The organism is Kitasatospora sp. CMC57, from assembly GCF_045866025.2.
GTDB lineage: Bacteria > Actinomycetota > Actinomycetes > Streptomycetales > Streptomycetaceae > Kitasatospora.
Genome location: NZ_AP035881.2, coordinates 3,419,188 through 3,868,900, shown reverse-complemented (window position 1 = coordinate 3,868,900; position 449,713 = coordinate 3,419,188). Strand labels below are relative to the sequence as shown.

Genomic DNA, 449,713 nt, shown 5'->3' with positions numbered 1-449,713 from the left:
GCCGGACTCGCGTACCTGGCGGGCGATCCCGTCCAGGCCGGCGAGCGGGTCCTCAGGGGTGAGGGTGGCGCCGGGGACGTCGTTCGCGTAGGTGTGGTCGAGGGAGGTGAAGTCGACGGTGCCGTCCGGCTTGGTCCGGCCGCCCATCGTGAGGTCGCCCTGCGCGATCAGGACCAGCGAGCCGTTCAGGGCCGTGCCGTCGCGGTCGCCGACGGCCTGCACCGGCGTGGTGAACCGGTGGTCGCCCCCAAGGGTGTGCCAGGCGCCCGAGACGCTGACCAGCTTGGCCGTCGAGCCGGGGATGAAGAACTGGTCGGCGTACCGCGAGTGGACCACCCGCCCGGTGGCCTCGTCGATCTCCAGCAGGCCCCACTGGGCGTGCTGGTAGGCCGGTTTGCTCATGATCGCGGCGATCTCGGGTCCGAGTTCGTCGTACCACTCGGGTGGCGGGGCCGCCGCGCCGACCGTCATGGCCGTGGCCACCGCCGTGGTGAGGGCAGTGGCCACCGTGCGCCAACTTCGAAGGATCATGAACCCACCTGTTCCGGGGCGTGCGCCCGCTCCCTGACGGATACTCAGTGCGGGCAGACATACCGTGGAGAGGTCGGTGACCGAACGTCCCGACGAGCCGTTCACCCGCTTGCGCCGCTCGCTGCGGCCGACCGGGGGCGGGTCCGGTCAGCCGTTCAGCGCGGAGTCCGGAATCCAGGAACCGTGGATCATCGCGGGCACCCGGCGCGGCAGGTGGACGGTGGCCACCGGCGGCAGGGCGAGGTCGGAGGCGTCCAGCACCAGCAGGCGGGAGGCGTCCGCGTTCAGGTCGCTGACCACGGTGAGCAGGTAGCCCGCGTCCTCGTCGGTGGCCGCGGCGGCCGGGACGAACACCGCTTCGCTGGGCAGTTGACCCACCCCGAGCGGCCGCAGCTGCCGGGCGCCGGTCGCGCGGTCGTACTTGACCAGGGCGTGGTTGCCGATCCCCTGGTCGTCCGGGAAGGAGAGCGCGTACTGGTAGCGGTGCTCCCGGCCGAGGTACTCCTCGTTGATGGTCGGGAACTCCACCGTCAAATCGTCGGTGAACTCCTCGCGGACCGTACCGGCCGCCAGATCGACCGTCCAACGGCCGCTGCGGGAGCCTGAGTTGGGCTCGGCTCCGCGATCCGGCGCACCGACCCACCAGTTCCAGGAGCGCTGCCAGCCGGCCCGGCCCACGGACGGCCCCTCGATCACGATCCGGCCCTGCCGGTCCTCGTACGCGTTGGCGAGATGCATCGCGTAGCCCTGGCCGATCTCGAACCAACGGACCCTGGCCGCACCGCCGTTGGCGCGCGGCATAATGCCGATCCGGGACTGCTGGGCGTCGCTCCAGCCGTACGGGATGCCGGAATGCTCGCTGTGGTCGAAGGTGACCGAGCCCTCCAGGAAGACCACGTGGTGCTCGGTGATGGCGAAGTCGTGCTTCAACGCGGCGCTGGCGCCCGGGACCTCCTGGCTGTGCAGCAACTCGCCGCTCGCGGCGGCCACATGGTGGATCAGGTACGGCGGGAACGGCGAGGAGGAGAAGAAGTGCAGTTCGCCGGTGACCGGGTCCTCCTTGGGATGCGCGGTCATCGCCGAGGTGAGCTTGCCACCGAAGTCGTAGGCGCCGACCGTCTCCAGGTCGGCCGTAAGCTCGAACGGCAGGTTCGCCTCGCAGAGGGCCAGCAGACGCCCGCCGTGTTCGATCACGTGCGTCCCGGCCGTGCTGGCGGTCAGGTCCGGGCCCTGTTCGGTGAGGTACGGCGCCCCGTCCAGCGCCGGGGTGTGCACCCAACGGTTGCGGTACCACTCGGCCCGGCCGTCGCGGATCCGGATGCCGTGCACCATGCCGCTGCCCTTGAACCAGTGGGTCGGGGTGACACCGGGCTTCGGGTTGTGGCTGTTGCGGATCAGCCGGCCGGTCAACTCGGGCGGCAGGCTGCCCTCGACGGTCAGCCCGGTGGCGGAGAGCTCGTCGGCGACGGGAGTGTAGTGGCCGGTCAGGTAGGGCTTGTTCATGGTCGAATCCGCATCTCTGGTAGGTGAGTTGTTGCCTGCGGCAGTACGGTCAGCGGCCGGCTTCGGCCCGGATCTTGAGGCGCAGCAACCAGTGCTGCAGCGAGCTCTCGAGGGCTGCGCGCAGCTCGTCCGGCTGGGCCAGTACGGGCGCCCCGCTCCAGGACTCGTCGGTGCGTACGGTCACGACGCCGCCCTCCTCCCGGAAGGCCCAGGCGTGCACGCCGTCGATCCCGTGCGCGGGGCCGCCCCAGACGATCCGCCGCCCCGGGACGAGCTGGTGGACGGTCAAGTCGATGTCGAGCCCGTGGGTGAGCCAGTGGAACGTGGCTCCGGGGACGAGCGGGCCGTCCAGCTGCGCGCTCTCCACGTCCGGGTTCCAGCTGGGCCAGCCTGCGATGTCCGTGTGCAGGGCCCAGACCTCCGCGAGCGGGGCGTTGATGGTGATCGCGAGCCGGACGACGGCCGGGGCGTCGGAGTCGATGGCCTGGATCGGCTCCAGGGTGGCGGTGGGGGTCGAGTTCATGATCGGTTCTCCTGGATGGACGGGGTGAACTGCTGCGCGGTGGAGGCTGCTTGGTGTTCGCTGGACGGTCGGCGGGTCAGGAGCGGGGTCAGCGCGGCGGCGAGCACGGCGACTCCGGCGGAGGCCAGGAAGGCGGACCGGTAGCCCGCCGTGAGGGCCACGAGGTGCGGATGACCGAGGCCCGACGCCGCCGTCCGGGAGGCCGCGAGGCTGGCGAGCACGGCCAGTCCCACGGCGCCGCCGACCTGCCGGGTGGTGTTGACCAGGCCGCTGGCGAGCCCGGCGTCGGCTCCCGGCACTCGGGCGACTGCGGCTGCGGTGAGCTGGACGAAGGCGACTCCGAGAGCCAGCCCGATGACCAGGGTCGGCCCGAGCACATCGGTGGCGAAGCTGCCGGTCGCGGAGAGTCCGGACAGCCAGGCCAACCCGGCGGCCAGCAGCACCAGGGCCCCGGCGAGCGTCGGAACGGGACCGAACCGGCGGGCGAGCCGTGGGGCCAGCGACGAACCGACGATGTTGGCTGCCGCGAGCGGCAGTTGGGACAGCCCCGCCTGCAACGGGCCGTCACCGAGGACCTGCTGCTGATAGAGCGGCAGGAAGAAGAAGAGGCCGATCCAGACCGCGCCGAGCAGGCCCATGAGCAGATTTGCGGCGGCGACCGAGCCGGTGCGCAGCAGGCTCGGCGGCAGGAGCGGGGCGGGATGGCGGCGCTCCGTACGGACGAAGACTGCCAGCAGGACGGCCGTGACCGCACCGCTGGCGGCCACCCGGGGATCCGTCCATCCTGAGCGGCCGGCCAGGGTCAGTGCATTGACCAGTGCGACCAGTGCCACCGTGACCGTGACGGCGCCGACCGCATCGATCCTGCGCAGGCCGCGCCCGGCCGGTACGAAGGTGGGGACGGAGCGGACCGCCGCGACCAGCACCAGCGCGGCGCCCAGCGCACCGGCGTAGAACACCGACCGCCAGCCGAGGGCCGCTGTGAGGACTCCGCTCAGCAGCACCCCGGCAGCGCCACCGGCCCCGGAGACCGCGCCCCACACCCCGAGCGCCTTTCCGCGCCCCGGCCCCGGCGGGAACACCTGCATGACCAGCGAGAGCGCGGCCGGTGCGATGGCCGCCGCACCGACGCCCTGGACGGTACGGGCCGCGATCAACTGCCCCGGGCCGCCGGCTGACGCAGCGGCCAGCGAGGCGGCGGCGAAGAGGGCCAGCCCCGCGAGCAGTACCGGGCGCCGTCCCCGTAGGTCGGCGATCCGGCCGCCGAGCAGCAACAGGGCGCCGAAGGCCAGGCCGTACGCGTTGATCACCCAGGTCATGGCGCCGTCCGAGAGGCCGACGCCGTCGCGGATCGCCGGGAGGGCGACGTTGACGATGGAGGTGCTGAGCACGACGACGAACTGTGCGGCGGCCAGGACGGCGAGGATCGGCGTGGATCGGGGCTCGGGCACGGCAACTCCAGGTGTGGTCACTCACTCACTCGGTGGACGCGAAGGCTGCGCGCTCGCTCGGGCAAGTAGAGAGTGTGGTTGATTACTCACCCTGAGGCCCGGAAAAGCCGCACCCTCGGCGGCTTCTAGAAGTGCCTGATGCCGGCCTTGAGCGTGCGGGCCCACGGGGCGTCCAGCGCATCGGCGTCCATCGACACCAGCAGGTGGCACAGCATGCCGACCGCGAAGAACTCCTGCACCTGCCGGTCGTCGCCGCCCGAGGCCCCCCGGACGTACTCCACCAGCCGGGCGTACCCGGCGCGGACCGCTTCGCGGATGGCCGGCTCGGAGAGGGCGGCCGCCTGGGCGTGCATCTGGACAAGCATCAGGTCGTTGTCGCTGATCAGCCGGGCGTACGCCTCCCCCATCGCGGAGAGCACCACCTCGGGCGAAGCACTTTCGGCGTTGGCCGCACCGACCTCGAGGCTCCCCCGGACCCGGACGAAGCAGTGCTCGACGACGGCGACGAACAGGTCCTCCTTGTTGGGGAACAGCCGGTAGACGTACGCCTGCGAGATCCCGGCCGCCTTGGCCACCTCCATCGTGGTGGTGCCGAAGTACCCCCGGACGGCGAAGGCGCCGATCGCGGTGCGGAGCACCGTCTCGCGGCGCTCCTCGGCGGTGGACAGTTGACGTCGTTGCGTTGGCATGTGAGTACTCAACCACTCACACTTGGGTCAAGTCAACACCTGCCGCGAGTCACCTGCGGCTCAGCGGTTCCGCAGGGCGTCCTGGTCGGCGACGTACTTGAGTATCAGCCGCGCGAGCTCCAGCTGCTCCTCCGCCGACCAGTCGGCGGTCAGCGCCTCGACGGCGGCACGCTGGTGGCGGCGGAAGCGGGCCATCAACTCCCGTCCACCAGAGCTGAGATGAAGGACCGTCCGGCGGCCGTCCTGCCGGGAGGCGGCGCGGATCAGGTAGCCGGCCGAGATGCAGTCGGACATCATCCGGCCGGCCACCGACGGGTACACCCTCAGATGGGCGGCCACCGCGCCGACGGTGACCTCGCGACCCTCGTCCTGCTCGGCCTCCAGCAGGATGTTCAGCACCAGCGTGCGGCTGAGGTCCTTCTGGGAGATCGGGTTCTCCACCTCCAGCAGCGAGGAGCGCCGGAGCTTGCCGAACGCCGGGCCCACCGCGTTGAGCAGCTCCTCGGCGGCTCTCGGGTCGCGCTTCGTCATGCCGGCCACCGCATCCGGGTGCCACCTCGAAGGTCCGGTAGCGGGCCACCGAGAACGCCACGCCTTCACCCTCGGGATCTCCGCCGAGGAGTACCGCACCGCCGTCACCACCCTGGAGCGGATGACCCGTTAGCCGAGCTGAGCCAGCTTCACGTCAAATCCTTGCTCTGGCAAGGATGCTGATGTTGAGTCAGATCATGATTGTCGAATACGTCCGGTACCGGATCGCCGAACCCCAGCGCGCCGACTTCGAGCAGGCGTACCTCCGAGCCGCCGGCCCGCTCGGCGCGGCCGAGCAGTGTGTCGATTACGAGCTCGCTCGCTGTACCGAGGACCCGGCCGCGTACGTCCTGCGGATCCGCTGGACCTCCGCCGAGGACCACCTCGGCGGCTTCCGCAAGGGCGAGCATTTCGCCGCCTTCTTCGCCGAGATCAAGCCGTACGTCGAGTCGATCGAGGAGCTGCGTCACTACGAGGTGACCGCCGTCGAGGGGAAGGGCGGATCGACACCGACGCTGTACGAGTGGGCCGGTGGGGCCGCCGCCTTCGACCGGCTGTTCACCCGCTTCTACGAGCGGGTGGCCGAGGACGAGGTCCTCGCCCCGGTGTTCGCCGGGATGGACCCGCACCACGCCCAGCACGTCGCGGCCTGGCTCGGCGAGGTCTTCGGCGGACCGGCCCGCTACAGCACCGAGCTGGGCGGCCACCGGCACATGGCCTCCCGCCACCTCGGCCGGGGCGTCACCGAGCAGCAGCGCAGCCGCTGGGTCGCCCTGCTGCTGGACACCGCCGACCAGGTCGGGCTGCCGGCCGATCCGGAGTTCCGGGGCGTGCTGGCGTACTACCTGGAGTGGGGCACCCGGATGGCGCTGATCTACTCGGGCCCCAACCCGCCGCCGCTGCCCGAGACCCCGATGCCGCGCTGGGACTGGGGCATCACCCCGCCGTACCGGGGCTGACCGGTCCCGCGCGCCTGGGCAGCCCCGCCCGGCGGCCGACCGGGGCGGCTCAGGCGCGCCGCGCCCACTCCTTGCGGAGCAGCCCGAACAGCAGCCGGTCGTACCGCTCTCCGGCCACCAGTACGGCGTCCCGGCGGCGGCCCTCCTCCTGGAACCCGAGCCGGGTGAAGGCCCGGACCGCGCGCTCGTTGCCGCTCCAGGTGTCCAGCTCCAGGCGGTGCAGCCCGTACGCGCCGAACAGATGGTCGACCACCAGGGCCAGCGCCTCGGAGCCGTGGCCCCGGCCCCAGTACTCCCGCTCGCCGACGGTCACGCCCAGGGTGGCGGATCCGCCGCACGGGTCCAGGTCGCGGTAATCGGCCATGCCGATCACCCGACCGTCCGTCAGGTCCTCGACGGTGAACACCGCCGACTCGCGCGGTGACAGTCGCAGCATGGTGTCGAAGCCGAGTCCGACCGCCTGCGCCGTGACCGGCCCGAAGCACGGGTCCCCGGCGGCGGCCAGCCGGACCACCTCGGGGTCGTTGCGCCAGCGGACGTGGTACTCCGCGTCCTCGGCGCGCAGCGCCCGCAGCCTCACCAGCTTGCCTTCGAACATGCTCACTCCCCGGTGTACGGCTGACGGCGCCTCAACAGCCCTGACGGTACCGGTCGGTGCCACTCCTGCAGCCTGCCGCGTCGGGCCGGGCAGGTGGCTGCTGCGTGGAAATCGGTTCGCTGTCGCCGCAGGAGCAGGAGAGACTTCGGCGTCGACGTCGACCAGCCGCTCATCGTCTTAATGTGTTGAAGGATTCCGGATGACCACGCCTGCCCCGCCCGAGCACCCCCAGTCCGCCGAAAGCCCGCAGTCCACCGTGGACCCGGCCGGCACCGACCCGTGGGCCGCCCCGAACCCGGACGAGGCTCCGGTACAGGACCGGGCCGCCGTGACGGCGGGCGCGGGCCCGGGCGGGCCGTACTGGCAGCCGTACCCCGCACCGGTGCAGGGACCCCGCAACGGTCTGGGCATCGCCGCGATGGTGCTCGGGATCATCGGCGCGCTCTTCGGTCTGACCCTCATCCTGTTCTGGATGTCCTGGCTGCCGTCCCTGCTCGCGGTGATCTTCGGTGGCATCGGGCTCAGCAACGTACGCAAGGGCCGGGCGACCAACCGGGCGATGGCACTCGCGGGTGTGCTCCTGGGCGTGGCCGGTCTACTGGTCTCGACCGGCACCGGGGTGTTCGTCGCGGTCCGGGTGCACCAGGCCAACGAGGACCAGCGGGCGTACGAGAACGCCGCGCGCGTTCGCGCCGAAGCCGCGAACGCGCAGGCGGCGAAGGAGCGGCAGGAGTTCGAGGCCGCGCAGGCGAAGGAGCGGGAGCGGCTCGAGGCCGAGCAGGCGAAGAAGGCGGCGGACGAGAAGGCGCGGCACCTGTCGTTCGGCGAGTCCTACACGTACGAGGACGGGCTCAAGGTCACGATGGCCAAGCCGGAGCCGTACGTCCCGAGCGGCTACGTGGGGGACATACCCACGAACTCCAAGATCATCGAGGTGCGGATCACCGCCGTCAACACCGGATCCGAGGAGCTCTCGCTCTACGGATCGGGATCGCCGTTCGTCAAGAACACCAAGGGCGGTCTCATGTTCCAGGTGATCGACGGGAGCCGACGGATGCAGTTCCTCGCCAACTCCGTCGCGCCGGGCCAGGATTCCACCAGCCGGTCCGCGTACGCCCTTCCCAACGGCGGGGCCGACCCCTTCTACGTCGAGTTCCACTACGGCGGCGGGCTGAACCGCAAGACCGTCACCTGGTCCGGCTCGGCCGGCTGACCTGACGAGGACGGGCTCCCCGCTCAGGACGCCGCGACCGCCAGCGCCAGCACGGCCACCGAGACCAGCAGCAGCACCGCAGCCGGAGGCGTGCCCTTGAGGTCCGCCTTGCGCAGGTGCGCGCCGACTGCCCCGGCGAAGTACAGGACCAGGCCGACGGCGGCCGCCACGGCGAGCGCCCTGGCCCAGATGCCGGCCAGCAGGCCGAGGGCGCCGGCCGCCTCGCAGGCGGCGAGCGGCGGGAGCCAGGTGAGCGGCACCGCGATCTCGGTGAAGCTCGCCACCACCTTCTCGTCGCGCTTCACCTTGGCCGAGGCCGAAGCCAGCAGGACCAGGGAGAACAGGACTGCGGTGACGACGTAGGCGACGAACACGACGGGCCTCCGGGTGCGGTGGGCGGGCGAGTACCGCGGAGGCTATCAGATAGTTGATTACATTCAACCGTTGATGGAGTGCGACAATCTGCCCGCCGGTAGGGTTGACGACGTGATGGAGGAGCTTCCCGTACTGACCCTGGCCTTCCAAGGCCACTCCGTCGGCGTGCGGGTCAGGAAGGCCATGGCGGAGCACGGGCTGAAGCCCGGGCACGGGCATGTGCTGATGGTGCTTCAGGACGAGGGCGCGGTCGGCCAGCACTTCCTGACCGAGACCCTCGGCGTCGACAAGAGCGTGATCGTCGCCCTGCTCAACGACCTCGAACGCGACGGCCTCGCCGAACGCCGCCGCGACCCGGCCGACCGCCGCCGCCACATCGTCGAGATCTCCCCCCGTGGCACCACCCTGGTCACCGAACTCCACCGCACCGTCGAAGCCGTCCAGGCCGACCTCTTCCGCGACCTCACCCCGGCCGAGATCGCCACCCTCAAGTCCGTACTCGCCCGCCTGCGCACCACCCCGGACGACGGCACCAGCTGCGACGGCCAGGACTGACGGGCGGTCACCCCCGCGCGGCCCGATCGGCCTGCCCGGCCCGCTCGGCGATCAGGGCGGCGTCGACGTCCAGGTCAGGGAGACCCAGGCCGTCGAAGGCGCTCAGCTCGTGCTCGTACTTGGCGATCAACCCCGGCCCGAGCGGCAGTCGGGTGGCGGGCAGGGCGGCCACCCAGGGGTGGGCGAGGTACAGCACCCGGTTCGACTCGGCGACGGCGGTCACCCGCTCGCGCCACGGCGCCATCGGGTCCACCGATCGGGGCATCCCCAGGAAGAGCGGATCTTCCTGCGCCGCGGCCTGGAGGTGCTGCCGGAAGGCTTCCGGGACCAGCACGCAGCCGGCGTGATGCTGGCCTTCGTGGGTAGCGACCTCGCCACCGAGTACGCCCGCCTCCGCACCGAGGGCGAGCCATCACCATGGAGCTGCGCGAGGAACCGTGGGGCGAGCGCCTCCCGGTCACTCCCAATGTTTCGCGAAGCGTCTCGTCGAAGTCGTACCCGACCTTCCCCGGCGGAGAGTTCCCTTGGTGCGGCGGCTCAACAGCTCCCCGTGGCGTGGGAGGCGGCTCTGACGGTCCGTCGTGCCTAGGCTGGGCGCAGCGGACGGCACGAGGGAGCGTTCATGGTCACCGAAATCCACCTGGCACAGCAGGACGCGGCGGACGAACTGCTCGCGCGCAGCCCGTTGGCGGCGCTGATCGGCATGCTGCTGGATCAGCAGATCCCGATGGAGTGGGCGTTCACCGGGCCCCGGACGATTCTGGACCGGATCGGTGGGGACGATCTCGATGCGCATCGGATCGCCTCGTACGACCCCGAGGAGTTCGCCTCGTTGGTGTCGGAGAAGCCGGCCGTGCACCGGTATCCGGGGTCGATGGCGAAGCGGGTGCAGCAGTTGTGCCAGTTCCTGGTGGCGGAGTACGGCGGCGACGCGGCGGGGGTCTGGGCGGGGGTGGCGACGGGGGCGGAGCTGTTGAAGCGGCTGGAGGCGCTGCCGGGGTTCGGGAAGCAGAAGTCGCAGATCTTCCTGGCGCTGCTGGGCAAGCAGTACGGGGTGCGGCCGAAGGGCTGGCGGGAGGCTGCGGGGGCGTATGGGGAGGAGGGGAGCTTCCGGTCGGTGGCGGACATCACCGGGCCCGACTCGCTGGTGAAGGTTCGGGCGCACAAGCAGGAGATGAAGCAGGCGGCCAAGGCCGAGAAGGCCGCCAAGCTCAAGTGAGCCGCTCGTACGGGTAGTGGTCGCGGATGTGCTGGTGGAAGTAGCGGCCCAGGCTCGGCGCGGCGAGCAGTGAGTGGTGGATCTCCGGCGGAACGCCGCGGTAGCGGTAGACCGAGCCGCGGTGGAACTCCAGCTCCAGCGTCGTGCCCTGATGGCCGACGGAGCGTAGGCAGCGGGATTCGACCTGTTGACGGTTCATGGCGTCTCCGTACCTTCATGGTACGTGCGGAATACTGACGATATGTCACCGATTTCCGACCCAGGCCGCCGTCTGCTCGCCGATCTGCTCCTCGTGGGCCGGCCCTACCCGCTGGTGCTCGGCGGGGACTGTGCCGCTCTGGCGCACGGCCTGCTGGAGCGCCCGGTGCGCACCGTGGAGCTGGCCACCGAGAGCCCGGAGCCGCTGGCCGAGCTGACCGGGGTGGTGGCCGAGGGGCTGGCGCGGCGGGGCTGGTCGGTGCAGGTGCTGGTGGGTGATCCGCTGGTGTCGGCGCTGGCGGCGACCGAGCCGGGGACGGGCGAGGAGTACGGGGTGGAGCTCCGGAAGGAGACCTTCTGGCAGCGGCCGGTGCAGGGCCCGGACGGTCCCGTACTGGCCCTGGAGGACCTGGTCGGGACGGAGGTCCGGGCGCTCGCGGACCAGGGCCTGCCCCGGAACCTGGTGGATCTGCACGCCGTCTCGGACCGCTGGTCCTACCCGGAGCTGGAGACCCTCGGTCGGCACCACGCAGGCCCGGACGGTCTCGACCTGACCGAGCTCCAGGCCAGGCTGAGCGGCGCGGACTGGATCGACGACGGGGGCTTCACCGCGCTGGGCCTGCCCGCCGAGCGGGTGCCCGCCCTGCGCGGCTGGGCCCAGGGCTGGGTCGACGACCTCGCCGAGCGGCTGATGGAGGCGACGGAGCCGACCGATCCCGAGGACCGGCCGGCTCCGGAGGCGGCGGAGGACTACTTGTAGAACGGCGCGTCGTCGGGCCCGACGTACTCGGGCCGGTACCAGCGGGCCGGGCGGAGCGAGTCGCGAATCTCGTCGGCCACCCCGAGCACCGAGGCGAACAGCGCCATCCGGGTCGGGATGCCCGCGTCGGTCTGCCGGAAGATGGCCAGCCGGGGGTCGCGGTTGAGGTCGGGGCTGAGGTCGTTGGAGCCGGGGCGGCCGTCGCGGGGCAGCGGGTGCATGATCACCGCGTCACCCCGGAACACCCGGTCGGCCAGCGCCGCGTCCACCCGGAAGTCGTCGCTGTAGGGCAGCGGCCGGTCCTTGAAGCGCTCGGTCTGCAGGCGGGTGGTGTAGACGACGTCGGCGTCCTTGAGACCCACGCTCGGCCGGTCGCTCTCCTCCACCCGGTGACCCCGCTCGGCGGCCAGTTCCAGCAGGTGGGCGGGCATGTTCAGCTCGTCCGGGGCGACGCAGACGATGGTCAGGTTCTCGTACCGGGAGAGCAGCTTGACCAGCGAGTGCACGGTACGGCCGTGCCGCAGGTCGCCGACCAGGGCGATCCGGCTGCCGTCCAGGGTCTTGCCGAGGCGGTTGAACTCCCGGTGGATGGCGAACATGTCGAGCAGCGCCTGGGTCGGGTGCTCGCCCGCGCCGTTGCCCGCGTTGACCACCGGGACGTTGGTGGCGGCGGCGAACTCGTGGATCGAGCTGACCTCGGGGTGCCGCATCACCACCAGGTCGCAGTAGCCGCTGACCACCCGGCTGGTGTCGGCCAGCGTCTCGCCCTTGGCGATCGAGGTGACCTCCATCCCGGTGGTGGAGGTCACCCCGCCGCCGAGGCGCAGGAAGGCGGTCTCGCAGCTCAGCCTGGTCCTGGTGCTCGCCTCGAAGAACAGGCTGGCCATGACGGCCCCTTCGAGCACCCGGGTGACCTGCCGGCCCCGGGCCACCGGTACCAGCAGGTCGGCCAGTTCGAAGAGCCGCTCCAACTCGTCGCGGTCGAAGAGGTCGCTGGAGAGAATGTGCTTCCCGGTCAGTGACATGGCGGCTCGGTTCTCCCTGTGGCTGCGCGGTGGATGCCGCCAGTTTACTGGCCCGGCGATACCCGCCCGGCCTCGCCCACCCGCCCCTGCGACCCCGGCGGACCGGCTGCCACCAGGGCTTTCGTCCCCGTACGGAGGGTCCGGACGGCGCCCGGAGGATCGTCCCGGATCCATCAGGTCCGCCGCCGGACGGCCGGTCAGGGCCGGGCGTACTCCGCCGTGAGCAGCGCCCGGCCGAGGGTGTGGAAGGTGAGGTTGAACCCGACCACGGCGGCCGGGGTGTCCGGGCCCAGCTCCAGCACCGGGACGTCCAGGGCGTGCACCGCGAAGACGTACCGGTGGGCGGGCCCGGGCGGCGGGGCGGCACCGTCGTAGCGGTGGCCGGAGGAGTCGTTGCGGACGTGGAAGGCCGCGCCGGGCAGGCTCGCGTCGGAACCGCCCGCGCCGCGCGGCAGTTCGGTGGTGTCGGCGGGGAGGTTGACCGCCAGCCAGTGCCACCAGCCGCTGGCGGTGGGCGCGTCGGGGTCAAAGCAGGTCACCGCGAAGCCCCGGGTACCGGCCGGGAAGCCGGACCAGGAGAGCTGCGGGGACTCGTTCCCACCCGCGTGGACGAAGGTGTCCGGCAGCGTGTCGCCGTCCGTCAGGTCGGCACTGGTGAGCTCGAACGACGGTACGGGCGGCAGGAATTCGTACGGCAGCGGCGGGCGCTGGCTCATCGCGGGGCATCCTCACTCGTGGTGGACGGGCGTCTCCCGCAGTCTAGGAGGGGCCCGTAGAGTCGGGGTCATGGCAGCCGACAACACGCCCAGCACCTTGCCCGACCCGGCCCGGATGGTGGCCGACGCCCGGCGTGCCTTCTTCGTGATGTTCGGCGTGCTCTGCCTGATCTGGGCCGTGCAGCTGGCCAACTGGCTGAGCGACTACCGGCTCACCGTCGAGGGCGGCATCCTGGCCCGCCGCCCCGACCAGCTCGCCGACCTGCTGACGGCACCGCTCCTGCACGTCAACTGGCAGCACCTGGAGGGAAATTCGGGCCCGCTGTTCGTGTTCGGCTTCCTGGCGGCGTACCGGGGCGTCAAGCGCTTCCTCGGGCTGACCGCGCTGCTGGTGCTGACCAGCGGGGCGGCGGTCTGGCTGTTCTCGGACGACCGGTCGGTGACGGTCGGAGCGAGCGGCGTGATCTACGGGTACTTCGGCTACGTGGTGCTGCGCGGCCTGATCGACCGGAACCTGATCGACAGCCTGATCGGCGTCGTGATGGGCGCGTCCTTCGCGTACATCCTCACCACGGCGGTCCCCGGGACACCGGGCGTGAGCTGGCAGGGCCACCTCGGCGGCCTGGTCGGCGGCCTGGCGGGAGCCTGGATCTTCCGTGCCCGGAAGGGCGCCGCAGCGGCCCCCGTACCGGCGCCGGCCGAGGTCCCGCAGAGCGAGCGGGCACAGCTGCTCAAGGAGCTGGACGACCTCGGCCTGTGAAGCGCGCGCAGGTGTAGACCAATACGGGCATCCCGGGCTAGCGTGGGCTCCCTCGCACCGCGCGCCCGCGCACCACCTGCCCGCGCGCCTGCCCGCGCACCACCTGCTCCGGAGCCGCCCCGTGGAGTCGTCCGTCCTCGCCTTCGCCACCGACCTGCTCGACGAGGGCGCCGACACCTTCTTCGGCAACCTGACCGACCGGGCCGGCGTCGGCGGCGTGACCCTCGCCTCCGTCTACCACGAGGCGCGCGACGTCTTCCCGCACAACCCCCGCCGGGTGATCCGCTACCTGGAGCCCGGCGCCGCCTACTTCCGCCCCGACCCCGCCCGCTGGGCCGGGCGGCGGCTCACCCCGCTGCCGTCCACCGCGATCGGCGACCGCGACCCGTTCGCGGAGGCGGCCGAGGAGGCGCAGCGGCGCGGGCTGAAGCTGCACGCCTGGACGGTCTTCTGCCACAACGACCGGCTCGGCTTCCGGCACCCGGACGTGGCCCCCGAGAACGCCTTCGGCGACCGCCACCTGACCGAGCTCTGCCCGGCCAACCCCGAGGTCCGCGACTACGCCACCACCCTGGTCGGCGAGTTCTCCCGGTACGGGGTGGATGCCGTCCGGGCCGAGTCGCTGCACTTCCACGGCCTGCGGCACGGCTACCACCACGAGCGCTACTTCGAAGAGCTCGGACCGGTCGCCGAGGCCCTGCTCGGCCTCTGCTTCTGCCCCCACTGCCTGGCCAACGCGGGCCCCGACGCCGAGCGCGTCCGCACCACGGTCCGGAACGAGCTGCGCGCCCGGCTGGCCGACGAGCACCGCGCCGCCGAGCCGCTCCCCCTCGACGAACTGGCCGACGGCGCGGTGGCCGCCTACATCGACGCCTCCGCCCGCTCCGTCACCTCGCTGGCCGCCGAGGTGGCCGAGGCCGCGACCGCCGGCGGCATGCGGCTTACCTTCATGGACGGCGGCGGCCCCGGCACCGGCTGGCTCTCCGGCATCGACCTGCCCGCCCTTACCAAGGCCGCCCACCAGATCGAGACCCTCGGCTACGCCACCACCCCGGAGGCCGTCCGGGAGAAGGTCGCCGCCTTCGCGCTGCACGGCGTACGCCCCGAGCAGATGGCGGTCATCCTGCGCCCCATGGCCTCCGACTGCGACAGTCCGGAGAACCTCGCCGCCAAGATCGCCGTCCTCCGCGACCTGGGCGTCCCCGAGGTCGAGTTCTACAACTACGGCCTGATGCGCCTCTCCTCCCTGGACCGCATCGGCCACGCCCTCCGCTGAGGCGCGTGACCGCCGCGCGGACGGTCACGCCAGACGCCCCCCGGGGCGGTCACCTCCGCCGCCTCGATGTCCCGAACAGGCTCCGGGAGATCTCCCGCCCCAGTTGGGTCCCCGCCGACCGGGCGAACGACTTCAACACCGGGTTGCCGAGCAACGACCCGAGCAGCCCTCCGCTCTCCTCCGCAGGCACCGGCTTCGGCGCGGGCGCGGGCTCCGGCGCCGGCGCGGGCTCTGCGGTCGTGGGCGCCGGCCGGGCGCTCAGCTTCTCGTACGCGGACTCCCGGTCCACCGCGTCGCGGTAGCGCGCCGTCAGCGGGGAGGCGTCCACCGCCGCCCGCAACACCCCCTCCTCCACCGGCCCCATCAGCGACTGCGGCGCCCGCAGCCTGGTCGCCGCCACCGGCGTCGGCGCGCCCTTCTCCGACAGCACCGTCACCACCGCCTCGCCCGTCCCCAGCTGGGTGAGCACCTCGGTCAGGTCGTACGTGGACCTCGGGAAGGTGGAGACGGTCGCCTTCAGCGCCTTGGCGTCGTCCGGGGTGAAGGCCCGCAGCGCGTGCTGGACCCGGTTGCCGAGCTGCGCCAGCACGTCCGCCGGGACGTCCTTCGGGGTCTGGGTGACGAAGAAGATCCCGACCGCCTTGCTGCGGATCAGCCGGACGGTCTGGGTGATCGCCTCCAGGAAGCCTTTGGAGGCGCCCTTGAAGAGCAGGTGCGCCTCGTCGAAGAAGAACACCAGCTTCGGCCGGTCCAGGTCCCCCACCTCGGGCAGCTCCTGGTAGAGGTCGGCCAGCAGCCACATCAGGAAGGTCGAGAACAGCCGCGGCCGGTCCTGCACCGCGGGCAGCTCCAGCACCGAGACCACCCCACGCCCGTCCGGCGCGGTCCGCAGCAGCTCGGCCGTGTCGAACTCCGGCTCGCCGAAGAACGCCCCGGCCCCCTCGTTCTCCAGCACCGTCAGCGAACGCAGGATCACCCCGGCGGTCGCCGCCGACAGCCCGCCGATGCCCTTGAGCTGCTCCTTGCCCTCCGGGGAGGTGAGGAAGGAGATCACCGCCGAGAGGTCCTTGAGGTCGTACAGCTCCAGGCCGTTCCGGTCGGCGAAGTGGAAAATCAGGCCGAGCGAGGCCTCCTGGGTCTCGTTCAGCTCCAGCACCTTGGCGAGCAGCAGCGGGCCGAAGCTGGTCACGGTGGCCCGCAGCGGGATGCCGTTGCCGAGCCCGCCGAGGGCGTAGAACTCGGTCGGGAAGCCCTGCCCCCGCCACTCCTGCCCGACCTCGGCGGCCCGGGCCGTCACCCGGTCGTTGGCCGCGCCCGGGGCGGAGATGCCGGAGACGTCGCCCTTGATGTCGGCCAGGAAGACCGGCACGCCCTGGGCGGAGAGCTGTTCCGCCATCAGCTGCAGGGTCTTGGTCTTCCCGGTGCCGGTCGCGCCGGCCACCAGCCCGTGCCGGTTGAGCACGCCGAGCGGGATCCGGACCTGCGCTCCGGGGTACGCGGCGCCGTCCAGCAGCACCGCGCCGAGTTCCAGCGCGGGTCCGGTGAAGGCGTACCCGGCCGCGATGTCCCGGACGGCGGGGGGCAATTCCTGGGTGGTCATCTGGGCGGACTCCCGCTCGGTTCGGAGGCATCGTCAGAAACTCGCCCCTCACAAATAGGGACACTTCCTATGTAATCCCTATGAATCTCCGAACGCAGGCCGGGCCGTGCTTGCTGTGCCCCGGGGCGGCGTGACGGTAGGCTTTCCGTGTGATCTTCAAGCGCATCGGCAACGGACGGCCGTACCCGGATCACGGCCGGACCAGCACCCGCCAGTGGGCGGACGTAGCGCCACGCCCGGTGCGGCTGGACCAGCTGGTGACCACCAAGGGGCAGTTGGACCTCGAAACCCTGTTGGCCGAGGACTCCACCTTCTACGGGGACCTCTTCGCCCACGTGGTGAAGTGGCACGGCGACCTGTACCTGGAGGACGGCCTGCACCGCGCGGTGCGTGCCGCGCTCCAGCAGCGCCAGGTGCTGCACGCCCGGGTGCTGGAGATGGACTACCCACCGGTCTCCGAGCCGACCCCCTGACCCGCCGTCAGTCCTGACCTGCCGTCACCCGTCCGCGCAACCGTTCGGGGGCCGGTACATCCTTTCGAGTGCCCCCGTACTCCAGATGATGATCATTTAGTACCTTCACACCCGGAGTGGCACTAATCTGCTGAGTACGGCCGAAAAGTATCCGGCGCTCCGCCCTCCCGGCCGCACCCGTCACCGAGCCTTGCCCTGGCACGAGGGGGAGACCGACCCGTGAGCATGTTGACTCCCCAGGGACTGAAGGGGAAGCAGTACCGGATCACCGGTAACTCCTACCCCCGCCTTGGACGCCCGCCCCGCAGGAGCCGTAAGGTCCTCGCCCTGATCGGCTCGCTGCTCGCCCTCGCCCTGATCGGCCTCGGCGGAGTGCAGCTGGTGGACATCTTCTCCGGCAAGAACCGGAGCGGCTCCGCCCAGGCCTGCGCCTCGCAGAGCGCGGCCTCCGGTAAACCGCTGGCCGCGCCGGACGCCGCACCCGGTGTGCCGTCCGCGCCACCCAGCAGCACCGCCGTACCGCAGCCGGCCGCCGTCACGGTGAACATCTACAACGCCACGGCCAAGGCCGGCCTGGCCGCGCGGACCGCCGAGGAGTTCAAGAAACGCGGCTTCACCATCGGCAAGGTCGGCAACGCGCCGGCCACCGTCGAGAAGCTGCCGACCACCACCATCCAGGTGATCAGCGGCCCGGCCGGGCTCGGCGGCGCCACCCTGCTCGCCTCCGAGGTCACCGGCGCCACCAAGTCGGCCGACACCCGGGTCGACCCCTCGGTGGACGTCGTCGTCGGCGACGCCTTCACGGGGCTGCTCGACCCGGAACAGGCCGCCGCAGCGCTGGCCGTCGCCACCAAGCCGTCGCCGACGGCCTCGCCGGTGCCCGGCAGCTGCTGATCCGGCCCTGCGTTCCGCGTGCGGTCCCGCCGTACGACGAAGGGCCCCACCTCGGAGGTGGGGCCCTTCGTCGTGGATCCGTCCGCTCAGCCGGCCGTGCCGTACAGGCGGTCGCCCGCGTCACCGAGGCCCGGCACGATGTAGCCGTTCTCGTTCAGCCGCTCGTCCACGGCGGCGGTGACCACGGTGACCGGCAGCCCGTCGAGCTCGCGCTCCATCACCGCGACGCCCTCCGGCGCGGCCAGCAGCACCACGGCGGTGACGTCGGTGGCGCCGCGCTCGATCAGCATCCGGATCGCCGCGACCAGCGTGCCGCCGGTCGCCAGCATCGGGTCCAGCACGTACACCTGACGGCCGGAGAGGTCGTCCGGCATCCGAGTGGCGTAGGTGGACGCCTCCAGGGTCTCCTCGTTCCGCACCATGCCCAGGAAGCCGACCTCGGCGGTCGGCAGTAGCCGGGTCATGCCGTCCAGCATGCCGAGCCCGGCGCGCAGGATCGGGACCACCAGCGGACGCGGGTAGCTCAGCCGGGTGCCCGTGGTGACCGCGACCGGGGTGGTGATCTCCACCTGCTCGGTCCGGACGTCCCGGGTGGCCTCGTACGCGAGGAGGGTGACCAGCTCGTCGGTCAGCCGCCGGAAGGTCGGCGAGTCGGTGCGCTCGTCGCGCAGGGTGGAGAGCTTGTGGGCCACCAGCGGGTGGTCGACGACATGGAGACGCATGCTCCGACCATAACGGGCGACGAGACACATGTACGACCTCCCGGGGCCCGCGTCCCCCACTGCGGCGGGAGCGGGCAATCCCGATACCTCCGCATCCCCTGTGGTATTTACCGGACAGTTCTGGGAAAGTCGGACGGTATGAAGAGCACCCCGCACGCCGGGCCCGGCTCGACAGAGCAGCCCCAGGCCCCACCCGAGACCGAAGCGGAGCGCCGCCGACGGCGCGCCCGCTTCCTCCGCGAGCTGGCCGAGGCCAGGGAGTTGCGGGCCAGGGTGCAGCCCCGGCGCACCAAGGAGCGCCGGATGCGCGAGGCGCTCCGGATGCGAACCTTCCGAATCTGACGGCGCGTCGGCCCTCCCGCACGGTCTTCCGACACGACCTGCGAAGACGCGCTGCCGAACACTCCCCGCAGGGCCCGGCTTTCTGTCACGATGCCGGAGGGACGGTCCGAACAGCGGGCCGCCTCTGGCGCGGGGGCGGCCAGGCCGCGTTCGCCCGAGATCGCCTACAGCCGAGACCAATCTTGGGAGAGTCCCTGGTGGCGTACTTCGCTGCAGTGCTTGCTCGCACCGACGGCGCGTGGGATGTGAGCGAGACAGAGCTGGACAACGTCGAGACCATTGCCGACCTGGCCGACCTGGCCCGGGCGGCGGCCCAGGACGACGAGAGCGTCCTGGTCTTCATCGAGCAGGAGGACGCCTGGTTCGCCGTCCTCCGGGTGGACGGCGAGGACGATCCGCGGATCTTCGTCTCCGACGGAGCCGCGGCCGCGCGCAGCTCCTACGGTTCGATCCTCACCGACGAACTGATCGACCGGGTCGGCGACGCCGACTTCGACGACCTCGACAGCCTGGTCACCGTCCTCGACGAGGACGAGGACGGGGACGCCGCTACCGAGGACGACGAGGACGAGACGGCCGGAGCCACCGGTCCAGGCGGCGTCCCGGTCGGGCCGCTCGGCGATCCGGAGCTGCTGATCGAGTTCGGCCTGCCCGCCGAGGGGCTGCTCGACCTCAGCGGCGAAGGCGCGATGCCCGGCGACGCGCTCTCCGAGATCGCCGACGCGATCGGCTGCGGCGAGGTGTTGGAGGCGGTGCGGTAGCCGCTGAGCCGGTGCCCGACACTGGTTGCATGCAGATCGCTCCCCTCCCGGCCCCCGTACGCCCCGACCCGGTGCGTGACCGCTGGACGGATGCGATGCGCCTCGCCATCGACGAGGCCGCACTCGCCACCGCCACCGGTGACGTCCCGGTCGGGGCGCTCGTCCTCGGCCCCGACGGGACGGTCATCGGCCGCGGCCACAACGAGCGCGAGGCCGTCGGCGACCCCACCGCCCACGCCGAGGTGGTCGCCATCCGCCAGGCCGCCACCGCCCTCGGCGAGTGGCGCCTGTCCGGCTGCACCCTGGTCGTCACCCTCGAACCCTGCACCATGTGCGCGGGCGCCATCGTGCTCGCCCGGCTCGACCGGGTCGTCTACGGCGCCTACGACGACAAGGCCGGCGCGGCGGGATCCCTGCTCGACGTCCTCCGCGACCCCCGCCTCAACCACCGCCCCGAGGTCATCCACGGCGTCCTCGCCACCCCCTGCGCCGACCAGCTCCGCACCTTCTTCGACTCCCACCGCTGAACTGATTTCGTCCCCACCCACCCCGTCCGGTACAGTCTCGTCTCGGTAGCGTGTCCGAGCGGCCAAAGGAGCACGCCTCGAAAGCGTGTGTGGGGGCAACTTCACCGTGGGTTCGAATCCCACCGCTACCGCTCTGAGCGCGAAGGGCCCTCGCTGGGGACAGCGGGGGCCCTTCGTCGTACCGAAAGGACCCCCGAGGAGGCGCGTCGACCGCGCGGGCTACCCTCCAACGTGAAGATAATGCGATCGCTGTCGCGGCGGGAGCCTCGGAGAGGACGCCGTACCGGCTCAGCGCAGGTAGCCGGCAGCCGGTTCGGATGGCTGGACGCACTGCGCGGAATCGCCGCGCTCGCCGTGGCGGCCCACCATTTCGACCTCCTCTACCTCGTCCCGAACGGGGGTGAGATATGGCTGCACTTCGACCTTGGCCTGTACGGGGTCATGACCTTCTTCATCGTCAGCGGATACATCATCCCGGCCTCCCTCGAACGCCGAGGTGACGTCAGGGGTTTCTGGATCGGGCGCATCTTCCGGATCTATCCGGCGCTCGTCCTGACCCTCGTGGCGGCCGACCTGATCCTGCCTCAGGCGTACGCGGTGGTCACGATGCACGGCTTCCACCACGACAAGCTCTGGTTGGCCACCAACGGGCTGATGCTCCAGGACATGTTGGGCGTGGTCAACGGACTCGGCGTGATGTGGACGCTCACGTACGAGATGCTGTTCTACTTCTTCGTCAGCGGTCTGTACGTCGTCGGTTGGCACCGGCGCAGCGTCCCGATCGCGGTGGGGACAGCCGCGGTCGCGCTCGTGCTGGGGACGACGATCGCGACCGACACGCTGAACACCAGCCTGGACGCCATCGTCAACCTCGCGATCGCCGCTGTCGTGATCGTGGTGATGGGTGTTGCCTGCATGCTCAGCGGCAATGCGACGATGGCCCGCACCGGTGGACTGCTGCTGGCCGGGTTCGGTCTGGTCCTGGTGATCAACAACAGCCGGGCGCCCGCGTACGAGACCTGGATGATCTTCGCGACCATGTTCGCCGGCACCGTGGTGTACCGGGCGCAGCACGGGCAGATCGAGAAGACGCAGGCCTGGATGACCGTCGGCTTCGTCGTGCTGGCCGGCGCCCTGGTGGGTCCGATGTACAACGTGGGCCCCTGGGCGGGAGCCACCTGGACCTCCACCTGGATGGCCTGGACCAACTCCTACCTGGCCGCCTGGGCCTCGTTCGGCCTGTTCATGCTGCTCCGCAACCGCCGCTTCCCGCGCCTGCTGGTCTGGTTGGGTGCGGTCAGCTTCTCCGTCTACCTGCTCCACACGCCCGTGAAGCACTTCCTGGTGTGGAAACTCGGGATCGCCAACTACATCACGAAGCTGACCGCGATGCCGCCGCTGGAACGCACGGCATGGTGTCTCGGCTATCTGGCGGTGCTGCTCGTCGTCTGTGGGGTCGTCCACCGCCTGGTGGAACTGCCGTTCCAGAATCTGGGCCGCAAACTGAGCACGGCACTGAACCGCAGGTGGCCGCAGCAGCAGCTCCACGCACCCGGTCCGGTCGTGCCTCCGGCCCGCGAGCCGGAACCCGAACTGGTGGCGTCGAGTGGCGGCCCGGTCGAGAGCGGGGAGCGGGTCGGCCAGGGCTCGCTCTAGAAACTGTCGAACGGGTGGGCCGCGACGGGGCGCCACCGGTACGCAGCCGACGGAGGGGCAGCCGTCCCGGGGGACGGACGGCTGCCCCGGCGGAGTCCCACAACCGGGGTCGTTTCGGGGGGAGGTCACGACGCCCGGTCCCACAGCGGGGAGCTCCGGATCTGTGTACCAGGGGTCCTGCCGGGGCCCTCGGTACGGGTTCCATCCTGATGGACGGGGTGCGGGTGGGCATCCCGAGAAGGACCTGTTCTGCGGGGACCTTCGTCCTGAGGAGTGAACGCGGGCCTCACCTGATGGGCCGTCCGGTGGATAAGCTGCGGGGCAGGTGGTGCGGCGATCGGGAGGCGGGCGGTTCGGGTGGCACAGGCGAAGAGGATCGGCATGTGGATGCTGCTGATCTTCGTGATCTACACGGTCATCAATTCCCCGACCAGGGCTGCCGAGTTGGTCCAGTCCGGGTTCGTCGGGATCTCGGACGCGGCCAAGGCGGTCGGGACCTTCATGACCGGGCTGGTGAGTTGACCGGGGCCGTCCCCGGCTACGGTGGGCGGGTTCGAGCAGTACTCCCTCACTCCCCACTAGGAGCGGCAGCGTGATCCGGCACCTGGCCCTGTTCAGGCTCAACGACGGCGTGACGAAGGACGACCCACGGGCGCTCGCGGGCGCCAAGGCGTTCGAGGAGCTCGGCGGTCTGATCCCCGAACTGCGCGAGTGGGACTGCGGCTGGAACACCACCGAGCGGGACATCGCGTACGACTACGCGATCAACAGCAAGGTGGAGGACCGCGAGGCGCTGGCCGCCTACATCGGCCACCCGGCCCATCAGGCTGCCGCCGGACAGTGGCGTGAGTTCGCCACCTGGGTGATCGCCGACATCGAGGTCTGACCGACCGAGTTGAACGGTCGTACCCGTAGCACCGTTGGGCCCCCCGGCACGCACGACGCCGGGGGGCCCTTCCGCGCCCCGCGCGCTCCCGACGCGCCCCCAACACGCCATAACGCCGGTACTTGCCCGCGATGTGCGCGACTTGTGATGCTATGACCGGTTTTGCCGGAACCTGGCGAGGTGATGAGCGAGCGCGGACCACAGTCGGTGGATCTGATTCGCAGGGACTTGGGAGGGGTGACGTGTCCGTGCAGACACAGGGCAGCAGCGCGCCGAAGACCGGCGAGGAGGCCGCACCGGAGGAGCCCGCAGAGGCTCAGCAGGTGGATCCACTGGTGGAGTCGAGGGAGCGAGCGCCCGGCACCCGGAGCTCGGTGGACGTACGGACCCTGACCAGGGTGCTGTTCGAGCGGCTCGCCGAGCTGCCGCCGGGTGCGCCGGAGCGCGAGCGGGTACGGGCGGCGCTGATCGAGGCGAACATCCCGCTGGTGCGCTACGCCGCGACCCGGTTCCGCAGCCGGAACGAGCCGATGGAGGACGTCGTCCAGGTCGGCACGATCGGCCTGATCAACGCGATCGACCGGTTCGACCCGACCCGGGGCGTGCAGTTCCCGACCTACGCGCTGCCGACCATCCTCGGCGAGATCAAGCGGTACTTCCGCGACAACGTCCGCACCATGCACGTACCGCGCCGGCTCCAGGAGCTCTGGGTCCAGGTCAGCGGCGCCATGGAGGAGCTGACGATCACTCACGGCCGCTCTCCCAAGGTGCCGGAGATCGCGGCCAACCTGCGCATCCCGGAGGAGGACGTCCGGGCCTGCCTGGCGGCCGGCCGGGCGTACAACGCGGCCTCGCTGGAGGCCGCCCAGGAGCACGAGGGCGGCCTCGCCCTGCTGGACCGGCTCGGCTACGAGGACTCGGCGCTCGCCGACGTGGAGCACCGGGACATGGTCAGGCACCTGCTGGTGCAACTGCCCGAGCGGGAGCGGCGGATCATCATGCTGCGCTTCTTCGCGAACCTGACACAGTCCCAGATCAGCACCGAGCTGGGCATGTCGCAGATGCACGTGTCGCGGCTACTCTCCAGGATCCTGACCAGACTGCGGACCGGGAACCACTGGGAGGAGTAGGGTCCTCGCTGCGTGTTACCGCCGAGTGACATCTTGCGACGTTCGGGTTTGCCGGGGCGCGTGGTCCGGTATTGAGCTGGAGGGGTCGTTCGGCTCCGGGAACTGCCACTGGGTGATGCCCGTTGGACAGTCAGTCACGAGGGGGTGGGGAGCATGTCCGGAGAGCTGGGCAGTGCGGAGGGCCACGGTATGACGGCGGCTCTCGTGTCGGTGGCTGGACAGGTGGTCGGCGAGCTGACCGAGCAGGTGGCCGAGCCCGGGGCAGGGGCACAGCTGACGGGCCGTATCCCGGCGCAGCAGACGGCCTCGCCCTTCGTCACGGTGGACCGCACGCTGGACACCAGGACGCTGTCACGTTCGCTGTTCCAGCGGCTGGCCGTGCTGGAGCCGGGCAGCGTCGAGCACACGTACGTCCGCGACACCCTGATCGAGCTCAACCTGCCGCTGGTCCGGTACGCCTCCGCCCGCTTCCGCAGCCGGAACGAGCCGATGGAGGACATCGTCCAGGTCGGCACGATCGGCCTGATCAAGGCGATCGACCGGTTCGACCCGGAGCGCGGGGTGGAGTTCCCGACCTTCGCCATGCCCACCGTGGTCGGCGAGATCAAGCGCTTCTTCCGTGACACCAGCTGGTCGGTCCGGGTGCCCCGGCGGTTGCAGGAGCTGCGGCTGTCGCTGACCAAGGCCGGCGACGAGCTGTCCCAGAAGCTCGACCGCTCCCCCACCGTCGCCGAGCTGGCCGTCTTCCTCGGCGTCAGCGAGGAGGACGTGGTGGAGGGCCTCGCGGTCGGCAACGCGTACACCGCCAGCTCGCTGGACTCGACGCCCGGCGAGGAGGACGGCGACGGCCCGCTGGCCGAGCGGCTGGGCTACGAGGACCTGGCGCTGGAGGGCGTCGAGTACCGCGAGTCGCTGAAGCCGCTGCTGGCCAAGCTGCCGCCGCGCGAGCGGCGGATCATCATGCTCCGCTTCTTCGGGAATCTGACGCAGTCCCAGATCGGCGAGGAGATCGGCATCTCGCAGATGCACGTCTCCCGGCTGCTGACCAAGACGCTGACCCAGCTGCGGGCCGGGCTGATCAGCGAGTAGCCGATCGGTGAGTGGCTGACCGGCGAGTAGCTGATCGGCGACTCACCGACCGGCGGTCCTCACGCCAACAGGTTGGCGCGCAGGCCCGCCAGCACGGCGTCGTCCAGGCCGAGACCGGCCCGCCAGAAGTGTTCGAAGGAGGTCCAGCCGGTCGCGACCTCCTCGAAGGCCGCCTCCAGGTACGCCCGCTCGGCCCGGAAGACCGGCAGCAGCAGGGTCGGGTCCTTCATCAGGCCCCGGGTGCCGAAGCTCTCCACGATGTGCCCGATCAGCGCCGCCGAGCGGGTGTTGGTGAGCAGGTAGTCCTCGAACACGGTGTCCCGGTCGACGCCGAGCGCGGTCAGCGTGAGCGCGGCCACCCAGCCCGTCCGGTCCTTGCCCGCCGTGCAGTGGAACAGCACGGGCGGACCGTCCGGCGCGGCCAGCATGCGCACTACGGTGGCGAACCGCTCGCGGGCCACCCGGTCGGTGACGAACCAGCGGTAGAGGCCGGTCATCATCCCGGCTGCCTTGCCGTCGCCGAGCAGCGCGAACTGCTTGTCCGCGTCCCGGTCGGCCAGCCCGTCGCGCAGCGCGACGTAGATGTCGAAGTCGGCGGCGAACACCGGCAGGTGGTGCAGGATCGGACCGTCCGTACCGACCGGCTCGACGGTGACCGGCTCGGTGGACCGGGCGAGCTCGACCAGGTCGGCCGTGGGAAGGCCGGGTATCAGGTCGGGACCCGCCTCCTGGACCTCGACCGTGCTGCGCAGGTCGACCACCCGGCGGACGCCGGACGCGACCAGCAGCGCGCCGTCCTCGGCGGTGAGCCGGTTCAGCGCGTCGGCCCGCAGCGCGACACCGTGGCGCACCACCGCGCCGTCCGCGGTCCGGTAGCCGCCGAGGTCGCGGGCGTTCGCCGCACCCGACAGCCCGAGGCTGCGGGCGATCTCGGTGGACTGCTGGGTCACGGGGGCCTCCGGGGCACTGGAACAGGGATCGCTCGGGCCCGGCCAGTCTAGGTTCTGTCCGGTCGGGCCCGACGCGTCCGTACGCGGTGCCGGGCAGCCGGCCGCGCCCCGACCGGAATCGCCGGACGGGCCTCAGCCGGATGCCCCGGAAGTGGTTACTTGACGGCCAGCCAGATCACGGCGCCGAGCACCAGCAGGGCGACCACCGCGATGCCGACGTACAGGCCGGTGCGGTTGCTGCTGCCGGTGGCGGTGCCGTAGGTGGTGACCGAGCCGGGCGCCTGGGCGGCCGGGGTCTCTTCGACGAACGCCCGGAACATCTGGGTGTTGCCGGCGGGGTCGTAGTCGTTGTCAGCCATGGGCAGGACTCTAGCCAACCCACCTGGCCGGGGAACACCCCGGACCCCTCGGAGGAGTGATCGGCCACCGGCCTGCGACGGGCCTGCAACGGGCGTGCGACGGCCACGTGAAGAGCCGCCGGAGACGGAATGGCCGTCCGGGCGATCCGGTTGACTCCGGGCATGACCGACAACCTCAGTGACGCTCCCCCGAAGGTGACCCTCGGCGGTTCGGACCTCGCCGTGTCCACCCTCTCGCTCGGTGGCAACGTGTTCGGCTGGACCGCCGACCGGGCGGAGTCGTTCGCCGTACTGGACGCGTACGCGGCCGGCGGCGGCAACTTCGTCGACACCGCCGACGTCTACTCGGCCTGGGTGCCGGGGAACACCGGCGGCGAGTCCGAGACCATCATCGGCGACTGGCTGCGCAGCCGGGCCAACCGCACCGAGATCGTGGTGGCCACCAAGGTCGGTGCCCACCCGCAGGCCGGCGGGCTGTCCGCCGCGAACATCAAGTCCGCCGCCGAGGAGTCGCTGCGCCGGCTCGGGGTCGACCACATCGACCTGCTCTACACCCACCGGGACGACACCGGGACGCCGGTCGAGGAGTTCGTCCCCGCCCTGGACGAGTTGGTCCAGGAGGGCAAGGTCCGGGCGGTGGCTGCGTCGAACATCAGCGCGGAGCGGCTCACCGAGGCGCTGGAGTTCTCGGCCAAGGAGGGGCTGGCGGCGTACGTCGCGGTGCAGCCGCACTACAACCTGGTCTCCCGGGGGACGTACGAGGGCCCGCTCGCGGACGTGGTCGCGGCGTACGGGCTGTCCGCCGTGCCGTACTACGCGCTGGCCTCCGGCTTCCTGACCGGCAAGTACCGGCCGGGCGGCGCGGCCGTGGACAGCGCGCGGGCGCTCGGCGCGGCGCGCTACCTGGAGGACCCGCGCGGGCCGAAGGTGCTGGACGCCCTCGACCAGGTCGCCGCCGCGCACGGCGTGCCGCAGGCCACCGTCGCACTGGCCTGGCTGGCCGCGCAGCCGACCGTCGCCGCGCCGATCGCGAGCGCGCGGACGGTGGAGCAGCTGCCGCCCCTGCTGGCGGCGTCCCGGCTGCGGCTGCGGCCGGCGGAGCTGGCACTGCTGGACGCCGCCTCGGCCTGACGAGGGGCCGCTGACGGCGTGTCTGCTGACGGTGCGTCGGGCCGAGGGCGCATCGGAGCAAGGAGCCCGCGCGAGCTGCCGGGTGGGCGGCTCGCGCGGGCTCGCGCGCGGGGCTACGGCCGCGGGGCTTACGGGCGGCCGAAGTGGGTGGGGTAGTAGCCCCTGCTCAGGGTCGCGACGCGGATCGGGCTGCCCGGACGGGGGGCTTCCAGGTACCGGTTGTCGCCGAGGTAGAGGGCGACGTGGTGGATGCCGGAGGGCCGGTCGTTGCTGGACCAGAAGATCAGGTCGCCCCGGCGGAGCCGGCCCGGCTCGATGTGGGTGACGGCCGCGTACTGGTCGTCCGCCACCCGGGGCAGCTCGATCCCGGCCCTGCGGTACGCCTGCTGCACCAGACCGGAGCAGTCGAAGCCGGACGGGCCGTTGCCGCCCCAGAGGTACGGCTTGCCGAGCTGGGCCGAGGCGAAGGCGATCACCGATTCGACGCCACCGTCGGCGGGTGTGGCGGGAGGCGTGGCGGGGGTGCCGGAGGACTGCCCGGTGCGAGCCCGGTAGACCGCCAGGTGGCTGGTGTAGCGCCACTCACCGCCGCTGTTCTTGAACCAGTACCGGGAGCCGTCCCACCCCGGTCCGGCGGGCGCCGGCATGGCGTTCGCGGCGGTCGCCCCGAAGCCGAGTCCGACCGCTCCCGCGCCGGCCAGCACCGTGGTGGTGACGCAGCCGGCCCGGACCGCGCGGTGCAGGCGGCCCCGGTCGGCGACCCGGTGTCCGCCGGCCCGCCCGGCCGTGGGCGGCCGGCGGGCGACGGCCCGGCAGTGGGCGCAGGTGCAGGGTGCGGCGGTCGGGGAGATGTCGGAGAAGCCGATCAGGTCGGGGTCGGTGGCTATCCTCACGCGGGCCTTCCTTCCTTCCGGCCGGCCCGGACGGCCGGCGGGGGCACCGAGGCGGCCACCCCGGCGGGGGCGACGAACGCGACCAGCAGCTGTTCCATCAGCGCGCTGCGGGCGGCCTCGTCCAACTCGTGGGTGGTGGCCCGCTCCAGGCGGCGGACTGCGAGGGCGGCGGCCTCGACCGCGTCGTCCACCAGGACGGTCCGCAGGCTCGCGTCCAGTTCGGCGACCCGGCGGCGGCGCATGCTCTCGGCCACCTCGGGCGCGTAGTCGAGGGCGAGCGGCTGCACCGAGTAGACCTCGATCCCGGCCGGAGCCGCCTCGGCGGCCAGTGCCCTGGTCAGCTCGTCGGCGAACCACTGGCCGTCCCGAAGGGCCGGGCCGGGCGCGGAGTTGCTGTCGCAGGGCAGGGCGCTGGCGGTCCGGGTGAGCACGGCGTGCACCTGCTCGCGCAGGTAGTCCTCGTGCCCGGCGATGGCGAGCGTGGCCCTGGCCGTGTCCTTGACCCGCCAGACGATCAGCAGGCGGACCACGATCGGGGTGCCGGTACGGTCGGCGACCTGCACCGGCTCGCTGCGCCAGTGCCGCAGCCGGATGTCCACCCGACGACGGCGCAGCAGCGGGTTGACCCAGAGCAGGCCGGTCCGGCGTACGGTCCCCCGGTAGCGGCCCCAACGGGTCAGCACGCGGGTCTCGCCGCCGGCGTTGACCAGCAGTCCGGCCAGCGTCGCCAGGAACACCAGCCCGGCCGCCGAGGCGGCGGCGACCGAGGGGGCGGTGATCTCGGTCCCGCTGCTGCGGAGGTCGGGCAGCGCGTCCAACTGCGGGATCACCCCGGTCCTGACGAGCGGCAGGGCCACCCCGGCCAGCGCGGTCAGCAGGACCAGCAGCGCGAGCCAGCCCGGCAGCGAACGGGCCTGGTGCTCGCGGAGGGTGGGGTCGATCCGGGGCGGACGGCGGCTCGCCCGGGACTGGCTGCTCGACGCGCCGCCCGGCGGCTCGGTGGCCGGGCCCCCGTCGGCGTCGAGCTCGTCGTGGACGGGCACCGGCCTGGCCTTGATCAACGGCTTGGCGACCGCGTCGGCGACCGCCCTGCTCAGCTGGGTGGCGCCGCCGCGCTGAGGCGGTCCGGGGGGCGCGGCGGGCCAGGAGTCGGGTCTCGACGAAGCTTCACGGGTGACGTCCATGCACGGTTCCTCGGGGGTTCGGTGTGTCGCGCAACGGGCGGCCCGGACCTGACGGGCGGTGCCAGATTCAGGCTAGGTTGATAAGTCATCAAATGCGACATTTCGTATATTCGCGGTGTGTCGTGGCATGTCGAGCCGTATCTGACGGCGCGTCGGCCGACGCGCCGTCAGATCCGCTGCTCAGCGGCGGCGGCGCCGGCCACCCGGACCGCGGCCGAACACCCGACGGGTCAGCAGCCCGACGGCCGCCAGCATCAGCAGCACGCCGCAGGCCGCAGTACGCCACATCTCGGACGCCGGACGCTCGGCGCCCACCGGCGGCGCGGCGAGGTTGCGCGCCTCGGGGGCCATCGGATCGGCCGACGACTCGGAGGCGGACGGGGTGCCCGGGCGGGACGGCTTGGGCGCGACGGGCGCGGCGGCCTTCGTGGCGGCCTTCGTGGCTGCGGGGGTGCCGCTGACGGGCGGCGACGGTACGGCGCTGGTGGCGGGGGTGCCGCTGACGGGCGGCGACGGTACGGCGCTGGTGGCGGGCGTGGCGCTGGCGGGCGGCGACGGCGTGACGCTCGTGGCAGGCGTGGCGCCGACGGCCACTGAAGGTGCGGCGCTCGTCGCTGGCGTGGCGGGGGCCACCGCCGCCACGGACGGCAACGGGGACGGGGACACCACGACGGGCGGCGACGCCGACGGCGGTACGGCGGGCAGCTCGACCGGCACCGGCGGCACCAGGATCGGCAGGATCACCGCCACCTCCTCCGGCGTCAACACCGGCTCGACGGAAGGCGGTTGGACACCACCCACCGACACCGACGGGGAAGGAATCACCGAGGCCGAAGGCGACGGGAGGGTGACCCCGGGCGAGGGCAGCACCGGCGACGGCGGCAGCGAAGGTACGACCGATGGCACCGCAGGAGCGGAGGCCGCGACCGACGCCGAGGCCGAGGGCGAAGGAGAGGCCGAGGGCGAGGGAGAAGGCGAGGCGGACGGTGAAGGCACCGCCACCGGCCGCGCCGTGACCGTGACCGCGTCCGCCGAAGTGGCGTTGCCGGCCCGGTCGGTGGCGGTGACCACGAGCGTCTGCTCACCCGCCGTCAGGTCCCGGGCGGGGGTACAGCTCCAGGCCCCGTCCACGTCGGTGACGGCGGTGCACAGGACCACCCGCTCGCCGGCCGTGGCGCCCCGGGTGGTGACGGTGACGGTGGCGCCGGGCTCGGCCCGGCCGGTCAGGCGGGGGCGGGCGGAGGTGAGTTCGGTCCCCCCGGCGGGCGAACCGAGCACCGGCCGGGGCGGGGCGACGGTGTCGACGGTGAGCGGCACCGGCTTCCCCGCCGTCCGGTTGCCCGCGCCGTCGGTGGCCGTGGCGGTCAGCTGGTGCTTGCCGTCGGCGAGGTTCTCCACCGGCAGGCAGGACCAACTGCGGTCGGCCGCAACGGCGGTGCTGCACAGCTCACCGGCGATCCGTCCGGCGCCGGGCGCGTTGGCGGCGTCCACCACCGAGACGGTGCTGCCGGGATCGCCGGTGCCGGTGAGCAGCAGGCCCGGGTCGTTGGTGTACTCGGGCAGGGTGAGGACCGGTGCGGCCGGCGGGTCGGTCTTGACGGTGATCCGGATCTCCTCGCCGCGCAGCACCACGCCACCCTTGGTGGTCTCCACCGGGGTGAGGGTGTGGCTGCCGGACGGGAGCGCCGAGTCGGGCCGACAGCTCCACCGGCCGTCCTTGCCGACAGTGCCCCGGCAGAGCGTGGCGTCACCGGCCATGATCGCGACGGTGGCGCCCTGCACCCCGCCCTCGCCCCGGATCTCCGGACGGGCGTCGGCCACCACGGCGCCGGTGACCGGCCCGGTGATCTCCGGGTGGGCGGCGCCGACGGTGAGCTTGATCCGCTGGTCGGTCACCTCTCCGGAGTCGGCGAAGCCGCCGGGGGTGACGAGCTGGGCGGAGTTGCGGGCGATCCGCAGGCGGGCCCAGGTCTCCCCGGCGGCGGCGTTACCGGGGACGGTCCACTCCAGCTGGGCGCTCTTCGCGCCGACCACCACCTCGCTCTGCACCCGTTCGGTGGCGTCGAACTTCCCGTTGTGGTCGAAGTCGATCCAGCCGACCAGGGTGGCCGGGCCGGGGCCGGGGCTGACGGGCACGGTGACGTCGTAGTAGCGCCCGATGGCGGCCTCGGCGGGGAACTGGACGGTCGGGTCGGCACCCTGGTACTCGCCGCGGCCCGGCTGGAGTTCGGGCGGGGCCGGGTTGGCCCAGAGGCTGCGGCGGCTCGCGCCACCGTCCAGTTCGACCAGCGGCTGGTCCCGCTCGCGCAGTTCGACCGGCTCCTGCGGGACCGAGCCACCCGGCGGCACCAGCCGGCGCGCGGAGGCGGCGGCGACGGTCGGGCGCGCCCCGGCCGTACCGGTGGCGGTCCGCCCGAGGAAGACGTCGGAGACCAGGTGCGAGGCGTTGCCGTACCCCTGCGGGGCGGTGCCGACGCCTTCGTCGAGCGTCACGGTGTACGCCTGCGCCAGTGGTTCGGGGGCGGTGGTCGAGCCGTCCCTGGCGGTGCTGCGCTGTTCGACCCGGAAGGTCACCGTGCTGACGGTGCCGGAGAGTTCGAGCGTGCCGCTGCCGGGGGTGGTGCCGTCGGTGGTGCCCTCGCCGGTCGGGGTGAGGGCGTTGTCACCGACCGTCCAGCCGGACCAGTCGGTCCGGGCGACCAGGCTGGGCGCGCTCGGGGAGCCGCCGGTGACGGTCAGCCGGCTGGCGGTGCCGGTGGTGCCGCCCTTGCCGGTGGCCAGCGAGGCCAGGCCGCTGAGGTGCAGCCGAGGGTTGCGGACCGCCCGGCCGAAGGAGAGCTGGAGGGTGCCGAGGGTGCGCCAGGAACCGTCGGCCAGCGGGCGTTCGACGCCGAGCTCGAACCGGGTGGCGGGGTCGCCGCCGCGCAACCCGTCCGAGTAACCGGGGCCCCCGGCGGCGAGCTTTCCGGGCGCTGTCCTGACGGCGATTCCGGGGAGGGGGGCGAAGTCGAACTGGATGCCGAGGCCGGAGGGCAGCACGGCCCGGCGGTCGGCCGTCCAGGATTCCGGGGTCTGCTGCGCTTCGGCGGCCGGGCCGAGCAGGGTCGAGTTCCAGCCGATCAGGAGCCCGGCGGCCGTGATCGCGGCCGTCCTCCGGGTGATCCCGTTCCGTCTCGGCGCTCTCGTTGCCCACCGGCCCGAGCTGGTGGCTGACGACTCGGCGGCATGGGAGGACTGTCGGCTCATCCGGCTCTCCTTCGGTGTCGGCCGCCAACCGGCGCGGCAGGCATAAGTTCTGACAAAACGGAATCACGATCTGGAGTCCGTCCTACCGTGACACCGCGACGAACGCCCCAGTGCTACCCGATTGGCGGTCACTCGTCCGCAGCCTAGGAAGCTGACGGCCTATCCGTTTTCAGCCACTCGGGGTTGGTGGCCAACCGGCCGTTACTGTCCGGGCCTGACCGTTCGCCGCTGCTACCTGTTCGGATATGTCGCAGTCGGCACGGACCCCGGAAACGGCGAAGGCCCCGGGGGTTAACCCGGGGCCTTCGATCTGTGCGCTCAGCAGGATTCGAACCTGCAACCTCTTGATCCGTAGTCAAGTGCTCTATCCGTTGAGCTATGAGCGCTCGGGCGGACCGACGAGCGGGCCGCAGAGCGGTGGTGCGTGGTGCGCTCAGCAGGATTCGAACCTGCAACCTCTTGATCCGTAGTCAAGTGCTCTATCCGTTGAGCTATGAGCGCTCGCCCCGTGCGGCCTGGGCCTTGCGGGGCGGTGCGGGGACAACATTACATGACCCTCGACCTGGGGCGAAATCGATTGCCCGGGGCTACGACAGGAGCCCCGCCGGTCTCTGACCGGCGGGGCTCCAGTGGCGGAGGCTGAGGGATTTGAACCCTCGATGGGCTTGAAGGCCCAAACCGCATTAGCAGTGCGGCGCCATAGACCGGACTAGGCGAAGCCTCCTCCACGACGGACCGCACCGACCAGCGGTGCACTCCGTGCGACTGAGATGATGCCACAGCCCGGGGGCCCGACACCAACCACCGACAACGTTACCGGCCGGGTCGTCCACGGCGCAAAGAAGAATGAGATACTCCAGTCTCCCGAGGAGAGCGCGAGCCGCCGGTCGCACGCCGTGACGCAAGCCGTGAGGAGACCTGTCGACGTGAGCAGCAGGCCGATCCGAGGCGCTGCTCGCCTCGCCGCCATACTCGATGCCCTGCCCGACGCCCTGTTGCTGGTGAACAGCAACGGAACAGTCGTGGACGCGAACACCGCCGCCGTCCAGGCGCTGCAGACCCCCGGCACCTCGCTGGTCGGGATGGGCGTGCTGGACCTGCTGCCCGAGTTCGACCCGAGCCGGATCCCCGGCTCGATGCGCCCCGCGCCGCGTGAGGCCGAGGGGCTGGACCGCCCGGTCCGGATGACCGCCCGGCGCACGGACGGGTCGACCTTCCCGGTCGAGGTCTCCGGCAACGACTTCACGGACGACGGCGAGGAGCGCGGTGGCTCCGGCTACACCTCGCTCTACCCCCAGGACGGCGGCGGCTCCGTCGGTGAGCTGCTGCTCCTGCTGGTCCGCGACCTGAGCAGCAGGCTCGGCGTCGAGGCCGAGCTGCGCAGGCAGCACAAGCAGACCGAGATGATCCTGCGGGCCGCCGCCGAAGGCGTGCTCGGGGTGGACCTCGAAGGGCGCGTGGTGCTGGTCAACCCGGCCGCCGCGCACATCCTCGACTACCGGGCCAGCGAGTTGGGTGGCCGCGAGCTGCACCCGCTGATCCAGCACTCGCAGGCGGACGGCAGCCCGCTGGCCCTGGAGGGCTCGGCGCTGCTGGACACCCTGACCTCCGGGCGCAAGCACCGGGTCAGGGGCGCGGTGCTCTGGCGCAAGGACGGCAAGCCGGTGACGGTCGACCTGACCACCGCCCCGGTCCGGGACGGCGACCAACTGGTCGGCGCGGTGATGACGTTCACCGACCGGACCGGCGAGCTGGCGCTGGTCGCGCGGAACGAGCACCTGACGGCCGTTCTGGAGAGCGAGCTGGGCGGCGCGCTGGAAGCGCTGCACCGGCGGATCGACGCGCTGGCCGCCGACCCGGCCGGGCAGCTCTGGCCGGAGGCCAACTGGACCCTGCGGCGGCTGGCCGACGAGTGCCGTCGGTTCGGCACCCTGATCGACGGGGTGCTCACCCACCAGCGCTTCGAGAGCGCGGCCGAGGCCGGCCAGGAGGACCTGGACCGCCGCGTGGTCGGTCTGGACAAGGTGGTGCAGCGCGCCGTCGAGCAGGCGGGCGAACTGGTCGGCACCGGCCGGGTCAGGTACTCCGTGCACGCCGCAGGCGTCGAGGTGGTCGCCGACCGGGAGCGGCTCGCCCGGGCCCTGGCCCACCTGGTCGCGGACGTCAGCGGTGTGGCGCTCTCACTGGAGGCGGCCGACCCGGACGGCGCGGTCGAGGCGCCGATGGTGGTGCTGGCCGCCGCCCAGCGCGGCGAGGTCGCCCGGATCGAGGTCCGCGGACCCTCCCACACGGTCAACCCGGTCCACCTGCCGATCGCCCGCGCCACGGTCGAGCGGCACGGCGGGGTGCTCCAGCGGCACGAGCTGCCGTCCCGGGCCGGGACGACGTACGTGGTGGAACTGCCGCTCGACCCGGCCGCGGTGGCCAAGGCCGGAGCGACGGGGCAGCACCACGTGCCCAAGGAGACCGACACCGCGATGCTGCCGGACCTGCCCGAGGTCCCCCCGGCGGACGCCAAGGAGCCGGAGCAGAAGCCGGCCGCACCCGTGACCGAGGCCGCGGCGGACGGCGCCGCCGAGCGGCGGCGGCCCGAACCGACGGAGCGTCAGGCCGAACCCACCCGGGGCCCGATCGCACTCGGCACCGGACCGGAGACCACGCCGACGCCGACGGCCGCCGAACCGGCCGCGGCCGAGGAGGAGCCCGGACGCGGCGGACGCCGCCGCCGGGGGCAGCCGGAGTCGCTGTCGATCCCCGGGGTGCCCGACCCCGGTACGCCGGTCTACCCCGGCCTCGAACTCGCGCTGCCCGAAGCACCGCCCGCGCCCGCCGACCCGCCGGCCGTCCAGCCGACCGGGCGCCGACGTCGGCTGGCGCTGCCCGCCCAGCCCGAGGCCGCCCCCGCGCCCGAGCCGCGCAGGGCGCTCGAACTGCCCTCCGGGGAGAGCCGGCCGGAGCCGGCGGTCCAGCCCGCTGCCGAGCCGGCCGCGCCCGAGCAGCCGCGCCCCGTCGGCAGCGGGCTCGGTGAGCTGGCCCCGCCGCGTCCGTCCGGTGGCTTCGCCGGGGCCTTCCCGAACGCCTTCCCGCAGCAGGCCGGGCCGGCCGAGCGCCACGCCCTGCCCGCCCTGGCAGGACCGCCTGCGGAGCCGGTCCAGGAGCAGCCCGTCGAGCCGCGCACACCCCCTCGGCCGACCTCCGAACTCCCCATGACTGGTACGGAGTTGGCACCGACCGGCAGCGACGACCCGCCCACCATGGTGGTGCCTGCCGTCGACGGCGGCCCGCGTCGGCTGCTGGTCTGGCCCGAGCCTGACCCGTCCACCAAGCAGGCCCTCCAGGACCGCGGCTACCGGCCGGTGATCGTCCGCTCCCGCGAGGAGGTGGACGCCCAGGTGTCCGCCTACCCCGCCGCGCTCTTCGTGGACCCGCTGACCGGACCGATCACCCGCACCGCGCTGCAGTCGCTGCGCACCGCAGCGCTCAACAGCCGGGTGCCCGTCCTGGTCACCGCCGGCCTCGGGCAGGCCACCAGGGACGCCGCGTACGGGGCCGATCCCGCCATGCTGCTGCGGGCGTTGGCGCCCAAGGACAGCGAGAACCACGCCTCCCGGGTGCTGCTGGTCGAGTCCGACCCGGACATCGCGGCCGCGATGATCGCCAGCCTGGAGCGGCGCGGCATGCACGTCGAGCACGCCACCGACGAGAACGACGCGGTCTCCCGGGCCAGCAGCGTGCAGCCGAACCTGGTGGTCATGGACCTGCTGCAGATCCGGCGCCGCCGGGTCGGCCTGCTCGACTGGCTGCGCGCCAACGACCGCCTGCACCGCACCCCGCTGGTCGTCTACACCTCGGTCGACCTCGACCCGCAGGAGCTGCCCCGGCTGCGGACCGGCGAGACCGTGCTCTTCCTCGCCGAACGCTCCACCTCCGAGGACGTCCAGTCCCGCATCGTCGACCTCCTCGGCCGGATCGGCAGCCTGGCAGAGGTGAGTGGCGCCCGCAGCTGAGGCGCACGCCTCGGAAGGCTCGGGGCTCCGGTGATCTGCGGAGCCCCGAGCCTCCGGTGCTAGCTCTTGTCGAGGAGCGTCACGTCCAGGGTGTCGGCCGCGTACTGCGCCCGGATCACCTTCTTGTCGAACTTGCCGACCGAGGTCTTCGGGACGGAGTCGATGATCGACCAGCGCTCGGGCAGCTGCCAGGAGGGGACCCGCTCGGCGAGGAAGGCACGGAGGTCGGAGAGGCCGACGGTGGCACCGGGCCGCAGGACCACGGTGGCCAGCGGCCGCTCGCCCCAGCGGTCGTCCGGCACCGCCACCACCGCGGCCTCGGCCACCTCGGGGTGCGCCATCAGCTGGTTCTCCAGCTCGACCGAGGAGATCCACTCGCCGCCGGACTTGATCACGTCCTTGGCCCGGTCGGTCAGGGTGAGGTAGCCGTCGGGGGTGATGGTGCCCACGTCACCGGTGCGCAGCCAGCCGTCCGGGCTGAACTTGTCCTCCGGCCGCTCGGGCTCGTTGCCCGCACCGGCGAAGTAGGCGCCGGCGATCCACGGACCGCGTACCTCCAACTCGCCTGCCGCGAAGCCGTCGTGCGGCATCCGCTCACCGCCGGGCCCGACCAGCCGGGCCTCCACGGAGGCGGGGAAGAGGCCCTGGCTGACCCGGTAGGGCCACTCCTGTTCGGGCGTCAGACCGGCCGGGGGCTGGGCGAAGGTGCCGAGCGGGGAGGTCTCGGTCATGCCCCAGGCGTGCACCACCCGGATGCCGTGCCGCTCCTCGAAGCCGCGCATCAGGGCGGGCGGGCAGGCCGACCCGCCGATCACCACCATCCGGAGCGAGGAGGTGTCGTAGGAGCCGGCGTCCAACTCGTCCAGCAGGCCGTTCCAGATGGTCGGTACGGCGGCGCCGACCGTCGGCTTCACCCGGTCGATCATCTCGGCCAGCGGCCTGGGCTGGAGGAAACGGTCCGGCATCAGCAGCGCGGCGCCGGACATGAAGGCGGCGTACGGCACGCCCCAGGCGTTCACGTGGAACATCGGCACCACCGGGAGCGCGATGTCACGGGCCGTCAGGGCGAAGCTGTCGGCGGCGTTGACCTGCATGCAGTGCAGGTAGAGCGAGCGGTGGCTGTAAGCGACGCCCTTGGGGTCGCCGGTGGTGCCCGAGGTGTAGCAGAGCACGGCGGCCCGGCGCTCGTCGATCTCGGTCAGCCAGGGGTAGTCGGTGGGCCGGTCCGCGATCAGTGCCTCGTAGTCGTGCACCCGTCCGGTGAAGCCGTCCAGCAGCGAACGGTCGCCGGGACCGTTCACCACGATGTGCCTGAGCGTCGGGTTGAGCTGCGGCAGCACCGCGGCGAGCAGCGGCAGCACGCTGCCGTCGACCAGGATCACGTGGTCGGCGGCGTGGTTGATGATGAAGGCCAGCTGGTGCCCGGGCAGCCGCAGGTTGAGGGTGTGCAGCACCGCGCCCATGGACGGCACGGCGAGGTACGCCTCCAGGTGCTCGGCGTTGTTCCACATCAGGGTCGCCGCAGTGCTGCCCTCCGTCACCCCGAGCTCGTCCCGCAGTGCGTGCGCCAGCTGTCCGGCTCGCGCGCCGACCTCGGCGTACGTGCGGACCACCGGACCGGTGCCGTCCCAGGTGGTGACGGTGGAGCTGCCGTGCAGGGTCGAGCCATGCGTCAGAATCCTGGCGACGGTGAGCGGTACGTCCTGCATCGTGCTGAACACGCGGGTCCTCCTTGACCGGGCGGCAGGGCAGCGCGCCCCTACTACTGGCGAGTAGTGAGGATGCTGCTGGGCCCCGATTCTGTCGTCAAGGCGCCGGGCTGTCAGCGGCGAAAGTCACCACGGCGCGGGCCCGTGGCTCAGCTCGCGACCGGTCCGTCCACCTGGTTGCGGTCGATGCCGAGGGTGGCGCCGCCCCAGGTCTCCTGGACGTTGCCCTGGTACTGGTGGATGCGCTGGTGGTTCGCCCACTGGCCGGGGTCGAGGCTGCCCGCTCCCGTGGTGTCCGCCCGGCCGTCCCAGCGGGCGTACCAGACCGCGTCGGGCAGCGGGGCGCTGCCCGCGCGGGCGGCGGCGGCCAGGTCGGAGATGCCGGAGTCCGCGCTGGAGTAGAAGCCCGAGCGGAAGCCCTCGAGGTGCAGCTGCTGGGTCCAGCCGACGGTGAAGTCCACCACGCTCTGGGCGCAGGTCTGGTCGCCGCGCGGGTAGGACTCGATGTCCAGATAGACCGGGCTGCCCGGGCCGAGCCCCAGCGAGCGCAGCGCGGCGGCGGCCTCGGCCGCCTCGGCCTGGCCCTGCTGCACGGCGGTGGCCGGGTCGATTCGGTTCGGCTTGTTGCGGAGTGTGCTGCACGGGGCCTGGCGGCCGACATGCGTGGGCATCAGCTGCCAGCCCATCGCCACCACCTGCCGGACCCAGTCGGCGGTCAGCCGGGGCTGGGAGCAGCCGCGCTGGCTGCCGCTGACGTAGAGGCCGACCGCGCCGTACGGGGAACTCTGCTTCCAGGCCGTCATGGTCTCCAGCGGCGGGGCGGTGCAGGCGTCGAAGCCGGAGCCGGTGAACAGGCGCCGGGCCGTCTGCGGCCTGGGTGCCGGCCGGTCGGCGAGCACGGTGGCCCGCAGGACCACCGGGGCGGGAGCAGCGGCCTGCGCCGACGCGGCCCGGCCGGGTGCGGCCACCGCTCCCCGCTCGGCCGCCGATGCGGTGCTGCCGTCGGGCAGGCCGTCCGTGGCGAGCAGCAGAACGAGGGAGGCCGCGGTGAGGGCCGCGGGCCCGAGGTAGCGGATCACCTCTCGATACTGACTGATCGTCAGACGAATGCGGGGAACCGTCGGCCCGCGTGTCCGACCCTGACCTGGGGACCCCGGCCTGAGGACTCGGCCCGTCCGGACCTGCTCGCCGAGGTGGCCCGTCCGGACGCGCCCGTGGGCGGTGCCGTAGAACGGCACCGCCCACGGGGGTGTACTCGCTGTACCGGGAGACGAGTGACCCTCTCCACCCCGGACGGCTCGGTCGGTCGTGCGGCCGGGTGCTCAGCTCACCCGGGGACCGCTCAGTGGAAGACCGGCGCGAAGACGAAGTTGAAGTCCCGGTTGCCCTGGTCGCTGAAGACGAAGCCGGCGTTGTCCTTGACCTGGAAGTTGTTGTTCTGGTTCGACGCGCCGGAGCCGGTGGCCACCTGCTGGGTCTGGTTGTAGTTGCCGCTGACGGTGCCGAAGATGTTCCCGCTCCCGACGTTGGACACCACGCTGCTGTTGGAACCGTCTCCCGCCAGGGCTCCGTTGTCGGCCGAGGCGGCGTCGGCGCCCACGAGCAGCAGGGCGGCTGCGAGCGGGGCGGCGGCCAGCAGGCCGATCAGTCGGGTGGTGCGAGTGCGAGCCATGTACGTGCCTCCAGATAAGTGCTGCGGTACTTCCGGTACTGCGCTTGGTACTCGGTACTTCTCCTGGTGCTTGCAGGAGTTCGCGGCCAGACGAACCACTGCGGGGCTGCGACGCCGAGCAACAGGTTTCCGCAACAAATCGACAAAGCGCCAGCATCGGGCGGCCTTTTCGCCCGTTAGCGTGACGTGACCCGCGATCCGTGTAGTCCGGGAATAGCCCCGTTCGTGGGCAGACGCACCGGCGCCCAGCTGGGATGACACCGAAAGGCAGTAGCGCTCGGGGGTCATCGGCCCGGCGCGCGGGCAGATTTGTCGACCTGCCTCGCGCCACCCCGGCGCACTTACCTCTCGCACACGCCCCCAGGCGCACCATCCGGCCATTCCGGCCGGAGTGTTCGGCCATGGACTGAATGAATATGACAGTGATTTGAATGACAGCAATTCTGTCATTCCGAAAATAGCGGGCCGGACCCCAGGGGGCGTGGGGTCCAACCCGCTGGTTCAGTGGGCGACGAGCGCCTGACGGCCGATCAGCGGCGCCTCGGTGACCCTGCCCTCGCCGACCCGGGCGCCGTGCAGCCACTCGACCTTCCGGTGGAGCTCCTCCGGGGAGAGCGCGGCCAGCATCGCGTTGCGCGCCGTCGCCCGTTCTCCGCCGGGGTGGTAGAGCCGGCTGCCCAGCTCCCGGGCGAGCAGCTGGGTGGCGGCGGTGCGGCCGCGCCGTTCGGCGGCGAACTTCTCGAAGCGCTGCTCGAACTCCTCGGCCTCGGTGCCGATCAGCCCGCCGAGCACCACCGCGTCCTCCAGCGCCTGGCAGGCGCCCTGGGCCGCGTACTGCAGCATCGGGTGCGCGGCGTCGCCGACCAGCACCACCCTGCCGTCGGTCCACCGCTCCACCGGATCGCGGTCGCAGAGCACCCAGGAGCGCCACTCCTCGCCCAGCTCCAGCAGCCGGCGCGGCGTCTCGCCGAGCTCGGGGAAGGCGTCCAGCACGGCGTGCCGACCGGTCGGCACCGCGGTCACCGCCCGCCGGGCGCCGTCGTCCCGGGTGGCCGCCAGGTTGAGGTACTCGCCGCCGCCGATCGGGTAGTGCACGAAGTGCCACTTCGGGCCCGCCCACAGCGTGACCGTGTTCGAGCGCAGCTCGGCCGGCACCTTCGCCATCGGGATGACGGAACGGTAGATGGTGTGGCCCGAGACCAGCGGGGCGCCGTCGCCGACCAGCTGCCCCCGGACGGCGGAGTTGATGCCGTCGGCCCCGATCAACGCGTCGCCGCGCACCCGTCCGCCGTCGGCCAACGCGGCGATGACGCCGTCCCCGGTCCGCCGGTAGCCCCGCACCGCCGCGCCGGTACGGAGTTCGATGCCGGGCGCCAGCCGGGCCGCCGCCAGCAGCGGGGCGTACACGTCGATCCGGTGCACCACCGCGTACGGGTTGCCGAACCGCTCCCGGTACGCGCCGGTCAGCGGCATCCGCGCCACCGGCTCGCCGGTGGTGCCGTCCATGAAGCGCAGTCCGTCGATGTACACGGCGCGAGCGCGCACCTCGGCGCCGATCCCGAGGTGGTCGAGGGCGTGGAAGGCGTTCGGGCCGAGCTGGATGCCGGCGCCGAGCTCGGTGAAGGTGTCCCGGCTCTCCAGCACCACCACCCGGTGGCCCTGCCTGGCGACGGCGAGTGCGGTCGCCAGGCCGCCGATGCCGCCACCGGCCATCAGGATCTTCGCCATCGAAGCTCTCCTGCCTCTCGTCGGGTCTGCGCAATGCGAGCAATCGAGCTGGGCGATTCGGTTGAGCGATCGAGCTGAGCAGGCGGCGGTGCGCCCGCGGTGTGCGTCAGGCCGCGGTACCGAACTCGGCCAGCCGGGTCAGCACCCGCTCCAGCAGCTCCACCCTGGCCCGGCGCAGGCCCGCGAGGGCGTCGCACTCGGCGGCGGCCAGCAGCTTCGGCAGGTCGACGCCGAACCGGTCCAGGTAGCCGAGCACCTGCTCGGCGTCCGCGTAGCCGCCGGAGAAGCGGTCCGCCGAGGCGGGCCTGCCGTGGTCGGCGAGGGCCGTCAGGGTCTGCTCGGAGAGCAGAGTGACCGAGTTCGGTGCCACCAGCTCCTCGGCGTACCTGGTGTCCCGGTACCGACGGTCCATCACCTCGGTGACGTCCCAGAGCAGTCGCTGCGGCCTGGCGCCGAGGGCGGCCAGCCCACTCCAGCGGGTCGAGCCGAGCGCGCGCTCGTACCGCCGGTAGACCAGCCGGGCCAGCGCCATCCCGCCCTGGCCCCGGAACGCCCGGGCCTCCGGCGTGCCGATCAGATCCAGCTCGCGGTCCAGCACGGTGTCCAGCAGGCCGACCGGCAGCCCGGCCACCGAGTTGATCCGGGAGACGTCCACGCCGTTCGCGACGGCCAGTTCGAGACCGGCCAGGAAGGCTTCGAGTACCTGGCGGTAGCGCTCCTCGGTGAGCACCAGCGAGACGTGCACGCCGATGCCCTCACCCAGGCAGCGGGTGATCGCGGGCAGCGCCTCGGGCGTGGCCGGGATCTCCATCAGCAGGTTCGGCCGGTCCACCGCCAGGTGCAGCGACCGGGCCTCGGCCAGCGTGAGGCAGGTGCCCTCGACGAACGAGGGGTCGATCCGGGCCGAGACCAGCCCGTCCAGGCCGGCCGTCCGCAGGTACACCGGCTCCAGCGCCTCGCAGGCCCAGCGCAGGTCACTGACCGTCAGCTCACGCAGCGCCACCGCGGCGGAGGCACCGTCGGCGGCCAGCTCGGCCAGCTGTTCGCGGTACGCGTCACCATCACCGAGCGCACCCGTGGCGCCGACCACGCACCGCTCGCGCACCAGGCGGGTCAGGCCGCCGTCCGCCAGCCGGTCGCGACCGAGGCCGTCCAGCCACAGGGAGACGCCGTCCCCGGAGAGTTCGCGCAGGATCCCGACCATCAGGCGGTGGCCCCGCCGTCCAGCACCAGGTCGTGGCCGACCACGAAGCGGGCCTCCTGGCTTGCCAGCCAGAGCACCGTGTCGGCGATCTCCTCGGTCCTGGCGACCCGGCCGACCGGCACCCCGGCCCTGACCCGCTCGGCGCGCTGCTGCTCGCTCTCGTCGGAGCGGCGCTCCTGGTCGGTGTCGACCGTGCCGGGGCTGATCGCGTTGATCCGGATGCCGTCCTTGATGTACTCCCGGGCGGCGGTGCGGGTCAGGGTGGAGAGCGCGGCCTTGGAGGCGGCGAAGGCGCCGAAGCCGGGCACCCGGCCGTGGATGCTGATGTTGGCCGCGGTGTTGATGATGACGCCGCCGCCGTTCGCCTTCATGTGCGCTATCTCGTGCTTCATCAGCAGCCAGGCACCGGTCAGGTTGGTGGCCAGGATGTCGCCCCAGACCGCCTCGCAGACCTCGGCCAGCGGGCTGGCCTGCCCCATCACCCCGGCGTTGTTGAAGGCGACGTGCAGACCGCCGTGCCGCTCGACCGTGGAGCGCACCAGTTTGATGACGTCCATGCCGTGCGTGACGTCGGCCCGGGCGCAGTCGGCGGTGCCGCCCTCCTTCTCGATCAGCGCCACGGTCTCCCGCAGCTCGTGCGGCTCCCGGCCGGCCACCATGACGGTGGCACCCTCCCGGGCGAAGGCCAGCGCGGTGGCCCGGCCGATGCCGGAGCCGCCGCCGGTCACCAGGGCGACCTTGCCGTCGAATCGTGCGGTCATCACGTTCCTCCTGCGGAATGGGCGGGCCCGCCGGAGAACAGGATTCTCCGCTTTCGCCAGGCAATTGCCACCGGAAAACTCGGGGCGTCGAGCTCTTCGTACTCCGGAGTAGCACCGAAATTCACCGGTCCAGAGAATTCTGAATGAACCGGGCAGTGGCGGCAACAGTCGTTCGACTACTTCGTCAGCTGCCGTCACGCGGAACGGCGCAGGGGATTCCGGATTGCTTTCCGGAATCCCCTGCGCCGTTCTGCGTGACGGAGCGTCAGGCCGCTGCGGCCAGGCCGACCTTGAGCGCCGTGGCGATCTGCACCGCACGCCGGGTCTGGTACGCGATCGCCTCGAGGTTCTCGTCGTTCGGCGCGCCCACCAGGTTGTTGGAGACGTGGCTGGTGCCGTACGGGTTGCCGTTGCTCGGCGCGAACTGGATCCCGTCCGAGTAGCCGGGGGCCACGATGATGGCGCCCCAGTGGTAGAAGGTGTTGTTCAGCGCGAGCAGGGTGCTCTCCTGGCCACCGTGCAGGGTGGAGGTGGAGGTGAACGAGGAGACCACCTTGTTCACCAGCTTGCCCTGGAACCACAGGCCACCGGTGGTGTCGATGAACTGCTTGAGCTGCGCGGCCGGCAGGCCGAAGCGGGTCGGGGTGCCGAACAGGATGACGTCGGCCCACTCCAGGTCGTCGAGGGAGACCTCGGCGACGTGCTTGGTGGCCTCGACGTGGTCGGCCCACTCCTGCTTGCCGGCGACGACGTCCGCGGGGGCCAGCTCGGCGACCTTGCGCAGCCGGACCTCGGCGCCCGCCTTCTCGGCGGCCACCGCGGCCTCCTCCGCCAGCTTGTGCACGTGGCCGGTGGACGAGTAGTAGATGATGGCGACGTTGGTCACGGTCGCTGCTCCCCTTCGGAATTCGTCAGATCCGGGATCCCTGCGGTCACCCCGTCCCCTCGACTCTCCCCCAGTCACCGAAGCGACGGCAATCGTGGTTCGTGGACTACATCACCTTTGCACCGTCAACGAATTGACCATGGGCCCGAGCGCCGGTTCGGGCACCCCGCAGCGTGCGCGAAGCGGCCGAATTCTGCTGACCACCGGCGCGGATCATCCGGCCCGGAACCGGCGGTTGTGACGGAGTGGACCGACGACTCCGTCAGGTCGTCCGCGAACGTGACTCTGTGTCAACCGCGCCGACCGCTCCGGGTACCCAGTACCTATCGTGGGGGGGCAACGGGGACGGCAATCGGAACTCGATGGTCCGGGCAGGCGTTCCCCTGGCGGAAGGAGCACGACCGATGCGCACCGAACAGCCACCCGTGCTGGAGAAGAGCGTGCCGCCTCGCCAGGCGGTCCGTCGCGCGGCGGTACTCGGCCACCAGGTCGGCCAGTCGCTCACCCCGGTCATGCACCGCGCGGCGCTCGCCGCGATGGGGCTGGACTGGGGCTACCAGAGCATCGAGTGCGACGAGACCGGGCTGCCCGGGGTACTCGCCGAGCCGGCCGCGGGCCTGGCCGGGCTCTCCCTGGGCATGCCGTTGAAGCGCGCGGTGCTGCCGCTGGTGGACGAGGTCAGCGACCTCGCCCTGGACGTCGGCGGCGCGAACACCGTGATCTACCGGCGCGGCCGCAGCTACGGCGACAACACCGAGGTGTACGGGATGCTCACCGCGCTGCAGGAGGCCGGGGTCGGCTCACCCGGCTCGGCGGTGGTACTCGGCGGCGGCTCGACCGCCTGCTCGGCACTGGCCGCCCTGCGGGAACTCGGCGTGCTGGAGCCCACCGTGGTGGTCCGCGAACCCAGCCGCGCGGCCGAGGCCACGGCGGCGGCCGGTCGGCTCGGGATGGCGGTGGACGTGCACACCTTCGGCGAGCTGGACAGCCTGCTGCCCGGCACCGGGCTGGTGGTCTCCACCCTGCCGGCCGGGGCCGCCGACACCTTCGCCGCAGCCGTGATGCACTCCAGGGCGGCGGTCTTCGACGTGGTCGGTTCGGCCTGGCCGACCCGGCTGGTGAAGGCGGCCGGGTTCGTGGGTGTCACAGTGATCGACGGGCTCTCCTTCATGGCCCACCAGGCCGCCAGACAGCTGGAGTTGATGACCGGGCAGAGTGACATCCCGGTCCAGGTGATGCGTCGCGCCGCCCAGGCCGAGCTGGTCCGCCGCGCGGACTGACGGCGGCAGCCGGACCACACCGGCCGCCACCCCGCGTACCTGCCCCACCCGGTCACCATCAGGCCGAGAGCTCCTGGGACTTGTCGAAGCCCTGCCGACGCGCGGTGGAGAGCACCGAGATCGCGTGCGCCACCGAGCAGAGCGTGGCGTGCCGGTGCCAGCCGGCGTAGGAGCGGCCCTCGAAGTCCCGCATCCCGACCCGCCCGCTGACCTCGGCGAAGTCCTTGGCCACCCGCCGGGTGAGCCGGCCCAGCCGGAGCAGCGCCACCGGCGGTACGTCCACCAGGTTGGACAGCCAGAGCTCGGCGGGCTTGCCCTTCGCACCCGACCAGCCGCCGACCAGTGCCAGCGCCCGCTCAGGCGGGGCGACCGTACCGGGGCGCCGGACCGTCGGCATGGTCACCCTGGTCCCGCTCACGAGTATCGACCTGGTGATCGAGTACTCCGGGTCCACCCAGCCGACCGGGCGGGAGAAGCGTTTCGCCCACTCGATCAACTGCTGGGCCTGGAAAACCCGTTCACCCCGGCCCGGCAGGCTGCCGTCGAAGCCGACCAGCCTGGTCGAGCCGCTCACCCGCATCACGAACGGAACCCCCCGGCGGCAGAACTCCTCGACCAGGACGGTCGCGTCGAGCTCGCGTGCGTCCAGCACAGCGGGTCGGCGGCGCAGCTCCCAGTCCGGCCCGGCCAGTTCGATCACGCTGTTGACGGCGCACAACTCCGGTGTGGTGGCCGAGACTTCGTCCGGGATCTTGGCACGCTTGCGGCGCTCCTCGTTGGCCAGCCAGTCCGCCGGGAGCACCAGTCCCCAGTTCACCGGCGCGCTCATGTCCTCGCTCGCGAGCCAGACGCCGTACGCCTGCTGGCTGTTGACCACTCGGCCGAGCTCGGTCCGGAAGGACTCCTCGACGCCGACCGAGTGCTCACCCGCCTTCGGGATGGCCATCGAGTTGAGGACCCAGGCCTGCGGCAGCAGGACGCGGTCCAGGTGCTTGGCCAGCGCCTGCCGGACCGGTCCCCAGCGCCAGGAGGAGTCGCTGATGAAGTGGTGCAGGCTCTGCTCGGCGGCGCCGTACCCGGCCACCGCCGCCAGGGCCCGCATCGACTTGCGGCCCTGCACCGAGAGCAGTCCGGAGATGTACCACTCGCCTCGGGCGCGCTGGTCACGGCGCTTCAGCGAGGCCAGCATCCGGCGGGAGAACTCCGTGACGAAGTCGTCCGCCACGTCTCCCCAGATGTGCTCAGGAACGTTCTTGTCACTTAGACCTTCCACAGCCCCCGTCCCCTCTTCTGCGGTCGCGAACCTGGCGGGCTCGGTGCGCCGGTCGGCGACGATGAGCCAGTTGCTAGGTACTGGTGATGGATACGGTACAGAACCGACTGGTTGGTTTCATCTACTTCGTCATCTTGGCACCATGCGAGCTCAACCGCAACGTTCTGGCGGCCCTGACCTGATGCAGCATACTAGATACCGCACAGTTGGTTTGTTACGATGCGGATGCAAGCACTTGAAAGAGTCGACCCGGACCGCAGCTACAACGGTCCGTGGCCGACCTACTCCCGGAGGGAGACCAGATGCCCCGTCAGGAACGGGCGCAGCGCACCCGCCAACTGCTCATCGAGGCCGCCTCGGCCTCCTTCGACCAGGCGGGCTTCGCCATGACGGGGTTGAACGACGTCATCAGGCCCACCGGCATCTCCAAAGGCGCGCTGTACTTCCACTTCGGCTCCAAGGAACAGCTGGCCGAGGCCGTGATGGCCGAGTCCAGGGCCGGACTCCGCGAGGCGATCCGCTCCGCCCGGCACTCCAGCGACTGCCCCCTGCAGTACCTGATCGACCTGAGCCACGGGCTGGCCAGGAGGCTCGCCGAGGACGTGGTCTTCCGGGCCGGACTCCGACTCACCGACGACGGGGCGCTCGGCGAGGAGCTGCGGCCCAACCCGCACCCCCGCTGGGCCCTGATGATCGGCCGGCTGCTGGACCGGGCCGCCGCCCGCCAGGGCCTGCGGCCCGAGGTGGGTACGGACGAGTCCGCCGCCCTACTGGCAGCCGTCGGCGCCGGGGTGGAGTCGCTCGCCCGGCGTGATCCCGACTGGCTCAGCCCCCGGATGATCTCGCTGCTCTGGCAGGCCGTGCTGCCAGCCCTGATCACCCCCGAGGGGCTGGCCAGGCTGCGCACCACCCCGATCGAGCACGAGCGGGCCGCCGTGCCCGCGCCGGGCCGGGCGCACCCGACGGACGAGCTGCCGGCCGCCCGACGGGGCCCGACGGTGGGCGTCCGAGGTGCGGCGGCCGCCGCCGACACGCCGATCGGCCGGCCTCGGATCGAGGCCGGCCGGTCCGGCACGCCGGTTCAGCCGGTGGCCGCCGCCGACCCGGCGGGCACAACCTCCCGGTACCAGGGGACGTGACCGGGGAACCGGGCCGCCAGGCCCGGGCCCGGGTCGCACCCGGTACGCCGCCAGAGCCGGCTGCTCTCGTACCGGTGCTCGACCGTCAGCAGTGACAGCCGTCGCCCCCAGGAGCCGGGCCCGGCGCCCTCCAGCAGCCGCCGGGCCTCCTCCACCGAGACATCACCCTCCGGCAGCGGGCGGCCCAGGGCTTCGCACACCAGGCTCACCCATTCCCGCATGACGACGGGCTCCGGGTGGCTCGCGTGGTAGATCCGTCCTCCCGGCTCGGGCCCCCAGGGCTGCCGCGCCAGTGCCGCGATCGGCCGGGCCAGGTCCTCCACCGCGATCGCCGACATCCGGGCCCGCCCGCCGTCGATCCAGTGCGGCAGCCGGTCCAGCAGGTCCACCAGCGCGGGGACGACCCAGGTGTCGCCTGTCCCGTAGACCAGGTGCGGCCTGATCACCACACCTCCCGCCGCGAGCACCGCCCGTTCGGCTGCCAGCCTGGTCCTGCTGGTCTCCGATCCGGGCACGAGATCGGCCTGGTACTCCGTCAGGTTGCGGTGCACACCGTCCCGGTAGACCGCCGTGGTGCTGAGGTAGATGACTCGCCGGACCCCGGCCCTGGCGGCTTCGGCGAGCAGTGCCTCGGTGCCGAGTTCGTTCACCCGGCGCAGGGAATCGGGGTCACCCCCGATCTGTGAAGCGAGGTGAACAACCGTGTCGACATCTTCACAGGCGCCGTACAGGGAGGCGGCGTCGGCGAGATTCGCGTGGAACGGTTGCACGGCGCCCGATTCGACATACGGGAGCGACCGACGATTGGTGAGCACTTTGACCGGCGCGTCCGGTGTGGCTGCGGCCGCGATCAGGCCGAGCACCCGGCTTCCGATGAATCCGGTGCCGCCGGTCAGCAGCACACCTCTGTGGTGTTCCACAGTCAGCCGACTTTCTGAACCGAGAGGAATTCCATGCGCGACTCCTCCCGGACGATCTGCCGGGTCATCAACTGTCCGGTGGCAACGGAGACTCCGTCCTGTTCGACGGAGATCCGGATGCTCAGTTCACCGTTCGGACCGATGGGTCCGGGAAATGCCCGGACGAATACCGGCAGATGCAGTTCCGCGTAGCGGATGAAATTGGTCTCCATCTCGAACGGGGCCACCGCGGTCACTCCGGCGACGCTGTTCGCTGCCTGCCGCATCGCCTCGACGATCACCATTCCGGGCACGTGGTCGACCGGGTGGTCGAACAGCACCGGGTGCCGGCGGTCGGCCTGCAGCCGCCAGGTGTACCACTCGCCGGTCGGCACCAGCACCGAGTTGGCCTTGTCGTCCTGGTACTCGCCCTGCGGCGGCACCATGTCGGGCAGCCGCAGGGCCAACTGCGGTGCGCGGAGCCGGGCGTAGGTGTCGGGGGCCATGCAGTCCATCCGCAGGGTGCCGGTGCCGAGCCGGGTGGCACCACGGTGGATCACCGTCTCGTACTGCATTCCCGCCAGGATTCCCCGGCGGAACCTGAGGTCCTGGCAGCTCGCACTGATCGTCAGGTTGGCCGGGGTCTGGCCGACCACCATCGCGGTCGGCTCGGCCTGGTACGAGAGGCTCCAGAGCAGGAACGGGTAGTCCGTCGGAACTCCGTACCCGGCGTGGGAGATCAGCATCGCGGACTGCCTGATCGTCTCGGCCAGGAGCAGTGGGTCATAGCAGCCTGCGATGGGCCGGTAGAAGCTGTGTGTCCGCGGCCACTGGGCACCCAGAAGGAACCGGTCGGCGCCGGTCTGGCGCCATCCGGTGAGCATGACCTCGGATATCGAGGCCCTGTGCACCAAACGTCGCGGCACGGTCTGCTCGTGGAGCTCCGGATCTGTTTGGTCCGTGCCCACCGACTGCGGCGAGCATGCAATTTCCGACAGCACTGACCCCATTGCAATCTCCCCCAGGAATGGGTAATTGAGTCCGTCACCCAATGGCAGACGGACCCCTGACGGCGATCGGATGCTGTCCGAACCGCCAGGTAACCTCGGTGCGTGAGAACGTCGCGGATCCTACGGAGAGTACGAGGCCCGACAGGGCCTGCTCCGTAGTCATTCATCGTGCACGCTGCCGCGCCAGGATAGGCTTTGACAGCAGACGTCGACCGACCCAGTCGTAGGTTCAGACGCGGTCGGTCGGCAGTGGCCCTGAAACGGTCCACCCGAGCAAGTCGCATGCGAAGCACATGGTTCGACCAGACAAGTAGTCCCGCCCTCCTCGGCCACTCACCGCACCAAGCCCTGGTGCGGCGTCGCTCCAGGCAACGATAGAGTACCATCCGGTCGGTTTGTAGTGTGAGGGTGCGCACGAGAAAACAGGAGAACGATGGCTCAGCAGGCACGTGCAGTGCACACCCGGCAGCAGATCCTGAACGCTGCCGCTCAGGTTTTCGCCAAGCGCGGGTACGCGGCGGCCACGATGGCCGAGATCCTGACCGTCGCGGGTCTCACCAAGGGCGCGGTGTACTTCCACTTCGCCTCCAAGGAGGAGTTGGCGCTCGCGGTCACCGAAGCGCAGTCGCCCTGGTTGGAGGAGCTCGACCTCGGGGGCCCCAGCTTCCAGAGCGTGATCGACCTGACCGTCGCCTACGCGCGCGCGTTGCAGAACGACCCGATCATCCGCGCCACCGTACGCCTGGTCATCGAACACGGCGCTTTCGACAAGCCGCAGATCGAGGCATGGGAGGTGAACATCAACCTCGTCCGGGACCTGCTGCTCGCCGCGCAGGACGACCTGCTGCCCAGCGTGGACATCAACGCGGCCGCACCGACCATCACTTCGTCGTTCACCGGCATCCAGCTCACCTCCCAGGTGATGAGCGGCCGGGCCGACCTGCTGGAGCGGGTCGCCGACTGGTGGTCGATGCTCGTCCCTGGACTGGTGAAGCCGGAAGTGATCCCCGGGCTCGAGTACGGCGGCTCGGCCAAGACCACCGCCCACCTGACGCCCGAGCGGATCGCCCGGGCCTCGGTGCGTCGCCGCGCCTGACGGGGCGGCGCCGGGTGCTGCTTCAAGCGGTGGGCCGCGCGGGCCGGGTGAGCCGGCTCGGCGGTGGACCGCGAGGGCTGCTTCAGCGGCGGGCCCGGTGGCCGGTCCCGGCCAGTTCGGGGAGTCGGGCGCCCTCCCGGTCGGCCAGCAGACCGAGCAGTATCCCGGTGATGACCCGCAGCCCGTCCCGGCTGAGCACCGACTCCGGGTGGAACTGCATCGAGCGGAAGCCCGGACCGCGCAGCGCGTGGATCTCTCCGGTTGCCGGGTCGCGGCTCACCTCGACGGTGCCGACCGGGAGTTCGACCAGATCGTGGTCCGACCGCCCGGCGAAGGTGTTGTAGAAGCCGACCCGCTCGGCCCGGCCGAACAGGTCGATCGTCCGGGCCACGCCCTGGTTCGGCCGGTCCCGGCGGACCAGTTCGAAGCCGAGCACCGTACTGAGCACCTGATGGCTCAGGCAGACCGAGAGGAACGGGCGTCCGGAGGCCAGGAGTTGGCGGGTCGCCCGCCGCAGCGCGGCGATCTTGGGATCGACCGAGTCCCGCGGGTCGCCCGGGCCGGGGCCCAGCACCACCAGGTCGTACCCGTCGAAGGAGTGCTCCCGGTCGAACCGCCGTACCGTGACGGCGAGTCCGAGCGCCCGCAGCTGGTGGTCCCACATCGCGGTGAAGGTGTCCTCGGCGTCCAGCACCAGGACCCGACGGCCGATCAACTCGGGTACCGGGCGGCGGCGCTGTCCGGATTCGGCCAGCCAGAAGGGCGCGAGTCCGACGTTCCGCTGCGCCAAGGCGTCCAGTACGGCGGGGTGTTCGGCGAACTCGGGAGGCGCGGTGTCCTGCTTCGGGGACGATCGCCTGGCGCCCAGCGCGGCCAGCAGACCGGCCACCTTGGCCGATGTCTCGGCCACCTCGGCCTCCGGTCTGGAGTCCCGGACCAGGGTGGCACCCACCCCGATGGTCAACCGGCCGGTCGCGGAGATGTCGGCGGTCCGGATCAGGATCGAGGAGTCCATGGTGCGTCCTCCCTCGGCGTCCCGGCCGATCAGCGCGACCACCCCGCTGTAGTAGCCGCGGCCCTGCGGCTCGTACCGGCTGATCACCTTGGCCGCGCTCTCCAGCGGACTGCCGGTGACGGTCGGCGCGAACAGCGTCTCCCGCAGGATCTCGCGCGGGTCGCGTGAGGTCTCGCCCGCGACGAAGTACTGCGTGTGCGCGAGCCTGGCCATCTCCAGCAGGTGCGGTCCGGTCACCCGGCCGCCGGCCCCGGTGATCCGGGCCAGCATCTTGAGTTCCTCGTCCACCACCATGTAGAGCTCGTCGGCCTCCTTGGCATCGGCCAGGAAGGAGAGCACCCCGGTCAGCGTGGGGCCGGACTCGGGGTAGCGGTAGGTGCCGCTGATCGGGTTCATCACCGCGACACCGCCGGAGAGGCTGAGGTGCCGCTCGGGGGTGGCGCCGACGAAGGTTCGCAGACCGGTGCGGATGACGAAGGTCCAGTACGCGCCGCGCTCCCGCTCCAGCAGCCGGCGGAAGAAAGTCAGCGCGGCAGCGGGTGTGTAGTCGGAGATGTCCGCCACGAAGGCGCGGCGGATCACGAAGTTGGCACCCTCACCGTTCCCGATCTCGTTGGCCAGGATGCGGCGCACCACGTCGGCGTACGCCGGGTCGTCGATGTCGTACCGTCCGTCGACCAACTCGATGTCCAGCTCCGGCAGTTGTCCGATCAGCTCGGCCAGCGGCACCGAGTCCTGCTCGCGGACGCCCAGCGCGAGCAGCGGCATCCCGTCGTCGACGGCCGCGAAGCCGCGCTCGGCGATCTGCCGGTACGGGACCACCGCGAGCACCTCGTGCTCCTCCCGTCCGGTCGCCGCCCGGTCGGCCGTCAGCGGGAGGTCGGCCAGTGCGGCCAGCTCGGTCACCGTACCGCCGAGCACGTCCACCCGGTCCGGCGAGCCGGTCACCGGACGGTACAGCAGCGCGAACTCCGGCTGCCGTCCGGACAGGATCCGGCTCAGCAACGCCTCACCCACCGGACGCTCCGTCATCTACTTCTCCTCCTGGTCGAGTTGCCACTTACTCAGTCGAGATCGGCGAGCACGGCCTTGGTGGTGACCGCCATCCCGCACCGCTCGGCCACGTACGTCAGCGCCAGCCGGTGGTACTCCAGGGTGAAGTCGGCGACCGCGTCACCGACCAGGAACGGCTGGACGTCGTGGGTGTAGGCGTCGAGCGCGGTGGCCATCACTCCGACGTGCGCGTACACCCCGCAGACGATCAGCTGGTCCCGGCCCTGCTCGCACATGGACTCCAGCAGCGCGGTCCGGTGGAAGGCGCTGTAGCGCCACTTGGTCAGCACCAGATCGCCCTCGGTCGGCCGGATCGGGTCGACCACCTGGCGGTCCTCGGGCGAAGGGGTCATCCCCGGACCCCAGAAGTCGGCCAGAAGGCCGCGCTGTTCGGGTGTCATACCGCCCGGCTGTGCGGTGTAGACGACCGGGACCGCAAGCTCGGCGGCGCGCTGCCGGAGCAGCGTCACGTTGGCGACCAGCTCGGTGACCGGGGACTCGTCGGCCGGGAAGGGCTGGAGGAAGTAGCGCTGCATGTCGTGGATCAGCAGCACGGCCCGTTCGGGATCGACCGTCCAGCGGGCGGTGTTCTCGGGAAGATCGCCCTGTTGGGGCATCGGGTAGGGGCTGATGGTGGGGATGGCCATGCCTGGATTCCTCTCAAGTCGATTGGAAGTGAGCACGGTTGGCGGGAAGGCTCGGTTGGCAGCGGGGACGACGGGCTGGTGGGGCAGCCCGTCGCCGGGTTCAGTGCCCGAGGGCCGCGCCGCCGTCCACGGTGAGATCGTGCATGGTGATGTGGGCGGCCTGGTCCGAGAGCAGGAACAGCACGGCGTCCGCGATGTGCGAGGGCTGGGCGATCCGGCCGAGCGGGATGCCGACCCGGTAGGCCGAGGCCACTCCGTCGATGGACGCCTGCGCGGCGCTCTCGTCCTCCCAGAGGGCGGACAGCATCGGGGTGTCGGTCGAGCCCGGCGCCACCACGTTGCAGCGGATGCCGAATTTCGAGACCTCCAGGCCGAGGCACTTGGTGAACATGGTGGCCGCCGCCTTGGAGGCCGCGTATGCCGACATGTCGACCCGGGCGGTGCCCGCCGCGTTGGACGCCACCGTGACGATCGCGCCGCGCCGGCCGCCGGCCACCATCCGGTTGACCACCGCCCGGGAGATGAAGAAGACGCCGGTGGTGTTCACCGCGAAGGTGGCGGACCAGTCCTGGTCGGTCAGGTCCTTCGCCGCCCCGAGCCGGAGCACGCCGGCACCGTTGACCAGGTAGTCGATACCGCCGAGCTGCTGCTCGACCGCCTCCACCACGGCCTCGACCTCCGAGCTGTCCGTCACGTCGGCCGGGAACGCCTCCGCCCGGCCGCCCGCGTTGCGCAGTTCCTTGGCCAGCTCCTCCAAGCGGTCACCGTCACGGTCGACCAGGGCCACCGTGACGCCACGATCGGAGAGCGCGCGCACCACGGCCCCGCCGATACCGCCGGCCGCCCCGGTGACCAGCGCGACCCTGTTTTCCATTCCATGGACACTCATAGCGACCCCAAAGACCGAGGATGATCGACCGCTACCGGCCGGTGACTGACTGATCCGAGGGGCCGTTCAGCCCCGCCACGCAGCCGCGACCTCAAGGGCCTGGTCCGGGTTCAACCGGGGGTCGCAGAAGCTGGTGTACTTGTCGCCGATGTGCGCCAACTGCCCTTCGTCCGAGGCGCATTCGGTGACGTGGTCCGGGGTGGCCTCCAGGTGCAGACCACCGGGCACCGCGCCGACGCTCAGCAGCGCGAGCTGGAACCGGCGGACCTCCTGCACCACCGTCTCGACCAGCCGGGTCTTCAGACCGCCCGGCCCGTTCACGGTGTTGCCGTGCATCGGGTCGGTCAGCCAGACCACCGGGTGACCGGCGGCCTTGACCGCCGCCGCCAGCGCGGGCAGCCGGTCGGCGACCACGTCGACACCCATCCGGGCGATCAGGGTGAGACGGCCCGGCTCGCGGTTCGGGTCGAGCTTCGCGCAGAGCGTCAGCAGGTCCCCGACGCTCATGTCCGGACCGACCTTGCAGGCCACCGGGTTGGCCACCGTGGCGAGCAGCGCCACGTGGGCGCCGTCCACCTGGCGGGTCCGGTCGCCGATCCAGGGCAGGTGGGTGGAGGCCAGGTAGACCCGGCCCTGGTCGGTGCGGCGCAGCAGCGGCACCTCGTAGTCGAGCAGCAGTGCCTCGTGGCTGGTCCACACCGGGGCTCCGACCGGCGGCCGGCCGGCGGTCGACCGGGCCCGCAGGGCGGCGAACGCGGTCGCGGCCGCGTCGTAGCCGCTCAACAGTCGGTTCGGGTCCGGGCGGCGCAGCACCGGGTCGGGCTCCGGACTGTTCACCATGTGCCCCCGGTAGACCGGGAGTTCGAGCCCTTCGATGGTCTCGGTCGGGCGGGAGCGCGGCTTGCCGAACTGCCCGGCCATCCGGCCGATCCGGATCACCGGGCGCAGGGTGTTCATCGAGACCACCCCGGCCAGCGCGTCCAACAGGCCGACCTTGCGGGCCACATAGCCCGGCTCACACTCGGCCGGGTCCTCGGCGCAGTCCCCGGCCTGGACCACCTGCAGCCGGCCGGCGGCCACCTCCGCGAGCAGGCACCTCAGCTCGATGAGCTCCGCGAAGCGGACCAGCCCCGGCCGGTCGGCCAGCTCACCGGCCACCCGGGCGAGCAGCCCGGGATCGGGCCAGGACGGCTGCTGCTGGGCCGGGAGCGATTTCCAGTAGTCGAGTTCGCTCTCCGACAACGGCGGACCGGTCTCGGCCGATCGCGCCGCGATGACGTCGCTACTCACTCAGAACCTCCGTGGTCGTTAATTCCTCAGCTGCCCGGAACGTGCGGCTGCGAATACCGCCGCTGAAGTTCTGGTCCGGCGCGGAGGGCAACCTTTCATGAGTCTGGGCAGGGCAAACAACGAGGTCAACGGCGTGTCGGGAACTCCGTCAGGTGCCGGACACTGTGTCATTGGATACCATCCGGTTTGGTTGTTTCCAGAATGACCGCGCTCTGCCGAGAAATTGCCCGTCGCGCTGATTCCGACATGGTTCCGGGCATTTCTCGTCAGGTTGCCGAATGGGCCGACACGAGATTCCGTCACCCATTCCGGGACATGGCGAAGCGCCGCCCGGACCTGCCGGACGGCGCTGGTGGAAACGGCGCTGGTGGAACCGGGGGGCCGCCGGTCAGGCGGCCCGCTCGCGGGCTTTGGCCAGACTGCGGCGGGCCTGGGCGGCGACCCGCTCGGGCGTGAAGCCGAGCTGTTCGAACAGCGTCCGGTACGGCGCGGACAGGCCCGACCGGTCCAGGCCGACCGCCACCCCGGCCTCGTCGGCCAGCGCGTGCCAGCCGAGCGAGGAGCCCGCCCCGACCGAGACGCGGGCCCCGACTCCCCTCGGCAGCACGGCATCCCGGTAGTCGGCCGGCTGGCTCTCGAACCTCTCGGCGCAGGGCATCGCCACCACCCGGGTGGCGATCGCGTCGGCCTCCAGGATCTCCCGGGCCCGCAGCGCCACCGGCCCCTCGCCCCCGGTCGCCACCAGAATCACCTCCGGCACCCCGCCGACCGCCTCGGCCAGCACGTACCCGCCCCGGCTCTCTCCCCGAGTCTCCATCACGTGGGCGGTCCTCTCCGGGCGACAGCAACGGCGTACCAACCGACTCTCCGCGCGCGTCCCCTGACGGTCCATCAACTCCGCCCGACTCCGTCAGCTCTCGCCGGGAAACGCCGACGGCCCCCGGCCAGCGGTGCTGGTCGGGGGCCGTGCTCCGGCGGAGAGTGTGGGATTTGAACCCACGGTGAGGGGTTACCTCACGACAGTTTTCAAGAACATCGCGGATACCGCAGCTGCCCTGCGAAGTCATCTCTCCGATGGATGGATGTTCCACGCATGTTCCACGGGGCGCCCCTGAAGTCGTTTGACCTTGGGCCTGGCTCCCTATAACCGCCTCGGATGCCGAGCCGGGTCAACTACTCCTTCAAGACCGCATGGAGGGCAGCTAGCACGGCTGCTCCTGCCGCCACTCCGGCACCGACTTCGGGGCGGAGGATCGACAAAACGGTGAAGCAACCGGCGATCATCACGATCATGATCAGCCGAGGGCGCGATCCCATCGCAGTCGGCGGCTGGCTTTTAGCTGGCCCTTGGGACGCCCGGCGACGTACAGTCATGTCTGAGCTTTCTGTTTGCTGGTAGGCACGGAAAGACAAAGCGGCTCCCCGTTGCAGCGGGGAGCCGTTCGCCGTTGCAGCGACGAACGGTGCTCTCTGAACCATGTTCCTCAGACCACCGTCGTTCAGTGTCAAGGTAGCCTTGACACGTGGCAAACGGATGGCGCTGGCTCTCGATCACTCGCTCCTTCTGGCCCCGCTCCTGGCCCCGCTCCCGCGATCGCGGCATTCACGGTGCTCGGGTCGGGATCTTGGCAGCCATGGACGATGTCGAAGCTGTCCTAGGCAATGTCGACGATGGCAAGGACACGGCACTCACGGAGGCGATCCGCGCCGCCGTGCTCGTTCAGCACGCCCTCAACGATGAGTTGCAGCTCCTAGTAGCCGAGGCGCGCGACGCTGGGATGTCTTGGGCATCCATCGCCCGACCCCTGGGGTGCTCACGCCAATCAGCTCACCAACGCTTCGGTGCCGGGCTTAGCCCCGGCCTTCAGGCCCACCTCGATTCGCAGCTGGACCTGGCCATTAGTGACTGTCATTCGTACTTCCTCAAGTACGGCGACCATGAGGAGTTCGAGCAGGCACTCCAGTTCCTCGAGCAGCAGGAAGAACTGGACAAGAAACGCTCTTCTGCACCCGGGGTTGGGGCTTGAAGCGTGATCACATTGCTAGCCCGCTGCCCCTCCCCAAGAGTGGCGCCCTACCGGTGATCTTCGGCTAGCCGCCCTCCAGACGGCTGGCCAACTCAGAGCAGACCGTCCGCGATGGTCTGCATCGAGTCCACGACAAGCACCGCACCGGCCTCGGCCAACCGAGCGTCCTTGCCCGGCTTGTTGGCGTAGCCGATGGTGGAGATCCCTGCGGCGAATCCGGCCTCCACATCCCTGGTCGCGTCGCCGATGAAGATGCACTCTCCCGGCTTGCTGTCGCGTGCGTCCATCGCGTCAAGCAGCAGTCGCGGGCTCGGCTTCATGGACGCCGGATCGCCGACGACCCGCCCAAAGACGCCCACGACATACCGGTCGAGCTCCCGCTCAACGAGGTACGCCAGGATCGCCGCCCCAGCGTTGTTGCTAACCACGGACACGGACCGGCCCGACCGGGCGCAAGCGCGCAGGAGCGATTCACCACCCTCGTTCGGCCGGCCAACTCGGACCGCGTCCGTCTCCAGCCCAGTGAGAGCTTGGTCCGTCACTTCTGCCAGATCCGGGCGGGCGTCCGCGACCAGCCGAAGCAGGGCAAGCGGATCGGTCTCGGTCTCCCCACCAGGTGGGACCTGCTCACCCTTGGCGAGCAGACCCCCGCGAAGACGCTCGGCAACGTCCGGTGCGGGCAGGCCGGCGAACACGGAACACAGTGGGCCGTCGAAGTCGAGCAGCACGTGTCGTACAGGCCGGAGCAGATCCGCGATCGACGGGGCCGCCCCCATCACGACTCCCTCTCGTACGCGATGGTGGACCACACGCTCTCGAACCACATCTGCGCCTGCTGAACGTACTGCGATCCGAGCGACGCATCGTCCGGACCAGCGGCATGGTGGAACAGGGTCGTGTCCTTGCCCGTGACGTCGTAGAAGGTGTGGTCACTCCCGTCGATGGCCACCGTCCGTTCCCGGAGCGGGTAGAACCCGAAGAACGCCTCGGTGCGGTTCAGGATGTAGAGCTTGAACAGGCTGGACGCCCGGTGCACCTTGACCTGCACGGTGGCGGACTGGATCAGGCCCAACTCAGCGAGCATCTCGACTGAATGCGCAATGCCGCCTGCGCTGGTGAGCGCGATGTTTCGCGCGCGATCCCGCAGCGCCACTTCGTCCTTGAGGCCGTCCACCAGCACCGGCACCGCCATCGGCTCCGTCGTGTCCGGCAGCAGTAGCCGCACGGTGATGGACTCGGGGGCCAGCCGCCCGGAGCGTACCTTGTCGAGCGGTTCCTGCATGGCGCTGTGCAGCGTCTCACTGGAGAAGCCCGCAAAGTCGAGCGTCACCTGTTGCTGCTCGAAGGCCGCTTCCAGGTGCGGCCGGAGACCGACCGGACGCGACGTGCGCTCCCGGATGAAGCTGCCGCTTCCCTGCCGGGTCACGATCAGCCCTTCGCTTCGGAGGATCTCCAACGCTCGGTCGACCGTCCCTCGCGCCACGCCGAAGTGCTTGGCGAGCTGCGGGCCCGACGCCAGTTTGTCGCCCGGCTCAAAGCCCGGCTTCTTGGTGAGGATCGAGGCTCGCAGAGAGCTGCTGACCTGCTGATACGGCGGGCGGGAGTCATCCGGGTCAAGGCTCATGGACCCATGTTAGAGCAGGTGCTCAACATGAGCGAGAAACCCATCCCTCTTGACCTGCTTAAGCAGGTTGCCTATGTTGAGCACATCGCACCGAGCGAGACAGGGGCGAGACAGAGGGGGCCTTCTTTGGCCTGCTCTGAACTGCACAAACGCACAACCAGGAACCCCGGACAGAGGGGGTTGAGGTACCCGGCACCTTGTCAGCCGGAGGGCAGCGACCGAGAGGTCCGCGTCTGCCTAGAACGGGGGCTCGCTCCCGCAAAGACGCACTGTACGAGCACTTTTGGTCCCCGATCCGCCCCCTGCGGGTGCGGGTCGGGCCCATGACTGCTCGTCACCAACGAGTGGTTGGGCCCAGAGAGTACGAGACCGCCGCGCCTTCCTTGGCCGGTAGCGCGGCGGTCTCTAGGGCCCCCTCCCATCTAGGAAGAGGTAGACCCATGAGGTCGATTGTTGCAGGCCAGACGGCTTTCGGTACCGAGGAGTTCGCGGAGCTGGCGCTCGGTGTGGACGCCGAACTGTTCAGCGGTGTTCCGGGTGAGTCCGCTGAGGAGCGGGTGGTTCGGCTGGACGTGGCGTTCGCCGTGCTGGAGGACTTGCGCCGGGAGGACTTCGAGCTGGCCGCCTACGCGGAGCGGCTGATGAGGTCGGCGCCGGTTCCGCTGCAGCGGCCGGCCAAGCCGCTGTCCGTGCTGTCCGTCGCTGTCGCGGCCTGAGCGGGGGTGTCCGGTGAGGAATCGTCGGATGGACCTGCTGGCGTGGCTGGCGATGGGTGCGGCGGTGACGGTCTCCGCGCACGGTGAGTGGGCGTTGGCGGTCGAGTCGGGGTTTCACCCGCTCGTCGGGGCCGGCCTGCCGCTCGCACTCGACACCTACGCCCTCCGGGCGCTCCGGGCTGGGCGCGAGGTGTTCCCGCCGGTACTCGGGATGATCGCCACCAACGCCGCCGCGCACCTGCTGTCGGCCGGGGTGATCCACCCGGACTGGCGGCTGATCGTCGCGGTGTCAGCCATCGCGCCGCTCGTGCTGTGGCGAGTACACGTACTCCACACCGCCGAAGCCGCCGCCGAGTGGGCGCCGGAGCCGGAGTTGCCGCCCCTGTGGGCCGACCCCGTACCCGCCGTACCCGAGGTGAGCGAGCGGGAAGCGGCAGCCGTACCCGCCGTACCCGAGGTGTACCCGGAGCCCGTACCCGCCCCGGCCGAACCGCTGCCGGCGGTAGCCAGTGAAGCGGTTCGGGAACTGGCGTTCAGCCCGCTGCCGCCCTGGCCCGTACCCGCCCAGCAGGTATCGCCTACCCGCCCGCAGGCGGTGGACGAGTACGTACCCGAGCAGGACGAGTACACCGGATACACCACCCCTGACCAGGACGAACAGACCGGCGGGGCGGATGAGCTCACGCCGGTAGCGGCCGCGCGGTTCGCCGAGGTACTCGCCTCGGGCGGTCTGCCGTCGGTGCGTACCCTGCGCACCGAGTACGGCATCGGCCAGCCCCGCGCCCAGCGGGTACGCGACGCCCTCCGGCACCTCTCCGCACCCGGGCAGGTGGCCGCATGAGCCGCCCAAAGTTCTTCGACCCGGACGGCCACAGGTACGGGGGTATCCCCACGTACCCGTGGCGTCAGGCCCCGGAGGGATACCTGACCCGCCGCCAGCTCCGCGCCCGGGGGCTGCGGCCGAACGGGCAGGACGTGGCCGCCCAGATCCTCTGGCGCTCCCGCTTCGGTGGAACCGCCCTGGCCTGTCTCTACCGGCCCGAACTCGCAGCCCCAGTCCGGGAGATGACCCCCCGACGCCGGGCGGCGCTGGACGCCGCGAACCGAGCCCGCCGCATGTGCCCCGACTGCGGACGCGACGCCGGATACGTCCTGCCCCGCCACCTGGGCACCTGCATCCCCTGCGCCGACGGCATCCCGCACGCCGCCTAACCCGCGCAACTCTCCCCAACTTTCCTGCACAGCAGCCAACTTGGAGACATTCATGTCCCACGTTCGTGCCGCGCGGTTCGCCGCCGTCTACGCCCTGCTCCGTGCGTCCGCCGACCTGGCGGACCACTGGGTGCAGACCGACCACCAGGCCAGCAACAAGGGCCAGCACGACCACAACGGGCAGTCCAGCGCGGCCGGCCGCCGCGCCTGCGCCGCCCACGTCGCCACCTACACCGCCACCCAGACCGCAGCCCTGCTGCTCGGCTCCCGCGTGCTCGGTGTCCGCCTGCGGCCCGGCCCGGTCGCCGTGGCGCTGGCTCTGTCGGCCGTCACGCACTACGCCGCCGACCGGCGTGAGCCGCTCCGCCGGTTGGCCGAGGCCACCGGTTCCGGCCCGTTCTACCGCCTCACCGACTTCGGGATGAACGGCGCCTACGCCCTTGACCAGGCGTTCCACCACGCCGTCGAGACCGCCGCCGCCCTCATCGCTTCCGCCTGACGATCTCGAAGGAGGACCCGTCATGGGTTCGCGTATCCGCAAGTCCCGCATACCGCGCCAGCGTGGCCGCCGCTCGCCGGCCGCGCACGTGATCGACCTCGGCCGGGGCACTCAGCCCCTGGTCGTCGTCATGTCCCACCGCCGCCCGCTGGCGGGGGAGTTGGCGCTCGCCACGGCCGGCGCGCTGTGGCGTGGCCGCACCGACTGGGCCCCGACCTGGGCCGGAGCTGCCCTGTTCACCGCTACCGGGGTGCTGTCGGTGGCCGCTCCGGCCGCCGGTCTCGCGTTCGCCGTCCCGGCCCTGCTGGTCCCGGCCGGGTGGGCGGTCGTGCGGCGGTGGCACCCGCGCTCGGCCGTCCGCCGCCGGGCCCGGTCCCTGACCCGCCACGTCCTGGCCAGCTCGGCTGCCCTGGCGTGGACGGCCGCCGCTGTCCTGGTCGGTCCGGCGAACTGGCCGCTGGCCGGTCTGCTGCTGGCGGGCACTACCGCTGGCCAGGCCGCGTGGTGGCACCACCGCCGCAGCCACGCCATCACCCCGCTCCCCCCGGTGGCCGCCCCGGCCAGCGACTCCGTCCAGTCCTGAACTCGCAGAAGGAGAAGCAGACATGAGCACTCCTCCCAACTACGGGCAGTACGGCCCCGCCGGCCAGCAGCAGGACTGGCAGCCGCCCCAGGGCGGTGCCCGCCAGCAGACCCGCGCCCCGCGCGGCGGCAACGAGCGCTCCACCCAGTTTCACTTCCACGTCGGCGGACCCAACGCCGCCGGCCCCGGTGCGGGGATGGGTGGTGGTGCAGCGGGCGGGTTCGGCGCCCCGCGCGGTGGCGCCCAGGGTGGCGTCGGTGGGGGTCAGGGTGCGGCCGGCGGCCGGACCCACTCCCCGCTCGGTGACCCGGAGTTCTTCACCAACGCGGACGTGCGGGCGTTCTGCGAGAAGGGCCGCGCGGCGTTCCTGCAGCTCTCGTTCGAGCTGGCGATGGCCGCCGAGGTGCTGCAAGCGGTGTTGAAGGAGGTCCCCGACCCGGAGGGCCGCCCGTTCTCCGCGCAGTCCCGTGCCCGGCGGGTGGCCAAGCACCTGAAGAAGGCCGCCGACGACGCGAAGGACGCCGCCGCCAACGCCGCCCGGACCTACGCCGCGTTCCAGAAGGAGTTCGACCCGCAGATCTCCCGCGTCGCCCGGCCCCGCCAGCAGCGCCGCGCCTTCGACTTCGGCGGCTGACCCGCCACCACCGGGCCGGGGCGGAACCCACCGCCCCGGCACCAACTCTCCTTCGCCATAACTGAATCGGGAGGAAGATCCCATGTCCGGCACTGCCTCGGCCCAGCCCATGCAGCTCGACCCCAACTCCCACTCCGGCGGGGTGGGTGACTACCTGCTCCACCGCGCCAAGCCCTACCTGCCGCCGTGGCTGCTGGCGGGCGGTGTCGGCGTCCTGTCCCTGCCCGCCCACCTGATGTGGTCCGGGTCCGCCGCCGCGTCGGCCGCCCTCACCCTGGCCTCGGCCGGGCTGACGGCCGCCACGTGGTGGGCGGGCAAGCCCACCACCCAGCAGCGCCGCCTGCACTCGGCCATCACGGTCGCCGCCGGCACCGCGTGGTTCACGGCGGCGGCGCTGGCCGGGCCGACCGCCGGGCCGCTGCCGAGCCTGTACCTGATCGGGGCCCCGGCGCTGGCCGCCACCTGGAACATCCGCCAGCTCATGCGGGTCAACCCCGAGGCGGCGGCCGGGACTTCCGCCGACAAGGGCCTGCTGGAGAAGGTCGGTCTGGCCAAGACCCTGGTCACCTCGGCGAAGGTCGCGCCGAACAAGGCCACGTTCGAGCTGCAGCTCCCACCCGGGGAGCTGACCGCCGACGACGTGTCCAAGGCCCTGCCCGGCCTGGCCTCGGCGTTCCGGGTGTCGAAGAACGCGGTGCGGATGACCACCGACCCCGAAGACGCGTCCCGCGCCACCGTCACCGTGGTGCCCGCCGATCTGCTCAAGAACACGGTGCCGTTCCCCGGCCCGTCCTACCCGGGCGGGTCGATCGCCGACCCGGTTCACCTGGGGATCTACGAGGACGGGGAGCCGCTGGTGATGTGGTTCCCCGGCGACCCCCGGGCCAGCCGCAACGCCATGCACCTCCTGGTCATGGGGATGACCGGCTCGGGGAAGTCCGAGGGCGGCATCACCGCCCTGGCCGAGGTCATCACCCGCCGCGACGTGATCGTCTGGGCGTCCGACCCGGCCAAGGCCGAACAGACCCTCGGCCCGCTCCTGCCCGCGCTGGACTGGGCAGCGCTGGACATGAAGTCCACGAAGGCGATGATCGCGGCCATCAAGGCGGCCATCCCCGCCCGCACGTCCTGGCTGGCGAAGTACGGCTACAAGCAGTGGGAACCCGCCTGCGCCGAGGTCCAGGCCGACGGCTCCCCGGGCATGCCGTATCTGATCGGGTGGTTCGAGGAGGCCGCGAAGACGATCCGCGAGACGGACGACGACGTGTTCACCGCGATCGGCCAGGAGGCCCGCTCCGCCGGCATCTCCCTGGTCGTCTCCCTCCAGCGCGCCTCCGGCTCCCAGGTTTCCACCGACACCCGCGCCTCCCTGGGCTCCTCGTGGGTGTTCGGGGTCCGGGACGACCGGGACGCCGGATTCGCTCTCCCCGATGAGGCGCTGGACGCGGGCGCGGCGCCGCACGTGTGGAAGGACAAGAAGCCCGGCTACTCCTACCTGGTCGCCAACGGCGTCCCGGAGACGTTCTGGGCCAGCCCCGCCCGCTCCTACCTCACCCCCGCCGAGTACCTCACCTGGGTCACCGTCACGTTCGCCGGCACCCGGTCGGCGTGTGACCCGGTCACCGAGCAAGCCGCGTTGAAGGCGGCCGGGCCCGCGTACACCAAGCGCACCCGCTACCCCCTGCCGCAGCAGCCCGCACCCACCCACCCCGAGCAGTTCGAGGAGGAGGTGTTCCCGCTGTACTCCACCGACGACGAGGGGGACGAAACGGACACCTGGGAGGGTGAGACGGACGACCCGGACGGCTGGATCGACCCCGAGGCCGAACTCCCCGAGGTCACCACCGTCATCCAGCTCGCCGCCCCCGACAACCCGCCCCGGACCAAGGTCACCAAGGCGCACGCGCAGCAGATCATGGCCGAGCTGCTGGAGCAGTTCGAGGCCGAGGGCCGCACCGTCGTCGCGCCGGCCGACTTCATGGAGCACTGCGACCGGTTCAACCGCTCCCGCGCCTGGGTCTCCGCCGAGGTCGCCGCCATGGTCGTTGCCGGCCGTCTCCGGGAGACCGGCGAGACCGGCTGCTACGAGATCGTCCCGCCCGACTACCGGGCCGCCTGACGCATCTGACGCATCTGACGCGTCAGACGCTCCTGACGCCGAGCGGCCCATTTCCCCAGGTAACGCGCACCCGCGAGGGGCGTCAGACGCGTCTGACGCCCCTCCTGACGCTGCCATCTGACGCACCTGACACCCACCCCATCCTCCGGAAGGACCCGCCCACCGTGGCCGTCACCATCTCCGCCATCGCCCTGTTCGGCCTCATCACGATCATCCTCATCCGCACCCAACGCCTCACCACCCTGATCGCTCTGCCGGTGTTCCTCTTCGGCTTCACCGCCGCCTCCACCGGACTCGCCGGACCCGTCAACGACGCCATGAACGCCATCGCCCAGATGGTCACCAACCTCACCTGACCCCCCGCACCGCCGAACCGAGGAGAGCACCGTGGACCACAACCAGCCCTACGCCAGCCCCGTCGTCCCGGTGCACTTCACCCCGGACGGCCACCCCTACTACGCCGCGCCGCCCGCCGCCGCACCGCTCGCCGTCTACCAGCCGGGCCCGGTCGGACAGTTCGCCCCGGCCTACCCGCCCCAGGTGCTCCACACGGCCGTTCACCACCCCGTCCCGTACACCGCCGGAGCGGGCCGCGACCCGTGGCCCGCCCGACTGCTCTGCGGCGGGATCGGCATCGGGGCGGCCGGCGTCGGCACCGCCTTCCTGCTCCAAGCCATCGCCGCCGCCACCACCGGACTCGGCCTCATCACCGCCGCACTCGCCCTCGGCTGGCTCATCAAGAACCAGGGCGGCGGCGGCAGTTCGGCCCGGGGCGCGGTGAATGTCCACGTCACCACGCACAACCGCAACCGCTGACCACCCGCCCCCGCAACAGGGAGACGCCGTGACCACCAGCACCACCAGCACCCGACCCCTTCGCCTCCTGGACGCGTTCTGCTGCGCGGGCGGGGCCGGGACTGGCTACGCCAGGGCCGGGTTCGACGTGACCGGCATCGACATCAACCCGCAGCCCAACTACCCCCGCACGGACCGGATGCGATTCGTGAAGGGTGACGCGGTCGAGTACATCCGGGCCCACGGGGCGGAGTTCGACCTGATCCACGCGTCCCCGCCGTGCCAGTTCGACTGCACCCTGACCGCCGGCACCAACCAGCACCGCCGCCACCTGCACGCGGACCTGCTGGACGACACCCGGGCCGCGCTCGAATCGACGGGTCGCCCGTACGTGATCGAGCAGCCCCCGGGCCGGGCGACCAAGCGCATGCGCGCCGACCTGGTGCTCTGCGGGGAGATGTTCGGGCTCCGGGTGATCCGGCACCGCCTGTTCGAGCTGGACGGCTTGACCGCTCCGGCGCCCGAGCACGTGCCGCACCGGGGCCTGACCATCGGCTACCGCCACGGCACCTACGTCAGCCCCGAGCAAGGCCGGTACTTCCAGGTCTACGGCGCGGGCGGCGGCAAAGGCACCGTTCGGCAGTGGCAGGACGCCATGGGCATCCACTGGACCACCGACCGCCGGGAACTCGCCGAGGCCATCCCGCCCGCCTACACCGAACTGATCGGCCGCCAGGCCCTGGCCCAGCTCCAGCCCGCCCCGACGCTCGCGGCCTGACCGGCCGTGGGCCGCCTGCTCGACTGGCGCGACGGCGCCCACTTCGACAGCACCCGCAACCTGCCCTGCCGCTGGTGCGGCCGGAGAACCCCGCTCCGTGATGACGACCGGCGCCCCTCCCACAAGGTCTGCGCCGAGACGAACACCGCCACAACTCCACAGGGAGCAGCCCGTGTTGAACGCCCTGCTCAGCCGCTTTCGGCTGACGCTCAGCACCGACCAGGAACCCGGCCGCCTCGGCCTGTACCGCACGCCCAACCCGAACTGCTGGGACTGTGACGGCCAGCTCGGCTGGTACGACGGCAACAACGACACGGAAGAGGGCTGGTGGGAGCCCTGCCCCTGCATCCTGACCGCCCCGCTGGCCAGCGTCCCGTGGCCCGGCCGCAGTCGCACCGGCTACAGCGAGGAGCCCCCGTGGTGACCGGCGGACCGGTGCCGCTGGTCGCGCTGGCCCTCGACCTCGCCCGCACCGGGCTGCCGGTGATGCCGGTCCGCGAGGGTAAGGGGCCGGTCGGCAACTGCCGCACCTGTCATGGCAACGCGTGCGGTGGCCGGCCGAACATGCTGATCCCCGGTCCCTGCCGCTGCCCGCGTCCCTGCCATGCCTGGGCCGCCGCCACCACCAACCCGCGCGTCCTGACCAGCCCGGCGTGGGCCAGGGCGTGGCGGGACGCGGTGGCGGTGGCCTACCACCCGGGCGGCGCCGGGGTGACCGTCCTCGACCTCGACACGGCCGAAGCCGTCACCTGGGCCCATGCCACCCTGCCGGCCACGGTCACCGTGGCCAGTACCCGGGGTGAGCACTGGATCTACCGGGGCACGATGCGCTCCTCCAACGCCGTCCGGGACGGCGTGGACATCAAGTCCCTGATGCAGTACGCCCGTTGGCTCGGCCACGGGACCGGCACTTTGGCGGACCTGCCTGATGCCGTCCGCGCGCTGGCGGACAGGGAAGACACCAACCCCGCCCCCGATCGGGCGGGGGTGGTGTCTTTCACCCCCGGCGGTGGGTGGTCCCGTACGGCCGGCCCCGGATGCCGCCACACCGAGCGGTTCATCCGCACCGGCCTCGACCAGGGCCTGGCCCGCATCCGCTCCCATCGCGAGCACGGCGCCGGCACCGCCGCCCACAGTGCCGCCCGGTTCCTCGCCGCCCAGCACCGCACCTGCCCCGGCCCCTGCCACCTCGACGCCGCAGCAGCCGAACTGGTCGCCGCCGCCGAATCCGTCGGCGTCCCGCACGCCTACGCGCTCCGGTCCGTCACCCGGGGCCTGAACACCCCGTAGGCCGTCCCTGAGCCCGCAGAAAGGACCCTTGAATGTCTGGACCCGCCGCCATTTCTGACGGCCCGTACGAGAACGTCACCAGCCTGTTCGGCGAAGGCTGGGAGCACCTGGAAGCCCCGCCCGCCGAGGCGGACGTGTGGGACAGCCCGATCCCGCTCGGCCAGGCCCGAGCGCTGCCGCCGTTCCCCGTGGACGCCCTCCCCACCTGGATGGCGGAGATGGTCGCGGCCGTGGCGGAGGAGACGCAGACCCCCGCCGATCTGGGTGGTTCGGTCGGGCTGTCGGTGCTGTCCACAGCCTGTGGAGGGCGCGCCGTCGTCGCGGTGCGGGGCCGGTGGCGTGAGCCGGTGAACCTCTACACCGTCACCGCCCTGCCCCCGGGCAACCGCAAGTCTGCCGTGTTCGCCGAGCTGACCCGCCCGCTGCTGGCGGTGGAGAAGGTCCTGATCGAGCAGAGCGGCGCGGTGCGGGCCGAGGCGGAGACCACCGCCAAACTCGCCCGCTCCGCCGCCGAGAAGGCCGCAGCCAGGGCCGCGAACGCGGAGCCCGAGCAGCGCGAGCAGCTCACCCGGGAGGCGATCGAGCTGGCCGAGGCGGCCGAGGAGACCGCTGTTCCGGCCCGGCCGCAGCTTGTCGCCGACGACATCACGCCGGAGAACCTGGCGACGATGCTGGACGAGCAGGGCGGCCGGGCGGCCGTCCTGTCCGCCGAGGGCGGGATCTTCGACATCATCGCCGGCCGCTACTCCGGCACCCCCAACCTGGAGGTGTTCCTCAAGGGCCACGCCGGCGACATGCTCCGGGTGAACCGGCAGGGCCGGGACGCGCAGTTCCTCGAAGCCCCCGCCGTCACCATGGGCATCGCCATCCAGCCCAGCGTGTTCCGGGACATCGCCAAGGCCAAGGGCTTCGAGGGGCGCGGCCTGCTCGCCCGCTTCCTCTACTCCATGCCCCGGTCCCTGGTGGGCTTCCGCAACCTCACCCCCGAGCTCATCCCGGAGCAGGTCGCCGAGACCTACACCAAGACCCTCGGCACGCTCACCCTGGCGATGTCCGGGTGGACGGACCCCGCCGTACTGACCCTCACACCCGAGGCGGACGCCGTGCTGCTCGCCCACCAGCAGGCCACCGAGAGCCGGATGCGCCCCGGGGCGGCCCTGGCGCACATCGACACCTGGGCCAGCAAGCTGGACGGTGCTATCGCCCGCATCGCCGGTCTGCTGCACCTGGCCACCCACCCCGCCGACGGCTGGACGCTGCCGATCGCCGCCGACCTGATGACCGCCGCGTGCCGGATCGGCGATTACTACACCGCCCACGCCCTCGTGGTGTTCGACGCCATGGGCAACGACCCCGCACTGGGCAAGGCCCGGATCGTCATGGCCCACCTGGAGACCGTCGGCGCCACCGTCATCAGCAAGCGGGAGCTGTTCCGGGGTCTGCCCCGGGGTGAGTTCCGGGCCGTCGCCGACCTCGACCCCGTCCTGGCGCTGTTGGAGGAGCACGGCTGGATCCGGCAGGAAGCGCCCCCGGTCCGCACCGGCAAGGGCGGCCGGCCACCGTCCCCGCGCTTCCAGACCCACCCCACCCTCGCCCAGACCCCGCGACAGAACCTCCAGAACTGACACAACCCCCGCCCACCCGGTCTGACCAGCGCAAACGCGAAACCGCATCGCGTGACAGAACCGGTCGGAAACTCTGACACAACCTCCCGCCGCCCAAAGCGGCACCACCACCCGGGAGTTCTGTCGCAGTTTCCGACCGGTTCTGTCACAGCCCACCCCAACCACAAACCCCCAGCTCACAGCCCCTCCCGAGGGGTTCTGTCAGTTCTGGAGGTTCTGTCACGCCCTGAACGGCCCCACGCACTCCCTGAACGGAGACCAAGCCCATGCCCAAGCGTGAACTGCTCAAGCTCTCCGCCGTCCTGGAAGAGATCAACATGAGCCGCGCCGCCTTCTATCGGATGCGCGCCCGAGGCCAGGGGCCGCGCCTGATCAAGCTCCCCAACGCACAGATCCGCGTGGACCGCGCTGACCTCGACAGCTGGCTGACCGCCTGCCAGATCGCTGCCTGACAACCGACCACCGCCAGGGGCCCGGTAATCGCCGGGCCCCTCATCCGTACGGAGCTGAATTGCTGACCTTCGAGGTACACATCTATGCCATCCGTGATCTCAAGCGCGGACGTAAGCCGCACCAACTCCGTTGGCGCGTAGGCCAGAACCCGCACTCCCGGACGTTCGCCACGAAGACCCTGGCGGACGGCCGGCGGGCCCAGTTGATGACCGCAATCCAGAAGGGCGAGCAGTTCGACACGGACAGCGGTCTGCCGGTGTCCGAACTCAGGAAGCGCGACCAGGTCACGTGGTTCGAGCACGCGAAGGAGTACGCGGAGAAGAAGTGGGCCAGGGCATCCGCCAAAAGCCGATCCGCACGTGCGGATGCCCTGGCCACCATCACTCCCGCGCTGGTCACCGACCGCCGGGGCGCGCCTGATCACCGCGTTCTCCGTCAGGCCCTGTCGTGCTGGGCGTTCAACTTCTCGCCGCAGCAGCCGGAGCCGCCCGCAGAGGTCACCGCCGCGCTGGCATGGCTGGCCAGGAAGTCCATCGGGATCGGGGAGTTGGAGGATTCCGAGAGGGTGCGCACCGCCCTTGAAGCGCTGTCCCGTCTCCTGAACGGCAAGGTCGCGGCGGACAACACGATCACCCGCAAGCGGATGGTGTTCAACAACGCACTGCGGTACGCCGTTGAGCGCCGCAGACTGCCGGCCAACCCGCTCCAGTTCGTGGACTGGGAAGCGCCGGAGACCGACGATGAGATCGACTGGCGATGGGTGCCAGGGCCGGAGCAGGGCCACGCGCTGATCGAGGCCGCTGGCACCGTCTCGCCGCGCGGAAGCCACCTGCGGGCCTTCTACGGCTGCATGCTCTACGCAGCCACCCGGCCGGCCGAGGCGATGGACATTCGGCTTACGGACTGCACCTTGCCGGAGACCGGGTGGGGGCGCATCGTGCTGGCAGGCAGCTCCCCACGGGTCGGCTCACGGTGGACGGATGACGGCCAGTCACACGAGGAGCGCGGCCTCAAGCGCCGGGCCCGCAGCGCCACGCGCGACGTGCCCATTCCTCCGGTCCACGTGCAGCTCCTGCGCGAGCACATCGAGCGGTTCGGCGTCGCGTCCGACGGGCGGCTGTTCCGGGCGACGGAGGGCGGGCGTCTGCTCACGAAGGAGTACGCCGCGCTCTGGAAGGACGCCCGGACGGCGGTTCTCACGCCGGAGCAGGTGGAGACGCCGCTCGCGGACGTGCCGTACGAGCTGCGGCACACGGCCGTGTCCGGCTGGCTGGTGGCCGGCGTCGACCCCGTGGAGGTGGCACGGCGCGCCGGGCACAGCGTGGCGGTGCTGTACCGCTTCTACGCCAAGATCCTGAACAACCGTCAGGACCACTCCAACGCCCTGATCGAGCGCTTCCTGAACGGTCAGGACATGCAGGAGTAGGCCGTCAGCACGCCGGTACGGCGTTCCACAGATGTTCCACACGGGCTGGACCCGCGCGGGATATCGGCGGCGCGGGGTGAGACAACATGCGAAAGGGCGGGTATCGGCTGCTCGCCGATACCCGCCCTGAGCTGGGGATACCCCCACCAGCGGAGAGTGTGGGATTTGAACCCACGGTGACGGGTTACGCCACGACAGTTTTCAAGACTGGTCCCTTAGGCCGCTCGGGCAACTCTCCAGGCGGAGGTCAGCCTAACGGGTCCGGTGGGGTTCCGCGCACATCCTTTAGTTGTCGCCCTTGCGTTCGCCGAGGGTGACGGTGGTCTTGGCGGCCTTGCCGTCGCGGGTGTACTCGACCTCGACCTTGTCGCCGGGCTTGTACGTCCAGATCTCGCTGACCAGGGTCGGGCCGCTGTCGATGACGTGGCCGCCCAGCTTGGTGATCACGTCACCGGCCTTGAGACCGGCCTGGTCGGCCGGGCCGCCCGCGGTGACGGCCGGGGTGTCGCCGACGGCGGAGCCGCGGATCTGCGCGCCGTCGCCCTTGTAGTCGTCGTTGCGGAGCACCCCGAGGATCGCGTAGACCGGCGTGCCGGTCTTGATCAGGTCGCCCGCGACCCGCTGGGCCTGGTTGATCGGGATCGCGAAGCCCAGGCCGATCGAACCGGCCCGGCCGGAGCCGCCGCTGTTGGACTGGATCGCCGAGTTGATGCCGATCACGGCACCCGCGGCGTCCAGCAGCGGACCGCCGGAGTTGCCGGGGTTGATGGACGCGTCGGTCTGCAGGGCGTTCATGTACGAGGACTGGGCGCCGTTCTCGTCGCCGGAGGCCACCGGGCGGTCCTTGGCGCTGATGATGCCGGTGGTGACCGTGCCCTCCAGGCCGTACGGGGCGCCGATCGCGATGGTGGCGTCGCCGACCGCGACCTTGTCGGAGTCCCCGAGCGGGAGCGGGACGAGCTTGTCCTTGGGCGGGTTGTCGAGCTTGATCACGGCCACGTCGTAGCCCTGCGCCCGGCCGACCACGGAGGCCGGGTAGGACGAACCGTCGGAGAACTTGACGGTCAGCTTGCCGCCACTGGCCGCCGGGGCGACCACGTGGTTGTTGGTGAGAATGTGGCCCTCGGTGTCGAAGACGAACCCGGTGCCGGTGCCGGACTCCTGCGAACCCTGCGCCTTGATGGTGACCACGCTGGGCAGCGCCTTGCTGGCGATCCCCGCGACCGACTCGGGCGAGCGGTTGACCGCCTGCCTGTTCTCGCTGGCCTGGACGGTGGTGCTGGTGCCGCGGCCCGAGGAGGAGCTCGTCCCGCCGTCCCGGTCGGTCACCGAGACGCCGATCGCGCCACCGGCCAGACCGGCCACCAGGGCGACGGCGGCGACCAGCGCCACCAGCCCGCCGCGCTTGCGGCCGGGACCCGGGGCCGCGCCGGGGTGACCCGGGCCCCCCGGACCGTCGGTGCCGCCGGGCGGGGTGGCCCAGCTGCCCAGCGGCGTACCCGCGCCGAAGGGGTGGTGCGGCGGCTCGGCGGCGGACGGCGCGGGCTGGCTGCCGTGCACCGGCGGCAGCTCGGCGGTGTGCGGGGCGGCCTGGTCACCGTGCAGCGGCGGCAGCTCGGCGGCCGGAGCCGCGTACGGGTTGCCGGCCGGGGCGGGCGGGGCGGGCGGCGGCGCGTCCAGGTAGCTGGGGGTGGCCGGGGCGGGAGCGGGCGGCAGCACCGGCGGCGGCGCGTCGAGGTAGGACGGCGTGGCCGGCGGCGTCACCTTGCCGAACGACAGCGTCGGCTCGGCGACCGGCGGGACGGGCGGGGTGGCCGGGGTGGCCGGAGCAGCGGGGACATCGGCCGACACGGTGTCAGCCGGACCCACCCCCTGGCCTGCGGAGGTGCGCTCCTCCTCCGGCTGGTTGGTGCCACCTTGGTGCTCGGTGCTCACGGACGACCTCCATAGCTGACAGGACCTTGGCCCACAGTTTCCCGTATGCATGATTCGGTTGTCGTATAGGGCCCGGTGAAGAACTCTTAAGAATCTTTACCCGTTCCCGACACGGCCCCCGCTCGTGCCGCCGACGTCCGCCGATCGTCCCGCGATCCGGACGGTCACCCACTCGCCTTGGTGTTCGGCGGCCCGGCCGTTACCCTGGCGCTCCAAACTGACACGCGGGAGCTTGGACCGTCCAGGCTGAGAGTGCGCGGAACGACCGTACGCCATGCGGATGCTGGCCGACGGCGAGGGAGCGCAGACCGCTCGAACCTGTCCGGGTAATGCCGGCGTAGGGAGCTTCGGCCATGACGGCTGTTTCGCCTGCCCCTGTCCAGGAACCGACCGCGCGCGCCGAGGCGCCGCTCGTCCTGGACACCGCACCTCCTCGCACCCTCGACTTCCGGGCGCTCTTCTCGCTCTGGGCCAACCTCGGGGTCAGCCTGATCGGCTTCACCAGCGCGGCCACCGTGATCGGTGCCAAGGGCTCCGAGCTCTCGCTGGCCGCCGCGATCACCGCCACCGTCGTCGGTACCGTGATCGGCACCGCGATGCTCGGCGTGGCCGCGCTGATCGGCGCCCGGACCGGCGCGCCCGCGATGACCGTGCTGCGCGGCCTCTTCGGCACCAAGCTGTCGTACATCCCTTCGGTGCTGAACATCGCCCAGTGCATCGGCTGGGGCGTGTACGAGCTGCTGGTGATCGCCATGGGCGCCCAGGAGGTGACCGGCTCGCAGGGCTGGCACTGGCTGTTCGTGCTGCTGGCCGGTGTGCTGACCACGGTGCTGACCATCTGGCCGCTCGGTTCGATCGCGGTGCTCCGCAAGTACGTGACGATCGCCGTCGGTGTCGCGATGGTCTACTTCACCGTCCAGCTGGTCCGGCAGGGCGTGCCGAACCCGGGCGCGGGCAACTGGACCGGCTTCCTCTCCGCGACCGACGCGATCATCGCGATCTCGATCTCCTTCGTCCCGCTGGCCGCCGACTACACCCGGCACGCCCGGACGGCCGGTTCGGCGTTCTGGGCCACCTTCTCCGGCTACACGCTGGCCCAGGTCTGGTGCTACCTGCTGGGCGTGGTGGCGCTGCTGCAGTCGGACGGCGACGCGACCCGGATCTTCTCCTCCTTCACCGGGGTGGCCGCGGGCTGGGCCTTCCTGCTGGTGCTGGTGATCCGGGAGACCGACCAGTCCTTCGCCAACGTGTACTCCACCGCGATGTCGGTGCAGAACCTGCTGCCGAAGGTCGACCGCCGTCTGCTGACCGGCGGGATCGGCGCGCTGGTGACCGTACTGGCCCTGCTCATCGACCAGTTCACCGACTCGTACTACGCCTTCCTGGGCCTGATCGGCTCGGTCTTCGTGCCGATGTTCGCGGTGCTGGCGGCCGACTACTTCCTCGGCTCGGGCCGCCGGGGCTGGAACCTGAACGAGGACGCCCCGGCCCGCTGGCTGATGCTGCTGCCCTGGGCGCTCGGTTTCGCGACCTACCAGTTCATCGCCCCGACCGCGATCGACCACTGGAGCGGGTTCTGGCTGGACCTCCAGTCCAGGGTCGGGTTCGTGGCGCAGCCCTGGACCTCCGCCTCGCTGCTCAGCTTCCTGGTCGCGGCGCTGGCCACGCTGGCGGTGCAGCGCCGGAAGTAGGGCGCACCGGCCGCCGTCCCGGAACTTCACCCGGAGTTTCCCGTGGCGGCGGCCACCGGCCGTCCGGTGCCTCGTAGGGTTGCCGGTGTGGACACCCGGAACCAGCCGTTGACCAGCCAGGACGCCCCGGAGCGCGGGGCCGTCAAGGTGATCGCGCACCGCGGCTCCTCGGCCGCCCGCGCCGAACACACCCTGGCGGCGTACGCGCTCGCCGTGGCGGAGGGCGCCGACGGCCTGGAGGCCGACGTCCGGCTGACCGCCGACGGGCAGCTGGTCTGCGTGCACGACCGGACGGTCCGTCGGACCTCGGACGGCCGGGGGGCGGTCTCAGCCCTGACCCTGGCTCAGCTGAACGAGTTCGACTTCGGCTCCTGGAAGGACCCGGAGGCGCCCGAACCCAGCCCGGTGCTGACGCTGGCCCAGCTGCTCGAACTGGTCGCGGACGCCGGGCGGCGGGTGGAGCTGGCGATCGAGACCAAGCACCCGACCCGGTACGCGGGGCGCACCGAGGCCGAGCTGCTCCGACTGCTCTCGCGGTACGGACTGCTTCCGGACAGTCCGGAGGGGTCCGCGGTGCGCGTGATGAGCTTCTCGGAGCTCTCGCTGCACCGGATCCGCCGTGCCGCGCCGACCGTCCCGACGGTCTACCTGTTCGACCGCAGGCTGCCGCTGTTCGGCCGGACCAGGGCGCTGCCCGGCGGCGCCAGGATCGTCGGACCCGGCATTGACCTGGTCCGGACCAACCCCGGGCTGGTGCGAGCGCTCCGGCGGGCCGGGCACCCCGTGCACGTCTGGACCGTGGACGAGGCCGCCGATGTCGAACTCTGCCTGGAACTCGGCGTGGAGGCGATTATCACCAATCGGCCGCGCGCCGTGCTGGCACAACTCGGCCGATAAACGCCCCGCGTGCGGGCGTGAACTGGTGCGAACTCCGGCGCGAAGTACCGTGAGTGGCCAATTCCAGCCGTTCGGACAACGGTCCGTGAGCAGGTAATCACCATTTGCGTACCGTGAGTTGCGCTGCGCGTTAGTGTCACGCCGCGATCGCCCGGCGCCCGTTTCCGACCCATTCCCAAGGGGCATCCATCCCTCGGCGAATGCAGAAGGAGGTCCGGGGGTGGCGTTGATGATGGCACACGAGGTGCCGACTTCATCGACCATGGCGGTGCCGCACGGGCCCGTCGGGGTCGGAGCGGCACGACGCCGACTGCGCCGCGATCTGGGTGCCCAGGAGGTCGCCGAGGCGGTGATCGACGACGCGGTCCTGATCCTGTCCGAGCTGCTCAGCAACTCCTGCCGGTACGCCCGCCCGTTGGGCAGGCTGGCCGACCTGAAGGACGACGCACCGGCGCCGGTGCCGGCCCCCGTGCTGGTCGGCGTACGGTCCGACGAGGACGGCGAACCGGGCGGGGTGGCAGTGCGCTGGGAGTTGTCCCGGCACGGGCAGCTGACCCTGGAGGTGACCGACGGCGGCGCGATGACCAGGCCGGTGCCGGCCCGGCCCTCGGTCAGCTCGCGCGGCGGCCGGGGTCTGACCATCGTCAGCCGGCTGGCGGACGACTGGGGGGTCAGGGACGCACCCGGGCAGGTGACGGTCTGGGCCGAGCTCCCGCTGCGGCCCGAACACGGCGTCCGGAGCGCCTGACGGCCGCCCCTCCTGACGTCCGGACGACACCCGGAAGAGGGTCGGCCGGCCGGACCGGAGCGGTCCGCGGCGAAAGCTCAGTAGGCTTCCCGGGCAAGCACGTCGCCGTACCGGGAGAGCCGCACCATGGCCAAGAAGGCCGCGAAGAAGTCGCCGCAGAACCGTCCGTCCACCGCCGTGACCTCGGGCGAGATCCCCGTGGTCGGGGCCCGCGAGGACTGCCCGTGCGGTTCCGGCCGCCGGTACAAGGCGTGTCACGGGCGCGAGGCCGCGCACGCGGTCCAGGAGCTGGTCCACCGCCCGTTCGAGGGCCTGCCCGGCGAGGCCGACTGGGTCGCGCTGCGCGAGCTGGTCCCCGCCGCCACCGTCCCGCTCACCCTGGCCGGGGGTGTCGCCGAGGGCGCCACCGGGCCCGTCCCCTCGGTGACCCTGGCCACCGTGCTGCCGCTGGCCTGGCCCGCGCTGCGCCGCCCGGACGGCTCGATCCTGCTCGGCCTGCAGACCCAGTCCGCCTCCGGCGACCTGAGCCGTGACCTGGCGGACGCCCTGGAACTGGCCCTGACCACCGAGCCCGGCAGCCCCGTGCCCGCCCGCCGGACCGTCCCCGGCGGCCGCCGCCTGCAGGAACTGCTGGACCTGGAGACCGAGTTCGTCCCGGCCGTGCACAGCGGGTTCGAGTTCTGGCTGGAGGACGCGGAGACCGCCACCGGCGACGTGGCCGCCTCGCTGGAGCGGGCCAACGCCTCCGCCATCCCGACCGAGAAGCTCAGCAGCGTGCCGTCCTCGTACTGGTGCGCCGCGCCGGACAAGAACCACCTGCGCTGGGTCATGACCGTGCCGGAGGAGCAACTCCTGGACGCGCTGGCCAAGCTGACCGCCGCCGAGCAGTCCTCGCTCGGCGCGGACACCCGCCTGGTCGGCTCCTTCCGCGCGCACGGCCTGACCGTGCCGGTCTGGGACCTGCCGCAGAGCATGACCGCCGCCGACTGCGAGGCGCCCGCCGCCGAGTTCGCCGAGCGGCTGGCCGCCACACTGAAGGACGAGACCCCGCTCACCGCCGACGAGCGCCGGGCCCGGGCCCACCTGGTGAGCCGTCAGGTGACGCTCAACTGAGAATCGTTGCCCGGCCGTTCGCCCGGAAAGTGACTCGCGTCACATTTTCGGGCCGTAGGGAAAACGGCCAGGTGACACAGTGTGCGGACAAATTGGCGCGCACGCGGATCTTTGTTACCATTTAAACAGTCCGGTCGCTGGTGCATCCCCCGTCGCCAGCGGCCGGATCTTCCTTTTCCGGTACCGGAATTGAGCGCCGCCGGGATTCAGCCCGCCAGCCTGCTCCCGCCCGTCGCAGCCGTACTCGCCGCGATCAGCGCACCCAGCAGCCCGCCCACCTCGGGCAGCCACGGCCGCCCGCCGACCGGGGGCCTCACCCAGCGCACCCCGCCCTCCGCCGTGCGGCTGGGCGGCAACAGCAGGTAGCCGTCAGGACCGTGATAGCGCATCACCCCCGGCACCCACGGCTGTTCGGCCAGCAGCTCCCCCAACTCGTCCAGCGTGTACGGCGCCACCAGCAGCACGTAGCGGTCCTGGGCCAGCAGCACCGGGCCGACCGGCACGTCCAGCAGCTCGAAGTACTCCAGGGCCCTCGCGCCCGCCTCGGCCGGCAGGCTCACCGCGCTGACCGTACGGCCCGTGGCCACCAGCACCGACGCGTCCGGCGCTCGCTCTGCCCACCACCAGGCCACCATCCGGGCGTCGGTGGTGGCGGCCGGCAGCGGCGGCTCGTCCGGATGGGCGCCGGGCGCCGGGCAGTCCGGGTCCCCGCAGGAGCAGGGCCCGAGCACGCCGGGCACCGCGTACGCGCCCGGCAGCACCGGCCAGCCGTACCCGGCGGCGGTCCCGGCGGCCGTCAGCAGCGCCGCCCTGACCCGGCGCCGGCTGCCGGGCCAGCGCAGCCCGAGCGACCGGGGGGAGGGGCTGTTCCTCCGGGGTGCCTTGCTCCGGTTCAGACGGGGACGCGTCCATGGCATCTGCGCTCGTTCCTTTCCGCGACCGTGGGGCTCGGGCAGTCGGACCGTCGGCCGCGGCAGCGCCCTGGGTGCGTGGGCGGCACCGGTGTGCGGACGGTTCGGCGGGAGTGACCGGAACGACAGGAGGGCCGGGGGCCTGAGGCGGACGGCCCCCGGAACGAGAATCCCGCATGCGACCGGATGGACGCCTGTCGGAGGCGATTGGTTCCACCGTACGGGTGAGTGAATCCCGGCCCGGCCGGAGGGCGGCGTCCCGAACCATACGATCCGGGCGGCGGCCTGACGGATCGTCGGGTCCACGGCACACCGCCCGATCGGCGGACCGGCCCCACCACCTGGCCGACCGACCTCGTCCTGATTCTGGACATGCCCCGATCGGCCTGTGTACAAGTGGTGGATTAATGCCGAGTAGTGACTAAGGAATCGTTTTTGGGCGGTCCTGGTGGTTCTGCGTGACACATACCACTGTGTGGGGAGTTGGGACATGACCGACGCCAAGCCTCTGACGGCGACCGCCACCGTGCTGCCGGACCTCGGGTTCCTGGCCGTCAGCGAGACGGCCGGCCTCCAGGACCGGCTGGCCGGGCAGCTGTCCGACCTCACCGTCCTGCAGGAGCACACCGAACTGCTCGTCCAGGCCCGTGGTCTGCCCGAGACCCTGGCGGCCGTGCTGGCCTCCGGCGCGGCGCTGCTCGGTGCCCGCCGGGGGCTGATCACCACCACCGCCCGGGGCGCCGGCCGCCCGGTCGGTCTCAACCTGGACCGGTCCGAGCTCGGGGCACTGGAGACCGTCCCGGCCGAGCACGGTCCGTTCTCGGGGCTGCTCAGCCACCCCGCCGAGCCCGGCCCGCTGCTGATCACCGACCTGGCCACCGACCCGGCCGCCGGGCCGAGGTTCCGCGAGGTGGCCGAGCAGCTCGGCCTGGGTGCCTGCTACGCCGTACCGCTCGGCACCGACCGGGACGGGCCGCTCGGCGCCGCCGTCTGGTTCTACGACGAGCCCGCCGAGCCCGACCCGGGCCGTCGGCTGCTGGTGCACAGGTACTGCGAGTTCGCCGCCCCGCTGCTGGCCAAGCAGCTCGTCTCGGACCGGGCCGAACAGCAGGCCGAGGCGCTCCGCCGGGGCCTGCTGCCCGACCGGCTGCCGGTCTCCCCCGGCCTGCGGCTGGCCGCCCGCTGCGTCCCGGCCGCACTGGAGCGCTCGGCCGGCAGCGACTGGTACGACGCGATCGCGCTGCCCGACGGCACCTTCGGGCTGACTGTCGGCAGCGTCTCCGGCGACGGTCCGGGGGCAGGCCCGTCCTCCGCCCCCGGCGCGGCCGCCGCGATGGGCAGGGTGCGGGCCGCGCTGCGGGCGTACGCGGTGCTGGAGGGCGAGGACCCGGTCTCGGTGCTCGGCGACCTGGAGCTGCTGCTCAAGACCACCGAACCGAACCGCTCGGCCACCGCGCTCTACGCCTGGGTGCAGCCCGAGGAGCGCCGGATCACGCTGGCCGGCGCCGGGCACTGCCCGCCGATCCTGGTCACCCGGTACGGCGCCAATTTCGTCGAGACCTCGCTCTCCGCCCCGCTCGGCATGCTCAGCTGCTGGGAGGCACCGGGCGTGGAGCTCGACGCCGAGGCCGGCGACCTGCTGGTGCTCTACACCGAGGGCCTGGCCCGCCGCTGCGGCCCCACCCTGCACGCCGGGCAGAACACCCTGCGCCGGGCCGCCGCGGACGCCCCGCGCGAGCTCAGGCAGGACCCGGACCGGCTGCTCGGCCACCTGCTCGCCGCCGCCCCGGCCACCGCCGACGGCTCGGACGACCTGGTGCTGCTGGCGGCCCGGTTCGACTGAGTGCGCCCGAGCCGCTCGGGGCCGATCAACCGTTCGGGCGGAGGTCCGTACCATGGGTGCCACGGCCGCCCACGCGCGTCGCGATCCGATGCGTCCGGGGCGGTACCACTCGCAAGGAGGCGACGTACGTGACCGAGGACCGCAGCCCGGCGGCAGCCGAGAACCCCGAAGGCACCGCAGCCGGTGACCAGGCCGATGAGCAGCCCGTCAAGGGCCGCAAGAACGGCCTGTACGGAGAGGTCTCCGACGAGCTGGCCACCTCGATGAAGTCCGGCTGGGCCGACACCGAGCTGCGCGGACTGGCGCCGGTCGACCAGGCCCCGTACGCGGCCGAGCGGCGGGCCAGGCTCTCCGCCGCCTTCCCCGGCGAGCGCCTGGTGATCCCGGCGGGCAACCTGCGCACCCGGGCCAATGACACCGAGTACTCCTTCCGCGCCGCCAGCGAGTACGTCCACCTGACCGGTGACCAGACCGAGGACGCCGTACTGGTGGCCGAGCCGGTCGACGGCGGGCACGAGTTCAGCCTCTACCTGCTGCCGCGGTCCAACCGCGAGAACGGCGAGTTCTGGCTTGACGGCAACGGCGAGCTCTGGGTCGGCCGCCGGCACAGCCTGACCGAGGCCGAGCAGCTGCTCGGCCTCCCCTGCCGGGACGTCCGCAAGGCCGCCGACGAGCTGCGGGACGCGCCCGCCGCCCCGACCCGGATCGTGCGCAAGTACGACGCCGGCCTGGAGGCCGCGCTGGCCGAGGTGCTGGACGAGGAGAAGGACGAGGAGCTCAAGACCTTCCTCAGCGGCCTGCGCCTGGTCAAGGACGACTGGGAGATCACCCAACTGCGCGCGGCCTGCGACGCCACCGTCAACGGATTCACCGACGTGGTACGGGAGTTGGGCCAGGCCGTGGCCACCTCCGAGCGCTGGATCGAGGGCACCTTCTGGCGCCGCGCCCGGGTCGAGGGCAACGACATCGGCTACGGCTCGATCTGCGCCGCCGGCCCGCACGCCACCACCCTGCACTGGGTCCGCAACGACGGCGACGTCCGCCCGGGCGAGCTGCTGCTGCTGGACGCGGGCGTCGAGACGCACACCCTCTACACCGCCGACGTCACCCGCACCCTGCCGATCAACGGCCGCTTCAACGCGCTCCAGCGCAAGATCTACGAAGCCGTCTACGACGCCCAGGAGGCGGGCATCTCCGCCGTGAAGCCGGGCGGCAGGTTCCGCGACTTCCACGACGCCTCGCAGCGCGTGCTGGCCGAGCGCCTGCTCGCCTGGGGCCTGCTCGACGCCTCGGTCCACGACGTCGAGAAGGTGCTCGAACTCGGCCTGCAGCGCCGCTGGACCCTGCACGGCACCGGCCACATGCTCGGCCTCGACGTGCACGACTGTGCGCAGGCCCGCCGCGAGGACTACGTCGACGCGCTGCTGGAGCCCGGCATGTGCCTCACCGTCGAGCCCGGCCTGTACTTCCAGCAGGACGACCTCACCGTCCCCGAGGAGTACCGCGGCATCGGCGTCCGGATCGAGGACGACATCCTCGTCACCGCCGACGGCAACGAGAACCTCTCGGCCGCCCTCCCCCGCCAGGCCGACGAGGTCGAGGCCTGGATGGCCCGCCTGACCGGCTGACGAACCGGCAGCGCCGAAGGGCCGGGTCCCCGCTCTTGCGTTCTAGCTTCGGGCCCGGCCCTTCGGCGTCACTTCGTTCAGGTCGGGGCCTCTTCAGAGCAGGCCGAGGTCGGCCGGGGTGGCGCTCCTCGGGACGGACTGCGGGATCGCCGTCACGGGCGAGGTGGCGGCGCGAGTGGTCATGTCCGGTATCCGGTCGATCGGTTGTGCTCGCCGGTTGACGGCTCCGTCCTGTGATCCGGGCAGCGGCCGCCGGGAGTGGCGTCCACGGCTACACTCGCCAAGATCCCGCCGGTCCGTCCAGGAGCACCCGATGGCCGCCAAGCCGCCCGCCCAACCCGTCGCCGTGAGCATCGGGCCCCGCCCCGAGCCGGTGCACACCATCGCGGTGTACGCCTTCGACGGCATGGCGCCGTTCGAACTCGGTGTGGTGGTCGAGATGTTCGCGCTGGCCAGGCCCGAGCTGACCGGTCTGCTGGCCGCCCCGTGGTACGGCCTGAAGGTCTGCGCCGACCGGCCGGGCACCCCGCTGAACGCGGTCGGCGGCTTCTCGATCACCGCCCACCACGGCCTGGACGAACTGGCCGCGGCCGACACCGTGATCGTGGTCGCCGTCCCGAACACCTTCGGCGGCGAGGTCTCCCCCGACCTGGTCGCCGCGCTGCGGACCGCGCACGAGCGCGGCGCCCGGATCGTCTCCATCTGCTCCGGCGCGTTCGCCCTCGCCGCCGCCGGTCTGCTGGACGGCAAGGAGGCCACCACCCACTGGCGGTACGCCGAACTGCTCCAGCAGCGCTACCCGTTGGTCAAGGTCAACCCTGACGTGCTGTACGTCGACCAGGGCTCGGTGCTGACCAGCGCGGGCAGCGCGGCGGGCATCGACCTCTGCCTGCACCTGGTCCGCAGCGACCACGGCGCCAGGGTCGCCAACACGGTGGCCCGCCGCTTCGTCGTCCCGCCGCACCGGGCGGGCGGCCAGGCCCAGTTCATCGAGGCCGCCGTCCGCCCGGTCGAGGAGGGGAACGACGGCATCGGCCGCTCCATGCAGTGGGCGCTGGACCACCTGTCCGCACCGCTCACCCTCACCCAACTCGCCGCCGCGGCCCGGATGTCCGACCGCTCGTACCTGCGGCACTTCACCACCCGCACCGGCACCAGCCCGATGCGCTGGGTGATCACCCAGCGCATCGCCGCCAGCCTCCCGCTGCTGGAGTCCCCCGACGGCACCGTGGAGGAGATCGCGGCGGCGGTCGGCTTCGAGTCGGCCGCCACCTTCCGGCACCACTTCGGGCGCACCATGCGGACCTCCCCGACGGCGTACCGCCGGGCCTTCGGACGCGGGGTGGCCTGATCAACCGGCCTGGTGCGCCTCCGCGTTCGCCACGATGGCGTTGCGCAGCCACTGCGCCAGGCCCGGCGCGACCCGCTCGTACGTGGCGGTGAACCGCTCGTCGGCGAGGTACATGTCGCCCAGGCAGCGGTGCATCTCGTACCCGCAGTCGTAGTAGTTGTCGGTGATCTGCCGCCGGTGCTCCTCCGCCAGTGCCATGCCCTCGGCGCTCGCCGGGGCGACACCGGCGGCCAGGGCGGCGGCGCAGCGGGCGTTCAGGGCGTCGCCCTCGGCCTTGATCCGCTCCCAGTCGGACTTGCTGTAGCGGGCGGTCCTGCGACTGGACTGCTGCCAGGCGTCGGAGCCGCCGTACCGCTGCTCGGCCTCGGTCTCCCAGCGCTCCTGGTAGTCCGCACCGAAGACCTCGAACTTCTCTTCCGGGGTCAGCTGAATGCCCATCCTGCTCGCCTCCATGGCGTGTTCGACCGCCGCGGCCAGTTCCCGAAGACGGTCGATCCGCGCGTGCAGCAGGTCGCGCTGCCTGCGCAGGTGCTCGGTCGGGCTGACCGTGCCGTCGTCCAGGATGGCCGCGATCTCCTCGAGGGAGAAGCCGAGTTCGCGGTAGAACAGGATCTGCTGCAGCCGGTCCAGGTCGGTGTCCCGGTAGCGGCGGTAGCCCGCCGGGGTCCGGCCGCCGGGTGACAGCAGTCCGATCTCGTCGTAGTGGTGCAGGGTCCGTACCGTCACCTTGGCGATCGCGGCGACCTGACCCACCGAGAGGTCCTTGCTCATCGGGTTGCTCCCTCCTTGCTGACCCGACTCTGCCGCCTCACGTCGCGTGAGGGTCAAGCCCGCGCCGGGCGCACGCCGTACGAGTCTCCGAGCGGGAGGCCCGGCAGCGGCCCGACCTTGGGTGTACCGGCCAATTGTCCGGCCCCGGGAGCGCTGGCGACGATGGCGGCATGATGACCCCCTCCCTGCCCCGGCGGCTGGCCGCCGAGGCCGTCGGCACCGCCCTGCTGACCGCCGTGCTGATCGGCTCCGGCATCCGGTCCGCCGCGCTGAGCCCGGACGGCGGGATGCGGTTCCTGGCCAACGTGCTCGCCTCGGTGCTGGCACTGGCGGTGCTGATCGCGCTGCTCGCGCCGGTCTCCGGTGCGCACCTCAACCCGCTGGTCTCGGCCGCCGCCTGGTGGACGGAGCGTCGCGGCGGCGCCGGGCTGACGCTGCGTGAGCTGGGCGGTTACGTCACCGCCCAGCTGCTCGGCGCGGTGGCCGGGGCTGCGCTGGCCAACACCATGTTCGAGCGGCCGGTCCTCGAACTCTCCGGCCGGCAACGCTCGGCAGGGCATCTCTGGCTGGCCGAGGCGGTGGCCACCGGGGTGCTGGTCCTGCTGGTGTTCGGCCTGCTCAGGGCCGGTCACGGCGGCTGGGCGCCGGTCGCCGTGGCCGGCTGGATCGGCGCCGCCTGCTGGGGTACCTCCTCCGGCAGCTTCGCCAACCCGGCGCTCACCGTCGGCCGCGCCCTGAGCGACAGCTACACCGGCATCGCCCCGGGCTCGGTACCGGCCTTCGTGCTGGCCCAGTGCGTCGGTGCGGCGGCCGGACTGGCGCTGCTGGCCGGGCTGTTCGGCCGGAGCCGCGACCGCGACCGCGTCCCGGGCGACGCCCGGGAGTTGCTGGTGGCCGGCGCGCCGGACCGGTGAAGAAGGTCTCCGCCTCGGTCAGTGCCGGCCCGTCCCGGTGCACGTCCCCGGGGCGGGTGCCGTTGCCGAGCAGCACACCGCCTCAGCCCATGCCCGGGTAGTCGCCCGTGAGCCGGAGCGTACCGATCAGCGGGTGACGCCCCGTACCGACGGACCGGTCAGTCGGCCACCGCACCGACCGCGGTCACCTTCTGGATCCGGATCCGGACCAGCAGCTCGCCGGGCACCCCGTTGCGGGCGCCGTACTCCTCGGCCCGGTCCTCACCCATGTAGCGGGCCGCGATCCGGCCCGCCCAGTGCCGCACCTCGGCCAGGTCCTCGCTGAGCGTGGCCTTGCCCCGGACCAGCACGAAGTCGAACGGCGGCCGGTCGTCGTCCACGCAGAGCATCGCCCGGCCGTCCCGGGCCAGGTTGCGACCCTTGACCGTGTCGGCGCCGGTGTTGAGCACCAGATCGTCTCCGTCCAGCAGGAACCAGACCGGGGCCACGTGCGGGCTGCCGTCGGCCCGGGTGGTGGCGAGCTTGCCGGTGCGGGTCCCGGCCGACAGGAAGGCGCGCCACTGGGGTTCGGTCATCTGAGGCATGCCCCCATCGTGGCCGACGCCGGCCGGACGCCCGGGGCACGGCGCGCCGGGTCAGCCGATCGGTTGATGCAGCGGACGGCGGGCCGGGCGAGGATGGGTACGAAACGGACAGCGGACCCGGAGCCAGGAGGAGCGGCCGTGTCGGGCAGCAGCACGAGGGACCCGGGCACCGGCCGTCTCACCGTGGTGATGTACGCCGCGTTCCTGCTGCTGCTCGGCGCCTCACTGCTGCGGTACCTGCTGCGGCACGGCGAGAGCGACCGGGCGGGCTGGGTGATCGGACTGAGCCTGGCGCTGGCGCTGGCCCAACTACCCGAACTGCCCTGGCCGCGCGGCGGCTCCTGGTCCCGGCTGCGCGGCGGCTCGCGCCCGGTGGAGGTGGTCCGGCTGGCGGTGGTGGCCGCGCTCTGGGCGGTGCTGGTGCTGCTGGCGCCGAGCTTCGCCTGGTGCGCGGTGCCGCTGATCTACACCGCACTGCGCACCCTGCCGGCCCGGGCCGCGATCCCGCTGGTGGCCGGCCTGACCGCGCTGGTGGTGTACTCCGAGGAGAAGCTCACCGGCCTCGACCCGGTCGGGCTGATCGCCCCGCCCGCCGTGGCCGGACTCGCCACCGTGGTCTTCCTGCAGATGCAACGACAGGCCGAACGGCAGCGCGCCCTGATCGAGGACCTGGTCTCCACCCGGAGCGAACTGGCCGCCACCGAACGGCGCGAAGGCACCCTGGCGGAGCGTCAGCGGCTCGCCATCGAGATCCACGACACGCTGGCCCAGGGCCTCTCCAGTCAGCAGATGCTGCTCCAGGCGGCCGACCGCACCTGGGACGGCGACCCCGCCACCGCCAGGTCCCACGTGCACACCGCGGCCGCGATCGCCGCCCGCAACCTGGCCGAGGCCCGCCGCTTCGTCCGCGACCTCGCCCCGGCCGACCTGGCGGACGGGGCCGGGCTCGACCAGGCCCTCCGTACTCTGGCCGGACGGGAGACCGCCGAGAGCGGACTGACCGTCCGGTGCCATCTGGACGGCACCCCGGTGCCGCTGCCGGACGCCGTCCAGAGCGCGCTGCTGCGGATCGCCCAGGGCGCCCTGGCCAACGTCCGCGAGCACGCGGACGCCAGGACCGCCGCGCTCACCCTGTCCTACCTGGGTGACCAGGTGGTGCTGGACATCGGCGACGACGGACGGGGGTTCGGCAGCCTCGACGGCTCCGAGGGCCGGGGCCACGGGCTGCCCGCGATGCGGGCCAGGGTCCGGCAGTTGGGCGGCACGCTGACCGTCGAATCCACCCCCGGCGAGGGCACCGTGGTCACCGCCGCCATTCCGCTGGAGGCAGTGTGACCGCCCCGACCCCCGTCCGCCTGCTGGTCTGTGACGACCACGCCGTGGTCCGGGCCGGACTGCTGGCACTGCTCGGCAGCGCCGACGACATCGAGGTGGTCGGCGCCGCCGGCAGCGGCGAGGAGGCGGTCGCGCTGGCCGCCAAACTGCGGCCGCAGGTGGTCCTGATGGACCTCCAACTCGGCGACGGCATCGACGGCGTGGAGGCCACCCGCCGGATCGCAGGACGGCCCGGCGCACCGTACGTGCTGGTGCTCACCACCTACGACACCGACGCCGACATCAACCGGGCGATCGCCGCCGGTGCGACCGGCTACCTGCTCAAGGCCGAACGCCCGGAGGAGCTGTTCACCGCCATCCACGCGGCCGCCGAGGGCCGCACCACCCTCTCCCCACCGGTCGCCTCCCGGGTGATGGCCCAACTCCGCACCCCGGCGCCCCAACTCACCGACCGCGAACAGGAGATCCTCGCCCAGCTGGCCCAGGGGCTCGGCAACCGCGAGATCGCCCGGGCCCTCTTCATCAGCGAGGCCACCGTGAAGACCCACCTCGGCCGGATCTACGACAAGCTCGGCGTGGACACCCGCTCGGGCGCGGTCGCCGCCGCCAAGGAACGCCGCCTGCTGCGCTGAACCGGGCCGCCACCGCGGCTGTTCCGTTGCCCCACAGTTCAGGCCCCACAGTTCAGGCCCCGCTGTTCGGCCGCCCGGCCGAGCCGCAGTGCCTCCTCGCAGAGTGCGGGCCGCATCCAGTTCCTACCTCCACGTCGATCGTGGCGGGGCGTTCTCGACCGGACCACCGAAGAAGACTTGGATTGCGTATTTGTGCTCGCCAACGCTATAAATCAAGCACATTCGAGCATGAGGAGCTGCCGCGTGCCCAGTCGGACGATCCTGACCGTCACCCTCAACCTGGCCCTGGACGTCACCTACCACCTGGAGGAGATGCGGCGGTTCGGCAGCAACCGGGTCCGCGAAGTCAGCGCCCAGGCGGGCGGCAAGGGCGTGAACGTCGCCCGCACGCTGGCCGCCCTCGGGCACGACACTCTGGTCACCGGTCTGGTGGGCGGTACGACCGGCCAGGCCGTGACCGCCGAACTGGCCACCGCCGGACTGCCCGCCCGGCTGGTCACCGTGACCGGCGAGACCCGTCGCACGGTGGCCGTGGTGGAGCAGCGGGCCGGCGACGCCACCAGCTACCTCGAACCCGGCCCCACCGTCACCCCGACCGAGTGGCAGGCGTTCCTGGCCCACTACCGGTCACTGCTGCGTGGGACCGGCGTGGTGGTGCTCTCCGGCAGCCTCCCCGCCGGACTGCCGCCGGACGCCTACCGCACCCTCGGCGAACTGGCCCGCGCCCGGCAGATCCCGGTCCTGCTCGACGCCGAGGGCCCCGCCCTGCTGCACGGCCTGGCCGCCGGCCCCGCCCTGGTCAAGCCCAACCAGCACGAACTCGCGGCCGCCACCGGCACCGGGGATCCACTCGAAGGCGCCCACCGGCTGCGCACCCTCGGCGCCCTGGCCGTCGCCGCCTCCCTCGGTCCCGACGGCCTGATCTCCTGCACCCCCGAAGGCACTTGGCACGCCACCCCACCCGACCGGGTCCCCGGCAACCCCACCGGCGCCGGGGACGCGGCGGTCGCCGCCCTCGCCGTCGGCCTGCTCCACGACACCCCCTGGCCGGACCGGCTGCGCCAGGCCGTCGCCCTCTCCGCCGCCACCGTCCTCGAACCCCAGGCGGGCCGCTTCGACGCCGAGGCGTACGACCGCCTGGCCGACCTGGTCCAGATCTCGCGCCTTTCGTGAGGCCGTCCGCTCTCGGCAGCTCCGGTTCCGCCGCCGCGCCTGGGCTACGCCGCGAGCACACCCTCTCTCTCCAGCGCCCTGCGCAGGGCCCGCACGGCGTAGAAGGCGCGGCTCTTCACGGTGCCGGGCGGGACGCCGAGGTGCTCGGCCGCCTGGGCCACGCTGCACTCCAGGTAGTACATGAGATGGATGACGGCTCGCTGCTGCTCGTTCAGTTCCCGCAGGGCCTTCAGCACCGCATGGGTGGTGATCGTGGATTCCGTGCTGTCCCAGGACGTGTCCAGGTCCTCGACCGCCATGAGTTCCAGCGGCCGGTTCCGCCGGGCCCGGTGGTGGTCGATGACCAGGTTCCTCGTCACGGTGTACAGCCACGGCCGGAGGTGGTCGCCGCGGGTGTCCAGGAAGCGGCCGTGCTTCCAGGCGCGGGCCGCGGTCTCCTGGAGGATGTCCTCCGCCTTGTGCCAGTCGCCGTCGAGCAGCCGGGCGGCGTACCGGACGAGCAGCGGCCCGTACCGGTCGTAGACGTCTCGGACGAAGGCATCGCCGTCGGCGTCCGGTACGGCGTGCCGGGTGTGCGCCCGAGGCGGAGCGAGGGTGGTGGTGGCCGCTTCGATGGTCCCGATCATGGGTGGTGCCCGCCTGTTCAAGTGTTCCGTGGCCTGCTCTCCCGCCTGCGCGGTGGAGTGGCTCAACACTCGTGGGGGACCCTTGGCCGAACCTTGTCGTCTTCTTGTCGTGCGTCGGTGCGGGCCGGGGCGCCGTCGGCACGACGCGGGGTGAACCGCCGCCCTGTTCCGGACGTTCACAGCACAGGGACAGACCTTCGGAGGGCTAGTGCGCAGGACCACCACTGCGCGGAACGGGTAGGCGATGGCTTCCGGCAGCCCGCTCCGGGACGGTCGGCGTGGGGTCCGCATTCATGTCCAGGGCGGTGAGCCGGTCGCGGACCTGCTGGGCGCTGTGCCGCATGGCTCGCTCGTCGGCGTTCGCGAGGGCCGTGACCCAGTCTGCCCGTGCGCCCTCCCGGTCGCCCTGGGCCAGCCGGGTGTCCCCGAGTCGCATCAGTGTGCCGATGGCGTTCCGGTGGTCGCCCAGTTCCTCGAACGCCCGCGTCGCCCGCTGGTAGGTGGCCACCGACTCCTCGTAGCGGCCGAGCGCGCGGAGGGTGTGGCCCACGATGTCCCACCCCTGGGCGAGCTGCCACGGCGCGTCCAGGCGCTGGAACAGGGCGATGCCCTCCTCGCTGTACTGAAGGCTCTTCTCCAGCTGCCCCAGGTTCGCCTGGAACCAGGCCAGTTCGAGGAGGCACTCGGCCAGCCACAACTCCTCACCGGTCTCCCGGGACAGCTCCAGGCCCCGCTCGGAGAACGTCACGGCCTGCTGGATCCGGCCGGAGAGGAACAGCGCGCACGCCATGACGTAGTGGGCCCGCGCCTGTTCGCCGGTCGCACCGAGCTGCTCGAAGATCGTGGTGGCGCGTCGCAGGTGCTGCACGGCCTCTTCCTCGTGGCCGAGATAGCCGTGGATGCTGCCGAGGTGGCGCAGGCAACGGCCCTCTTCGAGCCGGTTGCCCTGGCGCCGGGCCACGTCGAGGGCGGGTGTCAGCGCGGTGATGGCTTCGGGCCAGAACTCCTGCCGCTGGAGGTGTTCCTTGAGCGACCAGGCCAGCCCGGTGGTGTGGTGGTCGAGCTCCTGGCTCACGGCGGCGTGGAGCAGGCCGGTCAGTACCCGGTGCTCGGCGGTGAACCACCGGGTCGCGTGCTTGGCGCCGGTGAACCTCTCCAGGGTGACGCCCGGGCGGGGCGCGCCGAGGTCGAGTTCGGCCGTCGTGTCCTGTTTGAGGAGTTGGTTGGCCTCGTAGGCGGTGAACATGTAGTGGTCCAGGACCCGCAGGGTGGCGAGGTGGCGTTCCTGGGCGGGGTCGTGGATCTGGGTGAGTTCGCCGGCGTAACTGCGGAGAAGGTCGTGCAGGCCGTAGCGGCCGGACAGTGGCTGTTCCACGAGGCAGGCGCCGGTCAGGGCGGCGAGTGCGCGGCGGGTCTGGGCCAGGGGGAGGCCGACGAGGCCGGCGGCGGCGGGGGCCGTGATGTGGGGGCCGGGGTGCAGGGCCAGCAAGCGGAAGAGCATGGCCGCGTGCTCGTCCAGGGACCGGTAGGACCAGGAGAAGACGGCGCGCACGTCGGTGCTGCTGTCGAAGCCGGCGAACGCGTCGAGGTCGCCGTGGCTCTGCTGCAGGTCGTCGACGATGGCCTGCAGGGGGAAGGACGGGTCGAGTTCGGCGCGGGCGGCGACCACGGCCATGGCCAGCGGGAGCCGTCCGCACAGGCGGATGATCTCGGCCGTGGCGGTGGGCTCGGCGGCCAGCCTCTCGCTACCCAGACGCCGTTCGAGGGCTTGGTGGGCCTCGGTCGGTGAGGGCAGCGAAAGCGTGAGGGGTTTGGCGCCGTCGCCGGCGATCAGGCCGGGGAGCTGGCTCCGGCTCGTGATCAGGGTGAGGCAGCCCGCTCCCGCCGGGAGCAGGGGGCGTACCTGCTGCTCGTCCCGGGCGTTGTCCAGGACCAGGAGGATCCGCCGGTCGGCGAGGAGGCTGCGGAAGAGCGTGCTGCGGGCCGGGGTGTCCTCCGGGATGCGCTGCGCGGGAACGCCGAGGGCGGTGAGGAAGCCGTGCAGAGCGGTGCCGGGGTCCACGGCGGGTGCGTGGGGATGGAATCCGCACAGGTTGACGAAGAGCTGTCCGTCGGGGAAGGACGAGGCGATGCGGTGCGCGTGGTGGACGGCGAAGGTGGTCTTGCCGACACCGGGGGTACCGCTGATGACGACGACGGAGGCAGTCGTCGGTCCGGGCCGGTCCGGTGCGCCGCTCACGGCCGACAGCCATGCGCCCTCGGCGGCCCGTCCCGCGAACACCGGGAGGCTGCCGGGCAGTTGAGCCGGTCGCACCAGGGGTGGCGGTGTGGCCTCCTCCTCGGTCGGGGTCGACCCGACCGGCTCGGTGCCCGTGTCGGGGATGGAGGCCGCCCCGGCTCCGTTCGGCGCAGCACCGGCCGGGTGAAGGGGCGGCAGGTCGTGCTGGAGGATGCCCTGGTGCAGGGCGCGCAGCGGCGGCCCGGGTTCGAGGCCGAGCTCCTCGGCGAGGAGTCGGCGCAGTTCGGCGTAGCGCTGGAGCGCTTCGGGGTGCCGGCCGGCGAGGTACAGCGCACGCAGCAACAGGGCCCAACCGGTTTCCCGCAGCGGATGCGTCGTGGTCAACTCCTGTGCCGCGTCCAGGGCTTCGGCGATCCGCCCTTGCATCAGCAGCGCGCTGGTGCGGATCTCGCGTGCGGTCTGCCGCAGTTCTTCCAGGCGCGCTGTCTCATGGGTGGCGAACAGGTGGTGCGCCGCGTCGGCGAACGCGGTGCCGCGCCACAACTCCAGCGCCTGGCCGGCCTGTTCGACAACGCGTTCGGGCCTGCCCTGGTCCATGAGCAGCCGCGCCTGGGCGAGGGACCGCTCGAAACGTACGGTGTCACGGCTCTCGGGTGGCACCCGCAGGGCGTAGCCCAATGGCTCGGTGACCAGCAGTTCGAAGGCGCCGTCCCGACGCAGGTGCTGAGGTTCCAGGACCGCGCGCAGCTTGCTGACGTGGGCGTGCAGGGAGTTGAGCGCTCCGCCCGGGGTCCGTCCGGGCTGCTCCGGCCACAGTTCCTCGCACAGCGTCTGGGGCGCGACCGCCCGGCCGCCGGCGAGCAGCAGGCGGATCAGCAGCAGCCGCTGCCTGCGCCGGCCCGGATCGAGTTCCGCGCCCGCTCTCCGCACCACCAGCGGACCCAGCAGCCCGAAGTCGAGGCCCTGCCCCACAGCTGTCATCGCATCCACCCGGAATCCCGCTCGACGGCGCCACCATCGGGGGCACACCCATGACCATGGCCTGCGGACATGTGCGCGACCGCTCCCGCAGTGACGGAGACCGGGCGCCGGCCCATCGGGACATCCGCGCGACCTTCGTCGCGGTGAGGTGTCCGCCGAGATGGGGGCGGCCGGTGCGGCTGACCGGAGCGGCGAGGACGCCGTCGTCCGCTACCCGCATACCGGTCTGGACATTATCAGGAGCCCTTCGGCGCGATGACCTCGCAGGCGGCGCCGGGTGGCTCCACGCCCGGTGCCGGGCCGTAGGGGCCGCTCACCGTCGCCACCCGACCGGGGTGAACCGTCGTGCCGTCCCTGCCGTGGTGTGACCGAACGGTCGTCGTCACGAGTGGGGAAAAAGTCATGGTCACCGTCGAAGGAACGAGCACCGCCCGGTTCGAACCGGTACGAGCGGCGCTGGCAGCGCACCTGGAGTCCGGCGAGGAGCTGGGGGCGTCGATCGCCGTCGACGTCGACGGCGTCATGGAGGTCGACCTGTGGGGTGGGCACACCGACGCGGCGCGGACCGTTCCGTGGCGGCAGGACACACTGGTCAACCTGTGGTCGACCAGCAAGACCCTCAGCAGTCTGGCGGCCCTCGTCCTCGTCGACCGGGGCGCACTCGACCTGCACCGGCCGGTCGCCCACTACTGGCCCGAATTCGCCGCCCGGGGCAAGCAGGACATCGAGGTGCGGCACGTCCTGGCCCACACCTCGGGACTCTCGGGCTGGCAGCAGCCCTTCACCGTGGACGACCTGTACGACTGGCAGACCGCGAGCGCCCGGCTGGCCGCGCAGGCGCCATGGTGGGAGCCGGGCAGCGCCTCGGGCTACCACGTGCAGACGCAGGGGCAGCTGGTAGGAGAGCTCGTCCGGCGGGTCAGCGGCCGGACCCTGACCGAGTTCGTCGCCACCGAGATCGCCGAGCCGTCAGGAGCCGACGTCCAGATCGGTGCGCGGCAGGCCGACTGGCCGCGCATCGCCGAACTGGTGGCCCCGTCGCAGCTCTCCGGGATACCCGTCGGGCTGGACCCCGAGGGGATCTTCCTCAAGACGCTGCTCGGCAGCCCCGCCCGGGACGAGCACGTCGACACCCCGCAGTGGCGCCGCGCCGAACTCGGAGCGGTCAACGGACACGGCACCGCGCGGGGCATGGCCCGGGCCCTCTCCGTGATCTCGCGACGCGGCCAGGGGGTGGACGGCCGCCGGCTGCTCTCCCCGGACACCGTGGACAAGGTCTTCGACGTGCAGTCCGACGGAGTCGACCTCTTCCTGGGTGTCCCCGTGCGCTGGGGCGTCGGCTTCGCGCTCGCCGACGCGCGGACGATGCCGCACCTGCCCGCCGGGAGGGCCTGCTTCTGGGTTGGCCGGGGCGGATCGATCGTCGTGATGGACCTCGACCGGCGCGTCACGTTCTCGTACACGATGAACCGGCTGGGCGACGGTCTTCTCGGCTCGGAGCGCACCCACGACTACCTGAGGAAGGTCTACGAGGTGCTGGACTCCACGGCCTGAGCGCGGACCGGTGCCGCCCGTGCGAAGCCCGAACGAACAGCACCGTTCTCGGGGTGAACCGAGCCGGTCCCGCCGTCGTGGAACAGGACGCAGGACACGCCACCCCGGCGGCCGGGGTCGGTGGTGCTCCAGGCCCGGGTGAGCCGTAGCCGGACAGCCGCTGCGGCGCGTCACCCACACACCCACTCAGTTGTCGACAGAGCGACTCGGTGCTCCGTCTCCCGAACGCACCACCCCGTTTCGCCGGCCCGGTCAGGGCCGACGGCCAAGAAAAAAGGACACTCACGCATGCGCACCACCCTTTTCAGCCGCCGATCCGCCCTGCTCGGTGTCACCGCGGCCGTCGGGCTGTCCGTGGCCGCCGTCACCCTGCCCGGTGCGGCCGGTGCGGCGCCGCTCCGCCCGGAACGGCCGACGATCGTGCTGGAGCACGGGGCGTTCGCCGACGCCGCGAGCTGGGACGGTGTCGTCACGCGGCTGCAGCGTGCGGGCTACCCCGTGGTCTCCGCCGCCAACCCGCTGCGTGGTCCGGCGACCGATGCCGCCTACCTGCGCAGCGTCCTCGACCACATCAACGGGCCCGTGGTCCTGGCCGGTCACTCGTACGGCGGAACCGTCATCAGCCAGGCCGCCGCGGGCCTGGAGGGCAAGGTGAAGGCGCTGGTCTACATCGCCGCGTTCCTGCCCGACACCGGCGAGAGCTCGCTCGGGCTGACGAACAAGTTCCCCGGCAGCACCCTCGGCCAGGCGATCGAGTCCGTCAACTACACGCTGCCCGACGGCAGTCAGGGCGCGGACGTGTACATCAAGGCGGACAAGTTCCGCGGCCAGTTCGCCGCGGACGTGCCGGCGGACAAGGCCAGGCTCATGGCAGCAGGACAGCGTCCGATCGCCGCCGCCGCGCTGGAGGAGAAGTCGACGAAGGCCGCCTGGAAGACCATCCCCTCCTGGTCCCTGGTGACCACCGAGGACCTCAACATCCCGGTGGCCGCCCAGCGTTACATGTCGGCCCGGGCCGGGGCGCAGACCACGGTCATCGACGCGTCGCACGCCGTGTCGGTGTCCCATCCCGACGCCGTCTCCCGCATCGTGGAGCGCGCGGCCCGCGCGGTCAGCTGAGCCACCGGGCCACCCATCACGGCCTCGGAGAACTCCGGAGCCCCAGCCGGGCCCTTCACCACCCACCGCATGTCTCATGAAAGGCAGTAACACCATGGCGTTCATCACCGTCGGCCAGGAGAACTCGACCGACATCGAGCTGTACTACGAGGACCACGGCACCGGGCAGCCGGTCGTACTGATCCACGGCTACCCGCTCGACGGCCACTCCTGGGAAAAGCAGTCCGCCGCTCTCCTGTCGGCCGGCTACCGCGTGATCACGTACGACCGGCGCGGTTTCGGCCGCTCCAGCCAGCCCACCATCGGCTACGACTACGACACCTTCGCCGCCGACCTGAACACGGTCCTGGAGACCCTCGACCTCAACGACGTCGTCCTGGTCGGCTTCTCCATGGGCACCGGCGAGGTCGGCCGCTACCTGGGCACCTACGGATCCGCCCGGATCGCCAAGGCCGCCTTCCTCGCCTCCCTCGAGCCCTTCCTCCTCCAGACCGACGACAACCCCGGCGGCGTCGACGGCGCCGTCTTCAAGAACATCGAAGCGGCCGTCACCGCCGATCGCTACGCCTACTTCACCGCGTTCTACGAGAACTTCTACAACCTCGACGAGAACCTCGGCACCCGCATCAGCGAGGAAGCCGTCCGCAACAGCTGGAACGTCGCCGCGGGAGCCTCCGCGTACGCCTCCCTGGCCTGCGTGGCGACCTGGTCGACCGACTTCCGGGCCGACGTGGCCAAGATCGACGTCCCGGCGCTGATCCTGCACGGCACCGCCGATCGCATCCTGCCCATCGAGTCCACCGGCGCCCTGTTCCACCAGGCACTGCCGGGGGCCGACTACGTCGTCATCGACGGCGCGCCCCACGGGCTGCTGTGGACCCACGCCCAGGAAGTCACCGAGGCGCTCCTGGCCTTCGTGGCCAAGTGACCGACGCCCGCGGGTCTTCCCACGGGGAGCGGATTGCGCAGGGAAGGCGAGGCTGAAACCACTCGTCCGTGCGCAGGCCGCTCGCCGGCAGGACGGCGAACCGTGCACCCCGCCGCCGCACCCACGGCGGCGGGGTGCCCCGTAGGACCGTCCACGTTCGTGCAGGTCAAGCGTGATCGCACCGCCCCCGCGCTGTCCCCGAACAGCTCCAACAGGCGTCCCGGACACTCCGTGGCGCCTTCCCGCCGTCCGGTCGACGCCCACGCTCACTGTCCGGTGGGCAGCCATCCGCGCGGCACGGCCCGTACGCCGTACTCGAAGCAGCTGCGGGCCCCCAGGCGTTCCATCAGGTCCGTGACCTGGCGGCGCGCGGTCCTCGGTGACACCGCGAGCCGCTTGGCGATCGCCTCGCGGTGCGTCCCTGCGCGAGGAGTCGAATGACCGTCGTCTCCTGAGCGCTGAGCCCGGCGGTGTTGTTCGTGGCGGTCTCGCCGAGCGGTTGGGCGGTGACCCACACGTTCTCAAGAGAGCGCAGAGTGCGGTCAGTGTTCCCTGTCCGGTGAGGACGACGGCGGCGGCAGCGGAGTCGTCGCTGCTGACGGGGACGAGTGCGGCGTCGCGATCAAGAGCGACGGCCACTGGAGCATCAACAACGGGAACGGCTTCTACGGCGGAGTGCAGTTCCCGCTGCAGACCTGGAACGCCTACGGCGGTCAGCGGTAAGCCAGTTAACCGCCGGACCCTGATCCGCGAGCACTGCCGAATGCCTCCTGGAGGGCGGGTGGCAGCTGAGGAACGGCGAGGCCCGCCAAGGCCAAGGGCCCGGGATGGCAGTGGCCGGTCTGACGCCGCGTGAGGGTGAGCAGGGAGACAACGTCGAAAGAGCCAGGTCAGTGGGTCTCTGACCTGGCTCTCGATGATGTGGGCCGCCAGGGGCTCGAACCCTGAACCTACGGATTAAAAGTCCGCAGCTCTGCCAATTGAGCTAGCGGCCCATCAGCCCGCGCCCCGTCACACCTGGGCGCTACCACCGTGATCCTACCCGGTGCCCCCTGCTGTCGGGCCACCAGATTGCCGTGCGCGCCGCGCCGCCGTCAGGCGCTGGTGGCGAGGTGCGCGGCCCGGACCCGGCGGAGCCAGGCTTCGGCTGGCGCCTCGTCCGGCGTAGCGGGCAGCACGCCGGGCCGACCGAAGCGGTGTTCCGCGTCGGCGAGCAGTCCGACCGCGAGGTCCGGGTGGTCGGCGATGCGTTCGCCGAGGGCTCGGACCTCGCCGGGATCAGCGAGCCGGATCTCCAGGTGGCCGGTCTCGTGCAGGGCGACGCCCTGCCGGACCAGGCGGACCAGGTGACGCGCGTGCTTGGCGGCCCGGGCGCGGGTGAGCGGGTCGGTGGTGTCCCGGGTGGTGAGCTTCCTGAACTGCTGGGTGGCGTAACCGAGATAGGAGTTCCTGACCGCGCGCTCGCTGAGGAAGCTGGTGCGGATGGCGATCAGCTCCTCACCGAGTGGCGTCCGTACTTCGTACAACTCCATCGGCAGCCAGACCAGTTCGGATGCGGTCGGGTTGCCGCCGAGGGCGAGACGGCACCACTTGGCCGCCTCGTGCAGGGTGCGGTCGGGCGAGGTGGTGACGTGCGACTCGGACGGCCGGTGCAAGCCGTGGAACTCCTCGGTGGGTGCCGCGAACAGGCCGAGCCGGTCGAGGTCGGAGCCCGCGTGCGCGAGCCCGTACGCGGTGGAGCCGACGATGCCGGAGAGCAGGACGTGCACGGTGTTCGCCTCCTCGGCGAGCTGCTGGTGGTCACCGCAGTCTCCGGCTCAACCGGCCGGAAGTCGAACACATTTTCCGGACGGCGGACCACCGCACCCCGACCCGCCGGACGGCGCTGCGCCTGCCCGGGGCCGGGCCCGCCGATACTGGCCCCATGGCGAACAGCGGGATCCCGACGGCGAAGCTCCGTGCCTGGTGGGCGCACCAACAGTGGTTGGACGGCGGCCACCGGAGCTCCTCGCCCGCCGAGGTGCTGGCGGCCACCGGCTGGGCCCGTTCGGTCGGCGGTGCGGCCCCGTACCTGGGCCTGTTCGCCCGGGCCGGACTCGACCGGGCAGCGGTCGATGCGGCGGTGGCCGCGCTGAAGGTGCACGAGCTGCCGTCCGCCCGGGGCTGCACGTACGTGCTCCCGGCAGCCGACTTCGCGCTCGGCCTGGCGGCCGGGGCCGGTACGCCCGAGAGTGACGTGGCGATGGCCGCGAAGCACCTCGGCGTGAGCCGGGACGAGATCGAGAAACTCTGCCTCGCCATCTCCCAAGTCCTCTCCGAGGCCAACCCGTTGGAGCCACCGGCGATCCGCGCGGCCGTCGGTGACGCGATCCGCGGGCTCGGCGAACAGGGACGCAGGCGCGGCCGGACCACCACCCTGCCGATCGCCCTCGGCCTGCTGCAGTCCCGGGGGCTGATCCGCCGGGTCCCCGTCAACGGCCGTCTGGACCAGCAGCGTTACGGCTACGTCAGCTGGGACCAGCCGGTCCACGGCTCGGCCACCGAGCTCGCCGAACGGTACTTCTCCTGGGCCGCCCCCGCCTCGATCAAGCACTTCCGCTGGTTCACCGGCTTCACCGCCGCCACCGCGAAGGCCGCCACCACCCCGCTCGACCTGGTCGAAGTGCCCGGCACCGACCTGCTGCTCCCGGCCGAACTCCAGGCGGAGTTCGATGAGTTCAACACCCCCACCACCCCGTCGTACGCGCTGGTCGCCGGGATCGACGGCCTGCACCTGCTGCACCGCGACCTGTCCCGCCTGCTCGACCCGGCCGACGCCGAGCGCCCCTCCCCTTCGGCCAAGGGCGGACGCAGCTTCGGCAGTGAGACCGACCCGCAGAGCCACCTGGTGGTCGACCGGGGCCGGATCGTCGGGATCTGGGAGTACGACACCGAGGAGGGCGAGATCGTCCACCAGCTCTTCGTACCGCCCGACGACGCCCTGCGCGAGACGGTGGCCCGGACCGAGACCTTCGTCCGGGACCAGCTCGGCGATGCCCGTGGCTTCAGCCTCGACTCACCGGTGAGCCGCGCCCCGAAGATCGCCGCCATCCGGGCCGCCTCGGCCTGACCCCGGCAGGCCCGCCGCCACCACCGCCGTCCGGGCCGAGCTCCCCGGTCCCAGGGGCAGCACCCAACCGTCCGCTCCGGCCCATCGGTTACGGTCGCCCCATGAGTGATGAAGTGATCCTGGTCACCGGAGGCGGCCGCGGCATCGGCGCCGCCACCGCCCTGCTCGCCGCCGAACGCGGCTACCGGGTGTGCGTCAACTACCGCACCGACGAGGCCGCGGCGGCCGGAGTGGTGGAGCGGATCGAGGCGGCGGGCGGCACCGCCCTCGCGGTCCGGGCCGACGTGAGCCGCAGCGCGGAGGTCGAGCGCCTGTTCCGCACCGTGGACGAGGAGTTCGGCCCGCTCACCGCCCTGGTCAACAACGCCGGGACGCTGGAGAAGCAGGGCCGCTTGGACGAGCTGGACGAGGACCGGCTGGCCCGGATCTGGGCCGCCAACATCACCGGCCCGTTCCTCTGCGCCGGCGCCGCCGTCCGCCGGATGTCCACCAGGTACGGCGGCCGGGGCGGGGCGATCGTCAACGTCTCCTCCGCCGCCTCGCGGCTCGGCTCGCCCAACGAGTACGTCGACTACGCCGCGTCCAAGGGCGCGTTGGACAGCATGACCACCGGCCTGGCCCTGGAGGTCGCCGCCGAGGGCATCCGGGTCAACGCCGTCCGGCCCGGCCTGATCCACACCGACATCCACGCGCTCGGCGGCGAACCCGCCCGGGTGGACCGGGTCGGACCGCTGCTCCCGATGGGCCGGGGTGGCCGCCCGGAGGAAGTCGCCGAGGGCATCCTCTACCTGCTTTCCCCCGGCGCCTCGTACGTGACCGGCGCCTTCCTGGACCTGGCCGGCGGCCGCTGACCAACTGCTCGCCCGGATGCCGGAATTCGACCTTCCCCCCGCGCCGCGCACGCTACCGTGACGGCCATGACGACCGACCGTGAGTTCGATGCCACGTCCACCCTCCTCGCCGTGCCCGACGTGCAGAACTTCCGCGACGCGGGGGTGGGCGGTCTCCGGACCGGCCTGCTGTACCGCTCCGGCTCGCTCAGCCGGCTGACCCCGGACGGCGCCCAGCGCCTCAAGGACCTCGGCCTTCGGACCGTCGTCGACCTGCGCACCGCCGCCGAGATCGCCGTATGGCCCGACGAACGCCACGGCCTCACCTACCGGCTTCACCACCTCCCGCTGGTCCCCGACAACGACGGCTCCAAGCCGACCTGGCCCGCCACCCAGGCGGAGGCCTACCCGTTCATGGCCGAGGTCGGCGGCCCCGCCCTGGCCGGCACCATCCGTCGCCTGGCCGAGCCGGACGCCTTCCCCGCCGTGATCCACTGCGCCGTCGGCAAGGACCGCACCGGCCTCACCATCGCGGTCATCCAGTCCCTGGCCGGCCTCTCCGAGGCCGAGATCATGACCGACTACCTGCGCTCCAACCGCCACCTCGGCCTCGACCAGGGCCCCCTGCCCTACACCGACGAGCACGGCCGCCCACAGTTCGCCCACCCGGTCCACCGCGACAACCTCGGCGCGGCCCTGGCCCGCATCCACGACCTGCACGGCTCCATCCCCGCGTACCTCCATGCCCACGGCGTCACCGCCACCGAGATCGCCACCGTCGGGGACGCCCTGCGCCCCTGATATGACCATCTGTTGGTCAGGCGCCCAAGCGGACCTCGGAGACGGACCGTTGCCAGAGGCCCTGTTAGCTTCCCCGGCGCTGACCATGGATCGCATAGTCTTGGCTGCAGATGACCGAGGGCAAGGAGCGAACACCCAATGGCCAGGCTTCGGTTGCAACACCTCGGCGATATCTGCGCCAACGACAGCTGCCCCTCCCCCGGGCGGATCCTCTGTGGTCCCGAGGATGACCACGAGATCCAAGCTGTCTTGCGGGAACTCGCCGGAACACCCTTGGCCTCAGGTTTTACCGAGGCTATCCGGTCATCCATTGACTACGTGCTGGATGGTGCCAGGACTGGCCGCTTCGACCTGCAGTCACCCAAGGTGCACCCCGGTGAGCGAGCCTCAGTCGGAGCCAAGCTGGAGTACGAGGCTCAACGCGTCTTTGGCTGGAAGAAGGCCAAGCCGCTGGATATCCGGATCGCGGGTGTCCCTCTTGACCTCAAGGCCACTATCGGATCCAACTGGGCCATCCCTGGTGAAGCCCACTGCCAGCTGTGCATTTGCACCCAGATCGGGTTGCGGAAGAACCAGCACCGCAGTTGGCTCGTCCGGACCCACAGCTCGTGGCTGTACCGGGGGAAGGGCAACAAGGACGGCAAGCGCGGCTTGGCCGTCCATGCGCGGGATCACTGGAGTGTCCCGCTCTACGACTGGACCACCCTGCCGGTAAATCCACTGTCCCTCCTTACCGTGGGACAGGCGGATGAAGTACTTGCTGAACGCCCTGGCCAGCAAGTCCGGTTGCTGGCGCTCTTCGGCTATCTCCCAAAAACGATCATCCCGCGCAGTGTCATCCAGACGGTGTGCGCTGGAAAGGACGACCCAATACGCCGGGTCCGGAACATCCGGGAGAGAGCTAAGGAGCAGGGACTGCTACTACTGTGCGGCAAGTGGCTGGACCAACGCACTACGGCTGCGCGGTACGGATTCGCACTTGGCCCCGGAGACTGGGTTGCGATCCCGTTCACCGACCTGAGGGCAGTCCCCAAGATCCAGCATGACCAGAGCTGGCCGCCTGAAGGAGCACTGACGCTGTGGGGGGACGCCAATGCCAAGCAGTGACTGGGTACCGCCTGAAGGCTCCTGGGCTTCGTCAGCAGCCAACCGGAACAACATGCAGGCCATCCGCAGCCGCGACACCAAACCAGAGCAGGCACTGCGTTCGCTGCTTCACTCCGCCGGTCTGCGATACCGGGTCTGCACGCCACCCTTGCCAGGACTGCGCCGAACAGCCGACGTTGTCTTCCGCCCAACGAAGGTCGCCGTCTTCGTGGACGGCTGTTACTGGCATGGCTGCCCAGAGCACTACGTCCCGCCGAAGACTAACCCTGGCTACTGGTCAGAGAAGGTCGCTCGAAACGTCGCCCGCGATCGCGACACCGACGCCCGGCTGAAGGCAGCTGGCTGGATGGTGCTGCGGTTCTGGGAGCATGAGTCACCCGACAGCTGTGCACTCGTTGTCAGAAACGCGGTCGCTGGCCGCCGCCAGAGCCTCCTGAGTGGGAAGCAGGCTAAGAGTCAGCAGTGAGCCATCGTCGGAGTCCGCGTCGGGGTCAGGCAGTAGCTCGCCTGTGCGGCGGAGTGCCTCAACGATGCTCTCACCGACGGCCTTCGCAACAGGCGGCGGGAAGGCGTTGCCCACCTGGCGGTAGCGGGCGGTCTTACCCCCGTAGAACTCCCAGTCCTCTGGGAAGCCCTGGATGATCGCGGCTTGGCCGACCGTGAGCTTAGGTCCGATGTTGTTCTTGGAGTAGAGATCCCGTGCAACATCGGCCTCGTGCTCATCGTTGGCGACTCCGAGGCCGTCGACACCAAGAGCCTTCCAGGCAGCCTTGGCCCGACTGGGGCCCAGGTCAGCACCGCCGTGCTTCTTGGAACCGCCGACCAGAGTGGGAGCGATCCCCCTCCCGGCTGCCTCGCGCCAGCGCTGGTAGGACGCCTCGTCGTCTCCGAACCGGCGGCGCATGCTCTTGTCCAACGCCTTGGCGACGGTGACTCGGTTGGCAGCCGGCTTGGGCCAGTCGAACCCTCGGTAGTAGTCCTTACGGATCGCCACGAGGATCGCTCGAGGGCGAAGCTGGGGCACTCCGAAGTCGCCAGCTTCCAGGATCTCCCACCCACAGATCACATACCCAGCGTCACGCAGTCGCTGCTTGATCTGCTCCCGGTAACCACGGAACTTGTGCTCGGGCTGCAGCAGACCACGCACGTTCTCGATCATCACGGCCTTCGGGCGCATCTCCTCGACCAGGTCGAGCATCTTGGGGAAGAGATCACGCTCGTCGTCCTGTCCTAGCTGCTTGCCCGCGATCGAGAAGGGCGGGCAAGGCACCCCTCCGGCCAGCAGGTCCAGCTCGCCACTTTCAAGATCAGGAAGCTCTGTGACGGCTTTGAACTCCTTGACGTCCATGTGCAGGACCTTGCAGTTCTTCTTCTCCCAGCCCCATCCCCGGCGCCCCCGCACGTTCAGCCGCAGCGTCTCCACCGCGTGCTGATCGATCTCGACTAGAGCCAGGTGCCGGAACCCGGCAGCATGGAGCCCGACTGCCTGTCCGCCAGCGCCAGCGCAGATCTCGATCGAGGTCAGCGGCTGCTTGTCGCTGAGGACCATCGGACTTCCTCCAGGAGTTTCATACACAGAAGGTCCAAGTGTCGCAGAAGGCGAAAGGACCCTCACGCAGCACCACACACCCCGCAGATTCGGAGACGGGAGCCGCAGTCTGCCAGGCAAGGCTGACATCAGCCAGGAGCCTCCCCGCTCAGCGTCGCAGCAGGTCGTAGAGATCCCGCTTCAGTTGCTCCCGCAGCTCGGCCGGCAGCTGCCTGTACATGCCCCAGACCCGCTCGGTCGGGGTTTGCTCCCGGGCATCGTGCATCATCCAGGCAAGCAGGTTCTTACGGTCCTTGCCCGGCAGTTGCTCGATCCGGTCCCATACTTGCTCACGGTCCATCTGGACACCGGTCAGGTGCCGCACCGTCTCGTTACACCGAGCGCACTCCGTCAGCAGATCCTCGGGACCTGCCGCACCACCGGACCGGTGCGGTCGGACATGGCCCAATGTGAGCCGAGCGTGCGAGCCAGGCTCATCGGGGTACTCCTCCGCAGCTGCCACTCCGCAGCGCCGACACATGTGCCCGTCCCGCTCGTACACCTGCCGCCTGGTCCTGGCACTGATCTGCCGAAGACCTGCGGCCCGGTGCTCCTTCTCCCAGACCGGGCGTCCGATCCGTTCGAGGAAGAGCTCATCGGGCCTGAGGCTGGGCTTGTCACGGTAGTTCCGGATCTCCCAGCCCGCTGGTCTCAGATCTCGCATCCGCCGGTCAACCTGCTCGGTGCCGGAGACAGCCGCGCGGACCTGCTGCTTGGTGAACGTCCCGCCGACGCCAACCTCGTCCCTGAGCCAGAGCGCGACGCGAATCCGCGCGCCGAGGCTTTCGTCCCGCCAGTCGAGGCCGTCAAGATCCCGCTCCAATGGAACTCCCAACTCGCGCATATATAGGAACCCTTCACTCGCCGGAGTGAGGTTTGCAGCTTGCCGCACGGCATTGCGGCAAGTACCGGCAAGCTGTCTGGAGCGGCCGCACAGAGCGTGCCGCGCCATCCAGAAGCCCACCGGGAGCAGCCGTGCCAAGCACGATCAGCCGTTTTCGTCCGCCTCCGACGCAATCCAGCATTCCCCACCCTGCCCTGTCATGCATCGAGATCTGTGCTGGCGCTGGCGGCCAATCGCTTGGGTTGGAGCGGGCCGGCTTCAGTCACGACGTCCTGGTGGAGATCGATGCGGATGCCTGCGCAACCCTTCGCGCAAACCGGCCCAACTGGACTGTCCTCCAGGCTGACTTGCGCACAGTGAACGCCGACGACATCTCCGGGATGTCGTCGACGGTCGGGCTCCTAGCTGGCGGCGTCCCCTGTCCGCCCTTCTCCCTGGCCGGCCGACAGCTCGGCGCAGCCGATGACCGGGACCTCTTCCCAGAGGTGCTCCGCCTCATGGCGCAGATCCGTCCACGGGTCCTGCTGATCGAGAACGTCAAGGGCCTACTACAGGCCAGGTTTGACGCCTACCGAACGGAGATCATTTCTGAACTCAGCGTTCTCGGCTACATGGCAGAGTGGCGGCTACTTCGCGCCTGTGACTTCGGGGTGCCGCAGCTCCGCCCACGGGCCGTCCTCATCGCCATGCCAGCCCCGCTGTTTGCTGCCTTCTCCTGGCCCACGGCCCAGACATCGGACGAAGCCTTCGCGACCGTCGGCCAGGTGCTCTACGAATCCATGGCCTCAGGCGGCTGGGAGCTGGCCGAGTCCTGGGCTGCCGGAGCTAACCAGATCGCCCCAACGCTCTGTGGTGGCTCCCGTAGGCACGGCGGCCCCGACCTCGGGCCGTCACGTGCCCGTCAGGCCTGGGCGCGCCTTGGGGTGCAGGGCTCCAGCATCGCGAACTCGCCACCTGGGCCGGGCGACCAGCTACCTGTGAGGCTCACGGTCGATCAGATGGCACTGCTACAGGGCTTCCCGGCAGCATGGCGGATCACCGGTACCAAGACGGCGCGGTACCGCCAGGTCGGCAATGCCTTCCCGCCACCAGTCGCCGCTGCCCTCGGCCGCAGCATCGCAGCCGTTCTTATCGCCGAAGACAGTGCAGCCAGCCGCCCTCTGCCGATTAGCCGTCAGAGGAGCAGCCAGCCCTCCCTACTGCACGGCGCTCCGGTCTAGATGGCCCAGGAGTGCGCGAATGTCAGCCATATCCATCCCCGCCGCTACCGACGGCTCCTCCTGAAGGTCCGCCAGCTGCTGGACGGCAGGGTCGTCCAAGATCCGGCCCATGAAGTCCAGCTTCTGCTCCAATCTGGCAGCAACGATCTCGTCTACCGTCCCTTCGGCCGCCAGCACCGTCACCCGGGTTTCGGTACCGGGGGCGAGGCCTAGCCGGTGAATGCGGTCAAGGCTCTGCAGAAAACGCCCTGCCTGGAAGTCCCGGTCGATGTACACCGCGTCATGGCAGACCTGGTGCAGGCTGATGCCCTCGCCGAGCGTGGCCGGGTTAGACAGCAGAACCATGCAGTCGGAGTCCTCACGGAAACGACGGATCTGCTCCCCACGGTCAAGAGTCCCGCCATGCACCACGGCGGGCCGAAACTCCGCAAACATCGACTCCAGTGTGGTCAGGCTCCGCACAAAGCTCGCCCATACCAGCGTCTTGCGGCCGACCGCAGCATTGGCGGCGACGATCCGCAGCGCTTCCGCGTACTTGGGAGACAGCTCATAGCTCGGCAGGTCACGCATTAGATCGTAGAGAGAATCGCCCTCCGGCACCTCAAGCGGTGGCACCTGGTAGGCCAACGGCTCGTATCGGCTGCTGCCCTGAGCAAGGAGCGCTGGGCTGGTGGCCGCCATCAACAGTCTGAGAACAGCTCTGCCAAGCACGTCGAAGGCTGCCCGCGACGCCTCGGCCCGCACCGAGCAACGACCAACCAGCGCGTCGTACACCTCACGGTGCAGCGGTGGCATCTTGACGTAGCGAATCTTCGGCACAGTCGGCGGCAGCCCGAGCTCATGCTTGGTGGTCCGGGTGTAGAGCGGTCGGAGGACACTACTGGCATAGCTGAGGTCGCCACCGCCCACCGCTTCGGTGACCACTCGCTTGCCTTGTCCGGGCCAGACAAACGAGAGCAGATTCTCCAGATCCCGGGCTCCGTTGGGAGCGGGTGTGCCGGTGAGGATGAGCCTCCGTCGGCTCAACGGGCCAAGCGTCATGCAGGCCGCACCGTACGTACCGTTCAACCCAAGCTTCATTCGGTGCGCTTCGTCCAGGATGAGCATGGATGGAGCCGCCTTCAACCAGGCGGCTAGCCCAGCCATAGACCGGCCAAGTCGTTCGTAGTTCACGATCAAGACCTCGGCACCAGGGTCGGCAACCCCGGCCATCACAACAGTGCGGAGCGGTGTATGGAAGCACTCCGAGCTCTCGAACTCCCAGGACTCATAAGCCGACTTGGGACTCACCACCAGCACTCTGCGAATTTCACCCTTCGCCCGCAGTGCGGCAAAGACCGCGAGCGCGACGCGGGTCTTCCCCGCCCCCGGCACGCTGAAGTTGGCGCCATGCCTGAGGGAGAGCAGCCTGGCGATATCGCGTAGCTGGAAGCTCGTCAGATCTCCGCGCCAATCTGCGTCGAGCATCTGCCGCACATCAGCAGCCAGAGCCTCGGTCTCGCCTGTCTCCGCTCCCGCCAGATGGCGCCCGACTGCCTCGCTATCGTCGAGGACACTGCTCGCCAGCTCAGCGAGAGCGTCCTCCCACTCCACCTCATGATTGACCGGCCATGCTCCCAAGTGCTCCAGGGAGCTGAAGAAGCCGTCGAGCGGAATCTCAGCGGACTGCGGGCCCCGGGTGCTGCCTCCGTCGAAGCGGACTACCAGGCGTGCAAGCTCCTCCTCTAGACCCGGGACTACACGCAGCACCGCATTGGTCCGGGTGACGTCCAGACCGATCCACAGAGAAGGTTCACTCAGGGCTTCCACTCAGCTCTCCCCACGGACAACGTCGAGTAGCCAAGCGACACCATCCCCCGGCTCGGCAACATTGCGGGCGGCTTCCTTCGCGAGCTTGCCAAGAGTATGACGTAGCTTCACAACTGCTTCGTCGAAGGCTTCTTCGTCTAGACTGCGGGACCCTCTTGCCAGCACAAGGTCGGTGATGCACTGCTCAATATCCTGAGCGGCATCCATCAGACGGTCCGGTGCAGCCTGCTTCCGCTTTCGGATACGAGCATCCTTACCCGCCGGCTCCAGGGCATCCTCCATGGCATCCCCTGCGGCCTTGAGCAGGCGGGCAGCCTCCGCAACCTGCGCGGCCGGCACCTTCTCGCCTGCGGATTCCACCGCCTTCGCCTTAAGGATTGAGTCCGTGAAAGCCCTCGCACTCAGCACCTTGGGCGCAGAGCCTCGGACCGAACGGTTCAGGCCGGGAATTGCGACAACGGTCGGCGCAGACTGAGCTGCCTTCAGTTCGGCGGGGAGACGATGTTCCAGATAACGGGACTGGAAGTCCTCTTCAATCAGTCGGACATCAGTTTTGGAAAAGCCCAGCATGATGGCCGCCATCCGCGATTCTCTAATCACTTCGGCACTGTCTCGGCTAGTAGCCGCCTCTTTGAAGTACCTGCGGTGCATCTCCCTAAGCTTTTCCTGGTCCGCCTCGAAATCGACCAGCCGGAGCTCGGCATCTGCCGATGAGCTGCGAGAGATCATCTCTCTGATGCACCCGAGGATCCATTGACCCTGCTCGCAGACCGCCGCTGTGGTTCGGAACTCCTTGGCGATTCTCACCAGCGGCACACCCAGAGCCACCTGCTCTTCAATTGCAAGCAGCTTGTTGATGTACGAATAATCACGCCGGTGGTCCTCGCGCAGCTGGAGGGAGAGTTCCACCGAGCTGACGTCGGCCCAGGTGCAGGATTCTGGAAGAACTCCCACCCTGATGGTCTGCTCGCCGAGCTTCAGCATCGCCGCCCGACGAGTGTTCCCGTTCACCAGTACGCCGTCGCGAGTAATCAGCCCGGGGTCGTTTTGACCGAAATCCCGGATGCTCTCCATGAGCGGCACAAAGGCCGGATCGTCCTCAGCCGGATTAGATGGCTTGGCCCGCAGCAGAAAGTCCAGATAGTCTTGACTCTCCGCACTCCACGGATCTTCGTCAAGCTTCCGGTTACGAGCCGGGTCATGACTGCGTTGAGCGCGAATCCGGTGAGTTGCAGGATTGTAGTAGATATCTCTCACCGGCATGTGAATGACCTGGACGGTCAGCGGCTGCTGGTGCCACTCAATTGTCAGCGATTCCCTTACACCAGCGGCCGAATCAGCCTCTTTGAGCCGCTGCTGCACCAGATCCTGATTCTGCGATGCCCGTGGGGGCCTGCCGAAATCCTTACTCATCTGCTTCTCCTCCGCCTGCTCTCCCGGCCAACACGCGGTCGGCCATCCCTTAGTCGGTTGACTGCGCTACGAGGGCCGCCGGGAGCTGGTCTGCGGCGTGACGTGGCGCGGCCGGCCAGGGCTACTCGGTTGCACGATCCAAGGCGGCACGGAACCTGAGCCGGGACTCCTCAGGCAGGGTGCGGTACTGCGCCCACAACAGTTCCACCGCCCCGAAGTCCCGCTGGTCCGCCGCCACCCAGGAGGCCAGTATCTTCTTCTCCATCACGCCGAGACGGCTGAGGGAAGCCAGTGTCTTGCCACCGTCGACCTCAAGGTCACGACCACCGACCCGGCAGCGCTTGCACTCGGTGACCAACTCGATCGCCGTTCCACCGCCAGGCTGCGCCACCGTCCGGCGAGCGATGTCCAGTTGAGCCTTTTCGTACGAGTCCGGGTATTCCTCGCCCGGAGTGATCCCGCAGCAACGACACAGGTTGCCGTCCCGTGAGATGACCTCGCGCCGGCGATTGGCTGAGATGGCCGGAGCCGACTTGACCCGGGCCATTCCCGGCTCCCAGACGGCGGCACCCCGCGTCACAAAGCGCTGCTCGTGGCTGTCGAGGCGGGCGTCCTCACGGTTGGTGTCTAGCCGCCAGCCGTGGTCGCGCAGATCCCGCATGCGCCGGTCGATCTGCGACGTCCCCGGGAAGGCATCCCGCAGGTCCGCCTTTGTGAAGACGTTGCCCTCGCCAACCACGCTGACCAGCCAGAGAGCAGCACGCTTCATCGTTCCCAGCTTGGCGTCCTCCCAGGACGGCAGCTCCATCACTTCACCTTCCGCAGCAGCATGAGAGGTCCACACGGGCTGCAACGCATCAGCTGCGGATCCGGCCGACGCAGGCGACGACCCATGTGGACAGGTGCCATCTCAATCGTTCAGGGACCGCCATGTCCAGCAAATCTGCGCACTGCTAGCACGTCGCGGACGAGCCGCGAACATAGCGCGAACACATCGCTACCGACCCAAATGGCCAGTCCCCTCACTGCTGTCGGCCCCCTAGTGCAGACTGAGTTGGGGCGAATTCATGCCAATGCCTGACGGGGGAGCGTGGAGTGGCAGCACAGGCAGCATCAGGTCCGGAGCAGCAGACGGGTGCGCCTACCGAAGCGCGCGATCGATTTGCCCGCCTGTTTGACGACCTGTGTGGCTCCGTTGATGTCAGCGCTGCACAAATCTGCCGCGAGATCCCGATCAGCAGCGCCACTCTCAGCGGTCACCGCCATGGCAGCCGGATCCCCTCTGCGGGGCTTGTGGCATCTATCCACAGCCGGGTCTCACACCATGCCGCCCTCAGTGGCCTTCAAGTTCCGGTCACGCTCAAAGACTTGCAGCTCAGACGTGCACAGGCCGTGGTGGAACAGAAGGCTGCTGGTCGTTCCACCAGAGCCGACAGGGCGGCTGCGAAGAAGGCGCGCGCCGTCATGGCAGCAAGCACCCAGGCTGTGAACTCAAAGCCGGCCGCTGACCAACAGTTGCCGCAGACGGATGTGGTGTACCCCGGCGACTGTGAGCCCCCGCGAAGTGTGTTGCCGGTCCCTCTGCCAGAGGTGGACCGGCAACATCGCTCCGGAGACCACACCGCCTGGATCGGGCTCGAGGAAGTAACCCAGCGACTGCTGAACGGCCAGGACCGTGACGCACATCTCCTCTTGTTCGAGGCCGGCACAACTCTGCCGCCTGGCAGCGTTGTTGACGTGATCTCGGATGTCCGGGGCGCGGGATTCGCGGCAGCTGCAGACGCAGTGCTGCACAGCGCGGGCCAGCGGGAGCCGCACGACACCCTTCGCATCGTCAAATTGCTCAATGCAGCCGGGCGCTATGACGACGCGAACCTCCTGCTGGACGCTTCGACTGGAAACTGAGCCCACTCGCTCGGCGATCCGCCGTGAGACGTGTGGTGCCGCCACTCACACGAGTGACGCAGGCACGAACCAGCCGAAGCATGCGCTACATTCCGTGACACATGATCAGCCCATAGTTGACCCCGGCGGCGCTCCAACGCCCCGGGGTCCGGCACCAGGAGAAGCACCTCCCCATGCACATTCATCGTAACGCGCACCGACGCTCGTTCACCGTCGTGTCGAACAGCGCCCTCCAGGACCGCACCCTCAGCTTCAACGCCCGAGGGCTCCTCGCCCACCTCCTCTCCCGCCGCGACGGAGACACCGTCAACTGCCGGACGCTGGCAGCCGACGGACCCACCGGGCGCGATGCGATCAAGTCCGGACTCCGCGAACTGGCGGCGCGCGGCTACTACCGCGTCACCAGAGTGCAAGACCCGGGGACCGGCCGAGTGCGCTCCACCTCCCACGTGTACGAGACCCCGTACGTGCCCGAGGCCCCGGAACCCGACACCCCGGAACCCGAGGTCCGAGAAGCCGTGTTCCCGACCACCGAGAAGCCGGTTCCCGGGAACACGGGAATCACCCGTACCGGGGAAAGCACTTCGGAAGAAGTACCAACCACCCTTCCGGGCGGCGCCTCCGAGCCCGAGCAGCGGCCGGAGCCGCGGAAGCCCTCGCCGGCCACACCAGAAGCGCTTGCCGCCCTGCACCTCATCGCCACCGCCGACCCCCGGCTCACCCTCGGTTCCCGCGACCGGGCCGCACTCGCACCCCTGGTCGAGGACTGGCTGGCCCGAGGCGCCACCGAGGCCCAGCTGATCGCCGCCGCCACCCAGGGGCTACCCGCAGCCGTACGGAACCCGGCGGCTCTGCTCACGTACCGTCTCCAGGACAAGCTGCCACCCCTCCCCCAGCAACTCCCACCCCGCGCTGTCCCTTTGGCTCAGCATCCAGAGTGCACCGACTGCGACCGGCCGCTCGCGGGCGCACACGCACCGGCCGACGGCCTCTGCGGTCAATGCCGCCACGAACAGAAGCAGTCCCACCTACTCGCCGACCACCGGGCCTTGTGCCCGGCCTGAACACCGCAGTGGCGGGCCGTGCTCGCCCGTGCTCCAGCCCGGTGGGACCTGCCGCACCCGCGCGTCAGTTTCGTTGGAACGTATGGACAACCGAGCCGAGCAGTACACGTCTTCGCGGTGACCTGGCTGGTGGCGCCCGCCTCACTGGTGGCAACCCGACGGTAGGTCAGCCGCCGAAGCGGGCCTCGAAGGCCGCCCGGTTCGCCGAGACCGGCGTGCGGTCCCAGACCGCGAACACCACCCGGTCGAAGCTCGCGCCGTACGAGGCCAGCGCCACCGCGAAGGCCGCGGCCACCTCGGCCGGATCGTTGCGGAACACCCCGCAGCCCCAGGCCCCGAGCACCAACTCCCGCACCCCGTGCGCCGCCGCGACCCCGAGCACCCGCCCCGCCCGCTCCGCCAACACCGCCCGCACATCCACCGGCCGGCTCTCCGAGCGGAGCGCCAGCTGCCCCGCGTTGGGCGCGGGTGAGGTCAGGAACGAGACGGTGTACGGCTCCGCGAGCAGCTCCCGCCGGTCGTCCCGGATCACCGGCACCGCCGGGGACCAGATCACCCGGTGGCTGTAGTGGAGGTCGCCGGAGGCCCGGTGCGCCTCGTAGTAGTCGGGCGCGGCCAGCAGGCAGTGGTAGAGCAGGGCGCTACGGCAGAGATCCTCCTCCTGCGCCTTCGCCCCGCGCAGATAGCCACCGCCCGGGTTGCGGGCCGAGGCGAAGTTGAGTACCGCTACGTGCGAGCCGCCCTCCTCGGTCAGCCGCCGGGCGGCCTGCATGCTGCCCTCCGCCGTCACCTCCGGCACCCCGTCGAACGGCCCCGCAGCGCCCGGCGCCGTCGGCCAACCTGACGGCCCGTACGACACCGTTCCAACCCGGGCGGCAGCCAGCAGGCCACCCACCTCGACCTCGACCCCGCCGGCCCGGTAACTCCCCCGCGCGGCGATCTCCTCGTTCACGGTGGCCACTTCGTGCAGTCTGCTGCTCATGGCGAGGACGCTAGCGACCCCCCGCGCCCCGGGCACGCCAATAAACCGAACGGGCCCGCCCCACCGAAGTGGAGCGGGCCCGAATCAGGAGCTAGTGAGCGTCAGTTCTTCCAGCGCGGCTTGTTGCGGTCGCCGCCGTTGAAGCTGCCGCCACGCGAGTCGCGGTCGCCACCGAAGGAACGGCCGCCACGGTCATCGCGGTTGAAACCGCCACCGGTGCCACCGGACTGCGGACGGCCGCCGGAGCGGTGGTCGTCACGGCGGGCGAACGGACGGCTGCCGCCACCACGGTTGTCGCGGTCACCGAAGGACGGACGGTCACCGAAGGAACGCGCCGGACGGTCGCCACCGAAGGAGCCACCGGAACGGTCGTCGCGGTTGAAGCCGCCGGTACGCGGGGCACGGTCGTCGCGGTTGAAGCCGCCGGTACGCGGCGCGCGGTCGTCGCGGTTGAAACCACCGGAACGCGGCGCGCGGTCATCGCGGTTGAAGCCACCCGAACGGCCACCACGGTCATCGCGGTTGAAGCCACCCGAACGGTCGTCGCGGTTGAAGCCACCGGTACGCGGCGCGCGGTCATCGCGGTTGAAACCACCGGAACGCGGCGCGCGGTCATCGCGGTTGAAGCCACCCGAACGGCCACCACGGTCATCGCGGTTGAAGCCACCCGAACGGTCGTCGCGGTTGAAGCCGCCGGTACGCGGGGCACGGTCGTCACGGTTGAAACCACCGGAACGCGGCGCGCGGTCATCGCGGTTGAAACCACCCGAACGGCCACCACGGTCATCGCGGTCACGGTCCCGGTTGAAACCGCCACGCTGCTCGCGGTCACCGTACGACGGGCGCTCGTTGCGCGCCTCGCGGTAGGCGGGGGTGCGCTCGGTCTCGACGGCGGCCGGCGCGGCCACGGTCTCGACGGTCTCCGACGCCTCGCCGTCCGCAGCGGCCGAAGCGGCGGCGGTCTCGATAACCGGCTCGTCCTCGATGCCCAGCTCGGCCCGCTCGCGAGCGGCCCGGGCGGCCAGGCGGTCGGCCTCCTCGCGCAGCTCGTTGGCGCGACGCTGCGCGCGCTCCAGCTGGCGCGCCATGTCGGCGACCTCACGCTCGGCGGCACCGGCGATCCCGGCGGCCGACTCGGCCTGCACCTCGATCAGCGAGCGGGCGCCGGTGATCCGGGCCACCTCGGGGTCGAAGGCGTGGTCGAGGATGTGACGCGAGGCGTCCACGCCCGCGTCCTCCATCAGGCGGAAGACGCCGCGGCGCTGGTGCGGCAGCACCAGGGTGACGACGGCACCGGAGCGGCCCGCGCGAGCGGTCCGGCCGGAGCGGTGCAGGTAGTCCTTGTGGTCACCGGCCGGGTCGACGTTCAGCACCAGGTCGATGTCGTCCACGTGGATGCCACGAGCGGCGACGTCGGTGGCGACGACCACGTTGAGGTAGCCGTCCTTGAAGTCGCCGAGCACCCGGGTACGGGCGCCCTGGGTCATCCCGCCGTGCAGCGCGTCGGCCTTCACGCCGGCCTCGATCAGCTGCTCGGCCACCCGGTCGGCACCCATCTGGGTACGGACGAAGATGATCGTGCGGCCCTTACGGGCGGCGATCGCGTTGGTGATCGGGGCCTTGTCCTTGGGCTTCACCACGAGGATGTGGTGGCTCATGGTGGTGACCGCACCCTGGGCCGCGTCGACCTCGTGGGTGACCGGGTTCTTCAGGTAGCGCTTGACCAGGCTGTCGATCTCGTTCTCGAGGGTGGCCGAGAACAGCAGGCTCTGGCCGCCGCTCGGGACCTTGTCGAGAATCTCGGTGACCTCGGGCAGGAAGCCCATGTCGGCCATCTGGTCGGCCTCGTCCAGGACGGTGACCATGACCTCGTCGAGCTTGGCGGTGTTGCGGTTGATCAGGTCACGCAGGCGGCCGGGGGTGGCGACCAGGACGTCGACACCGCGCTCCAGCGCGTAGATCTGGTTGGACATCGAGGTGCCACCGCAGACGACCTTGAGCTTGAGGCCGAGCACCGAGCCGAACGGCTCCAGCGCGTCGGCGACCTGCATGGCCAGCTCGCGGGTCGGGACCAGGATCAGGCCGCGCGGGTGCTTGGGCTTGGTGCGGCCCTCGGCGCCGGCGATCCGGGTCAGCATCGGGAGGCCGAAGCTCAGGGTCTTGCCGGAGCCCGTACGGCCACGGCCGAGGACGTCCTTGCCGGCCAGCGCGTCCGGGATGGTCGCGGCCTGGATCGGGAACGGCGTGGTGACGCCGCGCTTGTTCAGGGCCCGCACCACGTCGTCGTGCAGACCGAGGTCGCCGAAGGTGACGGTGGGCTCAGCGGCCTCTTCGGTGTCCTCGACCAGCTCGGCCGAGTCGTCGAGGAGGGAGTCGTCGAGGATCTCGACCTCGGGGGTCTCGACCAGGGTGTCGAGGGTGTCCGAACCGTTCGCGGGCATGGCGAAGCGGTCGTTGTCAACGAGGGACATGCAAAACCTTCCGGAAGTGGCACGCGCCAAAGTCCGGGGTTCTGTTTACAAACCGCCTCTATGCGGTCAGCCACCGAATCGCCGGAACGCGCCAAGGGCGCCAGGGGGATTTCAGGGCGCCAATCAAATGAATCAAAGTAACGATCTACCACCATACGGCAGCCTCTGGATCTAAGGCAAACCTGCTGGTCAGACCGTCGTTACCCGGCGGAACTGGGGCTCGGCGCCGCAGATCCGGGGTCAGTACCCGAGGGTACCGGAGAGCTCGGGGAAGGCGGGGTCGGGGCCGGGCTCGACGCCTCGCTGGGCGAGGGCTGCGGGTGGCCGCTAGGCCCGGGCTCCGTACCGCCGGAACCCGAATGGGGCCCGCTGGCCGAACCGCTGGGGGCGCTGGTCGGAGGCCCGCTCCGGCCCGGCTGGGCGGGTGCCCCGGCCGACGGGGTCATCCCCGGTGCGACCGCGCCCGGTGTGGGATCGGTCACCCCGGCGCCCGCCGACGGGCTCACGCCCCCCACGTGCTCAATCCGCTGCCCGCTGCTGCCCCGCCCTGGCACGTGCGCCCCGCTGCCGCTCCCGATTTTGCCCGGTGAGCCGCTCCGCCCGGCCGGGGGATTGCTCGGCAGGGTGTCCGCGGACCCGCCGCCGACCGACATGCAGCCGGTCAGCCCGGCTCCCGCCAGGGCCAGCACCAGCACCCCCGCCACCCGCTGCCCGCCCCGCCGCCCCGTCCGCATCCGTACCGCCGCCACCTGGGCACCTCCCCTGCTCACCAGCCGCGCCCGGCCGCCTGTGGTGACCAACGCGACACCGGCCCGCCAGGACACGGCCCCGCACTCGCGAGCCGCAACCGCGAGCCGGGAGCCGCAACCGGACTGACGTCCGGTCAGAACACCCCCGCCAGCCCGACTCCCGCCCAGGCCGCGCCGAGCCCGGCCACCAGCGTGCCCAGCAGATAGCCCGCCGCCCGCCCCCGCAGACCGCCCTCGGCCAGCCGCAGCAGGTCGTACGAGAAGGTCGAGTACGTGGTCAGGGCCCCGCACAGGCCGGTGCCGAGCAGCAGCTGTCCGCGCACCGAGCAGACCCCGGCCACCACGCCGAGCAGCAGCGACCCGGACACGTTGACCGCCAAGGTGCCCCAGGGGAACCCGGCGCCGTACCTGGCCCGCAGCGCCAGGTCCGTCAGGTACCGCAGCGGAGCCCCGACCGCAGCGCCGACTGCCACCAGCAGCCAGTTCACCGGCGCACCGCCAGCCACCGGGTGACCGCGCTCCCGGCCCAGACCGCCGCGAGCGCGCTGACCAGCGTCCCGCCGAGGTACGCCACCCCCCGGACCGGCTCACCGCCCGCCACCAGCCGGTGCACGTCGACGGCGTACGTCGAGAAGGTGGTGAACCCGCCCAGCACCCCCGTCCCGAGGAACGGCCGGACCAGCCGATGGGGCGTCAGCACCTCGGTGACCAACACCATCAGCACCCCCATGGCCGCACAGCCGGTCACGTTCACCAGCAGCGTGCCCCACGGGATGGCCAGCGGCCCCGTCGGCCGGAGCAGCCCGACCCCGTAGCGCGCGCAGGCGCCCACCACCCCACCCAGGGCGACCGCCGCCAGCACCGGCCCCTCGCCCCGCAGATTCACCCGATCGATCAGCACCGGTCCAGTGAATCACCGGTATTCGGGGCGCCGATCATCTGGCACGGCGTCACCCCGCGCCGGACAATGAGTCGGTGAACATGACACGGGACGAGTTCGAAACGCTGGTCTCCGATGCCCTGGACCAGATCCCGCCGCAGCTGGCGGCCATGATGGACAACGTCGCCATCTTCGTGGAGGACGAGCCGGACCCTGCCACCCCCGACCTGCTCGGTCTGTACGAGGGCACGCCGCTGACCGAGCGCGGCGAGTGGTACGCCGGCGTGCTGCCCGACCGGATCATCATCTACATGGGCCCGACCATCCGCTTCTGCGAGACCCAGGACGAGATGGTCGCGGAGGTCCGGACCACGGTGATCCACGAGGTGGCCCACCACTTCGGCTTCGACGACCACGAGCTGCACGAACTCGGCTGGTCCTGAGCCGGCCCCGGATCCGGGCGGCCGAAACCGTTTTGGCGTTCCCGCCCGGCATCCCATATGCTTCTCACGTCCCCGACCGCTGGAAGTCAGCCGGGCGGGCCGCAAGCCCTCATCGTCTAGTGGCCCAGGACGTCGCCCTTTCAAGGCGGTAGCACGGGTTCGAATCCCGTTGGGGGCACGGCAGTACAGTAGTGAAGTCGGCGTCGAAAGACTCCGAGGCGGATGCGCTCCGCACGAGGTCCTGTGGAGCAGTTGGTTAGCTCGCCACCCTGTCAAGGTGGAGGTCGCGGGTTCAAGTCCCGTCAGGATCGCTCGTCTCGCAAGAGGCGGTGCAGTACGGCCAGGTAGCTCAGTTGGTACGAGCGTCCGCCTGAAAAGCGGAAGGTCGCCGGTTCGACCCCGGCCCTGGCCACTTGCTGAAAATCCCCTGGTGAGGTCACTCACCAGGGGATTTTCCGTTCCCCGGCCCCGGCTTCATCGGCACGGTCAGAAGAACAAGGACCGGAAAACAGCGCGGCCCCCGAGTGAAGCACTCGGGGGCCGCGACATGCTGCCCCCGGCCGCCGGAGCGGCCGTACGGGCATAGGTCCTACTTAGAGCGGGCGAATGTTCTCCGCCTGCGGGCCCTTCTGGCCCTGGGTGACGTCGAACTCGACCTTCTGGCCCTCGAGCAGCTCACGGAAGCCGTTGGCGTTGATGTTCGAGTAGTGGGCGAACACGTCAGGACCGCCACCCTCCTGCTCGATGAAGCCGAAGCCCTTTTCCGAGTTGAACCACTTCACGGTGCCATTAGCCATTTAAAACTCCTTCAGGGGACTGTCCAAAGCTCACATTTCGCAAGCTTCGCGTCGCCGTGATGGACCCGCCCGGAGTAAAGAGCCGGGAAACAGAAAACGCGCCTGCGGTAGTAACCAGCAGGCGCACACAAGTTCATGGGAACCACAACTGCAACTACCACGACTGTAGCAGGGTTCGCGCCAGTGCGGGGGGATCCGACACGCCGAGCCTGCCGGGGCCGCCCCGGGTCACCGGCGCCCGGCCTGCTGCGGCACGGGGAAGTCCATGATCCAGAAAATCCGAAAATCCGTTACCCGGCGGCAGGTCCCTCCACCCGGATTTGGGCGCATACTGGCAAGGATGACGAATTCAGCGCCACGGCGCCATCTCCCCACCAGCCCCTTCCGCCCCGCGCCCGCGCCGCAGATCAAGCGGTTCGCGGTCGGCGATCGGGTCTCTCACGACGAGTACGGCCTGGGCAGGGCCATCGCCGTCGAGGGCGAGCTCGCGGTGCTCGTCGACTTCGGCTCCCGGCAGGTGCGCATCACGGCACCGTTCGCCAAGCTCTTCCTGCTCTGACTCCGGTCCCCGACGTCGGTGGGGTCACCGCCTCCGGGCGGTGACCCCACCGACGGCTCAGAGATCCTTGCGGCGGTAGAAGCCGTACTGGTTGTCCATCGTGGCCACCCGGGAGACCGTCCCGGCCTGGCTGGCGTTCTCGATGGCGATGTACTTGGTGTGCTCCGCGTTGGCCCATCCGCCGAACAGGATGGTGTGCCCGCTGTTGATCAGGGCGTCGCCCGGCTGGAGCTCGCTCTTGCTGATCTTCTCCGAGACGCTCGGGCTCATCAGCCCGCCGGTGTTCAGGCCGCCCACGGAGTTCGGCGGGATGCCCCAGGCTGCCGTGACGAAGCCCGAGCAGTCCACCCGGTAGCCGGCCGTGATCGCGCCCTGGCTGTAGCCGAGCTTCATGTCGACCCGCTTCATCGCGCGCTCGAGGATGTCCTTGCGCTCCTCCGGCAGCCCGTCCAGCTTCGGCCGGACCAGCGCGCCCTTGCCCTGGCCGTTCCTGGGGTGGGGGCGCCTGCTGGTGGGATCGCCCGCGTTCCAGTCCTCCCAGCTGTCGCCGTTGATGTACTTCACGCCGCGGTCGTTCGTGCTGTGGTCGCCGTACTTGCTGTGGTCGCCACCACCGCCACCACCGCCTCCACCACCGCCGTCACCGCCGCCGCCCGGGTGCTTGGTGTGGCCGCCGCCCCCGCCGCCGCCCCCACCCCCGGGCTTGTCCTTGCTGTTGATCCGGGTGGAGCCGCCGTCATCCTTCGGGCGGGACTTCTCCTTCTCCTTCATGTCCTCCTGGATCTTGCGATCGGCCTCGGTGTACTCCTTGATCACCGACTTGATCTTCGCGCTGTCCTCGGAGATCGCCTGGGCCAGCTTCGCCTTGGTCTCCATCAGGTGCCGGGCCCTGGACTCCACGTCCTTGGCGTCCCGGAGCACGTCGAAGGCGACCCCGAAGCCGACGATGCCGGCCAGCGGGCTGGCGGCCAGGTCGACCGCGACCGCCTTCGCCAGCGTCTCCTGGATCTTGCCGAGCCTCTTCTGCATCTCGGCCATCCGCTGACTGGCCTGCTGCCAGTCCTGCTGGATCCTGCCGAGTTCCTGCAGCTCGACGCCGAACTGTTCACCGGCCATGGTTCCCCGTTCCCCCTTGTGCTCGTGATGATCTTCCGCCGGGAAGGATCAGAAGCTGGCCAGGCGTTCGACCGCCTTGCTCAGCCCCTCCAGTTCGTCCGCGACCCCGGCCATCTCCCGGACCCGGCCCTGCGCGTGGCTGGTGAACGCGTCGGCGGCGGGGCCGTGCCAGGTGAGCTTGCCGAGCGCGGAGTTGACGTCCGTGCTGAGCTTGTCGAACTCCTTGCCGAGCTCGGCGAGCTCCTTGGCGATCTGGCGGATCTCGTCCTCGCCGCCGCCGAACATCTCACCAAGGGCCCAGCGGGCGATCTCGGCGGGTGCCATGACGATGTCCTTGACCACCCTGGCACCTGCTCCGACCAGGTCCTTGGCGTCGTCCCACGCTTCGCTGATGAAGTTCAAAGTGGCTCCCCCGGAACCTCGTACCTGCAAGATGACAATCCGTCAAAAGGCTATCCGAACACCGAAGGTCCGGGGAGGCCGCCCGCTGGTCGGACTCCGCCCGACGTACGGCACGCGCTTCCGAGGCGGGCCTCCCCGCCGCCGGTCCGGTCCTCGCACGTCCGGTCCCCCGGCCGCCGGCGTGCAGCCTACGGCGGGGTCCGTCGGGCGGTCTGTGACACTGGGGGTGCTCGAAAACCGAGGTGCGCGCGCCCGCCCCTCCTTGCGAACCTAGAGGGATGTCCGCAGTGAGTTCTCCCCAAGCCCAGCCCACCGTGGTACCCACCGTCGGGGAGCTGGCCGCTCGGCTGCCCGAGCTGACACTGCGTGACCAGCAGCGGATCGGCCGTCGGCTGGACGGGGCGCGCCGGGTCCGCCAGCCGGAGGCCCGCGACAAGATCGCGGCCGAGCTGGCGGTGGAGATCGACCGCGCCGAGCTCCGGGTCGAACAGCGCCGGAACGCGGTGCCGGAGATCACGTACCCGGCCGAGCTGCCGGTCAGCCAGAAGAAGGACGACATCCTGGCGGCGATCCGGGACCACCAGGTGGTGATCGTCGCGGGTGAGACCGGCTCCGGCAAGACCACCCAGATCCCGAAGATCTGTCTGGAGCTGGGCCGGGGCGTGAAGGGTCTGATCGCCCACACCCAGCCGCGCCGGATCGCGGCCCGTACGGTGGCAGAGCGGGTGGCCGAGGAGCTGCGCACGCCGCTCGGCGAGGCGGTCGGCTGGAAGGTCCGGTTCACCGACCAGGTCGGCCCGGACACCCTGGTGAAGCTGATGACGGACGGCATCCTGCTGGCCGAGATCCAGACCGACCGGGAGCTCCGCCAGTACGACACCCTGATCATCGACGAGGCGCACGAGCGTAGCCTCAACATCGACTTCATCCTGGGCTACGTCAAGCAGCTGCTGCCGCGCCGGCCGGACCTCAAGGTCATCATCACCTCGGCGACCATCGACCCGGAGCGGTTCGCCAACCACTTCGGTGACGCACCGATCATCGAGGTCTCGGGACGCACCTATCCGGTCGAGGTTCGCTACCGCCCGATCCTGGAGGAGGGCGAGGACGACTCCGACCTGGACCGCGACCGAGACCAGGTGCAGGCGATCTGCGAGGCGGCCCAGGAGCTCCAGGCCGAGGGGCCGGGCGACATCCTGGTCTTCCTCTCCGGCGAGCGGGAGATCCGCGACACCGCGGACGCGCTCAACAAGCTCAACCTGAAGTTCACCGAGGTGCTGCCGCTGTACGCCCGGCTCTCCTCGGCCGAGCAGCACCGGGTCTTCCAGCGCTCCAACAGCCGGCGGATCGTGCTGGCCACCAACGTGGCCGAGACCTCGCTGACCGTCCCCGGCATCAAGTACGTGATCGACCCGGGCACCGCCAGGATCTCCCGCTACAGCCACCGCACCAAGGTGCAGCGGCTGCCGATCGAGGCGGTCAGCCAGGCCAGCGCCAACCAGCGCAAGGGCCGCTGCGGCCGGACGTCCGACGGCATCTGCATCCGGCTGTACTCGGAGGAGGACTTCCTCTCCCGCCCCGAGTTCACCGACGCGGAGATCCTGCGCACCAACCTCGCCTCGGTGATCCTCCAGATGACCGCGGCCGGGCTCGGCGACATCGCCGCCTTCCCGTTCCTCGACCCGCCGGACTCGCGGAACATCAAGGACGGCGTCAACCTGCTGCACGAGCTGGGTGCACTCGATCCGGCCGAGAAGGACCACCGCAAGCGGCTCACCCCGCTCGGCCGCAAGCTGGCCCAGCTCCCGGTCGACCCCCGGATGGCCCGGATGGTGATCGAGGCCGACCGGCTCGGCGTGGTCAGGGACGTGATGGTGATCGCCGCCGCGCTCTCCATCCAGGACCCGCGCGAGCGCCCGGCCGAGAAGCGCCAGGCGGCCGACGAACGGCACCGCAGGTTCAACTCGGAGACCTCCGACTTCCTGGCTTTCCTGGCGATGTGGCGGTACGTCAAGGAGCAGCAGCGGGAGCTCTCCTCCTCGGCCTTCCGCCGGATGTGCAAGACCGAGTTCCTGAACTACCTGCGGATACGGGAGTGGCAGGACATCTACACCCAGCTGCGCACCGTCGCGAAGCAGTTGGGCGTCACGATCGAGGAGCCGCACGAGGACGCCGAGCCGGACGCCGACCGGATCCACCAGGCGCTGCTGGCCGGTCTGCTCTCCCACCTCGGCCTGTTCGACGTGGAGAAGCGCGAGTACGCCGGTGCCCGGGGCGCGCGGTTCGCGATCTTCCCCGGCTCGGGGCTGTTCAAGAAGCCGCCGCGCTGGGTGATGTCGGCCGAGCTGGTGGAGACCTCCCGGCTGTGGGCCCGGATCAACGCCAAGATCGAGCCCGAGTGGGTCGAGCCGCTGGCCGGTCACCTGATCAAGAAGAGCTACAGCGAGCCGCACTGGGAGAAGAAGGCCGGCGCGGTGCTGGCGTACGAGAAGGTCACCCTGTACGGGATGCCGATCGTCGCCCAGCGGAAGATCAACTACGGGAAGATCGACCAGGAGCTCTGCCGCGAGCTGTTCATCCGCAACGCGCTGGTCGAGGGCGACTGGGAGACCCACCACCGCTTCTGGGGCGAGAACCGCCAACTCCTCAGCGAGGTGGCGGAGTTGGAGAACCGGGCCCGCCGCCGGGACATCCTGGTGGACGACCAGACCCTGTTCGACTTCTACGACGCCCGGCTGCCCGAGGACATCGTCTCCACCCGGCACTTCGACGCCTGGTGGAAGAAGGCACGGCACGACCAGCCGGACCTGCTGAACTTCGAGAAGTCGATGCTGATCAACGACTCGGCGGACGGCGTCACCGAGGCGGACTACCCGGACTACTGGCAGCAGGGGAAGCTTCGTTTCAAGCTGACCTACCAGTTCGAGCCCGGCAGCGACGCGGACGGCGTCACCGTGCACATCCCGCTCCCGGTCCTCAACCAGGTCACCGCCGAGGGCTTCGACTGGCAGATTCCCGGCCTGCGGACGGAGCTGGTGACCGCGTACATCCGGGCCCTGCCCAAGGCGATCCGGCGCAACTTCGTGCCCGCCCCGGACTTCGCCGCTGCCGCACTGCGGCAGGTGAAGGACCGTCAGGAGCCCCTGCTGCCCACGCTGGAACACATCCTCAAGCGGATGTCGGCGATCACCATCCCGCCGGAGGCCTGGGACGACGAGCGCGTCCCCGACCACCTGCGGATCACCTTCCGGGTGGTGGACGGCAAGAAGAAGCTGGCGGAGTCCAAGGACCTGGAGGAGCTGCGGCTGCGGCTCAAGCCGAAGCTCAAGGAGACCCTCTCCTCGGCCGCCTCCGGCCAGGGCATCGAGCGGACCGGCCTGACCGCCTGGCCGGCCGACCTGCCGGTGCTCCAGCGCACCTTTGAGCAGCGCTCGCGCGGCCACTCGCTGCGGGCCTACCCGGCCCTGGTGGACGAGGGCGACTCGGTCGCGATCCGGCTCTTCGACACCCCGGAGGCCCAGCAGCAGGAGATGTGGGCGGGCACCCGGCGGCTGCTGATGCTGAGCATCAACTCCCCCGCCAAGTCCATCCAGCAGCGGCTCGGCAACCAGGCCAAGCTGGCACTGTCGTACAGCCCGCACGGGTCCATCCCCGCGCTGTTCGAGGACATCGTGGCGGCCGCCACCGACCGGCTGATGGCGCTGCACGGCGGGCCGGCCTGGGACGAGCCGTCCTTCACCAAGCTGTACGACAAGGTGCGGGCCGACCTGTACGAGCTGTCCGCCGACACCACGCTGCGGACGGCCACCGCGCTGATCGCCTTCCACAAGGCGTCGAACCGGCTGAAGGGGGTCTCCAGCCCGGTGCTGCTGACCGCCGTCAACGACGTCCGACTGCACCTGGCCTCGCTGGTGCACCCCGGTTTCGTCGCCTCCACCGGCTGGCAGCGGCTGCCGGACCTCAAGCGCTATCTGCTCGCGGTCGACCGGCGGCTCGAAGCGCTGCCCAACCACCCGCAGCGCGACCTGCTGCACCTGCGGAAGGTCCAGCAGGTGCAGGACGCCTACGGCGAGCTGCTGGCCAAGGTCCCGGCCGGCCGGGAGCCGTCGGCCGAGGTCAGGGCGGTCCGCTGGATGATCGAGGAGCTCCGGGTGAGCTTCTTCGCCCAGGGCCTCGGCACCCCGACGCCCATCTCGGAGAAGCGCATCCTCAAGGCGATGGAGGCGGCCGCGGCCGGGCTGTAGGCCCGGTTCGACCTGGGGGGCCGGAATGCAGTACGATCTGTCTTGTTCGCGAGCGAGAAGCAGACGAACGAGGCAGATCGCAGTAACACTCTGGTCCTGTGGAGCAGTTGGTTAGCTCGCCACCCTGTCAAGGTGGAGGTCGCGGGTTCAAGTCCCGTCAGGATCGCAGTTCGCAAGAGGCCCGGAGCCATCAGGCTCCGGGCCTCTTCGTGTTGCCGCTGACCGGACGTCAGCTCCTAGGCCACCCAGGTCTAGACCTCAAGATAACGTCGCTGTGATGGTCGTCACTTATCTTTTCTTGAGACCGGACACTGCGGGCTCCCATCCAGGGGCGGCTGATTTAATATGTAAAATTGCACATGTATTTTCCGCCTTTTCCCCCACCTCACACCAGCCCCAATAGGAACAGGGGATTCCGGGCAGCCGAAAGGGGCCGCATCCCGGACCCGGCGGAGTCAGGGATGCGGCCCCTTGCAGTGAGCTGCGAAAAGGCCCGGAGGGGCCTTCTCAGGCTTCGGTGCGCTGGGCCGGAATACCGGCCAGCAGTGCGCGCACCTCCGCCTCGCGGTACCGGCGGTGACCGCCGAGAGTGCGGATCGACGTGAGCTTGCCCGCCTTGGCCCAGCGGGTGACCGTCTTGGGGTCAACGCGGAACATGGTGGCGACCTCTGCCGGCGTCAGCAGGGGCTCGGCGTCAGGGGTACGAGCGGTCATGAGCGGCCTCCTCGGGAGAACCGAACCAGGGCGGTTCTATCCTTCAAATTCTGCACCTTGGCCCGCGATGCCCGAAATGGCATAGACGGGCCGAGTCGGTAATAGGACGAACGGCTTGTCCTGGTGTCTACAACTACACCATTCGTCCAGCGCCATCGGCCAAACCGCCAAAATTGACCCTGAGGGGTTCAAGAGCGACGGATGGCCATGGACCGTCCCATAGCGGACAGTCACCTACCGGTGACAAGCGGTTATGAGAGGACCAGACCCTTCGTTTCCCCGCAAAACAGGCACTACTCCCAGATCCTCCCAGAAGTGGACACATCTGAGTGAACTTGGGCTGGTTGTCCCATTTTTACACATAGGCGTAAGTAAGCGTCAACGGTGAGTAGTGTCACGTTCGAGGGGTATTGACCCGAACCGGGACCTTCGTCCCGGACCTCGGAACCAAAGGTCCCAACCATCATCGCCCGCCGCACCGACACTCGGCGCGGCCAGGACTGACGCCGCGTCAGCGCCCGCCGGGCGTCAGCTCGCGTAGCGGAGCGCGTGCACCCGCCGCCAGCGCTCGGTCACCGTCTCGTACATCCGCGCCGCCTCCCGACCGTCGCCGGCCCGCAGGGCCGCCACCCCCGCCTCGATCTCGCCCACCGAATCCTCCTCCGCGAGACCGGCGCCCAGCAGGTGCACCAGCCCGCCGTAGTCCAGCTCCACCAGCGAGCGCGGGTGGAACTCCTCCAGCCACCGCCCCAGCTCCTCCACCCCACTGGCCAGCGCCCCGCTCGGCACCCGCTCGCGCAGCGCCCGGTACCCGCGCGCCACCCGCCGCCTGGCCTGGGCCATCGGCGTCAGGTAGAACAGCGCGGCGGGCCGGTCCGGCTGGCCGGCCGGCAGGAAGCAGCGGTCCTCGGTGCCGAACGGCAGGAACCAGCGCACCGGCACCTGCCACCGGTTGGTCAGGATCCACGGCCGATCGTCCGGATGGGCCGCCCGCCAGCGCTCCCGGTCGGCCTGCGCCGCCGCCCGGACCACCGGCGGCAGCACGGTGTCCAGCAGCGCCGCCGGCAGCGTCCCGGCCAGCTCCTCCATCGCCTGCCAGCTGCGCAACCGGGTCGCCCACGGGCAGACGTACGTCACGTCGTCCAGCACCCGGACGAAGGCCCGCTCGCTCTCCCGCTCGGGCAGCGCCTTGGGCGTCAGGGCCAGCAGCTCGGCCAGCGCGCCCCGCTGCTCGGCCAGCACCGCCGGGGCCACCGCCTGGGCCGCCTCCACCGCGTCCGGGCCGTACCGGGTCGCGTACGCCTGCCAGCGGGCCCGTTCGGGGCCCGGATAGGCGGCCAGCGGCTCGTACACCCGCAGATGGGCCGCGTAGGGCGGGAACACCGAAGTGCGCACAGCGGTCACCCCGGAATCGTCGCACGGGCGGGGTGACCGGTGCCCAGGACCGGGCTGAATCGTTGTGCCAAGGGGCAGATCGGGCCACGGCCCCCGGACTAGGCTTTCTCCCAGGCGCCCACACCACAGCAGTGGGCCACAGATACTGGAGTCACCACAGTGACCGACGTACAGACCCTGACCGCTTCGCACCCCGCACCCGGCGTGCTGAGCAGGATCTTCCGTACCGAGCAGGACGGCGCGCCGAACGACGGCCACGAGCAGGTCGTGCTCTGCCACGACCGTGCCTCCGGCCTCAAGGCGATCATCGCCATCCACTCCACCGCGCTCGGTCCCGCCCTCGGCGGCACCCGGTTCTTCCCGTACGCCTCCGAGGAGGCGGCGCTGGAGGACGCGCTCAACCTGTCGCGCGGGATGAGCTACAAGAACGCGCTCGCCGGGCTCGACCTCGGCGGTGGCAAGGCCGTCATCATCGGCGACCCGGCCCCGACCTCTGAGGGTGGGGCGAAGAACGAGGCGATGCTGCGCGCCTACGGCCGCTTCGTGCAATCGCTGCGCGGCCGCTACGTCACGGCGTGCGACGTCGGCACCTACGTGCAGGACATGGATGTGGTGGCCCGGGAGTGCGACTACGTGACCGGCCGGTCGCCCGAGCAGGGCGGCGCCGGCGACTCCTCGGTGCTCACCGCCTACGGCGTGTTCCAGGGCATGCGCGCCTCCGCCCAGGCCAGCTGGGGCCAGCCCACCCTGCGTGGCCGCCGGGTCGGCATCGCGGGCGTCGGCAAGGTCGGCCACTACCTGGTCGGCCACCTGGTCGCGGACGGCGCCACCGTGGTGATCACGGACGTCTCCGAGGCCGCCGTGAATCGCGTCCGGGCCGCCTACCCGGACGTCGAGGTGGTCGCGGACACCGCCGCGCTGCTGCAGGCCCGGCTGGACGTCTACGCCCCCTGTGCGCTCGGCGGCGCGCTGGACGACCACACGGTCGGCGCGCTCGGCGCGGCCGGCACCGCGGTGGTCTGCGGCGCGGCCAACAACCAGCTGGCCCACCCGGGCGTGGAGAAGGACCTGGCGGGCCGCGGCATCCTCTACGCGCCCGACTACCTGGTGAACTCCGGCGGCGTGATCCAGGTGGCCGACGAGTTCGAGTCACAGCACAAGGGCGGCTACAACTTCGACCGGGCCAAGAACAAGGCCACGAAGATCTTCGACACCACCCTGGAGATCTTCACCCGGGCCGCCGCCGACGGCGTGCCCCCGGCCGTGGCCGCCGACCGGCTGGCCGAGAAGCGGATGCGGGAGATCAGCGCGCTCCGCTCGGTGCTGCTGCCCGGCGCCCGGCAGGCCTGACCCACCGGTGCGGGGGAGGGCCACCTCCCCCGCATCACGATGTGGAACCGGATTCTCGATCGGTAGCCCGAACGGGCGTCGTCGGACCCCCGGTCGGGGGATAATCGGTCCCGGAACTACCGGCCTGGGCAGGCTCTGATCGGCCTGCGGAAGCCCGAAAATCCCCTCGTGACCTGGAAGGACCTGGTTTCGGGGGGTGGCAGTGCGCGCCACGTCACACCGGCGACGTACCGTTCGGCGGCGGAAACAGGTACCGTTAATGCTCCAAGGGACGGTTCTCCCACTTCGGGCAGACCGCTCCTGATCATGAACACGTGTCAGACTCGGGGCCGTGAGCCCCATCGTTGAGGGGGTCGACCCATGGGGCGCGGCCGGGCCAAGGCCAAGCAGACGAAGGTCGCCCGCGAGCTGAAGTACAACGGCGGCGGCTTTGACGCCAACCGTCTGTCCAGCGAGCTGGGTGTATCGCCCTCCACCGCTTCGATCAAGCCAGAACCGATCGAAGAAGAGGAAGACGATCCCTACGCGGCGTATGCGGACCTCTACGCCGACGAGGATGACGACGCGGAGGCGGACGCCGGCAGTAGCCAGTCCCGCCGCCGTGCGTAAGGGTTGATGGGCGGCTCAGCCGCGCGAGCCTGACCTGACCGGCTCGGTACCCCAGGGTGCCGAGCCGGTCTTCGGCGTTCCCCGGGGCGCGCCCGGGTGTGGAAACGCCTGAGGGCCCCCGGAGGGGCCCTCAGGACGGTCGGCTCAGCTGAGCTGGAAGCCGTCGTACGCGTTGTAGAGCGTGGCCGCGTCACCGTGCTCGTCGGTGCGGTCCACGATGTCGCCCAGCAGCCAGGCCTCCACGTCGCGGTCCTCGAGGATCGCGAGCACCGTGTCGACGGACTCCGGCGGGACCACGGCGACCATGCCGACGCCCATGTTCAGGGTCTTCTCGATCTCCAGGGCGGCCATGTTGCCGACCTTGGCCACGGTCTGGAAGACCGGCAGCGGGGACCAGGTGCCGCGGTCCAGCCGGGCGTGCAGGCCGGCCGGGATGACCCGGGCCAGGTTGGCCGCCAGGCCGCCACCGGTGACGTGCGAGAAGGCGTGGACCTCGGTGGCCCGGGTGAGCGCCAGGCAGTCCAGCGAGTAGATCCGGGTCGGCTCGAGCAGCTCCTCGCCGAGGGTCCGGCCGAACTCCTCGACCTTGCGGTCCAGCTTCCAGCCCGCCTCGTTCAGCAGCACGTGCCGGACCAGCGAGTAGCCGTTCGAGTGCAGACCCGAGGCGGCCATCGCGATCACCACGTCACCTGCCCTGACCCGCTCGGCACCGAGCAGCGCGTCCGCCTCGACCACACCGGTGCCCGCGCCCGCGACGTCGTACTCGTCCGGGCCCAGCAGACCCGGGTGCTCGGCGGTCTCGCCCCCGACCAGCGCGCAGCCGGCCAGGACGCAGCCCTCGGCGATGCCCTTGACGATCGCCGCGACCCGCTCGGGGACGACCTTGCCGACGCAGATGTAGTCGGTCATGAAGAGCGGCTCGGCGCCGCACACGACCAGGTCGTCGACGACCATGCCGACCAGGTCGTGGCCGATCGTGTCGTGCTTGTCCATCGCCTGCGCGATGGCGACCTTCGTCCCGACCCCGTCGGTGGCGGAGGCCAGCAGCGGGCGCTCGTAGCGCTTGAAGGCCGAGGCGTCGAACAGCCCGGCGAAACCACCGAGTCCGCCGACCACCTCGGGGCGGTCGGCCTTCTTCACCCACTGCTTCATGAGCTCGACGGCGCGGTCGCCCGCCTCGATGTCGACACCTGCGGCGGCATAGGTGGCGCCGCTGCTCTGGTTGCTGGTCACTGCTGACGGCCCTCTCGGGTCGGGGGTTGGTGAACCGGGGTCTGCTGACCCCTTACGGGCGGCGCAGCGCGTCGGCCGCGCCGTGGCCGCCGAGCAGGGACTGGACACCGTCCAGGTCCGAGCCGGTCGGCTTGGTGCGCACCGCGGGCTGCTGCTTGCCACCGGCGATCTCGGCCTCGAGCAGCAGCTTGCCGAGGAGTGCCGGATCCGGCAGCTCCATCGGGTAGACGCCGTCGAAGCAGGCCCGGCAGAGGTTGTCCTTGGGCTGCGTGGTGGCCTCGATCATGCCTTCGAGCGAGATGTACGCGAGCGAGTCCGCGCCCAGCGTGCGGCCGATCTCCTCGACCGTCATGCCGTTGGCGATCAGCTCCGCACGGGTGGCGAAGTCGATGCCGAAGAAGCACGGCCACTTGACCGGCGGCGAGGAGATCCGGATGTGCACCTCGGCGGCGCCCGCCTCGCGGAGCATCCGGACCAGCGCGCGCTGGGTGTTGCCGCGGACGATCGAGTCGTCCACCACCACCAGGCGCTTGCCCTGGATGACCTCGCGCAGCGGGTTCAGCTTGAGCCGGATGCCGAGCTGACGGATCGTCTGGCTGGGCTGGATGAAGGTGCGGCCCACGTAGGCGTTCTTCACCAGGCCGGAGCCGTACGGGATTCCGCTGGCCTCGGCGTAACCGATCGCGGCGGGGGTGCCGGACTCCGGGGTCGCTATCACCAGGTCGGCCTCGACCGGGGCCTCCTTGGCCAGCCGGCGGCCCATCTCCACCCGGGAGAGGTGCACGTTGCGGCCGGCGATGGAGGTGTCGGGGCGGGCCAGGTAGACGTACTCGAAGACGCAGCCCTTGGGCTTGGCCTCGGCGAACCGCGAGGTGCGCATGCCGTTCTCGTCGATGGCGATCAGCTCGCCGGGCTCGACCTCGCGGATGAAGGAGGCGCCGCAGATGTCGAGGGCGGCGGTCTCGGAGGCCACCACCCAGCCGCGCTCCAGGCGGCCGAGCACCAGCGGGCGGATGCCCTGCGGGTCACGGGCCGCGTAGAGGGTGTGCTCGTCCATGAAGACCAGCGAGAACGCGCCCTTGACCTCGGGCAGGATCAGCTTGGCGGTCTCCTCGATGGAGAGCTCGGGGTGGCCCGCGAGCAGCGCCGTCACCAGGTCGGTGTCGTTGGTCGCGGCGGAGCGGCCGGAGCGCGAGACGTGCTCCTCGCCCGGCAGCGCGGCCACCATGGCGGCGAGCTCGGCGGTGTTGACCAGGTTTCCGTTGTGGCCGAGGGCCAGCGAACCGTGAACGGTCGCCCGGAAGGTCGGCTGGGCGTTCTCCCAGACCGAGGACCCGGTGGTCGAGTAGCGGGCATGTCCGACGGCGATATGACCGTGCAGCGAACCCAGGGATGCCTCGTCGAAGACCTGGGAGACGAGTCCCATGTCCTTGAAGACGAGAATCTGGGCTCCGTTGCTGACTGCGATGCCCGCGGATTCCTGTCCGCGGTGCTGCAGGGCATAGAGGCCGAAGTACGTGAGCTTTGCGACCTCCTCGCCGGGAGCCCAGACACCGAAGACGCCGCAAGCGTCCTGGGGGCCTTTCTCACCGGGAAGAAGATCGTGGTTGAGTCGTCCGTCTCCACGTGGCACGTCTTCGAGTCTAGGGCAGTTCCGTACGCCTTCCCGAACAGGAGCTCCGCCGGGAATTGGCCGATCCGACAGCGACGCGCGTAGACGAAACCCCTTACCCCGCCGGTGCTTTTCCGGGCAACATCCGTTGAATGCGCGTCGGGCCTTGTCGCAGCCGGAGCAGGGGCCGTTCCGGGAGCTGACGGCCCGTCGGATCGGGCCGCCGGACGTGACCCTGCTCACGCCCCGCTCAGACGACCGGCAGCAGCAGCTGCCAGACCCCCGGGCGGAGGGTCCAGACCCTGGCCCGGACCGGGCCGACCCGGCAGCCGTCCGCCTGGTAGCCGAAGCCGCGGCCGGTGACCGCCAGCCGGGTGGCCCGGACCGTGCGCGGGCCGCGGGCCAGCTGGAGCAGCAGCTCCATCTCGCCGGAACCGGCCGAGAGGGCGGCCTGCAGCCGGTGCACCGGCTCGTCCAGGTCGACCAGCAGCCTGCCGTCCGCCTCGACCCGGAGCCTGGGCTCGTCGGAACCGAGTACGGTCCCCTGCTCGGCCGCAGCCAGTTTCGCCCATAGCGAACGCAGTCCGGCCGGGCGGCCCGCGGCGTGGGCGTGGATGCTGACCCCGCCGAACACCACCCCGCCGCCGTCGTCCACCAGCAGGTCGAGCTTGCGGGCGGCGCCGTGCAGGACGGCCCTGGCGGCCGCCACCGGCTGGCCGGGCACACCCAGCGAGCGAGCGGTCGCCACCGCGCCCGGCCGGCCGACCGGGACCAGGCCGACCGGGTCGCCGCCCAGCTCACGCTGCCGGTGCAGCGCCTGGAGCACCCGTTGCAGCGCCAGATCGGAACCGATCACCACCGGTCGGCGGCGGCCCCGATGGGCCAGCACCCGGTCGAGTTCGGACGGACTCTCCGGCAGCGCGACCTTCACGTCCGCACCCCCACAGAGCACGTCCCGGGCGATCCGGACCGACTCGCCGTCGGCCTGCCGGGCCGCCGGGTCGAGCAGGACCAGCAGCTGACCAGGGGTGTCCGGATCGACGGCGCGGTCTTCGGGCGTGGACAGCGACGACACGACCGGTCCTTCCTCAGGTAATCTCTCGGTGCAAGAGCCCCTTGCGCTATTGCGCCAGGGGCTTCGTCTATCTCGGGGCAGACTGCGGCCTACGCAGGATGCCCCAACCGGAAGGGGTGTACGCCTGTGCCGGCACTCGTGCTCGTTGGTGCCCAGTGGGGAGACGAGGGCAAGGGGAAGGCGACGGACCTCCTCGGCGGCTCCGTCGACTACGTCGTTCGCTACCAGGGCGGCAACAACGCCGGTCACACGGTGGTCATCGGCGATCAGAAGTACGCCCTGCACCTGCTGCCTTCCGGCATTCTCAGCCCGAACGTGACGCCGGTGATCGGCAACGGCGTCGTGATCGACCCGGGCGTGCTGCTCTCCGAGCTGAGCGGCCTGAACGATCGCGGCATCGACACCTCGAAGCTGCTGATCTCGGGCAACGCCCACCTCATCACGCCGTACCACCGCACCCTGGACAAGGTCACCGAGCGCTTCCTCGGCAAGCGCCGGATCGGCACCACCGGACGCGGCATCGGCCCGACCTACGCGGACAAGATCAACCGCGTCGGCATCCGGGTCCAGGACCTGTTCGACGAGTCGATCCTGGTGCAGAAGGTCGAAGCGGCCCTGCACGACAAGAACCAGCTGCTGGTCAAGCTCTACAACCGCCGCGCCATTCCGGCCGACCTGGTGGTCCAGGAGTACCTCGGCTACGCCGAGAAGATCCGCCCCTTCCTGGCCGACACCACGCTCGTCCTGGACGAGGCGCTGAAGGCCAACAAGGTCGTCCTGCTGGAGGGCGGCCAGGGCACCCTGCTGGACGTCGACCACGGCACGTACCCCTTCGTCACCTCGTCGAACCCGACCGCCGGCGGTGCCTGCACCGGCGCCGGCATCGGCCCGACGAAGATCGACCGGGTCATCGGCATCCTGAAGGCGTACACCACCCGCGTCGGCTCGGGCCCGTTCCCGACCGAGCTGCTGGACGCCGACGGCGAGGCGCTGCGGCGGATCGGCGGCGAGCGCGGTGTCACCACCGGGCGGGACCGTCGCTGCGGCTGGTTCGACGCGGTGATCGCGCGGTACGCGACCCGGGTCAACGGCCTGACCGACTTCTTCCTCACCAAGCTGGACGTGCTGACCGGCTGGGAGGAGATCCCGGTCTGCGTGGCGTACGAGATCGACGGCAAGCGGGTCGAGGAGCTCCCGTACAACCAGTCGGACTTCCACCACGCCAAGCCGATCTACGAGAACCTCCCCGGCTGGACCGAGGACATCTCGAAGGCGCAGACCTTCGCCGACCTGCCGAAGAACGCGCAGGCCTACGTGAAGGCGCTGGAGGAGATGTCCGGCGCGCCGATCTCGGCGATCGGCGTCGGCCCCGGCCGGACCGAGACGATCCAGATCAACTCGTTCATCTGATCGGGTAGTAGAGCCCGAAGGGCCCCGCGCGGATCGCGCGGGGCCCTTCGTCGTCCCCGTCTCCGACAGATTGAACTAGTACAGATATGTCTTGCAGCTAGTTCAATGGCGGGATAGCGTGCCGATATGACCGCGAAGCTGCCTTCCCCCGTCGCCCTGACCGGCCGTCACGTCCGGCTGGAGCCGCTCTCCCCCGACCACGCGCCCGACCTCTTCGACGCCGCGGGCGGTGACGAGGAGGTGTTCCGCTGGGTCCCGGGAGCCGTCCCCACCACTCCGGCGGAGATGACCGCCAACCTGACCGACCGGATCGACGACCCGAGCTGCCACCCCTTCGCGGTGATCCGGCTGAGCACCGGCAGGGCGGTCGGCGTCACCTGCTACTTCGACGCGAGCGCCCGCGACGAGAGCCTGGAGATCGGCGGCACCTGGTACGGCCGCGAGTCCTGGCGGACCGAGGTCAACACCGAGTCCAAACTGCTGCTGCTCACCCACGCGTTCGAGGACCTCGGCATGGGCCGGGTCTGCTGGAAGACCGACCACCTCAACGAGCGCTCGCAGAACGCGATCAAGCGCCTCGGCGCGCAGTACGAGGGCACCTTCCGCCGCGCCCGCCAGCGCCGGGACGGCAGCTGGCGGGACAGCGTCTACTTCTCGATGCTCGCCGACGAGTGGCCCGCCGCGAAGGACCGCCTGACCACCCGTCTGGCAGCGGGCTGACCATCCCTCCCGGGCGGCTACTCCATACCGGCGAGCACCAGTGGCAGGCGGCTGGCGCCGGCCGGGGTGATGCGGACCGGGACACCCCAGTCCTGCTGGTGGACATGGCAGGCGGGGTACTCGATCTCGGGGTCGTCGTCGCAGGAGGCGGCCATGGCCGAGACGTGCAGGACGCCCTCGGTGAGCTGGTCGGAGAGGACCAGCTCACGGGTGAGGTCGGAGTCGGCGCCCGCCCCGGAGAGCAGCAGCTCGGGCGGGGTGGAGCTGACCAGCAGGCGGGTGGACGGGCCGTAGCGCTCGTCCAGCTTCTGGCCGCTGGGGGCCTGGAAGACCACGTCGAGGCGGAGTGTGCCCGGTGCCACCTCGGTCGCGGCCCGCTGGGTCCGGTGCGCGACCGCGTCCACCCGGACCGCCTCTTCGGGGAGCCGGAGCCTGGTCAGCCGGTGCCGGGCCGACTCGACCACCACGATGTCCTCGCCGACCAGCACCGCGCCGGACGGCTCCCGCAGGTCGGTGGCCAGGGTGCTGACCTGACCCGTCGCCGGGTCGAAGCGGCGCAGCGCGTGGTTGTAGGTGTCGGCGATCGCCACCGAGCCGTCGGGCAGCACGGTCACCCCCAGCGGGTGCTGGAGGAGCGCTTGGTCGGCCGCGCCGTCCCGGTGGCCGAAGTCGAACAGGCCGGTGCCGACCGCTGTGTGCACGTCCTTGGTTTCACGTGAAACCCAGCGCACCGCGGAGGTCTCCGAGTCCGCCACCCAGAGCTTCTCGCCGTCCGCCGAGACCGCGAGCCCGGACGGCTGGGCGAACCACGCCTCCGCCACCGGGCCGTCGACCAGACCCTCGTTGGTGGTCCCGGCCACCACCGCGACCGTCTCCGTCGCCGGGTCGTACGCCCAGAGCTGGTGCACCCCGGCCATCGCGATCCAGACCCGGCCGTCGAAGAACGCCACGTCCCACGGCGAGGACAGGTCCACTCCGGTCGCGGGCCCCTCGGTCGGGGAGCTCTGCCACCACTGCTTCCCGGTGCCGGCCAGCGTCGTGACCGAACCGTCCGAGAGCCGGACCGCCCGCAGCGCGTGGTTCACCGTGTCGGCCACCACCACGTCGTAGCCCAGCCCCTCGGGGGCCAGCGCGAGACCCTGCGGCTCGCTGAACCGGGGCGCCGTACCGTCCACGAACCCGCGCTCGCCGTCGCCGATCCGCCGCACCACCGTCTCGCCGTCCTCGGCCAGCTCCACCAGCGAGTGGTGCCCCGAGTCCGCCACCAGGTAGTGCCCGTCCGGCAGCCGGACCGCCTTTCCCGGGAACTTCAAATCCCCCGCCACCGGCTCCGGCGCCACGTACGGCCCGTCGCCGCGCCGCAGCGTCCCCTTGGCCGTGTGCTCCGCCTCCAGCTCCTCGACCAGCTTGGCGATCGCGTGCGCATGCCCCTCACCGGCATGCTGGGCGACCACGTACCCCTCGGGATCGATCACCACCAGCGTCGGCCAGGCCCGCACCGCGTACTGCTTCCAGGTCACCAACTCCGGGTCGTCCAGGACCGGGTGGTGCACCTCGTACCGGGCCACCGCGTCCACCACGGCCTGGTGGTCGGCCTCGTGCACGAACTTGGGCGAGTGGACGCCGACGATCACCACGGTGTCGCGGTGCTTCTCCTCCAGCTCCCGGAGCTCGTCCAGGACGTGGAGGCAGTTGATGCAGCAGAAGGTCCAGAAGTCTAGTACCAAAATGCGACCTCGGAGGTCGGCGAGGGTCAGATCTTTGCCACCGGTGTTGAGCCAGCCACCGGCGCCGACCAGTTCAGGGGCGCGTACGCGTGCACGAGAAGCCATGCCCCAATCAAACCCGACCGTGGGTGTCCGCATTCCGGGGGTGTCTGGCAGCCCGGCCGTTCCGTGGAGGACACACGGCGACCGGGCCGTCTGAGATCAGCCTCGGATGGGCACCGGGTTGTCCGGGTTGTCCAGCCATGGCACGGTGCCGTCCGGCCCGGCCGTGAGGCCGAACCGGGTCAGCGCGGGCCTGTCCTGGTCGTGCCACCAGTTGAGCGCCCGCTCTACGGCCTGCCAGAGCCTCCGGGGGCCTGCCTGGTACACGGTGATTTCGGGCTGGTCCTTACGCCACACCACGGCCGCCCATGACCGGTCGGACAGGCTGTAGAACCACGCCACGGTGGTGTCCTCGTCCTGGTGGTGGACCAGGTGCGTCACGTCCGGTACGGCCAGCCCGGCAACGAACCGTTGGACTGCCCAGCGCCCGCCGAGATCGTCCGCCGTGAGCGTCGTCCGATACTTCGTATCGGCGTTGCCGGGGAACTCCGGCACGTAGGCAGCGTGCTCGGGGAAGGCGAGGCGCTGGTTCCGCGACTTCATGAACTCCACCATCTCGGTGAAGTGGCCGGACGCCGTGTCGTCGGGGCCGACATGGAGCTTCACCACGGCGTCCAGCGGGCTGAAATCGGTTCCCCACGGGGCCAGGATGACGCCGCCGGTCTGAGACTGCCTGATCCACGCCTGGGGGATCTTGCGGACCCCGTACGTCGCGATGATCCGGTCGTACGGGCCGCCCTTGGGCCAGCCGAGCTGGCCGTCACCGGTGACCAGCTCGGGTGCGAGTCCAGCGCGCGTCATGTTCTCGGCGGCCATGGCTGAGACGTTCTGGTCGTACTCGATGCTGACGACCTGCCGTGAGCCGAGGCGGTGAGCGAGCAGCGCTGCGTTCCACCCGAACCCGGTGCCCGCGTCGAGCACCCGCATGCCCGGTTTCACGTCCAGGTCACGCAGCATCGACATGACGACGCTCGGCATGCTGAGACTGCTGGTCGGCACAGTGCCCGGATCGGGCCCGTCGTGCTCGCCGTCGTCGAATTGCGTGACCAACGGGACGTTGGCCTCTGTGGCGGTCTGCCAGGCGGCCGGGTCGGTGTCCCGGTCCACCAGCACGCTGCGGCCGGTGGCCATGTCGTGCGACCAGACGCGCGGGGGCGTGAACAGCGAGCGGGGCACGGCGTTGAACGTGCCGGCCCAGTCCGGGGACATGTGGCCGGTGGAGAGCAGGAACCGCCCCAGCTCGGAGCCGGGGCGGTCCGTACCCTCCTGGCGGAGGGCGTCAGTCACTTCCGGTGGCCCCCGTCTCCAGGCGGCGAACTACCGTCGGGGGACGGCGGCGGCGGGGGCGGCGGGGGCTGGATCGGGGCCGGGTCGCCCCCGTGCCCGCCATCGGCGTTGAGCATGAGAGTTACCTTCCTGCATCGGCGGAGCCGGCGGCCGAGTGATCGCCGGGTCGTGCGGCCCGCCCCTCACGGGGACGGGGGTCTGTGACGGCCCAGGAGGGCCGGTTCTGCGCCCACCAGGGCGCCGGGGCCGGTAGGCCGTCGCGCGCACGCCGCTGGCCCGCCCAGAGGCCTCCGAGGCCGAAGACGGGAACGGCGTACGGGTCAGGCATTGCTGCCGCGGGTGATCGGCCTTATGCGCCGGGCCTGCTGGTCGAGCTTTCGGCGGAGCTTCATTCGCCTGGCAAGATGCCTGCGATAGGGGCTGAACATCGTTACCGGCCATGCAAATTGGATGTAGGCGCCCCACATCCACGCAATCGAGTGACGGGGCTCCGTCGCCAGTGCACGAAGGACACGTCCCAGGGCGACGAGACGTGGGGTGCTCACCGCTCGGTCAGCTCCGGAGCGCAGCGTGGAGTACTCGGCCGCATGACGGCGATCAGCTCCGGGCCGGTCGGCAAGGCTTCAATCTCGCTCGGATAGGTCTCCCACTCCTGCCCGCCGCCTCTGGGGCGAAGGTAGACCATGCCGCCTTGGACGCCCATGTAAGTGCCTTCCGCGCCCTTGTGGGCACGGTCCCTGACGATTTCACCGATCTTGGGCTTGTAGATCGTCCGGGTTGCGTTGCGCGGTGCCACTGCCCCCGCTCCTCTCCGCCGACTTGCCACCAAGATCTGGCAGTTACCCGGGACGGTGGAACCTCGCGCAAGGGACACTTCCGAACGTCCCTCGTGGGGTAGAACGTCCCTGACAAAGGTCCGTGATGTGTGGGGAGACAAACGGGATGCCGAACGAGAGACTGAAAGACGTTATGACGTCGGGAGGTTGGACGTGCTCAGCCCTGGCTGAGAAAGCCGGCGTGGACACCAAGTCGGTTGAACGATGGGCCAACCAGAACCGCACGCCCCGGTTAGGCACAGCCCGATTGGCTGCCGAAGCCCTCGGAGAAGACATGTTCGCACTGTGGCCTAGCCTGCGGCAGCCGCGCGCCGCACGCGCGATAAGCCCCGAGCTGGTCGCCCTGTACGAGCAGCGAGCCGACCTTCCCGTCTCCGTCTTCGTGGACTTGCTTGGAAAGGCCACCGAGCGGATTGACGTGTTGGTCTACGCGGCCGTGTTCCTGCACGAGGCGTATCCCCGGCTGAATGAACTCCTTCGCGAGCGCGCCGCCGAGGGGTGCGCGGTCCGGATCGCCCTCGGCGACGCCGCCAGTGAGAACGTCAAGCAGCGAGGGGAGGAGGAGCGGTTCGGGCACGGCATCGAGTCCCGGTGCAGGCTCGCCCTCCTGCACTACCGTCCGCTGCTCGGCGCACCAGGCATCGAGATCCGAACCCACGGGACCACGCTCTACAACAGCCTCTACCGGGCCGATGACCAGTTGCTGGTGAACGCGCACGTCTGGGGAGTCAACGCTTTCGGAGCTCCCGTCTGGCACCTGCGGAGGACCGGCGCAGGGACGCTGTTCGACACCTATGCTGCGAGCTTCGATGCAGTGTGGAACACCGCCCTACCGGTGGAGGAGAGCTGATCACGTGGCACGCACCGAGTTCTACGACGACCCCAACGCGCCCAAGCCGAACCGGCTGGTGGTGGCAGCGTCCGCAGTGGTGACCGATGACCACGGGCGCATCCTGCTGCAACGACGTACCGACAACGGTCTGTATGCGCTGCCGGGCGGCACGATGGATCTTGGTGAGTCGCTCCCAGAAACGGCCGTACGGGAGGTGCGTGAGGAGACCGGCCTTGATGTGGAGATCACGGGACTCGTCGGCACCTACACCGATCCTCGGCACGTGATCGCTTACTCGGACGGCGAGGTACGGCAACAGTTCAACGTCTGCTTCACCGCGCGCATCACCGGCGGAGAACTCCGGATCTCCAACGAGTCGACCGATCTGCAGTTCGTGGCCCCGAGCGACATCGGAGAACTGCCCATGCATCACACGCAGCAACTGCGGCTCCGGCACTTCCTTGAACACCGGGCGACTCCGTACCTGGGGTAGGGCACAGACGACAAAGGGCCCCACCCCGGCCACCATAAAGGGCGGACAGGGTGGGGCCGTTGTGGTGCTTGGGAGGATCAGTCCCAGATGTCGGAGTCATCCTCGGATTCGGGCGGGGCGATAGCGACTCGTGCGCTGGGCGATAGCCCCAACTCTCTGATGTAACGGGAGAGCTGTGACCGGTACTGAGTGGCAATAGTGGCAGCGCCATTTTTCACGATGCCGCGCTCTGCGGTGACCATGAGCCCACGTTCGGACAGGTCCCGCTCGGCCTGGTCGATCCTGGCAACGCAGACGCACAGGTCCTTGACGGTCGTATGGTCGACTTCGCCGAGCCCTGCGGCAACTTCGAGGATGGGAACGATGCGCCGCCACTCCGCGGACGCGACTTTCCTGCACCGGATGTTCGCCTCCTGCGTCTGGGCGGTTGGCGAGTCTTTGAAAACGTCTCGCCAATCAGGTTCTGCGAGGATGGCGCGCGGGACTATCACACCCTCTTTCATTTCGGACTTGGACGGGTTTCCCTCTCGGGCCCGCGCTACTGCCGGCTTAGGTCGGTATCGGTCAGCCATAGTCTCCTTTCGTTTGGTGGTGGGCGCGCCGGACTGCCAAAAATGGCCTCAGCTCCGGCGAGAGTCTTTTCGCTCCCTGCCGCGCCTTATGGCACCGGGAGGGAGTCACCCCCCTGGGGTGTCACCACTGGTCAGGGCCTCGGACAGGCTTTACGCGCTCACTCGCCCAACCTCCGGGCTGATGAACGGCGGTCTCACGGCTGTGACACTGCGTACACAGCGGACGAAGACGCGACCACGCGTCCGGATCGGTGACACCTCGGGCGACCAACGACCGACGCGACTCCGGGAAGTGGTCGGCGGTGGTCGCCTGCCTCGCGCACAGCACGCACCACGGATGGGCGTAGAGGTAAGCCCGACGGATGCGAGGCCAGCGAGGGCCGTACGCGCTTCCGCCCGGTGTGCCTCGCTGTGCGTCCGCCTCGGCCTGGTGCTTGGGGCAGCGGCCACCACGGGCGGTCAGCTCGGGGCACCCGGGGACTGAGCACGGAGGACGGGGCTTACGGGGCACGGGGCACCTCGAAGTTTGAGGGGTGCAGCTAGGGATGATCAGGCGCATACTGGATGCCCCCGCCTCAAGCTCGCCCGGGATCTAGCAATGGTTGACACGGAACCAATCAAGATTTCGCCAAATATCATGCTTGCTGTTGCCGGTGGCGCGCTATTGGCGGCAGCCCTCGCAGGATTCTTTCTTTCTTTGAACAGCGTAGTTATAGGTGTCCTTCTGCCTCTCGGTGTGTTTCTATTACTGGCATCCGCATTCGCGCCTCGACTAGAGGGCGAGCAGCGGTTGCCGGGGGGCGGAAGCCTTAACCTATGTTCCGTGGCGAAGCCGATAGAGAATGCAGAGCGGCAGATCACGGCGGGCGACGTCGTAGAAATAGAGGAGCTGGCGGAATGAGTGACCCGAAGATCATGTTCACAAAAACCGCCGCGGGGAAAATTAAAAAGCTGTCGAAGTCGAAGAGGAAGTCCGTGGTGGAACTCCTCGCCAAGGAACTTTCGAACCTCGGGTCGGGCAGTGCAATCGTCGGCGAGCGCGCCGTTTCCGGGACAAATTACGTAGTCCTCGATATTGGCGATGACATCGCCCTAGTTCGCCCCATGGACCCTGCGGAGCGAACAAAGTTTGACGTTAGGTCGGCGTCCGGGGGGTATTTCGTAGCGGACATGCTGCCAGCCAAGAAACTTGTTTACTAAAGTGATGCAGTCCCAAATCCGAAGTCTTGGCGCGTTTTGCCCTGGTGGCAGGTGCTGCACAGCGGCCACACGTTGCTGTCCGTGTCCTCGCCGCCGAGGGCGAGCGGGGTCCGGCGATCCACGTCGACCAGCTCGGCGGGGAAGCCTCGCCGCACAGTCCACATACCGCGGAGCCGTCCCAGTCGACCTACTACGTCGTGAAGTAGCAGAATGCGCAGATCCCTCGGAGATGGGCGGGTGCGTCAGGGTGCTTGACCCCGTCCGCAACCAATTGCTCCCGGGTGCGCGGGAAGTGCCTTACTAGTTCGGTCCGCTCCTCTCCGCATGCCTGGCACAGAGGGTGGCTGACGAGGAACGCTCGGCGTATCGCAGCCCATCCGGGCCCGCCACCCACAACGTGAGCGGCGGGCGGGATGGTCGGCTGTGCGCCAGTCCAGCGGCTCATGCTGGAGAGGCCGGAGGGATGACCGGCGGGTTGATCGGTTCGCCGTCCGGGCGCCGGGGTGTCACGTCCACCGCTAGCAGCCGGCCGGGGTCGCAGGGGTCGCGCATCGGCTGGACACCACGCGGCATCGGCGCTCCGCCGTTGAGCACGGGCAGGCCAGTTGGGGCGTCTGACCACACGGGCCGCCCCTGCGCGTCTCGGGGGAAGTGCGGATAGGTCCCGTCCGGGCCGGGGTCGAGTGCGTCAACGGCCAAGTCAGTCTGTCGCCTCGATGTAGGCGTTCCGCTTGGCTTCCAGTTCCTCACCGTAGGTCGCACCGATGGCTTCGGCGGCGTCGTCCACAGCGCTGGTGATGTCCTCGATGATGCGCAGGGCGTACCAGCGCTGTTCGGGGACAGTCCGCGCCTCGCCGAGGTGGGCCTGTGCGTTCTGCGCGGCCGTCAGGATCTTCTCGCGCTTGTACCGCTCGGCACGGTGCGCCACGTACACCCGGAACCACGGCTCGGCAGACAGAAGCTCGATGAACTCGGCGTGCAGTTCGTTGCCTCGGTCGGACCTCTCGGCGGCCTGCGCCGTCCACGTGTTGAGGAACGCGCGATCGTACTCGGCGGCCCGCGCGGCACGGCGGGCCTGCTCAGCCTCCTCGGCGGCCACCAGGGCGGCCTCGGCGTCCGCCATCGGACCCGCGAGGCGGTCGGCCTGGGCGCGCAGCTTGGCGAGCTTGTCAGCGGCTCGGGAAACGTCGTTGCTCATGGTCAGACCTCACGATCGGTAGGGGTGGAAACGTTGCGGCCGAGCTGCACGGCGGCAGCCTTCGCGGCCTCGTAGTGGCCGAGCGACAGGTGAGCGACGGCGCCCATCTGGTCGTACTGCTCGGGGCGCTCGCGCTTCATCTCGGCAAGCCGCTCCATGGCGGCGCTGTACTGGAAAGCGTCTGCGCGAAGACGGAACCGCTTCGTCTCGCGGTCCTCGTTCGAGTAGTTGAAACTGCTGCGGGTGATCACGATGTTCCTCCGGTTGGCCGCCTCGGCGGCATGAAAAAGCCCCTGCCCGGAACCGGGAGGGGTCGGCTTATGGCGACTGCTCTCGCTACGCAGCGTCAGCCTTGCGGGCCCAGTACGCGGCCTGCTGGCACACCGTGCCGCAGTAGAGCCGGGGACGACCCGTGGCGCGCTGCATGACCGTGTTGGTGCAGCCCTTGCGCTGGCACGGGCCCGCCTCCGTGATGGGCTCCAGCAGTCGCGCGGCCTCAGCGGTCAGCCGGTGCGCTTCGCCGGCTGCCGTGCCCTCTCCGGACAGGGCCCCCAGTGTTGCCGCCTCAGCGCTGCGGATCAGCTCCAGCGCGCGGGCGTGGTCGGTGTTCATCTCGAAGCCTCCGTGGCTGTCGGTGTTTCGGTGGAACGTTCAGTCCCTCGTAGGTGGAGGGCGAGGGTTTCCCGCGTGGAGCGGAACGACTCCCCGTTCACCCTGTAGTGGACGGGGCGGGATTCCTTGGGCCCGAAGATGGAAGAGGGGGACGAATTCCCTCCCCGGACTTGTAGGGACGGACGATTTCCCCTCCTACCGTTGTGGAGAGCGGGCAGATGGCCCGCATATCGGGGCATTCAGGCAATCTCGGACATGTGATCTGCGTCTCACTCTGCGGCGTGACGATTGCCGTGTCCTGCCCCTCAGTTGTTAGGGAGAGCAAGCCTTGCCTCCACGCGCACCCACCACGGCGGCTGCGCCCGTGAGCGTCTCGACTAGCGCTGGTGACGGGGTGACGTTCAGCAGGGTGATTCTGGTTTCTCTTCTGTGCGCGGGATCTAAGAGAAACCAGAACTGGCCCTCCGAACGTCACCACGTCACCCCGGCGGTCCACCGCGCTGCCCCGGCGCGGTGAGGTGACGTAGTGACGGTTGAGAGCCTGATTTCAGTTCTCTCTAGACATGTCAGAGAGAACCAGAATCAGCCCCGGAACCGTCACCTCGTCACCCGGGTCCGCCGCCGATCGGAACGCTGGCGAACGCCCGTCTTCCTCCAGGTGCGACAGAGCCCCGGCGGGCAAACGTGCCTCGGCCGGGGCTGAAGGTGTCGTTGTGGGCCAGCTACGGGTTCTCACACATCATGGTCGGCCCATTCAATGACGCACCGCTCGTTGCCGGCGAAGCGCTTGCCGCGCTCACCCCGGCTGACGATCACACGGTCTATGGCCAGCCGTAGCCGGTCGCGCTGCCCTGTTACGTTGTCCCCCTCCCACGCCGCCCGCAGGATCTCACCATCCAGCAAGGGAGAGATATCGACGGCGGGGGTCGGCATGGCTGCCAGGTTGGCACGCAGGCCGTCGATTCGGGTGCGCAGGCGCCCAGCCAGCCGGTTGTACCGCTCGATCGCGTCGGCCCCAGAGAATTCGCCGCGAACGTAGCGAGCGTCTTCCAGGTCCGCCAGGCGTGCACTCTCCTCGCTGATCTCCGCCTCTATCGCATCCCGCTTGGCGAACACTTCCGGGTCCTTTCGCTGAACCCACCGCTCCGCAATGGCGAACAGCAGTGGGTCTCCCGGTTCGAGTGCTGGGAGGCGGCTCAGGAAGGCATCGGTCACATGCGTGTTGAGGCTCTCCACTCGTGCGGTGACACCCGAACAGCCGCGCCCCATGCGCTTGTTCGCGCAGACGTAGGAGGTTCCAGACTGGCTCATCGGTGACTCGCACAGAGCACAGCGGGCAAGACCGGTGAGAAGGGCTGTGCCCTGCTTGTGGCCGTGACGCTTGCCCGCATGCGGGAACGTGCGGGACTCCAGTTGCCGGATGATCAGCTCGCGCTCGCCGGGGGTGATGATGCTCTCGCCGATGCTGACCGTGTCCAGCGTCTCGGGGTCGCGGTACGGCACAACCCTGCTGCCGTACTTGCGCGTTCCGTCTGCCGCCTCGGTGTACTCAGTCTGAGGCATCAAGCCGGCGAAGGCCGGGGCACGGAGCAACTGCATGACGCTGGAAGAGCTCCACTTGCCGCCACGCGGGGACTCGATCTCGTGCTCGTTCAGGAAGCGGGCGATGTGTACCAGAGCCTTGCCGCTCAGCGCCTCGTCCGCGATCAGTCGGGCGTAGACGGCGGTCTCCTCGTCGTGCACCAACTTCTTGCTCTCCGGGTCCACGGAGAGCCCGTACGGCGGCTGCCCGCCGATCCACTGGCCCTTCTGGCGGAGGTACCGCTTTGCGCTGCTCACGCGGGTGCCGATGTTGCGTGATTCCGCGCGTGCAAGCTCGGCGAGAAGGGCGATCGTGACCCGGGCGCTGTCGTTGGCCGTGTCGAGACCGTCCATCACGGAGACGAGACGGCCGCCGACGCGCCCGATGGCGTCCAGTGCCGAGCCGACTTCGCCAATTCCCTTACGAGAGAGGCGATCCAGCTTCCAGACGAGCAGGACGCCGACCACGCCGGACGTGACAGCGGTGAGCGCGGCATCGAAGCCCTTGCGGCTCACTTCCTTGTACCCGCTGCGTCCCCGATCGATGTGGACCTTGCGGACGGTCAGCCCGTTGCGCTCGGCCCAAGCGCGGCAGTCGGCCTCTTGGCGGTCGATGGCGGTCTTGCCGTCCCGGTCTAGCGAGAGGCGAAGGTACAGGTCACAGATCGTGTGGTGATGCACGGGATCATTCTCCCCTGGAGTGCCTTCAATGGTTCAGGACATCCAGAAGTCGAGGACCAGGATCTTGCCCCGGAAGTCGGTCAGCGACAGATCCTTGCCGCCGGTGTTCAGCCAGCCGCCCTTCCCCACCAGTTCGGGGGCGCGGACACGTGCACGAGTAGCCATGCTCCCATCCAACCGCATGAACCTCCGGCAGTATTTCTCGCAGGGGAATCCGACACGACGTCAGGCGGTGCGGGATGAAGTACGTGGTCAGGGAGCGGCTGTTCTCGATCGGGGACGACTACTGGATCGAGGGTGAGGGTGGGGAGAAGGCGTTCCTGGTGGACGGGAAGGTGCTGCGGCTGCGGGACACCTTCGAGTTGAAGGATCCGCAGGGGCGGGTGGTGGCGGTGATCAAGGAGAAGGCGCTGACCGTCCGGGACGCCATGAAGATCGAGAACGGCGACGGGGACATGGTGGCCACCGTGCGGAAGAAGCTGTTCACGCCGTTCCGGGACAAGTTCCACGTGGAGCTGGCCGACGGGGGTGAGCTGGGGATCCACGGGGACCTGATCGGCAAGGAGTACCGGATCGAGGCGGACGGGGAGGCCGTCGCGGAGATCTCCCGGAAGTGGCTCCGGTTCCGGGACACCTACGGGGTGGAGGTGGCCGACGGGGCGGACGCCGGGCTGCTGCTCGCCGTGGCGGTGTGCGTCGACCACCTGGTGGAGGAGGACTGACTCAGCGGGGCGAGGTCATGGCGGGCGATGCTCCCGGAGAGGTCCGGAAACCGGTCCGATGGGATATCTTTTGGCCGGTCCCGGGCCGGGACACCGACTCGTTCCTCCCAGGGGGCTCACCGTGCACGACATCGTCAACGGGCTTGGCGTGGCTGCCGCATTCGGCGCGGTCGGGGTGGTCCTGCTGCTGCTCGGTGTCGGCCTGGTCGACGCGCTGACGCCTGGGAAGCTCGGCCACCAGATCTGGGTGGAGCGCAACCGGAACGCGGCCGTGGTGCTCAGCTCCGCGCTGATCGGGATCGGCGGGATCGTCTTCACCGCGATCATGTCCACCTACGACGACTTCGGTAAGGGCCTGATCGCGACGGCCACCTTCGGACTGCTCGGTCTGGTCCTGATGGCGGTGGCCTTCTGGCTGCTGGACGTCGTCACCCCGGGCAAGCTCGGCGCCGTCCTGGTCGACCCCGAGCCGCACCCGGCGGTCTGGGTCACCGCCAGCTGCAACGTCGCGGTGGCCGCGATCATCGCCGCCTCGATCGTCTGAGGCAGGTCGGCCCCCACCTACTTCGGCATCAGCTGACCGAACGTCACGGAGAGGGCGCCCACCGAGTGGTGGGCGCCCTCTCCGTCGTACGGTCAGCCCTCGAGGAACGCCTTGAGCGCCGCCGCCAGCAGATACGGGTCGTTCGCACCGCACAGCTCGCGCGCCGAGTGCATGGAGAGCGCCGCAATGCCGCAGTCGACCGTGGTGATGCCGAGCCGGGCGGCGGTGATCGGGCCGATCGTGGTGCCGCAGGGCATCGAGTTGTTGGAGACGAAGGTCTGCCACGGCACGCCGGCCTTCTCGCAGGCGGCGGCGAACACCGCCCGGCCGACCGCGTCGGTGGCGTAGCGGTTGTTGACGTTGACCTTGAGGATCGGGCCGCCGTTCGGCATCGGGTGGTGGCCGGGCTCGTGCCGCTCGCTGTAGTTCGGGTGGACCGCATGGCCCATGTCGGAGGAGAGGCAGATCGTCCCCGCCAGCGCGCGGGCGCGGTCCTCGGGGGTGCCACCCCGGGCGTAGACGCTGCGGTCCAGCACGTTGCCGAGCAGCGGGCCCTGGGCGCCGGTGTCGGACTCGCTGCCGGTCTCCTCGTGGTCGAACGCGGCCAGCACCGGGATGTACGGCAGCGCGCCGCCCGCCACGGCGGCCAGCGCGGCGGTGCCGGCGTGGACCGAGAGCAGGTTGTCCAGCCGGGGGGCGGCCAGCAGCTCGCGGTCGCGGCCCAGGTAGGACGGAGGCTGGACGTCGTGCGTCATCAAGTCCCAGCCGACCACGGCGTCGGCCGGCACCCCGGCCCGCTCGGCCACGTACTCGACCAGGGAGCCCTCGTTGACCGTGCCGATCCCCCAGATCGGCGTCAGATGACGCTGCTTGTCGAGCTTGAGGCCCTCGTTCACCTGGCGGTCCAGGTGGATCGCCAGCTGCGGCACCCGCAGCAGCGGCTCGTCGATCTGAACCAGCGTCACCGTGCCGTCGCGCAGCGCCAGTCGGCCGGAGAGGCCCAGGTCGCGGTCCAGCCAGGTGTTCAGCGGGACGCCGCCGTAGACCTCGACCGCGATCTGCCGCCAGCCCGCCGAGCCGGTGTCAGGGACCGGCTTGACCCGCAGGTTCGGCGAGTCGGTGTGCGTGCCGACCACCCGGAACGGGGTCTCGGGACCGGCCCCCTCAGGGACGTACCAGGCGATCAGCGCGCCGCCGCGGATGACGTACCGGCCGCCGGCGGCCGCGTCCCAGGCCTCGGTCTCGGCGACGCGACGGAAGCCGACCTTCTCCAGCCGCTCCGCGGCACTGGCCACCGCGTGGAACGGCGACGGCGAGGTGCCGAGGAAGGCGATCAGGTCGTCGGTGTGCGTTCGGTCGAAGGAGGCCGGGCGGACGGCGGTCGACATGCTGCTCCTGAGTTGAGGGAGGGCGGAAGCCGGATGGGGGACCGGTCTTCGACCCCGAGCATATGCCCGTACACGGACATGACGCTGTGAACTCAGCAACGGTGACACAACGGTGAAGCGCGGGTGCCTCGGCCGCCCGTCGCATCGGCCATCCGGGCTGCCGACGGCGAGCCCCGGGCGGCCCGCAGCCTCCCCGGGCGGCCCCGGCGGCAAGATAGGGCCGACGCGGTGTTCCTGGAGGTCGAGAACAGCTACCCGGAGCAGTGGGCTGGAGACATCGGATGGGGCGGTTGTTTCGGCATGGGAAGTTCGCGCAGGGCGGTCCGGCACCGGACCCCGGTCCCGGTCCGGTGACCCGGTCCACCGGCGGCCGGCGGCAGCGCGCGCTGGTCGCGGTGGCCACCGGAGCGGCCGTGGTCTCGCTGGGCGGCATGGCCGCCGCCACCCTGGTCACCTCCCCCGCCGAGCGCGCTGCGCGGACCGCCCCGCCGCCCCGGAGCCTGCTGACGGCCCCGGTGGTCAGCCGGGTGCTCAACCCGGCGGTGATCGCGCGGGCGGCCGTCCACCCGCTGACCCGGTACGACGTGGTCCCCGTCCCGGCCTCCGCGGAGGTCACCCAGCTCTTCCTGTCCGGGCTGTACGTGAAGACGGGCGATCCGGTCGGCAACGGGCAGCTGCTGGCCGAGGTCTCCGGGCAGCCGCTGTACGTGCTCAAGGGACCGGTGCCGGCCTACCGGGACCTCAAGCCGGGGTGCACCGGCCCGGACGTGGCCGAACTCCAGGACGCCCTGGCGGAGTTGGGATACCAGGCCGGATCGGACCAGAAGGGCTTCTTCGGACCGGGCACCGGACAGGCGGTGACCGCCTTCTACCAGGGCATCGGCCAGCCGGTACCGCTCACCGGCGCGGCCACCCAGCAGGCGGTGGACGCGGCCCAGCGGGCCGTGGACGCCGCCCAGCTGACCGTGGACACCCTGGCCGCGCAGCGCCAGAGCGACCGGTCCACCCCCGGCATTGATCAACAACTTGCTTCGGCCAGAAGGCAGTTGTCTACCGAGCGGGCCGCCCTGACCAAGGCCGTCGCGGCGAACGGGCCGATGGTCCCGGCAGCGCACGTGGTCTTCCTGCCGACCCTGCCGGCCTCGGTGACCGCGGTCGCCAGCTCGGTGGGCATGCCGGTGGCGGGCCCGCTGCTCTCCCTCACCAGCGGGGGCCTGGCCGTCACCGGGCAGCTTACTCCCGCGCAGGCAGCGGTAGTTGAGCCCGGCATGGCGGTGGAGATCATGTCCGAGGAGACCGGTGCCCGGCTCACCGGCACCGTGGCCGAGCTCGGCCCCCCGACCACCACCCCGCCCGCCGGGCGGGTGGTCACCCTCGGCGGGGCGGCCGCACCGGCCGCGAGCGGGGCGGCCGCTCCCCCGGTGCCCAACGCCGACGCCCCCCGGTACGTACCGGTCACCGTCACCCCGTCCGCCGACCCGCCCGGCGCGCTGAGCGGCAGCAACGTCCGGATCACCATCCTCAAGTACGGCTTCAGCCGGCCCGTCCCCGCCGTCCCGGTGGCCGCGATCTCCACCGATGCCGCCGGGCGGACCACGGTCACCACGGTGAACGCCGACGGCGACCGGCGCACCGTGGTGGTGACCACCGGCGTGACGGCGGACGGCATGGTCGCCGTGACCCCGGTCGACGAGGACGGCCTGCGGGTGGGCGACCAGGTGGTGGTCGGAAGGTGAGCACCGACGCCCGGACCCCCGTCATCCGGCTCACCGGCGTGAGCCGGAGCTTCGGTGGTGAGCCGCCCGTCACCGCCCTGCACCCCACCGACCTGAGCGTCCGTCAAGGCGAGTACCTGTCCGTCAGCGGCCCGTCCGGCTCCGGCAAGTCCGTCCTGCTGCACCTGCTCGGTCTGCTCGACGCCCCGAGCGGGGGCCGGTACGAGCTGGACGGCATCGATACCGGCCCGCTGACCGACCGGGACCGGTCGACGCTGCGCGGGCGGCGGATCGGGTTCGTCTTCCAGTCCTTCCACCTGTTGCCGCACCGCACCGCCGAGGAGAACGTCGCGCTCGCGCAGGTCTACCGGCAGGTGCCCCGGCCCCGGCGGGCCGAGGCAGCCCGGGAGGCACTGCGGCTGGTCGGCCTGGCCCACCGACTGGACGCCCTGCCGACCACGCTCTCCGGCGGCGAGCGGCAGCGGGTGGCGATCGCCCGGGCGCTGGTCAACCGGCCGGGCCTGCTGCTCTGCGACGAACCGACCGGCAACCTCGGATCCGACGACTCCGAGGCGGTGCTCGACCGGTTGGACGAGTTGCACGCGCAGGGCCGCACGCTGGTGGTGATCTCCCACGACCCGGCCGTCGCGGCCCGGGCCGGGCGTCGGGTGACGATCCGGGACGGCGTGCTGTCCGAACCGACGGAGGTGGCCCGCTGATGGCCCACGACACCCTGCCGGAGCCGGGTACGCGGCTCGGCGCTCGGGACCTGTGCGAGGAGGCGGTCGCCGGGATCCTCCAGCGGCCGGGCCGTTCGGCGCTCACCGTGCTGGGCACGGTGCTCGGCATCGGCGGCTTCGTCGCGGTCCTCGGGCTGACCGCGACCGCCGCCGGCCGGATCGGCGAACAGCTCGACCTGACCAGGGCCACCACCGTGACCGTCGCCGACCGCGCCGGGACCGACCAGGGCCGACCGGGGGCCGACCCACCGACGAGCTTCCCTGCGGACGCCGACGAGCGGCTGCGCCGGATCGACGGGGTCGAGGCGGCCGGGGTCTGGTGGCCTGTACCGGGAAACCCGGTGCTCTCCGACCGGCCCACCGGCGGGGAGCACCCGGCCACGACCGTCCTCGCCGCCACCCCCGGCGCGGTCGCGGCGATGGCACCGACCCTGCGGGCGGGCGTGACCATGGACGCCTTCGCCCAGCGCACCGGGCAGCGGGTGGTGCTGCTCGGTCAGGCCGCGGCCGAACAGCTCGGGGTGAGCCGGCTGGACGCCCAGCCCGCCGTCTACCTCGACGGACTGCCGTACACCGTGATCGGGATCTACTCGGACGTCCGGCGGCAGCCCGCCACGCCGCCGGGCGCGATCGTCCCGGCCCGTACGGCGCTGGAGCAGTTCGGCCCTCCCGGCGGCGGGGCCGACCGCCGTGCGCAGGGGCTGATCGCCACCCGGGCCGGCGCGGCCTCGGTGGTCGCCGAGCAGGCCGCCGTCGCGCTCCGGCCGGACTCCCCGGACTCGTTCACCGTCACCCCGCCGGCGGACCCGCACGGGCTGCAGGACGGGGTGGGCTCCGACCTGACCCGGCTCTTCCTGGCGCTGGCCACGGTCTGCCTGCTGGTCGGCGCGGCCGGCATCGCCAACGCCACCCTGGTGGCCGTCCTGGAACGGACCGAGGAGATCGGCCTGCGCCGTGCCCTGGGCGCCAGGACCCGGCACATCGCGGCCCAGTTCCTCACCGAGTCGACCGTGCTCGGCACCCTCGGCGGCCTGGTCGGCACCGGCCTGGGCGTACTGGCCGTCCTCGCGGTGGCCGCCGCCCACGACTGGACGGCGGTGATGCACCCCGCCGCCACCCTGGCCGCCCCGCTGATCGGCAGCGTGACCGGACTGCTCGCCGGCCTCTACCCGTCGCTGCGAGCGGCCCGCACCGACCCCCTGACCGCACTGCGGGGCGGCTGACGGACACACCGCGGGGCCCGGTCCTGGTGGACCGGGCCCCGCGGTGCTGAGGGTGTGTCAGGCGGTATTCGGGCGGCTTCCGAGGCTTAGAAAGCCTCCTCCGCGAGCTCCATGATCTCGTTGTCGACGCCCTCGGCGATCAGCCGCTGGGGGGTGACGGTCGGGAGCACGTTGCGGGCGAAGAAGCGGGCCGCGGCGACCTTGCCCTGGTAGAACGGGACGTCCTTCTCGGTGGCGCCCGCCTCCAGCTTGGCCAGCGCGACGGCGGCCTGACGGAGCAGCAGCCAGCCGACCACGACGTCGCCGGAGACCATCAGCAGGCGGGTGGTGTTGAGGCCCACCTTGTACATGTTCTTGACGTCCTGCTCGACCGAGGACAGGTCGGCCAGCAGCTTGCCGACGATCGCCTCCAGGTCACCGGCCGCCTTGCCGAGCAGCTCGCGCTCGGTGGCCAGGGCGTCGCCGCCCTCACCGGTGGCGAGGAACTTCTTGATCTGCTCGGAGACCACGGTGAGCGCCTGGCCACCGTCCTTGACGATCTTCCGGAAGAAGAAGTCCAGGCCCTGGATGGCGGTGGTGCCCTCGTACAGGGTGTCGATCTTGGCGTCCCGGATGTACTGCTCGACCGGGTACTCCTGGAGGAAGCCGGAGCCACCGAAGGTCTGCAGGGACTGGGCGAGCTGCTCGTAGGACTTCTCCGAGCCGTAGCCCTTGACGATCGGCAGCAGCAGGTCGTTCAGGCGCTCGGCGGCGTCGTCGTGCTCACCGCGCAGGCGGGCGGCCACCAGGTCGTCCTGGACCGAGGCGGTGTAGAGCACCAGGGCGCGCATGCCCTCGGCGTACGCCTTCTGGGTCATCAGCGAACGGCGGACGTCCGGGTGGTTGGTGATGGTGACGCGCGGGGCGGCCTTGTCCATGAAGTTGGAGATGTCGGCGCCCTGCACGCGCTCCTTGGCGTACTCCAGCGCGTTCAGGTAACCGGTGGAGAGGGTGGCGATGGCCTTCGTGCCGACCATCATCCGGGCGAACTCGATGATCTTGAACATCTGGCGGATGCCGTCGACGCTCTCGCCGACCAGCCAGCCCTTGGCCGGGTGCTTCGCGCCGAAGGTCATCTCACAGGTGTTGGACGCCTTGAGGCCCATCTTGTGCTCGACGTTGGTCGCGTAGACACCGTTGCGCTCGCCGAGCTCGCCGGTCTCCCAGTCGAAGTCGAACTTCGGCACGATGTACAGGCCCAGGCCCTTGGTGCCCGGCTTGCCGCCCTCGGGGCGGGCCAGCACCAGGTGGATGATGTTCTCGGACATGTCGTGCTCGCCCGAGGTGATGAAGCGCTTCACACCCTCGATGTGCCAGGAGCCGTCCTCCTGCTTGATCGCCTTGGTGCGGCCGGCGCCGACGTCCGAACCGGCGTCCGGCTCGGTCAGCACCATGGTGGCGCCCCACTGGCGGTCGACCATGTGCTGGGCGACCTTCTGCTGCTCCTCGGTGCCCTCGTCGTAGACGACGCCGGCGAACGCCGGACCGGAGGAGTACATCCAGATCGCCGGGTTGGAGCCGAGGATCTGCTCCGCGTAGGCCCAGATCAGCGAGGACGGGGTGACCTGGCCGCCGATCGCCTCCGGGATGCCCAGGCGCCACCACTCGGCGTCCATGTAGGTCTGGTAGCTCTTCTTGAAGGTCGCCGGGATCGGAGCCGTGTTGGTCTCCGGGTCGAAGACCGGCGGGTTGCGGTCGGCGTCGACGAAGGACGCGGCGAGGTCGTTCTCGGCGAGACGCGCGATCTCACCGAGGATGTTCTTCGCGGTCTCGACGTCCATGTCGGCGAACGGACCGGTGCCGTACACCTGGTCACGGCCGAACACCTCAAAGAGGTTGAACTCCACGTCACGCAGGTTGGACTTGTAGTGACCCATGACCGTTTCTCCGGTTCGTCGCTTCCGGGGTCCGCCGCCTTCGAGCGCCCCACTTACCCACCAGTAGGCACCATGATGCTACCCGTAAGTAACTTGTTCAAGCCCCTGGACGCGACGGGACTATGAACACGGTCACGTCCACCGATAGCCTTGCCCTGTGTACGGCTACGAGCAGACCGGGTATCAGGGCGACCCCTACCAGCAGCAGGCGCAGCAGCAGCACGCGCAGCAGCAGGGGATGAACGGCATGCCGGGCCCCGGCCAGTACGGCGAGCAGCCACCGCAGGCCGCCCCCCAGCAGTCTCTCTACCCCGAACCCTCTCCGCCATCCCTCGCGGACGCCGTCCGCGCCTTCACCACGGGCTCGATGCCGGTCGAGGACTTCCAGGCGATCTTCATCACCTCCAAGGTGCACTGCCCGCGCGGCGACCGCCCCGGCTTCCTCGCCCTGCACAACACCCCGACCCCGGTGATCCCGATGTTCAGCTCGCTCAAGGAGCTGCGCCGCTACGCGGGCAAGGACTCCAAGCACTTCAGCGTCACCGGCGCCGAGGTCCTCGACCTGCTCCCGACCGGGTACGGCTTCGCACTGGACATGGAGGGCGAGCACCGGATGGTGTTCGACGCCAAGGCCGTGGAGCAGATGGTCGACTTCACGATGCGCCGGATGTACGGCTGAGACGCGCGGTTCACCCCAGCGGCCGTGGTGGCACCATATGGTTCAACTTTCAACTTGCTTCTAGTTGATGATTGAACTACTCTTCTGGGCATAGGCCACAGACCCCTGAAGGAGGCCGACATGCCCGCCGTGACCGTCGAGAACCCGTTGACCCTTCCGCGCGTCGCCACCCCCGACCCCGCGACCAACGTGTCGCGGCCGGTCCTGACGGTGGTCACCGCCCCCGAGGGCTTCGAGGGCGAGGGTTTTCCGGTCCGCCGGGCCTTCGCGAAGATCAACACCAAGTACCTCGACCCGTTCATCATGATGGACCAGATGGGCGAGGTGGACTACGCCGCGGGCGAGCCGAAGGGCACGCCCTGGCACCCGCACCGCGGCTTCGAGACGGTGACCTACCTGATCGAGGGCGAGTTCATCCACAAGGACTCGCACGGCGGCGGCGGCCACATCGGCGGCGGCGACACCCAGTGGATGACGGCCGGCTCCGGCATCCTGCACATCGAGACGCCGCCCGAGTCGCTGGTCATGACGGGTGGCCTGTTCCACGGCATCCAGCTCTGGGTCAATCTCCCGGCCGCCGACAAGATGACGCAGCCCCGGTACCAGGACATCCACGGCGGCCACGTCAAGCTGCTGACCTCGCCCGACGGCGGCTCGATCCTCCGGCTGATCGCCGGTGAGCTGGACGGCAACGAGGGCCCGGGTGTCACCCACACGCCGATCACCCTGCTGCACGCCACCGTGACGCCGGGCGCCGAGATCACCATCCCCTGGCGCAAGGACTTCAACGCGCTGGCGTACGTGCTCAACGGTGACGGCACCGTCGGTGCGGAGCGCCGGCCGTTCCGGAGCGGGCAGGCGGCGGTCTTCGGCGAGGGCGACACCCTCACCATCTCGGCCGACGCCAAGCAGGACTCCCGGCACCCCAACCTGGACGTGATCATCCTGGGCGGGCAGCCGATCCGTGAGCCGGTGGCGCACTACGGGCCGTTCGTGATGAACAGCCACCGGGAGCTGGAGCAGGCCATGCGGGACTTCCAGTCCGGCGCCTTCGGCCACCCGACCGACTGACGCACGCAGGACGGCCGGGGCGCGGGCGACCTCCGACGACGGCGTCGCCCGCGCTGCAGATCAGATCCGCGCGTACAGGGCCGACGCGTCGTCGTGGGTCTTGCCGCGCGGCCAGCGTTCGCAGTGGGCGTCGGTGCGTTCGGTGGAGCGGACCTGGGCGATGAGTTCGGCGGGGCCTCGTTCGGCCAGCAGGTGGAGGGCGTCCGACCAGCTGCCGAGGCAGAAGCGTTCGGTGTAGCGGGCGGCCCCGTCGCTGAGGGCGGCCACCGCGTGCAGTGCGGCGAGCCGGACGAAGCCGGTCTCGGCGTGGGCGGCGGCCCGGGGCGAGGCGGCGGCGATCCACGGCCCGTGGCCGGAGTTGCGGGCAGCCCTGACCGCCAGGGCGTACCGCATGTGCAGGTCGCGGCGTTCGGCGGAGCCGGGGACGGTGGACCAGATCTGACGGCGGAGCAGCTCGCCGGCCGGGAAGCGCTGGTTGTCGCCGACCACCCGGGGCGGCCCATCCTTGAGCTGGAGCACGAGCAGCGAGTCGCCGAGCACCAGGTACTCCAGCGAGCTGCCGTGCAGCCGGGCGGCGACCACCATCGCGGCCGGGGTGTTGGGGTGGGACAGGTCGCAGCGGCCGCCGTGCAGGGCGGCGGTCTCGACGATGGCGTCGGCCAGGCACTCGGCGATCGAACGGTCGGGCCGGTCGGTGAGCCGGGCGAGCAGGTGCACGCCGAGCCGCCGGACGTACCAGGGGGTGCCGTGCCGGCAGCCGGATTCCAGGCCGTCCGGCGCACTCGAACCGTCCAGCAGCACCAGGGCCTCCGGCGAGGTCGCGGCGAAGTCCTCGCTCGGCCGCCCCGGTCCCTGCGCTTCACCCGCCAGCTCCACCTGCATCCCGTCAGTGTGGCGGCGGAGCGGACGGGCGGACAGGGTTCGGACGATGATCGCTCGGTGGGACGAGGGAAGTGGCAGGCGGCCGAATCTGGACATACCGTCAGATTTGTCTGCTCACCCCTCTCCTCGGGAGTCCGCTGTGATGGTGCTGGAGTTCTTCGTCTTGGTGATCGCAGCCATCGGCTTCCCGACCGCCCTGCTGCTGTTCCTGATCGGCGGGCCGCACTTCCCGGACGAGCACCACGGGGGGTGAAATGGTGGGAGCGAGCCCTCCCGGCATGACATGGTGAGGCTGGCAACACTGGTCTTCTGGAGGTCAACCCATGAGCAGCGGCACACCTGAATCCGCCGAACCGCAGAGCACGGAGCAGACTCCCGCCGCGCCCGACGACGTGAAGGCGAAGTTCCTGGCCGCCCTGGAGCGCAAGCAGGGTGTCCGGACGGACGGCGCCGGCGGTGGCCCGGGCAGCGAGTCCAAGGTCCACGGCACGCACGCGGCCGCAGGCGGCAAGCGCAACTTCCGCCGGAAGAGTGGCGGCTGACAGCCCCGGCCCACCGGGCGGCTCCCCTCACGGGGGGCCGCCCGTCGTCATTCGGCGCCGAGGAAGCCGAGCACGTTGTCCACGACGGCGGGCTCACCGAGGATCCGCCGGTGGCCGAGACCCCGGGTGGTGAGCAGCTGGAGCTGCTCCCCGTACGCGTCGCGGAGGCGGTGGGACTGGCTGAGCGGTGCGGTCGGGTCATCCTCGTCGTGCACCGCGAGGATCGGCAGGGTCAGGTCCGCGGGCCGGTAGGCGGCGTCCAGGGTGCCGAGCCCCTGTCCGGCGGGCAGCAGGCGGGCGATCCGGCGCTCCAGCTCGCGCCCGGCCCACCTGCCGAGGCCCAGCTGACGGCAGAACTCCATGGGCAGGAAGGCGAATTCACTCACTCCGGCGATCGCCACCAGTCGCCCGGCCTTCACCCCGTCGCGTAGCGCCGCGAAGGTGCAGGTCACCCCGAAGGAGTGGGCCACGATCGCCTCGAAGGGGCCGTACCGGTCGTGCAGTTGGCCGATCAGGTCGCGGACGTCGAGCAGCGTGGTGGCCCGACCGCCGGAGCCCCCGTGGCCGGGCGCGTCGAACGAGACCGGCGTCAGGCCGAGGGCCCGCAGGCCGGGTATCAGCGGGGCGAAGCGGGACGCTCTGGACTGCCAGCCGTGCACCAGCAGCACCGGACGTGCTCCGTCGCCCCAGCGGTAGGCGGTCACCGCCTTGCCACCGACAGTGAGCCGCTCGGTGACCGCGAGGTCGTGCAGCTCCCGTTCGGCCGATCTGACCCGGCTGCGCCGCAGCGGGCGGCAGAACACCTCGAAGGCGGCCCGGCCCGCCAGACGGGGCGAGACCGTGGCGGCGGCGTTCAGGGCGGTGCGGAGCAGGGCGGCGGACAGATCCATGGACACTCCCCCGGGAGGGCTGCGGCGCGCAGCCGGTTGAGATCGGGATATTAGCACGACCGTTCGTGCAGTTTCCCGGCTGACGCAGGCCGGGACTACCGTGGCCCGGTTGACCCTCGACCTGGTCGAGCCCCCAGAGTCCTCGGCGTGGAGAACGTGATGCGCAGCATCGGAGAGATGGCCCGGCACAGCGGCCTCAGCGTGAGCGCGCTGCGGTTCTACGACGGCGCGGGTGTGTTCGGCCCGGCCTGGGTTGACCCGCAGAGCGGCTACCGCTGGTACGCCGAGGAGCAGGTCGGGGACGCCCGGCTGATCGCCCGGCTGCGCCGGGTCGGCATGCCGTTGCCGGACATCTCCCGAGTGTTGTCGGCCGGCCCCGCCGCAGCCCGGCAGACCCTGGAGGCACACCTGCGCCGTCTGGAGGACGGCCTGGCCGACGCGCGACGCGAACTCTCCACGGTCCGCGCACTGATCGACCAGAGGGAGAACCCGATGAACCAGACTCGACTGACCACCCCCGCACACGAGTTGGCCGCTGCCCTGGACGCCGTCCGGTTCGCCGCGGGCAGCAACCCCGAGCAACCCGCCCTCTGCGGCGTCCTGCTGGAACTCGCGGCGGACGGCCTGCGCCTGGTCGCCACCGACCGCTACCGGATGGCCGTCTCGCTCGTGCCGGTGGCCGCCCTGGACGGTCCGCCGGTCAGTGCGATCGCCGGGACGGCCTTCGTGGACGAGGTCCGGACCCTGCTGGAGGGTGCTGACAATGCCCAACTGGTGTTCGAAGGAGATCAGTTGACCGTGGCCGTGTCGGGTGCGGGCCACCCCGAGCGGGTCGTCACCGGCCGGCGGGTCGACCAGGACTACCCCGACTACCGCCCGATGCTGCGGCTGGAGCCGACCCGTCGAGTGGCGGTCGACGCCGCCGAACTGCGGGCCGAGCTGTCGACCGGGGCGACCCGGCGCCTGACCCGGAGTCAGGACGGCGTGCAGCAGCAGGTCTCGGTCCTCACCGTCGGCGCCGACGGCACGCTGGGGGTCGCGGGCGCGGAGGCGGTCGCGGGCGGCAACGGGCACGATGGGGGGCTCAGGATCGGCGTGAACCGGGAGTTCCTGATGGAGGCGATCACCGCAGGGCGCCGCGACCAGCTGACGCTCGAACTCGGCGGCCCGGTGGCGCCGTTGGCGATCCGCTACCCGGACCGGGAGGGGACGTTCTCGCTGCTGATGCCGACCGTACTGAGCTGAGCCCTCAGGCGCTGACGGAGTCGATGGCGTGGGCGATCGCGGTGGCGGCGCGGCCGTAGCGGGTGGGGTCGTCCAGCAGCAGGGCGTGCGCGTTGGACGTCTCCATCAGCCCGACCAGGACGAAGGCCAGCTGCTCCGGGTCCACGTCCGCCGCCAGCTCGCCCTTGGCCCGGGCGATCCGGATCAGGTCTACCAGCAGGCCCTCCCAGTCCCGGGCGGCGACGGCCAGCGCATCCCGGATCGGCCCGGGCCGGGTGTTGAACTCGACCGAAACCGACTGGAAGAAGCAGCCCCCGGGGAAGACCTTGGCCTGGATGTACGCGATCCAGCTCTCGCAGAGCAGCCGGAGCCGGGGCAGCCCGGGAGCGGCCTGCTCGGCGGGGACGATCACCGCGTCGTAGAAGATCCGGCGGGCGGCGCGGACGGTCGCCAGCTGCAGCTCCTCCTTCGAGCCGAAGGCGGCGAACACCCCGCTCTTGCTCAGCCCGAGGTCGGTGGCGAGCCGGCCGATCGACAGACTGCCGAGACCCTCGATCGAGGCGACCTGGACCGCACGGCCGAGCACCGCCCGCCGGGTCTCGTTCCCCCGCTGGACCCGTCCGTCCGTCACCGCTCCGGTCACTGCGCACCTCCGGCTGCCCAGCATAGGCTTCGGCAGCTGCTCACCCTGGTGCCGGGCGCAGGACCGGAGCTGATCCCGCGGGTCACTCCCCGCCCGGGAGGATGCCCGCAGCCCAGCGGAGCAGTTGCTCGTCCGCACCGGCCGGGGCCACCAGCTGGAGGCCGACCGGCAGGCCGTCCACGGTGCCGGCCGGGAGGGTGAGGGCGGGCCAGCCGGCGTGGCTCCAGGGAAGGGACATCACGGCGTCACCGGTGCTCTCCAGACCGACCGGGGCCGGGCCGGTGGCGGCGGGGGTGGCCCAGAGGTCGATGCCCTCGGCCGCGGTGAGCGCGGCGAGACGCCGGCGGTAGCGGCTGCGGGCGTGCAGCGCGGCGGTGTACGCGGCGGGGTCGATCTCCTGCCCGTGCCGGATCGCCGAGGCCGTTTCGGGTCGGTAGAGGTTGGCGAAGCGGGGGTACAACTCACGGTGCACCTGGGCGAGTTCGTACCTGCTGATCACCCACATGTCCTCGGCCGATTCGGCCGGGCTCCACGGCAGCTTCATCCGTCGGGCCGTCAGCCGGAGGCGCTCGAAAGCGTCCCGGCCGGCCGGTGAGACCGCCTCCAGGTAGTCGACCGGGACACCCAGGACCGGGGGGCGCTCGGTCACGGCCGACGGCCGCCAGTCGTCGAAGAGGACCGCTGCCGCCCGTTCGACCCAGGGCAGGTCCGGAGCGAAGATCCCGACGGTGTCCAGGCTGGGGGCGTTGGCGATCAGCCCGTCCGCCGGGATCCGGCCGTAGCTGGGGCAGAAGCCGACCACCCCGCAGTACGCCGCCGGGCGGATCACCGAGCCGACCGTCTGGGTGCCGACCGCCAGCGGCACCAGGCCGGCCGCGACGGCGGCGGCCGAACCGCTGCTGGAGCCGCCCGGGGTGTGGGCCGGGTCGACCGGATTGCGGGTCGGGCCGGGGGCGTTCAGCGCGAACTCGGCGGTCACCGTCTTGCCCGCGACCAGCGCGCCGGCGGCCCGCAGCCGCCGCACCACGGTGGCCTCGGGACCGGCCAGCAGGCCCGGCGGGAGCGCCGAGCCGGCGTGCGTGGGCAGCCCGTCCACGTGGATCACGTCCTTGACGGCGACCGGCACGCCGTAGAGCGGCGGGCGCTCCCGGTCGCCGTACCGCCGCTCCAGCTCCCGGGCCTCGGCGGCCAGCCGCAGGTAGCGGCCGGGCTCCGGGGTGAAGGCGTACAGCAGCGGGTCGATCCGGTCGATCCGGGCGCACAGCTCCTCGACCAGCTCCGTCGGCTCCATGCCCGCCGGCTACGGCTGCTCGCGGTAGAGGTGTTCGCTCGGCAGGTAGGGCACCTCACGGAGGAAGAGCGCGCCACAGGTGTGGCAGTTGAGACCCGGCTCCTCGGCCCACCGGACCGGCTCCCTGACCTCCGCCTCCGTCTCCAGCTCGTGCCCGCACATCGCGGTGGTCGCGTTCCCCACCGTGATGTGCCAGCTCTTCACCCCGCCCGGCTTCCCGGCGGGACCGTACTCGGCTCGCATCTGGTGATCCATGCCCCCATGCTCCGGAGGCCACGGACCACCGGCAATTCCTGATCGCCCGTACGGGAGGCCGGCGTCAGCTGACGTACCACCAGACGCCACTCGTCGGGCCGGGGCGGCCGTCGCGGAAACCGTCCTGGCCGGTCTGACGGCGTCGGGCAGGTCGGTGGCCTCGGGCGGCCCGAGCTCCCCGCCCGGGTGGAGGTAGGCGGAGCCGGGTGGCGTTCAGGTCAGGAGGCCGCCCGGAGGAGGGCGTCGTCCTGCCACTTGAGGACCTTGTCGAAGCTCACGATGGCTCCGCGCAGCGGGTGGTTGCGGAGCTGGACGTGGTCGGTGAGGGCGTGGATCAGGAAGAGGCCGCGGCCGCTCTCGGCGGTGAGGTCGGGGAGGGTGTCCAGGTCGATCGGGCGGGCGGCGGTGGGGCGACCGGCCGGGAGGACGTGGGTGTCGTAGGGGGCCGGGTGGTCGCCGGGGCGGGGACGGTGGGGGGTGAGGGCGGGGGCCGGGAGGCTGGCCCGGCCGCGGCGGGTGCGGCAGCGGCCCGGGGGGCGGACGGCGGGACCGGCCTGGCGGCGCAGCGGGGGGAGGGTGAGCGGCCGGGAGGGTACGGCGGCCGGGGGGAGGCCGGGGCCGGTGTCGGTGACCTCGATCCGCAGGCGGTCGCCGGAGAGGGACGCGGTGATCTGGAAGCCCGCGTCCGGGCGGGCGGAGGTGGCGTGCTCGACGGCGTTGGCGCAGGCCTCGGTGAGGGCGATGCCGAGGTCGAAGGCCACCTGCGGGTCGACGCCGGCTGAGTCCATCGCGCCGAGCAGGATGCGCCGGGCGAGCGGAACGCTGGCCGGGTCGCGCTTGAGGTGCAGAGTCCACCAGATGTCCACGGGAGGTCCCTCCTGGCTGCGGCTCCACATACAACTAGGTATCTCCGACCTGTTCCCGGATGAACCGTGCAGGAGGGCCGGTCCCACCCGTTCGGCGGATGGACTGGTGCAGCAGGGTGTGCCCGTACGGCGCACGGCCCGCCACGCGCGCCGGGCTCGAACCGGCCGTTCCCGGGGATTTTCGGCCCCTCCCCCAGTGGTCCGTGTAGGCGGTGAGAAGATGTCCCAGCCATGACCGTCCACCGCCTCGCTCCGCCCCCGGGTGCTGCCGCAGCGGGCCTCCGTGCCCCGGCCGCCGCCTGGGACCTGCGGCTTGCCCGGGCGGTGCCGTTCGCGCTGGTGTGCACGCTGATCGCAGCGGCCGGGCACGCCCTGGTGGGCGAAGGCGAGGTCGGGGCGACCGCGCTGGCCGCCGGGTTCGCCGCGGTCTGCGCGCTGGCCGTGCTGCTCGGCGGGCGTGAGCGTTCGCTGCTCGCCATCGCCGGTGCGCTGGGTACCGGTCAGCTCGGGCTGCACCTGGTCTTCCACTTCCTGTGCGGTGCCTCGATGCCCGGCATGCACCACGGCGGCGGCCTGACGCTGCCTCAGGTGGCGAGTCGGCTGGTCTGCGACGAGAGCGGCACCGCCACCCTGATCGACAACCCCGGCGGGGTGGTCAGCGCGGCCGGGCTCGACCCGGACGCGTACCCGGCAGCCGCCGTGCCGGAGGCCGCCGGCTGGCTCGGGCTGACCGGACCGATGCTGCTCGGCCACCTGGCCGCCGCCGTACTGGCCGGCTGGTGGCTGCACCGTGGCGAGGCCGCCCTGTGGCGGCTGCTGCGGCTGACGGCGGAGGTGGCGCAGGAGTTCGCCGCCCCGCTGCGGACGGCGTTCGCGCTGCTGCTCACCGTGCTGGTCGGCCCGGCGGCCACCGACCGCGGCCGACCCCGCGCACCCCGGGCGGGTGACTGGCGGCTGCCCGGCGCGGCCACCCTGCGGCACAGCCTGCCGCGCCGCGGTCCGCCCGTGGCGGCGTACGCGCACTGACCGGAGCTGCAGGGGAGTGCGCGTACAGCTCTGTCTGTCCGTCACTTCCCGCGTACGCGCGCCGCCGTTGCGGCCCGCGCGCGTACCCGTCTCCCGTTGGAGCCCACCGCATGCGTATCTCTCCCGCCCGTCGTCTCGCCGCCGCCGCTACGGTCGCCGCCGCCTCCGTACTCGCGCTGGCCGGCCCCGCCTTCGCGCACGTCACCGTCCAGCCGGGCTCGACCCCGCAGGGCGGCTACAGCGCCGTCGCCTTCCGGGTGCCGAACGAGAGCGACACCGCCTCGACGGTGAAGCTGGAGGTCAACCTGCCGCTGGACCACCCGATGGCCTCGGTGCGCACCCAGCCGATCCCGGGCTGGACCGCCACCCTGGAGAAGTCCAAGCTCGACAAGCCGCTGAAGTCGCACGGCAAGGACATCACCGAGGCGGTCTCCAAGATCACCTGGACCGCCGACGCCGGCACCAAGATCGGCCCCGGCCAGTACCAGGACTTCTCGGTCTCGCTCGGCGCGATGCCGACCGACACCGAGAAGCTGACCTTCAAGGCACTGCAGACCTACGACAACGGTGATGTGGTGCGCTGGATCGACGAGACCAAGGACGGCCAGCCCGAGCCCGCCAAGCCCGCCCCGGTGCTGACCCTGACCAAGGCCGCCGCGGCCGGCGACCACCACGCGGGTTCCGCCGACGCCGCCAAGGACCAGGGCGCCGACCACACCGCGACGAGCTCCGACGACTCCACCGCCCGCACCCTCGGTGTGGTCGGCATCGTGGTCGGCGTCATCGGTGCCGGCCTCGGCGTCCTCGGCCTGCGCCGCAAGAGCAGCGCCTCCTGATTCCGGGTCGGTCCCGGCCGCCGCGAGCCACGCGGCGGCCGGGACCGGCTACCGCACGCTCCCCGATCGGACCTCCGCAATGGCACGTACCCCTTCCCCCCGACTGCTCGGCGCCGCCGCCCTCGCGCTGACCGCCGCCCTCTCCCTCAGCGCCTGCGGCTCCGGCGGCGGCAGCTCCGACGGCCCGGCCAAGGTCTCGAAGGAGAGCGGCAGCTCGCCCTACCAGGCCAGCGTGCTGGGCAAGCACTTCGAGAAGCCCGAACTGACCCTCACCGACACCTCGGGTCAGCCCTTCGACCTGCGCAAGCGGACCGCCGGGCGCCCCACCCTGCTGTTCTTCGGCTACACCAGCTGCCCGGACGTCTGCCCCACCACGATGGGCGACATCGGCGTGGCGATGTCGAAGCTCCCTGCGGAGGACCAGAAGAAGATCGACGTGGTCTTCGTCTCCACCGACCCCCAGCGGGACACCCCTCAGGTGCTGCGCACCTGGCTGGACGCGATGGGCAAGGACTTTGTCGGGCTGACCGGCGACCTGAACCAGGTGAAGGCCGCCGCCAGGTCGCTCGGCGTCCTGGTCGAGGACCCGATCGTGAACAAGGACGGCAGCGTCACCTCCTCGCACGGCGCCCAGGTGCTCACTTTCCTGCCGCAGGACGACAAGGCGCACCTGCTCTACATGAGCAGCACCTCGGTGCAGACCTTCACGCACGACCTGCCGCTGCTGGCCAAGGGGGTGCCGGCATGAGTCCGTTCGGCCGCCGGGCGCTGGTCGGCGCCGGGCTGGCGGCCGCGCTGACCGTCGGTACGGTGCTGGTCGGCTGCGGGTCCGACAGCCCGGCCGCGGTGGCCGGGCTGAGCGTGGTGGACTCCTACATCCCGGCGCCGGCGAGCCCGGGCGGGATGGCCGCCGGGTACCTGACGGTCCGTAACTCCGGGACGGCCGGCGACGAGCTGGTCGGGGTGCGCAGCCCCGGTGCCGGCTCGGTCACCATGCACCGCTCCACCGAGCGGACGATGGAGGACGTGACGTCCTTCCCGGTGCCCGCCCACGGCGAGCTGCAGCTGTCCCGGGGCGGGAACCACCTCATGATCATGGGCTGGACGAAGGCGCCCGTGGTCGGCGACCGGCTCGAACTCCAGCTCACCTTCGCCAAGGGCGGCACCATCGCCGTCCAGGTGCCGGTGGAACCCCTCACCTACCGACCCGGGAGCCAGTAGCACATGTGGAAGAGGCTTGGTGCCCTGCTGACGGTCGTGGTCACGGCCCTGCTGCTGCTGATCGGCGGTGCCGGGACGGCGTCCGCGCACGCGACTCTGGTCTCCACCGACCCGGCGGGCAACGCGGTGGTGCCCACCGCGCCCGCCGCCGTGACACTGACCTTCAGCGAGGGGGTCTCGCTCTCCACCGACTCGGTCCGGGTGCTCGGACCTGACGGCACGCCGGTGGACTCCGGCGAGTTGGGCCACGTGGACGGCAAGGCCGCCACCGCCCGGGTCGCGCTGCGGAGCGGCCTCGGAAATGGCACGTACACGGTGGCCTGGCGGGCCGTCTCGGAGGACTCGCACCCGATCGGCGGTGCCTTCACCTTCTCGATCGGCGCGCCCTCGGCGACCACTGTCTCGGCCGCCGCGCTCCAGAACCCCCAGGCGGACGGCGTGGTCGCCTTCGCCTACGGCACCGGCCGCACGATCGCGTACGCCGCCTTCGCGCTGCTGGCCGGGGCGGCCGCGTTCGTACTGCTCTGCTGGCCCGCCGGGGCGGCGGTCCGGTCGGTGCAGCGGCTGCTGATGACCGGCTGGGTCGCGCTGCTGGTGTCCACGGTGGCGGTGCTGCTGCTGCGGGGCCCGTACGAGCGGGGCACCGGGATCGGGCAGGCCCTCGACCTCTCGCTGGTGCGCAGCACGCTGGACGAGCGGATCGGGACAGCGCTGTCGGTCCGGCTGCTGCTGCTGGCGGCGGCGGGGGTCTTCCTGTCGTTGCTGGTCGGGCAGTTGGGGCAGACCGGTCCCGAGGCGCCACAGGCGCCGGGGACCGAGGACGACGAGCTGCGGCAGCTGGAGCGGCGGGCCGCCGAACGACCGCTCAGGGATGCCCGGTTGGGCCTCGGGGTGGCCGGTCTGGTGCTGGCCGTGGCACTCGCCGCCACCTGGGCGGGGGCGGACCACGCCTCGGTCGGCGAGCAGGTCTGGCTGGCGTTGCCCGCCGCGATGGTGCACCTGCTGGCGATGGCGCTCTGGCTGGGCGGCCTGGCCACGCTGCTGCTCGCGCTCCGCGGCGGAGTCGGCCTGCGGGCGGTCGAGCTGTTCTCCAGGCTGGCCTTCGGCGCGGTCGGGGTGCTGGTGCTGACCGGGGTCTACCAGGCCTGGCGCGGGCTGGGCAGCTGGGGCGCGCTGGTGGACACCGAGTACGGGAGGCTGCTGCTGCTCAAGACCGGCGCCGTGGTCGCCATGGTGGGCGTCGCCTGGTTCTCCCGGGGCTGGGTGGGCCGACTGCGCTCGGCACCGGACCGGGCGGAGCCGGTGGCCAGCGTGGCGCCCGAGGCGGTGGTCGCGGGTACGGACCCGGTGCGGGCCGCGCAGCTGGCCAGGCAGCAGGCCGCCCGGGCCGAGGCGACGGTGCGTCAGGAACGTGACGGCACGCCCGCGCGGGCGGGGCTGCGCCGGTCGGTGCTGGTCGAGGCGGCGGTCGCGGTGGCCGTGCTGGTGATCACCACGATGCTGACCAACACCCCGCCCGGCAAGGTCGCCGAGGCGGTCGCCGCCGCTCCGGGGAGCGGCACGGCCGGTGCGCCGGCCGCGAGCGCGGTGCCCGGGAGGACGGTGGAGCTCAAGCTCCCGTACGACACCGGTGGCCGCACCCCGAACGCCAAGGGCACCGCCGTCGTCTCCCTCAACCCGGCGGGGGTCGGGCCGAACAGCGTGCGGCTCGCCCTGAACGACACGGCCGGCCAGCCGGTCGAGGTGCCCGAGGTGCAGCTCGCCCTCACCCTGCCGGACCGGGATCTCGGCCCGCTCCCGGTGACCCTCAAGTCCGAGGGGCCCGGCCGCTGGTCCGGCACCGGCCAACTCCCCGTGGCGGGCAACTGGGTGGTGTCGGTGACCGTACGGTCCTCGGACATCGACCAGGTCACCGCAGTACAACCGCTCAAGATCGGCTGACCCCGGATGACCTCCTCCTCCCTCTCCCGCCGGGCCCTGCTGGGCAGCGCCGGGGCCGGACTGGCCGTCGGGGTGGCCGGCGGCGCGCTGGGGCGGCAGGCCCTGGCCGCCACGGCGCCCTCCGACGGCGACGCGCTCGGCCGGGCCGCGATCCCGTTCCACGGCCCCCGGCAGGCGGGCATCCTCCAACCCGCTCAGGCGCGCGTACAGTTGGCCGCCTTCGACCTGACCGAGGGCGCCGGGCGGGACGGGCTGCGGAAGCTGCTGCAGCAGTGGTCGGCCACGGCAGCACGGCTGGCCCGGGGGGAGGACGCGCCGTCGGCGGAGAACCAGATCGCGCTGGACGCCGGCCCGTGCTCGCTGACCGTCACCTTCGGATTCGGCGCCTCGCTGTTCGACAAGGCCGGTCTGACGGACCGTCGGCCGGCCGCTCTCGCCCCGCTGCCGGAGTTCCCCGGGGACGCCATCGACCGGGCCCGCAGCGACGGCGACCTCTGGGTGCAGATCGGCGCCGACGACGCACTGGTCGTCTTCCACGCGCTGCGGGTGCTTCAGCGGCAGGCGGCGGGCACCGCCACCCTGCGCTGGCAGATGGCCGGCTTCGGCCGGACCCCGGGCGCCACCCCGCATCCGATGACCGGGCGCAACCTGATGGGCCAGGTGGACGGCACCAACAACCCGAAGCCGGACCAGGACGGCTTCGACCAGAAGATCTTCACCGCCGGCGGCGACGGATGGCCGGTCGGCGGCACGTACGCGGTGGTCCGGCGGATCAGGATGCTGCTCGACAACTGGGAGAGCCTGCCGACGGACCGTCAGGAGCGGGTGATCGGGCGACGGAAGTCGGACGGCGCCCCGCTCTCCGGCGGGACGGAGACCACCGCGGTGGACCTGGCGGCGCGGGATGCGGACGGCGCGCTCGCGGTCGCCCCCGACGCCCACGTCCGGGTGGCGGCACCGGCCTCGAACGGCGGGGCCACCATGCTGCGGCGCGGGTTCTCGTACGCGGACGGGACGCTCGCGGACGGGTCGCCGGATGCGGGGCTGCTGTTCGTGGCGTTCCAGGCCGATCCGTCGAAGGGGTTCGTGCCGGTGCAGCGGAAGCTGGCGCGCGGGGACGGGCTGTCGCGATTCCTGCGGCACGAGGCGAGCGGGCTCTACGCGGTGCCGCCGGGGGCGGCGGAGGGCGGGTACGTCGGGGAGTTCCTCTTCGGGTGAGGCGCCTCCCGGAGCGGAACCGCCGGTGCCGGACGGCGTGGCACCGCCGGTGCCGGACCTCCCGCCGAATGTTCAGGGGGCGGACGGCCGGGGTGGGGACACCGGCGAGTGACTAAGGTGGGTTGGTCGGGCAGCACCAGATGCATTTCGTACGGAGGCGGCATGTCGGCCACCCGCTACACCTACCTCGGCCCCGCCGGAACGTTCACGGAGGCGGCGCTGCGTACGCTGCCGGAGGCCGCGACCCGGGAGCTGGTGCCGATGGCCTCGGTGCCGGCCGTGCTGGACGCGGTGCGGGCGGGCGATGCGAGCGGTGCGTTCGTACCGGTCGAGAACTCCGTCGAGGGTGCCGTCACCGCGACCAGTGACGAACTGGCCACCGGCACGGCGCTGATGATCTACCGCGAGGTGCTGCTGCCGATCTCGTTCGCACTGCTGGTGCGGCCGGGGACGGCGCTGGACGACATCAAGACCGTCACCAGCCACCCGGTGGCCCAGCCCCAGGTCCGCCGTTGGCTGGCGGCCAACCTGCCGGAGGCCCGCTGGGAGTCGGCCGCCTCCAACGCGGACGGCGCGCGGCTGGTGCAGGAGGGACGGTTCGACGGGGCGTTCGCCGGGGAATTCGCGGCGCCGATCTACGGCCTCGAACCGCTGGTCACCGACATCCACGACGCGGCCAACGCCACCACCAGGTTCGTCCTGGTGGGCCGGCCGGGACGGGTGTCCTCGCCGACCGGGGCGGACAAGACCTCGATGGTGGTCTGGCTGCCGGACGACCACCCGGGTGCGCTGCTGGAGCTGCTCCAGGAGTTCGCGGTGCGCGGGATCAACCTGATGCGGATCGAGTCCCGGCCGACCGGCGGGGGGCTCGGCAACTACTGCTTCCTGATCGACTGCGAGGGGCACCTGAGCGAGCGCCGGGTGAGCGAGGCGCTGATGGGGCTGCGGCGGATCTGCCCGCAGGTGCGGTTCCTCGGTTCCTATCCCCGGGCGGACGAGGGCCGGCCGACCCCGCTGCGGCCCGGCACCTCCGACCAGGATTTCAGCCTGGCCGCGGACTGGCTCTCCCGTGCGCTGGACGGGCGCGGCGAGAGCTGAGTGCCGCCCTGGCCGGAAGTGATCTGAATCGATCATTCGGCGCGGGGAAATGCCACTTTCCGACACGCCGACAGCTTCACCCGGCCGGTCGACCGGCCATTCCGTACGTCCGCCCGCCGCACTCCTCGCCGGGCGGACGGCTTCGTCCACAGTCACCGGATCCATCCACAGGCGGGCTGGGGCCGCGTTGTCCACAGTTATCCACAGGCTTGGGGACGAGTCGACAAACCGGCATATCCACTGGCCTGGCCGGTCAGATCATCCGCTTCTCCTCCAGAGCCGACTAATCGGACCAGAGTCATCCTTCTTCCAGCAAATCACCCGTCCGAGTGCGCGGATTCCCTCACCTGAGAGGAGGAATCGAGGTTTGAAACCCCAATTCCTTCGCGGGTCAGCGGCCCGGCCTGCACATGTCGTTCATCCACAGGCCCGGAGTCGCACCTGTGGAAATCTCGCTCCCGGCGGGCTCTGCACAGCAGTTATCCACAGGCGCGCGGCAGTTATCCCCAGGGCCCACGAGGCCTCTGCAGCGCGCTGACCTGCGCAGGGGCGGACGGCAGGGGGCAGGATGCCAGAGAAACGGGCAGAAAGCGACATATCCGGCGAGGAGTCGACACTCCGGCCACTCCGGCCCCAACAGCCCGGAGAACCACACCGAAACTGGTTCCGGTCCAGCAGTCCTGCCCCGGTAGGCTTGGCCCCGTGATTGACCTTCGCCTGCTCCGTGAGGACCCCGACCGAGTGCGCGCCTCGCAGCGTGCCCGTGGTGAGGACGTCGACCTGGTCGACGCCCTTCTCTCCGCCGACGAACGGCGCCGCTCCTCGGGCAGTCGCTTCGACGACCTGCGCAACGAGCAGAAGACGCTCGGCAAGCAGATCCCCAAGGCCCAGGGCGACGAGAAGGCCGCGCTGCTCAAGCGCACCGGCGAACTCGCCGCCGAGGTCAAGGTCGCCGAGGCCGCGCAGCGCGAGGCCAACGAGGAGGCCGACCGCCTGCTCCGCCAGCTGGCCAACCTGATCGACCCCGCCGCCCCCGTCGGTGGCGAGGAGGACTTCGTCACGCTGGAGGAGATCGGCACCCCGCGCGACTTCGCGGCCGAGGGCTTCGAGCCCAGGGACCACGTCGAGCTGGGCAAGGTCCTCGGCGCGATCGACACCGAGCGCGGCGCCAAGGTGGCCGGCTCGCGCTCGTACTACCTGACCGGCGTCGGCGCACTGCTGGAGCTCGCCCTGGTCAACATGGCGGTCGCGCAGGCCGTCGAGGCCGGCTTCATCCCGATGATCACCCCGGCTCTGGTCCGCCCGGCGGCCATGGACGGCACCGGCTTCCTCGGTCAGGCGGCGGAGAACGTCTACTTCCTGGAGGAAGAGGACCGCTACCTCGTCGGCACCAGCGAGGTCCCGCTCGCCGCGTACCACATGGACGAGATCATCGACGCGGACAAGCTGCCGCTGCGGTACGCCGGTTACTCGTCCTGCTTCCGCCGCGAGGCCGGCACCTACGGCAAGGACACCCGGGGGATCATCCGGGTGCACCAGTTCGAGAAGGTGGAGATGTTCGTCTTCACCACGCCCGAGGACGCCGAGGCCGAGCACCGCCGCCTGCTCCAGTGGGAGAAGGACTTCCTCAACGCGCTCGAACTCCCCTACCGGGTGATCGACGTCGCCTCCGGCGACCTCGGCTCCTCGGCGGTGCGGAAGTTCGACATCGAGGCGTGGATCCCGACCCAGGGCAAGTACCGCGAGGTCACCTCGACCTCGAACTGCACCGAGTTCCAGTCCCGCCGGCTCTCCGTCCGAATGCGCGAGGAGGGCGGCAAGGTCCGCCCGCTGGCCACCCTGAATGGCACCCTGGTCGCCGTCCCGCGCATGATCGTGGCGATCCTGGAGAACCACCAGCTGGCCGACGGTTCGGTCGCCGTACCAGAGGCGCTGCGGCCCTTCCTGGGCGGGCGGACCGTCCTGGAACCGGTCAAGTGACCGATCTGCCCTACCGGTTGGTCGCGACCGACCTGGACGGCACGCTGCTGAACTCGGCGGAGACCGTCACCCCGCGCACCCGTGCCGCGCTGGCCACGGCCGTCGCGGCCGGGGCGCTGCACATCATCGTCACCGGCCGGTCCGCGGTCTGGGCCAGGCCGGTGTTCGACGAGATCGGGTACACCGGGCTCGCGGTCTGCGGGCAGGGCGCCCAGGTCTACGACGCCGGCGAGCACCGGCTGCTCACCTCGCTCACCCTGGACCGCCGGGTGGCGGCCGAGGCGATCGCCAAGATCGAGGCCGAGATCGGCACGCTGGCGATCGCCGCCAACCAGGACGGGCTCGACGGCGAGGTGCTCACCGGTCCCGGCTACCAGCTGGAGATCGGCACCGGGCTGCCGATCCGTCAGGTCGGCGTCCAGGAGCTGCTGGTGGCTCCGGTCAGCAAGCTCTACGTCCAGCACGTCGGACACGACGACGACGCCCTGGCGGAGGTGGCCCAGCGGGTCGCCGGTGACCTGGTCGGCGTCACGATGGCCGGCCCCGGGATCGTGGAGCTGCTCCCGCTCGGCCTGACAAAGGCCACCGGCCTGGCGGTCGCGGCACACCGACTCGGTGTGAAGGGCTCCCAGACCATCGCCTTCGGCGACATGCCCAACGACGTACCGATGTTCGGCTGGGCCGCGTACGGCGTGGCGATGGCCAACGGCCACGAGCGGCTGCTCGCGGTGGCGGACGAGGTGACGGTCGGCCACGACGAGGACGGCGTGGCGGTCGTGCTGGAGCGGCTCTACTCCTAGGCAACGGTGAGGGCCCGGGGCTTCGCCGATCGGCGGAGCCCCGGGCCCTCACACCGTTGCCTAGCCGGCGGCGCCGTAGGAGACGTCGTCGCAGGCGGCCGCATCGGCGGGGCGGACGGCCTCGGCGATGCTGCTCGGGATGGCGGTCGGGGTGGTGGCGGGAGTGCTTCCCCCGTTGGCGGCGGCGTAGTCCTTGCCGAGGACCAGGTTGATGCCCGCCTTGGTGGAGGACTCCAGGGCGGCGCCGGGGAAGAGCTCGGCGACGGTCTGGGCGGAGACCTTCTGGCCGGGGCCGTACTGGACCACGGTGCCGGCGTGGGCCTGGTTGGGCGCGTTGCCGACCGTGCCGACGGTGAACTTGGAGGCCTTGAGGGCGTTCACCGCACTGGTGGTGAGCCCGGCGGTGGTGGTGCCGTTGTAGACCGAGACCTTGATGCCCGCGCCCTTGACGGAGGCCGGCGGGGCCGCCGGGGCCGGACTGGCGGGCGCGGGCGGGGCCGGACTCGCTGCGCCACCGGCGGCGTTGGCATCCTGACCGTCCAGTGTCTTGCCGGACTTGAGGGCCTGCCAGAGCACGTCGGCCTCCGGCGTCAGGGCGACCCGGGCGCCGTCGAAGCGCCAGGGGGTGGTGATGAACTGGATGTTGTGCAGGTCGATGTTCTTCATCTTCAGCGCGAAGGAGAGCAGCTTGTCGGCCGAGCCGAGGCCCTCGTCCACGATCAGCGACTTGGTGGCCGCGTCGGCCAGCGGGAGCAGGGTGGTGGCGTCCATGCCCTTGCTCTTGATGTCCTTGATCAGGGCGGACAGGAAGGCCTGCTGACGCTTCATCCGCCCGATGTCGGAGCCGTCGCCGACGCCGTGCCGCAGCCGGACGTAGTCGAGCGCCTTCTGCCCGGACACCGACTGCTCGCCCTTGGGGAAGATCTGCTTGCCCTTGCGGCCGAGCTTGGGGTTGAGGTCGCCCTCGTAGATGGCGTTCGGGAGACAGACATCGACGCCGCCGACCGCGCTGGTCATCGAGGCGAAACCCTGGAAGTTGACCACGATGGTGTGGTCCACCCGGAGGCCGGTGATCTTCTCCACGGTGTTCTGGGTGCAGGCCGGGTTGCCGGCTTCGCTCTCGCCGACCGAGAAGGCGGAGTTGAACTGGATGCTCGTCTCCTCCTTGGTCCACTTCCCGTTCGGCAGCTTGCACTTGGGACGGGCCACCATCGCGTCGCGGGGGAAGGAGACACCCACCGCGTGCTTCCGGTCGGCGTAGACGTGCAGCAGGATCGTGGTGTCGGAGCGGGCTCCGCCGTCCTCGCCGCCGCCCAGGTCGGCGTTGGCGCCGGCCCGGGAGTCGGAGCCGATCAGCAGCACGTTGATCGGGGTGTTGCCGTTCGCGTCCGGAGCGGCGGCGTCGGGGCGGTCGCTGCTCAGGCCGTCCTTGTCGAAGGTGTTGATGTTGCCGTTCAGCTTCAGGTAGATCGCGCCGCCGGTGACCACCACCAGGCCGAGCGCCCCGGCGGCCACCCAGGCCACGAACTTCTTCCGGTTCCGCTTGCCCTTCCCGCCCGGCCCCGCCGGACCCCCCTTGCCCCTGCCCTGGGCGGCCCGCGCGGCCGCACGGCCGCCGGGGGCCGCCTGGGGCGGTACCTCGGCCCGGGACTGCTGCTGCGCGCGCCGCGCCTCCGCCCGGCCGCCCGGCTGGGCCGGTACGGCCTGACGGGGCGTCGGCTGCGGCCCATAGCCCTGGTACTGGTGGGCGGGCTGCTGCTCCTGGTACGGATCGCGGTAGGGCGCGTCGTGGGAGGCGTCGTCACGCCACCACTCGGCGTCGTGGTCCGAGGACCCGGGCCTCTGGCCAGACATACGCACACCTTCCACCAGCAGGCAGGAACAGCTCGGTCAGGATCGCTCGCGCGCGGCCTGTTGTCGGAAAGAACCGCATACAGCCCTTCAGAGCTTCTGCGGAGCATATAAAGGCAACATTGCGGAGTCACGGGCCGGGCTACCGGTTGGACCGGCAGCCCCTGGATCAGTCCCGAGGAACGGCGAACGGAGAAACGCAGGTTTCGGCCCGCCGGTTCCCGACGCGGGTTCAGCCCGGGATCAGCCCAGGCGGCGGACCGGTGTCCCGGCCAGGTACGCCTCGATGTCCTCCACGGCCTGTCCGTAGTACGTGCGGTAGTTGCTCCGCGAGACGTAGCCGAGGTGCGGAGTGGCCAGCAGCCGCGGCGCGGTGCGCATCGGGTGGTCGGCGGGCAGCGGTTCGAGGTCGAACACGTCGACACCGGCTCCCGCGATCCGGCCCTCCCGCAGGACGGTGAGCAGGGCGTCCTGGTCCACGATGGCCGCCCGGGAGGTGTTCACCAGGTACGCGGTCGGCTTGAGCAGGGCCAGTTCGGACGCGCCGAGCAGCCCCCGGGTACGGTCGCCCAGCGCCAGGTGGATCGAGACGAAGTCACTGCTCGCCAGCAACTCCTCCTTGGAGGGGGCCAGTTGAACGCCGACCTGATCCGCGCGCGCCTGGTCGAGGTTCTGGCTCCAGGCCGTCACCTCCATGCCGAACGCCAGGCCGACCCGCGCCACCAGGCTGCCGATCTTCCCCAGGCCGAGCAGGCCCAGGCGCTGCCCGGACAGGTCGGCCCCGACCGTGGACTGCCAGGGGCCACCCTGACGCAGCGCGTCCTGCTCCGGAACGATGCCCCTGGCCAGCGCCAGCAGGAGCGCCCAGGTCAGCTCCACCGGCGGCGTGGAGAGGCTCGCCGTACCGCACACCGTCACGCCGTTGCGTTCCGCGGCAGCGAAGTCGATCACCGAGTTGCGCATCCCGGAGGCGACCAGCAGTTCGAGCCGGGGCAGCCGGTCCAGCAGTGAGGCCGGGAACGCCACCCGCTCGCGCAGGGTCACGATGATCTCGAAGTCCGCCACCGCGGCCACGAGTTCGTCCTCGTCGGCGAAGTGCTCGGTGAAGCTGGTGACCGCTACCCGGTCCGCCACGGGGTGCCAGTCGGCCAACGTGGTGGCGACGTTCTGATAGTCGTCCAGTACGGCACAGCGCAGCTGCATGTCGCTCTCTCCGTGGTGGGGTGCGGGCTCAGGGTGACCCTAAGTCGATCACTGCTCCGGAGAACAGTTGTAGGATGACCGGACAAGAGGTTGTAGGATGACTGCCGTCCACCGCGAGAGGAGCCCCGTATGAGCAGCGACGGACTGCAGGCCGCCGGGCGCCGTTCCCTGGTGGACGAGACGATCGAGCAGCTGCGGGAGCAGCTGAGCGCCGGCAGCTGGCCGGTCGGGGGGAAGATCCCGACCGAGCACGAGTTGGCCGAGCGGCTCGGGGTGGGGCGGAACACCGTGCGGGAGGCGATCCGGGTGCTGGCGCACGCGGGGATGCTGGTCTCCCGGCAGGGCGAGGGTACCTTCGTCCGGAGCACCAGCGACCCGGCCTCGGTGCTGCGCGGCGTGCAGCGGTCCGGCGTCCGGGACGTGCTGGAGGTCCGGGCCGCGCTGGAGACCGAGGCGGCCCGGCTGGCCGCGCTCCGGCACACCCCGGAGGACATCGCCCGGATGCGGGCCGCCCTGGCCCGGGAGGCCGAGATCATCGCCGCCGAGCCGGAGCGGACCGGGCGGGAGGCGACGGTCGAGCACGACCTGGAGTTCCACACGGCCGTGGTGGAGGCCGCACACAACCCGGCGCTGACCGAGGTGTACCGCTACTTCGGCGCCTCGGTGCGCGAGTCGATGCGGGCCTCGTTCGGTGACCAGGAGATGCCCGAGGTGGTGGTGGCGACCCATCAGGCGCTGGTCGACGCGATCGAGAGCGGCGACCCGGAGCGGGCGGAGGCGGCCTGTCGGGCCCTGCTGGCCGAGCCGATCGGTGCGGTCGAGCAGTTGCTCGCCGCGATCGCCGCGCGGAAATGACGACCGGTCAGGCCCCGACGTCCTTCTCGTAGTCCACCCCTGCCCGGAGAGAAAACAGCACCATGTCGGTCACCCAGGTCCAGCCGGTCGTCGCACCCAAGGTCCGTACCCGCACCAAGCTCGCGCACCCAGCACTGCTGCTGTTCGGCATCGTGCTGGTCGCCCTCAACATGCGGGCCTCGCTGGCCGCCGTCTCCCCGCTGATCACCGAGGTCCAGCGCAGCTTCGGCCTGTCCGCCACCGCGAGCGGCCTGATCACCACCGTGCCTGTGCTGTTCCAGGGCCTCGGCGCCCCGCTGACGCCCCGGCTGACCCGGCGGTTCGGAGCGGAGAAGGTGGTGCTGGGAGCGGTGCTCACGCTCGGTGCGGGCATCGTGCTCCGGGTGCTACCCGACTCCTTCGCGCTGTACGCCGGTTGCATGGTGATCGGGGTCGCCATCGCGGTGCTGAACGTCTCGATGCCGGGTCTGGTCAAGCGCCAGTTCCCCGGACGGGCGGCCGCCATGACCGGGGTCTACTCCACCTCGATGCTGATCGGCGCGACCCTCGCGGCGGCCGTCTCGGTGCCGCTGGAGAAGGTGTTCGGGGGCGGCTGGGAGGGTTCGCTCGGTGCCTGGTCGCTGCTCGCCCTGGTTGCGGCGGTGGCCTGGCTGCCGCAGGTGCTGAGGTCCCGTCAGGAGCGGGCCGCCGCCGCGGCGGCTCCGGCCGGGAAGCCGATCGAGGGGGTCTGGAAGTCCGGGCTGGCCTGGCAGGTGAGCGCCTTCATGGGCATCTCCTCGCTGATGGTCTACACCCTGATCGCCTGGCTGCCCACCATCCTGGTCGACCACGGCATGGCCCGGGGCGAGGCCGGTCTGGTCTTCGCGTTCAGCAACCTGGTGCAGGTGGCGGGTGCCTTCCTGGTCCCGCTGGTCGCCGGTCGGATGACCCGGCAGCGCGGCCTCGCCGTCTCGATGGCCGCCCTGAACGCCACCGGCGTGGTCGTCCTGCTGCTGGCGCCGGTCTCCGGTGCCTGGGTCTCCGCCACCGTGCTCGGCCTGGCCCAGGGCGGCTCGCTCGGGCTGGCACTGGCGTTCCTGGTGCTGCGGACCGACAGCGCACTTGGCGCCGCCCAGCTCGGCGGCATGTCCCAGGCGGTCGGCTACCTGGTCGCGGCAGTGGGGCCGGTCGGCGCGGGGGCGTTGCACCAGCTCACCGGCGGATGGGGGCTGCCGCTGGGGCTGCTGCTGGTGATGGCCGCGCTGGCCGCGGGCGCGGGCTGGGGCGCCGGGCGGAATCACGTCCTGCGCTAGCCGGCACCAGACGCCCACGCGGCAGCGCCCCGCGCCCCTGCCGGGACCTACTCGTCGGAGGACAGCGTCAACCCCGCCAGCTTCACCGTGGCGAGGGCCGTGGCGGCGAGGGCGACGACGACCAGGAGTGGGACGGCGATCGCAAGGGAGACCGGGGCGGTGATGGCCCCCTCGGCTGCGACCGTCTCGGCGAGGCTCAGGCCCCACTGCTGGACGCTCAGGGTGCGGGCGCCCTCGACGAAGTTGCCGATCAGGCTCTCCCAGACCAGGGCGTAGGCGAGACCGACCACCACCGCGTTGCGGGTGACCACGCCGAGCAGCAGGAAGACCGCGCTGTACGCCGCACCCGCGACCAGGGTGCCGACCGCGTACGCGACCGCCAGGTTGTCCTGGGTGCCGACCAGGACGAAGCCGGCCAGCAGGGTGGGGACGGCGGCGAAGAGCGAGGTGGTGCCGATCGCGACGGCCAGCTTGGTGGTGATGATCTTCCAGCGGGGCAGTGGCTTGGCCAGCAGGTAGACGATCGAGCCGTCGTCGATCTCGGTCGCGATCACGCCGGTCCCGATCACCAGGCCGAGGATCGGCACCAGGGTGCCGAGCGACAGCCGCCCGAGGATCTCGGGGGCCGCGGACTGCTTGTCGAGGTACCGGGCGATCAGTGAGACGACCAGCAGCAGGACCGGGGCGACCAGCAGCAGGAGGCCGCGGCGGCGGCCCAGCAGGCCGCGTACGGTCAGCCTGGCGACGGTCAGGTTCACGGGGGTCAGCCTTTCGGAGCGACGGGCGTCAGGAGGAGACGAGGTAGGAGAAGACGCTCTCCAGCGACTCGTCGGCCGGCGAGACGGTGTAGAGCCGGATGCCGGCTTCCTTGGCGACCTTCGGCAGCAGCGCGGTGAACTGCGGGAAGTTGATCGCCTGGACCCGCAACGCCCCCGCGGCGGAGCCACCATCGGGCAGAGCGTGCCAGTCGAGTTCGATACCGGCGGTGGAGCTGTCCGCGATCAGCGCCGCGGCCAGCCTGCGGTCGTCACTGGAGCGGACCAGGTAGCGGTGCGGCCGGTCGGTCATCAGCCGCCGGATCCGGCGGAAGTCACCGGAGGCCGCGTGCCGTCCGGCCACCACCACCTCGATGTGCCTGGCCAGTTGCTCGACCTCCTCCAGGATGTGCGAGGAGAACAGCACGGTACGGCCGTCGGCACCGAACTGCCGGAGCAGCTCCATCAGTTGGAGCCGCTGGCGCGGGTCCATTCCGTTGAACGGCTCGTCCAGCAGCAGCACGGCAGGGTCGTGGACCAGCGCGGAGGCCATCTTGACCCGCTGCTTCATGCCCTTGGAGTACGTCCCGGTCCTCCGATCCTGCGCGTACTCCATCTCGACCAGGCCGAGGGCTCGCTCCGCGGCGGCGCCCGGGTCGGCCAGGCCGTGCAGCTCGGCGTTGGCCAGCACGAACTCCCAGCCCGTCAGGTAGTCGTACATCGACTCCCGCTCGGGCACCAGGCCGATCTGCCGGTACACCTGCTGGTTGCGCCAGATCGGCGCGCCGTCCAGGGTGACCGACCCGGAGGACGGGGCCAGGAAGCCGCTCATCATGTGGATCAGGGTGGACTTGCCCGCGCCGTTGGGGCCGAGCAGCCCGGTGACGCCCGGGCCGATCTCCATCGTGACGTCGTTGACGGCGACCACGTTCCCGAACCAGCGGGAGACCTTGTCGATGGTGATGACTGCCATGACGACCTCTCAGATGTTCCGGTAGCGGCGCAGCAGCAGCCGGTACGAGCCGCCGATCAGGACGGCGGTCTCCAGCGCGAAGACGGCGAGGCCGAGCCCGCCGGGCGCGTGCATCGAGCCGCCGGAGGTGATCGAGAAGAGCTCGTTCACCAGGCCCTGGACGAGGGTGGTCGGCGAGAGCACCGCGACCCAGTTGGCCGACTCCGGAGCCGGGCCGACCCCACCGCCGAAGCCGTAGAGGATGCCGGCCAGCAGGTTGCTGACGAACATCACGCCCATGATCGCCGCGACGCCGAAGCCCCGGCGCGGGGTGGCGGCGGCGATCAGCAGGCCGACCGCGGAGTAGAGCAGCGAGTAGAGCAGTGCGGCGAACAGGCCCTGAGCGAAGTGGCCGGTGTTGCTGCCGAACGGCAGACCGGTCAGCAGCGCGCCCAGGTACAGCACCACCAGCGGCACCGTCATCAGCAGCATCATCGCGGCCGCCATCGCGAGGAACCGCGCCCGGACGTAGTCGCCGCGGGTGATCGGCCGGGAGAAGTAGAGCGGCACCGTGTGGTGGCGGAGGTCGCGGGACATCAGCACCGGGGCCTGCGAGGCCAGGAAGATCAGCGGGAAGATGCCCAGGACCTCCAGGTACTCCGGGTACCCGAGCGCCAGCCTGTCCGCCTTGGTGATGATCCCGACCGCGACGATGACCACCGCGGGCAGCGCCAGCACGGCGGCCACCAGCATCGGCAGCACCTTGGACTTGCCGGAGCGGCCCAGGCCGTACGCGGCGCGCAGGCCCTGCACCAGGAGCGAGCGGGTGGCGTAGCCGCGACCGAGGCGGGGGCCCTGGTAGCCGCGGTAGCCGATGTTGTGGATGACCCCGCTGTCGGGCGTCCTGCTCTCAGGAGGCAGCGGCATCGGAGGACCCTCCCGTCTCGGTGGTGAAGATCTCGGCAACCCGGTGGCGGCGCTGCTCGAGCCGGACCAGGCCGAGGCCGAGGTCGGCCACGGTGTCCCGGATGGTGTCGTAGGTGTCGTCGTCCGCGAGCTGCACCAGCATGACCCTGCTGCCGTCGGTACGGACCGCCAGCCCGGCGGCGGTGAGCCGCGCCAGGACGGCCGCGTCGGCGTCGAAGCCGGGGTCGTCCGGACGGTCCGTCACCTCGACCGCGAGCACCTGGGTCGCCTCGGTGAAGGAGGCGGTGGAGGAGGACCGCAGCAGCCGGCCGCCGTCGATCACCACCAGGTGGTCGCAGGTGCGCTCCAGCTCGCCGAGCAGGTGGGTGGTGACCAGCACCGAGATGCCGAAGTCGCTGTACACCCGGCGGATCAGCGCCAGCATGTCGTCCCGGCCGGCCGGATCGAGGCCGTTGGTCGGCTCGTCCAGCAGCACCAGCTTCGGGTCGTGCACCAGGGCCTGGGCCAGCTTCACCCGCTGCTTCATACCGGTCGAGTAGCCGCCCATCGGGCGGTACCGCTCCTCGTAGAGGCCGACGTGGCGCAGCGTGTCGGCGGTGCGCTCACGGGCGGCGGCGGCCGGCAGGCCGGACATCCGCGCCATGTGCACCACGAACTCGGTCGCCGAGACGTCGGGCGGCAGGCAGTCGTGCTCGGGCATGTAGCCGACCTGCTCGCGGATGGCCGAGCCCTCGGTGGCGATGTCCAGGCCGAGCACCCGGCCCGTCCCCGACGTCGCCGGGGCCAGCCCGAGCAGGATCTTGATGAGTGTGGACTTGCCCGCCCCGTTCGCGCCCACGAGACCGACCACACCGGGCTCCACCTCTACGGTGAGCCGGTCCAGTGCGGTGACCCGGGGAAACTTCTTGGTGAGGCCGTCCGTCTTGATGACAGTGGACACGGGCCCAACCTAGTGCGCGGTGCCGCCCGGCGGCATGAACTGGGATGACGAGGCCGGGGTGGCCCTCCAGGATGACGCGCGACGGTCCGACCCCTAGGGGGTGTGGTGGCCCCCCTAGGGGTCGGGCCGGTGAGTCGGCGTCAGTTCAGCAGCTGGTTCTGCAGGATCGCCACCTGACGGAACGCCTGGGTCGGGACGCCCTTCGGGTTGGTCAGCACCACCAGCGCGACCACGTCGCCGTTCTGTACGTACGCGGCCCGGCCGACCGGCTCCTTGGCCGCCCCGGCCGTCGTCTTGGTGAACTCCACCGAGGACTTGCGCACCATCGAAGGGTCGAGCGTCAGCGGGGCGTACGCCAGATCGGCCGGCTCCTTGAGGTCACCGTCGTTCATGGTCAGGTGGAACGCGCCCGCCTCGGTCTCCGAGCCGAACTGGAGCAGCCAGGTCTCCGCGCGGGTGCCGTCCGCCCCGGTCCAGGCCCGGTGGACTGCGCCTCGGCAGGCGTTCTCGTCCAGCAGCGCCTTGAGCTTCACCGGGTCCTTGTCGAGCTGGGCGTAGTCGTCGCAGGACTTCCACTCCGCCGGGGCGGCGGCCCCGCCCGGTGCCGGAGCGGGCGAGACGGTCGCGCCGACCGGGGCCGGGAGCACCAGCATCCGCAGATCGGCGTGGTGACGGTGCTTCGCCTCGGCCGCGCCCGGCGAGGGCGCGCCGGACGGCAGCGGCGGGAGCGTCAGGGCCTGGAAGACGTACCGGCCGTCGTTCGGGGTCTCCAGCCCCGGCAGGTCGGTCCGCTCCACCGAGGTCACCGCGAACGCGGCGGCGGTGCCGGTGAGCAGCACCACCAGCGCGGCGGCCGCCCAACGGACCTTGATCCGGCGGCGCGGGCGGCGGGCCCGCTCCTCGGCAGCCACCTCGGGCGACAGCGCCCAGGCGTCGAGCTCGACCGCCTCGGGGACGGGCTCGGTTGCGGCGGCGGGCTCCGGCGCGGGGAGGGGCTCGGGCGCGGCCACGGGCTCCGGCGCGGGGAGGGGCTCGGGCGCAGCGGTGGGCTGCGGTGGGACCGGGTTGGTGGTCTCGGGCTGATCGGTCATACGGACGCTCCCGGGAGGGCCAGCCGGTCGAGCTGACGGCTGAAGAGGTTCACGGCCTTGTCCTTGGGCAGCGGGGCGATCCCCTGCACCTCCATCTCGACCCGGAGGTCACCCTCGGCCGCCGAGCAGACCAGGCGGTCGATCCGGTCGCCCGGATCGGCGTACGGGAGGTAGCAGCTCGCCTGCTCGTGCCCCGGCACCTTCGGCCCGAGCCGGAACAGCCCGGAGTCCGAGGCCAGCACGCTGTTCCAGGCCGCGTCGGCCTTGACCGCGTCCTGGTGGTACTGGAGCAGCCAGACCGTCACGGTGTAGTCGCCGGACGGCGCGACGTACGTGCGGACGCCGCCGCCCTTGAGCGGGGTGCTCTCCCACTCCTTGCGCAGCGCGTCCTGGAGCTTCTTCGGCATGCCGCGCACCTGGTCCTCGACCCAGCTCTTGCGCTGGTCCTCGGTCAGCTCGGTGTCGTTGCCGTACATGCCCGCGTCGGGCCCCAGGCGGTACTGGTCCGGCATCGGGAGCAGCAGTTCGCGCATCGAACCGAAGTGCGTGCCATTGGACTTGGCGCCGAACGACGGCGAGGCACTCGCACTCGGCGTCGCCGTGGGGGTGGCCGCGGCGACCGGCGCGGTGGACTCGTCCGCGTACCGGGTGCGCAGGATGCCGACGCCGATGCCGACCCCGAGCACGGCGGCCGCCAGCACGGCGGCACCCGCCCGCAGGGCCGGGCTCACCGTGCGCCGGGCGGCCGGCGGCCGGCCATCCGGCTGCGGCTCCGACGGGGCCCCCGTCGGAAGGTCCGCCGGGGTCTCCGCTCGGGTGGGCATCGGCGGTTCGGGCTGCTGCCCGTCGGCCGGTGGTGTGTCGGTGATGCTCATACCAGTCGCTCCCACTGCCGCTTGGCGACGTCCTTGAGCTCGTCCGCGTTGACCTGGGCGGGCGCGTACACGCTGATCCGCATCACCAGGTCACCCCGCCTCGCCAACGCCAGACCGTAGTAGTACTTCTCGGTGCTCTCCGCGTAGGTGCGCGCCGCCGTCGGCGTCATGTAGACGCCACTGGCCGTACCCGGCAACGGAGTTGGAGTTCCATCGCTCTCGCGTTCGAGCGCCTCCTGCTGAGCCGAACCCGCCGTGTCGGACTGGAACTGGATCAGCTCCACCCGCCATTTGACGTCGCCCTTGCGCCAGGTGACGATCGCGTCCCGGCGGAAGCCGTCCCGGATCAGCCGCCGGAAGACGTTGTCGGCGCGGCCGTACGACATCGCCTTCTCACCGGCGCTGATCCAACCGCTGTCGTCGCCCCGACCGTTGTTGTCCCAGGCCTCGGCGCCGTCCGGCTTGGTGACCAGCAGCTTGCGCAGGTCACCGTCGATCTCCAGCGGCTTCAGCGTGCCATCCGCCACCGCCTTCGCGTCCGCCGGAGCGGTCGGGTACTGCGGCGCGGCGACCGACAGTCCGGGCAGCGGGGTGGCCGGCCGAGCGGCCTGGACGGCGTAACCGACCGACCCGCCCAGCAGCGGACCGACCAACAGTGCGGCCAGGAGCAGCTTCCCGGTGCCCAGCGGACGACGGGGGGCGGCCGGCGGCGGCTCCTCGGTGCCCGCCGCGAGCAGTTCGGGGCTGCCGAACCCGACTGCCCCGACCGGAGCTTGAGCGACGTCCGACGTCGGCGACGGCGCGGGTGCGGGCTCGGTGCCAGGTGCAGCTTCCGGAGCCGCTTCGGGCTCGGGGTTAATGTTCGACTCAGCCACCGGAGTTCAGCCTTTCCCGCTGACGCTTCATCGCATCCTGGAGCGGCGCCTTGTCGGGCGTGCCCTTCACCAGGACGGTGATCTCGTACTCGACGTCACCCACCGCCGAAACACCGACCAGCATTCCCGTCCACGCTTCCTGCTTGGGCTTCATCATGAAACCCTTCGCCTTGGCGTCGCCGTCGATGTCGATCTCCTGGGCATCCTTGTAGCTGCTGCCGTCCGCGAACTTGCGGGAGTCCGCGGCCGACTTGAACCGCAGCATCCGCACCTCGACCTCCTGCTGCCCGTCGGCGGAACGGTAGCGACGGGTCGCACCCTCCTTGTAGCCGAGGTAGTCGAGGGTCTCCTCGGCGGCGGAGTCGCTCTCGAAGTCCTTCTTCACCGCATCCCGCTCGACCTTGACCCCGTCGGCCGAGCCGTACGACTCCGCGCCCGCGGGCATCGGTAGCAGGAAGAACCGCAGGTCGCCGCCGTGCGTGCTGCCGTTCACCGTGCCGTGCAGGGTGCTGACCGGGGACGGGACCTCGGTGGGCGTCGGGGCCGGAGCCGGGGTCGGCGTCGCACTCGGGCTCGGACTCGGACTCGGGCTGCCGCTCGCCGTGGGTGCGGCGGCGACGGTGCGCGGCTTACGGTCCGGCTTGCCGATCGCGACCGTGACGGTGGCGCTGGCGGCGGTCACCGCGAGCAGTCCGGCGACCGTCAGCGCGACGACCGCCGCACGCGGTAGCTTTCGGTCACCCGGCTCCGGCGTGACCTCGGCCGGCGGCTCAACCGTCGAGTCGGCCGGCGGCTCAACCGTCGGCTCAGCCTCGGCCGTCGGCTCGGGCGCGGACGATTCCGGCACCGATTCGGGCGCGCTTATCGGCGCGCTCTCAGGCGCGTTCTCAGGCGCAGACAAGGGGCTCCCCCAGAAAGAACGGAACGCGCGCCGCTCCCCCGCCAGGGCGCTCGATTCCGCCCCCGCCAAAGCCGACCGCCACGTGTGTCAGCAGAATTATGAGAGCCCATTGCCCCCACCACCAACACACTTCTGACCGACACTCCACCGCAATGCCCAATCAATCGGACATGTCGTGATCGAACCGCAACGAGCCGCCCTCGCCCGGCCGTTCGGCCCGGTCACGGGTGGCTCGTCACCACGTTCGGCCCGCCCTGTTCCCGTCCGGCCCGGCGAGGCGAAGTGCCCTGGAAACGCCGGAGCGCCTCCCGCCGGCTCGCGCACGAGCTGACGGGAGACGCTCTTCAGGGGTCCTGCGCGGCGTCCTAGCGGAGCGCCAGCGACAGAGCCGTCGAACCGGCGCTGGGAACGGGAACCGCGTTGTCGTACCAGGCACCGTTGGCGCTGTGCACCTCGTGCAGTTCACCGTCCTCGACGGCCTCGATCACGCGGTCACCGGTCGGGGCGATCTTGCCCGCCAGAGCGGTGATGTTGCCGCTCACCCCGGGGATCACGCCGTCGTGCCAACCGTCGGAGGCGCTGTACACCTCGTGCAGCTGGTTGTCCTTGATGGCCTCGATGACCCGCACGCCGGAGGCGTTGAAGCTGAAGCTCAGCGCGCTGATGCCGGACAGACCCGGAATCACACCGTCGTGCCAACCGTCGGCAGCGCTGTACACCTCGTGCAGCTCACCACCCTTGATGGCCTCGATCACCCGAGCACCCGAGGAGCTGTAGCTGAAGCTCAGCGCCGTGATCCCGGACAGACCCGGAATCACACCGTCGTGCCAACCGTCGGCAGCGCTGTACACCTCGTGCAGCTCACCACCCTTGATGGCCTCGATCACCCGAGCACCCGAGGGGCTGTAGCTGAAGCTCAGCGCCGTGATCCCGGACAGACCCGGAATCACACCGTCGTGCCAGCCGGAGGCGTCGGTGTAGATCTCGTGCAGCTCACCGTTCTCGATCGCCTCGATCACCCGCGCCCCGGAGGAGTTGTAGGTGAAACTCAACGCGCTGACGCCGGTGACGCCGGGAACGATGCCGTCGTGCCAGCCCGAGCCATCGGTGTAGACCTCGTGCAGCTGGCCGTTCTCGACGACCTCGACGGTCCGGTTGCTGCCGGCGGCCGGCGCGCAGAGCGTGCCCATCACCTTGCCGGCGTTCGGGGTTCCCAGGCCGGTGGCCAGGTCGTACCCCTGCGCGGCGGCGTACAGGCCGCCCTGGATGCCGATGTCGTTGTTGCCGGAGGTGACGTCGCGCAGCGGGCTGCCGCCGCTCCGCGCGGCCTGGTAGAGCGCCGGGGAGACGAAGCCGACCCGGCTGGAGCAACTGCCCGGGCCGTTCTGGTGTGCCACCATCGCGGCCCAGAGCGGAGCCGCGCCGCTGGTGCCACCGATGATCATCCAGCTGTTGGCGCCGGTGGCGACCATGTAACCGGTGGTCGGGTCGGCGTTGGCGGCCACGTCCGGGACCTGGCGGCAGGCCGAACCGGCCGGGGCCTGGCAGTTGGTGCTGGTGTAGCCCGGACCGGCGAAGCCGGACTGGTAGGAGTTGCCGTTGAGGGACCAGCGGGAGACACCGCCGCCGCTCGCGCCGCCGTTGCTGTTCCACACCGTCTCGGAGACCACGCCGGTGGTGTTGCGCAGCGTGGTGCCGCCGACGCCGGTGACGAACGGCTGGCTGGCCGGGTCGGAGGTGCTCAGCAGGTTGGCTATGTCCGCCGGCGCGCCGGCGTTCTTCAGGTAGTTGCAGCCGCTGGAGCCGTCGTCACCGGAGGCCGCCACCACGGTCTGGCCCTGCAGCGCGGCCTGGAGGAAGATGTCGGACTCGGCCTGCAGGTCGCTGGCGGCCATCACCTGGTCGCAGATGCCCCAGCTGGTGGTGACCACCTGGGCGCGGTTGTCCGTGACGATCCGGCGGTAGGTGTTCTGGACATCGGTCGAGGTGGCCTTCGAGGCGTCCGGGCCCTGGTAGACCAGCACGTTCGCGCGGGGCGCGAGACCGATGACGGTGTCGATGTCCAGCGCCGTCTCGATACCGATGTCGGTGTTGTTCGGCGCGGCCTGGACCCCGGCGTTGACCTTGACCCGCTGCACCGAGGCGCTCGTGCCGTAGCAGGACTGGAAGCTGGCCAGCCCGGCGTCCGAGTAGTCCTCCAGCGCGAAGACGGCGACCGTCGTGCCGGCGCCTCCGTCGGCCATCTTGCTCAGCCCGTAGGCGGAGGCGAGCTCGGCCGGGCTGAAGTAGTCGTGGGCGTCGGTCTTGCCCGGGAACTGCGCGGCCACGCCGGCGCACAGCTTCGGATAGTTCGAGGCCATCGCCGCGTGCGGCACCGGGGTCGTGACCGAGGCGGCCTGGCCGGCGGTGCCGACCACGTGGTTGCCGTGAGCCTGGGCCAGCGTGTTCAGGCCGACGATGCCGGTGATCGCCCCGGCCACGTCGGAACGCACTGCGGGGGCAGTGGTGTTCAGGAAGCCGGTCCGGCCGTCGGACGTCTTGTAGCCGGCCAGGTCCACGTCGAAGGCGCGCTCGGCCTGGGCGACGGTGGTGGCGACCGGGATGGTGAGGCCGTCGGCGACGAGCTCGCCGGGCTTCAGGCCCTGCGCGACGAGGGCCTGCTTGACCTTGGCGACGGTGGCCTGGTCCGCGCCGAAGCGCTGGGCGAACTCACCGGTCTTCAGGAAGTGGTGGTAGAGCGGCGACGACTGGTCGGTCACCGCTGCGGCGAGCGCCTTGGCGCCGGCCTCGTCACGGGGCTTCAGGTGCACGCTCAGCTGCACCGGGGTGTCGTCCGCCGGAGCGGCGGTCCTGGCCGCGTCGCCGGGCGCGGTCGGTACGGTGCCGACGCGCTGGGTCGTCGGCTCGTCAGCCCGGGCAGTCGGCAGGCCGGCGTAGGTGACCAGGGCTGCGGTGGCCAGAGCCAGAACGGCCGCACGTGACAGAGGTCTCATGACCGTCAGCGACCGGGTATGCGGCGTCGGATGAGGCATCCGCGCTCCCCCCAATGTGGTGTTTCAGTACGACTCTCGAACGAGAGTCCGACCGAAGTTCTATCAGTCCGTACGGACACGTCCGCAACGGGCTGCCCGGCCACCAGCCGACCCCGCCAGGCTGCTGACCTCGGTCACGCTTCGTTGACCCATCGCGGCCCGTGCCGCGGGCAGGCAGACCCGTCGGCTCCCGGAGGAGTCACTGGCGCCGGGGCGGTGTCGGCAGCCGGGGGCCGGGAAGACGGCGGCCATGGGAGACATTTTCGTCGGCGCGTGTTCATGGACGGACCGGGAGCTGTTGTCCAGCGGCTGGTACCCGCAGGGCCACCGCGGCGCGGAGGCCGGACTGCGGCACTACACCACGAGGTTCCCCCTGGTCGAAGTGGACGCCACCTACTACGCGTTGCCCAGTACGCGCAACAGCACCCTGTGGGTCGAGCGGTCGCCGGCCGGCTTCCGGTTCGACGTGAAGGCGTTCTCGCTGCTGACCGGGCACCCGACGCGCTCCGGCGCGCTGCCGGCCGAGCTGCGGCAGGCCGCAGCCGTACGGCACGGTCGAACGGGGGCGGATCACGGGCTGCTCGACGAGGTGTGGCGCCGATTCAGTGGAGCTCTTGAGCCGCTGCGCCGGGCGGAGCGGCTGGGAACGGTGCTCTTCCAGTTCCCCCCGTGGCTGGCGCCGGGTCCGTCGGCGACAGCGACGCTGCGCCGGTGCCGGGAGCGCACCGAGGGCTGGCCGGTGGCGGTGGAGTTCCGGCATCCCAACTGGTGGCGGCCGGAGCATTTCGCCTCGACCTCCGGTCTCTTGGCGGAGCTGGACTTTGCCGCCGTGGCCGTGGACATGGTGCAGTCCCTCCCCACGTCCATCCCGCCGGTCACACCGGTCACCTCCGCCCGGCTCGCGGTGGTGCGCTTCCACGGCCGCAACGGCGCCTGGGGGACGGGTTCGAAGGAGGATCGGTTCCGCCACCGGTACACGCCCGAGGAGCTCTCGTCCTGGGTACCGGCTGTCCGCGCCACGGCCGACCGGGCCCACGAGGTCCACGTCCTGTTCAACAACTGCTGCGGCGATGTGGCCGTCCGTGCCGCCGAGACGATGGACCACCTGCTCGGCACCCCCTCCGCTGCTGCTCGGGCGGCCGCCCCGCGCGTTGCGGCGTTTCCGTCGCGGACGGCTGCGGCCGGACAGGAAGGGCTGTGGTGCGAGTAACGCCACTGCGGGCGACGGTCGGGGCGACGCCCGCTCGTGCCCGGGCCGGCCGGCCCGCGTGATCCGGGGCGCCCCTCGGCTGTTCCCGTAAGGTCGCCGGTATGCGCTTGAGTACCGTGATCCTCCCCATTCACCGGTGGAGCGAGGGCAGAAGACCTGGCGGCGGGCCGAGGACCTCGGCTTCCACTCCGCGTACACCTATGACCACCTGAGCTGGCGGTCGTTCCGGGACGAGCCGTGGTTCGGGGCGGTGCCGACGCTGACGGCGACGGCGACGGCGACCGAGCGGATCCGGTTGGGTACGTCGGTGACCTCGGGCAATCCTCTTTCACCTATCGGAGCCTGACCTGCGAGAACGCACCACGGAGCCGGAACGAGCCTGCCGAGCAGGTCAGATCGGCTCGACCGCGATGCGGTGGTGACACAGGCGACGCAGATCATCGATATCGCCGGTCACAACAGTCACGTCGCCGTGCTCCCCGTGCGCGGTGGCCGCGAGCATCGCGTCGATGGCGTACTTGTGGCCGTGAACCTCCTCGGCTGCCAGGAGCTTGCTCGCCGCGCGTGCGATCTCCTCTGTTACGGGACGCACCTTGGCCAGGGAGACGGCGTGGTCGAACGCCGCCTGCGGCACCTTTGGGTCACGCGCCTCCACCAGTGTGGCCGCGCTCGTCACCACCAGAAGATCCAGCGTGCGAGCGACGTCAAGCCATGTGGTCATGTCGCGATGCCGCCGGGAGAGCTTCGAGAGCGCTTCACTGTCGAGAACAAGGGTGCCGCTCACGCGGCGTCCACCGGGGCGGCGTCTGCGCGGTGAGCGAGATGGTGTGCGCGGATGCGCTCGGCCTTGGCCGCTACATCGGCCGGATCCACCGGCCCGTGTTCGGCTTCGGCAATCTCGATGTACTCGTCGATGGCTTCGCGTTGGAGCTGTCGCTGCACAGCCTCCTCGACGTAGGAGGAGATGCCCTGCCTGCCGGCCCGTGCTCGAATCGCTTCCAGGGTCTCGGCCCGCAGGGAGACGCTGGTGACTCTGGTCTTGCCGGGGCGAGGTGTAGTCATGGCAAAACTGTAGTACATGATGTGTGAGGCTGTCGCGGATCAACTCTGGATCGATCGCGCCCCTGATCTCCCTGCACATAGGCTCGGCCCCATGCGTCTGAGCACAGTGATCCTCCCCATCCACCGGTGGAGCGAGGGACAGAAGATCTGGCGGCGGGCCGAGAACCTCGGGTTCCACGCGGCCTACACGTACGACCACTTGAGCTGGCGGAGCTTCCGTGAGGAGCCGTGGTTCGGCTCGGTGCCGACACTGACGGCAGCAGCGACGGCGACCGAGCGGATCCGGCTGGGGACCTTGGTGACCTCGCCGAACTTCCGGCATCCGGTCACGCTGGCCAAGGAGCTGGTGTCGTTGGACGACATCTCCGGTGGCCGGGTGACGGTCGGGATCGGGGCCGGGGGGATCGGGTTCGACGCGACCGCGATGGGGCAGGAGGCGTGGTCGGCGAAGGAGCGGGCGGACCGGTTCGGGGAGTTCCTGCCGCTGTTGGACCGGTTGCTGACGCAGGACGCGACCACCGAGAGCGGGACGTACTACTCGGCGGTGGAGGCGCGGAACATCCCCGGCTGTACGCAGCGGCCCCGGGTGCCGTTCTACGTCGCGGCGGCCGGGCCGCGCGGCATGCGGCTGGCGGCCGAGTTCGGGCAGGGCTGGGTGACCTACGGCGACCCGAAGGGGCCGGCCGAGGTGCCGGTGGAGCAGGCACCGGCCGTGATCGCGCAGCAGATCGAGAAGCTGACCGCGGCCTGCGAGGCGACCGGCCGGGACGTGGCGACGCTGGAGAAGGTGCTGCTGCAGGGCTCGACGGCGGAGAAGCCGTTGGCCTCCCTGGACGCCTTCGTCGACTGGGCGGGCACCTACCGGGAGCTCGGCGTCACCGAGCTGGTGATCCACTGGCCGGTACCCGACTCGATCTTCGCCAACGACTTCGAGGTCTTCGAGCGGATCGCCACCGAGGGGTTGGCACAGCTGAGTTGAGTCCAGCCGGTGCACCCCCGCTGAGCTGCGAAGTCGGCGGGGGAGTCGGGGGCAGGCCACCTGCCGTCGGGCCGGGTGGGTAGCCTGTCGGGTCGTCAGTGACGAGCCGGTCACGCCGACGTCCATCGATCATGGGGGAACCAGCGATATGTCAGCTCGTAGGCTGCTCACGGGTGTTGCGGTGGTCTCGGCCGTCGTCATCGGCCTGACGGGGTGCCAGAAGCACTCGACCCGCGGCAGCAGCAACAACCACGTCCAGGCGCCGGCGGCCGGCAGCACGCCGCCGGAGTCCCCGGTCGCGAAGACCACCAGCGACCCGACGCCGTCGGCGAGCAGCTCCTCCGACGACTCGGACGGGACCGTCAGCTGCACGACGCCCGCCCCGAAGACCGGCCGGAAGTACGTCCAGGCGGTGAAGCCGCCGAAGCAGGACACCCTGTACGTGAAGGACGCCAAGTTCGTCTGCGACCCCAACGACGGCCACTACGCCGGTGCGGGCGCGGAGAAGACGTACGGGTTCGCGACGAAGGTGACGGCGCAGATCGCCAACGGTCCTGGCAAGTTCAGGACGGTGCCGCTGGGTGAGCTGTTCACGCACGTCGGTGACTGCCTGCTCGGCGAGCCGGTGCAGGATCCGGCCAGCTGCTCCGGTGGGATCTACGAGGTCGCGCTGGACGGGACCGGGAAGATCACCGACATCAAGGAGGTCTGGCACTCCTGAGCCGGACTCGGTCGGCCGGGCTCGGGAGGGGATCCGGCCGGGCTCGGGAGAGGGCTCGGTTGACCGGCTCTGGTCACGAGGTGCCGTCCCGGTCGGCGGCGGATCCGGCGAGGTGAGCGAAGATGGACCGGTGACTTCCACCGCCGCCCGGCCACTCCCCCGCCTGATCGCCACCGACCTGGACGGCACCCTGCTCTGCCCCGGCGGCGGCGTCTCGCCGCGTACGGCGGCCGCACTCACCGCCGCCGAGCGGGCCGGGGTGCAGGTGGTCTTCGTCACGGGCCGGCCACCCCGGTGGATGGAACAGGTCAGCGCGCACATCGGCGGGCACGGAGTGGCGATCTGTTCCAACGGCGGAGCGGTGATGGACGTCCGGCGGGGCCGGCTGCTGCGTACCTTCCCGCTGACGGCGGCCGACGCGTTGCGGGTGGTGGGGCTGCTCAGGGCCGAGCTGCCCGGGTCGGCGTTCGCCTTCGAGTTCCCCGGCGGCTTCGCGCGGGAGGCCGAGTACCAGCTGCGGATGTGGGGTTCGGACGAGCCGCACGCGGTGGCCTCGGCCGAGCTGCTGCTCGCCGACAGCCGGGTCCAGGGCCTGTTCAAACTGCTGGTCAAGCACCCGGAGTTGGACCCGGACGCCTTCCTGGGCATGGCCCGTGAGGTGGCAGGTCGGTACGTCGAGATCACCCGGTCGGCGCCGGTCGCACTGCTGGAGATCAGCGCGCTCGGGGTCACCAAGGCGTCCACGCTGGCCGAGTGGTGCCACGACCAGGGCATCGACCGGAGCGAGGTGGTGGCCTTCGGCGACATGCCCAACGACCTGGAGATGCTGGCCTGGGCGGGCTCCGCGTACGCCGTCGCCAACGCGCACCCGGAGGTGCTGGCCGCCGTGGCGCAGCACACCGTCAGCAACGAGCAGGACGGCGTGGCGGCGGTGCTGGAGCGCCTGTTGGGGATCGAGCAGCCGGGACACGTCGGTCGCTGAGGTCCAGCGCGGCGGGAGGCTGAGGGCAAGCGCGGCGCGGCGGGAGGCTGAGGTCAGAGCCGCGCCGACCAGCGGACCCGGGTGCCCTTGCCGTCCGGCCCCGCCTCGTTCCAGGCGGCACCTCCGAGCGCCTCGGCGCGCCGGGTGAGGTTGCGCAGACCGCTGCGGCGGCCGCCGTCCGGGATGCCGACGCCGTCGTCGGTGACGGTGAGCAGCACGCCCGGCCAGCCCGGGCGGTCGTCCACGTCCGGATCGCCGGCGATCGGGTGCCCCTCGGCGTCCAGATGGACGGTGGCGTCGATCTCCACGCCGACCTGGGAGGCCCTGGCATGGCGGGCCGCGTTGGAGAGGATCTCCCGCAGCGCGGCGAGGAGTTGACGGCCACTCTGCTCGCCGACCAGGCTCTCGAACGGTCCGGTGAACGTCATCGACGGCTTGAAGCCGAGTGCGGCGGCGGCCTGGCTGCCCTCGCGGAGCACCCTGGTCCGCAGGGTGTCGGGCTCGTCGTCGTGATCGCCGTGCTGGAGCGCGTAGATGGTGGTGCGGACCTCCTGGATGGTCGCGTCGAGTTCGTCGACCGCCTTGCCGATGCCGGTCCTGACCTCGGGGACCACGGCGCGGCGGGCCGCCCCTTCGAGCATCATGCCGGTGGCGAACAGCCGTTGGATGACCAGGTCGTGCAGGTCCCGGGCGATCCGGTCGCGGTCCTGGAAGACCGCCAGGCGTTGCTGGTCGCGCTGCCCCTCGGCGAGCCGGAGGGCGAGCGCGGACTGTGAGGCGAACGCCTCGGCGAGCTGCTTCTCGGAGTCCGTGAACGGCGGTGCCCCCTGGCTGCGCCAGACGCAGAGGCCGCCGAGCACCCGGCCGGCCGCGATCATCGGGACGGCCATCGAGGCACCGAACAGCTTGGCCAACCGGACCACCACGGAGGGGTCGCCGGCCATGTCGTCGATGTGGACGCTCTCGCCCCGGAGCAGTTGGGCCGCGAAGCTGGTGGGCGGCAGCAGCTCGCCCTGGACGAACTCGGCCTTCTCGCCGGAGGCGTGGGCCACCCGCATCTGGCCGTCGCCGGTGGGCAGCAGGATCATGCCGAGGGCGGCGTCCGCGAGTTCGCGCACCTGCTCGGCGGCGACGGTCAGCGCGGCCTGGGCCCGGTCGGCGGAGAGCAGCGCGGTGGTGACGGCGGAGGCGCCGGCGATCCAGCGCTCGCGGCGGCGGCCCTCCTCGTACAGGCGGGAGTTCTCGATCGCGACCCCGGCAGCGGCCGCCAGCGCGTGCACCACCTGGGCGTCCTCGGGGGTGAAGGCGCCGGAGGTGGTCCGCTTCTCGGTGAGGTAGAGGTTGCCGAACACCTCGCCGCGGACCCGGATCGGCTCGCCGATGAAGGACTTCATGGGCGGGTGGGTGGCTGGGAAGCCGGTGGACCGGGGGTCGGCGGAGAGGTCGGTCAGGCGCAGGGACTCCGGATGGTCGATCAGTACGCCCAGGATGCCGCGCCCGGCGGGGAGTTCGCCGATCCGGGTGGCGGTCTCGTCGTCGATACCGACGTGGATGAAGTCGGAGAGCCCGTCCCCGTGCGGGGAGATCACGCCGAGGGCGGCGTACTTGGCGTCGACGAGCTCGGCGGCGGCGGTGGCGATCCGTTGGAGGGTGGCGTGCAGGTCGAGACCGGCGCCGACCGAGACCACGGCTTCGAGCAGCCGCTGCATCCGGTCGGTGACGGCGGCGGCGGACTGGAGGCGTTCGGAGACCTCGGTGACCAGGGTGTCCAGGCCGAGGGACGCGATCTCGGGGACGCGGTGGGGAGGGGGATCGCCGGCATTGTCCGGGTCGGGCTGGGTCTCCATGGGACGAGCCTAGTTTGTGGCGGTTTGGAGGGGTGGTTGCGGCCGTTCGGTGGTGTGGCGGGAGGCGGGGAGGTGGCGGGAGGGGAGGTGGCGGGCGCCGAGGTCCGCGAGCTGTTCGCGGTGCCAGGTGGCGGCGAAGGCGGTGGTGGGGTCGGCGGTGAGTTCGGACCAGGTGCCGCGTTCGACGACCCGGCCCTGGTCGAGGACGAGGATCTCGTCCACCGCGTCGAGGCCGGTCAGGCGGTGGGTGATGAGGAGCGTGGTCCGGCCGGTGGTGGCGGCCAGCAGGTCGGCGGTGAGGGCGTCGGCGGTGGGGAGGTCGAGGTGCTCGGCGGGCTCGTCCAGGATCAGGATCGGGAAGTCGGCGAGCAGGGCCCGGGCCAGGGCGAGGCGTTGGCGCTGGCCGCCCGAGAGGCGGGCGCCGTGCTCACCGACCATGGTGTCCAGGCCCTCGGGGAGGCTCTGCACCCAGGGGAGCAGGCGGGCCGAGGAGAGCGCGGCGGACAGCTGGTGGTCGGTGGCGGTCGGTGCGGCCAGGCGGAGGTTCTCGCGGAGCGAGCTGTCGAAGATGTGCGCGTCCTGGGCGCAGAGGCCGACCGAGCGGCGGACCTGGTCGGACGGGATCGTTCGGGTGTCCACAGGCTGTGGACAGTTGAGCGTGACGCTTCCCTCGCTGGGGTCGAGGAAGCGGAGCAGGGTGTGGGCGAGGGTGGTCTTGCCGGAGCCTGACGGGCCGACGACCGCGATCCGGCGGCCCGGGGTGAGGTCGAGGTCGATGGCGTGGATCGCGTGGGTGGTGCGGCCGGGCCAGCGGGCGGAGAGGTGGTGGGTGGTCAGGTGGGACGTGGTGGGGGTGGGGGCTCCGGTGGGGGTGGGGGGCTCGACGGTGGCGGGCGTGGTGAGGAGGAGCTCGTCGAGTCGGGTGGAGGCTGCTCTGCTGCGGGCCCGGGCCTGGACGGCGGTGGGCATGCCGGTGACGGCCTCGAAGGCGGCGAGCGGGAGCAGGATGACGAGGGCGAGGCAGACACCGGGCAGGACGCCGGTGCTGACGGCGTGTACGCCGACGGCCGCGGCGGCGGCGACGGTCAGTCCGGTCAGCGCGGTGGTGAGTCCGGTGGAGGCGGCCAGGGTGGCGGCCGAGCGGGCGGCGAGGGTGGTGAGGCGGCCGTCGGCGGCGTGGGCCGCGCGGAGGCGGGTGGGGAGGGCTCCGGCGACGGTGAGTTCGGCGGTGCCGGTGAGGGTGTCGACCACGGCGGTGGACAAGTCGCCTCGGGCCGGGGCCTGTTGGCGTTCGGTGCGGGCCGAGAGGTGGGTGGCGAGGGCTGGTACGGCTGCGCCCGCGAGGAGTAGTCCGAGGGCGAGGACGGCGCCGGCGGCGGGGAGGAAGGCGGCGAGGGCGAGGGAGGAGAGGACGGAGACGGTGACGGCGATCGCTGCGGGGAGCTTCCAGCGGAGGTAGTGGTCCTGGATCGCGTCCACGTCGGAGACCAGGCGGGAGAGCAGGTCGCCCCGGCGGAAGGCAGGGAGGGCGGTGGGCGCGAGCAGTTCGAGGCGGCGGTAGACGGTGACGCGGATCCCGCCGAGGGCGCGGAGCACCGCGTCGTGGGAGACCAGGCGTTCGGCGTAGCGGAAGACGCTGCGGCCGATGCCGAAGGCGCGGACGGAGGTGACGGCCATCATCAGGTAGAGGACCGGGGGCATCTCGGAGGCGTACGAGATGAGCCAGCCGGAGGTGGCCATCAGGGCTACTGCGCAGGTGAGGGCGAGGGTGCCGAGGGTTGTTGCGAGGGTGAGGCGGGGGCGAGGGGTGGTTGGGGTTACGGCGGGGCTCTCGGGCGTGTGGGGACCGGGGGCGCCGGACGGGACGGTCCGCTCCGGGGGGCTGCACGATTTTCCTACCGCCGACCCGGTGGGTGGGGCTGAGTCGCCGTTGGCGGTACGAAAATCGCGCACCACGCCCCCCTCCGGGACCGTCCCGTCCGGCGCCCCCTCCCGCAGCAGGCCCTCTCGCCCTTCAGGGGTGGTGGAGGTGGTGGGAGGAGCGGTTGGGGTGGGTCCTTGGAGGTGGTGGTGGTGGGTTGCGGTGGTGAGGAGGGCGGGGCGGTGGGCGATGAAGAGGGTGGTGCGGTTTTTGAGGGTTGCGATGGTCGAGGTGATGGCCTGTTCACTGGCGCTGTCGAGGTTGGCGGTGGGCTCGTCCATCAGGAGGAGGGGGCGGTCGGTAAGGAGGGCGCGGGCGAGGGCGAGGCGTTGGCGTTGGCCGGCGGAGAGGCCGGCGCCGTGTTCGCCGAGGGTCATGGTGAGGTCGGCGAAGTCGGTGGCGTGGGCCTGGGTGAGGGCGGTGCGGAGGTCTTCGTCGGTGGCGTCGGGGCGGGCCAGGCGGATGTTGTCGGCGACGGTGCCGGCGAAGAGGTGGGGGTGTTGCGGGACCCAGGCGATCTGACGGTGCCAGCTGGTCGGGTCGAGGGTGGTGAGGTCGTGGCCGTTGACGTGGATCGTGCCGGCGGTGGGGGTGGTGAAGCCGAGCAGGGTGGTGAGGAGGGTGGTCTTACCGGAGCCGGAGGGGCCGGTGAGGGCAGTGGTGGAGCAGGGTTCCAGGGTGAGGGTGGCGGGCTGGAGGCGGTCGGCGACGGTGAGGTCGGTGAGGGTGATGGTGGCGGTGCGGAGGTCGGGGGCTGGGGTGGTGCCCGGGGTGGGGAGGGGGGTTTCGAGGACCTCGAAGATCTCGTTGGCGGCGGAGAGGCCCTCGACGCTGGAGTGGTAGAGGGCGCCGACCTGACGGATCGGGAAGTAGACCTCAGGGGCCAGGATCAGGATGAGGAGGCCGGTCTCCAGCGTCAGGGTGCCGTTGACCAGGCGGAAGCCGATGGAGACGGCCACCAGGGCCACCGAGAGGGTGGCGAGGAGCTCCAGGGCGAAGGAGCTGACGAAGGCGATCCGGAGGGTGCGGAGGGTCGCTCTCCGGTAGTCGTCGGTGATCCGGGCGATCGTGGCTGCCTGGTGCTTGGCGCGGTTGAAGACCTTGAGGGTGGGGAGGCCGGCGACCACGTCGAGGAAGTGGTGACTCAGGCGGGAGAGGGTGCTCCACTGACGGTCCATCTGACTCTGGGTGGCCAGGCCGATGAGGACCATGAAGAGGGGGATCAGGGGGAGCGTGCCGGCGATGATCGCGGCGGAGGTGAGGTCGGCGCCGAGGATGCGGAGCAGGACGATGGCGGGTACGACGACGGCGAGCGCGAGTTGGGGGAGGTAGCGCGCGAAGTAGTCGTCGAGGGCGTCGACCCCGCGGGTGGCCAGGGTGGTGAGTTCGCCGGTGCGGCGGGTGGAGAGGTAGCCGGGGCCGAGGGCGGTGGCGTGGGCCAGCAGGCGGCGGCGGAGGGTGGACTTCACCTTGGCGACGGAGCGGTGGGCCGTCAGTTCGGTGAGCCAGGCGACGGCGGCGCGGCCGAGGGCGACGGCGGCGAGGAGGGCGAGGGGGGTGGTGAGGGTGTAGGTGTTCTGCTGGAAGGCACTGACGACGATGTGGGTGATCAGCGTTGCCTGGAGGACGGTGAGGACCGCGCCGACCCCGCCGAGGAGGACGGATCCGGCGAGGAAGGCGCGGGTGGTCCGGGCCTGGCGGAGGAGGCGAGGGTCGACGGGGCGCATGGTCAGTGGGCTGCCGGGATGTGCTGGGTTCCGATCCGCTTGCGGAACACCCAGTAGGTCCAGGACTGGTACAGCAGGACCAGGGGCGTGAAGATCGCCGCCACCACGGTCATCAGCTTGAGGGTGTAGGCGGAGGACGCGGCGTTGCTGACGGTGAGCGACCACGCGGGGTCGAGGGTGGAGGGCATCACGTCGGGGAAGAGGGCGAGGAAGAGCATCCCCACGGCGGAGGTGATGGTGATGCCGGAGAGGATGAACGCCCAGCCCTCTCGGGCCAGTTGGTTGGTGATGAGTGATGCGGCGAGGGCCACGACCGCGATGATCAGGGCGATCAGGCTCCAGGTGTTGCCGCTGTCGGACTGGGTCCAGAGAAGGAAGACCAGGGCCAGGACCGCGGTGAGCACGCCGAGTTGGAGCGCGGTGGCGCGGGCGCGGGCGCGGATGTCGCCGACGGTCTTGAGGGCGGCGAAGAGGGCGCCGTGGAAGGTGAAGAGGCTGAGGGTTACCAGGCCGCCGAGGATGGCGTACGGGTTGAGCAGGTCCCAGAAGGTGCCGACGTAGTTCTTGTGCTCGTCGATGTCCACGCCGTGGACGATGTTGGCGAAGGCCACGCCCCAGAGGAAGGCGGGGAGCAGGGAGGTCCAGAAGATGGCCTGTTCCCAGTTGCGCTGCCAGCGCTCCTCGGTGCGCTTGGCGCGGTACTCGAAGGCGACTCCCCGGATGATCAAGCAGACCAGGATGAGCAGGAGGGGGAGGTAGAAGCCGGAGAAGAGGGTGGCGTACCAGTCGGGGAAGGCGGCGAAGGTGGCGCCGCCCGCGGTGAGCAGCCAGACCTCGTTGCCGTCCCAGACCGGCCCGATGGTGTTGATCAGGACGCGGCGTTCGGCGGTGTCGCGGGCGAGCAGCTTGGTCAGCACGCCGATGCCGAAGTCGAAGCCCTCGAGGAAGAAGTAGCCGATCCAGAGGACGGCGATCAGGATGAACCAGACGTCGTGGAGTTGCATCGGGAGTCCTCAGTAGGCGAAGGCGAGGGGCTTGTCGGCGTCGTCGGGCCCGCCCCGGAGGGTGGGGTCCTGGGTCGGGGGTTGCTCGGTGGTGACCGGGCCCGCCTTGGCGTACTTGACGAGGAGTCTGACCTCGATCACGGCGAGGACCGCGTAGAGCAGGGTGAAGGTGGTGAGGGCGATCACCTGGGTGGTGACGCTGACGTTCGGGGAGACCGCGGCGGAGGTCTTCATCAGGCCGAAGACGGCCCAGGGCTGGCGGCCCATCTCGGTGAAGATCCAGCCGAAGCTGTTGGCGATCAACGGAAAGCCCATGCTGAGGATGCCGATCCGCCAGCTCCACCTGGTGAGGAAGCCGTTCAGCTCGGTGTTCCTGGTGAGCATGAGCTTGGGGACTTCGTCGGGGGCGGTGCGGTGTTCTGGTGCCAGCCAGAACCTGCGGCGGGTGGTCCAGAGCCCGATCAGGCCGACCACGAAGGAGGTCATCCCGAAACCGATCATGAGGCGGAAGCCCCAGTAGGTGACGAAGATGTTCGGGATGTAGTCCTTGGGGTCGCCGCCGTAGCGAGCGGACTCCGCGGCGGCGGTCTCGTTGATGCCGGGGACGGCGGAGGTGAAGTCGCTGTTGGCGAGGAAGGACAGTATCGCGGGGACTTCGAGGGCGACGGAGTTGTGGCCCTCGTTGACGTTGCCGACCGCGAAGATGGAGAACGGAGCCGGGGCCTCGGTGTCCCACAGGGCTTCGGCGGAGGCCATCTTCATCGGCTGCTGACGGAACATCACCTTGGCCAGGCTGTCGCCGCTGAACGCGGTGCCGAGGCCGGCGATGACCGCCACCACCAGGGCGAGCCGGAGGGAGGTCCGCATCGCGGCGGTCTTCTTGGGGTCCGGAGTGCCACCGCGCTTGGTCTTCCAGAGGTGGAAGGAGCTGATGCCGACCATGAAGGCGGCGCCGGTCAGGAAGGCCGCAGTGAGGGTGTGCAGGACCACCACCACGGTGGTGTCCTGGAACAGCACCCGGGCGATGTCGGTGAGTTGGGCCTTTCCGGTGACCGGGTCGATGGCGTAGCCGGTCGGGTGCTGCATCCAGGAGTTGGCCGCCAGGATGAAGTAGCCGGAGAGCAGGGTGCCGATCGCGACCATCCACATGCAGGCGCAGTGGATCTTCTTGGGCAGCTTGTCCCAGCCGAAGATCCACAGGCCGATGAAGGTGGACTCGAAGAAGAAGGCGATCAGCGCCTCCATCGCGAGCGGGGCGCCGAAGACGTCGCCGACGAAGCGGGAGTAGTCGGACCAGTTCATCCCGAACTGGAACTCCTGGACGATGCCGGTGACCACTCCCATGGCGATGTTGATCAGGAAGAGCTTGCCCCAGAACTTGGTGGCGTGGAAGTACTTCTCCTTGCCGGTGCGGACCCAGGCCGTCTCCAGCCCCGCCACCAGCGCCGCCAGGCTGATCGTCAGCGGCACGAAGAGGAAGTGGTAGACGGTGGTGATCCCGAACTGCCATCGCGCGATGGTCTCGTGAGCGACTGCTAGGTCCACTTCGCCCTCTCTCTGGCCAGTGATCTTTACTCACATAACAGACAAATCTCTAACAGATGCGCACTCGCGCGCCGCAGAAGCTTGTCCGCTTGTGAACGTGAACACGTTCACAAGCACGAGTATCTCTGATGCTTAGGTTCCTTCGAACACTGGGGGTGGGCATAGGGCCGCCGGCCGGGATTCTCGGGCCTTAGGTCCCTGGCGGGACGTGCCCGAAGGTCACGCCGGAGGCAGCCGAAGCTGGAAGACGGTGCCCTGAGCAGGGATGGAGTCCACTGTGAGGGAGCCGTGGTGCGCGCTGGTGAGGGCGTGGGCGATGGCCAGGCCGAGGCCGGCGCCGCCGCCGTCCTGGCGGCTGCGGGAGAGGTCGACGCGGTAGAAGCGGTCGAATATCTGGGCTGACTGATCAGGCGTCAGACCGGGGCCCGAGTCAGCGACTTCGAGCAGGCAGTGCGTGGCGGTGCGGCCGACGCCGATCCGGACCGGAGTGCCCGGCGGTGTGTGCTTGGCGGCGTTTCCGACCAGGTTGGTGACCACCTGCCGGAGCCTGGCCTCGTCGCCGAGCACCGGGGCGGCCTGGGGGCTGCCGGTGCCGGCCGGGCCGGTGAGCGAGACCGGGCGGCCCGGGTCCAGCGCGGTCAGGTCGTGCAGGGCGTCGGCGGCCAAGGTGCGCAGGTCCATCGGGGCCAGGTCGAGCGGGCGCTCCTCGTCCAGCCGGGCGAGCGTCAGCAGGTCCTCGACCAGGGTGCCCAGCCGGATCGCCTCGGACTCGATCCGGTCCATCGCGCGGTCCACGTCCTGGAGGGCGCCCATCCGGTGCAGTTCGGCGAAGCCGCGGATGCCCGCGAGCGGAGTGCGCAGCTCGTGCGAGGCGTCCGCGACGAAGCGGCGCATCCGGGCCTCCGAGCGGGCCCGGGCGGCGAAGGCCGCCTCGAGCTGGCCGAGCATGCTGTTCAGCGCTGCCGAGAGCCGGCCGACCTCGGTGGTGGTCGGGGGCTGGGTGATCCGGTGCGAGAGCCCGCCGGTGGCGATCAGCTCGGCGTCCTGCTCGATCCGGGAGAGCGGACGCAGCCCGGCCCGGACGGCGACGGTGCCGAGCGCGGTGATCAGCAGCAGCACCACCCCGCCGATGACGAGGAAGGAGGTCTCCAGGCGGGAGACGGTGGAGTCGACGTCGTCGAGCGAGATCGCGGTCAGCACGTACTGCGGGGTGGACGGCGTGCTCTTGGTGAGCGGGAGTACCAGCACCCGCCAGCGGTGGCCCGGGTTTTCGCCAGGGGCGTCGAAGGGTTCCCTGAGCGGCCCCAGGCCGGTGAGGCGGGGGCCCGGGTCGGCGTCGCCCATCGGTTCGCGGAGCAGCTGTTGGACGCTGCCGTCCGCGCCCAGGAACTGCACCAGGTACTGGCTGGGCAGCGCCGGGGCGGTCCGCCGGCCGGCCGCCTGGTTGAACGGGCGGACATCGGTGACGCGGACCGGATCGCGCTGCGAGAGCGGTTCGCCGAAGCGCTGGAGCTGCTCGTCGGCGCGGTCCACCAGACTGCCCCGGACGGTGCCGAGCACGAACACGTCGCTGCCCGCGAGGCCGGTGGCGACCAGCAGCAGCGTGAGCAGCAGGAGCCGGGTGCGGAGCGAGAGCCGGGACATCTAGAGCGGGCGACGGAGGGCGTAGCCGATGCCGCGGACGGTGTGGATCAGCTTGGGGCCGTGGGCCGGGCCGGAGTCGAGCTTGCGGCGCAGGTACGAGACGTACGACTCGACGATGGAGAGGTCGCCGCCGAAGTCGTAGGCCCAGACGTGGTCCAGGATCTGCGCCTTGGAGACCACCCGGTTCACGTTGGCCATCAGGTAGTGCAGCAGCTTGAACTCGGTCGGCGAGAGGCCGATCGGCTGGTCCCCCCTGGTCACCTCGTGCGCGGTCGGATCGAGGGTCAGGTCACCGACCGTCAGCCGGCCGTCCTCGACCGGGCCGCCGGCTCGGCGCAGGATCGCCCTGATCCGGGCGATCAGCTCCTCCAGACTGAACGGCTTGGTGACGTAGTCGTCCGCACCGGCCGCCAGACCGTGCACCTTGTCGGTGGTGCCGTCCTTCGCGGTGAGGAAGAGCACCGGCACGTGGTCGGCCGGCTGCGGCCACTGGGCCTGCTCGCGGAGCCGCTCGACGACGGTGAAGCCGTCCAGGTCGGGCAGCATCACGTCGAGCACCACCAGGTCGGGCCGCTCGGCCGCGATCGAGCGGAGCGCCTCCTCGCCGGTGGCGGCCGAGGCCACCCGGAACCCGGAGAACCGGAGGGAGGCGGAGAGCAGTTCGCGGATGTTCGGCTCGTCGTCCACCACCAGCAGGTACGCCTCGCCGGTGGCGGCGCTGGTCGGGCTCATCGCCGTGGTCGCTGTCCGTTGCACTGCTGATCCGCCTCCCGGTCGGGCTGGGTCCTCCAAGGACGATAGCCCGGGGAGCGTACGTCCGGTTGATGAGGACCTGATGAGATGACCGGTCAGTGGCTGGGCGACGGTGCGGCGCCGGGCCGGACGCCGCCGAAGCCGCCACCACCGAAGCCGCCGACCGCCGCGCCCTCGGTCAGCTGGCTGGCCGCGTAGCCGCCGGAGGCGTCCGGCGTGCCGACCACGGTGACCGTCTGACCGGGCTGCAGGTCGGCGGCCGTGCCCTCCTTGGCGAGCTGCACCTTGGTCGCGTCGGTGGTGGTGACCTTGACGGTGTTCCCGTTGGCGTCGGTCAGGTAGACGGTCGAACCGTCCACCGCCTTGACCGTGCCCCGGGTGAAGCCGGGCTGGTTGCCGCCGGTCCCGTTCTGGCCGCTGCGGCGGCTGCCGTTGCCGTAGCCGTTCTGGCCCGGCTGCTGCTGCCTGGGCGCGGACGCCCGCTGGTCGGTCCGGGGGTTGTTGCTCTTCTGGTACTGGACGCCCCCCGCGAAGCCGAGGGTGCCGAGCACCGCACCGGCGAGCACCAGGGTCAGCCAGGGCAGCCGGCGCCGGGGCGCGGCGGACAGCTCGGCGGTGACGTCGCGGGCGTCGGGCGGGGTGGCGAGCGGATCTTCCATGGTGGCTCCTTATTCGTGGCGGAGGGCGTCGATGGGGCGCAGCGCGGCGGCGCGGTTGGCGGGGTAGCTGCCGAAGAACAGGCCGATGACGACGGCGATCGCGAAGGCCCCCACCACGGACTCGGGGATCACCACCGGGGTGATGCCGACGATGGTGAACCGGGCCCCGAACAGACCCACCGCCACCCCGAGCCCGGCGCCGATCACCGAGAGCAGGGTCGACTCGGTGAGGAACTGGCCGAGGATGGCGGCCCGGGGAGCGCCGAGCGCCTTGCGGATGCCGATCTCCCTGGTCCGCTCGGTCACCGTGACCAGCATGATGTTGGTGATCCCGATCCCGCCGACCAGCAGCGAGATCGCGGCCACCGCGCCGAGCAGCACGGTGAAGGTCTTGGTGGTGGACTCCCTGGCGGTCAGCAGCGAGGTCTGGTTGCTGATCCGGAAGTCGGCCTTGGTCGGGTCGCCGATGGCGTGCGTGCCGAGGAGGACCCGGCTGATCTCGGCCTGCGCCTCGGTGGTCGACTCGGCGCTGCTCGCCTGGACCAGGATCTGGTTGACCGAGCCGAAGCCGGTGAACGCGTTCTGCACGGTGGGCAGCGGTGCGATCACCACGTCGTCCGGGTCGTTGAAGCCGCTGCTGCCCTTGGTCTGCAGCACGCCGGTCACGGTGAACGGGGTGCCGCCGATCACGATCCGCTTCCCGACCGGGTCCTCGGAGGCGAACAGCTGGGTCGCGGTGGTGGAGCCGATCACCGCCACCTTGCGGGAGTTGAGCACGTCGTCGTTGGAGAAGTAGTCGCCCTTGGCGATCTTCTGGTTGGCGGTCTCGAAGTACGCCGGGTAGGTGCCGACGATCGAGCCCGGCGCGTGCGAGATGTCCCCGTACAGCGCGGTGCCCGAGGTGGTGACCACCGGGGCGACCGATTTGACGGCCGGGGCCTGCGCCTCGGCCAGCGCCTTGGCGTCGTTGACCGTGAGCGGCTTGGCGGCGGTGGCCGAGCCCCGCAGGTTGCTGGAGCTGACGGTCAGTGAGTTGGTGCCCAGTGCGGTGATGGAGTTCTTCACCGCTACCGAGGAGCCGTTGCCGACCGCGAGCAGCAGGATCACGGCGGCCACGCCGATCAGTACACCGAGCATGGTCAGCGCGGACCTGACCTTGTTGGCGGCCAGGCCGCCGAACGCGAAGCGGACCATCTGCCAGGCGATCACACCGACACCCCCTGCCGGACGTCCGAGGCGATGGCACCGTCGACCAGGCGGATCACGCGCTTGGCGCGTGCGGCGACCTCGTCCTCGTGGGTGATCAGGACGACCGTGCGGCCGGTCCGGTTGAGTCCTTCGATGATGGTGAGCACCTCGTCGGTGGATCGGCTGTCCAGGTTTCCGGTCGGCTCGTCCGCCAGCAGCATGGCCGGTGCGGTCACCAGGGCCCGTGCCACCGCGACACGTTGCTGCTGGCCGCCGGAGAGCTCGTTCGGCTTGTGACCGGCCCGGCCGGACAGTCCGACCCGGTCCAGCGCGGCCAGCGCCCGGCGGCGGCGTTCGGCCGCCTTCACCCCGGCGTAGGCGAGCGGGAGCTCCACCTGGGCCAGCGCGGTGGTCCGGGGCACCAGGTTGAAGGACTGGAAGATGAAGCCGATCTTGCGGTTGCGGACCAGCGAGAGCTGGTGCTCGTCCAGGTGCCCCACGTCGGTACCGTCCAGCAGGTAGCGGCCGGAGGTCGGGACGTCCAGGCAGCCCAGGATGTTCATCAGGGTGGACTTGCCGGAGCCCGAACTGCCCATCACCGCCACGAAGTCGCCCTCCTCGATGTCGAGGCTGACCCCGAGCGGGCTGCCGTCGGGACCGTCGGGACCACGCAGCGCGTGCACGGTGGCGTCACCGTGGCCGTAGCGCTTGGCGACCCCGCGGAGCTGGATGACCGGGGGCTTGCTCGCCATCAACGCCTGCCGCCCGTACCGCCGTTGACCGTGCCACCGGTGCGCGCACCGCCGCCGGTCTGGGCACCGCCGCCGGCCACCCCGAGGCCGGGGAAGGTACCGCTCGGGAAGCCGTTGCCGCCGCTGACCGTGGTGCTGATCAGCTGGACCTGGTCGCCCTCGTTCAGCCCCTCCAGCACCTGGACGGTGCTGTCGCCCTCGACACCGACGGTCACGCTCACCCGCTCGGTGCTGCCGTCCGGCTTGACCAGCGTCGCGGTCCGGGAGCTGCCGGTGCCCGAGAGCGCGGCGGTCGGTACGGAGAGCGCGTTGTCGGCCTGCCCCGTGATCACCGAGATGGTCGCGCTCAGTCCGGTACGGAGCTTGCTGGTGTCGCCGGTGATCTGCAGGACCGCGCTGTACTGCACGGCGCTGCTGCCCGCGCCGTTGCCGCTGCTGCTGTTCGGGAGTGAACTCACCGAGAGCACCGTCGCGTTGAGCTTGGTGTCGGACTGCGCGTTCAGGGTGACGGTGGCCGAGGCGCCCTTCTTCACCTTGAGCGAGTCCAGCTCGGAGAAGCTCGCGGTGACCCGCATGCCGGTGGGGTTGGTCAGCACGATGAAGCCGCTCGGCGCCGAGCTGCTGGTGGTCGTCGTCGTGCCGCCGGTGCTCTTGGTGCCGCTGCCGGACACCGTGTCACCGACCTTGCCCGAGACCGAGGCCACCGTGCCGTCCACCGAGGCGGTCAGCGTGGTGCCCGCCAGCGCGGTCTGGGCGTTCGTCAGGTTGATCTGCGCCGTCTCCACCTGCTGCTCGGCCTGGGCCACCTGGGCGTCGTCCACCTCGGTGGTGGTCGTGCTGGTGGCCGGGGCCTGCTGGCCGGTCCTGGCGTCCGCCTTGCCCGGCGTGGTGGTGGTGACCTTCTGGCCTGCCTCGGCCTTGGTCAGGTTCGCCTGGGCCGTGGCCAGCGCCTTCTTCGCGGTGTCGACCTGCTGCTGCGCCTCGGTCGTCGCCACCGTCGCCAGGACGTCGCCCTTCTTCACCACGTCCCCGACCGAGACCTTCACGGAGGTCAGCTTCCCGCCGGTGACGAAGTCCTGACCGGCGTCGCTCGGCGACGACAGGGCGCCCGATCCGGACACCGTGGCCAGGACCGTACCCTTCGAGACGGTGACCGACCGGACCTGCGACTTGCCGACCGCCGTGCTGGTGCCGCTGTCGAGCGTGGTGTACGCGACCGCCGCCCCGGCCAGCAGGGCCACCACGAGCGCGGAGTTGACGAGGACGGCAGCACGCCGTCGAGGGAGCGCCTTCATGTCGCACAGCCTGCCGCTGAGCCCTTGCCAATCCCTGGGCCCCACCTGGGAGTTCCCTGACCGTCGGCACCGGACAAATCATCCGTCAGCGGGCGCCGGGCCTCGGACCGCCCGAGGGCGGGGGCCCGCTCCCAGCTTCCTCCCAGCCGGAGCGGCCAACCTTCACCCAGCGGTCCTCGGGTCCAGCACGTCGACCGAGGACGGCCGCTCGACCTCGACCGGGGCCCCGAACCGGCGGTACCGGACGGTGCCGGCCACGTCGGTGACGGTCGGGTTGCCGGACTCGGTCTTCTGCACCAGCTGGTCGGCGCGGTTCAGCCAGAGGTCGACGGTGGCGGTGGTCGGGCCGCCGGTACGGAACGCCTCGGCCAGGCTGCGGCGGCGCTCGTCGTTCAGGCCCCGCCCGTCGGCGAAGTACTCCGCCCCGTCCAGCACCGCCCGGTAGTGCACGGCGGGCTCCCCGCCGACGCTCTCCCGGCCCACCTCGGTGACCGCACCCCGGGCGGCCTGCTCCAACGCCCCTGCGGGATCGAGCCGTTGGCTGAACGCCAGCGCGGGACCGAGCTCGAGCGCCGCCGCCCGTCCCCCGCCCTCGAACGGACCGTCCAGCACCTCCCACGCCCGGCCACCGGTCCGTGCCGCCGTGTCGGCCGCCGCGACGTAGAACACCTCCCCGAGGGCCAACAGCCGGGTGTCCCCCGCCCCCGACAGCGCCAGCCGTACGCCGGGCGCCCACGACGCCCGGCCCGACCAGCCGCCGTCGAGCGTGACCTCGGCACTACCGACCTGCGCCATCACGGCGACCGCCGCCTCGAGCGCGTCCTTGGGGGTCCGCTCGGGAGCCGTCCCGGACGTGCCGCAGGCGGTCAGCGTGGCGGCCAGAGGGAGCAGCAGAGCGGCGGCCGTGAGGCGGATGGTGTGCACGGTGGCGGTCTCTCTCGACGGGCAGGGAGCGGGCCGCAGCCCGGCCCCTGCCCATCCTCGGTCATCGCTCCGTACACATCCGACCGGATTCGCGGATCGTGATGGAATCGTGCAGCCCAGGTGAAGGGACCCCGGAGTGCCCCTGCACCGTCAGAGCGACTTGCGGAAGGCCTCGGCGGTGGCCAGGAAGATGTCGTTGCCGGCCGCCTCGCCGATGGTGACGCGGACGCCCTCGCCGGGGAAGGGGCGGACCACGACGCCGGCCGCGGCGCAGGCGGCGGCGAAGTCGAGGGTGCGGTCGCCGAGCCGGATCCAGACGAAGTTGGCCTGGGTGTCGGCGAGTTCCCAGCCCTGGGCGGCGAGGGCGGCGGTGACCCGGTCGCGTTCGGCGACCAGCGCCTCGACCCGGACCAGCAGGGCGTCCTCGGCCCGCAGCGAGGCGACCGCGGCGTCCTGGGCGAGCTGGCTGACGCCGAACGGGATGGCGGTCTTGCGCAGCGCGGTGGCCACCGGCTCGTGCGCGACGGCGAAGCCGACCCGCAGGCCCGCCAGGCCGTACGCCTTGGAGAAGGTGCGCAGGACGCAGACGTTGGGGCGGTCGCGGTAGAGGTCGAGGCCGTTCGGCACCCGCTCGTCCCGGATGAACTCGATGTACGCCTCGTCGACCACGACCAGGACGTCGCCGGGGACGGCATCCAGGAAGCGCTCCAGCTCGGCGCGGTGGATGACCGTGCCGGTGGGGTTGTTCGGGTTGCAGACGAAGATCAGCCTGGTCCGGGGCGTGATCGCGGCGAGCATCGCGTCCAGGTCGTGCTCCTCACCGGCGGTGAGCGGGACCGGGACGGGGGTGGCACCGGCGACCTGGGTGATGATCGGGTACGCCTCGAAGGAGCGCCAGGCGAAGATCACCTCGTCGCCGGGACCGGCGGTGGAGAGCACCAGGGACTGCGCGACGCTGACCGAGCCGGTACCGAGCGCGACGTGCTCCAGCGGCACCTCGAAGCGGGCCGCGAGCTCGGCCACCAGCGCACTGGCCGCCATGTCGGGGTAGCGGTTGAACGAGCCGGCCGCCGCGAGGGCGGCGTCGAGCACACCGGGAAGCGGCTCGTACGGGTTCTCGTTCGAGGAGAGCTTGTACGAGTCGGCGCTGGCCGGCTTGCCGGGCTTGTAGGTCGGGATGCCGTCCAGGGTCGGCCTCAGCCGGGGACCCTGCGCTGCCGTACCGGTCACGGTGCTCTCCTTAGCGTTCAGTACTGCCCTGCGCGGCCGGGATCGCCGTACGCGCTCGGCCCTTGGCCGGCTCCGTGCCACCCCGGTCGGGTGCCCCGAACGATACCGAGGCGACTCACCCGTAGGGGTGAGTTGCTCGTTCGGGGTACGGACACCGATCAGCCATTCTGCCGCGTTCCTATGGCACATGTCAGAGGTAAGAGGCCAGGAACGGGGCGGGTATCCAAGGGCCGACACCCGGATGGCTCATGGAGAAACGGTTCTTCTGCCTCTTGGTCGGCCCTGATCACAACAGGGCGTCATGAGCCATACGATCGGTGCGCCATGACAGCAGCAGCCAATCAGAGCGGTCGGCGACCCACCACCTCACGGCGACTGGAACGGGCCGGCATCCGGGATGTGGCAGCAGCCGCCGGAGTGTCGATCACCACGGTCTCGGACGCCCTGAACGGGAAGGGCCGCCTGCCCGACGAGACCAGAAGCCGAGTCCGCGAGGTGGCCGAGCGCCTCGGCTACCGCCCCTCCGCCGCCGCCCGCACCCTGCGCACGGGCCGGTCCGGCCTGATCGGACTGACCGTCACCACCTACGGCGAGGAGCCGTTCACCTTCACCGAGTTCGCCTACTTCGCCGAGATGGCGCGGGCCGCGACCAGCGCGGCCCTCAGCCGCGGGTACGCCCTGGTCGTCCTCCCCGCCTCCTCCCGGCACGACGTCTGGGGCAACATCGCCCTGGACGGCACCGTGGTCATCGACCCGCCCGACCAGGACCCCCTGGTCTGCGAGCTCTACCGGTCCGGCGTCCCGGTGGTCAGCGACGGCAAACCGGGCAACTGCCCGGTCACCGCGTGGGTGGACAACGACCACGAGGCCGCCGTGCTCGGCATCCTCGACCACCTGAGCGAGGCCGGCGCGCGCCGGATCGGCCTGCTCACCGGCACCTCCACCGACACCTACACCCGGCTCTCCACCGAGGCCTACCTCGACTGGTGCCGCCGCGTCGGCCAGGAGCCGGTCTACGAGACCTACCCCGCCCACGACCCGGCCGCCGGAGCGGTGGCCGCCGACCGACTGCTGGCCCGGCCCGACCGACCGGACGCGGTCTACGGCCTGTTCGACCCGAACGGCACCGACCTGCTGGCCGCCGCCCGGCGGTACGGGATGCGGGTGCCGGACGACCTGCTGCTGGTCTGCTGCAGCGAGAGCGACGTGTACGCCGGCACCGAGCCGCCGATCACCACGCTGTCGCTGAAACCCCGTCGGATCGGCACCACGGTGGTCAACCTGCTCATCGACGCGATCGAGGGAGTCGACTCCGGCACCGGGGTGGACGTCGGGCGGCTCTTCCCGCCCCGCTTCCGAACCGCCTCGGCAGGCCCGCCGCCGGGCACCCTGATGCCGACCGAGCTGATCGTCCGGGCCTCCTCGCAGCGCCGCAGCCCCCGCACCACCGTCAGCCCGCCCCGTCCACCGGGGGAGGTCTGACGCTCGCTCCGACCGCTACCGGGGCCGGAGCCGCTCCCCGACGGGACCGGCTCCGGTGCCCCGCGGACCCCTACCGGGCGGTACCGCGCGCAATTGGTGGGCACCGGGTGAGGACGACGGGAGAGGCGTCTTCCTATGATGGGCGAATGACACCCGAGGACCGCCTCCCCGGACCTGAGCTGCCCGAGTCAGGCCACCGCCAGCAGCAGGACCTCGACGTGCTCCCGTACGGCTCCTACTTCGAGCCGCCCGAGCCGGTGGGCGGCTACGGCTACGACGCCACCTACAGCGGCTACGGCGGCGCCCGGTTCCTCGAACAGCACTGGCCGACGGCCAGTCAGACCGCCCCCGCCTTCCGGGAGACGGCCCCCTCCGACGACCCGCCGACCATCGAGCTCGGCCCCCCGGTGCCCGCCGAGGAGCTGCACTACCCCTACCCGCAGCCCGAGCCCGGCGAGGCACCCGGACCGCTGTACGTGGTGGGCGACGTGCACGGCTACCTCGACGAGCTGCTGGCCGCGCTGCACCAGCAGGGTCTGATCGACGCGGAGGGCCACTGGTCGGCCGGGCGGTCCCGGCTCTGGTTCCTCGGCGACTTCACCGACCGCGGCCCCGACGGCATCGGCGTGATCGACCTGGTGATGCAGCTGGCCGCCGAGGCCGCCGCCGCCGGCGGGTACTGCCGCGCCCTGATGGGCAATCACGAGCTGCTCTTCCTCGGCGCCGCCCGGTACGGCGACGAGCCGGTGCAGTCGACGGCGGGCACCGCCTCCTTCCTGGCCGCCTGGCGGCTGAACGGTGGTCAGCAGACCGACCTGGAACGCCTGGAGACCCACCACATCAGCTGGCTCTCCCGGCTGCCCGCCATCGCGCTGGAGGACGGCCACCTGCTGCTGCACTCCGACACCACCGCGTACCTGGAGTACGGCGCCACCATCGAGGACGTCAACGAGTCGGTGCACCGGCTGCTGGCCGGCGAGGGCGCGGACGAGTGGTGGGACTGCTTCCGGCGCTTCACCAAGCGGTTCGCCTTCCGTGGCGAGGCCGGGGCGCAGGCGGTGCACGAGCTGCTCGGCGCGTACGGCGGCCACCGGGTGGTGCACGGGCACAGCCCGATCCCGTACCTGACCGGCACCGTGCACGCCGAGGACGGCGCGCCGCCGCACATCCCGGGGCCGTACATCTACGCGGACGAGCTGGCGATCGCGATGGACGGCGGGGTCACCATGGACGGGCGGCTGCTGGTTGCTCGGCTGCCGCTGAACTGAACTGTCACCGAACGGTGTTGACCGCGTCCCGAACAAGCTGAAATTCCGGAAACCGACTGTGTCGCGGTCGGTTTCCGCCCCTACCATCAAGTCACCGGCAACCCGCATCCCCGCACCTCACCTTCCTGCACCTCATCGCACCTCCGCGACGACGGAACGGGGTACCCCGTGGTCAACACCACCCCGCACCTGCTGGCCGAAGACCGTCCGGACTTCGACCGGGCCCTGGACGAGGCGCTCCGCGACGCCCGCCTCACCGAGGCGCTCCGCGCTCCCGGCCCGCATCTCAACGCGGCCCAACTGCGCACCAAGGCAGCCTCGCTGGCCGACACCATCGCGGCCGCCGCCGAACCGGAGTACCAGCGGTACACCGCCCTCCGTGACGCCGGTCCGCCCGCGCCCCTCGGCCTCACCGACCGGCTCCGCTCCGAGGAGGGCGCAGGGCTGCTCCCGGTGCTCACCGTGCTGACCCCGATCCTGGCCGGTTCGGGCGGCGTCCTGCTGCTCCTGATCGGTTACGCGGTACGTGGTGCCGCCCCCGAACTCCCGCTCGCGCACGCGGTGGTGACGGCCGGTTGGATCTCGCTGGCGGTCGGTGGGGCCGCCCTGCTGGTCGGAATCGTCGGGCTGCTGCTCACCGCCCTCCGGGACGGCGCCGCCGGCACCGGCGGTCAGGAGGGCGACCTGGCCGAGGCCCACCGGCTCTGGCAGATCGCCCTCCGCGAGCGCGCCCTGCTGCCCTGGCTGCTCGCCAACCTCCACACCGAGCCCGCCCCGCTGCCCGCCCCGCGCGCCACCACCCGTCCGGGGCCACCCGGTTACAGCAGCCCCGGCTTCACCAGCCCCGGCACGGAGGGCGTCACCGGGGCGGACGGCCACACCCCGAGACCGGCCGAGTTCACCGGTCCCGGGTACACCTCACCGGACTTCACCGGGCCCGACGAGGTCTGACCGACTCCCGGAAGGTCTCGTTTTCCCAACGGGTGAGGGATCCGTGCCGGAACGGTGAACAGCGGGCCGATCCTCTGGTTGACTCCCGGTCTGCCCACCTGAGACGGATCGGAGTGGTTCACACTCATGCCCTCATCCATACGCTTCGGCCACCGACGACTGGCTGCCGCCGCGGGCTTCGCGCTCACGGTCGGCTTCACCCTGACCGGCTGCGGTCCGGTGGCCTCGGGCGGCGGGTCACCGGCCGGTGCCGTGGTCTCCAGCCCCGCCGCGCCGAGCAGCTCCGCACCGGCCACCGTCACTCCGACGCCCACCCCGACGCCGACCGTCGCCGTGATCGCGCCGCCGCCCGCACCGGTGGAGACCACCCCGCCACCGGCCGAGCCCACGGCCACCGCGAAGGCCGCCGTCACCACCAAGGCCGCCGAGCCGCGCCGCACCACGGCCGCCCCCACCACCGCCGCTCCCCCGGCCGGTGGTTGCGAGATCGTCTCGAACGCGGGCAACTGCTACCAGGCGGGCCAGTTCTGCCGGAACGCCGACCTCGGCCGGACCACCCACGACGCCGCCGGCCGGCTGCTCTACTGCCGCATGGTCAGCGGGAAACCGCACTGGCAGACCTGACCCGTCAGGGTCTACAGCCCCGCGAGGTTGTCGACCAGGTCGTCCAGCCCGAAGGAGCCCTGGGAGAGCGCCTTCATGTGCCACTCCTTGAGGTCGAAGGCTGCGCCCCGGCGCAGCTTGGCGGCCTCGCGGCCCTGGAGCCAGGCGCGTTCGCCGAGCTTGTAGCCGATGGCCTGTCCGGGCCAGCCGAGGTAGCGGTCGATCTCGCTGTCCCGGCGGGCGACCGGGCTGCCGTTGTAGGTGGCCAGGAACTCCGCGGCGAGCTCCGGGGTCCAGCGCTCGCCCGGGTGGAAGCCCGAGTCGGCGGGGATGGCGAGTTCGAGGTGCAGGCCGATGTCGAGGATCACCCGCATGGTGCGCAGCAGTTGCCCGTCCAGGTAGCCGAGCCGGTGCTCGGGAACGGCGTAGTGGCCCAGATCGTCCATCAGGCGTTCGGCGTACATCGCCCAGCCCTCGATGTTCGCACTGACGATGCCGTCGGTGACCTGATAGCGGCTGAGCCGGTCCGCGACCGCGACCCACTGGGCGAGCTGGAGGTGGTGGCCCGGGACGCCCTCGTGGTACCAGATGCTGACGAGCTGCCAGGTCGAGAAGGTCTCGCGGCCGAGGGTGGGCAGGTACGTGCGGCCGGGGCGGCTGAAGTCCAGGCTCGGGCCCTGGTAGTAGGGCCCACCGCTGCTGCCGACGGGAGCGAGCTGGGACTCGACCGCGCGGATCGGTCCCGAGAAGTCGAACTGACGGCCGTCGAGCGCGCTGATCGCGTCGTCCATGAGCTGCTGCAGCCAGTCACGGGCGGCCTCCGCGCCCTTCACCGCGTGGCCGTGGTCCTCGGCGTGCTGCATGGCCGCCAGGAGAGGGGCGCCCGGGAGGACCTGCTCGGCCTCGGCCCGCAGTTCGCCGAGGGTCCGGTGGAACTCGCTCCAGGCCCAGGCGTACGCCTCGTCCAGATCGAGGTCGGCGCCGGTGTTGAAGCGGGCCGCGCGCAGGTAACGCTCGCGGCCGACGGCGTCCCTGGTGTCCGCCGTGGCAGGGGCGTAGCTGTCGCGCAGCCAGTCGCGGAACCCGGCCACCGCGGCGGTGGCCTGCCGGGCGGCTTCGCCCAGTTCGGGGCGCAGCCGGTCGGTGCCGCCCGCCACGAACTCGGTGAACCAGCCCGCGCTTCCGGTGCCCTCCCCGGTCCAGCCGGTGAGCTGATCGATCACCCTGGCGGCCTGGCGGGGAGCAGCGAGCAGACCGCGCGAGACGCCTTCGCCGAGCGTCGCCCGGTAACCGTCCAGCGCGGCGGGCAGATTGCGCAGCCGCCCGGCCACCGCCGCCCAGTCCTCGTCGGTGGCGGTCGGCATCAGCGTGAAGATGTCCCGCACCTGGTGGACGTGCCCGCCTATGGTGCGCAGCCGGCGGAAGTCCTCCCCGCTGTCGTGCATCGCGAGCTCCGCGGTGAGGCGTTCCCGCAGCAGCCGACCGCAGTCCCGCTCCGCGGGGTCGTCCGTCGCCGGAGCGGCCCCGAGCACGGCCAGGGTCCGGCGGGCGAGCTCGGCATGCGCCTCGAACCCCTCCGGCGAGAGATCCGGCTGCCGGTCGTCCCCCGGGTGCAGGCCGAGCCAGGCCGAGGTCATCGGGTCGTGCGCGGCCAGCTGGTCGAGGTGGTGGTCGGCGATGCCGCGCGGAGTGGTCAAGTCGTCTGTCATGAACCAATCTTGACGCACCGTCCACAACGCCCGGAGCGCTGCCCGGGGGATCCCCTCCGCCCCCCGGAGCAGCGCGGTCAGTGGCGCCGGCTCAGTCGGCCAGCGGGAGGTAGACCCGGTTGCCCTGGGCTGCGAACTCCTCGGACTTGGCCTGCATGCCGGCCAGGGCGTCGGCGTCGAACTCGGTCCGGACGGCGCTGGAGCCGTCGCCGTGTTCGTCACGGATCTTCTGGCTGATCTTCATCGAGCAGAACTTCGGACCGCACATCGAGCAGAAGTGCGCGGTCTTGGCGGGTTCGGCGGGGAGGGTCTCGTCGTGGAAGGCGCGGGCCGTCTCCGGGTCGAGGGCCAGGTTGAACTGGTCCTCCCAGCGGAACTCGAAGCGGGCGTCGGAGAGGGCGTCGTCCCAGTCCGAGGCACCGGGGTGGCCCTTGGCAAGGTCGGCGGCGTGGGCGGCGATCTTGTAGGTGATCACGCCGGTCTTGACGTCGTCCCGGTTGGGGAGGCCCAGGTGTTCCTTGGGGGTGACGTAGCAGAGCATCGCGGTGCCCCACCAGGCGATCATCGCGGCGCCGATGCCCGAGGTGATGTGGTCGTAGCCGGGCGCGACGTCGGTGGTGAGCGGGCCGAGGGTGTAGAACGGCGCCTCGTCGCAGATCTCCTTCTGGAGATCCATGTTCTCCTTGATCTTGTTCATCGCGACGTGGCCGGGGCCCTCGATCATCACCTGGACGTCCCGGGCCCGGGCGATCCGGCCGAGCTCGCCGAGGGTCTGCAGCTCGGCGAACTGCGCCTCGTCGTTGGCGTCCGCGGTCGAACCCGGCCGCAGGCCGTCACCCAGCGAGAAGGTGACGTCGTACGCGGCGAGGATGTCGCAGAGCTCCTCGAAGTTCGTGTAGAGGAAGTTCTCCCGGTGGTGCGCCAGGCACCAGGCCGCCATGATCGAGCCGCCGCGCGAGACGATGCCGGTCTTCCGGCGGGCGGTCATCGGGACGTACCGCAGCAGCACGCCGGCGTGCACGGTCATGTAGTCCACGCCCTGCTCGCACTGCTCGATGATGGTGTCGCGGTAGACCTCCCAGCTCAGCTCCTCGGCCTTGCCGTCCACCTTCTCCAGCGCCTGGTAGAGCGGCACGGTGCCGATCGGCACGGGGGAGTTGCGCAGGATCCACTCGCGGGTGGTGTGGATGTTGCGGCCGGTGGAGAGGTCCATCACGGTGTCGGCGCCCCAGCGGGTCGCCCAGGTCATCTTCTCCACCTCCTCCTCGATCGAGGAGGTGACTGCGGAGTTGCCGATGTTGGCGTTGATCTTCACCAGGAAGTTGGTGCCGATGATGGCCGGCTCGACCTCGGGGTGGTTCACGTTCAGCGGGATCACGGCCCGGCCGATCGCCACCTCGTTGCGGACGAACTCGGCGTCCAGGCCCTCCCGGAGCGCGATGAACTCCATCTCCGGCGTGACGATCCCGCGCTTCGCGTAGGCGAGTTGGGTCACCGCGACGCCGTCCCGGCCGCGCAGCGGGCGGCGCGGCCGGCCGGGGAAGACCGCGTCCAGGTTGCGCAGGTTCCCGCCGCGCGGCGAGGTGTGCTTGATCCCGTCGTCCTCGGGCCGGGTCTCCCGCCCGTCGTACTCCTCGACGTCCCCGCGCTGGCGGATCCACGGGTCACGCAGCGCGGGCAGTCCGCGCCGGACGTCGGGCTGGTAGGCCGGGTCGGTGTACGGGCCCGAAGTGTCGTACAGCGGAACGGACTTGCCGTTGGTCAGCAGCACCTCGCGGTACGGCACCCGCAGGTCGGGCCGGGAGCCCTCGCGGTACGCCTTGCGCCAGGCGGGGGTCGGGTAGCCGGTGGTCGCGCTCGTGACGCTGCTCGGGGCAGACTTCTGCTGTGCGTCGAACGTGGTCATGAGACCTCTATCTCCCTACGCCGGCATTACCCGGTCAGGTTCCTGCGGTCGACGCAGCGGTTGGTACGTGTGGTGGCGTACCGTTCAGCGCCCTCTCAGCCCGGTGCTCCGAGCTCCCGTGTCCACAGGCGGAATTGCCTGCAACAAACGTCCAACACCGTAGCGGTCCGCTCCGGACTGGTCCAGAGCACCCCCGCCGATGACCGGAATGCGGACGGGCCCGGCGCCCCGCGAGGGGTGCCGGGCCCGTCGGTTCGGACGCCGGGTCAGCTCTTGGCCGCCTTCTTCACCAGGATCACCACACCGGCCGCGACGGCGACCAGGACCAGGGCCTTGACCAGGAAGGCGATCAGTGAGGTGACCGCGCCGATCACGAACCAGATCAGGTTCCAGGCGAGGATCAGCACCACGATCGGGACGACGATGTTGCGCACCCACGAGGGCAGCGACTTCCAGAGCTCAGCCATGTCCGTTCCTTCTCTCCCCTCGGGCCGGTGACGGCTGTTCCGTCGCGTCCCGCTTGCTTTCGATGTCTCGACCGTACAGGCCGCCGACCTGGCTTCCGAGGGGTAACGGCCCGGAGAGAACCCGGAGATCACCCCGAGACCAGGGGGAGGGTCACCCTCAGGGGCCGGCTCAGACCGGCCAGGCCTCGCGGCGCCAGGCGGCGTCCCAGAACATCCACTCGTAGCGCGAGGTAGTGGTGAAGTGCTCGATCACCCGGCGGCGTTCGGTGGCGGAGAGCTCGGCGCCGAGCCGGTCGGTGAGCGCGAGCACCCGGCGGACCACGGCCTGGAAGGTCTCGTCGCCGTAGGTGGCGATCCACTGGGCGTACAGCGGGTCGGGCGAGGAGTGGGTGAGCAGCTGCTCGCCGACCCGGGCGTAGATCCAGTAGCAGGGCAGCACCGCGCCGACCGCCTCGGCGAAGGAGCCCCCGTAGACGGTGGCCAGCAGGTAGCTGGTGTAGGCCCGGGTGGTGGGCAACACCGGTTCGGCGGCGGCCCGTTCGGCGGTCTCGCCGAAGGCGCCGAGGAACTCGGCGTGCATCCCCTGCTCGGCGGCCAGCGCGCCGACCGCGTCGTCGGCGAAGGCCCGGACGTCCTGCTCGTCGGGCGCCTTGGCGGCGCAGACGGCGAGCGCCCGGGCGTAGTCGCGCAGGTAGTGCGAGTCCTGGATCACGAAGTGCCGGAAGGCGTCCCGCGGCAGCGTGCCGTCGGTCAGCCCGCCGATGAACGGGTGCGCCAGGATCTCGGCGTAGATCGGCTCGATGGCCGACCAGAGCTCGTCGGTGAAGGTCACGGGTGCTGTTCTCCTCGGTCGGTCGGGCCAGCGAACCCTAACCCCGACGTCGGCTCAGTCCTCCGGCGGGGAGAACACCACGAGGACGCGGAGCTCCTCGGTGACGTGGTGGAACCGGTGCGGGACACCGGCCGGTACGTAGACCACGCTGCCCCGGCCGACCGTGGTGGTCTCGGCGCCGACGGTCAGTTCGGCCCGGCCGCTGATCACCTGGTAGAGCTCGTCCTGCGGGTGGCTGGACTGGGTGTCGGTGTCACCGGGCGAGAGTGCGTAGAGCCCGGCGGACATGTTCCGCTCCTTCAGGAAGCGCAGGTACGCGCCCTCCTCGGCGGCCCGTTCGGCGTCCAGCTGGTCCAGTCGGAAGACCTTCATCGGGGCGCACCCTCCTCGTCGCGATGGGCACATTGAACAACATGCGGGCCGAGAGCTTCCCCTGGGCCCGGGCTGCCTGCCAGGCTCTGGCCCATGAAGAGCATTGTCCTCAGGACCCTGATCAACGCGGCCGCCATCTGGGTGGCCGCCTGGATCGTGGACGGCATCACGCTGTCCGGCGACGACTGGCAGAGCAAGACCGTCACGGTGATCGCGGTCGCGCTGATCTTCGGCGTGGTGAACTTCCTGATCAAGCCGTTGGTGAAGCTGTTCTCCCTGCCCCTGTTCATCCTCACCCTGGGCCTGATCACCTTCGTGATCAACGCGCTGATGCTCTGGCTGACCTCCTGGGCCTCGGACAAGCTCGACCTGGACTTCCACGTGGAGGGCTTCTGGGCGGCCCTGCTCGGCGCGCTGATCATCAGCCTGGTGTCCTGGGGCCTCAACCTGGCCCTCGGGGACGACGACTGAGCCCGGCCGTACGGCGGAGACGGGCCCATCGCGCGGAGCGGTGGGCCCGTCTCCGTTCCCGGGCGCCTGACCGGGTGTCAGCCCCGTTTTTCGCAGCCCCGGGTGAGGATGTCGGCGAGCTGGTCGTCCAGTTCGCGCCCGGTGAGCTCCTGGCCCATCGGAACCAGGCGGTCGGTACGGGCCAGGAAGGCGATCAGGGGCGGGGCCGCGGCGCGCAGCCGGGCGTCCCCGTCCGGCGAGTGCAGCACGACGCAGACCTCGGACAGCTCCTCGCCGACCGGGTGGATGTGCACGTCCCCCTCACCGGTCGGCCGGCTGATGCCGTCCAGCAGCAGTTCGCGGGCGAAGACCCAGACCACCGGCTCGTCACCGGGGAGGTGGAAGGTGCACCGGACCGCGAACGGGTCCACGGGGTCGTAGTCGAGGTCGACCACGATGCGGAAGGAGAGTTCTTGCGAGACCAGGAGGTTCATCACCACGTGGCCCTGGACCGTGCTGTGCATGCGCCAGTACCTCTCGTTCTGCCCGGCCCCCGGCGCGCCGAAGGGTTCCGCCGCTGTGGGGCCGGACACAGGAGTTGTCCCCCCTGCACCACCTGGTGCTGATCCGGGGACGAAGTGGACAGGATGCGCTTTTTCAGATGCCGAGCGGACCCGAACCGGAAGTCAGCGGGCGGGCTGCGTGGTCTCGTCGACTGCCATACCCAGCCCCCTTGCCCGAGTCGGTGCAGATGTGGGCATCCGGACCGGAGCGTCCCGGTCTGCCCGATTGGCGCTCATTGCAGCACAGGGCGGGCGGTCCTGCAATCATTCCCGCCAGCAATGCCGCCCAAAAGGCTTGGAATCGAAGGTCGTGATCCGGACCCTTGACCCACCGGAGTGATCCGCCTCTGGCATATGCCTTGGGATCGAAGATCCATTACCGCCAACCACCCGCAGGGGAGTTGACACGCTCGGACACGCCGATTCAGCCGTTCGGCGGAACCGAAACGTCCAGTTCGTGCGCCTGTACGAGTTTCGGCCGTCCCGCGAAGCGGCAGACTCCCGCACAACACTGCTGCCCCGGAGGTGGTCATGGCCGGCCCCGTCCGCCCTGTCGTCAAGCGCACCGCGCGGGCGATCCTGCTGGACCTGGACCCGGACGACCCGCACGCGCCCGCCACCCTCCTGCTGATCAAACGGACCAGGCCCGGATCCAAGCCGTACTGGATCACCCCCGGCGGGGGCGTCGAACCGACCGACCGGACGGTGGTCGAGGCCCTGCACCGGGAGGTGGACGAGGAGCTCGGCGGCAAGGTCGAGGACGTGGTCCCCGCCTTCGTCGACACCGTCGCGCACTCCCACCACGAGGACGGCACCCTGGCCCACCCGCACGGCGTCAAGGTCCAGCACTTCTTCGCCTGCCGGCTCAGCTCGATGGACCCGGCGCGGCGGCACGGCCCCGAGGTGGACGACCCGCACGGCGAGTACGAGATCGTCCGCCTGCCGTTCACCCGCGAGGGAGTCACCTCGGTCAACGTGGTCCCGCCGAGCCTCCGGGCCTACCTGGCGGCGAACATCGAGGGGGTCAGGGCGCTGCTGGCCGCCGATCTCGGGTGACGTCCCGTCAGAGCGCCTCCAGGTCGTGGTGGACGCGGTCGGCGGTGACTCCCGCCCTGGTCAGGGCCTGCTTGGCCCGGCGGACCATCGCGGGCGGGCCGCTCAGGAAGGCGTCCCGGCCGGCCCAACTGCCGTACCGCGAGACCGCGTCCGGGAGTTCGCCGGCCTGGAGGCCGACCGCCTGCTGCTCGGAGACCACCGGGTGGACGGTCAGCCAGGGGTTGCGTCCGGCCACCCGGCGCAGGGCCTCCAGTTCGTACAGCTCCTCCTGGCGGCGTGCGCCGTAGAAGACGTCCACCGAGCGGCCGGCCGCGCCGTGTTCGGCCACCTCCTCGACCAGCGCGGCGATCGGGGCGATCCCGGTGCCCCCGCCGACGCAGACCAGGTCGGCGCCCCGGTCGTGGTCCACCCGCATGGTGCCGGCCGCCGGACCGAGCCGGAGCACGTCGCCCGGCGCCGCCCGGTTCACCAGCGCGTTGCTGACCCAGCCCGCCTGCACGGCCTTGACGTGCAGGGTGAGCAGCCCGTCCGGCCGGGGCGCGGTGGCGAACGAGAAGTGCCGCCAGACCCGGGGCCACCACGGCGTCTCCAGCGTGGTGTACTGCCCGGCCCGGTACGGGTACGCCTGATCGGGGCGGAGCGTGAGCACCGCGATCTCCGGGGTACGGAGCCGGTGCTCCACCACCTCCGCCTGCCACCACGGCGGGGAGGACTTGGCGGCCGCCTCGGCGGCGTCGGTCATCACCGTGGCGATCAGCCGGTAGACCCGGCGCCAGGCCAGCTCGGTGTCGGCGTCCCAGCGACTGCCACAGTACTTCGCCAGCGCGGCCACCAGGCACTCGCCCACCGGGGCGTAATGACCCGTCAGCGTCCCGTACTTGCGGTGCCCCTGCCCCAGCCGGGTCAGGTACTCGGTCAGCCCGGCCGGGTCGTCCGCGCTGCGAGCGGCCATCAGCAGCGAGCGGAACAGCCGGTCGCGCTGGACGTCCATGGCGGCCGGGAAGAGCGCCCTGACCTCGGGGTGGTGCACGAAGATCAGCGCGTAGAAGTGCGCGGTGGCCCGGTCGGCGAGCGGCTCCACGACGGCCAGGGTGGCCCGGATCAGCTCGATGTCCCGCTCCGTGGGCGGCTGGTCGACAGCCACACCCGGATCGGCGGCGGGGGCGGCCTGGACGGCCGGGGCCTCGCCCAGGGTGTCCATCGCCCATGCCCGGCTCCAATGGTCCCCGGGACCGGCCCAGTTGAGGCCCGGGGCTCGGGCGAACAGCGGCTCGATCACCGGCGCGGGCGGCGGCACGGCCGGGGGATGGTCCGGTTTGGCCGGGATGACCAGGGTGGCTGCGGGGGGTTCCGGCGCCTCCGGCGGGGGCGCGGCCGCAGCCGCCGTCACGGGGCCGAGGGCCAGGGGCTTCGGCTCGGCGGACGCCACCCGCACGGGTGGCTCCGGATCGATCGGCGGGAGGCCGGGTACGGCGGCCACCGCGACCGAGCCGCGCCCCGCCCGGACCCTCAACGAGGCTGTCTTCACCGCGATTTGACGAGTGCCCAAGAGAATCGTTTCGCTTCCGGTCGCACCAGTTTCCAGGGCTCAGCAGCCTGGCACGGCCGTACAGCTCATCGGACAAATCCGTGGAAGCCCGGACACCCGGGCTTCCACGGCGCTACGCTTCCGCGCTCACAGTTGCCGGAGGAGCACTCCGGGCTGTTCCACACAGTCCGCGACGAACCTCAGGAAGCCGCCCGCCGTACCGCCGTCGCACACCCGGTGGTCGAAGGTGAAGGACAGCTGGGTCACCTGACGGACGGCCAACTGGCCCTCGTACACCCACGGCTTGGGCGTGATCCGGCCGACACCGAGCATCGCCGCCTCGGGGTGGTTGAGGATCGGAGTGGACCCGTCCACGCCGAAGACGCCGTAGTTGTTCAGCGTGAACGTGCCGCCGGTCAGCTCGGCCGGGGTGAGCCTCCCGGCCCGGGCTGACTCGGTCAACCGGGCCAGCTCGGAGCCGAGTTGCTCGGTGCCGAGCAGCTGGGCCTCCCGGATCACCGGGACCACCAGACCGCGTTCGCTCTGGGCGGCGAAGCCGAGGTGGACGGCGGAGTGCCGGACGATCGCCGAACCGTCCTCGGACACGCTGGAGTTGAGCTCGGGGAAGCGGGCCAGCGCGGCGGTGGAGATCCGGGCCAGCAGGGCCAGCACACTGACCTTCGGGCCGGCCGAGCGGTTCAGCTGGGCGCGCAGCTCCATCAGCGCGGTCGCGTCCGCGTCCACCCAGCAGGTGGCGGCCGGGATCTCCCGGTGACTGCGGGTCAGCTTCTCGGCGACGGCGCGGCGCAGTCCGCGCAGCGGGACCAGGTGCTGGTCCTCCGGCGCGGGCGCCGGGGCGGCCGCCGGGGTGAGCGCCTGCTCGACGTCCCGCCGCATGATCAGCCCGTCCGGGCCGCTGCCGGTCACCCGCGCCAGGTCGACGCCGTGCTCCCGGGCCATCCGACGCACCAACGGCGAGATCACCGGCGGCACCACGGGGGCCTCGACCACCGGGGCCTCGACCACGACGACCGGGGCCGGGGGCGCCACAGCTACCGGGGCCGGCGTCGCGGCGGCCTTCGCGCCGACCCTGGCCCGACGGGCGCCGGGCTTCCGCTCGGCGACGCCGTAGCCGACCAACGGCCGCTCCACCGGCTCATCCGACCCCTCGACGGGCGCCACCGCGACCGTCACCAGCGGCGCGCCGACCGGGACTTCCTCGCCCTCGGCGCCGTACCGCGCGGTAACCACACCGCCGTAAGGGCAGGGCACCTCGACCACCGCCTTGGCGGTCTCCACCTCCACGACAGGCTGGTCCACGGCGATCACCTCGCCCACCTCGACCAGCCAGCGCACCACCTCGGCCCCGGTGAGACCCTCACCGAGGTCCGGCAGCGTGAACTCGCGTACCACCGGCATCATCGTCAGTCCTCCCACTGCAGCCGGGCCACGGCGTCGAGAATCCGGTCCACCCCGGGCAGGTGGTGGTGCTCCAGCATCGGAGCCGGGTACGGGATGTCGAAGCCGGTCACCCGGAGCACCGGGGCGGCCAGGTGGTGGAAGCACTTCTCGGTCAGCCGGGCGGCGATCTCCGCGCCCGCGCCGCCGAAGCCGGTCGACTCGTGCACGACCACCGCGCGGCCCAGCGAGCGGACCAGCTCGACGGCGGTCTCCTCGTCGAACGGCACCAGCGAGCGCAGGTCCAGCACCGCCAGGTCCCAGCCCTCGGCCCTCGCCGCCTCGGCCGCCTCCAGGCAGACCGGCAGCGAGGGACCGTACGTGATCAGCACCGCCGAGCGGCCCGGCCGACGCAGCACCGCGCGCCCGATCGGCTCCACCGGCGCGGTCGCGTCCAGCACGTCCTTGCCCCAGTACAGCCGCTTCGGCTCCAGGAAGACCACCGGGTCGTCGGAGGCGATCGAGGCCCGCAGCAGCCCGTAGGCGTCGGCCACGGTGGCCGGGGTGACCACGTGCAGGCCGGGGGTGTGGGCGTAGTACGCCTCGGAGGAGTCGCTGTGGTGCTCCACCCCGCCGATGCCGCCGCCGTACGGGATCCGGATGGTGATCGGCAGCGGCATCTTCCCGGCCGTGCGGTTGCGCATCTTGGCGACGTGCGAGACGAGTTGCTCCATCGCCGGGTAGGCGAAGGCGTCGAACTGCATCTCCACCACCGGGCGCAGCCCGTACATCGCCATGCCGACCGCGGTGCCGAGGATGCCGGCCTCGGCCAGCGGGGTGTCCAGGCAGCGCTGGGTGCCGAACTCGGCGGTCAGGCCGTCGGTGATCCGGAAGACCCCGCCGAGGGCGCCGACGTCCTCGCCCAGCACGTGCACCGACTCATCCGCGCGCATCGCGTCCCTGAGGGCCGAGTTGAGCGCCTGGGCCATCGTGCGGGTCTCGACCGTGGTGCTCATCGGGCGTGCTCCTCCGCGTCCAGCTCGGCGGTCAACTGGGCAGCCTGCTCGCGGAGTTGCTGCGTGGGCTCGGCGTAGACGTGCGCGAAGAGCGACATCGGGTCCAGTTCGGGGTCGGTGTGGAACTCGGCGCGCATCCGGGAGGCCAGCTCCTCCGCCTCGTCCACGGCGGCCTGGGCCAGCCGGTCGTCCAGCTGACCGGCGCTGCGGAGGTGACGCTCCATCAGCAGGATCGGATCGTGCTCCCGCCAGGCGGCGATCTCCTCGTCCTGCCGGTAGCGGGTCGCGTCGTCGGCGTTGGTGTGCGCCTCGATCCGGTAGGTGAGCGCCTCGACCAGGGTCGGACCGCCGCCGGAGCGGGCCCGCTCGACCGCCTCGGTGAGCACCGCGTGCACGGCCACCGCGTCGTTGCCGTCCACCAGCCGGCCCGGCATGCCGTAGCCGACCGCCTTGTGGGCGAGCGTCGGGGCGACGGACTGCCGGGTGAGCGGAACGGAGATCGCGTAGCCGTTGTTCTGCACCAGGAAGACCACCGGGGCGTTCAGCACGGCCGCGCAGTTCAGCGCCTCGTGGAAGTCGCCCTCGCTGGTGCCGCCGTCGCCGAGCAGCGCCAGCGCGACGGTCGGCTCGCCGCGCAGCTGGGCGGCGTACGCCAGGCCGACCGCGTGCGGGGCCTGGGTGGCCAGCGGGGTGCAGAGCGGGGCGGTCCTGGTCGCCTTCGGGTCGTACCCGGTGTGCGCGTTGCCGCGCAGCAGGGTCAGCGCCTCCAGCGGGTCGACGCCCCGGGAGACCACCGCGAGGGTGTCGCGGTAGCTCGGGAAGAGCCAGTCGTCCTGGCCGAGCGCCAGTGCGGCCGCCACCTGACAGGCCTCCTGGCCGGTCGACGCGGGGTAGACGGCGAGCCGCCCCTGCTTGGTCAGCGTGGTGGCCTGCTGGTTGTACCGGCGGCCGACCACCAGCCGGCGGTAGAGCTCTGCGAGCAGCTCCGGGTCCGCCTTCTCGGCGGCAGGCGTGCCGAGCACCCGGTAGGGGGACTCGTCGGGGAGCAGCGGGGCGGGATCGGTCCGCGGACCGGTGGCGTCGGGACGCCAGCCGGGTACGGGGGCGGCCAGGTGTCGATGATCGAGAACGGTCATCTCGGGCACCTCCAGAGGGTGGGGGAGGGTGCGACAGGGGCAGGTGATGCCGTGGTGCACGAGGGGTGACAGGGCTGGTCGCCGGAGCCGTTCCTCCCTACCGATTGTTCGGTTGTCTGTTCAATCTGGCCACAGCTGCGCCAAGGTGGTGGACAATCGGCCCGAACGGCGGTCTATTGAAGACAGCATGTCCATTTCGGGAGGGTCGGGGGCCGTGTCCACTGAACAGACGTCCAGCCTGGACCGGGTCGACCGGTCGATCCTCCGGTTGCTCCAGCAGGACGGCCGGGCCTCGATCCGCTCGGTCGCCGAGCGCGTGCACGTCTCCCGGGCCAACGCCTACGCCCGGATCTCCCGGATGGTCGAGGACGGCATCATCCGTGGCTTCACCGCACGGATAGACCACGAGCGGGCCGGGCAGGGGGCCTCGGCGTACATCACCCTCAAGATCGTGCAGAACTCCTGGCGGACGGTCCGCGAGCAGCTGCTCGCCCTGCCGGGAGTGGCTCACATCGCCCTGGTCGGCGGGGAGTTCGACGTGCTGCTGCTGGTGCACACGGCGGACAACCACGCCCTGCGCGAACTGGTCCTGGGCCAGATCCAGGGCATCCCCCAGGTCCTCGCGACCCAGACGCTGCTGGTCTTCGAGGAGACCGACCAGGTCCCTCCGGTGTAGCGGGAAGACGCCGGCGGCTCGGTGCCCTGAGGCGTTCGCCGAGCCACCGGCGGGGCTCTCAGTAGCCCGTCGTGCCGTCGAGGCGCTCGCGCAGCAGGTCCGCGTGGCCGTTGTGCCGGGCGTACTCCGCGAGCATGTGGATCAGGATCCGGCGGAGCGAGATCGGGTCACCGGTGGCGCGGTGGGTGCCGGTGGCCTCCAGGTCCGCGGTGGCCGCGACGATGCGCCGGGAGTGGTCGCACTCGCCGCGCCAGGCGGCGAGCGCTTCGGCGACGCTCCCGTCCAGCCGCTCGAAGTCCTGGTCGGGGTCGTCGTCGGAGTAGTGCAGCATCGGCACGTCCTCCCCCGCGAACTGCGTCCGGAACCACCAGCGCTCCGCCCCGGCCAGGTGCCGGAGCAGGCCGTGCAGGCTGAGCGCGGAGGGCGGCACGGGCCGGGAGGACAGCTCGGCGTCGGACAGACCGGCGCACTTGAGGGCGAGGGTCTCGCGGTGCCAGTCGAGGAACGCGGTGAGCAGCTCGCGTTCGGTGCCGGTGAGCGGGAGCGGCTCGCGGTCGTCCTCGGCCATCGGCTGGGCGAGGTGCGCAGGGATCTCGGTCATGCCGGGAGTCTGTCAGCCGGCACCGTCAGGCGGGCGGGTCAGGCGCGCAAGCCGTCGAAGGCCAGGTGCACCACGGCCTCGGCGACGCCGTCGGTGTGCTTGCCGTCGGGCCGGTACCACTCCACGATCGAATTGATCATCCCGAACAGCAGCCGGGTGGCCAGCCGGGGTTCGACGTCCGCCCGCAGCTCCCCCGCCGCGACGGCGGCCCCGAGCAGTTCGGCCACCTGGTGGTCGAAGTCCCGGCGCCGCTCCAGCGCCCACTGCTCGGTCGCGGTGTTGCCGCGCACCCGGAGCAGCAGGGTGACGTACGGCAGCTCGGCGAGCAGCACCTCGGCGGTGCGGCGGACCACGTGCTCCAGCCGGTCCACCGAACGGCCCGTCAGGGCCTCGGGCTCGGCCAGGATGCCGAACAGCGCGTCCAGCGCCCGGCCGACCGCCAGCTCGAGCAGCTCCTCCTTGCCCCGCACGTGGTGGTAGATCGAGGACTTGGAGATCCCGGCAGCCCGCGAGAGGTCCTCCATCGAGGTGCCGTCGTATCCGCGCTCGTTGAAGACCCCGACCGTGACGGCGAGCAGCGAGTCGACGGTGTAGGCGGTACGGGTGGAGTTCTCGGCCATGTGAACGAGTATGGCCGCCGCGCCGGACCCGCACGTCACCGGTCCGGCAAACTGCCCCATTGACCCGACCGATCGTTCGGTTACGCTGAGGGGTGACCAGTCCGCCCCAAAAGGAGCGCGTCATGACCGCAGCGGCCAGCCACCCCGTCGTCGCCGAGCTGATCGAGCGTCACCAGCCCACCCTGACCCGTGCGGTCGAGGCCACCACGGCACGGGACTACTGGTCGCCGTACCCGGAGTTCCCGAAGGCGTACGGCGAGACCGGCCAGGCCGACGGACAGGCCGCCTTCGACGCGCTGCTCGGCAGCGTCTTCGCGCTGGACGGCCAACCGGCCGACGGCGAGCTGGTCAGCGGCGAGTCCTCGCCGTACGGCATCGAGCTCGGCGTCAGCTACCCGCACGCGGACGTTGACGCGCTGATCGGCGCGCTGGAACTCGCCCGCCCCGGCTGGGCGGCGGCCGGCCCGACCGCCCGCGCGGCGGTCTGCCTGGAGATCCTGGCCCGGATCAACGCCCGTTCGCACGAGTTCGCGCACGCGGTGATGCACACCACCGGCCAGGCGTACGGGATGGCCTTCCAGGCCGGCGGCCCGCACGCGCAGGACCGGGGCCTCGAGGCGGTCGCCTATGCCTTCATCGAGCAGACCCGGCTGCCCGAGCGGGCGTCCTGGACCAAGCCGCAGGGCAAGCGCGACCCGCTGACCATGACCAAGGAGTTCGTGCCGGTGCCGGTCGGCCTGGCGCTGCTGATCGGCTGCAACACCTTCCCGACCTGGAACGGCTACCCCGGCCTGTTCGCCTCGCTGGCCACCGGCAACCCGGTGCTGGTCAAGCCGCACCCGCGCGCCACCCTCCCGCTGGCACTCACCGTCCGGGTGGCCCGCGAGGTGCTGGCCGAGGCCGGCTTCGACCCCAACCTGGTCTGCCTGGCCGCCGAGCACGAGGGCTCGACCATCGCGCAGACGCTGGCCGTGCGGCCCGAGGTGAAGCTGATCGACTACACCGGCTCGACCCAGTTCGGCGACTGGCTGGAGGCCCACGCCAAGCAGGCGCAGGTCTACACCGAGAAGGCCGGGGTCAACTCGGTGGTCATCGACTCCACCGACAACTACCGGGGCATGCTCGCCAACCTGGCCTTCTCGCTCTCGCTCTACAGCGGCCAGATGTGCACCACCCCGCAGAACCTGCTGATCCCCCGCACCGGCGTCCGCACCGAGGAGGGCGGCAAGTCCTACGACGAGGTGGTCGCCGACCTGGCCGCCGCGATCGAGGGCCTGCTCTCGGACGACGCCCGGGCTGCGGCCATCCTCGGCGCCGTGGTCAACCCCGGCGTGCTGGGCCGCACCGTCCGGGCTGCTGGCGGCGAGTACGGCGAACTCGCCCTGGCCCCCCGGGTGGTCACCTCGCCCGAGTTCCCGGCGGCGACCGTGCGGACGCCCGCACTGGTCAAGGTGGACGCGGACAAGCCGGACGACCGGGCGGCGTTCCTCGGCGAGTGCTTCGGCCCCGTCTCGTTCGTGGTCGCGGTCGAATCCGCCGAGGCGGCCGTGGAGTTGCTCGGACGGACGGTCCGTGAGCAGGGCGCCATGACGGCCGCCGGGTACACCGTGGACGAGGCGGTGGAGGCCGCCCTGGTGGCCACCTGCCTGGACGCCGGCGTCTCGCTCTCCCTCAACCTCACCGGCGGCGTGTACGCCAACCAGACGGCGGCCTTCTCCGACCTGCACGGTACGGGCGCCAATCCGGCGGCCAACGCGGCGTACTGCGACGGAGCGTTCGTCGCCAGCCGCTTCCGCACCGTCGAGGTCCGCAGGCACAGCTAGGCCCTGTCCGGGCGACACCGACGAGGTTGGGCCGGTCAAACCGACCGGCCCAACCCGTCGGGCTCCTCAACTGTGCTCGTACAGCGCACAGAGGGTGGCCCGTCCGATGGCGAAGAAGCCGAGCGTGCCGCTGATGGCCGCGGCCGAGGTGTCGGCATCCGGTCCGAGTTTCTCGACGCCGAGGGCGTGCACGGTGAAGACGTACCGGTGCGGGCCGTGGCCGGGCGGCGGGGCGGCACCCCCGAAGTCCCTGGTCCCGTAGTCGTTGCGGCCGTGTATCGCGCCGGTCGGCAGCCCCGGGAAGGTGCCGCTGCCGGCTCCTTCGGGAAGCTCGGTGACACCGGCCGGGAGGTCGAAGAGCACCCAGTGCCACCATCCGCTGCCGGTAGGGGCATCCGGGTCGAAACAGGTCACCGCGAAGCTCTTGGTGTCAGTGGGAAAGTCCGACCAGCGCAGCTGCGGCGAGAGGTTGCCGCCTTCGAGGGTGTGCGACGCCGGCAGCGTGCCGCCGTCGGTCACGGAGTGGCTGGTGACGGTGAAAGCGGGCACGGGGCGCTGGAAGTCGTGCGGCAGCGGTGGCCTGGTCATGGCGGGTGGTCTCCCGGGTCGAGGTCGGTACCGGGCGGACAGTAGTGCAGCCGTTGAGGGGCACGCCCACGTCCGCTGAATACCCGTCTTGCACCGGGCGCAGCAGTAGACTTGAGATGCGAAACGGTGCCGCATCTCAGCGTTCTTCGCTCCGGCTCCCACTCCGGCCGTGCGAACAGCCGAACCGACGACCGGGCGCCCTTTCAGCCCGAGTGACGGCGCTTCGGGTTGAACACCCAGACCCGTAGCAGCAGGAAGCGGACCAGCGTGGCCACGGCGTTCGCCGCCACCAGCGTGGTGAGTTCGGCGGTGTGGGAGGCACCCAGGGGGAGCAGGGCGATGGCCCCGCTGCTCAGGGCCAGCCCGATCAGGAAGGCGGCGCCGCCCTCGATCTGGTGTCGGAGGGCATCCCGAGCGCCGGTGACGCCGAAGGTGAAGCGGCGGTTGGCGGCGGTGTTGGCCACTGCGGTGAGAGCCAGCGCGAAGGCGTTCGCCCAGAACGCGGGCACCAGTTGACGTGCCGCCAGGAACAGCAGCACGAAGGCCAGCGTGCTCAGGGTGCCGACCACGGCGAAGCTGGCGAGCTGCCAGCCGAGGCCTGGCGGGAGTTGGGCCTGCCGGACCCGGGTCGGCAGGTGGTCGACCCGGTCGGCGCCGGTGAGGGTGCGGCGGGCGACCCGGCCCATGCCCTTGAGGTCGTCCAGGACGGTACGGACGATGTCGACCCGGCTGTCGGGGTCGTCCACCCAGTCCACCGGGACTTCGTGGATCCGGAGGCCGGTGCGTTCGGCCAGCAGCAGCAGTTCGGTGTCGAAGAACCAGGCGTTGTCCTCGACCGAACCGAGCAGTTGCTGCACCACCTCGGTCCTGGCGGCCTTGAAACCGCACTGGGCGTCCGAGAACTTGGCCGCCATGGTGGCCCGCAGCAGCACGTTGTAGCCGCGCGAGATGAACTCCCGCTTCGGGCCCCGAACCACCGCCGAACCCCGGTGCAGGCGGCTCCCGATGGCGAGGTCGCTGTGGCCGGAGAGCAGCGGGGCGACCAACGGCAGGAAGGCCTCCAGGCCGGTCGAGAGGTCGACGTCCATGTACGCCACCACGTCGGCGTCACTGTCACCCCAGACCTGACGCAGCGCCCGGCCCCGGCCCTTGAGGTCCAGGTGGACCGCCTCGACCTGCGGGATCTCGGCGGCCAGCGCGGTGGCCGCCGCCCAGGTGCCGTCGATACTCGCGTTGTCCGCGATGGTGATCCGGTACGGATAGGGGAAGGTCTCTCCCAGGTAGGCATGCAGTCGGCGGACGCACCGCTCGACCGTGTGCTCCTCGTTGTAGACCGGGACGACCACCTCGACGAGTTTCGTCCGGGTCGGACGTTCGTTGGCGGGGGGCGGGCCGACCACGGTCGTGCCCCGGGGTGCGAGCTCTGTCATGCCAGTGAGATTCACAGCGTCTGATGGGGCCGCCATGATGGAAGGCTGAGAGGGAGCTTAGAAGGCTCAGGTGCTGAGCCGAACGCTGGTCCGATCAACGGGAGATGGCATGTCCGACAATCAGCTGGCCTCCGATGTGGTGATCGTCGGCGCGGGCCCCACCGGGCTCCTGCTGGCCGGTGACCTGGCCACGGCCGGGCTGCGGGTGACCGTGCTGGAGAAGCGCGGCGCCGAGTCCAACCTGACCCGGGCCTTCGCCGTGCACGCCCGCACCCTGGAGCAGCTGGACGCCCGGGGGCTGGCCGACGAGCTGATCGCCACCGGGACGCCGCTGGCCGACCTGCGGCTGTTCGGGAGCCTCAAGGTGGAGCTGGGCACGCTGCCCAGCCGGTTCCCCTTCGTGCTGATCACGCCCCAGTACAACGTCGAACGGCTGCTCCAGGAACGGGCCGTGAAGGCCGGTGCGGTGCTGGTCCGGGGTGCGGAGGTGACCGGGCTGCGACAGGATCCGCAGGGTGTGGAGCTGGAGACCAGGAGCGGGGAGAGCTACCGGGCCGGCTACGTGGTCGGCACGGACGGCGTGCGCAGTTCGGTGCGCGACCTGCTGGGGATCCCGTACCCCGGGGAGTCGGTGGTGAGTTCGGTGCTGCTGGCCGACGTCCGGCTGGAGCGGCCGCCCACCGACACGCTGGCGGTCGCCGCCGGGGAGAACGGCTTCGCCTTCCTGGTCCCGTTCGGCGACGGCTGGTACCGGGTGATCGCCTGGGACCGGAACCGCCAACTCCCGGACGGTGCACCGGTGGAGCTCGCCGAGATCAGCGCGATCACCCGGGACGCCTTCGGGGTCGACCACGGGCTGCACGACGCCCGCTGGGTGTCCCGGTTCCACAGCGACGAACGCCAGGTGCCCAACTACCGTTCCGGACGGGTCCTCCTGGCCGGGGACGCCGCGCACTGCCACTCCCCGGCGGGCGGCCAGGGCATGAACACCGGCCTCCAGGACGCCGCCAACCTGAGCTGGAAGCTGGTCGGCGCGGTGCGGGGCTGGGCCCCCGACGCCCTGCTGGACACGTACCAGACGGAGCGTCACCCGGTGGGCCGGGCCGCCGTCCGCAGCTCCGGCGCGCTGGTCCGGCTTGCGCTGGCCAACTCGGTGCCGACCAGGCTGCTGCGTTCCACTCTGGTGTCGGCGGCCAGCCTGCTCGGCCCGCTCGGCGAGTTGGGCGCCCGCCAGGTCTCCGGCATCGCCATCCGCTACCCCGCCCCGAAGGACGCCCACCATCTGGTCGGCCGCCGGATCCCCGACCTGCGGCTCGCGGTGGACGAGCCCGGCGCACCGTCCCGGCTGTACGAAGCCCTCCGGGCGGGAAAGGCGGTGCTGGTCTCCAACGACGACCACCAGCCGGTGGCCGAACCCTGGGCCGACCGGCTGGTCACCGTCGCACCCGCCTCCCCGCACGGGAAGCTCCGCGACACGGTCCTCCTGGTCCGCCCCGACGGCCACGCCGCCTGGGCCGGCGTCGACCCCAGCCGAGCGGAGATCCGGGCGGCGCTGACCCGGCTCCTCGGACCCGAATCCCCCTGAGCGCACGTGGGCTCGGGGCTCTGCACAAGCCGGGAGGCCGACGTCGCCCGCGCGGCGGAGCCGTACGTCAGCAGAGCACCGAGCCCCTGCCCTGGCCTGACCTGCCTGTGAACGTCAGTGAGACGTCTTCTCGTAGTGCCGGGCCGCCTTGGCGCGGTTGCCGCAGACGGCCATGGAGCACCAGCGGCGGCGACCGTTCTGCGAGGTGTCGAAGAAGTGCAGGATGCAGCTCTCGTGGGCGCAGGCCTTGATCCGGTGGGCGCCCTGCCGGAGTAGCGACAGGTAGTCCTCGGCGGCGAGCCAGGCGGCCAGCCACTCGGGGGAGTCGACCTCGACGGCTTCGGCGGGGCCGGCCGCCGTGAGGGTGTGGCGGAGCCGCCCGTGGGCCAGGACGTGGTTCAGGGCGTTCAGGTCGGGTTCGCGCTGCTCCTCGGCGGCCCGGACCAGCCCGGCCACGGCGTCCCGGGCGGTCAGTACGGCGGCCAGCCCGGCGTCGTCGGCGGCGCAGCGGTCGGCCAGGCCGGCGGTGGAGAGCCAGATCCCGTAGCCGTCCGGCGTGGTCAGCAGGTCCTGGACGCCGCCGCTGTTCCAGCGCGTGTTGAGCAGGTCGAGCGCGAGCGGCTCGCCGAGCAGCGGGCGCGGGTCACGGGGGTCTGCCATGACCCCGAGTCTACTTCTAACCGGTTCAAAAGCCTGTATTGGTTGACGCCCGGATTACCTAACCCCTACAGTCGGTACCACAGGTTAGAAACTTCACTTCGGGAGCTGTCATGCAGACTGGCCACGTCGGGCTCAACGTCACCGATCTCACCCGTTCCATCGCCTTCTACCGGGAGGTGATCGGTCTGGAACTGACCGGTGAGGGCACCGAGGCGGACCGCCGTTTCGCCTTCCTCTCCCTGGACGGCAAGCTGTTGGTGACGCTCTGGCAGCAGAGCAAGGAGCGCTTCGACACCGGCACCGCCGGCCTGCACCACCTCTCCTTCCAGGTCGATTCGCTGGACGAGGTGCGCGCCGCCGAGACGCGGCTGCGCGAGCTGGGCGCCGAGTTCGCGTACGACGGCGTGGTCCCGCACGGCGAGGGGGCGGGCTCCGGTGGGATCTTCTTCACCGACCCCGACGGCATCCGGCTGGAGATCTACGCCCCGGCCGGCCTCGAAGGCACGCCCGCTCCCGTCGCGGCGGCTCCGACCTGCGGCTTCTTCTAGAGAGGCGGACGACCATGGCTGGCGAGACCTTCCACCCGGGCGAGCGGGCGGTCCAGGACCGGGCCGGGGTACGGGACCGCGCGGAGCACGTCGGCCGGGGCATCGGCTCGGTCATCCCGGCGGTGGCCGCCCGGTTCCTGAGTGACCGTCGGACGATCGTGGTCGGTGCCGCCGACCACGAGGGCCGGGTCTGGGCGAGCATGCTCAGCGGGCCCGCCGGCTTCCTGGCCACCGAGGGCGCCAGCACGCTCGCGGTGGCCGCCCGGCCGGTGCCCGGCGACCCGCTGGCGGCGGTACTGGGGGGCCCGGCCGAGGTCGGCACCATCGCGCTGGACCCGGCCGGCCGGCGTCGGATGCGGCTGAACGGCCGTTCCGTCCCGGACGGCCGGGGCGGGCTGCTGATCACCGCCGAGCAGGTGTACGCCAACTGCCCGAAGTACATCCAGCGTCGGCACCCGCTGGACACTCCGTCCGCCCCCGAGCTGCTCGACTCGGGGACCCGGCTGAGTACCCGTCAACAGCTCGCGGTGACCACCACCGACACCTTCTTCGTCGCCACCGCGGGGCCGGACGGGCGGGTGGACGCCTCGCACCGGGGCGGCCACCCGGGTTTCCTCTCCGCCCACGGCCCCGACCTGCTGAGCTGGCCGGACTACCCGGGCAACAACATGTTCATGACCCTGGGCAACCTGGAGCTGAACCCCGCCGCCGGGCTGCTGCTGCCCGACTGGGAGACCGGCGGCGCCCTGCTGCTCTCCGGCCGGGCCGAGCCGGACGCCGACCGCACGGTGTGGTTCACCGTGGAGCAGGTGGTCGAACTGGCCCACGCCTCGCCGCTGAGCTGGAGCGCGCCCGAGTACTCGCCCGCCAATCCGCCGGTCGCCTGGACATAAGTCCTATTTGTTACCTTTCTCCTGATACACCGGGAGCTCACGGTGGAACAGATCCCTTCCGGTACACCCGAGGAGAGGAAGGATCAGACCGTGCTGATCGAGTTCACCGAGATAGAACCGGGCCAGAGCTGCACCTGCGCGGGCTGCTCGGCCCGGCGGCTGGCCCGGATGCACGGGGCCGGCCCGGCCGACGGCGGCCACCGTTCGGCCCGGGGGGCCCGCCGGGCGGCGGTCCTGGTCGCGGCGGTCGGCACCGTCCTCGGCGGCGGAGCGGCCGCCGGGGCCGTCGGCTCGGCGACCACCCCGCACCCCAGTGGCAGCACCACCGGCTCCACCCCGCAGGGCGCGGTCGGCCCGCTGTTCGGACGCCAGTCCGCCCAGACGTCCCGGCTGCGCTCGGTCGGCACCGCCACCCGCACCACCACCCGCACCGAGGTCATGGCCCGCGCCCAGCGCTGGGTGGACCAGCAGGTGCCGTACAGCATGAGCAGCTACTGGTCCGACGGCTACCGGCAGGACTGCTCCGGCTTCGTCTCGATGGCCTGGGGCCTGGGCAGTAGTCAGACCACCTGGACCCTGCCGGACTTCGCCACCCGAGTGGACCGCAGCGAACTCCAGCCCGGCGACGCCCTGATCTACAACAACCCGGCCAACCCCGGGGCGGGCTCGCACGCCGTCCTCTTCGGCGGCTGGACCAACGCGACGCAGACCCAGTACGTGGCGTACGAGCAGACCAGGCCCGGCACCCGGAAGCGGGCCACGCCGTACGCGTACTGGAGCAACGCCGGCTCGTACGTCGCCTACCGCTACCGGGGGCTGGACGGCGCCGTGGCGGACGACTACCCCGGCGCGGACAAGTTCGGGCCCGGCCGGTCCAACCCGTACGTGCAGCAGCTCGGCGAGATGCTGGTGCAGCGCGGGGCGGCGCGGTTCTACGGCGAGGGTCCCGACCCGACCTGGGGCGAGCCGGACCGGCGGGCGACCGAGGCGTTCCAGCTGGCCCAGGGGTGGCGCGGGGCCGAGGCCGACGGCCTGCCGGGCAAGGACACCTGGGACTACCTGGTCAACGGCAAGGGGCAGGACATCCCGGCCGCGGCGACCGCTCCTCCCCCGCCACCCGCCACCGGCGTGCCGCCGTACCCCGGGGCCGACGCCTTCGGGCCGGGGCGGTCCAACGAGTCGATCAGGCTGCTGGGCGAGCAGTTGGTGAAGAAGGGCTTCGCCCGCCACTACACCGAGGGGCCGGGACCGACCTGGTCCGAGAGCGACCGCCTGAACGTCGCCGACTTCCAGAACGCCCAGGGCTGGACCGGCGCCGAAGCCGACGGCCTGCCCGGCCCGCACACCTGGCGGCTGCTGTTCAGCTGAGCCCCGAGGCCCCGGGAGCGCCGGGCTGGAGCGCCGCGTGCGCACGGATCCAGCTGTGCATCGCGATGGCGGCGGCCGCCCCCGCGTTGATCGAGCGGGTTGAGCCGTACTGGGCGATCGAGCAGACGGCCGTGGCGTGGGCCCAGGCTTCCTCGGTGAGGCCCGGTCCCTCCTGGCCGAAGAGGAGGATGCAGCGGGCGGGCAGGGCGTAGGTCTCGATCGGGACGGCGCCGGGGAGGTTGTCGATGCCGATGATCGGGAGGTCGTGGGCGGCGGCGAAGGCGGCCAGGGTGGCGACCGAGTCGTGGTGGCGGACGTGCTGGTACCGGTCGGTGACCATGGCGCCGCGCCGGTTCCAGCGGCGGCGCCCGACGATGTGCACCTCGGCGGTGAGGAAGGCGTTGGCGGTGCGGACCACCGAGCCGATGTTGAAGTCGTGCTGCCAGTTCTCCACCGCGACGTGGAAGCCGTGCCGCCGGGTGTCCAGGTCGGCGACGACCGCCTCCCGGGTCCAGTAGCGGTACCGGTCGGTGACGTTGCGTCGGTCGCCGTGGGCGAGCAGCTCCGGGTCGTACTGCGGACCGACCGGCCAGGGTTCGGGGTGCGGGCCGACGCCGATCTCGCGGTCGTCGGTGCCGGAGGGGGCGAAGGCGTCGTCGTACTGTTCGCCCGCGTGCGGGGTACCGATGCTGCTGCTCACGCCCCCGAGGGTACGGGGCGCTTGGCGCGGGTGGCCTTCTCGAGGTCGGTCAGGGCGGAGAGCAGCAGCCGGGAGCCCGCCCGGGCCACCTCGACCCGGTCGGTGGCGGGCAGACCGGCCAGCCGCTCGTCCCACTCCCGGTGGGCGGCCCGCAGCCCGGCGAGGTCGACCTGGTCGCCGACCAGCAGGGCGGCGGCGGCGATCGCGGTGGCGTCCCGCACCTCCTCGGCGAACTCGGTCGCACCGGGCACCGGGTCCGCGTCGCCGGCGGGCAGGTGAGCCTCCATCAGGACGGCGCTGCGGCCGAGCAGTCCGATCGCGGCGCGGGCCCGGTCGATCTGCTTGCGGGACAGCTCGGGCAGATGCGAGTCGTGCCGGACCGGCTCCGCGTCAGCCCGTTCGATCGCCTGGAGCAGCTCGGAGCGGGCCTCCCTGGAGTCCAGCAGAGCGGTCCGGACGTCCCGGTGCTCCGCGCCCGCCGGATCGCCGAAGACCGTCAGCACCGCGGCGGCGTACCGTCCGGCGGCGGCCAGCCACTCGGCCAGCCGCTCCGCCAGCCGAGCGGTCTGCCAGGTTGGGAAGAGGGCGTAGGCGAGCAGGGCGATGGAGCCCCCGAGCAGGGTCAGGGTGATCCGCTCGGCGGCGGTCTGCAGCGGGTTGCCGGGCTGCAGGCCGAGCAGGAACACCACGTAGCTGGAGACGCACGCGGTCATCACCGCGTAGCCCGTACGGAGCGTCAGGTAGGCGCCGCCGATGAAGGCCACCGCCAGCGCGGCGGAGAGCCACTGCCCGGGGTGGAACAGCTGGACCACGGCGGTGCTGACCGCGACGCCGACCACGGTGCCGGCCAGCCGGGCCACGCCCCGGCTGTAGGTCTGGGCGAAGTCGGGGCGCATCACCATCGCGGCGGTGAGCGGGGCCCAGTAGCCGTGGTGCAGGTGGAGCAGGGTGGCGGCCAGGTAGGCGGCCGTGACCACGCAGGAGACCCGGACGGCGTGCTGGAAGACCGCCGAGTGCGGCTGGAACTGGCGGCGGACGGCCAGCACGACGACCGGCAGCAGCCGGAAGAGCGGGGGCCGGTGCAGGCCGGGGCCGATCACCGGACTGCTGACGGTGTCCTGGTCGTGCTTGTCCAGGGTGTCGACGGCCTTGCGGAGCAGGCTGGTGAGCCGACGGGCCGAGCGGCGGGCGGCGCCGGTGAGCACGCTGCGGCCCTCCTCGGCCTCCCTGGACTCACGGCCGACCATGGTGAGCGCGGGGGTGGACTTGGGCAGCCGGAGCGGATCGCCGGTACGGATCGCCCGGGCCAGGGCGTCCATCGCCTCGGCGGCGGCGGCCAGGATCTCCCTGGCCCGGTCCCGTTCGGGGCCTTCGGCGGGGGCGCCGACCTTGGGGTCGGCCAGCGCCGACAGGGTGGGGCGGACGCGTTCGGCGATGCCGCGCAGGCCCTGGAGTTCGGCCGGGCGGTGCCTGGCCTGCCAGGGGGTCAGCGCGGCGGCCTGCCTGGCCAGGATGAACGGGGCCGGGTCGACGTGCGCGACCGGGTCCTGGCGCAGCCGGCGGGCGTGGTCGGCGAGTTCGGCGTAGGTGTCGGCGAGGGCGTCCCGCTGGGCCCGCCAGCTCTCGATCGGCCAGAGCATGACGACCAGCGCCTGGGTGCCGCCGCCGAGCGCGCAGAGCAGTCCGTGGCCGAGGGCGGTGGGCACGCTGACGGGCAGTTGGACCACCACCAGCATCACCGAGACGGTGGTGCTGGCGACCACACCGCCGCTCGGGCCGATCGACCAGGCGAGCCCGGCGGCGAAGGCCCAGACCGCGAGCAGCACCGGGAAGGCGCCGGGGATGCCGACGGCGAGGTAGCCGCAGAAGGTGCTGACGCCCAGTCCGATCCCGGCCGCGACGGCCAGCGAGGCCCGCGGGCGGAAACTTCGCTGGAAGGTCGCGGTCCCCGCGATGAAGGCGCCCATCGCGGCGGAGGTGGCCGGTCCGGGACCGGCCAGCGCCAGGGTGGGGAAGACCACCAACGCGGCGGCCAAGGCCCCGCGCAGCGCGCGCTTGGGGTTGGAGAGCGTCCGGTCCACCTTCAACCCGGCGCGCACGCTGTCACGCAGGGCCGCGAACCAGGACATACGGCACAGCTTAGACCGACCGGTCTCCGATGCTCGACCGCCGGGAACCTCGTACTCGACGCTCGATCCACAGCAGGGCGGCCGTCGGCAGGAAGACCGCGTCGGCCGCGATCATCGCCAGCGAGAAGAACGGTAGGCCGAGCAGGACCGCGATCGCCAGGTGCTCACCGATCATCAGCGCCAGCAGCACGTTCTTCAGCCGGCGGTTGAACAGCGTGAACGGGAAGGCCACCTGGAGGATCACCGTGCCGTAGCTGAACAGGAAGACCAGCAGCAGGCTCGAACCCACCAGACCGGAGAGCCAGGGCCAGGGCGTGAAGTAGTCCAGATGCAGCGGGTAGTGCAGCGCGGTGCCGTCCTGCCAGCGCGAACCCTGCACCTTGTACCAGCCGGCCGTGGCGTAGATCAGCACCACCTGGACCGCGATCACCAGCATCGCGCAGTTGTGCAGCATGGTGGCCAGCGCGTCCAGCACCGCGCGCGCCTCGCCGTCCGGCCGCCACCGGTTGACGGACCACCAGAGCGCGGCCACCAGCCAGAGCAGCCACGGCCAGGACGGCGGCCCGGCCGCCAGCAGCGCGCCGAGCAGCAGCCAGAGCCAGACCGCGCCGCTGTCCCGGCCGCGCCTGGCGTCCAGCGACCAGACCCTGGCGCACCGGGTCAGCGCCAGGTAGACCGCCATCAGGTGGACCACGTTGTCGCCGCCGTCGCCGACGAAGACGTTCCGGTTCTGCAGCGAGAGCACCGTGACCAGGAAGACCGCGCCGCTGGCCCTGGTCCGCCAACCGAGCGTGAACAGGACGGCGGCCAGGATCGCCAGGTGGTAGACCAGCTCGAACCAGAACCGCCCCTGGAACCAGGGCAGCACGGTGAAGGCGTGGTTCTCCGCCAGCAGCCGGTCGGCCAGCTCCGCCGACCACGGCGATCGGTCGCCGTACAGCACCCGGCGGTTGGGCCACTCCCGGACCAGGTAGGCCGCCCAGGCCAGGCCGAAGCCGATCCGGGCCACCGCCACCTGGTACGGGGCGAGCGGGCGGCCGGTGAAGGTCTCGAAGGCCCCCCGGAGCCGACCGCGTCCCCGGCCCGCGCGGCGGTCGCTCTGCCGCGGGATGATGTCGAGCAGCTGACGGTCCGTCTGCTGAGGGGTGCTCACCACAGACCCCGCAGGTCGCTCTCGCCCACCGGCCACCAGGGCAGCTCGCGGTACTTCGGGGCGGTGTCCACCTGCTCCCGACTCCACCTGGGCGGTGCCAGCTCGGCCGTCCCGACCCGCAGTTGGACCTGGAACAGCCGGTCGCCCCCCTCGGCCGGCCCGATCCGCTGGAGCGCGATCCGCTTGAGGTACTCCTCCGCGAGCCCGCCCCGGGGGGCCGGCGCCTGCTGGTCGGGGTGGGTGGCGTCGTAGAAGTCCCAGGCCCGGCGCAGCAGGTTCTGGTCCACGTGGCTGGGCGCCGGGTTGCCCCGGACCGCCGCGATGTCACTCGCCGTCAGCCCGGCCCACTCCCGGGTGGTGACCGTGCCGTCGGCGGCGATGGTCTGCACCCGGGCGTCCACCGTCACGTTCTGCTGCAGCGGGTTGGGCGCGAACAGCCGCCAGTTCTGCTCGAACTCCGGGTAGACCACCGCGTCCAGCTCGGAGCGGTACTCCTGGGAGAGCGCGTTGGACGGCGCCGAGTGCAGGAACAGCGCGGCCAGGAACAGGGCGGTGCCGCCGAGCAGCACCGCCCCGGCGGCACAGAGCACCACCAGCGCCGGGGTGGACCAGGTACGCATGGGCCTGCTCCTCCCCTCGGGCCGCGGTGTGCCCGGTCATCCTGCCCGAGCGGGCTACAGGACGAAAGCGTCCCGGCCGTCGCTGCTGACCATCGGGCGGCCTGCCGCCTCCCAGGCGAACATCCCGCCGTCCACGTTGACCGCCTCGCGGCCCTGGGCGACCAGGTACTGCACCACCTGGGCGGACCGGCCACCGACCCGGCAGAGCACGTAGAGCTTCTCGTCCGGCAGCTCCTCGATCCGGGCGACCACCTCGCCGATCGGGATGTGCAATGCGCCGTCCACGTGCCCGGCGTCCCACTCGTCCTGCTCGCGGACGTCGAGCAGCGGGGCGTCGGCGGGCACCGAGGCGGCGTCGGTGGTGGGGAGCTGCTGGGCGAACATCGTCTGGGTCTCCTGTGTCCGTTGGTGGTCAACGCCATTGTCGCCCGACCCGGTCAGCAGCCGCTCCAACTCCGCCTGCTTGGCCACGGCCTGCCCGAGCAGCTGGTCGGCCAGCTCCTCCAGCAGCCGGTCGGGCTCCTGCGGGGCGAGCCGCAGCAGCTCGCCCATCGGGGTGTTCTCCAGCCTGACCTGCTCGGTGGCCAGCCGGGCGATCCGCCCGGTCAGCCACTCCAGCCGCTGCCGCAGCCAGTACAGCCGGTCCGGCGCCTCCGGAGCCGGCGCGGCCTCCGGCGCGGTGGACCACTCCTCGGTCAGCTCGGCCAGCGCCTCGGCGTCCCCCTGCGCGTACGCCTCGTTGACCCGGGCGATGAAGGCCACCCGACGCTCCTGCTCGGCCGGATCCGTGGTCAGGTCCGGATGCGCCCGCCGGGCCAGCTCGCGGTATAGCCGCTGCGCCTCCTTCGCGGGCCGGACCCGGCGCGGCGGCTCGGGCTCGGCCGCCGGCTCGCAGGGCAGGCTGTCGAAGAGCGCGTCCAGATCGGGGAGCTCGTCCACCCGCTGCCTGGCCTCGGCCGCCCGCCGCAGGTCCTCGGCCGTCCCGGTCCGGGCCGCGACGGTCTCCGCGACCAGCGCGTCCAGCTCGTCCAACCGCGCGTACAGCGGCCCGAGCAGCTGATGGTGGATCAACGCGAAGTTGTCGATCTCCACCCGCAGCGTCTCGACGTCCACCTCCAGCGTCAGCCAGGCCAGCTCAGCCGCAGCCACCCGCTCCTCGAGCTCCCACCGCTCCTGCTCGGCCCACTGGACGGGGCTGCTGCTCTCCGCGCTCACCTGCTGTGCCTCCGTCCGGGGGATACGGCTCGTCACCCTACCGGGGCGCCGCCGGGTGCACGGGAGGTGGAGCGGGGCGCACGGAGGGTGACACGCAACTGATACTTACGAATCTCCCCGTTTCGCTATCAGTGCCGCCCCCCGCCGTGCTTCGCTGGAGGGTGCAGCGGGACCGGACAGACAGGAAGCGGCGGCCAGGCGGGAGCAGACCCAATTCATGGTGGACCAGCCAGATTCCCCAGCGGCGGCTGATCAGCCGTCAGTCGTCGCCCTGGTGCGACTGGCCGTCGTGCTGATCGATCCGGACGGCCGGATCACGTACTGGAGCCGAGCCGCCGAGGAGCTGTTCGGGCACCGCGCCGAGGTGGCTTTCGGGCGGACGGCCTCCGGGCTGCTGCCCGCCGTCGAGCCCCGTCCCGAGGCCAGGGCCGGGGGCTCGGGCCGCCGCTGCGACGCGCTGGACACCCTGGACGACCTGACCCAGGCCGGGGGCGCCCCATGGGCCGGGGCGATGACGGTGGTCGACCGGGAGGAGCGGCTCCGGGACGTGTTCTGGTGGGCGTACCCGCTGACCGAGCCGACCGGGCGCGGGCTGCTGGCGCTGGCCACCGACGCCCGCCCGCTGCGGGCCGGCGGGCCCCGGATCGCGCTCGGCGACCGACAGCTCCCGTTCAGCCCCTCGCCCGGCCCGGTCGGGGGTCTGCACCGGCTGCGTCCCGACCTCGCCCCGGCCGGCCGGGGCGACACCGGTCCGCTGGCCGTCCTGCTGGCCAGCTGCTCCGAGGAACGGCGGCACCGCCTGCTCGGTCAGCTCCGCACCGCCGGCCTGCCCGCCCTCCGGGTGGACGCCAGCACCCGGCTCCCGGTGCAGCCGTACGAGCCGGCCGGCACCGCCCGGGCCGCCGCGACCGGCCTGGGCCGCAGGTACCCGACCGCACAGCAGCGGGCCGCCCAGCCGCGCGCCGGGCGGCGCCCGGCCGAGCCGCAGCGTCCCACCGCCAACGGCGCCCTCCAGGTGCTGGCGGCCGACGCCGGATCGGTCCCCGCCCCGCGTGACCCGAGCCCGAGCACCTTCACCGGACCTACACCGGGAGGCCCCGCCATCGAGTCAGCAGCCGATCGCACCGGAATCAACGGCACCGGAGGGTGGGTCCACCGGCCCGTCCCGCCGCGGCCCACCGCCACGCCGCCCACCGTCCGGCCCGCCGTCGAGGTGCTGACCAGCAGTCCGGCCGGCGAGCAGCTCGCCCTGCTGAGCGAGGTCGGCAACCGGGTCGGCACCACGCTGGACCTGGACACCACCGCGCGCGAGCTGTGCGAGGTGCTGGTGCCGAGCATCGCCGACTTCGCCTGCGTCGACCTGCGGGACGCGCTGATCTCCGACTCGGTGCTGCCGACCGGCCGACCCTCCGACACCACGATGCTGCGCCGGGTGGCCAGGTCCTTCAACGCCACCGTGGGCGAGTGGGAGCACGTGCTGGAAGAGGGCGCGCTGCTGGCGATGCCGCGCTCCACCCCGCCCGGCCTGGCCCTCCAGGAGAACCAGCCGGTGCTGGTCCCGGTGATCAACCCGGACGTGGCGGTGGACTACGCCATCTCGCTGGGCGGGCCGGAGCTGGTGCCGGTGGTGACGGGCCGTTCGATGCTGGTGCTGCCGCTGTCCGCGCGGGGCACCGTGCTCGGCATCCTCAAGCTGCTCCGGCTCCCGGACCGGGCACCGTTCGACCACGCCGACGCCGCCACCCTGCGCGAGCTGGCCGCCCGGGCCGCGCTCTCGCTGGACAACGCCCGGCTGCACCGGATGGAGGCGAAGACCGCCACCGTCCTGCAGCGCTCGATGATCCCGACCCGCCCGCCGAAGATCCCCGGCGTCCAGATCGCCCACCGCTACCTGCCCGGTGACCAGAAGGCCGAGGTCGGCGGCGACTGGTTCGACGCGATCCAGCTCCCCGGCAGCCGGGTCGCCCTGGTGGTAGGCGACGTGATGGGCCACGGCCTGCTCTCGGCGGCCGCGATGGGCCGCTTCCGCACCGCGATGCAGACCCTGGCCGCCCTGGACCTGCCGCCGGGTCAGCTGCTGCGCCACCTGGACAACCTGGCCCACAAGCTCGGCGATGACCACCTGGCCACCTGCCTGTACGCGGTCTACGACCCGATCAACCGGACCTGTGAGCTGGCCAGCGCCGGTCACGTGCCGCCGGTGCTGGTGCACCCGGACGGCACCGGCGAGCTGCTGGAGATCCCGTCCGGCGCGCCGATCGGGGTCGGCGGCGTCCCGTTCGTCTCGAAGAAGATCGACGTCTCGGACGGCTCGATGCTGGTCCTCTGCACCGACGGCCTCGTGGAGGTCAGGGGCAGCGACATAGGAGCGGGCCTGGCCGCCCTCTGCGGCAACCTGATCGATCCGAAGCAGAGCCCGGAGGAGGCCTGCGACGTCGTGCTGGAGCGGCTGCACTCGGAGGACCGGCAGGACGACATCGCCCTGCTGGTGGCCCGCTTCGACGGGGTCGCCCCGACCGAGGTGGCCACCTGGGAGCTGGCGGTGGACGAGACCGAGGTCCGCCATGCCAGGCGGCTGGTCCGCGAACAGCTCGCCGCCTGGCAGCTGACCGGGCTCACCGACACCGTCGAGCTGCTGGTCAGCGAGCTGGTGACGAACGCCGTCCGGGTGGCCAGGGACCACGTCCAGCTACAGCTGATCCGGGTGGACAAGCTGCTGGTCGAGGTCAGCGACGACAACCACAACCTGCCCTCGCTGGAACCGTCCGAGGAGCTGGACGAGAACGGCCGAGGCCTGAACCTGGTGAGCAAGCTGGCCGAGAAGTGGGGCACCGCCAGGAAGGCGGTCGGCAAGGTCGTCTGGTTCGAGCTGGCACTGCCCAGGAGCTGACCCAGGGGTCAGGGAGCCACCACGTCAGGAAGCCACCACGCCGGCGGCGGCCGCCGCCCGGCGCCCGGCCTCGGTGGCGACCGAGGTGGCCGCGCCGACCCCCGCCAGCACCCGGGGCCAGAAGTCGCCGAAAACCTCGACCGCTGCCGCGAGCAGCACCGCCGCGAGCAGCGCCACCACGTGCTCCAGCCCCGCCAGGTTCGGCAGCACGACCGCCTCACCGACCATCACGGCGCCCACCAGGCCGGCCGTCCACCAGGCCCGGCAGCGGATCGCCACCACGATGGCCAGCGCGACCACGGCGGCGGAAGGGCCGGTGTCCCGGATGTGGGCCACTGCGGCGGGGAAGCCGAACAGGTGGTCAGGACCGATCGCCACGCCGATCCGGGCGAACAGCGTGCCGGCCAGCGTGCAGACGTAGGCCACCACCAGGGTCAGCCGCCGCCCGAGCACCAGCTCGGCGAGGCCGAAGACCAGGAAGACCTGCACCAGCGCGCCCCAGACCGGCAGGTCGAGCGCGGGGACGTACAGCGAGAGCGGCGTGCGCAGCAGCGAGACGTCCAGCGGGAGGCCCGCCTTGACCACCCCGACGTGGGTGACGAAGCGCTCCCCGCCCGGCAGGTGCTGGACGACGCTGAACAGCAGCACCAGCAGCGTGGCGGTGGTGGCCAGCGGGACGGCGGCGAACCGTTTGCGGGCGACCTCCGACCTGACGGTCGAGAACAGCGCGCCCCACTCGGCCACGACGGCCCGTCCGAGCAACCCCTGCTGGTCCACTACTTTCCCCGTTCTCACTCCTACATTTCCCGCACACCCATTAATGCGTGGTGTCCTACATCAACAGTAGGTATCCGATAAACGGGCCGCATCAGCTCCTGAGGCGAAGTCAGGTCATCCTCCAGGGGGACAGAAACCCCAATTTCTCCCCCGGTCGGCTGGTAGCGACCGGAAGTCCTCCGCCCCCCGGCGGAGGACTATCCCTCCCCGCCGCGTTCCGGAACCGGCAGACCGGCCGTGGCCGCCGATTCGGCGGTGGGCCGGGCGTGTCGGCGGCGGAACAGGGCGGGAAGACTGGGGGCGGTGATGAAACCCTCGGCACGGGCGCTGGCGATGCCGATGCGGGGGATCTCGCTGCTCTTCTGGAAGAGGAGATAGCGCGGTTCCCAGATGGGCCGGTACTTGGCGTTCGCCCGGTAGAGGGACTCGATCTGCCACCAGCGGGAGAAGAAGCCGAGGACCGAACGCCAGAGCCGGAGCACAGGACCGGCACCGAGCTTGGAACCGCGCTCGAACACCGAGCGGAACATCGCGAAGTTCAGTGAGACGCGTTCCAGCTCGACGTCCTTGGCGCGCTGGAGCAGTTCGATCACCATGAACTCCATCAGGCCGTTCTCGGTGTCCCGCGCACGGCGCATCAGGTCCAGCGAGAGCCCGTTGGTGCCCCAGGGCACGAAGCTCAGCAGGGCCTGCAGCTCGCCCTCGGCGTCGTGGCACTCCAGCATCACGCAGCGGCCGTCGTCCGGGTCGCCGAGGCGGCCGAGCGCCATCGAGAAGCCGCGCTCGGTGGCACCGTCACGCCAGTGGTCGGCCTTCTCCACCAGTGCGGCCATCTCCGACTCGGGGATCTCCTCGTGCCGGCGGACCCGGACGGTGTAGCCCGCCCGCTTGACCCGGTTGTACGCCTGCCGGACCACCCGCATCGCGCGCCCGTCCAGCGAGAACTCGTCGAGCTCGACGATCGCCTCGTCACCCAGCTCCAGCGCGTCCAGCCCGTGCCGGGCGTAGATCACGCCGGCCTCCTCGGAGGCGCCCATCACCGCGGGGACCCAGGCGTGCTCCCGGGCCTCGGCCAGCCAGCAGTCGATCGCCCCCGGCCAGGCCTCCGGGTCGCCGATCGGATCGCCCGAGGCCAGCGACACCCCTCCGAGCACCCGGTACGCCACCGCGGCCTTGCCGCTGGGGGAGAAGATCACGGCCTTGTCCCGGCGCAGCGCGAAGTAGCCCAGCGAGTCACGCCCGCCCTGCTTCTCCAGCAGCTCCCGCAGCTTGGCCTCGTCCTCCGGCGTCAGCAGCTCCTGCCCGCGCGGCGAGCGGAACGCCACGTACATCACCAGCAGGAACAGCACCGCACTCATCAGGTTGATCGCGCCGTTCACCCAGGTGGGGACGGAGATGACGCTGGAGGCGTGCGCGGTCGGCTGGAAGGTGATCATCCGGGCGAGGGAGTAACCGAAGCGGTCACCGAAGTCGGCCCCGGCGACCGTGTTGGTGATCCCGACCAGCAGCGCGCCGATCCCGCCACCGAGCAGCAGCCCGCCCGCGAAGGCCGCCACCGCCGCCTTCGGGTTGGAGCGGTCGCCCTTGGATGTGAACTCCTTGCGCCCCACCAGCAGGGCCAGGAAGAAGAGCCCGGTGAGCACGGTGGAGAAGTAGTTGAACGGGTGGTGGTTGAACCGGACCCCGTCCTCCGTCCACACCATCGCGATCAGGTAGAGCACGAAGAACAGCCCGGAGACCACCGTGTTGAAGATCCACGCGGCCCGCTTCCGGCGCCGCATCGCCACCGCGAGCAGCAGCGACAGGACCGCCGAGGTCAGGCCGGCGGTCATCAGGTACGGGGTGAAGTACTCGCCCTCGTTGTGCGTCTGCACCTGGTCCCGGAACGGGACGGCGAGCACCGCCAGCACGTTCAGCAGGACCAGCAGGCGCAGGTACCAGACGGTCGCCCGGGCGGCCCTCGGCCGCCAGCGGGCCAGCACCCGGGCGGCGGCGCCGGGGCGCTCACCATCGGTGGTGGTCGGATGCTCCGGCTTCACGGTGGAGGACACAGCTCAATTCCAAACGATCAGTTGTGGGGGCGCATCCGCACGAGATCGCCTACGGGCGGTTACACCGCATTCCATGGTTGCTCACCGCAGATGAGAATTACGTGAACCCGGTAGCGGATTCCGCACCCCGCCGAACGGCGGGGGTGCTCTCCCACCGGCCGCCGTCACACCCGTTCCGACCTGCCCCTAGGCTCGGACCAACCAGCAGCCCGACCATCCGAGGGAGAGACCATGACGGCGATCCGCGTCCTGATCGTGGACGACGAGATCCTGGTCCGCTCCGGCCTGGGCCTGATCGTCGGCTCGGCGCCCGACCTGGAGGTGGTGGGCGACTGTTCGGGGGGGCAGGCGGAGGAGAAGGTCATTCAGCTGCGTCCGCACGTGGTGCTGCTCGACATCCGGATGCCGGACCTGGACGGCATCTCGGTGCTGCGCCGGCTGCGCGCCCTGCCGCACCCCCCGGCGGTGGCCATGCTGACCACCTTCGACACCGACGAGTACATCGGCACCGCGCTGCGGGCCGGGGCGGCCGGCTTCATGCTCAAGGACACCGCCCCCGAGCAGCTGGTGCACGCCGTCCGGGTGCTCGCGGCCGGCGGCAGCATGCTCTCGCCGACCGTGGCCCGCACCGTGATCAGCGGCTACGTCGAGGGCGGAGGCCCGGACGCCGAGGCGGCGGCGCTGACCCGCGGCCTGACCGGGCGTGAGCTGGACGTGCTCGCGCTGCTCGGCGAGGGCCTGTCGAACGCCGAGATCGCCGACCGGCTGTTCCTCGGCACCGGCACCGTCAAGGACCACATCAGCGCCATCCTCGGGAAGCTCGGCGCCGCCAACCGGGTGCAGGCCGCCGTACTCGCCAACCGCGCCGGGCTGGTCCGCACCCCGCCCGAGCCGGGCGCATGAGAGCCGACGTCAGGGCCCGGCTGACCGCGCCCTGGCTGATGCTGCTGCTGCCGGTGCTGCTGGCCGCCCTGGACGCCGTCCTGGTGGCCAAGGACTCGCCCTGGTGGGAACTGGCCCTCTCCGGGCTGGCCACCGTGGCGCTGCTGCTCCGCCGCCGCCTGCCGCTGCTGACCCTGCTGCTGGTGCTGCCAGGCACCTTCGTGAACTTCATCTGGATCGCCCCGATCAGCGCGGTCTACTCGGTCGCCGCCTACCGGCCCGGGCTGCGCACCACCACGCTCTGCGCCAGCGTCTTCGCGCTGGTCGAGTTCTTCCACTGGCCGCTGGAGGACCACCCGCTGGCCTTCGACCGGGACAACGCGCTCTACGCCATCCAGTGCGTGATGCTCGGCGCCGCACCGGCGGCGATCGGCCTGCTGGCCCGCACCAGGACCGAACTGGCCGCCCGGCTGGACGAACTGACCGAGGGCCGGCACCGGGAGAACCGGCTGCTCGCCGACCGGGTGCTGAGCACCGAGCGCGCCCGGCTGGCCCGGGAGATGCACGACGTGGTCTCGCACCAGGTCAGCCTGATCAGCATCCAGGCCGGAGCCCTCCAGGTCAGCACCGCCGACCCGGCGGCGCAGGCCACCGCGCGGACCATCAGGGAGCTCTCGGTCCGCACCCTGGAGGAGCTGCGGCAGATGGTCGGCGTGCTCCGCGCGGCCGGCGTGCGGGGCACGGAGCCGCTCGCCCCGCAGCCCCGGCTGGCCGACCTGCCCCGGCTGATCGACCGCAGCGGACTGGCCGTCAGCTGCAGCCTGGCGACCGAGGACCGCCCCTGGCCCGAGGCGGTCGAGCGGGCCGCCTTCCGGACCGTCCAGGAGGCGCTCACCAACATCACCAAGCACGCCCCCGGCGCGGCCGTCGAAGTCCGCCTCAGCACCCGCGGCACCCGGCTCCAGGTCGAGGTCAGGAACGGCCCGCCGACCTGGGCCGCCGACACCACCCAGGCCCTCCCGGGCGGCGGCCACGGTCTGGTCGGCCTCCGCGAACGGGCCGTCCTGCTGGGCGGCAGCCTCTTCACGGGCCCCACCCCGGAGGGCGGCTTCGTGGTCCGTGCCGAGCTGCCCGCCGCGGGGGAGTAGGCACTCTCCCCTCCCTGACAGCGGGCGGGCGGCCCGGGGAACGCTCGAGAAAACAAGAAAGGGTGCCCCTCTTTCGAGGGGCACCCTTTGCTGGTGCGCGAGGGGGGAGTTGAACCCCCACGCCCTTTCGGGCACTGGAACCTGAATCCAGCGCGTCTGCCTATTCCGCCACCCGCGCATGGGTGTCGCCGTAAGTTCTTCCGACTGGCTCGACCTGAGTCTCGCTGGCCTTCCGTCCGGCTGCCTTGCGGCTGCCCCTTCCGACGTGGAAAACATTAGCACGCCCTGCGGGTGCACTACGAATCCCTTCCCGCGGCGGCCCGCAACCGGAGCGCGGCAGTCGGCGGAGCACCCCCGGGAGGCCGGTCGGGTGCAGGCGAACGGGTGAGCGAGGGATGAGCCGGGGCCGCTCCGGGTAGCCCTGGCTTGCGGCCCGCCGTGCCCTGGGAACCGTACGGATGGCCCGGGCGTGGATACGATCAGCACGGAAGTACCGCTGCCGGACCCCTGCAGCGCCGGACCGAACCCCTAGGAAGGGGGTGCCCCAGTGGGAGTACTGAAGAAGTTCGAGCAGCGACTCGAAGGTCTCGTGAACGGCACCTTCGCCAAGGTGTTCAAGTCCGAGGTCCAGCCGGTGGAGATCGCCGGCGCGCTCCAGCGCGAGTGCGACAACAACGCCACCATCTGGAACCGCGACCGCACCGTGGTGCCGAACGACTTCATCGTCGAGCTCAGCCCGCACGACCACGAGCGGCTCAGCCCCTACTCGGGCCAGCTCGGCACCGAGCTGGCCGGGATGGTGCGCGAGTACGCCGAGGCGCAGCGCTACAGCTTCATGGGGCCGCTCCAGGTCAGCCTGGAGAAGGCCGACGACCTGGACACCGGGCTCTACCGGGTGCGCAGCCGCACGCTGGCCGCCGAGCAACCGCCCGCGCCGCAGGCCCCGGCCGCCCCCGGCCCCGGTGCCGCGCCCGGGTACGGGCGTCCGCCGACCCCGCCGGCCCCCGGCGCACCGTGGCAGCAGCAGGGCGCGGCTCCGTACGGCGCGCCGCCACCACCGGTCGCACCTCCCTCGATGCCCCCGACACCCCCTCAGCCGGGCGGCAACGTCCGGCCGTTCCCCGGGGCGGGCCACACCGGCGCCGCCACCCGGCGCTGGATCGAGGTCAACGGGCAGCGCCACCAGATCACCGGGAACGCCTGCGTGCTGGGCCGCTCCACCGAGGCCGACGTACGGATCGACGACCCCGGGGTCTCCCGCAAGCACGCCGAGATCCGCCCCGGAACTCCGGCGATGGTGTTGGACCTGGGCTCGACCAACGGCATCGTGGTGGACGGACAGCACACCCAGCGCGCTACGCTCCGCGACGGCTCACGGATCGTCCTGGGCAGTACGACCATCGTCTACCGACAGGTCGAAGGGTAGAGCGGGCGGTTATGTCAGAACTGACCTTGACGGTCATGCGGCTCGGTTTCCTCGCCGTGCTGTGGCTCTTCGTCATCGTGGCGGTGCAGGTGATCCGCAGTGACCTGTTCGGCACCAAGGTGAACCAGCGCACCGCCCGCCGCTCGGCCGCCCCGGCGCCCGCGACGGCCGGGCCCGGTGGGCCTGCCAGGCCGCCGCAGCAGGCCTCGGGGCCGCCCACCCAGGGCGGCCGCCGCCGCGGCGGGCCGACCCAACTCGTCGTCGTCCAGGGCTCCTTGGCCGGCACCACGGTCGCCCTGCAGGGGCAGACCATCACGCTGGGCCGGGCCCACGACTCCACGATCGTCCTGGACGACGACTACGCGTCCTCCCGTCATGCCAGGATCTATCCGGATCAGACTGGGCAGTGGACGGTCGAGGATCTAGGCTCCACCAACGGCACCTATCTGGACCGGCAGCGGCTCACCACGCCGACACCGCTCCAACCGGGCATGCCGATCCGAATCGGCAGGACCGTCATCGAACTGCGGAAGTAGCGGCGCATGAGGGACAGCACACCGTCCACCCGAAGGAGGGCCCGGACCGCATGAGTCTCGTGCTGCGCTTCGCCGCCGGATCCCACAAGGGGCTGATCCGGGAGGGGAACGAGGACTCCGGCTACGCCGGCCCGCGGCTGTTGGCGGTCGCCGACGGCATGGGCGGGGCGGCGGCCGGCGAGGTCGCCTCCTCCGAGGTGCTCGGTTCGATCGTCCGGCTGGACGAGGACGTACCCGGCGCCGACCTGCTCACCCTGCTGAACGACGCGGTGCACGGCGCCAACGAGCGGCTGCGCCAGATGGTCGAGGAGGACCCGCAGCTCGAGGGCATGGGCTGCACCCTGACCGCGATGCTCTGGACCGGCCAGCGGATGGGCCTGGTGCACATCGGCGACTCCCGCGCGTACCTGCTGCGGGACGGTTCGCTCAGCCAGATCACCCAGGACCACACCTGGGTGCAGCGGCTGGTGGACGAGGGGCGGATCACCCCGGAGGAGGCCGAGACCCACCCGCAGCGCTCCCTGCTGATGCGCGCGCTGGACGGCCGCGGTCAGGTCGAGCCCGACCTGTCGATCCGTGAGGTCCGGGCCGGTGACCGCTACCTGATCTGCTCGGACGGCCTGTCGGGCCCGGTCAGCCACCAGACCCTGGAGGAGACGCTCGGGAGTTTCTACTCCCCCGAGCAGACCGTCCAGGAGCTGATCCAGCTGGCGCTGCGCGGCGGCGGTCCCGACAACATCACCTGCGTGGTGGCGGATGTCCTCGACGTCGGCGCCACCGACCTGCTCAGCGGCGGCCTGGCCGACGTGCCCGTGGTGGTGGGGGCGGTGGCCGACACCCCGCCGGGCGCCGCTGACCAGGCGGTCCTGAACACCCCGGCCGGCCGCGCCGCCGGCCTGGGCCGGCCGGCCGCCCCGCAGGGCGCCTTCGGCCCGGCGGACGGCTACCAGCCCGGCTTCGGCCCGGCCGAGGGGTACTCCGCCCAGCCCGGCTACGAGGAGTACGAGGAGGACCGGCCGCGCCGCAAGCGCCGCTGGCTCAAGCTCTCGGTCGCCCTGCTGGTGCTGGCCGGACTGCTCGGCGGCGCCGGGTACTTCGGCTGGCGCTGGACCCAGGGCCAGTACTACGTCGGCGCGGACGGCGACTCGGTCGCGGTCTACCGCGGCATCAACCAGAACCTCGCCGGCCTCGACCTGTCCTCGGTCTACCGGCAGCACCGCGACGTCGAGCTGAAGTTCCTGCCCGCCTACCAGCGGACCCAGGTGACCAAGACCATCCAGGCCACCAGCCTGACCGACGCCGAGGACCAGGTGAAGCAGCTGAGCGAGCAGGTGGCCGTCTGCAGGAAGGTGGCCGCCACGCCGCCCGGCACCGCACCGACCCTGAACGAGCAGGAACAGAAGCTGGCCTCCTCCTGCCCGACCCAGTAGCGACACCGACCTCCAGCTGGTCCCACCGCCGTCGGGGAGCGGCCGTCACGTGAGCACCTTTGACCTGAGCAGTAGTCAGACCGGTGGTGAGAACCCCCGCGCCAGACGCAGGGAGAACACCACCATCACCCCCCAGGGCGCGCCCAACCGCCGCAACACCGAGCTGGCCCTGCTGGCCTTCGCGGTCGCGGTGCCGATGCTGGCGTACGCCAACGTCGGCCTGGCGATGGACGACAAGCTGCCCTCCGGGATGCTGGGCTACGGCCTCGGCCTCGGAGCCCTCGCAGCCGTCGCGCACCTGGTGATGCGGCGCTTCGCGCCGTACGCCGACCCACTGCTGCTGCCGCTGGCGACCCTGCTGAACGGGCTCGGGCTGGTGATGATCTGGCGGCTCGACAAGGCCGGATCGCTGCTCCGGAAGAACTTCGCGGCCGCACCCAACCAGTTGATGTGGTCCGGCCTCGGAGTGGCGCTCTTCATCGGGGTGGTCATCCTGCTCAAGGACCACCGGATCCTCCAGCGCTACACCTACATCTCGATGGTGGTGGCGCTGGTCCTGCTGGCCGCCCCGGCCTTCTTCCCCACCCGGGACGAGGACTTCGGCGCCAAGATCTGGATCCGATTCGGCAGCTTCTCCATCCAGCCCGGCGAGTTCGCCAAGATCATCCTGACCGTGTTCTTCGCCGGGTACCTCATGGTCAAGCGGGACGCGCTGGCGCTCGCCAGCCGCCGGTTCATGGGCCTGTACCTGCCGCGCGGGCGCGACCTCGGGCCGATCATCGTGGTCTGGCTGATCTCGATCCTGATCCTGGTGTTCGAGACCGACCTGGGTACCTCCTTCCTGTTCTTCGGCCTCTTCGTGGTGATGCTCTACGTCGCCACCGAACGGACCAGCTGGATCGTCTTCGGCCTGCTGATGTCGGTCAGCGGGGCCGCCCTGGTGGCCACCTCCGAGCCGCACGTGAAGACCCGGATCGACGCCTGGCTGGACCCGATGGCCGCGTTCGGCCCCAACCCGCCGAAGGGCGCGACCGAGCAGATCGGCCAGACCCTGATGGCCTTCGGCTCCGGGGGCACCACCGGCACCGGGCTCGGCCAGGGGCGGTCCTGGCTGATCCAGTTCGCCGCCAAGAGCGACTTCATCCTGGGCTCGTTCGGCGAGGAGCTCGGGCTGACCGGCATGATGGCGGTCTTCCTGCTCTACGGCCTGATCGTGCAGCGCGGTCTGCGGACGGCGGTCGCCACCCGCGACCCGTTCGGCAAGCTGCTCGCGGTCGGGCTCTCCTCGGCCTTCGCCCTCCAGGTCTTCGTGGTCGCCGGCGGAGTCACCGGCCTGATCCCGCTGACCGGTATGACCATGCCCTTCCTGGCCCAGGGCGGATCCTCGCTGGTGGCCAACTGGGCGCTGATCGCCATCCTGCTGAAGATCAGCGACAGCGCCCGCCGCCCCGCCGCCGAGCCGGCTCCGGCCGGTGCCGCCGAGGGCGTGACCGAACAGAACCGGGGAGCCCTCACGTGAACAAGCCGATCCGCCGGGTCTCGATCTTCTGCCTGGTGCTCGTCCTGGCGCTGATGGTCCGGGTCAACTGGGTCCAGGGCGTGCAGGCCGAGGCGTGGGCGGGCAACTCGCACAACGACCGGAACAAGTACGACCGGTACGCCCACCCGCGCGGCAACATCATCGTCGCCGGCGGCCAGCCGATCACCCGGTCCGACTTCGTCAACGGCTACCGCTACAAGTACAAGCGCGCCTGGATCGACGGCCCGCTCTGGGCGCCGGTCACCGGCTACTCCTCGCAGGCCTTCCGGGAGAGCCAGCTGGAGTCGCTCTCCGACGGCATCCTCTCCGGTTCGGACTCCCGGCTGTTCTTCCGGAACACCCTGGACATGCTGACCGGCAAGGAGAAGCAGGGCGGCGACGTGGTCACCACCCTGAACGCCAAGGCGCAGAAGGCCGCGTACGACGCGCTCGGCGGCAAGAAGGGCGCGGCGGTCGCGCTCGACCCGCGCACCGGGGCGATCCTGGCGCTGGTCTCCACCCCGTCCTACGACCCGGGCCGCTTCGCGGGCACCGGCGACGAGGACGCCAAGGCCTGGAACGAGCTCAACGCCGACCCGGACAAGCCGATGCTCAACCGGGCACTGCGCGAGACGTACCCGCCCGGCTCGACCTTCAAGCTGATCACCGCGGCGGCCGCGTTCGAGAACGGCAAGTTCCAGAACATCGAGGACGTCACCGACACCCCGCAGCACTACCTGCTGCCGAACACAAACACCGAGCTGAAGAACGCCTCGGACGACGAGCCGTGCGCCAACGCCACCCTCAAGACGGCGATGGACTTCTCCTGCAACACCGTGTTCGGCAAGATCGGCGCCGACCTGGGCGGGGCCAAGATGCTCACCCAGGCCGAGCGCTTCGGCTTCAACAACCCGGGCATCAACGTGCCGATCCGCGCCTCCGAGTCGTACTTCCCCTCGAAGTCCAGCCCCGATGGCACCGCGATGGACTCGATCGGCCAGCACGACACCCGGGCCACCCCGCTGCAGATGGCGATGGTCGCCGCGGCGATCGCCAACGACGGCCGGCTGATGACGCCGTACATGGTGGACGAGGAGCGTGCGTCGAACCTCACCACCATCTCCAAGCACTCCGAGCACCAGCTCAGCCAGGCGGTCAGCCCGGCCACCGCGCAGAAGCTCCAGCAGCTGATGGAGAGCGTGGTGCAGAACGGCACCGGCAAGAAGGCCCAGATCGACGGCCTGAAGGTGGGCGGCAAGACCGGCACCGCGCAGCACGGCGAGAACAACGCCGGGCTGCCGTTCGCCTGGTTCATGTCCTACGCCAAGGCGCCGGACAACCGCCAGGTCGCGGTCGCGGTGGTGGTCGAGGACGGCTCCAGCGAGCGCGACCAGATCAGCGGGGGCGGCCTGGCCGCCCCGATCGCCAAGGCCGTGATGAAGGCGGCGCTGGACCGCTAGGGGCTGACCGGGCGATCTACGAGAGCCGGATTCCGTACCGGGCCGGTCGGTCCTTTGTCACAATGGGACCCGCCCGGTCGGTACCGGTCCGGTCTCAGCCTGCGGGCTGTTCCGGCCCCCTCAGGTTGGGCGGGTAGCGTATCCGCAAGCAGCGGGTCCGCCCACCGCCGCCCACGGCTCCGGCCGTGGGGCCGACGTCACAGAACCGGGGGTGACGGCGGCGACGTCCAACACAGCGTGCGGGGACCACCTACGTCACATCCTCACCAGCCGGTGGGGGAGAGGGTCGGAACTATGGAAGAGCCTCGTCGCCTCGGCGGCAGGTACGAGCTCGGCGGCGTCCTCGGACGCGGCGGCATGGCCGAGGTGTACCTCGCCCATGACACCCGGCTCGGCCGCTCCGTCGCCGTGAAGACGCTCCGCGCCGACATGGCCCGCGACCCGTCGTTCCAGGCCAGGTTCCGCCGCGAGGCCCAGTCCGCGGCCTCGCTGAACCACCCCGCGATCGTCGCCGTGTACGACACCGGCGAGGACTACATCGACGGGATCTCCATCCCCTACATCGTGATGGAGTACGTCGAGGGGTCCACCCTGCGCGAGCTGCTGCACTCCGGGCGGCGGCTGCTGCCCGAGCGCGCGCTCGAGATGACCATCGGCATCCTCCAGGCGCTGGAGTACTCGCACCGCGCCAACATCGTGCACCGCGACATCAAGCCCGCCAACGTGATGCTGACCCGGCAGGGCAACGTCAAGGTGATGGACTTCGGCATCGCCCGGGCGATGGGCGACTCCGGCATGACGATGACGCAGACCTCGGCCGTCATCGGCACCGCCCAGTACCTCTCCCCGGAGCAGGCCAAGGGCGAGACCGTGGACGCCCGCTCCGACCTCTACTCGACCGGCTGCCTGCTGTACGAGCTGCTGACGGTCCGGCCGCCGTTCATCGGCGACTCCCCCGTCGCGGTCGCGTACCAGCACGTCCGGGAGGAGGCCCAGCCGCCGTCCTCGTACGACCCCGAGGTCCGCCCCGAGGTGGACGCGATCGTGCTCAAGGCGCTGGCGAAGGACCGGGACTACCGGTACCAGAGCGCCGACGAGATGCGCGACGACATCGAACGCTTCCTCGACGGCCTCCCGGTCGCCGCCGCCCAGCAGGCCGCCGCCTACGGCGCCGCCGGGTACGGCTACGACCAGCAGGGCTACCCGAACGCCCAGCACGACCCGTACGGGCAGACCAACCTGCTGCCGCAGCAGGGCGCGGCGGGCCCGACCACCATGCTGCCGCCGGTCGGCTCCCAGCAGCCGGGCTACGGCTACCAGGACGACGGCTACGGCAACGGCGGGAACGGGAACAGCGGCTACGACGAGTACGGCAACGGCCGCCGCGGCGGCCAGCCGAAGAAGAACAACAACACCTCCTGGGTGATCCTGGCGATCGCGGCGGTGCTGGTCCTGGTCGGCGCCTACTTCGTGGTCGACGCGATGACCAAGGGCGGCGGCGGCAACGCCGGCAAGGTGGCCGCCCCCCAGCTGGTCGGGCTGACCATGGACGAGGCCAAGGTCAAGGCCAGGAACGTCAACGAGAAGCTCCAGGTGGTCGCCGGTGCGGAGATCGCCTGCCCGGACGTGGCGGTGAAGAAGGGTCAGATCTGCACCCAGGACATCCCCGCCACCACCCAGATCGCGGCGGACAGTCCGATCAAGGTCCAGGTCTCCACCGGCCCGGCCCAGGCCGACCTGCCCGACGTGTCCGGCAGCTCCCTCGCCGACGCGAAGGACAAGCTGAGCAAGCTCGGCTTCACCGTCAAGACCAGCTACGAGGCGAGCGACACCGTCGCGCAGGACAAGGTGATCTCGCAGAACCCGGCCGCCGGCAAGGCCGAGCCCAACTCGACCGTCACCCTGGTCGTCTCGCAGGGCCAGAGCAAGGTCAACGTGCCCGGCGTGGTCAACCAGAGCGAGGACGCCGCCCGGCAGGCCCTGGAGGGCGCTGGCTTCCAGGTCGAGGTCAAGAACACCCCGACCGCGGACCAGTCCAAGGTCGGCCAGGTCTCCGCCCAGGACCCGAAGGCCAACTCCAAGGTCGCCCCCGGCTCCAAGGTGACGCTGACCGTCTACAAGATGCAGGACAAGGTCACCGTGCCGCCGCTGCAGAACCAGACGGTCAAGGACGCCATCAAGCAGCTGGATGCCCTCGGCCTCCGGTACGGCTTCGTCTACGGCCCGCAGGACCTCACCGCCATCGTGCAGAACACCCTGCCCGGCGCTGGCACCCAGGTCGACCCCGGCACCCAGATCGGCCTCACCACCCGGCCCGCCGACAAGACCAGCTCGCCACCGCCCGGCGGTCACTGACCCCGGTCACCGTGAGGGGCCGCCCACCCGGGCGGCCCCTCACGTCTTTTCAGCGCAGCTCCGCCGGCGGCGTCCGCGCGGCGTCGACCTGGTCCACCCGGCTCAGCGAGGCCCAGACCGCCATCCGGTAGCGGGAGGTGTAGACGGGCGTGCAGGTGGTCAGGGTGAGGTAGCGCCCGGGGCCGGTGTACGGGGAGCCCTTGGGGACGGGGGCGATGATGCCGGTGTCGTACTTGGAGGTCTGCGGGAGGGTGCCGTCCACCCGGTAGACGTACCAGCGGTCCCGGGTCTCGACGACGACGGCGTCGCCCGGCGCGACCCGGTCCAGGTCGTGGAAGCGCGCGCCGTGGCCGTCACGGTGGGCAGCCAGGGTGAAGTTGCCCTGGGCGTCCCAGGGCATCGCGGCCCGGTAGGGGCCGTCGTAGACGCCGGCCACGCCCTCGTTGAGCACCGCCGGCTCGGTACCCATCCGGATCAGCGTCTGGTTGCCCCTACCGAGGGCGGGGACGTGCAGGAAGCCGATGCCGTCGCCGACCGCGTACACCGGCGGGGCGGCGGCCGGTTGGGTGCCCGGCACGGCCGGGGCGGCGGACCAGGTGTTCCGCAGCCGGCCGGCGGCGGTGTCCGCCCGACGGTCCGCCAGCACCCCGGTCCACCAGAGCGAGTAGCCGACGAACAGGGCGAGCACCAGCCCGGCGGTGATCATCAGTTCACCGACCACCCCGAGGGCGGCGGCGGCCCGGCGGCGCGGCCGGGGCGCGACGGTGGACCCGGTCGGCTGGATCTCCACTGCGCGCCCCTCTGTCGGCCCGTCAGCCGGTCAGCGCGGCGGGCTGTCCCTGGCTCCTCGGTCGTTCCTCGACCATCTTGCCAAAGACGATCAGCCTTCCCCTGGCACTGAACTCCGGCGTGCATGTCGTGAGGGTGATGTAGCGGCCCGCCTCCTTGAACGGCGACCCCTTCGGCACCGGCTGGATCACCGTGACGTTGGTCGGCGGGGTCTCCGGGATGCCGCCCGCCACCTGGTAGGTGTAGTACGAGGTCGCGGTCTCCACCACGATCTGGTCACCGGGCACCAACTGGCCGATCTTGCGGAACGGCTGACCATGCGTCGTACGGTGCGCGGCGATCGCGAAGTTGCCGGTCTTGTCGGCGGGCATCGCGGTGCCCGTGTAGTGGCCCACCAGCCCCTTGTCGAGCACCTTCTCCTTCACCGTGCCCTCGGCGATCGGGTACTTCAGGCCGAGCTTGGGGATGTAAACGATCGCGAAGCCCTGCCCCGGCTCGAAGGCCGTCACCGGAGGCGGGCTCGCCCCGGGAGCCGGCGCGGCGGGCAGCGTCCCGGCCGGCTGGTTCCACTGCTCCTCCAGCTGGCTGCGGGTGCCGTCGGCGGCCGCGTCGGCCTGCACGTTGGTCCACCACAGCTGGTACGAGACGAACAGCAGCATCACCAGGCCGAGCGTGATGAACAGCTCGCCGACCACCCGGGCCACCACCACCCGGCGCCGCTCCTTGGGACGGACGACGGTCGCCGCCGCCCGCCCGGCGGCCCGCCGACGGCCGCTGCCGGACCCGAGCGCGGTACGCCGCCGGTCGGCCCGCCGCCCCGGCGGGGGCAGCACCTGGGAGGGCACCACCCGCAGCTGCATGGTCCGGTCGTCCGGCCAGGACTGCTCCCCGGCCGTCTCGTAGACCCCCCAGTCCCCCGCTCCGCCCGCCGCGTCACCCTGCTGCGCGCGCCCCTCCGGGCGTACCGCCGTCACGGGCTCAGCCCCGGCCGATCACCGGGGCGAGCCCGGCCGAGCGGCCGACCGCCTCCGGGTAGCCGCACTCGCCGAGCCAGTTGGCCAGCATCCGGTGGCCGCCCTCCGTGAGCACCGACTCCGGGTGGAACTGCACGCCCTCGACCGGGAGTTCACGGTGCCTCAGGCCCATGATGACGCCGCTGCCGGTCTCCGCGGTGACCTCCAGCTCGGCCGGCACGGTGCCGGGCTCGACCGCGAGCGAGTGGTAGCGGGTGGCGGTCAGCGGCGAGGGCAGCCCGGCGAACACCCCGCCGTCCCGGTGGGTGACCGGCGAGACCTTGCCGTGCAGCAGCTCGGGCGCCCGGCCGACCACCGCGCCGTACGCGACCGCGATCGACTGCAGGCCGAGGCAGACGCCGAACAGCGGCAGCCCGATCCGGGCGCAGTGGTGCACCATCTCGATGCAGACCCCGGCCTCCTCGGGCGCCCCGGGGCCGGGGGAGAGCAGCACGCCGTCGAAGCCCAGCGCGCCGTCCCGGCGGACGGCGTGATCCACCGTCACCTCGTCGTTGCGGACCACCTCGCAGGTCGCGCCGAGCTGGTAGAGGTACTGGACCAGGTTGAAGACGAAGCTGTCGTAGTTGTCGACCACGAGAATCCGGGGCGGGTTGCCTGCGGCGGTCATCGGTGCGCTACTCCTGGGCTGGTGCTGGTGGGGCCGGTGGAGGGAGGACGCGGCTCAGCCGACGCCGCTGCCCTCGTCCACCGTGACGTCGCCGAAGGGGAGCAGTGGTTCCGCCCACGGGAAGACGAACTGGAACAGGACGTAGACCACTCCGAGCACCAGCAGCAGCGCGAGCACCGCGCGGACGAGAGCGTTCCCCGGCAGGTGCCGCCAGATCCAGCCGTACATGGTGCTCCTCGGAGTTCGGTTCGGGGTCAAGAGTAGACGGCGGCCCGTGCCGGAGAGGGGCGCTGTGCCGTTACTGACCGGAAGCCGTGCGCAGGTCGACCGTCCCGGTGTATCCCGGGACCGCGAGCTCGTTGCTCTCCTGCACCTTCCAGCCGAGGCCGTACGCCTCGACGTACTGGAGGTAGTTGGCGATGGTTGGGTCGGCGTTCACCGCGGCCCGCATCCGGTCGGTCCTGCCGACCGCCTTGATCACGTACGGCGGGGAGTAGACCCGGCCCTGCAGCAGCAGGGTGTTGCCGACGCAGCGGACCGCGCTGGTGGAGATCAGCCGCTGGTCCATCACCTGGATGCCCTCGGCACCGCCCCGCCAGAGCGCGTTCACCACGGCCTGGATGTCCTGCTGGTGGATCACCAGGTCGTTGACGCCGGGGGCCGGGATGCCGGGGATCCTGGCGGTGGCGTTGGGGGGTGCGTCGTTGAGCGTGACGGTCATCCCGGGACCCTGCAGGGCCGCCAGGCCCGCCTCCTGCTGGAGCACGGTCAGCCGGTCGGTCTCGGCCGGGCTCTGCCCCCGGCCCTTGGCGAGCGCGTCCACCTGCCCCTGCAGATCGCTGAGCTCGCTCTGGGCCTGCTGGTTCTGGGTGCTCCGCTGGCGTATCACGTCGGTCAGCCTGAGCAGCGAGTTGTCGGTGCGCAGATCGGTGCCGCGGGCGGTGTCGGCGCTGATGTAGAAGAGCAGACCTGCCATGGCGAACACGGTGCAGGTCAGGGCACGTCCGACAATTCGGGTGCGCGGAGACCGCTCCGGCCCGGAACGGGAAGGAATCGTGGAATTCGGCACCGTACCCTTATCTCCTTACGACCCGGCGAGCCACTACGCTAACGGACGCCGGTGGCATGTGCGGAGCACCGGTCCGGTCCATGCTGCGGGTTTTCGGCCCGTGGACGTCCGGACCGACCGTTCCCGTACTGCCCGGTCCCCACAGCCGCCCGCCCCCGCTGCACCCTGCGCGGTCACAGCGCATCGACAGGAGAACCCCTCGTGCCGAAGTCTCGACTCCGCAAGAAGTCCGACTACACCCCGCCGCCGTCGGGCACGACAGCGGTGAAGATCAGTTCAGGTCGCGGCTGGGTGGCTCCCCTGATGCTCGCGCTGTTCCTGATCGGTCTGGTCTGGATCGTCACGTACTACGTTACGAGCGGCAGCTGGCCGGTCCAGGACTGGGGCAACTGGAACATCCTGGCGGGCTTCGGCTTCATCGCCGCCGGCTTCGGCGTCTCCACGCAGTGGAAGTAACGCTCCCCCGCTGACACTCCACCGAAGCACCGCTCCGCCCGCCGGAGCGGTGCTTCGCCATGCCGCCGAAGGGCTACCGGAGCGGTCGTACCATCCGGTTGTCCACACGGTTATCCACACTGGGGAAAAGTCGACCCGCCCTGTGGATAACTTTTTCGTTCGACATCCGCAGGCTTCTCCGAATTCCCGCCGAATTCCCAGCAGGACACGCGTAGACCCATCGGCTGGCAGGCACCACTGACACCCGCCGTGCACGCCCCTGGGGAAACTGTGGACAACGCCGGGGATCAACCGTTCAGACGCGCCGTCTCCAGCGCCACGATCAGCACCGCCGCCGCCAGCACCCCGGCCACCGTGAGGCCCTGCACCAGCCCGCGCCGCGACTGCGGGGCGTACATCAGCCCCACCCCCGTGACCACTCCCGCGACCAGCCCGCCGAGGTGCGCGCGCCAGTCGATCGCCTTCACCGAGAACGTGATCACCACGTTGAAGACCAGCAGGGCCAGCAGCGGACCGAGCGGGGTCCTGGTCACCCGGAACAGCACCCCGGTCGCCCCGAGCAGACCGAAGATCGCCCCCGAGGCCCCCACCGAATTCAGGTGCCCCCCGGAGACCAGGTAGGAGAGAGCTCCGCCCATCAGCCCGGAGACCAGGTAGAGCCCGAGGAACCGCACCCACCCGAGCACCCGCTCCAACTGGGGCCCGAGTACCCAGAGCGACACCATGTTCATCACCAGGTGGACCACGCCGCTGTGCACGAACATGGCCGTCACCAGCCGGTACCACTCGTCCGGCCCGGCGGCCACCCCGTACGTGGTGTACCAGGACGGCGGCGCCAGGCTCTGCAGCGCGAGGGTGTCCCACCACTCCGGCCGGACGTACTCGGTCAGCACGAAGACCAGCAGGTTGAGCCCGATCAGCGTCTTGGTGGCCAGTGCCCCGTCCGCCACCGGCAGCCCGCCGAACCTGGTCCTGGCCCGCCGCACGTCCCGGTGGCCGTCCTGGACGCACTCCGGGCACTGGAAGCCCACCGAGGCGCTCACCATGCACTCGGGGCAGATCGGCCGCCCGCAACGCACGCAGGAGATCCCGGTCTCCCGCTCCGGGTGCCGGTAGCAGCCGGGCAGCGGTCGGCCGCCCTCGGCTCCCGCTCGGGCCGGCTCGTCCGGAAGCATCCGCGGTTCCCTCCCTCGTACGACCGGTCCCGGTGGCATCACCGCAGAGCGGGCGCCACCGGGACCGTAAGGCTACTGCGGGCAGGTCGTCAGCCGCGGGTGATCGTGACCGACTCGATCACGATGTCCTCGACCGGGCGGTCGCCGCGGCCGGTCGGGCCCTCGGAGATCGCCTGCACGATCTTCTGGCTGGCCGGGTCGGTGACCTCGCCGAAGATGGTGTGCTTGTTGGTCAGCCAGGTGGTCGGCGCGACCGTGATGAAGAACTGCGAACCGTTGGTGCCCGGGCCGGCGTTGGCCATCGCCAGCAGGTACGGCTTGGTGAAGGCCAGGTCGGGGTGGAACTCGTCGGCGAACTTGTAGCCCGGGCCACCGGTGCCGGTGCCCAGCGGGTCCCCGCCCTGGAGCATGAAGTCCTTGATTACGCGGTGGAACACGGTGCCGTTGTACAGCGGCGCGTTCGACGCCTGACCGGTGCGCGGGTCAGTCCACTGACGGGTGCCCTCGGCGAGCTCCACGAAGTTGGCGACCGTCTTCGGCGCGTGGTTCGGGAAGAGCTCGACCACGATGTCGCCGCGGTTCGTCTTCAGGGTCGCGATCAGCTCGGCCACGGGTGTGCCTCTCTCGTCTTTCGGTCATCTGACCTTCGAATCATCCCATGACCTGTCGGCCATTCGGGGCGGAGCACCCCGTTCGGCACCCTCCGGGCACCCGCTTGGCACCCGCGTCCGGAGCAACTCGGCGCGCCGTCGGACAAACAGACATGCATGATCTCGAATCAGGTGGAAATGTGCATACAGGACGCCACCGAGGAGGAGAAGCCCGTGACCCGCTTGGACTCAGCCCGCGACACCGCCGACAGGACCAAGGACACCCTCGCGCCCTATGCCGCCACCGCCAAGGAGACCGCCCAGCACTACGTGGCCGTCATGGACGAGGCCAGGCACCGCCTCGCCCCCAAGGTCCAGGCGGCCGGAACCCAGGCCATGACAGGCGCGGGGCAGGCGGCCCACGCCGCCAGGGTCCAGTACGCCAAGCACGTCGCCCCGCAGCTGGAGCACGCCTTCGGGTCGCTGCCGCCGCAGACCCAGAAGAGCACCCTCAAGGCCGTGCACCGGGCCCAGGAGGCCGCCCTGGCGGCCAAGCTCTCCGCCACCCGGGCGGCCGACCAGGCCCGGGTGACGGTCCTGCCCCGGGTCACCGACGCCGTCGAGCAGGCCAGGGCGAGCATCACGCCCGTCGCCCAGGAGGCCCAGCTCCGCAGCGCCGCGGCGTTCACCGCCCTGCACGGCCACGTCAGCGCGGCCGAGATCAGCGAGCTGGCCGCCAAGAACGCCAAGAAGGAGAGGCGGCACGGCTGGAGCACCGGCCTGGCCGTCACCGGCGCCCTGGCGATCGCCTCCGGGCTGGTCGCCTGGCAGTGGTGGCGCAGCCGCAGCAACCCGGAGTGGCTGGTCGAGCCGCCCACCGAGCCGGCCCCCGTACCGGCCGCCGACGCCCAGCTCAACGGCTCGGGGCGGGTGGGCACGGGCGCCACCGCCACCTCCACGCCCTCGGTCTCCCCCGACGCTGCCACGGGCTCTGCCACCGGCCCTGTCACAGCCTCGGACGCAGCCGAGGACGACTCCGACCACGGGGACCAACCGAAGCCGCACGACCCGCGCAAGCCGCACTGACCCCCGCCGGAACGCAGTAGGGCCGCTGACCTGATCCCAGGTCAGCGGCCCTACTGTCACCACGCTGTGGAGCTTAGGAGACTCGAACTCCTGACATCTGCCTTGCAAAGGCAGCGCTCTACCAACTGAGCTAAAGCCCCGTGGTCGCCGTGCTGCGCACCAGCGTACCCGTTCCCCCCGGCAATCCCGCAAAATACCCCGGCCGGAACGGACTTCGGGTCGGCCCGAACCGAGGTGGTCCGGGCCGACCCGCGAAAGATCGTCCGTCGCGTCAGCGGCCGGCCGGGACCGGGTCGGTGGCCTCGGTCCACAGGTCCTGCTCGGCGCGGTCGGCCTGGACCTGACGGTAGACAAAGAAGCCGCCGAGGGCGACCAGGGCGACCAGGAGAAGCTTCTTCACCGCGGGGACCTCGTCCTTCTTGCTGTGGATGGGCCCAGAAACCGCGGACCCTCGGTATGTACCAGCACGAACCGGCGGCCGGACTGCAGACCGCCCTGCGGCCGATGATACACATCGGTAACCGGTTCCCGAGAGGCCAGCGCGACTCGCCAACCGCCCGGCCGAAGGCCGGGATTGACGCGGTCCCTCCGGTCGTACGACTAGCTGCCGGGCAGCCGCAGCACCACGCGGCCCCGTCCAGATCCACCGACCCGAGCGGCGGGGCGGCGTCGCCCTCCTCGTCCTGCAGCCTCAACGTGGTCTTGCGTTGCTCCAGTTCGTGCTGCTTCCCGGCCGCGAACTGCGCGTGCAGCTGCTCGAAGCCGGTCGCCGAGATCTGGCCCTCCCGGCCGGTCCCCCGCCACGGCACCCACTCGGCCCGCCCGGCACGCAGCGCCAGCTGGACCTGCGGTGCCATGACGTCACGTCAGTCGCACAGGGCGGCCGTCTGCGCCTTCACCAGCCCCGTGCTCCGCGGCACGGGCGGCTCACCCTTCAGGTCCGCGCCCAGGTCGTAGACGTTGAGGGCGAGGACCAGCTGTCGCTCACCGTCGGCGGTGGTGAGGGACACGCTCGTGAAACCGGGGCCGCCGCCGTCGGTCGCCCAGGTGCCGACCCGCCTGGCGTCCGGCTCGGAGCCGCACGGCACGTCCTGGCGCTGCACACCGAGTCCGTACGCCGGCTTGCCGGGGAACCGCACCGTGGTCAGCAGTTCACGCTGCTGGGCGGGGCGCAGCAGCGCGCCGGTGAACAGGGCCCGGTGGAAGCGGGCCAGGTCGTTGACCGTGGAGATCATGGCGCCGGCGGTCCAGTCGTAGGAGGGGCTGAACCGGGTCACGTCCTGGCCCTTGAGGTCGTAGCCGTGCAGGTGGGGGCCGTGGATGGTCGGGTCGGTGACCGGGAAGGAGGTGTCCTTGAGGCCGAGCGGGGCGAGGATCCGCCGGTGGATCTCGGCGGGCGCGCTGTGGTGGGTGACCGCCTCGATCACCAGACCGGCGAGCAGGTAGTTGGTGTTGGAGTACGACCAGCCGCCGCCGGGAGCGAAGAGCGGCTGGTGCCGGACGGCGAGCGCGACCACCTCCTGCGGGGTGTAGAGGTGGTCCCGGTCGTGGTGCTCCAGGTACGGGGCGAAGAACTCCGGCTCGGTGGTGGGGTCGTAGATGCCCGAGGTGTGGTTGAGCAGTTGCCGGATGGTGACGGCCCGGCCGTCGTTGCCGTGTCCCCGGACCGTGCCGGGCAGCCACTTCTCCACGCTGTCGTCGAGCGAGAGGCGTCCCTCGCCCTCCAACTGCAGGAGCACCGTGGAGACGAACGACTTGGTGTTGCTGGCGATCCGGAACCGCTGGTCGGGCCGGGCCCGCTCACCGGTCGCCGTGTCCGCGACCCCTGCCGCCACTTGTGACTCCCGCGCCCCGTGCCTGACGTAGGCCACGGCGGCCGGGAAGCCGTCCGCGACCGTCTGCCCGAGGGCCTCCTCGAAGCCTGCGGGCGGCACTGCCGACCCCCACTGCGCGACGGCGGCCGCCGGAAGGACCCCCGACAGCGTCGCCACGCAGACCGCCGCGCACAGTGCTGCGGTCCCCACACGTACCCTCATCAACTTCTCCCTGCGTCTTCTGGCGTGCGTCCCCGTTGATGCCCCAGCGTGCCGGGCCGCCGCACCGGCCGCCCACCGTGCTGGCACCCGGATCGCCACGGGGGTTGTCCCCACCCCGCAACCGCCTCATGGCTGCCAGCTGTGCACCCGACGAGAGACTCTTCTTCCCGCCTCGCGCCGACCGCCGCAGGCGTTGGCGTAATCACTGGCGCAGAGGGCAAACAAAACGCCCCCGATGGATATCCATCGGGGGCGTTTCCGCAGGTGGGCCTAACAGGACTTGAACCTGTGGCCTCTTCCTTATCAGTTCGGCTAGCCGCATGGACCGACAGAGGTCCGACGCCTGCGCGTTGGGCGGCGGCTCCGTCGATGGGTGCCGAGGTCCGGCGTCGTCCTCAGCTGTTGTTGTCAGCCGATGTTGTCAGCTGAGCTCAGCCCTTGGCTTCACGGCGCGGCGTGGTCCGCTCGTAGATCACTAGGAAGGGAGCGATGTAGCCAGATGCCTCGGTGACCGTGGCTCGGCCACTGAAGATGAGCACCACGCCAGCCATGAGCGCCAGCGCGTAGATCATCCCGGAAACCGACGATGGCGGAGTCGTCTGGACCCGCCGCTTGGGACCCTTCATAATGGGTCTGTTCCTCTCTGTAGCAGGGCAGTGAACGTCAAGGTCATCCGCCTCGTTTCCTAGGCGCGCGGATGGCCTTTCGACGTCTCTGATGCGGTCGCCCGCAGGACTCAAGCATGGGGCACTTGGGCCGAGGATTTCAACTTTCGAAGGGGTTGCTCTTCAGGCAACCCCAAAATCGAAGGTCAAGTGCCTCAGATCGAGGGGCCAAGCCATGGAATCGAAGGTTCACTGGTTGTGGATGGCGACGGTCCGGACCAGATGGGCACGGTGCCCCGGAGGCGACGCTCCCGCGCACCGGCATCACGGGCGGCGGAGCGGTTTTGGCCGGTGTCCTGCCTGGTCTGGGGCCGAGCATGATCGGGGGGCCGTAAGCTGTTGCGACTCGGTCAGGGCTTCTGGGCCTGACCGCAATTTGGCCGAGTGGCCCCCCGGTCTTGCTCGGCTCGGGGCCCGGTCCTGGCAGGTGGGTAAAACCGTGGAGCCGCCCGCCCCCGGCCACGGCGGGTCTAGTACCTCTGCCACTTCTGGCCGCCAGCTCTGGCGCCGCCGGCCGCCGCCGGGAGCGGGGCGAAGACAGGAGCGACGGCGAGCGGTGCGGCGAGCGCCGCGAGCGAAGCGAGCCTTGATTCAGTAGCGAAAGTCGTAACAACCCCCACCCCACCCCATGACTAGACCTGGGCGAGGTGGCCGAACACTGCTGTCACGTCATCGTGGCGCTTGCCCCGGAACGTTCCCGGCTCCGTCGCCAGCTCCGCTTCCCGGATGGCTTGGACCGCGTGGTCAGGCCCTTGCTTCTCCAGGGTATCGAGCAGCTGTCCCCAGCCCCAGCCGTAGCGCTCGATCAGGCGGGAGATGCCATCCGTGACCATGGCGAAGCGGCGGACCTCGGCAGCGTTGAAGCTCTGGGTCACCGCCCGGTCGGCTGCCTCGGGCCTGGTGCTGGCGACCCAGAAGCCTTCGTCGGTGTTGCGAAGTCGGCTCAGCGAATCGCGGTCGTAGGCAGGAAGGCGGCTCGTGCGGTCATCGATGACGGGCGTCAGCTGGCCGTCGTGGGTCTCCACGATCACGGGAGAGTCGGCAAGGGTGAGGCAGTCGAGCTGGCCGCCGTGCTCGCGGACGATGGCGACCGTGCTGGAAGGGCTGTTCACGTTCGAGAGGTCGCACTGCGCGTGAAGGCCCCGGGTACGCGTGATCCCCTCCCGCAGCACCTCCTTGAGCGGAAGCGCCGGATCTTCGATCAGCACACAGGCGAGCTGTCCACCGAGCCGCCGGGCCAGCCACTGAACATCGTGCTCGCAGCCTGAAGGCAGACCACTGGCCGTGGCGCCGTCCAGGACGATGACGAACTGCTCGGCCGCAAGGATGAAGTCCTCGTTGGCCTGCACGTCAGGACTGGCCTGGCAGGTGTAGGTGATCTGCACGGTGCTCCTACTCGGGGGCGGGGAACTCGTAGGCGAAGACGTGACGGTCGGCTGCCATCACAGAGCGGAAGACCTCGACGGGATCATCCCCGACGAAAGCGATTCGGTGAAGCTCGGCGACCGGCGTGCCAGGGACGAGCCGAAGGGCGCTGCTCTCGTCGGGCGTCGGCATCCGGGCCTCGATCTCCTCCCGGAACTTGGTCAGCCGGTAGCCCTTCTCCTCCAGCCGCTTGTAGCTGCCGCCCGGTCCGGTGTTCTCCTCCCGGATCGCGGTGCCCTCGACAGTGTGCAGCTGGAAGTAGCTGTCTGCCAGCTGCGTCGGGTAGTTCTCGATCCAGGTCCGCCGGCGCCTGACGAACACCGTCGCACCGGCCTCGATCCCGAACCACTCGGCGACCCACGCCGGGGCTGGCACGTCGGCCATCTCCAGCATCTCTTGGCGCCACTGGAGCCCTGCGGCTTCCACCTCAGCCTGGAAGGCGGCCTTTCCGGAGTCCCGGTGGTGCCGAGCGACACGATCCGAGCCGACCCGGATGATCGGGGGCTTCTCCCGGACGAACACGCCCTTGCCGCGCACACCAACGACCAGGCCCTCCGCCTTCAGCAGAGCGACTGCCTGGCGTGCCGTCTGCGGCGCCGTACCGAACTCGGCAACGAGCTCTCGCTCGGACGGCAGAGCCGCGCCCGGGGCCAGCTCGTTCCGGCTGATGCGCTCGCGCAGGGAGTCTGCGATCTGGCGGGACGGGGACCGGGGGTCGTTGGGATTGATGGTCATACAGCCAGAGTAGCAAAGCCTCACTAGTGAGGTATTGACGCTTCCGGTGGGTGGCGCTAACTTGTAATCACTACCTCACTAGTGAGGCAGGGAAGAGAACACCTCAGTCGGGGCCGCACACCTACCGCCAAGCAGAGCCGCTGCCCCTCACTTTCGAAGGGACCAGACATGTTCAAGAAGATCCGCGAAGAGGCCAAGTCCGAGGCGGACCGCATCCAGCACGACGCACGTCAGGTCTCCCACTTCGCGCAGGGCGGGGTGATCGAGCACTACAAGCCCGGCACCGCCACGGTCACCCACGTGCAGACCAAGACCGAGTTCACGTCGCGCCTGGGCAAGTTGATCAGCGGCCAGAAGAAGAAGTGACCCAGTCCTGATCGACCCTGCCCCGGGGCGGCGCACCTACCGCCAAGCAGAGCCGCCGCCCCGGGCTCCCTCGAAGGGGAAGTTCCATCATGCCTGCTGCCGTTGCCCTCGTCGCCCCCGTGATCTCGCTCCGCCCCGTCCGGCCGGAGCCCGTCCGCCTGGTGCGCTCCGGCCGTGAGTGCCCGGTCTGCTCCGAGCACCACCCCAAGTCGTCGGCTGACTGCTCGGCCGAGTTCGCCGCCCGGAGCTGGGCGGACTGCCAGGACTGTGCTGGTACCGGTTGGGACTCCACCGGCTTCGGCATCTGGTGCCTGGTCTGCGGTGGCGCCAAGGTTCTGGAGGTCACGGCATGAGCCTCCGCGCTACTGCCTCCCCGGAGGCTGACCGGCTGGCTGTCGCCGACTTGGCCCGCCTCGCCGCCCGGGGAGACCTCCCCGAGCTTGAACACCAGATCCGCCGCACGGGTGGCTGCTCGAATCCGGTGCACCTGAAGGGCTTCCGCACCCTCGTGCACGCCCCGACCGGCGCGGTCTGGCACCGCTACTCGACCGAGCACGAGCCCGGCAACCGACTCAAGGTCGCCTGCGGCAACCGCCGTGCCTCGCGCTGCCCGTCGTGTGCCCGGACGTACTCGGCGGACACCTTCCACCTGATCCGCGCCGGACTCGCCGGGGACCAGGACAAGGGCGTCCCGGCCACCGTGCGGACCCATCCCCGCGTGTTCGCGACGCTCACCGCGCCGTCGTTCGGCCCGATCCACAACCGGCCCGACTCCGGTCCCTGCCGCTGCGGCCTGGTGCACGTTGCCGGTTCCGCCGTGCTGGGTACGCCGCTGGACCCGGAGCGGTACGACTACGCGCACGCCGTGCTGTGGAACAACCACGCGCCCGATCTGTGGCGGCGCTTCACGATCTACCTATTCCGGGTGATGGCCAAGATGGCTGGGCTCTACCAGCGGGAGCTCAAGGAACAGGCCCGGATCTCCTTCGGCAAGGTCGCCGAGTTCCAGCGCCGTGGCGCGGTCCACTTCCACGCCGTGATCCGCATCGACGGCCCCGGCGGACCCGACTCCCCACCCCCGACCTGGGCAACCGTCAGCCTCCTGGACGCGGCGATCCGCGCTGCCGCCCGCCGCGCCGGCATCCCCGTGGCCGCCGCCGGACCGCACCCCGCCCGGGTCCTGGAGTGGGGCAAGCAGGTGGACGTCCGACCCATCGGCGCGTTCGGTACCGGACCGATCTCCGAACAGGCCGTCGCCTCGTACGTCGCGAAGTACGCGACCAAGTCGGCGGAGACCACCGAGACCGTGGACCGCCGCATCCTGGAACGCCACGAACTGGACCGGCACGACCTGCCCCCGCACACCCGGCGCCTGATCGAAGCCTGCTGGGACCTCGACACCCTCTACCCGGACCGGCTCCTCGCGCACTGGTCGCACATGCTCGGCTTCCGGGGCCACTTCTCCAGCAAAAGCCCGGCCTACTCGACCACCCTCGGCGCACTCCGCCAGGTCCGAGCCGACTACCGCGCAGAACAGGCCCACCAAGACCTCAGGGACCGACTCCTCGCCGCCGGTCTCCCGGATCTGGACGACCTACCCGAGGCGGAAACCCTCGTCGTCGCCCACTGGACCTTCGCCGGAGCAGGCAACTCGCCCGGTGAGTCGATGCTCGCCGCCAGCATCGCCCGCGAAGTGCACGAGAACCGCACCACCGGCAGGCAAGAGCTGATCGCGCTGGAGGAGGAAGAACGGGCATGGCTGACGAACTGCTGACCGTCCCTGAGGTCATGGCGCGGCTCAAGCTCGGCCGCTCTGCCGTCTACGACCTGATCCGGACGCGCCAGCTCGTGTCCATCACCATCGGCAGGGCTCGCCGCGTGCCCTCCGACGCCGTACGGGCCTTCGTGGCCATCCGACTTGAGGAGGCAGCCTGATGGCCAAGAAGAACCCGAACGGTGCCGGAACGATCGTCAAGCGGTCGGACGGCCGGTACATGGGCGCGGTCTACGTGACCGACACGCTTGGTCGGCGGGTTCGAAAGACCGTGTACGGCAAGACGTATGACGAAGCGGCTGAGAAGGTCGCGCAGTTGCAGGCACAGGAGCGCAAGGGCGTCCCGGTGCCGGACAAGGCATGGACCGTTGCCGGGTACCTCAAGCACTGGCTGGCCGACATCGTCGAGCCCAACCAGCGCCCGACCACGTACAGCAAGTACGAGACGATGGTCCGCCTTTACCTTGTCCCCAGGCTGGGGACAAAGAAGCTGACCAAGCTGAGCATCGATGACGTACGGCGGTTCCTCCGCCAGCTCAAGACCGACCACGTCGGCGGAGCCACCCAACAGGAGTGCCTGAAGACCCTGCGGAACGCTCTCAACCGGGCCATGCGGGAGGAACTGCTCCTCCGGAACGTCGCCCAGCTGGTCGACATGCCGAAGGCGGAATCCAAGGAGGTCATCCCCTGGAAGGCACAGGAGGCGATCGGCTTCCTGCGGTCGACCCGCTCCCACCGGCTGTACGCCGCGTTCGTGTTCGCCATCGTGCTGGGCCTACGACGTGGTGAGCTGCTGGGCCTGCGCTGGATCGACCTGGACTTCGCCGAAGGGGTTGCTCACCCTCGCAAGCAGGTGCAGCGCCGGAAGGGGGCTGGGCTGGTCCTGACGGACCTGAAGACCGAGCACTCGAAGGGCGCACTGCCGCTGCCTCGGCTCTGCCTCGAAGCGCTGGGGGAACGGCGCCAGCTTCAGCGGCTGGAGAAGGCAAAGGCCGGCGGAACCTGGACCGAGACGGACCTCGTCTTCACCAGCGATTCCGGCGGCATGATCGACCCTGACGGTTTCTCGGGGAGCTTCGAGCGGCGCGTCCTGCGGTCCGGCATCCGGCGCATTCCGCTGCACCACACTCGGCACACGACCGGCAGTCTGCTGGCCTTCCTCGGGGTCCACCCGAACGACGCGCAGAAGATCCTCCGACACAGCCGGATCACGACCACCCTGGAGATCTACACCCATGTGACGTCCGCCTCACAGCGGGCCGCAGCCGCCAAGCTGAGCGACAAACTGCGGGACGGAATGAACGGCCTCTGATCCACAGCCGTTGTTGTCAGACCGTAGATGTCAGAAGGCCCCCACTCGATCGAGTGGGGGCCTTCTTTGCAGGTGGGCCTAACAGGACTTGAACCTGTGGCCTCTTCCTTATCAGGGAAGCGCTCTAACCGTCTGAGCTATAGGCCCTTGCCGCACTGAAAGATTAGCGGACCGACGGCCGATCTCCCAAATCCGTATCGGCGGGGCCCAGCTCAGGGGCTGCGGCGAGCCACTGGGCACGGGTCGCGGGCAGGTTGCTGGCGCCCGTGGCGGTGGGGCGGACGGCCAGGATCTGGTTGATGCCGATCCGGTTCTGCTCGAAGGCCAGGGCGCAGGCCGCCATGTACAGGCGCCAGACCCGGGCCCGGCCGTGGCCGACCAGGCGGGTGGCCTGCGACCAGTGGGCCTCCAGGTTGGCGACCCACTCGCGGAGGGTCAGGCCGTAGTGCTCCCGGAGCGACTCCAGGTCGCGGACCTCGAAGCCCGCCTCCTCCAGGGCGCCGACGGTGGAGCCGACGGGGGAGAGCTCCCCGTCGGGGAAGACGTAGTGGTTGATGAACGGGCTCGGGCTGTACGGGATGCCGGGCAGGTCGGGGCGGCGGGCGATCTGGTGGTTCAGCAGCCGGCCGCCGGGAGCCAGCAGCCCGTACAGACCGCTCGCGTAGACCTGGTACTGGACGGCGCCGACGTGCTCGGCCATCCCGACGCTGGAGATGGCGTCGAACGGGCCGTCGGAGATCTCCCGGTAGTCCTGCAGCCGGACCTCGATCCGGTCACCGAGCCCGGCCTCCTCGACCCGCTGCCTGGCGAGCGCGACCTGCTCGGCCGAGATCGAGACGCCGACCGCCCGGACGCCGTAGTGCTCGGCCGCGTGCAGCAGCAGCGATCCCCAACCGCAGCCGACGTCCAGCAGGCGCATGCCGGGCCGCAGGCCGAGCTTGCGGCAGATCAGGTCGAGCTTGGCCGCCTGGGCGTCCTCCAGGCTCTTCGCCGCAGGCTCCCAGTAGGCGCAGGAGTAGACCATCGAGGAGCCGAGCACCAGGCCGTAGAACTCGTTGCCGACGTCGTAGTGGTGGCTGATCGCCGCCCGGTCCCGGCCCCGGCTGTGGGCGCGGCCGCCACCGAGCCTGGCCTCCTCCGGCGGGGGAGTGGGCCGGGGGCCGATCGCACCGGCCCGCAGCAGGAGACCGAGCACCCGGCGGCCGGCCGGGCCGACCACGTCCCGGGGGCCGAGATCGAGCCGGAGGACCTCCGGCCGTTCGGCGAACTCGGCGGCCGCCGAGAGGACTTCGTACAGATCCGCGCCGGGCGCCAGGTCGAGGTCGCCGGAGACGTACGCCCTGGCCAGGCCGAGCTCGCCGGGCTGCCAGAGCAGATGCCGCAGGGCCCTGCGGTTGCGCAGCACCACCAGCGGGCCGTCGGACGGGCCGGCCTCGCTGCCGTCCCAGAGCCGGACCCGGAGCGGGATCCGAGACCCGAACAGTTCCTCCACCGCACCGAGCAGTTGTCCTGCGAGCTGAGCCATGCCACGCCTCCGACCGCCGAATCGCCTCTGTCGGCCCCCCTCCGCACGGACAGCCAACACAGCCCGGCCCGCCGCCTCACCCGCGGCACGCCGAGACCGGAAAGCTGTCACCCGAATGCGGCGGGCCCCCACGGCTGGAACAGCCGTGGGGGCCCGCCGCATTCCGCTCTCCGCACAGGAGGACGAAGCTGGCTCAAAACAACCGACGGAGCGTCAGTCCTCCTCCGCCAGAGTGAGCTCGATGCCGCCGGTGAAGCCGGCCGCGGTGTTGTAGATGAAGGCGGAGAGGGTCGCCAGTGCGGTCATCAGCACGACGTCGACCACCGCGATCAGCACGGTGAACGTCATCACCTTGCCGAAGCCGACGTAGTCCATCAGGTCGACCGCCCCGGCGGACTCGTTGCCCGTCATCTCCTTCAATGTGCTGCCGAGGGAGTCGAAGACCCCGAGCCCGTCCAGCGTCATCCAGAGCACGGCGGTGGCCACGATGATGACCACCCCGACGGCCAGCGAGAGCAGGAAGCTGACCTTCATCACCGACCAGGGGTCGGCCTTGGTGACCCGCAGCCTGGCCTTGCGGACCCGGCCGACCGGCGCGGCGGGGCCAGGACGGCGCGCGGCGCCGCTCGCCGGGGCGGCGGGCCCGGGCGGGCCGGTGCGGGTGCCCCGGGGCGGCGTGGGCTGCCCCTTGGTGTAGGTGGTCGGCTGCGAGAAACCGGCTGCGGCCGGTTGCTGCGCGGGCGGCTGCGTAGTCGAGCCGTACCCCCCGCCGCCGGCCACCGGCGGCATCAGCGAGGTCGAGGCGCCGGACTCACCCGCACCCGGAGGCGCCCCGGCCGGGCGCGGCGGCACCCCGGGCAGTCCACCGGTCGCGCCGCCGGCTCCACCGTACGAACCGCCGCCCGGCAGTCCGCCCCCGGTACCGCCCGCAGCACCCGTGGCTCCACTCACCCTGGTCCTCCCGCAACTCACCCAGCAGGTCGGGTGGTCACCGCCCTGCTCGTCTCAACTGCTCCAGCGCCCGGCCGGATTGCCCGGTACTGGTCAGTGGCCGGTGCCCGTCCACGAGGGTCGGGCACCGGCCACCAGGGCTCGCGATCAGGCCTGTTCGGCCACGTCGTCAGCCGTGGTCACATCTTCGGCGGCCGCAGAGGTGTCGGGGGCGATGCCCTCGTCCTCCAGGACCTCCTCGTCGTCCGCCTCCGCGTTGCGGGCCATGCCCACCACCGCGTCGCGCTTTCCGAGGTTGATCAGTTGGACGCCCATCGTGTCACGTCCGGTTTCACGAACTCCGGAAACCCTGGTCCTGATGACGCCGCCCGAGAGGGTGATCGCCATGATCTCGTCGGTCTCCTCGACCACCAGCGCGCCGACCAGCGAGCCCCGGCCCTCGACGATCTTCGCCGCCTTGGTGCCGAAACCGCCGCGACCCTGGACACGGTACTCGTCCACCGACGTCCGCTTCGCGTACCCACCATCGGTGGCGGTGAACACGAAGGTGCTGGGCCGGACCACGTTCATCGAGAGCAGTTCGTCGTCCTCGCGGAACGCCATGCCCTTCACCCCGGAGGTGGCCCGGCTCATCGGCCGGAGCGCCTCGTCGGTCGCGGTGAACCGGATCGACTGGGCCTTCTTCGAGACCAGCAGCAGGTCGTCCTCGGCGGAGACCAGCTCGGCACCGATCAGCTCGTCGTCCCGGCCGTCCTCGATCTCCCGGAGGTTGATCGCGATCAGACCGCCGGAGCGCGGGGAGTCGTAGTCCTTGAGCGGGGTCTTCTTCACCAGACCCCCCCGGGTAGCCAGCACCAGGTACGGCTTGTCCTCGTACGTCCGGACCGCCATCACCTGGGTGATGTGCTCCTCCGGCTGGAAGGCCAGCAGGTTGGCCACGTGCTGGCCGCGGGCGTCCCGGCCGGCGTCCGGCAGTTCGTAGCCCTTGGCCCGGTAGACCCGGCCCTTGTTGGTGAAGAACAGGATCCAGTTGTGCGTGGTGGTCACGAAGAAGTGGTCGACGATGTCGTCCTGCTTCAGCTGCGCACCCCGGACGCCCTTGCCGCCGCGCTTCTGCGAGCGGTAGAGGTCCGAGCGGGTGCGCTTGACGTAGCCGCCCCGGGTGATCGTGACGACGATGTCCTCTTCGGCGATCAGGTCCTCGACCGACATGTCGCCGTCGAAGGGGATCAGCGTGGAGCGCCGCTCGTCGCCGTACTTCTCGACGATCGCGGTGAGCTCCTCGGAGATGATCCCGCGCTGACGGCTCGGCGAGGCCAGGATCGCGTTGTACTCGTTGATCTTGGCCTGGAGCTCGTCGTGCTCGCTCAGGATGCGCGCGCTCTCCAGCGCGGCCAGCCTGCGCAGCTGCATCTCGAGGATCGCGTTGGCCTGCAGCTCGTCGATCTGGAGCAGGCCCATCAGGCCGGTGCGGGCCGCGTCGGCGCTCTCGGACGCCCGGATCAGCGCGATCACCGCGTCGATCTGGTCCAGCGCCTTGAGCAGCGCGCGCAGGATGTGCGCACGCTCCTCGGCCTTGCGCAGCCGGAACGTGGTCCGGCGGACGATGACCTCGACCTGGTGGTTGACCCAGTGCCGGATGAAGGCGTCCAGCGACAGCGTGCGCGGCACCCCGTCGACCAGGGCCAGCATGTTGGCGCCGAAGTTGGTCTGCAGGTCGGTGTGCTTGTAGAGGTTGTTCAGCACCACCTTGGCGACCGCGTCGCGCTTGAGCACGACCACCAGGCGCTGGCCCGTCCGGCTGGAGGACTCGTCCCGGACGTCGGCGATGCCGGCCACCCGGCCGTCCTTCACCAGGTCGGCGATCTTCAGCGCCAGGTTGTCCGGGTTCACCTGGTACGGCAGCTCGGTGATCACCAGGCACTGCCGGCCCTGGATCTCCTCGACCTCGACCACCGCGCGCATGGTGATCGAGCCGCGCCCGGTCCGGTACGCGTCCTCGATGCCGCGGCGGCCGACGATCAGCGCACCGGTCGGGAAGTCCGGCGCCTTGATCCGCTCGATCAGCGCCTCCAGCAGCTCCTCGTTGGAGGCCTCGGGGTGCTCCAGCGCCCAGAGCGCGCCGGAGGCGACCTCGCGGAGGTTGTGCGGCGGGATGTTGGTGGCCATGCCGACCGCGATGCCGGTGGCACCGTTGATCAGCAGGTTGGGGATGCGGGCCGGCAGGACGGTCGGCTCCTGCGAGCGGCCGTCGTAGTTGGCGGCGAAGTCGACGGTCTCCTCGTCGATGTCCCGCATCATCTCCATGGCCAGCGGCATCATCTTGCACTCGGTGTACCGCATCGCGGCGGCCGGGTCGTTGCCCGGGGAACCGAAGTTGCCGTTGCCGTCGACCAGGGGCATCCGCAGCGACCAGGGCTGCGCGAGCCGGACCACGGTGTCGTAGATCGAGGTGTCGCCGTGCGGGTGGTAGTTGCCCATCACGTCGCCGACCACGCGGGCGCACTTGTAGTAGCCCTTCTCGGGCCGGTACCCACCGTCGTACATCGCGTACAGCACCCGGCGGTGCACCGGCTTGAGGCCGTCGCGCACCTCGGGCAGCGCCCGGCTGACGATCACGCTCATCGCGTAGTCGAGGTACGAGCGCTGCATCTCGGTCTCGAGCTCGATCGGCTCGACCCGGGACACGAAGGTGTCGGTGGAGGTGTCGTCCGGCTGCTCGCCGTCAGGACGGTTGTCGTCGACCACTGCTGGTCAGTTTCCTTTCACGCGGACTGGAGTGTGCTGAGGGTGCGTCACACGTCCAGGAAGCGGACGTCCTTGGCGTTGCGCTGGATGAAGGAACGGCGGGCCTCGACGTCCTCGCCCATCAGGACCGAGAAGAGGTCGTCGGCCCGGGCCGCGTCCTCCAGGGTGATCTGCTGGAGCAGCCGGTGCGCCTGGTCCATGGTGGTGATCCGGAGCTCCTCGGCGTTCATCTCACCGAGACCCTTGAAGCGCTGGATGGCGTCGTCCTTGGGCAGCCGGCGCCCGGCGGCCACGCCGGCCGAGATCACCGCGTCGCGCTCGCGGTCGGAGTAGACGTACTCGAAGTCGTCCTTGCCCCACTTGATCTTGTACAGCGGCGGCATCGCCAGGTAGACGTACCCGCCCTCGACCAGCGGCCGCATGAAGCGGAACAGCAGGGTGAGCAGCAGGGTGCGGATGTGCTGCCCGTCGACGTCGGCGTCCGCCATCAGGACGATCTTGTGATAGCGGAGCTTGGACTCGTCGTAGTCCTCCTGGATGCCGCAGCCGAAGGCCGAGATCAGCGCCTGGACCTCGGTGTTCTGCAGCACCTTGTCGATCCGGGCCTTCTCGACGTTCAGGATCTTGCCGCGGATCGGCAGGATGGCCTGCACCCGGGGGTCACGGCCCTGCTTGGCCGAGCCGCCGGCCGAGTCGCCCTCGACGATGAAGATCTCGCACTCGGACGGGTCCTTGGACTGGCAGTCGCTCAGCTTGCCCGGCAGCGAGGCCGACTCCAGCAGGCCCTTGCGGCGGGTCAGGTCGCGCGCCTTGCGGGCGGCGACCCGGGCGGTGGCCGCCTGGATCGACTTGCGGATGATGTCCGAGGCCTCGTTGGGGTTGCGGTCCAGCCAGTCGTTCAGCTGCTCGTGCACCACCCGCTGGACGAAGGTCTTGACCTCGGTGTTGCCCAGCTTGTCCTTGGTCTGGCCCTCGAACTGCGGCTCGCCGAGCTTGACCGAGATGATCGCGGTCAGACCCTCGCGGATGTCCTCGCCGGAGAGGTTGTCGTCCTTCTCCCGGAGCAGCTTCTTGTCCCGCGCGTAGCGGTTGACCAGGCCGGTCAGCGCGGCGCGGAAGCCCTCCTCGTGGGTACCGCCGCCGTGCGTGTGGATGGTGTTCGCGAAGGAGTAGACGCTCTCCGTGTAGGAGGTGTTCCACTGCATCGCGATCTCCACCGAGATCGTCTTGTCCTTGTCCTCCGCCTCGAAGTCGATCACCGAGGGGTGGATGACGTCGCCCTTGCGGGAGTTCAGGTGGGTGACGAAGTCGGCGATGCCGCCGTCGTAGCGGTAGGTGATCGTGAGCGGGTTGCCCTCGTCGTCCGCGTGCTCGGGGCGCTCGTCGGTCAGCGAGATCGACAGGCCCTTGTTGAGGAAGGCCATCTCCTGGAACCGGCGGGAGAGCGTCTCGAACGAGTAGACCGTGGTCTCGAAGATGTCCGGGTCGGCCCAGAAGGTCACCGTGGTGCCGGTGCGGTCCACGTCCTCGTGCTTGGCCAGCGGCGCGGTCGGGACACCCGACTTGTACTCCTGCGTCCAGCGGGCGCCCTCGGTGAGGATCTCCACCGCCAGGCGGGTGGAGAGCGCGTTCACCACCGAGACGCCGACGCCGTGCAGACCACCGGAGACGGCGTAGCCGCCACCGCCGAACTTGCCGCCCGCGTGCAGGACGGTCAGCACGACCTCGACGGCTGGCTTGTCCTGGCCCGGCATGATGCCGACCGGGATGCCGCGGCCGTTGTCGGTGACCCGGACGCCGCCGTCGGCCAGGATCGTCACGTCGATGGTGTCGGCGTGCCCCGCCAGCGCCTCGTCGACGGAGTTGTCCACGATCTCCTGCACCAGGTGGTGCAGGCCGCGCTCACCGGTCGAACCGATGTACATGCCCGGGCGCTTGCGGACGGCGTCGAGGCCCTCCAGCACCTGGATCGCGGTGGCGTCGTACGCCCCGCGACTGTCCACGGGCGCTGCCTGGTCGGTGGGGTCTGGGGTCTGGCTGGAGTTGCCGGAATCGGCCACGAAGCGCCCTCTCTGGCACAGCGCGGGCCGCAGACCTGCCCATCGGACGGGCGAGCCTGCGACCACGGCGTTTCGACTCGGTTGCTACGAGCAACAGTGTTTGGCTTCCAGTCTACCGGTACGACTGACATAGATGGCCGTTTGGCAGCCTCAGAAGGCAGATGAGGCGCCCTGAATACCCTCGGGACATGTCCCGATACTCGCCAGGGGGGCTGAGAGCGCTCAAAAGGGCCGTCAGCGGTTCCGGAAGATCGGCTTCCCTTCGGCACCCGAGCTACCCCCAGGTGTCGCCCGGCCCCTTGCTCCCGGGGGCACGCAGCCGGCCGTACCCGCGCTGCGGCGCGTCCGGCCCGAGAACCTTGATCACCCTGACCGTGCCGTGCCCCAGCTCGTGGTTCAACCGGGCCACCAACTGGCGTGCCAGCAAACGGAGTTGAGTGGCCCAGGCGGTCGAGTCGCACTGTACGGTGAGCACCGCCTCGGCCTCCGCGTACTGCTTCGGCACACAGTGCGCCGCGATGTCGGGACCGACGATCTGCGGCCAGCGGCCCATCACCCCGCCCACCGCGGCCGGCGCCTCCCAGCCCCGCTCGGTGATCAGCCGGGTCAGCGCGGCCCCCAGCGGAACCGGGTCGCGACCGTCCGCGCGCGCCCCGCTGCGCAGTCCGTGCCGCCTCGCCTCACGCTTCTCGCGGACCTGCTCGCCCCGCTGCCTGGCCTGCTCCTTCGCCGCCCGCAGCGCGACCCGGGCCAGGTCCACGCCCGAGAGCTCCGGCGTCTCGCCCATGGCGGCTCCTTGTCCCCAGGCTGTGGATGAAGTTTCCAGAGTACGACTTCGGGGCTCCGCCGGTCGCGGGCCGGGTGAAGGAGCGGCGTCCGGACCGAGTCTGGGCGGTGCCGACGCGGGGCCCCTCCCGGCCGAAGGCTGGGGGCGAATCCAGGCGGAGCATCGGCGACCGAGGAGAAGCCGTCCGAGGGGGCACCTCCCGCCCGAAGGGTGGGGCGAAAGTCCGGGGACGCGACGCCGGCCCGCTACCGGCGGAGCCCCTCAGTCCAGGCGGGTCACTGTTCCGTCCGCCACGGCGTAGCGGACACCGCTCAGTGCCTTCGGCACGTCCTCCGGGACGGCGGCGGTGACCAGGACCTGCTCGGCGCCGGCCACCAGTTCGGCCAGCCGGTCCCGGCGGCGGGCGTCCAGCTCGGCGAAGACGTCGTCCAGGATCAGCACCGGCTCGCCGCCGTCGGCCTTCAGCAGCTCGTACGAGGCCAGCCGGAGCGCGAGGGCGTAGGACCAGGACTCACCGTGGCTGGCGTACCCCTTGGCCGGCAGCGGGCCCAGCTTCAGGCCCAGCTCGTCGCGGTGCGGGCCGACCAGGGTCAGGCCGCGGGCCACCTCCTGCGGACGGACCGTCAGCAGGGCCTCCAACAGCTGCTGCTCGGCCTCCTCCCGGCTGGTCGGCAGCGCACCCTCGAAGGAGCTGCGGTACTCCAGCACGGTCTCCCCGCCGCCGGGCGCCAGCTGCTCGTACGCCTGCGCCACCAGCGGTTGCAGGGCGGCCACCAGTTGCAGCCGGAACGCCGTCAACTCGGCACCGGCCCGCGCCAGATGACCGTCCCAGATCTCCAGCGTGGAGAGGTCGGCACCCTTGCCGCCACCGCCCCGGCGGGCGGCCGCGGCGGTCTTGAGCAGGGCGTTGCGCTGCTTGAGTACCCGCTCGTAGTCGGAGCGGACCCCGGCCAGCCGGGGCGCGCGGGCGGTCAGCAGCTCGTCCAGGAAGCGGCGGCGCTCACCCGGGTCGCCCTTCACCAGGGCCAGGTCCTCGGGGGCGAACAGCACGGTGCGGAGCAGACCGAGCACGTCCCTGGGGCGGACGTTGTCGGAGCGGTTGATCCGCGCCCGGTTGGCCTTGCCCGCGGTGATCTCCAGCTCGACCAGGGTCGACCGCCCGTCCCGCAGGATGCTGGTGCGGACCACCGCCCGCTCGGCACCGAGCCGAATCAGCGGGGCGTCGGTGGCCACCCGGTGGCTGCCCAGGGTGGCCACGTAGCCGATCGCCTCGACCAGGTTGGTCTTGCCCTGGCCGTTCGGCCCCACGAAAGCCGTCACGCCGGGGTCGAGGGGCACCTCGACCCCGGCGTACGAACGGAAGTCGGCGAGCGACAGGTGCGCGACATGCATGGCTGTGAACTGCGCTCGCCTTCTGGGGAGTTACTTGGACTCGACCGCGTGGCCGCCGAACTGGTTGCGCAGCGCGGCGATCATCTTCATCTGCGGGGAGTCGTCCTGCCGGGAGGCGAACCGGGCGAACAGCGAGGCGGTGATCGCGGGCAGCGGCACCGCGTGGTCGATCGCGGCCTCGACCGTCCAGCGGCCCTCACCCGAGTCGGCGGCCCAGCCCTTGAGCTTGGCCAGGTGCTCGTCGTCGTCCAGCGCCCGGACGGCCAGGTCGAGCAGCCAGGAGCGGATCACGGTGCCCTCCTGCCAGCTGCGGAAGACCTCGCGCACGTCGGTGACCTCGGGGGCCGCCTCCAGCAGCTCCCAGCCCTCGGCGAACGCCTGCATCATCGCGTACTCGATGCCGTTGTGGACCATCTTGGCGAAGTGTCCGGCGCCGACCTTGCCCGCGTGCACGCCACCGAACTCGCCCTCGGGCTTCAGCGCGTCGAAGACCGGCTGCACCTTGGCGACGTCGGCCGCCTCGCCGCCGTACATCAGCGCGTAGCCGTTCTCCAGGCCCCAGACGCCGCCGGAGACGCCGCAGTCGACGAAGCCGATGCCCTTGGCGGCCAGCGCCTCGGCGTGCTTGACGTCGTCCGTCCAGCGCGAGTTGCCGCCGTCGACCACCACATCGCCGGGGGAGAGCAGCTCGGCCAGCTGGTCCACCGTGTCCTGGGTCGGGCCGCCGGCCGGGACCATGACCCAGACCACGCGGGGGGCCTCGAGCTTGCTGACGAGCTCCTCGAGGCTGTCCACGTCGGCGAGTTCCGGGTTGCGGTCGAAACCGATGACGGTGTGCCCTGCGCGGCGGATGCGCTCGCGCATGTTGCCGCCCATCTTGCCGAGACCGATGAGGCCGAGCTCCATGACAAGTCCTTACCTGTGGTGACGTGCCTGACGGCGGCGCCGTTGCCGCACAGGCTGAGCCTACGCCGCCGGGAACCAGGCCTCCCCCGGCCAGAGCTGACCGGGGGAGGGGTTGTCCACAGCTGTGGAGACGAACTGCCGGAGTCTCAGCCGGAGAGGCGGACCGGCATGATCAGGTACTGGTACGCCTCGTCCGCCTCGGCATCCACCGCCGGGCGGCCGCTCAGCAGGGCCGGCTTGGTGGCGGTGGTGAAGCTCAGCTGGGCGTACGCGGAGTCGATGGCCTTGAGGCCCTCCTCCAGGTAGCCCGGGTTGAAGGCGATCGAGATGTCGTCGCCCTCGAGGTCGGCCTCGACCCGCTCGGTGGCCTGGGCGTCGTCGCCCGAGCCGGCCTCCAGGGTGAGCACGCCCTGCTCGAAGCTCAGCCGGACCGGCGTGTTCCGCTCGGCCACCAGCGAGACGCGCTTGAGCGCCTCCAGGAACGGCTGGGTCTGGATCGCGGCGACCGCGCTGAACTCGGTCGGGAAGAGGCTGCGGAACTTCGGGAACTCACCCTCCAGCAGGCGAGTGGTGGTCCGGCGGCCGGCGCCCTCGAAGCCGATCAGGCCCTCACCGGCACCGCCGGAGGCGAGCGCGATCGAGACCGTGTCGCCGCTGCCGAGCGACTTGGCGATGTCCTGGAGCGTCTTGGCGGGCACCAGGGCGACCGCCGAGATGTCGGCCTGCTCCGGCTTCCACATGAGCTCGCGGACCGCGAAGCGGTAGCGGTCGGTGGCGGCCAAGGTGATCTTGTCGCCCTCGATCTCCACCCGGACGCCCGTCAGCACCGGCAGGGTGTCGTCCCGGCCGGCCGCGACGGCGGCCTGGCTGACGGCCGAGGCGAAGACCTCGCCGGAGACCGTGCCGGTCGCGGTGGGCATCTGCGGCAGCGACGGGTACTCGTCCACAGGGAGCGTGGGGAGTGTGAACCGCGAGGAGCCGCAGACCACGCTGACCCGCATGCCGTCGGTGGAGATCTCCACCGGCCGGTTCGGCAGGTTGCGGGAGATGTCGTTCAGCAGCCGGCCGGAGACCAGCACCGTGCCCGCCTCCTCGACGTCCGCCGCCAGCTCGACCCGGGCCGAGACCTCGTAGTCGAAGCCGGAGAGGGCCAGACTGCCGTCCTGCGCCGTCAGCAGCAGGCCGGCCAGCACCGGCACCGGCGGCCGCGCCGGGAGGCTGCGGGCAGCCCAGGCCACCGCCTCCGCGAGGACGTCACGCTCCACCCGGAACTTCACCGGTAACCGCCTCCTGGGTCCTGCTGTTGTCAGCGTCTTGATCGTCTGGCCGGACCGGACCCACTGGGCTGAGCCCCTCGGCTCCGGCTGCCGGAGAACAGTCTCTCCTACTCCACCGACAGCCGGGGCACACGGGCGGAAGCAACCCGAACAGATGTCGCGGTCCGGTTGTCCACAGATTTCGGCCCACCCCACGATTAAGCATGTTCAGGGGTCTATAGGTGTAGTGGTAGTAGTAGGGCCTGTGGATACCGTGGATAACCCCGTTTCCGCAGGTCAGACCCGGTTTTCTGTCCACAGCGCCTGTGGACCCGGAGTGTGGACAACCAGGCCCTGCTGTGGACGACCGAGCGTTACCCACAGGGCACTCTGAGTATCCACAGGTTATCCCCAGGGCCGTCCCCAGATCATGGCCCGGTTATCCACGGGGCTCGGTCAACATCACGTGACGGCTTTCACACCGGCTGGTGAACGGCCCGCCAATGTTGTCGAACTGTGGACGCCGCTGTGGAGAACCTGGGGATAACCGCCCTGGTCCTGGGGACAAGCGGTGGACAACCCATTTGGCCCCCTGGCGGTCCGTCAACTGTCCACATCCTGTGGATAACTGTTGTGCACAAGTACACAGGGGGCTGACCTGCGTCGAAGAGCGTAGCGGCGCCCGGCCTGTGGAGGAATTCTGGATAACTCCGAGCTCCTCAGCCTGTGGACGGGGGAAAACCACCCGATCCTGTGGATTGCGGCCCTGCGGCCCTGACCTGTTCGAATAGCTGGTCAGATGTTCGTCGCGGCAGTCGGCCTGGCGGAGCGTCAGTCGGTGGATTACTGCCCAGGCCGCCCCCGCTCCACACCTGCTTTCCCCGCCACGCCCCCGTACGGACGCTCCGGCCTGGGGCACGCGAAAGGGGAGCCAGCACGGCTGACTCCCCTTCAGCTACCCCCAGGGGGCTCAGCTCTTGATGCGGTTGGTGAGCTCGGTGACCTGGTTGTAGATCGAGCGCCGCTCGGCCATCAGCGAGCGGATCTTCCGGTCGGCGTGCATCACGGTGGTGTGGTCCCGACCGCCGAACTGGGCCCCGATCTTCGGCAGTGAGAGGTCGGTGAGCTCCCGGCACAGGTACATCGCGATCTGGCGGGCCGTCACCAGCACCCGGCTGCGCGAGGAGCCGCAGAGGTCCTCCACGCCCAGACCGAAGTACGCGGCGGTCTGCTGCATGATCACCTGCGCGGTGATCTCGGGCCCGGCGTCCTCGTCGCCGCCCGGGATCAGGTCCTTGAGGACGATCCCGGCCAGCTCCAGGTCGACCGGCGCCCGGTTCAGGTTGGCGAAGGCGGTGACCCGGATCAGCGCGCCCTCCAGCTCCCGGATGTTCCGGGTGATCCTGGACGCGATGAACTCCAGCACGTCGGCGGGAGCGTTCAGCTGCTCCTGGATCGCCTTCTTCCGCAGGATCGCGATCCGGGTCTCCAGCTCCGGCGGGGTGACGTCGGTGATCAGCCCCCACTCGAAGCGGTTCCGGAGCCGGTCCTCCAGCGTGATCAGCTGCTTGGGCGGCCGGTCCGAGGAGAGCACGATCTGCTTGTTGGCGTTGTGCAGGGTGTTGAAGGTGTGGAAGAACTCCTCCTGGGTCGACTCCTTGGACGCCAGGAACTGCACGTCGTCGACCAGCAGGATGTCCATGTCCCGGTACCGCTTCCGGAAGGCGTCCGCCTTCCCGTCCCGGATCGAGTTGATGAACTCGTTGGTGAACTCCTCCGAGCTCACGTACCGGACCCGGGTGCCCGGGAACAGGCTGCGCGAGTAGTGCCCGATCGCGTGCAGCAGGTGGGTCTTGCCCAGGCCGGACTCGCCGTAGATGAAGAGCGGGTTGTACGCCTTGGCAGGCGCCTCGGCCACCGCCACCGCGGCGGCGTGCGCGAAGCGGTTGGAGGCGCCGATCACGAAGGTGTCGAAGAGGTACTTGGGGTTCAGCCTGGCGGCCGGCTCGTCCTTGCGCGAGCTGCCGCCGGCCGGCGGTGCGCCGGGCGGCGCGGGTACCCCGGGGCTGGGCGTGCGCTCCGCCATCCCACCGCGCCCGGGCGGCCCCGACTGCGGCCGCACGTCCGGGAGTTGGGAACCCTGCTCGGGCTGCCCGAGCTGCGGCCTGGACGGCACCCGGCGGGTCGGGGCACCCTGCGCCTGGGCGCTGTAGGCGCCACCGAACAGGTCGTCCTGGCCGGTCTCCCGGCCCGGGTAGCCGGACTCCCAGCCGCGGTTCTCGGGCCCGTTCTCGGCGGCGGACCAGGACTGCTGCTGCTCGCCACCGCCGTACGGCGCGGGGCGCTGCTGGTAGCCGGCGGTGTCGTACCGGCCGCGCTCGTAGCCCTGGTCGGATGGCGCCTCGTACGGCCGGGAGTAGTCCTCCTGTGCCTGGTAACCGTCCTGCGACTGGTAGCCGTCCTGGTTCTGGGACGGCCAACGACCGGTCTCCGTCTGCCGGTTGTCGTACCCGGCGGGTTCCTCCCGGTACTGCTGACGGGGGGGCCACTCCTCGGCCTGGCCCTGCTCGGCGGGCTGCTCGGCCGGGGTCTGCGGCGCGGGCGGCGGCACGGCGTTGGCGTCCACCATCACGGCGATCCGGACCGGTCGGCCGAAGCCCCGGCTCAGCTCCTCGGTCAGCGGCGGCAGCAGCCGGCCCTCCAGCACCTGCTTGGCCCGCTCGTTCGGGGCCGCCAGCAGGGCGGTGTCGTGCATCATCCACATCGGCTGGGTACGCCGCAGCCACATCTTGTCGCTGTCCCCGACATCCGGGTCGTTGACCAGCCGCTCGACGACCCTCGCCCAGACCGCGACGAGATCGCTGTTGACATCAGCCACTGGTGCACGCTTTCTCGTTCCCCGGAGCGGGGTTTCAAAGGACTCGGGTACCGGTCCGATCCAGACGAACAAACCCGACAAGTCCTGCAACGGTAGTCAGCCGACTGGACTGATTCAAGTTGTTGTCCACAGGCTGTGGGCAGGGCGGCCGGGGGACCGGGTTCGATCGGGTGGTGTCGGTGCGGGCCTTGCGGCGCCTGGCCCCTATCATGATCGGACAGCCGCCGTGGGTGATCCGGCGGACCGGTGCCGACGACCCGGTTTGACCCCCCGCACCCGTCCCGCGTACCGTGACCAGGTCGAGTTGTCGATGGCCGCTGCCGCATGTCCGCGGGTCCTCCCGCTTCCATAAGGCGCGCAGCACGGGCGCCGTGGATCGTCTCAACCCCCAGCCGACCTGGGATGTTGAGGCCGGATTTCCCATCCAGGGGAGATCACGCGGACGCACGGTGACGGCCAAGCGATTCCCCGTCATCCTACGATTCACCCCAGGAGCCCCCGAGTGAGCAAGCGCACCTTCCAGCCGAACAACCGTCGTCGCGCGAAGACCCACGGCTTCCGGCTGCGGATGCGTACCCGCGCCGGCCGCGCCATCCTGGCGACCCGCCGCGCCAAGGGCCGTACCAACATCTCCGCCTGATTCGCATCTAAGGGACTGCAGTGCTGCCCTCCGAGAATCGGCTGCGGCGGCGCCAGGACTTCGCGACCGCGGTCAAACGTGGTCGTCGGGCCGGTCGGCCCCTGCTGGTGGTCCATCTCAACAGAGACGGACAGCCAGCGGGGCGGACCGGTCCGAACAGCGACTTCAGCCCGCACGCCGCCGAGGGGCTTCCTTCGGCGCGTGCGGGTTTCGTCGTGAGCAAGGCCGTCGGTCCGGCGGTCGTGCGCAATCTGGTGAAGCGCCGCCTACGTCATCTGGTCCGTGACCGCCTCTCCGGGCTGCCCCCGGGTAGCCTGATCGTGGTGCGTGCACTGCCTCAGGCCGGGGCGGCCACGTATCACGATCTCGAACAGGACCTGGACGCGGCGCTGCGGCGGTTGCTCCGGGTGGAGCCGACCGGCGGCGCGCCGACGGGAGCAGGGCGATGAAGTACCTGCTGATGGGCCTGATCAGGCTCTACCAGTGGACCATCAGTCCGCTGCTCGGCCCGGTCTGCCGTTACTACCCGTCATGTTCGCACTACGGGTACGAGGCGGTGCGGTCGCACGGCGCGATCAAGGGCAGCGGGCTGACCGCCTGGCGCATCCTCCGCTGCAACCCCTGGTCCCCCGGTGGGGTCGACCACGTACCGCCGCGCAGGCACCCGGTGTGGCACCGCCGGCTGCGCGATCTGCTGAGCCCCACGAGCGGGACCGCCGAGCCGGAGCCGGTGGCGAAGCCCGATGTCCAAGGAGTCTGACCGGTGACCTTCGGTTTTCTGAGTCCCCTCTACACAGCGGTGTCCTGGATCATCGTCCAGTTCCACTCGCTGTACAGCCACGTCTTCGACCCGAACGGTGGCTGGGCCTGGGGTCTCGCCATCGCCTCGATGGTCATCGTCATCCGGATCTTCCTGATCCCGCTGTTCGTGAAGCAGATCAAGGCGACGCGGGCCATGCAGGCGATCCAGCCGAAGATGAAGGCCATCCAGGAGCGCTACAAGAACGACAAGCAGCGCCAGTCCGAAGAGATGATGAAGCTGTACAAGGAGGCGGGTACCAACCCGTTCTCCAGCTGCCTTCCCATCCTCGTGCAGGCGCCGTTCTTCACGGCCCTCTACGGCGTGCTAGCGTCCGTCGCCAACGACAAGACGATCGGCGTGATCACCCCCACGCTACTGGCCAGCGCCAAGCAGGCGCACATCTTCGGCGCCCCGCTCTCCGCGACCTTCCTCGGCAGTGACGAGGTCAGCGTCAAGATCGTCACCGCCGTGATGATCATCCTGATGTCGCTGTCCCAGTTCATCACCCAGCGCCAGCTGATGACCAAGAACATGGACCTCACGGTCAAGACGCCGTTCATGCAGCAGCAGAAGATGCTCATGTACGTCTTCCCGATCATGTTCGCTGTGATGGGCATCAACTTCCCGGTCGGTGTGCTGGTCTACTGGCTGACCACCAACGTCTGGTCGATGGGCCAGCAGCTGATCGTCATCCGCAACAACCCGACGCCGGGCAGCATGGCCTGGGACGAGCGGCAGGCCCGCCTGAAGAAGGCCGGTCGGCTGAACCCGGACGGCTCGGTCAAGAAGGTCGGCCTGCTGGCGATGGTCTCCGGTGGCGGCGGCAAGAGTACGGGCGGGACCACCGCGGAGGACGCCGTTCAGGAGGCCGTGCAGGCCCGTCGGCAGCAGCCGAAGAAGCTCACCAAGGCGCAGCGCCAGCAGGGCGCGGGCAGCGGGGCGGCCGTCGAGGCGGAGAGCGTGGCGCAGGACACCAAGCCGACGACCGCGAAGCCGGCGGCGCCCGACGCGGCTGCGAAGCCCACGGCGGCCAAGGGCGGTCAGCGCCAGCAGCCGAAGCGCACCGGGCAGCCGGGCGGCCAGCGGCCGAAGAAGAAGCCCTGACGGCTCCGGCCCGGCCGTAACGGCCCACTGATCTTCGTACGCGGCCCGATCCGAGGGCCCATTCCAGAAGGAGTCCACCAGTGACGGAAGGCACCACCGCCACCGAGTCGTCCGCCGACAACCTCGTTGCCCGCCTCGAGCAGGAGGGTGACATCGCGGCCGACTACCTGGAGGGTCTGCTCGACATCGCGGACCTGGACGGTGACATCGACATGGACGTCGAGGGCGACCGCGCCCTGGTCTCCATCGTCGGCGAGGGCAACGACCGGTCGCTGCAGCGGCTGGTCGGCCAGGACGGTGAGGTGCTCGAGGCGCTCCAGGAGCTGACCCGGCTGGCCGTGCACCGGGAGACCGGTGAGCGCAGCCGCCTCATGCTGGACATCGCGGGGTTCCGGGCGCGCAAGCGGGCCGAGCTGGCGCAGCTGGGTGCCGAGGCGGCCGAGCAGGCCAAGTCCTCCGGTGAGCAGGTCAAGCTGCGCCCGATGACGCCGTTCGAGCGCAAGGTGGTCCACGACGCGGTGGCGGCGGCGGGTCTGAGCAGCGAGTCGGAGGGCGAGGAGCCCCAGCGTTGCGTGGTCGTGCTGCCGCGCTGACGCGCCGCAGCCAGTCGGTCCGACGACCCCGTCCGCCTCGTGCGGGCGGGGTCGTCGTCCGCTCGGGCCCGCTTGACGGCCGGTCTGAGTGGGCGTCATGAGGGCGCTGTTTCACGTGAAACGGCTGCTGCGTGACACAGTGGTTGCCAGCGTGCGTGGCGTGGAGACGGTGAGCGGAGAGGCAGAGATGGAGACGGACGGCGTGGAGACCGACGGCACCCCGGAGGAGGGCGGACCCGAGGGTCTGCCGGAGGCTCCGGCGGTGGCCCGGGAGATCTTCGGGGACCGGTACCCGGTGGCCGTGCGCTACACCGAGCTGCTGGCCACGGCCGGCGTGCAGCGTGGCCTGATCGGTCCCCGGGAGGTGCCTCGGCTCTGGGACCGGCACGTGCTGAACTGCGCGGTCCTGGCCGAGCTGCTGCCGCCGAACGCCTCGCTCTGCGACGTCGGTTCGGGCGCCGGGCTGCCGGGCATCCCGGTTGCGATGGCCCGTCCGGACGTCTCGGTCACCCTGTTGGAGCCGCTGTTGCGCCGGACCACCTTCCTGGAGGAGGTGGTCCGGGAGCTTGGCCTCGACAACGTCACGGTGCTGCGCGGCCGGGCCGAGGAGATGGTCGGCAAGCTCGCGGTGGACATCGTGACCGCCCGCGCGGTCGCCCCGCTGGACCGGCTGGCGGGCTGGGGCCTGCCGCTGCTCCGGCCGTACGGGCAGATGCTGGCGCTCAAGGGCGACACCGCCGAGCAGGAGCTGGCGGACTCCCGGTCGGCGCTGACCAAGCTGGGCGCGGTGAAGTGGTCGGTGCTGGCGGTCGGTGAAGGCAGCCTGGAGACCTCGACCCGGGTGATCCGGGTGGAGGCGGGGGAGAGCCCCGGCGGGGTGAAGGCGGCGAACCGGCGGGCCAAGGCGGCGCGGGCCGGGCGGGGTGGCCGACCGGCCGAGACCGGGCGGGGCGGCGGCGGGCGGCGTCGGCGCTGAGGCCACGGGTCCCGGTAAGTGGACTCACGGAGCGGGTACCCGGACGGGTGCCCGCTCCGGTGCGTCCCGGGCCGTGCGTGGTTGCGGTCGGGGTTGGGCTGCCGGGCGCGGTCGGAGTGGTCTGCCGACCACGCGGGCAGGGGCGTACGGCGCGGTCAGGTGGTGCGTCGGGTGCGGTCGGAGTGTCGCACCGTCAGATTTCCGACATTGTGGGCATGGTGTTTCACGTGAAACGTCGCTCCCTGCTTTCCGGAATCCTCGGCCGCAGCCGGATGGTGACTGTTGCCGCTCCGGTTTCACGTGAAACACTGACCCCCATGCAGGACTCGGAGACCATCGACCAGGTCGATGACACGCCCATCGCACGGGCCGCCATGGCCGCGGTGGCGGCCGCCGGACGGGCCGGTGAGGGGCTTCCCAGGCCCGCCTCGACCCGGGTGATCGTGGTGGCCAACCAGAAGGGCGGGGTGGGGAAGACCACAACCACCGTCAACCTCGCGGCCGCCCTGGCCATGCACGGGCTGCGCGTCCTGGTGGTCGACCTCGACCCGCAGGGGAACGCCTCCACCGCGCTCGGCATCGACCACCACGCCGACGTGCCGTCGATCTACGACGTGCTGGTCGAGGGCAAGCCGCTGGCCGACGTGGTGCAGCCGGTCCGGGACGTGGAGGGGCTGTTCTGCGTCCCCGCCACCATCGACCTGGCCGGCGCCGAGATCGAGCTGGTCTCGCTGGTGGCCCGGGAGAGCAGGCTGCAGCGCGCGATCACCGCGTACGAGCAGCCGCTCGACTACATCCTGATCGACTGTCCGCCCTCGCTGGGCCTGCTGACGGTCAACGCCCTGGTGGCGGGCCAGGAGGTGCTGATCCCGATCCAGTGCGAGTACTACGCCCTGGAGGGTCTGGGTCAGCTGCTGCGGAACGTCGAGCTGGTCCGGGCGCACCTGAACCCGACGCTGCACGTCTCCACCATCCTGCTCACCATGTACGACGCCCGGACCAGGCTGGCCGCCCAGGTGGCCGAGGAGGTCCGGACCCACTTTGCCGAGCAGGTGCTGAACACGGCGATCCCGCGTTCGGTCCGGATCTCGGAGGCACCCAGCTACGGGCAGACCGTGCTGACCTACGACCCCGGTTCCGCCGGGGCGCTCTCCTACCTGGAGGCCGGGCGGGAGCTCGCCCTCCGGGCGGCCGGGGCGGCGACCGACGGATCCGCGGCACCCGCGGTGGGGCAGCAGCGCAGCGGCGCGGCCGCTCCGATGGCAGAGCACGGCAGCACGATGGAGGACAACCGGTGAGTGGTGGGCGCAGGGGCCTGGGACGTGGACTCGGGGCACTGATTCCGGCGGCGACACCCGCGACCGGGGCCGCCACGGCCCCGGCCCGGCCGGGGACGGCGGAGGCGGACCGGTCGGCCGCTGTGGTCTCCCCGGCCGCGGTGCCGGTGCTGCCGACGGACCGTGGGACGGTGGCCGCCAAGGTGGCGGCCGAGCTCGCCCGGGACCAGTCCGGCCTGCCGCGGCGGAGCGTGCTGGAGGAGGCGCTGTCCCCGGTGGAGGGGGCCCGGTTCGCCGAGCTGCCGCTGGACTCCATCACGCCCAACCCCCGCCAGCCCCGGGAGGTGTTCGACCAGGACAAGCTGGCCGAGCTGGTCGCCTCCATCAAGGAGGTGGGTCTGCTCCAGCCGGTGGTGGTCCGGCAGACCGGTGCGGACCGCTATGAGCTGATCATGGGCGAGCGGCGCTGGCGGGCCTCCCGGGAGGCGGGTCTCGACCTCATCCCGTCGATCATCCGGGCCACCGACGACGACAAGCTGCTGCTGGACGCGCTGCTGGAGAACCTGCACCGGGCCGAGCTCAACCCGCTGGAGGAGGCGGCCGCCTACGACCAGCTGCTGCAGGACTTCTCCTGCACCCACGACGAGCTGGCCGACCGGATCGGCCGCTCACGCTCGCACGTCTCCAACACCCTGCGACTGCTGAAGCTCTCGCCGACCGTCCAGCGCCGGGTGGCCGCCGGCGTGCTGACGGCCGGTCACGCCCGGGCCCTGCTCGGGGTGCCGGACGCGGAGCGGCAGGACCAGCTGGCCCGGCGGATCATCGCGGAGGGGCTCTCGGTGCGGACCACCGAGGAGATCGTCGCGGTGATGGACCGGGACGAGAAGCCGCAGCGCCCGGCCGGACCGAAGGCGGGCCGGCTGCTCTCGCCGGCCTTCAACGACCTCTCGGAGCGGCTCTCGGACCGCTTCGAGACCCGGGTCAAGGTCGAGGTCTCGCAGCGCAACGGCAGGCTCGGCAAGGGCAAGGTGGTGCTGGAGTTCGCCTCGGTGGAGGATCTGAACCGGATCCTCGACAGCCTGGCGCCGGGTGACGAGGGGCTCCGGCTGTCCGGCAGCTGAGGCTGCGGCCCGGGTTGCCGCGCGGTTCCGATGGGTGCATGTTTCACGTGAAACATGCACCCATCGTCGTTCGTCGTACGGGGAGAAGCCGTCGGTGGTGACGGTCCGTCGGGGGACCGTGGAGGAGGGATGAGTCATGGGGCGCAGGATCGCTCCGCTGACGTTGGACAACCTGGGGGATCTCCCGCTGCCCTGCCGCGCCTGTGTGTTCTGGGAGCTGGACCCGGTCAGTGCCAGGGTGGCCGAGGAGAGCGGGAAGCCGGAGCTGGAGAAGGAGGGGTGGATCTCTGCGGTCCTGCTGGAGTGGGGCTCCTGCGGGCGGGTCGTCTACGTGGACGAGCTGCCGGTGGGCTACGTGCTCTACGCCCCACCCGCCTACGTACCGCGTTCTTCGGCCTTCCCGACCAGTCCGGTCTCGCCGGACGCGGTCCAGCTGATGGTGAGTCGGCTGCTGCCCGGCTATCAGGGGCAGGGGATCGGCCGGGTGCTGGTGCAGACCGTGGTCAAGGACGTGGTCGGCCGGGGGTTCAAGGCGATCGAGGCGTTCGGCGCGGCCGGTCGGGAGACCCCCAGCTGTCTCCTCCCGGCGGACCACCTGAGGGCGGTCGGGTTCAAGACCGTCCGGCCGCACCATCGCTACCCGCGGCTCCGGCTGGAGGCACGCACCACGCTGTCCTGGAAGGGCGATGTGGAGGTGGCCCTGGAGCGCCTGCTCGGCGGGGCCAGGGGCGGGCCCCGGAAGGAACCGGCCCTGCGGCCGTTCTGACGGCGCTTCCGACGCCGTGGGGACACGGAAGAGGGGCCCCTCAACGAGGGGCCCCTCTTCCGTGCCGTGTGCGCCGAGGACTAGATGTACTCGGCCAGCTCGCGGAGCAGCGCGGCCTTCGGGCGGGCGCCGGTGATGCTCTTCACCAGCTCGCCGTTCTGGTACACGTTCAGCGTCGGGATCGAGATCACGCCGTACGCGGCGGCGGTGCCCTGGTTGGCGTCGACGTCGAGCTTGGCGATCGTCAGCTTGTCGCTGTGCTCGGTCGCGATCTCCTCCAGGATCGGGGCGACCTGACGGCACGGGCCGCACCAGGTGGCCCAGAAGTCGACCAGAACGGGCTTGTCGCTCTTGAGAACCTCGGCGTCGAAGGTCGCGTCGGTCACGGTGATGGTGGCGCCGGCCACGGGAGCTCCTAAGGGTCAGAACGAGGTGTTGCTGAGAAGAACAACGGCGGGGGCCGTTCTGTTTCGTGCGGCACTCCCCGATTCGGTGCAGCGGTCCGGGAGGACCGTTTCACGTGGAACGGGGAGCGGCGACGTCAGACCGCGACGGCTGCGGCCTGGCTCTCCAGGTCGTCCAGCGCGGCCAGGTAGCGCTCGGCGTCCAGGGCGGCGGAGCAGCCGGTGCCGGCGGCGGTGATCGCCTGGCGGTAGGTGTGGTCGACCACGTCACCGGCGCCGAAGACACCGGGGATGTTGGTCCGGGTCGAGGGAGCCTCGACCTTGAGGTAGCCCTCGGCGTCCAGGTCCAGCTGGCCGGTGAACAGGTCGGTGCGCGGGTCGTGGCCGATCGCGATGAACAGGCCGGTGACCGGCAGCTCGCGCGTCTCGCCGGTGGTGGTGTCCCGCAGGGTGACGCCGGTCAGCTTCGGGTCGCCGTGGATCGCCTCGACCGCGCTGTCCCAGGCGAAGCTGATCTTCGGGTCGGCGAAGGCCCGCTCCTGCATCGCCTTGGAGGCCCGCAGGGTGTCCCGGCGGTGGACGATCGTGACCGACTTGGCGAACCGGGAGAGGAAGGTCGCCTCCTCCAGCGCGGTGTCGCCGCCGCCGACCACGGCGATGTCCTGGTCACGGAAGAAGAAGCCGTCGCAGGTCGCGCACCAGGAGACGCCGCGACCGGAGAGCCTGTCCTCGTTCGGGAGGTCGAGCTTGCGGTGCTGGGAGCCGGTGGTGACGATCACCGCGCGGGCCCGGTGGACGGTGCCCTCGGAGTCGGTGACGGTCTTGATGTCACCGGTGAGGTCGACCGAGACGATGTCGTCCGGCACCAGCTCGGCGCCGAAGCGCTCGGCCTGGCCGCGCATGTTGTCCATCAGCTCGGGGCCCATGATGCCGTCCCGGAAGCCGGGGAAGTTCTCGACCTCGGTGGTGTTCATCAGCGCGCCACCGGCGGTGACGGCACCCTCGAAGACCAGGGGCTTGAGGGAGGCTCGGGCGGTGTAGAGGGCAGCGGTGTAGCCGGCCGGCCCTGAGCCAATGATGATCACGTTACGGACGTCGCTCACTGCATCTCCTGGTTCGCATCGCGACCCGCGCTATTGCGGGGAGGGCGGTCCTGCTCCGCCGCCCGGGACAACGATCCACCAGTGTCGCTCATTCCCCGGGGCGGTTGCAGCAGGCGCCCGCAGAGTGGTCGTCCGATTGGGACGACACGCCGGGGACGGACTCACCCGGCGGGGACGGTGCGGTGCAGCCGGACTCGGCAGTCGGCGGTCACCAGGTAGACCTCCACCTGGTCGGCGGTGAGGGGGTAGACCAGGGCCGTGACGGGCTCCGCGCCGAACCGGCCGGGAGCGGCGAGCAGCGGTACGCCGGGAGCGGTAGCCGGGCAGGGAGCCGCCGACGCCGACTCCGGGCCGAACTCCGGAGCGGCCCCCGCGCCGAGCGACGGCGCCTTGAGGGCGGAGCCCGCAGTTCCCCGGACGTCCGGCCTGGCGGCCTTGTCCTGGACCAACTGGCGGATCTGACCGGTCAGATCCGCCTCGGTGAAGACCTGTGGCCCGGCGGACGCGTCCTGCTGCCGGGAAGCGACACCCGCCACCGTGCTGTCGGCGCCGGAGGTGTCCCGCTGTTGGGCGAGCAGGGTGCTGCCCAGGCCCAGGACGGCGAGACAGGCGACCGCGGCCAGCAGCACCCGGCCCCGACGGCGGAGCCGACGGGTGGGGCCGGCGGGGCCCCGGGTGAGCGGTGCGTCCGGGTCGGCGGCCGGGGTGACGGGGGCGGCCGCCTCGACCGCGAGGGCGGCGTCGATCCGGTCGCCCAACTCGGCCGGCAGCGCCGGGAAGTCCTCCACCGCGCCGAGCAGTTCGCGGACCTCGGCCAGCGCGGCGTAGGTGTCGGCGCACTCGGCGCAGCCGTCCAGGTGGGCCCGCAGCAGCGGCACCTCGGCGGGCGCGGTGAGATCCTCGGCCAGGTCGGCCAGCAGCTCGACGTCGGGGTGGTCGGGCTCGGTCCAGGAGGGGGTCATCGTGGCGTCACGTCTCCTCTCAGCGCCTGGCCGGGGCGGGGCGGTGATGGGACGGACGGCGAGACGTCCTGGTTCCCCGCCGGGGTCGGGGCCGCGCCGGTTTCACGTGAAACACCGTTGGCCGGCGCGGCCTCCGACGGTGTTTCACGTGAAACGGTGCGCAGGTGCCGGACCAACGGCAGGAGCTTGGCCCGTCCCCGGGCGCAGCGGCTCTTCACCGTGCCCACCGGTACGCCGAGCAGCTCGGCGGCCTCGGCGACGCCGTACCCCTGCATGTCCACCAGCACCAGGGCGGCCCGCTGCTCGACCGGGAGCGCAGCCAGGGCGGCGGTCACCTCGCGCTGGAGCTCGGCCCGGACCACCAGGGTCTCGGTCGCCTCGGCGCTGCCGAGCAGGGTGTCCAGCCGGTACTGCTCCTGGTCCAGCGAGCCGGCCGGACGGCTGGCGGCCCGGCGGGCCCGGTCCAGGCAGGCGTTGACGACGATCCGGTGCAGCCAGGTGGTGACGGCCGAGCGGCCCTGGAAGGTGTGGGCGGCCCGGAAGGCGGAGACCAACGCGTCCTGCAGGGCGTCGGCGGCCTCCTCGCGGTCACCCAGGGTCCGCAGCGCGACCGCCCAGAGGCGGTCCCGGTGACGGTGCACCAGGATGCCGAACGCGTCCGGGTCGCCGCCGGTGTGCCGGGCCAGCAGGGTGGCGTCCGGGATCTGCTCGGTCATGGTCGCCCCCCTTCCCGTCAGCCGGTGACCTTCACCTCGGCGATCTTGCCGCGGTACTTCCCGTCGGAGCCATCCTTGGGGACGCTGGTCAGCCAGATCAAGAGGTAGCGGGTGGTGAGTGGCTGACCGGGCTTCAGTTCCACGGTTCCGCCGCTGCCCTGCGCCGCCGGTGCACCCAGGCCGTCCAGGCCCGCCTTGGTGGCGGCGGGAGTGGTCGGGGCGTCCTTGGGCGCCGCCAGGAGCTGAACGGTGCCGGAGCCACCCAGCTGGACCTCGACCGAGCTGACCCGCTGGACCGAGCCGAGATCGACGAGCAGCCCGGTACCGGCCTTGTACGCGCCGCCCAGGTCCTCGTTGTAGCCCGAGGTCTGCCAGCTGGTGGCGGGGTCACCGTCGTGCGCGAGGGAGGTCTCGCTCGCGTGCTCGGGTCCGTCGCCCAGCGGGTTGAAGGAGAGCACGTCGGCGATCGTGACGGGCTTGCCGACGACACTGCCGGGGGAGGCGGGAGCGCTCTGGGTGGGCGGCGGCTGCTGCCCGTCCACGCTGTTGCCCTCGTGCTTGTTGAGGTGGCTGACGAGCTGCCAGGAGGCCATCCCGATGGCGGCCAGGGCGACCACCGAGGCGGTCAGCCGGACCAGTCGGCGCAGCCGGGGGCGGCTCGGCCGGGAGGTGTTTGCGGGGGCGCGCGTCCCCGCCGTTTCGAGTCGGAGCTGCTGCTGGGGGTGGGCCGGCCGGTGCGGCTGCGGCCGGGGCGGCGGGGTGTAGGCCGGAGGTGGCGGCGGCTCGGGCTGCCGGATCTTCGGCATCAGCGCGATGGCCTTGACCAGTTCCTCCGGCGTGGTGATCGGGTCCTGGTGGTGCGGCGGGTGCTCGCAGAGGGCCCGGGCGGCGATCTCGGCCAGGCCCTTGTGCACGCCCGCCCTGACCTGGTCCGGCGGCACGCAGCCGAGGCTCTTGGGCAGGCCCTGGAGGTCGTACCGGTCCTCCGGGTACGGCCAGCGGTGGGTCAGCGCCGCGTACAGCAGTGCGCCGATGGCGCGGGTGTCGGTGAGTGCGGCGTCCTCGTCGGGCAGCCCGCGGAGCGCGGCGTCCACCGCGATGCCGTTGATCCGGTACTGGCCGCCCTCGGTGCGCAGCACGCACCTCGGGGTGAGCCGCAGATGGGCCTGGCCGCGCCGGTGGGCGGCCGCGATCGCCTCGGAGACCTGACGGACCATCTGGTACGCGTCGTACGGCTCCAGTGGTCCGTCGGCGAGCAGCTGGGCGAGGTCCGAGGCGCCGGGCAGCCACTCCCGGATGACGTAGACGTGGTCGCCCTCCTGGACCGCGTCGAGCACCTGGACGAAGCGCGGGTCGCCGAGCAGGGCGGCGGACTTGGCGGCGGCCAGCACGCCGCGGGCACGCTGGTGACCGGCCGCGAGCAGGTGGACGCCGACCGCGCGGCGGAGCTTTTCGTCGACCGCGCGCCAGCTGCTGAAGAACTCGGACTGGGTGGTGCACTCCTCCAGCCGGTAGCGGTCGGCGATCCGATCGCCGCTGTGCCGGTCGGGCGCGGGGCGGAGCAGCGGGAGCTCACCGGTGGGCTGGTCGAGGGTGGCGGCCGCGTCGAACTCCGGCTCCTCCTCAGCACCGTCGTCCGCGGCAGCTTCGTCGTCGGCCTCCGACTCGGTCTCCCGTTCGGCCTCCGAGTCCTCGTCGACCGGCGCGGACTTCGACGTCCGACCGGTGAGTTCGGCGGCGATCTCCGCGGCCGACAGCGGGGTGGTGGCCTCGGCGGCGCTCTCCGCCGTCGGTTCGTCGGCCGGGGTCTCCCCGGCCGCGGTGGCCGGTGTCGTCTCGTCGTCCGCCACGGACGTGCCGACAACCGCCTTGGTGCCATCAGCCACCGTTGTCCTGCCTCCCCTTGTGTCGCCCCGGGTCCCGGAAAACCGGCCGTCCGTCCGGCCCCTGGGGGCGGAAGCGTGCCAGGACAATTGTGCCCACTCTTCCTCCCCTGCTACGACCGTTGGGTGGGCCGGGTGGTTGCGTTCCGGTTGCGACCGTCCGCCAAACCCGCTGACGGGCAGGCTGCCTGAGTGAGCGGAAGGTCCGGCTGACGCCAGGTCAGCGCCCGAGGCGGCTGCGCACCATACCGATCATCGCGTTCAGTTCCTCGATCCGCATCCGGCGGGCGATCAGGGCGAACACGGTGAGTTGCAGTCCGCCCGCCAGCAGGACGGTCAGCACCGCGCCCACCCAGTCACCGAGCAGCCCGGTGAGCAGGTCGTTCAGCAGCAGGCTGGCCGCCAGGCCGAGGACGGCGGAGGGCAGTGAGGCGATCGCCAGCCGGGTGTACGTCCTGGCGATCCGCCCGGTGTCCAGGCCGCCGGTCCTCGCCTTGAGCTTGGGCACCGCGACCGCGACACCGACCGCGTAGGAGAGACCGTAGCCCAGCGCCATCCCGGTGACCGCCCACTGGGCGGGCAGCACGAACCAGCAGAGCACCGCCGAGGCGGCTTGGCAGACGGCCACCCAGAGGGTGTTGGAGAACGGCGTCCTGGTGTCCTCGTAGGCGTAGAAGCCGCGCAGCAGCACGTACTGCACCGAGTACGGGATCAGGCCCAGCGCGAAGGCGGAGAGCATGTAGCCGACCGCCGTGGTGCTGTGCGCGACCGCGCCGCCGTTGCCCAGGCCGTAGATCGCGCTGCCGATCACCGGGCCGAGGGCGAGGAAGAGGAAGGCGGCGGGCACGATCGCCACCGCCGACGTGCGCAGCCCGTACGAGAGGTCGTCCCGCACCGCTCCGGCGTCGCCGTCGGCGGCCGAGCGGGACAGCCGGGGGAGCACCGCGCTCATCACCGAGACGGTGATCACGGCCATCGGGAGCTGCCAGATCAGCAGGGCGTTGGAGTAGGCGGCCAGACCGACGCCGAGGTGGCCGGTCTTCTCCGCCTCCGCACCGGCCGCGGTCGCGAGCTGGGTGACCACCAGGAAGCCGGCCTGGTTGGCCAGCACGAACAGGAAGGTCCACTTGGCCAGCCGGGCGGCCTTGCCGAGACCGTGGCCGCGCCAGTCGAAGCGCGGCCTGAACCGGAAGTCGGCGGCCCGCAGGTACGGGATCATCGAGAGCGCCTGCACCGCGAGGCCCAGCAGGGTGCCCAGGCCGAGCAGCCGGACGCCCTCGGGGGAGATGGTGGCGGGGGTGACCTCGGTCCGCTGGAAGGTGCCGAAGACCCAGATGTACATCCCGAAGGTGAAGATCACCACGATGTTGTTCAGCACCGGGGTCCACATCATCGCGCCGAACCGGCCGCGGGCGTTCAGGACCTGACCCATCACCACGTGGATGCCCATGAAGAAGATGGTCGGCAGGCAGTACCTGGCCAGCGCCACCGTGGTGTCGGCGCTCGCCTGGTCCCGCATCAGCGAGTGCGAGATCAGTTGGACCAGCAGCGGGGCGCCCAGCACGGCGAGGAAGGTGACCCCGGCCAGACCGGCCATCACCAGGGTGAGCAGCCGGTTGGCGTAGGCGGTGCCGCCGTCCTCGTCCTGCTTCATCGCGCGGACCAGCTGGGGGACGAAGACGGCGTTCAGGGCGCCGCCGCCGATCAGGATGTAGAGCAGGGTGGGCAGAGTGTTGGCGGCGTTGTATGAGTCACCCATGGTGCCAACGCCGATCGCGGCGGCGATCACCATGGTGCGCAGGAAGCCGGTGCCCCGGGAGACCAGGGTGCCGGCGGCCATGATCGCGCTGGAGTTCACCAGGCTGCCGACCTTCCCCCCGGAGGTCGGTTCGGGACGCTGCTCGGCCACCGGCTCGGCCGACTGCCCGGAGCCGGCCATCTCCTCCACGGAGAGCGGCGGGTCGAACTCGATCGGGGGCACGAACGGGCGCGGCTCCTCGGCCTTCGCCAGCAGCGAGTCCACGCCGACGTACTCGGCGGCCACGGCGTCAGGGGTCGGCTCGGGCTCTTCCGACGGCGCGTCGGTACCGGCCACGCCGGGCCAGCGCGGGGTGGGCGCGGTCAGCCCGGCCACCGGCTCGCCCTGCGGCGGCTGGAGCAGCTGGAGGGTCTGCGGGTCGTCCTGGGTGGCCTGCTGCTGCGGCAGCGCCGGGCTCCGCAGGCCGTACGGGTCGCCCCCGGCCCCGGTCGGGAACGGGTCGGCGGCGTACGGGTCCTCGGCGTAGGTGTCCGCCAGGTACCAGTCCGCGGGCTGCTCGGCCGCGCCGTCCTGGCCCGTGGCGGCGCGACCCTGCTCACGACCCTGTGCTCGCTCCTCGCGCGGCCCGCTCATGCCACCTCATCGATGCTCGGGTACGGCCGCCCTGGAGGGGCCGCCTCAGTGCCCCACCTTCTCATCACCGGGGGCGTGTTCCCCGGCAGCTGCGCCGGACTCCTCCGCCGCATCCGCTTCCTCTCCGACCGGCTCCGCCTCCGGCTCCTCGGCCGGCTCGGCGGCCCGCTTGCGCCGCTGCAGGGTGAACCGGACCGCGGCGAGCAGGATCAGCAGCACGCCGCCGCCGATCACGTACAGCACACCGGAGGTGACCGAGGTGACGTCCACCGTGAAGACCACCGGCTTGCCGTACGGCTGCGGGTTGGGCCCGGTCGTCACGAGCTGGGCGGTCATCTGGACCCCGCCGTTGTTCCTGGCCCTGGCCTGGAACCGCAGCGTCTGGCTGGTGGTGGCCTCCAGCAGCACGTTCTGCTGAAGGCTCACGTTGACCCGGTTCGGCTGACTGGAGACCAGCTTCACCTGGAGGTTGCCCACCGCCTGGTTGAGGTCGTTCTTGATGCTGACCAGAACCACGCCGGTGTCACCTGCGAGGGTGACCATGCTCTTGGGGGTGAGCTTGACCGCGCCGGTCAGGCTGTCCAGGTAGTTCTGCACGCCGGCCCGGTAGGAGCTGCCCTCCGCGGCCTGGTCACGCCAGGCGGTGGACATCGAGCGGACCATCGCGGCGCTGAACGGGCCGCGCACCCGCTGCGGCTGGGTGAGGATGGACAGCAGCAGGTCCAGCCTGCCCTGGATGTCCATCACCTGGCCGAGCGTCGCGGCGGACAGCTCGCCCGCGCGCAGCCGCTGCGGGTAGTCGGCGGGAACGGCGGTGTTGGCCTCCGGATCGGCCGGGGCGGCGGCCACCGTCTGGAGGTTCACCAGCCTGGCCCAGCCGCCCTGTTGGGCCTTGCCGACCGCTTCGGCCAGCGCACCGGCGGAGCCTGCGGTCAGGGTGCGGGGCGGCAGCACCAGCAGGGTGCGGGGGGACTCGGGGAGCTGCCGGTTGATCACCATCGTCTCCGCCAGGAAGCGCTGGACGGCCGTGGTGGCGGCCTGCGGCGAGGACAGGTCCGGCTGGAACAGGTCGGAGACGGTCGAGTCGGCGACCACGGCGGTCTGGCCGTTGCCGATCGGACGGGCCGCGTTCGGGGTGTAGTTCATCGAGGTGTCCGGGAGGCTCGCGCCGCTGGTCAGCACCACGTTCTCCCCGACGGCCCGGGCGGTGCCGGCGATCTGCTGGTCGAGCTGGCCCTGGTAGGGCCAGGCGACGTCGGAGCGCGCGTCGATCGAGAGCCGCCCCTCGGCGGTCACCTCACCGGCCGTACCGGCCTTGCGGAGCGCGCTAGCCATCCCGTTCAACCCGGCGCCGTTGTGCGCGATCGAGGCCAGATCGGGGTCGGCGTACGGCAGGGAGACGACCTGGCTGCCCGCTCCCGCGACCGCGGTGCGGAGCTGCTTGAGCCACTCCGTCGCGGCGTCCCTACCGGTCCCGGCGACGGTGTTGCTGTCCTTGGCGGGCTCCCCGGCGGTGTTCGGCTTCTGCACCCGGTACGGCTTGGTCATCGCGAACACGGTGTCCAGCAGGTCGGGATCGATCACCCAGGTCAGCCCGGGCAGCTGACCGCCGGTCTGCACCAGCTGGTACAGCCGGCCGCCCTGCGCCAGGTCGGTGGCCAGGCTGTCGTCCCGGAGCACCGGCACCGGGTCGTTGTCCTGCATGGTCTGGGCGACCAGCTCCGGCGAGTGGGTGATCGGCCAGACCACCGCGAGCTGGGTCGGGTGCGGGACCGCCTCGTTCTTGTACGGCAGGAAGGTCCGGGCGATGCCGATGGTGTGCGGGGCGTCGTCGTCCGGGGTGACCCCGGCCACGTCCACCGCCAGCTCGTACACCCCGCCCTTGCCGACCTTGAGCTCGGCGACCGGCACCTGGACGCTGAACGCGTGGCTCTGCCCCGAGGTCAGCACACCGAGGCTCTCGCGGCCGGTGGTGAGCGGGGTACCGTCCGAAGCCGTCGGCTCACCGCGCCGGACGACCTGGTCGAGGCCGCTGCGGTTGCGCACCGGCGAGCCACTGGCCGACGGCTGCCGGAATCCCACCGTGACGTCCTTCAGCGCGGCGGAACCGGAGTTGGCGACCGTGCCGGTCACCGTCACGGTGTCGCCCGGCGCCGCCACCCTGGGGGTGACCGAGTCCACGGCGACGGAGGCCGGGAACTCCGGGGAGGCGGCGACGAAGCCGACCGGTGCGGCCACGGCGGGCAGCACACCGGGGACCAGGACGGCGCCGACTGCCAGCAGGCCGGAGAGCCGTCTGGCCACCCGGCCCGATCGGGTGCGGACCAGCGTGCGCGGACCCGACTGCCGTACCGGCTCAACCACGCGCTTCGACCTCGTCGTTCTGGATCGGGTTGGAACTGCTTCAGTCCTGGCAGGGGACCCCGGGGCGACGGCCGACGGGCCCGGGCCGGGATCTCTCCACCGGCATGGTAACGAGGCCGGTGGCGCGGTGGTGTTGCGGGCCGGTGGCTGACGGCACGGAGGAGCCGGGAGCGACGGAGGAGGGAGGCCCGGTGCGACGGGCGAAAAGGTGGCGACGACAGGGCAGGGTGGCCACGTACCCTTGTGAGCCGTGTCCACTGTCAATGAGTCCAGCGCCAGTCCGTCCAGCACCGACGCCCGTGCCGCCGCCCCCGGGCTGAGCGAGGCGCAGGCCCTCGGCCTGCAAGAACTGCTCCGGGTGTCCCCGGTCGCGGACGAGATCGCCGAGCGGTTCCGGGCCGCCGGGCACCGGCTGGCCCTGGTCGGCGGATCGGTCCGGGACGCGCTGCTCGGCCGGCTCGGCAACGACCTCGACTTCACCACCGACGCCCGCCCCGAGCAGGTGCTCAAGCTGGTGAAGGGGTGGGCGGACGCGGTCTGGGACGTCGGCATCGCCTTCGGCACCGTCGGCGCCCGCAAGGACACCGCGGACGGCTCGTTCCTGATCGAGATCACCACCTACCGGAGCGAGGCGTACGACCGCAGCTCGCGCAAGCCCGAGGTGACCTACGGCGAGACCATCGAACAGGACCTGGTCCGGCGGGACTTCACGGTCAACGCGATGGCCGTCGACCTGCCGGGGCGCGGCTTCGTCGACCCGCACCACGGGCTGGATGACCTGGAGGCCCGGGTGCTGCGCACCCCCGCCACGCCCGAGGAGTCCTTCTCCGACGACCCGCTGCGAATGATGCGGGCCGCCAGGTTCGCGGCCCAGCTGGACTTCGAGCCCGCCCCCGAGGTGGTCGCCGCGATGACCGCGATGGCCGAGCGGATCACCATCGTCTCCGCCGAGCGGGTGCAGGCCGAGCTCAACAAGCTGCTGCTCGCCGACCACCCCGTGAAGGGCCTGCGGCTGCTGGTGGACACCGGCCTGGCCGACCACGTGCTGCCCGAACTCCCGGCGCTCCGGCTGGAGAGCGACGAGCACCACCGGCACAAGGACGTCTACGAGCACTCGCTGACGGTGCTGGAGCAGGCCATCGCGCTGGAGCAGGACGGTCCTGACCTGGTGCTGCGGCTGGCCGCCCTGCTGCACGACATCGGCAAGCCGCGGACCCGGCGGTTCGAGTCCGACGGCCGGGTGTCCTTCCACCACCACGAGGTGGTCGGCGCCAAGATGACCCGCAAGCGGATGCGGGACCTGAAGTACTCCAACGACCTGACCGACGAGGTCTCGCGGCTGGTCGAGCTGCACCTGCGCTTCCACGGCTACGGCGGCGGCGAGTGGACCGACTCGGCCGTGCGCCGCTACGTCACCGACGCGGGCCCGCTGCTGGAGCGGCTGCACAAGCTGACCCGCTCCGACTGCACCACCCGGAACCGGAAGAAGGCCGCCGCACTCTCCCGGACGTACGACTCGCTGGAGATCCGGATCAGCGAGCTCCAGGAGCAGGAGCAACTGGACGCCATCCGCCCCGCGCTGGACGGCAACCAGATCATGCAGCTGCTCGACCTCAAGCCGGGCCCGCAGGTCGGCAAGGCCTACAAGCACCTGCTCGAACTCCGGCTGGAGCACGGGCCGATGGAGCTCGAGGCGGCGGAGGCGGCACTGCGCGAGTGGTGGGCGGAGCAGCAGTAGGCACTGCGGTGGGAACGAACTGAGGGGGGCGTCCGGATCGGACGCCCCCCTCAGTTCGTCGAGCGCCTACTTGAGGAAGTGCAGGCAGAGCGTGAACTTGTTGCTGCCCTGCTGCTCGGTGTAGAGGCCGTCGGAGTCCTCGAACTTGTCGCAGACCGACTCGTCGACCGTGTTCTCCACCTTGCCGACGATCTTCGCCTCGGCCTTCGGGTCGGAGCAGTCGAGCACCACCACGTCGGGGTGGTTGTCCTCGGCGCCCACGGCGACGGTGGTGTTCCGGTTCCGCACGCAGTCGCCGACCGCGGCGTACCCCGGGTCGCCCTTGATCGAGAAGCCGATGGCCAGCACCACGATCACGGGGACCAGCACACCGAGGATGACCGGCCGCTGGAACACCGGCTTGCCCGGGTTCATCGGCTGACCGGGGGCGCCGGGGATCGGCTCGGCCAGCTTGTTGATCTTCGCCCGCTGCGGGAGGTTGATCAGCATGGTGACCGGGTTGATGATCATCGACGCGATGCCCCACCAGCCCTGCCAGAGGCTCTTCGCCGTCATGTCCCGGTGCGCGGCGATGCCGCAGGTTCGACAGAACGGGCCCTGGAGCTTGAGAAACTTCATGATCACCAGGAAGCCCTGGTGCCCGCGGATGGTGGCCTCCACCGCCGGAGCCGACCCACAGAACCGGCAGAACGGGCCGGCCGGCAGGCCCTGCTGGAACTGGTGCGACTGTTCGAACGGCTGGGTCGGGACGGCGGGTGCCGCAGCGGCGGGGTCGACGGGCGGAGCGCCGTACGGGACCTGCTGGGGAGGCGGAGTGGACAAGGGATTCCCCCGAGTGTGACGGATGTGCCTGAAGTGAACGGTGCAAGGTATCGGCAGGTCAGGCGCGTAAGAAAGCCAGTTCGCCCCCGGTGGGGGGAATGGACACCCAACCGTGATCGCGCCGCCCGATTTGTCGGATCACAAGATCGCGTGAACATGTGTCGCTTTAGCGAATCCGCTCGATTGAGTGGTCGCAGTCGCTGAGTGGGCCTGCTGATTGGGCGTCATGCTGAGCTGTCCGCGGGGAGGGCGTTCCTCCCCCGGAGAGAGAACGCAGCCATGGCTGTGGACGAGGTCCTGTTGGAGTCCCCGACGATGCGGGCGACGGTGGCCGAGCGGGTCGAGGTGCTGGACCGGGTGAAGGCGCTGGCCTTCCTGCCGGACGGGGTGCACGTGACCACCGATGCGGTGGCGCGGTACTTCGGCGTCGGGGAGAAGGCGGTCTACTCGGTGGTCGCCGACCACCGGGCCGAGCTGGTGGCCAACGGCTACACCGTGCTGAGCGGTTCGCGACTGACCTCCTTCAAGGAGGTCAGTGGGATCCAGTCGCGGGCGAGGTCGCTCGCGCTGTTCAGCCGGCGGACGGTGCTGAACGTGGCGATGCTGCTGCGGGACAGCGAAACCGCACGTCAGGTGCGGTGCTACCTGCTCGACGCGAGCAGCAGGCCAGGCGCGAGGCTGTGGACAACCCCGTGGACGGGGGTGTGGACAACCGGTTCCGGTACCCCGAGGGGTCGGTGGACGCGGCGGTCGCCACGGTGGCCGAGCGGGCGGTCCGCTCGGTGATCAGCACCAGTGTGGTGCCCCTGCTGAACGCGCTGTCGGTGGAGGTCGGCCGGAACAGCCGGAAGATCGACGCGATGGCGGACTGGGTCGACCGGCTGGAGCGGGTGGTGCTGGACGACGGGGAGAAGGCGATCGCGCGGCGGCGGCTGAGGCTGCTCAGGGCGATCGACGAGGGCGCCACGCCGGAGGAGCTGGACGAGTTGGTCCAGCGGTCCGCCGCTGAGAGCCGGGGGCGGATAGTAGAAGTACCCACCCCCGGCTCGTTCGAGGGCCGGTCAGGCCGGGACGGGGGACCGGCGGGCCGCGCGGGCGTACAGCACGGCAGTCAGAGCGTAGAGCACGGCGACGCCGAGCATCAGCGGAACGGAGCGGCCGTCGAGGGGGAGGACGAGGGCGGCGACGAAGGCCGCAGCGACGAAGGCGAGGTTGAACAGGACGTCGTAGATGGCGAAGACGCGGCCGCGGTAGGCGTCCTCGACGGACTCCTGGACCACGGTGTCGGCGCAGATCTTGATGCCCTGGGTGACCACGCCGAGGAGCAGGGCGGCGGCCATGACGGGGCCGAAGGAGAAGGTCAGGCCGAGAGGGGGGACGAAGACGGCGGCGGAGGCGGCGCAGGTGGTGAGCCAGCCGGAGAGACCGAGGCGGCGGGTGCACCAGGGGCTGATGACGGCGGCGACGAAGAAGCCGACCGCGGAGACGGCGAGGGCCTTGCCGAGGGTGGCCATCCCGGCGGCGCTGTCGGCGGGATCGTTGAAGGTGTAGCGGGACAGCATCAGCAGGACCACCACCAGGATGCCGTAGCAGAACCGGGCGGCAGTGACGGCGGCCAGCGCGTGGGCGGCCGGTCGGCAGTCCCGGACCAGGTGGCGTACGCCTTCGGCGAGCTCGCGGGCGGCCAGGCCGAGCGCCCGGCGGAGCGGTGGCCGGTCGGGGTGGTGGTCGGGGCCGAGCAGGTCGGGGTCCATTCGGAGCGCGGTCAGGCCGGCGCTGAGGTAGAGCAGGGCGGCGACGGTGACCAGCAGGGCGTCGGCCCGGGGACCCGGCGGCAGGACCAGGTGGACCACGAAGCCGAGGCCGCCGCCGCAGAAGGCGGCGACGGTGCCGAGGGTGGGGGAGAGCGCGTTGGCGGTGACCAGCTGCTCGGGGTGGGCGACCACCCGGGGGAGGGCGGCGGAGAGTCCGGCCAGGATGAACCGGTTGAGGGCGGTGACCAGCAGCGCCGCGCAGAGGAAGAGCCAGTCCGGCACCCGAGCCAGCAGCAGGGCACCGGTCACCAGACCGAGCCCGCAGCGGGCCAGGTTGCCGAGGTACAGCACCTGTCGGCGGCGCCAGCGGTCGAGCAGCACGCCGGCGAACGGGCCGATCAGTGAGAACGGCAGCAGCAGCACCAGGAGCACCGAGGCGATGTCGGCCGGACTGGACTGCCGTTCGGGCGAGAAGATCACGTACGAGGCCAGCGAGACCTGGAAGACGCCGTCGGAGAGCTGGGAGAGCACTCGTGCGGTGAGCAGCCGCCGGAAATCGGCAGTACGGAACAGGCCGATGAGCGGATTGCCGCCGTTCCCCGTCTGAGCCACCCGCCAAGGGTGCCACGGTCGGCGCCGTTGTTTCACGTGAAACATGGCCGGATGTCCGCCGGCTCCTGGCCGGGGCGCCCGACCCGTCGTCACCAGCGGAAAGCCCGGGGGGCCCTGACCAGTGGTCAGGGCCCCCCGGGCCGTCAGCTCAGGCGCTTCAGCGCTCGACCTCGCCGCGGATGAACTTCTCCACGTTGTCGCGGGCCTCGTCGTCGAAGTACTGCACCGGCGGGGACTTCATGAAGTACGAGGACGCCGACAGGATCGGGCCACCGATGCCCCGGTCCAGGGCGATCTTCGCGGCGCGGACGGCGTCGATGATGACACCGGCCGAGTTCGGGGAGTCCCAGACCTCGAGCTTGTACTCGAGGTTCAGCGGAACGTCGCCGAAGGCGCGACCCTCGAGGCGGACGTAGGCCCACTTGCGGTCGTCGAGCCACGCCACGTAGTCGGACGGGCCGATGTGGACGTTCTTCGCTCCCAGGTCGCGGTCCCGGACCTGGGAGGTGACGGCGTTGGTCTTCGAGATCTTCTTGGACTCGAGGCGCTCACGCTCGAGCATGTTCTTGAAGTCCATGTTGCCGCCGACGTTCAGCTGCATGGTGCGCTCCAGCAGGACACCGCGGTCCTCGAAGAGCTTCGCCATCACGCGGTGCGTGATGGTCGCGCCGACCTGCGACTTGATGTCGTCACCGACGATCGGCACGCCGGCCTCGGTGAACTTGTCCGCCCACTCCTTGGTGCCGGCGATGAAGACCGGGAGGGCGTTGACGAACGCGACCTTGGCGTCGATGGCGCACTGGGCGTAGAACTTGGCGGCGTCCTCGGAACCCACCGGCAGGTAGCAGACCAGGACGTCGACCTGGCGGTCCTTCAGGACCTGCACGACGTCGACCGGGGCCTCGTCGGACTGCTCGATGGTCTCGAGGTAGTACTTGCCGAGACCATCGAGGGTGTGACCACGCTGCACGGTGACGCCGGTCGGCGGCACGTCGCAGATCTTGATGGTGTTGTTCTCGCTGGCGCCGATGGCCTCCGAGAGGTCGAAGCCGACCTTCTTGGCGTCGACGTCGAACGCGGCGACGAACTCCACGTCACGGACGTGGTAGTCGCCGAACTGCACGTGCATCAGCCCGGGGACCTTGCCGGCGGGGTCGGCGTCCTTGTAGTACTCGACACCCTGAACCAGCGACGCGGCACAGTTGCCGACGCCCACGATGGCTACGCGAACCGAACCCATTCCGGTTGCTCCCTTTGAATCATGAGTCCCGCCCGACCGGGCGGCCTCGCTCAACTTCTCTTCTCTGGTGGGCGCGACGCGCCCAGTCCCACCGCACGCACCCGAGGGCGGCGGCGAGTTCAGCGCTCCGTCAGGAACGCCCCGGGCGGTCGTGCGGTGGCCTCGGCGGGTCAGGAGACCCGGCCTCCTGGCCACGGCCGTCCGAAGTACTGGTGTCACCGGAGGCGGCGCCGGGGCGCCCGGTCCGGTTGGCCCGCTCGGTCTCGATCAGCTCGTTGAGCCAGCGGACCTCGCGCTCCACCGATTCCAGACCGTGCCGCTGCAGTTCGAGCGTGTAGTCGTCGAACCGCTCCCTGGTGCGCGCGATCGAGCTGCGCATCCGCTCCAGCCGCTCCTCGAGCCGGCTCCGGCGCCCTTCCAGGACGCGCATCCGCACCGCCCGGTCGGTCTGACCGAAGAAGGCGAAGTGCACCCCGAAGTGCTCGTCCTCCCAGGCGTCAGGACCGGAGTCGGCGAGCAGCTCCTCGAAGCGCTGCTTGCCCTCGGCGGACAGCCGGTAGACGATCTTCGATCGCTTGCCGTTGAGCGCGGTGGCGGGGACGTACTCGGTGTCCGGGTTGTCCTCGACCAGGAAACCCTGGGCCACCAGGCTCTTCAGGCAGGGGTAGAGCGTGCCGTAGGAGAACGCGCGGAACGAGCCGAGCAGGACGTTGAGCCGCTTGCGGAGCTCGTAGCCGTGCATCGGGGCGTCGTGCAACAGGCCGAGGACGGCGAACTCCAGGACTCCCGAGCGCCTGCTCACTGCCGTTCCGCCTCCCTCCGCCGGTATGCCCGTGCGTTATGTCGCTCCGATGTATCGGCTCGATATATCGAGAACAGTAAACCTGGGTCACGGAACGGGCAAGAGCGACTCGGGTGAATGTGATCACAGGATGTCCCAGGTGCGGAGCTGAGCCCCCGTCAAGGGCTGACCGGGGGCAGGTTGGCAACGGGCATGTAATGATCTGGTGCCGTTATGCGGCTATTGATACCTGATGACCGATTAGTAGTGATTTATAGCTGCGTACTCTGTCGCGTGTGCACGGGCTGTCGGCCGTGCGCGAGGACCGAGGAGTGGCTGGAAGATGAGCGAACACCGCCGGAGGTCGTCCACCCCGGACGGCGAGGACCCGTCGGGCCACCAGGCCGACGACGGACGCCCGTACGCCTACGGCAGCCCGCCGGAGGGCGCGCCCTCGTACGCCGCTGGCGGCGGACGCCCCTCGGGAGGCCGGCCCACCGGCCAGCAGCCCCGGCTGACCCGGGCCGAGATGCGCAGGCAGCAGGCCAACCGCAGCGGCGGCGGCAACGCCCGCCGGGGTGCGGCCGCTCCCGGCGCGCCCCCGGTGGGACGGAACGGGAAGCCGGCCAAGAAGCGGTTCATCGACTACCCGCGCTTCGGCAAGACCGGCTTCCGGCGCTGGATCCCGTCCTGGAAGCTGCAGTTGAGCGTCTTCCTGCTGTTCTTCGGCGCCGGTGTGGGTGCGGTCGGCATCGCCTACGCGATGACGCCGATCCCCGACGTGAACAAGGTCGTGGAGAGCCAGAACAACATCTACTACTGGGCCGACGGCAGTGAGATGACCCGTCAGGGCGACACCAACCGACAGGTGGTCCAGCTCGGCGACATCAGCAAGGACCTCCAGGACGCCGCCATCTCGACCGAGAACGCGTCGTTCTGGGACGACAGTGGCATCGACCCCAAGGGCATCGCCCGGGCCGTCTACAACATGGCCACCGGCGGCGAGACCCAGGGCGGCTCGACCATCACCCAGCAGTACGTCAAGAACGCCTACCTGAGTCAGGACCAGACCCTCAGCCGGAAGGTCCGGGAGCTCTTCATCACCCTCAAGGTGAACCAGGAGGAGGGCAAGCCCGCGATCCTCACCGGCTACCTGAACACCAGCTGGTTCGGCCGCGGCGCCACCGGCGCCCAGGCCGCCGCCCAGGCGTACTACGGGGTGAACGCCAAGGACCTCAACCTCTGCCAGAGCGCGTTGCTGGCCGGTCTGCTCAAGGGCGCCGCGCTGTACGACCCGGCCACCAGCCCGGCCAACCACGAGCGGGCGGTCAAGCGCTGGAACGAGGTGCTGGACCGGATGGTCACCACCGGCGCCATCACCAAGGAGAAGCGGGCCGGCTGTGCCACCTTCCCCGAGCCGATCACCAAGAAGCCCCCGGCCAGCATGAACGGCCAGGTCAGCTACATGGTCGAGCTGGCCAACAAGTACGTGATGAGCAAGGACAAGACCATCACCGAGGCCGCCCTCGCCAAGGGCGGCTACCAGATCCACACCACCTTCCAGAAGGACAAGGTGGACGCGCTGAAGAAGGCGGTCGACGACTTCCAGGCCGACACGCTGAAGCCGGACAAGCGCAAGGAGGACACCTTCGTCCAGATCGGTGCGGCCTCGGTGCTGCCGAACGACGGTGCGATCGTGGCGATCTACGGCGGCCCCGGCGTCGAGCTGGGCCACCACACCAACAACGCCGACACCCTCGGTATCCCGGTCGGCTCGACCTTCAAGCCCTTCGTGCTGGCCGCCGCGATGCAGTACGGCGTGCAGACCGAGACCGGCAATGACGGCAAGCCGAAGCGGATCAACGCGGACAGCCGCTACCTGGCCGACGACAAGTCCGAGATCCACAAGCCGGACGGGTCCCCGGTGATCGGCGACGACGGCAAGCCGTACCACCAGAAGAACAGCGGGAAGGCGATGCCGGGCTACGTCTCGCTCAGGGAAGCGATGCGCAACTCGTACAACGTTCCCTTCGTGCAGCTCGGCCAGGACGTCGGCACCAAGGTGGTGGGCACCCTGGCGGAGCAGATGGGCCTGCGCCACGACAGCCTGGCCGACTCCTCGACCACCACCTTCCCGCTCGGCACCTCCACCCCCAGTGCGATCCGGATGGCGTCGGCCTACTCGGTGTTCGCGGCCCGGGGCCAGCAGACCGACCCGTACTCGGTCAGCAAGGTGGTCCGCGAGGGCGTCGAGCTGAAGGCCTTCGCCAAGCCGACCCCCAAGCCGGTGCTGGAGGAGGCGGTCGCGGACAACGTCACCGACGTGCTGACGACCGTGGCCAAGAGCGGTACCGGTGAGAAGACCAACGCGCTCGGCCGGCCGATCGCGGGCAAGACCGGCACCACCGACAAGGGCCTGTCGGCCTGGTGGGTCGGCTACACCCCCTCGCTGGTCACCTCGGTCGGCATGTGGCGGGAGGAGCCGGGCAAGCCCGGTCTGATCTCGCTGGACGGCACCGCCGGCAAGGACGAGGTGCACGGTGGTGACTTCCCGACCGACGTCTTCGTCCGCTACATGAAGATCATCATGAACGGTCAGCCGAAGGAACCCTTCCCGAAGCCGGCCGAGATCGGCGAGCAGGTCGACTCCTCGGGCGCCCCGGCCACTGCCTCGGCCTCCGCCTCGGCGACCGCGACCACGCCGGTGCCCGACCCGACCACCATCGCGCCGCCGACCCCGACGCTCAGCCCGAGCGCGCCGGCCACGCCGACCGCCACCCCGAGCGCCACCGAGTCCTGCCTGATCCCGGCGTTCTGCCCGAGCGGCTCGCCGTCGCCGACCAGGACCAAGCCGACCAAGCCGAGCGGTTCGGCGTCTGCGAGTCCCTCACCCGATCCGGCGGCCAACACCACTCCCTGACCGGCCCGGCCCCGGCAGCACCAGGTGGCGGTCCTCCTCCGGGAGGGCCGCCACCGGCGCGTTCCGATTCGGTGGGCGGGGGCAGCTCCTCCCGGGCGGACCGGTGCGGCATCATGTCCGCCATGACGTCGAGCGCTCGGGACGAGAACGGCAGCACGGCCACGGTGCCGGTGGACGAAGAGGCGGCCCCGCTGCCGAACACGGTGGTCGTCCCCGCGGACGAGGACCCGGTCTCCGCGGCGGGCAGTGAACTGTTCGGCGGCCCGCCGGGACGCCGGGCCCTGCTCGGCGTCAACTGGTGGATCCCGGCCCGCTTCCTGGCCGTCGCGGTGATCGTGGTCTGCGTGCTCGGCATGATCCAGAAGCTGCCCTGCTACGACGGCGGCTGGTTCCGCGGCGCCACCACCCAGTACACCCACGCCTGTTACAGCGACATCCCGCACCTGTACACCTGGCGCGGCTTCGCCAGCGGGCTGACCCCGTACATCGACATGCTGCCGCAGCCGAGCCCGGACATGCAGTACCTCGAATACCCCGTGCTGACCGGCCTGTTCATGCAGGTGGCCGCCTGGCTGACCCCCGGCGGGGGTTCGACCGAGACCCGCGAGCAGCTGTTCTGGCTGGTCAACGCCGGGATGCTGACGGTCTGCGCGGTGGTCACCGTGGTCGCGCTCACCCGGACTCACCGCCGCCGCCCCTGGGACGCGCTGCTGTTCGCGCTGGCACCCGCGCTGGCCCTCAACTTCACCATCAACTGGGACCTGTTGGCGGTCGCCTTCTGCGCCGTCGCGATGGCCTACTGGTCCGGCCGTCGCCCGGTCTGGGCCGGTGTCTTCATCGGCCTGGCCACTGCGGCCAAGCTCTACCCGCTGCTCCTGCTCGGCCCGCTGCTGGTGCTCTGCTGGCGGGCCGGCCGCTGGCGGGCCTTCTGGGCGGCCACCGGCGGTGCGGTCGGCGCCTGGCTGCTGGTCAACCTGCCGGTGATGGCGGCCAACTGGAAGGGCTGGGCCACCTTCTACACCTTCAGCCAGACCCGCAAGGAGGACTTCGGCTCGTTCTGGCTGATCCTCATGCAGGACCGCGGCAAGCAGCTGGAGACCCTGAACACCTGGATCGCCGGCCTGCTGATCCTGAGCTGCCTGGGGATCTGCTGGCTCGCGCTCTCCGCGCCGCGCCGCCCGCGCTTCGCCCAGCTGGCCTTCCTGGTGGTGGCGGCGTTCATCCTGACCAACAAGGTCTACTCACCGCAGTACGTGCTCTGGCTGATCCCGCTCGCCGCGCTGGCCCGGCCGCGCTGGCGGGACTTCCTTATCTGGCAGGCCTGCGAGGTGCTGTACTTCCTCGGCGTCTGGTCCTACCTGGCCTTCACCGGTGACTCCAAGCAGCACGGCATCGGCCAGGACTGGTACCACCTGGCGATCGTGCTCCACCTGCTCGGCACGCTGTACCTGTGCTACCTGGTGGTCCGCGACATCCTCCGCCCGGAGCTGGACCCGGTGCGCTGGGACGGCAGTGACGACCCGTCGGGCGGCGTGCTGGACCACGCGCCGGACGTCTTCGTGCTCGGCGGGGCCCGTCGGCTGCGCGAGGAGCGCAGCTACGAGGAGTACCGGCTCGCCGAGGACGCCGAGTGGCTGCCCGAGCAGAGCCAGATCCGGAACGACTAGGTCCTGTCCGGGCGATCTTGTCGGATCAGCGTGCGGCGTCGGGCGCCCGGCTGGGCGTGCGGCCGGAACGGCCTCGTACTGGGTCGTACTTGGGCGTTCCGGCCGTGCGTCCAGCCGGGATGATCCGGCGTTGCACGTCCGGCAAGATCGCCCGGACAGGGCCTAGCCGTCCGGCTGAGCTCAGCCGTCCACCACCCGGTCGAAGTGCGTCGTGGTGTGCCGGGTGTTCAGCGCCAGCTCGTCGCCGATCACCGGCGGCTTGCCGCCGACGGGCAGGAACAGGATGCTCACCTGCATGTGCGGCGGCTCGGCGAACCAGAGCTGTCTGCCGGTCCAGGCGTACGGCGAGAGCGTGCGGTTGACGGTCGCAAGCCCCGCTCTGGCCAGGCCCTTGGCCCGGGGCACCATTCCGTGCACGTACTTGGGGGCCTCCAGGCCCACCCCGTGCGCGGTGCCGCCGGAGACCACCAGCAGGTGACCGTCCGAGGGCGCCCGGTGCTGGCGGTAGCCGTACCGGTCGCCCCTGCCGACCGGTGTGACGTCCATGACGGTGGCCCTGGCCTGGAGCGCGGCCGGGTCGCCGAGCCAGAGCCGAGTGCCGATCCGGGAGCGGAAGACGGTGGCCGGGTACCGCCGCGCCAGCCGGGCCAGGTCGGCCGAGCCCAGATGGCTCAGGTAGACCGTGCCGGTCGGCAGCCCGGCCGCCGCGATCGCGTCCACCCACTCCGCCACCTCGGCCACCGGGTCGGAACGGTCCGGACGGTCCAGCGGGAGGTGCAGTGCGAAGCCCTCCACACCGAGCCCCTCGGTGGGCAGGTGCGCCAGGTCACCGGGCGCGATGCCGTGCCGCCGCATCGAGGTCATGCATTCCACCACCACCCGGGAGCCGGCCGGCAGCGCGCGGGCCGCCTCCAGGTGCGCCACCGTGCGGATCACCCCGAGCGGCAGCGGCTCCTCACCGGTCCGGTACGGGGTGAGCACCAGCAGCTCGCCGTCGAAGACCCCGGCCGCCGCCCGGGCCTCGTCGGCGGTGCCGACCGCCAGCAACCCGGTGCCGAGCCGGTTCGCCTCCTCGGCCAGCCGGGCGTTGCCGACCCCGTAGCCGTTGCCCTTGGCCACCGGCACCAGGCCGGGGAACTCGGCCAGCACGGACTGCTGATGGGCCCGCCACCGGGCGGTGTCCAGGTACAGCGACAGGGTCATCGGCTTCTCTCCCCGGGGAGTGACGGTCGGTCAGCGGCGGGACATGTAGATGTCCAGGGCCTTGTGCAGCAGCTTGTTGAGCGGGAAGTCCCACTCGCCGACGTACTCGGCGGCCTGGCCGCCGGTGCCGACCTTGAACTGGATCAGCCCGAACAGGTGGTCGTCCTCGTCCAGCGTGTCGCTGATCCCGCGCAGGTCGTAGATGCTCCCGCCGAGCGCGTACGAGTCCCGGATCATCCGCCACTGGATCGCGTTCGACGGCTTGACCTCGCGCTTGTGGTTGGCCGAGGCGCCGTAGGAGTACCAGACGTGCTCACCGACCGTCAGCATCGTGGTGGCCGCCAGCGGCTCGCCCTCGTGGTACGCCAGGTAGAGCCGCATCCGGTTCGGGTCCTCGGCGGTCAGCGCCGTCCACATCCGCTGGAAGTACGAGAGCGGACGGGGCGTGAAGTGGTCCCGCTCGGCGGTCACCACGTACAACCTGTGGAAGACCGCGAGGTCCTCGTAGCCGCCCTGGACCACCTCGACGCCGCTCTTCTCGGCCTTCTTGATGTTCCGACGCCAGAGCTGGTTGAAGCCCTTCTGGACGTCGTCCAGCGAGCGGTCGGCCAGCGGGACCTGGAACACGTACCTCGGCTGTACGTCACCGAAGCCCGCGCCGCCGTCCTCGCCCTGCAGCCATCCGGACTTGCGCAGCCGCTCGGCCAGTTCGAAGGCGCGCGGCTCGTACCAGTCGGGCTCCAGGTCGCGGAGGCGCTTGGCGTGCTTCTCGGCGATCGCGTCCTTGATGGTGGGCGCGTTCCACCGGCGGATCACGACCGGGGGGCCCATCTTCACCGAGAAGGCGCCCTGCGACCTGAGGTGCGCCAGCATCGGGTCGAGCCACCGGCCGAGATCCGGGTCGAACCAGTCGATCACCGGGCCTTCGGGCAGGTAGGCCAGGTAGCGCTTCAGCTTGGGCAGCTGGCGGTAGAGCACCAGCCCGGCCCCGACCAGCTGGTCGCTCGCGTCGAGCCAGCCGATGCTCTCGGTGCGCCACTCGGACTTGACGTCGCCCCAGGACGGCACCTGCATGTGGCTGGCCGACGGGCGCGTCCTGATGAACGCCAGGTGTTCGTCGCGGGTGATCGTCCTCAGGCGCAGGCTCATGCTGGGGTGCTCCTTCTGGGTCGGCCGGTCCAGGGTGACCCTATCGCCCGAATGGTCCGTTTCTGGCCCGGCTGCCCGGGGTCGCCGGAGGGCATGGTGGCGCCCCCGTCGCAGCTGTGTACAGGTATGTACGGGACGGGGGCGCCGGAGGTTACGCCTGGCGCGGGCTCGTCTTCGACGAGTCAGCGCGCGGGGTCGGTCACGCGCCCCCGAGGAGACCCCCATGGGCCATCCCCAGGTAGAACCCGACCGCGGCCATGCCCAGGGACACCATCAGCACGAACCGCTCCGCCGTGGTGACCGAGATGAACTGGCCCCAGAGGGCGGCGATGATGCCGACCAGCCCGGCCCAGGCACTGATGACGTGCAGGTTGTGGAAGAACGCCGTGGTGAAGGCCAGCAGGCCGAACACGGCGGCGACGCCGACCAGCGTGTTCTCGCGCGGATGCCGGTGGCCGTCGGTGTTGAGGGTGAACGGCGGAGTACGGCGGACGGTCTGAGCCATGGAGCCCACCTCCTGGTGGAAGAGCCGTTCTGTCCAGATTGCGGCGATTGGGTGATGGATCACAACCCGTGCGCATTTTGTTGGTCCGTACGGGTGCGGGTAGGCTGTGCGGTCTGCACTGGTGTAGTTGTGCCCCCGTCTGCCCTTCACCGGGCTGGGAGCCGGTTGTCAGTGCCGAGGGCTACGTTCTCGGTACGGCGCCACGCACCGGTGCCGACGCTGCACAACCCTCCTGCCACGGAGAGACCGTGGCCGCTGAGTCCAAAGGAGGTGGGTTACCCATGCGTCACTACGAGCTGATGCTCATCCTCGACCCTTCGGTCGAGGAGCGCGCTGTCGCCCCGCTGATCGAGAACTTCCTCAACGTTGTCCGCACCGGTGGCGGCAAGGTCGAGAAGATCGACACCTGGGGTCGTCGTCGCCTGGCGTACGAGATCAACAAGCAGTCCGAGGGCATCTACTCGGTCATCGACCTCAAGGCCACGCCTGAGGTCGTCAAGGAGCTCGACCGCCAGCTCAGCCTGAGCGAGTCGGTTCTGCGGACCAAGGTCCTGCGCCCGGACACCCACTGAGCCACTTCCTGACGCCCTAGGCGTCAGGTGGGCTCACGTCCGTTGTTTCACGTGAAACAGCGGACGAGCACCGCAGAACTTCTTTCCGAGAGGTCACCATCCATGGCAGGCGAGACCGTCATCACCCTCGTCGGCAATCTCGTCGACGACCCCGAGCTGCGCTTCACCCCGTCGGGTGCGGCGGTCGCGAAGTTCCGTATCGCGTCCACCCCGCGCACCTTCGACCGTCAGACCAACGAGTGGAAGGACGGCGAGAGCCTCTTCCTCACGTGCAACGTCTGGCGTCAGCCGGCGGAGAACGTGGCCGAGTCGCTGCAGCGCGGCATGCGCGTGATCGTGCAGGGCCGACTGCGCCAGCGGTCTTACGAGACCAAGGAAGGCGAGAAGCGGACGGTCTTCGAGGTCGAGGTCGACGAGGTCGGTCCCAGCCTGCGTTCGGCGACCGCCAAGGTCACCCGCGCCAACCGCTCCGGCGGTCCTGGCGGCGGTGGTGGCTTCGGCGGCGGCGGCCAGCAGGCTGGCGGCGGCCAGGGCGGTTCCTGGGGCGGCTCCGGCGGCAACCAGGGCGGCGGCAACTGGGGTGGAAGCTCCAGTGGCGGCCAGTCCGCTCCGTCCGACGACCCGTGGGCTTCCAGCGCTCCGGCCCCTGGTGGTAACCAGGGTGGCGGCGGCGGTTGGGGTGCCCCGGCCGGTGGCGGCTTCTCGGAAGAGCCCCCGTTCTAAAGCGGTGCGTACCGGGCTGTCAGAAGCCCGGTCATGCTGACAGATTTCGTAATCACAGGAGCACATGATGGCGAAGCCGCCTGCTCGCAAGCCTAAGAAGAAGGTTTGCGTCTTCTGCAAGGACAAGGTCAACTACGTTGACTACAAGGACACGAACTTGCTCCGCAAGTTCATCTCCGACCGCGGGAAGATCCGCGCCCGCCGGGTCACCGGCAACTGCACCCAGCACCAGCGTGACGTCGCCACGGCCGTGAAGAACAGCCGTGAGATGGCGCTGCTGCCCTACACCTCCACCACGCGCTAAGAGAGGGTGACCGAAGAATGAAGATCATCCTCACTCACGAGGTCCCCGGCCTCGGCAGTGCCGGTGAGGTCGTCGAGGTCAAGGACGGCTACGCCCGCAACTTCCTGGTCCCGCGTGGCTTCGCCATCCGCTGGACCAAGGGCGGCCAGAAGGACGTGGACGCGATCCGTCGCGCCCGCAAGATCCACTCGATCCAGACCCTCGAGGCCGCCACTGCGGTCAAGGGGCAGCTCGAGGGCCTTCAGGTCCAGCTGGCCGTTCGCTCCGGCGACGCCGGCCGCCTCTTCGGCTCGGTGACCCAGGCCGACGTCGTGGCTGCCGTCAAGGCTGCCGGCGGCCCGGCCGTGGACAAGCGCGCTGTCGCGATCGGCTCGCCGATCAAGACCGTGGGCACCCACAAGGTCTCGGTCAAGCTGCACGCCGACGTCCAGGCCAACCTCGACGTCGCCGTCGTCGCTGCCTGAGCCACGCTGTAGTACGAACGGCCCGGTACCCCCTTGGGGGAGCCGGGCCGTTCGGCGTTCCCGTCCGGTGTTCCCCGTCTTCGCGTCCCGGGTCAGCTGCGGACCGCGCCGGTGACCAGCCAGGCCCCGGTCCTGACCCGGAGGCAGAGGAACGCGGCGCGGCACAGCATGAACAGGTTCATCGCCCACCAGAGCGCCGCCAGACCGCCGCCCAGCGCCGGGACCAGCAGGGCCACCGGGGTGAACACCACGAAGGTGGCGAGGCCCGCCCAAGCCAGGTACCGGCCGTCCCCTGCGCCCATCAGCACTCCGTCCAGCACGAACACCACCCCGGCCACCGGCTCGGTCAGCGCCACCAGCAGCAGGACATCCGAGAGCTGCTGCCGGACCACCGAATCGGCGCTGAACAGCGGTACGTACAGCGGTCGGGTCAGCACCAGAAGCAGTCCGAGCAGCACGCCCACCAGCAGGCCCCACTCGATCATCCGGCGGGTGGCCGCTCGGGTGCCGGGCACGTCGGCGGCGCCCAGGTAGCGGCCGATGATGGCCTGCCCGGCGATCGCGATCGCGTCCAGGACGAAGGCCAGGAACACCCAGATGGTCATGGCGATCTGATGGGCCGCCACCTCCACGTCGCCGAGCGTCGCGGCCACCGCCGTGGCCACCATCAGCACCCCGCGCAGGCTGAGCGTACGGACCAGCAGCGGACCGCCGGCCCTGGCACAGGCCCGGATGCCGCGCGGATCGGGCCGCAGCCCGGCCCCCTCTCTGCGGGCACCCCGGACCACCACCAGCACGTACACCGCGGCCATCCCGGTCTGCGCCAGCACGGTGCCCCAGGCCGAACCGGCCACGCCGAGACCGGCGCCGTACACCAGGCCGAGGTTCAGCAGCAGGTTGGCCGCGAAGCCGGCCACCGCGACCCGGAGCGGGGTCCGGGTGTCCTGCAGTCCGCGCAGCACGCCGGTGGCGGCCAGCACCAGCAGCACCGCCGGTATGCCGAGGGCGCTGATCCGCAGGTACGTGACGGCGTACGGGGCGGCGGTCGCCGAGGCGCCGAGCGCGTCCACCGCCTGCGGGGCGAACGGGACGGTGAGCGCCACGACGCCGACCGACAGCAGCAGCGCCAGCCAGATGCCGTCGATGCCCTGCTGCACCGCGGCCCGGCGGTCACCCGCGCCGATCCGGCGGGCCACTGCGGCGGTGGTGGCGTACGCCAGGAAGACGAACACGCCGGTCACGGTGGAGAGGACCGCGCTGGCGATGCCGAGACCGGCCAGCTGGGCGGTGCCGAGGTGGCCGACGATGGCGGAGTCGGCCATCAGGAAGAGCGGTTCGGCGACCAGGGCGCCGAACGCGGGGACCGCCAGGGCGAGGATCTCCCGGTCGTGTCGGCGGCGGGTGACGGCGGCGGGTTTCATTCGGTAAGGCTACTCATCCACAGGTAATGACTGCAAGAGGCATTGATCTCTTACTCGAAGCAGCGAGCGACTGGTCGGGGGAAGCCGTCGGGCCGCCGTCCGGGCGGTGGTGTGAAGTATTTCTCATGCACAGCCGAGGGGTGGCGTCGTCGCAGGTCACGGCTGGTGTGATGAACACCTGTGCGGGTTGTCCACAGCGGGGTCCACAGGGTTGTGCACAGGATTGCGGGAGTTCTCCACAGGTATGGGCCCGTCGTCCACATGCCCTGTGGATAACCATCTTGGCCGATCGGCACCCGGCACCTTAGCGTTGGTCGCTCTCGGGCGATTTGTCGGTGCGGTGGCGTAAGAAGGAGGACCACCCCACTCCCTCCGCCTGGCAACAACTCGCACCACTCGCTGATCGGGGAAGACGTGTGACCGGCCCCCAGTACGACGACCACGACGCCCCGCCACCAGAGGACGACTGGCAGCCGTCCGACGACGCCTTCCCGCCGGGTCCGGCGGACTTCCCGGACGGCCCCGGTGACCGGCTCCCGGTGAGTCGCAAGAGCGAGGGCGGCGGCCGTGGGGGCGGCAACTTCGGCAAGGGTAACTTCCAGCGCGGCGACAAGCGCAAGGACTCCGGCGGCTCCGACTCGGCCGAGGACCGGGCCGGCTCCGACGCCTTCGAGCGGGTGCCGCCGCAGGACCTCCCGGCCGAACAGTCCGTGCTCGGCGGCATGCTGCTCTCCAAGGACGCCATCGCCGACGTGGTCGAGGTGCTCAAGCCGCACGACTACTACCGCCCGGCCCACGAGCTCATCCACAGCGCCATCCTCGACCTCTACGCCCGCGGCGAGCCGGCCGACCCGATCACCGTCGCCAGCGAGCTCACCAAGCGCGGCGAACTCACCCGGGTCGGCGGCCCGGGCTACCTGCACACCCTGGTCAACTCCGTCCCGACCGCGGCCAACGCCGAGTACTACGCCGAGATCGTCCACGAGCGCGCCGTCCTCCGCCGCCTGGTCGAGGCCGGCACCCGGATCGCGGGCATGGGCTACGCCGCCGAGGGCGACGTCGACGAGATCGTCAACGCGGCCCAGGCCGAGATCTACGCCGTCACCGAGCAGCGCACCAGCGAGGACTACGCCCCGCTCGCCGACATCATGGAGGGCGCCCTCGACGAGATCGAGGCGATCGGCTCCCGCCAGGGCCAGATGTCCGGCGTCCCCACCGGCTTCGCCGACCTGGACGCGCTCACCAACGGTCTGCACCCGGGCCAGATGATCGTCATCGCGGCCCGACCCGCGATGGGCAAGTCGACCCTGGCGCTGGACTTCTCCCGGGCCTGTTCGATCACCAACGGTCTGCCCAGCGTGATCTTCTCGCTCGAAATGGGGCGCAACGAGATCGCCATGCGCCTGCTCTCGGCCGAGGCGCGGGTCGCGCTGCACCACATGCGCTCCGGCAACATGACCGACGACGACTGGACCCGGGTGGCCCGCCGGATGCCGGACGTCACCGCCGCACCGCTCTACATCGACGACTCGCCCAACCTGTCGATGATGGAGATCCGCGCCAAGTGCCGTCGGCTGAAACAGCGTCAGGACCTCAAGCTGGTGGTCATCGACTACCTCCAGCTGATGCAGTCCGGCGGCTCCCGCCGCGCCGAGAGCCGGCAGCAGGAGGTCTCCGACATGTCCCGAAACCTCAAACTGCTGGCCAAGGAGCTCGAAGTCCCGGTCATCGCGCTCTCCCAGCTGAACCGTGGCCCGGAGCAGCGCACCGACAAGAAGCCGATGGTCTCCGACCTCCGCGAGTCGGGATCGATCGAGCAGGACGCCGACATGGTGATCCTGCTGCACCGCGAGGACGCCTACGAGAAGGAGTCCCCCCGCGCGGGCGAGGCCGACCTGATCGTCGCCAAGCACCGTAACGGCCCCACGGCCACCATCACGGTCGCCTTCCAGGGCCACTACTCCCGCTTCGTCGACATGACTCGGGACGTGACGTGACCCGACCCGGTAGCGTCTCGGACGGCGGGTCGGAATCGAACGCGCGCTGTCGACTGCGCCGACGGACTTGATCGAGTCGGCGGCGTGACGGGTGCTCAGCGTCTCGTCTCGTACCTGGCCAGGATCACGCCGCAGGGAAGTGTCCGTGTCTCCACCAGGTTCAGGTTCACCCAGCTGTCCAGGGCGGTGAAGAACGGTGTGCCGCCGCCGACCAGGACCGGGACGGTGGCCAGCAGGTACTCGTCGATCAGGCCGGCTCGCATGGCCGCGCCGGCGAGGGTTGCGCCGCCGATGGCCATCGGGCCGCCGTCCTCGGTCTTGAGGCGGGTGATCTCGGCGACGGCGTCGCCGGTGACCAGGCGGGTGTTCCAGTCGACGTGGTCGATCGTCGAGGAGAAGACCACCTTCGACATGTTCCGCCAGCGGCGCGCGAACTCGATCTGCTCCGGGGTGGCGTCGGGCTGCTGGTCGGCGGTCGGCCAGTAGGAGCTCATCGTCTGCCACAGCTTGCGCCCGTACAGCGAGAGGTCGGTCGCCTGCACCTGGTCGGACCAGAACTGGAACAGCTCGTCGCTGGGCACGCTCCAGCCGATGTCGTCGCCGGGTGTGGCGATGTAGCCGTCCAGGGTCAGGTTCATGCCGTAGATCAGCCTCCGCATGGCGCCATCCTTCCGTGGGTCGGTCGCATCCGCACGGATCGACGCGGCGCTCACCTGGCGTCCCGTTGTTCGTCGACGGCGAGTCCCTTCTCCTCAACTGAGAGGGTGGTCCCATGGATGCGACGGGGCGGTTCCGGTTGGCGGTGGGGGAGTGGGCGGCCGGCGGGGTGGGCGCTGCGGCGTCCGCTGACGTGGCGCGTGGGCTGGCGGGCCAGGCCGTGCGCACGGCGGTGCTGGTGGAGGGGGTCAGTGACCAGGTGGCGCTCGAAGCGCTGGCTGGGCGGCACGGGAGGGATCTCGGGGCGGAGGGCATAGCCGTCGTTCCGCTCGGGGGAGTGACGAACATCGGCAGGTTCCTGGCTCTGCTGGGGCCCGAGGGGCTCGATGTCGGTCTGGCCGGGCTGTGTGACGCGGGCGAGGAGGGGTACTTCCTGCGGGCGCTGGAGCGAGCCGGGCTCGGCCGGGAGTTGGCTCGTGCCGACATGGAGCCGCTGGGCTTCCATGTGTGCGTGGCCGACCTGGAGGAGGAGCTGATCCGTTCGCTCGGGGCCGAGCGCGTGCAAGCGGTCTTCGAGGCCCAGGGCGACCTGCGGGCTTTCCGGGTGTTCCAGAAGCAGCCGGCCCAGCGGGAGCGCGACGTCGAGCGGCAACTGCGGCGCTTCATGGGGACGATCAGCGGGCGGAAGAGCCAGTACGCGCGAGCGCTCGTGGACGAGCTGGACCTCGATGGTGTGCCCAGGCCGCTGGATCGCCTGCTCGCGCAGCTCTAGCCGGTGAGCCAGGTTGGCACCGTGTGGCGCCATTCGGCGCCACAGAGCGCTTAGAAAAGGGCATGGTGCCATGGTGGCTCAGGGGAATCTGAGTGCGTTTCCGCAGGTGGGGGGCGTATGGGTGATTTCGTGGCGCCTGGAGCGCAAGTGAGGCTTGCATGTGGTGCCACAGTGGTGCCATGATGACGTCATGGACCTCACCCCGTATGTCGACACCCTCCGCCGCGAACTCGCGGTGGCCGCCGAGGCAGGCGGCGACGAAGCCCGCGAGCTGGCGGAGCGTCTCACCGCCCCCCTGGAGTCGGCGACCCGGCTCACCATGCTCAACGTGCTGTCCGCTGCGATGGACGAGGTCACCCGTGAACTCGCCCCCGGCTCGGTCGACGTACGGCTGCGCGGGTTGGACCCGGACTTCGTGGTGACGCTGCCGCCCACCGAGGGTGGCGCCACTGCGGAGCCGGCCGCCCCGGTCGAAGCGTTCCAGGCCCCGGCCGAGGGCGACGAGGGTGGCACCGCCCGCGTCAACCTCCGGCTGCCGGCCCACCTCAAGGCCCGCGCCGAGGAGGCCGCGGCCCGCGAGGGCCTGTCGGTCAACGCCTGGTTGGTCCGCGCCGTGTCGGCCGCTGTCGACGGTGGTGCCCGGCCGCGGACGACCGAGAGGACCACGACCGTCGGACAGAGCATCACGGGCTGGGTCCGCTAGCCCGCCCGCACCGCTCCAACCGGCACCGCCCTCAACAAGCAGCCCCAACCAGCACCGCTCCGATCCGCACCACTTCACCCACACCACGTCCCACCAGCGGGGACGCCCAGAAGACCCAAGAGGACGGGACAGCCATGCCTTCTTTCGACACTCCCGAACCGATCTCGGCCACGGCGCACGTGGAGGCCGGTTCCATTCAGTTCACCGCAGGCGACCGGCTCGACACCGTGGTCGAGGTGCGGCCCCGCGACCCGAAGAAGGACCGGGACGTGCGGACGGCCGACCAGACCGAGGTCACCTACGCGAGTGGCGTACTGACCGTCAGGACGCCCAAGGGCAACCTGCTCGGCCTCGGCCGCACCGGCGTCGTGGACGTGACGGTCGAACTGCCGACGGGCTCGCGCATCGACATGACCGGCGCCTGGACCCAGGTGTTCGGGGAGGGCCGGCTCGGCGAGGTGCGCGTGAAGACCTCGTCCGGTGATGTCCGGCTCGACACCACGGGGCCGCTGAAGCTGACGGCCTCGCACGGCTCCATCACGGTGGACCGGGTCGAGGGCGCGGCCGAGATCACCACCAGCTCGGGCAGCCTGCGGGTCGGCCTGGTCGACGGTCCGGCCGTCCTGAAGAACTCGCACGGCACCACCACCGTCGGCGCCGCGAACGGCGAACTGCGGGTGAGCGGCGCCAACGGTGACATCGAGATCCGGCGGGCCGAGGATTCGGTCACCGCCACCACCGCGCACGGCACCCTGCGGGTGGGTGAAGTGGCGCGCGGCACCGTCCAGTTGGACACCTCGTACGGCGCCATCGAGGTCGGCGTCCGGGAGGGGACGGCCGCCTGGCTCGACGTCAGCTCCGGTGCCGGCCAGGTGCGCAACACGCTCACCGCGTCGGAGGCCCCGGAGGGCACCGAGGACACCGTCAAGGTCCGCGCCCGTACCCGGTACGGCAACATCGACGTCCGCCGCGCCCACGCCTGAGCTCGAAGCTTCCGCAAGCCCACTCACCGAAACGCTCGAAGGGGAGGACCCCATGGGTTCATCTGTCATGCCCACGCCAAGGAATGGCCGGTCGGCCGCCGTCTCCGCCGTCGGCCTGCGTAAGTCGTACGGCGACAAGACCGTTCTCGACGGCATCGATCTGCGGATCCCGGCCGGGTCGGTGTTCGCTCTGCTGGGGCCGAACGGGGCCGGCAAGACCACCGTCGTGAAGATCCTCTCCACCCTCATCACCGCCGACGGCGGCCAGGCCCAGGTCGCGGGCCACGACGTCACCACGGCACCGGACGGGGTGCGCGCGGCGATCGGGGTCACGGGTCAGTTCTCCGCCGTGGACGGGCTGATCACCGGTGAGGAGAACATGCTCCTGATGGCCGACCTGCACCACCTCTCCAGGAGCGAGGGCCGGAGGGTGGCGGCGGAGCTGCTGGAGCGGTTCGACCTGGTGGAGGCCGCGAAGAAGCCCGCCTCCACCTACTCCGGCGGTATGAAGCGCCGGCTCGACATCGCGATGACGCTGGTCGGCAGCCCCCGGATCATCTTCCTGGACGAGCCCACCACCGGCCTCGACCCGCGCTCGCGGCACGGCATGTGGCAGATCATCCGCGAACTGGTCTCGGGTGGCGTCACCGTCTTCCTGACCACTCAGTACCTGGACGAGGCCGACGAACTCGCCGATCGCATCGCCGTGCTCAACAACGGCAGGATCGCGGCGGAGGGCACCGCCGAGGAGCTCAAGCGGCTCATCCCCGGCGGCCACGTCCGCCTCCGCTTCGCCGACCCCGCCGCCTACCGCAGCGCCGTCGGCGCACTGCGCGACGCCACCCGGGACGACGAGGCGCTGACCCTGCAGATCCTCAGCGACGGCAGCCAGCGCGACCTGCGCACCGTCCTCGACCGCCTGGACACGGCCGGCATCGAGGCGGACGAGCTCACCGTGCACACCCCCGACCTCGACGACGTCTTCTTCGCCCTCACCGGTACCGACCAGCCCAAGGAGACCCTCCGATGAGCACCCTGGCCCTCGCCGTCCGCGACTCCTCCACCATGCTGCGCCGCAACCTGCTGCACGCGCGCCGGTACCCGTCGCTCACCCTCAACCTGCTGCTCACTCCGGTCATGCTGCTGCTGCTCTTCGTCTACGTCTTCGGCGACACGATGAGCGCGGGCATCGGCGGCGCCGCCGACCGCTCCGCCTACGTCGCCTACCTGGTGCCCGGTCTGCTGCTGATGACCATCGGCAGCACCACCATCGGCACCGCGGTGTCCGTCTCCAACGACATGACCGAAGGCATCATCGCCCGCTTCCGGACCATGGCCATCCACCGCGGCTCCGTCCTGATCGGACACGTCGTCGGGAGCGTCCTGCAGTCCGTCGCCAGCGTCGTCCTGGTCGGCGCGGTCGGGGTGGCGATCGGTTTCCGCTCCACCGACGCGACCGTCCTGGAGTGGGTGACGGCCTTCGGGCTGCTGGTCCTGTTCGCCACCGCGCTCACCTGGATCGCGGTCGGGATGGGCATGGTGAGCCCGAACGCCGAGGCGGCCAGCAACAACGCGATCCCGCTGATCTTCCTGCCGCTGATCTCCAGCGCCTTCGTCCCGGTCCACGCGATGCCGGGCTGGTTCCAGCCGATCGCCCAGTACCAGCCGTTCACTCCCGCCATCGAGACCCTGCGCGGCCTGCTCCTGGGCACCGAAATCGGCAACAACGGGTGGCTCGCGGTCGCCTGGTCGCTCGGTCTCACCGTCCTCGGTTACCGCTGGTCCAAGGCCGCCTTCAACCGGGACCCCAAGTAGCCGGTTCGGCCCGGGAGATGGCGGTGGATCTACACCGACCGGCCCGAGGCGATCCACTCGTCCCAGGAGGGGGCGATCAGCTCGGCGATGGCGTCGTACCCCGCTTCGGCGGGGTGGGCGCCATCGCCGACGCGTACTTCGTGGATCCAGGTGGGATCGGCGGCGAGCGGTTGGTGGGCGGGGACGTACGGGACCTCGGCGGTGCGGCAGATCCGGGCGAACTCCCGGTCCAGACCGGCGGTGCGGGCCTGGTGGCCGAGGTCGGCGACCGGCGGCGGGGCGACCACCAGGACGGACCAGCCGTTGGCGGTGGCCAGGTCGAGCAGGCGGGTCAGGTTGGCCGCGGACTCGTCTGCGGGGACCCGGGGCCGCCCGTTCTCGTGGGTGGCGTCGTTGACGCCGACGGAGAGCACGACCCGGGGGTCGGTGGCGGCGGCCAGCCGCGGGCCGCACTCGCCCTCGAAACGCTTGAGCACATCGGCTGAAGTCTGGCGCCGGACCCCGAGGTTGTAGCCGGTGAGGGGCTGCCCGGCGGCGAGGGTACGGGCGGCCAGCCGGCCGGCCCAGCCGAGGAACCGTGGGTCGCCGACGCCGGCCACGTAGGAGTCGCCGACGAAGCAGATGCGCAGGTCGCGGGTCATGCCCGCGATCCTGGCAGCCGGGCGGCGCGGGGTGTCCGGGATTCCGCCCCTTGGACACAGTGGTCGGTGAACTGCCCGTTCCGTGCAGGGCGGTGGCCCGGCTGTGGTCAGAGGGTGACGGTGGCCCGGAAGACGGTCGTGCCGGAGCCGGACAGGGTGGTCTCCGTGCCCGTTCCGGGCAGGAAGGCGGACTGGCCGCGGTCCAGGGTGAGCACGGTGCCGTCGGCGGCGGTGAGTTCGGCGCTGCCCTCGGTGCAGAGCAGGATCTGCGGGGCCCGGCCGTCGAGCACCCGGGCCGTCCCGGTGAGGACGAACCGGGACAGCCGGAACTCGTCGATCGGTACGGGGTAGAGCTCTTCGCCGTTGGCATCGGCGGCCGGCCGCAGCACCTCCGGGCGGCCGGCCCGGAAGTCGACCACCCGGAGCAGCTCGGCCACGTCCACGTGCTTGGGCGTCAGCCCGCAGCGCAGCACGTTGTCGGAGTTGGCCATGATCTCGGTGCCGGTCCCCCGCAGGTAGCCGTGCGGGAGCCCGGCCCCGAGATAGAGCGCTTCGCCCGGCTGGAGGACGAAGTGGTTCAGCAGCAGGCCGATGAGCAGCCCGGTGTCGCCGGGGAACTCCCGGGCGGCGAAGGCGTATCCGGCGAACTGTCCGGTCGGGTCGTCGGAGGCGGCGGCCCGCTCGATCGCGGCGGCGGTGGCCGCCACGACGGCGGTGGCGCTCTCCCCGGTCATCGAGAGGATGTCGGCGACCGCCTGGCTCAGGGCCTCCGACTCCGGCTTGTTGCGGAGCAGTTCGACCAGCGGCAGCAGCTCGGGCACGTCCAGAGAGGCCAGCAGATCGGCCGCCTCGGCCGGTCGGCGGAATCCGCACAGACCCTCGAACTCGTCCAGCGCGCAGATGAGTTCGGGCTTGTGGTTGGCGTCCCGGTAGTTCCGCTCCGGGGCGTCCAGCGGGATGCCCCTGGCCTCCTCGGCGGCGAAGCCCGCCTCGGCCTGGGCCAGCGTGGGATGCGCCTGAATGGAGAGCGGCACCCCCGCCGCCAGCACCTTGAACAGGAACGGCAGGGTCGGCCCGAACCTGGCCACCGTCTCGGCCCCCAGCTCGCCCTCCGGGTCGGCCTCGATCAGCTCGTCCAGGGCGCGCGGACCACCGCCCCGGTCGACCCGGGACGGGGCGCTCGGGTGGGCGCCCATCCAGAGTTCGGCCTGCGGTTCGCCGGTCGCCTCGACGCCCAGCAACTCGGGGATGGTGGTGACCGACCCCCAGGCATAGGGGCGGACGGTGTTGGCGAGCCGGTTCATGGGCACGTCCTGTTCGCTCTCGTACGGGAGTGGACCGACCCTAACCCGCTTCGGTGCGAGTGCGGGGACGGGCCGGTGTGGTGGTGGGGGGTGTCAGGTGCGGATGAGGGTCAGGACGGTGTCGCGGATGGTGGCCATGATGGCGGGGGTGTCGGCTTCGACGTTGAGCCGCAGGAGGGGCTCGGTGTTGGAGGCGCGGAGGTTGAGCCACCACGTGGGCGTGGTGATGGTGAGCCCGTCGAGGGTGTCGGTACCGGCGTCGGGACAGCCGGCGTAGTGGGCGGCGACCCTGGCGGTGGCGGCCTCCTGGTCGGTGACCGTGGAGTTGATCTCCCCCGACGCGCTGTAGCGGTCGTAGGCGGCCGTCAGCGCCGACAACGGCCGCTCCTGGTGCCCCAGCGCCGCCAGCACGTGCAACGCCGCCAGCATCCCGGTGTCGGCGCGCCAGAAGTCCCGGAAGTAGTAGTGCGCGGAATGCTCCCCGCCGAACACCGCACCCGTGACGGCCATCTCCTGCTTGATGAACGAATGCCCCACCCGGGTCCGCACGGGAGTGGCACCCAGCTCACGGACCACCTCGGGCACCGTGTGCGAGGTGATCAGGTTGTGGATGACGGTCGGGTTGCTCTCACCGGCGGCCTGCACCCGGGCGATCTCCCGCGCCGCCACCAACGCCGTGATCGCCGACGGCGACACCGCCTCACCACGCTCGTCGATCACGAAACAGCGGTCCGCGTCCCCGTCGAACGCCAGCCCCAGATCCGCCCCGCACTCCACGACCTTCGCCTGGAGGTCGACCAGGTTCGCCGGATCCAACGGGTTCGCCTCGTGGTTGGGGAACGTCCCGTCCAACTCGAAGTACAGCGGCACCAGATCCACCGGCAGACCCGCGAACACCGTGGGCACCGTGTGGCCGCCCATCCCGTTCCCCGCGTCCACCACCACCTTCAACCGCCGCATCCCCGCCAGGTCCACCAGACCCAGCAGATGACCCGCATACCCACCCAACGTGTCCTTCACCGACAACGACCCCGCAGCCACCTCCAACGGCGGCACCGTCACCACGCCATCCGGACCCGTCCACGACTCCACCAACTCACGGATCTCCGTCAGCCCCGTGTCCTGCCCCACCGGCGACGCACCCGCACGACACAACTTGATCCCGTTGTACCGCGCCGGATTGTGCGACGCCGTGAACATCGCCCCCGCCAGATCCAACGACCCCGACGCGTAATACAACTGATCGGTCGAACACAACCCGATCTCCACCACATCCGCCCCCGACCCCACCGCCCCCAACGCGAACGCCCGCGACAACGACGGCGACGACGGCCGCATGTCATGCCCCACCACCACCGCCGACGCACCCACCACCCGCACAAACGCAGCACCCAACGCGAACGACAGACCCTCGTCCCACTGATCCGGCACCACACCACGCACGTCGTACGCCTTCACCAACTGCATCAAGTCCCGCACTGTCCGGCACTCCACCCTGCTCGGTGCGGCCGTGCCGCACGTTCTCGGTCGACACCGGCGCGGGTCCGACCTTCCCGGTGCTCCCACCGGCGCTGGGGCGCGGCGATGGGCGGGCGAGGCGGACGCGAGCGACGGTTGCTTCGCGACCCACGGGTGTGCAAGTTGAACAGGAAGACTATCTGGTGAGCGGAGCGCGGCACCGCCCTGGCGACCGCCGGGCAGCCGGTTCGTCGTAGCATGCGCTATTCCTGCACTTCTTCGTATCCGAGGAGACCGGGCACCGCGAGGTGCGCCTCATCCACCCGGACAGCGGCCACCAGGGCTCGCTGCTCACCCGCTGTACCCGAAAGGCATCAGAGACGTGACCACGGCTGACCAGGAGAGTTCCTTCGCCGATCTCGGTGGGGTGCTGGTGATCATTCCGACGTACAACGAGGCGGAGAACGTCGAGTTGATCACCGCGCGGGTGCGGGCGGCGGTTCCGGAGGCGCACGTTCTGGTGGCGGACGACAACAGTCCGGACGGTACGGGTGATCTGGCCGACAAGTTGGCGGCGGCGGATGATCACGTGCACGTGTTGCACCGCAGGGGCAAGGAGGGGCTGGGGGCGGCCTATCTGGCGGGTTTCCGTTGGGGTCTGGACCAGGGGTACCAGGTGCTGGTGGAGATGGATGCGGACGGTTCGCACCGCCCGGAGGAGCTGCCGAGGTTGTTGACGGCGTTGCGGACGGCGGATCTGGTGCTGGGTTCGCGGTGGGTGCCGGGTGGTGAGGTGGTGAACTGGCCGCGTTCGCGGCTGTTGCTGTCGCGGGGTGGTTCGTTGTACTCGCGGTTGATGCTGGATGTGCCGATCTGGGATGTGACGGGTGGGTACCGGGCGTTCCGGCGGGAGACGTTGGAGGGGCTGGGTATGGACCAGGTCGCTTCGGCGGGGTACTGCTTCCAGGTGGATCTGGCGTGGCGGACGGTCAAGGCGGGTTTCAAGGTGGCGGAGGTGCCGATCACCTTCGTGGAGCGGGAGCTCGGTGCCTCGAAGATGAGCCGGAGCATCGTGGTCGAGGCGCTGTGGCGGGTCACCGCCTGGGGCCTCACCGCCCGCCTCGACAAGCTCACCGGGAAGAAGAAGTAGCAGCAGCGGCGGCGCCCGGGAGAGGTGCTTGATCACTCACCTGGGCGCGCCTGTCCGGCGATTCCGGCGGTTTCCTCCCAAGCTGGAGCCCTACGGGTCCCGGCACGGGCCCACCGTGCGGACCAGGGAGCCGATGTGACGCCGTCCCAGCCCGAAGGGACCGCCGGAGCCGGACCGGCCGGTCCGGGGCACCCGGGTCCGGCCCCGGCCCCCCTGCGGATCGAGGTCTTCACCGGCCCCGAGACGGCCTTCTTCGCCACCTCCAGCCTGATCATGGGTGAGCGCACCGCGATCCTGGTCGACGCCCAGCTGACCCGGAGCGCCGGCCGGGAGCTCGCCGAGTGGGTGGCGGGCAAGGGTCGCCAGCTGCTCGCCATCGTGATCACCCACCAGCACCCGGACCACTACTTCGGTGCCGAGGAGGTGCTCCGGCTCTTCCCCAAGGCGCAGCTGCTCGCCGCCCCCCTGGTGGTGGAGGGCATCATGGCCACGCTGGCCGCCAAGGTGGCCCAGTGGAAGCCCGTGTACGGGGACGACATCCCGGACCATCCGCTGGTCCCCGCCACGCTGCTGCCGCAGCCGCTGATGATCGACCGGCAGCTGATCCGGGTGCTCAGCCTCGGACAGGGCGACAGTGCGGGATCCACCGTGGTCCACATCCCGGGCAGCCGCACGGTGGTCGCCGGGGACTTCGTCTACAACGGCACCCACGTCTGGACGGCGGACACCGACCCGGCCGAGCGCGAGCAGTGGGCGCACAACCTGGCCAGGCTGGCCGACCTCGGCGCCGACCGGGTGATCGCCGGCCACCGGGCCCCCGGCGCCGACGACGACGCGATGCGGGTGCTCACCTTCACCAGCGAGTACCTCCAGGACTTCGACCGGGCCCTGTCCGTCCACCCCGACGACGCCGAAGCCCTGGTGGCGATGGTCAACGAACGCTACGGCGGACTGACCCTCCCGGCGATCCTCGAACTCAGTGCGGCGGCCAACGTCCTCACGCCCGAGGACCTCTCCCACGGCGACAACGGGATCGTGGACGCGGAGATCGTCGAGGACCCCTGAGCGGAATACTGGCCACATGACGGCCTACGACGCACTCGTCCTCGCCGGGGGCGCCGCCCGGCGGCTCGGCGGCGTGGACAAGCCGGGTCTGGCGGTCGGCGGACGCACCCTGCTCGATCGGGTGCTCGCCGCCTGCCCGGACGCCCGCACGGCGGTGGTGGTCGGCCCCGGACGGCCGACCGAACGCCGTGACCTGCTCTGGACCCGGGAGGACCCACCCGGCGGCGGCCCGGTCGCGGCGGTGGCGGCCGGACTCGCCCTGATCACCGCGGACCGGGTGTTGCTGCTCGCGGCGGACCTGCCGTTCCTGGACGGGCGGACCGTCGGGCGGCTGGTGGACGCGCTCGCGGAGGAGTACGACGGTGCCCTGCTGGTGGACGCCGACGGCCGGGACCAGCCGCTGGCCGGCGCCTACCGCACCGCCGCCCTCCGGGCCGCCCTGGCCGGTCTCGGTGAACCGGCCGGGCTGCCGATCCGGCGGCTGCTCGCTCCGCTCCGGCTCGGGCGCCTGGCCGACCCGGACGGTGTCTCCTGCGACTGCGACACCTGGGAAGACCTGGAGGCCGCCCGCCGCCGGGACCTCTGAGCCCCTGGAATGCGGTCCTGCTCACCGGTGGCCGTGCGGCTCGGTGAGCGAAACGACGCGCGATGCTCACGCCCCGGAGCGTGGCAGCCGACGACGGATCAGGGAGCATGGGCCCATGGAACGCACGCTGGATGACTGGATCGCCGACGTCGCCACCGAGCTGGGCATCGACCTGGAGGTGGACGTGTCCGGCCTGCTGGACCTCGCCCGGGTGGTGGCGCACGGGGTGGCCAGGCCCGCCGCACCGCTGACGGCGTTCCTGGTCGGCTACGCGGCGGCCCAGCAGGGCGGCGGCGCGGAAGAGGTGGCCCGGGCGCGGGTCAGGACCGAGGCGCTGGCCGAACGCTGGGCCCGGGAGCAGGAGTGACGACGGTGGCGGCGGCCGCCCCCGTACAGGCGCTGCGGCACTGCCCGTGGCCGCAGGCCCGCCGGGCGGCGCGCCTGGCCGGCCGTCAGCCGCTGCCCGCCGTCGGGCTCGCGCTGGGGGCCGCGCTCGGGCAGACCCTGGCGGGGCCCTTGGAGGCGCTCACGGACCTGCCGGCCTTCGACACCTCCGCGATGGACGGCTGGGCGGTCGCCGGTCCGGGGCCGTGGCGGCTGGCGGGCCGGGTGCTGGCCGGTGAGCCGTGCGGGCCGCTGGCGGACGGCGCCGCGGTGCAGATCGCCACAGGCGCGCAGCTGCCGCCGGGTGCCACCGGCGTGCTGCGCCGGGAGCACGGCCGGACCGACGGGGTGGTGCTGCACCCGACGGGCGAGGTGCCGCCGGGGCAGGACGTCCGGCCACGCGGCCAGGAGTGCCGCCGGGGCGAGTCGCTGCTCCCGGCCGGGACGGTGGTGACCCCGGCGGTGCTCGGTCTGGCCGCGGCCTGCGGGTACGACCGGCTCACCGTGCACCGCCGTCCGACGGTCGAACTGCTGCTGGTCGGTGACGAACTGCTGGAGTCCGGCCTCCCGGGCGCGGGCCTGGTCCGCGACGCGCTCGGGCCGCTGCTGCCGCCGTGGCTGGCCGCCGCCGGTGCGGAGCTGGTCGGACAGCGCCGGGTAGGGGATGACTTCGGGCTGCTCAGGGACGCGATCCGGCACTCGCCCGCCGACGTGGTGGTCACTACCGGAGGGACGGCTGCCGGGCCGGTGGACTTCCTGCACGAGGCGCTCGCCGCCACGGGCGCCCGGCTGTTGGTGGACGGTGTCGCGGTCCGCCCCGGACACCCGATGCTGCTGGCCGAACTCCCGGACGGGCGCCACCTGGTGGGCCTGCCGGGCAACCCGCTGGCGGCCGTCGCCGGCACCGTCACGCTGGCCCTGCCGCTGCTGGGCCGGCAGGCCGGCCGTCCGGGACCGGAGCTCAGGACCGAGCCGGTGGCCGCCGCACTGCCGGGCCATCCGACCGACACCCGGCTGGTCCCGGTGGTCAGGACCGAGCGTGGCCTGGTGCCGCTGGCCTTCGACGGCCCGGCGATGCTGCGGGGCCTGGCCCTGGCCGAGGCGCTCGCTGTCGTCCCGCCCGGCGGGGTGCCGGCCGACGGCCGGGCCGAGACCCTGGCCACGCCGTGACCGGTCCGGTCAGGTCGTGTCAGGCGGGTCTGATGGTGATGACGCGGTCGGTCAACTGGAGGACGGCGGCTTCGGGTTCGGTGTAGTTGAGCACCCGCCGTCCCCGCACCACCGCCACCACCAGATCCGCGCACTCACGCGGACCGTGACCCGCCTCCGCCCTGGTGACGGGACGCTCCACCACGTCCAGCCCGTTCCCGTACGTCAGCAGGTCCTCCATCACCGCCCCCGCGTGCGGACTCAGCATCGACATCCCCAGCAGACGCCCCGCCGAACTCGAACTCGTCACCACCACATCCGCACCGCTCTGCCGCAACAACGGCGCGTTCTCGTCCTCCCGCACCGCCGCCACCACCGTCGCACCCCTGTTCAACTGACGAACCGTCAACGTCACCAACACCGCAGTGTCATCACGGCCCAAAGCGACGACCACCCGGGCGGCTCGATCCAGTTCCGCGCTGCGCAGGGTGTCCGTCCTGGTCCCGTCACCCTGGACGCCGACCAGTCCGTCCAGGGCCACCTGCTCGATCACCTTGGCCTGGGGGTCCACGACGACGATCTCGCGGCGCTCCACACCCTGACCGAGCAGCGTGGCCACCGCATGGCGCCCCTTGGTCCCGTACCCCACGACGACGGTGTGCTCCCGCACAGTGTCCTTCCACCGTCCGATCCGCCACTGCCGGCGAGTCCGCTCGGTCAGGACCTCCAGGGTGGTGCCGACCAGGATGATCAGGAAGACCACGCGCAACGGTGTGATCACCAGGATGTTGGTGAGCCGGGCCCCGTCGCCGACCGGGGTGATGTCGCCGTACCCGGTGGTGGAGAGCGTGACGGTGGCGTAGTAGCCGGCGTCCAGCAGGTCCACCGAACCGTCGGAGTTGTCGTTGTAGCCGGTGCGGTCCAGCCAGACGATCAGCGTGGTGGCGACCAGCACCGCCAGCGCGAGCACCAGCCTGCGGGAGACCTGGAGCAGCGGCGGCTTCGGCGGCTGGGTGGGCAGGCTGATCCGGCTGCCGGACTCGGTATCCGAGTCCGGGCGTCGGCTGCGGCGGTAATTCGATCGCCGCAGCCGCGAGGGCGGGCGGTCGGCTCGCGAGGACTGATCGTTCTTCGTCACGTGGACCAGAATGACGGCAGCGTCCGCCCGGTGGCCGTTCCGGCCGGGCGAGTCGTGGCATCACCGGAGCCGCACCCGGACTCGGTATCGTCACCAGCACTCGTATCCGTCAACCCGCTGGAGGCCCACCGTGCGGGAGCACACCGTCGTCGTGGGGTACGGGACCAAGGGGCGCCACGCGGTGGCCACGCTGCTCGGTCAGGGCGTCGACCGTCGCGAGATCGTCGTCGTGGACCCCCAGCGCAGGGTGATCGACCAGGCCACCCGGGACGGACTGACCGGTGTGATCGGCGACGCGACGCGGACCGAGACCCTGCTCCGGGCCGAACTGCCCACCGCCGGCAAGGTCGTGGTGGCACCCGAGCGTGATGACACTGCGGTGTTGGTGACGTTGACGGTTCGTCAGTTGAACAGGGGTGCGACGGTGGTGGCGGCGGTGCGGGAGGACGAGAACGCGCCGTTGTTGCGGCAGAGCGGTGCGGATGTGGTGGTGACGAGTTCGAGTTCGGCGGGGCGTCTGCTGGGGATGTCGATGCTGAGTCCGCACGCGGGGGCGGTGATGGAGGACCTGCTGACGTACGGGAACGGGCTGGACGTGGTGGAGCGTCCCGTCACCAGGGCGGAGGCGGGTCACGGTCCGCGTGAGTGCGCGGATCTGGTGGTGGCGGTGGTGCGGGGACGGCGGGTGCTCAACTACACCGAACCCGAAGCCGCCGTCCTCCAGTTGACCGACCGCGTCATCACCATCAGACCCGCCTGACCACCGTCCGCGATCGCCCCGGGCCGGGGCAGTACCGTCGGACGTATGCATGCGATGACGATTCCTCAGCCCGGCGGTCCCGAAGCCCTGGTGTGGGCGGAGGTGCCGGATCCGGTGCCCGCCGCCGGGGAGGTGCTGGTCGAGGTCACGGCCAGTGCGGTGAACCGGGCCGACCTGTTGCAGCGGCAGGGCCGCTACGCCCCGCCGCCCGGCACCTTGCCCTACCCCGGCTTGGAGTGCGCGGGGCGGATCGTCGCCCTCGGGGCCGGGGTGGCCGGCTGGGCCGTCGGCGACGAGGTCTGCGCCCTGCTGGCGGGCGGCGGGTACGCCGAGCTGGTGGCCGTCCCGGTCGGCCAACTGCTTCCGGTACCGTCGGGGTTGAGCGTGACCGAGGCGGCCGCGCTGCCCGAGGTGGCCTGCACGGTCTGGTCGAACCTCTTCATGGTGGCCCACCTGCGTCCGACCGAGACGGTCCTGCTGCACGGTGGCGCCAGCGGTATCGGCACGATGGCGATCCAGCTGGCCAAGGCGGTCGGCGCCAAGGTGCTGGTCACCGCGGGGAGCGCGGACAAGCTGGCCCGCTGCGCCGAACTGGGTGCCGACATCGGCATCGACTACCGGAAGCAGGACTTCGTCGAGGAGGTCGCTGCCGCCACCAAGGGGGCCGGGGCGGACGTGATCCTGGACATCATGGGCGCCAAGTACCTGGACCGGAACATCGACGCCCTGGCGACCAACGGCCGACTGGTCGTGATCGGTCTGCAGGGCGGGGTCAAGGGCGAACTGGACCTCTCCAAGCTGCTCGCCAAGCGGGCCGCCGTGGCCGCCACCGCGCTCCGCAGCCGCCCGCTCGGCGAGAAGGCCGCGATCGTGGCGGCCGTCCGGGAGCACGTCTGGCCGCTGATCGAGGCGGGTGTGGTGAAGCCCGTGGTCGACCGGGTGCTGCCGCTGACGGAGGCGGCCGAGGCACACCGGGTGGTGGAGGCCGGGGAACAGGTCGGCAAGGTGCTGCTGGCGCGCTGAGCGCGGGGTCGGCCGCAGCTCCGGAGGGGGCTGCGGCGCGACTCCTGATGGGTCCGAAATGCCTGGATTATCGGAATATGTGAGGCTGGTGCGGAGCTGTCCCGCCGCCGTCCGCGTCGCAGCGCGTTCGGCCGTCGGAAGGACCTCCCGCCGTGGCCGCACTTCCGTTCGCGTTCTCAGCACGTTCTGTTCCGGTGATGGTGCTGTGGCGTACCGCAGTGCTGGCCGGGGCGACGGTGCCGCTGCTGCTGGCCGGGTCGATCGCGCTGGCGGAGGAGCGGGAGCCGGGGGGGTCGCCGCAGGCGGGGGTGGTGCTGCCCACGGTCCCGTCGGTGCTGATACCCCAGCTGCCCGCGCTGCCAGTACTCCCGACCTTGCCGACGCTGCCGGTGCTGCCCACCGTTCAGCTGCCGGTGGTGCCGGGGTCGAGCCCGGGGCGGACCGTCCCGGCGACGCCCGGGAACCCCGAGCCGTCCGGGGAGCCGGTCGAGCCCTCGCCCTCCGCGACGCCCACGCCGGTCCAGACGCCCACTCCGGCTCCGACACCGACCGCACCGGCCGCTGTCCAGCCGAGCCCGACGCCGACGCCCGTCCGTCCGTCCGTGCAGCCCACCCCGACCCCGCTCCCGGGCCCGGCGAGGGTATCGGCCCGACCGGCCGCGCCTGTGGTGCCGGTGGCTCCCGTCGTGCAGTACGTCGTGCGGTACCAGGAGCCCTCGCAGCCGCCGCCCGCTCCGGCGGCCCCCGCCGCCGAGCCGGTGGTCCAGCAGCCCGAGGCCGCACCGGCCGCCCCGGCCGAACCGGTCGAGCAGGACGGACCGCCCGACGTGGTCGAGACGGCCGACCGGCCCCCGGCGGCCGTCCGGGTGGCGGCCGACTTCACCGCCCCGCTGCGTTGGACCGACGCCTCCACCCTGCAGTTGCCGCTCGGCGCCGGGCTGGCGATGATCGGCGCCGGGCTGGCGCTGGTCGGCCTGCGGCTGCGCCGTCGCTGACGCCTGGTCAGGGCGGATCAGCGGCGCGGAGGGCCTCGTACCGGCATGATGGTCGGTGAGTTGACCCTCTCCCCGCGCGAAGCATATGAAGGAGCTATGACGAAGCCGATGAACGAACGGTCGCAGTCGGAGGACGCCCCGAAGGTGCTGATCGTGGGCCCGGACGGGATGCCCGTCGGTGCGGTCCCCGGATCGGGCTTCGGCCGGGGCGGGGAGGGCGAGGCGGTGGAACCCCGGGAGCTGCCTGTGACCGAGATGGTCGAGCAGCCCGCCAAGGTCATGCGGATCGGCAGCATGATCAAGCAGCTGCTGGAGGAGGTCCGGATGGCGCCTCTCGACGAGGCCAGCCGGGCGCGCCTGAAGGACATCCACGCCAGCTCGATCAAGGAGCTGGAGCTCGGCCTGGCACCCGAGCTGGTGGAGGAGCTGGAGCGGCTCTCGCTGCCGTTCACCGAGGACACCATCCCGACCGAGGCGGAGCTGCGGATCGCGCAGGCCCAGCTGGTGGGCTGGCTGGAGGGCCTGTTCCACGGCATCCAGACCGCGCTGTTCGCCCAGCAGATGGCCGCCCGAGCGCAGTTGGAGCAGATGCGGCGCGCACTGCCGCCCGGCAGCCACGGCGCCGAGGCGGAGTTCGACGAGCCGGTCGAGGGCCGCGGCATCCGCTCGGGCCCGTACCTGTAGAGCTGCTGCGCACACTTCGTTCCAGCTCGGACACGGCCCCGCCCCGCCACCCGGGGACGGCGGCCCGAGCCGATACCCTGACCCCTGTCGTCGGCCCCCTGCGGGTCGTCGGCCGGGGTCGGTCCGGTTCTGCACCCGGACGGCTGTGCAGCCGGGACACCTCCGCAGCCGGAGGGGGAAGCAGGGGACATGAGCGGCGAGGACGGCAGCACGGTCGAGGGCCACTCGCTGGCAGGCGGCCGGTACGTGCTGCGGCACCTGCTCGGCCAGGGTGGGATGGCCTCCGTCCACCTGGCGCACGACACCGTGCTGGACCGCAAGGTCGCGGTGAAGACCCTGCACACCGAGCTGGGCCGGGAGCAGGCGTTCCGGGAGCGGTTCCGCCGGGAGGCGCAGGCGGTCGCCAGGCTCCAGCACACCAACATCGTCTCGGTCTTCGACAGCGGCGAGGACGTCGGCCCGGACGGCGCGACCACCCCGTACATCGTGATGGAGTACGTCGAGGGCCAGTCCCTGCGCGACGTGCTGAACGAGGCGATCGCCCGGGGCGGCGCGATGCCCGCCGACCAGGCGCTGACGATCACCGGGGCGGTGCTGTCCGCGCTGGAGGCTTCGCACGACCAGGGCTTGGTGCACCGGGACATCAAGCCGGGCAACGTGATGGTCAGTGCCAAGGGCACCGTGAAGGTGATGGACTTCGGCATCGCGCGCGCCCTGCAGTCCGGGGTGACCTCGATGACCCAGACCGGCATGGTGGTCGGCACCCCGCAGTACCTCTCGCCCGAGCAGGCGCTCGGCAAGAGCGTGGACGCCCGCTCGGACCTCTACTCGGTCGGCTGCATGCTGTTCGAGCTGCTCACCGGGGAGCTGCCGTTCGACGGTGACTCCCCCTTCTCGATCGCGTACAAGCACGTGCAGGAGGAGGCGCCCGCGCCCTCCGGCCTCAACCCGGCGGTCCGGCCGGGGGTGGACGCGCTGGTGGCCCGGGCGCTGCGGAAGGATCCGGCGCACCGGTTCCCGACCGCCGAGGCGATGCGCGCCGAGGTGGAGCGGATCGCGGCCGGGGTGCCGGACGGCGGGGTGCCGCTGCGTGCGGCCACGCCGCTGGTGATCGGCGAGGGGCCGCGTTCGGTGTCGGCCGGCGGCCCGGCGGCGGTCGGGAGTTCGCTGACCGGCTTCCCGCAGGTCGGCGGCGACCTGCGCGGACCCACGCCGCAGGTGCACCAGCCGTACCAGCCCGCCACCCCGCCGCCGTACGGCCCGCAGACCCCGCCGCCGGTCTTCGCCCAGCCGTACCCGGGGCCGTTCCCGCAGCAGCAGCCCTCGCCCTACCCGCCGGGGCAGCCGTACCCCCAGCAGTCTTACGCCGCACCGCAGTTCGCCCCGCAGGCGGCGAAGGGGAACGGCTGCTCGACCGCGCTGGTGGTGATCGGGGTGATCATCGGGGTGCTGGTGCTGGCCTCGGTGATCGTCGCCATCGTGGCGGCCAAGCAGGAGCAGAACCGGCAGAGCGACACGTACGACAGCGGCGCGTCGGCGGCTTCGAGCCAGTACCTCCCGGACCGGCCGATCTGATTGGCGCACCGGCTGTGCCACGGCACGGCGGGTCCGCCGAAGCGGTAGCGTTCCAAGGACGCAACTGACAGGGCGACCGCCCGGGGCGAGGAGTGATGGCACAGACACAGCAGCCGGGCGACGGCGCGGACGAGACCCCCGAGACGCCCGAGGTGCCGGCGGCCAACCCCACATCCGGCACCGCCGAGACGGCCGAGACGGCCTTGCTGCCCGCGACCGCCGGCCCGGGTCCCTCCACTCCAGGACGGGGCACCGCCGCACCGCTCGGCACCGTGGGTGACGGCCGCTACCGGCTCACCCACCGGCTCGGCCGGGGCGGGATGGCCGAGGTGTTCGCGGCCCAGGACGTCCGGCTGGCCAGGACCGTCGCGGTCAAGCTGCTCCGTACCGAACTCGCCCAGGACGAGACCGCCCGGCTCCGGTTCACCCGCGAGGCGCACTCGGTGGCCTCGCTCAACCACCACTCGATCGTCGCCGTCTACGACACCGGCGAGGAGGTCGAGGACGGCGAGTCCACGCCGTACATCGTGATGGAGCTGGTCGAGGGCCGGACCGTCCGCGAGCTGCTGGTGGACGAGGAGGCGCCACCGGTCGACCAGGCGCTGATCATCATCGCCGGGGTGCTGGAGGCGCTCGCCTACAGCCACCGGCACGGCATCGTGCACCGCGACATCAAGCCCGCCAACGTGATCATCACCACCGGCGGCGCGGTCAAGGTGATGGACTTCGGCATCGCGCGCGCCCTCACCGGCGCGGCCAGCACGATGACCCAGACCGGCATGGTGATGGGTACCCCGCAGTACCTCTCGCCCGAGCAGGCGCTCGGCAAGGCGGTGGACCACCGCTCCGACCTGTACGCGGCCGGCTGCATGCTCTACGAACTGCTCGCGCTGCGCCCGCCGTTCACCGGTGACACCCCGCTCTCGGTGGTCTACCAGCACGTCCAGGACGCGCCGGTGCCGCCCTCGCAGGCCAACCCGCGGGTGCCCGCCGTGCTGGACGCGATGGTGCTGCGCTCGCTGGCGAAGAACCCGGACGACCGGTTCCAGAGCGCGGACGAGTTCCGGGCCCACCTGCAGCACGCGCTGCGCGAGATGCACGGTGCGGCGGGGGCCGGGTACGCGGCAGGGGCTGCCGCCGCGGCGGCAGCGGCGGCCGGGCTGGCGGCCGCCGGTTCCGGTCACACCGGCGGCTACCCCGGCTACGAGGGGAGCCCGAGCGGCGGCACCGCGATCACCGAGCCGCTCGGGGGCGTCGCGGCGGGCAGCGATCCGACGGCGGTCCTCGGGTATCCGGTGGGTTCGCCGTTCCGGACCCCCTCGGCGCCGTACCCGGCCGTGGACCCGGCCGGGGGGCCGGACGAGCCGGAGCCGAGGCGGCGACGGAACCCCTGGCCGGCGGTGGCCGGGGTGCTGCTGGTGCTCGGCGCCGCGGGCGTCGGCATCGGGCTGGCGCTCGACGGCGACAAGGGCACCGGGACGCCGGTCGTCCCGGTGACGTCGAGCACCCCCTCGGCCTCGCCGTCCCCGTCGGTGGACACCCCGTCCCCGTCGGCCGTCAAGACCACTCCCCGGACCCCGTCGGCGACCCCGTCGGCCAGCGCGTCGGCCACGCCTTCGCCGTCGCCCAGCCCGTCGCCGTCGCCGAGCGCGTCCAAGTCGCCGTCGGCCACGCCCTCGCCGTCGCCCAGTGCATCGGCGACGCCGAGCTCGTCGCCGTCGCCCGTCACCTCCTCGTCGAACCCGGCCCCGCCCAGCTCACCGGCGGCGAACCCGAACGAGACGAACCAGTAGGCGGGGGCCCGGGGCTCCGCTGGTCTGCGGCTCCGCCGCGGGACCTGACGTGCGGATGACCCCGGGCCCCTGGCGGGTGCCGACCGGGTGCCCTGTGCGACGGGTCAGGTCAGTTGGTCAGGGCGTCGAGGACCTGTTCGTACTCCTGGCACCACCAGGTGAGCTGGGCGGCCGAGGCGGGGAAGAGCGGGTCGGCGCGGTGGTCGGCACGCTGGTAGTGCCACTGGAGCATCCAGAGGTCGTTGAGGCGCTCCCACCAGACCCGGTGGGCTGCGGCGGCGAGGTCGGCGGCGGTGGCGGCACCGGTCGCGCGGTAGGCGCGGGACCAGCGGCGGACCCGACTGAGGTCCAGGACGCCGGTGGTGCGGTCGTTGAAGAGCAGGGTGGCGGCGCGGACCGCCTCCTCGGCCAGCGGGCCGGGGCCGAGCTTGTCCCAGTCCAGGACGGCGGTCACCCGGCCGTGGCGGTGGAGCAGGTTGAGGCCGTGGAAGTCGCCGTGGGTCCAGCCGGTGGGCGGGGCGGCCTGCGGGGCCGGGCGGCGGTGGCGGTGGGTGTCGAGCAGGTCGAGGCGTTCGGTGAGCCGTCGTTCGGCGAGGCTGTCGAAGGGGCTCGGCCCGGCGGTACGGGCCTGTTCGCGGAGGCGGCCGACCAGGAGGGCGGTCTCGTCCGGGTCGGCGGAGCGGTGGCCGGTCGGCTGGCGAACGGGGGCACACACCTCGGCGAGTGCGCCGTGCAGGCGGCCGAGCAGCGCACCGAGTTCGCCGCTCTCCGGGAGGTCCAGCTCGGTGCCGTGCCGGTGCTCGCCCTCGATCCAGGGGAAGAGGGCGAACAGACGTCCGCCCCGGCTGGTGCAGGTACGGCCGTCCCGGGCGCGGACCGGGGGCGTGACCGGCAGGCCGAGCGCCGCCAGGGCGGTGGTCGCGCGGTGCTGGGCGGCGACCACCGGGCGGGGGGCGGTGGCCTGGTCGACGTAGCACTTGAGGAAGTACCGGCCGGTCTCGGTCTGCACCCGGTAGCCCCGGTTGAGCAGCCCCTCGGCGACCGGTATGGCGCTGAACCGGGTCAGCCGGTAGGAGCGCAGCACCCCCGTCAGGACGTGGTCGGGGACCGGAGGACTGAGGGTGCCGATGGGGGGTGCGCTGGTGTCCGGGCGGGCCGGTGCGCACGCGAAGGAGGTGCTGTGGTTCACGTGCCCTGAGAGTAGTGGTTACGCAGAGGGGCGCTTGACGTACCGTCAGTGATGTGCTCTCAGGGCCGCTGGTCCGTCTGGTGCCTGGCCACGTACGCGGCGGCCTGGGTCCGGCGCTCCATGCCCATCTTGGCGAGCAGGCTGGAGACGTAGTTCTTGACGGTCTTCTCGGCGAGGTGGAGCTCGTTGCCGATCTGACGGTTGGTCATCCCCTCGCCGATCAGGTCCAGGATCCGGCGCTCCTGCTTCGTCAACTGGGCGAGCCGTTCGTCCTCCTTCGCGCCGCCGTCACGGAGCCGGGCGAGCACCCGGCCGGTGGCGACCGGGTCGAGCAGGGACTTGCCCGCCGCCACGTCGCGGACCGCGGAGAGCAGGTCGGTGCCGCGGATCGCCTTCAGTACGTACCCGGAGGCCCCGGCCATGATGGCGTCGAAGAGCGCCTCGTCGTCCGAGAAGGAGGTGAGCATCAGGCACTTGATCCCGGGGTTCAGGGAGCGCACCTCGCGGCAGACCTCGACCCCGTTGCCGTCCGGCAGCCGGATGTCGAGCACGGCCACGTCCGGCTGGACTGCCGGGATCCGGGCGAGCGCCTCGGCTGCGGTGCCGGCCTCGCCGACCACCTCGATGTCGTCCTCGATGGAGAGCAGTTCGTGTACGCCACGGCGGACGACCTCGTGATCATCGAGCAGGAATACCCTGATTTGTCCGTTTCCAGTCACGGCCGAATGCTCCCATGTGCACGCAGGAAGACCCGTGTCCCGTGCCGACCGCCATCGGGAAATTGATGCCCGTTACCCCCTTACGCGGAGACTGCTGCCCGGATAGCGTGCGCAGGTGTCCTGACGGCCACGAAATGAGAGCCGCGCCACACCCGCGGCGCTCAACACCCGAACAACTAGGACGTCCTAGCGCAGAAGCGCCAAGGGGCTGCGCTGGGTAACGTTCTCGTGTGGGACGCCGTCGGAAAAGGAACACCACCTGCTGAGCAGATCGGTGCGCATACCCACGCGCTCCTGCGAGGCGGTGACCGGACCGGTCACCGGCGACCCCGGGCGGCCGGACAGACCGAGGAGTGAACGTGACCGTCAAAAGCACGACGAGGGCGCGCAAGAAGGCAGCCCCCGCCGTCCCTGACACCCTCCCGCCAGTTCCTTCGGAGGCCCAGCCCTCCGAGGCCGGGTCGGACGCCCAGCCCCAGCTGGTCCAGCTGCTCACGCCGGAAGGCGTCCGGGTCGAGCACCCGGACTTCCCGCTGACCACCACGCCGGAGGAGCTCCGCTCGCTCTACCGGGACCTGGTGCTGGTCCGGCGCTTCGACGCCGAGGCCACCTCGCTGCAGCGCCAGGGCGAGCTGGGCCTGTGGGCCTCGCTGCTCGGCCAGGAGGCCGCCCAGGTCGGTTCCGGACGGGCGATGCGCACCGGCGACTACGCCTTCCCGACGTACCGGGAGCACGGCGTGGCCTGGTGCCGTGACGTCGACCCGCTGAACCTGCTCGGCATGTTCCGCGGCGTCAACCACGGCGGCTGGGACCCGAACGAGAAGAACTTCCACCTCTACACCATCGTGATCGGCGCGCAGACCCTGCACGCCACCGGATACGCGATGGGCGTCACCAAGGACGGCGCCGACGACGCGGTGATCGCGTACTTCGGTGACGGCGCCTCCAGCCAGGGCGACGTGAGCGAGGCGTTCACCTTCGCCTCGGTCTACAACGCGCCGGTGGTCTTCTTCTGCCAGAACAACCAGTGGGCGATCTCCGAGCCCACCACCAACCAGACCCGGATCCCGCTCTACCGTCGCGCCTCGGGCTTCGGCTTCCCGGGTGTCAGGGTGGACGGCAACGACGTGCTGGCCTGCCTCGCGGTGACCCGCTGGGCGCTCGACCACGCCCGCAGCGGCAACGGCCCGGTGCTGGTCGAGGCGTTCACCTACCGGATGGGTGCCCACACCACCTCGGACGACCCGACCCGCTACCGGGCCACCGAGGAGACCGAGGCCTGGAAGGCCAAGGACCCGATCTCCCGTCTGAAGGCGTACCTGGACGCGGAGGGCCTGGCCGACGAGGCGTTCTTCGCCTCGGTCGAGGCGGAGAGCGAGCAGCTCGGCCTGCGGGTCCGTGAGGGCGTCCGGAGCATGCCCGACCCGGACCCGACGCTGATCTTCGACCACGTCTACGCGGAGCCGCACGCTCTGGTGGACGAGGAGCGGGCCGAGTACGAGGCGTATGCCGCCTCCTTCGAGGGCGGGGAGAACCACTGATGGCAGGGCAGCTCAGCATCGCCAAGGCGCTCAACGAGGCGCTGCGCAAGTCGCTGGAGAACGACCCGAAGACCCTGCTGATGGGCGAGGACATCGGGAAGCTCGGCGGCGTCTTCCGGATCACCGACGGGCTGCAGAAGGACTTCGGCGAGGACCGGGTGATCGACACCCCGCTGGCCGAGTCCGGCATCGTCGGGACCGCGATCGGCCTGGCGCTGCGCGGCTACCGCCCGGTGGTGGAGATCCAGTTCGACGGCTTCGTCTACCCGGCCTTCGACCAGATCGTCTCCCAGCTGGCCAAGATGCACGCCCGGGCCCTCGGGCACGTGAAGATGCCGGTCACCGTGCGCATCCCGTTCGCGGGCGGCATCGGCGCGGTCGAGCACCACAGCGAGTCGCACGAGGCGTACTTCGCCCACACGGCCGGCCTGCGGGTGGTCACCCCCTCCAACGCGCACGACGCGCACTGGATGCTCCGGCAGGCGATCGCCTCGGACGACCCGGTGATCTTCCTGGAGCCGAAGCGCCGCTACTGGGACAAGGGCGACGTCGGCGACTCGGCGGACCTCGGGCTGCACGCCGCCCGGGTGGTCAGGCCGGGCACCGACGCCACGCTGATCGCGTACGGCCCGATGGTGAAGGTCTGTCAGGAGGCTGCTGCCGCCGCCGAGGAGGACGGCCGCCGCCTGGAGGTGGTCGACCTGCGGTCGATCTCGCCGATCGACTTCGCCACCGTCGAGGAGTCGGTGAAGCGCACCGGCCGGGCGATCGTGGTGCACGAGGCGCCGGTCTTCATGGGCCTGGGCGCCGAGCTCGCCGCCCGGATCACCGAGCGCTGCTTCTACCACCTGGAGGCCCCGGTGCTCCGGGTCGGCGGCTACCACGCGCCGTACCCGCCGTCCCGGGTGGAGGAGTCCTACCTGCCCGACCTGGACCGTGTGCTCGACGCCGTCGACCGCGCGCTGGCGTTCTGAGAAGAGGGGCGAAATGACCACTGAGGTGCGCTCGCTCCGCGAGTTCAAGATGCCGGATGTCGGCGAGGGTCTGACCGAGGCCGAGATCCTGACCTGGTACGTCAAGCCCGGCGACGTGGTGACGGACGGTCAGGTGGTCTGCGAGGTGGAGACCGCCAAGGCGGCGGTCGAGCTGCCGATCCCGTTCAACGGGGTCGTCGAGACGCTGTTCTTCCCGGCCGGTTCGACGGTGGACGTCGGTACCGCGATCATCTCGGTCGCGGTGGGGGACGGGGCTGCCGAGCCGGCGCCCGCTCCTACGCCGGTCGCCGTCTCCCCGGTCGCCCCGGTCGCCCCGGCCGCGGCTCCTGCTGCGGCCGAGCCCGAGCGCCGCGAGGTGCTGGTCGGGTACGGGCCGCGTACGGGCGGTGCCCAGCGGCGGGCCCGGAAGGCTCCGGCCGTGCCAGTGGCCGCGCCGGTGGCCGCCCCGGCCGTGGTGGTGCCGGCCCAGGCCCAACCCGTCTCCGAGGAGCGGCCGTTGGCCAAGCCGCCGGTGCGCAAGCTGGCCAAGGACCTGGGCATCGACCTGCGGACGGTCACCCCGACCGGCCCCGACGGTGTGATCACCCGGGACGACGTGCACGCCGCCGCCGCACCGGCGTCGGCGGTCGAGACGCCGGTGGCCGCCGTCGCCCCGCTGCCGGTCGGCGCGGGCGACGTCCGGGTGCCCGTCAAGGGTGTCCGGAAGGCCATCGCCCAGGCGATGGTCGCGTCGGCGTTCACCGCGCCGCACGTCACCGAGTTCGTCCAGGTCGACGTGACCCGGACGATGAAGCTGGTGCGCGAGCTCAAGGCCAGCGGCGAACTGGGCGAGGGCGTCCGGGTCAGCCCGCTGCTGCTGGTCGCCCGGGCCTTGCTCACCGCCATCAAGCGGCACCCCGAGATCAACGCCGCCTGGGACGAGGCGAACCAGGAGATCGTGCTCAAGGGCCAGGTCAACCTGGGGATCGCGGCGGCCACCCCGCGCGGCCTCCTGGTGCCCAACATCAAGGACGCCGGCGCCAAGACCCTGCCGCAACTGGCCATGGCACTCGGTGAGTTGACCGACGTCGCCCGCCAGGGCAAGACCTCGCCGGCCGACCTGTCCGGCGGCACCGTCACGATCACCAACGTCGGCGTCTTCGGCGTCGACACCGGCACCCCGATCCTGAACCCCGGCGAGGCCGCCATCCTGGCCTTCGGCGCGGTCCGGGAGCTGCCCTGGGTCCACAAGGGCAAGGTGGTGCCCCGCCAGGTCACCACCCTGGCCCTCTCCTTCGACCACCGCCTGGTCGACGGCGAACTGGGCTCCAAGGTACTAGCCGACACGGCGGCGGTGCTCGAACGCCCGAAGCGCCTGATCACCTGGGGCTGAGCCCCGACAGCACGGAAGAACGGGCCCTGCTCCTCCTGGGAGCGGGGCCCGTTCGGCGTCCGTGCGTTGGTGCAGGGGGCGCCGCCCGCCCGGCTCCTGCCGGGCCCTGCTCTCCGTGCCTTCAATCGTTAGGACGCGCATCCCGCTCAGAGGTTGCAGGTGGGTTGGGAAAACTATTTCGACACTCTCGGGGGACCCTCCGCGATACTGCCGGGGTGACAGGACTACGGGTGACGGCAGCGGCACCGCAGGGAACCACCGGGCACCGTGCTTCGCTGCGCGGGGACGTGTCGGGGCCCGCGCTGCTGGCCGGGCTGGTGTGTGTGGCGGTGTCGTTCTCGGGGCCGCTGGTGGTGGTGCTGGCGGCGGCGAAGGCCGGGCAGCTCGATCCTGGGCAGACCGCGTCGTGGATCTGGGCGGTGTCGATCGGCAGCGGGCTGAGCTGTCTGCTGCTGAGCTGGTGGACCAGGACCCCGGTGATCGCGGCCTGGTCGACGCCGGGGGCGGCGCTGCTGGTGACCAGCCTGGGGGAGTACCCGTACCGGGAGGCGGTGGGGGCGTTCCTGGTGAGCAGTGTGGCGGTGACGCTGTTCGGGGTGACCGGCCTGTTCGGACGGTTGATCCGGGCGATTCCGGTCGGGATCGTGAACGCGATGCTGGCGGGCATCCTGTTCTCGTTCGGCGCCGGGATCTTCACCTCGTTGAAGGCCGCGCCGGTGCTGGTACTGGGCAGCTTCGCGGCTTTCCTGGCGGCCCGCAGGTTCGTGCCCAGGTACGCCGTACCGGTGGCGCTGGTGGCGGGCGGCCTGCTCGCCGCCACCACCGTCGGACTGTCGCTGCACCTCGGCCACGGCGGCCCGGTCCGGCCGGAGCTGACGGTGCCGCAGTTCAGCTGGGCCGCGATGGTCGGTCTCGCGCTGCCGCTCACCATCGTCGCGCTGGCCTCGCAGAACGCACCCGGCCTCGGCGTGATGCGGGCCTCCGGCTACGAGCCGGACGACCGGCTGCTGATCGGCGCGACCGGGGGCCTCTCGGTGCTGCTCGCCCCGTTCGGCTCGCCCGGCGTCAACCTGGCCGCGATCACCGCCGCGATCTGCACCAGCCAGGAGAGCCACCCCGACCCCCGGCGCCGCTACATCGCCGGGATGTCCACCGGCGTGCTGTACATCCTGATCGGCAGCTTCGCCGGGGTGCTGGTCAGCCTCTTCACGGGCCTGCCCGCCGCGCTGATCGCGGTGGTCGCCGGCACCGCCCTGTTGGCCTCCTTCCAGAGCAGCCTGGCCGGGGCGACGGCCGACGAGCACGGCCGGGACGGCGCGGTGGTGACCTTCCTGGCCACCGCCTCGGGGATGACCCTGTACGGGATCGGCTCGGCCTTCTGGGGCCTGCTGTTCGGCGTCTCGGCGCACCTGGTGCTCCAGGCCGGGCGGACCCGGCGCAGCTGATCCGCGCCACCGGAGCCGATCCGCGCCACCGGAGCCGATCCGCGCAACCGGGGCTGAGCCGGACGGCCGACCCGCTGCACCGGTCCGGGGAACTTGGCGCGCCGGGGGACTGCGGGGGCGTACGGGACGGGTACGTCTTCGCGACCCCCCACCCGAGCCCCCGCCGGGTGACCGGAGCAGCGAGGACGAACCCATATGCCTTCTGGCAATCCTGGCCGTCGTCTGCTCCGCGGTCTGGGAGCGGCCGTACTCCTGGCGGCTGCCGTGCTCCCCGCCGCGCTGGAGGTGGCCGCCCCGCCGCCGTACGACGTGATCGGCGCCCCGTCGCCCGTCACCGAATTGGCCGTCCCGCCGCACACCGTCCATCCGGCCGCGCTGCGGGTCGACGGGGCCGCCCCGACCGTCGACATACGCCGCACCGGGCCGCCGGCCGGGCGGATCACCCTGGTGCTGCTCGGCGACGGCTACACGGCCGAGCAGCAGGAGCTGTTCCGGCAGCAGGCCGATCTGGCCTGGCAGTCGCTGATGGACATCGAACCGTTCCGCAGCTACCAGGGCTTCTTCAACATAAGGCGGGTCGACGTGGTCTCCCCGGCGTCCGGCATCGCCGAGGGTGACCAGGCGGGACGCCGCCCCGGGACGCCGCTCGGCATGCACTTCTGGTGCGAGGGCACCGCCCGGCTGCTCTGCGCCGACGAGACCGCCACCGCCAGGTACGCAGGGGAGGGCGAGGGCCCGCAGTACCTGATCGCGCTGGCCAACTCCAAGGAGTACGGCGGTGCGGGCGGCACCGGGGTGACCACGCTGGCGGGCGGCAATCCGGACGCCGGTCGGATCATCCAGCACGAGATAGGGCACACCGTCGGCGACCTCGGCGACGAGTACGACAGCGCACCGGCCGACGCGGAGTACCCCAACCTGTCCGCCGTGGACGCCGAGGAGATGCGCCGGGGACAGCAGAAGTGGTGGCGCTGGCTGGGCGTCCAGTCGCCCGACGGCGGCGGCGTGATCGGCGCGTACCGCAGCGCCAACGGGGTCTACCGGCCGACCGCCGACTCGGTGATGCGCACCCTCGGGGGCAGCTACAACCTGCCTTCCCGGGAGGCGATCATCAAGCAGATCTACCAGCGGGTCGGCCCGACCGATCCGCCCGTCCCGGCGGCCGGCGAGGTGACCGGGCGGCCCCGGTTGGACGCCCGGCCGCTGCGGCTGACCGGGGCGCGCCGGCTCACCGTGGAGTGGCGGGTGGACGGCAGGGTGGTGGAGAGCCCGGCCGATGACCGGAGCTGGCTGGACACCACGGGGCTGACCGTCCCGCCCGGGCGGACCGTCACGGTCACCGCGACCGTCCGGGACGACACCGACTGGGTCCGCGACGAGGCGTTCCGGCAGCAGCGGATGACCCGCACGGTGAGCTGGCGGCTCAGGGCCTGAGACGTCCCTTCGTGCCCGGATCGTTGCCCGGGCCCGCGCATTCGCGGTTGACGGGCTGCATAGTCTGGTCGACGTGACCGTGGACCCCGAGACCGCCAGCCCCGCCACCAGCGCCACCGTCCCCGGCCAGCGGGTACCCCTGCCGACCGCCTTGCTGCCGGTGGGGCCCCCCGGCGGCCGGGCCGCCTGGTTCGCCTGGTCGATCGGGGTCAGCGTCTACGTACTCGCGGTGATCCACCGCACCAGCCTCGGCGTGGCCGGGATCGACGCCGCCGAACGGTTCGGGATCGGGGCCTCCGCGCTCTCCACCTTCGCGGTGCTCCAGGTGCTGGTGTACGCCGCGATGCAGATACCCGTCGGCCTGCTGGTGGACCGGTTCGGACCGCGCCGGGTGCTGCTCACCGGCATCCTGCTGCTGAGCCTCGGTCAGCTCGCCTTCGCCTTCTCCACGTCCTTCGGCCCGGCGCTGGTCTCCCGGGCCGTGCTCGGCTGCGGCGACGCGATGACCTTCATCAGCGTGCTGCGGATCTCCGCGCGCTGGTTCCCCGCCGCGAAGAACCCGCTGGTCGCCCAGCTCACCGGCCTCGTCGGGATGGGCGGCAACCTGATCACCACCGTGGTGCTCGCCCAGGCCCTGCACCGCGAGGGCTGGACGGCCAGCTTCGCCTTCGTCGCCCTGCTCGGGGTGGGGGTCTTCGTGCCGGTCGCGCTGCTGCTCCGGGAGGCCCCGGCGGGCGTGGTGGTCGTCCCGGTGGCAGGGCGGCGGCTCTCGGTACGCTCCCAGATCCGCGACGCCTGGGGCGAACCCGGCACCCGGCTCGGCATGTGGGTGCACTTCACCACCGCGTTCCCCGGGGCGGCCTTCGGACTGCTCTGGGGCATGCCCTACCTGGTGGAGGCCCAGGGCATGACCCGGGGCGAGGCGGGCGGCCTGCTCACGGTCCTGGTCGGCAGCAACATGGTCTCCGCGCTGCTGCTCGGGCGGCTGCTCTCGCGGTCGGCCCGGGCCCGGATGCCGATCACCCTGACGGTCATCGCCGCCACGGCGGCGAGCTGGGCCGTCGTCCTGGCCTGGCCGGGGGCCCACCCGCCGCTCTGGCTGCTCCTCGCCCTGCTGGTGGTGATGGGCACCAACGGCCCCGCCTCCCTGGTCGGCCTCGACTACGCCCGCTCCCACAACCCCCCGGAACGCCTGGGCACGGCCTCCGGCATCGCCAACATGGGCGGCTTCATCGGCACGGTGATCACTCTCTTCGGAGTCGGCCTGCTGCTCGACACCCTGGCGGGCCCGGGCGGCGTGCACTCGCCGGAGGCGTACCGGTGGGCGCTGTGCTGGCTCTTCGTGCCGCTGGCGGTCGGGACGGGGATGATCCTGCGGCTGCGACGGCTGGTCGGCTAGCGTTTCTGACCTGCGAAGGCGTGGATACTCTCGGTGGAGGCGAGGGTATCCACGACTGATGGCTACGGCAGCAGGTGTGCCCCGCAGCAGCTCGTTGAACTCGGCCACCCCGGTCCGGAACCTGAACGGCCCGACCTCCCCGTGCACCGTGGCCCGGAAGCCGGGAGTGCCGGCTCCGACCACCGGGACCGATGCGGGTGGACGGGCCATCAGCCGGCGGATCAGGTCCACCAGCTTGAGCTTCTCGCAGCACGGGATCGTCGTTCCGCCCCGGATTCCCACCCGTTCCACGGCCAGGCACTCCAGGTACGGTCCGAACGGCGGCCTGCTGTCCTCCTGACGGCTCGGCACCCGGAACTCCATCTCGCCGTGCCGGCAGTGCACCGTCCCGTCCCGACGGAGGCTGATGCGGCGGCCGTCCTCCTGGTGGAGCTGGGCGAGGATCTGCACCTGCTGGCCGATCGCCTCGCTGAGCGTCTCGGTCATCCGCTGCTGCTGCTCGGGGACGTCGGTGTCACCGCGCCGGATCGACGGCAGCAACTCGGCGATGACCCAGCGCTGGAACGGCCTGGCTGCATCCTTGTCCGATCGCATGAGCAAGGCGTAGAGCCCGGCCTCGCTGACCACGACGTGTTCGGGTGCATGGGCTGCCCGCGACAACGAGGCCGTACTGGTGACGTACCGGTACGAGTCGAACTGGTGGGAGTGCGTGGTGCACCACCCGCGTGCCGAGCCGGCACGCTCCGGGCGGGGTGGCGCGCTGTCAGGGGGTGACGGCGAAGTGGGTGAGGAGCCGGGTGGCGAGTTCCTGGTCGCCGTCGATCTTGACGGGGCCGGGGCGGCCTCGGCCGGCGGCCAGGCGGAGGTAGGTCTCCCAGTCGAGGGTGAGGCGGACGTCGGGGGCGAGGCTGACGGTCTCGTCGATGGTGGCGCGGCCGTCGTCGCCGACCCGGACGGTGCGGAGGAACTCGACGGGGCCCGAGACATCCAGGGCGAGGGTGGTGCCGGGCGGGGCTCCGACGGACTTGGCGAGCACCTTGGGGAGGCCGGCCAGCAGGATGTCGCGGGAGATCAGGGCGGCGGGCGAGTCGAGGTTGCCAGGGGTGCCGAGGGCCCGGCGGAGGTCCTGCTCGTGCACCCAGACGTCGAAGGCGCGCATCCGGAGCAGGTCGGTGTACGTCACGTCGCGGGAGAGCGGCCCGGCGGGCCAGCGGACCAGGTCGTCCGGCTGGTGCTTGGCATTGCGCAGGGCGCGCGAGCGGCGGATGACGGTGTACTCCAGCTCGCCGGTCATCTCGGGTGCGGTGTGGCAGCGCCGCTTGTCGACCGGGAGCTCCATGTAGCGGGCGAACTCGCCGGTGACGTGCCGGAGGTCACCGGGCAGGGAGTGGATGGGCCGGGGGTCGCCGAGGAGCTCGGACTCCAGCGCGATGATGTGCGAGACGACGTCGCGGACCGACCAACCGGGGCATTCGGTGGGTCGGTTCCAGGCGTCGGTGGGCAGCGGGGCCAGCAGCTCGGCTATCGCCTCGATGGACTGCGTCCACGCGTCGATGCAAGCCTGCACGGTCTGGTTCTCCGTCACGGGATTCTCCGGCCCTCCGTCAGCTTCCGTACTGTGCCGCCCTGGAGCGTGAACCCGGGTGTTCCGGCTTCCGGGCGGCGGCGCTAACCGCACGTTACGCTGCCGGGTGACAGCCGGGCAGTGCTTTCGGGTGACGATCGTAGGACTGGTCCCATGGACGGTGGTAGTGTGCGCGCTTCATTGATCCAAATCGACGTCTCGGACGCCGAACCGCCCGCCGAACGGCGGGCCAGGGTGGCCGCTTTGGTACGCGCCCAGGAGGGCGCCGACCTGGTGGTGCTGCCCGAGCTGTGGCCGCTCGGCGGCTTCGCCTACGACGCGTGGTCGGAGGGGGCCGAGCCGCTGGACGGGCCGACCGTCGAGGCGATGTCGGCCGCCGCCAGGGCCGCCGGGATCTGGCTGCACGCCGGTTCGATCGTCGAACGCGATCCGGACGGCCCGATCTACAACACCTCGCTGCTGTTCGCCCCCGACGGCGAGCTGACCACCACCTACCGCAAGATCCACCGCTTCGGTTTCGACAGCGGCGAGGCGATCGCGATGGGTGCCGGGCAGGAGATCGTGGCCACCACCACCGAGTTGGGCACCATCGGTCTCGCGACCTGTTACGACCTGCGCTTCCCCGAGCTGTTCCGGGCCCTGCTGGACGCCGGGGCCGAACTGCTGCTGATCCCGGCCGCCTGGCCGGAGCGGCGGCGCGAGCACTGGACCCTGCTGGCCCGGGCCAGGGCGGTGGAGGAGCAGGCGTACGTTCTGGCCTGCAACACCGCGGGGACGCACGGCGGCGTCGAGCAGGCCGGGCACAGCATCGTGGTCGACCCGTGGGGCAAGGTGCTGGCCGAGGCCGGGGCGGGCGAGCAGGTGCTGACCGTCGACTTCGACCCGGCGGGGGCGGCCAAGGCCCGTTCCGAGTTCCCGGTGCACCGCGACCGGCTGCTCGGCATCCCGGCACCCGTACAGCGCTGACCCACGGCCGGAGACGCAACGGCCGGCGCATGTCCGGGTATGGCCACGGTTAGGGCTCTTGCGCACCACGTGGGCGCATTTGAGAAGATGAGCCCTGGTCGTGTTCCTTCCGGACCGGCCGCCGAGCAGTGCCGAACCCGGAGAGGAGGCCGCCGCCCGGATGTCCAGCCCCACGGCTCCCCCCGGCGACGGCCGCCCGGCTATCCAGCGCAACAGCCTGCGCGAGCAGATCGCCGCGGCGCTCCGCGAGGAGATGATGGCCGGCCGCCTGGCGGCCGGCCGCAACTTCACCGTGAAGGAGATCGCCGAGCTGTACGGCGTCTCCGCCACCCCGGCCAGGGAGGCGCTGGTCGACCTGGCGGCGCAGGGTCTGCTCCGGACCGAGCACCACCGAGGCTTCACCGTCCCGGAGTTCGACTGGTCGGACTTCCTGGAGATCTTCGAGGCCCGCACCATGCTGACGGACAGCGCCTTCCGCCAGCTCGGCGCCCGGGTCGGCGGGTACGACTGGCGGCGGCTGCCGTCGCTGCGCCGCCGCGCGGAGGCGGCCCAGCGGGCGTCCAGGTCCGGCCAGCTGGACCTGCTGGTCGGCTGCGACCTGCGGTTCTGGCACGAGGCCGGGGCGCTGCTCGGCAACGCCCGGATCTCCGGGTATCTGGGCTGGCTGCGGGTGCAGTCCTGGATGTTCGCGGCGCCTCACCTGCGGACCGCCGGGGAGCTCGACGGCGTCTGTTGGGACCGGCACCCGGAACTGGTGGACCGGATCGAGGCCCGGGACGTGGCCGGGGCGCACCGGTTGATGAACGACTACAACCTCTTCACGATCGAGCTCCTGGCCAGGCTGACCGGGCACCCGCTGGAGTCGGTGGCGGTGCTGCCGCTGCTCCGCAGTCCGGTGGCGGAGCCGGAGCAGCCGGCCCCGGCCGCCGCGACGGACGAGCCCGGGCTCGGTCTGGTGCCGCTGCCGAGGGCCGTCCCGCCCGGCCGCTTCGGACGCCCGCGGCACCCGGGGACCGGGGCCGGTACCGAGGAGCCGGTGGCGCAGTAGGGTGGGCTCTTCCCGTGTCCGCCCTCTGAGAGGAAGAGCCGGCCCATGGCCTGCGACCTCTGGCTCGTCCCGCTGGTGGACGTCCTGACGCACAGCCCGGAGAACCCGTTCCGGGACGACCTCGTTCGGTACAACGCGGCGCTGGTCGCGCACGGTCTGCCGGAGGTCCCGGTCTACCGGTACTCGCCGGGGCTGACCGGTTCGGTCGAGCCGATCGCCGCCTTCGACTACGACTCGCTGCACTTCCTGCGGCGGGCCTACCTGCTCGGGCTGACCGGCTTCGCGATCGAGCCGGTGGACGCGCTCGGCGGCGACTACGAGCAGCTGTTGGAGATGTTCGAGTCGACCGCCGAACAGTCGCACCTGGTCTGGCACTTCGACCATGCCGGGGCGTACGTGCCGATCGACTTCCAGCTCCCGCTGGTCGCCGACGAGCTGCTGGCCGCAGGCGGGCCGCTCGGTTCCTCGTACGGGCTGCTGCGGGAACTCCAGGCCGTGGCACCGGTGTTGGGTCTCGACCCGCTGAACCCGCCGAATCCGACCCGGCCGTTGACGCCGACCGATCTGGAGCAGAGCTTCGAGCCGCCGATCGACGACCAGCACCCGTTCGCCCGGGAGCGGCACGCCTGGGCGGGGCTGTACGCGGCGGCCACCCGGAGCGTCACCCAGGGCTCGATGATCGTGTTCGCCTGAGGCGCTGCCTGAGGCATCGTTTCTGCGCGGACGCCCCGGTGGGCGTCCGCGCAGAGCGGACCGGTTAGCGCAGCGGACCCTCCGGCGGCCGCTGCCGCGGCATGGTCGGCCGGGTGCCCGGCGGCGGCAGGATCCGGACCTGGGCACCGGCACCGCCCTCGGTGCGGCCGCCCCACGGTCCCGGGGACTGGGTGGGCAACTGGGTCATGGTGGCGCGGAACTCGAGCATCCACTCCGAGGTCTCGCCCCTGACCACGTCCGAGACGTCCTCGCAGAACCGGCGCAGCACGCCGAGGCAGCGCTCGGCCGCCTCGCCGGCCGTCCCCTCGGTGGGGCCGAGCACCTCGCGCACGCACTCCGAGGCCCAGTCGAACTGGAACGCCTCGAGCCGGCGCTGCAGTGCCTGGGCGGTGCTGACGTCCCGCATCCAGCCGGAGGTTTGGCCGAACGCCCGGTCCAGCCCGAGGCAGGCGGCGGAGAGCGCCAGGCCGACGTACCCCCAACTCGGCGAGGACCAGGAGACCCCGCTGAGCGAGAGCAGCGGCGCGGACATCCCGGCCACTGCGAACCCGGCCGCGCCGAACCGCAGCAGCCTGGCCCAGCGCCGCTTCCAGACCCGGTCCTTGCGGTACCAGTCGATCGCCTCGACGGCCCGCTCCTCGGACCAGCGGTAGAGCTCCTCCAGCCGCTCGGCCGGCTCACCCCAGTCCCCGAGCGGGAACTGGCGGGCACTCAGGTCCGTGCGGCGGCGGGTGGGGGTCCGTGCGGCGGAGGGCGCGACGGGCTGGTCCTCCTCGCCGACCTCCTTGCCCCAGGGGCTCTCCTCGGGCTGCATTTCCGGCTGGCTCACCTGTGGGGCTCCCTGTGGCGGGCGGACTGCTGAGGCCCTGGCGGGTACCGGGCCTGACGGTGCGTCGAGCGGCCAGTGTTCCGGACACCGGCCAGGCGTGACACTTCGTCGGACGGGCGGCACCGCGAGCGGTGTCGGGCCGCCATGGTGTCGTGCCACGGTGACGGCCGGTGCTCGTCCAACAGCACTTCTTACCGCCAAATGGCTGACCATGTGGCCGCTTCGGCAGCGATCGTTATCGGATTTCACCCCATCAAGCCGAGGTGGGAGAGTTGCGGCGGCCGGAGAGATTTCACCCGTCCGAGCGAGTCCGTCCCGTTCCGTCGCCCTGACCCCGGGTCGCTCCGCCCGGTCGGGTCCGGAGCGCGGGTTGGAGCATCCTCCAATCAGACTGGCCCGCGGGCCGTACCCGGTGGGAGGTTCCGACGGGCCCAGCGACCGAGCCGATCCGGCCACCGACTACCCTTCGAGGCGTGAAGGTCCTCGTCATCGGCGGCGGCGCCCGCGAACACGCCCTGTGCCGCTCCCTGTCCCAAGATCCCGCCGTCACCGAACTGCACTGTGCCCCGGGTAACGCCGGGATCGCGCAGGTGGCGACGGTCCACCCGGTCGACCAGCTGGACGGTGCGGCCGTGGCCGCGCTGGCCCGGCGGCTCGGCTCCGAGCTGGTCGTGGTCGGCCCGGAGGCCCCGCTGGTCGCGGGCGTCTCGGACGCCGTCCGCGCGGCCGGCATCCCGGTCTTCGGCCCGTCCGGGGAGGCCGCCCAGCTGGAGGGCTCCAAGGCCTTCGCCAAGGACGTGATGGCCGGCGCCGGCGTACCGACGGCCCGCTCCTACGTCTGCGTCACCGAGGCCGAGGCGGTCGAGGCGCTGGACGCCTTCGGTGCCCCGTACGTGGTGAAGGACGACGGCCTGGCGGCCGGCAAGGGCGTGGTGGTCACCGACGACCGCGCCGAGGCGCTGGCCCACGCGCTCTCCTGCGACCGGGTGGTGATCGAGGAGTACCTGGACGGTCCCGAGGTCTCGCTGTTCGCGATCACCGACGGCGTCACCGTGCTGCCGCTGGTGCCCGCGCAGGACTTCAAGCGCGCGCTGGACGACGACCAGGGCCCGAACACCGGCGGCATGGGCGCGTACTCGCCGCTGCCGTGGGCCCCCGAGGGTCTGGTGCAGGAGGTGCTGGAGACCGTCCTGCAGCCGACCGTGGACGAGCTGCGGCACCGGGGCACCCCCTTCTCCGGCCTGCTGTACGCCGGTCTGGCGCTCACCTCGCGCGGCACCCGGGTGATCGAGTTCAACGCGCGGTTCGGCGACCCGGAGACCCAGGTCGTGCTGGCCCGGCTGCGCACCCCGCTGGCCGGCGTGCTGCTGGCCGCCGCCGACGGCACCCTGGACACCCTGGAGCCGCTGCGCTGGGACGAGGGCGCCGCCGTCACCGTGGTGGTCGCCTCCGAGGGCTACCCGGCCGCCCCGCGCACCGGTGACCCGATCGGCGGCCTGGACGAGGTGGAGGCCGAGGGCGCGTACGTGCTGCACGCCGGCACCGCGACCGGCCCGGACGGCGAGGTGCTCAGCTCCGGCGGCCGGGTGCTCTCGGTCACCGCGACCGGTGCCGACCTGGCCGCGGCGCGCGAGCTGGCCTACCGGGGAGTCGCCCGCATCTCGCTCAAGGGCTGCCAGTACCGCTCCGACATCGCGCTGCGGGCCGCTCGCTAGCCGACGGCCCCCGAGGGCGCTGCGACCGGGTCATCCCACCGGACGCAGCGCCCTTCGGCGTTCTCCGGCGCCAGTCGCCACACCGGTCGGCGGCAGGATTCCAGCCCTTCGGGTGATCCGGTCGCCATCCGGCTGACGTGACGGCGCCCCGGGTCGTAGGGTGCGCTGGATCGCGTCGGCGGGCTGCCCGCCGGTGCGGCCGCCGCCGGGTGTTCGGGCGCGGCCGGGGGGATGCTGTCGGTGGTGCTCGGTCCGGCCGTCGTGTCATCAGGACGGGTGGAAACGGTGGCGATCCGGAACGCCCGCCCACGGGCAGGCGTCAGAACTGTCAGAAGTGCCAAGCACGATGCACAAGCGGGGCCGACGTCCGTCGTTCCCCGTTCGGAACACTGATCAATTCGAGTCGGCTCGGGTGTCCGGGTCGTGGCCGGCCTCCCCGTACCGGAGGGCGCCGCGAGCCGTGGACGCCGGCTCCGAAGGGGGTGCCGCGCCGTATGGCCGCTGTCGATGCAGCCCGCGCACGTGCCCGGGCCGTGCTCCGGGTCCGCGGGCGGGCACTGGGTGTCGCCGCGCTGCCCGCCGCAGTCGCGGTGGTGCTGTTCGCGGGCCGGTTCACCGGCCGGATAGGCGCCCCCGGCTCCGCCGACGCCACCGCCTGGGACGCGGCCCGCTGGGTGGTCGCGGGTCTCGCCGTCCTGGTGCTGCTGGCCACCTGGCTGGCGGTCAGGACGTACGCCCGGGCGGTGCCGCCGCGCACGCCCGCGGTGCCGGTCGCGCGGTCCGCCGCCCCGGAGCTCTACCGGCAGATCGGTGAGCTGGCCGAAAGGCTCGGGGTGCCGGTCCCGTCGGGCATCGCGCTCACCCCGGACTGCGACAGCTGGTTGGAGGAGGTGCACCGGCCCGGCGGGCGCCCGGCCGGCCGGCCGGTGGCCCCGGTGCTGGTGATCGGCTCGCCGTTCCTCTGGTGGATGCGGGCCGGCGAGCTGCGCGCCCTGCTGGCCCCGGTGGTGGCCGGTACGGCCGCCGCGGCCGATCCGGAGATCGCCGCCGCCCGGCGCTTCCTGCGCGGCCTGGACGCCTCGCTCGGCGAGCCCCGGCGCGGTCCCGCCGCCCTGCTGGACCGGCTCACCAAGCTGCTGCTCGGCGCCTGCCGGGAGCACTCGGCCGAGCTGGAGCGGGCGGTCGCGGCGGCCGCCTCCGAGCAGGCCAAGTCGGTCGACTACGGGCTGCGGATCGCCGCACAGGAGCAGGTCGGCCTGGCGTACGCGGGGTGGGACAGGCTGCTCACCCGGGTCGCGCTGCCGGCCTGGCGGCTCGGCCGTCACCCGGCCCACCTGAACGCGGGGGTGGTCTCCGCCCTCACCGAGCTGTCCCGCCGGGACCGGCTGGCCGACGGGTACGGGACCCGGCTCGGCGACCGGCCGGCCTGCGACCTGCTGGAGGAGCCGGGATCGGTGGACGCGGCGGTGTCGCTGCTGGCGGCCGAGGTGCTGTTCGGGGAGCCGTTCGGCACCGAGGGCACCGGCTGGCGTGAGCTGGACTGGGCCGACTACCCGGCCGAGGTGGTCGAGCTCGGCTGGCGCGGCCAGGCCGCCGCACTGCGGGCGGTGCTCGGCGAGGGGGCGCCCGAGGAGGCCGCGCCCGCCCTGCAACTGGTGCTCACCCGGCTCGCGGACGGTGGCGGCGAGCCCCTGGCCGCAGCACTCGCCGCTCACCTGGCGCGCACCGCCCAGATCGCGCCCCCTCTCCAGGTGGTCCGCAGCGGGCGGGACCTGCTGGTCGACCACGTCACCGCGCTGGTCTGCCTGGTGGCGCTGGACAGCGGCCGGGGCAGGCCCGGCATGGACTGGCTGGACGGCCCGGTGCTGCTGCTCGGCGGCATCCGGCGCCCCGAGCTGGCGGCCCTGGTGGCCGATGTGGTGGAGCAGGGCAAGGACACCCCGCTACGGTCCTGGCTGGAGGCGGCCGGTCTGCGGCTGGCCGGTCCGGTTCGACTCTGACGGCCCGTCGGCCGGCTCCGGGAACGGACCAGATTTCAACAATACTTGTTGCTACGGTGGGGTGACGCAGCGCCAGCACTGTGGTGTGCTGGATCGCACGCACATCCGCCTGGCACATGCCACCGGGGGGCCGAGTCCGGCCGGTGCGAGTGTGGGAGGGGCGCGTGGGGACGGAACTCAACCGCCGCTGGGAGTCGGGCACGTTGAAGCACGGTGTCTCCGACCCCTTCGGCCAGGGCCCACTGCCGTGGCTGCGGAGCCCGGACCAGTACGTGGCCGGCGTCGAGGGCGCGGTCCCGTGGTACGTCAGCCTGGACGCGCCCGGTCAGCTGCCGGCGGGTGTGCCCCGGCCCCGGCCGCCGGTCGGCACCCCGGCCAACTCGGACGACGTGCAGCAGCAGATCAAGGGCTTCGCCTCGGCCGGCGTGATCCACCCCGGCGGCTCGATCGACCTGCGGGTCACGGTGAACCCGCCGCGCGAGTTCACCGTGGACGTCTACCGGATCGGCCACTACGGCGGCGACGGCGCCCACCACATGACGTCCAGCCCGCTGATCGCCGGGCTGGCCCAGCCCGCCCCGCTGGTGGTCGGCCGCACCGTCTCCTGCCACCACTGGTGGCAGTCCTGGCGACTGCACGTGCCGACGCACTGGCGCCCGGGCGCGTACGTCGCGGTGCTGACCACCGCCGACAACCTGCACCGCAGTCACATCCCTTTCACCGTGCGGGACTTCGACGAGCAGTCGCACCACGCCGAACTGCTGCTGGTGATCCCGGACGTCACCTGGCAGGCGTACAACCTGTTTCCCGAGGACGGCGTGCAGGGCGCCAGCCTCTACCACGCCTGGGACGGCGCGGGCGTCCTGCTCGGCGAGGAGGAGGCGGCGGTGACGGTCTCCTTCGACCGCCCGCACGCGGGGGCGGGCCTGCCGCTGCACGTCGGCCACGCGTACGACTTCATCCGCTGGGCCGAGCGGTACGGCTACGACCTCGCCTACGCCACCGCGACCGACCTGCACGCCGGGCTGATCGACCCGGCCAGGCACCGGGCGCTGGTCTTCCCCGGACACGACGAGTACTGGTCCGAGCCGATGCGGCGGGCCGCCGAGCGGGCCAGGGACGGCGGCACCTCGCTGGTCTTCCTGTCCGCCAACACCATGTACTGGCGGGTGGACCTCACCCCCAGCCCGGCCGGTGAGCCGCACCGGCTGCTCAACTGCCGCAAGCGCCAGCGCCTCCACCCCGGCCACCCGGCGGCCGGGGCGGCGGGCAGCCAGAGCGCGCTCTGGCGGGACGCGGGCGAGCCGGAACAGCACCTGCTCGGCGTCCAGTACGCCGGCCGGGTGCCCACCCCGGTGCCGATGGTGGCCCGGAACACCGGCCACTGGCTCTGGGAGGGCACCGGCCTTCAGGAGGGCGAGGAGCTGGCCGGTCTGGTGGCCGGCGAGGCCGACCGCTACTACCCGAAGGTCGCGCTGCCCGACCACACCGAGCGCGCCCTGCTCGCGCACTCCCCCTACCGGGACACGGCCGGCCGGGTGCGGTACCAGGAGACCTCTCTCTACCGCGCACCCAGCGGCGCGTACGTGTTCGCGGCGGGCACCTTCGCCTGGTCGCCCGCGCTGGACCGGCCGGGGCACACCGACGAGCGGATCCAGCGGGCCACCGCCAACCTGCTCGACCACCTGTGCAAGGAGGGCGCGGGCCGCTCATGAAAGACTCGGTGCCCGGAGCCCCCCTTACTCTGAGGACTGAGACGACCTTGAGCGGATTTGTCACCAAGCCCGAGCCGGTCCAGGTACCTGGTCTGGAACACCTGCACACCGGCAAGGTGCGCGACCTCTACCGGGCCGCCAACGGCGACCTGGTGATGGTCGCCAGCGACCGGACCTCCGCCTTCGACTGGGTGCTGCCGAACGAGATCCCGGACAAGGGCCGGATCCTCACCCAGCTCTCGCTCTGGTGGTTCGAGCGGATCGCCGATATCGTCCCCAACCACGTGATCTCCACCGAGGTCCCGGCGGGGGCGCCCGCCGACTGGAAGGGGCGCACGCTGATCTGCCGCGCCCTGGAGATGGCGCCGGTAGAGTGCGTGGCCCGCGGCTACCTGACCGGCTCCGGCCTGGAGGAGTACCGCAGGGACCGCACGGTCTGCGGCATCGCCCTCCCCGAGGGCCTGGAGGACGGCTCCGAGCTGCCCGCCCCGATCTACACCCCGGCCCTCAAGGCCGAGGTCGGCGAGCACGACGAGAACGTCCCGTACGAGGAGACCGCTCGCCGAATCGGCGCCGAGCTGGCCACCACCCTCCGGCAGACCACCCTCGCGGTGTACAGCCGGGCCCGGGACATCGCGCGGGAGCGCGGCATCATCCTGGCCGACACCAAGTTCGAGTTCGGGCTGCTCAACGGCGAGCTGGTGATCGGCGACGAGGTGCTGACGCCGGATTCCTCGCGCTTCTGGCCCGCCGACCAGTGGGAGCCGGGCCACGCCCAGCCCTCCTACGACAAGCAGTTCATCCGCGACTGGCTGGCCTCCCCGGCCTCCGGCTGGGACCGCAAGGGCGAACTCCCGCCGCCGGCGCTGCCGCCCGAGATCGTCGCGGCCTCGCGCGCCAAGTACGTCGAGGCGTACGAGCGGCTGACCGGCACCTCCTGGCAGTAGCTCCACCACGGTCCAGGGGCTCGGCGCCGCACCTCGGCAGCGCGCCGAGCCCCTGGACCGTAACCGGCGGAGACCTCCGTGGGGAGCGCGGTGCGGATACGACGAAGGGCCCCCTCGACGAGGGGGCCCTTCAACTGAGCGGACGACGAGATTCGAACTCGCGACCCTCACCTTGGCAAGGTGATGCTCTACCAACTGAGCCACGTCCGCACGATCTTCGGTTGTTTTCACTGCGAGCGGACGACGAGATTCGAACTCGCGACCCTCACCTTGGCAAGGTGATGCTCTACCAACTGAGCCACGTCCGCACGGTGCTTCTTGAAGCACCGGCCGCCTTCCGGTCTCCCGGTTGGCGACAGAAAGAACTCTACCCCATCGGAACGAGTGGTCGCCCCACCCTTTCCGCCGGGGCGGTCGGGGTGGGGCGACGAGCCGGTCGGCCAGGTCAGTTGGCCTCGGCGAAGGACTCGTAGACGTGCTTGGGAATGCGGCCCCGGGCGGGCAGCTCCATGCCCCGGGACTGGGCCCAGGCACGTACGGCGGCCGGGTCCGGGGTGAGCGCCGTGCGGCGGAAGGACTTTCCGGCGCGGCTCTGCCGACGGCCGGCCGCGACGAACGGGGCGAGAGCCTCCCGCAGCTTCTCCGCGTTGTCCAGGGACAGGTCGATCTCGTACGACTTTCCGTCCACGCCGAAGTGGACGGTCTCGGCGGCGGCGCCGCCGTCCAGGTCGTCGGAGAGCGTGACAACTACACGCTGAGCCATGGGTGTCGATCCTCTCGGGCAATTCGGCCGCCGGGTGCGGGATGCGCCCGTGCGGCCCGATGTGCACCAGTCACGCGGGCGCTTACGGGCAGGCTGGAAGCCGCGCTGGATACGCAGCACTCGCCGTCACCGGTGGCCCTATTCTGCACCCAAAGCGGGCCGAAATCGAAGAGTCCTGCTTTCTTTTCCGGATATTCACGTGTGTTCGCCGGGGCGGGATAGCGGGTGATCTGGATGGTCGTTCTGTCCCGTAGTGCCGGTATTCGGGCGTTCCAGAAGCGGCTGCGGAATCCGTTGTAAAGCGGGGTGGGCGAGGGCCGCGGGCGGGGTGGATCCCATGGGGCGTAAGGGTCATTGGTCTACGCGCGTCGCCTTCTGTCGCCCAGGACCGGGCCGCAAAGTCGCCCGAATGCCCCGGTAGTCTGGAGGTCCCCCGCCTCACGCACCACACCACTTGGAGTGCCAGTGGCTCGCGTCGTAGTCGACGTCATGCTCAAGCCCGAGATCCTCGACCCCCAGGGCCAGGCGGTGCAGCGTGCACTGCCGCGTCTTGGATTCGCCGGGATCGCCGATGTCCGCCAGGGCAAGCGATTCGAACTGGAGCTGGAGGGTCCGGTCGACGACGCCGCGCTCGCCCGGATCCGGGAAGCCGCCGAGACCTTCCTCGCCAACACGGTGATCGAGGACTTCACCGTCCGGGTCGAGGAGACGGCCAAGTGACCACCCGCGTCGGCGTCGTCACTTTTCCCGGTTCGCTGGACGACCGCGACGCCCAGCGCGCGGTCCGGCTGGCCGGCGCGGAGCCGGTCGCCCTGTGGCACCGTGACAAGGATCTCCATCAGGTCGACGCGGTCGTCCTGCCGGGTGGATTCAGTTACGGCGACTATCTGCGCTGCGGTGCGATCTCCCGCTTCTCGCCGGTGATGGAGACCATCATCGAGCAGGCGAAGCTGGGAATGCCGGTCCTCGGTATCTGCAACGGGTTCCAGGTTCTCTGCGAATCGCACCTGCTGCCCGGCGCGCTCACCCGCAACGACTCGCTGCACTTCGTCTGCCGCGACCAGAAGCTGCGGATCGAGAACGCCGAGACCGCCTGGACCCGGGATTACTCCGTCGGCCAGGAAATCGTCGTCCCGCTGAAGAACGGCGAGGGCCGGTTCGTCGCCGACGAGCACGTGCTGGACCAGCTCGAGGCGGAGGGCCGGATCGTGGCCCGCTACGTCGACCTGAACCCGAACGGTTCGTACCGCGACATCGCCGGCATCACCAACGCCGCCGGCAACGTCGTCGGCCTGATGCCGCACCCGGAGCACGCCGTCGAGCCGCTCACCGGTCCGACCACCGAGGGCCTCGGCTTCTTCACTTCCGTCCTCAAGCAGTTGGTGAACGCCTGATGAGTCTCGACACGGTCAAGAACGCCGAGCAGACCCCGGACGCCCAGCAGCCCTGGTCCGAACTCGGCCTGAAGGAAGACGAGTACGCCCGGATCCGGGAGATCCTCGGCCGCCGCCCCACGGGCGCCGAGCTGGCGATGTACTCGGTCATGTGGTCCGAGCACTGCTCGTACAAGAGCTCCAAGGTGCACCTCAAGCAGTTCGGTGAGAAGAAGCCGGACAGCGACGCGATGCTGGTGGGCATCGGCGAGAACGCCGGTGTGGTGGACGTCGGTCAGGGTTACGCGGTGACCTTCAAGGTCGAGTCGCACAACCACCCGTCGTACATCGAGCCCTACCAGGGCGCGGCCACCGGCATCGGCGGCATCGTCCGCGACATCCTGGCGATGGGCGCCCGCCCGGTCGCCGTGATGGACCCGCTGCGGTTCGGTGCGGCCGACCACCCCGACACCCGGCGCGTGCTGCCCGGGATCGTCGCGGGCATCGGCGGCTACGGCAACTGCCTGGGCCTGCCGAACATCGGCGGCGAGGTCGTCTTCGACTCCTGCTACCAGGGCAACCCGCTGGTCAACGCGCTCTGCGTGGGCGTCATGAAGCACGAGGACATCCACCTCGCGCAGGCGTCCGGTGCGGGCAACAAGGTCATCCTGTACGGAGCCCGCACCGGTGGCGACGGCATCGGCGGTGTCTCGGTGCTGGCCTCCGAGACCTTCGACGCGACCGGCCCGGCCAAGCGCCCGGCCGTCCAGGTCGGTGACCCGTTCCAGGAGAAGCTCCTGATCGAGTCCACCCTGGAGATCTTCGCCGAGAAGCTGGTGCTCGGCATCCAGGACCTCGGCGGCGCCGGACTCTCCTGCGCCACCTCGGAGTTGGCCTCGGCCGGCTCCGGCGGCATGCGGATCGACCTGGACACCGTGCCGCTGCGCGACAACACGCTCTCTCCTGAGGAGATCCTCATGAGCGAGTCGCAGGAGCGCATGTGCGCGATCGTCGAGCCCGGCAAGGTCGACCGCTTCCTGGAGATCTGCGAGAAGTGGGACGTCATCGCCACCGTCATCGGTGAGGTGACCGAGGGCGAGCGGCTGGAGATCTTCTGGCACGGCGAGCTGGTCGTGGACGTCCCGCCGCGTTCGGTCGCGCACGACGGCCCGACCTACAACCGCCCGTACGCGCGGCCGAGTTGGCAGGACGCCCTGCAGGCGGACGCGCCGACCGCCGAGCGGCTGCTCCGCCCGTCCACGGGCGAGGAGCTGAAGGCCGCGCTGCTCGCGGTCGCCGGCTCGCCGAACCAGGCCTCCAAGTCGTGGATCACCGACCAGTACGACCGCTACGTGATCGGCAACACCGTGCTGGCCACGCCCGAGGACTCGGGCATGATCCGGATCGACGAGGAGACCAACCTCGGCGTCTCGGTGGCCACCGACGGCAACGGCCGCTTCACCAAGCTGGACCCGTACACCGGTGCCCAGTTGGCGCTGGCCGAGGCGTACCGCAACGTCGCGGCCGGTGGCGCCAAGCCGCTCGCCGTCTCCGACTGCCTCAACTTCGGTTCCCCCGAGGACCCGGACGTGATGTGGCAGTTCGCCGAGGCGACCCGTGGTCTGGCCGACGCCTGCCTGGTCCTCGGCACCCCGGTGACCGGCGGCAACGTCTCGCTGTACAACCAGACCGGTGACACCGCCATCCACCCGACCCCGGTGGTCGCGGTGCTCGGCGTGATCGACGACGTCACCCGGCGGACCCCGATCGGCTTCGCCGAGGAGGGCCAGCTGGTCTACCTGCTCGGTGACACCGCCGACGAACTGGGCGGCTCCGCCTGGTCGCAGGTCGTCCACGGCCACCTCGGCGGCCTGCCGCCCAAGGTGGACCTGGAGCGCGAGCGGCTGCTCGGCGACATCCTGATCGCCGCCTCGCGCGACGGCATGATCGACGCCGCGCACGACCTCTCCGACGGTGGCCTGGCCCAGGCCCTGGTGGAGAGCTGCCTCAAGGGCGGCAACGGCGCGCGCCTGATCGTGCCCGCCGGTCTGGACCCGTTCGTGTTCCTGTTCTCCGAGTCCGCGGGGCGCGCCATCGTGTCGATCCCGCGCAGCGAGGAGCTCCGGTTCAACGACATGTGCGGTGCTCGGGGCCTGCCGGCCACCCGGATCGGCGTGGTGGACGGTGACGTCCTGGAGGTCCAGGGCCAGTTCACCGTCTCGCTGGCGGAGCTGACGGACGCGCACACCGGTGTGATCGAGGCGCTGCTCGCCTGACGGCGTCTCACCAGCTGAGGGGCGGCCGCTCGGGCCGCCCCTTCGCTGTACGCTCGGCGAATGGCGAACTCCGCGAACCGTGCCCGTAGTTACGACCCCGCGAAGGTGCGGGCCGCCCTGGCAGGGCAGACCGAGGCGCTGCGCGGCGTGGTGCACGAGCTGTGCGCCCGTCCGGACGCCGCCTCGCTGCTGGAGCGGCCCACCCGGCTCGGCGACTGGAACCTCCGGCAGCTGATCGCCCACCTCGGCTTCTGCCTGGACTGGCTGCCCCGGCACCTGGAGCAGCCGGTGCCGGACGGCGCGCCGCTCTCGCTGGTGCAGTGGGTCGGGGTGACGCGGACCGCCGCCGCCGCGATCGACGCCGCCGTGCAGGAGCACGCGGAGGGCGCCTTCGCGGGCTCCCCGGCCGAGGTGGCCGAGGAGTTCGACCGCGCCTGCGACCTGCTGCTGGCGACCCTGGAGCGGCCCGAAGTCGTCGACCCCGCCCGGCGGTTCGTGATCCGGTTCGGGCCGATCCTGCTGACCGACTTCCTGGTCACCCGGCTGGTCGAGACGGTGGTGCACGCCGACGATCTGGCGGCCGCGCTCGACCTGGCCGACTTCCCGCACGACCGCCAGGCCCTGGCCGCCGTCACCCGCCTGCTGGCGGACGCTTTCGCGGACCAGGTCCCGGGCGGTGCGGTGGAGCTGCGCGTCCCGCCGTACGCGGTGGTCCAGGCCGTCCCAGGCCCCCGCCACACCCGCGGCACCCCGCCCAACGTGGTGGAGACCGACCCGCTCACCTGGATCCGCCTCGCCACCGGCCGCACCAGCTGGGCCGACGTGGTAGACACGGCGGTGCACGCCAGCGGCGAACGCAGCGAGCTGGGGGAGTACCTCCCGATCATGGGCTAGGGAGCTTGTGCCGCCTGCCCCGGGCTACGGCCGGGCGGGACCGCTGAGGTACTTGCCGGTGTCGGTGTAGGGCCAGGCGTTGGAGACGCAGCCCTCCAGGCCGTATATCTGCTGCATCATCGCGGGCGCCGGCTTCCCCGGCCCGGGGCAGCCCTCGTGGTTGTGGCCGATCCGGTGTCCGACCTCGTGGTTGATGATCAGGGCCCGGTACTCCTCGATCGGACCGCTGAACTTCGGTGAACCGGTGTTCCAACGCTTGATGTTGACCATCACTTGGCGGTCCACGTTGCAGTTCACCTCGCCGCCGGTGTCCAGCCCGGCCGTGGCGCAGATCTTGTCCACCGTCTCTGGCGACGCGATCCGCACCGTGAAGTCGTAGCTGCCGGAGGTCACCAGCTGGAAGGAGTTCTTCCCGTCGGTGGTCCAACTCCGGGGGTCCGCGAGGATGGCCTGGACCTGCTTGGCGGCGGTCACGGCGTCGATCCCGATCCCGTCCTCGACCTCCACCTTGAACTTGCGCAGGGTCTTGCCCTTGCCCATCACCGGCCCGTTCGCCTGGACGGTGCTGAAGGTGCCGAGCCCCTTGCCCTCGACCACCGGGGCGGGGGAGGGCGGCGGCGTCTCGACGGGCGGCGGGGCACTGGCGGCGGGGGATTCGGCGGCCGGCACCGCCCTGGCCTGTGTGGTGGGTGCGCCGCCCGGGGTCGAGCCTGAGTCACCGGTCAGCTCGTACGCGGCGCCGCCGACCACGGCCAGCACCGTCACCACCCCGACCCCCAGCACCAGCCGGTTACGCCGTACCCGCTGCTTCCGCCGCCGCGCGCTGGCGGCGCGCCGTCGGCTCGGGGCGGGGGAGCTGCTGGTGTTGGCTCGCACTACGGAAGCTCTCTGGTCGGCCGGCAGAACTGACGCGCTGTCCAGCAGGACGATACCTGTTGCCTGTTCGGTTCTCGGTGGCGCCCGGGGCGAGCGGCCGGGGACCGGGGCGCCGACCGTGGTTGACCCGGTCGTCCCGGCTGGCAGACTGCAGGTATGAGTATTCACCAGAACCTGCTCGGCGGCCCCGAGCCGACCCGGCTGCCGGAGGACGAGCAGCCCTACCGGATGCTGGGCGAGGAGTCGGCTTCGCCGACCCAGGTCGCCGCGGCGTTCCCGACCTTCTCGCTGGCCTGGGCGATGCTGGCCGACGACGCGTTCGACGCCGGGCGGGTGGTCGAGTCCTACGCGTATGCCAGGACCGGCTACCACCGCGGTCTCGACTCGCTGCGGCGGGCCGGCTGGAAGGGCCACGGGCCGGTGCCGTGGGAGCACCGGGGCAACCGGGGCTTCCTGCGCTGCCTGGCCGGTCTGGCCCGGGCGGCCGAGGCGATCCACGAGACCGAGGAGGCCGAGCGCTGCTGGACCTTCCTCAAGGACAGCAGCGCCGAGGCGTACGCGGAGCTGAAGCAGTAGCACCCCGGACGTGCCGGAGCCCCCTCGACCGGAAGGGTCGAGGGGGCTCCGTCGTACCGGCTGCTCGCTGCGCCGACTACTTGATCCGGGTGCCCGCGGAACGCAGCGCCTGGGTCGCCTCGACCACGCGGGCGGCCATGCCGGCCTCGGCCAGCTTGCCCCAGGTGCGCGGGTCGTAGGTGTTCTTCTTGCCGACCTCGCCGTCGACCTTCAGCACGCCGTCGTAGTTGCGGAACATGTGGTCCGCGATCGGGCGGGTGAAGGCGTACTGGGTATCGGTGTCGAGGTTCATCTTCACGACGCCGTTCTCCAGCGCGGTGGCGATCTCCTCGGCGGTGGAGCCCGAGCCGCCGTGGAAGACGAAGTCGAACGGGTCCTTCTTGCCGTACTGCTTGCCGATCTCGTCCTGCAGCTCGCGGAGCAGCTCCGGCTTCAGCACGACGTTGCCCGGCTTGTACACGCCGTGCACGTTGCCGAAGGAGGCGGCCAGCAGGTAGCGGCCCTGCTCGCCCAGGCCGAGCGCCTCGGCGGTGCGGACGGCGTCGTTCACCGTGGTGTAGAGCTCGTCGTTGATCTCGTGCGAGACACCGTCCTCCTCGCCACCGGTCGGGGTGATCTCGACCTCGAGGATGATGTTGGCGGCCTTGGCCTGGGCGAGCAGCTCGCGGCCGATCGCCAGGTTGTCGGCCAGGGTCTCGGCCGAGCCGTCCCACATGTGCGACTGGAAGAGCGGGTTCTGACCGTTCTTCACGCGCTCGGCTGAGATGGCGAGCAGCGGGCGGACGTAGCCGTCCAGCTTGTCCTTGGGGCAGTGGTCGGTGTGCAGCGCGACGGTGATGTCGTACTTGGCGGCCACGATGTGGGCGAACTCGGCGAGCGCGACGGCGCCGGTCACCATGTCCTTGTTGTGCTGGCCACCCAGGAACTCCGCACCACCGGTGGAGATCTGGATGATGCCGTCGCTCTCGGCCTCGGCGAAGCCGCGCAGCGCGGCGTGCAGGGTCTGGGTCGAGGTGACGTTGATGGCCGGGTAGGCGAACTTGCCCGCCTTGGCCCGGTCCAGCATCTCGTTGTAGACCTCGGGAGTTGCGATGGGCATGCGAATCCGCTCCTGTCGGTGCTTCGGCGTACGGACGACCTGTCCGACGCTCGGTACGCCTTCGGTACGACGCGCGGTACCGGGAACGCCGACGCGGCTCTGCGGTGCGGCTGGTGGTACCTCGGTTCGACGGAGTCCGTCGCGGGTGCACTGAGGGTGGTGCGCTACCGCGGGACGGACACCTGTGCCATCCTCCCAGACTCCCGCCCCGGCATCACCCAGCGGCCCGCTGGTTGGGACGGGACGGTGTACGGAGAGGTGTACGGGAGGGACGGGTTCAGCCCTCGGTAAGGCGGGGACGCTATCCTGCGCCCGTGGACTACAACCAGCTAGCCGTCAATCTGCTTGACGCCAAGGCCCTTGTCGCATCGGTGGGTGCGATCGGCATCCTGGCGATCATCTTCGCCGAGACCGGCCTGCTGGTCGGGTTCTTCTTCCCAGGTGACTCGCTGCTGATCCTGGCCGGGGTGGCCGCCTCGTCGGCTGCCTCCTCGGTGCTGGGCGAGGGCGCCCAGATGTCGATCGCCCTGCTGCTGATCGGGGCGCCGGTCTGCGCCGTGGCGGGGGCCCAGCTCGGGCACTTCTTCGGGGCCAAGGTCGGCCCGCGGATGTTCGACAAGCCGAACTCGAAGATCTTCCGCCGCGAGTACGTGGTGAAGGCGGAGGAGTACTTCGAGAAGTTCGGCCCGGCCAAGGCCGTAGTGCTGGCCCGCTTCATCCCGATCGTCCGCACCTTCCTCAACCCGGTCGCGGGGACCCTGGAGATGCCGGCCAGGACCTTCTTCGTCTGGAACGTGGTCGGCGGTGTGCTGTGGACCGAGTCGATGCTGCTGATCGGCTACTTCACCGGTGACCAGCTCGCGCCGGTGATCGACAAGTACCTGATCCCGGCGATGGCGCTGATCATCCTGGTGTCCGTCTCGCCGATCATCTTCGAGGTGCTGCGCGAGCGGAAGAAGAAGAAGGCCGAGGCCGTCGAGACCGGCGAGCCGGTCGGCGGTCGGCACCGCAAGGGCTGAGCCGGTACGACGAACGCTGCCCGCTGTTTCACGTGAAACAGCGGGCAGCGTCATGTCCGGGGGACCGGCAGGACCGTTCAGAGGCCCAGGTCGTCCAGGGTGTAGGCGGTGATGTACGGCAGGCCCGTCTTCTCGATCGCCGGGGCCGCGCCGCGCTCCACGATCACCGCGACGCCGACCACCTCGGCGCCCGCCTCGCGGAGCGCCTCGACCGCGGTGAGCACCGAACCGCCGGTGGTGGAGGTGTCCTCGACCGCCAGCACCCGGCGGCCCTTCACGTCCGGGCCCTCGATCCGGCGCTGCAGGCCGTGCGCCTTGCCCGCCTTGCGGACCACGAAGGCGTCCAGCTTGCGGCCGCGCGCGGCGGCGGCGTGCAGCATCGCGGCGGCCACCGGGTCGGCGCCCAGGGTCAGCCCGCCGACCGCGTCGAAGTCCAGCGCGGCGGCCGCGTCCAGCATGACCCGGCCGACCAGCGGCGCCGCCTCGGCGTCCAGCGTGATGCGGCGGAGGTCGACGTAGTAGTCGGCCTCCAGCCCGGAGGAGAGGGTGACCTTGCCGTGCACGACGGCCTTGTCCTTGATCTGCGCCAGCAGGGCGTCGCGGTCGTTGCTCATGGGCGTTGAGTCTACGGGGGGAGGGGTTCAGCGCTTCCGCAGGGCGCGGACCAGCACCACCGCGCCGCCGATCAGTGCGACCCCGCCGCCGATCATCCAGGGCAGCGCGGCGCGGTCGTGCTGCGGCAGCTGCTCGGGGCCGCTCCAGCGGGTGGCGGCCCTGGCCCGGGCACTGCGGGCGGGCAGCGCGGGGGCGTACCTGCCGCGCGGCGGCGCGTGGTCCACCTCCTCGGCGGAGCGGCCGACGATGCTGCGCCGGACCGGGCCGCTGCCGTGGTCGGCGGTCAGGTACTCCAGCGTCGGGTCCTCGGTGCCCGGCGACCGGCCCGGCCCGGTGGGCTCGTCGTCGAACGGGAGCAGGTCGGCGAGGTCGTCGTCCAGCCCGCTGGAGAAGCCCCCCGTGCGGTCCTCCAGGTAGAGCACGGTGGCGGCCTCCGGTTCGGCGCCGCTCACCGCGGCCGCCAGGTCGTTGGCGAACCGGTCAAGCAGGCGGCGGCCCGCCGTGCCCCGCACGGCCGCGTCGAACTCGGCCAGCCGCCCGGTGGCGGTCAGGTCGGCGGTGAAGTGCAGCGCGCTGCTGCCGTCGTCCGCGCCGGGCTGCACCGAGAGCCGCACGGTCGCGGTCACCTCCCCGCTGCCCCGGGACTCCTGGCCCTCGGCCCGTACGGTCAGCACGCCCTCGTGGCCCTCGACCAGCGAGAGCGCACCCTTGTACGTGATGGTCGAGCCGCCGATCCGCAGCCGCAGCCGCCCGGCCGGTCCGTCGCCGGGGGCCCCGGTCTCGACGCTCAGGCCGGGCACACAGCGCACCAGCAGTTCCCGGTCCCGCAGCGCCTGCCGGACGGTGGCGGCCGGCAGCTGGACGACAACCTCATGCTCCATGCCAGCGAGCCTACCGACCCGGCCCCCGGACGGAGAGCATCCGGTCAGGTCGATCTGCACCTCGTGACGCTCAGTCCAGCAGGCCGCGCGGTTCCGGCACCCGTTCGGGGCGGCGGGCGGCGAGCCGGGCGGCGGCGGCCCGCAGGGTTTCGGTGGTGAGCGAGCGGGTCGGAGCGTCCAGGGTCAGTTCCGGCGGGGTACGGCCGGCCAGCACGAAGGTCTCCGGCGCGCCGGGCCCGGCCGGGCAGCTCCGCGGGCCGTCGGCGGCGGCGTACGGGACGGTCTGCAGGCCGACCGCCCGTACGGTGGCCTCGGTGGACCAGACGTCGTCGGTGCGCACCGCCAGCCGGCCGCCGGGCGCCAGCGCCCGGGCCGCCAGACCGTAGAACTCCAGCGAGTCGTACGGCAGTCCGCGCAGGCTGGAGAGCACCACGTCGTACGGGCCCGCACCGCGCAGCCAGTGCAGCGGCTCGGCGGTCACCAGCCGGACCCTGGCGTCCTCCAGCGAGCGTCGGCTGAGTGCCGACAGGGCCGCGTCCCGGCGGACCAACTCCGGTACCGCCGAATCGAGTTCGACCACCGTCACGTCCCGGACCCCGGCCCGGGTGAGCACCTCGCGGAGCGCCATGCCGTCCCCGCCGCCGAGCAGCAGCACCCGGCCGACAGGTCCGCTGCCGAGTGCGGGGTGCACCAGGGCCTCGTGCTCCCGGTACTCGTCCGGGCCGCACACGACCAGTCGGCCGTTCAGGAACAGCTCCAGCGGGGCGCGCTGCGGGGGGACCCTGGCCTCCAGGGCCGGGCCGGCCAGCACGATCTCCTGGTACCTGCTCTGGATCGCCAGCCGGACCTGGGCGCCGTACAGCGCGTTGCGGGCGGCCCGCTCGATCACGCCGGTGAAGGCGGCGGCCACCGCGAGCACCACAAGCACCAGCCCGCAGCCGGTCCAGAGCAGCAGCCTGGTCCGGGGTGACGGCTCGTCGCGGAACAGCCAGAGCACCACCGCCGCGCCCGCCACCGCGTTCACCGCGCCGGTCAGCAGCGCCCCGGTGGTCTGGCCGAGCAGCGGCAGCAGCAGGAACGGGAAGGCCAGGCCGCCGACCAGCGCTCCGACGTAGTCGGCGGCGAACAGGTCGGCGGCGGCCCGGCCCGCGTCCTCCCGGCGGATCCGCTGGATCAGGGTCATCAGCAGCGGGATCTCGGCGCCGATCAGCACCCCGATCAGGAAGGTGGTGCCGACCACCCCGGCCGTCGTGGCGCCGTACCGGTCCAGCCAGGCCCAGGCCGAATAGAGCAGCAGTACGGAGAGCCCGCCGGCCAGCGCGAGCGCGCACTCGACCAGCGCGAAGGAGGTGGCGGGGCGGCGGGTGAGCCGCTTGGCGGAGAGCGAGCCGACCCCCATCGCGAACACCATCACGGACAGCACGACCGAGGTCTGGGTCATCGGATCGCCGATCAGCTGTCCGCCGAGGGCCACCAGTTCGAGTTCGTACACCAGGCCGCAGGCCGCGCAGACGAAGGCCGCGAGCAGCACCAGCAGCCGGGCCGGGCGGGGCCGGCCACCCCGGCGGCCACCGCCGCCCGGCCGACGGCGGGCGCGGCCGCCGTCGGCGGCCCGGGCCCGGACCGCGCGGGCTCCGATCCCGGCCAGTCCGGCCGGGGCCTCGGTGCTCGGCTGGACGGGTGGGCCCGCCGGACGGTTGATCACGAACAAACGCTAGGCGAGGTGGGTGGCCGACCGCTGCACCCATTCGACGGACAGAGACCCGTACTGAATTGACGTTTCATCAGGATGGGCTAGCGACTGCGGGCCCGGTCTCGGACTGACTTCCGAAGACCGTGAGTGAGGACCGGGTACAGACCAGTCGGCCCTCCTGCGGATAGGCGTGCCAGGTCCGCCAGTGCACCCGGCGTTCGTCGCCGTTGGCGACCAGCGCGGTGAAGGCGCTCGGGTCCCCCGGGAAGACCCCGGCCAGCGCGCTCGGGTGGCCCTCGACCAGGGCCAGCAGCTCCTGCGCGCGGGCGGCGAAGACGTGCGGGGGCAGCTCCTCGATCCGGGCGGCGAACTCGTACTCCCAGCCGCCGACCTGTTCGGCCACCCGGGCGGGCAGGGGGGTGCGGCGGCCGGGCAGGCAGGCCACCGTCTCCAGGCACTCGCCCGGACCGGCCGCCAGGATCACCTGATGGGAGGCGCCGAGCAGTCGCAGTTGCAGTGTCCCGCCGGAGAGCCGGCCGGTGCCGAGGCGGTCGAGTCTCAGGTCGCGCACCGCGAGCGCGGGCAGCGGACTGCCGCCCAGGCACCAGGCCAGGTCACCGGCCCGGGTGTCCGTGTAGGAGGTCTGCAGTGTGGTGAGCATGCTGGGCTCCGCGTTTCAGCTCCGTGCGCGCCCGCCGTCAGCATCCGGCCCGGCACGGTGGCGGGGCTGTTCGGGGCTGTGCGGTCCTTGGCGCGGCCGACCGTGGAAGGAAGGATTCCGGCTGGAGATTCAGCAGCAGAGAAGCACGAATTCTCCGGGTCCGTCAGGGATTTACCCAGCTTTGCCCGGCATTCACCGATTCGATGGCAGTCTCCGTCTGGGTGTGATCACACCGGTGCATGAGTCTGTCCGGCGTGCGCCCCCACCACCGGGGCGTGCGCCGTGCACCACCGTTGTGCGCCGGGGTGCGTACGCCCCCTCAGTCGGCCGCCCGCCGCCCAGGGTCCGCACGCGGCGGGCTGACGCCCCGGTCAGAGCCGCCCGAGCCGGGCCACCGCCTCGGCCAGCACGTCGTCCCGCTTGCAGAACGCCCAGCGGACCTGGCTGCGCCCGGCCTCGGTGTTGTCGTAGAACACCACGTTCGGGATCGCCACCACCCCGCAGCGCTCTGGCAGCTTGCGGCAGAACTCCAGGCCGTCGGTCTCGCCGAGCGGGGTGATGTCGGTGGTGATGAAGTACGTGCCATCCGGCCGGTACACGTCGAAGCCGGCCGCCGCCAGGCCCTCGGCCAGCAGGTCCCGTTTGCGCAGGTGGTCGGCCCGCAGCGTGTCGAAGTAGCCGTCGGGCAGCCGCAGCGCGTCGGCGACGGCGTACTGGAACGGCCCCGCGCTGACGAAGGTCAGGTACTGCTTGGCGGTCCGCACGGCGGCCACCAGCTCGGGGGTGCCGGTCACCCAGCCGACCTTCCAGCCGGTGAAGGAGAAGGTCTTCCCGGCCGAGGAGATCGAGACGGTCCGCTCGCGCATGCCGGGGAGGGCGGCCAGCGGGCGGTGCGCTCCGGCGAACACCAGGTGCTCGTACACCTCATCGGTGATCACCAACAGGTCGTGCTCACAGGCGAGTTCGGCGATGCCGCGGAGCTCGTCCGGGGTGAGGACGGTGCCGGTGGGGTTGTGCGGGGTGTTGATCAGCAGCAGCCTGGTGCGCGGGGTGATCAGGGTGCGCAGCTCGTCCAGGTCGGGGCGGAAGCCCGGGGCCCGCAGGGTGAGCGGCACCCGGGCCGCGCCGGCCATCGCGATGCAGGCCGCGTAGGAGTCGTAGAACGGCTCCAGCGCGATCACCTCGTCGCCCGGCTCCAGCAGCGCCAGCAGGGCGGCGGCGATCGCCTCGGTCGCCCCGGCGGTGATCAGCACCTCGCGGTCCGGGTCGTACGACAGCCCGTACCAGCGCTGTTGATGCTCCGTCACCGCGGCCCGCAGTTCCGGGATGCCGGGGCCGGGCGGGTACTGGTTGCCCCGGCCGTCCAGCACGGCCCGGGCGGCCGCCTCGGCGATCTCGCGCGGCCCGTCGGTGTCGGGGAAGCCCTGCCCCAGGTTGATCGAACCGGTGGCGACGGCCAGCGCGGACATCTCCGCGAAGATCGTCGAACCCATGCCTTCGAGCCGGCGGTTCAGCAGCGGCCTCGTACCCATCCCGGCTCCTCCAGGTCGATCGTCGGACGCGGAACGGCCCGCCCCCTCGGTGGGAGCGGGCCGTGCCGTGCGGGTCAGTTCTCGTCGGTGGCGGCGGTGCCGTCGTCGCCGTCCTCGCCCTCGATCTCCTTCTGGAGGCCCAGGCGCTCGACGATCCACTGCTCGAAACCGACCGCGGCCTGGGTCCAGTTGGCGGTGGTGGTGACGAAGTACTCCAGGTTCACGCCGGTGCCGACGATCATCTGGGACTCACCGATGAGGCGGACCACGCCGTCCTCGTGGGTGTGGGTGTAGACCTTCGGCCAGAGGGTCTCGCGGTTCCACTCGTCGATCAGGTCAAGGATCTCGGCCTTGTCCTCGAGCGGGTAGGACCGGTCGTAGAAGGCACGGACCGCGAAGAGCTCCTTCTGCTCGCCACGGAACATGTAGTAGACGCGGAAACCGTCCCACGGCGCGGTGAGGTCGCCCTCGTCGTCCACGACGTGCTTCAGCTGCATCTGGTCCAGCAGCTGGGTGACCAGCGCCTGGTCCGGCACCACGATCGGCGGCGGGCCTGCCGGGCCCGGCTGACCTCCCGGCTGGCCGCCCTGGGGGGCGCCGAACGAGGGGATGGACGACGGGTCGATGCTCATCAGGGGGTCCTCTTCTCAGTGCACAAGGGTGGCTGGCAATGAGGGGCCGCCCTTCCATGCACCATCCTGCCTCATTCGCGGCCCGGGACACAGGGGGCACCCGGGCCGCGTGGCAAGGTCAGTGCTTGGTGAGCGAGGCGATCGGCTGCTCGGCCCGGACGGTCAGCCCGTCGGCGTCCCCGTCCCGCTCCACCAGCACCGTGTCACCGTCGTGGACCTGCCCGGACAGGATCGCCCGGGCGAGCTGGTCCCCGATCGCGGACTGCACCAGCCGACGCAGCGGCCGGGCGCCGTACGCCGGGTCGTACCCGGTCAGGGCGAGCCAGTCGCGGGCCGCCGGCGTGACGTCCAGGGTGAGCCTGCGGTCCCGCAGCCGGTCGGCCAGCAGGCCGACCTGGAGGTCGACGATCCGGCTCAGCTCGGCGGTGCCGAGCGGCTCGAAGACCACGATGTCGTCCAGCCGGTTCAGGAACTCGGGCTTGAAGGCGGACCGGACGGTGTCCAGCACCAGCTGCTTCTTGGTCTCCTCCGGGGTGGTCGGGTCCACCAGGTACTGCGAGCCGAGGTTGGAGGTGAGGATCAGGATCGCGTTCCTGAAGTCCACCGTGCGGCCCTGGCCGTCCGTGAGGCGGCCGTCGTCGAGCACCTGGAGCAGCACGTCGAAGACCTCGGGGTGGGCCTTCTCCACCTCGTCCAGCAGCACCACGCTGTACGGGCGGCGGCGGACCGCCTCGGTGAGCTGGCCGCCCTCCTCGTAGCCGACGTAGCCGGGCGGGGCACCGACCAGCCGGGAGACCGAGTGCTTCTCGCCGTACTCGCTCATGTCGATCCGGACCATGGCGCGCTCGTCGTCGAAGAGGAAGTCGGCCAGCGCCTTGGCGAGTTCGGTCTTGCCGACGCCGGTCGGGCCGAGGAAGAGGAACGAGCCGGTCGGCCGGTCCGGGTCGGCGATGCCGGAGCGGGTCCGCCGGACGGCGTCCGAGACCGCCGCCACCGCCTCCTGCTGGCCGATCAGGCGGCGGCCCAACTCCTCCTCCATCCGCAGGAGTTTGGCGCTCTCACCCTCCAGCAGGCGGCCGGCCGGGATGCCCGTCCAGGAGGCGACCACGTCGGCCACGTCGTCCGGGCCGACCTCCTCCTTGACCATCGACTCGCTGGCGCCCCCAGTGGAATCGACCGGAGTCTGGGCGCGCTCCTGGGCCTCGGCGAGCTCCCGCTCGGCGGCCGGGACCTCGGCGTACATCAGCTTGGACGCGCGCTCGAAGTCGCCGTCCCGCTGGGCGCGTTCGAGCGCGCCGTGCAGGTCGTCCAGGCGCTCCTTGAGCTCGCCGACCCGGTTGAGCGACTTCTTCTCCTGCTCCCAGCGGGCGTTGAGCGAGCTCAACTGCTCCTGTCGGTCGGCCAGATCGCGGCGCAGCCGCTCCAGCCGGTCCACCGAGGCCGGGTCGGACTCCTTCTCCAACGCCAGCTCCTCCATCCGCAACCGGTCTACGGCGCGCTGGAGTTCGTCGATCTCGACCGGGGAGGAGTCGATCTCCATCCGGAGCCGGGAAGCCGCCTCGTCCACCAGGTCGATCGCCTTGTCGGGCAGGAACCGGGCAGTGATGTAGCGGTTGGACAGGGTGGCGGCGGCGACCAGGGCGGCGTCCGAGATCTGCACCTTGTGGTGCGCCTCGTACCGGCCCTTGAGGCCGCGCAGGATGGCGATGGTGTCCTCGACGCTCGGCTCGCCGACCAGTACCTGCTGGAAGCGGCGCTCCAGCGCCGGGTCCTTCTCGATCCGCTCGCGGTACTCGTCCAGCGTGGTGGCGCCGACCATCCGCAGCTCGCCGCGGGCCAGCATCGGCTTGAGCATGTTGCCCGCGTCCATCGAGGAGTCGCCGCCGGCGCCCGCGCCGACCATGGTGTGCAGCTCGTCGATGAAGGTGATCACCTGGCCGTCACTGGACTTGATGTCGTTCAGCACGGCCTTCAACCGCTCCTCGAACTCACCGCGGTACTTGGCCCCGGCGACCATCGCGGAGAGGTCCAGCGAGACCAGCCGCTTGCCGCGCAGCGACACCGGCACGTCGCCCGCCACGATCCGCTGGGCCAGGCCCTCGACCACGGCGGTCTTGCCGACGCCGGGCTCGCCGATCAGCACCGGGTTGTTCTTTGTCCGGCGGGAGAGCACCTGGATCACCCGGCGGATCTCCTGGTCGCGGCCGATCACCGGGTCGAGCTTGCCGTCCCGGGCGGCCTGGGTGAGGTCGGTGCCGTACTTCTCCAGCGCCTTGTAGGTGCCCTCGGGATCGGCCGAGGTGACCTTGGCGCTGCCCCGGACGTCCTTGAAGGCGGCCAGCAGGGTCTTGGGGGTGGCGCCGTGCTGCTTGAGCAGGTCGGCCACCTGCCCGCCCTCGGCGGCCAGGCCGACCAGCAGGTGCTCCGTGGAGAGGTACTGGTCGTCCAGGTCATCGGCGCGCTTGCCGGCCTCGGTCAGCACGGCCATGGTGTCCCGGGCCAGCTGCGGGGCCGAGACGGTGGAGCCCTGCGCGCTGGGCAGGGTGGCGAGCTGTCGCCGGGCGGCGGCGAGCACGGCGGACACGTCCGCGCCGACCGCTTCGAGCAGCGGACGGGCGATGCCCTCGGGCTGCTCCAGCAGGGCCAGCAGGATGTGCACCGGCTTGACGTCCGGGTTGCCTGCGGCGCTGGCCTGTCGGATCGCGGCGGACAAGGCGTCCTGGGTCTTGCTGGTGAACTTGCTGGCGTCCACGGCGGGCGGTCTCCTCTGTGACAGACGGACTGTTCGACAAGTTGAGTCTACCGCGCTCAACTTTGAAACGAGCGGTCTTTTCAGCGTTTCCGGGTCAGGCCGAGCAGTTCCCTGGCCGGGCCGGCCGGACGGTGGCCGATCGGCCAGACCGCGCGCAGCGGCCTGGCCAGGTCCACCCCCTCCAGCGGGACGGCGACCAGGCGACGGGTGGCCAGCTCCTCGGTGACCGCCAGCTCGCTCAGGCAGACCGGCCCGGCGCCGGTCATCGCGGCCGCCTTCAACGCGGTCGAGGAGGCGAGCTCCAGCCGGGGCGTCGCCGCTCCGCCGTACGGGGCGAGCGCCTGCTCCAGCACCTCACGGGTGCCGGACCCCGGCTCGCGCAGCACCAGCGGGATGGCGGCCAGCTCGACGCCGGTCAGCGGCGTACGGCGGCGGGCCCAGGGGTGGTTCGGCGCGACCACCACCACCAGCCGGTCGGCCGCCACCACCGCGCCGCCGAGCCCGGGCGGGGTGGTCGGGCCCTCCACGAAGCCGAGGTCCGCGTCGCCGGCCAGGACGTGGGCGGCGACGTCCGAGGAATTGGCGGTCCGCAGGGTGACCGAGGTGTCGGGGCTGACCTGGTGGAGCGCCAGCAGCCAGCCAGGCATCAGGTACTCGGCCACGGTCAGGCTGGCCACCACGGTCAGCCGGGCGTCCCTGCGCTCGCGCAGGGCGTCGATCCCGGCGTCCAGCGCCTGCGCCGCCTCCACCACGTTGCGGGCCCACTCCACCACCACCCGGCCGGTCTCGGTCGGCCGCGAGCCGCGCGGCGAGCGCTCCAGCAGCGGTACCCCGATCTGCCGCTCCATGCCCTTGATCCGGGCGCTGGCGGCGGGCTGGCTGACGCCCAGTTCGGCCGCCGCCCGGCCGACGCTGCCCAGTCTGGCCACCGCGAGCAGCAGTTCCAGGGCGCCGAGCTCGGGGACACGCGAAGAGAGGGGCATAGGGCCAGGCTATGTGCTCATAGGGCGGCCCGCGCTACCGGATGATCGTTCCGGGCGGCACCGTGGAGGCATGGCCACCCTCACCGCAACCCGTACCGCCGCTTACAGCCTCGACCTGGGCCGGCTCGGCCCGAACTGGTACGCCGCCGTGATGGGCACCGCGATCGTGGCGAACGGCGCCGCCGCCCTCCCGGTCCGGGTACCCGGGCTGATCGGGTTCGGCGAGGCGGTCTGGGGACTGTCCCTCCTCGCGCTGGCGGCGCTGGTGGCCGGCCGTGCCGTGCACCTCACCCGGCACCGCGCCACCGCCCGCGAGCAGCTGCTCGACGAGCCCGCCACCGCGGTCTTCTACGGCTGCCCGCCGATGGCCATGATCGCGGTCGGCTACGGCACCCTGGTGCTCGGCTCCCGGCTGATCGGCACCCCGGCCGCGGTCGCGATCGACCTGGTGCTGTGGACCGTCGGCACCCTGTACGCCCTGCTGGTGGCCGCCGGCATCCCGTACCTGATGATCACCCGGCACCGGGTCTCCGCCCTCAAGGCCAACCCCACCTGGCTGCTGCCGGTGGTCGCCCCGATGGTCGCCTCCGCGCTCGGCCCCGCCCTGATCCCGCACCTGCCCGCCGCCCTCGGGAGCAGCATGCTGTACGGCTGCTACGCGCTGTTCGGCGCCAGCCTGCTCGGCACCCTGCTGGTGCTGCCGGTGGTGTTCGCCGGCCTGGTGCACAGCAAGCTGCCCGCGCTGGTGCTGACCCCCTCGCTGTTCCTGGTGCTCGGCCCGCTCGGCCAGTCCACCACCGCCGTCAACCAGCTGGCCGACGCCGCCAGGTCGGTGGCCCCCGCGCTGGCCGGGGCCGCCCTCGGGTTCGCCGTCCTGTTCGGCGTCGCCATGACCGGCTTCGGGGTGCTCTGGCTCGCCGTCGCGGTCACCGCCAACCTGCGGGCGTTGCGGGCCGAGATGCCGTTCGCGATGACATGGTGGGCCTTCACCTTCCCGGTCGGCACCATGGTCACCGGCACCGCCGGGCTGGCCAGGCACACCGGCTTCGACGGCTTCACCGGCCTGGCCGCCGCGCTCTACCTGCTGCTGGTCGCCGCCTGGGGGGTCGCCCTGACCCGGACCGTGAGCGGTCTGCTGGACGGCAGGCTGCTCGGCCGGGTGAGCCCCGCCTGACGGCCCGTCCGCCGGGCCCGGCTGCAGGTTCCTGCACTTGCGGGAACCTGCAGCCGGGCGCCCCTTGTCCACCGGCTGCCCCGCTGTGAGGGTGGAACCACGCCGAGGTCGTCCGGGCAACCGCAGCCCGCGAACGGCGACTTGCTCCGCTACGGGGGCGTCCCGGCACGTCCGCGTGCCGGTGCGACGAAGTGGAGCGCCGGACGGACCGCCATGTGTGGTGATGGCCCCGGTCCGGAGCCGGCGAGGCGTTGCTGCTCCGCCTCGCTGGAAGCGCCTCGACCCGGCGTGAGATCGACGGGTTCCCCGGGCCTCAGGGCTCCGGGGGACGCGTCGGGTCACCCCTGGGATCATGGGCGGGACGGACCATGGGTGAGCGACGGCAGGGAGGTGCACCGCACGTGGCCTCCACCGAGGAACTCCCCGACGAGACCGCCCGCGCGCTCTACCTGTCGATCCTGTCCGGTGGCGGCCGGCTGCCGTTCGCCGCCCTGCCCGACAGCGACCGTGCCGCCCTCGACCAGCTGGTCCGCTCCGGGCTGGTGCAGCCCGATGCCCTCGACCGGAGCTACCTGGCCGTCAGCCCGCGTTCGGTCGGCGAGCGGCTCTGCACCGAGCTGCGCTCGACCGCGACCAGGCTGCTGCTCCGGGCGGAGGAACTGCCCGGCGAACTCAGTGGACTCACCCGGGCGTACGAGTCCACCCCGCGCGGCGCCCTGGAGCCCACCCCGCCCAGCTACGTCGACGGCCGGCCCGAGATCCGGCAGCGGATCGCCGAACTGCTCTCGGAGTGCCGGACCGAACTGCTCGCCGCCCACCCGGGCCCCCGGCACCCGGAGGCCCTCGCGGCGGCCCGGCCGCAGGACCTGGCCCTGCGCCGGCGCGGCATCCGGCTGTGCACCCTCTACCAGCCCGGCGCGTTGGCCGAGCCCGCCACGGTCGAGTACGCCGTCGCGCTCTCCGGGCCGGGCTCGGAGCTGCGGATCCTGGACGAGTGCTTTCAGCGGATGCTGATCATCGACCGCGCGGTGGCCGTCGTGCCCGCCTCCCCTGACGACCCCGGCCGGGCCGCCTTCATCTCCGACCCCTCGGCGGTCGCCTTCCTGGTCGCCGTCCATCAGCGGGACTGGAACCGGGCCGAGACCGTCGACTGGACCCGCCTCGGCGACGAGTCGCCGCTCCAGGCCGCCGCTCACCGGGTCGGCCGGATGCTCGCGGGCGGCCTGACCCAGCGCGCGGTCGCCACCCGGCTCGGTCTGAGCGAGCGCACGGTGGCCGGACACATCGCCCGGCTGCGCGGGCAGTATCGCGCGCAGACCCTGTTCCAACTCGGCTGGCGGATGCGCGGAGTGCGACGTGACTGAGGTACGGCTGCCGGAGGAGGCAGAACGCGCGCTCTACCTGGAGGTCCTCGCGCAAGGCGGCCGGATCACGCTCGAGACGGCGGCCGGGGCCGACCAGGACGCGCTGGCCGGGCTGCTCGCCAACGGCCTGCTGGTCAGCAGCGCGCGGGGCCTCGGCTACACCGCCGTCAACCCGCGCGCCGTCGGCGCCCGGATCAGCGCCGACCTGCGCTCGGCCGGCACCAGAATGCTGGTCGAGGCCGAGGAGCTCCCCAGTCTGCTCGATGAGTTGACAGCGGTGTACGAGAGCACGCCGCGCCGCTCGGTCCGCTCCAGCGTGGTCCGGCACGTGCACGAGACCGCCGACATCGTCCAGCGGATGCGGGAGTTGGAGGCCGACGCCCGGGAGGAGATTCTGTTGGCCCAGCCCGGCGGCCCGCTGCCGCCCGCCCAGCTCGACCGCGGGGTGGCCAGGGCGCACACCTTCGCCGCCCGGGGCGGTACCGTCCGGGCACTCTACGAACCCTGCGTCCGGACCGACCAGCCGACCGTGCGCTACGCCATCGCTATCGGCGAACTCGGCATGCGGGTAAGGGTGTTGGGGGAGCCATTCAAACGTGCGATGATCTTCGACCGGACCGTCGCGGTGGTCCCGGCCGCCGCCGACCACAGCAGTGCCGCGTTCGTGGAGGACCCGGCCGTGGTCGCCTTCCTGGTCGGCGGCTTCGAGCGCGACTGGGCCCGCGCCGAACGCGTCAGGTGGAGCGACGCCGACGCCTGCGCGGACGAACGCCCGGTGGACGAGCAGATCGGCCGCCTGCTCGCGGCCGGCCTGACCCAGCGCACCATCGCCTCCCGGCTCGGCCTCAGCGAACGCACCGTCGCCGGGCACATCTCCCGGCTCCGTGAACTCCACGAGGCCGAGACGCTGTTCCAGCTCGGCTGGCTGCTCCGCGGCGGCCGCGATGCCTGACCTGCCGCTGCCCGGCGCGGTCGAACGCGCCCTCTACGCCGAGGTGTTGGCCCAGGGCGGCCGGGTCCTGTTCCGTGACGTCGCTGCCCAGGACGCCGGGACGGTGCTGCGACTGCTCGAACTCGGCCTGCTGGTTCACCACACGCGGGACGCCATGCTGACCGCCGTCAACCCGCGCACCGTTGCCGAGCAGCGCGGTGCCGAACTCCGTTCGGCGGGCGTCCGAGCGCTCCGGCAGGCCGATGAAGTGCCGGACGTGCTGGGTGAGTTGACCCGCGCCTACGACGCGGTGCCGCGCCGGATCGAGAGCACCAGCACGGTGCTGCACATCGCGGACATGGAGCAGATTCGGTCCAGGATCGTCCAGCTCGACGTGGACCGCAGGGACGAACTGCTGGCCGCGCACCCCGGCGGGGCCAGGCCGATGGACCAGGTCAGGGTGGGGATGGACCGGACCCGCCGCTTCGTGCAGGGCGGCGGGGTGCTGCACGTGCTGTACCAGGGGGCCGCCAGGGCGGACGGTCCGACGGCGGAGTACGCGGCGACGGTGAGCGAGTGGGGTGCGCGGGTACGCGTCCTGGACGAGCCGTTCAGCCGCATCCTGATCTACGACCGGACGACGGCCGTCATCTCGGCGTCCGCCGACCACACGCGGGCCGCCATCGTGGAGGACCCGGCCGTGGTGTCGTTCCTGGTCAGCGGCTTCGAGCGGGACTGGGAGCGGGCCGAACGAGTGCCGTGGCAGGCAGTCGGCGACCAGGTGCACGAGCAGGTCGGCCGGATGCTCACCCAGGGGCTGACCCAGCGGATGATCGCCAGCCGGCTCGGCCTGAGCGAGCGCACCGTGGCCGGGCACATCGCCCGGCTGCGCGAACTCCACGACGCCGAGACGCTGTTCCAGCTCGGCTGGCAGATGCGTGGGGCGGAGGACGTCCCGGCGGGCTGACCGCCCCACCATCCGCTCAGCCGGTGGCGACGCCGGGCGCCCAGTAGCCGAAACCGGAGACCGGCGGCTCCTGGCGCGGGTTCGGGAAGGCCTCGGTCGGTGCGGTCCAGAAGCCCTCGCGGAGCGAGAGGGCCATGCCGGCCCAGTCCAGCGCGGTCTCCACGGTGTGCCGCAGGGCGTCCTGCGACCAGGTGTCGTCGAAGACCAGCGGCAGCACCGGAGCGACCTGCTCGATGGTGGCGATCAGCGGGTTGTGGGTGATCGCCTCGTCCACCAGGAGCACCACCGGCTTGCGCAGCGAGGAGGCCCAGCCGAGCTCGAGCGCGACGCCGGCGGAGAGCGGCGCACCGACGTAGGCGAAGACCAGGTCCGCGGTCTGCAGCGCCCGGAAGTCGGAGGGCACCCGCGGCTCCGGCGCGCGGCCGGCCACCGTCCAGGCGTCGCTGTGGTGCGCGCTGTAGACGGCGGCGCCGCTCTTCAGCAGCGTGGAGCGCAGGGTGGTCAGCCTGGTCCGGCTGGCCAGTGTCACCACACTGTCGGCCGGCCCGGTCAGCCGCATGAGCGGCGCGGCCAGGAAGACCCGAGCGCGCCGACCCTCGGGGGTCGGAACGGCGCGGTTGCGCAGGTAGGGCTCACTCATGACGACTCCGCAAGAAAGGCTGACCGGGGACTGCCGAATCCCAGCGGGCAGTGTGTGTGGTTATCGAGAATGCTGCTGTGCATTCGTTCAGGACAGAACAATATGACCGTGTTCATGCCAGTTTGTGGCGCCCCCGCTGCCATCCCTCGCCGATGAGGTTGAGGGTGCACTGATCGTCGCCGGAACGGCCGACTGTCGTCCACTGCCACGCGGTGGCATCTCTGTGCCTGGCAGAGAGATGACGCACTTGGCCACCACCCCTCCGGTGACAGCTCGCGGACTATCCGGCATTATGTGGGGCGATGTTCGAATTGGTGGAACGTGCTGCTGGAGCAGTTCCGTCGACAAGGAGAGCCTGATGTCCTCTGTACGCCGAATTGTTGGCTTCGTTCTGGTCCCGCTGGCAGTTGGCGTGGCGGTGTTGGCCGGGACGGGTACGGCGTCCGCGGACACCATCTGGAACACCTCGCGGGCGGCTGCCATGTCCCCGGACGCGCCGGTCGCGACCGTCTCGCTGACCAAGGCCTCGCTGCTTGACGACACGATCTGGAACTGATCCGGCTGCCGCTTCCACCGGGAAGCGGCGGGCCGGCTCGGCCGGCAGCCGGTCAGTCGATCACGGTCGGCTCGTCGGCCGCGCCGTGCGTCGAGCGGGCCAGCACGAAGCCGAGTTGGAACAGCGACTCCACGTGGTAGTCCTCCCGCATCTCGGCGAGATGCCGGGCAAGAGTGCGCTCGCTGATTCCGAGTCGGCGGGCGATCACTCGGTGATTCACGCCTTCGAGCAGTAGGTCGATGATCGTCTGCCGCATCCGGGAGACCACCTGCGGCGGAACCGCGCGCGCACCGTCGAAGTCCAGCCCTCGGCTCCAGTTGCGCTCGAATACCTCTTCCAGCACGTAACTGATGACGGCCTGGTCGTGAATGAACGCGGCCAGGTTCAGATCATCGGCCACCGGGATGATCGCGGTGCGCCGATCGATGATGATCAATCGGGTGTACGGCTCGTCCAGGGTCCGCACCATTCCGCCGGCCTGGGTGATGGCCGCGACGTAGTCCCTGGTCGGTGCGTGATACCGGGTGCTGGGGTGATAGATCGTACGGAGCACAACGCCCCGGCGGAGCCTTTCCAGATCCCGGTCGATGATTCCGGCCAGCGCCTCCGAAGGGCGCGGTCCGCCCGGCTGCGCGGCGAGGATCTCCTCCGCGGCGGCGGACACCAGCTGCTGGACCCGCTGGTTGATGAGCACCTTGCCGCGGATGTACTCGATCGTCCCGCCCTCCTGCTCGGGGGCGGTGTGGTAAGCCTCTGCCAGGTCGTGCAGGTCGCCCGGCAGGGCGGCGGCCCGTATCAGCAGGTCCAGCGCCTTCCGCTGCCAGCTCGCGGTCAGGCCCTCGGAGAGCTGTCGCGGATCGACGGCCACCAGAACGCCCGGCTCGTCGGTGTCGGGGACCAGCAGCCCGATCCTGAGCAGTTCGTCCAGCGGAGCCCCGTCGGCGGGCCCCCGGTCGCCGTCCGCGAGGCGCCCGTCTGCGTCCAGGACCGAGCGGTAGAGTGCGCGCGCCTCCGGGGACAGCATGCCCGGTCCACCTGAGGTGATACCGGGTTCAGCCGTCTCACTCATCTTGTGGCTCCTTGGTCGGCTCAGGCATTCTGCGTCAGGGCCGGAACCCTTGGACGGGATCTTAGGCGGCATATGTCCCGGACGGCCCCGCCTTTCGCCGCTGCTGTGGAACTCGCCGCGATTTCGAACTCTCCCACCAACAGCAAGCCGCCGGCTCCCCCCTGACGACGGGAAAGCCGGCGGCTTGTTTTCGGGCGGGCGTCAGCGCTTCGGCCGCCAGACCACCAGCGCGCTGGACTGCTGCACCTGCTGGTACGGCACCAGGTCGCGCCGGTAGGAGGCGTGCACCGCCGCCTCCCGCTGCTGGAGGGCCGAGGCGGCGCCCTCCAGGGAGTCGGCGAGCTCGCCGATCCGGGACTGCAGGGCGAGGACCTGGTTCTCCAGCTCGATGATCCGCTTGATGCCGGCCAGGTTGATGCCCTCGTCCTGGGACAGCCGCTGGACCTCGCGGAGCTGCTGGATGTCGCGGGCGGAGTACCGGCGGCCGCGGCCCGCCGTGCGGTCGGGACAGACCAGGCCGAGCCGGTCGTACTGGCGGAGCGTCTGCGGGTGCAGGCCGGAGAGCTCGGCGGCGACCGAGATCACGTAGACCGGGGTGTCCTCGGTCAGGACGTAGTGGGTCGCGGCCTGGCGCGGGCGGCCCAGCCGTGGGCCGCCGGGGAGGCCCTCGCCCAGGCCGGGACCCGGGCCGATCGGGTTGTCGGGGGTCATCGGGTCATCACGCTCCCTCTGCCGCCTTGAAGAGGGCGGCTCGCGGGTCGTCCGAGGCGGTGGCCTCGCGGTACTGCTCCAGGGCCTCCAGGGCTTCGCCCTCGAGGTGCTTGGGGACCACGACCTCCACGGTGACCAGCAGGTCGCCGCGGGTGCCGTCGGTGCGGGTGGCGCCCTTGCCGCGGGCCCGCATGGTCAGCCCGTTGGCGCTCCCGGCCGGGAGCTTGAGCTTGACCGGTGGTCCGTTCAGCGTCGGCACCTCGATGGTGCCGCCCAGCGCGGCTTCCGGGAAGGTGATCGGCACGGTGACGGTCAGGTTGTCGGCCTTCCGGCCGAACACCGGGTGGGCGTCGACGTGCACGGTGACGTAGAGGTCACCGGGATGGCCGCCGCGCTCGCCCTGGGCGCCCTTGCCCTTGAGCCTGATCCGCTGCCCGTCCTGCACCCCGGCCGGGATCCGGACCTGCATGGTGCGGGCGGAGGAGGCCCGGCCGCTGCCGTGGCAGACCGTGCAGGGGTCGTCGACCAGCATGCCGCGGCCCTTGCAGTCGCGGCAGGGCTCGGACAGCGCGAAGGCGCCCTGGCCCCGGCTGACCGTGCCGGCCCCGACGCAGGTCGGACAGACCCGGGGGGTGGTGCCGGCCTTGGCCCCGGTGCCCGCGCAGACCCGGCAGGGGGCCTGGCTGGTCATCCGGAGCGGGACGGTGGCACCGTCCACCGCCTCCTCGAAGGCGAGCGTCACCTCGGTCTCGACGTCGGCGCCCCGGCGCGGCTGCGGCTGCCGCCCGCCCCGGTTGAACAGGCCGCCGAAGATGTCGCCGACCCCGCCACCGCCCTGCGGGCTGTTGCCGAACAGGTCGCCGAAGTCGAAGCTGCCGCCCTGCGGGCCGCCGGCCCGGTAGCCGCCGTTGCCGAACAGCGTGCGGGCCTCGTCGTACTCCTTGCGGCGCTTGTCGTCCGACAGGACGTCGTACGCCTCGGAGATGTCCTTGAACCGGTCCTCCGCCTTGACGTCACCCTTGTTGGCGTCGGGGTGGAACTCGCGGGCGAGCTTCCGGTAGGTCTTCTTGATCTCGGCGGTGGTGGCGTCCTTGGGCACACCGAGGACTTTGTAGTAGTCCTTCTCCACGTAGTCCTTCGCGCTCATGGCTGCTGCCACCTCCCGGCGTCGTTCGCTGTTGCTCGTACGGAGACGGCGCTGCGGAGCCGTCCGCCGTCCAGGACGACGGACGGCTCCGCAGCGCTCGTTCGGTCAGCTCTCCGGGGCACCGTCGGCCTTGTCGGAGTCCGACGAGTCGGCATCCGGCGCGGCAGTGCTCTGGGTCCCCGGCTGGGGCTCCGCGACGGCGACCATGGCCGGACGGATGATCCGCTCACCGATCCGGTAACCCGGCTGGAGGATCTGCACGCAGGTGTCCTCGGTGACGTCCGAGGAGTAGCTGTGCATCAGCGCCTCGTGCAGCGTCGGGTCGAAGGGCTCGCCCTCCTTGCCGAACTGCTGAAGGCCCAGCTTGGCGACCACGGTCTCCAGGTTGTCGGAGACCGACTTGAAGCCACCGGTGACCTCGCCGTGCTCGCGGGCCCGGCCGATGTCGTCCAGCACCGGGATCAGGGCCTCCAGGATGTTGGAGACCGCGATCTCACGAACCGTCAGACGATCCCGCTCGACCCGCTTGCGGTAGTTCTGGTACTCGGCCTGGAGACGCTGGAGGTCACCGGTGCGCTCGGCCAACTCCCGCTTGGCAGCGGAGAGTTCGTCGGCACCCGCACCCGCGACGGCCTCCTCGGCGGCCTTCAGCACGGCTTCCTCGGCGGCGGAGTCGTCGCCGGGCTCGCCGCCCTGCGGCTTCTCCGTCATGCCGCACCACCCTTGGGCTTCTCGTCGTCGACGATCTCGGCGTCGACCACGTCGTCGTCCTTGGCGGCACCGGCGGCGTCACCGGCCGGGGCGGCACCCGCGGCGTCGTTCTGCGCGTACAGCGCGGCGCCGAGCTTCTGGGCGGTGGTGGACACCTTCTCGGTGGCCTCGCGGATGGCCGCGATGTCCTCGCCCTTCAGGGCCTCCTTGAGCTCGCCGATCGCGGTCTCGACCTCGGTCCTGACGTCCTCGGGGAGCTTCTCGGTGTTGTCCGCGATGAACTTCTCGGTCGAGTAGACCAGCTGCTCGCCCTGGTTGCGGGTCTCCACGGCCTCGCGGCGCTTGTGGTCCTCCTCCGCGTACTGCTCGGCCTCGCGCATCATCCGCTCGATGTCGTCCTTCGGCAGCGCGGAGCCGCCGGTGACGGTCATCCGCTGCTCCTTGCCGGTGCCCAGGTCCTTGGCACCGACGTGCATGATGCCGTTGGCGTCGATGTCGAAGGTGACCTCGATCTGGGGCAGGCCACGCGGGGCCGGCGGCAGGCCGGTCAGCTCGAACATGCCGAGCTTCTTGTTGTACGCCGCGATCTCGCGCTCGCCCTGGTAGACCTGGATCTGCACGGACGGCTGGTTGTCCTCGGCCGTGGTGAAGATCTCGGAGCGCTTGGTCGGGATCGTGGTGTTGCGCTCGATCAGCTTGGTCATGATGCCGCCCTTGGTCTCGATGCCCAGGGACAGCGGGGTGACGTCGAGCAGCAGGACGTCCTTGACCTCGCCCTTCAGGACACCGGCCTGCAGCGCGGCGCCGATGGCGACGACCTCGTCCGGGTTGACGCCCTTGTTGGCGTCCTGACCGCCGGTCAGCTCCTTGACGAGCTCCGCGACGGCGGGCATCCGGGTGGAGCCACCGACCAGGACCACGTGGTCGATCTCGGACAGCGCGATGCCGGCGTCCTTGATGACGTTGTGGAACGGGGTCTTGCAGCGCTCCAGCAGGTCGGCGGTCAGCTGCTGGAACTGCGCCCGGGTGAGCTTCTCGTCCAGGTGCAGCGGGCCCTCGGCCGACGCGGTGATGTAGGGCAGGTTGATCGAGGTCTCGGAGGACGAGGACAGCTCGATCTTCGCCTTCTCGGCGGCCTCGCGCAGGCGCTGGAGCGCCATCTTGTCCTTGGAGAGGTCCACGCCGTGACCGGACTGGAAGACCTTGACCAGGTGGTCGACGACCTTCTGGTCCCAGTCGTCACCACCGAGGTGGTTGTCACCGTTGGTGGCCTTCACCTCGACGACCCCGTCGCCGATCTCCAGCAGCGAGACGTCGAAGGTGCCGCCGCCGAGGTCGAAGACCAGGATGGTCTGGTCGTCCTTGTCGAGGCCGTAGGCCAGCGCGGCGGCGGTCGGCTCGTTGACGATGCGCAGGACGTTGAGGCCCGCGATCTCACCGGCCTCCTTGGTCGCCTGGCGCTCGGAGTCGGAGAAGTACGCCGGGACGGTGATGACCGCGTCGGTCACCGTCTCGCCCAGGTACGCCTCGGCGTCGCGCTTCAGCTTCTGCAGGATGAAGGCGCTGATCTGCTGGGGGTTGAAGTCCTTGCCGTCCAGGTTGATCTTCCACCCGGTGCCCATGTGGCGCTTGACCGAGCGGATGGTGCGGTCCACGTTGGTGACCGCCTGGCGCTTGGCGACCTCGCCGACCAGGATCTCGCCGTTCTTGGCGAAGGCGACGACGGACGGCGTGGTCCGGGCGCCCTCGGCGTTGGTGATGACGGTGGGCTCACCGCCTTCGAGAACGCTGACGACCGAGTTCGTCGTGCCGAGGTCGATGCCGACCGCGCGTGCCATCGTTGGTACCTCCATGAAGAAGTTGAGCTTTACAGGCTCAAGGATGCACGACCCGATCGTGTGCGTCAACAGCCCTGAGCCAGGGGCGCTCAACTTTGCTGCGCACGCGTCGGCAGGACTGCGCCGTAAGGGTGAGTCTGTCCTTAGTGACTGCCGCCATACCTTGAGCGTCTTCTGAACGGGTGTTGGCGCGCGGTAGTCTCCGGCGCGTCACCCCTGAAAGTTACTGATGAGTACACTCAAGGGAGCCCGCTACACCCAGCCGCTGGAGACGGAGAGCCGATGCAGCTAGCAGCGATCGTCATCTCGCTGGTCACCACTGTGATCGGCACCGCGCTCGCCGCCCGCGCGGCCGCGTACATCTACCGGGTGGTGAAGACCGGTGCGCCGGACTCCACCCGTAGTGCCAACCCCGTGCAGAGGACGAAGACGGTCGCCGCCGAGTTCCTCGGCCACACCAGGATGAACAAGTGGGGCGTCGTCGGCGTCGCGCACTGGTTCGTCGCGGTCGGCTTCTTCACCCTGGTCTCCACCCTGGTGACCGCTTTCGGCCAGCTCTTCGACGCCGAGTGGGTCATTCCGGTGATCGGCCACTGGCTGCCGTTCGAGATCTTCACCGAGCTGGTCGGCACGCTGACCACGCTGGGCATCGCCACCCTGATGGTGATCCGGCTGCTCAGCCTGCCGGGCCGGGCCGGGCGGAAGTCGCGGTTCGCCGGGTCGATCGCCTGGCAGGCCTTCTACGTCGAGTACACGATCCTCGGCATCGGCCTCTGCATCATGATCCTGCGCGGCCTGGAGGGCGCCCTCGCGGGCGCCGACCACTACGAGGCGGCGTACCTCGTCTCCTACCCGCTGGTGCTGGCCTTCAAGGGCCTGTCGCGCGGCACCCTGGAGAACCTGATCTACCTGTTCGCGATGCTGAAGATCTGCATCTCGTTCGCGTGGGCGACCACCATCGGCATCAACCCCTCGATGGGTGTGGCCTGGCACCGCTTCCTGGCGTTCTTCAACATCTACTTCAAGCGCGAGGAGGACGGCGGCGTCGCGCTCGGCGCACTCCGCCCGATGACCAGCGGCGGGCAGCCGATCGACTTCGAGGACCCGGCCGACGATGCCGTCTTCGGCGTCTCCCAGGTCGAGCACTTCGCCTGGAAGGGCATCCTCGACTTCTCCACCTGCACCGAGTGCGGCCGCTGCCAGTCGCAGTGCCCGGCCTGGAACACCGGCAAGCCGCTCTCCCCGAAGCTGCTGATCATGAGCCTCAGGGAGCACGCCTTCGCCAAGGCGCCGTACCTGCTGGCCGGGGGCGGCAAGGACGCCGAGGGCAACGAGACCGGCACCCCCGAGCAGCTGGCGAACGTGCCGGCCGCCGCACTCGCCGAGGCCGAGCGCCCGCTGATCGGCACCGCCGAGGAGAACGGCGTCATCGACCCGGACGTGCTGTGGTCGTGCACCACCTGCGGCGCCTGCGTCGAGCAGTGCCCGGTGGACATCGAGCACATCGACCACATCGTCGACATGCGCCGGTACCAGGTGATGATCGAGAGCTCCTTCCCGACCGAGGCCGGGACGATGCTCAAGAACCTGGAGAACAAGGGCAACCCGTGGGGCATGGCCACCAAGGCCAGGCTCGACTGGGTCAAGGAGCTCAAGAAGGAGACCGGCATCGAGGTGCCGGTGATCGGTGAGGACATCGACCCGGCCGAGGTCGAGTACCTCTACTGGGTCGGCTGCGCCGGCGCCCTGGAGGACCGGGCGAAGAAGACCACCAAGGCCTTCGCCGAGCTGCTGCACACCGCGGGCGTGAAGTTCGCCATCCTCGGCAAGGAGGAGACCTGTTCCGGCGACTCCCCGCGCCGCCTGGGCAACGAGTTCCTGTTCCAGATGCTCGGCGCGCAGAACGTCGAGACCCTGAACGCCGCGCTGGAGGACGCCCCGACCAAGCGGATCGTGGCCACCTGCCCGCACTGCTTCAACACCATCGCCAACGAGTACCCGCAGCTCGGCGGGCACTTCGAGGTGATCCACCACACCCAGCTGCTGCAGCACCTGATCGACGAGGGCAGGCTCCTCCCGGTCAACCCGGTCGAGGGTCTGATCACCTACCACGACCCCTGCTACCTGGGCCGTCACAACAAGGTCTACAGCCCGCCGCGCGAGATCATGGACAAGGTCCCCGGTCTGCGCCAGCAGGAGATGCACCGGCACAAGGAGCGCGGCTTCTGCTGCGGCGCCGGTGGTGCGCGGATGTGGATGGAGGAGCGGATCGGCAAGCGGATCAACACCGAGCGGGTGGACGAGGCGCTGTCGCTCAACCCCGACATCGTCTCCACCGCCTGCCCGTTCTGCCTGGTCATGCTCTCCGACTCGGTGAACGGCAAGAAGAACGACGGCGCCGCCAAGCAACACCTCAAGGTGGTCGACGTGGCCCAGCTGCTGCTGGACTCGGTGAAGGCCCTGCCGGCCGAACCGGAGCCGGTCGAGGCCTGACCGCACGTCAGCACCGGCCCCGGCGCCCCTCGGTGGGGCAGCCGGGGCCGGTGCCGTTCAGGCAACTGAGCGGTGCGTCGGTACGTGTCGCAACCCCGCCGGAACGGGGCGGCTTTGGAAGGAAATACAGTGGGGCGCGGGACCCGTGTCGTACGGGTCCCCGTACAGGACAGGTAGGTCGCCCCGGAACAGCCGGTGACGGCTACGGGGCAAGGGGAGAGGCGCGGACCGTGACCGAGGCGATCATGCTGGTCGGTGGTAAGGGCACGAGGCTGCGCCCGTTGACCACCCACACCCCCAAGCCGATGCTGCCGGTGGCGGGGGTCCCGTTCATCGCGCACCAGCTCGCCAGGGCCGCCGCGGCCGGGGTGACCCGGGTGGTGCTGGCCACCTCGTACCTGGCCGAGATCTTCGAGGACCACTTCCAGGACGGCAGCCCGTACGGCATCGAACTGGTCTACCTGACCGAGGAGGTGCCGCTCGGCACCGGCGGCGCGATCCGCAACGCCGCCTCCGGGCTCACCTGCGGCCCCGACGAGCCGGTGCTGGTCTTCAACGGCGACATCCTCTCCGGCCTGGACATCGCCTCGCTCCGGGACGGCCACGTGGCCGCCGGGGCCGACGTCACGCTGCACCTGACCCGGGTCGAGGACCCGCGCGCCTTCGGCCTGGTGCCGACCGACGCGCACGGGCGGGTGCTGGAGTTCCTGGAGAAGCCGGAGACGCCCGAGCAGATCGTCACCGACCAGATCAACGCCGGCTGCTACGTCTTCACCCGCTCGGTGATCGACCGCATCCCGGCCGGCCGGGAGGTCTCGGTCGAGCGCGAGACCTTCCCCGAGCTGCTGGAGACCGGCGCGCTGGTCCGTGGCGTGGTGGACACCTCGTACTGGCTCGACCTGGGCACCCCCGGCGCCTTCGTGCGCGGTTCGGCCGACCTGGTGCTCGGCCTGGTCGACTCCCCGGCGGTGCCGGGCCCGACCGGCGAGGCGCTGCTGCTGCCGGGTGCCGAGGTGGATCCGGCCGCCGTGCTCAGCTCCGGCACCGTGGTCTCCGAGGACGCGGTGGTCGAGGCCGGCGCGATCGTCGAGGGCAGCGTGATCCTGCCCGGCGCCGTGATCGGCCCGGACGCGTTCGTGAAGGACTCCATCGTCGGCGCGTACGCCACCGTGGGGGCGCGCAGCTCGCTGGACGGCGCCGTGATCGGTGACGGTGCCACCGTCGAGTCCGACAACGAACTGCCGGCCGGCATCCGGATCGCCTGCGGCGTGCTGCTCCCGGTCGGTGCCGTCCGTACCACCGCGGGGCCGGGTGGCTGCCCCGCCGGGGAGACCGCGGCGGCCGTCGTGCACGCCCGCTCGGTCGCCGCGCGCTGACGGCTCCACCCGGCCCGGCAGTGACGTGGTCACAGCACTGCTGCAATCCCGCGCCGAAGCCATGATCAACCGACGGCCGGTCAGCTCGAACGGGTACCTTCGACTCGTGGCTGGCAACGGATACGACAACGGTGAGGGCGCCGCCGACCCCCGACGGGGGTGGGCAGCGGCGCCCGGTGGGCAGAACGCGCAGCAGTACCCCGGGGCTGGCCCGGTGGGGGAGCCGGAGTACTTCACCGCACCCCATCCGGGCTACGACCCCGGGCCGTTCGGGGCACCGGCGGCTCCCGGCGCCTACGACCCGGACCAGCCCGGCCACACCCGGGCCTTCACGGTCGAGGACGAGCAGTACTACGCCGCCGCGCCGGACTACCCCGGCGCCGCCCCGGACCACCCCGGCGGCCAGGACAACGTCGCGGTGTACCGGGCCGGCGGTGCGCCGCACCAGAGCGGCCCCAGGCTGCCCTGGAAGGCCCTGCTGACCGGTATCTACCGGGCACCGTCCGCCACCTTCGACCGGATGCGCGACCACCAGGTCTGGCTGCCCGCCCTCACCGTCTCGCTGGCCTACGGCGTGCTCGCGGTGCTCGGCATCGGCCTGACCAGGGACGAGGTGGTCAACTCCACCTTCACCGTCGCGCTGACCGCGATCGCCGGTGCGGCGGTCGGCTTCACGCTGGCCGGGGTGATGCTCGGAGCGGTCACCTACGGCCTGGCCCGGCAGCTCGGCGGCGACGGCCCCTGGCAGTCCACCGTCGGCCTGGCCGTCATCATCGGCTGGACCAGCGACGTGCCCCGGCTGCTGCTGGCCCTCTTCCTGCCCACCGACAACCTGGTGGTCCAGGTGCTCGGCTGGGCCACCTGGCTGGTCTGCGCCGCGCTGCTGACCACCATGGTGCGCCGGGTGCACGACCTGCCCTGGGGCAAGGCCGCCGGCGCCGCCGCCCTGCAACTGCTCGCCCTGCTGGTGCTGATCAAGCTCCCCACGCTCGGCTGAACCATCTCTTCGTACGGAGCTCCCGCATGACCACCCTCCCCACCACTCACGTCAGCTTCCCCGCCGGGGCGGTGACCGGCGAGAGCCCCGTGCTCGCCGTCCACGCGCTCGCCGACGGCCGGTACGCGGTGGTCACCGAGGCGACCCCGTTCCACCCGCTCGACCACACCTGGCCCGACCAGCCCGCCGACCTCGGCACCCTCACCGTCAGCGGCACCGCGTACCCCGTGGTGGACTGCCTGACCGGCGCGCACGGGCCGGCCGGGGAGTTCCTGGTCGGCGCCGACATCCCGGTCCGGCGCGGCGACGAGGAGTGGTCCTGGCTGGTGCTGCACGTGCTCGCGGCCGACCCGGGCGTGGTCACGGGCCAGGTCGCCCAGCTCTCCGTCGACGCCGAGCGGCGGGCGCTGCTCTCCGCCGCGCACAGCGGCTGCCACCTGCTGGCCCTCGCCCTCAACGCCGCGCTCGCGCCGCGCTGGCGCAAGGACCCGGGGCGTTCCGATGCCTTCGGCAACCCCGACTTCGACAGCCTGGCGATGGCCTCCTCGGTGATGGACACCGAGGCCAGCACCGACACCTACCGGCTCGGCAAGTCGCTCCGCAAGAAGGGCTTCACCGCCGAGGCCACCGAGGAGTTCCCGGCCCTGGCCGACGCCCTCCCCGCCGTCACCGAGGCGGTCAACGCCCAGCTCGCCGCCTGGGTCGCCGCCGACGCCCCGGTCCGGATCGAGGTGCCGGGCCCCGAACTCACCGCCCGCCGCCAGTGGCACTGCGAGCTCCCGGTCGGCTCCGCCGCCATCGCCTGCGGCGGCACCCACCTGCATCACCTCGGCGAACTGGCGGAGCTCCGTACGGAGTTGACCCTGTCCGAGGACGGCAGCGAACTCGTCGCGGTGACCCGCCCCAAGCGGGCCTGAACGCACGGAAGGGGCCGGTCCAGTGGACCGGCCCCTTCTTCCGCTTCGCCTGCTACACGTCCGAGCGGTGGAAGTTCAGGTGCGAGCGGGAGGCGGTCGGGCCGCGCTGGCCCATGTACCGCGAGCCGTACCGCTCCGAGCCGTACGGGAACTCGGCGGGGGAGGAGAGCCGGAACAGGCAGAGCTGCCCGATCTTCATCCCCGGGTACAGCTTGATCGGCAGCGTCGCCACGTTCGACAGCTCCAGCGTCACGTGCCCGCTGAAACCGGGGTCGATGAAGCCCGCAGTCGAGTGCGTCAGCAGCCCGAGCCGGCCCAGGCTCGACTTGCCCTCCAACCGCGAGGCGATGTCGTCCGGCAGCGTGACCGTCTCGTAGGTCGACGCCAGCACGAACTCGCCCGGGTGCAGGATGAACGCCTCGTCCCCGTCCGGCTCGACCAGCCGGGTCAGGTCGGACTGCTCCTGCGAAGGGTCGATGAACGGGTAACGGTGGTTCTCGAACACCCGGAAGAAGCGGTCCAGCCGGACGTCGATGCTCGACGGCTGAACCATCGCAGGGTCGAACGGGTCGATCACGACCCGGCCCTTGTCGATCTCGGTACGGATGTCCTTGTCAGAGAGCAGCACGTCCCCGAGGGTACGTGCATGACCATGCCCTGGACGAATCCCGCCCAGGGCGTGGTCGATGTGCGTTTCCTGCTCAGGCCAGGAACTGTCTCAGGCGAGGAACCGGCTCAGTCCGGGAACCGGCTCAGGCGAGGAACTCCGCCGCCTCCAGTCGCAGCGCCCGCGCCAACTGGACTCCCGACAACTCACTCATGTCCGCCGGCACCGAACTCCGCAACCGCCCGCACTGCGGACACCGGATCAACCGCCCCGGCCCCAGCCGCCCCGCCCCGAGAGTCTGCATCGGAAACGTCGAAGTACTGAACACGTGCCCGTCGGCACAGCGGACGACAGTACGCTGCTCCATCGCGATCCCCTTCCCAAACCTGACGACGCCACCACGCCCCGGGGGACCCACAAACACCCCGAGCCAGCGTCACATTAGGGGATCTACCGGACACCAAGCGCGCCAACTCGCCGCCCCTCACCAGGCCGACCGAGGTGGGTCAGCGGATGGGGTAGAGTGTTGGACGATCGAGCAGTCACTGACGGCTCGTCAGTGCGGGCGTAGTTTAATGGTAGAACATGAGCTTCCCAAGCTTATAGCGCGAGTTCGATTCTCGTCGCCCGCTCCAGCGCAAAGCCGCAGGCCACAGGCCTGCGGCTTGTTTGTTGTCTGGACCAATCTGGGATGGGCGTGCCAGATCCGTGCCAGATGGACGCAGCAGCTGTCAGGTTCGAACGTTCGCTGGGTTCCCCCGGTACAGCGCATGGTCTCCGCTTCTGGCCTGCAGGCTTGCTGTCTCGGTTGCGGCAGTCGACGATGGTCGGCATGTCTGAGACCTCCCGCGCCGCTAATGCAGGCACTGGCCTGACCGGTGAGAAGTTCAGCCGTCGCAATCAGCCGGACCCTACGCGTGATGAAGCCGATTCGGGCCGGTGGCTCGCGATTGATGAATCTGGTCAGGATGGTGATCAGCTTCATGGGCGTGGTAGGTACTTCGTCCTGGGCGCCGTAGCCATCGATGATGCTGAGGCAGCCGAGATCATTGGCGAGCTGAGGGCCCAGGCCAGGATTCAGGCGACTGCCCCGGAGTTGAAGTTTCAGCGTAACTTCGGCGGGGCCGGCGACAGCGGCCGCCGCGAGCTACTTGCCGCCCTGCTTGGCCCGTCCGGCCCTCTGGCCGGCCGGTCGATCGTCTACCTGGTCGATAAGCATTACATGATCTCGGCCAAGCTGGTCGATCTCCTCATCGAAGAGCAGTTTCACGCCGTGGGCGTCGATATTGTCGGCAATGGTGTCGCGCGGGAGATGGCACGTGTCATCGCTAATGACGGGCCTCGTGGCGTTGGTTCCGAGTACTTCGATGTCTTCCTGGCCACCGCGTCGATGTTCTTCTCCAAGAAGAACCGCAACGGTGACCGGGTAACCGCCGATGAGCTCTACTCTGTTCTGCGCACCGCAGCCACGTATGCCAGGCGGAAGAAGAACCCACGCCTACGTCCGCTCGCCGACTTGCTGAAGCTGCTTGCCAGCACTCGGGAACACGCGGAGGCGTTTGTCGCGGATCGGGGCCAGGTCGTGTCCAGCTCGGCTCTTCCTGACATCGTCCTTCACGAAGACGATATGGAGCCGCTGATTCCTTCACTTGTGGCTCTGGTGACCGAGGCGACCGAGCGCTTTGGCCGTCTCCATGTCCTGGCTGATGACCAGAAGCTGTTTACCGACAGCAACCTGGACTACGTTGACGCAGGTATCAAGGCGATGACCACCCTCCAAGGGCTCAACGCCGATACCCTGCGCGGGGAACTACGGCGCGGTAGGTCTATCGATCACCCGTCTCTGCAGTTGGCTGATCTGGTATCGGGAGCCGGGCTAGCTGTTGCTCGGCGCTACGCCGGTGAGTCCTCACCGGCGGGAGACGATTTGGTGTCCGAGGTGAGCCCACTCATCTTGAAGACCAGCCTTGTTCCTTACGACGAACCGTTGCCGTAGCAGCGGGAGGCGGCATCTGACAGAGCTATCCGGCCAGCACGCACCTGGTCGGATAGCTTTGCCATTGGCGCTCTTACGCCTTGCGAGCCTCCCCATCAAGGACAGACGGCAGCCGACGGTGGGCGCGGATGTCGACGACGGCAGCGCTGATGCCGTTGGAGATCTTGGTCTGTTGTTCGGCGGTGGCGTGCTGGTAGATCAGCGCGGCGCGGACGGAGGAGTGGCCCATGTGGGCCATGAGGTCCTTGAGGCTGGCGCCGGTGCCGGCGGCGAGGACGTTGCCGGTGTGGCGAAGGTCGTAGAAGCGGAAGCCGTCCATGCCGAGCTTCGCGCGGGCCTTGCGCCACTTGCGGCCGAAGGTCGAGCGGCGGAACGGGGCGCCGCGCTCGCCGATGAACAGCAGACCGTCGTCCTCCTTCGCGGCGTACCAGCGCCGGTGCAGCTCGAAGTCCGGGACGATCTCGGGTGGGATGCCGACCGGCCGCTTGCCGGCCTTGGACTTCGGGTCGCCCAAGACGCGCTTGCCGGTGGTCAGTTCGGGGGCCGCGCGGCGGATCCACACGACCTGCTTGACCAGGTCGACGTCGGATCGGCGGACTTCGGCCAGCTCTTCGGGGCGGAGGGCCATGAAGGAGCCCATGAACACTATGAGTTGCCAGCGCGGGCCCATGAGGTCGGCGAGCTGGAGGACCTGCTCGACGGTCGCAACGGGACGCTCCTCGGCTTCCTCCTTGCCACCGCCCCTGATGCGGCAGGGGTTTCGGCGGATGAGTTCGTCGTCGACGGCGGTCTCCAGCACCGCCTTCAGGAGGCGGTAGGCCTTGGCGGCGGTGGTCTTCTTGCCCTCCTTGACCAGCGCGGCGCGCCAGGCCCGGACCTGGGGAGCGGTGATCTCCTTCAGCTCGGACTCGCCGAACGTCGGTTCCAGGTGCAGGCGGAGGAGGCGGCGGTAGAGCTCGTCGGTGAGGGGTGCGAGGTCGCGTTCGTCGATCCAGGCGGTGGCGTAGAGGAGGAAGTTGACGGCTCCGGCGTTGGGGTCGCGCCACTCTTCGCGGCGTATGTCGGTCTCGGTCTCGACTAGCCAGGCTTCGGCGTCGCCCTTGGTTGCGAAGGTCTCGTCGGCGTTGCGCAGGAGGCCGTCGGGGCCGGGGTAGCGGGCCTGGAAGCGGCCCGAGGGCAGTTTGCGGACGGAGCCCCAGCGGCGCCGTCGGCCGGAGTTGTTCGCCATCAGGCGGCCCGCCCGAAGCGGCGGCGGCCGGAGCGGACCGGGGCGACGGTGTTGGCCTCGATGTAGGCGGCGAGCACGCTCTCGGAGATGCGGACGTGGCTGCCGATCTTGATGAAGGCGATGCGCCGCTCGGCGATGAGCCGTCGGGGGAATCGTTCGGTGGTGCCCAGGCGTTCGGCGACCTGGCCGACGGTCAGGTACTGCTCGGAGGCGTTGGTCGAGCGGCGGTTGCTGTTCTCGGGCATGGGTTCTCTCCTCGCGGCGCGCGTGGCTGTGACGTGCCGTCGCCGCGGTTGATCGCTGTGGTAGGTGGTCGGTTTTGGATCGACGCTGCGATTCCGGTGCGCCAACACCGGAACGAGCGGGGGTGATACGGGCCCGGGAGGTGGCCGGGCTGGGGATCCTGGGTCAGTCGCGGGTGATCGCGGCCTTCAGGTTGTCGAGGAGCTGGACGATTTCAGCCCGGGTGAACTGGCTGAACGGGCCAGCCTCGGCTGCCTGTTCGGCAGCCGGGGGGAGTGGCAGGTGCCGGGTGCGTCTGCCCTCCGGCCGCGCGCGCAGGGCGTGCGTGAGCGGGCCGTCCTCGCCGGCCCGGTCGGGCACGTCGACGGGGAAGGGCAGAAGGGGGCTGATGCCGTCAGCCCAGTCCCAGGCCGCCTCGGTGGTGACCGGGCCGGCGCCGGTGACGTTGGTCCGGCTCGCGTCGGCGACGGGCGGCAGGAGGAGCGTGGTGGGGGAGACCCCGAGCGCGATGGCGATGGCGGCGAGGTCGTCCACGTCCACGCGCCGTTCGCCACGCTCGATCTTGCTGAGCGCGGTCGTGGGCGTGGGGCGGCCCAGGTCGGTGAGGATCTCGGCGAGTCGGCGCTGGCTCATGCCGAGCTCGGTCCGCAGCCGCTCGATGTTCTTCGCGGTCTGCAGTCCGGTCGGGCCGATCTCGACGGGTCGTGTTGCCATGACGGGATATAAGCATGGATCTCCGGCCGCACCAAGTAGTCCGGGAGAGCCGTGCGAATCGTGCTGCGCCGTCCGCGTGACTGTCGGTTTGTCCACCGCTTTATGGTCCTTGACATGCTGTTTGGTGCGGCCGGACTTTGCTGGTAGTCCTTGGGTACGCGACTCGGCGGAGGGCGGCGCCCATGCCGCCTCGCCGACGGGGCGCTCCAAGATGGAATGTTGCTACCGGTGCGGACGTCGAGTCCGCCGAGGCGGCGAGATCGGCGGAGAGCCGGTCGACCGGAGACGCAGGAGGGGATGAACGGGGCGGCGCGGAGAGGAACGCGCGACCGCCCGAAAACGGGAGCGGCCCCCGGTGTTGGCGCACCGAGGGCCGAAGGAACTCCCTGAACCGACCACCTACCACAGCGATCAACCGAGGCACCGGACCGTCACAGTCACAGGTGCCTCGGGGAGGAAGCCATGCCCAAGAGTACGACCCCGGCGGCGCAGACCACACCCGCCTGCGGCGGCCTGCCCCCGAAGGCGGGGCGGTAGCCGTGGCGCGCATCCGCACCATCAAGCCCGAGATCACCCAGTCGCTTAGCCTCGCCGAGGTGTCGCTGACCGCTGAGCGGACCTTCGTCTGCCTGCTCACCCAGGTCGACGACGAGGGCCGCCACATCGACCACGCCGCGATCATCAACGGCGTCCTGTGGGCGCTGCGGCCCGAGCACACCCCGGTCCACTGCGCGGACGACCTCCAGCAGCTCGCGTCCGTCGGGCTGCTCTGCCGGTACACCGGCTGCGACGGCCGCCAGTACCTGCACGTCGCCAAGTGGCACGAGCACCAGAAGATCTCTCACCCGAGCGCCTCCCGACTGCCCTCGTGCCCGGTGCACGAGCATGGGCGGCGGTGCGGCAAATGCAAGGGGGAGCGGTGTGCCCACCCGGCTCCGGAGGACCTCGGGAAGGCTCCGGAGTCCCTCTCCGGCCCGTTTTCGGCACCGGTCGGCGACACCACGCTTCCCGAGGCCGCTCCACAGACCCTCGGCAGGCCCGAGTCGGGCAACCAGGCGGCGGATGCCGGTGAAACAGCAGGTCAGGGCACGTCTCCGGAACTGCTCCGGAGGGCTCCAGAGGGGCTCGTGCCTGGATCTAGGATCTTGGATCCTGGATCTACCCCTAAAGGGGGCGGCTCCGCCGCGCCCACCCCGGCTCCCTCGCGCATCCCTCACCGGGACGAGCCGCACCTCGTCGCGGCGCAGGCAACCGAGCACGGCATGATCGCCCACGAGTTGGTCGCCGAGTACGTGCGGGCTGCCGCAAGAGCCCGCCCGCCAAGGTGCGCGGCCACCTCGCCAAGGTCATCTCCAGCCTGCTGGCCGAGAACTTCACCGAAGACGAGATCCGGGCCGGCCTGGCGCGGTACCAGGCCAGGCCGCTGAGCCCCAGCCTGCTCCCGGACATGGTCCACGAAGCCATCAACGCCCAGCCCGCAGCGGCCCGGCAGAGCGCCGCCCGTGCACAGCACCAGCCCTTCACCAACCCCGGGGACGCCCTGGCCTACTACGGGGGCGAGCTGTGACCTCCACCCCGACGGCGGCCCGTACCGCCGACCGCGATCCCAAGCTCATCGGCGGAGGTTGGCGCGAACGCTTCGCCCGCATCCAGGCCGTCCCGACCACCGCGGCGGAACGCGAGGCAGACCAGCCGTCCACCGTGCTGGAGCTGGCCGACCGGCGCATCCCGCCGCGCTACCGGCTCGCCGTCGCCGACCACCCCGAGGTCACCACCTGGGTCCAGCAGGTCACCCTGGCGAGCCGCCGAGGACCTGGCGGCGCTCCGGGCATCGCCCAGGGCCCGTCGCTGCTGATCACCGGCTCGACCGGGTCGGGCAAGACGCACCAGGCGTACGGAGCGATCCGCAGCCTGCTCGCGGGCGGCGTGCGCCTGCGGTGGATCAAGACGACCGCCGAGGAGCTGTACGCCGCGCAGAGGCCACGTCAGGGCGTTGACGGCGAGCAGGAGATGCGCGCGCTGATGGCCTGCCCGCTGCTGATCGTCGACGACCTCGGTGCCGCGAAGGCGACTGAGTGGACCGAGGCGCTCACGCTGCGGCTGGTCAACCACCGCTACGAGTACATGCTTCCGACGATCTTCACCACCAACCTGCCGCTCGGCGACATCCGCGCCGCCCTCGGTGACCGCACCGCGTCCCGGCTGGCGGAGATGTGCGAGCGCGTCATCCTCACGGGCCCCGACCGCCGACGACGCACCGCTTGAGCCGCACCGGCTCCGCTCTGCCGCCGTGCACCTGACGCCGCCCCGCCCGGCATCCCACCTCACACGTCCACCCCACCACCGCCTCGCCGCTCGGCCCTGCCCTCGCAGCGACGAGGCCACCTGGAGCACCTCACGTGACCAACACCGCACTGCCCCCTGCTCACATACCTGCCGCCCGGGTCTCCCTCTGGGACCGTCTCACGGTCGTACTGCTCGGCGCGCTCGGCTTCGCCCTGTCCTACGACGCCCTGCGGCAGATGGCCGCCGCGATCCACGTGCGCGGCCCGCTCACCTACGTGTTCCCGCTGATCATCGACGGGTTCATCGCCTACGGCGTGCGCGCCCTGCTCGTCCTGCGCGAAGCCCCCAGGCCCGCCCGCGCCTACGCCTGGGCACTCTTCACCGGAGCGACCGCCGCCAGCGTGTGGGCGAACGCCGTGCACGCCGTCCGCCTCAACGACCTGACCAGCACCGACAGTAGGCTCCGGCTCAGCGACACCGTCGTCGGCTTCCTGTCGATCCTCGCCCCGCTCGCCCTCGGCGGCGCCGTCCACCTGTACATCCTCATCGCCCGCCACGGCGCGAACACCGCGATCCGCCAGGGTGAGCAGAGCGACGATCCGCACAGTGGAGCTTCTGCCGACCCCGTCGCCGCCGACCACGACGAGGAAGTCCCGCCGCAGCGGATAGGGGACCGAAACGACGAGACCGCACTGCTGGCGTTGCTGTCCGCCGCCGGCCTGCTGCCCTCCGAGTGGAGCGACGCGCTGCCCGGTCACCAGGCGGCGGAAGGCGATGACCAGCCGTCCGGTACTGCGAACACCCCAGTCGGCGACCCGGCAGAAGCCGCTGACGAGTGCCAGGTCGGCGGCAGCGACAGCACCGCCGAGGGCAAGCCGATCGGCCGTCCGCCGGGTGCGTCGATGGAGCAGCTGCTGGAGGTCAGCCGCGCGGCGGTCGCCGCCCACCGTCGACTCACCCGCGCCGTCGTCGAGCAGGCCGTCCGAGAAGCTGGCCTTCCACTCGGCAGTACCCGCCTAACGGAGCTGATGAAGAGGCTCCGCCGAGAGGGGGGCGGCGACGAGGGCCGTCCACAGGCCGAGGCCAACTGACCGCGGTCGTGGCCAGCTGACCGACCCGTCTCGGTCAGCTGGCCACGACTTCTGCCGACTCACAGCGGCATAGGCAGAAGGCCCATCGCAGCCAGGTCCCCACACTCTGCGGAACTCACCTTCACCTCGGACTGCCCCCTCCTGCGCGGCAGGCCACGCCCGGAAAGCTCTGTCTGATGGCCGCTCATACCCGCGAAGTCCGGCGCGACCAAACCGGCACCCATCCGGAAACTGCCCACCAAGACCGCCATGCCCCGCACCGACCGCCCACTCCTGTGGAGCACACCCGTGACCACCGTCCGCCAGCCCATGAACGACCAGCCCGAGAGCTCTGTAATTCCCCTACACCGCAACGGAGGTGACCACCACTCTGCCCCAGACGGAGCAAGCAAGGGCGTCCGACCCTCTTATCGAGGGTCGGACGCGGACGCCCTCGCCCAGGAGGGCGAGGGCGAGCCGGTGATGCCGAGCGCGGGGGCGCACTCGGCATCACCGGACGTGCGGCACCAGGGGGCGCCGCACGAGGAGAAGCCCAGCACCGAGCCGTCCGCGAACCCGCCCGCCGATGCACAGCCCCGCCCTGTCAGCACCACCGCCCTCGCCGACGTGCCGTCCGCCGATCGCCACCCCGACATCTCGCCCGTGCGCGAACACGCCACCGCGCGACGTCCCGCGCGAGCCACCGCACACCGCACCCCCAAGCGCCGCAAGCGCAACGACGCGAACCCTCTCGACGACCAACTCACCTTCCGCTGCCACAGCGAGGACAAAGTCGAGATCAAGCGGCGCGCCAAGGCTGCAGAGCTGGCCACCGCCGTCTACGTCGTCCGCAAGGCCCTCGCCGACGACCACGCCGACATCGCCACCCGTGACGAGCGCCTGGACGCGGCGATCGACGAGGTCGCCGCCCTGCGAACCCAGGTCGCCATGCTCGGCAACAACGTCAACCAGCTCACCGCGACTACCACTCCGACGTCGCCCTTCCGCCTGGCCGGGTCCTGGACGCCTTCACCCAGGGCCGGGCCCTGCTCGCTGACGCCCGCACGGTCCTGACGCACCTGGACGAGGCGGCGATGCGCCTCGCGAAGGGCCGGAACCGGTGATCGCCAGCATCGGCGGCGGCAGCAGCACCAAGGGCCTGCTCAAATACCTCTTCGGACCCGGCGAGCACAACGAGCACGACAACCCGCACATCGTCGGCTCCTGGGACGGCTTCGCTCCCGACCCCGGCCGCGAGCCGGGTGTCACCTTCACCCAGCTCCGCGACGCGCTGGACCTGCGCGTCGTCCAGGCCGGCGAGCGGGCACCCAAGGAACACGTGTGGCACTGCTCGGTGCGCACCGCCTCGACCGATCGACTCCTCGCTGACGAGGAGTGGGACCACATCGCCCAGCGGATCGTCGCAGCCGCCGGAGTCGCCCCCGAGGGTGACCCTGACGGCTGCCGGTGGATCGCTGTGCGCCATGCCGACGACCACATCCACATCCTCGCCACCCTTGTGCGCGGCAACCTCACCCAGCCTCGCATCCGAGGCGACTGGGGCCGTGTCGAGAACGAACTCACCCTCATCGAGAACGAACTGGGCCTGTTCAGCCTCGCCCACACCCGCACCAAGGACCGCCACAGCGCGCCCAAGCGCCCCACCCGCGCCGAACTGCGCAAGGCCGAACGCCGCAAACTCCCCCAGACCCCGCGCGAGACCCTGCGCACCGCTGTCCGCCAGTCCCTCGCTGGAGCCGCCACCGAAGAGGAGTTCCTGCGCCGCCTCGCCGAGCACGGCATCAGGACCAGCACCCGACGCGCGCCCTCCGGCGACGCCATCGGCTACAAGTTCGCACTCCCCGGCGACCGCAACGCCAAGAACGAGCCCGTCTGGTTCTCCGGCAGCAAGCTCGACCCCGACCTGTCCCTCCCCAAGATCCGCGCCCGCCTCGCCGCCGGCGCGGCCGAACCCGTCTATCCCGACCTCAACGAGTACACCTGGCCCGCCTCCGGCCGGTACCAAGCCAGCACCAGCATCGACCACGCCCTGGTCACCCTGGCCGACGACCAGAGCGACGGCCGGACCGCCGCGACCATCAGCGGCAGCATCGAGATCCTTGACGCCCTCGCCACCACGAGCCCCGTGCTCAGCAGGAAGGAGATCACCCAGGCCGCCCGCGACCTCGACCGCGCCGGCCTCACCCACACCCGAGCCGCCAAGACGGACCTGCGGGCCATGTGCTCGGCCGCCCGCGCCGTCCTCAACGCGGGGCCCGCCATTGGCCGAGCTGAGGACGGCGCCGCAGCCGCCACCATCCTCTCCAGCCTCGTCCTGCTCGCCATCGTCATCGCGAAGTGGCACGCCGCCCGGGGCCACGAGTACCAGGCCCAGGCCGCCAACGCCGCCTCCGATCACCTGCGCGCTGCGTACGCGCGGCACGCGGCCAAACCGATGGCCGTCCTCGACCTCCACGGCGGGCACCTGCCCCAGCCCGCCCAGGACCGGCAGGCCGCAGCCATCCGCCAGGCCCTGCCCGCCGACCAGGCCACCAGGGTGCTGAATGAGAACGGCTGGACCGCGCTCGCCGCCACCCTCGCCGAGGCCGAAGCCGCAGGCCACGACCCGGCGGTCCTGCTCGCCCAGGCCGCCGGTCGACGCGAACTCGCCAGCGCCGACTCCGCGACCGCCGTCCTCACCTGGCGCATTCGACGCGATGCTGGTCTCCCGACAACACCGGCAGCGGCGAAGCCGAGCACACGGACCGGCGCGGCGCGGACCAGGACGACCGTCACCGGCCGCACAGTCGCGACGCCGGTGAACCCCGCCGCCCAGCCTCAGCCGCTGGCACCGCCAGCCCCACGACCCCGACGCCGATAGCCCGTCACCCGCCGATGCTAAATTCCCCTGCGCTGGGTCACGGCTGTGGCCCTATGGCTCCAGACGGTGCGGGCCCCGGAAGAGGAAGGTCGCTTCGCGGATCGTCGGGAGCCCGAGGGCGAGCATGAGCAGGCGGCCAAGGCCGAGGCCGAGACCGCCGTGCGGCGGGGTGCCGAAGCGGAAGCAGTCGAGGTAGCTGGCGAGCGGGGCGGTGTCCATGCCCTTCTCATGGGCCTGGGCGACGAGGCGGTCGTACCGGTGCTCGCGCTGGGCGCCGGTGGTGATCTCGACGCCCTTCCAGAGCAGGTCGAAGGACTCGGTGACGGTCGGGTCGTCGTCGGGCCGCAGGTGATAGAAGGGTCGGACCGAGGCGGGGAAGCGGGTGACGAAGACGAACTCGTGCCCTGTCTCCTCGGCGATGAGCGCACACAGCGTGCGTTCGCCTTCCGGGTCGAGGTCGTCCTTGCTGCCGTCCGGGTCCCAGCCGGTGGCACGCAGCTTGGCCAGTGCGTCGGCCATGGTGATCTGGGGGAAGGGCAGGGTGGGGACAACGACCTGCGTCCCGAGGTGCTCTGCGATGGCGTCGCCGTGGCGTTCCGCCACGGAGGCGAGGACGCGCTGGAGAAGCCGTTCCTCGAAGGCCATGACGTCCTCGACGCCGTCGATCCAGGCGATCTCGGCGTCGACGCCGGTGAATTCGGTGGCGTGCCGGGAGGTGAAGGAGGGTTCGGCTCGGAATACCGGGCCGATCTCGAAGACCTTGTCGATGCCGCCGGCGATGGCCATCTGCTTGTAGAACTGCGGGGATTGGGCGAGATAGGCGGTGCGGTCGAAGTAGCCGACCTTGAAGACCTCGGATCCGGACTCGGAGGCGGTGCCCATGAGCTTGGGTGTGTGGAGCTCGGTGAAGCCCTCCTCGGCGGTGACCTCGCGCATGGCCTGCTCGACGGTGGTCTGGACGTCGAAGAGCAGGTGCTGGGAGGGGCGTCGGATGTCGAGGAAGCGCCAGTCCAGGCGCTGGTCGAGTCCGGTGTTCTCGTCGATCGGCAGCTTGGGTTCGGCGGCTGAGACGATCTCCACCCGTTCCGGAACGATCTCCAGTCCGGCGAGCTTGACCTGCGGGTTGTCGACGACCTTGCCGGTGATCTTCACGGCGGACTCGATGGTCACGTGCTCGAAGGCTTCCTCGATGAGGTCGCCCTCACCGCCACGCAGGTGGGTCACCTGGACGAGGCCGGTGTGATCGCGGACCAGTACGAACTGGATGCGCCGTTGCAGTCGGAGCGTGTTCACCCACCCGTAGACGGTGACCGTCTCGTCGAGGTGTGAGCGGAGGTCTGCGACGAGGGTACGCGTCATTACTGGCAACTCCCTGGTTGCGGGCGCGTTGGTCACGCCATAGCGACGAGCGGTAGACGGCCGCCCGGGGGGACCCGTTCACCATAGCGGAACAGGTCCCCCCGGGACGTTCGGATTACTCCGTACGTGATCAAGCCAGGCTGAAGACGCCGGAGAAGACCGGCAGTTGGTGGCGCTCGATGATCCGGTTGAAGGCGACGTGGACGTCGATCAGACCGTCGAGGTCGTACTGGAAGGTGATGTCGTGCTGCTTGACCACGAACGGGGTGAGCACGGTGGGAGAGGGGACGACACCGAGGTCCGCGATGGTCTCCAGGCCACGCAGGGTGTCCTCGGCGGGTTCGATGCCCGCGAGGAGGCAGCTGCCGACCTCGTGGTGGCCGAAGACCTGTACCGCGTCGGCGAAGACGTCTGTGTAGTCCTGGAAGGTCAGGGTGCTCTTGTAGCCGTGGATGTAGCGCTTGCGGTACTCCTCACCCACGATCTCGACGCCGCTGTTGAAGCGGCTGACTCCGGCCTCGCGCAGCGCTTCGAGGTAGGCGCGGCGTCGGGTGGGCTCGTTGCGTAGTCCGGTCGGGATGACCTGCGAGACGTAGATGCCCTCGGCGTAGCCGACCCGCCGCAGGGCGGTGGCGATGCGGCGATGGCGATCCAGTTCGAGTGCTTCGTTGGTGATGCTGCCGGTGCACAGCCAGACGATGTCGTACTTGGTGCGGAAGTCCTCGGCGTTGTCCTCCACGTACGTGAGGCAAGTGTCGAAGTTCGCACGGTAGTTGCCCGAGGCGCTGCCCTGGACTGCGAGAACCTCCCACTCGGACTCCTTGAAGCAGAAGTCGCAGGAGTAGGCGCAGTAGGTGTGGTAGTCGAAGACGAAGGACCGCACGCCGTTCTCCCGCAGGAGGCCGAAGTTGTACATCCCGGTCGGTGCTCGGTCTCCGTCGACGAACTGCGCGCAGGCGACGGCGTACGGCTGCTTGTTGATGACGGCGGTGAGCTGGTCGCCGTCGAAGATGAACGGTGATTCCTGGTTCGCCCGGACGGTCACCTTCTTGAGGAAGTCCGGGCCACTGATCTGGATCTCGATGCGGGGGACAACCTGGCCGAGGATCGGGAACCTGATGTCGGTGGTGGTGAGTTGGATACCGTCGCGCAGCACGCCGAGACGGAAGACCTCCTCGATGCGGACCTTGTCCAGGCCGGTGAGGTTGAGGTTGAACCGGGCTGCGCGGTCAGTGCGTGAGGACACTGCGGCTCTCCTTCCGGGTCGCGGGTGCGGACATGCGGGCCGCGTTGGTGCCGAGCAGTCCGTCGGCCAGCGCGCTGGGCAGGGTGGGTAGTACTTCGGCCCAGGCGGCGGCGGGGTCTTTCGGAGTTCCGGGGTGGGGATAGTCGGTGGCCAGCATCAGGCAGGGGGCCAGCCAGTCGGGGACACGGGTCAGGTCTTCGCCCAGGCCCACGGAGAAGAACAGGGTGTCGCGCTCGGTCAGGTAGTCCCGGGGCGGGAGAGCGGGCAGGTTGGGGACGTTGTTGTCGCGCAGCGTCTGCCAGGACTCCTCTGCACGGTCCAGCCAGGCCGGCAGCCAGCCAGCGTTGCACTCGTGGAAGGCGAAACGCAGGCGCGGGTGCCGGTCCAGGACTCCGGCGCCCATGAGTGCGGCGAGGTGGAGCTGTCCGGGGAGCGTCTCGTTGACGTGGTTGTAGAGGGTGCTCATGTGCGGAGCGCGCAGGCTGGTGGAGCTCGTGCTGACCGGCAGGAAGTGCGGGATGGCGATCTTGTGGAGGTGGAGCGTGACGTCGTACTCCTGCGCGGCCGCGAAGACCGCCTCGCCGGCCGAGAGGTCCACCCCGAAGCCGCCGGGGATCATCGCGTGGGCGAATCCGGTCTCCGCGAGGCGGCGAAGCCGCTGAGGCGCGTCGTCGGTGAGCGGTACCTGTGCAACCGGCAGCAGCCGGGCCGGGTCGGCGCTGGCCATGTCGGCGATCCAGCGGTTGTAGGCATCGAAGTGCGCGAGGGCCCAGGGCCCCGTCGGGTCGGTCTCCCGGGGCCAGATCAGGCCGAGTGAGGGAAAGAGCAGGGTGGCGTCGATGCCGGTGACGTCGAGCCAGGCGAGCCGTGCCGGGCCGTCCCAGGAGGCGTGAGTGCACGACTCGCGGTAGGACGCGTACCGTCCCTGGTCGGGCAGAGTGTTCCAGTCGCGAATCTCTCCGTCGTCGGAGGCGGGCACACCGCCCAGGCGGCGGATGAGCTCGGAGGGGCGGCCCTCGACGAGCAGCTTGTCGCCGTCCGAGACGTCTCGGACGACGCGCAGCCGCTCAGCGCGGTAGGCGGGGTCGAGGTACTGCTCCCAGTCCCACAGCGGTTCCATGACGTGGCCGTCGGTGTCGACCACGGTCTGTCCGTTCCACATGGCGATCAGTCCTTACGCATCGGTGGTCCGGTGTCGATCAGGCAGGTAGGGCAAGGGCCTTGAGGTAGTCGGTGGGGTAGTGCGCGAGCCGGGTGTCCGGCACGACCCGCCCGCCGGCGGGCAACTGACGTAGCATCAGGACGCGCTGTATCCAGCGGTCGGCGCCGTCGTAGGCCGGGCGGAACGCGGTGCGGCCGTGGACGGCGTGACGGTTGTCCACCAGCAGCAGGTCTCCGGCATTGAGGGTGACCGAGACGGCGCACCGGTTCAGGGCTTCCTCCAGCGCCGCCAGGGCGGAGGCGCCGTCGGCGCTGATTGCGGTGAGCAGGGTCGAGTACTCCAGCACGGGGCCTCGCCCGCCGTCGTGCAGGATCGCCACCGGCGCCGTGGTGTGGCGGCCTTCGTGGACGTGAGGGCCTCGGTCGGTCGGGAACACGAACAGCGGCTCCCGCAGGGTCCTTCTGCCGGTCGGTGTGAGGAGCGTCAGGGCTTGGGGGATGTCGGCGACCAGGGTGCGGGCCTGGCCGGTCGGGTCGGGGCGCAGACCGAGCAGGGCGAGGTAGTCGGGCGGGTAGGCGGTGAAGCACGCCTCGGTGTGCAGGACCAGGTCGGTCGCCCCGGAGGCGGTCTGCACGTTGTGGTGGGAGGCGACGGGGTAGCGGCTCTGCACCAGGTGCGCGCCGTCCCACTCGCGGTAGGCGAAGATCTCGCCGAGCCTCGCTCCCACTGCCGCGAGTACGGGCTCGGTCCCGGTCGGCTGCGGATCGGGGAGCCGATGGAAGCCCGCCGCCGGAGTGCGCGGCAGGCGGCTCGGCATCGGCAAGCCGGTGAGCAGCAGCGCTGACGCGCCCTGGCGGTTGGCGAAGCGGTCCAGCACGGAGGCGAGGCCGTGGTCGAGGAGCCCGGCGGCAGTGCGGGCCTGCTCGGCGAAAACATCACCCTCCCTGTACGGGTCTGCGGTGATCTGCCTTGCTGCCATTACGAGTTGGGCAGCGGTGTGCGGGGACAACTGGAGCGTGGTGATCGAAGTGCGCATGGGCATGGCTCTGCCCTTCCAGGCGTCGGTTGGGGAGCCCCGCGCTGGTGGGCCGATTCAGTGTCAGCCCTGCGGGGTGCCTCCAGCTTCGCGTCCCGCACTGCGCGCGAGTTGCACACCAGTGCCACTCGCGAGCGCGAAAGGTAAAGCTCTGGAAGGTGTCTGGCTCGCCGTCAGACAGCGATGCCCAGCCATGTCGCCAGCCCCCGGGCGGCGTCCGACGGGCGGCGGGACCGGTGGATGATCGCCGTTGCCGCCTCCCGGGCCCCGGGATGGCTGCGTGTGTGCTGCGGGGCTCGGCGCCGGGCTTCCAGGAGCGATGCCAGCGCACCCTTGTAGTCGCCCTGCCAGGTCTGGGCGCGCGCCAGGTCGATGAAGTGGTGGCTCGCACGCTCGGCGGTCAGACTCGCGGGCGGCTGCCAGCCGTGGGCGCGACGTACGGCCTCGTCCGCGTCGCCCAATTCCACTGCGATGGCGACCTCGTGCACCTTCACGCTGGCGGGCCCGAAGCTGGTGTGGAAGTAGGCGACATCGGCACCCACCATGTCCGCCATCAGCGTGGCGATCTCCAGGTGGGACCAGGCGTCGTCGGCCTGTCCTCCGAAGGCGGCGAGGACGGCCGCGCGGGCGTGGAGCGCCCCGTACACGCTGGCGGCTTGCGGATCGGTGGAGGCGAGCCGGGCGATGTTCTCCCCTGCGCGGTCGAGAATGCGCAGCCCGGAGGTGACCGGGCCGGCAACGAAGAAGGACTCGGCGCGTACGTAGGCGGCGGTCGCGATCATCAACTCGTCACCGGAGTGCTCGGCGGCCCAGCGAACCCGGTCGATCAGGACCGTGGACAGGTCCTGGTGACCCAGTTTGTGCACGATGGCGTCCGCACACCGGTAGGCCGACGAGAGCAGCCAGTACGCCAACTCCCGATCGCGGCCGACCAGGGACTGCGCCGCGACACCCAGCTCTTCCAACAGCGGCACCAGCATCTCGCCCAACGCGCGGTACTGCGCCTGCAGACGCAACTGCCCTGCTCGCGCCACCTCCTGTGCCAGCTCCGGCAGGGGGCGTAACGGCCGGTCCAGCTCGGGTGGGCAGTCGTACACCGCGACCAGGCGCCGCAGCTCGGGCAGGACAGCTCCTGCCCACCCGGCCGCCGAAGGCGCCTCCTCTTCACTGCCCAGCAGCACGGGCAGCTCGATCTGAAGCGCACGCCCAACCGCCATGGCCAGGTTGAGACTTCCTGGCCGCTGGCCACCTTCGACTTTGCTGACCAGCGACTTGGACACTCCAGCGAGGTCGGCCAGCTCCTGCTGCGTCAGCTCGTGCAGGCTCCGTAACTCCCGTAACCGCTGTCCAAGGTGTTCAGGGGATGCCATCACGTCGCCTCCCGGCCTCCCGATGCCTCACGATCCCCCGTATTCTCGCCTACGAACTGCGCGCGCCCGTAAGGGTTTGCGTGATCCACGCCTCACCCGGAGCGGTATATGACGATTCGTTCGGTTGTCTTCGATGTCGGCGAGACGCTCATGGACGACAGCACGTTCTGGGGCTCCTGGGCGGACTGGCTCGGCGTCCCAAGGCACACTCTCGCCACCCTCGTCGGCTCGGTCACTGCCATGGGGCAGGACAACGCGGAGGCTCTTCGCCTGATCCGCCCCGGCTTCGACCTCGTCGCGGAACGCCAGGCCCGGGAGGAAGCCGGGCAGGGCGAGTGCATCTCCGAGGCGGACCTCTACCCTGACGTCCGCCCGGCCCTCACCGCTCTTCGGAACGCCGGCCTCTGGGTCGGCATCGCAGGAAACCAGACCAGCCGGGCCGCCGAGCTCCTCGCAGCCCTCGATCTCCCTGTCGACGGCATCGCCACCTCCGGCCAGTGGGGCGTCGCCAAGCCTGACCCCGCGTTCTTCAGCCGAGTCGTCGACTGGGCGCCAGGCGAGCCAGACGAGATCGTCTACGTCGGCGACCACCGCGACAACGACATCGTCCCCGCCAAGGCCAACGGCCTGCGCGCGCTCCACATCCGTCGCGGGCCCTGGGGGTATCTCTGGGCCGAGGACCCGGACCTGAAGCGTAGTTGCGACTGGCAGGTCGATTCCCTGACTGAGATCGTAGAGCTGGTGCGGTAGCCGACCGGCTTCTACCAGGTGAGAGTGTTCTTCAGCCGCTATCGCGAGATATCTGCAAAGCCGTTGTCGGACCGAGAAGTTCGCCTGCCGGCCGAACGTTCATTCCCCAGTGTCGTCCCGCTCGGGCGATCTCCCGGCTGTCCAGGCATGAGGGCAGGGCCTCCTGCACAGCTCGTGGGCGCGAAGGGTCGTGGGCGAGCGTTCCTCCGCGAAGAACTCCAGCGAGCTTGAGGCCGGACCCGCTATCTTGGCTGTGCGGCCACAGCACATCGTTCTGTCAGTGCTGGCTGCACCATCTGTGAGCGACGGATCTGGAGTCATGGTCTACACCGTGGGGGCGCGAGCTATCTGCGTCGAGCTGGAGAACTGAGAACCCCTCAGTCCCTGTTCTCGGCCCGGCTCGGCGTGTGATCACCCCCCCACCTCTCCACGACTCTCCGTGAGGCCATACCGCCATGCGCTCGACGCAGATCCGCTCCACCTTCCTGGACTACTTCACCTCCCGCGGCCACCGCCAGGTGCCGTCCAGTCCACTCATCCCCTCCGACCCGACCCTGCTGCTGGCCAACGCCGGCATGAATCAGTTCAAGCCCTACTTCCTGGGCGAGGTCACCCCGGAGTTCACCCGCGCCACCAGCATCCAGAAGTGCGCCCGCACCTCCGACATCGACAACGTCGGCCGCACCAACCGGCACGCCACCTTTTTCGAGATGCTCGGCAACTTCTCCTTCGGCGACTACTTCAAGGCCGACGCCATCGCCTACGCCTGGGAACTCCTCACCCAGGGCTACAACTTGGAGAAGGACCGGCTCTGGGTCACGGCCTACGAGGACGACGATGAGGCCGAGCAGCTCTGGCGCAAGATCGGCGTCCCAGCCGAGCGCATCCAACGCCTGGGCATGGAAGACAACTTCTGGTCCATGCAGGTGCCCGGTCCCTGCGGACCCTCCTCCGAGCTCCACTACGACCGAGGCCCAGCCTTCGGCCCCGAAGGCGGCCCCGCCGTCGACGGCGAGCGCTTCATGGAGATCTGGAACCTCGTCTTCATGCAGTCCCAGCGCGGCGAGGGCGACAAGAAGGGCCTTCCCGATCCTCGGCGACCTCGCCCAGCAGAGCATCGACACTGGCCTCGGCCTCGACCGCCTCGCCGCGATCCTCCAGGGCGTCGAAAACGTCTGCACCACCGACCTGCTCCTGCCGACCCTGAAGACCGTTCAGGAACTCGCAGGCCGCGAATACCCGGGCACCGGAGAGGAGAAGGTCTCCTTCCAGGTCGTCACCGAGCACGCCCGCTCCGTCGCCTTCCTCATCGCCGACGGCGTCCTGCCCGCCAAGGACGGACGCGGCTACATCCTGCGGCGCCTCATGCGCCGCGCGATCCGCCACGCCCGCCTGCTCGGCATCGACCAGGACGTCCTCGCGCCGACCACCAGCAGCGTGATCACCAACCTCAGCGACGTCTGGACCGAACTCACCGACCAAGCCGCCCTCATCGAGCAGGTCGTCACCGCCGAGGAGGAGTCGTTCACCCGTACCCTCGCGCAGGGCACCCGGCTGCTGGACGCCGCGATCACCCGAACCCGCGAGAGCCGCTCCACCGCGCTGCCCGGCGAGACCGCCTTCGAACTGGCCGACACCTTCGGGTTCCCCCTGGAACTGACCGTCGAGGCAGCCCACGACGCCGGGCTAACCGTCGACGAAAACCGCTTCGCCACCCTGCTGGACGAGCAGAAGAAGCGCGCCACGGCCGACGGCAAGGCCAAGACGACCGAAACCCTGCGCAAGCAGGACACCTACCGCGAGCTGTCCACCCACCTGCCCCGCACCGACTTCCTCGGCTACGACCATCTCGCGGCAGAGGCCACCGTCCTGGGCCTGATCTTCGATGGCGCCGTGACCACCAGCGCCCCCGAAGGCGCCGACGTCGAACTCGTCCTCGACCGCTCCCCGTTCTACGCTGAGGCCGGCGGCCAGATCGGCGACACCGGCACCCTGTGCACCACCGACGGCACCTTGCTTCGGATCACCGACACCCGATACGGCCTGGAAGGCTTCCGCGTCCACAGCGCCCGCGTGATCGAAGGCGCGATCCGCACCGGAGCGAGCGGCGAAGCCACCGTCGACGCCGACCGACGCAAGGGCCTCATGCGCTCCCACTCGGCCACCCACATCCTGCACGCCGTCGTCCGCGCCACCCTTGGCGACCACGCCCGCCAGCAGGGTTCCCTCGTCGAACCCGACCGGCTCCGCTTCGACTTCGCCCACTTCTCCGCCGTCACCCCCGAGCAGCTCGCCGAGATCGAAGCCGCCGTCAACGGCCACGTCCTCGACGACCCAGCCGTCCGGGCCTGGTACGCCGACCGCGTCGAAGCCGAGGCTGCCGGCGCCATCGCCCTGTTCGGCGAGAAGTACGGTGACACCGTGCGCATCGTCGACATCGGCGACTTCTCCCGCGAGCGGTGCGGCGGAACCCACGTTGGCCACGGCTCCCAGGTCGTCGCCTTCCGCCTGCTCAGCGAGTCCTCGGTCGGCTCCAACCTGCGCCGCATCGAAGCCTTCACCGGCCACGGCAGCCTCCGGCACCACGACAACGAGCGCCGACTGCTCGAAGAGGTCTCCACACTCCTCGGCACACGCCCGAAGGATGCCCCCGAGGCCCTGCACAAGCGCCTCGACGCCCTGGCCACCACGCAGCGGGAACTCGTCCGCCTGCGCGAGGCCGAAATACGCACCCAGGCAGGGCAGTTCGCCTCGGGATCCCGCCAGGTGCCCGGGGGGCGGATCGTCTCGCAGCGGGTCGCGGGGCTGGGGGCGGATGACCTCCGCGTCCTCGCCGCTGGCACAGCCGACCGCCTCCGCAACGACCGCGCCGTGGTCGTCCTCGGGACCGAACACGACGGCAAGGCCCTGCTAGTCGCCGCCATCACGCCCAGTCTCCTCAGCGACGGAGTCGAGGCCAGCCAGATCCTCGCCGCTGCTGCCCGCGCCGTAGGCGGCGGAACAGGCGGCAAGGGACCAGTCGCCAACGCCGGAGGCCGCCGCGTCGAAGCCCTCGACGAAGCCCTCAGCATCGCTGTCCAGGAAGCGACCCGCGCCCTCAACCAGTAGACGCCCCCACGTGCATGAGCATGCTGTGGGCGGCGGTCCCGCGAGGAGACCGCCGCCCGCAGCATGCCTCCCGCCACCACGATCAGCGCGCCGACAAGTCTTTCACCAGGACGACGCTGTCGTAGTTGGTGACATCCCACCGCCACGTGCCCGTCGGCACGTAGCCACGCCGGCGGTACCAGCCGACTAGCTCGCTCGCCTGGGACGACGTGTCGATCACTACCTGTCCGGAACCCAACGCGGCAATCCGTTCCTCTGCGAGCGTCAGCAGCCGCTGCCCCAGCCCGGTGCCCCGCTGCGACGGTTCCACCGCCAGCTGCCAGAACGACCCCGCGCCCGCCGGAGCCGGGTCCCCCTCCGGGGCCGCGAAAGGAGCCACCACCGTCACCGTTGCCACCATCGCCTTCCCCTGGAACGCCACCCAGCACTCGCCCTTGCCCAGGCGGTAGGCCGTGTCCTGCGCGGACTGGTACGAGGCGAAGAACACCCGCCCGGCGGCGGCGTGATCGGCGTATGCGCGATGCAGCAAGCGGATCAGCTGCTCCACCGAGTCTCCCTCGGCGAAGCGCCGCACCGTGCCGAGGCCCAAGGGACAGTCTCGGGCCGCCGGATCAGTTGATCGAAGAGTCACAGCAACAGTGTTGGCCGAACGCTGACCTACGGCCTGCTGGTGATCGATGCTTCGGGCAGAACCTAGGTGGTAACCCAGCGTGGACCACTACAGTCGTTGCCATGAGCGACTTTGACGCGCCTGAGGGCGTTGCCCAGCCGCGCACCGCCGCCGGCGTGCTGTTCTTCGACGAAGCTGACTGTGTGCTCCTGGTGAAGCCCACGTACAAGCCGGGATGGGAGATCCCGGGAGGCTACCTCCACCCCGGCGAGACCCCCGGCGAAGGCGCGGCCAGGGAGGTCAAGGAGGAGCTCGGCATCACCCCGCCCATCAGCCGCCTCCTCGTCGCGGACTGGGCACCCCACCCGACCGAGGGCGACAAGCTGCTCTTCGTCTTCGACGGGGGCATCCTCCCGGTGGACGAGCGAGCTCAGATCAACCCGGATGGGGTGGAGATCGGCGAGTACGCCTTCCACGCCGCCGACCAGATCGACACGCTCCTCATCCCTCGCCTGGCCCGGCGAGTCCACGCCGCTATCGATGCCCGATCTCGCTCGGCAACCGTCTACCTGGAGCACGGGACAACTCACCCCTGACCGCCGCGGCCGACCCGCCGCGCTTCTGTCCGCGCCAGCAACCTGCCCATAGTCGACGACAGCGGCGCCATCCTGCTCCAGCGTCGCCGCGACACCGGCCAGTGGGCCCTGCCCAGCGGTGGCCCAGAAGGACATCGGCGAGACCGCCACCCAGTGCGCGGTGCGCGTATGCCCGTAAGAGACCGACCGGTGCGGGGAGGAGTCGGGCATCCTCCTCCCCGCACCGGTCGGTCAGGTCGAAGACGGAACGCTATGCCAGCTGTCGCTCTGAGCGAAGATCACACCCGTCTTGAGTGCCTTGAAGTGTTCGTGACCGCAGCGGATCTTGCCTGCTTCCTCCGGCCGGAGCAGGCCCTCCTGCAGAGTGCTCTTGGTCTCTATCACCAGGTAGAGATGCTGCTGACCATCGGGCGTCTCGCGGACGATAGCCCAGTCGGGGTTATACGAACCGAGCGGCGTCGAGATCTTGAACCAGCTGGGGAGCTTGGCGTAGACCTTGACGTCGTCGGCCTTCTCCAAGTCCTCGACGAACTTCCTCTCCGTCTCGGAGTCGTATCGGACTTCCTCGTACACGCTGCGCTTGGCGTCGATGAGGTTCTTACCGAAATAGCCGTGCAGTTCCTCCTCCGCGAAGAGTTCCTGAGCGTAGAACGCGCTGTCGCCGAGTTTCACGTACTTAACGCCGTTGACGAGGGCTTCACGCTTGCGAGTCGTGATGACCTCGGCGGCGACGTCGATGAACTCCTGAGGGTTCTTGTGGAAGCTGTCGAGCCGACCGCTGTCGACGAGGATGCGCTGAATGCTGCGACGAGTCAGCTGCGTCCGGTCGGCGAGTTCGCTCAGGATGTCGGGCAATGGGATCTCACCCTGGTCTACGGTCTCAGGGGACGACGTGGACTCATCGGTCGTTTCGAGGCCGCCCTCCCCTATCACGACCTTCGCCTTGCTGAAGCGCATCCGCGCCGGTGGAACCTGTCGGGCCTCGCGAAGGCCACTCACGCAGTCCTTGATGAGCTTATCGACATCGAAGTCGACGCGGTACGTGGTCTGGTGTTTGATGCGCTCCCAGAGTTCCCGGAACTCGTCACTCTCGAAGACCTGCTTGCGGACCTTGACCGTGTGCCTCTGGTCCCGATCGTTGATCTTCATGCCCTTGGCGCGCTTCTCCAGCACCGCTGCGATCCGCGCGGCAAGCGGCTCGAACTCGGCGGGTAGCTCGAAGGCTTCACCTTCGATGGCCTGGGTCAGTCTCTCGCCATCAATCTGGCCATTGGCATCCAGATAGCCTTCGACCCGAAGGTGCTTGTAGAGGCGCTGAGATGCTTCAAAGCCGATAGGCTCCCCACTGCCGTCAGCTGAGGGCAGATTGGCGAATTGATGAGATTCAACTCGGCCAAATGTGATCTTGCTGTCGGATTCGATCTCCGTCTGGAGCTCCGTAGCGAACTGCTCGTAGCTCTCCGTCGCAACGACGGTGAGGGTGTTCACGTCGAAGCCTTGAACGCGCTCACCATCCTGGTTGACGGCGAGCCGCAGGCCGCGGCCGATGGTCTGCCGCCGCTGCCTCTCGGTCCCCATCTCACGCAAGCTGCAGATCTGGAAGACGTTGGGGTTGTCCCAGCCCTCGCGGAGGGCGGAGTGCGAGAAGATGAACTTCAGAGGGGTCTCCAGGCTGAGGAGCTTCTCCTTCTCTTTCATGATCAGGTCGTACGCACGCTCAGCATCCGCCCCGTCCTGTCCCGCGCCCTCCGATACGTCCTTCCAGGTTCCCTTCTTGTCCTGGGCGAAATAGCCGTTGTGGACGTCCTGGGCCTCCGAGTCGAGATCAACCTCGCTAAGCAGGGTGGCGTACTTCGGGTGATTCTTAAGTTCCCGGTACTCCTTCTCGAAGATCCGGGCATAGTCACCCTTGACCGGCTCTCCGTTCGATCCGTACGTGCGGTAGCGGTCGACCCGTTCAATGAAGAACAGGCTGAGTACCTTGATGCCCTTAGGGCGAAGTTTCAACTCCTTGTCCAGGTGCTCGCGGACCGTCTTGCGGATGAGATGGCGAGCCTTCTCTAGCTGGGGAATGTCGCCGTACGCTTCGCCGATTTGAAGGTACTTATCGACGCCGCCGCCAAACAGCTGCAGGAACTCCGAGCCCTTGGCCTTGCTGATCTCGCCGACTTGAAGGCTTCCGTAGATGCCGCGCCGGGTGACTTGCTCCAGGAGGTCACCATGCTGGACCGTCTTTACCACCCGGCGGATACCACCGCCGGGAGCAGCCTCGTCGACCTCGACCCTGGCGGAGAAGTCGTTCCTCTTCTTGCTGATCGCTTCCAGGCGGACGTAGGGGCGGCTGTGCGCATTCTCAACAGAACCGCCAGCAACCTCGATCTGCTTGACCAATCCCTCTTGGTACGCGTCGACGGCATCCAGCTTGTACACCATGTCGTACTTGTCGACGTGAGTGGCGGAGTAGCGCAGGGTGAACAGTGGATGCATTGCTCCCAGTGCCTGCTTACCCCGGCCTTGAGGGCCGCCGTCCACGCTCTGCGGTTCGTCGACGATGAGGATCGGTCTGGTCTGCCTGATCAGATCGATCGGGGCCTCGCCGCCAGTCTGCTCGCTGTCCTGGTAGATGCGGGCGGTCGCCTGCTTGTTGATGGCCGCTGCGGTGACGATCATCACCTCGATGCCGGAGCTGTACGCGAAGTTGCGCACCTGGCCGAGCTGCGACGAGTCATACGTGAAGTAATGGAGCGGTGTGCCGTCGTAGAGGGCTTTGAAGTGCTCCTCCATGATCTGGAGGGACTTGTGGACGCCTTCCTTGATCGCGATGGAAGGGACGACGATGACGAACTTTGTGAACCCGTAACGTCTGTTGAGTTCATAGATCGTGCGAAGGTAGACGTACGTCTTACCCGTACCGGTCTCCATCTCGATGGTGACGTTGAGGTCGTCAAGGTCGGGGTTCCGCGACGGCGCCAGGCCGTTGCGGAGCTGGACAGCACGCAGGTTCTCGCCGACTTGGTCGGGGAAGAGCGTGAGCCGATTTCCGACCCCGGCCGCCGGCGTGAACAGGTCAGCTGCCGGGTCACTAACTGTGAACAGGCCGTGCCCAGTCTCCTGCCCGTGAAAGACATCGCAGACAGCCTCGATGGCCTTCTGCTGGTGCGGAAGCTCGGCACTGAAATGCAGCTTGGGCGTCTTCATGTCGTACGACCTCCCCTTACAGGCTCTTCACGATGGGGAAGCTGTGCTGCGCGAGGATCGCGGTCATGTTGGCCTTGGCCACATCGTCTCGGAACGCCGTGTCCTTGAAGTAAACGGACACCTCGCCAGTCGGGTCGAGTTCCTTGCGCCAGTCGACGATTCCGTGCGCGACGGCCTCAACGTTGTCTTTGGTGATCGCGTCGGCCGGAGGGAGACAGGTGAACAGGAGGCCGTAACCGGTGCTGAACACGTCGATGCCATCAAAGGTGCGAGTGTCGATGGGCAGGGACAGGTCCAGGCCGAGGTTGAGGAGGAGCTCGAAGAGGAGGTCCTGATTGGTACGGCCATCGATGATGTTGTCGACGACTTCGAGGGTCTGCTGCTCGGGGTCTTGGCGGGTGGTGTCCCAGCGGTTGATGTTCGAGGTGTCCAGGCGGAACACTCGGAACCCCGCGCGGCCCGAAACCTTGGCCGCCCGACGGATCCGTTCCTTGGTGAGCTCGGCAAGATTTGCCGGGATGTTGGACCTCTCGCAGAAATCGAGTGCGTCCTTTTGCTCGCGTGCGCCGCGAATGAGCGGTTCGGGAAGTTGTACGAGGATGAATCGCCGGCTGGCTCCGTCGTTGCGGTTGGTTTCGATTACGGCATGAGCTGTCGTGCCGCTGCCGGCGAAGAAGTCCAGAACGATTCCACCGTCTGGAGCGCCGAGAGAGCAGATGGTGCTCAGTAGGCGCACCGGTTTCGGAGTCTGAAAGACAGCTTCACCGTCAAAGAGGTCCTTGAGCTCCAGACTGGCTTCCTTATTGCTTCCAAAATCTTCGTGCTTCCACCAGCTGCTTGGGGTGAGCTCATCGTCCATTTCGGCAAGGAACTTCTTCAGCATGGGGCGCCCAGTGCCGGACTGTCCGAAGGTGATTCGGCCATCCGCCAGCCATCCGTTGTAGCGCGCTTCGTCGCATCGCCAGTAGCGGCCGGGAGGGGGAAGGAACTTTTCTCCGGTGGGTCCGGTGATCTCAAATTGTCCTGCAGAATAGAACTTTCCGGCCGAAAGGTTCTCCGCCTTCCATGGTCCCCTGGGGTCGCTATCAGGATTTTTAAACTTGGCCTTTTGCTCCTCTGAGCGTCCCAGGCGACCAAGCGTGGCATGCTCTATGTCTTTGGCGTAAATGAGGATATGGTCGTGAGTGTCAGAAATGAACTTGGCGGTCATGTTTGCTGTGTAGGACTTTTGCCACACCGCATTGCAGATGAAGTTTTCAGGGCCAAAGATCTCATCCATAACCTGGCGAAGATTGTGGACTTCATGGTCGTCGATCGAGACGAAAATGACGCCGTCATCCTTCAGCAGGTTGCGGGCCAGCCAGAGGCGCGGATAGATCATGTCGAGCCATGTGCTGTGATAGCGGCCGGATGCTTCCGTGTTGCTGCTCTGCCGAGCGCCGCCGTCCAACTGGCCGGTAATCTCGAGGTACGATCGCACGCCGTCTCGAAAACTATCCGGATAGATAAAGTCCTGTCCGGTGTTGTACGGAGGATCGATGTAGATCAGCTTGACCTGGTTCGCGAAGCCCTTCTGCAGCAGCTTGAGGACTTCAAGGTTGTCGCCCTCGATCATCAGGTTCTGCGTGGTGTCCCAGTCCACGCTGTCTTCCGGGCGAGGCAGCAGCGTGCCCGTGCTGGGCGTCAGGGCGATTCGGCGCGCCTGGCGCTTACCGTGCCAGCTGAGGCCGTATTTCTCCTTGCCCTCGTCGATGCTGCCACCCAACAACTGCTTGAGGACCTCGAAGTCGATCTTTCCCTCGGTGAAGGCATCAGGAAAGAGCATCTTCAGCTGACCGAGGTTGTCGGCCACCAGGTCCTTCGACTGGGTCTCAGGGTCTCCTGGTTGCACCTGCTGCATCGTCACTTTGCTGTCTGCCATCTCTTCCGTCTGCCTACAACTTCGCCTGCGCGTCGCGCAGTTCCGCCCGTACGGTCCTGATCTCGGCATTCAGCCGGACCTGCCGTGCCATCTGTCGTTCCTTCTGCGCCTGGGACCGCAAGTGTTCGAGTTCGCTCTCAAGGCGGCTGGTCTCAGCCAGCGCGTTCAGCCGCTCCCTCACCACTTCCAGTGATCCCGCTACGCGGAAGGTTCCGGTCACCCGCGCCACCCGCAGGGCAACCGTACAGTCCACCCATCCCTGGTACACGGCGAAGAGGTCAGTGTGCGGTTGCCTATCGAGGGAGAGCGCCTGCAGGAACTGCTGCTCTAAATCGGAGTCCCCTACGCCGGTGCTCAGCATCTCGCCGTCAATCACTGTCGTATCGGCCTGTGTCTGGGACATCCGCTTCATGGCCAGCGATACCGTAACCTCGTCACCCTGCTCTGTAACCAACAGAACTGGATAGGGGAAGACCCGGTGGATCAGCTCGTTGACCCTCCCCTCCTGCACTCCCGGACGCAGCTCCAGTGTCATGACCTGAAGCTCGGGGACGCGTCGCGTACCGTCTGGGGCATCGAACGCCGGGATGCCGACCGCCGTGGGTTTGATGGCCGCCGCCCACCGCAGCGACTCAACCCCGTCCTGGATGCGCCGGCGGTCCGCGGCAGCGAAGTCTCCGTGCTCGACGAGTTGGGTCTTCGGGACACGCATGTTTACCCGGCACTCGTCCGGTAGTCCTAGCGCCGTTAATACGCTCTTCGCGCTCATGCGGCAGCCTGTCGTCCGTCGGCAGGCAGGATTACGAGGAACGCCATGACCTCGAAGTCGTCGACACCCGCGAACTCGCCGGCAGTGGCCTGGGTGCCGTCCAGGCTGAACAGGCTTGCCACCGCGCGCTCCTCCTCCCTACCGGTGATGGACCGCACTGCTGCCGCGAGGGCCTTGCGGGCCGTCCGCATGTCGGCGCCTTTGCGGGTGGCAGCGTCGTAGCGAGCGCAGGACGTCGGATCGGCGGTGTTCTGTCCCGCGCCAGCCCGACGCAGTCGGTCCAGGACGCGCTTGGCTTGGGTGTGCTTCAGCAGTAGTGCGCCGTCATTGCCCACGTGGACCACGTAGTAGGGGGCCAGCGGGTCGCCGGACTGTTCGGCGCGCTCGGCGGCCCTCCCCTCCGCGCGCAGGCAGAAGATCAGGCCCGGAGGTACGTCGCCGCTCAGGTCGGCCTCGGTGACAGCATGGACGCCAAGTGGTTCCTCCTCCAGCACGCCGGGGTGGCTCTTGGCGTAGTCAGCGAGCTCGATCCTGAGGTCGGTGAGTGTCAGGTCTGCGATGGAAACACCGGTGGAGAGATCCTCCAGATCGAGGACGGAGTCCTGAAGCTTGAGGAGTTGGGTGCGGCGGTACTCGAGATCGTTCATCGGATCGCCGGACTCCGAGCGGATGACGTTCTCCTCGCCAGTGGCGGAGATGTCAAGGAGGACCATGCGTCCGCTGACTCGTTGTTCCAGGTTGATGTACTCTTCAAGGTCCATCTGGGGCCAGAAGTTGACCAGTTGGATGGTGTCGTTGGTGGAGCCGAGCCGGTCGATACGTCCGAAGCGCTGGATGATGCGGACCGGGTTCCAGTGAATGTCGAAGTTGACGAGCCAGTCGCAGTCTTGGAGGTTCTGGCCTTCGGAGATGCAGTCGGTCGCGATGAGCAGATCCAGCTCGCCCTCCCCTGCTAGCTCGTCCGGGCGCTGCTTGGAGCGCGGGGAGAATGTGGAGAGGATGGAGGAGAGGTCCCGGCGTAGCTTCGGCAGGGTCGTGCGGTTGCTGCCGGAGCCGGTGACGAGGCCGCTCTCGATGCCGAGTTCGCTCCGAGCCCAGTCGGCGAGCTGCTCGTACAGGTACTTGGCGGTGTCCGCGAATGCGGTGAAGACGATGATCTTCCGGTTGCCCGTGTTGATGGGGCCGCGGACCTTGCCAGTGATCATTTCCCTCAGCTGAGCGAGCTTGGCGTCACGTTCCACGCTTACCTTGTCGGCCGCGTCCAGCATGCCGGCCAGCCGATCGCGGTCCTGAGTGAGGTCTTGCCGCCACTTGATCAGGTCCATATCGGTGATGAGAACCTTGACCTTGGCACCGATGAGGAGGTCCTCATACCGCGTGTCGTCGATCTCGATGTCCGCGATGCTCAGATCCGAGACGGCTGAGTCATTCCGCTCAATTGCAGCCAGTCGGCGCTCCACGTCTGCGAGCTGCCGGGACACCGTGAGGCGGAAGGATTCGACCGAGCTCTCCAGTCTCTTGAGGATGTTGACACGAAGCAGGTTGACGAGACTGAGCTCACGGTCTGCCTGTTGGAAAGAACCCTTTCCGCTGCTGAGGCGGGTGCTGTACCTCTCGTCATACTCGGCGCGCTTGTGCGGGAGGACGTACTGCATCGGCGAGTAGGCAGCCAGGTTGAGCCGTCGGATCTCGTCATTGAGGTCCTTGATGGAGCGGAAGTCGCCGTGCGTGTCGATGTCCGCCTTGATATTGATCGGCGTACGGCGCTCTGGAAAGCGGCCTGTCTCGCTGGTGCCGTAGTACTTCTCGACGTGCTTGCGGGAACGGGCGATGGTCAGCATGTCGAGCAAAGCGAAGTAGTCGAAGCCAAGCATGTCGACCAGACGGGCAGGGGTTCGGTCTACTGGGGCCAGGTCCTGCCACTTGTTGAACTGCCTCTGCGCTTTCCGGGTTGTCTCGCTGATGCTAGAGATACCGAAGGGAGACAGGCCGGTGTCCTCGTTCTCCGTGGCAAAGGCGATCTGGTTGCGTAGGTCCGCCAGACGGTTGTTGACCGGAGTCGCCGAGAGCATAAGGACGCGGGTCTTCACACCTTCCTTCACGATCTGCCGCATCAGCCGGTCGTAGCGCGTCTCGCCACCCTTCTTCGGGGACTTGGCGTTGCGAAAGTTGTGTGACTCGTCGATGACGACCAGGTCGTAATTGCCCCAGTTGACATACGAGAGGTCAATATCGCCGGACATGCCCTGTTCACGGGACAGGTCGGTGTGGTTGAGGACGTCGTAGTTGAACCGGTCTGCCGCGAGCACGTTGCGCTTGTCGTTGGCGGCGTACATCGTCCAGTTGTCCCGTAGCCGCTTCGGGCAGAGGACCAGAACACGGTCGTTGCGCAGCTCGTGGTACTTGATGACGGCTAGTGCCTCGAAGGTCTTACCGAGGCCTACGCTGTCGGCGATGATGCAGCCGCCATAACGGTTCAGCTTGTCGATCGCGCCGATGACACCGTCGCGCTGGAACCTGTAGAGCTTGTTCCACACCACGGTGTCGCGGATGCCGGTCGCGGCGTCTACGACATCGTCTTCGTCAAGTTCCCCGCCCGAAGCGCTGAAGAGGTGATGCAGCATCAGGTGGTAGATGCGGGCTGGATCCCGGTAAGCGCCGAGCGCGCGGAGGCGGTCGACGAGTGTGAACTCGTAGTCTCCCGGCTCAGAGGTCCGTGCCCACATAGTCTCGAACCAGGTGGCGAGCGCCTCGCTCTCGAGTGAGGTGTCCGCGGTTTGGACGATGTTCAGCGGATTGCCAGGGCTCATCCCCAGCCCTGCCGTTGTGAAGTCGAGCGAGCCCAATGCGGCATGTCTCGCTCTGCCCGCCGCGTCGCGCAAGATCAGCGTGCCTTGTGGAATCGAGCCCCCAGCGTGGCGGATATGGCCACGCCGGGCGAGCCAATCGGCGCAGGATGCGGCAAGCCGGCGCGTCTCGAGACGATTGCGGCCCGCCCTGTCGGTGACCCCACCAAGCAGGTCCAGATCCGCGTCAGCGCTCGGCAAGAGAACGCGCGCGACGTCCAGCTTGGAGAGCTCTTCGCGTAGTTCGCCATACGCGAAGACAGAGAACTCCGAGGTGGCCACGTCGAGTCGGCCCTCCGGTTCCAGCCCCAGTCGCACCAGATCGACCAGCCGGTCACTGCCCCGGTTGCTGACAAGCCTCACTGCTGCTCCTCGCTCGTGATCCCTTGCATCCCTCACGTGCTGTTCGTTGTCGCGTGGGACACCTGGCAAGGAAGCTTGATGACGACCGCCCTGAAGTGCTGGTGCGGGGCAAGCCGACGTCGCCGGAGCAGGGGCTCGCCCTGCCAGGATTCGCGCGCGAATCTCAAAAAACTAGCATCGCTCGGCCGATCGGTCAGGGGAACGAAGCTCCCAGTTGCTGCCAGGGGGCGACCAGACCGCCCGTGAGCCGGGCCCGCTGGACAACTGGGGTGACGCGACGGGGCATCGCTCCTGCGAGGAACGGCGCCTTCAGAGACCACTGTCCCCCAACCCCTACTGCTCGGGGGTAGACCCAGCATGCGCCGTGGCCCCTGTTTGGGAGCTGACTGTCGCTGCCTGACGGTTGGCGCGGTGAAGCTCCGCTTGCGGCAAGCCGTATGTCATGATCACTTGTCGATCTTGAAGTGGAGTGAGACCTCCTCGATGGTGTGGCGTGAGCGGAGTTTGCACGCGGTGTTCTGGTTCGCGAACAGGTCCTTCTTCCAGAACGCCTGGTCGCGTGGGACTGCCGCCTCCCAGCTGACCGGGACGATCCACTCGCGGCGGTCCTCGGGGTCGTCCTGCGGGAAGTCGTGCTGGTAGGTGCCTCGCAGCTCAAGGCTGCTCAGCGGGCGCAACTCGCCATCTACGGTGAGCTCGGCCTCGTCAAATGGCTCTGCCTTGCCCATGACGATGCCTACGCCCACGTATCCGGCCGTCGGTATGTGCGTGAAGATCCGGGCGCCAGGCTGAAGGTTCTGCAGGTTGCGGGAGTACTGCTTGCCGCCGCCGGCCGAGACGAATCCGTGGTGGCGGGCGTCGTCCCAGTTACGGACGGTGTCCTCTCCGAAGGCGACGTACCAGTCCTGGCCGTTCCAGGGTTCTTGCTTGCCGCGGCTCTTGGCACCGCCGGAGGGTGGGGCGGCAATGACCTCGTCGATCAACCACGTGCGAGCCAGGTAGTGGTGGTCGCCGTCCTCGAAGTACCGGAAGAACAACACGTTGAGCGGGACGCCGTACCCGGCGGACAAGTAGGTGACGATCCGTTCGGTCGCCGGATCCATCTCGCTGGCCACCACGGTAAGCGTGTGTGCGGTGTTGAGCTCCTCCGGCGGGCTCACGCCGAAGCGATCGGCGAAGGCCCCGTCGAAGGCTTCACCCGTGCCGCGCTTGCGCACGTATTCGGCATGGATCTCGCGGACCTCGTCGTTCGTCAGCCCCTGGACCCAGGAACCGTAGTCGAGGATTTGTGCCACCACGTCGCGCGGTGTGCGGTCGCGCTTGAGTTCCAGAACGTGCAGCGTGCCTTCACCGTCGACACCCAGAAGATCGACGACCTTGCCGAACGGGGTCTGCACCTGTCGGCCGATCACCAGCAGTGGGCGGCCAAGGATTGTCGGGTCCGCCTCGATCAGCCTCTCCAGCCGGTCCTCCAGAGGCATCCGCTGGGTCGCCACCCGTACCGGCTCAGCCCCATCAACCCGCCACAGCCCGACTTCCAGCGGCACGCGCCACCCCAGTATTCGATCCTGCGAAGGGTCTCAGTGAAGCACAGCTGTCTGCGCCGGCACTTCCAGGAAGACCTTGTCGAGTCCGCCCAACCGGGGCCGTCCGACCGTCGGCCGACGTGCGCTGTCGGGCCCAGCGGACTGTGCCAGGTGTGGCACCATCGAGTTATGGCGCGAGGCTCGGATCGCGTCCTCCGAGCCACCGATCCGACCGTGTGCCAGATCCGTGCCAGATGCACCGGCGGACAACGGTCGACAGGGGCCTGCGGGGCATCCCCTTCCGGTGGTGGCGGCCTGTATCGCCGCAGGTCAGAGGACCTTTTCGGCCCGAAGGTCCAAAGATTCCCAAGCTTATAGCGCGAGTTCGATTCTCGTCGCCCGCTCCACGGTAAAGCCCCAGGTCAACGGCCTGGGGCTTGCTTGTTGTCTGGGCCAATTCGGGCGCCGTATTACTGGCGCACCGGCGGCTGTAGCCAATGGCGTTCCAGGAATACCGGCTGTCGCTTGGTCGCCATCACTCCTCCGCCAACTGGGCTGGGTTATGAGCCTCTTGGGTCCTGGCCAGGCCCTGGCCTCGGAGTCTCCCTCTGAGGCCGGCGTGCGAGCGGCTCGCGGGCTCTGTGGTCAGTCAAGACCTGATGGGAGCGCGCTTCGCCCCGCTGCCGGGGTCGTACCGGCTCCCGAGCGCGGTCGATCGGGTTGCGGCGGGCGTGGCGGTCAGAGAAACGTGCTCCAGAGCAAGTACGTGACGTACTTGACGTACGTAGGCGGATGCGTGACTCCCTCGCCGCGTCTACGGCACTAGCCTCTGCGGTAGGCGCATCGAGCAGGGACGCGGAAGGACCGGCGGTGGCTGAGCAGGAGCACGGGTTACGGAGTCGGGACGTCGGCCATGTGGGCGACACCGCTGCGTCAGGGGCCGATTCGGACGGCGTGCCGTTTGCGCTTCACCTGCACGAACGTGGGTCGGAGATCCGTTCGGCGGCGGAAGCCCTCCAGTCCCTCGGTCGGGCGGTCGGGGCCGAGGGTGCGGAGATCGGGGAACTGCTGCTCTATGTCGGACCGGCGGGCCTTGGCAAGACCGCCGTGCTCACCGAGGTGCGCCGGCTGGCGAAGCGGGAGGTCTGCACGGTGCTCTTCGCCCGTGGCGGCGAGCAGCAGCGCAACGAGCCCTTCCACGTGGTGCGTCAACTGCTCCAGCCGGTAGTTGCGGCACTGGCCGACGGAGAGCAGCAGCAGGTCTTCGGCCATTGGTACGACATCGTCGGGCCCGCCGTGGGACTACTCCCGCCGACGGGACAGCTCGACCCGCAGGGTGTCCGGGACGGCCTCGACTTCGTGCTCACCCAACTCGTCCAGCGCCGGGCACCGCTGGCCGTGATCGTCGACGACCTGCACTGGGCCGACCTTGAGTCGCTTCGCTGGATCGCGGCCTTCGCGGTCCGCGCGCGGGAGTTGCCGGTACTGCTGGTCTTCGCCTGCCGTGACGAATTCCCCGACGACGCCTTGGCGTTCCATCAGAGCATCGTCGGCCGAGCCGACCGACGGCATGAGCTGCGCCCGCTTCAGCCTGCCTCGGTCGCGAGTCTGGTCCGTGCCTCGCTGGGAGACGCGGCCGAGGACGCCTTCTGCCGCCACGTGTGGGCGGTGACCGCGGGCAACCCGTACGAGACCACCGCCCTGCTGCGGGAGATCCGCGATCAGCGGCTGGACCCGGTCGAGGAGAACTCCGGGCAACTGCGTGAACTCGCGGCCGAGGCAATGGGGATGACGCTTCGGCAGTGGCTGGACAAGCTGGGTCCGAGCACTCTGCGGTTCGCTTGGGCAGCATCGATGCTCGGCACCGACATCCATTCCGAACTCGCCGCCGCCATCTGTGCGCAGGGCCCGGGCGCGGCGGCTGAGTCAATCAGAGAATTGCGCAAGCACCGGGTGCTGACCAGCAGCTCGGACAGTCGGCTGGAGTTCGTCCACCCGTTGGTCGCAACCTCGGTCTACCACTCGATGCCCGTCGGCACCCGCACCGCCATGCACGGCGTCGCCGCTGCCGAGATCGAGAACGCCGGGCTGGGCCTGCTGGCCGCCTCCCGGCACCTGCTGGAGACGCATCCGGACGGCGATCCCGCAATCGTGCGCAAGCTGCGGGCGGCGGCCACCGAGCATCTGGCCATCGGCGCGCCCGAAGCGGCGCAACGTTGCCTGCGACGCGCGCTGAGTGAGCCACCGGACGAGGAGGACAGGGCCCAGGTGCTCTACGAACTCGGCTGCTCGGCGCTGCTCACCAATCCGGCCACCACGGTGAACCAGTTGCGCCTCGCCCTGGACGAGAAGGACGGACTGAGCCCGGAACTCCGGGTGGACGCCACCTTCAGGCTCGCCCAGGCGCTGGCCCACAGCAACCAGTTGGGCGAGGCCGCAAGGGTGTGTGCCGAGGAGGCCGCCCGCACCGCGCCGGGACTCGGTCAACTGCGTCTGGAGGTCGCGCACTTCATGTTCGCGGTCTTCCAGGCGGAGGACGCCGACGGCCCGGCCCGCTCCCGCCGACTGGAGGAGTTCAGCAGGGGGCTCACCAGGGGCAGCAGTCTGAGCAGCGCCGTTTCGGTCCTGCGCTGCTGGGACCTCACGCTGCGAGGCACGGACTTCGCCGAGGCGATCGCGTTGGCGGAGTCCGCACTTGAGGACGGCAGGCTCCCGCGGGACCTCGGCTGGACGAATACCACGTGGGGTTTCGAGCTGCCGGGCGTCCTCGGTATCTCCTATCTGTACGCCGACCGGATCGGCCGTGCGGAGGCGCTGTTCAGTGAGGCGATGTGGGCATACGAGCTGGCTGGGTGGAGTGGCGGCCACCTGGGGTTCGCGTTTTGCCTGATGGGCCTTCTCCGCTTCCGGTGCGGCAACCTCGGTGAGGCGGAGGACTATCTGCGCCGCGCCCTGCGGACAGCGGAGCGGATCGCCCCGGGCATCCCGTTGCAATGGTTCGCGGTGGGGGTACTGTCTGACACCCTGCTCGCGCGAGGTAAGGCCGACGAGGCTTGGGAACTCGCGAAGGAGTACTCGTTCGGTCCGCCGTACCCCACAGTGATGGTGCTGCCGGATGCCCCAACCCTCTACGGCAGGCTGCTGCTGGCACAGGGTGACACGGCGGGCGCGGCCGCAGCCCTGGCCGCGGCCGGAGCCACACTGGATGCGCGGGGCTGGCGTAACACGGTGTGGGCGTCCTGGGCCGGACACCTGGCGCTCGCGGTGGCGGGCGAGGAACCGGACCGGGCTCGGCAACTGGCAGCGGAAGCCGTGCGCCGCGCGGAGGAGTACGGCCCGGACTCGGCGGTCGGCAGTGCCCTGCGGTTGTGCGCGGCGGTCCATGACGGGCCGCGCGCCGTGACGCTGCTTGAGGAAGCCGTACGGCGTCTGGAATGTTCCCCGGCGCGCTATGAGCACGCCCTCGCCTTGGTCGACCTCGGGGTGGCGCTCGCCGAGGCCGACCGGACTGTTGACGCGGGCAAGTCCCTCAACCATGGACTGGAGCTGGCCGAAGGCTGCGGAGCCGATGGCTTGGCGGCCCGGGCCCGCACTGCCCTCTCCGTGCTCCGACCACCCGAAACTCTTGAGTAGGCGGTGACCTCGAGCATCCACAACGGCACCCCGGCCGCGACGGCTGGTGCGGGGAGAACCGGTACGGCGGGCCCGTGTCAGATCCGTGCCGGAACGGGCGGCGGGCGAAGGTCAGCGGTGGTCGGAACCGACCGCCCGGCGGGGCTGCTCGGTCAGGTATTGCCGCAGGCCAGAGGCCCTCTCAGGTCCAAAGGCCCAAAGATTCCCAAGCTTGTGGCGCGAGTTCGATTCTCGTCGCCCGCTTCAGCAGTAAATTCCCGGCTCAGAGGTGATTGCCCCGAGCCGGGCCTGTCGTGTCTCCGGGGTCATTTTCGACTACGTGCCCCCTGCGTGCCCTGAGCCTTTTCCGTGCCCTTGCCGGGGCCCGGTTGACTGAGGCCGCCACTGGCCCGTGCCTTCGACGAGGGGTCTTACGAAAACCGACCGCAGTTCCGGTGCGGCGTCCGGCAGTTCGGGCTTCGTCGGTGTGGCCGGTGTCCCCAGTGTCATGATCGGTGGCTGGGCCTTCGTGGCGGTCCTGGAGTGCCGATTTCGGTGCGGACCCCAGCAGGGACAGGGATGCGGCGGGTTGTCCTCCGCCCGGTACCGGGGGAAAGCCCCCCTCAACGGCCGGGGGAGCGTCGGATGTTGGCGGGAACCGGTGGTCCGTAGCGTTCTCTGCATGACGACGAACCGGAACCTTCAGTGGATGCAGCAGGGTGGCGCGGCGATGGTCCTGGCGACCGGGCTGCCGGCGAACCTGGCGGAGATGCTCGCCTCGGAGCGGGTGGAGAACGAGGGCGACCCGCGTCTGCGGTGGTTGCAGCAGGGCGGTGCGGCGATGGTCCTGGCGACGGGTGTGCCTGCGGAGCTGGAGAAGATGCTGGCGCCGACGGCGAGTGGGGCAACCCTGGTGTGAGGTGTTCAAGGCGGCCCCGGGAGTCTCCTGTGGCGGGACGACCGAAACGCGATCGACGGCGACCCTGCCCGGGCGGCGGCGGGCGCGATAAGCTGTGATCCGTCTGGTCTAGACCACAGTGCGACTCAGAACGGTGGAGCCATGGAAATCGTCATCGTCCCCGATGCCGCAGCCGGCGGCGAGCTCATCGCCTCGGCGATGGCCGAGCTGGTGACGCGCAAGCCCGACGCACTGCTCGGGGTGGCCACCGGCTCGACGCCGCTGCCGATCTACCAGGCGCTGGCGGCCAAGGTGCGCGGCGGGGCGCTCGACGTGTCGCGGGCCCGGGTGTGCCAGCTGGACGAGTACGTCGGCCTGCCGACCGGGCACCCGGAGTCGTACCGGTCGGTGGTGCTGCGTGAGGTGATCGAGCCGCTCGGGCTGACCGAGGCGTCCTTCTTCGGTCCGGACGGTGCCGCCGAGGACGTCGCCGCCGAGGCGATCGCGTACGACCAGGCGCTGGCGGCGGCCGGCGGGGTGGACCTGCAGCTGCTCGGGATCGGTACCGACGGGCACATCGGCTTCAACGAGCCGTGCTCCTCGCTCGCCTCGCGGACCCGGATCAAGACGCTGACCCAGCAGACCCGGCTCGACAACGCGCGCTTCTTCGACAGCCTGGATGAGGTCCCGCACCACGTCATCACCCAGGGCATCGGCACCATCCTGGAGGCCCGCCACCTGGTGCTGCTGGCCACCGGTGAGGCCAAGGCGGACGCCGTCGCGGCTACCGTCGAGGGCCCGCTCTCCGCGCTGGTCCCGGCCTCGGCCCTGCAGCTGCACCCGCACGCCACCGTGGTGGTGGACGAGGCGGCCGCGTCCGGTCTGAAGCTGGCCGACTACTTCCGCGCCACCTACGCGGCCAAGCCGGACTGGCAGTCGATCTGACCGACGCGTCACGGACCGAGCCGCCGACGCGTCACCGAGCGAGCCGCAGACCCCCGGGGCCTGCGGCTCGCTCCGTTGGCAGCACCGCCGTCGCGACAGCTCAGCGGGTGATCGTCCGGCCGTCGCGTACCACGACCTCGCGGTCGGCGTACGCGGCGACCCGTGCCTCGTGGGTGACCAGCACCACCGCCGCGCCGGACTCCCGGGCGGCGGTCCGGAGCAGCCGGAGGACCCGTTCGCTGTTCAGCGAGTCCAGCGCGCCGGTCGGCTCGTCCGCGAAGACCACCCGGGGTCCGGTGACCAGGGCCCGCGCCATCGCCACCCGTTGGCCCTCGCCGCCGGAGACGGCGGAGGGCCGCTGGGAGGCCGTGCCGGTCACCTCCAACCGTTCGAGCCACTCGCGGGCCAGCTTCTCCGCGGGCCGACGGCGCAGTCCGTTCAGCCGGAGCGGCAGCGCCACGTTCTCCAGGCAGGTCAACTCCGGTACCAGCTGGCCGAACTGGAACAAGAAGCCGAAGTCGGTGCGGCGCAGCGCACTGCGCCCGGCGTCGGTGAGCTCCTCCAGCCGGGTGCCCCGGTAGCGCACGGCGCCCGCGTCGGGCCGGACGATCCCGGCCAGGCAGTGCAGCAGGGTGGACTTGCCCGAGCCGGACGGGCCCATCACGGCGACCAGCTCGCCGGCCTCGACGGTCAGTGCGGCGTCGTGCAGCGCGGTGGTCGGGCCGAACGCCTTGGCCAGACCGGTGCCGCTGAGCAGCGCCGCCGCCGTCGGGCCCGGCCGGGTGCCGGGGGCCTCGGTCGGGAGGGTCATCGGGTGACCTGCCCACGCAGTTCGTCCAGCCGGGCCGCCGTCAGCTCCAGCCAGCGCAGGTCCGCCTCCAGGTGGAACAGCGCGTGGTCGCAGATCAGCTGGTCCGCCAGGTCACCGTCCTCCTTGCGCCGGGTCAGCACGCGCATCTGCCGCAGATGCTCGGTCCGCTGCAGGTCCAACACCTCCGCTGCCGGACGTCCGGTCAGCAGTGCCAGCACTACCTTGGAGTACAGCGTGTTCTGTAGGTACGGCTCCGGGCTCTCGGCCCGGGCCAGCCACTCGCCGACGTCGGTCACCCCGGCCTCGGTGATCGCGTACCGCTTCCGCTCGGGGCCGTCCCCCGGCTCGACGCCCTCGACCACGACCAGTCCGCTCTTCAGCAGCCGGGACAGCGTCGAGTACACCTGCCCGTAGTGCAGCGACCGGGTGCGGCCGAACTGCTCGTCGTAGGCGCGCTTCAGGTCGTAGCCGTGGCGCGGCTGGGATTCCAGGAGGCCGAGGAGGATCTGACCGAGTGACATGGACGTCACTCTACCGAGGGTGTATAGCGCGCGTTCATAGCGAGCCGGGCCGCGGCCGCCGGATCCGGGAACGGACCCCACCCGGCGACGGTGGCAGGCTACGGTGGGGCCGAGAAGCCGGTCGGACCAGGGGGAGTGGCGTGCTCGATCCGCTGTCGATGTCGGCGGTCACCGTGGTGCTGGGCGCCGTCGGTGCGTCGATGGCCAACGAGGCAGGCAGGTGGGCCTGGGAGTCCGTCGGCTGACTGACCAGGAGGGCTTTCGGCCGGGAGGTGCCGGCGCCGACCGGGGCGGCCGAGCGCGAGCTGCCGGAACCAGGTCAGCGCGAGCTCCAACTGCGCGGCCACGCCGACCTGCCCCGGGCCCGGGCGCTGCTCCGGCGGCACCGGGGGCGGGCGCTCCCGGATCAACCGGAGCGCGCGGTCGAGCAGTTGGAGCGCGCGCTGACCTGGTTCCGGCAGCACGGCGACCACTACAACACCGCCCGGACGCTGACCAATCTGGCCGAGGCCCGGTTGGCCCAGGGCCGCCCGGCGGAGGCGGCGGTGGCGATCGACGAGGCGCTGGTGCTGCTCGGGCGCGAGAACGCCGTACTGCACCTGCCGTTCCTGCACGCGCTCCGCGAACGCACTACCTGAGGTCGGTGACCCGGACCCGGTGGGTGCTGCTGCCCGTCCGGACGGTCAGCGGACCGACGGTCGGCCGGGCCAGCAGGGCGGACGCCCAGGCGGCCGGGTCGGCGCCGCCGCCGTCGGTGGTCAGCTCGACCAGCAGGCCGTTGCGGTGCCGGGCCACGCAGCTGTGCGGGCCGGTCACGTAGGCGGCCAGCGAGCAGCCGGGGAAGTGGTCGAGGATCTCGGCGGCCCAGTCGGCGGGCGGGCCCAGCCGGGGATCGTCCGGAGCGCCGTACCGGTAGATCAGGTCGGCCAGATCGAGCACCTCGCGGTCCAAGGTGTCCTCGTGCACCGCGAGGTGGCCCTCGCCCGGGCCGTCCGGCTCGTACTCCGGGGAGACCGTCCGGTGCAGCTCGACCACGCCGTGCCGGAGCGCCCGGGTGCAGACCCGCAACGGGGTGGTGCGCAGCGGCGGTTGGTACGGCGGCAGGGAGAGCCGGTCCAGCCGGGCCGGCCCGCTCGGCTCGGGCAGCTCCATCAGGCGGTAGCAGAGCGCGCGGAGCAGTTCCGCCGAGCGACCGGGGTCGGAACTGGTCAGCGTGGCCGGTCCGGGCAGCGGGCGGTGCTCGGTCCGGAGCCGGTCGAGCTGCGGCAGCAGGGCGGCGTACGGGTCCAACTGCGGTGCCTTGCGCACGAAATCGGCCACCGGGCTGTCGGGGCCCAGGGCGTCGAGCGAGGCCGCACCGAGCAGGACGGGGGTGCCGAGGGCGGCGGCGTAGTAGCTGACCGAACCGAAGTCGCCGATCACCGTGTCGGCGGCGAGCAGGGCCTGCCGCCAGTCGTGCACCGGATCGATCAGGGTCAGGCCGGCCCGCTGCGCCGCGTCCAGCCAGAGCCGGATCTGCCCGGGGCCGTGGCCGTGCCAGATGTTCGGGTGCAGGACGGCGGCCACTCGGTACTCGTCGGCCGGGAGTTCGGAGCGCAGCCGGGGCAGCAGCAGCGGGAGCAGGTCCACCGGGCCGTCGTCGCCGAACAGGGAGTCCGGGTTCCAGGTGGAGTTGAGCAGCAGCAGGTGCTGGTCGGGGTGGACGCCGAGGGTGCGGCGGAAGCGCTCGCGGAGTGGGCGTTCGCTCAGCAGCCGGTCGTAGCAGGGATCACCCGCGAGCACCGCCGTCGGGGCGGCCGGTGGGCAGGCGGCCCGGAGGCGTTCGGCCTGCTCGGGGTGGGAGAGCACCATCGCGTCCACGAACGGGACGCCGTCGGCGTCCAGCAGCAGCGCCGGGTCGAAGCCGAACACGCACGCACGGCTGGCTGGCTGGCTGGCTGGCTGGCTGGCTGGCTGGCTGGCTGGCTGGCTGGCTGGCTGGCTGGCTGGCTGGCGCGAGTATCTTATTGTACCCGACACCGTGCGACAGGACCGCCAACTTGCTCTGAAAGCTGTCGAGTTGACCCCCGAGGCTGGCCGAGACGGCCAGTGCCACCGGTGTGCTGACGGCCTGCTCCCAGGGCAGTACCGGGACGCCGACCGCTTCGAACAGCTCCGTCACGCCGGCCTGGAACGGCGAGGAGCCGGTGCAGGTGGCCAGCAGCTGCACCCGCAGGTCGTCGCGGAACAGCGGCACCACGTCGAGCAGCCTGGTCGCGGACGTGACGTTGTGCACGACCAGCAGGACCTTCGTGCTGCCGCCCCGGGTCGCCCACCGTGCGGCCTCGTCCCCGACCGGGACCCGCACCCACTCACCCCACCGCTCGCCCACCCGGTCAACCTACCTTCGCAAGGGTGGGCGTGACAGGCGATCATGCAGGTACGGTCGGCCGCAGAGCCTGATCCGAGGGAGAGCGATGACCGTCACGCTGGACAGCAGGGAGCTCAACCGGGCCACGCTGGCCCGCCAGTTGCTGTTGGAGCGCGCGGACCTGACGGTGCCGCAGGCGCTGGAGCGGATGGTCGGCCTCCAGGCGCAGACGCCGCAGACCTGGTACGTCGGGCTGTGGGCCAGGCTGGCCGGGTACGCACCCGAGGAGACCTCCCGCCTGCTGGCCGAGGGCGAGGTGCTGCGGATGGCGCTGATGCGCGGCACCATCCACTTGGTCACGGCGGAGGACGTGCTCTGGCTGCGGCCGCTGGTGGAGCCGGTGATCGAGCGCGGCACCCGGGCGGCGTTCGGACGGAAGCTCGTGGGCCTCGACCTGGCCGAGCTGGCGGTGGTCGGACGGGCCGCGTTCGCCGAACGGCCGCTGACCTTTGCCGAGTTGGGGAAGCTGCTGGCGGAGCACTTTCCGGGCTACGACGGGGCTTCCATGGCCCAGACGGTCCGGGCCTCGGTGGCCCTGGTGCAGGTGCCGCCGCGCGGGCTGTGGGGGCGGAGCGGCCCGGTCGCGCACCTCCCGGTCGAGCAGTGGCCCGGCCGGGAGCTCGAACGGGATCCGAGCGTCGAGCAGTTGGTGCTGCGCCAGCTGGCCGGATTCGGTCCCTGCACCGTGAAGGACATCCAGCAGTGGAGCGGCCTCACCAGGCTGGCCGAGGTGGTGGACCGGCTCCGCCCGCAGCTGGTGGTGTTCCGGGACGGGCAGGGCCGGGAGCTGTTCGACCTGCCGGACGCGCCCCGGCCACCCGCCGACACCCCGGCCCCGGTGCGCTACCTGTACGAGTTCGACAACCTGCTGCTCTCGCACGCCGACCGCAGCCGGGTGCTGACCGTCGACTTCGCCGACCAGGGCTTCGCCGGTGTCAACGAGATGCCGCGCTCCGTGCTGCTGGACGGCTTCGTCGGTGCCACCTGGCGCTTCGCGGTGGCCAAGGGCGAGGCGGTGGTGACGGTCCGCCCGTTCCGGAAGCTCACCGGGGCCGAGCGGGCCGGGCTGGAGACCGAGGGTGAGCTGCTGGCCCGCTTCCTCGCCCGGGACGCCGCCCGCCACGAGGTACGGATCACCGCACCCGAGCCGGGCTGACACCAGGCTGAGCCGACCCGAGTCGGTCCGGCCCTGAGCCCGGAGCCGCCGTCCGTTCCGGTGGCGGGACGCGGTCCTGCCGGTGAGGGTGGTCGGCGGGGGTCGGTTCGATGGGAGATGACGCATGGTCGAGGTGACTGAACGGTACGCGGTGGGGACGCCGTGCTGGGTGGATCTGAACGCGCGCGACCAGCAGGCCGCGCTGGACTTCTACCGGGACCTGTTCGGCTGGCAGGGCGAGATCGGGCCCGAGGAGTTCGGCGGGTACTCGGTCTGCGAGAAGAACGGCAAGGCGGTGGCCGGGATCATGGGGCCGACGCCGGTGGAGGAGGGTCAGCCGGCGATGCCGTCCAACTGGACCACCTATCTGAGCACCGATGACGCGGAGGCCACGCTGACCGCGATCGGCGACAACGGCGGCACCGTGCTGCTGCCCGTGATGACGGTGGGTACCACCGGCAAGATGCTGGTGGCGGCCGACCCGAGCGGGGCCGTGTTCGGGGTCTGGCAGCCGCTGGACTTCCTCGGCGCCCAGGTGGTGAACGAGGCGGGCGCGGTGGTCTGGAGCGAGCTGCACACCAGTGCTCCCGGCGAGGTGGGTGTGTTCTACGACGCCGTGTTCGGGGCCAGGGTCGCCCCGATGGAGCAGATGCCGGAGTACCTTTCCTTCAACGTGGCGGGCCGCAGCGTCGGTGGCGTGGTGAATCTGGCCGACGACCCGCCGGGCACCCCGCCGCACTGGCGGACGTACTTCGCCGTGGACGACGTCGACAGCACGGTGGACGCGCTGGTCAAGGCGGGTGGCAACCTGCTGGACCCGCCGACCGACCAGCCCTGGGGCCGGGTCGCCCTGGTGCAGGACCGGGACGGCGCCACCTTCTCGTTGATCAAGCCTCCGCCGGTGTGACGACCGCTGTTCGACCGTGACCGCCCGTTCGCGACGCGCCAATGGTGTGGCAAATGGGCGGTTTCGGCCGTCCGGAGTACCAGACTGACAGTCATGCTGGGGCTCCCGGACCACATCGAAGCGTTCCTGTTCGACCTCGACGGCGTACTGACGCGGACCGCCAAGGTGCACGCGGCAGCGTGGAAGGACATGTTCGACACCTTCCTCAGAGCCGAGGCCCTGCGGACCGGCACGGAGTTCGCTCCGTTCGAGCCGGCCGACTACGACCAGTACGTGGACGGCCGTCCACGCCTGGACGGCACCCGGACCTTCCTGGCCTCGCGCGGTGTCACGCTGCCCGAGGGCCACCCGGACGACCGGCCTGGGGCCCGGACGGTCCAGGGGCTGAGCAACGCCAAGAACGACACCGTGCTGCGGATGATCAAGGAGCAGGGCGTCGAGCCCTACGCCGGGTCGGTGGCCTACCTGCACCGGCTGCGGGAGCTCGGGCTGCCCCGGGCGGTGGTGTCCTCCAGCGCCAACTGCCGGGACGTGCTGCGCGCGGCCGGGATCGACGACATGTTCGACGTGGTGATCGACGGTCTGGTGGCGAGCCGGGAGCACCTCCCCGGCAAGCCCGCCCCCGACACCTTCCTGGCCGCCGCCAGGGCGCTGGGCACCGAGCCCGCGCACGCCGCCGTGTTCGAGGACGCGTTGGCGGGCGTCGCCGCCGGCCGGGCCGGCGGCTTCGGCACGGTGGTCGGGGTGAACCGGACCGGGCAGGCCCATGCGCTCCGCGAGCACGGCGCCGACCTGGTGGTGGACGACCTCGCCGATCTGATCGACGGTCAGTACGAGGCCGGCCGATGAGCCCGCAGACCACCTTCACCGTCGACCCCTGGGGCATCGCCGAGCACGGCCTCGACCTCGGTGGCCAGGCGAGGGCCGAGTCGGTCTTCGCGCTCTCCAACGGTCACATCGGCCTGCGCGGCAACCTGGACGAGGGAGAGCCGCACGGCCTGCCCGGCACGTACCTGAACGGGGTCTTCGAGCTCCGTCCGCTGCCGTACGCGGAGGGCGGCTACGGCTATCCCGA

406 protein-coding genes, 17 tRNA genes, 12 pseudogenes and 2 riboswitches (2 of these 437 running past the window's edge) are annotated in these 449,713 nt (G+C 70.9%); of the genes and pseudogenes, 215 read left to right on the top strand and 220 right to left on the bottom strand.

What is annotated here, in order from left to right:
* The 6 genes from dacB to ACKUU6_RS17210 all read right to left on the bottom strand — a co-directional run.
* Window positions 1-531: the start of a D-alanyl-D-alanine carboxypeptidase/D-alanyl-D-alanine-endopeptidase gene (gene dacB / locus ACKUU6_RS17235; protein ID WP_407989452.1), read on the bottom strand. Its footprint begins 1,050 nt before the window's first position; the window shows 531 of its 1,581 coding nt (coding positions 1-531); its start codon is at window positions 529-531; the stop codon falls past the left edge of the window.
* 147 nt (window positions 532-678) lie between these two features.
* Entirely contained in the window at window positions 679-2,034 is a 1,356-nt protein-coding gene (locus ACKUU6_RS17230) for a carotenoid oxygenase family protein (protein ID WP_407989451.1), read from the bottom strand.
* A gap of 49 nt (window positions 2,035-2,083) precedes the next feature.
* Window positions 2,084-2,557 (bottom strand): SRPBCC family protein, encoded by a 474-nt coding sequence (locus ACKUU6_RS17225; RefSeq protein ID WP_407989449.1) that lies wholly within the window; start codon window positions 2,555-2,557, stop codon window positions 2,084-2,086.
* Entirely contained in the window at window positions 2,554-4,008 is a 1,455-nt protein-coding gene (locus ACKUU6_RS17220) for an MFS transporter (protein WP_407989447.1), read from the bottom strand. Before ACKUU6_RS17220 ends, ACKUU6_RS17225 begins: the two co-directional genes overlap by 4 nt.
* Before the next feature lie 125 nt (window positions 4,009-4,133).
* Window positions 4,134-4,697 carry a TetR/AcrR family transcriptional regulator gene (locus ACKUU6_RS17215; RefSeq protein WP_407989446.1) on the bottom strand — a complete coding sequence of 188 codons (564 nt, stop codon included), beginning with the start codon at window positions 4,695-4,697 and terminating at the stop codon, window positions 4,134-4,136.
* 60 nt (window positions 4,698-4,757) lie between these two features.
* A complete protein-coding gene (locus tag ACKUU6_RS17210) occupies window positions 4,758-5,228 on the bottom strand; it encodes a MarR family winged helix-turn-helix transcriptional regulator (RefSeq protein ID WP_407989444.1) in 471 nt (156 codons plus the stop codon).
* Here ACKUU6_RS17210 and ACKUU6_RS17205 point away from each other — a divergent pair.
* Together ACKUU6_RS17205 and ACKUU6_RS17200 are read left to right on the top strand one after the other, a co-directional pair.
* Window positions 5,227-5,361, top strand: coding sequence for a hypothetical protein (locus ACKUU6_RS17205; protein WP_407989442.1), 135 nt, complete (start codon window positions 5,227-5,229; stop codon window positions 5,359-5,361). The genes ACKUU6_RS17210 and ACKUU6_RS17205 overlap by 2 nt on opposite strands.
* A gap of 64 nt (window positions 5,362-5,425) precedes the next feature.
* Window positions 5,426-6,187: a group II truncated hemoglobin gene (locus ACKUU6_RS17200; RefSeq protein ID WP_407989441.1), complete on the top strand. Its 762-nt coding sequence runs from the start codon at window positions 5,426-5,428 to the stop codon at window positions 6,185-6,187.
* A 49-nt stretch (window positions 6,188-6,236) separates the two neighbouring features.
* Here ACKUU6_RS17200 and ACKUU6_RS17195 read toward each other — a convergent pair whose 3' ends face one another.
* Entirely contained in the window at window positions 6,237-6,785 is a 549-nt protein-coding gene (locus ACKUU6_RS17195) for a GNAT family N-acetyltransferase (protein ID WP_407989440.1), read from the bottom strand.
* A gap of 199 nt (window positions 6,786-6,984) precedes the next feature.
* Here ACKUU6_RS17195 and ACKUU6_RS17190 point away from each other — a divergent pair, with 199 nt between their 5' ends.
* Window positions 6,985-7,998, top strand: a complete 1,014-nt coding sequence (locus tag ACKUU6_RS17190) for a DUF4190 domain-containing protein (RefSeq protein WP_407989439.1) — start codon at window positions 6,985-6,987, stop codon at window positions 7,996-7,998.
* A 23-nt stretch (window positions 7,999-8,021) separates the two neighbouring features.
* Here the strand turns inward: ACKUU6_RS17190 and ACKUU6_RS17185 are convergent, their stop codons facing one another.
* On the bottom strand, window positions 8,022-8,372 hold the full coding sequence (locus ACKUU6_RS17185; protein ID WP_407989437.1) for a DoxX family protein: 351 nt from the start codon (window positions 8,370-8,372) through the stop codon (window positions 8,022-8,024).
* A gap of 115 nt (window positions 8,373-8,487) precedes the next feature.
* Between ACKUU6_RS17185 and ACKUU6_RS17180 the strand changes: the two genes are divergently transcribed.
* Complete coding sequence (locus ACKUU6_RS17180) at window positions 8,488-8,928, top strand: MarR family winged helix-turn-helix transcriptional regulator (RefSeq protein ID WP_407989436.1); 441 nt, start codon at window positions 8,488-8,490, stop codon at window positions 8,926-8,928.
* Between the two features lie 7 nt (window positions 8,929-8,935).
* Here ACKUU6_RS17180 and ACKUU6_RS17175 read toward each other — a convergent pair whose 3' ends face one another.
* Entirely contained in the window at window positions 8,936-9,262 is a 327-nt protein-coding gene (locus ACKUU6_RS17175) for a TetR/AcrR family transcriptional regulator C-terminal domain-containing protein (RefSeq protein ID WP_407989434.1), read from the bottom strand.
* Between the two features lie 288 nt (window positions 9,263-9,550).
* Here ACKUU6_RS17175 and ACKUU6_RS17170 point away from each other — a divergent pair, with 288 nt between their 5' ends.
* Complete coding sequence (locus tag ACKUU6_RS17170; protein WP_407989433.1) at window positions 9,551-10,147, top strand: HhH-GPD-type base excision DNA repair protein; 597 nt, start codon at window positions 9,551-9,553, stop codon at window positions 10,145-10,147.
* On the opposite strand, the gene ACKUU6_RS17165 is transcribed toward ACKUU6_RS17170, so the two are convergent.
* Entirely contained in the window at window positions 10,140-10,346 is a 207-nt protein-coding gene (locus tag ACKUU6_RS17165) for a KTSC domain-containing protein (protein ID WP_407989432.1), read from the bottom strand. The genes ACKUU6_RS17170 and ACKUU6_RS17165 overlap by 8 nt on opposite strands.
* A gap of 42 nt (window positions 10,347-10,388) precedes the next feature.
* Between ACKUU6_RS17165 and ACKUU6_RS17160 the strand changes: the two genes are divergently transcribed.
* The gene (locus ACKUU6_RS17160) at window positions 10,389-11,105 is read left to right on the top strand and encodes a hypothetical protein (protein ID WP_407989431.1); all 717 of its coding nucleotides are present in this window, start codon (window positions 10,389-10,391) and stop codon (window positions 11,103-11,105) included.
* On the opposite strand, the gene pyrB is transcribed toward ACKUU6_RS17160, so the two are convergent.
* Together pyrB and ACKUU6_RS17150 are read right to left on the bottom strand one after the other, a co-directional pair.
* Window positions 11,096-12,130: an aspartate carbamoyltransferase gene (gene pyrB, locus ACKUU6_RS17155; protein WP_407989429.1), complete on the bottom strand. Its 1,035-nt coding sequence runs from the start codon at window positions 12,128-12,130 to the stop codon at window positions 11,096-11,098. The genes ACKUU6_RS17160 and pyrB overlap by 10 nt on opposite strands.
* Before the next feature lie 197 nt (window positions 12,131-12,327).
* Window positions 12,328-12,846 (bottom strand): YbhB/YbcL family Raf kinase inhibitor-like protein, encoded by a 519-nt coding sequence (locus ACKUU6_RS17150; protein ID WP_407989428.1) that lies wholly within the window; start codon window positions 12,844-12,846, stop codon window positions 12,328-12,330.
* A 70-nt stretch (window positions 12,847-12,916) separates the two neighbouring features.
* Here ACKUU6_RS17150 and ACKUU6_RS17145 point away from each other — a divergent pair, with 70 nt between their 5' ends.
* Together ACKUU6_RS17145 and ACKUU6_RS17140 are read left to right on the top strand one after the other, a co-directional pair.
* Window positions 12,917-13,606, top strand: coding sequence for a rhomboid family intramembrane serine protease (locus ACKUU6_RS17145; protein ID WP_407989427.1), 690 nt, complete (start codon window positions 12,917-12,919; stop codon window positions 13,604-13,606).
* A gap of 121 nt (window positions 13,607-13,727) precedes the next feature.
* Window positions 13,728-14,882: a hypothetical protein gene (locus ACKUU6_RS17140; protein ID WP_407989426.1), complete on the top strand. Its 1,155-nt coding sequence runs from the start codon at window positions 13,728-13,730 to the stop codon at window positions 14,880-14,882.
* Window positions 14,883-14,931: 49 nt separating this feature from the next.
* Here ACKUU6_RS17140 and ACKUU6_RS17135 read toward each other — a convergent pair whose 3' ends face one another.
* Window positions 14,932-16,482 (bottom strand): helicase HerA-like domain-containing protein, encoded by a 1,551-nt coding sequence (locus ACKUU6_RS17135; RefSeq protein WP_407989425.1) that lies wholly within the window; start codon window positions 16,480-16,482, stop codon window positions 14,932-14,934.
* 149 nt (window positions 16,483-16,631) lie between these two features.
* Here ACKUU6_RS17135 and ACKUU6_RS17130 point away from each other — a divergent pair, with 149 nt between their 5' ends.
* Both ACKUU6_RS17130 and ACKUU6_RS17125 read left to right on the top strand, forming a co-directional pair.
* Window positions 16,632-16,955 (top strand): type II toxin-antitoxin system VapB family antitoxin, encoded by a 324-nt coding sequence (locus ACKUU6_RS17130; RefSeq protein WP_407989423.1) that lies wholly within the window; start codon window positions 16,632-16,634, stop codon window positions 16,953-16,955.
* A 225-nt stretch (window positions 16,956-17,180) separates the two neighbouring features.
* Window positions 17,181-17,849 (top strand): LytR C-terminal domain-containing protein, encoded by a 669-nt coding sequence (locus ACKUU6_RS17125; RefSeq protein WP_407992152.1) that lies wholly within the window; start codon window positions 17,181-17,183, stop codon window positions 17,847-17,849.
* Window positions 17,850-17,935: 86 nt separating this feature from the next.
* Here the strand turns inward: ACKUU6_RS17125 and upp are convergent, their stop codons facing one another.
* The gene (gene upp / locus ACKUU6_RS17120) at window positions 17,936-18,571 is read right to left on the bottom strand and encodes a uracil phosphoribosyltransferase (protein ID WP_407989422.1); all 636 of its coding nucleotides are present in this window, start codon (window positions 18,569-18,571) and stop codon (window positions 17,936-17,938) included.
* Between the two features lie 138 nt (window positions 18,572-18,709).
* On the opposite strand from upp, the gene ACKUU6_RS17115 reads away from it, so the two are divergent.
* From ACKUU6_RS17115 to ACKUU6_RS17075, 9 genes are all read left to right on the top strand, one after another.
* Window positions 18,710-18,913, top strand: coding sequence for a hypothetical protein (locus ACKUU6_RS17115; protein WP_407989421.1), 204 nt, complete (start codon window positions 18,710-18,712; stop codon window positions 18,911-18,913).
* 245 nt (window positions 18,914-19,158) lie between these two features.
* Window positions 19,159-19,674, top strand: a complete 516-nt coding sequence (locus ACKUU6_RS17110) for a hypothetical protein (protein WP_407989420.1) — start codon at window positions 19,159-19,161, stop codon at window positions 19,672-19,674.
* A 29-nt stretch (window positions 19,675-19,703) separates the two neighbouring features.
* Complete coding sequence (gene tadA / locus ACKUU6_RS17105; RefSeq protein WP_407989419.1) at window positions 19,704-20,201, top strand: tRNA adenosine(34) deaminase TadA; 498 nt, start codon at window positions 19,704-19,706, stop codon at window positions 20,199-20,201.
* Window positions 20,202-20,245: 44 nt separating this feature from the next.
* A tRNA-Ser gene (locus ACKUU6_RS17100) sits at window positions 20,246-20,332 on the top strand.
* A gap of 109 nt (window positions 20,333-20,441) precedes the next feature.
* Window positions 20,442-21,857, top strand: coding sequence for an acyltransferase family protein (locus ACKUU6_RS17095; RefSeq protein WP_407992151.1), 1,416 nt, complete (start codon window positions 20,442-20,444; stop codon window positions 21,855-21,857).
* A 381-nt stretch (window positions 21,858-22,238) separates the two neighbouring features.
* Window positions 22,239-22,379, top strand: a complete 141-nt coding sequence (locus tag ACKUU6_RS17090) for a hypothetical protein (RefSeq protein ID WP_407989418.1) — start codon at window positions 22,239-22,241, stop codon at window positions 22,377-22,379.
* A gap of 70 nt (window positions 22,380-22,449) precedes the next feature.
* Window positions 22,450-22,743, top strand: coding sequence for a Dabb family protein (locus ACKUU6_RS17085; RefSeq protein WP_407989417.1), 294 nt, complete (start codon window positions 22,450-22,452; stop codon window positions 22,741-22,743).
* 242 nt (window positions 22,744-22,985) lie between these two features.
* Window positions 22,986-23,873, top strand: a complete 888-nt coding sequence (locus ACKUU6_RS17080) for an RNA polymerase sigma factor SigF (protein ID WP_407989416.1) — start codon at window positions 22,986-22,988, stop codon at window positions 23,871-23,873.
* A gap of 153 nt (window positions 23,874-24,026) precedes the next feature.
* Entirely contained in the window at window positions 24,027-24,962 is a 936-nt protein-coding gene (locus ACKUU6_RS17075; RefSeq protein ID WP_407989415.1) for an RNA polymerase sigma factor SigF, read from the top strand.
* 59 nt (window positions 24,963-25,021) lie between these two features.
* On the opposite strand, the gene ACKUU6_RS17070 is transcribed toward ACKUU6_RS17075, so the two are convergent.
* The gene (locus tag ACKUU6_RS17070) at window positions 25,022-25,912 is read right to left on the bottom strand and encodes a tyrosine-protein phosphatase (protein ID WP_407989414.1); all 891 of its coding nucleotides are present in this window, start codon (window positions 25,910-25,912) and stop codon (window positions 25,022-25,024) included.
* A 155-nt stretch (window positions 25,913-26,067) separates the two neighbouring features.
* A complete protein-coding gene (locus ACKUU6_RS17065) occupies window positions 26,068-26,271 on the bottom strand; it encodes a hypothetical protein (RefSeq protein ID WP_407989412.1) in 204 nt (67 codons plus the stop codon).
* 162 nt (window positions 26,272-26,433) lie between these two features.
* On the opposite strand from ACKUU6_RS17065, the gene ACKUU6_RS17060 reads away from it, so the two are divergent.
* Window positions 26,434-27,402, top strand: a complete 969-nt coding sequence (locus tag ACKUU6_RS17060; RefSeq protein WP_407989411.1) for an aldo/keto reductase — start codon at window positions 26,434-26,436, stop codon at window positions 27,400-27,402.
* A gap of 128 nt (window positions 27,403-27,530) precedes the next feature.
* Here the strand turns inward: ACKUU6_RS17060 and ACKUU6_RS17055 are convergent, their stop codons facing one another.
* The 6 genes from ACKUU6_RS17055 to ACKUU6_RS17030 form a co-directional block, all read right to left on the bottom strand.
* Window positions 27,531-28,295 (bottom strand): C40 family peptidase, encoded by a 765-nt coding sequence (locus ACKUU6_RS17055; RefSeq protein WP_407989410.1) that lies wholly within the window; start codon window positions 28,293-28,295, stop codon window positions 27,531-27,533.
* Window positions 28,292-29,479: an SPFH domain-containing protein gene (locus ACKUU6_RS17050; RefSeq protein ID WP_407989409.1), complete on the bottom strand. Its 1,188-nt coding sequence runs from the start codon at window positions 29,477-29,479 to the stop codon at window positions 28,292-28,294. Before ACKUU6_RS17050 ends, ACKUU6_RS17055 begins: the two co-directional genes overlap by 4 nt.
* Before the next feature lie 180 nt (window positions 29,480-29,659).
* A complete protein-coding gene (locus ACKUU6_RS17045) occupies window positions 29,660-32,725 on the bottom strand; it encodes an Ig-like domain-containing protein (protein WP_407989408.1) in 3,066 nt (1,021 codons plus the stop codon).
* 313 nt (window positions 32,726-33,038) lie between these two features.
* Window positions 33,039-33,111 (bottom strand) — tRNA-Arg (locus tag ACKUU6_RS17040).
* 39 nt (window positions 33,112-33,150) lie between these two features.
* Window positions 33,151-33,226, bottom strand: a tRNA-Arg gene (locus tag ACKUU6_RS17035).
* A 129-nt stretch (window positions 33,227-33,355) separates the two neighbouring features.
* Window positions 33,356-33,449 (bottom strand) — tRNA-Ser (locus tag ACKUU6_RS17030).
* 202 nt (window positions 33,450-33,651) lie between these two features.
* Between ACKUU6_RS17030 and ACKUU6_RS17025 the strand changes: the two genes are divergently transcribed.
* Window positions 33,652-36,732, top strand: a complete 3,081-nt coding sequence (locus ACKUU6_RS17025; RefSeq protein WP_407989407.1) for a PAS domain-containing protein — start codon at window positions 33,652-33,654, stop codon at window positions 36,730-36,732.
* Window positions 36,733-36,791: 59 nt separating this feature from the next.
* Here the strand turns inward: ACKUU6_RS17025 and ACKUU6_RS17020 are convergent, their stop codons facing one another.
* From ACKUU6_RS17020 to wrbA, 7 genes are all read right to left on the bottom strand, one after another.
* The gene (locus ACKUU6_RS17020; protein ID WP_407989406.1) at window positions 36,792-38,453 is read right to left on the bottom strand and encodes a long-chain fatty acid--CoA ligase; all 1,662 of its coding nucleotides are present in this window, start codon (window positions 38,451-38,453) and stop codon (window positions 36,792-36,794) included.
* Between the two features lie 137 nt (window positions 38,454-38,590).
* Complete coding sequence (locus ACKUU6_RS17015; RefSeq protein WP_407989405.1) at window positions 38,591-39,520, bottom strand: DUF1906 domain-containing protein; 930 nt, start codon at window positions 39,518-39,520, stop codon at window positions 38,591-38,593.
* Window positions 39,521-39,783: 263 nt separating this feature from the next.
* Window positions 39,784-40,113, bottom strand: coding sequence for a hypothetical protein (locus ACKUU6_RS17010; RefSeq protein WP_407989404.1), 330 nt, complete (start codon window positions 40,111-40,113; stop codon window positions 39,784-39,786).
* A 501-nt stretch (window positions 40,114-40,614) separates the two neighbouring features.
* A complete protein-coding gene (locus tag ACKUU6_RS17005; RefSeq protein ID WP_407989403.1) occupies window positions 40,615-41,841 on the bottom strand; it encodes a 3-hydroxybenzoate 6-monooxygenase in 1,227 nt (408 codons plus the stop codon).
* 106 nt (window positions 41,842-41,947) lie between these two features.
* Window positions 41,948-43,045, bottom strand: coding sequence for a transaldolase family protein (locus tag ACKUU6_RS17000; RefSeq protein WP_407989402.1), 1,098 nt, complete (start codon window positions 43,043-43,045; stop codon window positions 41,948-41,950).
* On the bottom strand, window positions 43,045-43,806 hold the full coding sequence (locus tag ACKUU6_RS16995) for an SDR family oxidoreductase (RefSeq protein WP_407989401.1): 762 nt from the start codon (window positions 43,804-43,806) through the stop codon (window positions 43,045-43,047). Before ACKUU6_RS16995 ends, ACKUU6_RS17000 begins: the two co-directional genes overlap by 1 nt.
* Before the next feature lie 265 nt (window positions 43,807-44,071).
* The gene (gene wrbA / locus ACKUU6_RS16990; protein WP_407989400.1) at window positions 44,072-44,692 is read right to left on the bottom strand and encodes an NAD(P)H:quinone oxidoreductase; all 621 of its coding nucleotides are present in this window, start codon (window positions 44,690-44,692) and stop codon (window positions 44,072-44,074) included.
* Window positions 44,693-45,096: 404 nt separating this feature from the next.
* Between wrbA and ACKUU6_RS16985 the strand changes: the two genes are divergently transcribed.
* Window positions 45,097-45,972 carry a shikimate dehydrogenase gene (locus ACKUU6_RS16985; RefSeq protein ID WP_407989399.1) on the top strand — a complete coding sequence of 292 codons (876 nt, stop codon included), beginning with the start codon at window positions 45,097-45,099 and terminating at the stop codon, window positions 45,970-45,972.
* Window positions 45,973-46,030: 58 nt separating this feature from the next.
* Here the strand turns inward: ACKUU6_RS16985 and ACKUU6_RS16980 are convergent, their stop codons facing one another.
* A complete protein-coding gene (locus tag ACKUU6_RS16980; protein WP_407989398.1) occupies window positions 46,031-47,245 on the bottom strand; it encodes an IS701 family transposase in 1,215 nt (404 codons plus the stop codon).
* A gap of 302 nt (window positions 47,246-47,547) precedes the next feature.
* On the opposite strand from ACKUU6_RS16980, the gene ACKUU6_RS16975 reads away from it, so the two are divergent.
* Window positions 47,548-48,384 (top strand): ScbR family autoregulator-binding transcription factor, encoded by an 837-nt coding sequence (locus tag ACKUU6_RS16975; RefSeq protein WP_407989397.1) that lies wholly within the window; start codon window positions 47,548-47,550, stop codon window positions 48,382-48,384.
* Here ACKUU6_RS16975 and ACKUU6_RS16970 read toward each other — a convergent pair.
* Both ACKUU6_RS16970 and ACKUU6_RS16965 read right to left on the bottom strand, forming a co-directional pair.
* Window positions 48,327-49,247: an NAD-dependent epimerase/dehydratase family protein gene (locus ACKUU6_RS16970; protein WP_407992150.1), complete on the bottom strand. Its 921-nt coding sequence runs from the start codon at window positions 49,245-49,247 to the stop codon at window positions 48,327-48,329. The genes ACKUU6_RS16975 and ACKUU6_RS16970 overlap by 58 nt on opposite strands.
* A 59-nt stretch (window positions 49,248-49,306) precedes the next feature.
* Window positions 49,307-50,335 (bottom strand): ScbA/BarX family gamma-butyrolactone biosynthesis protein, encoded by a 1,029-nt coding sequence (locus tag ACKUU6_RS16965; protein WP_407989396.1) that lies wholly within the window; start codon window positions 50,333-50,335, stop codon window positions 49,307-49,309.
* 391 nt (window positions 50,336-50,726) lie between these two features.
* On the opposite strand from ACKUU6_RS16965, the gene ACKUU6_RS16960 reads away from it, so the two are divergent.
* Window positions 50,727-51,389 carry a ScbR family autoregulator-binding transcription factor gene (locus ACKUU6_RS16960; protein WP_407989395.1) on the top strand — a complete coding sequence of 221 codons (663 nt, stop codon included), beginning with the start codon at window positions 50,727-50,729 and terminating at the stop codon, window positions 51,387-51,389.
* Window positions 51,390-51,471: 82 nt separating this feature from the next.
* On the opposite strand, the gene ACKUU6_RS16955 is transcribed toward ACKUU6_RS16960, so the two are convergent.
* The 5 genes from ACKUU6_RS16955 to ACKUU6_RS16935 form a co-directional block, all read right to left on the bottom strand.
* Window positions 51,472-53,436: an anthranilate synthase family protein gene (locus ACKUU6_RS16955; RefSeq protein WP_407989394.1), complete on the bottom strand. Its 1,965-nt coding sequence runs from the start codon at window positions 53,434-53,436 to the stop codon at window positions 51,472-51,474.
* A gap of 32 nt (window positions 53,437-53,468) precedes the next feature.
* Window positions 53,469-54,104 (bottom strand): isochorismatase family protein, encoded by a 636-nt coding sequence (locus ACKUU6_RS16950; RefSeq protein ID WP_407989393.1) that lies wholly within the window; start codon window positions 54,102-54,104, stop codon window positions 53,469-53,471.
* A 100-nt stretch (window positions 54,105-54,204) separates the two neighbouring features.
* On the bottom strand, window positions 54,205-54,978 hold the full coding sequence (locus ACKUU6_RS16945; protein WP_407989392.1) for a 2,3-dihydro-2,3-dihydroxybenzoate dehydrogenase: 774 nt from the start codon (window positions 54,976-54,978) through the stop codon (window positions 54,205-54,207).
* An 81-nt stretch (window positions 54,979-55,059) separates the two neighbouring features.
* Window positions 55,060-56,283: a 3-deoxy-7-phosphoheptulonate synthase gene (locus ACKUU6_RS16940; RefSeq protein WP_407989391.1), complete on the bottom strand. Its 1,224-nt coding sequence runs from the start codon at window positions 56,281-56,283 to the stop codon at window positions 55,060-55,062.
* A 388-nt stretch (window positions 56,284-56,671) separates the two neighbouring features.
* On the bottom strand, window positions 56,672-57,100 hold the full coding sequence (locus ACKUU6_RS16935) for a transketolase-like TK C-terminal-containing protein (RefSeq protein WP_407989390.1): 429 nt from the start codon (window positions 57,098-57,100) through the stop codon (window positions 56,672-56,674).
* Window positions 57,101-57,917: 817 nt separating this feature from the next.
* On the opposite strand from ACKUU6_RS16935, the gene ACKUU6_RS16930 reads away from it, so the two are divergent.
* Complete coding sequence (locus ACKUU6_RS16930; RefSeq protein ID WP_407989389.1) at window positions 57,918-58,310, top strand: hypothetical protein; 393 nt, start codon at window positions 57,918-57,920, stop codon at window positions 58,308-58,310.
* 92 nt (window positions 58,311-58,402) lie between these two features.
* Here ACKUU6_RS16930 and ACKUU6_RS16925 read toward each other — a convergent pair whose 3' ends face one another.
* Both ACKUU6_RS16925 and ACKUU6_RS16920 read right to left on the bottom strand, forming a co-directional pair.
* Window positions 58,403-59,038 (bottom strand): HAD family hydrolase, encoded by a 636-nt coding sequence (locus ACKUU6_RS16925; RefSeq protein WP_407989388.1) that lies wholly within the window; start codon window positions 59,036-59,038, stop codon window positions 58,403-58,405.
* 47 nt (window positions 59,039-59,085) lie between these two features.
* Window positions 59,086-59,934: a GntR family transcriptional regulator gene (locus ACKUU6_RS16920; RefSeq protein ID WP_407989387.1), complete on the bottom strand. Its 849-nt coding sequence runs from the start codon at window positions 59,932-59,934 to the stop codon at window positions 59,086-59,088.
* 440 nt (window positions 59,935-60,374) lie between these two features.
* Here ACKUU6_RS16920 and ACKUU6_RS16915 point away from each other — a divergent pair, with 440 nt between their 5' ends.
* The 15 genes from ACKUU6_RS16915 (at window position 60,375) to ACKUU6_RS16845 (ending at window position 72,064) form a co-directional block, all read left to right on the top strand.
* Window positions 60,375-60,650, top strand: coding sequence for a hypothetical protein (locus ACKUU6_RS16915; RefSeq protein WP_407989386.1), 276 nt, complete (start codon window positions 60,375-60,377; stop codon window positions 60,648-60,650).
* Between the two features lie 28 nt (window positions 60,651-60,678).
* The gene (locus tag ACKUU6_RS16910) at window positions 60,679-61,491 is read left to right on the top strand and encodes a hypothetical protein (RefSeq protein ID WP_407989385.1); all 813 of its coding nucleotides are present in this window, start codon (window positions 60,679-60,681) and stop codon (window positions 61,489-61,491) included.
* Entirely contained in the window at window positions 61,488-61,862 is a 375-nt protein-coding gene (locus tag ACKUU6_RS16905; protein ID WP_407989384.1) for an RRQRL motif-containing zinc-binding protein, read from the top strand. Before ACKUU6_RS16910 ends, ACKUU6_RS16905 begins: the two co-directional genes overlap by 4 nt.
* A 52-nt stretch (window positions 61,863-61,914) precedes the next feature.
* Complete coding sequence (locus ACKUU6_RS16900) at window positions 61,915-62,361, top strand: hypothetical protein (protein WP_407989383.1); 447 nt, start codon at window positions 61,915-61,917, stop codon at window positions 62,359-62,361.
* A 22-nt stretch (window positions 62,362-62,383) separates the two neighbouring features.
* Window positions 62,384-62,944: a hypothetical protein gene (locus ACKUU6_RS16895; protein ID WP_407989382.1), complete on the top strand. Its 561-nt coding sequence runs from the start codon at window positions 62,384-62,386 to the stop codon at window positions 62,942-62,944.
* Window positions 62,945-62,966: 22 nt separating this feature from the next.
* The gene (gene traA / locus ACKUU6_RS16890) at window positions 62,967-63,578 is read left to right on the top strand and encodes a plasmid transfer protein TraA (protein WP_407989380.1); all 612 of its coding nucleotides are present in this window, start codon (window positions 62,967-62,969) and stop codon (window positions 63,576-63,578) included.
* An 82-nt stretch (window positions 63,579-63,660) separates the two neighbouring features.
* Window positions 63,661-65,697, top strand: a complete 2,037-nt coding sequence (gene traB, locus ACKUU6_RS16885; RefSeq protein WP_407989379.1) for a plasmid transfer protein TraB — start codon at window positions 63,661-63,663, stop codon at window positions 65,695-65,697.
* Window positions 65,698-65,861: 164 nt separating this feature from the next.
* On the top strand, window positions 65,862-66,053 hold the full coding sequence (locus ACKUU6_RS16880) for a hypothetical protein (protein ID WP_407989378.1): 192 nt from the start codon (window positions 65,862-65,864) through the stop codon (window positions 66,051-66,053).
* A gap of 31 nt (window positions 66,054-66,084) precedes the next feature.
* On the top strand, window positions 66,085-66,513 hold the full coding sequence (locus tag ACKUU6_RS16875) for a hypothetical protein (RefSeq protein ID WP_407989377.1): 429 nt from the start codon (window positions 66,085-66,087) through the stop codon (window positions 66,511-66,513).
* Between the two features lie 28 nt (window positions 66,514-66,541).
* Window positions 66,542-67,270 (top strand): class I SAM-dependent methyltransferase, encoded by a 729-nt coding sequence (locus tag ACKUU6_RS16870; RefSeq protein ID WP_407989376.1) that lies wholly within the window; start codon window positions 66,542-66,544, stop codon window positions 67,268-67,270.
* Window positions 67,271-67,442: 172 nt separating this feature from the next.
* The gene (locus tag ACKUU6_RS16865; protein WP_407989375.1) at window positions 67,443-67,694 is read left to right on the top strand and encodes a hypothetical protein; all 252 of its coding nucleotides are present in this window, start codon (window positions 67,443-67,445) and stop codon (window positions 67,692-67,694) included.
* 62 nt (window positions 67,695-67,756) lie between these two features.
* Complete coding sequence (locus tag ACKUU6_RS16860) at window positions 67,757-68,560, top strand: bifunctional DNA primase/polymerase (RefSeq protein ID WP_407992149.1); 804 nt, start codon at window positions 67,757-67,759, stop codon at window positions 68,558-68,560.
* Between the two features lie 32 nt (window positions 68,561-68,592).
* Entirely contained in the window at window positions 68,593-70,185 is a 1,593-nt protein-coding gene (locus ACKUU6_RS16855) for a YfjI family protein (protein ID WP_407989374.1), read from the top strand.
* 266 nt (window positions 70,186-70,451) lie between these two features.
* Complete coding sequence (locus ACKUU6_RS16850) at window positions 70,452-70,637, top strand: helix-turn-helix transcriptional regulator (RefSeq protein ID WP_407989373.1); 186 nt, start codon at window positions 70,452-70,454, stop codon at window positions 70,635-70,637.
* 59 nt (window positions 70,638-70,696) lie between these two features.
* On the top strand, window positions 70,697-72,064 hold the full coding sequence (locus tag ACKUU6_RS16845) for a tyrosine-type recombinase/integrase (RefSeq protein WP_407989372.1): 1,368 nt from the start codon (window positions 70,697-70,699) through the stop codon (window positions 72,062-72,064).
* A 150-nt stretch (window positions 72,065-72,214) separates the two neighbouring features.
* Here the strand turns inward: ACKUU6_RS16845 and ACKUU6_RS16840 are convergent.
* Window positions 72,215-72,302 (bottom strand) — tRNA-Ser (locus ACKUU6_RS16840).
* A gap of 47 nt (window positions 72,303-72,349) precedes the next feature.
* On the bottom strand, window positions 72,350-73,999 hold the full coding sequence (locus ACKUU6_RS16835; RefSeq protein ID WP_407989371.1) for a S1C family serine protease: 1,650 nt from the start codon (window positions 73,997-73,999) through the stop codon (window positions 72,350-72,352).
* 214 nt (window positions 74,000-74,213) lie between these two features.
* Window positions 74,214-74,360, top strand: a riboswitch (TPP riboswitch).
* On the opposite strand from ACKUU6_RS16835, the gene ACKUU6_RS16830 reads away from it, so the two are divergent.
* The 4 genes from ACKUU6_RS16830 (at window position 74,353) to ACKUU6_RS16815 (ending at window position 78,448) form a co-directional block, all read left to right on the top strand.
* Complete coding sequence (locus ACKUU6_RS16830; protein ID WP_407989370.1) at window positions 74,353-75,690, top strand: purine-cytosine permease family protein; 1,338 nt, start codon at window positions 74,353-74,355, stop codon at window positions 75,688-75,690. Its footprint overlaps the riboswitch before it by 8 nt.
* An 87-nt stretch (window positions 75,691-75,777) precedes the next feature.
* A complete protein-coding gene (locus ACKUU6_RS16825; protein WP_407989369.1) occupies window positions 75,778-76,587 on the top strand; it encodes a glycerophosphodiester phosphodiesterase in 810 nt (269 codons plus the stop codon).
* Window positions 76,588-76,807: 220 nt separating this feature from the next.
* Window positions 76,808-77,335 (top strand): ATP-binding protein, encoded by a 528-nt coding sequence (locus ACKUU6_RS16820; RefSeq protein ID WP_407989368.1) that lies wholly within the window; start codon window positions 76,808-76,810, stop codon window positions 77,333-77,335.
* A gap of 126 nt (window positions 77,336-77,461) precedes the next feature.
* Window positions 77,462-78,448, top strand: coding sequence for a DUF5926 family protein (locus ACKUU6_RS16815; protein WP_407989367.1), 987 nt, complete (start codon window positions 77,462-77,464; stop codon window positions 78,446-78,448).
* 206 nt (window positions 78,449-78,654) lie between these two features.
* Here the strand turns inward: ACKUU6_RS16815 and ACKUU6_RS16810 are convergent, their stop codons facing one another.
* The gene (locus tag ACKUU6_RS16810) at window positions 78,655-79,365 is read right to left on the bottom strand and encodes a bifunctional DNA primase/polymerase (protein WP_407989366.1); all 711 of its coding nucleotides are present in this window, start codon (window positions 79,363-79,365) and stop codon (window positions 78,655-78,657) included.
* Between the two features lie 484 nt (window positions 79,366-79,849).
* Between ACKUU6_RS16810 and ACKUU6_RS16805 the strand changes: the two genes are divergently transcribed.
* The 3 genes from ACKUU6_RS16805 (at window position 79,850) to ACKUU6_RS16795 (ending at window position 84,181) form a co-directional block, all read left to right on the top strand.
* Entirely contained in the window at window positions 79,850-81,202 is a 1,353-nt protein-coding gene (locus tag ACKUU6_RS16805; protein ID WP_407989365.1) for a PP2C family protein-serine/threonine phosphatase, read from the top strand.
* 128 nt (window positions 81,203-81,330) lie between these two features.
* Window positions 81,331-82,830 (top strand): aminopeptidase P family protein, encoded by a 1,500-nt coding sequence (locus ACKUU6_RS16800; RefSeq protein ID WP_407989364.1) that lies wholly within the window; start codon window positions 81,331-81,333, stop codon window positions 82,828-82,830.
* 313 nt (window positions 82,831-83,143) lie between these two features.
* Window positions 83,144-84,181 (top strand): helix-turn-helix domain-containing protein, encoded by a 1,038-nt coding sequence (locus tag ACKUU6_RS16795; RefSeq protein WP_407989363.1) that lies wholly within the window; start codon window positions 83,144-83,146, stop codon window positions 84,179-84,181.
* On the opposite strand, the gene ACKUU6_RS16790 is transcribed toward ACKUU6_RS16795, so the two are convergent.
* Complete coding sequence (locus ACKUU6_RS16790) at window positions 84,182-84,952, bottom strand: MerR family transcriptional regulator (RefSeq protein ID WP_407989362.1); 771 nt, start codon at window positions 84,950-84,952, stop codon at window positions 84,182-84,184. It abuts the gene before it with no gap.
* Window positions 84,953-85,122: 170 nt separating this feature from the next.
* On the opposite strand from ACKUU6_RS16790, the gene ACKUU6_RS16785 reads away from it, so the two are divergent.
* Window positions 85,123-85,866 (top strand): aquaporin, encoded by a 744-nt coding sequence (locus tag ACKUU6_RS16785; RefSeq protein WP_407989361.1) that lies wholly within the window; start codon window positions 85,123-85,125, stop codon window positions 85,864-85,866.
* Here ACKUU6_RS16785 and ACKUU6_RS16780 read toward each other — a convergent pair.
* Window positions 85,844-85,999 (bottom strand): annotated as a pseudogene (locus ACKUU6_RS16780) (flavodoxin); the annotation flags it as partial. The gene ACKUU6_RS16785 and the pseudogene ACKUU6_RS16780 overlap by 23 nt on opposite strands.
* 25 nt (window positions 86,000-86,024) lie before the next feature.
* On the bottom strand, window positions 86,025-86,450 hold the full coding sequence (locus ACKUU6_RS16775; protein WP_407989360.1) for a PPOX class F420-dependent oxidoreductase: 426 nt from the start codon (window positions 86,448-86,450) through the stop codon (window positions 86,025-86,027).
* Window positions 86,451-86,543: 93 nt separating this feature from the next.
* Between ACKUU6_RS16775 and ACKUU6_RS16770 the strand changes: the two genes are divergently transcribed.
* The 3 genes from ACKUU6_RS16770 to ACKUU6_RS16760 all read left to right on the top strand — a co-directional run bounded on the left by ACKUU6_RS16770 (window position 86,544) and on the right by ACKUU6_RS16760 (window position 89,590).
* The gene (locus tag ACKUU6_RS16770) at window positions 86,544-87,785 is read left to right on the top strand and encodes a sensor histidine kinase (RefSeq protein WP_407989359.1); all 1,242 of its coding nucleotides are present in this window, start codon (window positions 86,544-86,546) and stop codon (window positions 87,783-87,785) included.
* Window positions 87,782-88,417 (top strand): response regulator, encoded by a 636-nt coding sequence (locus tag ACKUU6_RS16765; RefSeq protein WP_407989358.1) that lies wholly within the window; start codon window positions 87,782-87,784, stop codon window positions 88,415-88,417. The genes ACKUU6_RS16770 and ACKUU6_RS16765 overlap by 4 nt, the downstream gene beginning before the upstream one ends.
* A 243-nt stretch (window positions 88,418-88,660) precedes the next feature.
* The gene (locus ACKUU6_RS16760) at window positions 88,661-89,590 is read left to right on the top strand and encodes a 1-phosphofructokinase family hexose kinase (RefSeq protein ID WP_407989357.1); all 930 of its coding nucleotides are present in this window, start codon (window positions 88,661-88,663) and stop codon (window positions 89,588-89,590) included.
* Between the two features lie 44 nt (window positions 89,591-89,634).
* On the opposite strand, the gene ACKUU6_RS16755 is transcribed toward ACKUU6_RS16760, so the two are convergent.
* Both ACKUU6_RS16755 and ACKUU6_RS16750 read right to left on the bottom strand, forming a co-directional pair.
* Window positions 89,635-90,216 (bottom strand): sigma-70 family RNA polymerase sigma factor, encoded by a 582-nt coding sequence (locus tag ACKUU6_RS16755; protein ID WP_407989356.1) that lies wholly within the window; start codon window positions 90,214-90,216, stop codon window positions 89,635-89,637.
* A gap of 205 nt (window positions 90,217-90,421) precedes the next feature.
* Window positions 90,422-93,436, bottom strand: coding sequence for an AfsR/SARP family transcriptional regulator (locus ACKUU6_RS16750; protein WP_407989355.1), 3,015 nt, complete (start codon window positions 93,434-93,436; stop codon window positions 90,422-90,424).
* A 402-nt stretch (window positions 93,437-93,838) separates the two neighbouring features.
* Here ACKUU6_RS16750 and ACKUU6_RS16745 point away from each other — a divergent pair, with 402 nt between their 5' ends.
* The 4 genes from ACKUU6_RS16745 to ACKUU6_RS16730 all read left to right on the top strand — a co-directional run bounded on the left by ACKUU6_RS16745 (window position 93,839) and on the right by ACKUU6_RS16730 (window position 97,760).
* Window positions 93,839-94,990 carry a serine hydrolase domain-containing protein gene (locus ACKUU6_RS16745; RefSeq protein WP_407989354.1) on the top strand — a complete coding sequence of 384 codons (1,152 nt, stop codon included), beginning with the start codon at window positions 93,839-93,841 and terminating at the stop codon, window positions 94,988-94,990.
* A 288-nt stretch (window positions 94,991-95,278) separates the two neighbouring features.
* Complete coding sequence (locus tag ACKUU6_RS16740) at window positions 95,279-96,109, top strand: alpha/beta fold hydrolase (protein WP_407989353.1); 831 nt, start codon at window positions 95,279-95,281, stop codon at window positions 96,107-96,109.
* Between the two features lie 94 nt (window positions 96,110-96,203).
* On the top strand, window positions 96,204-97,037 hold the full coding sequence (locus ACKUU6_RS16735; RefSeq protein ID WP_407992148.1) for an alpha/beta fold hydrolase: 834 nt from the start codon (window positions 96,204-96,206) through the stop codon (window positions 97,035-97,037).
* 552 nt (window positions 97,038-97,589) lie between these two features.
* A complete protein-coding gene (locus tag ACKUU6_RS16730) occupies window positions 97,590-97,760 on the top strand; it encodes a transglycosylase family protein (protein WP_407992147.1) in 171 nt (56 codons plus the stop codon).
* A 199-nt stretch (window positions 97,761-97,959) separates the two neighbouring features.
* On the opposite strand, the gene ACKUU6_RS16725 is transcribed toward ACKUU6_RS16730, so the two are convergent.
* Both ACKUU6_RS16725 and ACKUU6_RS16720 read right to left on the bottom strand, forming a co-directional pair.
* Window positions 97,960-98,032: transfer RNA gene (locus tag ACKUU6_RS16725), tRNA-Lys, on the bottom strand.
* A 99-nt stretch (window positions 98,033-98,131) separates the two neighbouring features.
* Window positions 98,132-98,812, bottom strand: a pseudogene (locus tag ACKUU6_RS16720) (DNA polymerase beta superfamily protein); the annotation flags it as partial.
* A 149-nt stretch (window positions 98,813-98,961) separates the two neighbouring features.
* Here ACKUU6_RS16720 and ACKUU6_RS16715 point away from each other — a divergent pair.
* The 5 genes from ACKUU6_RS16715 (at window position 98,962) to ACKUU6_RS16695 (ending at window position 103,350) form a co-directional block, all read left to right on the top strand.
* Entirely contained in the window at window positions 98,962-100,146 is a 1,185-nt protein-coding gene (locus tag ACKUU6_RS16715; RefSeq protein WP_407989352.1) for a DNA glycosylase AlkZ-like family protein, read from the top strand.
* A gap of 101 nt (window positions 100,147-100,247) precedes the next feature.
* The gene (locus ACKUU6_RS16710) at window positions 100,248-100,997 is read left to right on the top strand and encodes an SDR family oxidoreductase (protein WP_407989351.1); all 750 of its coding nucleotides are present in this window, start codon (window positions 100,248-100,250) and stop codon (window positions 100,995-100,997) included.
* 66 nt (window positions 100,998-101,063) lie between these two features.
* A complete protein-coding gene (locus ACKUU6_RS16705) occupies window positions 101,064-101,777 on the top strand; it encodes a tyrosine-protein phosphatase (protein ID WP_407989350.1) in 714 nt (237 codons plus the stop codon).
* A gap of 138 nt (window positions 101,778-101,915) precedes the next feature.
* A complete protein-coding gene (locus tag ACKUU6_RS16700; RefSeq protein WP_407989349.1) occupies window positions 101,916-102,884 on the top strand; it encodes a NaeI family type II restriction endonuclease in 969 nt (322 codons plus the stop codon).
* The gene (locus ACKUU6_RS16695) at window positions 102,871-103,350 is read left to right on the top strand and encodes a very short patch repair endonuclease (RefSeq protein ID WP_407989348.1); all 480 of its coding nucleotides are present in this window, start codon (window positions 102,871-102,873) and stop codon (window positions 103,348-103,350) included. Before ACKUU6_RS16700 ends, ACKUU6_RS16695 begins: the two co-directional genes overlap by 14 nt.
* Here ACKUU6_RS16695 and ACKUU6_RS16690 read toward each other — a convergent pair.
* Together ACKUU6_RS16690 and ACKUU6_RS16685 are read right to left on the bottom strand one after the other, a co-directional pair.
* Window positions 103,258-104,433, bottom strand: coding sequence for a DNA cytosine methyltransferase (locus ACKUU6_RS16690; protein WP_407989347.1), 1,176 nt, complete (start codon window positions 104,431-104,433; stop codon window positions 103,258-103,260). The two genes, ACKUU6_RS16695 and ACKUU6_RS16690, sit on opposite strands and share 93 nt — an antisense overlap.
* Window positions 104,434-104,581: 148 nt before the next feature.
* A complete protein-coding gene (locus tag ACKUU6_RS16685; RefSeq protein WP_407989346.1) occupies window positions 104,582-105,316 on the bottom strand; it encodes an HNH endonuclease in 735 nt (244 codons plus the stop codon).
* 131 nt (window positions 105,317-105,447) lie between these two features.
* Between ACKUU6_RS16685 and ACKUU6_RS16680 the strand changes: the two genes are divergently transcribed.
* Window positions 105,448-106,536, top strand: coding sequence for a DNA cytosine methyltransferase (locus ACKUU6_RS16680; RefSeq protein WP_407989344.1), 1,089 nt, complete (start codon window positions 105,448-105,450; stop codon window positions 106,534-106,536).
* On the opposite strand, the gene ACKUU6_RS16675 is transcribed toward ACKUU6_RS16680, so the two are convergent.
* From ACKUU6_RS16675 to ACKUU6_RS16665, 3 genes are all read right to left on the bottom strand, one after another.
* A complete protein-coding gene (locus ACKUU6_RS16675) occupies window positions 106,513-108,345 on the bottom strand; it encodes a DEAD/DEAH box helicase (RefSeq protein WP_407989343.1) in 1,833 nt (610 codons plus the stop codon). The two genes, ACKUU6_RS16680 and ACKUU6_RS16675, sit on opposite strands and share 24 nt — an antisense overlap.
* Window positions 108,346-109,758, bottom strand: coding sequence for a transcriptional regulator (locus ACKUU6_RS16670; protein ID WP_407989342.1), 1,413 nt, complete (start codon window positions 109,756-109,758; stop codon window positions 108,346-108,348).
* A gap of 121 nt (window positions 109,759-109,879) precedes the next feature.
* Window positions 109,880-110,566 carry a hypothetical protein gene (locus ACKUU6_RS16665; protein ID WP_407989341.1) on the bottom strand — a complete coding sequence of 229 codons (687 nt, stop codon included), beginning with the start codon at window positions 110,564-110,566 and terminating at the stop codon, window positions 109,880-109,882.
* A gap of 287 nt (window positions 110,567-110,853) precedes the next feature.
* Between ACKUU6_RS16665 and ACKUU6_RS16660 the strand changes: the two genes are divergently transcribed.
* Window positions 110,854-111,663 (top strand): hypothetical protein, encoded by an 810-nt coding sequence (locus tag ACKUU6_RS16660; RefSeq protein ID WP_407989340.1) that lies wholly within the window; start codon window positions 110,854-110,856, stop codon window positions 111,661-111,663.
* A gap of 173 nt (window positions 111,664-111,836) precedes the next feature.
* Window positions 111,837-112,727 (top strand): hypothetical protein, encoded by an 891-nt coding sequence (locus tag ACKUU6_RS16655; RefSeq protein ID WP_407989339.1) that lies wholly within the window; start codon window positions 111,837-111,839, stop codon window positions 112,725-112,727.
* A 166-nt stretch (window positions 112,728-112,893) separates the two neighbouring features.
* Here ACKUU6_RS16655 and ACKUU6_RS16650 read toward each other — a convergent pair whose 3' ends face one another.
* Together ACKUU6_RS16650 and ACKUU6_RS16645 are read right to left on the bottom strand one after the other, a co-directional pair.
* On the bottom strand, window positions 112,894-113,709 hold the full coding sequence (locus tag ACKUU6_RS16650; protein WP_407989338.1) for a TIGR02452 family protein: 816 nt from the start codon (window positions 113,707-113,709) through the stop codon (window positions 112,894-112,896).
* A 101-nt stretch (window positions 113,710-113,810) separates the two neighbouring features.
* Window positions 113,811-116,180 (bottom strand): DEAD/DEAH box helicase, encoded by a 2,370-nt coding sequence (locus tag ACKUU6_RS16645; RefSeq protein ID WP_407989337.1) that lies wholly within the window; start codon window positions 116,178-116,180, stop codon window positions 113,811-113,813.
* Window positions 116,181-116,804: 624 nt separating this feature from the next.
* Here ACKUU6_RS16645 and ACKUU6_RS16640 point away from each other — a divergent pair.
* Window positions 116,805-117,056: a hypothetical protein gene (locus ACKUU6_RS16640; protein ID WP_407989336.1), complete on the top strand. Its 252-nt coding sequence runs from the start codon at window positions 116,805-116,807 to the stop codon at window positions 117,054-117,056.
* Between the two features lie 7 nt (window positions 117,057-117,063).
* Here ACKUU6_RS16640 and ACKUU6_RS16635 read toward each other — a convergent pair whose 3' ends face one another.
* Window positions 117,064-117,417: a fluoride efflux transporter FluC gene (locus ACKUU6_RS16635; RefSeq protein WP_407989335.1), complete on the bottom strand. Its 354-nt coding sequence runs from the start codon at window positions 117,415-117,417 to the stop codon at window positions 117,064-117,066.
* Entirely contained in the window at window positions 117,414-117,830 is a 417-nt protein-coding gene (gene crcB / locus ACKUU6_RS16630) for a fluoride efflux transporter CrcB (RefSeq protein ID WP_407989334.1), read from the bottom strand. The genes ACKUU6_RS16635 and crcB overlap by 4 nt, the downstream gene beginning before the upstream one ends.
* A gap of 80 nt (window positions 117,831-117,910) precedes the next feature.
* Here crcB and ACKUU6_RS16625 point away from each other — a divergent pair, with 80 nt between their 5' ends.
* From ACKUU6_RS16625 to ACKUU6_RS16610, 4 genes are all read left to right on the top strand, one after another.
* On the top strand, window positions 117,911-118,252 hold the full coding sequence (locus ACKUU6_RS16625) for a metallopeptidase family protein (protein WP_407992146.1): 342 nt from the start codon (window positions 117,911-117,913) through the stop codon (window positions 118,250-118,252).
* Window positions 118,253-118,357: 105 nt separating this feature from the next.
* Window positions 118,358-118,430, top strand: a tRNA-Glu gene (locus ACKUU6_RS16620).
* Window positions 118,431-118,489: 59 nt separating this feature from the next.
* Window positions 118,490-118,563 (top strand) — tRNA-Asp (locus ACKUU6_RS16615).
* Window positions 118,564-118,590: 27 nt separating this feature from the next.
* Window positions 118,591-118,664: transfer RNA gene (locus ACKUU6_RS16610), tRNA-Phe, on the top strand.
* 181 nt (window positions 118,665-118,845) lie between these two features.
* On the opposite strand, the gene ACKUU6_RS16605 is transcribed toward ACKUU6_RS16610, so the two are convergent.
* Entirely contained in the window at window positions 118,846-119,049 is a 204-nt protein-coding gene (locus tag ACKUU6_RS16605; RefSeq protein ID WP_045694210.1) for a cold-shock protein, read from the bottom strand.
* 340 nt (window positions 119,050-119,389) lie between these two features.
* Between ACKUU6_RS16605 and ACKUU6_RS16600 the strand changes: the two genes are divergently transcribed.
* Window positions 119,390-119,608: a hypothetical protein gene (locus tag ACKUU6_RS16600; RefSeq protein ID WP_407989333.1), complete on the top strand. Its 219-nt coding sequence runs from the start codon at window positions 119,390-119,392 to the stop codon at window positions 119,606-119,608.
* A gap of 57 nt (window positions 119,609-119,665) precedes the next feature.
* Here ACKUU6_RS16600 and ACKUU6_RS16595 read toward each other — a convergent pair whose 3' ends face one another.
* Both ACKUU6_RS16595 and ACKUU6_RS16590 read right to left on the bottom strand, forming a co-directional pair.
* A complete protein-coding gene (locus ACKUU6_RS16595) occupies window positions 119,666-120,724 on the bottom strand; it encodes a hypothetical protein (RefSeq protein ID WP_407989332.1) in 1,059 nt (352 codons plus the stop codon).
* 48 nt (window positions 120,725-120,772) lie between these two features.
* Window positions 120,773-121,126, bottom strand: coding sequence for a WXG100 family type VII secretion target (locus ACKUU6_RS16590; protein ID WP_407989331.1), 354 nt, complete (start codon window positions 121,124-121,126; stop codon window positions 120,773-120,775).
* A 278-nt stretch (window positions 121,127-121,404) separates the two neighbouring features.
* On the opposite strand from ACKUU6_RS16590, the gene hrpA reads away from it, so the two are divergent.
* Together hrpA and ACKUU6_RS16580 are read left to right on the top strand one after the other, a co-directional pair.
* Window positions 121,405-125,370, top strand: coding sequence for an ATP-dependent RNA helicase HrpA (hrpA, locus tag ACKUU6_RS16585; protein ID WP_407989330.1), 3,966 nt, complete (start codon window positions 121,405-121,407; stop codon window positions 125,368-125,370).
* Between the two features lie 92 nt (window positions 125,371-125,462).
* A tRNA-Asp gene (locus tag ACKUU6_RS16580) sits at window positions 125,463-125,536 on the top strand.
* A gap of 341 nt (window positions 125,537-125,877) precedes the next feature.
* Here the strand turns inward: ACKUU6_RS16580 and bldC are convergent.
* Window positions 125,878-126,084 (bottom strand): developmental transcriptional regulator BldC, encoded by a 207-nt coding sequence (bldC, locus tag ACKUU6_RS16575; protein ID WP_014137253.1) that lies wholly within the window; start codon window positions 126,082-126,084, stop codon window positions 125,878-125,880.
* 528 nt (window positions 126,085-126,612) lie between these two features.
* Entirely contained in the window at window positions 126,613-127,488 is an 876-nt protein-coding gene (locus tag ACKUU6_RS16570) for a hypothetical protein (protein WP_407989329.1), read from the bottom strand.
* Window positions 127,489-127,656: 168 nt separating this feature from the next.
* Here ACKUU6_RS16570 and ACKUU6_RS16565 point away from each other — a divergent pair, with 168 nt between their 5' ends.
* Together ACKUU6_RS16565 and ACKUU6_RS16560 are read left to right on the top strand one after the other, a co-directional pair.
* Complete coding sequence (locus ACKUU6_RS16565; protein WP_407992145.1) at window positions 127,657-128,829, top strand: Glu/Leu/Phe/Val dehydrogenase dimerization domain-containing protein; 1,173 nt, start codon at window positions 127,657-127,659, stop codon at window positions 128,827-128,829.
* 360 nt (window positions 128,830-129,189) lie between these two features.
* Complete coding sequence (locus ACKUU6_RS16560; protein WP_407989328.1) at window positions 129,190-129,438, top strand: DUF3073 family protein; 249 nt, start codon at window positions 129,190-129,192, stop codon at window positions 129,436-129,438.
* Between the two features lie 144 nt (window positions 129,439-129,582).
* Here the strand turns inward: ACKUU6_RS16560 and purM are convergent, their stop codons facing one another.
* The 3 genes from purM to ACKUU6_RS16545 all read right to left on the bottom strand — a co-directional run bounded on the left by purM (window position 129,583) and on the right by ACKUU6_RS16545 (window position 133,358).
* The gene (gene purM / locus ACKUU6_RS16555; RefSeq protein ID WP_407989327.1) at window positions 129,583-130,671 is read right to left on the bottom strand and encodes a phosphoribosylformylglycinamidine cyclo-ligase; all 1,089 of its coding nucleotides are present in this window, start codon (window positions 130,669-130,671) and stop codon (window positions 129,583-129,585) included.
* A 52-nt stretch (window positions 130,672-130,723) separates the two neighbouring features.
* The gene (gene purF / locus ACKUU6_RS16550) at window positions 130,724-132,304 is read right to left on the bottom strand and encodes an amidophosphoribosyltransferase (protein WP_407989326.1); all 1,581 of its coding nucleotides are present in this window, start codon (window positions 132,302-132,304) and stop codon (window positions 130,724-130,726) included.
* A 229-nt stretch (window positions 132,305-132,533) separates the two neighbouring features.
* On the bottom strand, window positions 132,534-133,358 hold the full coding sequence (locus ACKUU6_RS16545) for a diacylglycerol kinase (RefSeq protein ID WP_407989325.1): 825 nt from the start codon (window positions 133,356-133,358) through the stop codon (window positions 132,534-132,536).
* 126 nt (window positions 133,359-133,484) lie between these two features.
* Here ACKUU6_RS16545 and ACKUU6_RS16540 point away from each other — a divergent pair, with 126 nt between their 5' ends.
* Both ACKUU6_RS16540 and ACKUU6_RS16535 read left to right on the top strand, forming a co-directional pair.
* Window positions 133,485-134,768 (top strand): adenylosuccinate synthase, encoded by a 1,284-nt coding sequence (locus ACKUU6_RS16540; RefSeq protein ID WP_407989324.1) that lies wholly within the window; start codon window positions 133,485-133,487, stop codon window positions 134,766-134,768.
* A 126-nt stretch (window positions 134,769-134,894) separates the two neighbouring features.
* Window positions 134,895-135,488 carry a GNAT family N-acetyltransferase gene (locus tag ACKUU6_RS16535; protein WP_407989322.1) on the top strand — a complete coding sequence of 198 codons (594 nt, stop codon included), beginning with the start codon at window positions 134,895-134,897 and terminating at the stop codon, window positions 135,486-135,488.
* A 17-nt stretch (window positions 135,489-135,505) separates the two neighbouring features.
* Here ACKUU6_RS16535 and ACKUU6_RS16530 read toward each other — a convergent pair whose 3' ends face one another.
* The 3 genes from ACKUU6_RS16530 to ACKUU6_RS16520 all read right to left on the bottom strand — a co-directional run bounded on the left by ACKUU6_RS16530 (window position 135,506) and on the right by ACKUU6_RS16520 (window position 139,400).
* Window positions 135,506-137,320, bottom strand: coding sequence for an NHL domain-containing thioredoxin family protein (locus tag ACKUU6_RS16530; protein ID WP_407989321.1), 1,815 nt, complete (start codon window positions 137,318-137,320; stop codon window positions 135,506-135,508).
* A 96-nt stretch (window positions 137,321-137,416) separates the two neighbouring features.
* A complete protein-coding gene (locus tag ACKUU6_RS16525; RefSeq protein WP_407989320.1) occupies window positions 137,417-138,604 on the bottom strand; it encodes a methyltransferase domain-containing protein in 1,188 nt (395 codons plus the stop codon).
* Window positions 138,605-139,145: 541 nt separating this feature from the next.
* Window positions 139,146-139,400: a hypothetical protein gene (locus tag ACKUU6_RS16520; protein ID WP_407989318.1), complete on the bottom strand. Its 255-nt coding sequence runs from the start codon at window positions 139,398-139,400 to the stop codon at window positions 139,146-139,148.
* Window positions 139,401-139,546: 146 nt separating this feature from the next.
* Between ACKUU6_RS16520 and ACKUU6_RS16515 the strand changes: the two genes are divergently transcribed.
* Window positions 139,547-140,290: an XRE family transcriptional regulator gene (locus ACKUU6_RS16515; protein ID WP_407989317.1), complete on the top strand. Its 744-nt coding sequence runs from the start codon at window positions 139,547-139,549 to the stop codon at window positions 140,288-140,290.
* Between the two features lie 4 nt (window positions 140,291-140,294).
* Window positions 140,295-140,765 carry an NUDIX domain-containing protein gene (locus ACKUU6_RS16510; protein ID WP_407989316.1) on the top strand — a complete coding sequence of 157 codons (471 nt, stop codon included), beginning with the start codon at window positions 140,295-140,297 and terminating at the stop codon, window positions 140,763-140,765.
* Window positions 140,766-140,842: 77 nt separating this feature from the next.
* Here the strand turns inward: ACKUU6_RS16510 and ACKUU6_RS16505 are convergent, their stop codons facing one another.
* A complete protein-coding gene (locus ACKUU6_RS16505) occupies window positions 140,843-141,337 on the bottom strand; it encodes a phage terminase small subunit P27 family (RefSeq protein WP_407989314.1) in 495 nt (164 codons plus the stop codon).
* Window positions 141,338-141,935: 598 nt separating this feature from the next.
* On the opposite strand from ACKUU6_RS16505, the gene ACKUU6_RS16500 reads away from it, so the two are divergent.
* Entirely contained in the window at window positions 141,936-142,238 is a 303-nt protein-coding gene (locus ACKUU6_RS16500; protein ID WP_407989313.1) for a hypothetical protein, read from the top strand.
* Entirely contained in the window at window positions 142,235-142,537 is a 303-nt protein-coding gene (locus tag ACKUU6_RS16495; RefSeq protein WP_407989312.1) for a hypothetical protein, read from the top strand. The genes ACKUU6_RS16500 and ACKUU6_RS16495 overlap by 4 nt, the downstream gene beginning before the upstream one ends.
* Here the strand turns inward: ACKUU6_RS16495 and ACKUU6_RS16490 are convergent.
* From ACKUU6_RS16490 to ACKUU6_RS16465, 6 genes are all read right to left on the bottom strand, one after another.
* Window positions 142,534-142,701, bottom strand: a complete 168-nt coding sequence (locus ACKUU6_RS16490; RefSeq protein ID WP_407989311.1) for an HNH endonuclease — start codon at window positions 142,699-142,701, stop codon at window positions 142,534-142,536. The two genes, ACKUU6_RS16495 and ACKUU6_RS16490, sit on opposite strands and share 4 nt — an antisense overlap.
* Before the next feature lie 536 nt (window positions 142,702-143,237).
* The gene (locus ACKUU6_RS16485) at window positions 143,238-143,735 is read right to left on the bottom strand and encodes a hypothetical protein (protein WP_407989310.1); all 498 of its coding nucleotides are present in this window, start codon (window positions 143,733-143,735) and stop codon (window positions 143,238-143,240) included.
* A 2-nt stretch (window positions 143,736-143,737) separates the two neighbouring features.
* Window positions 143,738-143,986 (bottom strand): hypothetical protein, encoded by a 249-nt coding sequence (locus ACKUU6_RS16480; protein WP_407989309.1) that lies wholly within the window; start codon window positions 143,984-143,986, stop codon window positions 143,738-143,740.
* Between the two features lie 85 nt (window positions 143,987-144,071).
* Window positions 144,072-144,347, bottom strand: coding sequence for a hypothetical protein (locus ACKUU6_RS16475; protein WP_407989308.1), 276 nt, complete (start codon window positions 144,345-144,347; stop codon window positions 144,072-144,074).
* A 732-nt stretch (window positions 144,348-145,079) separates the two neighbouring features.
* Window positions 145,080-146,609 (bottom strand): recombinase family protein, encoded by a 1,530-nt coding sequence (locus ACKUU6_RS16470; protein WP_407989307.1) that lies wholly within the window; start codon window positions 146,607-146,609, stop codon window positions 145,080-145,082.
* Window positions 146,610-146,642: 33 nt separating this feature from the next.
* Window positions 146,643-146,774, bottom strand: coding sequence for a hypothetical protein (locus ACKUU6_RS16465; RefSeq protein WP_407992302.1), 132 nt, complete (start codon window positions 146,772-146,774; stop codon window positions 146,643-146,645).
* A gap of 74 nt (window positions 146,775-146,848) precedes the next feature.
* Between ACKUU6_RS16465 and ACKUU6_RS16460 the strand changes: the two genes are divergently transcribed.
* Window positions 146,849-147,331, top strand: a complete 483-nt coding sequence (locus tag ACKUU6_RS16460; protein ID WP_407989306.1) for an LURP-one-related/scramblase family protein — start codon at window positions 146,849-146,851, stop codon at window positions 147,329-147,331.
* 121 nt (window positions 147,332-147,452) lie between these two features.
* Complete coding sequence (locus ACKUU6_RS16455; RefSeq protein ID WP_407989305.1) at window positions 147,453-147,875, top strand: DUF350 domain-containing protein; 423 nt, start codon at window positions 147,453-147,455, stop codon at window positions 147,873-147,875.
* 92 nt (window positions 147,876-147,967) lie between these two features.
* On the opposite strand, the gene ACKUU6_RS16450 is transcribed toward ACKUU6_RS16455, so the two are convergent.
* Window positions 147,968-149,263 carry a M18 family aminopeptidase gene (locus ACKUU6_RS16450; protein ID WP_407989304.1) on the bottom strand — a complete coding sequence of 432 codons (1,296 nt, stop codon included), beginning with the start codon at window positions 149,261-149,263 and terminating at the stop codon, window positions 147,968-147,970.
* A gap of 350 nt (window positions 149,264-149,613) precedes the next feature.
* Here ACKUU6_RS16450 and ACKUU6_RS16445 point away from each other — a divergent pair, with 350 nt between their 5' ends.
* From ACKUU6_RS16445 to ACKUU6_RS16435, 3 genes are read left to right on the top strand one after another with little or no spacing between them, the layout of a single operon-like run.
* The gene (locus tag ACKUU6_RS16445) at window positions 149,614-150,999 is read left to right on the top strand and encodes a peptidoglycan-binding protein (RefSeq protein WP_407989303.1); all 1,386 of its coding nucleotides are present in this window, start codon (window positions 149,614-149,616) and stop codon (window positions 150,997-150,999) included.
* Window positions 150,996-151,697 (top strand): ABC transporter ATP-binding protein, encoded by a 702-nt coding sequence (locus ACKUU6_RS16440; protein WP_407989302.1) that lies wholly within the window; start codon window positions 150,996-150,998, stop codon window positions 151,695-151,697. The genes ACKUU6_RS16445 and ACKUU6_RS16440 overlap by 4 nt, the downstream gene beginning before the upstream one ends.
* On the top strand, window positions 151,697-152,941 hold the full coding sequence (locus ACKUU6_RS16435) for an ABC transporter permease (protein WP_407989301.1): 1,245 nt from the start codon (window positions 151,697-151,699) through the stop codon (window positions 152,939-152,941). Before ACKUU6_RS16440 ends, ACKUU6_RS16435 begins: the two co-directional genes overlap by 1 nt.
* An 86-nt stretch (window positions 152,942-153,027) precedes the next feature.
* On the opposite strand, the gene ACKUU6_RS16430 is transcribed toward ACKUU6_RS16435, so the two are convergent.
* Entirely contained in the window at window positions 153,028-154,857 is a 1,830-nt protein-coding gene (locus ACKUU6_RS16430) for an acyl-CoA dehydrogenase (RefSeq protein ID WP_407989300.1), read from the bottom strand.
* Window positions 154,858-155,014: 157 nt separating this feature from the next.
* Between ACKUU6_RS16430 and ACKUU6_RS16425 the strand changes: the two genes are divergently transcribed.
* Window positions 155,015-155,536 (top strand): SseB family protein, encoded by a 522-nt coding sequence (locus tag ACKUU6_RS16425; RefSeq protein WP_057234384.1) that lies wholly within the window; start codon window positions 155,015-155,017, stop codon window positions 155,534-155,536.
* 120 nt (window positions 155,537-155,656) lie between these two features.
* Window positions 155,657-156,607, top strand: coding sequence for a pirin family protein (locus ACKUU6_RS16420; RefSeq protein WP_407989299.1), 951 nt, complete (start codon window positions 155,657-155,659; stop codon window positions 156,605-156,607).
* 60 nt (window positions 156,608-156,667) lie between these two features.
* On the opposite strand, the gene ACKUU6_RS16415 is transcribed toward ACKUU6_RS16420, so the two are convergent.
* Window positions 156,668-157,489: an integrase gene (locus ACKUU6_RS16415; RefSeq protein ID WP_407989298.1), complete on the bottom strand. Its 822-nt coding sequence runs from the start codon at window positions 157,487-157,489 to the stop codon at window positions 156,668-156,670.
* Between the two features lie 323 nt (window positions 157,490-157,812).
* Between ACKUU6_RS16415 and ACKUU6_RS16410 the strand changes: the two genes are divergently transcribed.
* Window positions 157,813-158,031 carry a DUF5302 domain-containing protein gene (locus ACKUU6_RS16410; protein ID WP_407989297.1) on the top strand — a complete coding sequence of 73 codons (219 nt, stop codon included), beginning with the start codon at window positions 157,813-157,815 and terminating at the stop codon, window positions 158,029-158,031.
* Window positions 158,032-158,078: 47 nt separating this feature from the next.
* On the opposite strand, the gene ACKUU6_RS16405 is transcribed toward ACKUU6_RS16410, so the two are convergent.
* The gene (locus ACKUU6_RS16405) at window positions 158,079-158,921 is read right to left on the bottom strand and encodes an alpha/beta hydrolase (RefSeq protein WP_407989296.1); all 843 of its coding nucleotides are present in this window, start codon (window positions 158,919-158,921) and stop codon (window positions 158,079-158,081) included.
* A 159-nt stretch (window positions 158,922-159,080) separates the two neighbouring features.
* On the opposite strand from ACKUU6_RS16405, the gene ACKUU6_RS16400 reads away from it, so the two are divergent.
* A complete protein-coding gene (locus ACKUU6_RS16400) occupies window positions 159,081-160,166 on the top strand; it encodes a MerR family transcriptional regulator (RefSeq protein ID WP_407989295.1) in 1,086 nt (361 codons plus the stop codon).
* A 4-nt stretch (window positions 160,167-160,170) separates the two neighbouring features.
* On the opposite strand, the gene ACKUU6_RS16395 is transcribed toward ACKUU6_RS16400, so the two are convergent.
* The 4 genes from ACKUU6_RS16395 to ACKUU6_RS16380 form a co-directional block, all read right to left on the bottom strand.
* Window positions 160,171-160,788 (bottom strand): TetR/AcrR family transcriptional regulator, encoded by a 618-nt coding sequence (locus ACKUU6_RS16395; protein ID WP_407989294.1) that lies wholly within the window; start codon window positions 160,786-160,788, stop codon window positions 160,171-160,173.
* 82 nt (window positions 160,789-160,870) lie between these two features.
* Window positions 160,871-162,079 carry an amidase gene (locus tag ACKUU6_RS16390; RefSeq protein WP_407989292.1) on the bottom strand — a complete coding sequence of 403 codons (1,209 nt, stop codon included), beginning with the start codon at window positions 162,077-162,079 and terminating at the stop codon, window positions 160,871-160,873.
* A gap of 9 nt (window positions 162,080-162,088) precedes the next feature.
* A complete protein-coding gene (locus ACKUU6_RS16385) occupies window positions 162,089-162,334 on the bottom strand; it encodes a hypothetical protein (protein ID WP_407989291.1) in 246 nt (81 codons plus the stop codon).
* Between the two features lie 218 nt (window positions 162,335-162,552).
* The gene (locus ACKUU6_RS16380; protein ID WP_407989290.1) at window positions 162,553-163,200 is read right to left on the bottom strand and encodes an ATP-binding protein; all 648 of its coding nucleotides are present in this window, start codon (window positions 163,198-163,200) and stop codon (window positions 162,553-162,555) included.
* Between the two features lie 231 nt (window positions 163,201-163,431).
* Here ACKUU6_RS16380 and ACKUU6_RS16375 point away from each other — a divergent pair, with 231 nt between their 5' ends.
* The 9 genes from ACKUU6_RS16375 (at window position 163,432) to ACKUU6_RS16335 (ending at window position 173,320) form a co-directional block, all read left to right on the top strand.
* Window positions 163,432-164,226 (top strand): hypothetical protein, encoded by a 795-nt coding sequence (locus ACKUU6_RS16375; RefSeq protein WP_407989288.1) that lies wholly within the window; start codon window positions 163,432-163,434, stop codon window positions 164,224-164,226.
* Window positions 164,227-164,336: 110 nt separating this feature from the next.
* The gene (locus ACKUU6_RS16370; protein WP_407989287.1) at window positions 164,337-165,062 is read left to right on the top strand and encodes a YcnI family protein; all 726 of its coding nucleotides are present in this window, start codon (window positions 164,337-164,339) and stop codon (window positions 165,060-165,062) included.
* Window positions 165,063-165,141: 79 nt separating this feature from the next.
* Window positions 165,142-165,810 carry an SCO family protein gene (locus ACKUU6_RS16365; RefSeq protein ID WP_407989286.1) on the top strand — a complete coding sequence of 223 codons (669 nt, stop codon included), beginning with the start codon at window positions 165,142-165,144 and terminating at the stop codon, window positions 165,808-165,810.
* On the top strand, window positions 165,807-166,283 hold the full coding sequence (locus tag ACKUU6_RS16360) for a copper chaperone PCu(A)C (protein ID WP_407989285.1): 477 nt from the start codon (window positions 165,807-165,809) through the stop codon (window positions 166,281-166,283). The genes ACKUU6_RS16365 and ACKUU6_RS16360 overlap by 4 nt, the downstream gene beginning before the upstream one ends.
* A 3-nt stretch (window positions 166,284-166,286) precedes the next feature.
* Complete coding sequence (locus ACKUU6_RS16355; RefSeq protein ID WP_407989284.1) at window positions 166,287-168,224, top strand: FixH family protein; 1,938 nt, start codon at window positions 166,287-166,289, stop codon at window positions 168,222-168,224.
* A gap of 6 nt (window positions 168,225-168,230) precedes the next feature.
* Window positions 168,231-169,442 (top strand): iron uptake transporter deferrochelatase/peroxidase subunit, encoded by a 1,212-nt coding sequence (gene efeB, locus ACKUU6_RS16350; protein WP_407989283.1) that lies wholly within the window; start codon window positions 168,231-168,233, stop codon window positions 169,440-169,442.
* 162 nt (window positions 169,443-169,604) lie between these two features.
* A complete protein-coding gene (gene pheA, locus ACKUU6_RS16345; protein ID WP_407989282.1) occupies window positions 169,605-170,540 on the top strand; it encodes a prephenate dehydratase in 936 nt (311 codons plus the stop codon).
* A 702-nt stretch (window positions 170,541-171,242) separates the two neighbouring features.
* Window positions 171,243-172,520 (top strand): serine--tRNA ligase, encoded by a 1,278-nt coding sequence (gene serS, locus ACKUU6_RS16340; protein ID WP_407989281.1) that lies wholly within the window; start codon window positions 171,243-171,245, stop codon window positions 172,518-172,520.
* The gene (locus ACKUU6_RS16335; protein WP_407989280.1) at window positions 172,517-173,320 is read left to right on the top strand and encodes an HAD family hydrolase; all 804 of its coding nucleotides are present in this window, start codon (window positions 172,517-172,519) and stop codon (window positions 173,318-173,320) included. The genes serS and ACKUU6_RS16335 overlap by 4 nt, the downstream gene beginning before the upstream one ends.
* 60 nt (window positions 173,321-173,380) lie before the next feature.
* Here the strand turns inward: ACKUU6_RS16335 and ACKUU6_RS16330 are convergent, their stop codons facing one another.
* Window positions 173,381-175,174, bottom strand: a complete 1,794-nt coding sequence (locus ACKUU6_RS16330) for an LCP family protein (RefSeq protein WP_407989279.1) — start codon at window positions 175,172-175,174, stop codon at window positions 173,381-173,383.
* Window positions 175,175-175,414: 240 nt separating this feature from the next.
* Window positions 175,415-176,374: a D-2-hydroxyacid dehydrogenase family protein gene (locus ACKUU6_RS16325; RefSeq protein WP_407989278.1), complete on the bottom strand. Its 960-nt coding sequence runs from the start codon at window positions 176,372-176,374 to the stop codon at window positions 175,415-175,417.
* Window positions 176,375-176,503: 129 nt separating this feature from the next.
* Between ACKUU6_RS16325 and ACKUU6_RS16320 the strand changes: the two genes are divergently transcribed.
* Window positions 176,504-177,229 carry a FadR/GntR family transcriptional regulator gene (locus tag ACKUU6_RS16320; protein WP_407989277.1) on the top strand — a complete coding sequence of 242 codons (726 nt, stop codon included), beginning with the start codon at window positions 176,504-176,506 and terminating at the stop codon, window positions 177,227-177,229.
* A 62-nt stretch (window positions 177,230-177,291) separates the two neighbouring features.
* A complete protein-coding gene (locus tag ACKUU6_RS16315; RefSeq protein ID WP_407989276.1) occupies window positions 177,292-178,521 on the top strand; it encodes a CynX/NimT family MFS transporter in 1,230 nt (409 codons plus the stop codon).
* Window positions 178,522-178,568: 47 nt separating this feature from the next.
* Here ACKUU6_RS16315 and ACKUU6_RS16310 read toward each other — a convergent pair whose 3' ends face one another.
* The 9 genes from ACKUU6_RS16310 to ACKUU6_RS16270 form a co-directional block, all read right to left on the bottom strand.
* Window positions 178,569-179,279, bottom strand: coding sequence for an ABC transporter permease subunit (locus ACKUU6_RS16310; RefSeq protein WP_407989275.1), 711 nt, complete (start codon window positions 179,277-179,279; stop codon window positions 178,569-178,571).
* 28 nt (window positions 179,280-179,307) lie between these two features.
* Window positions 179,308-180,249, bottom strand: a complete 942-nt coding sequence (locus ACKUU6_RS16305; RefSeq protein WP_407989274.1) for an ABC transporter ATP-binding protein — start codon at window positions 180,247-180,249, stop codon at window positions 179,308-179,310.
* Window positions 180,250-180,258: 9 nt separating this feature from the next.
* Window positions 180,259-181,155 carry an ABC transporter permease gene (locus tag ACKUU6_RS16300; RefSeq protein WP_407989272.1) on the bottom strand — a complete coding sequence of 299 codons (897 nt, stop codon included), beginning with the start codon at window positions 181,153-181,155 and terminating at the stop codon, window positions 180,259-180,261.
* Window positions 181,139-182,095, bottom strand: coding sequence for an ABC transporter ATP-binding protein (locus ACKUU6_RS16295; protein ID WP_407989271.1), 957 nt, complete (start codon window positions 182,093-182,095; stop codon window positions 181,139-181,141). The genes ACKUU6_RS16300 and ACKUU6_RS16295 overlap by 17 nt, the downstream gene beginning before the upstream one ends.
* A 140-nt stretch (window positions 182,096-182,235) precedes the next feature.
* Window positions 182,236-183,186 carry a hypothetical protein gene (locus ACKUU6_RS16290; RefSeq protein ID WP_407989270.1) on the bottom strand — a complete coding sequence of 317 codons (951 nt, stop codon included), beginning with the start codon at window positions 183,184-183,186 and terminating at the stop codon, window positions 182,236-182,238.
* Complete coding sequence (locus ACKUU6_RS16285) at window positions 183,183-184,061, bottom strand: hypothetical protein (RefSeq protein WP_407989269.1); 879 nt, start codon at window positions 184,059-184,061, stop codon at window positions 183,183-183,185. Before ACKUU6_RS16285 ends, ACKUU6_RS16290 begins: the two co-directional genes overlap by 4 nt.
* On the bottom strand, window positions 184,058-184,936 hold the full coding sequence (locus ACKUU6_RS16280; RefSeq protein ID WP_407989268.1) for a hypothetical protein: 879 nt from the start codon (window positions 184,934-184,936) through the stop codon (window positions 184,058-184,060). Before ACKUU6_RS16280 ends, ACKUU6_RS16285 begins: the two co-directional genes overlap by 4 nt.
* Window positions 184,929-185,783, bottom strand: a complete 855-nt coding sequence (locus ACKUU6_RS16275) for a hypothetical protein (protein WP_408649634.1) — start codon at window positions 185,781-185,783, stop codon at window positions 184,929-184,931. The genes ACKUU6_RS16280 and ACKUU6_RS16275 overlap by 8 nt, the downstream gene beginning before the upstream one ends.
* A 419-nt stretch (window positions 185,784-186,202) precedes the next feature.
* Entirely contained in the window at window positions 186,203-188,830 is a 2,628-nt protein-coding gene (locus tag ACKUU6_RS16270) for a protease pro-enzyme activation domain-containing protein (protein ID WP_407989266.1), read from the bottom strand.
* A gap of 289 nt (window positions 188,831-189,119) precedes the next feature.
* On the opposite strand from ACKUU6_RS16270, the gene ACKUU6_RS16265 reads away from it, so the two are divergent.
* Both ACKUU6_RS16265 and ACKUU6_RS16260 read left to right on the top strand, forming a co-directional pair.
* On the top strand, window positions 189,120-190,079 hold the full coding sequence (locus ACKUU6_RS16265) for a DUF72 domain-containing protein (protein WP_407989265.1): 960 nt from the start codon (window positions 189,120-189,122) through the stop codon (window positions 190,077-190,079).
* A gap of 101 nt (window positions 190,080-190,180) precedes the next feature.
* Window positions 190,181-190,416, top strand: a pseudogene (locus tag ACKUU6_RS16260) (LLM class flavin-dependent oxidoreductase); the annotation flags it as partial.
* A gap of 54 nt (window positions 190,417-190,470) precedes the next feature.
* Here ACKUU6_RS16260 and ACKUU6_RS16255 read toward each other — a convergent pair.
* Both ACKUU6_RS16255 and ACKUU6_RS16250 read right to left on the bottom strand, forming a co-directional pair.
* Window positions 190,471-190,863, bottom strand: coding sequence for a type II toxin-antitoxin system VapC family toxin (locus ACKUU6_RS16255; protein WP_407989264.1), 393 nt, complete (start codon window positions 190,861-190,863; stop codon window positions 190,471-190,473).
* Window positions 190,860-191,141 (bottom strand): hypothetical protein, encoded by a 282-nt coding sequence (locus ACKUU6_RS16250; RefSeq protein ID WP_407989263.1) that lies wholly within the window; start codon window positions 191,139-191,141, stop codon window positions 190,860-190,862. The genes ACKUU6_RS16255 and ACKUU6_RS16250 overlap by 4 nt, the downstream gene beginning before the upstream one ends.
* Before the next feature lie 91 nt (window positions 191,142-191,232).
* Here ACKUU6_RS16250 and ACKUU6_RS16245 point away from each other — a divergent pair, with 91 nt between their 5' ends.
* The 3 genes from ACKUU6_RS16245 to ACKUU6_RS16235 all read left to right on the top strand — a co-directional run bounded on the left by ACKUU6_RS16245 (window position 191,233) and on the right by ACKUU6_RS16235 (window position 193,823).
* Entirely contained in the window at window positions 191,233-192,120 is an 888-nt protein-coding gene (locus ACKUU6_RS16245) for an LLM class flavin-dependent oxidoreductase (RefSeq protein WP_407989262.1), read from the top strand.
* Window positions 192,121-192,268: 148 nt separating this feature from the next.
* On the top strand, window positions 192,269-192,841 hold the full coding sequence (locus tag ACKUU6_RS16240; RefSeq protein ID WP_407989261.1) for a hypothetical protein: 573 nt from the start codon (window positions 192,269-192,271) through the stop codon (window positions 192,839-192,841).
* 130 nt (window positions 192,842-192,971) lie between these two features.
* Window positions 192,972-193,823 (top strand): HAD family hydrolase, encoded by an 852-nt coding sequence (locus tag ACKUU6_RS16235; protein WP_407989260.1) that lies wholly within the window; start codon window positions 192,972-192,974, stop codon window positions 193,821-193,823.
* A 53-nt stretch (window positions 193,824-193,876) separates the two neighbouring features.
* On the opposite strand, the gene ACKUU6_RS16230 is transcribed toward ACKUU6_RS16235, so the two are convergent.
* The 12 genes from ACKUU6_RS16230 to hisC all read right to left on the bottom strand — a co-directional run bounded on the left by ACKUU6_RS16230 (window position 193,877) and on the right by hisC (window position 210,312).
* Window positions 193,877-195,670, bottom strand: a complete 1,794-nt coding sequence (locus ACKUU6_RS16230; protein WP_407989259.1) for a GAF domain-containing sensor histidine kinase — start codon at window positions 195,668-195,670, stop codon at window positions 193,877-193,879.
* 9 nt (window positions 195,671-195,679) lie between these two features.
* Window positions 195,680-199,318 (bottom strand): thiol reductant ABC exporter subunit CydD, encoded by a 3,639-nt coding sequence (cydD, locus tag ACKUU6_RS16225; protein ID WP_407989258.1) that lies wholly within the window; start codon window positions 199,316-199,318, stop codon window positions 195,680-195,682.
* Between the two features lie 2 nt (window positions 199,319-199,320).
* Window positions 199,321-200,322 (bottom strand): cytochrome d ubiquinol oxidase subunit II, encoded by a 1,002-nt coding sequence (gene cydB / locus ACKUU6_RS16220; RefSeq protein ID WP_407989257.1) that lies wholly within the window; start codon window positions 200,320-200,322, stop codon window positions 199,321-199,323.
* Between the two features lie 9 nt (window positions 200,323-200,331).
* Window positions 200,332-201,867 (bottom strand): cytochrome ubiquinol oxidase subunit I, encoded by a 1,536-nt coding sequence (locus ACKUU6_RS16215; RefSeq protein WP_407989256.1) that lies wholly within the window; start codon window positions 201,865-201,867, stop codon window positions 200,332-200,334.
* Between the two features lie 219 nt (window positions 201,868-202,086).
* Window positions 202,087-203,511 (bottom strand): sensor histidine kinase, encoded by a 1,425-nt coding sequence (locus ACKUU6_RS16210; protein WP_407989254.1) that lies wholly within the window; start codon window positions 203,509-203,511, stop codon window positions 202,087-202,089.
* Complete coding sequence (locus ACKUU6_RS16205; protein ID WP_407992144.1) at window positions 203,512-204,243, bottom strand: response regulator transcription factor; 732 nt, start codon at window positions 204,241-204,243, stop codon at window positions 203,512-203,514.
* A 116-nt stretch (window positions 204,244-204,359) separates the two neighbouring features.
* Entirely contained in the window at window positions 204,360-204,923 is a 564-nt protein-coding gene (locus ACKUU6_RS16200) for a DUF5666 domain-containing protein (RefSeq protein WP_407989253.1), read from the bottom strand.
* Between the two features lie 9 nt (window positions 204,924-204,932).
* Window positions 204,933-206,132, bottom strand: coding sequence for an ABC transporter permease (locus tag ACKUU6_RS16195; protein ID WP_407989252.1), 1,200 nt, complete (start codon window positions 206,130-206,132; stop codon window positions 204,933-204,935).
* The gene (locus ACKUU6_RS16190; RefSeq protein ID WP_407989251.1) at window positions 206,129-206,863 is read right to left on the bottom strand and encodes an ABC transporter ATP-binding protein; all 735 of its coding nucleotides are present in this window, start codon (window positions 206,861-206,863) and stop codon (window positions 206,129-206,131) included. Before ACKUU6_RS16190 ends, ACKUU6_RS16195 begins: the two co-directional genes overlap by 4 nt.
* Window positions 206,863-208,158: an efflux RND transporter periplasmic adaptor subunit gene (locus ACKUU6_RS16185; protein ID WP_407989250.1), complete on the bottom strand. Its 1,296-nt coding sequence runs from the start codon at window positions 208,156-208,158 to the stop codon at window positions 206,863-206,865. The genes ACKUU6_RS16190 and ACKUU6_RS16185 overlap by 1 nt, the downstream gene beginning before the upstream one ends.
* A gap of 162 nt (window positions 208,159-208,320) precedes the next feature.
* The gene (locus tag ACKUU6_RS16180; RefSeq protein WP_407989249.1) at window positions 208,321-209,082 is read right to left on the bottom strand and encodes a hypothetical protein; all 762 of its coding nucleotides are present in this window, start codon (window positions 209,080-209,082) and stop codon (window positions 208,321-208,323) included.
* Between the two features lie 150 nt (window positions 209,083-209,232).
* A complete protein-coding gene (gene hisC, locus ACKUU6_RS16175) occupies window positions 209,233-210,312 on the bottom strand; it encodes a histidinol-phosphate transaminase (protein WP_407989248.1) in 1,080 nt (359 codons plus the stop codon).
* 324 nt (window positions 210,313-210,636) lie between these two features.
* Between hisC and ACKUU6_RS16170 the strand changes: the two genes are divergently transcribed.
* The 4 genes from ACKUU6_RS16170 to ACKUU6_RS16155 all read left to right on the top strand — a co-directional run bounded on the left by ACKUU6_RS16170 (window position 210,637) and on the right by ACKUU6_RS16155 (window position 214,637).
* Window positions 210,637-211,794 (top strand): LacI family DNA-binding transcriptional regulator, encoded by a 1,158-nt coding sequence (locus ACKUU6_RS16170; protein ID WP_407989247.1) that lies wholly within the window; start codon window positions 210,637-210,639, stop codon window positions 211,792-211,794.
* Between the two features lie 146 nt (window positions 211,795-211,940).
* Window positions 211,941-213,062 carry a metallophosphoesterase gene (locus ACKUU6_RS16165; protein WP_407989245.1) on the top strand — a complete coding sequence of 374 codons (1,122 nt, stop codon included), beginning with the start codon at window positions 211,941-211,943 and terminating at the stop codon, window positions 213,060-213,062.
* 168 nt (window positions 213,063-213,230) lie between these two features.
* The gene (locus ACKUU6_RS16160; protein ID WP_407989244.1) at window positions 213,231-214,013 is read left to right on the top strand and encodes a hypothetical protein; all 783 of its coding nucleotides are present in this window, start codon (window positions 213,231-213,233) and stop codon (window positions 214,011-214,013) included.
* 126 nt (window positions 214,014-214,139) lie between these two features.
* Entirely contained in the window at window positions 214,140-214,637 is a 498-nt protein-coding gene (locus ACKUU6_RS16155) for a hypothetical protein (protein ID WP_407989243.1), read from the top strand.
* A gap of 11 nt (window positions 214,638-214,648) precedes the next feature.
* Here the strand turns inward: ACKUU6_RS16155 and ACKUU6_RS16150 are convergent, their stop codons facing one another.
* The 5 genes from ACKUU6_RS16150 to ACKUU6_RS16130 all read right to left on the bottom strand — a co-directional run bounded on the left by ACKUU6_RS16150 (window position 214,649) and on the right by ACKUU6_RS16130 (window position 219,902).
* Window positions 214,649-216,325 carry a DUF885 domain-containing protein gene (locus tag ACKUU6_RS16150; protein ID WP_407989242.1) on the bottom strand — a complete coding sequence of 559 codons (1,677 nt, stop codon included), beginning with the start codon at window positions 216,323-216,325 and terminating at the stop codon, window positions 214,649-214,651.
* Between the two features lie 91 nt (window positions 216,326-216,416).
* Window positions 216,417-218,231, bottom strand: coding sequence for a phosphomethylpyrimidine synthase ThiC (gene thiC / locus ACKUU6_RS16145; RefSeq protein ID WP_407989241.1), 1,815 nt, complete (start codon window positions 218,229-218,231; stop codon window positions 216,417-216,419).
* Window positions 218,227-218,361, bottom strand: a riboswitch (TPP riboswitch). Its footprint overlaps the gene before it by 5 nt.
* A 136-nt stretch (window positions 218,362-218,497) precedes the next feature.
* The gene (locus ACKUU6_RS16140) at window positions 218,498-218,698 is read right to left on the bottom strand and encodes a DUF5326 family protein (protein ID WP_403040029.1); all 201 of its coding nucleotides are present in this window, start codon (window positions 218,696-218,698) and stop codon (window positions 218,498-218,500) included.
* 169 nt (window positions 218,699-218,867) lie between these two features.
* Window positions 218,868-219,530 (bottom strand): thiaminase II, encoded by a 663-nt coding sequence (gene tenA / locus ACKUU6_RS16135; RefSeq protein ID WP_407989240.1) that lies wholly within the window; start codon window positions 219,528-219,530, stop codon window positions 218,868-218,870.
* Between the two features lie 54 nt (window positions 219,531-219,584).
* Window positions 219,585-219,902 (bottom strand): cupin domain-containing protein, encoded by a 318-nt coding sequence (locus ACKUU6_RS16130; protein WP_407989239.1) that lies wholly within the window; start codon window positions 219,900-219,902, stop codon window positions 219,585-219,587.
* Window positions 219,903-219,995: 93 nt separating this feature from the next.
* On the opposite strand from ACKUU6_RS16130, the gene ACKUU6_RS16125 reads away from it, so the two are divergent.
* Window positions 219,996-220,373, top strand: a complete 378-nt coding sequence (locus ACKUU6_RS16125) for a phage holin family protein (protein ID WP_407989238.1) — start codon at window positions 219,996-219,998, stop codon at window positions 220,371-220,373.
* A 77-nt stretch (window positions 220,374-220,450) separates the two neighbouring features.
* Here the strand turns inward: ACKUU6_RS16125 and ACKUU6_RS16120 are convergent, their stop codons facing one another.
* Window positions 220,451-220,876: an SsgA family sporulation/cell division regulator gene (locus ACKUU6_RS16120; protein WP_407989237.1), complete on the bottom strand. Its 426-nt coding sequence runs from the start codon at window positions 220,874-220,876 to the stop codon at window positions 220,451-220,453.
* 570 nt (window positions 220,877-221,446) lie between these two features.
* Between ACKUU6_RS16120 and ACKUU6_RS16115 the strand changes: the two genes are divergently transcribed.
* A complete protein-coding gene (locus ACKUU6_RS16115) occupies window positions 221,447-221,971 on the top strand; it encodes an NUDIX domain-containing protein (protein ID WP_407989236.1) in 525 nt (174 codons plus the stop codon).
* A 7-nt stretch (window positions 221,972-221,978) separates the two neighbouring features.
* On the opposite strand, the gene ACKUU6_RS16110 is transcribed toward ACKUU6_RS16115, so the two are convergent.
* The 4 genes from ACKUU6_RS16110 to pdhA (ACKUU6_RS16095) form a co-directional block, all read right to left on the bottom strand.
* A complete protein-coding gene (locus ACKUU6_RS16110; protein WP_407989235.1) occupies window positions 221,979-223,520 on the bottom strand; it encodes a globin domain-containing protein in 1,542 nt (513 codons plus the stop codon).
* Between the two features lie 126 nt (window positions 223,521-223,646).
* On the bottom strand, window positions 223,647-224,918 hold the full coding sequence (locus ACKUU6_RS16105; RefSeq protein WP_407989234.1) for a dihydrolipoamide acetyltransferase family protein: 1,272 nt from the start codon (window positions 224,916-224,918) through the stop codon (window positions 223,647-223,649).
* 5 nt (window positions 224,919-224,923) lie between these two features.
* Window positions 224,924-225,913, bottom strand: a complete 990-nt coding sequence (locus tag ACKUU6_RS16100; protein ID WP_407989233.1) for an alpha-ketoacid dehydrogenase subunit beta — start codon at window positions 225,911-225,913, stop codon at window positions 224,924-224,926.
* Window positions 225,910-227,049 (bottom strand): pyruvate dehydrogenase (acetyl-transferring) E1 component subunit alpha, encoded by a 1,140-nt coding sequence (pdhA, locus tag ACKUU6_RS16095; protein WP_407989232.1) that lies wholly within the window; start codon window positions 227,047-227,049, stop codon window positions 225,910-225,912. Before pdhA (ACKUU6_RS16095) ends, ACKUU6_RS16100 begins: the two co-directional genes overlap by 4 nt.
* 187 nt (window positions 227,050-227,236) lie before the next feature.
* On the opposite strand from pdhA (ACKUU6_RS16095), the gene ACKUU6_RS16090 reads away from it, so the two are divergent.
* Window positions 227,237-227,725 (top strand): Lrp/AsnC family transcriptional regulator, encoded by a 489-nt coding sequence (locus tag ACKUU6_RS16090; protein ID WP_407989230.1) that lies wholly within the window; start codon window positions 227,237-227,239, stop codon window positions 227,723-227,725.
* A 58-nt stretch (window positions 227,726-227,783) separates the two neighbouring features.
* Here the strand turns inward: ACKUU6_RS16090 and ACKUU6_RS16085 are convergent, their stop codons facing one another.
* Both ACKUU6_RS16085 and ACKUU6_RS16080 read right to left on the bottom strand, forming a co-directional pair.
* The gene (locus tag ACKUU6_RS16085) at window positions 227,784-228,326 is read right to left on the bottom strand and encodes a DinB family protein (protein WP_407989229.1); all 543 of its coding nucleotides are present in this window, start codon (window positions 228,324-228,326) and stop codon (window positions 227,784-227,786) included.
* A gap of 38 nt (window positions 228,327-228,364) precedes the next feature.
* Entirely contained in the window at window positions 228,365-228,946 is a 582-nt protein-coding gene (locus tag ACKUU6_RS16080) for a TetR/AcrR family transcriptional regulator (protein ID WP_407989228.1), read from the bottom strand.
* Between the two features lie 122 nt (window positions 228,947-229,068).
* Between ACKUU6_RS16080 and paaN the strand changes: the two genes are divergently transcribed.
* Window positions 229,069-230,769, top strand: coding sequence for a phenylacetic acid degradation protein PaaN (gene paaN / locus ACKUU6_RS16075; RefSeq protein ID WP_407989227.1), 1,701 nt, complete (start codon window positions 229,069-229,071; stop codon window positions 230,767-230,769).
* A gap of 66 nt (window positions 230,770-230,835) precedes the next feature.
* On the opposite strand, the gene ACKUU6_RS16070 is transcribed toward paaN, so the two are convergent.
* Together ACKUU6_RS16070 and ACKUU6_RS16065 are read right to left on the bottom strand one after the other, a co-directional pair.
* The gene (locus ACKUU6_RS16070; RefSeq protein ID WP_407989226.1) at window positions 230,836-231,357 is read right to left on the bottom strand and encodes a YbhB/YbcL family Raf kinase inhibitor-like protein; all 522 of its coding nucleotides are present in this window, start codon (window positions 231,355-231,357) and stop codon (window positions 230,836-230,838) included.
* Between the two features lie 203 nt (window positions 231,358-231,560).
* Window positions 231,561-232,787 (bottom strand): glycosyltransferase, encoded by a 1,227-nt coding sequence (locus ACKUU6_RS16065; RefSeq protein ID WP_407989225.1) that lies wholly within the window; start codon window positions 232,785-232,787, stop codon window positions 231,561-231,563.
* Window positions 232,788-232,896: 109 nt separating this feature from the next.
* Between ACKUU6_RS16065 and ACKUU6_RS16060 the strand changes: the two genes are divergently transcribed.
* Window positions 232,897-234,372 carry an FAD-dependent oxidoreductase gene (locus ACKUU6_RS16060; protein WP_407989224.1) on the top strand — a complete coding sequence of 492 codons (1,476 nt, stop codon included), beginning with the start codon at window positions 232,897-232,899 and terminating at the stop codon, window positions 234,370-234,372.
* Window positions 234,373-234,486: 114 nt separating this feature from the next.
* Here ACKUU6_RS16060 and ACKUU6_RS16055 read toward each other — a convergent pair whose 3' ends face one another.
* Window positions 234,487-235,032 carry a CGNR zinc finger domain-containing protein gene (locus ACKUU6_RS16055; RefSeq protein WP_407989223.1) on the bottom strand — a complete coding sequence of 182 codons (546 nt, stop codon included), beginning with the start codon at window positions 235,030-235,032 and terminating at the stop codon, window positions 234,487-234,489.
* A gap of 110 nt (window positions 235,033-235,142) precedes the next feature.
* On the opposite strand from ACKUU6_RS16055, the gene ACKUU6_RS16050 reads away from it, so the two are divergent.
* The 3 genes from ACKUU6_RS16050 (at window position 235,143) to ACKUU6_RS16040 (ending at window position 237,841) form a co-directional block, all read left to right on the top strand.
* Entirely contained in the window at window positions 235,143-235,580 is a 438-nt protein-coding gene (locus ACKUU6_RS16050; RefSeq protein WP_407989222.1) for a VOC family protein, read from the top strand.
* Between the two features lie 14 nt (window positions 235,581-235,594).
* A complete protein-coding gene (locus tag ACKUU6_RS16045; protein WP_407989221.1) occupies window positions 235,595-236,473 on the top strand; it encodes a pyridoxamine 5'-phosphate oxidase family protein in 879 nt (292 codons plus the stop codon).
* 90 nt (window positions 236,474-236,563) lie between these two features.
* Window positions 236,564-237,841 carry a peptidoglycan-binding protein gene (locus tag ACKUU6_RS16040; RefSeq protein ID WP_407989220.1) on the top strand — a complete coding sequence of 426 codons (1,278 nt, stop codon included), beginning with the start codon at window positions 236,564-236,566 and terminating at the stop codon, window positions 237,839-237,841.
* Here the strand turns inward: ACKUU6_RS16040 and ACKUU6_RS16035 are convergent.
* Genes ACKUU6_RS16035 through ACKUU6_RS16015 form a run of 5 tightly spaced genes read right to left on the bottom strand, consistent with a single transcriptional unit; the run spans window position 237,834 to window position 243,658 of the window.
* Window positions 237,834-238,541 (bottom strand): TrmH family RNA methyltransferase, encoded by a 708-nt coding sequence (locus ACKUU6_RS16035; protein ID WP_407989219.1) that lies wholly within the window; start codon window positions 238,539-238,541, stop codon window positions 237,834-237,836. The two genes, ACKUU6_RS16040 and ACKUU6_RS16035, sit on opposite strands and share 8 nt — an antisense overlap.
* Window positions 238,538-240,670 (bottom strand): FUSC family protein, encoded by a 2,133-nt coding sequence (locus tag ACKUU6_RS16030; RefSeq protein WP_407989218.1) that lies wholly within the window; start codon window positions 240,668-240,670, stop codon window positions 238,538-238,540. The genes ACKUU6_RS16035 and ACKUU6_RS16030 overlap by 4 nt, the downstream gene beginning before the upstream one ends.
* A gap of 10 nt (window positions 240,671-240,680) precedes the next feature.
* Window positions 240,681-241,823, bottom strand: coding sequence for an HTTM domain-containing protein (locus tag ACKUU6_RS16025; protein ID WP_407989217.1), 1,143 nt, complete (start codon window positions 241,821-241,823; stop codon window positions 240,681-240,683).
* On the bottom strand, window positions 241,820-242,443 hold the full coding sequence (locus ACKUU6_RS16020; RefSeq protein ID WP_407989216.1) for a DUF5819 family protein: 624 nt from the start codon (window positions 242,441-242,443) through the stop codon (window positions 241,820-241,822). Before ACKUU6_RS16020 ends, ACKUU6_RS16025 begins: the two co-directional genes overlap by 4 nt.
* A gap of 54 nt (window positions 242,444-242,497) precedes the next feature.
* On the bottom strand, window positions 242,498-243,658 hold the full coding sequence (locus ACKUU6_RS16015) for a rhodanese-like domain-containing protein (RefSeq protein WP_407989215.1): 1,161 nt from the start codon (window positions 243,656-243,658) through the stop codon (window positions 242,498-242,500).
* Between the two features lie 274 nt (window positions 243,659-243,932).
* On the opposite strand from ACKUU6_RS16015, the gene ACKUU6_RS16010 reads away from it, so the two are divergent.
* Window positions 243,933-246,548 carry a SpoIIE family protein phosphatase gene (locus ACKUU6_RS16010; RefSeq protein WP_407989214.1) on the top strand — a complete coding sequence of 872 codons (2,616 nt, stop codon included), beginning with the start codon at window positions 243,933-243,935 and terminating at the stop codon, window positions 246,546-246,548.
* Window positions 246,549-246,572: 24 nt separating this feature from the next.
* Here the strand turns inward: ACKUU6_RS16010 and ACKUU6_RS16005 are convergent, their stop codons facing one another.
* A complete protein-coding gene (locus ACKUU6_RS16005; protein ID WP_407989213.1) occupies window positions 246,573-247,325 on the bottom strand; it encodes a hypothetical protein in 753 nt (250 codons plus the stop codon).
* Between the two features lie 197 nt (window positions 247,326-247,522).
* A complete protein-coding gene (locus ACKUU6_RS16000) occupies window positions 247,523-249,307 on the bottom strand; it encodes a phosphatidylglycerol lysyltransferase domain-containing protein (protein ID WP_407992143.1) in 1,785 nt (594 codons plus the stop codon).
* A 300-nt stretch (window positions 249,308-249,607) separates the two neighbouring features.
* Here ACKUU6_RS16000 and ACKUU6_RS15995 point away from each other — a divergent pair, with 300 nt between their 5' ends.
* Both ACKUU6_RS15995 and ACKUU6_RS15990 read left to right on the top strand, forming a co-directional pair.
* Entirely contained in the window at window positions 249,608-250,279 is a 672-nt protein-coding gene (locus tag ACKUU6_RS15995) for a response regulator (RefSeq protein WP_407989212.1), read from the top strand.
* Window positions 250,276-251,406: a sensor histidine kinase gene (locus ACKUU6_RS15990; protein WP_407989211.1), complete on the top strand. Its 1,131-nt coding sequence runs from the start codon at window positions 250,276-250,278 to the stop codon at window positions 251,404-251,406. The genes ACKUU6_RS15995 and ACKUU6_RS15990 overlap by 4 nt, the downstream gene beginning before the upstream one ends.
* A gap of 91 nt (window positions 251,407-251,497) precedes the next feature.
* Here ACKUU6_RS15990 and ACKUU6_RS15985 read toward each other — a convergent pair.
* A tRNA-Leu gene (locus tag ACKUU6_RS15985) sits at window positions 251,498-251,584 on the bottom strand.
* 369 nt (window positions 251,585-251,953) lie between these two features.
* Between ACKUU6_RS15985 and ACKUU6_RS15980 the strand changes: the two genes are divergently transcribed.
* The 6 genes from ACKUU6_RS15980 (at window position 251,954) to pknB (ending at window position 260,132) form a co-directional block, all read left to right on the top strand.
* Window positions 251,954-252,832, top strand: a complete 879-nt coding sequence (locus ACKUU6_RS15980) for an FhaA domain-containing protein (protein ID WP_407989210.1) — start codon at window positions 251,954-251,956, stop codon at window positions 252,830-252,832.
* Window positions 252,833-252,843: 11 nt separating this feature from the next.
* A complete protein-coding gene (locus ACKUU6_RS15975) occupies window positions 252,844-253,368 on the top strand; it encodes an FHA domain-containing protein (RefSeq protein WP_407989209.1) in 525 nt (174 codons plus the stop codon).
* A gap of 50 nt (window positions 253,369-253,418) precedes the next feature.
* Window positions 253,419-254,798: a PP2C family protein-serine/threonine phosphatase gene (locus ACKUU6_RS15970; RefSeq protein ID WP_407989208.1), complete on the top strand. Its 1,380-nt coding sequence runs from the start codon at window positions 253,419-253,421 to the stop codon at window positions 254,796-254,798.
* Window positions 254,799-254,862: 64 nt separating this feature from the next.
* Window positions 254,863-256,317 carry an FtsW/RodA/SpoVE family cell cycle protein gene (locus ACKUU6_RS15965; RefSeq protein WP_407992142.1) on the top strand — a complete coding sequence of 485 codons (1,455 nt, stop codon included), beginning with the start codon at window positions 254,863-254,865 and terminating at the stop codon, window positions 256,315-256,317.
* Window positions 256,314-257,777: a peptidoglycan D,D-transpeptidase FtsI family protein gene (locus ACKUU6_RS15960; RefSeq protein ID WP_407989207.1), complete on the top strand. Its 1,464-nt coding sequence runs from the start codon at window positions 256,314-256,316 to the stop codon at window positions 257,775-257,777. Before ACKUU6_RS15965 ends, ACKUU6_RS15960 begins: the two co-directional genes overlap by 4 nt.
* A 294-nt stretch (window positions 257,778-258,071) precedes the next feature.
* Window positions 258,072-260,132 carry a Stk1 family PASTA domain-containing Ser/Thr kinase gene (pknB, locus tag ACKUU6_RS15955; RefSeq protein ID WP_407989206.1) on the top strand — a complete coding sequence of 687 codons (2,061 nt, stop codon included), beginning with the start codon at window positions 258,072-258,074 and terminating at the stop codon, window positions 260,130-260,132.
* 49 nt (window positions 260,133-260,181) lie between these two features.
* On the opposite strand, the gene ACKUU6_RS15950 is transcribed toward pknB, so the two are convergent.
* From ACKUU6_RS15950 to ACKUU6_RS15930, 5 genes are all read right to left on the bottom strand, one after another.
* Window positions 260,182-260,922, bottom strand: coding sequence for a class E sortase (locus ACKUU6_RS15950; protein WP_407989205.1), 741 nt, complete (start codon window positions 260,920-260,922; stop codon window positions 260,182-260,184).
* Window positions 260,923-260,944: 22 nt separating this feature from the next.
* A complete protein-coding gene (locus ACKUU6_RS15945; RefSeq protein ID WP_407989204.1) occupies window positions 260,945-261,895 on the bottom strand; it encodes a class E sortase in 951 nt (316 codons plus the stop codon).
* Between the two features lie 4 nt (window positions 261,896-261,899).
* A complete protein-coding gene (locus ACKUU6_RS15940; RefSeq protein ID WP_407989202.1) occupies window positions 261,900-262,562 on the bottom strand; it encodes an aminodeoxychorismate/anthranilate synthase component II in 663 nt (220 codons plus the stop codon).
* A 54-nt stretch (window positions 262,563-262,616) separates the two neighbouring features.
* Window positions 262,617-262,790, bottom strand: coding sequence for a hypothetical protein (locus ACKUU6_RS15935; protein ID WP_407989201.1), 174 nt, complete (start codon window positions 262,788-262,790; stop codon window positions 262,617-262,619).
* 70 nt (window positions 262,791-262,860) lie between these two features.
* A complete protein-coding gene (locus ACKUU6_RS15930) occupies window positions 262,861-263,538 on the bottom strand; it encodes a DUF881 domain-containing protein (RefSeq protein WP_407989200.1) in 678 nt (225 codons plus the stop codon).
* A 294-nt stretch (window positions 263,539-263,832) separates the two neighbouring features.
* Here ACKUU6_RS15930 and crgA point away from each other — a divergent pair, with 294 nt between their 5' ends.
* A complete protein-coding gene (gene crgA / locus ACKUU6_RS15925) occupies window positions 263,833-264,087 on the top strand; it encodes a cell division protein CrgA (RefSeq protein ID WP_407989199.1) in 255 nt (84 codons plus the stop codon).
* Window positions 264,088-264,374: 287 nt separating this feature from the next.
* Here crgA and ACKUU6_RS15920 read toward each other — a convergent pair whose 3' ends face one another.
* On the bottom strand, window positions 264,375-265,262 hold the full coding sequence (locus ACKUU6_RS15920) for a rhomboid family intramembrane serine protease (protein WP_407989198.1): 888 nt from the start codon (window positions 265,260-265,262) through the stop codon (window positions 264,375-264,377).
* A gap of 89 nt (window positions 265,263-265,351) precedes the next feature.
* Window positions 265,352-265,873 (bottom strand): peptidylprolyl isomerase, encoded by a 522-nt coding sequence (locus tag ACKUU6_RS15915; RefSeq protein ID WP_407989197.1) that lies wholly within the window; start codon window positions 265,871-265,873, stop codon window positions 265,352-265,354.
* Between the two features lie 213 nt (window positions 265,874-266,086).
* Here ACKUU6_RS15915 and ACKUU6_RS15910 point away from each other — a divergent pair, with 213 nt between their 5' ends.
* Window positions 266,087-266,938 (top strand): DUF5324 family protein, encoded by an 852-nt coding sequence (locus ACKUU6_RS15910; RefSeq protein WP_407989196.1) that lies wholly within the window; start codon window positions 266,087-266,089, stop codon window positions 266,936-266,938.
* 67 nt (window positions 266,939-267,005) lie between these two features.
* On the opposite strand, the gene ACKUU6_RS15905 is transcribed toward ACKUU6_RS15910, so the two are convergent.
* The 7 genes and pseudogenes from ACKUU6_RS15905 to ACKUU6_RS15875 form a co-directional block, all read right to left on the bottom strand.
* Window positions 267,006-267,078: transfer RNA gene (locus tag ACKUU6_RS15905), tRNA-Ala, on the bottom strand.
* A 131-nt stretch (window positions 267,079-267,209) separates the two neighbouring features.
* Window positions 267,210-267,338: a DLW-39 family protein gene (locus ACKUU6_RS15900; RefSeq protein WP_014137031.1), complete on the bottom strand. Its 129-nt coding sequence runs from the start codon at window positions 267,336-267,338 to the stop codon at window positions 267,210-267,212.
* A 283-nt stretch (window positions 267,339-267,621) separates the two neighbouring features.
* Window positions 267,622-267,795: pseudogene (locus ACKUU6_RS15895) on the bottom strand (hypothetical protein); the annotation flags it as partial.
* Between the two features lie 9 nt (window positions 267,796-267,804).
* On the bottom strand, window positions 267,805-268,974 hold the full coding sequence (locus tag ACKUU6_RS15890; protein ID WP_407989195.1) for a serine hydrolase domain-containing protein: 1,170 nt from the start codon (window positions 268,972-268,974) through the stop codon (window positions 267,805-267,807).
* A 431-nt stretch (window positions 268,975-269,405) separates the two neighbouring features.
* Window positions 269,406-269,546 carry a hypothetical protein gene (locus ACKUU6_RS15885; RefSeq protein WP_407989194.1) on the bottom strand — a complete coding sequence of 47 codons (141 nt, stop codon included), beginning with the start codon at window positions 269,544-269,546 and terminating at the stop codon, window positions 269,406-269,408.
* A 725-nt stretch (window positions 269,547-270,271) separates the two neighbouring features.
* Complete coding sequence (locus ACKUU6_RS15880) at window positions 270,272-271,024, bottom strand: protein phosphatase 2C domain-containing protein (protein WP_407989193.1); 753 nt, start codon at window positions 271,022-271,024, stop codon at window positions 270,272-270,274.
* Between the two features lie 7 nt (window positions 271,025-271,031).
* Entirely contained in the window at window positions 271,032-271,799 is a 768-nt protein-coding gene (locus tag ACKUU6_RS15875) for a GntR family transcriptional regulator (protein ID WP_407989192.1), read from the bottom strand.
* A gap of 168 nt (window positions 271,800-271,967) precedes the next feature.
* Between ACKUU6_RS15875 and ACKUU6_RS15870 the strand changes: the two genes are divergently transcribed.
* The 5 genes from ACKUU6_RS15870 (at window position 271,968) to ACKUU6_RS15850 (ending at window position 275,251) form a co-directional block, all read left to right on the top strand.
* Window positions 271,968-272,165: a hypothetical protein gene (locus tag ACKUU6_RS15870; RefSeq protein WP_407989191.1), complete on the top strand. Its 198-nt coding sequence runs from the start codon at window positions 271,968-271,970 to the stop codon at window positions 272,163-272,165.
* Window positions 272,166-272,254: 89 nt separating this feature from the next.
* Complete coding sequence (locus tag ACKUU6_RS15865) at window positions 272,255-272,518, top strand: hypothetical protein (protein ID WP_407989190.1); 264 nt, start codon at window positions 272,255-272,257, stop codon at window positions 272,516-272,518.
* Complete coding sequence (gene repSA / locus ACKUU6_RS15860) at window positions 272,515-273,939, top strand: replication initiator protein RepSA (RefSeq protein WP_407989188.1); 1,425 nt, start codon at window positions 272,515-272,517, stop codon at window positions 273,937-273,939. The genes ACKUU6_RS15865 and repSA overlap by 4 nt, the downstream gene beginning before the upstream one ends.
* Window positions 273,921-274,100, top strand: a complete 180-nt coding sequence (locus ACKUU6_RS15855; protein ID WP_407989187.1) for a helix-turn-helix domain-containing protein — start codon at window positions 273,921-273,923, stop codon at window positions 274,098-274,100. Before repSA ends, ACKUU6_RS15855 begins: the two co-directional genes overlap by 19 nt.
* Window positions 274,100-275,251 (top strand): tyrosine-type recombinase/integrase, encoded by a 1,152-nt coding sequence (locus ACKUU6_RS15850; protein WP_407989186.1) that lies wholly within the window; start codon window positions 274,100-274,102, stop codon window positions 275,249-275,251. Before ACKUU6_RS15855 ends, ACKUU6_RS15850 begins: the two co-directional genes overlap by 1 nt.
* A gap of 73 nt (window positions 275,252-275,324) precedes the next feature.
* Here the strand turns inward: ACKUU6_RS15850 and ACKUU6_RS15845 are convergent.
* The 10 genes from ACKUU6_RS15845 to dnaA all read right to left on the bottom strand — a co-directional run bounded on the left by ACKUU6_RS15845 (window position 275,325) and on the right by dnaA (window position 289,754).
* A tRNA-Ile gene (locus ACKUU6_RS15845) sits at window positions 275,325-275,398 on the bottom strand.
* Window positions 275,399-275,414: 16 nt separating this feature from the next.
* Window positions 275,415-276,776 (bottom strand): class I SAM-dependent methyltransferase, encoded by a 1,362-nt coding sequence (locus ACKUU6_RS15840; RefSeq protein WP_407989184.1) that lies wholly within the window; start codon window positions 276,774-276,776, stop codon window positions 275,415-275,417.
* 213 nt (window positions 276,777-276,989) lie between these two features.
* Entirely contained in the window at window positions 276,990-277,727 is a 738-nt protein-coding gene (locus ACKUU6_RS15835; protein WP_407989183.1) for a DUF3566 domain-containing protein, read from the bottom strand.
* Between the two features lie 147 nt (window positions 277,728-277,874).
* The gene (gene gyrA, locus ACKUU6_RS15830) at window positions 277,875-280,475 is read right to left on the bottom strand and encodes a DNA gyrase subunit A (RefSeq protein ID WP_407989182.1); all 2,601 of its coding nucleotides are present in this window, start codon (window positions 280,473-280,475) and stop codon (window positions 277,875-277,877) included.
* A gap of 47 nt (window positions 280,476-280,522) precedes the next feature.
* A complete protein-coding gene (gyrB, locus tag ACKUU6_RS15825; RefSeq protein WP_407989181.1) occupies window positions 280,523-282,535 on the bottom strand; it encodes a DNA topoisomerase (ATP-hydrolyzing) subunit B in 2,013 nt (670 codons plus the stop codon).
* 274 nt (window positions 282,536-282,809) lie between these two features.
* Complete coding sequence (locus ACKUU6_RS15820; protein ID WP_407989180.1) at window positions 282,810-283,322, bottom strand: DUF721 domain-containing protein; 513 nt, start codon at window positions 283,320-283,322, stop codon at window positions 282,810-282,812.
* Window positions 283,323-283,583: 261 nt separating this feature from the next.
* Window positions 283,584-284,714 carry a DNA replication/repair protein RecF gene (gene recF / locus ACKUU6_RS15815; RefSeq protein WP_407989179.1) on the bottom strand — a complete coding sequence of 377 codons (1,131 nt, stop codon included), beginning with the start codon at window positions 284,712-284,714 and terminating at the stop codon, window positions 283,584-283,586.
* A gap of 30 nt (window positions 284,715-284,744) precedes the next feature.
* Window positions 284,745-285,620: a phosphogluconate dehydrogenase (NAD(+)-dependent, decarboxylating) gene (gene gnd, locus ACKUU6_RS15810; RefSeq protein ID WP_407989178.1), complete on the bottom strand. Its 876-nt coding sequence runs from the start codon at window positions 285,618-285,620 to the stop codon at window positions 284,745-284,747.
* A 146-nt stretch (window positions 285,621-285,766) separates the two neighbouring features.
* Window positions 285,767-286,897, bottom strand: coding sequence for a DNA polymerase III subunit beta (gene dnaN / locus ACKUU6_RS15805; protein WP_407989177.1), 1,131 nt, complete (start codon window positions 286,895-286,897; stop codon window positions 285,767-285,769).
* 949 nt (window positions 286,898-287,846) lie between these two features.
* On the bottom strand, window positions 287,847-289,754 hold the full coding sequence (dnaA, locus tag ACKUU6_RS15800; protein WP_407989176.1) for a chromosomal replication initiator protein DnaA: 1,908 nt from the start codon (window positions 289,752-289,754) through the stop codon (window positions 287,847-287,849).
* A gap of 502 nt (window positions 289,755-290,256) precedes the next feature.
* Here dnaA and rpmH point away from each other — a divergent pair.
* The 9 genes and pseudogenes from rpmH to ACKUU6_RS15755 all read left to right on the top strand — a co-directional run bounded on the left by rpmH (window position 290,257) and on the right by ACKUU6_RS15755 (window position 297,033).
* Entirely contained in the window at window positions 290,257-290,394 is a 138-nt protein-coding gene (gene rpmH, locus ACKUU6_RS15795) for a 50S ribosomal protein L34 (RefSeq protein ID WP_035799375.1), read from the top strand.
* A gap of 20 nt (window positions 290,395-290,414) precedes the next feature.
* A complete protein-coding gene (gene rnpA, locus ACKUU6_RS15790; RefSeq protein WP_407989175.1) occupies window positions 290,415-290,843 on the top strand; it encodes a ribonuclease P protein component in 429 nt (142 codons plus the stop codon).
* On the top strand, window positions 290,840-291,154 hold the full coding sequence (yidD, locus tag ACKUU6_RS15785) for a membrane protein insertion efficiency factor YidD (RefSeq protein WP_057228590.1): 315 nt from the start codon (window positions 290,840-290,842) through the stop codon (window positions 291,152-291,154). Before rnpA ends, yidD begins: the two co-directional genes overlap by 4 nt.
* A 3-nt stretch (window positions 291,155-291,157) precedes the next feature.
* Window positions 291,158-292,300 carry a membrane protein insertase YidC gene (gene yidC / locus ACKUU6_RS15780; RefSeq protein ID WP_407989174.1) on the top strand — a complete coding sequence of 381 codons (1,143 nt, stop codon included), beginning with the start codon at window positions 291,158-291,160 and terminating at the stop codon, window positions 292,298-292,300.
* Between the two features lie 80 nt (window positions 292,301-292,380).
* A complete protein-coding gene (locus tag ACKUU6_RS15775; RefSeq protein ID WP_407989173.1) occupies window positions 292,381-292,893 on the top strand; it encodes a protein jag in 513 nt (170 codons plus the stop codon).
* A 187-nt stretch (window positions 292,894-293,080) separates the two neighbouring features.
* On the top strand, window positions 293,081-293,869 hold the full coding sequence (gene rsmG, locus ACKUU6_RS15770; protein WP_407989171.1) for a 16S rRNA (guanine(527)-N(7))-methyltransferase RsmG: 789 nt from the start codon (window positions 293,081-293,083) through the stop codon (window positions 293,867-293,869).
* A 290-nt stretch (window positions 293,870-294,159) separates the two neighbouring features.
* Window positions 294,160-295,167 (top strand): annotated as a pseudogene (locus tag ACKUU6_RS15765) (ParA family protein); the annotation flags it as partial.
* Window positions 295,164-296,267: a ParB/RepB/Spo0J family partition protein gene (locus ACKUU6_RS15760; RefSeq protein ID WP_407989170.1), complete on the top strand. Its 1,104-nt coding sequence runs from the start codon at window positions 295,164-295,166 to the stop codon at window positions 296,265-296,267. The pseudogene ACKUU6_RS15765 and the gene ACKUU6_RS15760, both read left to right, overlap by 4 nt.
* A gap of 136 nt (window positions 296,268-296,403) precedes the next feature.
* Complete coding sequence (locus ACKUU6_RS15755; protein WP_407989169.1) at window positions 296,404-297,033, top strand: GNAT family N-acetyltransferase; 630 nt, start codon at window positions 296,404-296,406, stop codon at window positions 297,031-297,033.
* An 80-nt stretch (window positions 297,034-297,113) separates the two neighbouring features.
* On the opposite strand, the gene trxA is transcribed toward ACKUU6_RS15755, so the two are convergent.
* From trxA to ACKUU6_RS15720, 7 genes are all read right to left on the bottom strand, one after another.
* A complete protein-coding gene (gene trxA / locus ACKUU6_RS15750) occupies window positions 297,114-297,440 on the bottom strand; it encodes a thioredoxin (protein ID WP_407989168.1) in 327 nt (108 codons plus the stop codon).
* Between the two features lie 134 nt (window positions 297,441-297,574).
* Window positions 297,575-298,540 carry a thioredoxin-disulfide reductase gene (trxB, locus tag ACKUU6_RS15745; protein WP_407989167.1) on the bottom strand — a complete coding sequence of 322 codons (966 nt, stop codon included), beginning with the start codon at window positions 298,538-298,540 and terminating at the stop codon, window positions 297,575-297,577.
* Between the two features lie 161 nt (window positions 298,541-298,701).
* The gene (locus tag ACKUU6_RS15740) at window positions 298,702-299,502 is read right to left on the bottom strand and encodes a hypothetical protein (protein ID WP_407989166.1); all 801 of its coding nucleotides are present in this window, start codon (window positions 299,500-299,502) and stop codon (window positions 298,702-298,704) included.
* Window positions 299,499-300,218 (bottom strand): RNA polymerase sigma factor SigM, encoded by a 720-nt coding sequence (sigM, locus tag ACKUU6_RS15735; protein ID WP_407989165.1) that lies wholly within the window; start codon window positions 300,216-300,218, stop codon window positions 299,499-299,501. The genes ACKUU6_RS15740 and sigM overlap by 4 nt, the downstream gene beginning before the upstream one ends.
* Window positions 300,219-300,235: 17 nt before the next feature.
* Window positions 300,236-301,960 (bottom strand): protein kinase family protein, encoded by a 1,725-nt coding sequence (locus ACKUU6_RS15730; RefSeq protein WP_407992141.1) that lies wholly within the window; start codon window positions 301,958-301,960, stop codon window positions 300,236-300,238.
* Between the two features lie 361 nt (window positions 301,961-302,321).
* Window positions 302,322-304,493 carry a murein biosynthesis integral membrane protein MurJ gene (murJ, locus tag ACKUU6_RS15725; RefSeq protein ID WP_407989164.1) on the bottom strand — a complete coding sequence of 724 codons (2,172 nt, stop codon included), beginning with the start codon at window positions 304,491-304,493 and terminating at the stop codon, window positions 302,322-302,324.
* 45 nt (window positions 304,494-304,538) lie between these two features.
* Window positions 304,539-306,857 (bottom strand): DUF6049 family protein, encoded by a 2,319-nt coding sequence (locus ACKUU6_RS15720; RefSeq protein ID WP_407989163.1) that lies wholly within the window; start codon window positions 306,855-306,857, stop codon window positions 304,539-304,541.
* A gap of 316 nt (window positions 306,858-307,173) precedes the next feature.
* Here ACKUU6_RS15720 and ACKUU6_RS15715 point away from each other — a divergent pair, with 316 nt between their 5' ends.
* The gene (locus ACKUU6_RS15715; RefSeq protein WP_407992140.1) at window positions 307,174-308,595 is read left to right on the top strand and encodes a CCA tRNA nucleotidyltransferase; all 1,422 of its coding nucleotides are present in this window, start codon (window positions 307,174-307,176) and stop codon (window positions 308,593-308,595) included.
* 66 nt (window positions 308,596-308,661) lie between these two features.
* Here ACKUU6_RS15715 and ACKUU6_RS15710 read toward each other — a convergent pair whose 3' ends face one another.
* Window positions 308,662-309,417: a hypothetical protein gene (locus ACKUU6_RS15710; protein ID WP_407989162.1), complete on the bottom strand. Its 756-nt coding sequence runs from the start codon at window positions 309,415-309,417 to the stop codon at window positions 308,662-308,664.
* 279 nt (window positions 309,418-309,696) lie between these two features.
* On the opposite strand from ACKUU6_RS15710, the gene ACKUU6_RS15705 reads away from it, so the two are divergent.
* Window positions 309,697-310,203: a hypothetical protein gene (locus ACKUU6_RS15705; RefSeq protein WP_407989161.1), complete on the top strand. Its 507-nt coding sequence runs from the start codon at window positions 309,697-309,699 to the stop codon at window positions 310,201-310,203.
* A 275-nt stretch (window positions 310,204-310,478) separates the two neighbouring features.
* On the opposite strand, the gene ACKUU6_RS15700 is transcribed toward ACKUU6_RS15705, so the two are convergent.
* The 3 genes from ACKUU6_RS15700 to ACKUU6_RS15690 form a co-directional block, all read right to left on the bottom strand.
* Window positions 310,479-311,783: an MFS transporter gene (locus ACKUU6_RS15700; RefSeq protein WP_407989160.1), complete on the bottom strand. Its 1,305-nt coding sequence runs from the start codon at window positions 311,781-311,783 to the stop codon at window positions 310,479-310,481.
* A gap of 157 nt (window positions 311,784-311,940) precedes the next feature.
* Window positions 311,941-313,023, bottom strand: coding sequence for an inositol-3-phosphate synthase (locus tag ACKUU6_RS15695; RefSeq protein ID WP_407989159.1), 1,083 nt, complete (start codon window positions 313,021-313,023; stop codon window positions 311,941-311,943).
* A gap of 130 nt (window positions 313,024-313,153) precedes the next feature.
* On the bottom strand, window positions 313,154-313,825 hold the full coding sequence (locus tag ACKUU6_RS15690; protein ID WP_407989158.1) for a PadR family transcriptional regulator: 672 nt from the start codon (window positions 313,823-313,825) through the stop codon (window positions 313,154-313,156).
* A gap of 322 nt (window positions 313,826-314,147) precedes the next feature.
* Here ACKUU6_RS15690 and ACKUU6_RS15685 point away from each other — a divergent pair, with 322 nt between their 5' ends.
* The gene (locus ACKUU6_RS15685; RefSeq protein ID WP_407989157.1) at window positions 314,148-316,724 is read left to right on the top strand and encodes a transglycosylase domain-containing protein; all 2,577 of its coding nucleotides are present in this window, start codon (window positions 314,148-314,150) and stop codon (window positions 316,722-316,724) included.
* 122 nt (window positions 316,725-316,846) lie between these two features.
* Window positions 316,847-318,391 (top strand): glycosyltransferase family 87 protein, encoded by a 1,545-nt coding sequence (locus ACKUU6_RS15680; RefSeq protein ID WP_407989156.1) that lies wholly within the window; start codon window positions 316,847-316,849, stop codon window positions 318,389-318,391.
* 180 nt (window positions 318,392-318,571) lie between these two features.
* On the opposite strand, the gene ACKUU6_RS15675 is transcribed toward ACKUU6_RS15680, so the two are convergent.
* The 3 genes from ACKUU6_RS15675 to ACKUU6_RS15665 all read right to left on the bottom strand — a co-directional run bounded on the left by ACKUU6_RS15675 (window position 318,572) and on the right by ACKUU6_RS15665 (window position 321,248).
* Window positions 318,572-319,594 (bottom strand): alanine racemase, encoded by a 1,023-nt coding sequence (locus ACKUU6_RS15675; RefSeq protein ID WP_407989155.1) that lies wholly within the window; start codon window positions 319,592-319,594, stop codon window positions 318,572-318,574.
* 30 nt (window positions 319,595-319,624) lie between these two features.
* A complete protein-coding gene (locus ACKUU6_RS15670; RefSeq protein ID WP_407989154.1) occupies window positions 319,625-320,743 on the bottom strand; it encodes a lipid II:glycine glycyltransferase FemX in 1,119 nt (372 codons plus the stop codon).
* 199 nt (window positions 320,744-320,942) lie between these two features.
* Window positions 320,943-321,248 (bottom strand): hypothetical protein, encoded by a 306-nt coding sequence (locus tag ACKUU6_RS15665; protein WP_407989153.1) that lies wholly within the window; start codon window positions 321,246-321,248, stop codon window positions 320,943-320,945.
* 281 nt (window positions 321,249-321,529) lie between these two features.
* On the opposite strand from ACKUU6_RS15665, the gene rpsF reads away from it, so the two are divergent.
* From rpsF to rplI, 4 genes are all read left to right on the top strand, one after another.
* Window positions 321,530-321,820, top strand: coding sequence for a 30S ribosomal protein S6 (rpsF, locus tag ACKUU6_RS15660; protein WP_057228543.1), 291 nt, complete (start codon window positions 321,530-321,532; stop codon window positions 321,818-321,820).
* 102 nt (window positions 321,821-321,922) lie between these two features.
* On the top strand, window positions 321,923-322,543 hold the full coding sequence (locus ACKUU6_RS15655; RefSeq protein ID WP_407989152.1) for a single-stranded DNA-binding protein: 621 nt from the start codon (window positions 321,923-321,925) through the stop codon (window positions 322,541-322,543).
* A gap of 67 nt (window positions 322,544-322,610) precedes the next feature.
* Window positions 322,611-322,847, top strand: a complete 237-nt coding sequence (gene rpsR, locus ACKUU6_RS15650; protein ID WP_030270170.1) for a 30S ribosomal protein S18 — start codon at window positions 322,611-322,613, stop codon at window positions 322,845-322,847.
* Window positions 322,848-322,864: 17 nt separating this feature from the next.
* Window positions 322,865-323,311, top strand: coding sequence for a 50S ribosomal protein L9 (rplI, locus tag ACKUU6_RS15645; protein ID WP_407989151.1), 447 nt, complete (start codon window positions 322,865-322,867; stop codon window positions 323,309-323,311).
* A gap of 92 nt (window positions 323,312-323,403) precedes the next feature.
* On the opposite strand, the gene ACKUU6_RS15640 is transcribed toward rplI, so the two are convergent.
* Entirely contained in the window at window positions 323,404-324,732 is a 1,329-nt protein-coding gene (locus ACKUU6_RS15640; RefSeq protein ID WP_407989150.1) for an MATE family efflux transporter, read from the bottom strand.
* A gap of 539 nt (window positions 324,733-325,271) precedes the next feature.
* Between ACKUU6_RS15640 and dnaB the strand changes: the two genes are divergently transcribed.
* Window positions 325,272-326,729 carry a replicative DNA helicase gene (gene dnaB, locus ACKUU6_RS15635; protein ID WP_407992139.1) on the top strand — a complete coding sequence of 486 codons (1,458 nt, stop codon included), beginning with the start codon at window positions 325,272-325,274 and terminating at the stop codon, window positions 326,727-326,729.
* A 95-nt stretch (window positions 326,730-326,824) separates the two neighbouring features.
* On the opposite strand, the gene ACKUU6_RS15630 is transcribed toward dnaB, so the two are convergent.
* Window positions 326,825-327,388, bottom strand: coding sequence for a dihydrofolate reductase family protein (locus tag ACKUU6_RS15630; protein ID WP_407989149.1), 564 nt, complete (start codon window positions 327,386-327,388; stop codon window positions 326,825-326,827).
* A gap of 113 nt (window positions 327,389-327,501) precedes the next feature.
* Between ACKUU6_RS15630 and ACKUU6_RS15625 the strand changes: the two genes are divergently transcribed.
* The 5 genes from ACKUU6_RS15625 (at window position 327,502) to ACKUU6_RS15605 (ending at window position 331,659) form a co-directional block, all read left to right on the top strand.
* Entirely contained in the window at window positions 327,502-328,158 is a 657-nt protein-coding gene (locus ACKUU6_RS15625) for a TOPRIM nucleotidyl transferase/hydrolase domain-containing protein (protein ID WP_407989148.1), read from the top strand.
* 190 nt (window positions 328,159-328,348) lie between these two features.
* A complete protein-coding gene (locus tag ACKUU6_RS15620; protein WP_407989147.1) occupies window positions 328,349-328,861 on the top strand; it encodes a toxin-antitoxin system HicB family antitoxin in 513 nt (170 codons plus the stop codon).
* 134 nt (window positions 328,862-328,995) lie between these two features.
* On the top strand, window positions 328,996-329,844 hold the full coding sequence (locus ACKUU6_RS15615) for a DUF4097 family beta strand repeat-containing protein (protein ID WP_407989146.1): 849 nt from the start codon (window positions 328,996-328,998) through the stop codon (window positions 329,842-329,844).
* 67 nt (window positions 329,845-329,911) lie between these two features.
* A complete protein-coding gene (locus ACKUU6_RS15610; RefSeq protein WP_407989145.1) occupies window positions 329,912-330,874 on the top strand; it encodes an ATP-binding cassette domain-containing protein in 963 nt (320 codons plus the stop codon).
* The gene (locus ACKUU6_RS15605; RefSeq protein WP_407989144.1) at window positions 330,871-331,659 is read left to right on the top strand and encodes an ABC transporter permease; all 789 of its coding nucleotides are present in this window, start codon (window positions 330,871-330,873) and stop codon (window positions 331,657-331,659) included. Before ACKUU6_RS15610 ends, ACKUU6_RS15605 begins: the two co-directional genes overlap by 4 nt.
* Before the next feature lie 29 nt (window positions 331,660-331,688).
* Here ACKUU6_RS15605 and ACKUU6_RS15600 read toward each other — a convergent pair whose 3' ends face one another.
* The 3 genes from ACKUU6_RS15600 to ACKUU6_RS15590 form a co-directional block, all read right to left on the bottom strand.
* Window positions 331,689-332,300 carry a GDSL-type esterase/lipase family protein gene (locus ACKUU6_RS15600; RefSeq protein ID WP_407989143.1) on the bottom strand — a complete coding sequence of 204 codons (612 nt, stop codon included), beginning with the start codon at window positions 332,298-332,300 and terminating at the stop codon, window positions 331,689-331,691.
* Between the two features lie 107 nt (window positions 332,301-332,407).
* Window positions 332,408-333,604, bottom strand: a complete 1,197-nt coding sequence (gene manA, locus ACKUU6_RS15595) for a mannose-6-phosphate isomerase, class I (RefSeq protein ID WP_407989142.1) — start codon at window positions 333,602-333,604, stop codon at window positions 332,408-332,410.
* A gap of 93 nt (window positions 333,605-333,697) precedes the next feature.
* A complete protein-coding gene (locus ACKUU6_RS15590) occupies window positions 333,698-335,071 on the bottom strand; it encodes a phosphomannomutase/phosphoglucomutase (RefSeq protein WP_407992138.1) in 1,374 nt (457 codons plus the stop codon).
* Between the two features lie 373 nt (window positions 335,072-335,444).
* On the opposite strand from ACKUU6_RS15590, the gene ACKUU6_RS15585 reads away from it, so the two are divergent.
* The 5 genes and pseudogenes from ACKUU6_RS15585 (at window position 335,445) to ACKUU6_RS15565 (ending at window position 339,417) form a co-directional block, all read left to right on the top strand.
* A complete protein-coding gene (locus ACKUU6_RS15585; protein WP_407989141.1) occupies window positions 335,445-336,212 on the top strand; it encodes a polyprenol monophosphomannose synthase in 768 nt (255 codons plus the stop codon).
* Window positions 336,213-336,347: 135 nt separating this feature from the next.
* Window positions 336,348-337,277 carry an MBL fold metallo-hydrolase gene (locus ACKUU6_RS15580; RefSeq protein WP_407989140.1) on the top strand — a complete coding sequence of 310 codons (930 nt, stop codon included), beginning with the start codon at window positions 336,348-336,350 and terminating at the stop codon, window positions 337,275-337,277.
* A gap of 16 nt (window positions 337,278-337,293) precedes the next feature.
* Window positions 337,294-337,852: pseudogene (locus ACKUU6_RS15575) on the top strand (molybdenum cofactor guanylyltransferase); the annotation flags it as partial.
* A 105-nt stretch (window positions 337,853-337,957) separates the two neighbouring features.
* Window positions 337,958-338,230 (top strand): annotated as a pseudogene (locus tag ACKUU6_RS15570) (DUF6457 domain-containing protein); the annotation flags it as partial.
* The gene (locus ACKUU6_RS15565; protein ID WP_407989139.1) at window positions 338,227-339,417 is read left to right on the top strand and encodes a molybdopterin molybdotransferase MoeA; all 1,191 of its coding nucleotides are present in this window, start codon (window positions 338,227-338,229) and stop codon (window positions 339,415-339,417) included. The pseudogene ACKUU6_RS15570 and the gene ACKUU6_RS15565, both read left to right, overlap by 4 nt.
* A gap of 19 nt (window positions 339,418-339,436) precedes the next feature.
* On the opposite strand, the gene ACKUU6_RS15560 is transcribed toward ACKUU6_RS15565, so the two are convergent.
* Window positions 339,437-340,486 carry a potassium channel family protein gene (locus tag ACKUU6_RS15560; protein WP_407992137.1) on the bottom strand — a complete coding sequence of 350 codons (1,050 nt, stop codon included), beginning with the start codon at window positions 340,484-340,486 and terminating at the stop codon, window positions 339,437-339,439.
* Window positions 340,487-340,646: 160 nt separating this feature from the next.
* Between ACKUU6_RS15560 and ACKUU6_RS15555 the strand changes: the two are divergent.
* From ACKUU6_RS15555 to ACKUU6_RS15530, 6 genes and pseudogenes are all read left to right on the top strand, one after another.
* Window positions 340,647-341,294 (top strand): annotated as a pseudogene (locus ACKUU6_RS15555) (potassium channel family protein); the annotation flags it as partial.
* Window positions 341,295-341,339: 45 nt separating this feature from the next.
* On the top strand, window positions 341,340-342,317 hold the full coding sequence (locus ACKUU6_RS15550; protein ID WP_407989138.1) for an NAD(P)H-quinone oxidoreductase: 978 nt from the start codon (window positions 341,340-341,342) through the stop codon (window positions 342,315-342,317).
* Window positions 342,318-342,514: 197 nt separating this feature from the next.
* Entirely contained in the window at window positions 342,515-343,312 is a 798-nt protein-coding gene (locus ACKUU6_RS15545; RefSeq protein ID WP_407989137.1) for a hypothetical protein, read from the top strand.
* Between the two features lie 96 nt (window positions 343,313-343,408).
* Window positions 343,409-343,996: a bacterial proteasome activator family protein gene (locus ACKUU6_RS15540; RefSeq protein WP_407989136.1), complete on the top strand. Its 588-nt coding sequence runs from the start codon at window positions 343,409-343,411 to the stop codon at window positions 343,994-343,996.
* Window positions 343,997-344,185: 189 nt separating this feature from the next.
* Window positions 344,186-345,478, top strand: a pseudogene (locus ACKUU6_RS15535) (protein kinase domain-containing protein); the annotation flags it as partial.
* Between the two features lie 188 nt (window positions 345,479-345,666).
* Window positions 345,667-347,364, top strand: a complete 1,698-nt coding sequence (locus ACKUU6_RS15530; protein ID WP_407989134.1) for a protein kinase domain-containing protein — start codon at window positions 345,667-345,669, stop codon at window positions 347,362-347,364.
* Between the two features lie 109 nt (window positions 347,365-347,473).
* On the opposite strand, the gene ACKUU6_RS15525 is transcribed toward ACKUU6_RS15530, so the two are convergent.
* Together ACKUU6_RS15525 and ACKUU6_RS15520 are read right to left on the bottom strand one after the other, a co-directional pair.
* Window positions 347,474-348,553: a phosphotransferase enzyme family protein gene (locus ACKUU6_RS15525; RefSeq protein ID WP_407989133.1), complete on the bottom strand. Its 1,080-nt coding sequence runs from the start codon at window positions 348,551-348,553 to the stop codon at window positions 347,474-347,476.
* A 59-nt stretch (window positions 348,554-348,612) separates the two neighbouring features.
* A complete protein-coding gene (locus ACKUU6_RS15520; RefSeq protein WP_407989132.1) occupies window positions 348,613-349,272 on the bottom strand; it encodes a response regulator in 660 nt (219 codons plus the stop codon).
* Window positions 349,273-349,625: 353 nt separating this feature from the next.
* On the opposite strand from ACKUU6_RS15520, the gene pdhA (ACKUU6_RS15515) reads away from it, so the two are divergent.
* The 6 genes from pdhA (ACKUU6_RS15515) to ACKUU6_RS15490 all read left to right on the top strand — a co-directional run bounded on the left by pdhA (ACKUU6_RS15515) (window position 349,626) and on the right by ACKUU6_RS15490 (window position 357,458).
* Window positions 349,626-350,813, top strand: a complete 1,188-nt coding sequence (pdhA, locus tag ACKUU6_RS15515; protein ID WP_407989131.1) for a pyruvate dehydrogenase (acetyl-transferring) E1 component subunit alpha — start codon at window positions 349,626-349,628, stop codon at window positions 350,811-350,813.
* A complete protein-coding gene (locus ACKUU6_RS15510; protein ID WP_407989130.1) occupies window positions 350,813-351,787 on the top strand; it encodes an alpha-ketoacid dehydrogenase subunit beta in 975 nt (324 codons plus the stop codon). Before pdhA (ACKUU6_RS15515) ends, ACKUU6_RS15510 begins: the two co-directional genes overlap by 1 nt.
* Window positions 351,788-351,800: 13 nt before the next feature.
* Window positions 351,801-353,180 (top strand): dihydrolipoamide acetyltransferase family protein, encoded by a 1,380-nt coding sequence (locus tag ACKUU6_RS15505; RefSeq protein ID WP_407989129.1) that lies wholly within the window; start codon window positions 351,801-351,803, stop codon window positions 353,178-353,180.
* A 230-nt stretch (window positions 353,181-353,410) separates the two neighbouring features.
* The gene (locus ACKUU6_RS15500) at window positions 353,411-354,625 is read left to right on the top strand and encodes a benzoate/H(+) symporter BenE family transporter (protein ID WP_407989128.1); all 1,215 of its coding nucleotides are present in this window, start codon (window positions 353,411-353,413) and stop codon (window positions 354,623-354,625) included.
* Between the two features lie 195 nt (window positions 354,626-354,820).
* Window positions 354,821-356,059 carry a M64 family metallopeptidase gene (locus tag ACKUU6_RS15495; RefSeq protein ID WP_407989127.1) on the top strand — a complete coding sequence of 413 codons (1,239 nt, stop codon included), beginning with the start codon at window positions 354,821-354,823 and terminating at the stop codon, window positions 356,057-356,059.
* Between the two features lie 73 nt (window positions 356,060-356,132).
* Window positions 356,133-357,458 carry an MFS transporter gene (locus ACKUU6_RS15490; protein ID WP_407989126.1) on the top strand — a complete coding sequence of 442 codons (1,326 nt, stop codon included), beginning with the start codon at window positions 356,133-356,135 and terminating at the stop codon, window positions 357,456-357,458.
* A 543-nt stretch (window positions 357,459-358,001) separates the two neighbouring features.
* Here the strand turns inward: ACKUU6_RS15490 and ACKUU6_RS15485 are convergent.
* Together ACKUU6_RS15485 and ACKUU6_RS15480 are read right to left on the bottom strand one after the other, a co-directional pair.
* Window positions 358,002-358,118, bottom strand: a pseudogene (locus tag ACKUU6_RS15485) (BRO family protein); the annotation flags it as partial.
* A 103-nt stretch (window positions 358,119-358,221) separates the two neighbouring features.
* Window positions 358,222-359,043: a maleylpyruvate isomerase family mycothiol-dependent enzyme gene (locus tag ACKUU6_RS15480; RefSeq protein ID WP_407989125.1), complete on the bottom strand. Its 822-nt coding sequence runs from the start codon at window positions 359,041-359,043 to the stop codon at window positions 358,222-358,224.
* A gap of 168 nt (window positions 359,044-359,211) precedes the next feature.
* Between ACKUU6_RS15480 and ACKUU6_RS15475 the strand changes: the two genes are divergently transcribed.
* The 3 genes from ACKUU6_RS15475 to ACKUU6_RS15465 all read left to right on the top strand — a co-directional run bounded on the left by ACKUU6_RS15475 (window position 359,212) and on the right by ACKUU6_RS15465 (window position 361,750).
* Window positions 359,212-360,009, top strand: a complete 798-nt coding sequence (locus tag ACKUU6_RS15475; protein ID WP_407989124.1) for a carbon-nitrogen family hydrolase — start codon at window positions 359,212-359,214, stop codon at window positions 360,007-360,009.
* Between the two features lie 160 nt (window positions 360,010-360,169).
* A complete protein-coding gene (locus tag ACKUU6_RS15470; RefSeq protein WP_407989123.1) occupies window positions 360,170-361,057 on the top strand; it encodes a GntR family transcriptional regulator in 888 nt (295 codons plus the stop codon).
* Between the two features lie 45 nt (window positions 361,058-361,102).
* Window positions 361,103-361,750, top strand: a complete 648-nt coding sequence (locus ACKUU6_RS15465) for a hypothetical protein (RefSeq protein WP_407989122.1) — start codon at window positions 361,103-361,105, stop codon at window positions 361,748-361,750.
* Between the two features lie 64 nt (window positions 361,751-361,814).
* Here the strand turns inward: ACKUU6_RS15465 and ACKUU6_RS15460 are convergent, their stop codons facing one another.
* Entirely contained in the window at window positions 361,815-362,600 is a 786-nt protein-coding gene (locus ACKUU6_RS15460) for an SLATT domain-containing protein (protein ID WP_407989121.1), read from the bottom strand.
* A gap of 473 nt (window positions 362,601-363,073) precedes the next feature.
* Here ACKUU6_RS15460 and purD point away from each other — a divergent pair, with 473 nt between their 5' ends.
* From purD to ACKUU6_RS15440, 4 genes are all read left to right on the top strand, one after another.
* Window positions 363,074-364,315 carry a phosphoribosylamine--glycine ligase gene (purD, locus tag ACKUU6_RS15455; RefSeq protein ID WP_407989120.1) on the top strand — a complete coding sequence of 414 codons (1,242 nt, stop codon included), beginning with the start codon at window positions 363,074-363,076 and terminating at the stop codon, window positions 364,313-364,315.
* A gap of 494 nt (window positions 364,316-364,809) precedes the next feature.
* A complete protein-coding gene (locus ACKUU6_RS15450; RefSeq protein WP_407989119.1) occupies window positions 364,810-366,315 on the top strand; it encodes a hypothetical protein in 1,506 nt (501 codons plus the stop codon).
* A 164-nt stretch (window positions 366,316-366,479) separates the two neighbouring features.
* Window positions 366,480-368,030 (top strand): N,N-dimethylformamidase beta subunit family domain-containing protein, encoded by a 1,551-nt coding sequence (locus tag ACKUU6_RS15445; RefSeq protein WP_407989118.1) that lies wholly within the window; start codon window positions 366,480-366,482, stop codon window positions 368,028-368,030.
* A gap of 47 nt (window positions 368,031-368,077) precedes the next feature.
* Window positions 368,078-368,977 (top strand): phosphoribosylaminoimidazolesuccinocarboxamide synthase, encoded by a 900-nt coding sequence (locus tag ACKUU6_RS15440; RefSeq protein ID WP_407989117.1) that lies wholly within the window; start codon window positions 368,078-368,080, stop codon window positions 368,975-368,977.
* Window positions 368,978-369,114: 137 nt separating this feature from the next.
* Here ACKUU6_RS15440 and ACKUU6_RS15435 read toward each other — a convergent pair.
* The 3 genes from ACKUU6_RS15435 to ACKUU6_RS15425 all read right to left on the bottom strand — a co-directional run bounded on the left by ACKUU6_RS15435 (window position 369,115) and on the right by ACKUU6_RS15425 (window position 369,740).
* Window positions 369,115-369,187: transfer RNA gene (locus ACKUU6_RS15435), tRNA-Gly, on the bottom strand.
* 25 nt (window positions 369,188-369,212) lie between these two features.
* Window positions 369,213-369,285 (bottom strand) — tRNA-Gly (locus tag ACKUU6_RS15430).
* Between the two features lie 137 nt (window positions 369,286-369,422).
* Window positions 369,423-369,740: a histone-like nucleoid-structuring protein Lsr2 gene (locus ACKUU6_RS15425; RefSeq protein ID WP_057230366.1), complete on the bottom strand. Its 318-nt coding sequence runs from the start codon at window positions 369,738-369,740 to the stop codon at window positions 369,423-369,425.
* A gap of 465 nt (window positions 369,741-370,205) precedes the next feature.
* Here ACKUU6_RS15425 and purS point away from each other — a divergent pair, with 465 nt between their 5' ends.
* Genes purS through ACKUU6_RS15405 form a run of 4 tightly spaced genes read left to right on the top strand, consistent with a single transcriptional unit; the run spans window position 370,206 to window position 374,283 of the window.
* Window positions 370,206-370,460: a phosphoribosylformylglycinamidine synthase subunit PurS gene (gene purS, locus ACKUU6_RS15420; RefSeq protein ID WP_407989116.1), complete on the top strand. Its 255-nt coding sequence runs from the start codon at window positions 370,206-370,208 to the stop codon at window positions 370,458-370,460.
* The gene (purQ, locus tag ACKUU6_RS15415; protein ID WP_407989115.1) at window positions 370,457-371,134 is read left to right on the top strand and encodes a phosphoribosylformylglycinamidine synthase subunit PurQ; all 678 of its coding nucleotides are present in this window, start codon (window positions 370,457-370,459) and stop codon (window positions 371,132-371,134) included. Before purS ends, purQ begins: the two co-directional genes overlap by 4 nt.
* Window positions 371,134-373,389, top strand: coding sequence for a phosphoribosylformylglycinamidine synthase subunit PurL (gene purL, locus ACKUU6_RS15410; protein ID WP_407989114.1), 2,256 nt, complete (start codon window positions 371,134-371,136; stop codon window positions 373,387-373,389). Before purQ ends, purL begins: the two co-directional genes overlap by 1 nt.
* 60 nt (window positions 373,390-373,449) lie before the next feature.
* Window positions 373,450-374,283, top strand: a complete 834-nt coding sequence (locus tag ACKUU6_RS15405) for a sterol carrier family protein (RefSeq protein WP_407989113.1) — start codon at window positions 373,450-373,452, stop codon at window positions 374,281-374,283.
* Between the two features lie 24 nt (window positions 374,284-374,307).
* Here the strand turns inward: ACKUU6_RS15405 and ACKUU6_RS15400 are convergent, their stop codons facing one another.
* Complete coding sequence (locus ACKUU6_RS15400) at window positions 374,308-375,159, bottom strand: DUF3152 domain-containing protein (protein ID WP_407989112.1); 852 nt, start codon at window positions 375,157-375,159, stop codon at window positions 374,308-374,310.
* Between the two features lie 156 nt (window positions 375,160-375,315).
* Here ACKUU6_RS15400 and ACKUU6_RS15395 point away from each other — a divergent pair, with 156 nt between their 5' ends.
* Window positions 375,316-375,735 (top strand): DUF3151 domain-containing protein, encoded by a 420-nt coding sequence (locus ACKUU6_RS15395; protein ID WP_407989111.1) that lies wholly within the window; start codon window positions 375,316-375,318, stop codon window positions 375,733-375,735.
* Between the two features lie 76 nt (window positions 375,736-375,811).
* Here the strand turns inward: ACKUU6_RS15395 and fbaA are convergent, their stop codons facing one another.
* Entirely contained in the window at window positions 375,812-376,840 is a 1,029-nt protein-coding gene (fbaA, locus tag ACKUU6_RS15390; RefSeq protein WP_407992136.1) for a class II fructose-bisphosphate aldolase, read from the bottom strand.
* A gap of 308 nt (window positions 376,841-377,148) precedes the next feature.
* On the opposite strand from fbaA, the gene ACKUU6_RS15385 reads away from it, so the two are divergent.
* Window positions 377,149-377,853 carry a DedA family protein gene (locus tag ACKUU6_RS15385; RefSeq protein WP_407989110.1) on the top strand — a complete coding sequence of 235 codons (705 nt, stop codon included), beginning with the start codon at window positions 377,149-377,151 and terminating at the stop codon, window positions 377,851-377,853.
* A 77-nt stretch (window positions 377,854-377,930) separates the two neighbouring features.
* Here the strand turns inward: ACKUU6_RS15385 and pyrE are convergent, their stop codons facing one another.
* The 8 genes from pyrE to ACKUU6_RS15345 all read right to left on the bottom strand — a co-directional run bounded on the left by pyrE (window position 377,931) and on the right by ACKUU6_RS15345 (window position 387,602).
* Window positions 377,931-378,467 (bottom strand): orotate phosphoribosyltransferase, encoded by a 537-nt coding sequence (gene pyrE, locus ACKUU6_RS15380; protein ID WP_407989109.1) that lies wholly within the window; start codon window positions 378,465-378,467, stop codon window positions 377,931-377,933.
* Between the two features lie 27 nt (window positions 378,468-378,494).
* Window positions 378,495-379,349 (bottom strand): SRPBCC domain-containing protein, encoded by an 855-nt coding sequence (locus ACKUU6_RS15375; protein ID WP_407989108.1) that lies wholly within the window; start codon window positions 379,347-379,349, stop codon window positions 378,495-378,497.
* Between the two features lie 70 nt (window positions 379,350-379,419).
* Window positions 379,420-381,054 (bottom strand): spermidine synthase, encoded by a 1,635-nt coding sequence (locus ACKUU6_RS15370; RefSeq protein ID WP_407989107.1) that lies wholly within the window; start codon window positions 381,052-381,054, stop codon window positions 379,420-379,422.
* 79 nt (window positions 381,055-381,133) lie between these two features.
* On the bottom strand, window positions 381,134-381,703 hold the full coding sequence (locus ACKUU6_RS15365) for a DUF2617 family protein (protein ID WP_407989105.1): 570 nt from the start codon (window positions 381,701-381,703) through the stop codon (window positions 381,134-381,136).
* Between the two features lie 371 nt (window positions 381,704-382,074).
* The gene (locus tag ACKUU6_RS15360) at window positions 382,075-383,235 is read right to left on the bottom strand and encodes a pyridoxal phosphate-dependent aminotransferase (protein WP_407989104.1); all 1,161 of its coding nucleotides are present in this window, start codon (window positions 383,233-383,235) and stop codon (window positions 382,075-382,077) included.
* Window positions 383,236-383,309: 74 nt separating this feature from the next.
* Window positions 383,310-383,867: a YbjN domain-containing protein gene (locus tag ACKUU6_RS15355; RefSeq protein WP_407989103.1), complete on the bottom strand. Its 558-nt coding sequence runs from the start codon at window positions 383,865-383,867 to the stop codon at window positions 383,310-383,312.
* A gap of 118 nt (window positions 383,868-383,985) precedes the next feature.
* The gene (clpB, locus tag ACKUU6_RS15350) at window positions 383,986-386,619 is read right to left on the bottom strand and encodes an ATP-dependent chaperone ClpB (protein ID WP_407989102.1); all 2,634 of its coding nucleotides are present in this window, start codon (window positions 386,617-386,619) and stop codon (window positions 383,986-383,988) included.
* Window positions 386,620-386,699: 80 nt separating this feature from the next.
* The gene (locus ACKUU6_RS15345) at window positions 386,700-387,602 is read right to left on the bottom strand and encodes a LysR family transcriptional regulator (RefSeq protein WP_407989101.1); all 903 of its coding nucleotides are present in this window, start codon (window positions 387,600-387,602) and stop codon (window positions 386,700-386,702) included.
* 70 nt (window positions 387,603-387,672) lie between these two features.
* Here ACKUU6_RS15345 and ACKUU6_RS15340 point away from each other — a divergent pair, with 70 nt between their 5' ends.
* From ACKUU6_RS15340 to ACKUU6_RS15325, 4 genes are all read left to right on the top strand, one after another.
* On the top strand, window positions 387,673-388,776 hold the full coding sequence (locus ACKUU6_RS15340; RefSeq protein WP_407989100.1) for a TDT family transporter: 1,104 nt from the start codon (window positions 387,673-387,675) through the stop codon (window positions 388,774-388,776).
* A gap of 401 nt (window positions 388,777-389,177) precedes the next feature.
* Window positions 389,178-390,140, top strand: a complete 963-nt coding sequence (locus ACKUU6_RS15335; RefSeq protein ID WP_407989099.1) for a LuxR family transcriptional regulator — start codon at window positions 389,178-389,180, stop codon at window positions 390,138-390,140.
* A complete protein-coding gene (locus ACKUU6_RS15330; protein ID WP_407989098.1) occupies window positions 390,133-391,092 on the top strand; it encodes a LuxR C-terminal-related transcriptional regulator in 960 nt (319 codons plus the stop codon). Before ACKUU6_RS15335 ends, ACKUU6_RS15330 begins: the two co-directional genes overlap by 8 nt.
* Window positions 391,085-392,038, top strand: coding sequence for a LuxR C-terminal-related transcriptional regulator (locus ACKUU6_RS15325; RefSeq protein WP_407989097.1), 954 nt, complete (start codon window positions 391,085-391,087; stop codon window positions 392,036-392,038). Before ACKUU6_RS15330 ends, ACKUU6_RS15325 begins: the two co-directional genes overlap by 8 nt.
* A 16-nt stretch (window positions 392,039-392,054) precedes the next feature.
* Here the strand turns inward: ACKUU6_RS15325 and ACKUU6_RS15320 are convergent, their stop codons facing one another.
* Window positions 392,055-392,678 carry a hypothetical protein gene (locus tag ACKUU6_RS15320; RefSeq protein WP_407989095.1) on the bottom strand — a complete coding sequence of 208 codons (624 nt, stop codon included), beginning with the start codon at window positions 392,676-392,678 and terminating at the stop codon, window positions 392,055-392,057.
* Between the two features lie 358 nt (window positions 392,679-393,036).
* On the opposite strand from ACKUU6_RS15320, the gene ACKUU6_RS15315 reads away from it, so the two are divergent.
* Window positions 393,037-393,234 (top strand): hypothetical protein, encoded by a 198-nt coding sequence (locus tag ACKUU6_RS15315; RefSeq protein ID WP_407989094.1) that lies wholly within the window; start codon window positions 393,037-393,039, stop codon window positions 393,232-393,234.
* A 52-nt stretch (window positions 393,235-393,286) separates the two neighbouring features.
* Here ACKUU6_RS15315 and ACKUU6_RS15310 read toward each other — a convergent pair whose 3' ends face one another.
* The 5 genes from ACKUU6_RS15310 to dnaK form a co-directional block, all read right to left on the bottom strand.
* Window positions 393,287-394,303, bottom strand: a complete 1,017-nt coding sequence (locus ACKUU6_RS15310) for a TrmB family transcriptional regulator (RefSeq protein ID WP_407989093.1) — start codon at window positions 394,301-394,303, stop codon at window positions 393,287-393,289.
* A gap of 201 nt (window positions 394,304-394,504) precedes the next feature.
* Window positions 394,505-395,014: a heat shock protein transcriptional repressor HspR gene (locus ACKUU6_RS15305; protein WP_407989092.1), complete on the bottom strand. Its 510-nt coding sequence runs from the start codon at window positions 395,012-395,014 to the stop codon at window positions 394,505-394,507.
* Between the two features lie 7 nt (window positions 395,015-395,021).
* On the bottom strand, window positions 395,022-396,161 hold the full coding sequence (dnaJ, locus tag ACKUU6_RS15300; protein ID WP_407989090.1) for a molecular chaperone DnaJ: 1,140 nt from the start codon (window positions 396,159-396,161) through the stop codon (window positions 395,022-395,024).
* A 105-nt stretch (window positions 396,162-396,266) separates the two neighbouring features.
* Window positions 396,267-396,872, bottom strand: coding sequence for a nucleotide exchange factor GrpE (grpE, locus tag ACKUU6_RS15295; RefSeq protein WP_407989089.1), 606 nt, complete (start codon window positions 396,870-396,872; stop codon window positions 396,267-396,269).
* Window positions 396,869-398,710, bottom strand: coding sequence for a molecular chaperone DnaK (gene dnaK, locus ACKUU6_RS15290; RefSeq protein WP_407989088.1), 1,842 nt, complete (start codon window positions 398,708-398,710; stop codon window positions 396,869-396,871). Before dnaK ends, grpE begins: the two co-directional genes overlap by 4 nt.
* Before the next feature lie 282 nt (window positions 398,711-398,992).
* Between dnaK and ACKUU6_RS15285 the strand changes: the two genes are divergently transcribed.
* The 4 genes from ACKUU6_RS15285 to ACKUU6_RS15270 all read left to right on the top strand — a co-directional run bounded on the left by ACKUU6_RS15285 (window position 398,993) and on the right by ACKUU6_RS15270 (window position 404,493).
* On the top strand, window positions 398,993-401,203 hold the full coding sequence (locus tag ACKUU6_RS15285; protein ID WP_407989087.1) for a (Fe-S)-binding protein: 2,211 nt from the start codon (window positions 398,993-398,995) through the stop codon (window positions 401,201-401,203).
* 230 nt (window positions 401,204-401,433) lie between these two features.
* Window positions 401,434-402,579, top strand: coding sequence for a sugar phosphate nucleotidyltransferase (locus ACKUU6_RS15280; RefSeq protein ID WP_407989086.1), 1,146 nt, complete (start codon window positions 401,434-401,436; stop codon window positions 402,577-402,579).
* Window positions 402,580-402,685: 106 nt separating this feature from the next.
* Window positions 402,686-403,576, top strand: a complete 891-nt coding sequence (locus ACKUU6_RS15275; protein ID WP_407989084.1) for a Yip1 family protein — start codon at window positions 402,686-402,688, stop codon at window positions 403,574-403,576.
* A gap of 26 nt (window positions 403,577-403,602) precedes the next feature.
* On the top strand, window positions 403,603-404,493 hold the full coding sequence (locus ACKUU6_RS15270) for a metal-dependent hydrolase (RefSeq protein ID WP_407989083.1): 891 nt from the start codon (window positions 403,603-403,605) through the stop codon (window positions 404,491-404,493).
* 52 nt (window positions 404,494-404,545) lie between these two features.
* Here ACKUU6_RS15270 and dcd read toward each other — a convergent pair whose 3' ends face one another.
* Together dcd and ACKUU6_RS15260 are read right to left on the bottom strand one after the other, a co-directional pair.
* A complete protein-coding gene (dcd, locus tag ACKUU6_RS15265; protein ID WP_184916025.1) occupies window positions 404,546-405,121 on the bottom strand; it encodes a dCTP deaminase in 576 nt (191 codons plus the stop codon).
* 124 nt (window positions 405,122-405,245) lie between these two features.
* Entirely contained in the window at window positions 405,246-405,467 is a 222-nt protein-coding gene (locus ACKUU6_RS15260; RefSeq protein WP_407989082.1) for a hypothetical protein, read from the bottom strand.
* 194 nt (window positions 405,468-405,661) lie between these two features.
* Between ACKUU6_RS15260 and ACKUU6_RS15255 the strand changes: the two genes are divergently transcribed.
* Both ACKUU6_RS15255 and ACKUU6_RS15250 read left to right on the top strand, forming a co-directional pair.
* A tRNA-Gly gene (locus tag ACKUU6_RS15255) sits at window positions 405,662-405,735 on the top strand.
* Window positions 405,736-405,932: 197 nt separating this feature from the next.
* Complete coding sequence (locus ACKUU6_RS15250) at window positions 405,933-407,096, top strand: DUF3800 domain-containing protein (RefSeq protein WP_407989081.1); 1,164 nt, start codon at window positions 405,933-405,935, stop codon at window positions 407,094-407,096.
* A 73-nt stretch (window positions 407,097-407,169) separates the two neighbouring features.
* On the opposite strand, the gene ACKUU6_RS15245 is transcribed toward ACKUU6_RS15250, so the two are convergent.
* From ACKUU6_RS15245 to ACKUU6_RS15230, 4 genes are all read right to left on the bottom strand, one after another.
* Complete coding sequence (locus ACKUU6_RS15245) at window positions 407,170-408,324, bottom strand: tyrosine-type recombinase/integrase (RefSeq protein ID WP_407989080.1); 1,155 nt, start codon at window positions 408,322-408,324, stop codon at window positions 407,170-407,172.
* The gene (locus ACKUU6_RS15240) at window positions 408,324-408,569 is read right to left on the bottom strand and encodes an excisionase family DNA-binding protein (RefSeq protein ID WP_407989079.1); all 246 of its coding nucleotides are present in this window, start codon (window positions 408,567-408,569) and stop codon (window positions 408,324-408,326) included. Before ACKUU6_RS15240 ends, ACKUU6_RS15245 begins: the two co-directional genes overlap by 1 nt.
* A 163-nt stretch (window positions 408,570-408,732) precedes the next feature.
* Window positions 408,733-409,281, bottom strand: a complete 549-nt coding sequence (locus tag ACKUU6_RS15235; RefSeq protein WP_407989077.1) for a helix-turn-helix domain-containing protein — start codon at window positions 409,279-409,281, stop codon at window positions 408,733-408,735.
* 437 nt (window positions 409,282-409,718) lie between these two features.
* On the bottom strand, window positions 409,719-410,126 hold the full coding sequence (locus ACKUU6_RS15230; protein ID WP_407989076.1) for a hypothetical protein: 408 nt from the start codon (window positions 410,124-410,126) through the stop codon (window positions 409,719-409,721).
* A gap of 479 nt (window positions 410,127-410,605) precedes the next feature.
* Here ACKUU6_RS15230 and ACKUU6_RS15225 point away from each other — a divergent pair, with 479 nt between their 5' ends.
* From ACKUU6_RS15225 to ACKUU6_RS15205, 5 genes are all read left to right on the top strand, one after another.
* Window positions 410,606-410,848, top strand: a complete 243-nt coding sequence (locus tag ACKUU6_RS15225) for a hypothetical protein (RefSeq protein ID WP_407989075.1) — start codon at window positions 410,606-410,608, stop codon at window positions 410,846-410,848.
* The gene (locus ACKUU6_RS15220) at window positions 410,845-411,546 is read left to right on the top strand and encodes an ATP-binding protein (protein WP_407989074.1); all 702 of its coding nucleotides are present in this window, start codon (window positions 410,845-410,847) and stop codon (window positions 411,544-411,546) included. Before ACKUU6_RS15225 ends, ACKUU6_RS15220 begins: the two co-directional genes overlap by 4 nt.
* 134 nt (window positions 411,547-411,680) lie before the next feature.
* Window positions 411,681-412,658, top strand: a complete 978-nt coding sequence (locus ACKUU6_RS15215; RefSeq protein WP_407989073.1) for a DUF2637 domain-containing protein — start codon at window positions 411,681-411,683, stop codon at window positions 412,656-412,658.
* 498 nt (window positions 412,659-413,156) lie between these two features.
* On the top strand, window positions 413,157-413,711 hold the full coding sequence (locus ACKUU6_RS15210; RefSeq protein WP_407989072.1) for a plasmid mobilization protein: 555 nt from the start codon (window positions 413,157-413,159) through the stop codon (window positions 413,709-413,711).
* A 46-nt stretch (window positions 413,712-413,757) separates the two neighbouring features.
* Window positions 413,758-415,518: a hypothetical protein gene (locus ACKUU6_RS15205; RefSeq protein WP_407989071.1), complete on the top strand. Its 1,761-nt coding sequence runs from the start codon at window positions 413,758-413,760 to the stop codon at window positions 415,516-415,518.
* Window positions 415,519-415,569: 51 nt separating this feature from the next.
* Here ACKUU6_RS15205 and aspS read toward each other — a convergent pair whose 3' ends face one another.
* From aspS to ACKUU6_RS15180, 5 genes are all read right to left on the bottom strand, one after another.
* Window positions 415,570-416,877 carry an aspartate--tRNA(Asn) ligase gene (gene aspS / locus ACKUU6_RS15200; RefSeq protein ID WP_407989070.1) on the bottom strand — a complete coding sequence of 436 codons (1,308 nt, stop codon included), beginning with the start codon at window positions 416,875-416,877 and terminating at the stop codon, window positions 415,570-415,572.
* A gap of 130 nt (window positions 416,878-417,007) precedes the next feature.
* A complete protein-coding gene (locus tag ACKUU6_RS15195; RefSeq protein WP_407989069.1) occupies window positions 417,008-418,123 on the bottom strand; it encodes a hypothetical protein in 1,116 nt (371 codons plus the stop codon).
* Complete coding sequence (locus ACKUU6_RS15190) at window positions 418,107-419,285, bottom strand: amidohydrolase family protein (protein WP_407989068.1); 1,179 nt, start codon at window positions 419,283-419,285, stop codon at window positions 418,107-418,109. The genes ACKUU6_RS15195 and ACKUU6_RS15190 overlap by 17 nt, the downstream gene beginning before the upstream one ends.
* A 37-nt stretch (window positions 419,286-419,322) precedes the next feature.
* Entirely contained in the window at window positions 419,323-420,321 is a 999-nt protein-coding gene (locus ACKUU6_RS15185; protein WP_407989067.1) for a TauD/TfdA family dioxygenase, read from the bottom strand.
* A gap of 173 nt (window positions 420,322-420,494) precedes the next feature.
* A complete protein-coding gene (locus tag ACKUU6_RS15180) occupies window positions 420,495-421,691 on the bottom strand; it encodes a helix-turn-helix domain-containing protein (RefSeq protein WP_407989066.1) in 1,197 nt (398 codons plus the stop codon).
* A gap of 108 nt (window positions 421,692-421,799) precedes the next feature.
* On the opposite strand from ACKUU6_RS15180, the gene ACKUU6_RS15175 reads away from it, so the two are divergent.
* The 3 genes and pseudogenes from ACKUU6_RS15175 (at window position 421,800) to alaS (ending at window position 425,549) form a co-directional block, all read left to right on the top strand.
* On the top strand, window positions 421,800-422,441 hold the full coding sequence (locus tag ACKUU6_RS15175; protein ID WP_407989065.1) for an HAD family hydrolase: 642 nt from the start codon (window positions 421,800-421,802) through the stop codon (window positions 422,439-422,441).
* A gap of 455 nt (window positions 422,442-422,896) precedes the next feature.
* A pseudogene (locus tag ACKUU6_RS15170) lies at window positions 422,897-423,472 on the top strand (alanine--tRNA ligase-related protein); the annotation flags it as partial.
* Between the two features lie 58 nt (window positions 423,473-423,530).
* The gene (gene alaS / locus ACKUU6_RS15165; protein ID WP_407992135.1) at window positions 423,531-425,549 is read left to right on the top strand and encodes an alanine--tRNA ligase; all 2,019 of its coding nucleotides are present in this window, start codon (window positions 423,531-423,533) and stop codon (window positions 425,547-425,549) included.
* An 82-nt stretch (window positions 425,550-425,631) separates the two neighbouring features.
* On the opposite strand, the gene ACKUU6_RS15160 is transcribed toward alaS, so the two are convergent.
* Window positions 425,632-426,096, bottom strand: coding sequence for a GNAT family N-acetyltransferase (locus tag ACKUU6_RS15160; protein WP_407989064.1), 465 nt, complete (start codon window positions 426,094-426,096; stop codon window positions 425,632-425,634).
* A 185-nt stretch (window positions 426,097-426,281) separates the two neighbouring features.
* On the opposite strand from ACKUU6_RS15160, the gene ACKUU6_RS15155 reads away from it, so the two are divergent.
* Window positions 426,282-426,755: an NUDIX domain-containing protein gene (locus ACKUU6_RS15155; RefSeq protein WP_407989063.1), complete on the top strand. Its 474-nt coding sequence runs from the start codon at window positions 426,282-426,284 to the stop codon at window positions 426,753-426,755.
* 30 nt (window positions 426,756-426,785) lie between these two features.
* Window positions 426,786-426,927 (top strand): annotated as a pseudogene (locus ACKUU6_RS15150) (NUDIX domain-containing protein); the annotation flags it as partial.
* Window positions 426,928-426,986: 59 nt separating this feature from the next.
* Here the strand turns inward: ACKUU6_RS15150 and ACKUU6_RS15145 are convergent.
* The 5 genes from ACKUU6_RS15145 to ACKUU6_RS15125 form a co-directional block, all read right to left on the bottom strand.
* Complete coding sequence (locus ACKUU6_RS15145) at window positions 426,987-429,953, bottom strand: type III restriction-modification system endonuclease (RefSeq protein WP_407989062.1); 2,967 nt, start codon at window positions 429,951-429,953, stop codon at window positions 426,987-426,989.
* Window positions 429,954-429,969: 16 nt separating this feature from the next.
* Window positions 429,970-431,874: a site-specific DNA-methyltransferase gene (locus tag ACKUU6_RS15140; RefSeq protein ID WP_407989061.1), complete on the bottom strand. Its 1,905-nt coding sequence runs from the start codon at window positions 431,872-431,874 to the stop codon at window positions 429,970-429,972.
* Between the two features lie 13 nt (window positions 431,875-431,887).
* Entirely contained in the window at window positions 431,888-432,643 is a 756-nt protein-coding gene (locus tag ACKUU6_RS15135) for a DUF4391 domain-containing protein (protein WP_407989060.1), read from the bottom strand.
* Entirely contained in the window at window positions 432,640-435,852 is a 3,213-nt protein-coding gene (locus ACKUU6_RS15130; RefSeq protein ID WP_407989059.1) for a helicase-related protein, read from the bottom strand. Before ACKUU6_RS15130 ends, ACKUU6_RS15135 begins: the two co-directional genes overlap by 4 nt.
* Before the next feature lie 446 nt (window positions 435,853-436,298).
* Window positions 436,299-437,399: an endonuclease NucS domain-containing protein gene (locus tag ACKUU6_RS15125; protein WP_407989058.1), complete on the bottom strand. Its 1,101-nt coding sequence runs from the start codon at window positions 437,397-437,399 to the stop codon at window positions 436,299-436,301.
* A gap of 933 nt (window positions 437,400-438,332) precedes the next feature.
* On the opposite strand from ACKUU6_RS15125, the gene ACKUU6_RS15120 reads away from it, so the two are divergent.
* The 4 genes from ACKUU6_RS15120 (at window position 438,333) to ACKUU6_RS15105 (ending at window position 442,833) form a co-directional block, all read left to right on the top strand.
* Entirely contained in the window at window positions 438,333-441,011 is a 2,679-nt protein-coding gene (locus tag ACKUU6_RS15120; protein ID WP_407989057.1) for an ATP-binding protein, read from the top strand.
* Window positions 441,012-441,111: 100 nt separating this feature from the next.
* A tRNA-Gly gene (locus tag ACKUU6_RS15115) sits at window positions 441,112-441,254 on the top strand.
* A 418-nt stretch (window positions 441,255-441,672) separates the two neighbouring features.
* Window positions 441,673-441,909, top strand: coding sequence for a hypothetical protein (locus ACKUU6_RS15110; RefSeq protein WP_407989056.1), 237 nt, complete (start codon window positions 441,673-441,675; stop codon window positions 441,907-441,909).
* A 141-nt stretch (window positions 441,910-442,050) separates the two neighbouring features.
* The gene (locus ACKUU6_RS15105) at window positions 442,051-442,833 is read left to right on the top strand and encodes a glucosamine-6-phosphate deaminase (RefSeq protein WP_407989055.1); all 783 of its coding nucleotides are present in this window, start codon (window positions 442,051-442,053) and stop codon (window positions 442,831-442,833) included.
* Window positions 442,834-442,933: 100 nt separating this feature from the next.
* On the opposite strand, the gene ACKUU6_RS15100 is transcribed toward ACKUU6_RS15105, so the two are convergent.
* Window positions 442,934-443,644, bottom strand: a complete 711-nt coding sequence (locus ACKUU6_RS15100) for an ABC transporter ATP-binding protein (protein ID WP_407989054.1) — start codon at window positions 443,642-443,644, stop codon at window positions 442,934-442,936.
* Window positions 443,641-444,165 carry a PadR family transcriptional regulator gene (locus ACKUU6_RS15095; protein WP_407989052.1) on the bottom strand — a complete coding sequence of 175 codons (525 nt, stop codon included), beginning with the start codon at window positions 444,163-444,165 and terminating at the stop codon, window positions 443,641-443,643. Before ACKUU6_RS15095 ends, ACKUU6_RS15100 begins: the two co-directional genes overlap by 4 nt.
* Before the next feature lie 272 nt (window positions 444,166-444,437).
* On the opposite strand from ACKUU6_RS15095, the gene ACKUU6_RS15090 reads away from it, so the two are divergent.
* Window positions 444,438-444,803, top strand: coding sequence for a tetratricopeptide repeat protein (locus ACKUU6_RS15090; protein ID WP_407989051.1), 366 nt, complete (start codon window positions 444,438-444,440; stop codon window positions 444,801-444,803).
* On the opposite strand, the gene ACKUU6_RS15085 is transcribed toward ACKUU6_RS15090, so the two are convergent.
* Window positions 444,796-446,076: a hypothetical protein gene (locus tag ACKUU6_RS15085; RefSeq protein WP_407989050.1), complete on the bottom strand. Its 1,281-nt coding sequence runs from the start codon at window positions 446,074-446,076 to the stop codon at window positions 444,796-444,798. The genes ACKUU6_RS15090 and ACKUU6_RS15085 overlap by 8 nt on opposite strands.
* A gap of 545 nt (window positions 446,077-446,621) precedes the next feature.
* On the opposite strand from ACKUU6_RS15085, the gene ACKUU6_RS15080 reads away from it, so the two are divergent.
* From ACKUU6_RS15080 to ACKUU6_RS15065, 4 genes are all read left to right on the top strand, one after another.
* Window positions 446,622-447,731: a winged helix DNA-binding domain-containing protein gene (locus tag ACKUU6_RS15080; RefSeq protein ID WP_407989048.1), complete on the top strand. Its 1,110-nt coding sequence runs from the start codon at window positions 446,622-446,624 to the stop codon at window positions 447,729-447,731.
* Window positions 447,732-447,855: 124 nt separating this feature from the next.
* Window positions 447,856-448,638, top strand: a complete 783-nt coding sequence (locus tag ACKUU6_RS15075; protein WP_407989047.1) for a VOC family protein — start codon at window positions 447,856-447,858, stop codon at window positions 448,636-448,638.
* A gap of 93 nt (window positions 448,639-448,731) precedes the next feature.
* Window positions 448,732-449,487, top strand: a complete 756-nt coding sequence (locus tag ACKUU6_RS15070) for an HAD family hydrolase (protein ID WP_407989046.1) — start codon at window positions 448,732-448,734, stop codon at window positions 449,485-449,487.
* Window positions 449,484-449,713, top strand: the 5' portion of a protein-coding gene (locus tag ACKUU6_RS15065) for a glycoside hydrolase family 65 protein (RefSeq protein ID WP_407989045.1). 2,179 nt of this gene lie beyond the right edge of the window; 230 of the gene's 2,409 nt are visible here — the first part of the coding sequence; its start codon is at window positions 449,484-449,486; the stop codon falls past the right edge of the window. The genes ACKUU6_RS15070 and ACKUU6_RS15065 overlap by 4 nt, the downstream gene beginning before the upstream one ends.

Excerpts from the sequence above, each read along its gene's own strand:
- ACKUU6_RS16475 (WP_407989308.1), bottom strand. The coding sequence starts at position 144,347 with ATGAACACCGACCACGCCCGCGCGCTGGAGCTGATCCGCAGCGCTGAG.
- ACKUU6_RS16895 (WP_407989382.1), top strand. The coding sequence starts at position 62,384 with ATGGGTTCGCGTATCCGCAAGTCCCGCATACCGCGCCAGCGTGGCCGC.
- ACKUU6_RS17045 (WP_407989408.1), bottom strand. The coding sequence starts at position 32,725 with ATGAGCCGACAGTCCTCCCATGCCGCCGAGTCGTCAGCCACCAGCTCG.
- ACKUU6_RS15240 (WP_407989079.1), bottom strand. The coding sequence starts at position 408,569 with ATGCCCGAGAACAGCAACCGCCGCTCGACCAACGCCTCCGAGCAGTAC.
- ACKUU6_RS17090 (WP_407989418.1), top strand. The coding sequence starts at position 22,239 with ATGTGGATGCTGCTGATCTTCGTGATCTACACGGTCATCAATTCCCCG.
- ACKUU6_RS16600 (WP_407989333.1), top strand. The coding sequence starts at position 119,390 with ATGACGAATTCAGCGCCACGGCGCCATCTCCCCACCAGCCCCTTCCGC.
- traB (WP_407989379.1), top strand. The coding sequence starts at position 63,661 with ATGTCCGGCACTGCCTCGGCCCAGCCCATGCAGCTCGACCCCAACTCC.
- paaN (WP_407989227.1), top strand. The coding sequence starts at position 229,069 with ATGACCGCAGCGGCCAGCCACCCCGTCGTCGCCGAGCTGATCGAGCGT.
- ACKUU6_RS16920 (WP_407989387.1), bottom strand. The coding sequence starts at position 59,934 with ATGAGCCTTGACCCGGATGACTCCCGCCCGCCGTATCAGCAGGTCAGC.
- ACKUU6_RS17170 (WP_407989433.1), top strand. The coding sequence starts at position 9,551 with ATGGTCACCGAAATCCACCTGGCACAGCAGGACGCGGCGGACGAACTG.
- ACKUU6_RS16715 (WP_407989352.1), top strand. The coding sequence starts at position 98,962 with ATGGCGAACAGCGGGATCCCGACGGCGAAGCTCCGTGCCTGGTGGGCG.
- ACKUU6_RS16390 (WP_407989292.1), bottom strand. The coding sequence starts at position 162,079 with ATGGAGCCGACGGAGCTGGTCGAGGAGCTGTGCGCCCGGATCGACCGG.
- cydD (WP_407989258.1), bottom strand. The coding sequence starts at position 199,318 with ATGCGCCCCGTCGACCCTCGCCTCCTCCGCCAGGCCCGGACCACCCGC.
- ACKUU6_RS16955 (WP_407989394.1), bottom strand. The coding sequence starts at position 53,436 with ATGACGGAGCGTCCGGTGGGTGAGGCGTTGCTGAGCCGGATCCTGTCC.
- ACKUU6_RS15325 (WP_407989097.1), top strand. The coding sequence starts at position 391,085 with ATGCCTGACCTGCCGCTGCCCGGCGCGGTCGAACGCGCCCTCTACGCC.
- ACKUU6_RS15345 (WP_407989101.1), bottom strand. The coding sequence starts at position 387,602 with ATGCCCCTCTCTTCGCGTGTCCCCGAGCTCGGCGCCCTGGAACTGCTG.
- ACKUU6_RS16700 (WP_407989349.1), top strand. The coding sequence starts at position 101,916 with ATGGCCAGGCTTCGGTTGCAACACCTCGGCGATATCTGCGCCAACGAC.
- ACKUU6_RS16435 (WP_407989301.1), top strand. The coding sequence starts at position 151,697 with ATGGCCCACGACACCCTGCCGGAGCCGGGTACGCGGCTCGGCGCTCGG.
- ACKUU6_RS16690 (WP_407989347.1), bottom strand. The coding sequence starts at position 104,433 with ATGGTCCTCAGCGACAAGCAGCCGCTGACCTCGATCGAGATCTGCGCT.
- ACKUU6_RS15145 (WP_407989062.1), bottom strand. The coding sequence starts at position 429,953 with ATGAAGACGCCCAAGCTGCATTTCAGTGCCGAGCTTCCGCACCAGCAG.
- ACKUU6_RS16230 (WP_407989259.1), bottom strand. The coding sequence starts at position 195,670 with ATGGAGACCCAGCCCGACCCGGACAATGCCGGCGATCCCCCTCCCCAC.
- gnd (WP_407989178.1), bottom strand. The coding sequence starts at position 285,620 with ATGGAGCTCGGCCTCATCGGTCTCGGCAAGATGGGCGGCAACATGCGC.
- ACKUU6_RS16060 (WP_407989224.1), top strand. The coding sequence starts at position 232,897 with ATGTCCGACAATCAGCTGGCCTCCGATGTGGTGATCGTCGGCGCGGGC.
- ACKUU6_RS15995 (WP_407989212.1), top strand. The coding sequence starts at position 249,608 with ATGACGGCGATCCGCGTCCTGATCGTGGACGACGAGATCCTGGTCCGC.
- ACKUU6_RS16855 (WP_407989374.1), top strand. The coding sequence starts at position 68,593 with ATGTCTGGACCCGCCGCCATTTCTGACGGCCCGTACGAGAACGTCACC.
- purL (WP_407989114.1), top strand. The coding sequence starts at position 371,134 with ATGAGTCTCGACACGGTCAAGAACGCCGAGCAGACCCCGGACGCCCAG.
- cydB (WP_407989257.1), bottom strand. The coding sequence starts at position 200,322 with ATGCAACTCCACGACGTCTGGTTCATCCTGATCGCCGTCCTCTGGATC.
- ACKUU6_RS16355 (WP_407989284.1), top strand. The coding sequence starts at position 166,287 with ATGTGGAAGAGGCTTGGTGCCCTGCTGACGGTCGTGGTCACGGCCCTG.
- ACKUU6_RS16930 (WP_407989389.1), top strand. The coding sequence starts at position 57,918 with ATGGACGATGTCGAAGCTGTCCTAGGCAATGTCGACGATGGCAAGGAC.
- ACKUU6_RS15865 (WP_407989190.1), top strand. The coding sequence starts at position 272,255 with ATGCCTGCTGCCGTTGCCCTCGTCGCCCCCGTGATCTCGCTCCGCCCC.
- ACKUU6_RS16735 (WP_407992148.1), top strand. The coding sequence starts at position 96,204 with ATGGCGTTCATCACCGTCGGCCAGGAGAACTCGACCGACATCGAGCTG.
- ACKUU6_RS16645 (WP_407989337.1), bottom strand. The coding sequence starts at position 116,180 with ATGTCCCTCGTTGACAACGACCGCTTCGCCATGCCCGCGAACGGTTCG.
- ACKUU6_RS16420 (WP_407989299.1), top strand. The coding sequence starts at position 155,657 with ATGCCCGCCGTGACCGTCGAGAACCCGTTGACCCTTCCGCGCGTCGCC.
- pheA (WP_407989282.1), top strand. The coding sequence starts at position 169,605 with ATGTCGGCCACCCGCTACACCTACCTCGGCCCCGCCGGAACGTTCACG.
- ACKUU6_RS16325 (WP_407989278.1), bottom strand. The coding sequence starts at position 176,374 with ATGCAGCTGCGCTGTGCCGTACTGGACGACTATCAGAACGTCGCCACC.
- ACKUU6_RS16020 (WP_407989216.1), bottom strand. The coding sequence starts at position 242,443 with ATGCGTACCTGGTCCACCCCGGCGCTGGTGGTGCTCTGTGCCGCCGGG.
- ACKUU6_RS15540 (WP_407989136.1), top strand. The coding sequence starts at position 343,409 with ATGACGAAGCCGATGAACGAACGGTCGCAGTCGGAGGACGCCCCGAAG.
- ACKUU6_RS16935 (WP_407989390.1), bottom strand. The coding sequence starts at position 57,100 with ATGGAGACTCGGGGAGAGAGCCGGGGCGGGTACGTGCTGGCCGAGGCG.
- ACKUU6_RS16320 (WP_407989277.1), top strand. The coding sequence starts at position 176,504 with ATGAGCAGCGACGGACTGCAGGCCGCCGGGCGCCGTTCCCTGGTGGAC.
- ACKUU6_RS16065 (WP_407989225.1), bottom strand. The coding sequence starts at position 232,787 with ATGACAGAGCTCGCACCCCGGGGCACGACCGTGGTCGGCCCGCCCCCC.
- ACKUU6_RS16490 (WP_407989311.1), bottom strand. The coding sequence starts at position 142,701 with ATGTGGACTGTGCGGCGAGGCTTCCCCGCCGAGCTGGTCGACGTGGAT.
- manA (WP_407989142.1), bottom strand. The coding sequence starts at position 333,604 with ATGAACCGGCTCGCCAACACCGTCCGCCCCTATGCCTGGGGGTCGGTC.
- ACKUU6_RS16290 (WP_407989270.1), bottom strand. The coding sequence starts at position 183,186 with ATGACCGATCAGCCCGAGACCACCAACCCGGTCCCACCGCAGCCCACC.
- ACKUU6_RS17000 (WP_407989402.1), bottom strand. The coding sequence starts at position 43,045 with ATGGTCGGGATCCTGCGCGAACTCTCCGGGGACGGCGTCTCCCTGTGG.
- ACKUU6_RS16530 (WP_407989321.1), bottom strand. The coding sequence starts at position 137,320 with ATGGCTTCTCGTGCACGCGTACGCGCCCCTGAACTGGTCGGCGCCGGT.
- ACKUU6_RS16705 (WP_407989350.1), top strand. The coding sequence starts at position 101,064 with ATGACGACCGACCGTGAGTTCGATGCCACGTCCACCCTCCTCGCCGTG.
- pyrB (WP_407989429.1), bottom strand. The coding sequence starts at position 12,130 with ATGTCACTGACCGGGAAGCACATTCTCTCCAGCGACCTCTTCGACCGC.
- ACKUU6_RS15665 (WP_407989153.1), bottom strand. The coding sequence starts at position 321,248 with ATGGCTCAGACCGTCCGCCGTACTCCGCCGTTCACCCTCAACACCGAC.
- ACKUU6_RS16495 (WP_407989312.1), top strand. The coding sequence starts at position 142,235 with ATGAGTGACCCGAAGATCATGTTCACAAAAACCGCCGCGGGGAAAATT.
- aspS (WP_407989070.1), bottom strand. The coding sequence starts at position 416,877 with ATGACGCGTACCCTCGTCGCAGACCTCCGCTCACACCTCGACGAGACG.
- ACKUU6_RS16270 (WP_407989266.1), bottom strand. The coding sequence starts at position 188,830 with ATGAGACCTCTGTCACGTGCGGCCGTTCTGGCTCTGGCCACCGCAGCC.
- ACKUU6_RS17150 (WP_407989428.1), bottom strand. The coding sequence starts at position 12,846 with ATGAGCCAGCGCCCGCCGCTGCCGTACGAATTCCTGCCGCCCGTACCG.
- ACKUU6_RS16910 (WP_407989385.1), top strand. The coding sequence starts at position 60,679 with ATGGACCTGCTGGCGTGGCTGGCGATGGGTGCGGCGGTGACGGTCTCC.
- pyrE (WP_407989109.1), bottom strand. The coding sequence starts at position 378,467 with ATGAGCAACGACCGCGACGCCCTGCTGGCGCAGATCAAGGACAAGGCC.
- ACKUU6_RS15175 (WP_407989065.1), top strand. The coding sequence starts at position 421,800 with ATGACGATTCGTTCGGTTGTCTTCGATGTCGGCGAGACGCTCATGGAC.
- ACKUU6_RS15495 (WP_407989127.1), top strand. The coding sequence starts at position 354,821 with ATGCCTTCTGGCAATCCTGGCCGTCGTCTGCTCCGCGGTCTGGGAGCG.
- ACKUU6_RS16365 (WP_407989286.1), top strand. The coding sequence starts at position 165,142 with ATGGCACGTACCCCTTCCCCCCGACTGCTCGGCGCCGCCGCCCTCGCG.
- ACKUU6_RS16670 (WP_407989342.1), bottom strand. The coding sequence starts at position 109,758 with ATGAGTAAGGATTTCGGCAGGCCCCCACGGGCATCGCAGAATCAGGAT.
- ACKUU6_RS15610 (WP_407989145.1), top strand. The coding sequence starts at position 329,912 with ATGCCCACGCCAAGGAATGGCCGGTCGGCCGCCGTCTCCGCCGTCGGC.
- ACKUU6_RS15695 (WP_407989159.1), bottom strand. The coding sequence starts at position 313,023 with ATGGGTTCGGTTCGCGTAGCCATCGTGGGCGTCGGCAACTGTGCCGCG.
- ACKUU6_RS15355 (WP_407989103.1), bottom strand. The coding sequence starts at position 383,867 with ATGAGCATCGACCCGTCGTCCATCCCCTCGTTCGGCGCCCCCCAGGGC.
- ACKUU6_RS15070 (WP_407989046.1), top strand. The coding sequence starts at position 448,732 with ATGCTGGGGCTCCCGGACCACATCGAAGCGTTCCTGTTCGACCTCGAC.
- ACKUU6_RS15250 (WP_407989081.1), top strand. The coding sequence starts at position 405,933 with ATGTCTGAGACCTCCCGCGCCGCTAATGCAGGCACTGGCCTGACCGGT.
- ACKUU6_RS17005 (WP_407989403.1), bottom strand. The coding sequence starts at position 41,841 with ATGGCGAAGATCCTGATGGCCGGTGGCGGCATCGGCGGCCTGGCGACC.
- ACKUU6_RS16515 (WP_407989317.1), top strand. The coding sequence starts at position 139,547 with ATGCCGAACGAGAGACTGAAAGACGTTATGACGTCGGGAGGTTGGACG.
- ACKUU6_RS16830 (WP_407989370.1), top strand. The coding sequence starts at position 74,353 with ATGACGGCTGTTTCGCCTGCCCCTGTCCAGGAACCGACCGCGCGCGCC.
- ACKUU6_RS15975 (WP_407989209.1), top strand. The coding sequence starts at position 252,844 with ATGTCAGAACTGACCTTGACGGTCATGCGGCTCGGTTTCCTCGCCGTG.
- ACKUU6_RS15870 (WP_407989191.1), top strand. The coding sequence starts at position 271,968 with ATGTTCAAGAAGATCCGCGAAGAGGCCAAGTCCGAGGCGGACCGCATC.
- ACKUU6_RS15155 (WP_407989063.1), top strand. The coding sequence starts at position 426,282 with ATGAGCGACTTTGACGCGCCTGAGGGCGTTGCCCAGCCGCGCACCGCC.
- ACKUU6_RS15100 (WP_407989054.1), bottom strand. The coding sequence starts at position 443,644 with ATGACCCTCCCGACCGAGGCCCCCGGCACCCGGCCGGGCCCGACGGCG.
- ACKUU6_RS15190 (WP_407989068.1), bottom strand. The coding sequence starts at position 419,285 with ATGTGGAACGGACAGACCGTGGTCGACACCGACGGCCACGTCATGGAA.
- ACKUU6_RS16085 (WP_407989229.1), bottom strand. The coding sequence starts at position 228,326 with ATGACCGAGATCCCTGCGCACCTCGCCCAGCCGATGGCCGAGGACGAC.
- ACKUU6_RS17010 (WP_407989404.1), bottom strand. The coding sequence starts at position 40,113 with ATGGCTCGCACTCGCACCACCCGACTGATCGGCCTGCTGGCCGCCGCC.
- ACKUU6_RS16245 (WP_407989262.1), top strand. The coding sequence starts at position 191,233 with ATGCGTCTGAGCACAGTGATCCTCCCCATCCACCGGTGGAGCGAGGGA.
- ACKUU6_RS15920 (WP_407989198.1), bottom strand. The coding sequence starts at position 265,262 with ATGCTTCCGGACGAGCCGGCCCGAGCGGGAGCCGAGGGCGGCCGACCG.
- ACKUU6_RS15620 (WP_407989147.1), top strand. The coding sequence starts at position 328,349 with ATGGACCTCACCCCGTATGTCGACACCCTCCGCCGCGAACTCGCGGTG.
- ACKUU6_RS15270 (WP_407989083.1), top strand. The coding sequence starts at position 403,603 with ATGACCACCCTCCCCACCACTCACGTCAGCTTCCCCGCCGGGGCGGTG.
- ACKUU6_RS17065 (WP_407989412.1), bottom strand. The coding sequence starts at position 26,271 with ATGGCTGACAACGACTACGACCCCGCCGGCAACACCCAGATGTTCCGG.
- ACKUU6_RS16120 (WP_407989237.1), bottom strand. The coding sequence starts at position 220,876 with ATGCACAGCACGGTCCAGGGCCACGTGGTGATGAACCTCCTGGTCTCG.
- ACKUU6_RS15840 (WP_407989184.1), bottom strand. The coding sequence starts at position 276,776 with ATGGCTCAGCTCGCAGGACAACTGCTCGGTGCGGTGGAGGAACTGTTC.
- ACKUU6_RS15655 (WP_407989152.1), top strand. The coding sequence starts at position 321,923 with ATGGCAGGCGAGACCGTCATCACCCTCGTCGGCAATCTCGTCGACGAC.
- ACKUU6_RS15235 (WP_407989077.1), bottom strand. The coding sequence starts at position 409,281 with ATGGCAACACGACCCGTCGAGATCGGCCCGACCGGACTGCAGACCGCG.
- ACKUU6_RS15625 (WP_407989148.1), top strand. The coding sequence starts at position 327,502 with ATGGATGCGACGGGGCGGTTCCGGTTGGCGGTGGGGGAGTGGGCGGCC.
- ACKUU6_RS16500 (WP_407989313.1), top strand. The coding sequence starts at position 141,936 with ATGGTTGACACGGAACCAATCAAGATTTCGCCAAATATCATGCTTGCT.
- ACKUU6_RS16460 (WP_407989306.1), top strand. The coding sequence starts at position 146,849 with ATGAAGTACGTGGTCAGGGAGCGGCTGTTCTCGATCGGGGACGACTAC.
- ACKUU6_RS16360 (WP_407989285.1), top strand. The coding sequence starts at position 165,807 with ATGAGTCCGTTCGGCCGCCGGGCGCTGGTCGGCGCCGGGCTGGCGGCC.
- ACKUU6_RS15680 (WP_407989156.1), top strand. The coding sequence starts at position 316,847 with ATGACGTCGAGCGCTCGGGACGAGAACGGCAGCACGGCCACGGTGCCG.
- ACKUU6_RS15855 (WP_407989187.1), top strand. The coding sequence starts at position 273,921 with ATGGCTGACGAACTGCTGACCGTCCCTGAGGTCATGGCGCGGCTCAAG.
- ACKUU6_RS16150 (WP_407989242.1), bottom strand. The coding sequence starts at position 216,325 with ATGACAGACGACTTGACCACTCCGCGCGGCATCGCCGACCACCACCTC.
- ACKUU6_RS16655 (WP_407989339.1), top strand. The coding sequence starts at position 111,837 with ATGCACATTCATCGTAACGCGCACCGACGCTCGTTCACCGTCGTGTCG.
- ACKUU6_RS15605 (WP_407989144.1), top strand. The coding sequence starts at position 330,871 with ATGAGCACCCTGGCCCTCGCCGTCCGCGACTCCTCCACCATGCTGCGC.
- ACKUU6_RS16240 (WP_407989261.1), top strand. The coding sequence starts at position 192,269 with ATGTCAGCTCGTAGGCTGCTCACGGGTGTTGCGGTGGTCTCGGCCGTC.
- ACKUU6_RS15850 (WP_407989186.1), top strand. The coding sequence starts at position 274,100 with ATGGCCAAGAAGAACCCGAACGGTGCCGGAACGATCGTCAAGCGGTCG.
- ACKUU6_RS15675 (WP_407989155.1), bottom strand. The coding sequence starts at position 319,594 with ATGACCCTGTCGCTGTACCTGGACACCGCCCGGTGGCGGGCCCATCAG.
- ACKUU6_RS15740 (WP_407989166.1), bottom strand. The coding sequence starts at position 299,502 with ATGACCCCCTCCTGGACCGAGCCCGACCACCCCGACGTCGAGCTGCTG.
- rpsR (WP_030270170.1), top strand. The coding sequence starts at position 322,611 with ATGGCGAAGCCGCCTGCTCGCAAGCCTAAGAAGAAGGTTTGCGTCTTC.
- ACKUU6_RS16400 (WP_407989295.1), top strand. The coding sequence starts at position 159,081 with ATGCGCAGCATCGGAGAGATGGCCCGGCACAGCGGCCTCAGCGTGAGC.
- ACKUU6_RS15245 (WP_407989080.1), bottom strand. The coding sequence starts at position 408,324 with ATGGCGAACAACTCCGGCCGACGGCGCCGCTGGGGCTCCGTCCGCAAA.
- ACKUU6_RS15405 (WP_407989113.1), top strand. The coding sequence starts at position 373,450 with ATGGCGAACTCCGCGAACCGTGCCCGTAGTTACGACCCCGCGAAGGTG.
- ACKUU6_RS16415 (WP_407989298.1), bottom strand. The coding sequence starts at position 157,489 with ATGCAGGTGGAGCTGGCGGGTGAAGCGCAGGGACCGGGGCGGCCGAGC.
- rplI (WP_407989151.1), top strand. The coding sequence starts at position 322,865 with ATGAAGATCATCCTCACTCACGAGGTCCCCGGCCTCGGCAGTGCCGGT.
- ACKUU6_RS16595 (WP_407989332.1), bottom strand. The coding sequence starts at position 120,724 with ATGGCCGGTGAACAGTTCGGCGTCGAGCTGCAGGAACTCGGCAGGATC.
- ACKUU6_RS17210 (WP_407989444.1), bottom strand. The coding sequence starts at position 5,228 with ATGACGAAGCGCGACCCGAGAGCCGCCGAGGAGCTGCTCAACGCGGTG.
- ACKUU6_RS15890 (WP_407989195.1), bottom strand. The coding sequence starts at position 268,974 with ATGAGGGTACGTGTGGGGACCGCAGCACTGTGCGCGGCGGTCTGCGTG.
- dnaJ (WP_407989090.1), bottom strand. The coding sequence starts at position 396,161 with ATGAGCGCGAAGGACTACGTGGAGAAGGACTACTACAAAGTCCTCGGT.
- ACKUU6_RS15450 (WP_407989119.1), top strand. The coding sequence starts at position 364,810 with ATGGCCGCTGTCGATGCAGCCCGCGCACGTGCCCGGGCCGTGCTCCGG.
- ACKUU6_RS15505 (WP_407989129.1), top strand. The coding sequence starts at position 351,801 with ATGACCACTGAGGTGCGCTCGCTCCGCGAGTTCAAGATGCCGGATGTC.
- ACKUU6_RS15970 (WP_407989208.1), top strand. The coding sequence starts at position 253,419 with ATGAGTCTCGTGCTGCGCTTCGCCGCCGGATCCCACAAGGGGCTGATC.
- pknB (WP_407989206.1), top strand. The coding sequence starts at position 258,072 with ATGGAAGAGCCTCGTCGCCTCGGCGGCAGGTACGAGCTCGGCGGCGTC.
- ACKUU6_RS16405 (WP_407989296.1), bottom strand. The coding sequence starts at position 158,921 with ATGGATCTGTCCGCCGCCCTGCTCCGCACCGCCCTGAACGCCGCCGCC.
- ACKUU6_RS16170 (WP_407989247.1), top strand. The coding sequence starts at position 210,637 with ATGACAGCAGCAGCCAATCAGAGCGGTCGGCGACCCACCACCTCACGG.
- ACKUU6_RS16190 (WP_407989251.1), bottom strand. The coding sequence starts at position 206,863 with ATGGCGAGCAAGCCCCCGGTCATCCAGCTCCGCGGGGTCGCCAAGCGC.
- ACKUU6_RS17225 (WP_407989449.1), bottom strand. The coding sequence starts at position 2,557 with ATGAACTCGACCCCCACCGCCACCCTGGAGCCGATCCAGGCCATCGAC.
- ACKUU6_RS16485 (WP_407989310.1), bottom strand. The coding sequence starts at position 143,735 with ATGAGCAACGACGTTTCCCGAGCCGCTGACAAGCTCGCCAAGCTGCGC.
- ACKUU6_RS15670 (WP_407989154.1), bottom strand. The coding sequence starts at position 320,743 with ATGAGCCTGCGCCTGAGGACGATCACCCGCGACGAACACCTGGCGTTC.
- ACKUU6_RS16710 (WP_407989351.1), top strand. The coding sequence starts at position 100,248 with ATGAGTGATGAAGTGATCCTGGTCACCGGAGGCGGCCGCGGCATCGGC.
- ACKUU6_RS16860 (WP_407992149.1), top strand. The coding sequence starts at position 67,757 with ATGCCGGTCCGCGAGGGTAAGGGGCCGGTCGGCAACTGCCGCACCTGT.
- sigM (WP_407989165.1), bottom strand. The coding sequence starts at position 300,218 with ATGACCGAGCAGATCCCGGACGCCACCCTGCTGGCCCGGCACACCGGC.
- repSA (WP_407989188.1), top strand. The coding sequence starts at position 272,515 with ATGAGCCTCCGCGCTACTGCCTCCCCGGAGGCTGACCGGCTGGCTGTC.
- ACKUU6_RS16370 (WP_407989287.1), top strand. The coding sequence starts at position 164,337 with ATGCGTATCTCTCCCGCCCGTCGTCTCGCCGCCGCCGCTACGGTCGCC.
- ACKUU6_RS16115 (WP_407989236.1), top strand. The coding sequence starts at position 221,447 with ATGGCCGGCCCCGTCCGCCCTGTCGTCAAGCGCACCGCGCGGGCGATC.
- ACKUU6_RS15360 (WP_407989104.1), bottom strand. The coding sequence starts at position 383,235 with ATGGGTACGAGGCCGCTGCTGAACCGCCGGCTCGAAGGCATGGGTTCG.
- ACKUU6_RS15310 (WP_407989093.1), bottom strand. The coding sequence starts at position 394,303 with ATGAGTGAGACGGCTGAACCCGGTATCACCTCAGGTGGACCGGGCATG.
- ACKUU6_RS15140 (WP_407989061.1), bottom strand. The coding sequence starts at position 431,874 with ATGGCAGACAGCAAAGTGACGATGCAGCAGGTGCAACCAGGAGACCCT.
- ACKUU6_RS17215 (WP_407989446.1), bottom strand. The coding sequence starts at position 4,697 with ATGCCAACGCAACGACGTCAACTGTCCACCGCCGAGGAGCGCCGCGAG.
- ACKUU6_RS15615 (WP_407989146.1), top strand. The coding sequence starts at position 328,996 with ATGCCTTCTTTCGACACTCCCGAACCGATCTCGGCCACGGCGCACGTG.
- ACKUU6_RS15395 (WP_407989111.1), top strand. The coding sequence starts at position 375,316 with ATGAGTATTCACCAGAACCTGCTCGGCGGCCCCGAGCCGACCCGGCTG.
- ACKUU6_RS15630 (WP_407989149.1), bottom strand. The coding sequence starts at position 327,388 with ATGCGGAGGCTGATCTACGGCATGAACCTGACCCTGGACGGCTACATC.
- ACKUU6_RS15550 (WP_407989138.1), top strand. The coding sequence starts at position 341,340 with ATGCATGCGATGACGATTCCTCAGCCCGGCGGTCCCGAAGCCCTGGTG.
- ACKUU6_RS15260 (WP_407989082.1), bottom strand. The coding sequence starts at position 405,467 with ATGGAGCAGCGTACTGTCGTCCGCTGTGCCGACGGGCACGTGTTCAGT.
- ACKUU6_RS15285 (WP_407989087.1), top strand. The coding sequence starts at position 398,993 with ATGCAGCTAGCAGCGATCGTCATCTCGCTGGTCACCACTGTGATCGGC.
- ACKUU6_RS17115 (WP_407989421.1), top strand. The coding sequence starts at position 18,710 with ATGAAGAGCACCCCGCACGCCGGGCCCGGCTCGACAGAGCAGCCCCAG.
- ACKUU6_RS15425 (WP_057230366.1), bottom strand. The coding sequence starts at position 369,740 with ATGGCTCAGCGTGTAGTTGTCACGCTCTCCGACGACCTGGACGGCGGC.
- ACKUU6_RS16315 (WP_407989276.1), top strand. The coding sequence starts at position 177,292 with ATGTCGGTCACCCAGGTCCAGCCGGTCGTCGCACCCAAGGTCCGTACC.
- ACKUU6_RS15375 (WP_407989108.1), bottom strand. The coding sequence starts at position 379,349 with ATGGAGCATGAGGTTGTCGTCCAGCTGCCGGCCGCCACCGTCCGGCAG.
- ACKUU6_RS15105 (WP_407989055.1), top strand. The coding sequence starts at position 442,051 with ATGGAAATCGTCATCGTCCCCGATGCCGCAGCCGGCGGCGAGCTCATC.
- ACKUU6_RS15180 (WP_407989066.1), bottom strand. The coding sequence starts at position 421,691 with ATGGCATCCCCTGAACACCTTGGACAGCGGTTACGGGAGTTACGGAGC.
- rpsF (WP_057228543.1), top strand. The coding sequence starts at position 321,530 with ATGCGTCACTACGAGCTGATGCTCATCCTCGACCCTTCGGTCGAGGAG.
- ACKUU6_RS16305 (WP_407989274.1), bottom strand. The coding sequence starts at position 180,249 with ATGGCAGTCATCACCATCGACAAGGTCTCCCGCTGGTTCGGGAACGTG.
- ACKUU6_RS15685 (WP_407989157.1), top strand. The coding sequence starts at position 314,148 with ATGAGCGAACACCGCCGGAGGTCGTCCACCCCGGACGGCGAGGACCCG.
- ACKUU6_RS16375 (WP_407989288.1), top strand. The coding sequence starts at position 163,432 with ATGACCGTCCACCGCCTCGCTCCGCCCCCGGGTGCTGCCGCAGCGGGC.
- ACKUU6_RS15075 (WP_407989047.1), top strand. The coding sequence starts at position 447,856 with ATGGTCGAGGTGACTGAACGGTACGCGGTGGGGACGCCGTGCTGGGTG.
- ACKUU6_RS16995 (WP_407989401.1), bottom strand. The coding sequence starts at position 43,806 with ATGACCGCACGATTCGACGGCAAGGTCGCCCTGGTGACCGGCGGCGGC.
- ACKUU6_RS16050 (WP_407989222.1), top strand. The coding sequence starts at position 235,143 with ATGCAGACTGGCCACGTCGGGCTCAACGTCACCGATCTCACCCGTTCC.
- ACKUU6_RS16945 (WP_407989392.1), bottom strand. The coding sequence starts at position 54,978 with ATGGAAAACAGGGTCGCGCTGGTCACCGGGGCGGCCGGCGGTATCGGC.
- ACKUU6_RS15755 (WP_407989169.1), top strand. The coding sequence starts at position 296,404 with ATGGGGCGCAGGATCGCTCCGCTGACGTTGGACAACCTGGGGGATCTC.
- rsmG (WP_407989171.1), top strand. The coding sequence starts at position 293,081 with ATGGAGACGGACGGCGTGGAGACCGACGGCACCCCGGAGGAGGGCGGA.
- pdhA (WP_407989232.1), bottom strand. The coding sequence starts at position 227,049 with ATGACCGTTCTCGATCATCGACACCTGGCCGCCCCCGTACCCGGCTGG.
- ACKUU6_RS16070 (WP_407989226.1), bottom strand. The coding sequence starts at position 231,357 with ATGACCAGGCCACCGCTGCCGCACGACTTCCAGCGCCCCGTGCCCGCT.
- ACKUU6_RS16535 (WP_407989322.1), top strand. The coding sequence starts at position 134,895 with ATGACCGCGAAGCTGCCTTCCCCCGTCGCCCTGACCGGCCGTCACGTC.
- ACKUU6_RS16130 (WP_407989239.1), bottom strand. The coding sequence starts at position 219,902 with ATGAAGGTCTTCCGACTGGACCAGCTGGACGCCGAACGGGCCGCCGAG.
- ACKUU6_RS16465 (WP_407992302.1), bottom strand. The coding sequence starts at position 146,774 with ATGGCTACTCGTGCACGTGTCCGCGCCCCCGAACTGGTGGGGAAGGGC.
- thiC (WP_407989241.1), bottom strand. The coding sequence starts at position 218,231 with ATGACCACGTTCGACGCACAGCAGAAGTCTGCCCCGAGCAGCGTCACG.
- ACKUU6_RS17125 (WP_407992152.1), top strand. The coding sequence starts at position 17,181 with ATGTTGACTCCCCAGGGACTGAAGGGGAAGCAGTACCGGATCACCGGT.
- upp (WP_407989422.1), bottom strand. The coding sequence starts at position 18,571 with ATGCGTCTCCATGTCGTCGACCACCCGCTGGTGGCCCACAAGCTCTCC.
- ACKUU6_RS16740 (WP_407989353.1), top strand. The coding sequence starts at position 95,279 with ATGCGCACCACCCTTTTCAGCCGCCGATCCGCCCTGCTCGGTGTCACC.
- ACKUU6_RS16745 (WP_407989354.1), top strand. The coding sequence starts at position 93,839 with ATGGTCACCGTCGAAGGAACGAGCACCGCCCGGTTCGAACCGGTACGA.
- ACKUU6_RS15110 (WP_407989056.1), top strand. The coding sequence starts at position 441,673 with ATGACGACGAACCGGAACCTTCAGTGGATGCAGCAGGGTGGCGCGGCG.
- ACKUU6_RS16650 (WP_407989338.1), bottom strand. The coding sequence starts at position 113,709 with ATGAGCAGCAGACTGCACGAAGTGGCCACCGTGAACGAGGAGATCGCC.
- traA (WP_407989380.1), top strand. The coding sequence starts at position 62,967 with ATGAGCACTCCTCCCAACTACGGGCAGTACGGCCCCGCCGGCCAGCAG.
- ACKUU6_RS16900 (WP_407989383.1), top strand. The coding sequence starts at position 61,915 with ATGTCCCACGTTCGTGCCGCGCGGTTCGCCGCCGTCTACGCCCTGCTC.
- ACKUU6_RS15640 (WP_407989150.1), bottom strand. The coding sequence starts at position 324,732 with ATGAAACCCGCCGCCGTCACCCGCCGCCGACACGACCGGGAGATCCTC.
- ACKUU6_RS16055 (WP_407989223.1), bottom strand. The coding sequence starts at position 235,032 with ATGGCAGACCCCCGTGACCCGCGCCCGCTGCTCGGCGAGCCGCTCGCG.
- ACKUU6_RS16950 (WP_407989393.1), bottom strand. The coding sequence starts at position 54,104 with ATGGCCATCCCCACCATCAGCCCCTACCCGATGCCCCAACAGGGCGAT.
- ACKUU6_RS17050 (WP_407989409.1), bottom strand. The coding sequence starts at position 29,479 with ATGGACGTCACCCGTGAAGCTTCGTCGAGACCCGACTCCTGGCCCGCC.
- ACKUU6_RS16330 (WP_407989279.1), bottom strand. The coding sequence starts at position 175,174 with ATGTCTGGCCAGAGGCCCGGGTCCTCGGACCACGACGCCGAGTGGTGG.
- ACKUU6_RS16450 (WP_407989304.1), bottom strand. The coding sequence starts at position 149,263 with ATGTCGACCGCCGTCCGCCCGGCCTCCTTCGACCGAACGCACACCGAC.
- ACKUU6_RS16625 (WP_407992146.1), top strand. The coding sequence starts at position 117,911 with ATGACACGGGACGAGTTCGAAACGCTGGTCTCCGATGCCCTGGACCAG.
- ACKUU6_RS15465 (WP_407989122.1), top strand. The coding sequence starts at position 361,103 with ATGGCCTGCGACCTCTGGCTCGTCCCGCTGGTGGACGTCCTGACGCAC.
- ACKUU6_RS16770 (WP_407989359.1), top strand. The coding sequence starts at position 86,544 with ATGGGTACGAAACGGACAGCGGACCCGGAGCCAGGAGGAGCGGCCGTG.
- ACKUU6_RS15820 (WP_407989180.1), bottom strand. The coding sequence starts at position 283,322 with ATGGGCGAGACGCCGGAGCTCTCGGGCGTGGACCTGGCCCGGGTCGCG.
- ACKUU6_RS15600 (WP_407989143.1), bottom strand. The coding sequence starts at position 332,300 with ATGACCCGCGACCTGCGCATCTGCTTCGTCGGCGACTCCTACGTGGCC.
- tadA (WP_407989419.1), top strand. The coding sequence starts at position 19,704 with ATGCAGATCGCTCCCCTCCCGGCCCCCGTACGCCCCGACCCGGTGCGT.
- ACKUU6_RS16505 (WP_407989314.1), bottom strand. The coding sequence starts at position 141,337 with ATGGCTGACCGATACCGACCTAAGCCGGCAGTAGCGCGGGCCCGAGAG.
- ACKUU6_RS16850 (WP_407989373.1), top strand. The coding sequence starts at position 70,452 with ATGCCCAAGCGTGAACTGCTCAAGCTCTCCGCCGTCCTGGAAGAGATC.
- ACKUU6_RS15320 (WP_407989095.1), bottom strand. The coding sequence starts at position 392,678 with ATGAGTGAGCCCTACCTGCGCAACCGCGCCGTTCCGACCCCCGAGGGT.
- ACKUU6_RS16695 (WP_407989348.1), top strand. The coding sequence starts at position 102,871 with ATGCCAAGCAGTGACTGGGTACCGCCTGAAGGCTCCTGGGCTTCGTCA.
- ACKUU6_RS15185 (WP_407989067.1), bottom strand. The coding sequence starts at position 420,321 with ATGCGCACTTCGATCACCACGCTCCAGTTGTCCCCGCACACCGCTGCC.
- ACKUU6_RS16755 (WP_407989356.1), bottom strand. The coding sequence starts at position 90,216 with ATGATCGGGACCATCGAAGCGGCCACCACCACCCTCGCTCCGCCTCGG.
- ACKUU6_RS15930 (WP_407989200.1), bottom strand. The coding sequence starts at position 263,538 with ATGGCAGGTCTGCTCTTCTACATCAGCGCCGACACCGCCCGCGGCACC.
- ACKUU6_RS16750 (WP_407989355.1), bottom strand. The coding sequence starts at position 93,436 with ATGACAGCTGTGGGGCAGGGCCTCGACTTCGGGCTGCTGGGTCCGCTG.
- ACKUU6_RS17135 (WP_407989425.1), bottom strand. The coding sequence starts at position 16,482 with ATGACCACCCAGGAATTGCCCCCCGCCGTCCGGGACATCGCGGCCGGG.
- ACKUU6_RS17205 (WP_407989442.1), top strand. The coding sequence starts at position 5,227 with ATGCCGGCCACCGCATCCGGGTGCCACCTCGAAGGTCCGGTAGCGGGC.
- ACKUU6_RS16205 (WP_407992144.1), bottom strand. The coding sequence starts at position 204,243 with ATGAGCCCGACCAGCGCCGCCACCGGCGAGGCGTACCTGCTGGTGGTG.
- bldC (WP_014137253.1), bottom strand. The coding sequence starts at position 126,084 with ATGACCGCTCGTACCCCTGACGCCGAGCCCCTGCTGACGCCGGCAGAG.
- ACKUU6_RS16985 (WP_407989399.1), top strand. The coding sequence starts at position 45,097 with ATGCGCACCGAACAGCCACCCGTGCTGGAGAAGAGCGTGCCGCCTCGC.
- ACKUU6_RS17180 (WP_407989436.1), top strand. The coding sequence starts at position 8,488 with ATGGAGGAGCTTCCCGTACTGACCCTGGCCTTCCAAGGCCACTCCGTC.
- ACKUU6_RS15530 (WP_407989134.1), top strand. The coding sequence starts at position 345,667 with ATGGCACAGACACAGCAGCCGGGCGACGGCGCGGACGAGACCCCCGAG.
- ACKUU6_RS16430 (WP_407989300.1), bottom strand. The coding sequence starts at position 154,857 with ATGGGTCACTACAAGTCCAACCTGCGTGACGTGGAGTTCAACCTCTTT.
- ACKUU6_RS15470 (WP_407989123.1), top strand. The coding sequence starts at position 360,170 with ATGTCCAGCCCCACGGCTCCCCCCGGCGACGGCCGCCCGGCTATCCAG.
- ACKUU6_RS16905 (WP_407989384.1), top strand. The coding sequence starts at position 61,488 with ATGAGCCGCCCAAAGTTCTTCGACCCGGACGGCCACAGGTACGGGGGT.
- yidD (WP_057228590.1), top strand. The coding sequence starts at position 290,840 with ATGAAGTACCTGCTGATGGGCCTGATCAGGCTCTACCAGTGGACCATC.
- ACKUU6_RS15305 (WP_407989092.1), bottom strand. The coding sequence starts at position 395,014 with ATGACCCCCGACAACCCGATCGGCCCGGGTCCCGGCCTGGGCGAGGGC.
- ACKUU6_RS16030 (WP_407989218.1), bottom strand. The coding sequence starts at position 240,670 with ATGTCCTGGTTCGCGGCCCTGCGTGACAGCGTGCGCGCCGGGTTGAAG.
- ACKUU6_RS15340 (WP_407989100.1), top strand. The coding sequence starts at position 387,673 with ATGGCCACCCTCACCGCAACCCGTACCGCCGCTTACAGCCTCGACCTG.
- ACKUU6_RS15705 (WP_407989161.1), top strand. The coding sequence starts at position 309,697 with ATGGCTGTGGACGAGGTCCTGTTGGAGTCCCCGACGATGCGGGCGACG.
- ACKUU6_RS16165 (WP_407989245.1), top strand. The coding sequence starts at position 211,941 with ATGACACCCGAGGACCGCCTCCCCGGACCTGAGCTGCCCGAGTCAGGC.
- ACKUU6_RS15935 (WP_407989201.1), bottom strand. The coding sequence starts at position 262,790 with ATGTACGGCTGGATCTGGCGGCACCTGCCGGGGAACGCTCTCGTCCGC.
- murJ (WP_407989164.1), bottom strand. The coding sequence starts at position 304,493 with ATGAGCGGGCCGCGCGAGGAGCGAGCACAGGGTCGTGAGCAGGGTCGC.
- ACKUU6_RS16100 (WP_407989233.1), bottom strand. The coding sequence starts at position 225,913 with ATGAGCACCACGGTCGAGACCCGCACGATGGCCCAGGCGCTCAACTCG.
- ACKUU6_RS16665 (WP_407989341.1), bottom strand. The coding sequence starts at position 110,566 with ATGGAGCTGCCGTCCTGGGAGGACGCCAAGCTGGGAACGATGAAGCGT.
- ACKUU6_RS15885 (WP_407989194.1), bottom strand. The coding sequence starts at position 269,546 with ATGATCTACGCGCTGGCGCTCATGGCTGGCGTGGTGCTCATCTTCAGT.
- ACKUU6_RS16915 (WP_407989386.1), top strand. The coding sequence starts at position 60,375 with ATGAGGTCGATTGTTGCAGGCCAGACGGCTTTCGGTACCGAGGAGTTC.
- recF (WP_407989179.1), bottom strand. The coding sequence starts at position 284,714 with ATGCATGTCGCGCACCTGTCGCTCGCCGACTTCCGTTCGTACGCCGGG.
- grpE (WP_407989089.1), bottom strand. The coding sequence starts at position 396,872 with ATGACGGAGAAGCCGCAGGGCGGCGAGCCCGGCGACGACTCCGCCGCC.
- ACKUU6_RS16785 (WP_407989361.1), top strand. The coding sequence starts at position 85,123 with ATGATGACCCCCTCCCTGCCCCGGCGGCTGGCCGCCGAGGCCGTCGGC.
- ACKUU6_RS16080 (WP_407989228.1), bottom strand. The coding sequence starts at position 228,946 with ATGGCCGAGAACTCCACCCGTACCGCCTACACCGTCGACTCGCTGCTC.
- ACKUU6_RS16300 (WP_407989272.1), bottom strand. The coding sequence starts at position 181,155 with ATGCCGCTGCCTCCTGAGAGCAGGACGCCCGACAGCGGGGTCATCCAC.
- ACKUU6_RS16155 (WP_407989243.1), top strand. The coding sequence starts at position 214,140 with ATGCCCTCATCCATACGCTTCGGCCACCGACGACTGGCTGCCGCCGCG.
- ACKUU6_RS16805 (WP_407989365.1), top strand. The coding sequence starts at position 79,850 with ATGACCGACGCCAAGCCTCTGACGGCGACCGCCACCGTGCTGCCGGAC.
- ACKUU6_RS16200 (WP_407989253.1), bottom strand. The coding sequence starts at position 204,923 with ATGGAAGATCCGCTCGCCACCCCGCCCGACGCCCGCGACGTCACCGCC.
- ACKUU6_RS17165 (WP_407989432.1), bottom strand. The coding sequence starts at position 10,346 with ATGAACCGTCAACAGGTCGAATCCCGCTGCCTACGCTCCGTCGGCCAT.
- ACKUU6_RS15545 (WP_407989137.1), top strand. The coding sequence starts at position 342,515 with ATGGTGCTGTGGCGTACCGCAGTGCTGGCCGGGGCGACGGTGCCGCTG.
- ACKUU6_RS17145 (WP_407989427.1), top strand. The coding sequence starts at position 12,917 with ATGGCAGCCGACAACACGCCCAGCACCTTGCCCGACCCGGCCCGGATG.
- ACKUU6_RS16250 (WP_407989263.1), bottom strand. The coding sequence starts at position 191,141 with ATGACTACACCTCGCCCCGGCAAGACCAGAGTCACCAGCGTCTCCCTG.
- ACKUU6_RS15365 (WP_407989105.1), bottom strand. The coding sequence starts at position 381,703 with ATGCTCACCACACTGCAGACCTCCTACACGGACACCCGGGCCGGTGAC.
- ACKUU6_RS15875 (WP_407989192.1), bottom strand. The coding sequence starts at position 271,799 with ATGACCATCAATCCCAACGACCCCCGGTCCCCGTCCCGCCAGATCGCA.
- ACKUU6_RS15080 (WP_407989048.1), top strand. The coding sequence starts at position 446,622 with ATGACCGTCACGCTGGACAGCAGGGAGCTCAACCGGGCCACGCTGGCC.
- ACKUU6_RS16775 (WP_407989360.1), bottom strand. The coding sequence starts at position 86,450 with ATGCCTCAGATGACCGAACCCCAGTGGCGCGCCTTCCTGTCGGCCGGG.
- ACKUU6_RS16265 (WP_407989265.1), top strand. The coding sequence starts at position 189,120 with ATGGGAGACATTTTCGTCGGCGCGTGTTCATGGACGGACCGGGAGCTG.
- efeB (WP_407989283.1), top strand. The coding sequence starts at position 168,231 with ATGACCTCCTCCTCCCTCTCCCGCCGGGCCCTGCTGGGCAGCGCCGGG.
- ACKUU6_RS17095 (WP_407992151.1), top strand. The coding sequence starts at position 20,442 with ATGCGATCGCTGTCGCGGCGGGAGCCTCGGAGAGGACGCCGTACCGGC.
- ACKUU6_RS17195 (WP_407989440.1), bottom strand. The coding sequence starts at position 6,785 with ATGTTCGAAGGCAAGCTGGTGAGGCTGCGGGCGCTGCGCGCCGAGGAC.
- dnaK (WP_407989088.1), bottom strand. The coding sequence starts at position 398,710 with ATGGCACGCGCGGTCGGCATCGACCTCGGCACGACGAACTCGGTCGTC.
- ACKUU6_RS16185 (WP_407989250.1), bottom strand. The coding sequence starts at position 208,158 with ATGAAGGCGCTCCCTCGACGGCGTGCTGCCGTCCTCGTCAACTCCGCG.
- ACKUU6_RS15510 (WP_407989130.1), top strand. The coding sequence starts at position 350,813 with ATGGCAGGGCAGCTCAGCATCGCCAAGGCGCTCAACGAGGCGCTGCGC.
- ACKUU6_RS16560 (WP_407989328.1), top strand. The coding sequence starts at position 129,190 with ATGGGGCGCGGCCGGGCCAAGGCCAAGCAGACGAAGGTCGCCCGCGAG.
- ACKUU6_RS17230 (WP_407989451.1), bottom strand. The coding sequence starts at position 2,034 with ATGAACAAGCCCTACCTGACCGGCCACTACACTCCCGTCGCCGACGAG.
- ACKUU6_RS16140 (WP_403040029.1), bottom strand. The coding sequence starts at position 218,698 with ATGGCTGAGCTCTGGAAGTCGCTGCCCTCGTGGGTGCGCAACATCGTC.
- ACKUU6_RS16385 (WP_407989291.1), bottom strand. The coding sequence starts at position 162,334 with ATGGATCACCAGATGCGAGCCGAGTACGGTCCCGCCGGGAAGCCGGGC.
- ACKUU6_RS15990 (WP_407989211.1), top strand. The coding sequence starts at position 250,276 with ATGAGAGCCGACGTCAGGGCCCGGCTGACCGCGCCCTGGCTGATGCTG.
- ACKUU6_RS16125 (WP_407989238.1), top strand. The coding sequence starts at position 219,996 with ATGAAGAGCATTGTCCTCAGGACCCTGATCAACGCGGCCGCCATCTGG.
- ACKUU6_RS17190 (WP_407989439.1), top strand. The coding sequence starts at position 6,985 with ATGACCACGCCTGCCCCGCCCGAGCACCCCCAGTCCGCCGAAAGCCCG.
- ACKUU6_RS17075 (WP_407989415.1), top strand. The coding sequence starts at position 24,027 with ATGTCCGGAGAGCTGGGCAGTGCGGAGGGCCACGGTATGACGGCGGCT.
- ACKUU6_RS16045 (WP_407989221.1), top strand. The coding sequence starts at position 235,595 with ATGGCTGGCGAGACCTTCCACCCGGGCGAGCGGGCGGTCCAGGACCGG.
- ACKUU6_RS16960 (WP_407989395.1), top strand. The coding sequence starts at position 50,727 with ATGGCTCAGCAGGCACGTGCAGTGCACACCCGGCAGCAGATCCTGAAC.
- ACKUU6_RS16090 (WP_407989230.1), top strand. The coding sequence starts at position 227,237 with ATGTCCATTTCGGGAGGGTCGGGGGCCGTGTCCACTGAACAGACGTCC.
- ACKUU6_RS16410 (WP_407989297.1), top strand. The coding sequence starts at position 157,813 with ATGAGCAGCGGCACACCTGAATCCGCCGAACCGCAGAGCACGGAGCAG.
- ACKUU6_RS16790 (WP_407989362.1), bottom strand. The coding sequence starts at position 84,952 with ATGAGCAAGGACCTCTCGGTGGGTCAGGTCGCCGCGATCGCCAAGGTG.
- ACKUU6_RS17160 (WP_407989431.1), top strand. The coding sequence starts at position 10,389 with ATGTCACCGATTTCCGACCCAGGCCGCCGTCTGCTCGCCGATCTGCTC.
- ACKUU6_RS15135 (WP_407989060.1), bottom strand. The coding sequence starts at position 432,643 with ATGAGCGCGAAGAGCGTATTAACGGCGCTAGGACTACCGGACGAGTGC.
- hrpA (WP_407989330.1), top strand. The coding sequence starts at position 121,405 with ATGTCCGCAGTGAGTTCTCCCCAAGCCCAGCCCACCGTGGTACCCACC.
- ACKUU6_RS16105 (WP_407989234.1), bottom strand. The coding sequence starts at position 224,918 with ATGCCGGTGGTACGCGAGTTCACGCTGCCGGACCTCGGTGAGGGTCTC.
- ACKUU6_RS15095 (WP_407989052.1), bottom strand. The coding sequence starts at position 444,165 with ATGTCACTCGGTCAGATCCTCCTCGGCCTCCTGGAATCCCAGCCGCGC.
- ACKUU6_RS16975 (WP_407989397.1), top strand. The coding sequence starts at position 47,548 with ATGCCCCGTCAGGAACGGGCGCAGCGCACCCGCCAACTGCTCATCGAG.
- ACKUU6_RS16210 (WP_407989254.1), bottom strand. The coding sequence starts at position 203,511 with ATGTCCCGGCTCTCGCTCCGCACCCGGCTCCTGCTGCTCACGCTGCTG.
- ACKUU6_RS16810 (WP_407989366.1), bottom strand. The coding sequence starts at position 79,365 with ATGCCATGGACGCGTCCCCGTCTGAACCGGAGCAAGGCACCCCGGAGG.
- ACKUU6_RS16285 (WP_407989269.1), bottom strand. The coding sequence starts at position 184,061 with ATGAGCATCACCGACACACCACCGGCCGACGGGCAGCAGCCCGAACCG.
- ACKUU6_RS15940 (WP_407989202.1), bottom strand. The coding sequence starts at position 262,562 with ATGACCGCCGCAGGCAACCCGCCCCGGATTCTCGTGGTCGACAACTAC.
- ACKUU6_RS15315 (WP_407989094.1), top strand. The coding sequence starts at position 393,037 with ATGTCCTCTGTACGCCGAATTGTTGGCTTCGTTCTGGTCCCGCTGGCA.
- ACKUU6_RS16815 (WP_407989367.1), top strand. The coding sequence starts at position 77,462 with ATGGCCAAGAAGGCCGCGAAGAAGTCGCCGCAGAACCGTCCGTCCACC.
- ACKUU6_RS16605 (WP_045694210.1), bottom strand. The coding sequence starts at position 119,049 with ATGGCTAATGGCACCGTGAAGTGGTTCAACTCGGAAAAGGGCTTCGGC.
- ACKUU6_RS17200 (WP_407989441.1), top strand. The coding sequence starts at position 5,426 with ATGATTGTCGAATACGTCCGGTACCGGATCGCCGAACCCCAGCGCGCC.
- ACKUU6_RS15590 (WP_407992138.1), bottom strand. The coding sequence starts at position 335,071 with ATGCAGTTGGTGAAGGCGTACGACGTGCGTGGTGTGGTGCCGGATCAG.
- ACKUU6_RS16795 (WP_407989363.1), top strand. The coding sequence starts at position 83,144 with ATGGCCGCCAAGCCGCCCGCCCAACCCGTCGCCGTGAGCATCGGGCCC.
- ACKUU6_RS16685 (WP_407989346.1), bottom strand. The coding sequence starts at position 105,316 with ATGCGCGAGTTGGGAGTTCCATTGGAGCGGGATCTTGACGGCCTCGAC.
- ACKUU6_RS17060 (WP_407989411.1), top strand. The coding sequence starts at position 26,434 with ATGACCGACAACCTCAGTGACGCTCCCCCGAAGGTGACCCTCGGCGGT.